The organism is Paraburkholderia sp. 32 (assembly GCF_050435345.1).
GTDB classification, from domain to species: Bacteria; Pseudomonadota; Gammaproteobacteria; order Burkholderiales; family Burkholderiaceae; genus Paraburkholderia; species Paraburkholderia tuberum.
The window spans coordinates 572,167-1,032,364 of sequence record NZ_JBNDKD010000001.1; the positions used below are offsets into that span (position 1 = coordinate 572,167).

At 63.7% G+C, this 460,198-nt stretch carries 409 protein-coding genes, 3 tRNA genes, 2 rRNA genes and 26 pseudogenes (1 of these 440 cut by a window edge); 180 read left to right on the plus strand and 260 right to left on the minus strand.

Annotated elements, in window-relative coordinates; genetic code table 11:
• The 6 genes from OKW26_RS02700 to OKW26_RS02725 all read right to left on the minus strand — a co-directional run.
• Positions 1-2,520: ribosomal RNA gene (locus OKW26_RS02700) — 23S ribosomal RNA — on the minus strand; it reaches 362 nt to the left of the window's first position.
• Positions 2,521-2,866: 346 nt separating this feature from the next.
• Positions 2,867-2,942, minus strand: a tRNA-Ala gene (locus tag OKW26_RS02705).
• 53 nt (positions 2,943-2,995) lie between these two features.
• Positions 2,996-3,072: transfer RNA gene (locus tag OKW26_RS02710), tRNA-Ile, on the minus strand.
• 75 nt (positions 3,073-3,147) lie between these two features.
• Positions 3,148-4,680 (minus strand): 16S ribosomal RNA (locus OKW26_RS02715).
• Together the 16S and 23S rRNA genes with 2 tRNA genes alongside form the textbook arrangement of a ribosomal RNA operon.
• Before the next feature lie 600 nt (positions 4,681-5,280).
• On the minus strand, positions 5,281-6,021 hold the full coding sequence (locus OKW26_RS02720; protein ID WP_429352614.1) for a CbtA family protein: 741 nt from the start codon (positions 6,019-6,021) through the stop codon (positions 5,281-5,283).
• An 11-nt stretch (positions 6,022-6,032) separates the two neighbouring features.
• Entirely contained in the window at positions 6,033-6,254 is a 222-nt protein-coding gene (locus OKW26_RS02725) for a CbtB domain-containing protein (protein WP_184011521.1), read from the minus strand.
• A gap of 280 nt (positions 6,255-6,534) precedes the next feature.
• Between OKW26_RS02725 and OKW26_RS02730 the strand changes: the two genes are divergently transcribed.
• Positions 6,535-7,155 (plus strand): histidine phosphatase family protein, encoded by a 621-nt coding sequence (locus OKW26_RS02730; RefSeq protein WP_429352615.1) that lies wholly within the window; start codon positions 6,535-6,537, stop codon positions 7,153-7,155.
• 13 nt (positions 7,156-7,168) lie between these two features.
• Here the strand turns inward: OKW26_RS02730 and OKW26_RS02735 are convergent, their stop codons facing one another.
• Complete coding sequence (locus OKW26_RS02735) at positions 7,169-7,609, minus strand: hypothetical protein (RefSeq protein WP_429352616.1); 441 nt, start codon at positions 7,607-7,609, stop codon at positions 7,169-7,171.
• Positions 7,610-7,806: 197 nt separating this feature from the next.
• Here OKW26_RS02735 and OKW26_RS02740 point away from each other — a divergent pair.
• From OKW26_RS02740 to OKW26_RS02765, 6 genes and pseudogenes are all read left to right on the plus strand, one after another.
• Positions 7,807-8,226: pseudogene (locus OKW26_RS02740) on the plus strand (ATPase domain-containing protein); the annotation flags it as partial.
• Positions 8,227-8,391: 165 nt separating this feature from the next.
• The gene (locus OKW26_RS02745; RefSeq protein WP_429352617.1) at positions 8,392-9,096 is read left to right on the plus strand and encodes a MarR family winged helix-turn-helix transcriptional regulator; all 705 of its coding nucleotides are present in this window, start codon (positions 8,392-8,394) and stop codon (positions 9,094-9,096) included.
• A gap of 6 nt (positions 9,097-9,102) precedes the next feature.
• On the plus strand, positions 9,103-11,205 hold the full coding sequence (locus OKW26_RS02750; protein ID WP_429352618.1) for an FUSC family protein: 2,103 nt from the start codon (positions 9,103-9,105) through the stop codon (positions 11,203-11,205).
• Positions 11,206-11,274: 69 nt separating this feature from the next.
• The gene (locus OKW26_RS02755) at positions 11,275-11,484 is read left to right on the plus strand and encodes a DUF1656 domain-containing protein (protein WP_090808477.1); all 210 of its coding nucleotides are present in this window, start codon (positions 11,275-11,277) and stop codon (positions 11,482-11,484) included.
• Positions 11,481-12,488, plus strand: a complete 1,008-nt coding sequence (locus OKW26_RS02760) for an efflux RND transporter periplasmic adaptor subunit (RefSeq protein WP_187612142.1) — start codon at positions 11,481-11,483, stop codon at positions 12,486-12,488. The genes OKW26_RS02755 and OKW26_RS02760 overlap by 4 nt, the downstream gene beginning before the upstream one ends.
• Positions 12,485-14,071 carry an efflux transporter outer membrane subunit gene (locus OKW26_RS02765; protein WP_429352619.1) on the plus strand — a complete coding sequence of 529 codons (1,587 nt, stop codon included), beginning with the start codon at positions 12,485-12,487 and terminating at the stop codon, positions 14,069-14,071. The genes OKW26_RS02760 and OKW26_RS02765 overlap by 4 nt, the downstream gene beginning before the upstream one ends.
• Before the next feature lie 214 nt (positions 14,072-14,285).
• Here OKW26_RS02765 and OKW26_RS02770 read toward each other — a convergent pair whose 3' ends face one another.
• The 6 genes from OKW26_RS02770 to xylA all read right to left on the minus strand — a co-directional run bounded on the left by OKW26_RS02770 (position 14,286) and on the right by xylA (position 22,697).
• Positions 14,286-14,747 carry a (2Fe-2S)-binding protein gene (locus tag OKW26_RS02770; RefSeq protein WP_429352620.1) on the minus strand — a complete coding sequence of 154 codons (462 nt, stop codon included), beginning with the start codon at positions 14,745-14,747 and terminating at the stop codon, positions 14,286-14,288.
• A gap of 55 nt (positions 14,748-14,802) precedes the next feature.
• Positions 14,803-17,073: a molybdopterin cofactor-binding domain-containing protein gene (locus OKW26_RS02775; protein WP_429352621.1), complete on the minus strand. Its 2,271-nt coding sequence runs from the start codon at positions 17,071-17,073 to the stop codon at positions 14,803-14,805.
• A gap of 290 nt (positions 17,074-17,363) precedes the next feature.
• On the minus strand, positions 17,364-18,563 hold the full coding sequence (locus OKW26_RS02780) for a sugar ABC transporter permease (RefSeq protein ID WP_429352622.1): 1,200 nt from the start codon (positions 18,561-18,563) through the stop codon (positions 17,364-17,366).
• Positions 18,560-20,119, minus strand: a complete 1,560-nt coding sequence (xylG, locus tag OKW26_RS02785; RefSeq protein WP_429352623.1) for a D-xylose ABC transporter ATP-binding protein — start codon at positions 20,117-20,119, stop codon at positions 18,560-18,562. The genes OKW26_RS02780 and xylG overlap by 4 nt, the downstream gene beginning before the upstream one ends.
• 94 nt (positions 20,120-20,213) lie before the next feature.
• Positions 20,214-21,242 (minus strand): D-xylose ABC transporter substrate-binding protein, encoded by a 1,029-nt coding sequence (gene xylF / locus OKW26_RS02790; RefSeq protein ID WP_184072156.1) that lies wholly within the window; start codon positions 21,240-21,242, stop codon positions 20,214-20,216.
• 132 nt (positions 21,243-21,374) lie between these two features.
• Positions 21,375-22,697 (minus strand): xylose isomerase, encoded by a 1,323-nt coding sequence (gene xylA / locus OKW26_RS02795; RefSeq protein ID WP_429352624.1) that lies wholly within the window; start codon positions 22,695-22,697, stop codon positions 21,375-21,377.
• 270 nt (positions 22,698-22,967) lie between these two features.
• Between xylA and OKW26_RS02800 the strand changes: the two genes are divergently transcribed.
• The 3 genes from OKW26_RS02800 to OKW26_RS02810 all read left to right on the plus strand — a co-directional run bounded on the left by OKW26_RS02800 (position 22,968) and on the right by OKW26_RS02810 (position 25,817).
• Positions 22,968-24,188 (plus strand): XylR family transcriptional regulator, encoded by a 1,221-nt coding sequence (locus tag OKW26_RS02800; protein WP_090808461.1) that lies wholly within the window; start codon positions 22,968-22,970, stop codon positions 24,186-24,188.
• Between the two features lie 33 nt (positions 24,189-24,221).
• A complete protein-coding gene (locus tag OKW26_RS02805; RefSeq protein ID WP_184057428.1) occupies positions 24,222-25,316 on the plus strand; it encodes an aldose epimerase family protein in 1,095 nt (364 codons plus the stop codon).
• A gap of 192 nt (positions 25,317-25,508) precedes the next feature.
• The gene (locus OKW26_RS02810) at positions 25,509-25,817 is read left to right on the plus strand and encodes a DUF4148 domain-containing protein (RefSeq protein WP_018424216.1); all 309 of its coding nucleotides are present in this window, start codon (positions 25,509-25,511) and stop codon (positions 25,815-25,817) included.
• A 188-nt stretch (positions 25,818-26,005) separates the two neighbouring features.
• On the opposite strand, the gene OKW26_RS02815 is transcribed toward OKW26_RS02810, so the two are convergent.
• The gene (locus OKW26_RS02815) at positions 26,006-26,317 is read right to left on the minus strand and encodes a hypothetical protein (protein WP_429352625.1); all 312 of its coding nucleotides are present in this window, start codon (positions 26,315-26,317) and stop codon (positions 26,006-26,008) included.
• A gap of 261 nt (positions 26,318-26,578) precedes the next feature.
• Between OKW26_RS02815 and OKW26_RS02820 the strand changes: the two genes are divergently transcribed.
• Positions 26,579-27,400 carry an isocitrate lyase/PEP mutase family protein gene (locus tag OKW26_RS02820; RefSeq protein WP_429352626.1) on the plus strand — a complete coding sequence of 274 codons (822 nt, stop codon included), beginning with the start codon at positions 26,579-26,581 and terminating at the stop codon, positions 27,398-27,400.
• A 196-nt stretch (positions 27,401-27,596) separates the two neighbouring features.
• A complete protein-coding gene (locus OKW26_RS02825; RefSeq protein WP_090808454.1) occupies positions 27,597-28,232 on the plus strand; it encodes a helix-turn-helix domain-containing protein in 636 nt (211 codons plus the stop codon).
• Positions 28,233-28,249: 17 nt separating this feature from the next.
• Here OKW26_RS02825 and OKW26_RS02830 read toward each other — a convergent pair whose 3' ends face one another.
• Together OKW26_RS02830 and OKW26_RS02835 are read right to left on the minus strand one after the other, a co-directional pair.
• Positions 28,250-31,240 (minus strand): FAD-binding and (Fe-S)-binding domain-containing protein, encoded by a 2,991-nt coding sequence (locus OKW26_RS02830; protein WP_429352627.1) that lies wholly within the window; start codon positions 31,238-31,240, stop codon positions 28,250-28,252.
• A 45-nt stretch (positions 31,241-31,285) separates the two neighbouring features.
• Complete coding sequence (locus OKW26_RS02835) at positions 31,286-32,323, minus strand: DUF1338 domain-containing protein (RefSeq protein ID WP_429352628.1); 1,038 nt, start codon at positions 32,321-32,323, stop codon at positions 31,286-31,288.
• A gap of 125 nt (positions 32,324-32,448) precedes the next feature.
• Here OKW26_RS02835 and OKW26_RS02840 point away from each other — a divergent pair, with 125 nt between their 5' ends.
• On the plus strand, positions 32,449-33,381 hold the full coding sequence (locus OKW26_RS02840; RefSeq protein WP_429352629.1) for a LysR substrate-binding domain-containing protein: 933 nt from the start codon (positions 32,449-32,451) through the stop codon (positions 33,379-33,381).
• Between the two features lie 57 nt (positions 33,382-33,438).
• Here the strand turns inward: OKW26_RS02840 and OKW26_RS02845 are convergent, their stop codons facing one another.
• Together OKW26_RS02845 and pcaQ are read right to left on the minus strand one after the other, a co-directional pair.
• Positions 33,439-34,566, minus strand: a complete 1,128-nt coding sequence (locus OKW26_RS02845; protein ID WP_429352630.1) for a 4-hydroxyphenylpyruvate dioxygenase family protein — start codon at positions 34,564-34,566, stop codon at positions 33,439-33,441.
• A gap of 211 nt (positions 34,567-34,777) precedes the next feature.
• Positions 34,778-35,731 carry a pca operon transcription factor PcaQ gene (pcaQ, locus tag OKW26_RS02850; protein WP_090808443.1) on the minus strand — a complete coding sequence of 318 codons (954 nt, stop codon included), beginning with the start codon at positions 35,729-35,731 and terminating at the stop codon, positions 34,778-34,780.
• A 112-nt stretch (positions 35,732-35,843) separates the two neighbouring features.
• Between pcaQ and pcaH the strand changes: the two are divergent.
• Positions 35,844-36,549: pseudogene (gene pcaH, locus OKW26_RS02855) on the plus strand (protocatechuate 3,4-dioxygenase subunit beta).
• A gap of 3 nt (positions 36,550-36,552) precedes the next feature.
• A complete protein-coding gene (pcaG, locus tag OKW26_RS02860) occupies positions 36,553-37,140 on the plus strand; it encodes a protocatechuate 3,4-dioxygenase subunit alpha (RefSeq protein ID WP_184036265.1) in 588 nt (195 codons plus the stop codon).
• Positions 37,141-37,236: 96 nt separating this feature from the next.
• Here the strand turns inward: pcaG and OKW26_RS02865 are convergent, their stop codons facing one another.
• Positions 37,237-37,494 carry an H-NS family nucleoid-associated regulatory protein gene (locus tag OKW26_RS02865; RefSeq protein ID WP_184036253.1) on the minus strand — a complete coding sequence of 86 codons (258 nt, stop codon included), beginning with the start codon at positions 37,492-37,494 and terminating at the stop codon, positions 37,237-37,239.
• A gap of 489 nt (positions 37,495-37,983) precedes the next feature.
• Here OKW26_RS02865 and OKW26_RS02870 point away from each other — a divergent pair, with 489 nt between their 5' ends.
• Positions 37,984-38,622 carry a LysE family translocator gene (locus tag OKW26_RS02870; RefSeq protein ID WP_184072167.1) on the plus strand — a complete coding sequence of 213 codons (639 nt, stop codon included), beginning with the start codon at positions 37,984-37,986 and terminating at the stop codon, positions 38,620-38,622.
• An 81-nt stretch (positions 38,623-38,703) separates the two neighbouring features.
• On the opposite strand, the gene OKW26_RS02875 is transcribed toward OKW26_RS02870, so the two are convergent.
• Positions 38,704-40,338: an acyl-CoA synthetase gene (locus OKW26_RS02875; RefSeq protein WP_429352631.1), complete on the minus strand. Its 1,635-nt coding sequence runs from the start codon at positions 40,336-40,338 to the stop codon at positions 38,704-38,706.
• Between the two features lie 181 nt (positions 40,339-40,519).
• Here OKW26_RS02875 and OKW26_RS02880 point away from each other — a divergent pair.
• A pseudogene (locus OKW26_RS02880) lies at positions 40,520-41,258 on the plus strand (Crp/Fnr family transcriptional regulator).
• Between the two features lie 18 nt (positions 41,259-41,276).
• Here the strand turns inward: OKW26_RS02880 and OKW26_RS02885 are convergent.
• A complete protein-coding gene (locus OKW26_RS02885; RefSeq protein WP_429352632.1) occupies positions 41,277-41,543 on the minus strand; it encodes a transposase in 267 nt (88 codons plus the stop codon).
• A gap of 55 nt (positions 41,544-41,598) precedes the next feature.
• On the opposite strand from OKW26_RS02885, the gene OKW26_RS02890 reads away from it, so the two are divergent.
• Complete coding sequence (locus tag OKW26_RS02890) at positions 41,599-42,339, plus strand: porin (RefSeq protein ID WP_429354165.1); 741 nt, start codon at positions 41,599-41,601, stop codon at positions 42,337-42,339.
• Between the two features lie 153 nt (positions 42,340-42,492).
• Here OKW26_RS02890 and OKW26_RS02895 read toward each other — a convergent pair whose 3' ends face one another.
• The 7 genes from OKW26_RS02895 to OKW26_RS02925 all read right to left on the minus strand — a co-directional run bounded on the left by OKW26_RS02895 (position 42,493) and on the right by OKW26_RS02925 (position 51,641).
• Complete coding sequence (locus OKW26_RS02895; RefSeq protein ID WP_184057449.1) at positions 42,493-43,635, minus strand: porin; 1,143 nt, start codon at positions 43,633-43,635, stop codon at positions 42,493-42,495.
• Positions 43,636-44,740: 1,105 nt separating this feature from the next.
• Positions 44,741-44,828: transfer RNA gene (locus OKW26_RS02900), tRNA-Ile, on the minus strand.
• A 153-nt stretch (positions 44,829-44,981) separates the two neighbouring features.
• Positions 44,982-47,372: an RNA polymerase sigma factor RpoD gene (gene rpoD / locus OKW26_RS02905; RefSeq protein ID WP_184036235.1), complete on the minus strand. Its 2,391-nt coding sequence runs from the start codon at positions 47,370-47,372 to the stop codon at positions 44,982-44,984.
• Between the two features lie 91 nt (positions 47,373-47,463).
• The gene (gene dnaG, locus OKW26_RS02910; RefSeq protein ID WP_184057453.1) at positions 47,464-49,344 is read right to left on the minus strand and encodes a DNA primase; all 1,881 of its coding nucleotides are present in this window, start codon (positions 49,342-49,344) and stop codon (positions 47,464-47,466) included.
• 117 nt (positions 49,345-49,461) lie between these two features.
• Complete coding sequence (locus tag OKW26_RS02915; protein WP_184057455.1) at positions 49,462-49,908, minus strand: GatB/YqeY domain-containing protein; 447 nt, start codon at positions 49,906-49,908, stop codon at positions 49,462-49,464.
• Positions 49,909-50,143: 235 nt separating this feature from the next.
• Positions 50,144-50,356, minus strand: a complete 213-nt coding sequence (rpsU, locus tag OKW26_RS02920) for a 30S ribosomal protein S21 (protein ID WP_018424196.1) — start codon at positions 50,354-50,356, stop codon at positions 50,144-50,146.
• Between the two features lie 49 nt (positions 50,357-50,405).
• Positions 50,406-51,641 carry an NAD(P)/FAD-dependent oxidoreductase gene (locus tag OKW26_RS02925; protein ID WP_187612165.1) on the minus strand — a complete coding sequence of 412 codons (1,236 nt, stop codon included), beginning with the start codon at positions 51,639-51,641 and terminating at the stop codon, positions 50,406-50,408.
• A gap of 145 nt (positions 51,642-51,786) precedes the next feature.
• Between OKW26_RS02925 and tsaD the strand changes: the two genes are divergently transcribed.
• On the plus strand, positions 51,787-52,815 hold the full coding sequence (gene tsaD / locus OKW26_RS02930) for a tRNA (adenosine(37)-N6)-threonylcarbamoyltransferase complex transferase subunit TsaD (protein WP_184054832.1): 1,029 nt from the start codon (positions 51,787-51,789) through the stop codon (positions 52,813-52,815).
• 94 nt (positions 52,816-52,909) lie between these two features.
• On the opposite strand, the gene folE2 is transcribed toward tsaD, so the two are convergent.
• From folE2 to OKW26_RS02950, 4 genes are all read right to left on the minus strand, one after another.
• Positions 52,910-53,716, minus strand: a complete 807-nt coding sequence (gene folE2 / locus OKW26_RS02935) for a GTP cyclohydrolase FolE2 (protein ID WP_429352633.1) — start codon at positions 53,714-53,716, stop codon at positions 52,910-52,912.
• A gap of 245 nt (positions 53,717-53,961) precedes the next feature.
• Entirely contained in the window at positions 53,962-55,869 is a 1,908-nt protein-coding gene (gene dxs, locus OKW26_RS02940) for a 1-deoxy-D-xylulose-5-phosphate synthase (protein ID WP_429352634.1), read from the minus strand.
• A gap of 87 nt (positions 55,870-55,956) precedes the next feature.
• Complete coding sequence (locus OKW26_RS02945) at positions 55,957-56,838, minus strand: polyprenyl synthetase family protein (protein WP_184057461.1); 882 nt, start codon at positions 56,836-56,838, stop codon at positions 55,957-55,959.
• Positions 56,835-57,143 (minus strand): exodeoxyribonuclease VII small subunit, encoded by a 309-nt coding sequence (locus OKW26_RS02950; RefSeq protein WP_429352635.1) that lies wholly within the window; start codon positions 57,141-57,143, stop codon positions 56,835-56,837. Before OKW26_RS02950 ends, OKW26_RS02945 begins: the two co-directional genes overlap by 4 nt.
• 320 nt (positions 57,144-57,463) lie before the next feature.
• On the opposite strand from OKW26_RS02950, the gene OKW26_RS02955 reads away from it, so the two are divergent.
• Positions 57,464-58,570: an aromatic ring-hydroxylating oxygenase subunit alpha gene (locus tag OKW26_RS02955; protein WP_429352636.1), complete on the plus strand. Its 1,107-nt coding sequence runs from the start codon at positions 57,464-57,466 to the stop codon at positions 58,568-58,570.
• A gap of 149 nt (positions 58,571-58,719) precedes the next feature.
• Entirely contained in the window at positions 58,720-59,589 is an 870-nt protein-coding gene (locus OKW26_RS02960) for a sulfurtransferase (RefSeq protein ID WP_090808405.1), read from the plus strand.
• A 50-nt stretch (positions 59,590-59,639) separates the two neighbouring features.
• Here the strand turns inward: OKW26_RS02960 and OKW26_RS02965 are convergent, their stop codons facing one another.
• The 3 genes from OKW26_RS02965 to polA all read right to left on the minus strand — a co-directional run bounded on the left by OKW26_RS02965 (position 59,640) and on the right by polA (position 64,857).
• A complete protein-coding gene (locus OKW26_RS02965; RefSeq protein ID WP_429352637.1) occupies positions 59,640-60,512 on the minus strand; it encodes a dienelactone hydrolase family protein in 873 nt (290 codons plus the stop codon).
• Between the two features lie 90 nt (positions 60,513-60,602).
• Positions 60,603-61,958, minus strand: a complete 1,356-nt coding sequence (locus tag OKW26_RS02970; protein WP_429352638.1) for an NAD(P)/FAD-dependent oxidoreductase — start codon at positions 61,956-61,958, stop codon at positions 60,603-60,605.
• Between the two features lie 157 nt (positions 61,959-62,115).
• Positions 62,116-64,857, minus strand: coding sequence for a DNA polymerase I (gene polA / locus OKW26_RS02975; protein WP_184057469.1), 2,742 nt, complete (start codon positions 64,855-64,857; stop codon positions 62,116-62,118).
• Position 64,858: 1 nt separating this feature from the next.
• Here polA and OKW26_RS02980 point away from each other — a divergent pair, with 1 nt between their 5' ends.
• From OKW26_RS02980 to OKW26_RS02990, 3 genes and pseudogenes are all read left to right on the plus strand, one after another.
• Positions 64,859-65,602, plus strand: coding sequence for a TIGR00730 family Rossman fold protein (locus OKW26_RS02980; protein ID WP_035471771.1), 744 nt, complete (start codon positions 64,859-64,861; stop codon positions 65,600-65,602).
• A gap of 199 nt (positions 65,603-65,801) precedes the next feature.
• A pseudogene (locus tag OKW26_RS02985) lies at positions 65,802-65,957 on the plus strand (chromate transporter); the annotation flags it as partial.
• A gap of 48 nt (positions 65,958-66,005) precedes the next feature.
• Positions 66,006-66,287: pseudogene (locus OKW26_RS02990) on the plus strand (chromate transporter); the annotation flags it as partial.
• Positions 66,288-66,339: 52 nt separating this feature from the next.
• Here OKW26_RS02990 and OKW26_RS02995 read toward each other — a convergent pair.
• Positions 66,340-67,866, minus strand: a complete 1,527-nt coding sequence (locus tag OKW26_RS02995) for an AMP nucleosidase (RefSeq protein WP_409259241.1) — start codon at positions 67,864-67,866, stop codon at positions 66,340-66,342.
• A gap of 191 nt (positions 67,867-68,057) precedes the next feature.
• On the opposite strand from OKW26_RS02995, the gene OKW26_RS03000 reads away from it, so the two are divergent.
• From OKW26_RS03000 to OKW26_RS03030, 7 genes and pseudogenes are all read left to right on the plus strand, one after another.
• On the plus strand, positions 68,058-68,453 hold the full coding sequence (locus OKW26_RS03000) for a hypothetical protein (protein WP_090808396.1): 396 nt from the start codon (positions 68,058-68,060) through the stop codon (positions 68,451-68,453).
• Positions 68,454-68,667: 214 nt separating this feature from the next.
• A complete protein-coding gene (locus tag OKW26_RS03005; RefSeq protein ID WP_429352639.1) occupies positions 68,668-69,663 on the plus strand; it encodes a homoserine kinase in 996 nt (331 codons plus the stop codon).
• Positions 69,654-70,460 carry a BPSS1780 family membrane protein gene (locus OKW26_RS03010; protein WP_090808390.1) on the plus strand — a complete coding sequence of 269 codons (807 nt, stop codon included), beginning with the start codon at positions 69,654-69,656 and terminating at the stop codon, positions 70,458-70,460. Before OKW26_RS03005 ends, OKW26_RS03010 begins: the two co-directional genes overlap by 10 nt.
• Positions 70,461-70,635: 175 nt before the next feature.
• Complete coding sequence (locus tag OKW26_RS03015) at positions 70,636-71,088, plus strand: MarR family winged helix-turn-helix transcriptional regulator (protein ID WP_090808388.1); 453 nt, start codon at positions 70,636-70,638, stop codon at positions 71,086-71,088.
• Between the two features lie 193 nt (positions 71,089-71,281).
• Positions 71,282-71,701, plus strand: a complete 420-nt coding sequence (locus OKW26_RS03020; RefSeq protein ID WP_184057477.1) for an organic hydroperoxide resistance protein — start codon at positions 71,282-71,284, stop codon at positions 71,699-71,701.
• 209 nt (positions 71,702-71,910) lie between these two features.
• A pseudogene (locus OKW26_RS03025) lies at positions 71,911-72,386 on the plus strand (FAD-binding domain-containing protein); the annotation flags it as partial.
• 57 nt (positions 72,387-72,443) lie between these two features.
• Positions 72,444-72,902: a TspO/MBR family protein gene (locus OKW26_RS03030; protein WP_429352640.1), complete on the plus strand. Its 459-nt coding sequence runs from the start codon at positions 72,444-72,446 to the stop codon at positions 72,900-72,902.
• A gap of 156 nt (positions 72,903-73,058) precedes the next feature.
• Here the strand turns inward: OKW26_RS03030 and OKW26_RS03035 are convergent, their stop codons facing one another.
• On the minus strand, positions 73,059-73,238 hold the full coding sequence (locus OKW26_RS03035; RefSeq protein WP_090808381.1) for a DUF3563 family protein: 180 nt from the start codon (positions 73,236-73,238) through the stop codon (positions 73,059-73,061).
• Between the two features lie 109 nt (positions 73,239-73,347).
• Positions 73,348-74,526 carry an extracellular catalytic domain type 1 short-chain-length polyhydroxyalkanoate depolymerase gene (locus OKW26_RS03040; RefSeq protein ID WP_184057479.1) on the minus strand — a complete coding sequence of 393 codons (1,179 nt, stop codon included), beginning with the start codon at positions 74,524-74,526 and terminating at the stop codon, positions 73,348-73,350.
• Between the two features lie 358 nt (positions 74,527-74,884).
• On the opposite strand from OKW26_RS03040, the gene OKW26_RS03045 reads away from it, so the two are divergent.
• The 4 genes from OKW26_RS03045 (at position 74,885) to OKW26_RS03060 (ending at position 77,961) form a co-directional block, all read left to right on the plus strand.
• The gene (locus OKW26_RS03045) at positions 74,885-75,586 is read left to right on the plus strand and encodes a phosphatase PAP2 family protein (protein ID WP_429352641.1); all 702 of its coding nucleotides are present in this window, start codon (positions 74,885-74,887) and stop codon (positions 75,584-75,586) included.
• A gap of 192 nt (positions 75,587-75,778) precedes the next feature.
• A complete protein-coding gene (gene modA / locus OKW26_RS03050) occupies positions 75,779-76,552 on the plus strand; it encodes a molybdate ABC transporter substrate-binding protein (RefSeq protein WP_429352642.1) in 774 nt (257 codons plus the stop codon).
• A gap of 22 nt (positions 76,553-76,574) precedes the next feature.
• Positions 76,575-77,249, plus strand: a complete 675-nt coding sequence (gene modB / locus OKW26_RS03055) for a molybdate ABC transporter permease subunit (protein ID WP_184036157.1) — start codon at positions 76,575-76,577, stop codon at positions 77,247-77,249.
• Between the two features lies 1 nt (position 77,250).
• A complete protein-coding gene (locus OKW26_RS03060; protein WP_429352643.1) occupies positions 77,251-77,961 on the plus strand; it encodes a sulfate/molybdate ABC transporter ATP-binding protein in 711 nt (236 codons plus the stop codon).
• A gap of 37 nt (positions 77,962-77,998) precedes the next feature.
• Here the strand turns inward: OKW26_RS03060 and OKW26_RS03065 are convergent, their stop codons facing one another.
• Together OKW26_RS03065 and OKW26_RS03070 are read right to left on the minus strand one after the other, a co-directional pair.
• Positions 77,999-78,844 carry a TOBE domain-containing protein gene (locus OKW26_RS03065; protein WP_429352644.1) on the minus strand — a complete coding sequence of 282 codons (846 nt, stop codon included), beginning with the start codon at positions 78,842-78,844 and terminating at the stop codon, positions 77,999-78,001.
• A gap of 84 nt (positions 78,845-78,928) precedes the next feature.
• Entirely contained in the window at positions 78,929-79,633 is a 705-nt protein-coding gene (locus tag OKW26_RS03070) for an SDR family NAD(P)-dependent oxidoreductase (RefSeq protein ID WP_184036122.1), read from the minus strand.
• Between the two features lie 144 nt (positions 79,634-79,777).
• Between OKW26_RS03070 and OKW26_RS03075 the strand changes: the two genes are divergently transcribed.
• A complete protein-coding gene (locus tag OKW26_RS03075; protein WP_184057490.1) occupies positions 79,778-80,038 on the plus strand; it encodes a hypothetical protein in 261 nt (86 codons plus the stop codon).
• Here the strand turns inward: OKW26_RS03075 and OKW26_RS03080 are convergent.
• From OKW26_RS03080 to OKW26_RS03105, 6 genes and pseudogenes are all read right to left on the minus strand, one after another.
• A pseudogene (locus tag OKW26_RS03080) lies at positions 79,921-80,462 on the minus strand (NAD(P)H-dependent oxidoreductase). The gene OKW26_RS03075 and the pseudogene OKW26_RS03080 sit on opposite strands and share 118 nt — an antisense overlap.
• Positions 80,459-81,553: an ACR3 family arsenite efflux transporter gene (arsB, locus tag OKW26_RS03085; protein ID WP_429352645.1), complete on the minus strand. Its 1,095-nt coding sequence runs from the start codon at positions 81,551-81,553 to the stop codon at positions 80,459-80,461. The pseudogene OKW26_RS03080 and the gene arsB overlap by 4 nt, the downstream one beginning before the upstream one ends.
• Positions 81,540-82,061: an arsenate reductase ArsC gene (locus tag OKW26_RS03090; RefSeq protein ID WP_429352646.1), complete on the minus strand. Its 522-nt coding sequence runs from the start codon at positions 82,059-82,061 to the stop codon at positions 81,540-81,542. The genes arsB and OKW26_RS03090 overlap by 14 nt, the downstream gene beginning before the upstream one ends.
• The gene (locus tag OKW26_RS03095) at positions 82,058-82,528 is read right to left on the minus strand and encodes an ArsI/CadI family heavy metal resistance metalloenzyme (RefSeq protein ID WP_429352647.1); all 471 of its coding nucleotides are present in this window, start codon (positions 82,526-82,528) and stop codon (positions 82,058-82,060) included. The genes OKW26_RS03090 and OKW26_RS03095 overlap by 4 nt, the downstream gene beginning before the upstream one ends.
• The gene (locus tag OKW26_RS03100) at positions 82,525-82,857 is read right to left on the minus strand and encodes an ArsR/SmtB family transcription factor (RefSeq protein ID WP_018424160.1); all 333 of its coding nucleotides are present in this window, start codon (positions 82,855-82,857) and stop codon (positions 82,525-82,527) included. Before OKW26_RS03100 ends, OKW26_RS03095 begins: the two co-directional genes overlap by 4 nt.
• A 91-nt stretch (positions 82,858-82,948) precedes the next feature.
• Positions 82,949-83,341, minus strand: coding sequence for a tautomerase family protein (locus tag OKW26_RS03105; protein WP_184057500.1), 393 nt, complete (start codon positions 83,339-83,341; stop codon positions 82,949-82,951).
• 99 nt (positions 83,342-83,440) lie between these two features.
• Between OKW26_RS03105 and OKW26_RS03110 the strand changes: the two genes are divergently transcribed.
• Positions 83,441-84,292 carry a LysR family transcriptional regulator gene (locus OKW26_RS03110; RefSeq protein ID WP_429352648.1) on the plus strand — a complete coding sequence of 284 codons (852 nt, stop codon included), beginning with the start codon at positions 83,441-83,443 and terminating at the stop codon, positions 84,290-84,292.
• Between the two features lie 39 nt (positions 84,293-84,331).
• Here the strand turns inward: OKW26_RS03110 and OKW26_RS03115 are convergent, their stop codons facing one another.
• Positions 84,332-85,006 carry a hypothetical protein gene (locus tag OKW26_RS03115; RefSeq protein ID WP_429352649.1) on the minus strand — a complete coding sequence of 225 codons (675 nt, stop codon included), beginning with the start codon at positions 85,004-85,006 and terminating at the stop codon, positions 84,332-84,334.
• A 187-nt stretch (positions 85,007-85,193) separates the two neighbouring features.
• On the opposite strand from OKW26_RS03115, the gene OKW26_RS03120 reads away from it, so the two are divergent.
• Positions 85,194-85,556, plus strand: coding sequence for an MbcA/ParS/Xre antitoxin family protein (locus OKW26_RS03120; RefSeq protein ID WP_018424156.1), 363 nt, complete (start codon positions 85,194-85,196; stop codon positions 85,554-85,556).
• The gene (locus OKW26_RS03125; protein WP_184057507.1) at positions 85,553-86,254 is read left to right on the plus strand and encodes an RES family NAD+ phosphorylase; all 702 of its coding nucleotides are present in this window, start codon (positions 85,553-85,555) and stop codon (positions 86,252-86,254) included. The genes OKW26_RS03120 and OKW26_RS03125 overlap by 4 nt, the downstream gene beginning before the upstream one ends.
• Positions 86,255-86,291: 37 nt before the next feature.
• Here the strand turns inward: OKW26_RS03125 and OKW26_RS03130 are convergent, their stop codons facing one another.
• From OKW26_RS03130 to OKW26_RS03145, 4 genes are all read right to left on the minus strand, one after another.
• Complete coding sequence (locus OKW26_RS03130) at positions 86,292-87,029, minus strand: metallophosphoesterase (RefSeq protein WP_409259238.1); 738 nt, start codon at positions 87,027-87,029, stop codon at positions 86,292-86,294.
• Between the two features lie 188 nt (positions 87,030-87,217).
• A complete protein-coding gene (locus OKW26_RS03135; protein ID WP_429352650.1) occupies positions 87,218-88,648 on the minus strand; it encodes a cytochrome c in 1,431 nt (476 codons plus the stop codon).
• 20 nt (positions 88,649-88,668) lie between these two features.
• Complete coding sequence (locus tag OKW26_RS03140) at positions 88,669-90,270, minus strand: GMC family oxidoreductase (protein WP_429352651.1); 1,602 nt, start codon at positions 90,268-90,270, stop codon at positions 88,669-88,671.
• A 113-nt stretch (positions 90,271-90,383) separates the two neighbouring features.
• Entirely contained in the window at positions 90,384-91,010 is a 627-nt protein-coding gene (locus OKW26_RS03145; protein WP_429352652.1) for a sugar dehydrogenase complex small subunit, read from the minus strand.
• 336 nt (positions 91,011-91,346) lie between these two features.
• Here OKW26_RS03145 and OKW26_RS03150 point away from each other — a divergent pair, with 336 nt between their 5' ends.
• From OKW26_RS03150 to treY, 8 genes are all read left to right on the plus strand, one after another.
• Entirely contained in the window at positions 91,347-92,009 is a 663-nt protein-coding gene (locus tag OKW26_RS03150; RefSeq protein WP_184057517.1) for a DUF1345 domain-containing protein, read from the plus strand.
• Between the two features lie 530 nt (positions 92,010-92,539).
• The gene (locus tag OKW26_RS03155) at positions 92,540-95,992 is read left to right on the plus strand and encodes a maltotransferase domain-containing protein (RefSeq protein ID WP_429352653.1); all 3,453 of its coding nucleotides are present in this window, start codon (positions 92,540-92,542) and stop codon (positions 95,990-95,992) included.
• Positions 95,989-99,456: a maltose alpha-D-glucosyltransferase gene (treS, locus tag OKW26_RS03160; protein WP_429352654.1), complete on the plus strand. Its 3,468-nt coding sequence runs from the start codon at positions 95,989-95,991 to the stop codon at positions 99,454-99,456. Before OKW26_RS03155 ends, treS begins: the two co-directional genes overlap by 4 nt.
• Entirely contained in the window at positions 99,449-101,659 is a 2,211-nt protein-coding gene (gene glgB / locus OKW26_RS03165) for a 1,4-alpha-glucan branching protein GlgB (protein WP_429352655.1), read from the plus strand. The genes treS and glgB overlap by 8 nt, the downstream gene beginning before the upstream one ends.
• A 115-nt stretch (positions 101,660-101,774) precedes the next feature.
• Positions 101,775-103,988: a glycogen debranching protein GlgX gene (glgX, locus tag OKW26_RS03170; RefSeq protein ID WP_429352656.1), complete on the plus strand. Its 2,214-nt coding sequence runs from the start codon at positions 101,775-101,777 to the stop codon at positions 103,986-103,988.
• 139 nt (positions 103,989-104,127) lie between these two features.
• Positions 104,128-106,032: a malto-oligosyltrehalose trehalohydrolase gene (gene treZ, locus OKW26_RS03175; RefSeq protein WP_429352657.1), complete on the plus strand. Its 1,905-nt coding sequence runs from the start codon at positions 104,128-104,130 to the stop codon at positions 106,030-106,032.
• Positions 106,029-108,233 carry a 4-alpha-glucanotransferase gene (gene malQ, locus OKW26_RS03180; RefSeq protein WP_429352658.1) on the plus strand — a complete coding sequence of 735 codons (2,205 nt, stop codon included), beginning with the start codon at positions 106,029-106,031 and terminating at the stop codon, positions 108,231-108,233. Before treZ ends, malQ begins: the two co-directional genes overlap by 4 nt.
• Positions 108,230-111,097 (plus strand): malto-oligosyltrehalose synthase, encoded by a 2,868-nt coding sequence (gene treY, locus OKW26_RS03185; RefSeq protein WP_429352659.1) that lies wholly within the window; start codon positions 108,230-108,232, stop codon positions 111,095-111,097. Before malQ ends, treY begins: the two co-directional genes overlap by 4 nt.
• Before the next feature lie 40 nt (positions 111,098-111,137).
• Here treY and OKW26_RS03190 read toward each other — a convergent pair whose 3' ends face one another.
• Both OKW26_RS03190 and OKW26_RS03195 read right to left on the minus strand, forming a co-directional pair.
• Positions 111,138-112,481, minus strand: coding sequence for a hemolysin family protein (locus OKW26_RS03190; RefSeq protein WP_184057533.1), 1,344 nt, complete (start codon positions 112,479-112,481; stop codon positions 111,138-111,140).
• 91 nt (positions 112,482-112,572) lie between these two features.
• Entirely contained in the window at positions 112,573-113,394 is an 822-nt protein-coding gene (locus OKW26_RS03195; RefSeq protein WP_184057535.1) for a sensor histidine kinase, read from the minus strand.
• A 195-nt stretch (positions 113,395-113,589) separates the two neighbouring features.
• Between OKW26_RS03195 and OKW26_RS03200 the strand changes: the two genes are divergently transcribed.
• Positions 113,590-113,931, plus strand: a complete 342-nt coding sequence (locus OKW26_RS03200) for an FKBP-type peptidyl-prolyl cis-trans isomerase (RefSeq protein WP_090808322.1) — start codon at positions 113,590-113,592, stop codon at positions 113,929-113,931.
• 19 nt (positions 113,932-113,950) lie between these two features.
• Positions 113,951-114,739 (plus strand): helix-turn-helix domain-containing protein, encoded by a 789-nt coding sequence (locus OKW26_RS03205; RefSeq protein ID WP_429352660.1) that lies wholly within the window; start codon positions 113,951-113,953, stop codon positions 114,737-114,739.
• 84 nt (positions 114,740-114,823) lie between these two features.
• Here the strand turns inward: OKW26_RS03205 and OKW26_RS03210 are convergent.
• From OKW26_RS03210 to OKW26_RS03325, 24 genes and pseudogenes are all read right to left on the minus strand, one after another.
• A pseudogene (locus OKW26_RS03210) lies at positions 114,824-116,021 on the minus strand (O-succinylhomoserine sulfhydrylase).
• 141 nt (positions 116,022-116,162) lie between these two features.
• On the minus strand, positions 116,163-117,713 hold the full coding sequence (gene purF / locus OKW26_RS03215; RefSeq protein WP_090810350.1) for an amidophosphoribosyltransferase: 1,551 nt from the start codon (positions 117,711-117,713) through the stop codon (positions 116,163-116,165).
• Positions 117,714-117,802: 89 nt separating this feature from the next.
• A complete protein-coding gene (locus OKW26_RS03220) occupies positions 117,803-118,354 on the minus strand; it encodes a CvpA family protein (RefSeq protein ID WP_184057541.1) in 552 nt (183 codons plus the stop codon).
• 7 nt (positions 118,355-118,361) lie between these two features.
• Complete coding sequence (locus OKW26_RS03225) at positions 118,362-119,306, minus strand: SPOR domain-containing protein (RefSeq protein ID WP_429352661.1); 945 nt, start codon at positions 119,304-119,306, stop codon at positions 118,362-118,364.
• Between the two features lie 29 nt (positions 119,307-119,335).
• Complete coding sequence (folC, locus tag OKW26_RS03230) at positions 119,336-120,646, minus strand: bifunctional tetrahydrofolate synthase/dihydrofolate synthase (protein WP_429352662.1); 1,311 nt, start codon at positions 120,644-120,646, stop codon at positions 119,336-119,338.
• A 328-nt stretch (positions 120,647-120,974) separates the two neighbouring features.
• Entirely contained in the window at positions 120,975-121,847 is an 873-nt protein-coding gene (accD, locus tag OKW26_RS03235) for an acetyl-CoA carboxylase, carboxyltransferase subunit beta (protein WP_090808311.1), read from the minus strand.
• A gap of 79 nt (positions 121,848-121,926) precedes the next feature.
• Positions 121,927-122,739, minus strand: a complete 813-nt coding sequence (gene trpA, locus OKW26_RS03240) for a tryptophan synthase subunit alpha (protein WP_184036040.1) — start codon at positions 122,737-122,739, stop codon at positions 121,927-121,929.
• Positions 122,740-122,819: 80 nt separating this feature from the next.
• Positions 122,820-123,734 (minus strand): DNA-methyltransferase, encoded by a 915-nt coding sequence (locus tag OKW26_RS03245; RefSeq protein WP_184057547.1) that lies wholly within the window; start codon positions 123,732-123,734, stop codon positions 122,820-122,822.
• Positions 123,735-123,743: 9 nt separating this feature from the next.
• Positions 123,744-124,937 carry a tryptophan synthase subunit beta gene (trpB, locus tag OKW26_RS03250; RefSeq protein ID WP_184036034.1) on the minus strand — a complete coding sequence of 398 codons (1,194 nt, stop codon included), beginning with the start codon at positions 124,935-124,937 and terminating at the stop codon, positions 123,744-123,746.
• 60 nt (positions 124,938-124,997) lie between these two features.
• Positions 124,998-125,708, minus strand: coding sequence for a phosphoribosylanthranilate isomerase (locus OKW26_RS03255; RefSeq protein ID WP_429352663.1), 711 nt, complete (start codon positions 125,706-125,708; stop codon positions 124,998-125,000).
• Entirely contained in the window at positions 125,705-126,517 is an 813-nt protein-coding gene (gene truA / locus OKW26_RS03260) for a tRNA pseudouridine(38-40) synthase TruA (protein WP_429352664.1), read from the minus strand. The genes OKW26_RS03255 and truA overlap by 4 nt, the downstream gene beginning before the upstream one ends.
• On the minus strand, positions 126,514-129,222 hold the full coding sequence (locus OKW26_RS03265; protein WP_429352665.1) for a FimV/HubP family polar landmark protein: 2,709 nt from the start codon (positions 129,220-129,222) through the stop codon (positions 126,514-126,516). The genes truA and OKW26_RS03265 overlap by 4 nt, the downstream gene beginning before the upstream one ends.
• A 138-nt stretch (positions 129,223-129,360) precedes the next feature.
• Complete coding sequence (gene asd, locus OKW26_RS03270; RefSeq protein WP_429352666.1) at positions 129,361-130,482, minus strand: aspartate-semialdehyde dehydrogenase; 1,122 nt, start codon at positions 130,480-130,482, stop codon at positions 129,361-129,363.
• 360 nt (positions 130,483-130,842) lie between these two features.
• Entirely contained in the window at positions 130,843-131,910 is a 1,068-nt protein-coding gene (gene leuB, locus OKW26_RS03275; protein WP_429352667.1) for a 3-isopropylmalate dehydrogenase, read from the minus strand.
• A gap of 90 nt (positions 131,911-132,000) precedes the next feature.
• Positions 132,001-132,654 (minus strand): 3-isopropylmalate dehydratase small subunit, encoded by a 654-nt coding sequence (leuD, locus tag OKW26_RS03280; RefSeq protein WP_429352668.1) that lies wholly within the window; start codon positions 132,652-132,654, stop codon positions 132,001-132,003.
• Between the two features lie 84 nt (positions 132,655-132,738).
• Positions 132,739-132,897 (minus strand): entericidin A/B family lipoprotein, encoded by a 159-nt coding sequence (locus OKW26_RS03285; RefSeq protein ID WP_018424119.1) that lies wholly within the window; start codon positions 132,895-132,897, stop codon positions 132,739-132,741.
• 5 nt (positions 132,898-132,902) lie between these two features.
• Positions 132,903-134,312: a 3-isopropylmalate dehydratase large subunit gene (gene leuC / locus OKW26_RS03290; protein ID WP_090808290.1), complete on the minus strand. Its 1,410-nt coding sequence runs from the start codon at positions 134,310-134,312 to the stop codon at positions 132,903-132,905.
• Positions 134,313-134,630: 318 nt separating this feature from the next.
• Complete coding sequence (gltA, locus tag OKW26_RS03295) at positions 134,631-135,932, minus strand: citrate synthase (RefSeq protein ID WP_184057557.1); 1,302 nt, start codon at positions 135,930-135,932, stop codon at positions 134,631-134,633.
• Between the two features lie 72 nt (positions 135,933-136,004).
• Positions 136,005-136,277 carry a succinate dehydrogenase assembly factor 2 gene (locus OKW26_RS03300; RefSeq protein WP_187628894.1) on the minus strand — a complete coding sequence of 91 codons (273 nt, stop codon included), beginning with the start codon at positions 136,275-136,277 and terminating at the stop codon, positions 136,005-136,007.
• A gap of 84 nt (positions 136,278-136,361) precedes the next feature.
• Positions 136,362-137,066 (minus strand): succinate dehydrogenase iron-sulfur subunit, encoded by a 705-nt coding sequence (locus OKW26_RS03305; RefSeq protein WP_090808286.1) that lies wholly within the window; start codon positions 137,064-137,066, stop codon positions 136,362-136,364.
• 26 nt (positions 137,067-137,092) lie between these two features.
• Positions 137,093-138,868, minus strand: coding sequence for a succinate dehydrogenase flavoprotein subunit (sdhA, locus tag OKW26_RS03310; protein ID WP_184050561.1), 1,776 nt, complete (start codon positions 138,866-138,868; stop codon positions 137,093-137,095).
• Between the two features lie 4 nt (positions 138,869-138,872).
• Complete coding sequence (gene sdhD / locus OKW26_RS03315; RefSeq protein ID WP_184038008.1) at positions 138,873-139,241, minus strand: succinate dehydrogenase, hydrophobic membrane anchor protein; 369 nt, start codon at positions 139,239-139,241, stop codon at positions 138,873-138,875.
• Between the two features lie 3 nt (positions 139,242-139,244).
• Positions 139,245-139,661, minus strand: coding sequence for a succinate dehydrogenase, cytochrome b556 subunit (gene sdhC / locus OKW26_RS03320; RefSeq protein ID WP_090808277.1), 417 nt, complete (start codon positions 139,659-139,661; stop codon positions 139,245-139,247).
• Between the two features lie 157 nt (positions 139,662-139,818).
• The gene (locus tag OKW26_RS03325; protein WP_184038002.1) at positions 139,819-140,619 is read right to left on the minus strand and encodes a GntR family transcriptional regulator; all 801 of its coding nucleotides are present in this window, start codon (positions 140,617-140,619) and stop codon (positions 139,819-139,821) included.
• Between the two features lie 539 nt (positions 140,620-141,158).
• Between OKW26_RS03325 and OKW26_RS03330 the strand changes: the two genes are divergently transcribed.
• From OKW26_RS03330 to acnA, 6 genes and pseudogenes are all read left to right on the plus strand, one after another.
• Positions 141,159-142,142, plus strand: coding sequence for a malate dehydrogenase (locus OKW26_RS03330; protein WP_429352669.1), 984 nt, complete (start codon positions 141,159-141,161; stop codon positions 142,140-142,142).
• Positions 142,143-142,333: 191 nt separating this feature from the next.
• Complete coding sequence (locus OKW26_RS03335; protein ID WP_429352670.1) at positions 142,334-143,350, plus strand: HpcH/HpaI aldolase/citrate lyase family protein; 1,017 nt, start codon at positions 142,334-142,336, stop codon at positions 143,348-143,350.
• A gap of 54 nt (positions 143,351-143,404) precedes the next feature.
• On the plus strand, positions 143,405-144,592 hold the full coding sequence (gene prpC, locus OKW26_RS03340; protein ID WP_429352671.1) for a bifunctional 2-methylcitrate synthase/citrate synthase: 1,188 nt from the start codon (positions 143,405-143,407) through the stop codon (positions 144,590-144,592).
• 101 nt (positions 144,593-144,693) lie between these two features.
• Positions 144,694-145,207: pseudogene (locus OKW26_RS03345) on the plus strand (hypothetical protein).
• A 24-nt stretch (positions 145,208-145,231) separates the two neighbouring features.
• On the plus strand, positions 145,232-146,683 hold the full coding sequence (locus OKW26_RS03350; RefSeq protein ID WP_429352672.1) for a bifunctional 2-methylcitrate dehydratase/aconitate hydratase: 1,452 nt from the start codon (positions 145,232-145,234) through the stop codon (positions 146,681-146,683).
• Between the two features lie 42 nt (positions 146,684-146,725).
• Positions 146,726-149,440, plus strand: coding sequence for an aconitate hydratase AcnA (gene acnA / locus OKW26_RS03355; RefSeq protein WP_429352673.1), 2,715 nt, complete (start codon positions 146,726-146,728; stop codon positions 149,438-149,440).
• Between the two features lie 149 nt (positions 149,441-149,589).
• Here the strand turns inward: acnA and OKW26_RS03360 are convergent, their stop codons facing one another.
• Together OKW26_RS03360 and OKW26_RS03365 are read right to left on the minus strand one after the other, a co-directional pair.
• Complete coding sequence (locus OKW26_RS03360) at positions 149,590-153,342, minus strand: DUF748 domain-containing protein (RefSeq protein WP_429352674.1); 3,753 nt, start codon at positions 153,340-153,342, stop codon at positions 149,590-149,592.
• A gap of 213 nt (positions 153,343-153,555) precedes the next feature.
• A complete protein-coding gene (locus OKW26_RS03365; RefSeq protein ID WP_429352675.1) occupies positions 153,556-154,974 on the minus strand; it encodes a DUF1254 domain-containing protein in 1,419 nt (472 codons plus the stop codon).
• 323 nt (positions 154,975-155,297) lie between these two features.
• Here OKW26_RS03365 and OKW26_RS03370 point away from each other — a divergent pair, with 323 nt between their 5' ends.
• From OKW26_RS03370 to OKW26_RS03380, 3 genes are all read left to right on the plus strand, one after another.
• Entirely contained in the window at positions 155,298-155,945 is a 648-nt protein-coding gene (locus OKW26_RS03370) for an FMN-binding negative transcriptional regulator (protein ID WP_090808258.1), read from the plus strand.
• A gap of 95 nt (positions 155,946-156,040) precedes the next feature.
• The gene (locus OKW26_RS03375; RefSeq protein ID WP_429352676.1) at positions 156,041-158,677 is read left to right on the plus strand and encodes a heavy metal translocating P-type ATPase; all 2,637 of its coding nucleotides are present in this window, start codon (positions 156,041-156,043) and stop codon (positions 158,675-158,677) included.
• A 195-nt stretch (positions 158,678-158,872) separates the two neighbouring features.
• Positions 158,873-160,846: a methyl-accepting chemotaxis protein gene (locus OKW26_RS03380; protein WP_429352677.1), complete on the plus strand. Its 1,974-nt coding sequence runs from the start codon at positions 158,873-158,875 to the stop codon at positions 160,844-160,846.
• 44 nt (positions 160,847-160,890) lie between these two features.
• Here the strand turns inward: OKW26_RS03380 and OKW26_RS03385 are convergent, their stop codons facing one another.
• Positions 160,891-161,544, minus strand: coding sequence for a glutathione S-transferase family protein (locus tag OKW26_RS03385; RefSeq protein ID WP_429352678.1), 654 nt, complete (start codon positions 161,542-161,544; stop codon positions 160,891-160,893).
• A 228-nt stretch (positions 161,545-161,772) separates the two neighbouring features.
• Here OKW26_RS03385 and OKW26_RS03390 point away from each other — a divergent pair, with 228 nt between their 5' ends.
• On the plus strand, positions 161,773-163,212 hold the full coding sequence (locus tag OKW26_RS03390; protein ID WP_429352679.1) for a polyhydroxyalkanoate depolymerase: 1,440 nt from the start codon (positions 161,773-161,775) through the stop codon (positions 163,210-163,212).
• Between the two features lie 37 nt (positions 163,213-163,249).
• Here OKW26_RS03390 and OKW26_RS03395 read toward each other — a convergent pair whose 3' ends face one another.
• The 5 genes from OKW26_RS03395 to OKW26_RS03415 form a co-directional block, all read right to left on the minus strand.
• A complete protein-coding gene (locus tag OKW26_RS03395; RefSeq protein WP_184037964.1) occupies positions 163,250-163,861 on the minus strand; it encodes a flavin reductase family protein in 612 nt (203 codons plus the stop codon).
• Positions 163,862-163,971: 110 nt separating this feature from the next.
• Positions 163,972-164,847: a 3-hydroxyacyl-CoA dehydrogenase family protein gene (locus tag OKW26_RS03400; protein ID WP_260336653.1), complete on the minus strand. Its 876-nt coding sequence runs from the start codon at positions 164,845-164,847 to the stop codon at positions 163,972-163,974.
• A 213-nt stretch (positions 164,848-165,060) separates the two neighbouring features.
• The gene (locus tag OKW26_RS03405) at positions 165,061-165,366 is read right to left on the minus strand and encodes a hypothetical protein (RefSeq protein ID WP_429352680.1); all 306 of its coding nucleotides are present in this window, start codon (positions 165,364-165,366) and stop codon (positions 165,061-165,063) included.
• A gap of 497 nt (positions 165,367-165,863) precedes the next feature.
• Positions 165,864-166,022: a hypothetical protein gene (locus OKW26_RS03410; protein ID WP_018424094.1), complete on the minus strand. Its 159-nt coding sequence runs from the start codon at positions 166,020-166,022 to the stop codon at positions 165,864-165,866.
• A 162-nt stretch (positions 166,023-166,184) separates the two neighbouring features.
• On the minus strand, positions 166,185-167,555 hold the full coding sequence (locus tag OKW26_RS03415) for a hypothetical protein (protein ID WP_429352681.1): 1,371 nt from the start codon (positions 167,553-167,555) through the stop codon (positions 166,185-166,187).
• Between the two features lie 374 nt (positions 167,556-167,929).
• On the opposite strand from OKW26_RS03415, the gene OKW26_RS03420 reads away from it, so the two are divergent.
• Positions 167,930-169,057 (plus strand): AGE family epimerase/isomerase, encoded by a 1,128-nt coding sequence (locus OKW26_RS03420; RefSeq protein WP_429352682.1) that lies wholly within the window; start codon positions 167,930-167,932, stop codon positions 169,055-169,057.
• A 308-nt stretch (positions 169,058-169,365) separates the two neighbouring features.
• On the plus strand, positions 169,366-169,569 hold the full coding sequence (locus tag OKW26_RS03425; protein ID WP_018424088.1) for a cold-shock protein: 204 nt from the start codon (positions 169,366-169,368) through the stop codon (positions 169,567-169,569).
• 133 nt (positions 169,570-169,702) lie between these two features.
• Here the strand turns inward: OKW26_RS03425 and OKW26_RS03430 are convergent, their stop codons facing one another.
• A complete protein-coding gene (locus OKW26_RS03430; protein ID WP_429352683.1) occupies positions 169,703-171,325 on the minus strand; it encodes a methyl-accepting chemotaxis protein in 1,623 nt (540 codons plus the stop codon).
• A gap of 283 nt (positions 171,326-171,608) precedes the next feature.
• Here OKW26_RS03430 and OKW26_RS03435 point away from each other — a divergent pair, with 283 nt between their 5' ends.
• Positions 171,609-172,043: a PaaI family thioesterase gene (locus OKW26_RS03435; RefSeq protein ID WP_184037950.1), complete on the plus strand. Its 435-nt coding sequence runs from the start codon at positions 171,609-171,611 to the stop codon at positions 172,041-172,043.
• Positions 172,044-172,130: 87 nt separating this feature from the next.
• Here OKW26_RS03435 and OKW26_RS03440 read toward each other — a convergent pair whose 3' ends face one another.
• From OKW26_RS03440 to OKW26_RS03455, 4 genes are read right to left on the minus strand one after another with little or no spacing between them, the layout of a single operon-like run.
• Positions 172,131-172,979 carry an ureidoglycolate lyase gene (locus OKW26_RS03440; protein WP_184057599.1) on the minus strand — a complete coding sequence of 283 codons (849 nt, stop codon included), beginning with the start codon at positions 172,977-172,979 and terminating at the stop codon, positions 172,131-172,133.
• Between the two features lie 52 nt (positions 172,980-173,031).
• Complete coding sequence (locus OKW26_RS03445; RefSeq protein ID WP_018424084.1) at positions 173,032-173,775, minus strand: SDR family oxidoreductase; 744 nt, start codon at positions 173,773-173,775, stop codon at positions 173,032-173,034.
• 33 nt (positions 173,776-173,808) lie between these two features.
• A complete protein-coding gene (locus OKW26_RS03450) occupies positions 173,809-174,639 on the minus strand; it encodes an amidohydrolase family protein (RefSeq protein ID WP_429352684.1) in 831 nt (276 codons plus the stop codon).
• A gap of 7 nt (positions 174,640-174,646) precedes the next feature.
• A complete protein-coding gene (locus tag OKW26_RS03455) occupies positions 174,647-175,687 on the minus strand; it encodes an aldo/keto reductase (RefSeq protein WP_429333105.1) in 1,041 nt (346 codons plus the stop codon).
• Positions 175,688-175,947: 260 nt separating this feature from the next.
• Between OKW26_RS03455 and OKW26_RS03460 the strand changes: the two genes are divergently transcribed.
• Together OKW26_RS03460 and OKW26_RS03465 are read left to right on the plus strand one after the other, a co-directional pair.
• Complete coding sequence (locus tag OKW26_RS03460) at positions 175,948-176,733, plus strand: IclR family transcriptional regulator (RefSeq protein ID WP_187612443.1); 786 nt, start codon at positions 175,948-175,950, stop codon at positions 176,731-176,733.
• A gap of 114 nt (positions 176,734-176,847) precedes the next feature.
• Positions 176,848-177,393 (plus strand): hypothetical protein, encoded by a 546-nt coding sequence (locus OKW26_RS03465; protein ID WP_429352685.1) that lies wholly within the window; start codon positions 176,848-176,850, stop codon positions 177,391-177,393.
• A 42-nt stretch (positions 177,394-177,435) separates the two neighbouring features.
• On the opposite strand, the gene OKW26_RS03470 is transcribed toward OKW26_RS03465, so the two are convergent.
• From OKW26_RS03470 to OKW26_RS03495, 6 genes are all read right to left on the minus strand, one after another.
• Positions 177,436-179,871 (minus strand): GNAT family N-acetyltransferase, encoded by a 2,436-nt coding sequence (locus tag OKW26_RS03470; RefSeq protein ID WP_429352686.1) that lies wholly within the window; start codon positions 179,869-179,871, stop codon positions 177,436-177,438.
• A gap of 171 nt (positions 179,872-180,042) precedes the next feature.
• On the minus strand, positions 180,043-181,644 hold the full coding sequence (locus tag OKW26_RS03475; protein WP_090808225.1) for a peptide chain release factor 3: 1,602 nt from the start codon (positions 181,642-181,644) through the stop codon (positions 180,043-180,045).
• 12 nt (positions 181,645-181,656) lie between these two features.
• Positions 181,657-182,025, minus strand: a complete 369-nt coding sequence (locus OKW26_RS03480; RefSeq protein WP_429352687.1) for a hypothetical protein — start codon at positions 182,023-182,025, stop codon at positions 181,657-181,659.
• 371 nt (positions 182,026-182,396) lie between these two features.
• Positions 182,397-182,699, minus strand: a complete 303-nt coding sequence (locus tag OKW26_RS03485) for an H-NS family nucleoid-associated regulatory protein (RefSeq protein WP_090808223.1) — start codon at positions 182,697-182,699, stop codon at positions 182,397-182,399.
• Between the two features lie 125 nt (positions 182,700-182,824).
• Positions 182,825-184,024: a serine hydrolase domain-containing protein gene (locus tag OKW26_RS03490; RefSeq protein WP_429354166.1), complete on the minus strand. Its 1,200-nt coding sequence runs from the start codon at positions 184,022-184,024 to the stop codon at positions 182,825-182,827.
• Between the two features lie 144 nt (positions 184,025-184,168).
• Positions 184,169-184,372: a hypothetical protein gene (locus OKW26_RS03495; protein WP_090808221.1), complete on the minus strand. Its 204-nt coding sequence runs from the start codon at positions 184,370-184,372 to the stop codon at positions 184,169-184,171.
• On the opposite strand from OKW26_RS03495, the gene OKW26_RS03500 reads away from it, so the two are divergent.
• Positions 184,372-184,653, plus strand: coding sequence for a hypothetical protein (locus OKW26_RS03500; RefSeq protein ID WP_429352688.1), 282 nt, complete (start codon positions 184,372-184,374; stop codon positions 184,651-184,653). The genes OKW26_RS03495 and OKW26_RS03500 overlap by 1 nt on opposite strands.
• Positions 184,654-184,912: 259 nt before the next feature.
• On the opposite strand, the gene OKW26_RS03505 is transcribed toward OKW26_RS03500, so the two are convergent.
• Positions 184,913-185,176: a hypothetical protein gene (locus tag OKW26_RS03505; protein WP_429352689.1), complete on the minus strand. Its 264-nt coding sequence runs from the start codon at positions 185,174-185,176 to the stop codon at positions 184,913-184,915.
• A gap of 99 nt (positions 185,177-185,275) precedes the next feature.
• Positions 185,276-186,742: a sigma-54 interaction domain-containing protein gene (locus tag OKW26_RS03510; RefSeq protein ID WP_429352690.1), complete on the minus strand. Its 1,467-nt coding sequence runs from the start codon at positions 186,740-186,742 to the stop codon at positions 185,276-185,278.
• A gap of 327 nt (positions 186,743-187,069) precedes the next feature.
• Here OKW26_RS03510 and OKW26_RS03515 point away from each other — a divergent pair, with 327 nt between their 5' ends.
• The 4 genes from OKW26_RS03515 (at position 187,070) to OKW26_RS03530 (ending at position 192,419) form a co-directional block, all read left to right on the plus strand.
• Positions 187,070-188,470 (plus strand): GntP family permease, encoded by a 1,401-nt coding sequence (locus tag OKW26_RS03515; protein ID WP_429352691.1) that lies wholly within the window; start codon positions 187,070-187,072, stop codon positions 188,468-188,470.
• Positions 188,471-188,927: 457 nt separating this feature from the next.
• The gene (locus tag OKW26_RS03520) at positions 188,928-189,179 is read left to right on the plus strand and encodes a hypothetical protein (protein ID WP_008921056.1); all 252 of its coding nucleotides are present in this window, start codon (positions 188,928-188,930) and stop codon (positions 189,177-189,179) included.
• A 398-nt stretch (positions 189,180-189,577) separates the two neighbouring features.
• The gene (locus OKW26_RS03525) at positions 189,578-190,570 is read left to right on the plus strand and encodes a DedA family protein/thiosulfate sulfurtransferase GlpE (RefSeq protein WP_429352692.1); all 993 of its coding nucleotides are present in this window, start codon (positions 189,578-189,580) and stop codon (positions 190,568-190,570) included.
• A gap of 118 nt (positions 190,571-190,688) precedes the next feature.
• On the plus strand, positions 190,689-192,419 hold the full coding sequence (locus OKW26_RS03530; protein WP_429352693.1) for an FAD-dependent oxidoreductase: 1,731 nt from the start codon (positions 190,689-190,691) through the stop codon (positions 192,417-192,419).
• A gap of 108 nt (positions 192,420-192,527) precedes the next feature.
• Here the strand turns inward: OKW26_RS03530 and OKW26_RS03535 are convergent, their stop codons facing one another.
• The 3 genes from OKW26_RS03535 to OKW26_RS03545 form a co-directional block, all read right to left on the minus strand.
• Positions 192,528-192,785, minus strand: a complete 258-nt coding sequence (locus OKW26_RS03535) for a hypothetical protein (RefSeq protein WP_184057620.1) — start codon at positions 192,783-192,785, stop codon at positions 192,528-192,530.
• Between the two features lie 94 nt (positions 192,786-192,879).
• The gene (locus tag OKW26_RS03540) at positions 192,880-195,063 is read right to left on the minus strand and encodes a hypothetical protein (protein WP_429352694.1); all 2,184 of its coding nucleotides are present in this window, start codon (positions 195,061-195,063) and stop codon (positions 192,880-192,882) included.
• A 263-nt stretch (positions 195,064-195,326) separates the two neighbouring features.
• Complete coding sequence (locus OKW26_RS03545; RefSeq protein WP_184037909.1) at positions 195,327-196,229, minus strand: DMT family transporter; 903 nt, start codon at positions 196,227-196,229, stop codon at positions 195,327-195,329.
• Positions 196,230-196,464: 235 nt separating this feature from the next.
• On the opposite strand from OKW26_RS03545, the gene OKW26_RS03550 reads away from it, so the two are divergent.
• Positions 196,465-197,340, plus strand: a complete 876-nt coding sequence (locus OKW26_RS03550) for a helix-turn-helix domain-containing protein (RefSeq protein ID WP_429354167.1) — start codon at positions 196,465-196,467, stop codon at positions 197,338-197,340.
• 39 nt (positions 197,341-197,379) lie between these two features.
• On the opposite strand, the gene OKW26_RS03555 is transcribed toward OKW26_RS03550, so the two are convergent.
• The 4 genes from OKW26_RS03555 to OKW26_RS03570 form a co-directional block, all read right to left on the minus strand.
• Entirely contained in the window at positions 197,380-200,412 is a 3,033-nt protein-coding gene (locus OKW26_RS03555) for an FAD-binding and (Fe-S)-binding domain-containing protein (protein ID WP_429352695.1), read from the minus strand.
• Between the two features lie 47 nt (positions 200,413-200,459).
• Positions 200,460-201,209: a 2-keto-4-pentenoate hydratase gene (locus OKW26_RS03560; protein WP_429352696.1), complete on the minus strand. Its 750-nt coding sequence runs from the start codon at positions 201,207-201,209 to the stop codon at positions 200,460-200,462.
• A gap of 3 nt (positions 201,210-201,212) precedes the next feature.
• Entirely contained in the window at positions 201,213-202,499 is a 1,287-nt protein-coding gene (locus tag OKW26_RS03565; RefSeq protein ID WP_429352697.1) for an MFS transporter, read from the minus strand.
• 154 nt (positions 202,500-202,653) lie between these two features.
• Positions 202,654-203,874 carry a pyridoxal-phosphate-dependent aminotransferase family protein gene (locus OKW26_RS03570; protein ID WP_429352698.1) on the minus strand — a complete coding sequence of 407 codons (1,221 nt, stop codon included), beginning with the start codon at positions 203,872-203,874 and terminating at the stop codon, positions 202,654-202,656.
• 170 nt (positions 203,875-204,044) lie between these two features.
• On the opposite strand from OKW26_RS03570, the gene OKW26_RS03575 reads away from it, so the two are divergent.
• A complete protein-coding gene (locus tag OKW26_RS03575) occupies positions 204,045-204,776 on the plus strand; it encodes a GntR family transcriptional regulator (protein WP_429352699.1) in 732 nt (243 codons plus the stop codon).
• A 393-nt stretch (positions 204,777-205,169) separates the two neighbouring features.
• On the opposite strand, the pseudogene OKW26_RS03580 reads toward OKW26_RS03575, so the two are convergent.
• The 5 genes and pseudogenes from OKW26_RS03580 to OKW26_RS03600 form a co-directional block, all read right to left on the minus strand.
• Positions 205,170-205,538 (minus strand): annotated as a pseudogene (locus OKW26_RS03580) (MFS transporter); the annotation flags it as partial.
• A pseudogene (locus OKW26_RS03585) lies at positions 205,513-206,433 on the minus strand (LysR family transcriptional regulator); the annotation flags it as partial. The pseudogenes OKW26_RS03580 and OKW26_RS03585, both read right to left, overlap by 26 nt.
• A gap of 21 nt (positions 206,434-206,454) precedes the next feature.
• Positions 206,455-206,763, minus strand: coding sequence for a type II toxin-antitoxin system RelE/ParE family toxin (locus OKW26_RS03590; RefSeq protein WP_184057637.1), 309 nt, complete (start codon positions 206,761-206,763; stop codon positions 206,455-206,457).
• Positions 206,760-207,044, minus strand: coding sequence for a YlcI/YnfO family protein (locus OKW26_RS03595; protein WP_090808191.1), 285 nt, complete (start codon positions 207,042-207,044; stop codon positions 206,760-206,762). The genes OKW26_RS03590 and OKW26_RS03595 overlap by 4 nt, the downstream gene beginning before the upstream one ends.
• Positions 207,045-207,111: 67 nt before the next feature.
• Positions 207,112-207,753, minus strand: coding sequence for an HD domain-containing protein (locus OKW26_RS03600; protein WP_429352700.1), 642 nt, complete (start codon positions 207,751-207,753; stop codon positions 207,112-207,114).
• A gap of 263 nt (positions 207,754-208,016) precedes the next feature.
• Here OKW26_RS03600 and OKW26_RS03605 point away from each other — a divergent pair, with 263 nt between their 5' ends.
• Positions 208,017-208,979, plus strand: a complete 963-nt coding sequence (locus OKW26_RS03605; protein ID WP_429352701.1) for a GlxA family transcriptional regulator — start codon at positions 208,017-208,019, stop codon at positions 208,977-208,979.
• 53 nt (positions 208,980-209,032) lie between these two features.
• Positions 209,033-209,791, plus strand: coding sequence for an SDR family oxidoreductase (locus OKW26_RS03610; protein WP_429352702.1), 759 nt, complete (start codon positions 209,033-209,035; stop codon positions 209,789-209,791).
• A gap of 543 nt (positions 209,792-210,334) precedes the next feature.
• Here OKW26_RS03610 and OKW26_RS03615 read toward each other — a convergent pair.
• Entirely contained in the window at positions 210,335-210,610 is a 276-nt protein-coding gene (locus OKW26_RS03615; RefSeq protein WP_429352703.1) for a hypothetical protein, read from the minus strand.
• Positions 210,611-210,962: 352 nt separating this feature from the next.
• On the opposite strand from OKW26_RS03615, the gene OKW26_RS03620 reads away from it, so the two are divergent.
• The 3 genes from OKW26_RS03620 to OKW26_RS03630 all read left to right on the plus strand — a co-directional run bounded on the left by OKW26_RS03620 (position 210,963) and on the right by OKW26_RS03630 (position 213,904).
• The gene (locus OKW26_RS03620) at positions 210,963-211,343 is read left to right on the plus strand and encodes a BON domain-containing protein (protein ID WP_429352704.1); all 381 of its coding nucleotides are present in this window, start codon (positions 210,963-210,965) and stop codon (positions 211,341-211,343) included.
• A 733-nt stretch (positions 211,344-212,076) separates the two neighbouring features.
• Positions 212,077-212,211: a hypothetical protein gene (locus tag OKW26_RS03625; protein ID WP_018424053.1), complete on the plus strand. Its 135-nt coding sequence runs from the start codon at positions 212,077-212,079 to the stop codon at positions 212,209-212,211.
• 46 nt (positions 212,212-212,257) lie between these two features.
• Entirely contained in the window at positions 212,258-213,904 is a 1,647-nt protein-coding gene (locus tag OKW26_RS03630; protein WP_429352705.1) for an NRAMP family divalent metal transporter, read from the plus strand.
• Positions 213,905-214,023: 119 nt separating this feature from the next.
• On the opposite strand, the pseudogene OKW26_RS03635 reads toward OKW26_RS03630, so the two are convergent.
• Positions 214,024-214,152 (minus strand): annotated as a pseudogene (locus OKW26_RS03635) (4-hydroxyphenylacetate 3-monooxygenase reductase subunit); the annotation flags it as partial.
• On the opposite strand from OKW26_RS03635, the pseudogene OKW26_RS03640 reads away from it, so the two are divergent.
• A pseudogene (locus OKW26_RS03640) lies at positions 214,144-214,473 on the plus strand (response regulator transcription factor); the annotation flags it as partial. The pseudogenes OKW26_RS03635 and OKW26_RS03640 overlap by 9 nt on opposite strands.
• Positions 214,474-214,501: 28 nt before the next feature.
• On the opposite strand, the gene OKW26_RS03645 reads toward OKW26_RS03640, so the two are convergent.
• Genes OKW26_RS03645 through OKW26_RS03670 form a run of 6 tightly spaced genes read right to left on the minus strand, consistent with a single transcriptional unit; the run spans position 214,502 to position 219,141 of the window.
• Positions 214,502-215,245, minus strand: a complete 744-nt coding sequence (locus OKW26_RS03645; protein ID WP_429352706.1) for an SDR family NAD(P)-dependent oxidoreductase — start codon at positions 215,243-215,245, stop codon at positions 214,502-214,504.
• Positions 215,246-215,267: 22 nt separating this feature from the next.
• The gene (locus tag OKW26_RS03650) at positions 215,268-216,410 is read right to left on the minus strand and encodes an amidase (protein WP_429352707.1); all 1,143 of its coding nucleotides are present in this window, start codon (positions 216,408-216,410) and stop codon (positions 215,268-215,270) included.
• Positions 216,407-216,925 (minus strand): nuclear transport factor 2 family protein, encoded by a 519-nt coding sequence (locus OKW26_RS03655; RefSeq protein ID WP_429354168.1) that lies wholly within the window; start codon positions 216,923-216,925, stop codon positions 216,407-216,409. Before OKW26_RS03655 ends, OKW26_RS03650 begins: the two co-directional genes overlap by 4 nt.
• Before the next feature lie 4 nt (positions 216,926-216,929).
• The gene (locus tag OKW26_RS03660) at positions 216,930-217,307 is read right to left on the minus strand and encodes a hypothetical protein (RefSeq protein WP_429352708.1); all 378 of its coding nucleotides are present in this window, start codon (positions 217,305-217,307) and stop codon (positions 216,930-216,932) included.
• Between the two features lie 53 nt (positions 217,308-217,360).
• Complete coding sequence (locus OKW26_RS03665) at positions 217,361-217,861, minus strand: aromatic-ring-hydroxylating dioxygenase subunit beta (RefSeq protein WP_184037869.1); 501 nt, start codon at positions 217,859-217,861, stop codon at positions 217,361-217,363.
• Positions 217,858-219,141: an aromatic ring-hydroxylating oxygenase subunit alpha gene (locus tag OKW26_RS03670; protein WP_429352709.1), complete on the minus strand. Its 1,284-nt coding sequence runs from the start codon at positions 219,139-219,141 to the stop codon at positions 217,858-217,860. Before OKW26_RS03670 ends, OKW26_RS03665 begins: the two co-directional genes overlap by 4 nt.
• A 175-nt stretch (positions 219,142-219,316) precedes the next feature.
• Between OKW26_RS03670 and OKW26_RS03675 the strand changes: the two genes are divergently transcribed.
• The gene (locus OKW26_RS03675; RefSeq protein WP_090808172.1) at positions 219,317-220,237 is read left to right on the plus strand and encodes a LysR family transcriptional regulator; all 921 of its coding nucleotides are present in this window, start codon (positions 219,317-219,319) and stop codon (positions 220,235-220,237) included.
• Between the two features lie 15 nt (positions 220,238-220,252).
• On the opposite strand, the gene OKW26_RS03680 is transcribed toward OKW26_RS03675, so the two are convergent.
• The 23 genes from OKW26_RS03680 to OKW26_RS03790 form a co-directional block, all read right to left on the minus strand.
• Complete coding sequence (locus tag OKW26_RS03680) at positions 220,253-221,221, minus strand: PDR/VanB family oxidoreductase (RefSeq protein WP_429352710.1); 969 nt, start codon at positions 221,219-221,221, stop codon at positions 220,253-220,255.
• 120 nt (positions 221,222-221,341) lie between these two features.
• On the minus strand, positions 221,342-221,812 hold the full coding sequence (locus tag OKW26_RS03685) for a hypothetical protein (RefSeq protein WP_429352711.1): 471 nt from the start codon (positions 221,810-221,812) through the stop codon (positions 221,342-221,344).
• A gap of 70 nt (positions 221,813-221,882) precedes the next feature.
• Positions 221,883-222,659, minus strand: coding sequence for an enoyl-CoA hydratase (locus OKW26_RS03690; protein WP_429352712.1), 777 nt, complete (start codon positions 222,657-222,659; stop codon positions 221,883-221,885).
• The gene (locus OKW26_RS03695; RefSeq protein ID WP_184057660.1) at positions 222,656-223,864 is read right to left on the minus strand and encodes a CaiB/BaiF CoA transferase family protein; all 1,209 of its coding nucleotides are present in this window, start codon (positions 223,862-223,864) and stop codon (positions 222,656-222,658) included. Before OKW26_RS03695 ends, OKW26_RS03690 begins: the two co-directional genes overlap by 4 nt.
• A 206-nt stretch (positions 223,865-224,070) precedes the next feature.
• Positions 224,071-224,973 (minus strand): LysR family transcriptional regulator, encoded by a 903-nt coding sequence (locus tag OKW26_RS03700; RefSeq protein ID WP_429352713.1) that lies wholly within the window; start codon positions 224,971-224,973, stop codon positions 224,071-224,073.
• 136 nt (positions 224,974-225,109) lie between these two features.
• Positions 225,110-226,417, minus strand: a complete 1,308-nt coding sequence (locus tag OKW26_RS03705) for an MFS transporter (protein ID WP_429352714.1) — start codon at positions 226,415-226,417, stop codon at positions 225,110-225,112.
• Between the two features lie 171 nt (positions 226,418-226,588).
• Positions 226,589-227,509, minus strand: a complete 921-nt coding sequence (locus OKW26_RS03710; RefSeq protein WP_184037845.1) for a LysR family transcriptional regulator — start codon at positions 227,507-227,509, stop codon at positions 226,589-226,591.
• Positions 227,510-227,559: 50 nt separating this feature from the next.
• Complete coding sequence (locus tag OKW26_RS03715) at positions 227,560-228,264, minus strand: EthD family reductase (protein ID WP_429354169.1); 705 nt, start codon at positions 228,262-228,264, stop codon at positions 227,560-227,562.
• A gap of 2 nt (positions 228,265-228,266) precedes the next feature.
• Positions 228,267-228,788: a 4-hydroxyphenylacetate 3-monooxygenase, reductase component gene (hpaC, locus tag OKW26_RS03720; RefSeq protein ID WP_429352715.1), complete on the minus strand. Its 522-nt coding sequence runs from the start codon at positions 228,786-228,788 to the stop codon at positions 228,267-228,269.
• A 20-nt stretch (positions 228,789-228,808) separates the two neighbouring features.
• Positions 228,809-230,026, minus strand: coding sequence for an acyl-CoA dehydrogenase family protein (locus OKW26_RS03725; protein WP_429352716.1), 1,218 nt, complete (start codon positions 230,024-230,026; stop codon positions 228,809-228,811).
• 35 nt (positions 230,027-230,061) lie between these two features.
• Positions 230,062-231,417 (minus strand): MFS transporter, encoded by a 1,356-nt coding sequence (locus OKW26_RS03730; protein WP_429352717.1) that lies wholly within the window; start codon positions 231,415-231,417, stop codon positions 230,062-230,064.
• A gap of 672 nt (positions 231,418-232,089) precedes the next feature.
• Positions 232,090-232,824 carry a dienelactone hydrolase family protein gene (locus OKW26_RS03735; RefSeq protein WP_429352718.1) on the minus strand — a complete coding sequence of 245 codons (735 nt, stop codon included), beginning with the start codon at positions 232,822-232,824 and terminating at the stop codon, positions 232,090-232,092.
• Between the two features lie 20 nt (positions 232,825-232,844).
• A complete protein-coding gene (locus OKW26_RS03740) occupies positions 232,845-233,891 on the minus strand; it encodes an XdhC family protein (protein ID WP_429354170.1) in 1,047 nt (348 codons plus the stop codon).
• A gap of 49 nt (positions 233,892-233,940) precedes the next feature.
• Positions 233,941-234,324: a BON domain-containing protein gene (locus tag OKW26_RS03745; RefSeq protein WP_429352719.1), complete on the minus strand. Its 384-nt coding sequence runs from the start codon at positions 234,322-234,324 to the stop codon at positions 233,941-233,943.
• A gap of 28 nt (positions 234,325-234,352) precedes the next feature.
• Positions 234,353-235,498, minus strand: coding sequence for a porin (locus OKW26_RS03750; protein WP_429352720.1), 1,146 nt, complete (start codon positions 235,496-235,498; stop codon positions 234,353-234,355).
• 158 nt (positions 235,499-235,656) lie between these two features.
• Positions 235,657-236,943: an MFS transporter gene (locus OKW26_RS03755; RefSeq protein WP_429352721.1), complete on the minus strand. Its 1,287-nt coding sequence runs from the start codon at positions 236,941-236,943 to the stop codon at positions 235,657-235,659.
• A 149-nt stretch (positions 236,944-237,092) separates the two neighbouring features.
• Positions 237,093-237,746: an SRPBCC family protein gene (locus OKW26_RS03760; RefSeq protein WP_429352722.1), complete on the minus strand. Its 654-nt coding sequence runs from the start codon at positions 237,744-237,746 to the stop codon at positions 237,093-237,095.
• A complete protein-coding gene (locus OKW26_RS03765) occupies positions 237,734-239,317 on the minus strand; it encodes an alpha/beta fold hydrolase (RefSeq protein WP_429352723.1) in 1,584 nt (527 codons plus the stop codon). The genes OKW26_RS03760 and OKW26_RS03765 overlap by 13 nt, the downstream gene beginning before the upstream one ends.
• On the minus strand, positions 239,314-240,561 hold the full coding sequence (locus tag OKW26_RS03770; protein ID WP_429352724.1) for a CaiB/BaiF CoA transferase family protein: 1,248 nt from the start codon (positions 240,559-240,561) through the stop codon (positions 239,314-239,316). The genes OKW26_RS03765 and OKW26_RS03770 overlap by 4 nt, the downstream gene beginning before the upstream one ends.
• 24 nt (positions 240,562-240,585) lie before the next feature.
• A complete protein-coding gene (locus OKW26_RS03775; RefSeq protein WP_429352725.1) occupies positions 240,586-243,510 on the minus strand; it encodes a molybdopterin-dependent oxidoreductase in 2,925 nt (974 codons plus the stop codon).
• A gap of 7 nt (positions 243,511-243,517) precedes the next feature.
• The gene (locus OKW26_RS03780; RefSeq protein ID WP_429352726.1) at positions 243,518-244,384 is read right to left on the minus strand and encodes an FAD binding domain-containing protein; all 867 of its coding nucleotides are present in this window, start codon (positions 244,382-244,384) and stop codon (positions 243,518-243,520) included.
• Between the two features lie 3 nt (positions 244,385-244,387).
• Positions 244,388-245,560, minus strand: coding sequence for a thiolase family protein (locus tag OKW26_RS03785; protein ID WP_429352727.1), 1,173 nt, complete (start codon positions 245,558-245,560; stop codon positions 244,388-244,390).
• Positions 245,557-245,967 (minus strand): Zn-ribbon domain-containing OB-fold protein, encoded by a 411-nt coding sequence (locus OKW26_RS03790; RefSeq protein ID WP_187616551.1) that lies wholly within the window; start codon positions 245,965-245,967, stop codon positions 245,557-245,559. Before OKW26_RS03790 ends, OKW26_RS03785 begins: the two co-directional genes overlap by 4 nt.
• Positions 245,968-246,278: 311 nt before the next feature.
• Between OKW26_RS03790 and OKW26_RS03795 the strand changes: the two genes are divergently transcribed.
• A complete protein-coding gene (locus OKW26_RS03795) occupies positions 246,279-246,956 on the plus strand; it encodes a TetR/AcrR family transcriptional regulator (RefSeq protein WP_429352728.1) in 678 nt (225 codons plus the stop codon).
• Positions 246,957-247,041: 85 nt separating this feature from the next.
• Here the strand turns inward: OKW26_RS03795 and OKW26_RS03800 are convergent.
• From OKW26_RS03800 to OKW26_RS03810, 3 genes and pseudogenes are all read right to left on the minus strand, one after another.
• Positions 247,042-247,369: pseudogene (locus tag OKW26_RS03800) on the minus strand (cupin domain-containing protein).
• A gap of 162 nt (positions 247,370-247,531) precedes the next feature.
• On the minus strand, positions 247,532-248,632 hold the full coding sequence (locus tag OKW26_RS03805; RefSeq protein WP_429352729.1) for an NADH:flavin oxidoreductase/NADH oxidase: 1,101 nt from the start codon (positions 248,630-248,632) through the stop codon (positions 247,532-247,534).
• Positions 248,629-249,150 (minus strand): LysE family translocator, encoded by a 522-nt coding sequence (locus tag OKW26_RS03810; RefSeq protein WP_429352730.1) that lies wholly within the window; start codon positions 249,148-249,150, stop codon positions 248,629-248,631. The genes OKW26_RS03805 and OKW26_RS03810 overlap by 4 nt, the downstream gene beginning before the upstream one ends.
• A gap of 100 nt (positions 249,151-249,250) precedes the next feature.
• On the opposite strand from OKW26_RS03810, the gene OKW26_RS03815 reads away from it, so the two are divergent.
• Positions 249,251-249,772 (plus strand): LysR family transcriptional regulator, encoded by a 522-nt coding sequence (locus tag OKW26_RS03815; protein ID WP_429352731.1) that lies wholly within the window; start codon positions 249,251-249,253, stop codon positions 249,770-249,772.
• Between the two features lie 52 nt (positions 249,773-249,824).
• Here OKW26_RS03815 and OKW26_RS03820 read toward each other — a convergent pair.
• Positions 249,825-250,580, minus strand: a pseudogene (locus OKW26_RS03820) (SDR family NAD(P)-dependent oxidoreductase).
• 168 nt (positions 250,581-250,748) lie between these two features.
• Here OKW26_RS03820 and OKW26_RS03825 point away from each other — a divergent pair.
• The 3 genes and pseudogenes from OKW26_RS03825 to OKW26_RS03835 all read left to right on the plus strand — a co-directional run.
• Positions 250,749-251,258, plus strand: a pseudogene (locus tag OKW26_RS03825) (AraC family transcriptional regulator); the annotation flags it as partial.
• A complete protein-coding gene (locus tag OKW26_RS03830) occupies positions 251,235-251,462 on the plus strand; it encodes an AraC family transcriptional regulator (protein WP_262413846.1) in 228 nt (75 codons plus the stop codon). The pseudogene OKW26_RS03825 and the gene OKW26_RS03830, both read left to right, overlap by 24 nt.
• The gene (locus OKW26_RS03835; RefSeq protein ID WP_429352732.1) at positions 251,463-251,642 is read left to right on the plus strand and encodes a helix-turn-helix domain-containing protein; all 180 of its coding nucleotides are present in this window, start codon (positions 251,463-251,465) and stop codon (positions 251,640-251,642) included.
• Between the two features lie 173 nt (positions 251,643-251,815).
• Here the strand turns inward: OKW26_RS03835 and OKW26_RS03840 are convergent, their stop codons facing one another.
• Positions 251,816-252,589, minus strand: coding sequence for an SDR family oxidoreductase (locus OKW26_RS03840; protein ID WP_187616548.1), 774 nt, complete (start codon positions 252,587-252,589; stop codon positions 251,816-251,818).
• A gap of 129 nt (positions 252,590-252,718) precedes the next feature.
• Between OKW26_RS03840 and OKW26_RS03845 the strand changes: the two genes are divergently transcribed.
• Together OKW26_RS03845 and OKW26_RS03850 are read left to right on the plus strand one after the other, a co-directional pair.
• Positions 252,719-253,318, plus strand: a complete 600-nt coding sequence (locus OKW26_RS03845) for a TetR/AcrR family transcriptional regulator (protein WP_429352733.1) — start codon at positions 252,719-252,721, stop codon at positions 253,316-253,318.
• Positions 253,319-253,548: 230 nt separating this feature from the next.
• The gene (locus OKW26_RS03850; protein WP_106282940.1) at positions 253,549-254,166 is read left to right on the plus strand and encodes a LysE family translocator; all 618 of its coding nucleotides are present in this window, start codon (positions 253,549-253,551) and stop codon (positions 254,164-254,166) included.
• Between the two features lie 272 nt (positions 254,167-254,438).
• Here the strand turns inward: OKW26_RS03850 and OKW26_RS03855 are convergent.
• The 3 genes and pseudogenes from OKW26_RS03855 to OKW26_RS03865 form a co-directional block, all read right to left on the minus strand.
• Positions 254,439-255,155: pseudogene (locus tag OKW26_RS03855) on the minus strand (transposase); the annotation flags it as partial.
• A gap of 92 nt (positions 255,156-255,247) precedes the next feature.
• Positions 255,248-255,826, minus strand: coding sequence for a cupin domain-containing protein (locus OKW26_RS03860; protein ID WP_187616546.1), 579 nt, complete (start codon positions 255,824-255,826; stop codon positions 255,248-255,250).
• Between the two features lie 34 nt (positions 255,827-255,860).
• Positions 255,861-256,502, minus strand: a complete 642-nt coding sequence (locus OKW26_RS03865; protein ID WP_429352734.1) for a dienelactone hydrolase family protein — start codon at positions 256,500-256,502, stop codon at positions 255,861-255,863.
• A gap of 188 nt (positions 256,503-256,690) precedes the next feature.
• On the opposite strand from OKW26_RS03865, the gene OKW26_RS03870 reads away from it, so the two are divergent.
• Complete coding sequence (locus OKW26_RS03870; RefSeq protein WP_429352735.1) at positions 256,691-257,638, plus strand: LysR family transcriptional regulator; 948 nt, start codon at positions 256,691-256,693, stop codon at positions 257,636-257,638.
• Positions 257,639-258,076: 438 nt separating this feature from the next.
• Here OKW26_RS03870 and OKW26_RS03875 read toward each other — a convergent pair whose 3' ends face one another.
• The 13 genes and pseudogenes from OKW26_RS03875 to gtdA all read right to left on the minus strand — a co-directional run bounded on the left by OKW26_RS03875 (position 258,077) and on the right by gtdA (position 270,206).
• A complete protein-coding gene (locus OKW26_RS03875) occupies positions 258,077-258,274 on the minus strand; it encodes a hypothetical protein (RefSeq protein ID WP_429352736.1) in 198 nt (65 codons plus the stop codon).
• 43 nt (positions 258,275-258,317) lie between these two features.
• Complete coding sequence (locus OKW26_RS03880; protein ID WP_429352737.1) at positions 258,318-259,328, minus strand: methyl-accepting chemotaxis protein; 1,011 nt, start codon at positions 259,326-259,328, stop codon at positions 258,318-258,320.
• Positions 259,329-260,067: 739 nt separating this feature from the next.
• Positions 260,068-261,207 carry a porin gene (locus OKW26_RS03885; protein WP_429352738.1) on the minus strand — a complete coding sequence of 380 codons (1,140 nt, stop codon included), beginning with the start codon at positions 261,205-261,207 and terminating at the stop codon, positions 260,068-260,070.
• A 227-nt stretch (positions 261,208-261,434) separates the two neighbouring features.
• Positions 261,435-262,073 carry a maleylacetoacetate isomerase gene (maiA, locus tag OKW26_RS03890; RefSeq protein ID WP_429352739.1) on the minus strand — a complete coding sequence of 213 codons (639 nt, stop codon included), beginning with the start codon at positions 262,071-262,073 and terminating at the stop codon, positions 261,435-261,437.
• Between the two features lie 62 nt (positions 262,074-262,135).
• The gene (locus tag OKW26_RS03895; protein ID WP_187616540.1) at positions 262,136-262,447 is read right to left on the minus strand and encodes a non-heme iron oxygenase ferredoxin subunit; all 312 of its coding nucleotides are present in this window, start codon (positions 262,445-262,447) and stop codon (positions 262,136-262,138) included.
• A gap of 202 nt (positions 262,448-262,649) precedes the next feature.
• Positions 262,650-263,348: a fumarylacetoacetate hydrolase family protein gene (locus OKW26_RS03900; RefSeq protein ID WP_187616539.1), complete on the minus strand. Its 699-nt coding sequence runs from the start codon at positions 263,346-263,348 to the stop codon at positions 262,650-262,652.
• Positions 263,349-263,588: 240 nt separating this feature from the next.
• Positions 263,589-263,717, minus strand: coding sequence for a hypothetical protein (locus OKW26_RS03905; protein WP_262413824.1), 129 nt, complete (start codon positions 263,715-263,717; stop codon positions 263,589-263,591).
• Between the two features lie 23 nt (positions 263,718-263,740).
• A pseudogene (locus OKW26_RS03910) lies at positions 263,741-264,055 on the minus strand (carboxylesterase family protein); the annotation flags it as partial.
• 731 nt (positions 264,056-264,786) lie between these two features.
• On the minus strand, positions 264,787-266,148 hold the full coding sequence (locus tag OKW26_RS03915; RefSeq protein ID WP_429352740.1) for an MFS transporter: 1,362 nt from the start codon (positions 266,146-266,148) through the stop codon (positions 264,787-264,789).
• Positions 266,149-266,285: 137 nt separating this feature from the next.
• Entirely contained in the window at positions 266,286-267,347 is a 1,062-nt protein-coding gene (locus tag OKW26_RS03920) for a maleylacetate reductase (protein ID WP_187616537.1), read from the minus strand.
• A 53-nt stretch (positions 267,348-267,400) separates the two neighbouring features.
• Positions 267,401-267,877 carry an aromatic-ring-hydroxylating dioxygenase subunit beta gene (locus OKW26_RS03925; protein WP_410449997.1) on the minus strand — a complete coding sequence of 159 codons (477 nt, stop codon included), beginning with the start codon at positions 267,875-267,877 and terminating at the stop codon, positions 267,401-267,403.
• A complete protein-coding gene (locus tag OKW26_RS03930) occupies positions 267,874-269,136 on the minus strand; it encodes an aromatic ring-hydroxylating dioxygenase subunit alpha (RefSeq protein WP_429352741.1) in 1,263 nt (420 codons plus the stop codon). Before OKW26_RS03930 ends, OKW26_RS03925 begins: the two co-directional genes overlap by 4 nt.
• A gap of 23 nt (positions 269,137-269,159) precedes the next feature.
• Entirely contained in the window at positions 269,160-270,206 is a 1,047-nt protein-coding gene (gene gtdA / locus OKW26_RS03935) for a gentisate 1,2-dioxygenase (protein ID WP_429352742.1), read from the minus strand.
• A gap of 108 nt (positions 270,207-270,314) precedes the next feature.
• Here gtdA and OKW26_RS03940 point away from each other — a divergent pair, with 108 nt between their 5' ends.
• From OKW26_RS03940 to OKW26_RS03960, 5 genes and pseudogenes are all read left to right on the plus strand, one after another.
• Positions 270,315-271,217 carry a LysR family transcriptional regulator gene (locus tag OKW26_RS03940; protein ID WP_429352743.1) on the plus strand — a complete coding sequence of 301 codons (903 nt, stop codon included), beginning with the start codon at positions 270,315-270,317 and terminating at the stop codon, positions 271,215-271,217.
• Between the two features lie 187 nt (positions 271,218-271,404).
• A complete protein-coding gene (locus OKW26_RS03945) occupies positions 271,405-272,391 on the plus strand; it encodes a 2Fe-2S iron-sulfur cluster-binding protein (protein WP_429352744.1) in 987 nt (328 codons plus the stop codon).
• A 37-nt stretch (positions 272,392-272,428) separates the two neighbouring features.
• Complete coding sequence (locus OKW26_RS03950) at positions 272,429-272,806, plus strand: non-heme iron oxygenase ferredoxin subunit (RefSeq protein WP_429352745.1); 378 nt, start codon at positions 272,429-272,431, stop codon at positions 272,804-272,806.
• Positions 272,776-272,940 (plus strand): annotated as a pseudogene (locus OKW26_RS03955) (IS256 family transposase); the annotation flags it as partial. The gene OKW26_RS03950 and the pseudogene OKW26_RS03955, both read left to right, overlap by 31 nt.
• A 112-nt stretch (positions 272,941-273,052) precedes the next feature.
• Positions 273,053-274,022, plus strand: a protein-coding gene (locus OKW26_RS03960; protein ID WP_429352746.1) for an IS5 family transposase whose coding sequence is annotated in 2 segments (ribosomal slippage) — positions 273,053-273,444 and positions 273,443-274,022 — 972 coding nt in all. Because the reading frame shifts where the segments join, the coding sequence is not laid out codon by codon here.
• 359 nt (positions 274,023-274,381) lie between these two features.
• Here OKW26_RS03960 and OKW26_RS03965 read toward each other — a convergent pair.
• Positions 274,382-275,002 carry an NADPH-dependent F420 reductase gene (locus OKW26_RS03965; RefSeq protein ID WP_429352747.1) on the minus strand — a complete coding sequence of 207 codons (621 nt, stop codon included), beginning with the start codon at positions 275,000-275,002 and terminating at the stop codon, positions 274,382-274,384.
• Positions 275,003-275,198: 196 nt separating this feature from the next.
• Between OKW26_RS03965 and OKW26_RS03970 the strand changes: the two genes are divergently transcribed.
• A complete protein-coding gene (locus OKW26_RS03970) occupies positions 275,199-275,651 on the plus strand; it encodes a winged helix-turn-helix transcriptional regulator (RefSeq protein ID WP_429352748.1) in 453 nt (150 codons plus the stop codon).
• 13 nt (positions 275,652-275,664) lie between these two features.
• Here OKW26_RS03970 and OKW26_RS03975 read toward each other — a convergent pair.
• Positions 275,665-276,263: pseudogene (locus tag OKW26_RS03975) on the minus strand (NADPH-dependent F420 reductase).
• Positions 276,264-276,335: 72 nt separating this feature from the next.
• Positions 276,336-277,070, minus strand: a complete 735-nt coding sequence (locus OKW26_RS03980; RefSeq protein WP_429352749.1) for an SDR family NAD(P)-dependent oxidoreductase — start codon at positions 277,068-277,070, stop codon at positions 276,336-276,338.
• 85 nt (positions 277,071-277,155) lie between these two features.
• Here OKW26_RS03980 and OKW26_RS03985 point away from each other — a divergent pair, with 85 nt between their 5' ends.
• Positions 277,156-277,551 carry a winged helix-turn-helix transcriptional regulator gene (locus tag OKW26_RS03985; protein WP_429354171.1) on the plus strand — a complete coding sequence of 132 codons (396 nt, stop codon included), beginning with the start codon at positions 277,156-277,158 and terminating at the stop codon, positions 277,549-277,551.
• Positions 277,552-277,795: 244 nt separating this feature from the next.
• On the opposite strand, the pseudogene OKW26_RS03990 reads toward OKW26_RS03985, so the two are convergent.
• Positions 277,796-277,972 (minus strand): annotated as a pseudogene (locus OKW26_RS03990) (GFA family protein); the annotation flags it as partial.
• Between the two features lie 379 nt (positions 277,973-278,351).
• On the opposite strand from OKW26_RS03990, the gene OKW26_RS03995 reads away from it, so the two are divergent.
• Positions 278,352-279,095 (plus strand): type IV toxin-antitoxin system AbiEi family antitoxin domain-containing protein, encoded by a 744-nt coding sequence (locus OKW26_RS03995; RefSeq protein WP_429352750.1) that lies wholly within the window; start codon positions 278,352-278,354, stop codon positions 279,093-279,095.
• Positions 279,096-279,266: 171 nt separating this feature from the next.
• A complete protein-coding gene (locus OKW26_RS04000; protein WP_429352751.1) occupies positions 279,267-279,410 on the plus strand; it encodes a hypothetical protein in 144 nt (47 codons plus the stop codon).
• Between the two features lie 517 nt (positions 279,411-279,927).
• Here OKW26_RS04000 and OKW26_RS04005 read toward each other — a convergent pair.
• From OKW26_RS04005 to OKW26_RS04015, 3 genes are all read right to left on the minus strand, one after another.
• Positions 279,928-280,446: a hypothetical protein gene (locus OKW26_RS04005; RefSeq protein ID WP_090808157.1), complete on the minus strand. Its 519-nt coding sequence runs from the start codon at positions 280,444-280,446 to the stop codon at positions 279,928-279,930.
• 249 nt (positions 280,447-280,695) lie between these two features.
• The gene (locus OKW26_RS04010) at positions 280,696-281,175 is read right to left on the minus strand and encodes a DUF1348 family protein (protein ID WP_184057675.1); all 480 of its coding nucleotides are present in this window, start codon (positions 281,173-281,175) and stop codon (positions 280,696-280,698) included.
• Positions 281,176-281,188: 13 nt separating this feature from the next.
• Positions 281,189-281,854: a TetR/AcrR family transcriptional regulator gene (locus tag OKW26_RS04015; protein WP_429352752.1), complete on the minus strand. Its 666-nt coding sequence runs from the start codon at positions 281,852-281,854 to the stop codon at positions 281,189-281,191.
• A 123-nt stretch (positions 281,855-281,977) separates the two neighbouring features.
• Between OKW26_RS04015 and OKW26_RS04020 the strand changes: the two genes are divergently transcribed.
• On the plus strand, positions 281,978-282,628 hold the full coding sequence (locus OKW26_RS04020; RefSeq protein ID WP_429352753.1) for a YceI family protein: 651 nt from the start codon (positions 281,978-281,980) through the stop codon (positions 282,626-282,628).
• Between the two features lie 41 nt (positions 282,629-282,669).
• Here OKW26_RS04020 and tdh read toward each other — a convergent pair whose 3' ends face one another.
• Both tdh and OKW26_RS04030 read right to left on the minus strand, forming a co-directional pair.
• Positions 282,670-283,701 carry an L-threonine 3-dehydrogenase gene (gene tdh, locus OKW26_RS04025; protein WP_429333135.1) on the minus strand — a complete coding sequence of 344 codons (1,032 nt, stop codon included), beginning with the start codon at positions 283,699-283,701 and terminating at the stop codon, positions 282,670-282,672.
• Between the two features lie 28 nt (positions 283,702-283,729).
• On the minus strand, positions 283,730-284,935 hold the full coding sequence (locus tag OKW26_RS04030; protein WP_429352754.1) for a glycine C-acetyltransferase: 1,206 nt from the start codon (positions 284,933-284,935) through the stop codon (positions 283,730-283,732).
• 137 nt (positions 284,936-285,072) lie between these two features.
• Between OKW26_RS04030 and OKW26_RS04035 the strand changes: the two genes are divergently transcribed.
• The 3 genes from OKW26_RS04035 (at position 285,073) to OKW26_RS04045 (ending at position 287,384) form a co-directional block, all read left to right on the plus strand.
• Complete coding sequence (locus OKW26_RS04035) at positions 285,073-285,720, plus strand: helix-turn-helix domain-containing protein (RefSeq protein WP_429352755.1); 648 nt, start codon at positions 285,073-285,075, stop codon at positions 285,718-285,720.
• 67 nt (positions 285,721-285,787) lie between these two features.
• A complete protein-coding gene (locus tag OKW26_RS04040) occupies positions 285,788-286,186 on the plus strand; it encodes a DUF2471 family protein (protein ID WP_184073414.1) in 399 nt (132 codons plus the stop codon).
• Between the two features lie 115 nt (positions 286,187-286,301).
• On the plus strand, positions 286,302-287,384 hold the full coding sequence (locus tag OKW26_RS04045; RefSeq protein WP_429352756.1) for a tyrosine-type recombinase/integrase: 1,083 nt from the start codon (positions 286,302-286,304) through the stop codon (positions 287,382-287,384).
• 70 nt (positions 287,385-287,454) lie between these two features.
• Here the strand turns inward: OKW26_RS04045 and OKW26_RS04050 are convergent, their stop codons facing one another.
• Positions 287,455-288,684 carry a DNA-binding protein gene (locus tag OKW26_RS04050; RefSeq protein ID WP_429352757.1) on the minus strand — a complete coding sequence of 410 codons (1,230 nt, stop codon included), beginning with the start codon at positions 288,682-288,684 and terminating at the stop codon, positions 287,455-287,457.
• Positions 288,685-290,092: 1,408 nt separating this feature from the next.
• On the opposite strand from OKW26_RS04050, the gene OKW26_RS04055 reads away from it, so the two are divergent.
• Positions 290,093-290,464 (plus strand): hypothetical protein, encoded by a 372-nt coding sequence (locus OKW26_RS04055; protein WP_429352758.1) that lies wholly within the window; start codon positions 290,093-290,095, stop codon positions 290,462-290,464.
• 244 nt (positions 290,465-290,708) lie between these two features.
• Positions 290,709-292,058 (plus strand): replication initiation protein, encoded by a 1,350-nt coding sequence (locus OKW26_RS04060; RefSeq protein ID WP_184057688.1) that lies wholly within the window; start codon positions 290,709-290,711, stop codon positions 292,056-292,058.
• A gap of 58 nt (positions 292,059-292,116) precedes the next feature.
• Here OKW26_RS04060 and OKW26_RS04065 read toward each other — a convergent pair whose 3' ends face one another.
• Complete coding sequence (locus OKW26_RS04065; protein WP_429352759.1) at positions 292,117-293,172, minus strand: ParB/RepB/Spo0J family partition protein; 1,056 nt, start codon at positions 293,170-293,172, stop codon at positions 292,117-292,119.
• Positions 293,173-293,196: 24 nt separating this feature from the next.
• Complete coding sequence (gene parA / locus OKW26_RS04070; protein ID WP_013092840.1) at positions 293,197-293,859, minus strand: ParA family partition ATPase; 663 nt, start codon at positions 293,857-293,859, stop codon at positions 293,197-293,199.
• 725 nt (positions 293,860-294,584) lie between these two features.
• On the opposite strand from parA, the gene arsC reads away from it, so the two are divergent.
• Positions 294,585-294,944 carry an arsenate reductase (glutaredoxin) gene (gene arsC, locus OKW26_RS04075; protein WP_429352760.1) on the plus strand — a complete coding sequence of 120 codons (360 nt, stop codon included), beginning with the start codon at positions 294,585-294,587 and terminating at the stop codon, positions 294,942-294,944.
• Positions 294,945-294,998: 54 nt separating this feature from the next.
• Here the strand turns inward: arsC and OKW26_RS04080 are convergent, their stop codons facing one another.
• Positions 294,999-295,982 (minus strand): sulfonate ABC transporter substrate-binding protein, encoded by a 984-nt coding sequence (locus tag OKW26_RS04080; RefSeq protein ID WP_090808135.1) that lies wholly within the window; start codon positions 295,980-295,982, stop codon positions 294,999-295,001.
• A 245-nt stretch (positions 295,983-296,227) separates the two neighbouring features.
• Here OKW26_RS04080 and OKW26_RS04085 point away from each other — a divergent pair, with 245 nt between their 5' ends.
• Both OKW26_RS04085 and OKW26_RS04090 read left to right on the plus strand, forming a co-directional pair.
• The gene (locus OKW26_RS04085) at positions 296,228-297,604 is read left to right on the plus strand and encodes a gluconate:H+ symporter (protein ID WP_429352761.1); all 1,377 of its coding nucleotides are present in this window, start codon (positions 296,228-296,230) and stop codon (positions 297,602-297,604) included.
• A 40-nt stretch (positions 297,605-297,644) separates the two neighbouring features.
• A complete protein-coding gene (locus OKW26_RS04090) occupies positions 297,645-297,959 on the plus strand; it encodes a DUF1272 domain-containing protein (protein WP_429352762.1) in 315 nt (104 codons plus the stop codon).
• Between the two features lie 24 nt (positions 297,960-297,983).
• On the opposite strand, the gene OKW26_RS04095 is transcribed toward OKW26_RS04090, so the two are convergent.
• On the minus strand, positions 297,984-298,196 hold the full coding sequence (locus OKW26_RS04095; RefSeq protein ID WP_429352763.1) for a zf-HC2 domain-containing protein: 213 nt from the start codon (positions 298,194-298,196) through the stop codon (positions 297,984-297,986).
• Positions 298,177-298,785: an RNA polymerase factor sigma-70 gene (locus tag OKW26_RS04100; protein ID WP_429352764.1), complete on the minus strand. Its 609-nt coding sequence runs from the start codon at positions 298,783-298,785 to the stop codon at positions 298,177-298,179. The genes OKW26_RS04095 and OKW26_RS04100 overlap by 20 nt, the downstream gene beginning before the upstream one ends.
• Positions 298,786-299,248: 463 nt before the next feature.
• Between OKW26_RS04100 and OKW26_RS04105 the strand changes: the two genes are divergently transcribed.
• Positions 299,249-299,383: a hypothetical protein gene (locus OKW26_RS04105; RefSeq protein ID WP_018424013.1), complete on the plus strand. Its 135-nt coding sequence runs from the start codon at positions 299,249-299,251 to the stop codon at positions 299,381-299,383.
• 153 nt (positions 299,384-299,536) lie between these two features.
• On the opposite strand, the gene OKW26_RS04110 is transcribed toward OKW26_RS04105, so the two are convergent.
• The gene (locus OKW26_RS04110) at positions 299,537-299,752 is read right to left on the minus strand and encodes a hypothetical protein (protein WP_013092833.1); all 216 of its coding nucleotides are present in this window, start codon (positions 299,750-299,752) and stop codon (positions 299,537-299,539) included.
• 291 nt (positions 299,753-300,043) lie between these two features.
• Between OKW26_RS04110 and OKW26_RS04115 the strand changes: the two genes are divergently transcribed.
• Positions 300,044-300,598 (plus strand): NADPH-dependent FMN reductase, encoded by a 555-nt coding sequence (locus OKW26_RS04115; protein WP_090808128.1) that lies wholly within the window; start codon positions 300,044-300,046, stop codon positions 300,596-300,598.
• A gap of 104 nt (positions 300,599-300,702) precedes the next feature.
• Here the strand turns inward: OKW26_RS04115 and OKW26_RS04120 are convergent, their stop codons facing one another.
• Positions 300,703-301,872, minus strand: a complete 1,170-nt coding sequence (locus OKW26_RS04120; RefSeq protein ID WP_429352765.1) for a hypothetical protein — start codon at positions 301,870-301,872, stop codon at positions 300,703-300,705.
• A gap of 235 nt (positions 301,873-302,107) precedes the next feature.
• A complete protein-coding gene (locus OKW26_RS04125) occupies positions 302,108-304,402 on the minus strand; it encodes a response regulator (RefSeq protein ID WP_429352766.1) in 2,295 nt (764 codons plus the stop codon).
• Positions 304,403-305,008: 606 nt separating this feature from the next.
• Between OKW26_RS04125 and OKW26_RS04130 the strand changes: the two genes are divergently transcribed.
• The 9 genes from OKW26_RS04130 to OKW26_RS04170 all read left to right on the plus strand — a co-directional run bounded on the left by OKW26_RS04130 (position 305,009) and on the right by OKW26_RS04170 (position 313,755).
• Complete coding sequence (locus tag OKW26_RS04130; protein ID WP_090808122.1) at positions 305,009-305,374, plus strand: response regulator; 366 nt, start codon at positions 305,009-305,011, stop codon at positions 305,372-305,374.
• Positions 305,367-305,990 (plus strand): chemotaxis protein CheC, encoded by a 624-nt coding sequence (locus tag OKW26_RS04135; RefSeq protein ID WP_184031036.1) that lies wholly within the window; start codon positions 305,367-305,369, stop codon positions 305,988-305,990. The genes OKW26_RS04130 and OKW26_RS04135 overlap by 8 nt, the downstream gene beginning before the upstream one ends.
• Positions 305,987-306,937: a sensor domain-containing diguanylate cyclase gene (locus OKW26_RS04140; protein WP_184057708.1), complete on the plus strand. Its 951-nt coding sequence runs from the start codon at positions 305,987-305,989 to the stop codon at positions 306,935-306,937. The genes OKW26_RS04135 and OKW26_RS04140 overlap by 4 nt, the downstream gene beginning before the upstream one ends.
• Positions 306,938-307,169: 232 nt before the next feature.
• The gene (gene hpnD / locus OKW26_RS04145) at positions 307,170-308,018 is read left to right on the plus strand and encodes a presqualene diphosphate synthase HpnD (RefSeq protein ID WP_429352767.1); all 849 of its coding nucleotides are present in this window, start codon (positions 307,170-307,172) and stop codon (positions 308,016-308,018) included.
• A gap of 4 nt (positions 308,019-308,022) precedes the next feature.
• Positions 308,023-309,291, plus strand: a complete 1,269-nt coding sequence (gene hpnE / locus OKW26_RS04150) for a hydroxysqualene dehydroxylase HpnE (protein ID WP_429352768.1) — start codon at positions 308,023-308,025, stop codon at positions 309,289-309,291.
• The gene (gene shc, locus OKW26_RS04155) at positions 309,288-311,366 is read left to right on the plus strand and encodes a squalene--hopene cyclase (protein WP_429352769.1); all 2,079 of its coding nucleotides are present in this window, start codon (positions 309,288-309,290) and stop codon (positions 311,364-311,366) included. The genes hpnE and shc overlap by 4 nt, the downstream gene beginning before the upstream one ends.
• 3 nt (positions 311,367-311,369) lie before the next feature.
• Positions 311,370-312,128 carry a phosphorylase gene (locus OKW26_RS04160; protein ID WP_429352770.1) on the plus strand — a complete coding sequence of 253 codons (759 nt, stop codon included), beginning with the start codon at positions 311,370-311,372 and terminating at the stop codon, positions 312,126-312,128.
• A 785-nt stretch (positions 312,129-312,913) separates the two neighbouring features.
• The gene (locus OKW26_RS04165) at positions 312,914-313,276 is read left to right on the plus strand and encodes a CHAP domain-containing protein (RefSeq protein WP_429352771.1); all 363 of its coding nucleotides are present in this window, start codon (positions 312,914-312,916) and stop codon (positions 313,274-313,276) included.
• 2 nt (positions 313,277-313,278) lie between these two features.
• The gene (locus OKW26_RS04170; RefSeq protein ID WP_429352772.1) at positions 313,279-313,755 is read left to right on the plus strand and encodes a DUF3828 domain-containing protein; all 477 of its coding nucleotides are present in this window, start codon (positions 313,279-313,281) and stop codon (positions 313,753-313,755) included.
• A 289-nt stretch (positions 313,756-314,044) separates the two neighbouring features.
• On the opposite strand, the gene OKW26_RS04175 is transcribed toward OKW26_RS04170, so the two are convergent.
• Entirely contained in the window at positions 314,045-315,064 is a 1,020-nt protein-coding gene (locus OKW26_RS04175; protein WP_429352773.1) for an MlaA family lipoprotein, read from the minus strand.
• Between the two features lie 2 nt (positions 315,065-315,066).
• Complete coding sequence (locus OKW26_RS04180) at positions 315,067-317,682, minus strand: MMPL family transporter (protein ID WP_429352774.1); 2,616 nt, start codon at positions 317,680-317,682, stop codon at positions 315,067-315,069.
• Positions 317,683-317,893: 211 nt separating this feature from the next.
• Here OKW26_RS04180 and OKW26_RS04185 point away from each other — a divergent pair, with 211 nt between their 5' ends.
• Complete coding sequence (locus OKW26_RS04185; protein ID WP_184057725.1) at positions 317,894-318,496, plus strand: MlaC/ttg2D family ABC transporter substrate-binding protein; 603 nt, start codon at positions 317,894-317,896, stop codon at positions 318,494-318,496.
• A gap of 146 nt (positions 318,497-318,642) precedes the next feature.
• Here OKW26_RS04185 and hpnH read toward each other — a convergent pair whose 3' ends face one another.
• Complete coding sequence (hpnH, locus tag OKW26_RS04190) at positions 318,643-319,797, minus strand: adenosyl-hopene transferase HpnH (RefSeq protein ID WP_018423996.1); 1,155 nt, start codon at positions 319,795-319,797, stop codon at positions 318,643-318,645.
• A 10-nt stretch (positions 319,798-319,807) separates the two neighbouring features.
• A complete protein-coding gene (ispH, locus tag OKW26_RS04195) occupies positions 319,808-320,752 on the minus strand; it encodes a 4-hydroxy-3-methylbut-2-enyl diphosphate reductase (RefSeq protein WP_090808097.1) in 945 nt (314 codons plus the stop codon).
• A gap of 376 nt (positions 320,753-321,128) precedes the next feature.
• Here ispH and hpnC point away from each other — a divergent pair, with 376 nt between their 5' ends.
• Both hpnC and OKW26_RS04205 read left to right on the plus strand, forming a co-directional pair.
• Positions 321,129-321,995: a squalene synthase HpnC gene (gene hpnC / locus OKW26_RS04200; RefSeq protein ID WP_429352775.1), complete on the plus strand. Its 867-nt coding sequence runs from the start codon at positions 321,129-321,131 to the stop codon at positions 321,993-321,995.
• A complete protein-coding gene (locus OKW26_RS04205; RefSeq protein WP_429352776.1) occupies positions 321,995-323,167 on the plus strand; it encodes a glycosyltransferase in 1,173 nt (390 codons plus the stop codon). Before hpnC ends, OKW26_RS04205 begins: the two co-directional genes overlap by 1 nt.
• A 90-nt stretch (positions 323,168-323,257) precedes the next feature.
• On the opposite strand, the gene OKW26_RS04210 is transcribed toward OKW26_RS04205, so the two are convergent.
• Positions 323,258-323,824, minus strand: coding sequence for a hypothetical protein (locus OKW26_RS04210; RefSeq protein WP_184057731.1), 567 nt, complete (start codon positions 323,822-323,824; stop codon positions 323,258-323,260).
• A gap of 134 nt (positions 323,825-323,958) precedes the next feature.
• Complete coding sequence (gene hpnA / locus OKW26_RS04215) at positions 323,959-324,969, minus strand: hopanoid-associated sugar epimerase (RefSeq protein WP_429352777.1); 1,011 nt, start codon at positions 324,967-324,969, stop codon at positions 323,959-323,961.
• A 138-nt stretch (positions 324,970-325,107) separates the two neighbouring features.
• Here hpnA and OKW26_RS04220 point away from each other — a divergent pair, with 138 nt between their 5' ends.
• Complete coding sequence (locus tag OKW26_RS04220; RefSeq protein ID WP_429352778.1) at positions 325,108-325,401, plus strand: acylphosphatase; 294 nt, start codon at positions 325,108-325,110, stop codon at positions 325,399-325,401.
• Positions 325,402-325,504: 103 nt separating this feature from the next.
• Here the strand turns inward: OKW26_RS04220 and egtD are convergent, their stop codons facing one another.
• Positions 325,505-326,488 carry an L-histidine N(alpha)-methyltransferase gene (gene egtD, locus OKW26_RS04225; RefSeq protein WP_429352779.1) on the minus strand — a complete coding sequence of 328 codons (984 nt, stop codon included), beginning with the start codon at positions 326,486-326,488 and terminating at the stop codon, positions 325,505-325,507.
• A 560-nt stretch (positions 326,489-327,048) separates the two neighbouring features.
• Between egtD and rarD the strand changes: the two genes are divergently transcribed.
• Positions 327,049-327,945: an EamA family transporter RarD gene (gene rarD / locus OKW26_RS04230; RefSeq protein ID WP_429352780.1), complete on the plus strand. Its 897-nt coding sequence runs from the start codon at positions 327,049-327,051 to the stop codon at positions 327,943-327,945.
• A gap of 14 nt (positions 327,946-327,959) precedes the next feature.
• Here the strand turns inward: rarD and OKW26_RS04235 are convergent, their stop codons facing one another.
• Positions 327,960-328,499, minus strand: coding sequence for a DUF962 domain-containing protein (locus OKW26_RS04235; protein WP_184057742.1), 540 nt, complete (start codon positions 328,497-328,499; stop codon positions 327,960-327,962).
• 127 nt (positions 328,500-328,626) lie between these two features.
• Here OKW26_RS04235 and OKW26_RS04240 point away from each other — a divergent pair.
• Positions 328,627-328,983 (plus strand): annotated as a pseudogene (locus OKW26_RS04240) (Crp/Fnr family transcriptional regulator); the annotation flags it as partial.
• On the opposite strand, the gene OKW26_RS04245 reads toward OKW26_RS04240, so the two are convergent.
• From OKW26_RS04245 to OKW26_RS04255, 3 genes are all read right to left on the minus strand, one after another.
• A complete protein-coding gene (locus OKW26_RS04245) occupies positions 328,980-329,297 on the minus strand; it encodes a hypothetical protein (protein WP_184052781.1) in 318 nt (105 codons plus the stop codon). The pseudogene OKW26_RS04240 and the gene OKW26_RS04245 overlap by 4 nt on opposite strands.
• 241 nt (positions 329,298-329,538) lie before the next feature.
• Positions 329,539-329,901 carry a hypothetical protein gene (locus tag OKW26_RS04250; RefSeq protein WP_184057745.1) on the minus strand — a complete coding sequence of 121 codons (363 nt, stop codon included), beginning with the start codon at positions 329,899-329,901 and terminating at the stop codon, positions 329,539-329,541.
• 148 nt (positions 329,902-330,049) lie between these two features.
• A complete protein-coding gene (locus tag OKW26_RS04255; RefSeq protein WP_429352781.1) occupies positions 330,050-331,867 on the minus strand; it encodes a putative bifunctional diguanylate cyclase/phosphodiesterase in 1,818 nt (605 codons plus the stop codon).
• Here OKW26_RS04255 and OKW26_RS04260 point away from each other — a divergent pair.
• Positions 331,853-332,098: a hypothetical protein gene (locus OKW26_RS04260; RefSeq protein WP_429352782.1), complete on the plus strand. Its 246-nt coding sequence runs from the start codon at positions 331,853-331,855 to the stop codon at positions 332,096-332,098. The two genes, OKW26_RS04255 and OKW26_RS04260, sit on opposite strands and share 15 nt — an antisense overlap.
• An 86-nt stretch (positions 332,099-332,184) precedes the next feature.
• Here the strand turns inward: OKW26_RS04260 and OKW26_RS04265 are convergent, their stop codons facing one another.
• The 9 genes from OKW26_RS04265 to OKW26_RS04305 all read right to left on the minus strand — a co-directional run bounded on the left by OKW26_RS04265 (position 332,185) and on the right by OKW26_RS04305 (position 339,339).
• Positions 332,185-332,910, minus strand: a complete 726-nt coding sequence (locus tag OKW26_RS04265; RefSeq protein WP_184073471.1) for a GGDEF domain-containing protein — start codon at positions 332,908-332,910, stop codon at positions 332,185-332,187.
• A gap of 1 nt (position 332,911) precedes the next feature.
• A complete protein-coding gene (locus tag OKW26_RS04270) occupies positions 332,912-333,307 on the minus strand; it encodes a DUF1987 domain-containing protein (RefSeq protein WP_090808074.1) in 396 nt (131 codons plus the stop codon).
• 19 nt (positions 333,308-333,326) lie between these two features.
• A complete protein-coding gene (locus OKW26_RS04275; protein WP_429352783.1) occupies positions 333,327-333,890 on the minus strand; it encodes a SiaB family protein kinase in 564 nt (187 codons plus the stop codon).
• 12 nt (positions 333,891-333,902) lie between these two features.
• On the minus strand, positions 333,903-335,018 hold the full coding sequence (locus tag OKW26_RS04280; RefSeq protein ID WP_429354172.1) for a SpoIIE family protein phosphatase: 1,116 nt from the start codon (positions 335,016-335,018) through the stop codon (positions 333,903-333,905).
• A gap of 309 nt (positions 335,019-335,327) precedes the next feature.
• On the minus strand, positions 335,328-335,588 hold the full coding sequence (locus OKW26_RS04285) for a hypothetical protein (RefSeq protein WP_184057752.1): 261 nt from the start codon (positions 335,586-335,588) through the stop codon (positions 335,328-335,330).
• Positions 335,581-336,330 carry a DNA/RNA non-specific endonuclease gene (locus tag OKW26_RS04290; RefSeq protein WP_429352784.1) on the minus strand — a complete coding sequence of 250 codons (750 nt, stop codon included), beginning with the start codon at positions 336,328-336,330 and terminating at the stop codon, positions 335,581-335,583. Before OKW26_RS04290 ends, OKW26_RS04285 begins: the two co-directional genes overlap by 8 nt.
• Before the next feature lie 321 nt (positions 336,331-336,651).
• Positions 336,652-337,011 carry a DUF3564 domain-containing protein gene (locus OKW26_RS04295; RefSeq protein WP_184004683.1) on the minus strand — a complete coding sequence of 120 codons (360 nt, stop codon included), beginning with the start codon at positions 337,009-337,011 and terminating at the stop codon, positions 336,652-336,654.
• A 217-nt stretch (positions 337,012-337,228) separates the two neighbouring features.
• The gene (locus OKW26_RS04300; RefSeq protein ID WP_429352785.1) at positions 337,229-338,941 is read right to left on the minus strand and encodes an acid phosphatase; all 1,713 of its coding nucleotides are present in this window, start codon (positions 338,939-338,941) and stop codon (positions 337,229-337,231) included.
• A gap of 101 nt (positions 338,942-339,042) precedes the next feature.
• Complete coding sequence (locus OKW26_RS04305) at positions 339,043-339,339, minus strand: hypothetical protein (RefSeq protein WP_184057758.1); 297 nt, start codon at positions 339,337-339,339, stop codon at positions 339,043-339,045.
• Between the two features lie 160 nt (positions 339,340-339,499).
• Between OKW26_RS04305 and OKW26_RS04310 the strand changes: the two genes are divergently transcribed.
• Complete coding sequence (locus OKW26_RS04310) at positions 339,500-340,474, plus strand: IclR family transcriptional regulator (RefSeq protein ID WP_184057760.1); 975 nt, start codon at positions 339,500-339,502, stop codon at positions 340,472-340,474.
• A gap of 107 nt (positions 340,475-340,581) precedes the next feature.
• On the opposite strand, the gene OKW26_RS04315 is transcribed toward OKW26_RS04310, so the two are convergent.
• Positions 340,582-341,655 carry a porin gene (locus tag OKW26_RS04315; protein WP_184057762.1) on the minus strand — a complete coding sequence of 358 codons (1,074 nt, stop codon included), beginning with the start codon at positions 341,653-341,655 and terminating at the stop codon, positions 340,582-340,584.
• A gap of 443 nt (positions 341,656-342,098) precedes the next feature.
• On the opposite strand from OKW26_RS04315, the gene OKW26_RS04320 reads away from it, so the two are divergent.
• Genes OKW26_RS04320 through OKW26_RS04385 form a run of 14 tightly spaced genes read left to right on the plus strand, consistent with a single transcriptional unit; the run spans position 342,099 to position 355,503 of the window.
• The gene (locus OKW26_RS04320) at positions 342,099-342,413 is read left to right on the plus strand and encodes a non-heme iron oxygenase ferredoxin subunit (protein ID WP_090808057.1); all 315 of its coding nucleotides are present in this window, start codon (positions 342,099-342,101) and stop codon (positions 342,411-342,413) included.
• Between the two features lies 1 nt (position 342,414).
• Positions 342,415-342,726 (plus strand): recombinase-like helix-turn-helix domain-containing protein, encoded by a 312-nt coding sequence (locus OKW26_RS04325; RefSeq protein WP_184057764.1) that lies wholly within the window; start codon positions 342,415-342,417, stop codon positions 342,724-342,726.
• Positions 342,727-342,774: 48 nt separating this feature from the next.
• The gene (locus tag OKW26_RS04330) at positions 342,775-343,860 is read left to right on the plus strand and encodes an aromatic ring-hydroxylating oxygenase subunit alpha (protein ID WP_184057766.1); all 1,086 of its coding nucleotides are present in this window, start codon (positions 342,775-342,777) and stop codon (positions 343,858-343,860) included.
• A complete protein-coding gene (locus tag OKW26_RS04335) occupies positions 343,853-344,620 on the plus strand; it encodes an SDR family oxidoreductase (RefSeq protein ID WP_184057768.1) in 768 nt (255 codons plus the stop codon). The genes OKW26_RS04330 and OKW26_RS04335 overlap by 8 nt, the downstream gene beginning before the upstream one ends.
• A gap of 26 nt (positions 344,621-344,646) precedes the next feature.
• Complete coding sequence (locus OKW26_RS04340) at positions 344,647-345,177, plus strand: cupin domain-containing protein (RefSeq protein ID WP_090808049.1); 531 nt, start codon at positions 344,647-344,649, stop codon at positions 345,175-345,177.
• A gap of 49 nt (positions 345,178-345,226) precedes the next feature.
• Complete coding sequence (locus tag OKW26_RS04345) at positions 345,227-346,132, plus strand: alpha/beta fold hydrolase (protein WP_429352786.1); 906 nt, start codon at positions 345,227-345,229, stop codon at positions 346,130-346,132.
• The gene (locus OKW26_RS04350) at positions 346,129-347,013 is read left to right on the plus strand and encodes an IclR family transcriptional regulator (RefSeq protein WP_184057774.1); all 885 of its coding nucleotides are present in this window, start codon (positions 346,129-346,131) and stop codon (positions 347,011-347,013) included. Before OKW26_RS04345 ends, OKW26_RS04350 begins: the two co-directional genes overlap by 4 nt.
• Entirely contained in the window at positions 347,013-347,822 is an 810-nt protein-coding gene (locus OKW26_RS04355; protein WP_184057776.1) for an SDR family oxidoreductase, read from the plus strand. The genes OKW26_RS04350 and OKW26_RS04355 overlap by 1 nt, the downstream gene beginning before the upstream one ends.
• A complete protein-coding gene (locus tag OKW26_RS04360) occupies positions 347,815-349,473 on the plus strand; it encodes a thiamine pyrophosphate-binding protein (RefSeq protein WP_184057778.1) in 1,659 nt (552 codons plus the stop codon). Before OKW26_RS04355 ends, OKW26_RS04360 begins: the two co-directional genes overlap by 8 nt.
• Entirely contained in the window at positions 349,466-350,296 is an 831-nt protein-coding gene (locus OKW26_RS04365; protein WP_184057780.1) for an aspartate dehydrogenase, read from the plus strand. Before OKW26_RS04360 ends, OKW26_RS04365 begins: the two co-directional genes overlap by 8 nt.
• A gap of 42 nt (positions 350,297-350,338) precedes the next feature.
• A complete protein-coding gene (locus tag OKW26_RS04370; RefSeq protein ID WP_184057782.1) occupies positions 350,339-351,829 on the plus strand; it encodes an aldehyde dehydrogenase in 1,491 nt (496 codons plus the stop codon).
• Between the two features lie 21 nt (positions 351,830-351,850).
• Positions 351,851-352,816 (plus strand): VOC family protein, encoded by a 966-nt coding sequence (locus OKW26_RS04375; protein ID WP_184057784.1) that lies wholly within the window; start codon positions 351,851-351,853, stop codon positions 352,814-352,816.
• Entirely contained in the window at positions 352,809-354,074 is a 1,266-nt protein-coding gene (locus OKW26_RS04380; protein WP_429352787.1) for an NAD(P)/FAD-dependent oxidoreductase, read from the plus strand. The genes OKW26_RS04375 and OKW26_RS04380 overlap by 8 nt, the downstream gene beginning before the upstream one ends.
• A gap of 25 nt (positions 354,075-354,099) precedes the next feature.
• Positions 354,100-355,503, plus strand: coding sequence for an MFS transporter (locus tag OKW26_RS04385; RefSeq protein WP_184057788.1), 1,404 nt, complete (start codon positions 354,100-354,102; stop codon positions 355,501-355,503).
• 98 nt (positions 355,504-355,601) lie between these two features.
• On the opposite strand, the gene OKW26_RS04390 is transcribed toward OKW26_RS04385, so the two are convergent.
• The 7 genes and pseudogenes from OKW26_RS04390 to OKW26_RS04420 form a co-directional block, all read right to left on the minus strand.
• Positions 355,602-356,063: an N-acetyltransferase family protein gene (locus OKW26_RS04390; protein WP_429352788.1), complete on the minus strand. Its 462-nt coding sequence runs from the start codon at positions 356,061-356,063 to the stop codon at positions 355,602-355,604.
• A gap of 142 nt (positions 356,064-356,205) precedes the next feature.
• Complete coding sequence (locus OKW26_RS04395) at positions 356,206-356,409, minus strand: DUF3562 domain-containing protein (RefSeq protein WP_184030727.1); 204 nt, start codon at positions 356,407-356,409, stop codon at positions 356,206-356,208.
• Positions 356,410-356,644: 235 nt separating this feature from the next.
• Positions 356,645-357,945: pseudogene (locus OKW26_RS04400) on the minus strand (TAXI family TRAP transporter solute-binding subunit).
• 179 nt (positions 357,946-358,124) lie between these two features.
• The gene (locus tag OKW26_RS04405) at positions 358,125-358,595 is read right to left on the minus strand and encodes an Hcp family type VI secretion system effector (protein WP_429352789.1); all 471 of its coding nucleotides are present in this window, start codon (positions 358,593-358,595) and stop codon (positions 358,125-358,127) included.
• On the minus strand, positions 358,585-358,863 hold the full coding sequence (locus OKW26_RS04410) for a hypothetical protein (protein WP_184057796.1): 279 nt from the start codon (positions 358,861-358,863) through the stop codon (positions 358,585-358,587). Before OKW26_RS04410 ends, OKW26_RS04405 begins: the two co-directional genes overlap by 11 nt.
• Positions 358,860-359,342 carry a DUF2778 domain-containing protein gene (locus tag OKW26_RS04415; RefSeq protein WP_429352790.1) on the minus strand — a complete coding sequence of 161 codons (483 nt, stop codon included), beginning with the start codon at positions 359,340-359,342 and terminating at the stop codon, positions 358,860-358,862. Before OKW26_RS04415 ends, OKW26_RS04410 begins: the two co-directional genes overlap by 4 nt.
• Positions 359,343-359,572: 230 nt before the next feature.
• The gene (locus OKW26_RS04420) at positions 359,573-360,481 is read right to left on the minus strand and encodes a LysR substrate-binding domain-containing protein (RefSeq protein ID WP_187630037.1); all 909 of its coding nucleotides are present in this window, start codon (positions 360,479-360,481) and stop codon (positions 359,573-359,575) included.
• 124 nt (positions 360,482-360,605) lie between these two features.
• Here OKW26_RS04420 and OKW26_RS04425 point away from each other — a divergent pair, with 124 nt between their 5' ends.
• Both OKW26_RS04425 and OKW26_RS04430 read left to right on the plus strand, forming a co-directional pair.
• Positions 360,606-361,700 carry a tartrate dehydrogenase gene (locus tag OKW26_RS04425; RefSeq protein WP_429352791.1) on the plus strand — a complete coding sequence of 365 codons (1,095 nt, stop codon included), beginning with the start codon at positions 360,606-360,608 and terminating at the stop codon, positions 361,698-361,700.
• Between the two features lie 177 nt (positions 361,701-361,877).
• Entirely contained in the window at positions 361,878-363,188 is a 1,311-nt protein-coding gene (locus OKW26_RS04430; RefSeq protein WP_429352792.1) for an MFS transporter, read from the plus strand.
• A gap of 81 nt (positions 363,189-363,269) precedes the next feature.
• Here OKW26_RS04430 and OKW26_RS04435 read toward each other — a convergent pair whose 3' ends face one another.
• From OKW26_RS04435 to OKW26_RS04445, 3 genes are all read right to left on the minus strand, one after another.
• Positions 363,270-363,875, minus strand: coding sequence for a hypothetical protein (locus OKW26_RS04435; RefSeq protein ID WP_187616191.1), 606 nt, complete (start codon positions 363,873-363,875; stop codon positions 363,270-363,272).
• A gap of 405 nt (positions 363,876-364,280) precedes the next feature.
• The gene (locus OKW26_RS04440; protein ID WP_429352793.1) at positions 364,281-364,895 is read right to left on the minus strand and encodes a hypothetical protein; all 615 of its coding nucleotides are present in this window, start codon (positions 364,893-364,895) and stop codon (positions 364,281-364,283) included.
• Positions 364,896-364,902: 7 nt separating this feature from the next.
• Positions 364,903-365,922, minus strand: a complete 1,020-nt coding sequence (locus tag OKW26_RS04445) for a helix-turn-helix domain-containing protein (RefSeq protein WP_429352794.1) — start codon at positions 365,920-365,922, stop codon at positions 364,903-364,905.
• 224 nt (positions 365,923-366,146) lie between these two features.
• Here OKW26_RS04445 and OKW26_RS04450 point away from each other — a divergent pair, with 224 nt between their 5' ends.
• Positions 366,147-368,414 carry a beta-glucosidase gene (locus OKW26_RS04450; RefSeq protein ID WP_429352795.1) on the plus strand — a complete coding sequence of 756 codons (2,268 nt, stop codon included), beginning with the start codon at positions 366,147-366,149 and terminating at the stop codon, positions 368,412-368,414.
• A gap of 80 nt (positions 368,415-368,494) precedes the next feature.
• On the opposite strand, the gene OKW26_RS04455 is transcribed toward OKW26_RS04450, so the two are convergent.
• Positions 368,495-368,899, minus strand: coding sequence for a DUF3224 domain-containing protein (locus OKW26_RS04455; RefSeq protein ID WP_429352796.1), 405 nt, complete (start codon positions 368,897-368,899; stop codon positions 368,495-368,497).
• Between the two features lie 83 nt (positions 368,900-368,982).
• A complete protein-coding gene (locus tag OKW26_RS04460) occupies positions 368,983-369,933 on the minus strand; it encodes a LysR family transcriptional regulator (protein ID WP_429352797.1) in 951 nt (316 codons plus the stop codon).
• Between the two features lie 82 nt (positions 369,934-370,015).
• Here OKW26_RS04460 and OKW26_RS04465 point away from each other — a divergent pair, with 82 nt between their 5' ends.
• The gene (locus OKW26_RS04465; RefSeq protein WP_429352798.1) at positions 370,016-370,735 is read left to right on the plus strand and encodes an SDR family oxidoreductase; all 720 of its coding nucleotides are present in this window, start codon (positions 370,016-370,018) and stop codon (positions 370,733-370,735) included.
• A gap of 23 nt (positions 370,736-370,758) precedes the next feature.
• Here OKW26_RS04465 and OKW26_RS04470 read toward each other — a convergent pair whose 3' ends face one another.
• The 3 genes from OKW26_RS04470 to OKW26_RS04480 all read right to left on the minus strand — a co-directional run bounded on the left by OKW26_RS04470 (position 370,759) and on the right by OKW26_RS04480 (position 374,003).
• On the minus strand, positions 370,759-372,168 hold the full coding sequence (locus tag OKW26_RS04470) for a DHA2 family efflux MFS transporter permease subunit (RefSeq protein ID WP_429352799.1): 1,410 nt from the start codon (positions 372,166-372,168) through the stop codon (positions 370,759-370,761).
• A gap of 55 nt (positions 372,169-372,223) precedes the next feature.
• Complete coding sequence (locus OKW26_RS04475) at positions 372,224-373,486, minus strand: multidrug effflux MFS transporter (protein ID WP_429352800.1); 1,263 nt, start codon at positions 373,484-373,486, stop codon at positions 372,224-372,226.
• Between the two features lie 187 nt (positions 373,487-373,673).
• Positions 373,674-374,003, minus strand: a complete 330-nt coding sequence (locus OKW26_RS04480; protein ID WP_429352801.1) for a hypothetical protein — start codon at positions 374,001-374,003, stop codon at positions 373,674-373,676.
• A gap of 89 nt (positions 374,004-374,092) precedes the next feature.
• Here OKW26_RS04480 and OKW26_RS04485 point away from each other — a divergent pair, with 89 nt between their 5' ends.
• Positions 374,093-374,977 carry a LysR family transcriptional regulator gene (locus OKW26_RS04485; RefSeq protein WP_429352802.1) on the plus strand — a complete coding sequence of 295 codons (885 nt, stop codon included), beginning with the start codon at positions 374,093-374,095 and terminating at the stop codon, positions 374,975-374,977.
• Between the two features lie 131 nt (positions 374,978-375,108).
• Here the strand turns inward: OKW26_RS04485 and OKW26_RS04490 are convergent, their stop codons facing one another.
• The 4 genes from OKW26_RS04490 to metC are packed head-to-tail and all read right to left on the minus strand — an operon-like array spanning position 375,109 to position 378,570.
• Positions 375,109-375,879: an amino acid ABC transporter ATP-binding protein gene (locus OKW26_RS04490; RefSeq protein WP_184030627.1), complete on the minus strand. Its 771-nt coding sequence runs from the start codon at positions 375,877-375,879 to the stop codon at positions 375,109-375,111.
• Positions 375,876-376,526, minus strand: a complete 651-nt coding sequence (locus tag OKW26_RS04495) for an amino acid ABC transporter permease (RefSeq protein WP_090808002.1) — start codon at positions 376,524-376,526, stop codon at positions 375,876-375,878. Before OKW26_RS04495 ends, OKW26_RS04490 begins: the two co-directional genes overlap by 4 nt.
• A 2-nt stretch (positions 376,527-376,528) precedes the next feature.
• Entirely contained in the window at positions 376,529-377,368 is an 840-nt protein-coding gene (locus OKW26_RS04500) for an ABC transporter substrate-binding protein (protein WP_429352803.1), read from the minus strand.
• A 38-nt stretch (positions 377,369-377,406) separates the two neighbouring features.
• A complete protein-coding gene (metC, locus tag OKW26_RS04505) occupies positions 377,407-378,570 on the minus strand; it encodes a cystathionine beta-lyase (RefSeq protein WP_429352804.1) in 1,164 nt (387 codons plus the stop codon).
• A gap of 100 nt (positions 378,571-378,670) precedes the next feature.
• Between metC and OKW26_RS04510 the strand changes: the two genes are divergently transcribed.
• The 6 genes from OKW26_RS04510 to OKW26_RS04535 all read left to right on the plus strand — a co-directional run bounded on the left by OKW26_RS04510 (position 378,671) and on the right by OKW26_RS04535 (position 384,336).
• Positions 378,671-379,585, plus strand: coding sequence for a LysR substrate-binding domain-containing protein (locus OKW26_RS04510; RefSeq protein ID WP_429352805.1), 915 nt, complete (start codon positions 378,671-378,673; stop codon positions 379,583-379,585).
• 357 nt (positions 379,586-379,942) lie between these two features.
• The gene (locus OKW26_RS04515) at positions 379,943-380,542 is read left to right on the plus strand and encodes a cytochrome b (protein WP_429352806.1); all 600 of its coding nucleotides are present in this window, start codon (positions 379,943-379,945) and stop codon (positions 380,540-380,542) included.
• 79 nt (positions 380,543-380,621) lie between these two features.
• The gene (locus tag OKW26_RS04520; protein ID WP_429352807.1) at positions 380,622-382,073 is read left to right on the plus strand and encodes a glycosyltransferase family 2 protein; all 1,452 of its coding nucleotides are present in this window, start codon (positions 380,622-380,624) and stop codon (positions 382,071-382,073) included.
• Positions 382,074-382,287: 214 nt separating this feature from the next.
• Positions 382,288-383,478 carry an aromatic ring-hydroxylating oxygenase subunit alpha gene (locus OKW26_RS04525; protein WP_184057830.1) on the plus strand — a complete coding sequence of 397 codons (1,191 nt, stop codon included), beginning with the start codon at positions 382,288-382,290 and terminating at the stop codon, positions 383,476-383,478.
• Between the two features lie 225 nt (positions 383,479-383,703).
• Positions 383,704-383,829: a hypothetical protein gene (locus tag OKW26_RS04530; protein WP_260335064.1), complete on the plus strand. Its 126-nt coding sequence runs from the start codon at positions 383,704-383,706 to the stop codon at positions 383,827-383,829.
• Between the two features lie 72 nt (positions 383,830-383,901).
• On the plus strand, positions 383,902-384,336 hold the full coding sequence (locus OKW26_RS04535) for a rubredoxin (RefSeq protein WP_184057832.1): 435 nt from the start codon (positions 383,902-383,904) through the stop codon (positions 384,334-384,336).
• 33 nt (positions 384,337-384,369) lie between these two features.
• Here the strand turns inward: OKW26_RS04535 and OKW26_RS04540 are convergent, their stop codons facing one another.
• Together OKW26_RS04540 and OKW26_RS04545 are read right to left on the minus strand one after the other, a co-directional pair.
• Positions 384,370-385,224: an oxidoreductase gene (locus tag OKW26_RS04540; RefSeq protein ID WP_429352808.1), complete on the minus strand. Its 855-nt coding sequence runs from the start codon at positions 385,222-385,224 to the stop codon at positions 384,370-384,372.
• Positions 385,225-385,454: 230 nt separating this feature from the next.
• Entirely contained in the window at positions 385,455-386,393 is a 939-nt protein-coding gene (locus OKW26_RS04545; RefSeq protein ID WP_429352809.1) for a LysR family transcriptional regulator, read from the minus strand.
• A gap of 108 nt (positions 386,394-386,501) precedes the next feature.
• On the opposite strand from OKW26_RS04545, the gene lysA reads away from it, so the two are divergent.
• Positions 386,502-387,770, plus strand: coding sequence for a diaminopimelate decarboxylase (gene lysA / locus OKW26_RS04550; protein WP_429352810.1), 1,269 nt, complete (start codon positions 386,502-386,504; stop codon positions 387,768-387,770).
• Between the two features lie 50 nt (positions 387,771-387,820).
• Here the strand turns inward: lysA and OKW26_RS04555 are convergent, their stop codons facing one another.
• On the minus strand, positions 387,821-388,741 hold the full coding sequence (locus tag OKW26_RS04555) for a LysR substrate-binding domain-containing protein (RefSeq protein ID WP_184057856.1): 921 nt from the start codon (positions 388,739-388,741) through the stop codon (positions 387,821-387,823).
• Between the two features lie 114 nt (positions 388,742-388,855).
• Here OKW26_RS04555 and OKW26_RS04560 point away from each other — a divergent pair, with 114 nt between their 5' ends.
• The 3 genes from OKW26_RS04560 to OKW26_RS04570 all read left to right on the plus strand — a co-directional run bounded on the left by OKW26_RS04560 (position 388,856) and on the right by OKW26_RS04570 (position 391,950).
• Positions 388,856-389,623: a transporter substrate-binding domain-containing protein gene (locus tag OKW26_RS04560; RefSeq protein WP_184057858.1), complete on the plus strand. Its 768-nt coding sequence runs from the start codon at positions 388,856-388,858 to the stop codon at positions 389,621-389,623.
• 37 nt (positions 389,624-389,660) lie between these two features.
• Positions 389,661-390,776 (plus strand): succinylglutamate desuccinylase/aspartoacylase family protein, encoded by a 1,116-nt coding sequence (locus OKW26_RS04565; RefSeq protein WP_429352811.1) that lies wholly within the window; start codon positions 389,661-389,663, stop codon positions 390,774-390,776.
• Between the two features lie 256 nt (positions 390,777-391,032).
• A complete protein-coding gene (locus tag OKW26_RS04570; RefSeq protein WP_090807963.1) occupies positions 391,033-391,950 on the plus strand; it encodes a dihydrodipicolinate synthase family protein in 918 nt (305 codons plus the stop codon).
• 110 nt (positions 391,951-392,060) lie between these two features.
• Here the strand turns inward: OKW26_RS04570 and OKW26_RS04575 are convergent, their stop codons facing one another.
• Both OKW26_RS04575 and OKW26_RS04580 read right to left on the minus strand, forming a co-directional pair.
• The gene (locus OKW26_RS04575) at positions 392,061-394,217 is read right to left on the minus strand and encodes a phosphocholine-specific phospholipase C (protein WP_429352812.1); all 2,157 of its coding nucleotides are present in this window, start codon (positions 394,215-394,217) and stop codon (positions 392,061-392,063) included.
• An 88-nt stretch (positions 394,218-394,305) separates the two neighbouring features.
• On the minus strand, positions 394,306-394,665 hold the full coding sequence (locus OKW26_RS04580; protein WP_429352813.1) for a hypothetical protein: 360 nt from the start codon (positions 394,663-394,665) through the stop codon (positions 394,306-394,308).
• A gap of 200 nt (positions 394,666-394,865) precedes the next feature.
• Here OKW26_RS04580 and OKW26_RS04585 point away from each other — a divergent pair, with 200 nt between their 5' ends.
• From OKW26_RS04585 to OKW26_RS04600, 4 genes are all read left to right on the plus strand, one after another.
• The gene (locus OKW26_RS04585; protein WP_429352814.1) at positions 394,866-396,836 is read left to right on the plus strand and encodes an amylo-alpha-1,6-glucosidase; all 1,971 of its coding nucleotides are present in this window, start codon (positions 394,866-394,868) and stop codon (positions 396,834-396,836) included.
• 51 nt (positions 396,837-396,887) lie between these two features.
• Positions 396,888-399,698 carry an MGH1-like glycoside hydrolase domain-containing protein gene (locus OKW26_RS04590; protein WP_429352815.1) on the plus strand — a complete coding sequence of 937 codons (2,811 nt, stop codon included), beginning with the start codon at positions 396,888-396,890 and terminating at the stop codon, positions 399,696-399,698.
• 110 nt (positions 399,699-399,808) lie between these two features.
• Positions 399,809-401,428, plus strand: coding sequence for a glucose-6-phosphate dehydrogenase (gene zwf, locus OKW26_RS04595; protein WP_429352816.1), 1,620 nt, complete (start codon positions 399,809-399,811; stop codon positions 401,426-401,428).
• A gap of 63 nt (positions 401,429-401,491) precedes the next feature.
• The gene (locus OKW26_RS04600) at positions 401,492-402,316 is read left to right on the plus strand and encodes an ROK family protein (protein WP_429352817.1); all 825 of its coding nucleotides are present in this window, start codon (positions 401,492-401,494) and stop codon (positions 402,314-402,316) included.
• A 137-nt stretch (positions 402,317-402,453) separates the two neighbouring features.
• Here the strand turns inward: OKW26_RS04600 and OKW26_RS04605 are convergent, their stop codons facing one another.
• A complete protein-coding gene (locus tag OKW26_RS04605) occupies positions 402,454-402,864 on the minus strand; it encodes a type VI secretion system amidase immunity protein Tai4 (protein ID WP_429334570.1) in 411 nt (136 codons plus the stop codon).
• Between the two features lie 192 nt (positions 402,865-403,056).
• A complete protein-coding gene (locus OKW26_RS04610) occupies positions 403,057-403,626 on the minus strand; it encodes a hypothetical protein (RefSeq protein WP_429352818.1) in 570 nt (189 codons plus the stop codon).
• Positions 403,627-403,727: 101 nt separating this feature from the next.
• On the opposite strand from OKW26_RS04610, the gene OKW26_RS04615 reads away from it, so the two are divergent.
• A complete protein-coding gene (locus tag OKW26_RS04615; protein WP_429352819.1) occupies positions 403,728-404,294 on the plus strand; it encodes a YbhB/YbcL family Raf kinase inhibitor-like protein in 567 nt (188 codons plus the stop codon).
• 47 nt (positions 404,295-404,341) lie between these two features.
• Here the strand turns inward: OKW26_RS04615 and OKW26_RS04620 are convergent, their stop codons facing one another.
• Positions 404,342-405,337: an aldo/keto reductase gene (locus OKW26_RS04620; protein ID WP_184057878.1), complete on the minus strand. Its 996-nt coding sequence runs from the start codon at positions 405,335-405,337 to the stop codon at positions 404,342-404,344.
• Between the two features lie 277 nt (positions 405,338-405,614).
• Here OKW26_RS04620 and OKW26_RS04625 point away from each other — a divergent pair, with 277 nt between their 5' ends.
• The 5 genes from OKW26_RS04625 to OKW26_RS04645 all read left to right on the plus strand — a co-directional run bounded on the left by OKW26_RS04625 (position 405,615) and on the right by OKW26_RS04645 (position 410,416).
• On the plus strand, positions 405,615-407,795 hold the full coding sequence (locus OKW26_RS04625) for a TonB-dependent receptor (RefSeq protein ID WP_429352820.1): 2,181 nt from the start codon (positions 405,615-405,617) through the stop codon (positions 407,793-407,795).
• A gap of 67 nt (positions 407,796-407,862) precedes the next feature.
• Entirely contained in the window at positions 407,863-408,546 is a 684-nt protein-coding gene (locus OKW26_RS04630) for a Fe2+-dependent dioxygenase (RefSeq protein ID WP_184030542.1), read from the plus strand.
• Complete coding sequence (locus OKW26_RS04635) at positions 408,543-409,265, plus strand: PepSY-associated TM helix domain-containing protein (RefSeq protein WP_429352821.1); 723 nt, start codon at positions 408,543-408,545, stop codon at positions 409,263-409,265. Before OKW26_RS04630 ends, OKW26_RS04635 begins: the two co-directional genes overlap by 4 nt.
• Before the next feature lie 110 nt (positions 409,266-409,375).
• Positions 409,376-410,065 (plus strand): nitroreductase, encoded by a 690-nt coding sequence (locus tag OKW26_RS04640; RefSeq protein ID WP_187611578.1) that lies wholly within the window; start codon positions 409,376-409,378, stop codon positions 410,063-410,065.
• Between the two features lie 36 nt (positions 410,066-410,101).
• Entirely contained in the window at positions 410,102-410,416 is a 315-nt protein-coding gene (locus OKW26_RS04645; protein WP_429352822.1) for a high-potential iron-sulfur protein, read from the plus strand.
• Positions 410,417-410,444: 28 nt separating this feature from the next.
• On the opposite strand, the gene OKW26_RS04650 is transcribed toward OKW26_RS04645, so the two are convergent.
• Positions 410,445-410,795 carry a DOPA 4,5-dioxygenase family protein gene (locus OKW26_RS04650; RefSeq protein ID WP_090810310.1) on the minus strand — a complete coding sequence of 117 codons (351 nt, stop codon included), beginning with the start codon at positions 410,793-410,795 and terminating at the stop codon, positions 410,445-410,447.
• Positions 410,796-410,825: 30 nt separating this feature from the next.
• Positions 410,826-411,329: an N-acetyltransferase family protein gene (locus OKW26_RS04655; protein ID WP_429352823.1), complete on the minus strand. Its 504-nt coding sequence runs from the start codon at positions 411,327-411,329 to the stop codon at positions 410,826-410,828.
• Positions 411,330-411,720: 391 nt separating this feature from the next.
• Between OKW26_RS04655 and OKW26_RS04660 the strand changes: the two genes are divergently transcribed.
• From OKW26_RS04660 to OKW26_RS04680, 5 genes are all read left to right on the plus strand, one after another.
• Positions 411,721-411,993, plus strand: coding sequence for a DUF1488 domain-containing protein (locus OKW26_RS04660; RefSeq protein WP_090807933.1), 273 nt, complete (start codon positions 411,721-411,723; stop codon positions 411,991-411,993).
• 866 nt (positions 411,994-412,859) lie between these two features.
• The gene (locus OKW26_RS04665; RefSeq protein WP_429352824.1) at positions 412,860-413,333 is read left to right on the plus strand and encodes a hypothetical protein; all 474 of its coding nucleotides are present in this window, start codon (positions 412,860-412,862) and stop codon (positions 413,331-413,333) included.
• A gap of 391 nt (positions 413,334-413,724) precedes the next feature.
• Positions 413,725-414,078, plus strand: a complete 354-nt coding sequence (locus tag OKW26_RS04670) for a YciI family protein (protein WP_429352825.1) — start codon at positions 413,725-413,727, stop codon at positions 414,076-414,078.
• Positions 414,079-414,257: 179 nt separating this feature from the next.
• Entirely contained in the window at positions 414,258-414,671 is a 414-nt protein-coding gene (locus tag OKW26_RS04675; RefSeq protein ID WP_429352826.1) for a YciI family protein, read from the plus strand.
• Positions 414,672-414,748: 77 nt separating this feature from the next.
• Positions 414,749-416,023 (plus strand): RNA polymerase sigma factor, encoded by a 1,275-nt coding sequence (locus tag OKW26_RS04680; RefSeq protein ID WP_429352827.1) that lies wholly within the window; start codon positions 414,749-414,751, stop codon positions 416,021-416,023.
• A gap of 53 nt (positions 416,024-416,076) precedes the next feature.
• Here OKW26_RS04680 and OKW26_RS04685 read toward each other — a convergent pair whose 3' ends face one another.
• From OKW26_RS04685 to OKW26_RS04715, 7 genes are all read right to left on the minus strand, one after another.
• A complete protein-coding gene (locus tag OKW26_RS04685) occupies positions 416,077-416,694 on the minus strand; it encodes a LysE family translocator (RefSeq protein ID WP_429352828.1) in 618 nt (205 codons plus the stop codon).
• 52 nt (positions 416,695-416,746) lie between these two features.
• Positions 416,747-417,334 carry a DUF4337 domain-containing protein gene (locus OKW26_RS04690; RefSeq protein WP_184052885.1) on the minus strand — a complete coding sequence of 196 codons (588 nt, stop codon included), beginning with the start codon at positions 417,332-417,334 and terminating at the stop codon, positions 416,747-416,749.
• Positions 417,335-417,458: 124 nt separating this feature from the next.
• Positions 417,459-418,427 carry a quinone oxidoreductase family protein gene (locus tag OKW26_RS04695; RefSeq protein ID WP_429352829.1) on the minus strand — a complete coding sequence of 323 codons (969 nt, stop codon included), beginning with the start codon at positions 418,425-418,427 and terminating at the stop codon, positions 417,459-417,461.
• A 140-nt stretch (positions 418,428-418,567) separates the two neighbouring features.
• On the minus strand, positions 418,568-421,636 hold the full coding sequence (locus tag OKW26_RS04700) for an efflux RND transporter permease subunit (protein ID WP_429352830.1): 3,069 nt from the start codon (positions 421,634-421,636) through the stop codon (positions 418,568-418,570).
• Positions 421,637-421,652: 16 nt separating this feature from the next.
• Positions 421,653-422,804: an efflux RND transporter periplasmic adaptor subunit gene (locus tag OKW26_RS04705; RefSeq protein WP_429352831.1), complete on the minus strand. Its 1,152-nt coding sequence runs from the start codon at positions 422,802-422,804 to the stop codon at positions 421,653-421,655.
• Between the two features lie 53 nt (positions 422,805-422,857).
• Positions 422,858-424,441, minus strand: coding sequence for an efflux transporter outer membrane subunit (locus tag OKW26_RS04710; RefSeq protein WP_429352832.1), 1,584 nt, complete (start codon positions 424,439-424,441; stop codon positions 422,858-422,860).
• A gap of 312 nt (positions 424,442-424,753) precedes the next feature.
• Positions 424,754-425,488 carry a GNAT family N-acetyltransferase gene (locus tag OKW26_RS04715; RefSeq protein WP_429352833.1) on the minus strand — a complete coding sequence of 245 codons (735 nt, stop codon included), beginning with the start codon at positions 425,486-425,488 and terminating at the stop codon, positions 424,754-424,756.
• A gap of 126 nt (positions 425,489-425,614) precedes the next feature.
• On the opposite strand from OKW26_RS04715, the gene OKW26_RS04720 reads away from it, so the two are divergent.
• The 3 genes from OKW26_RS04720 (at position 425,615) to OKW26_RS04730 (ending at position 428,501) form a co-directional block, all read left to right on the plus strand.
• Positions 425,615-427,207, plus strand: a complete 1,593-nt coding sequence (locus OKW26_RS04720) for a PLP-dependent aminotransferase family protein (protein ID WP_429352834.1) — start codon at positions 425,615-425,617, stop codon at positions 427,205-427,207.
• A 195-nt stretch (positions 427,208-427,402) separates the two neighbouring features.
• A complete protein-coding gene (locus OKW26_RS04725) occupies positions 427,403-427,735 on the plus strand; it encodes a hypothetical protein (protein WP_184030473.1) in 333 nt (110 codons plus the stop codon).
• Between the two features lie 184 nt (positions 427,736-427,919).
• Positions 427,920-428,501: a flavin reductase family protein gene (locus OKW26_RS04730; protein WP_429352835.1), complete on the plus strand. Its 582-nt coding sequence runs from the start codon at positions 427,920-427,922 to the stop codon at positions 428,499-428,501.
• A gap of 6 nt (positions 428,502-428,507) precedes the next feature.
• On the opposite strand, the gene OKW26_RS04735 is transcribed toward OKW26_RS04730, so the two are convergent.
• The 3 genes from OKW26_RS04735 to OKW26_RS04745 form a co-directional block, all read right to left on the minus strand.
• The gene (locus OKW26_RS04735; protein ID WP_429352836.1) at positions 428,508-429,005 is read right to left on the minus strand and encodes an N-acetyltransferase family protein; all 498 of its coding nucleotides are present in this window, start codon (positions 429,003-429,005) and stop codon (positions 428,508-428,510) included.
• 138 nt (positions 429,006-429,143) lie between these two features.
• On the minus strand, positions 429,144-429,557 hold the full coding sequence (locus OKW26_RS04740; protein WP_429352837.1) for a PQQ-binding-like beta-propeller repeat protein: 414 nt from the start codon (positions 429,555-429,557) through the stop codon (positions 429,144-429,146).
• A gap of 249 nt (positions 429,558-429,806) precedes the next feature.
• The gene (locus OKW26_RS04745) at positions 429,807-430,190 is read right to left on the minus strand and encodes a hypothetical protein (protein WP_429352838.1); all 384 of its coding nucleotides are present in this window, start codon (positions 430,188-430,190) and stop codon (positions 429,807-429,809) included.
• Positions 430,191-430,339: 149 nt separating this feature from the next.
• On the opposite strand from OKW26_RS04745, the gene OKW26_RS04750 reads away from it, so the two are divergent.
• Positions 430,340-431,212, plus strand: a complete 873-nt coding sequence (locus OKW26_RS04750) for an AraC family transcriptional regulator (RefSeq protein ID WP_429352839.1) — start codon at positions 430,340-430,342, stop codon at positions 431,210-431,212.
• Here the strand turns inward: OKW26_RS04750 and OKW26_RS04755 are convergent.
• Complete coding sequence (locus OKW26_RS04755; protein ID WP_429352840.1) at positions 431,194-431,508, minus strand: hypothetical protein; 315 nt, start codon at positions 431,506-431,508, stop codon at positions 431,194-431,196. The genes OKW26_RS04750 and OKW26_RS04755 overlap by 19 nt on opposite strands.
• Before the next feature lie 78 nt (positions 431,509-431,586).
• Between OKW26_RS04755 and OKW26_RS04760 the strand changes: the two genes are divergently transcribed.
• Positions 431,587-432,954, plus strand: a complete 1,368-nt coding sequence (locus OKW26_RS04760) for an MFS transporter (protein WP_429352841.1) — start codon at positions 431,587-431,589, stop codon at positions 432,952-432,954.
• A gap of 61 nt (positions 432,955-433,015) precedes the next feature.
• Here the strand turns inward: OKW26_RS04760 and OKW26_RS04765 are convergent, their stop codons facing one another.
• Both OKW26_RS04765 and OKW26_RS04770 read right to left on the minus strand, forming a co-directional pair.
• Positions 433,016-433,849: an AraC family transcriptional regulator gene (locus OKW26_RS04765; protein WP_429352842.1), complete on the minus strand. Its 834-nt coding sequence runs from the start codon at positions 433,847-433,849 to the stop codon at positions 433,016-433,018.
• Between the two features lie 45 nt (positions 433,850-433,894).
• The gene (locus tag OKW26_RS04770) at positions 433,895-435,388 is read right to left on the minus strand and encodes a DHA2 family efflux MFS transporter permease subunit (protein ID WP_429352843.1); all 1,494 of its coding nucleotides are present in this window, start codon (positions 435,386-435,388) and stop codon (positions 433,895-433,897) included.
• 400 nt (positions 435,389-435,788) lie between these two features.
• On the opposite strand from OKW26_RS04770, the gene OKW26_RS04775 reads away from it, so the two are divergent.
• Both OKW26_RS04775 and OKW26_RS04780 read left to right on the plus strand, forming a co-directional pair.
• On the plus strand, positions 435,789-437,003 hold the full coding sequence (locus tag OKW26_RS04775; RefSeq protein WP_429352844.1) for a DUF6402 family protein: 1,215 nt from the start codon (positions 435,789-435,791) through the stop codon (positions 437,001-437,003).
• A complete protein-coding gene (locus OKW26_RS04780) occupies positions 437,000-437,377 on the plus strand; it encodes a hypothetical protein (RefSeq protein ID WP_429352845.1) in 378 nt (125 codons plus the stop codon). The genes OKW26_RS04775 and OKW26_RS04780 overlap by 4 nt, the downstream gene beginning before the upstream one ends.
• 88 nt (positions 437,378-437,465) lie before the next feature.
• Here OKW26_RS04780 and OKW26_RS04785 read toward each other — a convergent pair whose 3' ends face one another.
• The 12 genes and pseudogenes from OKW26_RS04785 to OKW26_RS04840 all read right to left on the minus strand — a co-directional run.
• Positions 437,466-438,689: a dienelactone hydrolase family protein gene (locus OKW26_RS04785; RefSeq protein ID WP_429352846.1), complete on the minus strand. Its 1,224-nt coding sequence runs from the start codon at positions 438,687-438,689 to the stop codon at positions 437,466-437,468.
• Positions 438,690-438,722: 33 nt separating this feature from the next.
• Complete coding sequence (locus OKW26_RS04790; protein WP_429352847.1) at positions 438,723-440,363, minus strand: AMP-binding protein; 1,641 nt, start codon at positions 440,361-440,363, stop codon at positions 438,723-438,725.
• 84 nt (positions 440,364-440,447) lie between these two features.
• Positions 440,448-440,843: a RidA family protein gene (locus OKW26_RS04795; RefSeq protein WP_018423881.1), complete on the minus strand. Its 396-nt coding sequence runs from the start codon at positions 440,841-440,843 to the stop codon at positions 440,448-440,450.
• Complete coding sequence (locus OKW26_RS04800; protein ID WP_429352848.1) at positions 440,840-441,283, minus strand: acyl-CoA thioesterase; 444 nt, start codon at positions 441,281-441,283, stop codon at positions 440,840-440,842. Before OKW26_RS04800 ends, OKW26_RS04795 begins: the two co-directional genes overlap by 4 nt.
• A complete protein-coding gene (locus OKW26_RS04805) occupies positions 441,280-442,491 on the minus strand; it encodes an acyl-CoA dehydrogenase family protein (RefSeq protein WP_429352849.1) in 1,212 nt (403 codons plus the stop codon). The genes OKW26_RS04800 and OKW26_RS04805 overlap by 4 nt, the downstream gene beginning before the upstream one ends.
• A 1-nt stretch (position 442,492) precedes the next feature.
• The gene (locus OKW26_RS04810; RefSeq protein WP_429352850.1) at positions 442,493-443,344 is read right to left on the minus strand and encodes an enoyl-CoA hydratase family protein; all 852 of its coding nucleotides are present in this window, start codon (positions 443,342-443,344) and stop codon (positions 442,493-442,495) included.
• 19 nt (positions 443,345-443,363) lie between these two features.
• Positions 443,364-443,924 (minus strand): MarR family winged helix-turn-helix transcriptional regulator, encoded by a 561-nt coding sequence (locus tag OKW26_RS04815; RefSeq protein ID WP_184030378.1) that lies wholly within the window; start codon positions 443,922-443,924, stop codon positions 443,364-443,366.
• Positions 443,921-444,694: an SDR family NAD(P)-dependent oxidoreductase gene (locus OKW26_RS04820; protein WP_090807882.1), complete on the minus strand. Its 774-nt coding sequence runs from the start codon at positions 444,692-444,694 to the stop codon at positions 443,921-443,923. The genes OKW26_RS04815 and OKW26_RS04820 overlap by 4 nt, the downstream gene beginning before the upstream one ends.
• Positions 444,691-447,076: pseudogene (locus OKW26_RS04825) on the minus strand (bifunctional salicylyl-CoA 5-hydroxylase/oxidoreductase). The gene OKW26_RS04820 and the pseudogene OKW26_RS04825 overlap by 4 nt, the downstream one beginning before the upstream one ends.
• A 371-nt stretch (positions 447,077-447,447) precedes the next feature.
• On the minus strand, positions 447,448-447,870 hold the full coding sequence (gene tssE / locus OKW26_RS04830) for a type VI secretion system baseplate subunit TssE (protein WP_184057939.1): 423 nt from the start codon (positions 447,868-447,870) through the stop codon (positions 447,448-447,450).
• An 11-nt stretch (positions 447,871-447,881) separates the two neighbouring features.
• Positions 447,882-448,364 (minus strand): annotated as a pseudogene (locus OKW26_RS04835) (type VI secretion system ATPase TssH); the annotation flags it as partial.
• A 93-nt stretch (positions 448,365-448,457) separates the two neighbouring features.
• Positions 448,458-448,961: pseudogene (locus OKW26_RS04840) on the minus strand (type VI secretion IcmF C-terminal domain-containing protein); the annotation flags it as partial.
• Positions 448,962-449,146: 185 nt separating this feature from the next.
• On the opposite strand from OKW26_RS04840, the gene OKW26_RS04845 reads away from it, so the two are divergent.
• Entirely contained in the window at positions 449,147-449,809 is a 663-nt protein-coding gene (locus OKW26_RS04845; protein ID WP_429352851.1) for a zinc-ribbon domain-containing protein, read from the plus strand.
• A 109-nt stretch (positions 449,810-449,918) separates the two neighbouring features.
• A complete protein-coding gene (locus OKW26_RS04850) occupies positions 449,919-450,059 on the plus strand; it encodes a hypothetical protein (protein ID WP_429352852.1) in 141 nt (46 codons plus the stop codon).
• A gap of 459 nt (positions 450,060-450,518) precedes the next feature.
• Here the strand turns inward: OKW26_RS04850 and OKW26_RS04855 are convergent, their stop codons facing one another.
• Positions 450,519-451,271: an SDR family NAD(P)-dependent oxidoreductase gene (locus OKW26_RS04855; protein WP_429352853.1), complete on the minus strand. Its 753-nt coding sequence runs from the start codon at positions 451,269-451,271 to the stop codon at positions 450,519-450,521.
• A 290-nt stretch (positions 451,272-451,561) separates the two neighbouring features.
• On the opposite strand from OKW26_RS04855, the gene OKW26_RS04860 reads away from it, so the two are divergent.
• Positions 451,562-452,149 carry a DUF4865 family protein gene (locus OKW26_RS04860; protein WP_429352854.1) on the plus strand — a complete coding sequence of 196 codons (588 nt, stop codon included), beginning with the start codon at positions 451,562-451,564 and terminating at the stop codon, positions 452,147-452,149.
• Between the two features lie 149 nt (positions 452,150-452,298).
• Entirely contained in the window at positions 452,299-452,925 is a 627-nt protein-coding gene (locus OKW26_RS04865; RefSeq protein WP_429352855.1) for a class I SAM-dependent methyltransferase, read from the plus strand.
• Positions 452,926-453,075: 150 nt separating this feature from the next.
• On the opposite strand, the gene OKW26_RS04870 is transcribed toward OKW26_RS04865, so the two are convergent.
• Both OKW26_RS04870 and OKW26_RS04875 read right to left on the minus strand, forming a co-directional pair.
• Positions 453,076-454,071 (minus strand): PDR/VanB family oxidoreductase, encoded by a 996-nt coding sequence (locus OKW26_RS04870; RefSeq protein WP_429352856.1) that lies wholly within the window; start codon positions 454,069-454,071, stop codon positions 453,076-453,078.
• Positions 454,072-454,152: 81 nt separating this feature from the next.
• The gene (locus OKW26_RS04875; RefSeq protein ID WP_090807834.1) at positions 454,153-455,694 is read right to left on the minus strand and encodes a Rieske 2Fe-2S domain-containing protein; all 1,542 of its coding nucleotides are present in this window, start codon (positions 455,692-455,694) and stop codon (positions 454,153-454,155) included.
• Positions 455,695-455,921: 227 nt separating this feature from the next.
• Here OKW26_RS04875 and OKW26_RS04880 point away from each other — a divergent pair, with 227 nt between their 5' ends.
• The gene (locus tag OKW26_RS04880) at positions 455,922-456,608 is read left to right on the plus strand and encodes a GntR family transcriptional regulator (RefSeq protein WP_090807832.1); all 687 of its coding nucleotides are present in this window, start codon (positions 455,922-455,924) and stop codon (positions 456,606-456,608) included.
• A gap of 48 nt (positions 456,609-456,656) precedes the next feature.
• On the opposite strand, the gene OKW26_RS04885 is transcribed toward OKW26_RS04880, so the two are convergent.
• The gene (locus OKW26_RS04885) at positions 456,657-457,970 is read right to left on the minus strand and encodes an MFS transporter (RefSeq protein WP_429352857.1); all 1,314 of its coding nucleotides are present in this window, start codon (positions 457,968-457,970) and stop codon (positions 456,657-456,659) included.
• Between the two features lie 93 nt (positions 457,971-458,063).
• A complete protein-coding gene (locus tag OKW26_RS04890; protein WP_090807829.1) occupies positions 458,064-458,906 on the minus strand; it encodes a class II aldolase/adducin family protein in 843 nt (280 codons plus the stop codon).
• A gap of 142 nt (positions 458,907-459,048) precedes the next feature.
• Between OKW26_RS04890 and OKW26_RS04895 the strand changes: the two genes are divergently transcribed.
• The gene (locus OKW26_RS04895; RefSeq protein ID WP_260321020.1) at positions 459,049-459,954 is read left to right on the plus strand and encodes a LysR substrate-binding domain-containing protein; all 906 of its coding nucleotides are present in this window, start codon (positions 459,049-459,051) and stop codon (positions 459,952-459,954) included.
• The last annotated feature ends 244 nt before the right edge of the window (positions 459,955-460,198 follow it).

Consider the following 460,198-nt stretch of genomic DNA (forward strand, 5'->3'; position numbering starts at 1 on the left):
TTGGGACCGGCTACAGCCCCAGGATGAGATGAGCCGACATCGAGGTGCCAAACACCGCCGTCGATATGAACTCTTGGGCGGTATCAGCCTGTTATCCCCAGAGTACCTTTTATCCGTTGAGCGATGGCCCTTCCATACAGAACCACCGGATCACTATGACCTGCTTTCGCACCTGTTCGACTTGTCAGTCTCACAGTCAAGCACGCTTATGCCATTGCACTATCAGCACGATTTCCGACCGTACCTAGCGTACCTTCGTACTCCTCCGTTACACTTTGGGAGGAGACCGCCCCAGTCAAACTGCCTACCATGCACTGTCCCCGACCCGGATCACGGGCCAAGGTTAGAACCTCAAACAGATCAGGGTGGTATTTCAAGGACGGCTCCATTGAGACTGGCGTCCCAACTTCATAGCCTCCCACCTATCCTACACAGACCGGTTCAAAGTCCAATGCAAAGCTGCAGTAAAGGTTCATGGGGTCTTTCCGTCTAGCCGCGGGGAGATTGCATCATCACAAACACTTCAACTTCGCTGAGTCTCGGGAGGAGACAGTGTGGCCATCGTTACGCCATTCGTGCAGGTCGGAACTTACCCGACAAGGAATTTCGCTACCTTAGGACCGTTATAGTTACGGCCGCCGTTTACCGGGACTTCAATCAGGAGCTTGCACCCCATCATTTAATCTTCCGGCACCGGGCAGGCGTCACACCCTATACGTCCACTTTCGTGTTTGCAGAGTGCTGTGTTTTTATTAAACAGTCGCAGCCACCAGTTTATTGCAACCCTTTCACCCTTCTGGCGCAGGCCAGTCAGGCTATGAGGGCGTACCTTATCCCGAAGTTACGGTACCAATTTGCCGAGTTCCTTCTCCCGAGTTCTCTCAAGCGCCTTAGAATACTCATCTCGCCCACCTGTGTCGGTTTGCGGTACGGTCACTGTGAAACTGAAGCTTAGAGGCTTTTCCTGGAACCCCTTCCAGTTGCTTCGCCACCGAAGTGGCTCGCCTCGCACCCTTGAATTCTGCGCCCGGATTTGCCAAAGCGCCTTCTCCAATGCAAGGACCGGGACTTCCAACACCCGGACAACCTTCCGCGATCCGTCCCCCCATCGCATTTCACAATGGTGCAGAAATATTAATCTGCTTCCCATCAGCTACGCATTTCTGCCTCGCCTTAGGGGCCGACTCACCCTACGCCGATGAACGTTGCGTAGGAAACCTTGGGCTTACGGCGAGGGGGCCTTTCACCCCCTTTATCGCTACTCATGTCAGCATTCGCACTTCCGATACCTCCAGCACACTTTCCAGTGCACCTTCGCAGGCTTACGGAACGCTCTCCTACCATGCACATTACTGTGCATCCGCAGCTTCGGTATATGGCTTAGCCCCGTTACATCTTCCGCGCAGGACGACTCGATCAGTGAGCTATTACGCTTTCTTTAAAGGGTGGCTGCTTCTAAGCCAACCTCCTGACTGTTTTAGCCTTCCCACTTCGTTTCCCACTTAGCCATATTTGGGGACCTTAGCTGGCGGTCTGGGTTGTTTCCCTCTTGACACCGGACGTTAGCACCCGATGTCTGTCTCCCGTGATTGCACTCTTCGGTATTCGGAGTTTGCTATGGCGTAGTAATCCGCAATGGACCCCACAACCATGACAGTGCTCTACCCCCGAAGGTGAGACACGAGGCACTACCTAAATAGTTTTCGGAGAGAACCAGCTATTTCCAGGTTTGTTTAGCCTTTCACCCCTATCCACAGCTCATCCCCTAACTTTTCAACGTTAGTGGGTTCGGTCCTCCAGCACGTGTTACCGTGCCTTCAACCTGGCCATGGATAGATCACCTGGTTTCGGGTCTACACCCAGCGACTGGACGCCCTGTTCGGACTCGCTTTCGCTACGCCTGCCCTAATCGGTTAAGCTCGCCACTGAATGTAAGTCGCTGACCCATTATACAAAAGGTACGCCGTCACCCCTTCGCAGAGGCTCCGACTGTTTGTATGCATGCGGTTTCAGGATCTGTTTCACTCCCCTCCCGGGGTTCTTTTCGCCTTTCCCTCACGGTACTGGTTCACTATCGGTCGATCACGAGTATTTAGCCTTGGAGGATGGTCCCCCCATCTTCAGACAGGATTTCACGTGTCCCGCCCTACTTCTCGTACACCCAGTTCTTCCATGCTGTTTTCGTCTACAGGGCTATCACCTGCTATGGCCGCACTTTCCAGAGCGTTCGACTAACAATACAGATAACGTGTACCGGCTGATCCCATTTCGCTCGCCACTACTCTGGGAATCTCGGTTGATTTCTTTTCCTGCGGTTACTTAGATGTTTCAGTTCACCGCGTTCGCCTCACGCAGCCTATGGATTCAGCTACGGATACTCCATTAGGAGTGGGTTTCCCCATTCGGACATCTCCGGATCAATGCTCGTTTGCCAGCTCCCCGGAGCTTTTCGCAGGCTACCGCGTCCTTCATCGCCTGTGATCGCCAAGGCATCCACCACATGCACTTGTTCGCTTGACCCTATAACGGGTGTGTCTCTGTGTCGACCCACGTTAGCGCTTTAGCGCTTACGTGAGTCCCATCCCCGGAGGGGATAGACGCACTCGCTACAGGTTGAGTATTCGTGTTGCGCCGTATTCCAAAGCGATCTCTCGATCACCTTTAAAATACATCGATACAATCACAACCCTGATTCACCTACTCACACACCCATCTCCAGGTATGCTTTCGTGAATCTCTTTACTACTTCTTCCTGATTGTTAAAGAACGGCAGCCGGTATGAAGCCTGTGCCTCATACCGCTCTGACTGGCTCAATCGCCAATGCGCAACGCTCTGCCTTCATGCAGAACCCTGCGCATTGAGGATTGGTGGAGGATGACGGGATCGAACCGACGACCCCCTGCTTGCAAAGCAGGTGCTCTCCCAGCTGAGCTAATCCCCCAGTCCCACAGATACTCCAGCGGCCCCAGCCCTTCAGCTCACCAGACAAGACACTGGTGGGTCTGGATGGATTCGAACCATCGACCCCCGCCTTATCAAGACGGTGCTCTAACCGGCTGAGCTACAGACCCCTGAGCCTGTCTGCGTTTCTTCTAACCACAGCCGATAAGCGTGAGCACTTGAGTGCAATGAATGCACAGCTCTGGAAAGGAGGTGATCCAGCCGCACCTTCCGATACGGCTACCTTGTTACGACTTCACCCCAGTCATGAATCCTACCGTGGTGACCGTCCTCCTTGCGGTTAGACTAGCCACTTCTGGTAAAACCCACTCCCATGGTGTGACGGGCGGTGTGTACAAGACCCGGGAACGTATTCACCGCGGCATGCTGATCCGCGATTACTAGCGATTCCAGCTTCACGCACCCGAGTTGCAGAGTGCGATCCGGACTACGATCGGTTTTCTGGGATTGGCTCCACCTCGCGGCTTGGCAACCCTCTGTTCCGACCATTGTATGACGTGTGAAGCCCTACCCATAAGGGCCATGAGGACTTGACGTCATCCCCACCTTCCTCCGGTTTGTCACCGGCAGTCTCCCTGGAGTGCTCTTGCGTAGCAACTAGGGACAAGGGTTGCGCTCGTTGCGGGACTTAACCCAACATCTCACGACACGAGCTGACGACAGCCATGCAGCACCTGTGTTATGGCTCCCTTTCGGGCACTCCCGCCTCTCGGCAGGATTCCATACATGTCAAGGGTAGGTAAGGTTTTTCGCGTTGCATCGAATTAATCCACATCATCCACCGCTTGTGCGGGTCCCCGTCAATTCCTTTGAGTTTTAATCTTGCGACCGTACTCCCCAGGCGGTCAACTTCACGCGTTAGCTACGTTACCAAGCCAATGAAGGCCCGACAACCAGTTGACATCGTTTAGGGCGTGGACTACCAGGGTATCTAATCCTGTTTGCTCCCCACGCTTTCGTGCATGAGCGTCAGTATTGGCCCAGGGGGCTGCCTTCGCCATCGGTGTTCCTCCACATCTCTACGCATTTCACTGCTACACGTGGAATTCCACCCCCCTCTGCCATACTCCAGCGCTGCAGTCACCAATGCAGTTCCCAGGTTAAGCCCGGGGATTTCACATCGGTCTTACAGCACCGCCTGCGCACGCTTTACGCCCAGTAATTCCGATTAACGCTCGCACCCTACGTATTACCGCGGCTGCTGGCACGTAGTTAGCCGGTGCTTATTCTTCCGGTACCGTCATCCCTCACGGATATTAGCCACGAGGTTTTCTTTCCGGACAAAAGTGCTTTACAACCCGAAGGCCTTCTTCACACACGCGGCATTGCTGGATCAGGCTTGCGCCCATTGTCCAAAATTCCCCACTGCTGCCTCCCGTAGGAGTCTGGGCCGTGTCTCAGTCCCAGTGTGGCTGGTCGTCCTCTCAGACCAGCTACAGATCGTCGGCTTGGTAGGCCTTTACCCCACCAACTACCTAATCTGCCATCGGCCGCCCCTTGAGCGCGAGGTCCCGAAAGATCCCCCGCTTTCCTCTCCCGAGCGTATGCGGTATTAATCCGGCTTTCGCCGGGCTATCCCCCACTCCAGGACACGTTCCGATGTATTACTCACCCGTTCGCCACTCGCCACCAGACCGGAGTCCGTGCTGCCGTTCGACTTGCATGTGTAAGGCATGCCGCCAGCGTTCAATCTGAGCCAGGATCAAACTCTTCAGTTCAAACCTGTTACTGTGTTCGGGTTCTCTCGAACCCGGTCGCTCACTCAACGTACTGACGATGATTGATCCGTCTTTCGACAGACAAACCTTCCTCTAATACTGTGTGAGGCTTCTGATACTTCTGCCTGACAGCAGATTCCGGAGAATCCGCCGCCGCATTCCGCATCAAGCGCCCACACTTATCGACTGTTAGTTTTTAAAGATCGGTCCGCCAAACCCGCCGCGCCTGAACCACCACTACCCGGCACTGCTTCGTTTGCGTCGCTGCGTCTGCAGCAGAGAAGCGAGATTATGGAGAGCGGTCAACAACACGTCAATACCCTTCTCACAATTTATTTTAAAAAGTTGAAGAGCTTAAAAAATGAGCAGCGCCGCGTGCAACCTGAATTAGTTAGGCTTCCAATTGAATTCTCCGGAGCGCCGCGGCGAAAGGGAGAGATGAGTGGAGTTGCGAAAAGCCGTTAAGCAGCTTTTCCACAGAAAATGTTCGCAAGGCTGTGGATAACCACTCCACAACCGCGCCAAGTGCTTGATCCAAAACCATTCTCGCGCGTTGCGCGCGAGAATGGCCGCTTGCGCGGCCGCGTGTCACCGTCACAATCAGGCGGACTTCATCGTCACCCGCGCATTCGTACGCATAAAAGCGCTGCGCTCGACCATCGCGCCAAACAGCAGCCCGATCGTCGTCCACATGACCACCTGCATGCCGATCGCCGCGACGCGGAACTTCCACAGCAGCACAGCCGGGAACGCGGCCGGCACTTCATTGATGACCGGCATCGACAGTTGCACGGCCGCGATGACCACGACGAACAAGAGCCCCGCGACGATCGAACCGTTCCACGCACCCAGCTTCGCCGCCGCGCGACGCCGCACCTTCAGCGAAAACACCATCGTCGCGAGCGAAATCGCGATCATCAGAAAGAACAGGCCCGTGCGCGTGCCGATCGTCTCCGGATCACCGACCGACGGCGGATTGGCCGGATACTTGATATTCGGCACGATCACGAGCGTGATGAACGCGCCAAGCGCGAGCCACGCGGACAGCGCGCGCACGCTCAACGTACCCGCGCGTCCATACGCATACGCAAACACCAGCGAGAACAGACCGCCAAATGCCGCGCCATACGTGACCACGCCAGTCAACAGGCCGAGGCCAGCCTGCGTACGACGGCTCACGATTTCGGGCTCGCGCGCCTCGCCGCGCGCGGCGGCCGCTTTTTCTTCGAATGAAATGGCCTGATCGACCTGTGGTTCGCCGACGATTCGCGCGAACGCGAACGTGAGCAAGCCCGCGACGATGCCCGCGAGCATCCCGCGCACCAACAATTTACCTACCATGTCGAACTCCGTTAGTGGCAGGGAAAGCCGAGCAGATGGCGGCCGTCGTGCACGAACTCATGCACGTACATGCCGGGCACGAGCGACGTCGCGCCCTGTTCCGCACCAACGAAGTAAAGCGCGAGCAACAGCAGCAAGCCGCCGAACACGACCCATGGCAGCAGTTCGCGCAAAGGAATGGGAGTGGGCTGGGCCGCCGGTTGCGCGGCGCGATCGAGAACAGCTTCGGTCATGATGGACATCTCCTGGGGTGACGCGCCCCGAAAGTCGATTGCAGAGGAATGGTGCGAAGCTCGGGTCTGGCTTTCGGCTCTTGTGGATTGCAATGCCGATTACAGTGGCGCGACCGCGCCGGGCTCTCACCGGCTTCCGTGCTTCGCAGTGTCGGTATTCTACCCGCTAAACTGCGGCTTTCGTGACGGCGAGGGCTACCTCGCAACGCGCGCCGCGAGCCGCGCGCCGCGCGCCGATGAAACCACGCAGGCAAGTACGAATGAGGCGCCAAGGCAAAGAATGGATACGCGACTATTACTGGTGAGCCACGCGGCAACGGCCGCGCAGCGCGCGGGCCGCTTCCCTGCCGACGATCCGCTCGACGCGCGCGGTCGCGTCGAAGCCGAAGCGGCGCGACCGCGTCTCGCGCTTCCCGCCGACGGCGCGGTGTTCACCAGCCCCGCCGCCAGCGCGCGCGAAACGGCCGCCGCGCTCGGTCTGAGCGCCACGCCTGCCGACGCATTGGCGGATATCGACTATGGCGAATGGCGCGGCCAGCGCCTCGCGGCCATTGCCGACGCAACGCCCCGCGAACTCGCCGCCTGGACACGCGAGCCCGACGCCGCGCCGCCCGGCGGCGAATCGTTCGGTCAACTCGTGCAGCGGGTTGGAGAGTGGCTCGACGCGCAGCAGGCAGACGTGCGTTCATGCAATGCCGTCAACGAAGCAAGCTTCGCGGCCTCTGCGCAAGGTCGAACCATCGTCGCAGTCACCCACGCGACTCTGCTGCGAGCGGCAATCGTGCACGCCCTCGGCGCATCGCCAACCGTGTTCTGTCGCATCGAGATCGCGCCGCTGTCGGTCGTCGAATTACGCCACTCGCGACGCGGCTGGTCGTGGTGGCCGGCCGCCAGCGCCTGAACGGCACCGCCGCTTACCTGCCCGACACCACGAGCCGCAACCGGTTGGACCCCTCGGGCGTCAGGGTGATTTCGGTGCGTCGATCCTTCGCGCCGAGATAAAAGTGCTGACGTCCCGGCGAATTCTGATCGTGCGTTGCATCGGGCAGGCACGACGCGACGTCGGCCGCGACCGCTTCCAATGCATCCGCGTTCGAGCCCGCCGCCTGATGCGGCGTCCACGTGCACTGGAAACTTCGATGCGCGGCCGAACATTGCGCGTCATCGCCATAAGGTTGCGCTACGCCTTTGCCGTCGTCGGGTGTCAGCGAGGCGAAGCCGTCCGGCGCCGCGGCCACGATCCGTTTGAGCGCACCGCAAGGTCTGGGGCTATCGTCGGCGGATGCACTGACCGGCAGCAGCGCAACGAGCGATGCCGCGGTAAGCGCGATAGCGGAAAGTCGATAGCTTTTCATGGTGTGCGTGAAGCTTCCAAAGTGCTGCTGAAGAAAAACTCGCAGCGAGCCACCTTTAACAGCACGCTTCATGCCCATGCGCGTGAGGCCCGAGCACGCAGGCAATGCACGACGGCACACAAATTGCATAGCGCCATACCGGCCGCGACATCGCGCCCGTTTCGATCAAAGCCACTGCCGACGTCATTTCAACCATCATGTCGACCACTACCGCCGCCCCTACCCCCGCCCGCATATCGTCGGGCATCGAAGGCATCGACGACATTCTCGGCGGTGGTCTTACGCCGAACCGCATGTACCTCGTGGAGGGCGTGCCAGGCACGGGTAAGACCACCCTCGCGTTGCAATTCTTACTCAAGGGCCTGCACGAAGGGCAGACCGGCCTTTATATCGCGCTGTCCGAAACCCGTGCTGAACTGCTCGCGATCGGCGCGAGCCATGGCTGGGATCTGAGCCGTTTCACGATACTGGAGCAACTGCCCGAAGTTGGGCTCGAACCGCAATACGAACAGACCGTGCTGCACCCGGCCGAAGTCGAACTCGGCGAAAGCGTGCGCAACGTGATCGAGCACGTCGACGAACTGAAGCCGGCGCGCGTCGTCCTGGACAGCCTGTCCGCCCATTGAATCGCGGCGCACCGCACACCCAACGATTCTGTAAGCCCAGCTCCTGGCCACCGATTTAATGCCGCTGTCGCATTCGCGCCGCAGACTCCTCCGGTTCGGCCACGATTTCCAATTCAATAGTTTGCTAACGAATATTTTGGAAATACAATACCGGCCATGTCGAATCTCGATGCCCTGCGCCGCACCGTCAGCAGCACGCTGGTCGTCGCCGCCAGAAAGTGGCGGCGCACGAGTCATGGTGTGCTCGCGGCCTTCAACGTATCCGAAGCGTGCGCGACGCCGCTGCTGACCGCGAGCCGGCTCGGCTCGGCGGTGCGTCAGGTCACGCTCGCCGATCACATCGGCATCGAGGGGCCGTCCCTCGTGCGGCTGCTCGACCAGTTGTGCGCGGCCGGCCTGATGCGCCGCGACGAAGATCCCGAAGACCGCCGCGCGAAGACCGTCGTACTGACCGACGAAGGCCGCGCCGTCACCGCGAAGATGGAAGAGGAGCTGGTCACGTTGCGCGCGCAGGCGCTCAAAGGCGTATCGCGCGACGATCTCGAAGCCGCCCTGCGCGTGCTCGGCGCATTCACGGCCGATGCCGCCGGACGCGCCGAACCGGGAAGCGTCGAGCGCGACACGCGTCACGAACGCGCGCAGCCGGTGCGCCCGGAATCGGTCAGGCACGAGGCGACGAAGCGCACCTCGTCGGCGAAGCGCGAGCCCGCCAAAGGCGAGGCGCTTGCCAGCAAGGTCAAACGGACGAGCGGCAAAAGCGCTGCCAAAACGGCCGGCAAATCGCGCGGCACCGCCAAGGCGCGCAAGTCCACCAAGAGCCGCGCGCGAGCCACCGTGCCGCACAACGCCGATTCCGCGTAACGGTTTATGGTCTATCCCACTCTCCGCGACTGGCTGTTTTCCGTCAAAACGTTCGCCGCGGCCATGCTCGCGCTTTACATCGGCCTCGCGTTCGAACTGCCGCGGCCGTACTGGGCGATGGCGACCGTCTACATCGTGTCGAACCCGTTCGTCGGCGCGACCCGCTCGAAGGCGATCTATCGTGCGCTGGGCACTGCGCTCGGCGCGTCGGGCGCGGTGCTGCTGGTGCCGCCGTTCGTCGAATCGCCGTACCTGTTCAGCGTGATCGTCGCGGCGTGGACCGGCACGATGCTCTACCTCGCGGTGTCCGACCGCACCGCGCGCAGCTACGTGTTCATGCTGGCGGCCTACACGATGCCGATCATCGCGCTGCCGTCGGTGACGAATCCGACCGGCGTCTTCGATCTCGCCGTGAGCCGGACCGAGGAGATCATTCTCGGCATCGTGTGCGCGAGCATCGTCGGCAGCGCGGTGTTCCCGAGCCGGCTCGCGCCGACGATCATCGAGCGCACCGACGCATGGTTTCGCGACGCCGCGTTCTACGCGACCGAAACGCTGTCGGGCCGTATCGCAAGCTCGGCGATTTCCGGTGCTCGGCAACGCCTCGCGAGCACGATCAACGGTCTCGAACTGCTGCTGAGCCAGCTCGCCTACGATCACACGCGGCCCGACGTCCTCGCGCGCGCGCATGAACTACGTGGCCGCATGCAACTGCTGCTGCCGATCATGTCGTCGCTCGCCGATCCGCTGCTCGCGCTCTACAACAACGGCCCGCAACACTGGCCCGAAGGACTTCAGACGCTGATCGACGACGTCATCAAGTGGTTCAACCAACCGCTGCCCGCGCCGAGCGAGGGTTATCACGCGGACGAGACCGCCAACGCGCTGCGCGCGCGCATCGCCGCGATGCACCCGCCCGCCGCCGCGCTCACGCATTGGGACGGCGCGCTGCTGTCGAATGCACTATGGCGCCTCGCGCAAGTGATCGACGTGTGGCAAGACTGCCGCTCGCTGCGCATCATCATCACGCGCGAGGAAGGTTCGTGGCGGCCGCATTTCCGTCACTGGCGACTCGGCGGCACCGAGCGCTTCTACGATCGCGGCATGATGCTGTTCGCGACCGTGTCGGCGGCCGCGGCTGTGGTGCTCGCGTGCGCGCTGTGGATCGGCTCGGGCTGGAACGACGGCGCGAGCGCGGTCACGCTCGCGGCGGTCGCCTGCTGCTTCTTCGCCGCGCTCGACGAGCCCGCGCCGTTCGTGTTCCGCTTCTTCCTCGCGACTGGCGTCGCCGTCGTGGCCGCGGGTCTCTATCTGTTCGTCGTGCTGCCGCAGGTGCACGACTTCCCGATGCTGGTGATCCTGTTCGCCGCGCCGTTCATTCTGGTCGGCACGCTGATTCCGCGCCCGCAGTTCAACATGGTGACGGTGCTGGTCGCGGTGAACACGGCCACCTTCATCAGCATTCAGGACGCGTACGACGCGAACTTCCTGACGTTCCTGAACGCCAACCTCGCGGGCCTCTCCGGCCTGCTCTATGCATACCTGTGGACCCGTGCAACGCGCCCATTCGGCGCCGAGCTGGCCGCGGCGCGCCTGTTGCGCTCGAGCTGGGCCGACGTCGCGCTGAGCGCGTCGACGCGGCCGATCGAAGACCCGCGCAATCTCGCCGCGCGCATGCTCGACCGGCTGATGCAATTGATCCCGCGCCTCGCGGCCACCGACGACTACCGCCATCCGTCGATCGAGAGCTTCCGCGATCTGCGCATCGGGTTCAATGCGCTGGACCTGCGCCGCCTCACACGCAAGCTCGGCGGCGAAGCGGCCGGCGCGATCGACCATGTTCTCGATGGAGTGCGTACATACTACGAGAGCTGCATCGATCGACGCCACCGCGAGCCGGTGCCGGAGAGCCTGATGTCGTTGATCGACGTGGCCGTCGCGCGCGTCACCGCGCAGGGGCTCGCCAATGCCGCGGCGCCGACCGAGACCTCGCAGACCTCGGCGCGTCAGTTGCGCGATGCGCTGCACGCGCTGGTCGGCTTGCGTCTTTCGCTGTTTCCGGCGACCCTCACGAAACCAACGCCGACCGAACCGGAGGCCGCCGCGTGATGCACCCATTCTTGCGCCCCTGCTTGCGCCCGCTTGCGCACCCCGCCCTCCCTTTTTCCAGTTCCCGCGATGATCGGTGAAATCGATATCTTCGGCGTGTTCGTACCGTCCGTGCTGGTGCTGATGTTGATCGCGTATCTGATCAACCTCGGCATTCGCACCGCGCTCGATTACACCGGCTTTTACCGCTTCGTCTGGCATCGCTCCATCTTCGATCTCGGCGTCTATGTGCTGGTGCTGGGCCTTGTCGTCGTCGTTTCGCACAGACTAATAACGTGAAAAAAACCTGGTTCTCCGTCGGTCAGATCCTGCTGACCCTGATCGTCGTAGTGGTCGCAGCATTGGTGCTGTGGAAACTCGTCAACTACTACATGTTCGCGCCGTGGACCCGCGACGGGCGCGTACGCGCCGACGTGATCCAGGTCGCGCCCGACGTGTCGGGACTGATTTCGTCGGTCGAGGTCATGGACAACCAGCAGGTCAAGCAGGGCCAGGTGCTGTTCAGGATCGATCAGGCGCGCTACACGCTCGCATTGCGTCAGGCCGAGGCAACGGCGCAGCAGCGCCGCGCGACGCTCGATCAGGCCCGCCGCGAATACGCGCGCAATCGTCAGCTCGGCAACCTCGTCGCCGCCGAAGTACTCGAAGAAAGCCGCTCGCGCGTCGAGGCGGGCGAAGCCGCGCTCGCCGACGCGAACGTCGCGATTGACACCGCGAAGCTGAACCTCGAGCGCTCGACGATCAAAAGCCCGGTAGACGGCTATCTGAACGACCGCGCGCCGCGCGCCGGCGAATTCGTCGCGGCCGGCCGCGCGGTGGTCGCGGTGGTCGACATGCATTCGTTCCGCGTCGACGGCTACTTCGAGGAAACCAAGCTGCGCGGCATCGACATCGGCCAGCCGGTCGACATCATCGTGATGGGCGAGCCGAAGCCGCTGCGCGGGCACGTGCAGAGCATCGTCGCCGGTATCGAAGACCGCGACCGCACGCAAAGCGCCAATCTGCTGCCGAACGTGAACCCGGCGTTCAGCTGGGTGCGGCTCGCGCAGCGCATTCCGGTGCGGGTCGCGCTCGATGAAGTGCCCGCTGATTTCCGCCTGATCGCGGGGCGTACCGCGACGGTGTCGGTGCGTGACCTGTCGCCGCTCAGGAGACGAGCCGTGTCGGGCACGGGTGGCGCATCTGGCACGGTCGCCGCTTCGGCTGCGCCGGTGGCACCGGGTTCGTCGGTGGCGTCCGGGTCCGCTGGGTCGGGCACCGCACCGTCGGGCGCGTCGCAATGAAGTTCGTGCGTACCTTGTCCTCGCTGGCGCCGCGCTTGCCGCTGCTGCCGCTGCTGCCGCTGCTGCCGCTGCTGCCGTTATTGCCGCTCACCGTCGCGCTGAACGGCTGCATCAACGTCGGGCCGAACTACACGCTGCCGAAACAGGCGCTCGTCAATGCCCCGCTCGCGAACGGAGCGATCGAGGGCGCCGATCCCAAGCTGACGTCAACCCTCAATCTGCCGACCGTCTGGTGGAAGCTGTACGACGATCCGGTGCTGAACGGTCTGGTCGACCAGGCGTTGAAATCGAATACCGACCTGCGCGTCGCGACCGCGAATCTCGCGCGCGCTCGCGAGGCGCTGGGCATAGCGCAAGCGCAGGGCGGTTTTTCGGGCAACGCGTCGGTGGCGATCCAGCGCGCGCAGGAATCGGCCGAGCAATACCTGCTCTTCGAGAAACTGCCGGTCGCCAACCTGGGTGACATGGGCATCAACGTCTCGTACGAAATCGACCTGTTCGGCAAGCTGCGCCGCGGCGTCGAAGCGGCGGCCGCGGACACCGAGGCCGTGGAAGCCGCGGGCGACCTCGCGCGCATCACTGTCGTCGCGGACGTGGTGCGCTCGTACGTCGAACAATGCTCGGCGGCCGAGGAGCTGCGCATCGCGCAGCAATCGCTCGCGCTACAGAAGGAGCGCGTGGACGTGTCGCGCCGTCTGCGCGACGCGGGACGCGGAAACCAGACCGCGGTCACGAGCGGCCAGACTCAGGTCGAGACTCTGACGGCCGACATTCCGCGCTACACCGCGCGCCGCAAGATCGCACAATACCGGCTCGCGATGCTGCTCGCCCAGGCGCCGTCGCAATTGCCGCCGGCCGTGCTCGCCTGCGACCGGCTGCCGCAAATCCACCAGCCGATTCCGATCGGCGACGGCGCCGGGCTGCTGCGGCGACGCCCGGACGTGCACGAAGCCGAGCGTCAGCTCGCGGCGTCGACGGCGCGCATCGGCGTCGCGACCGGGGCGCTTTATCCGAGCATCAGCATTGGCGCGTCGGCGGGCTTCACCGGCATTCTGGAAGACATTCCCACCTCGCCGACGGCGCGTTGGGCCTTCGGTCCGCTGATCAGCTGGACCTTCCCGGCCAATGGCGCGCGCCAACGGGTCCACGAAGCCGAAGCGTCGAGCCAGGTCGCGCTCGCGAAGTTCGACGGCGTGGTGCTGACCGCGCTGCGCGAAACCGAGACCAACCTCGCGACCTACGCGTCCGATTACGCGCGCGCCGAATCGCTGCGCGCGGCGCTGAAGTCGGCGGCGCAATCGGCGGATGAAACGCATCGGCTGTATAGCGCCGGGCGCGAGTCGTTCATCTCCGATCTCGACGCGACGCGCACGCTGACGGCCACGAAATCGCAGCTCGCGGCGGCGGAGGGCCAGGTGGCGATCGATCAGGTCAATCTGTTCCTGTCGCTGGGCGGTGGGTGGGAAGTTGGCGGGCAAAGCACGCCGGGTGAAACGCGGCCGCAGCTGAAGGCAACACCTGTCGCGGCCAAGCCGTCCGCGAAGTCGGGAGCGTCGACGGCCGCAACTGAGAAAGCGCCTTGATCGGCCGTCTTACGATTTATTTTTGACAATCTTTCCTTTTGCTTTCACTTTCGGTTAAATACGTGACACCACTTCACGCTACGAGGTCTCGTATGTCGCCATTCATGCAGGGTGTAGTCACGTTGGGCGGATGCATCGGTATCTTCACCGCGGTGGTTGCGGTGGTCGAAATGTTGGCGAATTGAGTTGGGCGGGCGGTGGACCGAAAGAGTGGCTAGCTGTTCCGCACTTTCGCCGCCGCCTGATGTATCGCCGCCCGCACCCGCGGGTACGTGCCGCAACGGCACACCACCGGCGTCATCGCCTCGTCGATGTCGGCATCGGTCGGATCGGACTTGTGCTTCAGCAACGCGCAAGCCGCCATCAATTGCGCGCTCTGACAATAACCGCACTGCACCACGTCGAGTTCGATCCACGCGGCCTTCAGCGCCTGCGCCTCGCGTCCCTGCAAACCCTCGATCGTCGTGATCTTCTGCGTATGCAGGCTCGACATCAACGTCTGGCACGCGAAGCACGCGGCATCGTCGAGATTGATCGTGCACGCGCCGCAGATGCCCACGCCGCAGCCGAACTTGGTGCCGGTCATGCCGAGATCGCAGCGCAGCACCCATAGCAGCGGCATGTCCGGATCGGCATCGACCTTCACCTTGCGTCCGTTGATATTCAGTACCGCCATGCTTGCCTCCTGAGTCGCCGCGCTACACCGCAAGCTTTTGCTCATCCACCGTCCGTCATGCAAGCCGCAACGGCAGCGTCCGCAAACGCTGCCCCGTCAGTGCGAACACCGCATTGCCCACCGCCGGCGCGATCGGCGGCACGCCCGGCTCGCCGACACCTTGCGGGTGCAGCTGGCTCGGCATGATGTCGACTTCGATCGCAGGGCACCCGTTCATCCGCACGACCGGAAAGTCCACGAAATTCTTCTGCTGCACCTGGCCGTTGACGATCGTGATCTCGTTCTGCAACGCGCTCGACAGCCCGAACACGATGCCGCCTTCCATCTGCTGACGGATCAGGTTCGGATTCACCGGCAAGCCGCAATCGATTACGCACACCACCCGATGCACGCGAATCTGCCGGTTCGCGCCGATCGACACCTCCGCGACCTGCGCGACCACGCTGCCGAACGCCTCGTGCAACGCGACGCCATGAGCGCAACGCGCGCCATCGGCGGCGGGTTTTAGCGGACGCCCCCAGTCGGACAACTTCTCGACACGCTTCAGGACCGCCAGATGACGCGGATGCTGCACGAGCAGCATCGCGCGAAACGCGATCGGGTCCTGGCCGGCCGCGGCGGCGGCTTCGTCGGTGAAGCTCTCGGTGAAGAAGGCCTGATGCGAGTGGCCGACCGAGCGCCAGAAGCCGATCGGCACCGGCAATTCGACTATCTTGTGCGACACGCGCGCGGCCGGCCACTCGTAGGGCTGATCGAACGCGCCTTCGCAGGTGGTCTTGTCGATCGGGATGTGCGGCACGCCGTAGTAACGCGCGAGCGCATCCGGCACGATCGCCTGACCCGCCGACTTCGCGTGCCAGGCGACCAGCGTGCCGTGCTCGTCGAAGCCGGCCTGAAGCCATGCCGCGCATGCGGGCCGGTAGAAGTCGTGCGTGAAGTCCTGCGCGCGCGACCAGATGGTTTGCACCGGACGGCCATCGGCCTCGCGCGCGATCGCCGCGGCCTGCGCGACGAAATCGAGTTCGAGGCGCCGGCCGAACGCGCCGCCCAACAACTGCGTCTGTACATCGACGAGATCGACGTCGAGGCCGAGCACTTTCGCCGCATGATGCCGCGCGAGCCGCGGCATCTGCGTCGACACCCAGACGGTCGCCGCGCCGTCCGCGACCTGCACCGTGCAGTTCAGCGGCTCGACCGCGCCATGCGCGAGATACGGTGCGTGATAGACCGCTTCGATCGTGCGCGCCGCGCGACTCATCGCGTTGTCGACGTTGCCGACGTGGTAATACACGTGACCGTCCGTATGGTCGAGCGCCTCGACGAGGCGGCAGTCCACCGCCGCGCTCGACACCTTCGCGGCCGCGCCGTCATGCCAGGTCACGTTGATCGCCTCGACCGCGCTCATCGCGCGAAACGCGTTGTCCGCGATCACTGCCACGCCGCCGGTGCCGCCCGCGTACGGCGGCACGGCGAACGCCTTGATGAAGCCCCGTATCTTTTGCGCGGGCGTCGCGTCGAAATGCGCGACCGTGCCGCCGAGCGTCGGACACATCACGACGCTTGCATAGACCAAACCGTCGGGCAACACGTCGATGCCGAAGCGCGCCGCACCGTCGATTTTCGACGCGGCTTCGATGCGCCGCACGGGCTGGCCGATCAGCCTGAAGTCGGCCGGCTGCTTCAGGACGACGCTGCGCGGCAGCGGCTGGCGCGCGGCCATCGACGACAACTCGCCGAACGTCGCCTTGTGCCCCCACGGGTGCAGCACGTAGCCCTTTTCCGCGCGGCATTCGCGGACCGGCACGTCCCAGCGCTCGGCCGCCGCCGCGATCAGCATCACACGCGCCGACGCGCCGGCTTCGCGCATCGGCGTCCAGAGATCGTTCATGCTCGAGGAGCCGCCCGTCATCATCGTGCCGATCTCACGCGCTGCCTTGCTCGTGATCCACACGGTGCCGCGCCGGATGTAGCTGTCGTCGTCGGGGCGAAACGGCAGATCGTCGACGATGCTCTGCACCGCGTTGTAGATCCGGTCGATCGGCGCCTCTTCGACTTTCACCTGCGGCCAGTCGGCGTCGAGCTCCTCGGCGAGCAGCATCGCAAGCCCCGTATGGATGCCCTGCCCCATTTCGGCCTTCGGCACCATGATCGTCACGCGGTTGTCGGCGTCGATCTTGACCCAGCCGTTTAGCCCCACCTGAGTGCCTTGCGTCGGCAGCGGCGTCGACGTCATCAGGCGCTGGCGCGGCGGCACTACGGCCCAGCCGACCAGCAGCCCGCCCAACGCACTGGCGCCGCCAAGCAGAAAGGTTCTGCGCGTCAACATGGCATGGCTCGCCCGGCTGGCTCGATGGTAGGAAAGCGGCGACAGCGCCGATGCACCCGTCTTTGTCTGCGAATAGTAATAAGACGAATCGGCGAGCGTGAGACTTAAATGCGCGCGTGAACCTCGAGCGGCCGTGCGGCGTGGGAAGGCGGGGACTGAAAGCGGCGGGGGAAAGTCGTGGGGTGTTTCATTAACTGCGACCGCGCAGAGGCGGCGGTGTGCCGGCGTAAGTCACCGCCGGTACACCGCGAACCTTGCGCTTGAGTCAATCAGGCGATCATGCGACCGGATCAACGGCGGTTCGAACCCGACACCACGTCGATCCACACGGCCAGCACGAGGATGCCGCCCTTCACGATCATCTGCCAGAACGCGTCGACGTCGAGCATGGACATGCCGTTGTCGAGGCTCGCCATGACGAGCGCGCCGATCAGCGCGCCATACACGGTGCCGGAGCCGCCGCGCATCGAGGTGCCGCCGATAAAGCACGCGGCGATCGCGTCGAGTTCGCCCATCGAGCCCGCCGACGGCGAACCGGCCGCGAGCCGCGCCGTGTTGACGATGCCGGCAAACGCGCACATCAGCCCCATCAGCGCGAAGATCGCGAGCTTCACGCGGTCGGTGTTGACACCCGACAGCCGCGTCGCTTCGAGGTTCGAGCCGACCGCGTAGATGCGGCGTCCGAACACGGTCTGCGTCGCGATCCATGTGAAGACGCCGAGCAGCGCGAGCAGCAGCAACACCGGCACCGGAATGCCGCCGTAACTGTCGAGCATCGCGATGAAGCCGGCGAGAATCGCCCCTGCGCCGATCACCTTCGCGACGTCCTGCCAGAACGGCACGACGCGCAACTGATAACGCTGCCGATTCGCGCGCTGGCGGATCGTCAGGAATGCCAGCAGCAGGAACAGCACGACGGCGAGCGTGTCGCCGGCGAGCCGCGGCAGGTAGCCCTGGCCGACGAACACGAAGCTGTCCGACACCGGCGCGATCGTCGACCCTCCGGTAATGCCGAGCAGAATGCCGCGATACGCGAGCATGCCGCCGAGCCCGACGATAAACGACGGCACGCGCCGATACGTCGACCACCAGCCGTTGAACACGCCGACCGCGATGCCGAGCAGCAACACGACCGGAATCGTCACGCCGATCGGCCAGTGCCGGTTCACGTCGAGAATCGCCGCAACGCCGCCGAGCAAACCGAGCAGCGAACCGACCGACAGATCGATTTCACCGGCGATGATCACGAACACCATGCCGCACGCGAGCATGCCGGTAATCGACATCTGCCGCAGCAGATTCGACAGATTGCGCGGCGTGACGAACGCGCCGTGCGTGAGCGCCGAAAAGAAAATCCAGATCACGGCGACGGCGATCAGCAGCGCGAGAATCTTGTAGCGCGCGAACAGTTGCTGGATCCGTTGCGTGCCGCCGAATGCGCCTCGCGGCGCGGCGTTGTCGGTGCGTTGGGAAGTTACTTCGGGAGTCATGCGGCACTCGCTGCGGTTGGGTTCGAAGATAGGTGCACGGGGCGGATCGCGGCGCCGAGAATGTCTTCCTGCGTGAGACCGTCGTTGATGAAGTCGCCGCGCAACTCGCCTTCGCCGATCACGAGCACTCGGTCGCTGATGCCGAGCACTTCCGGCAATTCGGACGACACCATCACGATCGACATGCCGCGCTGCGCCAGCTGGAAGATCAGCTTGTAGATCTCGTATTTGGCGCCGACGTCGACGCCGCGTGTCGGTTCGTCGAGAATCAGCACGGTCGGGTTGGTCAGCAGCATGCGCGTGAGCACGGCCTTCTGCTGATTGCCGCCCGACAGACTTGCAATCGATAACATCGGATTCGCGGCGCGCACGGAAAGCCGTTTCATTTCCGTCTGAATCGTGTCGAGTTCGGCCGCGGAATCGATACGTCCGCCCGACGCGAAACGCTGCAACACCGCAAGCGTGATGTTATGGCCGACGCTCATGCCGGGCACGATGCCGTGGCGTTTGCGATCCTCGGGCACCATCGCGATGCCGGCGCGAATCGCGTCGATCGGCGCACGAATTTTCAGCGGCTTGCCGTCGAGCATGACGTGCGCCTCGCTGATGCCTGCATACGCGCCGAAAACCGCCTGCATCAGTTCGGTGCGGCCCGCGCCGACGAGCCCGGCGACACCGAGAATTTCGCCGCGCCGCAACGAGAACGACACGTCGTCCACGCGCTTGCGGCGCGGATTCGTCACGTCGAAACAGGTCACGTTGCGCGCTTCGAAGATCACGTCGCCGATCGGATGCGGCTCGCGCGGAAACAGGTTCTTGATCTCTCGGCCGACCATCAGCGAGATGATCCGCTCGGTCGTCAGGGCGTGCATCGGCTCGGTCGCGACATGGCGGCCGTCGCGAATCACGCTGATCGTGTCGCAGACGGCCGCGACTTCGTCGAGCTTGTGCGAAATGTACACGCAGGCAATGCCGCGCCGTTTCAGATCGCGCACGATATCGAGCAGAATCGCGATTTCGGAGGCGGTCAGCGACGACGACGGTTCGTCGAGGATCAGCAGCTTTGCGCGCTTGTTCAGCGCCTTCGCGATTTCGATCAGCTGCTGATGGCCGCCCCCGTAGTTCATCACGGGCTGCGCGGCGTTGATGCCGCTGATGCCGAGTTCGCGCAACAGTTCGTCGGCGCGCTGATACATCGCCGCGTAGTTCATGCGGCCGCCGGGCAGTGTGATTTCGTTGCCGAGAAAGATGTTTTCCGCGACCGACAACTCCGGCACGAGCATCAGTTCCTGGTGAATGATGATGATGCCCGCGCGTTCGGTGTCGCGTACGCTCGCGGCCTTCAGCGGCTGGCCTTCCCAGGTTATTTCGCCATCCCAGGTACCGTGCGGATACACGCCGGACAGCACCTTCATCAGCGTCGATTTGCCCGCGCCGTTTTCACCGCACAGGCCCACGCATTCGCCCGGCGATACGGTCAGATCGATGCCGTCGAGTGCCTTCACGCCGGAAAAAGCTTTGACGATGCCGCGCATCGTCAGAACAGGTTGCGTCATTCGCTATTGCCTCGCTGCAAGTTGGGCCGATGTTCGATCACGCTCCCGGGCGCGATGACCCGGGAGCGTGGCGTTCACATAGCCCGTCTCTGTGTTATTTGCTCGCGAGTTGCTCTTGCGTGTAGAAGCCGTCCTTCACGACGGTGTCGAGGTTCGCCTTGGTCAGCTTGGTCGGCTGCAGCAGCACCGTATCGACCTTCTTCTTGCCGTTGTCGTATTGCGCGTTGAACGCCGGCTTGTCACCCTTGGCAAGCGCGACCGACAGCTTCGCCGCTTCGCTCGCGATCAGCTTCAGCGGCTTGTAGACCGTCATCGTCTGCGTGCCGGCCGCCACGCGCTTCACGGCTGCGAGGTCGGCATCCTGACCCGAGATCGGTACCTTGCCGGCGAGGCCTTGCGCGGCGAGCGCCTGGATCGCGCCGCCCGCGGTGCCGTCATTCGACGCGACGACTGCGTCGATCTTGTTGTTGTTCGCGGTCAGCGCGTCTTCCATGATGCGCAGCGCGGTCGATGCGCTCCACTCCGGCACCCACTGCTGGCCGACCACCTTGATGTCACCCTTGTCGATCGCCGGTTGCAGCACCTTCAGCTGGCCCTGGCGCAGCATCTTCGCGTTGTTGTCGGTCGGCGCGCCGCCGAGCAGGAAGTAGTTGCCCTTCGGCCGCACGTCATAGACGCCCTGCGCCTGCATCTCGCCGACCTTCTCGTTGTCGAACGAGATATAGGCGTCGATATCGGCGTCGAGAATCAGGCGGTCATACGACACGACCTTGATGCCCGCTTTGCGTGCTTCGGCCACGACGTTGCCAAGCGTCTTCGAGTTGAACGGCACGATCACAATCACGTCGACGCCGCGCGAGATCAGGTTTTCGATCTGCGAGATCTGGCGCTCTTCGCTCGCATCGGCCGATTGCACCGACACCTTCGCGCCGAGCTTTTCCGCCGCGGCGACGAAATAGTCGCGATCGCGCGACCAGCGCTCGACGCGCAGATCGTCGATACAGAAGCCGATTTCCGGATGAGCCTTGCTGGCGTGCGCGAGCGGCGCGGCGAGCGACAGGCTGGCGAGTACCGCGCCGCACAACAGCGAACTCAGGACGTTACGACGCATTGCGAATTTCATTGATGTCTCCTTTTTGTGTAGTGATAGCCGGAATACCGGACATATCGGTCTGCGCTGCGAGCCGCAGACTCGGACAAGCGACAACCCACAGCTTGCTGGTGCGCGCGGTCGACGTGGCCGCGCGATCTTTATTCAACGTCCGCTATAAATCGCCTGATTTACGATGTTTTCCATGTGTTCCTGCTGCCCGCTCACATGCCGCGGATTCAGATCGCGCGCCAGCGTGTCCGCGGCGAGCGTCGACAGCGAATACCCGCCGGACAGGATCTTGCGGCCGAACTCGCCATCCCAGCCCGCGTAGCGTTGCCGCTTGAACTGCTCGAGGCGCTCGTTTTCGACCAGCACCGCGGCGCGTTCGAGGCCTAGCGCGAGGTTGTCGATCGCGCCGATGTGGCCATAAAACAGGTCTTCCGCATCGACACTCTGGCGCCGCACTTTCGCATCGAAGTTCATGCCGCCGCTCGTGAAACCGCCGTGGCGCAGGATTTCGTATAAGGCCAGCGTGAGTTCCTCGACGCTGTTGGGAAATTGGTCGGTGTCCCAGCCATTTTGCGGATCGCCGCGATTCGCATCGACGCTACCGAAGATGCCGAGCGCAAATGCGGTCGCAATCTCGTGATGGAACGAGTGCCCCGCGAGCGTCGCGTGATTCGCCTCGATGTTGACGCGAATCTCCTTGTCTAGGCCGTGCTGCAGCAGGAAGCCGTGCACGGTCGCGACGTCGTAGTCGTATTGATGCTTGGTCGGCTCCTGCGGCTTCGGCTCGATCAGCAGCGCGCCCTTGAAACCGATCCGGTGCTTGTGTTCGACCACCATTTGCAGGAAGCGCGCGAACTGCTCGCGCTCGCGCACGAGGTCGGTGTTCAGCAGCGTGTCGTAGCCTTCGCGGCCACCCCACAACACGTAGTTTTCACCGCCGAGGCGCAGCGTCGCGTCGAGCGCATGACGCACCTGGGTCGCCGCAAAGGCGAAAACCTCCGGATTCGGATTGGTCGCGGCGCCGGCCGCGTAACGCGGATGCGAAAACAGATTCGCGGTGCCCCACAGCAATTTGACACCGGTATCCTGCTGCTTGCGCGCGAGGTAGTCGGACACGCGCAGGAAGTTCTCGCTGTATTCCTTCACGCTCGCGCCTTCGGGCGCGACGTCGGTATCGTGGAACGTGTAGTACGGCGTGCCGAGCTTCGAGAAGAATTCGAACGCGGCGTCGGCCTTCTGCAGCGCCCGCTCCATTGCGTCGCCGGGTTGCTGCCACGGCCGCCGGAACGCGCCCTGACCGAAGATATCGACGCCGGGCCATACGAAGGTATGCCAGTAGCAGACGGCGATACGCAGATGTTCCTCGAGCGTCTTGCCGAGTACCTTCCTCGTTTTGTCGTAGTGACGGTACGCGAGCGGGTTGTCCGATTGCGGGCCTTCGTAACGGATCTCTGGAATGTGTTCGAAGTAGGACATCGGCGTCTCCAATGTATGCTGCGTTGCAACCCACGCGAGAAGCCGCGCAGGCCGACAAAGTGACGCCATGCTGCCGCTTGCACGATGTGCCGGCAATTGCGAAATTGCGCAGCGCGCTTGATGTTTCTTACCGCCCGCGCGTTTGTTTACTGCCGTCGCGCGATTCGGCGCCTAGAATAACCAGACGCTTAAAAACGGGGTTGCTCCCAGGCACCCGACACAATGGAGACAAAGGCGCGTGGTCCATCGAGCCACCCGCCGCTCACCGCCATGACCCGTCCACAAGCACCTCAGACAACCCATCGCATCGCGCTGCTGTTCAACGCGAACAAGGTCTACGATCGCGAGATCATCACCGGCATCGGCAACTACCTGCTGTCGACGCGCGTCGCATGGGATCTCTTCCTCGAAGAAGACTTCCGCTGCCGGCTCGCGGGTATCCAGCGCTTCGACGGCGACGGCATCATCGCGGACTTCGACGATCCCGCCGTCGACGAAGCCCTGCGCGACTGTCCACTGCCGGTGGTCGCGGTCGGTTCGTCGTACGAGGATCCGACGCAGTACCCCCCGGATTTACCCTATATCGCGACCGACAACAGCAAGCTCGTGTCGCTCGCGTACACGCACCTGATCGGCGCGGGCCTCGAAAACTTCGCGCTGTACAGCCTGCCGCAGGCGCAGGAAAACCGTTGGGCGCAACAGCGCGAACTCGCCTTCGCGCATCTGCGCAGCGCCGACGGACGCAGCGCGGCGCAGATCGATAGCGAGATCTATCGCGGTCTGTCGACGAGCGCGCCGTCCTGGAACCAGGCCATCGAACAGCTGACCACCTGGCTGCGGCAACTGCCGAAGCCGGTCGGCATCATCGCGGTGACCGACGCGCGTGCGCGGCATTTGCTGCAGGCATGTCTGATCGCGGGCATTCCGGTGCCCGAGGAAGTCGCGATCATCGGCATCGACAACGATCCGCTCACGCGGACGCTGACGCGCATTCCGCTGTCGTCGGTGATCCAGGGCACCGAGGAAATGGGCCGTACCGCCGCGCATATCCTGCATCAGATGCTGCACGGCGCGCGCTTTCCGGGGCGCCGCATTCTGGTGCCGCCGGTCGGCATCAACGTGCTCGAATCGACGCGGCATCAGCCGCTCGCGAGTCCTTACGTGATGCGCGCCCGCCATTTCATTCGCCAGTACGCGTGCCAGGGCATCCGCACCGAGCAGGTGGCCGACTATGTGGGCGTGTCGCGTTCGTCGCTCGAAGAGTATTTCCGGCGCGAGCGTCAGTGCACCGTGCATCAGGAGATCCTGCGCCACAAGCTCGACGTCGCGAAGTCGCTGCTCGCGAAACGCGATGCGTCGAGCGCGGAAGTCGCGATCCGTTGCGGCTTCACGTCGCTGCAATACATGTACGCGGTATTCCGCCGCGAACTCGGCTGCACGCCGCGCGAATACCAGGAGCGCGTGGGCCCGAAGACCAAAACCGCTGGCTGAGCATGCTTTCTATTTTTTCTTCGCACTGACCACATGATCAGCATCGCACAACTCTCTTCCGAGCCGTGGGGCACGCTGCAGGGCGGCGATCGCGTACGGCTTTACACGTTGCGCAACGCGCACGGCATGAAAGTCGCCATCAGCGACCTCGGCGCGACGCTGGTTTCGTGGCACGCACCGGATCGCGCCGGACGTCTCGGCGATATTCTGCTCGGTCACGACACGCCCGCCGAATACGTGGCGGCCTCGACCTACATGGGCGGACTGATCGGCCGCTGGGCGAATCGCATTGCGGGCGCGCGCTTTTCGCTCGACGGCATCGAGTACACGCTCGATCGCAACGAAGGTCCGAATCTGCTGCACGGCGGCACGGTCGGTTTTCATCGGGCGTTGTGGGAGGTCGCCGAGGACGACGGCGCGTTGCTGATGCGGCTCGAGTCGCCCGAAGGCGATGCCGGTTTTCCGGGCAACGTGACGGTGCAAGTACGCTATTCGCTCGACGACGACGGCACGCTGACGATCGGCTACGAAGCGATCACCGACGCGCCGACGCCGCTCAATCTGACGAGCCATCCCTACTTCAACCTGACCGGGCGCGCGGGCACCGACATTCGCGGCCACGTGCTGTCGATCGACGCCGAGCGCTTTTTCGAAGTCGACGCGACGATGATTCCGTGCAAGCTCGCCGACGTCGCGGGCAACGCATTCGACTTCCGGCAGAGCGCGCCGATCGGCGGCCGGCTCGACTGGCCGCACGCGCAACTCGCGCGCGCCGGCGGCTTCGATCATTGCTACGTGCTGCGCGAGGCGCCGGCAAACGCGATGCAGGGCAACGACGGCCACGCGCCGCCGCTGCGCGAAGTCGCCTGGGCATACGATCCGGGCAGCGGACGCGAACTGACCGTCGCGACCGATCAGCGGGGCTTGCAGTTTTACACGGGCAACGCGTTGAACGGCAACCCGGGACGCGGCGGTGTCCGCTATCAACGGCACGCCGGCTTGTGCCTCGAGGCGGGCGGTTTCCCGAACGAGGTCAATATGACCGGGCACAACGAAGTGATCGTGCGACCCGGAGATACTTATCGGCAAATCACGAGTTATCGCGTCGATGTGCGCAAAGGTGTGTGATCAGATTTACGGCCGCTTTTGCGCTGTTTTACGAGAACCCGCGACGGCGAGATTACAGCTCGCCGACTACCTGTTCTTTGCAATACTGAATTAGTCGGCTAGTGGTTTTCCCCAAGTTCACCCCCCTCTAGACTGCGCTTATGGCACCGGTATCGCTGCGGTGCCGGATAGACAACTACGGAGGGAAACATCATGAAATCGCTTATCCAGGCAGTTGCGCTTACGGCCCTGATCGCTGCGCCGGTCGCGTCGTTCGCGCAATCGGAACAGCCGATCACGCGGGCCGAAGTCAAGGCACAGGTGCAGCAACTCGAACAGATTGGCTATAACCCGGCCATCGTGCTCGATGCCCAGTATCCCGCGGACATCCAGGCGGCCGAGGCACGCGTCTCCGCGATGAACGCGAAGGGCCAAGGCGACACGTCTGGCTATGGGTCGTCGATGGGCGGATCATCGCAAGCGGGCCATCATCCGATGTGGGTCAATCCGGACGGTCAGTGACGAGTCCCGAACGTATAGCGAATGTCCGTAGCGAGGAAAGATTCTCGAGTTAACGGCCCTTTCCCCTCTTTGCGGTTTTCGCCGTTTCGAACCGATATGAAGCGGGCGCATGTTTTCAAGGCATGCGCCCGCTCTTTACGTTTATGCGGCACTAACAACGTACCGCCAATTCTGACGCCGCGGCAGATTCACCCAGCCCGTGCCTGCGGGCATTCCGCCTGATACCAGATGTCCACCTGCCTCTGCGCGCGCTCGAGACTCGCCGGATAGTCAGGATCAAAGCGTCGTTCAGGGTGGTAGCCCGCTTGCTGCAGCGCTGTCAGTTCGCTCATGCTCCGCTGGTGCGTGGCCGGTGCCTTGTTCCTGAGGTCGGTCAGATCGCGGCATTGCGTTGCACTCAGATGCGTTTGCGCGCCGCCATTCCCGCCGCCCGCGGCGCAGCCAACGAGCGTGAGCACCAACACGGCAGGGATCGACCGCATCCGGGTCGTGATGTTCATGTTGTGCCTCCTTTGGGGAAATGACCTCGTCGCGAATGCCGTCTTCCCACGCGGCCCTTCGCATCTCTGAACCGGCTTCTTCGCCTGTCGTCATTTTGAATTATTGGAAACGTCTGTGAAAGTCGCCACCCATTTCATCAACCACGGTTTCGATATGGACATAGACTTTCCCCTGGTGAATGCCGATTCGCCTGCGCAACAGTTGGCGCGGCGTTTTCCCCTCAACGAGGGAGCCGCTCCCTCACACCAAGGAGACATGCGATGCCCCGCACCGCCGCTGAAAAACGCGCCGCTTTCCGCGCGCTGCACTCGTCTGGCTGTTTCGTGCTGCCCAATCCGTGGGACGCGGGCAGCGCCCGTTATCTTCATACACTCGGCTTCAAGGCGCTCGCGACGACGAGTTCCGGTTTTGCGTGGTCGACCGGACATGCGGACAACACATTGCCGCGCGAAACGATCCTCGCGCACCTGCGCGCAATGGTCGACGCGACCGATCTGCCGGTCAACGCCGACTTCGAGAACGGCTTCGGCCGCGACCCGGAAGAAGTCGCCGAGAGCGTGACGCTCGCGGTGGAAACGGGCGTCGCGGGTCTGTCGATCGAGGACTCGACCGGCAACCCCGCCGCGCCGCTGTTTCCGGTCGACGTCGCCGTGCAGCGGCTCAGCGCGGCGCGACGTGCGATCGATCAGAACGGCGGCGACACGCTGCTCGTCGGCCGCGCGGAGAATTTCTTCGCCGGCAAACCCGATCTCGACGATGCCATTGCGCGTCTGAAGGCCTATGCGGCGGCGGGCGCCGACTGCCTGTATGCGCCCGGCATCAAGACGCGCGAGCAGATCGAAGCGGTGGTCGCGGCCGTCGCGCCGAAGCCCGTCAATCTGCTGATCGGCTCGACATCGACCCTGACGTTGCAGGACGTGGCCGCGCTCGGCGTGCGGCGGATCAGCGTCGGCGGCGGGCTCGCGCGCGCGGCGTGGGGTGGCTTCATGCACGCCGCTCAGGCGCTGGCCGATGGCCGCTTCGACTTCACCGGCGCGACGGCGGGCACCCAGCTCAATGAGCTTTTCAATCGCAGCGCGTGAAAACGCCGCGCAAAGGACGCCTCATCAACGTGAGATCGCCACGCTGCGTCGAACTCATTGGAAAAGCCACGACGTTTCCGATGAGAAAAGCGCACGAACGCCTGAATCGGCGCACAAAGGCCCCGGCCACGCCAAATGTTATGATCGGAAACATTATTCGCCCGATCAAGCGCATACCCGACCAGCAGCAAGCCTCATGGACACCCACCTCACCAAATCCGCCGACACGTCCTCCACCGATCTCGGCCGGCGCGTGCGCGCCGCCCGTCAAGCGCAGGATCTGACGCTCGAAACCGCGAGCCGCCTGTGCGGTGTCTCGCGCTCGACGCTGTCGAAAGTCGAAAACGGCCTGATGTCCCCCACGTTCGACGTGCTGCAAAAAATCGTGCTGGGCCTGAAGATCGAAATTGGCGAACTGTTCGGCTCGACGCCGAAAGTCAGCGCAAGCGGCCGGCGCGCGCTGACGCGCAAGAACGAAGGCCAACGCCACGCTTATCGCGGCTATCAGATGGAGTTGCTCGCCACCGACCTGGCGCACAAGGCGATGCTGCCGTTTCGCATCCGCATCTCGGCGCACACGCTCGATGCATTCGACGACTGGGGCCGCCACGAAGGCGAGGAGTTTCTCTACGTGATCAGCGGCAGCGTGTGCCTCTATTCGGAGCTGTACGCGCCGACACATCTGAACACGGGCGACAGCCTCTACTTCGACAGCCGCACGGGTCACGCGGCGGTGTCGACCAGCGAGGAAGACGCCGAAGTGTTGTGGATGGCGACCAATGCGGACCTTCCGCATACACCGCCTGCCGCGAACGAGTCAGCGAAGAAATAAAATAGCGCGCCCTGCACTCAGCGCGCCGCCAGCGCCCGTTGCGCGAGTTGCGCGATATGCAGTGCGTGTCGCCCTGTGCCGTGCTCGATCTGCTCGCGACAACTGAAGCCGTTGGTCAGCACGATCGTTTCCGCATTCGCCGCCATAGCGTCGCGCACGGCCTCAAACATGTCCTCGCCGATCTTTTCCGACAACGCGTGATGCTCGGCGTTGAAGCCGAACGATCCCGCCATCCCGCAGCAGCCGGTATCGAGCAGCTTCCACCTGACGCCGAGCTTGTTCAGCAACGCCGTGTCGCCCTGCATGCCGAATAGCGCCTTCTGATGACAATGGCCATGCACGATCACATCGGCCGCGAGCGTCGGCCACTCGAACGGCTGACGCGCGACGAATTCGGCAAACAGATATGTTTGCGCGGACAGCTTCTTCGCCAACGCATGATCGGGGAGTTGCTTCAGCAACTCGTCCTTGAACACCGATAGACAGCCAGGCTCCAGACCGACCAGCGGCACGCCGGCGGCGATGTCGTCCGCGAGGTCGTCGACGATATGCGTGAGCAGCTCGCGCGCGCGTTCGAGCAGGCCGAAGTCGTACAGCGGACGCCCGCAACACAAACGTTTCTTCGGCAACACGACGTGCCAGCCGAGTTGCGTGAGCACCTCAGCGGCGGCCTGCGCGATCTCGGGCGTGAAGTGCTCGTTGAATGTATCGACCCACAGGATCACCTTCTTTGCGTCGCCGCCGAGCGCATGAATCGCGGATGCTTGCGACGACGCACTCCGTCTATAAGTTGCAGCGGCGAACCGCGGCAACGCACGCGTCTGCGCCACACCCGCGATCCATTTGCCGAGCACGGACAAACCGGGCGCCGTCGTCAGAAAGTTCGTCGCGCGCGGAAAACGCGCGGCCCACGGTGCCCATTCGCCGATTCGTCCCATGAACAGCGCCTGACGCGGCCGACGATTGTTCTCATAGTAGTGGGAAAGGAACTCCGCCTTGTACGACGCCATGTCCGTATGCGTCGGGCAATCGGACTTGCAGCCCTTGCATGCGAGGCAGGTATCGAGCGCTTCTTTCACTTCGCGGCTGTTCCAGCCATCGGCGATCACGTCGCCTTGCAGCATTTCCCAGAACAGATGCGCGCGCCCGCGCGTCGAGTACTGTTCCTCGCGCGTGCCGCGATAGCTCGGACACATCGTGCCGCCTTCGAGCGAGCGGCATTTGCCCATGCCGATGCAGCGTTCGATCGCACGCTGAAAGCCGTCGCCTTCCTGGCTCGCGAACGCGAGCCTCGTATGCAGCGTCACCGGCTTGTACGCAGGGCCCATGCGCAGGTTTTCGTCGGCGCGGTATGCATGCACGACTTTGCTCGGATTCAGACGATTCGCCGGGTCCCAGATCGCCTTGAACTGCTCCATCGCCTGCATCAGCTCGGGGCCGTACATGATCGGCAGAAACTCGGCCTTCGCCTGGCCATCGCCGTGTTCGCCCGACAGCGAGCCGCCGAATTCGACCACCAGTTCCGCCGCTTCGCGCAAGAACCCGCGCCACCTCGCGATACCTTCCGCGCTGCGCAGATCGAAGGTGATGCGCGCGTGCACGCAGCCGTCGCCGAAATGGCCGTACAGGCTCGTCTCGTAGCCATGGCGATCGACGAGCGCCTGAAACGCGCGCAGATAATCGCCGAGCCGCAGCGGATCGACCGCCGCGTCTTCCCAGCCGACCACCGGATCGGGCTTGTCACGATCCACTGACAACGCGACCGCCGACGCCCCCGTCTCGCGAATCGACCACACCTTCGCCTGCAAGGCGCGATCTTCGACGAGCATCGTCGAGATTTGCGGCCCGGCCGCGCCCGATTGGAAATACGCGGCGGCGTCGCGTGCCTGTTGCAGCACCTCGTCCTGCGTATCCGCGCCGAATTCGAGCACGACCCACGCATCGCCTTCGGGCAGCAGTGCGATCTCGTCCTTCTTCAGGCCGCGCGCCTGCAAGCCGCGAATGATCGCGCGGTCGAGTCCCTCGACTGCGATCGGCCCGCAGCGCATGAAATGCGGCACCGCGTCCGCCGCCGTATAGATGTCGGTGAAGCCGACCACGACGATCACGCGCCTGGCCGGACTCTTCACGAGCCTCACTTTCGCCTGCAACGTGACCGCGCACGTGCCTTCGCTGCCGACGAGCGCACGCGCGACGTTGAAGCCGTTTTCCGGCAGCAGTTGATCGAGATTGAAGCCTGACACGCGCCGCTTGATCTGCGGGAATTTCGCGCGAATCCGTTCGGCGTACGTGTCGCGCAGTTGCTTGAGCGCCGCGTAGATTTCGCCTTGACGGCCACCCGCCGCGATGATGCGTTCGAGTTCTTCCGCGGAGGTCGGGCCGACCCAGAAACGCGCGCCGTCGAAGGTCGCGATTTCGAGCGCTTCGATGTTCTCGACGGTCTTACCGGCCATCACCGAATGCGCGCCGCACGAGTTGTTCGCGATCATGCCGCCGAGCGTGCAGCGGCTATGCGTGGCGGGATCGGGTGCGAACGTGAGGCCGTGCTGTTCGGCGGCATCGCGCAAGGAGTCACACACCACGCCCGGCTCGACGACCGCGACCCCCGCGAGCGGATCGATCGAGACGACGCGGTTCAGATACTTGCTCGCGTCGGCCACGACCGCGACGTTCACGCATTGGCCGTTCTGCGACGTGCCGCCACCGCGCGCGAGAAACGGCACGTCGTTGCGACGGCATGCGGCGAGCGTGGCGAGCAGATCGTCGATATCGGCCGGCACCACGACACCGAGCGGGACTTGCCGATAGTTCGACGCATCCGACGCGTACAATGCTTTGGAACCCTGATCGAATCGCACCTCGCCGCGCACGTGCTGGCGCAGGTCGCTTTCGAGCGCCTGCAATAGCTCCGCGCTGGCCGAGAAAGGCGTGGCGACACGCGGTTCATGCAAAGCGCCCCGCTGCGCGCCAAGCCGCTGCTCTTCATCCAATGACAATGACGTCCCCACTGCGCACCTCGTCTGCGATGCCGGCGCTCGCGCCGCCGTATGCGCTCAGGCCGCCTGGCTCGCGGTCATCCGGAAGATGCCCTGTGCGTTGCCCGCGTCGAAACGCAGGTCCGTTTCCCAGCGGCGCGCGTCCTGATCGAAACTGCGCTTGCGCGTAATGAATTCGTAGAACGAGCCCGGCACGTCGCGCGTGACGACGCTGCCGTCGGCCGCGCGAAATTCACGCTGCACGACATCCGCGCGATACGCGGTCTGGAACACGCGCCCGGAACGCGAATGTTCGACTTCGGGCTTCATCGGCCGAACCTTCGCCTTCTGTTCGTCCGACAGCTTGAAGACGTCCGCGACGCGATCGGTCGCGTGATTGAACGCGTTACCTTCGGTCGCGATCCACGCCATCTCCACCGATTCCTTCAACAATACTTCGTAATCGGCTTCGCGTGGCATCTCGTGCTGACGCGCGAACGCACCGACGATCACCGGTAGCAACTCCTGCGCCGCATCGAGCGGCAGCACGCCATCGCGTTCGAGTTCCCACAAGAGGCCATGGGCGCGCGGCGTCAACGGATCGCGCGAGGCACCGATCACGTTCGTCACCGCCTGCTGGAACGTCGCGGAAAAACGCTCCGGGTGCAGTTCGCTGACGAAGAACTGCGCGATCTCGTCGGCGGCGTCCTCATGCGCCCACGCGCGGCCGGTCATGCCGAGACGATCGAGCGGGTAACGGCCGTTGATCCGAAAGCCGAGCGGCCGCAGGATGCGCGCGAACGCGGCCTCGCCGGGCGGCAGCGCGCCGCTGTGCGGCCAGCGCACGGTGCGCAGCGCGCCATGATCGAAGTACACGCTGCCGCCGGCGGCGACGGTTTCCTCCGTATAGCGGCGGCCGTTTTCCGAGCGCGCGAGCAGATCGTCGAACAGCGCCACGTTCATCGCCTGTGCGAGTTCGGCGCGCGTGACGCTGCCGCTTTCCCACTCGTTCAACACACGCGGATGATTCAGCGTCGCAAACAGGCGCGCGGCTTTCTGCGCGCCCAGCAGCTTCACCAGCAGTTGTTCGACGTTCGCATTCTTCCGGTTTCGCATCCGGCTTCTCCACGCTATACGTTGAGCGCTGCACGCGCGCCTCATAACGGGCGAGATTATTCAAAATGCGCTGCGCCCCCGTAAAGCGAGATAAACTCGCCACTTGATGCGTTTTTGGAATTAACGTGCGAAAGTTCAAGATTCCCAACATGGGCGCGCTGCTCGCGTTCGAAGCCGCCGCGCGGCACCAGAGCTTCACGCATGCGGCGCGCGAACTGTTCCTCACCGAAAGCGCGGTGTCGCGACAGATCAATACGCTCGAAAGCAATCTCGGCGTGCGGCTGTTCGTGCGCGTCAAGCAACGCGTGGTGCTGACGCGCGCGGGCAAGGTCTACAGCGCGCAGGTGCGACGCTCGCTCGAACACCTCGATCGCGACACGCTATCGATCATCGCGCACGGCAGCGGCGGCGGCTATCTGGAACTCGCGGTATTGCCGACGTTCGCATCGCAATGGCTGATTCCGCGCGTGGCCACATTCAATGAACAATACCCGGACGTGCGCGTGAACATGGGCGTGCGTACCGCGACGTTCCCGTTCGCCGAGACGCATTTCGAAGCGGCAATTCATTACGGCAAGCCGACGTGGCCGGGTACGTCGGCCGATTTTCTCTTCCGCGAGGAAGTGGTGCCGGTCTGCGCAGCGAGTCTGCTGAAGCGGCCGGTCCGCAACGTCGCCGAACTACTCAACTATCCGCTGCTGCATTCGACGACGCGACCCGACGGCTGGGCGAGCTGGTTCTCGAATCTCGGCGTCGACGACAACCGCACGATGCAGGGCGTGCGCTACGAACTGCACACGATGCTGATCAACGCTGCCGCGGCCGGACTCGGCATCGCGCTGGTGCCGCGCTTTTTCGTCGACACGCAGTTGCAGCAGTTCGGTCTCGTGATTCCGTTCGACACACCCGCGCTCGCCGAGGCCGCGTACTACCTTGTCTATCCGACCGAGTTGAGTCACGGCAAGCCGCTCGCGAGTTTCCGCGAGTGGCTGCTGCGCGAGGCCGCCGCATACGGCGCGATTTATCCGGAGTTGGTGGAGCGGCCCGAGGGGGCGTGACGCGACGAAAGCCGCATGCGTGAGCGATCCAATCACGCATGCGACTACGCGCAGTGTTCAGCTGCCGGTGCGCGCCTGGGCCAATGCGGCGAGATTGCCTTCGCCGAAGCCATGATGTCCCTGGCGTTGCACGATCTCGAAGAAAATCTCGCCGGCGCGGCGGCGCACGAAGGTCTGGAAAAACAGCAGCGGCACGCCGTCCGCGCCGATCTCGCCATCTACGAGCACATGCGTGCGCCGCAGTCGCTCGACATCGAGCCCGTGGCCCGGCAAACGTGCATCGAGCTGCTCGTAGTAGCGCGGCGGCGGCTCGACGAATTCGACGCCGTTCGCGAGCAGACGCTCGACGCACGTGAAGATGTCGTCGCTGGCGAGCGCGATGTGCTGCACGCCTTCGCCCGGATGATCGGGCAAATACTCGTGCATCAGGTTGGTCCGGCCCGTGCCTTCCTCGTACAGCGGCACGCGGATCGCGCCGCACGGCGACACCATCACGCGCGATTCCGCCGACACATGCCAGTTGGCGTGCAGCTCGTGGATCTCGCGGAAATTCAGCAGGTCGCGATAGAAGTCGATCCACTCCTGCATGCGGCCTTCGCCAACGGTTTGCGTCAGATGGTCGACCGCGATCAGGCCGCTGCCCGCGTGATTCAGATCGGCTGCGGCCGTGTCGATCTCGATGGGCCGGAAGTCGATGTCGAAGATCGAGATATCGCCGAGGCCGCCGCGCTGACCGCCTCGCCCGCGCCAACGATCGACGAAATAGATGTGCGAATCGCCGATGCCTTGAATGGCCGGAATCAGCAGTTCGCCGGCACCGAGACGTTCGCCTTCGAACGCCCACGCGCCGAGTTCCACCGCGCGTTCGAACGCGCGCTGTGCGTCGGCGACGCGAATCCCGATCGCGCAGATGCCGACCCCGTATTCTTCCGCGTAGCGCGCTGCGAACGAATCGGGCTCCGCGTTGATCAGGAAATTCATCTCGCCCTGGCGATACAGCGTCACATCCTTGCTGATATGACGCGCGATCGCCTTGAAGCCGAGCCGCGTGAAAGTCTCGCCGAGCGCCTGCGGATCGCGCGCGGCGAACTCGACGAACTCGAGGCCGGCCGTGCCGAGCGGATTGTGCTGCGGCGCCAATACGGCGCGCTGCGCGGCCTCTGGAGTGGGCAAGTCGCTGGGCATGGCAATCTCCTTGTACGGTCTTTCGACGCGGGGCCGGTCTTTCCGGGTTCGGCGCGAAGTGTTCCGGTCTTTCGACGCGGGGCCGGTCTTTCCGGGTTCGGCGCGAAGTGTTCCGGTCGTTCGCGAGGGGCTGCGTGGTGCATGCTCGCTCGTGGCGCGCACGCGGCGTGCCGCAGGAACAACGGTCTGCGGCGGCTTTCGCACCGTGTTTTTACACCGGGTCGCGGGGCGTTCGCAACCGTCTGCCCCGCGCGACCTCGCGCACCGCCTCGATAAACGCGCGTCCCACCGTCGACGGCTGCGTATCCGAGCGACGAATCAGCCCCACCGGCTCGCCGGTGCCCGCAAACGGCAGCGGCAAGCGCACCAGCATGCCGTGCGCGAGTTCGTATTCGACCGCGCTTTGCGGCACGAACCACACCGCGCCGTTTTCGAGCGTCAGCGCGCGCCCCGTGGATACCGACAACACCTCGACGAACGCCGACAACGGCGGCACGCCCCACGCGCCGAGCAGGCTCTCGGCCGATTGGCGGATCAGCGTGCCGAACGGCGGCAGCACGATCGGAAATTCCTCCAGCGACGTGGCGGGCAAGGCCTTCCCTTGCGCCAGCGGATGCCCGGCGCGCACGACCGCGATCAGCGGCTCGGTAAACAGTTGCTCGAAACTCAGGCCGACCATCCGCTCCGGGTCCGCGAGGCGGCCGATCGCGAATTCGATCGACCCCGCTTTCAGGCGTTCGAGCAATTCCGGATTTGCGCCGGTCGCGAGACGCACGATCACGCGCGGCCACTGCGTCGCGAACTGTCTCAGCACGGGCGGTACCAGCACCGCGGCGACAGTGGGCAGCACACCGACTTCGAGCGTCGCGGCGGCCGCGCCCTCGGCCCGCGCAAGCAGATCGACGCCCTGGCGCAGCGCGCTCACGCAGGCGCTCGCGTGCGGCATGAAAAGCTGCCCCTCGCGCGTCGGCACCGCGCCGTGACGGCCGCGCTCGAACAGCTTCACGCCGAGAATGGTCTCCAGCTCGGCGACCGTCTTCGATACCGCCGGCTGCGTGATGGACAAACTGTCCGCCGCCCGCTGGACGCTGCCGAACTGCGCGACGGCCAGAAAGCACTGGAGATGACGGAATTTGACGCGGCTATCCGCGAGACTGCGTTGCATAACGGAAGGTTATACGAAACGGGCAAAAACGTCATTTTTCATAACCGCACGCTTTGTATAAAGTGCGAGTCATAACGTCGCATCCCCCCGATTCTTGCAACGGAGACACCTCATGGAAGATTCAATTCTTTCGCCCCGAGATTTCGCGTCCCATCCCGAGTACATCTATCCGCCGTACGGTTCGTCGGTCAAACGCGGTCCGTCGCGTCCGCTGATTCCGCTGAAGGAACGGCTGCGCGACCAGCGCGTACCGGTCTACGGCACCGACGACCTCGACCCGCTCGACAGCGACCTGACCCGCAACGCGGTGCGCAATGGCGAACCGCTCGGCGAGCGCATCATCGTGACGGGCCGTGTGCTCGACGAAGGCGGCCGCCCGGTGCGCAACACGCTGGTGGAAGTCTGGCAAGCGAACGCCGCCGGCCGCTATGTGCACAAGGCCGACCAGCACGACGCGCCGCTCGACCCGAACTTCCTCGGCGCGGGCCGCTGCATCACCGACAACGAAGGCCGTTACCGCTTCATGACCATCAAGCCGGGCGCGTATCCGTGGGGCAACCATCCGAACGCCTGGCGTCCGCAGCACATCCATTTCTCGCTGTTCGGCGGACCACTTCGGCTCGCGTCTCGTCACGCAGATGTACTTTCCCGGCGATCCGCTGCTCGCATTCGACCCGATCTACCAGGGCACGCCCGGGCACGCCCGTGAGCGCATGGTCTCGAAGTTCTCGCTCGACACCACGCAAGAGGCCTACGCGCTCGGCTACGATTTCGACATCGTGCTGCGCGGCCCGAACGAAACCCCGATGGAGCGCTAAGCCATGACGACTCTCAAGCAAACGCCTTCGCAAACCGTTGGTCCGTACTTCGCCTACGGTCTTTGCCCGCAGCAATACGATTTCGACTTCAAGAGCCTGTTCACGAACGTTCTGGCCGACATGGAAGCGGCCGGCGAGCACATCACGATCGTCGGTCAGGTGTTCGACGGCGACGGCAAGGTGATCGGCGACGCGATGATCGAGATGTCGCAAGTCGACTCGAACGGCCACTATCCGGAATCGCGCGAAGAAATTTTGAAGACCGGCTTTCACGGCTTTGCGCGCGTCGGTACGGGCACGGATCCGCACAAGCGCTTCATCGTCGAGACGGTGAAGCCGGGCCGCGCGAATCCCGACGAAGCGCCGCACATCGACGTAATCCTGACGATGCGCGGCATGCTGCTGCACACGTTCACGCGCATCTATTTCGAGGACGAAGCGCAGGCGAACGAGCAGGACACCGTGCTGGCGTCGGTGCCGGCCGAGCGCCGTAATACGCTGATCGCGCGCCGCGTTGCCGGTACGGCCAACGTGTATCGCTTCGACATCCACATGCAGGGCGATCAGGAAACCGTGTTTTTCGACCTGTGATGCGCGATTCGTCGCGAGACTCCGAGCAGTAAAGATCGAGCCCGCCTTGCGCGGGCTTTTTTTCGCGCGGGCGTTTCGCGGTGCGCCTGCGCGCGCTCAGCAGCGGAAATGATCGATGCTTTGTCCGGCGTGAATCGCGCGCGCGAGCCACGCCGGTTTATCGCCGCGACCGTCCCACGTGTTACCGAACGCGTCGCGATACAGCACCGCGGCCACTGCGTTCGCATCGGCTTCGAGCGATTCGGCCAGCGCTTCGAATGTGATGCCGTGGTCGTCCATGCGTCGGCGGATCCACGCGATCATGCGCTCGCGCAGGTTCTCGTCGCGTTCGAACAGTCGTTGTTGTTGTTTCATAACGTATTGGTGTCGCAGCTCTTGCTGGCATTAGACAAACGGGCAACTCGCATAACAACGCGAGGCTCGTGCGTAATTCAATTTGAATGGAAGCAATTCGACGAATTCACGCGATCCATGCAAATGCGTGAAAACCCGCATTTGCAAGTGATGCCTGTCAGATCCTGAATTAAAGCGCCTGAAGTAAAGCGCCTGAGTTGAAGCGCTGGGATCAAGCGAGTCGGCTACTCGAAAAAACGGCGTGGCTCGAATTGCGCCCGTGTTTCGCGTCGTGCGTCGCCTCGTCGTGACGAGGGAGCTTCCGCGTATGGAAAGTCATTCTAACATTCGATGTATTTTGGCCGCAGCAAAGAACTTTTTCTAATTGCACTGATTGCACGATTTCCGAGTTTTCGGTAATCGTGGCTTCCGCCGCGCGATTGGCGGACAATGCGAGACTCTGTATTCGCCAGAACATCTGGCATCGGCCCGACATCAGGAGACACGACCATGCCCGCCTCGACCGCCATCCTCACGATCCTCGCCGCGCTGCTATTGGGCGCGATGAGTCCGGGGCCCAGCTTCGTCATCGTCGCACGCAATGCGATCGGTCTGTCGCGCGGCGACGGTCTCGCGACAGCGCTCGGCATGGGTATCGGCGGTGTGTTTTTTAGCGGCATCGCGCTGCTCGGGCTCTATACGCTGCTCGCGACGGTCGAATGGCTCTACGTCGGGCTGAAAGTGGCCGGCGGCGTCTACCTGGTCTATCTGGCGTCGAAAATCTGGCGCGGCGCCGCGAAGCCGCTCGCGTTCAGCGAAACGCAAACCGGCAGCGGCGGCAATCCGCGCAAGTCGTTCTGGATCGGCTTGAGCACGCAGCTCAGCAATCCGAAAACGGCTGTCTATTACGGCAGTATCTTCGCTGCGCTGCTGCCGCAACATCCGCCGGTGTGGTGCTATTTCGCGCTGCCGCCGGCGATCTTCGCGATCGAGGCGGGCTGGTACACGATCGTCGCACTGTGCTTTTCGAGCCAACGGCCGCGCGAAATCTATCTGCGCTGGAAGGGGTGGATCGATCGCATCGCCGCGAGCGCGGTGACCGCGCTGGGCCTGCGGCTGATTTTTAACGCGCACAAGGTGGGAATTTGACGGCAACCCGAAGCGGCGCGCACCGTCGTGACTCGATGCGCGCCACTCGCGCCGCCCTGAATCAGCGGTAATCGCGGCGCGTTACCCTTTCCCCTCCGCCTTGATCCGCGCGCGCAACTCGAACTTCTGGATCTTCCCCGTCGACGTCTTGGGCAACTCGCCAAAGCGCACCGCCTTCGGCAACTTGTAGCCGGCCAGAAACAGCCGGCAGTGCGCGATGATTTCCTCCTCGGTCACCTGCGCGCCTTCCTTCAACTCGATGAACGCGCACGGCACCTCGCCCCACTTCGGATCGGCCATCGCGACCACCGCCGCTACCGACACCGCGGGATGCCGGTACAGCGTGTCCTCGACCTCGATGCTCGAAATGTTCTCTCCGCCCGAAATGATAATGTCCTTGCTGCGGTCGCGGATGCGGATATAGCCGTCGGCCGTGCGCACGCCGAGATCGCCGGTATGGAACCAGCCGCCTTTGAAAGCAGCTTCGGTCGCGCGCTCGTTCTTCAGATAGCCCTTCATGCAGATGTTGCCGCGAAACATGATCTCGCCGATCGTTTCGCCGTCGTCCGGCACCGGCGCGAGCGTGTCCGCATCGAGCACCGCGACCGCCGCCTGCAGGTGGTAACGCACGCCCTGGCGCGCGGTCAGGTCGGCGCGGATTTGATCGTCGAGCGCGTCCCATTCGTCCTGCTTCGCGCAGACGGCCGCCGGCCCGTAGGTTTCGGTGAGCCCGTACACGTGCGTCAGATCGAAGCCGATCTGCTTCATCTTCGCGATCACCGCGGGCGGCGGCGCGGCGCCCGCGACCATCGTCGACACGCGATGCGTGATGCCCCCGCGCCATTCGGCCGGCGCATTCACGAGCGAACTCTGTACGATCGGCGCTCCGCAGTAATGCGTGATGTGTTCGCGGCGAATCAACTCGAACACGATCTTCGCGTCGAACTTGCGCAGACAGACGTTGACGCCCGCGCGGGCGGCCACCGTCCACGGAAAGCACCAGCCGTTGCAGTGGAACAGCGGCAGCGTCCACAGATAGACCGCGTGCTTCGGCATGTCCCATTCGAGGATGTTGCTCAGCGCGTTCAGATACGCGCCACGGTGATGGTAGACGACGCCCTTCGGGTCACCGGTCGTGCCCGATGTGTAGTTCAGCGCGATCGCGTCCCATTCGTCGGCGGGCGGAGTCCACTCGAAGGAAGGGTCGCCGGTTTGCAGGAACTGCTCGTAGTCTGTCGCGCGAATGAACTGCGCGGCGTCGGCGGGCTGCGCGTCGGCCACGCTGATCACGCGGAGCTCCGGGAATTCTAGCGCCGCGCGATGCGCGAGCTCGCCGTATTCGGTGTCGACGATCAGCGCCTTCGCCTCACCGTGGCGCAGCATGAACAGCAGCGTCGCGACGTCGAGCCGCGTGTTCAGTGTATTCAGCACGGCGCCGGCCATCGGCACGCCGAAGTGCGCCTCGACCATCGGCGGGATGTTCGGCAGCAGCGCGGCGACCGTCTCGCCGCGGCAGATGCCGGCCTCGTGCAGCGCGCTCGCGAGCCGCCGCGCACGCTCATAGGTCTCGCGCCAGTTGCGGCGGATCTCCCCATGGACGATCGCGAGCCGCTCGCCATACACTTGCGCGGCGCGCACGAGGAAATCGATCGGCGTCAACGGGACATAATTGGCCTCGCGCCGCCCGAGGCCTTCGTCGAACATGTGCTGTGTCATTGATTCGTCTCCTGAGGCGCGAGCCGCGCCGCCGATTGTTGACCGTGTTCTATGAATGAACCAAGGTCTAGCCTAGCAATTGTCGTCATGAACTGTCTGTCATTCAAATGACAGAGTGGCGCGACTGACGCCCCGCCTTGACCTGGCTCAGCCGGCACCGCTCCCAAACCGCTTATCGCCGATGACCGACGCTCCGCTAACTGACCGCGCCGACAACCGGCCGCCCCAACGTGTCGCGCCCGCCGACCTCGCGCGACTGTTCGTCGCGTGCGCGTGGTTTCGCGCGCTCGCCGCCGATCATCAGGCGATGGTGCTCGCCAGCGCACACGCCGAGCACTTTGAAGGCGGTGCGTGGATCGCCCGCCGCCAGCAACCGTCCGACTATTGGATCGGCGTGCACTCGGGGCTCGTCAAGCTCGCTATCTAGAACGCGTCGGGCCGCAGCTGCACGCTGTCGGGCGTGCCGCCGGGCGGCTGGTTCGGAAGGCAGCGTGATCAAGCGCGAATTGCGCAAATACGACGTGGCCGCGATCCAGCCGTCGCTCGTGATGTTCGTGCCGTCCGCGACCTTCCATGCGTTGCTCGAATCGAGTCTGCCGTTCACGGGCTTCGTGATCCGGCAATTGAACAACCGGATGGGGGAATTCATCGCGTCGATCCAGAACACCCGGCTGCTCGACGTGGACGCACGCGTCGTGCAATCGCTCGCGCAGCTGTTCAATCCGGATCTGTATCCGGACACGGGTCGCACACTGGCGATTTCACAGGAAGAAGTCGGTCTGCTCGCGGGAGTGTCGCGGCAGCGCATCAATCAGGCGCTGCAGAACCTCGAGAAGCTGCGGATTTTGCGACTGTCGTATAACCGGATCGAGGTGCTCGATCTCGAGCGGCTGGCCGCGTACGGGCGGGAACAGATCTAGCGGCGCGACTGGCGCTCGCTACCCGGCGCGCACGCCGCCCTTGCGCGTCGCGCGCGTTTCGAGAGCGTCGTCGGTCTTGAACAGCGCGAGCATGATCGCGCTCAACACGCCCGTTTTTTTCCAGCGCAGATAGTAGCGATGCGCGGTCTGGTACGGGACGTAGTGCTCGGGCATTGCGCTCCACGGCGCGCGCGCGTGCAGCACCCACATCACGCTATTGAGCACGTGGCGAATTTCGATCGGCGGACGACCACGGCGCGGGCCGTCATCATAATTGTCAAACATGGCAATAGGTCATCGCGCGAGAGCGGCGACGGCGCGGCACGGACGGTGATCTATCATCGGCGCGCCCGGCGGCGGCGCCGTTGCCGTGACGTCCGAACGAGCTTCGGCACAAAGCGCGATCACCAACAGCCGCTGGGGTCTGCGCGGCTCGGAAGACCTCGGTGGCGGTCTCAAGGCGATCTTCGATCTGGAAAGCGGCATCAACCTGCAGGACGGCTCGGCCTCGGATAGCCAGCGCATTTTCAACCGCAACGCGTACGTCGGCGTCAGCAGCCCGTACGGCACGCTGACGCTCGGTCGCCAGAAGACGCCGCTGTTCGACCTGCTCGGCGACACCTACGACCCGCTCACGGTCGGCAACTACAACGAGAACTCGTCGCTGCCTGGCGCGCTCGGCGCGGGGCTTTACGCCGATAACGCGATCAGGTACACGGGCACGTTCAAAGGCCTGACGGTGGCCGCGATGTACTCATTCGGCACGAACTCGGAATCGACCGGCAGCGGCGGCTTCTCGGGCCAGGTGCCAGGCCATCTCGGCGCGGGCAACATGTACGGCCTCACGCTGTCGTACATGGCGGGTCCGCTGTCGGACATGTCGAACGCGGCGATCGGCGCTGGTCAGCTCGGCAGTGGCTATCGCTACACGTTCGTCGCACTGGCCGAGTACGCGCTGTCGAAGCGCACCGAGGTGTACGGCACCGTCGATTTCGACAAGGTGTCGGGCGCGGCGACGGTCGAACTGCCGGGCCGCGACAACCAGACCGGCGTTGCGCTCGGTTTGCGGACAATTTTCTGAATCGTTTCACGTCGTCATAGCAGAACGGGCGTCCCCAGGGACGCCCGTTTTTTTCGCCTCGCATACGGAAACCGGCTCACCGGTCTGCCGCGCGCATAAAAAAAGGTGCCGCGAACGGCACCTTTCTGTACTACAGGCAGCTTCTGCTGAAGCTTAGAAGCGGTGACGCAGACCGACCGTAGCAGCCGTCTGGTTCTTCGACGACGAGGTCGGAACCGTGTTGTCGCCGCTGTAGATCGAAGCCACGCCGCCGTCACCCATTGCGTGCTGGTACACAGCCTGAGCGTAGACGTCGGTGCGACGCGACAGCGAGTAGTCAGCCTGCAGGCCGATCTGGTGGTAACGGGTCTTCATGTCGTTACCGTCGGCGTTGATGCCGTAGCCGCGCGCGTCGGTGAACGTGTACGCGACGCCGAGAGCCATAGCCGGGGTCACGTTGTACTTGCCGTTGATTTCGTAGTTGTTGGTGTGGCCTTGACGCTGACCAGGAGCTGCACCAACCAGGTTGTCGACGCGCGATTGCGTCCATGCCACGCCAACCAGCGCCGGGCCGAAGCCGTACGAAGCGCCTGCGCCGAACTGACGCTGACGGAAGTCGCCTTGCAGCACGCCCGCGGTGTTCGCCAGAACGCCGTCCGATGCGCCGCTTGCGTTAGCAGCCGGGTTGTTTTGCTGAGCGTAGGCAGCACCGAGGTGCAGGCCTTGCCACTGGTATGCGGCGCCCAAGCTGTACTGACGGTTGTTTGCGAAGCCACCAGCCTGGTTCGAGAAGCCGTACGTGCCGCCGAACGTGAAGCCAGCGTAGTTAGCGCTCGAGTACTTGACCGAGTTGTTGACCGACAGACCACCGTTGGTGTTCAGGTTGTCGTTGTTGAACGGGTGCGCGAAGTACGTGCCGCCCCAGCTGCCCGTTGCGGTCAGCGGTGCGAGGTAGTCCTGCGCTGCGTCGTACTGGCGACCCAGCGTGACCGTACCGAATTGCGAGCTCGACAGACCGACGAAGGCCTGACGGTTGAACATGCCGTTGTTGTTAGCGTACTTGCCGTTGTTGATGTTGAAGCCGCTTTCCAACGTGAAGATTGCCTTCAGACCGCCGCCCAGATCTTCCGAACCACGCAGGCCGAACATGCTCTGGTTGATGCCGCCGCTACCTGCTGCCCACTTGGAGTTGTGGGCAACGTTGCTGGTGTACGTCAGACCTGCGTCGAGCAGACCGTACAGGGTCACGCTGCTTTGTGCGTGAGCGACCGAAGCGAACGATGCGGCAGCCGCAACGACGATGAGACTCTTTTTCATGGGAACTCCAATTCGAAAAATTTATACGGGGAGCAGGACCTGCTTCAGCAGCCGATGCATCGCATTTGCCGCCGCCCGCTTGGCCGAACCGTGGGGATCGACCGGGCACCCTTGAAGCGAAGCGTGAGTGTAGGGGGACACCCTGGTACCGACGCAGGCAATTCACGCAACAGGATTTTTCGAAATTCGCAACAATGTTGTAGCCGATGGGGATAACTTCTTGTTTTTCCACCGTTTATTGCAAGATCCAGGTGCCGGATCGCCAGCTCCACCCAAAACGAATTTGCAACGCGTCAATATTCTAAGTTGCGCGTTTGCAACAGTGCTTTAATACGCGTGACGTAATCGGGTCGGAGCAAATTGACGAAAAGACCGGCCGATATTTTTGTAATCGAATGGTTGAAGTGACGGTTTTCCGCGTCGTTTGAGATTTATTTTTGGAGCGCCGGAACTTAATAGAGTTAAATGCAGTCTTGCTCGCGTACCCGCCAATTAATGGTTTTCGGCGGGGCGATTAACTCGTCGAATCACCAAGACGGCTCATTCACCTAATCTTTATTGACCGAGGCAAGCAATCGCTGCCGCCCCCAGGCGGCGCAACGGTCCGAGCCCACCGCGTCGAATCAGTATTCACTATTGAGACACCGCCATTGCGGCGGTCTTCCGATTTCTCGCTTTAGTGAGCACCCTCTGTCACGTCTCTATAAGATGCGCGCGCGATTCGAAAAAGCCTTCAGCACGGACGTTGCCCGGAGGTGAATTGCGACGCCGGCCACCGCGTGACAAGACCCGCGCTGAAGGCGGACGGCATGCATCAACAAGCCTTCCGCATTCAACTAACGGCGGGGTTGCGCCCGCTTTTACACGGAGTTTCCCTGATTACGCGTGATCACCGCTTATGGCTGGCGCGGAGCGCGCTTAAGCGCCTCCTCGTCCGCGGGCGAGGAGCCCTGGCGCGAGCGGGTCGGTGTCGGGCGGTGTATGGGGGCAACGGACGCCGCTCGCCGGGGTTGAGGCTGGCACTGGGTCGCCCAGCTGAGGCAGCCGAAGGCCGCCCAAAAAACAAAAAAGGGTTCCGGAATTCGGAACCCTTTTTTCGATACTTTGGTGGGCCGGGTGGGATTCGAACCCACGATGTCCTTTCGGAGGTGGATTATGAGTCCACTGCCTGCAACCAACACGGCGTCCAGCCCAAGAAAAAAGACCCGGTCGTGAAGGCCGGGCCCGTTTCGTCGATTGGCCGACATACTACACGAAAAAGGAGCCTCCGCAACCGCTTCGCTTCGGCGAAACGACCGGGAGGCCCCTTTGATCGCATCATTTGCGGCCAACCGCGGCCGTCGCCGTCAATTCCCTTCGAGGAATGACTTCAGCTTGTCCGAACGGCTCGGATGACGCAGCTTGCGCAGCGCCTTCGCCTCGATCTGACGAATTCGCTCACGCGTCACGTCGAACTGCTTACCGACTTCTTCGAGCGTGTGATCCGTGCTCATCTCGATACCGAAACGCATGCGCAACACCTTCGCTTCGCGCGGCGTCAGCGAATCGAGCACGTCCTTCACGACGTCGCGCATACTCGCGTGCAACGCCGCATCCGCCGGGGCGACCGTGTTCGTATCTTCGATGAAGTCGCCCAGATGAGAATCGTCGTCGTCACCGATCGGCGTTTCCATCGAGATCGGCTCCTTCGCGATCTTCATGATCTTGCGGATCTTGTCTTCCGGCATTTCCATCTTCTCGGCCAGCGTCGCCGGATCCGGCTCGAGACCGGTTTCCTGCAGGATCTGACGCGAGATGCGGTTCATCTTGTTGATCGTTTCGATCATGTGAACCGGAATCCGGATCGTGCGCGCCTGGTCGGCGATCGAACGCGTAATGGCCTGGCGGATCCACCACGTCGCATACGTGGAGAACTTGTAGCCACGACGGTATTCGAACTTGTCCACCGCCTTCATCAGGCCGATGTTGCCTTCCTGAATCAGGTCGAGGAACTGCAGACCGCGGTTCGTGTACTTCTTCGCGATCGAGATCACGAGACGCAGGTTGGCCTCGGTCATTTCGCGCTTCGCCTGGCGCGCCTTAAGCTCGCCGGCCGCCATCTGACGGTTGGTTTCCTTCAGGTCCTTCAGCGGCAGCACCACGCGCGCCTGCAGATCGAGCAGACGTTGCTGCTGTTCGCGGATCGCCGGAATGTTGCGCGTGAGGATCGCGCTATACCCGTGACCTTCCGCGACGATCTTGTCGGCCCATTCGAGGTCCGTCTCGCTGCCTGGGAAACGCGCGATGAATTCCGCACGCGGCATGCCGCACTTGTCGACGACCGTATGCAGGATCTGACGCTCGACCTGACGCACTTCATCCACCTGCGCGCGCAGCGTGTCGCACAACCGCTCGACGGTACGCGCGGTGAAGCGGATTGTCATCAGCTCGTTCTGGATGGTTTCCTGCGCCTTCAGATACGACTTGGACTTGTAGCCTTCCTTCTCGAACGCGCGACGCATCTTGTCGAACCATTCGCTGATCGACGCGAATTTTTCGAGCGACGCGCGCCGCAGCGCTTCGAGCTGCGCGGCGTTGGCGGTGGCTTGCGCCGCGCCATCGTCTTCTTCCTCGTCCTCTTCGTCCTCTTCCTCGGCTTCCTCGTCTTCATTCTCGATCGCTTCCGCCTCCTGCGCGGAGAAGCCGTCGGCGTCTGCCGCGTCGGCGTCGATCAGACCGTCGACGAGTTCGTCGATGCGCGCTTCGTCGTTGGCGACGCGCTCGGCCATCGCGAGAATGTCGGCGATCGTGGTCGGGCACGCGGAGATGGCCATCACCATGTGCTTCAGGCCGTCTTCGATGCGCTTCGCGATTTCGATTTCGCCTTCACGCGTAAGCAGCTCGACCGTGCCCATTTCGCGCATGTACATACGCACGGGATCGGTGGTGCGGCCAAATTCGGAGTCGACGGTGGACAGCGCGACTTCAGCTTCCTCTTCGACTTCGTCGTCTGACGAAGCCGCGGGCGCGTTGTCGTTGAGCAGCAGCGTTTCAGCGTCCGGGGCCTGTTCGTAGACCGCGACGCCCATGTCGTTGAACGTGCTGATGATGCCTTCGATCGCCTCGGTCTCGGTGAAGTTGTCCGGCAAGTGATCGTTGATTTCAGCGTACGTGAGGAAGCCGCGCTCCTTGCCGAGCTTGATCAGGGCGCGCAGCTTGGAGCGACGCTCCTCGAGTTCCTCCACCGTGCCAGGCTGCGACGACGCGAACGCATCCTTCAGCAGCGCTTTTTCCTTTGCACGACGGTCGCGAGCCTTGACCTTCTCCGGCTTGCCCGGTGCGGCGGCAGCGGTTTCTTCGGTCTGGGTTGCATCGTCATCGACGGGTACTTCATTCAGCTTTTTCGTCATGGAGTTCGCCGTACCGGCTGTAGTCTCGACCCCCGGCTGTTGGACAACAGCCGGTTGAACCGTGGATACTGAAGTCACGCGCGCTACCGCATCGTCCTGAACGGCAGCCGCTTCCCTTGCGCTTCTGACACCCGCCCGCTTGGCAGCTGGCGGTGCTACAGCTTTCGCCGCCCGAACCGGTGCGGCCTGCGCGGCCGCAGTGGTCGACGACTTCTTCCCGGCAGCCGGTGCAACGCTGACAGCAGACGTTCTTCTGGCGGATGCAGTCAGCTTGGCTTCGGTAACTTTTCCGGTGCGCTCTTTAGCGCGTGAGCCCGTTGCATGATTTCCGCCTGTCGTCTTTGCCATCGCATCGCCTTTCGCCTTTGCTAGGAAAACCCTTGAAAAAACAAACCGCTAGAAACTTTTGATTATACCATCCGAGGTTTCGGCCTCGCCGCTACAGCCCGAGTTGACGCTTCATGTCGGCCCGCTTCCGGTTGAGCTCCGAAAACTCGGCAAACTCTTCCGGCGTATGCCGCGACTGTCGCGAAAGCTGTTCGAGACGATCGCAATAAGCGTCGTATCGCATCTTCAAAATCGCGGCTTTCAGCTCCTCGCCGACAATTCGTTCCTGCTCGCGCCGTTCCTCGATGACGGCCGCGTCCTGCGGATCTTTCAGCAGCAAATCCCGGACGTTTTCATCATAGTCTAGAATTTTGCGAAAGATTTCCTCGAAAGTTGGGGCGTTCGCGCCATTTCGCAAGAGATCGGACAACAACTGGAACGCTGCCGAATCGCCGAGGGCTCGCGCGTGCGTCGTCACTTCCGCGAACAGTTCGCCGTGCCGGGTCACGGTGAGCAGCGCCTCTTCGGCCGCTTCGTCGAGCATCGCGACCGTGCGCGGATACATCACCAGATTGCGCAGCGTCTTTTCCTCGATGCCGGTCACGCTGCGCCGGTCCTTGCGGGCCGGCGCCTTGCGCGACGCGGCCGCGATCCGCGCGTCGACTTCGCAAAGCGCCGCGACTTCGCTGAATGGCACATCGAGCCGGTCTGCGAACATATGCATGATCTGCGCGCGCAGCGCATTGGCCGGCAACGCCTGCAGCAGCGGTTTCGCGTCGAACAGCGCGCGGGCCTTGCCTTCGGGCTGATCGAGCTCCTTGCCGGTCAACACCTCGTTGAGCATGAACTGCGACAACGGCATCGCCCGTTCGACCTGCTCGGCGAAAGCCTCGGTGCCGAACTCGCGCACGTAGCTGTCGGGATCATGCTCGCTGGGCAGGAACAGGAAACGGATCGTCCGGTTGTCGGCGGCGTGCGGCAGGCACGCATCGAGCGCGCGACGCGCGGCGCGCCGGCCGGCCGCGTCGCCGTCGAAACTGAAGATGACCGTATCGGTCTGGCGCATCAGTTTCTGCACATGAATCGGCGTGCAAGCGGTGCCGAGGGTCGCGACGGCGTTCTGGAAGCCCAATTGGGCCAGCGCGACCACGTCCATATAACCTTCGACGACCAGCACGTAATGTTGCTCTCGAATCGCAAGACGCGCCTCGAACAGCCCGTACAGCTCGCTGCCCTTGTTAAATAGCGGCGTTTCCGGTGAATTCAAATACTTTGGCTCGCCGCCGTCGAGCACGCGGCCGCCGAAGCCGATCACCTGTCCTTTGACATTGCGGATCGGGAACATGATCCGCTCGCGAAAGCGGTCGTAGCGGCGGTTCTGACCCTGCGCGTCCGACTTTTCGCTGACGATCACGAGACCCGCTTCGACCAGGGCGTCGTCGCGATAGTTCGGGAACGCCGCCTCGAGGTTTTGCCACCCGTCCGGCGCATAGCCGAGACCGAAGCGCGCGGCGACTTCGCCGGTCAGGCCGCGCTTCTTCAAATATTGGATCGCGCCCGGCGCACCGCGCAGTTGCTTACGGTAGTAGTCGCAGGCGGTCTGCATGAGATCGGACAGCGCGGTTGTCACGGCCTTCGATGCCGCCGGCGCGTAGCCGCCGCCAGCTCCGCCTCCACCGCCGCCGCCATATCCGGGAGAAGCCTCGTGCGGTACGGTGAGACCCACCGATTGCGCGAGCTCGTTGACCGCTTCGGGAAACGACGCGCCCACGTGTTCCATCAGGAAACCGATGGCCGTACCATGCGCACCGCAGCCGAAGCAGTGATAAAACTGTTTAGTCGGACTAACCGTAAACGAGGGGCTCTTCTCGTTGTGAAACGGGCACAGCCCCATGAAGTTCGCGCCGCCCTTTTTCAGCTGCACATACCGGCCGACCACGTCGACGATATCGACGCGGTTGAGCAGGTCCTGCAGGAATGACGGTGGGATCACAGTAAATGACGCTGCCTGGAAAGCTTCAAAATCCAAGCCCGGAGCCCGGGCTCGACACCGCGCCCGGGTCCCGCGCCTCGCCTTCTGGAGGCGCGCGACCCGGACAAATCGACAGAGTTACTTAGCGAGCGCGGCCTTGACCTGTGCGGAGACGGCGGTCATGTCGGCGCGGCCGGCCAGCTTCGGCTTCAGCACGCCCATCACCTTGCCCATGTCCTGCGGGCCGGCAGCGCCGGTTTGCGCGACCGCCGCCTGCACCTCGGCAACGATTTCCGCTTCGGACATCTGCTCAGGCATGTACGCGGAAAGAATGGCCAACTCGGCCTTTTCCTTGTCCGCAAGATCCGTACGTCCTGCGGCCTCGAACTGGCTGATCGAATCCTTGCGCTGCTTGATCATCTTGTCGATGACGGAGGTTATGGCGGCATCGTCGAGCGTGACCCGCTCATCGACTTCACGCTGCTTGATCGCGGCGAGCAGCAGGCGGATCGTCCCGAGACGTTCGGTCTCGCGCGCCCGCATGGCAGCTTTCATATCGTCGTTGATCCGGTCCTTGAGACTCATCACTCACCTGAATTGCGTTGAAAAGTTGAAAAACCGGCCGGTCGACGGCGGCGATACTGCCGCATCAGCACAAAAACCCGCTTGGGACGTCTTCCTCAAGCGGGTTGGCGCAATTTTGCGTAGTGGATGCGACCCTGCCGGATGGCCCGATGGGCCGGGTTTGCCATGATGACACCTGTCGTGCCGCCATCGGCTTGGATGCTGCCGCGCCGTGTACAGCGGGGCAACGCCAGAATCAGTAGAGCTTCCTTGGCAGCATCTGGCCACGCAGACGCTTGAAATGACGCTTCACTGCCGCCGCTTTCTTGCGCTTGCGTTCGGCTGTGGGTTTCTCGTAAAACTCGCGAGCGCGAAGTTCCGTCAGTAAGCCGTTTTTCTCCATGGTGCGCTTGAAACGGCGCATGGCGACTTCGAACGGCTCATTGTCTTTTACGCGGATGGTCGTCATTTTTCAATAACGGAACTTTGTAAAGGTTCAGGAGTATAGCAGAGCTTTCTCACAAAGCCATTGCGCCGTCAAGCCCCCGGGCATATTCGGCCGCCGCCTCGCCCGCCGCGACACCCGACGCCCACGCCCACTGGAAGTTGTAGCCGCCGAGCCAACCGGTCACGTCGACCGCCTCGCCGATGAAGTAGAGGCCCGGCACCCGCGCGCTCATCATCGTGGTCGATGACAAACCGCGCGTATCGACCCCGCCGCGCGTCACTTCGGCCTTGCGATAACCCTCGGTGCCGTTCGGCGTGAGGGTCCAGCGCGACAGCGCCTCACCGATGCCGCGCAGCGCCTTGTCCGGCAGATCGGCGACGCGGGCCTCGGCAACCATCCGGTGAGTGTCGAGCCACACATGCGCGAGCCGCTGCGGCACCCATTCCGATAGCAGATTGGCGATCTGCCGCTTCGTGCCGTTTTTCGCGTCGATGAGCGCAGTCGCGGCGTCGCGCTCCGGCAGCAGATTGATGTGAATCGGCTCGCCGGGCTGCCAGTAGCTCGAGATCTGCAGCACGCCTGGGCCCGACAGGCCGCGGTGCGTGAGCAGCAGATCTTCGGTGAATTCGGCGCCGGTCTTCGTATTGCCAGTCGACAGCTGTACTTCAAGCGACACGCCCGATAGCGCCGCGAACGGCTCCCAGTCGGCCGGAGCGAAGGTCAGCGGAACCAGCGCGGGACGCGTGTCGATCAACTTGTGGCCGAACTGCCTGGCGATCCGGTACGCGAAATCGGTTGCGCCGATCTTCGGGATCGACAGACCGCCCGTCGCGATCACGAGCGCACGGGCGGCGATCGTGCCCGCCGTCGTGCCGAGCAGGAACTGTCCTTCGGCGTCCTGGCGCACCTCTTCGACCGACAGCGGCGTGCGCCATGCAACCCCACCGGCGTCGCACTCGTTCTTCAGCACGTCGATGACCGCGTCGCTCGACTGATCGCAGAACAGCTGGCCCTTGTGCTTCTCGTGCCATGTCACGCGATGCTGCTTCAGCAGCGCCATGAAATCGCGCGGCGTATAGCGCGCGAGCGCCGAGCGGCAAAAATGCGGATTCGCCGACAGATAATTGGCCGGCCCCGCATACAGATTCGTGAAGTTGCACCGGCCACCGCCGGAAATGCGGATTTTTTCCGCGAGACGCTGCGAGTGGTCGATCAGTGCCACACGCCGGCCGAGTTGACCGGCCACGGCCGCGCACATCATGCCGGCCGCGCCCGCGCCGATCACCGCGATATCGAAGGATTCCATGGGGCCGCATTGTACCTGCCGGGCCCTCGCGTCCATGCCCGTGCTCTGCCGGCCGCCTGCGGCCGCCTGTCCGCGCTGGTATACTTTTAAGCTTACCTTTCACTTCCGGACGCGCGTCGCGCGCGTCCGTCTCAAGCGATTCATCATGCTCGTTCTCGGCATCGAAAGCTCCTGCGACGAAACCGGTCTCGCGCTCTACGACACGGAGCGCGGCCTGCTCGCGCACGCGCTGCATTCGCAGATTGCGATGCATCGGGAGTATGGCGGCGTCGTGCCGGAGCTTGCATCGCGCGACCACATCCGCCGCGCGCTGCCGCTGCTCGAAGAGGTGATGGAGCGCGCCGGCGTCGCGCGCGGCGACATCGACGCGATCGCTTACACGCAAGGGCCCGGGCTCGCGGGCGCACTGCTGGTCGGCGCGAGCGTCGCGAATTCGCTGGCGATGGCGTGGAACAAGCCGACCGTGGGCATTCACCATCTCGAAGGGCATCTGCTGTCGCCGCTGCTCGTCGACGAGCCGCCGCCGTTCCCGTTCGTCGCGCTGCTGGTCTCGGGCGGCCACACGCAGTTGATGCGCGTGACGGACGTCGGCTTCTACGAGACGCTCGGCGAGACGCTCGACGACGCCGCCGGCGAAGCCTTCGACAAAACCGCCAAGCTGCTGGGCCTCGGCTATCCGGGCGGCCCCGAAGTCTCGCGCATGGCCGAGTTCGGTACACCCGGCGCAGTCGTGCTGCCGCGCCCGATGCTGCATTCCGGCGACCTCGATTTCAGCTTCAGCGGCCTGAAGACCGCCGTGCTCACGCACGCGAACCGGCTGGGCGGCGCGAACATCTGCGAGCAGGCCAAGGCCGACCTCGCGCGCGGTTTCGTCGATGCCGCCGTCGACGTGCTGGCCGCGAAATCTCTAGCGGCGCTCAAGCGCACGAAGCTGAACCGGCTGGTGGTGGCGGGCGGCGTCGGCGCGAACCGGCAATTGCGCGAAGCGCTGTCGGCCGCCGCGCAGAAGCGCAATTTCTACGTCCACTACCCGGACCTGTCGCTGTGCACGGACAACGGGGCGATGATCGCGCTGGCCGGCGCGCTGCGTTTGCAACGCTGGCCCGAACAGGCCGGCCACGACTACGCGTTCACCGTGAAGCCGCGTTGGGATCTGACGTCGCTCGCGCACTGAACCGCCGCCCCAAGAGGACAAAAAGCCGCTTTACAAGCGGCTTTTTTGCTTCAATGCCTTCGCAACGAAACGGCGTGGAGCGATCAGGAACGTATCAGGCGAGGCGCTTGTCCCGCTCGATCACCGCATACGCGCTGTGATTGTGAATCGACTCGAAGTTCTCCGCTTCGAGCACATACGCGACGATGCGCTCGTCGGCATTCAGACGCTGGGCAACGTCGCGCACGAGGTCTTCGACGAACTTCGGATTTTCATACGCGCGCTCGGTGACGAACTTCTCGTCCGGACGCTTGAGCAGGCCCCACAGTTCACACGACGCTTCTTCCTCGGCGATACGGATCAACTCTTCGACAGCGACGTCGCCGTTCAGCTCGGCATCGATCGTCACGTGCGAACGCTGATTGTGCGCGCCGTACTGCGAGATCTTCTTCGAGCACGGGCACAGGCTCGTGACCGGCACCAGCACCTTCAGGAACACCCGCGTCGCGCCATGGCGGGTCTCACCGGTCAGCGTGACTTCATAATCGAGCAAGCTCTGCACGCCCGACACCGGCGCGGTCTTGTTCACGAAGTACGGGAACGACACTTCGATGCGGCCCGCCTCCGCCTCGAGTTTTTCGAGCATAGCCGCGAGCATCGTGCGGAACGTGGCCGGTTCGAGCGGCTCCTTGTTCTCTTCGAGCAACGCGACGAAGCGCGACATGTGGGTGCCCTTCTGCTCGGCCGGCAGATGCACGTCGAGATTCCACGTGCCGACCGACGGCTGCACTTCGCCACCTTGCGTGCGAATCGTCAACGGATGACGCACGCCCCTCACGCCGACCCGCTGGATCGGAATCTGGCGCGTGTCGGGGGTGCTTTGCACGTCGGGCATCACGAAAGCGGGATTCATCTGATTCATTCTTTTGTCCTTTCTGGAAAGCGCCGGGCTGCGCCAAGGTTTCGCTGCATCGGCGACTATCGCGCAGCGAGTGCGAGGCACCCATCGGCCATGCGGATCAGTGCGCGCAACGGCGAACGCCGGCTCGCGCCGGCGTTGGGTGACGGCCCACAACACCCGTCGGTTCAAACTGGAGATTGCCGAAGCCGCCGTCGCATGACGGCGGCATGAGTCGCACCTACGACGGCACGACAGCCGACAGCGCTTTACGCGACGCGCTTCACGGACGACTGACCACCGACCGCGCCGCTCGCAAGGAAGCGTTCGCGGATCGACCGGGCGATACCCGCGGCGTCGAGACCGCACGCGGCGAGCAGCTTGGCCGGGTCCCCGTGATCGATGAACCGATCGGGGAGGCCCAATTGTAGTACGGGGCGCATAACCCCACTTGCGAGCAGGGCTTCGACGCACGCCGAACCCGCGCCACCCATGATGGAGCCTTCCTCGACGGTGACGATCGCGTCGTGCGTCTCGGCCAGCTTGCGCACGAGTTCGGTGTCGAGCGGCTTCACGAAGCGCATGTTCGCGACGGTGGCGTCGAGTTGCTCGGCGGCCGCGAGCGACGGCGTGACCATCGTGCCGAACGCGAGAATCGCGATGCGCTTGCCGGCCGGCGCTGACGTCTCGCGACGCACTTCGCCCTTGCCGAGCGGCAACGCGGCCATCTGCTTGACCGTTGCGACCCCGGTACCCGCGCCGCGCGGGTAGCGCACAGCGGTCGGATGCGACTGCTGCAACGCGGTGTACAGCATCTGGCGGCACTCGTTTTCGTCAGACGGCGCCATCACGGTCATGTTCGGAATACAACGCATGAACGCGAGGTCGTACGCGCCCGCATGCGTCGCGCCGTCCGCACCAACGAGACCCGCACGATCGATTGCGAACACCACCGGCAGGTTTTGCAGCGCGACGTCGTGAATCAGCTGGTCATACGCGCGTTGCAGAAAGGTCGAATAGATCGCGACGACAGGCTTCATGCCGTCCGCGGCAAGGCCGCCCGCGAACGTCACCGCGTGCTGCTCGGCGATGCCGACGTCGAAGTAACGATCCGGGAAGCGCTTTTCGAACTCGACCATGCCCGAGCCTTCACGCATTGCCGGCGTAATGCCGATCACGCGCGAGTCGAGCTCTGCCGCGTCGCACAGCCACTCGCCGAACACCTGCGTGTAGGTCTTTTTCGACGGCGTCGCGGCCGGTTTGATACCCTCGGCCGGATTGAACTTGCCGGGGCCGTGGTACAGCACCGGATCAGCCTCGGCCAGCTTGTAGCCCTGGCCTTTCTTCGTGACCACGTGCAGGAATTGCGGCCCGCGCAGTTCCTTGATGTTTTGCAGCGTCGGAATCAGCGAATCGAGATCGTGACCGTCAATCGGTCCGATGTAGTTGAAGCCGAACTCTTCGAACAGCGTCGCCGGCACGATCATGCCCTTCGCGTGCTCCTCGAGCTTGCGCGCGAGATCGAGCACCGGCGGCGCGACGCGCAGCACGCGCTCGACGCCCGCGCGCGCGGCCGCATAGAAGCGCCCAGACATCAGACGCGCAAGATGGCGATTCAGCGCGCCGACCGGCGGCGAGATCGACATGTCGTTGTCGTTGAGGATCACGAGCAGCGGCACGTCGTCTTCGACGCCCGCGTTGTTCATTGCCTCGAAGGCCATGCCGGCCGTCATCGCGCCGTCGCCGATCACGGCGATGCCCATGCGGTTGTCGCCTTGCAGCTTGCTCGCGATCGCCATGCCGAGCGCGGCCGAAATCGACGTGCTCGAGTGCGCAGTGCCGAAGGTGTCGTATTCCGATTCGTCGCGCTTCGGGAAGCCCGAGATGCCGCCCAACTGACGCAGCGTGTGCATCTGGTCGCGACGACCGGTCAGGATCTTGTGCGGATAGGTCTGATGGCCGACGTCCCAGACGATCCGGTCGTGCGGCGTATCGAAGACATAGTGCAGCGCGATGGTCAACTCGACCGTGCCGAGGTTGGACGAGAGATGGCCGCCCGTCTGCGATACGCTGTCGAGCACGAAGGCACGCAACTCGTCGGCAAGCGGGTGCAATTGGCGGCGATCGAGGCGGCGCAGGGCTGCCGGGTCGTCGATGGTTTTCAGCAAGTCGTACATCGTCGTTCCATTGTAGGAAAACTTACGCGCCCGCACTTCATACATGCACCCCGGGGATGGAGGGTGCGCGGCGGCGGGCTTTCGCGTTCAGCTGACCCGGTTCACCACCAGGTCGGCCAGTTCGGCAAGACGCTGCGCGCGCGCGCCGAACGGCGCGAGCGCGGCGTGCGCGTCGCTGCGCAGTTGCGCCGCGAGCGCGCGCGACGCGTCGAGCCCAATAATCGACACGTAGGTCGGCTTGCCGTCCTTCGCGTCCTTGCCGGCGGTCTTGCCGAGCGTTGCGGAGTCGGTCGTGACGTCGAGAATGTCGTCGACGACCTGAAACGCAAGACCGACCGCGGCGGCGTAGGCGTCGAGCGACGCCAGACCCTGCGCGTCCGGCGTCTCGCCGGCCAATGCGCCCATGCGCACGGCCGCGCGCAGCAGCGCGCCGGTCTTCATGCGATGCATGGTCTCGAGCTGCGGGCGGGTCAGCGTGTGGCCGACGCTCGCCAGATCGATGGCCTGGCCGCCGCACATGCCGATCGAGCCGCTTGCGAGCGCGAGTTCGCGTACGAGCGAGGCCTGCTGCGGCCGGCCGAGTACGTCGGACGTGAGCACGATGAATGCTTGCGACTGCAGCGCGTCGCCGACCAGCAGCGCGGTCGCTTCGTCATACTTGACGTGGACCGTCGGCTTGCCGCGGCGCAGTTCGTCGTCGTCCATGCAGGGCATGTCGTCGTGCACGAGCGAGTACACGTGAATCATTTCCAGCGCCGCCGCCGCCGCATCGAGGCATTCGGCACGCGCGCCGGTCAGCTCGCCGGCCGCGTGGCACAGGAGCGGCCGCACCCGCTTGCCGCCGCCGAGCACCGCATAGCGCATCGCCTCGTGCAACCTGGCGGGTTCGGTCGTCTCGGCCGGCAGATAGTGTTCCAGAGCCGTTTCGACGCGTTCGAGCACCGAGCGCGTCCATTGTTCGAATGTCATAGGTCGTCCCCGCTCTCAGTCGCGGCTGTTCCTGCGGTATTCATGGGCAGCGGCTTGAGGGTCTCGCCATCGAGGACCCGCACCTGCTGCTCGACCTTTTCGAGCTGCTGTTGACAGAATGCGACAAGTGCCGCCCCGCGACGGTAAGCGGCCAGCGATTCCTCGAGGCTCAGACTGCCGCCTTCCATGCGCGCGACGAGCTCTTCCAGTTCGGTCCGCGCGGCCTCGTAGTTCTCCGGCAGCGGCGCGCTATCGCCGCTTTCGGCTGGTGCGGCGGCGGAATCGTTCGATGCGGTCTTCGCCATGAATAGTCGCAAAATTAAAACAAGTCGGACATTCTACGGCAAAAGCGACATTTTCGATCCGCCCGCCGGCCTGCGCCCCGCCGTGCTGTCTCGCTTCGAGCCTGTCCGATGCCCACCCTTGCCCCGCTTCGACCCTGAAGTCTCGCAGAAAAAAAGCTCGAGGTCTGCGGCGAAAATGCCGAACTTTCTTGACATTTTTAACCCAAATCAGGGACTTAAGTGCCCCTGTCACAGGGAAACGGGTATAATTGCGGGCTCCCTAAATCGAATCTTCGATGGTTGGGTTGTTCACTGCTTTCACGTCTTCATCGGGAGTGGGAATGTCCAATCTGAGCAATGCATTGCAGTTGCGGTCTGTTCATAGCCAGCTGCCAGTCACGGCTTACTTTGACGAAGCGCTTCTTACGCGCGAAATCGACACCCTTTTCAAGAAAGGTCCTCGCTACATCGGCCACGATCTCATGGTGCCCGAAGCGGGGGATTATTTTGCCTTGCCCAGCGAACGCGAGGGGCGGGTACTCGTCCGTAACCAGCAGTCGCAAGTCGAGTTGCTGTCGAACGTGTGCCGCCACCGGCAAGCCATCATGCTCAACGGCCGCGGCCAGACGCAGAACATCGTCTGTCCGCTGCATCGCTGGACGTACGACCTGAAGGGCGAGCTGCTCGGCGCGCCCCATTTCGCCGACAACCCGTGCCTGAATCTCGGCGCCACGCCACTGCGGAACTGGCAGGGTCTCCTGTTCGAGGCCCAAGGTCGGGACGTCGCGAAAGATCTCGCACGCCTCGGCACCAAGCGCCATTTCGATTTCTCGGGCTTCATGTTCGATCACGTCGAAGTCCATGAGTGCAACTACAACTGGAAGACCTTCATCGAGGTCTATCTGGAGGACTATCACGTCGCACCGTTCCATCCGGGCCTCGGCAGCTTCGTCAATTGCGACGATCTGACGTGGGAGTTCGGCGACTGGTACAGCGTGCAGACGGTCGGCGTGCACAAGGCGCTCGAGCAACCGGGCAGCCCGACGTATCGCAAGTGGCACGACGAAGTGCTGCGCTTTCGCGACGGCAATCCGCCCGAGTTCGGCGCGATCTGGATGGTGTACTACCCGGGCATCATGATCGAGTGGTATCCGCACGTGCTGGTCGTGTCGTGGCTGATTCCGCGCGGTCCGCAGAAGACCACCAACGTTGTGGAGTTCTATTACCCCGAGGAAATCGCGCTGTTCGAGCGCGACTTCGTCGAAGCCGAGCGCGCCGCCTATATGGAGACAGCCCGCGAAGACGACGAGATCGCCGAGCGCATGGACGCCGGCCGCCTCGCGTTGATGGAGCGCGGCGAATCACAGGTCGGACCGTATCAGAGCCCGATGGAAGACGGTATGCAGCACTTCCACGAGTTTCTGCGGCGCGAACTCGGCACGATCTGATCCGCGCCGCGTGGCGCATCGATCGACTCAAGGAAAGACGGGCTTCGACCCGTCTTTTTTTGTTTAGACTACCGATATAGACCGGCCATGCGCCAGCCGCGTGAACGACGCGGCCCGCAGCCGCCATCGCCCGTATCGAGGAGACGCTCATGCCCCACACTCATTACACCACCCTGATCTCCGCGACCAATCTTGCCGAGCGGCTCACGGCCGCGCCGGGCAGCGTGTTCGTGATCGACTGCCGGTTCGACCTCGCCGATACCGACGCGGGCGAGAAAGCCTGGCTGGCCGGCCATCTGCCGGGCGCGCACTATCTGCATCTCGATCGCGATCTGTCCGGGCCGAAGAACGGCTCGAACGGCCGGCATCCGCTGCCCGATCGCGCGCGGCTCGTCGAAACGCTGGAGTCGCGGGGACTGAAGCAAGGTCAACAGGTCGTCGCATATGACGCACAAGGCGGCATGTACGCGGCGCGCGTCTGGTGGCTGTTGCGCTGGCTCGGTCACGACGCGGTCGCGCTGCTCGACGGCGGACTGCAGGCATGGGAAGCGGCTGGCCAACCGCTGACGCAGGACGTGCCCGCGCAGAACACCGGCGACTTCAAGGCGGCCGCGCCGCTCGCCGTGACCATCGATACCCAGGCGGTCGAGCGCAACCTCGGTTCGAAGGAGCGAATCGTCGTCGATGCGCGCGCGGCCGATCGCTATCGCGGCGAAAACGAGACACTCGACCGCGTCGGTGGCCATATCCCGGGCGCGCTGAACCGCTTCTTCAAGGACAACCTGACCCCCGACGGCCGCTTCAAGCCGGCGCACACACTGCGTGAGGAATTCCACGCGCTGCTCGGCGACACGCCGCCCGAACACGTGGTGCTGCAATGCGGCTCGGGCGTGACCGCCTGCATCAATTCGCTTGCGATGGAGGTTGCCGGCCTGCATGGTTCAGCGTTGTACGCGGGCTCCTGGAGCGAATGGAGTTCCGATCCGAAACGGCCGGTGGCGACGGGGGCGAAACCTTGAGCGCGAGCCGCCGCAAGTCGTAACCAGACGCGAGGAATTCGAACAGCGCTTCAAGCCACGCCGTGCTGCTTGAACCACACGAGCGTACGACGCCAGCCATCCTCGGCATCGGCCTTCCTGTAGCTCGGACGGTAATCGGCGAAAAACGCGTGACCCGCGTCGTCATAAACGACGAACTGTGAGCCGCGTCCTGCTTGCGGCCCTTGCGCGATCGCCTGCTTCATCTGCTCGAGCGTGTCCTGCGGATTGCTTTGATCCTGGCGCCCGTACAGGCCGAGCACCGGCGCATGAAGGTCAGCGACGAGATCGATCGGATTGGCCGGCGTCATCGCATTCTTCGCGCCGGTCACGCGACCGTACCAGGCGACCCCTGCCTTCACGCGCGGATTGTGTTCGGCATAGAGCCACGAGATGCGCCCACCCCAGCAGAAGCCGTTCACGCCGAGCCGGTTCAGGTCGCCGCCGTTTTCGCCGGCCCACGCGGCGGCTGCGTCGAGGTCGGCCAGCACCTGCTCGTCGGGTACCTTGCTGAGCAGTTGCTCGCTCAGTTGCTGGATGCTCGTGTAGACGGTCGGATCGCCCTCGCGCTCGAACAGGTTCGGCGCGATTGCCAGATAGCCCAGCTTCGCGAAGCGCCGGCAGACGTCCGCGATATGCTCGTGCACGCCGAAAGCCTCATGCACGACGAGGATCACCGGCAGATGCGTCTTGCCCTTCGGCTGCGCGCGGTAGGCCGGTATCAGCGTACCGAGCGAATGAAACGCCACCTCCCCTGCTTCGAGGCCGTCGCTGTCGGTATGAATGGTTTGCGCCGAGACTGGCAGCACCGCCGCCGCGAAACCGGTGCCCAGCGCCGCCTTGATGAAGGTGCGCCGATCGAAGGGAACGTGCGGGACCAGGCAGTCGACCTCAGGCTTCAGCATGTGGCGCTCCTCGAAGAATTGTTAGAGGCAACAGGATACGCCTTGCGCGCATCCCGTTGCACATTCAACTGAGGAGATCGTGCGCGCGCGTCAGTGCAGCTTGACGCGCGGCAGCGTGGTACGGCGCAACCAATGCGCGAAGGTGTCGAGCACCATGCGCGGATAGCCGTGCAGCGCCGCGATATGCAGCCGGTACAGCGACATGTACATGAAGCGCGCGAACAGCCCTTCGATCAGCATATTGCCGCCAATCACCCCGCCCATCAGATTGCCGACCGCGCTGAAGTGGCCGAGCGAGACCAGCGAGCCGAAGTCGCGATAAGTGAATTCCGGTTGTGGCCTGTTGTCGAGGCGCGCCGCCAGTCCTTTCATCAGAAAGCTCGCCTGCTGATGCGCGGCCTGCGCGCGCGGCGGCACGTTGCGCTCGTTGCCCGGCCACTCGCACGCCGCGCAGTCGCCGAGCGCGAAGATGTTGTCGTCGATCCCGGTTTGCAGCGTACGGCGCACGACCAGCTGGCCGAGCCGGTTGACCGGCAAGCCGTCGAGCTGACCGAGCACCGCCGGCGCCTTGATGCCCGCCGCCCACACGGTCAGATCGGCCCGCACGGTGTGACCGCTCGCGGTGCGGATGTAGCCAGGCGCGACCTCGGCCACCGTCTCGCCGATCATCAGCTTCACGCCGAGCTTGGTCAGCAATTCGGCGGTGGCCGTGGAAACGCGCTCCTGCAACGCGGGCAGAATGCGCGGCCCCGCCTCGATCAGCACGATGCCGACGTCATGCCGCGGATCGAGCTTGTGCAAGCCATACGCGGACAACACCTGCGCGGTATTGCGCAACTCCGCCGACAACTCGACCCCCGTCGCGCCGCCGCCGACGATCGCCACCTGAATGCGCGGCTCGCTGGACGTCCACGTGCCGGGTCCCGGTCTCGACTCGACGGGTTCGTGCGCCTGATGCTCGGCGCGCACGCATGCGGCGATCAGGCGCTTGCGGAAACGCTCTGCCTCGCTGACCGTATCCAGTGCTATGGAGAATTCGGCCGCTCCCTTGACGCCGAAGAAGGCCGTGGTACTGCCGATCGCGATGATCAGCGTGTCGTACTCGAGCTCGCGTTCGGGCAGCAGTTCAGCGCCGTCGTCGTCCAGCACGGTGCCGAGCGTAATGCGTCGGTTCGTGCGGTCGAGTGCGCTCAGGTCGCCTTGCTGGAATGCGAAGCCATGCCAGCGCGCCTGCGCCGCGTACGGGAGTTCCTGCGTGAACGGGTCCATGCTGCCCGCCGCCACCTCGTGCAGCAGCGGCTTCCAGATATGCGTCGGATAGCGGTCGACCAGCGTGACCTGGGCCTGCGCGCTGCGCCCCTTCTTGTCGGCCCCATAGCGATCGCCAAGACGCGTCGCCAGTTCCAATCCTCCCGCACCTCCGCCAACGACGATAAATCGATGCATTGCACTTCTCCGTGTAGCCGATGAATTATCTGTCGCGACCCTGCGCATGAATGCGCCGTCCTGAACCGATTGTCCTCGACCCGCCTAAGAAGTCACAAGTCGCCAAAACCCATGTGTCACATGCGCACGACGTTATCGTGCGCATGTCACGGGCATGTCAATGCGCTTCCTCCCAGTTCAGCCCCGCACCGACCTCGGCGACGAGCGGCACCTTCAGCGCGGCGACGCCGCACATCAGTTCTGGCAGGCGCATGCGGACTTCGGACAACTCAGCGTCGGGCACTTCGAGAATCAGTTCGTCATGCACCTGCATGATCATCCGCGTGCCGATCTTCGAGTCTTCGATCCAGTTCTGCACGGCGATCATCGAAAGCTTGATCAGGTCGGCGGCGGTGCCCTGCATCGGCGCGTTGATCGCGGCCCGCTCCGCGGCCTGGCGGCGCGGACCGTTGCCGCCGTTGATCTCGGGCAGCCACAGACGACGGCCGAACACCGTTTCGACGTAGCCCTTCGCCTTCGCGCTCAAACGCGTCTCGTCCATATAGCGCGCGACGCCGGGATAGCGCGCGAAGTAGCGGTCGATATAAATCTTCGCCGCATCGCGCGTGATGCCGAGGTTCGACGCGAGTCCGAACGCGCTCATGCCGTAGATGAGCCCAAAGTTGATGACCTTCGCGACGCGCCGCTGATCGCTCGACACTTCGAGCGGCGTCACGCTGAAGATTTCCGACGCGGTGGCGCGGTGAATGTCCTCGCCCCGCGAAAACGCGCGCAACAACGATTCGTCGCCCGAGATGTGGGCCATGATGCGCAATTCGATCTGCGAATAATCGGCGGAGACGAGCTTGTGCCCGGGCGGCGCGATGAACGCCTCGCGGATGCGCCGACCTTCGCCGGTACGCACCGGAATGTTCTGCAGGTTTGGATCGTTCGATGCGAGCCGCCCCGTCACCGCGACGGCCTGCGCGTAGTTCGTATGCACGCGGCCGGTGTGCGGATTGACCATGCGCGGCAGCTTGTCGGTATAGGTCGACTTCAGTTTCGACAGGCCGCGATGTTCGAGCAGAATCTTCGGCAGCGGATAGTCTTCGGCGAGCTTCTGCAACACCTCTTCGTCGGTGGAAGGCGCACCGCTCGGCGTCTTCTTGATGACCGGCAGTTCGAGCTTCTCGAAGAAAATCTGACCGATCTGCTTTGGCGAGCCGAGGTTGAATTCGCCGCCGGCCAGTTCGTACGCCTTGCCTTCGAGTTCGATCAGACGCGTGGCGATCTCACTGCTCTGCTGACGCAGCTTCTCCGCGTCGATCAGCACGCCGGTCCGCTCCATCTTGCGCAGTACGCGCGAAGTCGGCACTTCGATCTCGCGATACACGTGGTCGAGCGACTTCTCCGCGGCGATCTGCGGATACAAGGCCTGATGCAAACGCAGCGTGATGTCTGCGTCTTCGGCCGCATATTCGGCGGCTTTGTCGAGCGCGACTTCGTCGAAGCCGATCTGCTGCGCGCCCTTGCCCGCGACCTCTTCGTACTTGATCGTCTTCACGCCGAGATGACGCAGCGCGAGGCTGTCCATGTCGTGCGTGCGATGCGATTCGAGCACGTACGACTCGAGCAGCGTGTCATGCTCGACGCCGCGCATTTCGATGCCGTAATTCGCGAGCACCTGTTCGTCGTACTTCAGATGCTGGCCGACCTTCTTGTGGCCTGCGCTTTCGAGCCACGGCTTGAGCTTCGCGAGCACTTCGTCTCGCGGCAGCTGCACCGGCGCGTCGGGGCCGCGATGCGCGAGCGGCACATACGCGGCGCGGCCCGCTTCGACCGACAGCGACAAGCCGACGATCTGCGCGATCATCGGATCGAGCGACGTGGTCTCGGTATCGAACGAGGTCAGCTCGGCCGCATTGATCCTGTCGAGCCACGCGTCGAGCTGCTCCCATGTTTGCACGGTCTCGTAGTGGCGCTCGTGATCGACGGACAACGCGGGGGGCACGTCGGTTTCCGGACCTTCGACCGCATCGGCGATTTCGACTTCGCGCAGCCACGTCTTGAAGCCGTGGCGCGTGAACACCTCGCGCAACTCTTCGCGCGATTCGGGAAGGCTCGGCAGACTCTCCTCGATCGACACGATGTGCCCGGTCAGATCGCAATGACGCTCGACTGTGACGAGCTTGCGCGCCATCGGCAAAAAGTCCAGCGCGCGGCGCAGATTCTCGCCGACCGCGCCCTTGATCTCGCTCGCATGCCCGACGATGCCATCTAGCGACTCATATTGCGTCAGCCATTTGACCGCGGTTTTCGGACCGCACTTCTCGACGCCCGGCACGTTGTCGACGGTATCGCCGATCAGCGACAGATAATCGATGATGCGCTCCGGCGGCACACCGAACTTCGCGACCACGCCGTCGCGGTCGAGGGTTTCGTTGGTCATCGTATTGACGAGCGTCACGCGGTTCGACACGAGCTGCGCGAGGTCCTTGTCGCCGGTCGACACGACCACGTTCATGCCGAGCTTTTCCGCTTCGGTGCACAGCGTGCCGATCACGTCATCCGCTTCGACGCGATCGATCATCAGCAGCGGCCAGCCGAGCGCACGCACCGCGACGTGAATCGGCTCGATCTGACGGGCAAGATCTTCCGGCATCGACGGACGGTTCGCCTTGTATTCCGGATACCAGTCGTCGCGAAACGTTTTGCCCTTGGCGTCGAACACGCACGCGCTATACTCTGCTGTGACTTCCTTGCGCATGCGCCGCAGCATGTTGATCATCCCGTAGAGCGCACCCGTCGGGCCACCCTCGGGACCGCGCAGATCAGGCATCGCATGGTAGGCCCGGTACAGATAACTCGAACCGTCGACCAACAGCAGGGTCTTACCTTCAAGGCTTCGTTCTTCAGGCATTATGACTAAGAGAAAAGTGATTCCGAGTCTGCGATCGCTCGCAGATCAAGAGCGCGCAACGGCCAAGAAAGCCCGCGCATCGTGGCAGATGTTCACGATTATGGCAGAGTTTATCGAGGCGACCGAGTACCTGTCGGAGATTCGCCCGGCGGTCAGCATCTACGGTTCGGCGCGCCTGAAACCGAACTCGCCGTACTACAAACTCGCCACGCAGATCGCGCGCAAATTGTCGGATGCTGGCTTCGCGGTGATCTCCGGCGGCGGCCCCGGCATCATGGAAGCGGCCAACAAGGGCGCGCATGCGGGCAAGGCGCCTTCGGTCGGTCTGAACATCGAGTTGCCGCACGAGCAGTCGGGCAACCAGTGGCAGGACATCTCGCTGCGCTTTCGCCATTTCTTCACGCGCAAGGTCACGTTCGTGAAGAACTCGGACGCGGTGATCGTGATGCCCGGCGGCTTCGGCACGCTCGACGAACTGGCCGAAGTGCTCACGCTGATCCAGACCAAGAAGTCGCGCCATGTGCCGATCATTCTGGTCGGCGCCGAGTTCTGGGAAGGTCTGCTCGCGTGGTTCAAGAGCGCTCTGATTCCGATGGGTTTGATCAATCCGACCGACATCGATCTGATGCAGGTGATCGACAATCCGGACCAGGTGCTCGAAGCGGTGCTCAAGTTCTACGAAGACCGCGAGGAAGGCGAAGTTCATCCGGTCAAGTCGGAAGAAGACCGGATGTTCTACCTGTGATGGCAAGAGGCTGCGCGCCTCGCATTGCGCGTAGCACGATGCCTATCGTCGCGCACATGGCGGGCAGCCTTCGGGCTGCCCGCTTTCGTTTTGCAGGCCAGTTTGCGGCGCGCTGACTGTCAACCGGATTGGCGAACAAATCGTTTGCACGCTTGCCGTCCGGCGCTAACGTGCTCAGCTGGTACTCGAAGCTCGCAATCTGAACGAACTCACCTCACCCGAAGCCGCGCTCGCGCCGACGTTGCGTGAGATCTTCGGCGGCTTTCTCGGCCTCGGTCTCATTTCATTCGGCGGCGCGTTGCCGCTCGCGCGCCGTGCACTCGTCGATGCTGCGACTGCCGCTGCTGCCGACGATGCTCGTGCTCACGCCGCTCAGCATTTATCTTGCTGCAAGGAGCGCGCGATGAACGACATGCTCGATTCCCTTGCGGCGATTTTTAGTCAGCTGTCGCTGCTCGCGTTCGGCGGCGGCAATACGATCCCTCCGGAGATGCAGCGGCAGGTGGTCGACGTGCATCACTGGATGCCGGCCAGCGAGTTCAGCGCGCTGTTCGCGCTCGCTCAAGCCGCGCCCGGCCCGAACCAGATGATCGTCACGCTGATCGGCTGGCATGTGGCCCGCTGGGCCGGCATGCTCGTCACGTCGATTGCGAAGTTCGGGCCGACGTCGCTCGCGAGCCATCTTCAAAGCGGCACATCCAGCGTAAGCGGGCTGTTTATCAGTGCCTCGGCCTGAGTTACTGAAACGCGACTTCCGCGAAACTGCGCAGCTTGCGGCTATGCAATCGATGCAGCCCATTCATCCGCAGCAGTTCCATCGCCTTCACGCCGATCTGCAGATGCTGATCGACCTGCGCGCGATAGAACTGATCGGCCATGCCCGGCAGCTTCAGCTCGCCGTGCAGCGGCTTGTCCGACACGCACAGCAACGTGCCGTAAGGCACGCGGAAGCGGAAGCCGTTCGCGGCGATCGTCGCGCTTTCCATATCGAGCGCGATTGCACGGCTTTGCGACAGCCGCTGCACCGGCTCGCGATGATCGCGCAGCTCCCAGTTGCGATTGTCGACGCTCGCCACCGTGCCCGTGCGCATCACGCGCTTCAGCTCGACGCCGTCGAGCTGCGTGACCTGCGCGACCGCGCGCTCGAGCGCGACCTGCACTTCGGCGAGCGCCGGAATCGGCACCCACAGCGGCAGATCGGCATCGAGCACATGATCTTCGCGCACATAGCCGTGCGCGAGCACGTAGTCGCCGAGACGCTGCGTGTTGCGCAGTCCCGCGCAGTGGCCGAGCATGATCCACGCATGCGGACGCAGCACCGCGATGTGATCGGTGATGGTCTTCGCATTCGACGGCCCGACCCCAATGTTGATCATCGTGATGCCGCTGCCGTCCGCGCGTTTCAGGTGATAGGCCGGCATCTGCGGCAGACGTGGCGGCAGCGTGCCCTCCTGCGCCTGCTCGCCGAGATTCTCGTTGTAGGTGATGACGTCGCCGGGCTCGACGAACGACGTGTATTCGCTGCGATAGGCGCGCAATTCCTCGTCGTCGGTACGTGCCATCATGCCCCGGCCGAGCTTGACGAATTCGTCGATATAGAACTGGTAGTTGGTGTACAGCACGTAGTTCTGCACATGCGTCGGCGAGGTCGCCGTGTAGTGCTTCAGCCGATGCAGTGAAAAATCGACGCGCGCCGCCGTGAACAACGCGAGCGGATGCGGCTCGCCCGGCAGCGGCTCGTACGTGCCGTTGACGATGCGGTCGTCGAGCAGCGCGAGGTCCGGTATATCGAAGATGTCGCGCATCAGGAACAGGCGCTCGCGGTCCAGATCGCCTTCGAGGTGGATGCCCTCGGCGAACGCGAAATGAATCGGAATCGGCTGGTCCGACACACCGACCTCGATCTGCACGTGATGATTCTTCGCCAGCAGCCGCAGTTGCTCGCGATAGTAGTTGCCGAACAGGTCTGGCCGCGTGACGGTCGTCTCGAACACGCCCGGCCCCGCGACGAAACCGTACGAGCGACGTGAATCGACGTGCGTGTTGACCTCGGTACGCACGCGCACGAACGGATAGCAGGCGCGCACGCGATGGTCGAACTGCTCGTTGCGGCGATAGCGCGCGAACGCATCGCGCAGGAACGACGTGTTCGCCTCGTAGATCGCGGCGAGGCGGGTGACGGCCTCGGCCGCGTCGTCGAAGCCTTCGGTTGGGAAGCTGTTGGCGGGAGTCTGCACCGTGCGCTGATTGATATCGTTGTTGATCATCATCGTCCACCCTTTTTGATGAGACGACATTACCACGGAACCCGCTGTTGCCAAATGTCGGCGGCGACGCTTGCAACAGCGCCCGCGAGAACGCGCGCAGGTTGCGCGAAAGCGGCGCAAAATAAGGCTTGGCGCCCGTGCGTCAGGCCGGATTTGCTAGAATCCGGGCACCCAATCGGAGAATCACCATGAAGCTGCTCCTTCCCATCGCTGTTGCGCTGGCTCTGGCCTTCGGCAACGCCGCGATGGCTGCCCAGCCCGTCGACGAACCGCCGGCCGCCGGCGTGCCCCAGTCCGGCAATGAACGGGCCGGTCTGCCGGACCTGGACAAGATCAATCGTCCGGCCGCAGAGGTCAGCTCGAAGGTCGACATCAACGTTCCGCGCACGCCGAGCTTTCACGAAGTCAGCCCGAACGGCACCGAAATCACCGAATTCCGCGACAAGGGCAAGCCGGTCGAAATCGACGTGCATTCGAATTTCGGCACCCGCTACCAGATGAGCGCGTCGCCCGACACGTCGCCCACCGTCCACGACAGCGGCAAGCCCAGTACGCGCTTGCCATCGGTGAATCTCCACTATTGATCGTTACGAAAGCGGCACGCCGGCAACGGCGGCCGCGGCGCGACCGCGCCGCCGCTCAACCCGATCGCGGCCGCTGCGCGATGAACCCGCGCTGAATGCGGCGACGCTTGCACTTCGCCGTTCCGCTTTCGTCGCCCGCTCCGCCACATTCGTTTGTCTCACCTCGCACTGGCCGCACCGCGCCAGCCCGAACAACCTGATCCGACGTTTCCGCATGGCCGTCTTCACCGCTGTCAACGAATCCCAACTCGCAGAATGGATGAGTCACTACGATCTCGGCGATGTCGTCGAGTTTCGCGGCATCTCGTCCGGCATTGAAAACAGCAACTTCTTTCTGACGACGACGCGCGGCGAATACGTGCTGACGATTTTCGAAAAGCTGACAGCTGAACAACTGCCGTTCTATCTGAACCTGATGCGGCATCTTGCCGCGCATCGCGTGCCGGTACCGGATCCGATGCCGCGTCTCGACGGCGCGCTGTTCGGCATGCTGCTCGGCAAACCCGCGACCATCGTGACGAAGCTCGAAGGCGCACCCGAACTCTCGCCGGGCGTCGAGCATTGCGTCGAGGTCGGCCAGATGCTCGCGCGCCTGCACCTCGCGGGCCGCGACTATCCGCGCTATCAGCCGAACCTGCGCAGCCTGCCGTGGTGGCGCGAAACCGTGCCGACGATCCTGCCGTATCTGGAAGGCGAGCAGCGCGATCTGCTGGCGTCCGAGCTTGCGCATCAGGAAGCGTTCTTCGCCTCCGCCGATTACGCGGCAATGCCCGCGGGCCCGTGCCACGCCGACCTGTTCCGCGACAACGCGATGTTCGCTCACGCGGCGCCCGACACCGGTCACGAAGTGCGGCTCGGTGGTTTCTTCGATTTCTATTTCGCCGGCTGCGACAAGTGGCTGTTCGACGTCGCGGTGACGGTCAACGACTGGTGCGTCGACCTCGTGACCGGCAAGCTCGACGCCGAGCGCACCGAGGCGCTGTTGCGCGCGTATCAGACGGTGCGGCCGTTCACCGTCGAGGAAAAGCATCACTGGGGCGACATGCTGCGTGCGGGCGCATACCGTTTCTGGGTCTCGCGCCTGTATGATTTTCATTTGCCGCGCGCGGCCGAACTGCTGAAACCGCACGACCCCGGTCATTTCGAACGCATTCTGCGCGAGCGCCTGCACGGCGTCGCGAATCCAGGCATCCATACCTCATGCAACTGATCGAAGTCCCCGCGAAAACCGGCTATGTGTGGTTCCGCCAGGGTATCTGGCTGTTCCGCAAGAATCCGCTCGCCTTTCTGACGCTGTTCTTCACCTATTTGCTGGTGATGACGCTCGTGTCGCAGATTCCGGTGGTCGGCGGCGTGTTGCCGCTATTGTTCATTCCCGGTGTCGCGGTCGGCTTCATGGCCGCATGCCGCAACACGATCGCGGGCAAACCGGTGTTTCCGACCATCCTTGTCGACGGCTTTCATTCGTACGGCCCGGTGGTCGCGCGGCGGCTGCTCGTGCTCGGCGTGCTGTATGTCATCGCCATGGCGCTCGTGCTGGCCGGCTCGGCGCTCGCCGACGGCGGCATGCTGCTGAAGGTGATGCTCGGCAACGCGTCGATGGACGAGAACACGATCGCCAACAGCAATATCCCGCTCGCGGTGATCACCGCGCTCGCGTTCTACATACCGGTCGCGATGCTGTTCTGGTTCTCGCCCATCCTCGCCGCCTGGCACGACGTGCCGCCCGTCAAGGCCATGTTCTTCAGCGTCGTCAGTTGCTGGCGCAATCGCGGCGCTTTCGTCGTATTCGCGGCGCTGTGGTTCGCAGTCGCAACGGTCGTGTCGATCGGGCTGTCGGTGCTGATGCAGGCGCTCGGCGCGGCCGACTTCGCGTTCGCGATCCTGATGCCCGCGACGATGATCGTCACGACCATGCTGTACTGCTCGTTCTACGCGACCTATCGCGGCTGCTTCGGCGTGCAGACGCCGCAAACGCCGGATCTGCCGACCACGCCGGCGGCCTGATCCGTCGTTCCCGCGCGGGAGCCGTTCTGGCGCCCGCGCGCGCCGCGTGTTCCGCGCGCACCTTCCCGACGTCTCTGTCGACACACCTGATCCCGACGCTCGGCATCCTGAATCGACTTGCGGCACAATGGTTTGCGTGCAATCCATTTGCACGCTCTTTTTGCCGAGATGAATCATGACCCAGCGCCCCGCTCTCCCCTTCACGCTCGACGAGCAACTGTGCTTCGCGCTCTACTCGACCTCGCTCGCGATGACGAAAGCGTACAAGCCGCTGCTCGAAAAGCTCGGACTCACGTATCCACAGTATCTGGCGATGCTCGTGCTGTGGGAAACCGACGACGTCACCGTCAAGGACATGGCCGCGCGCCTGAATCTCGATCCGGCGACGGTCACGCCGCTGCTCAAGCGCCTCGAAGCGCAGGGACTCGTCGAGCGCGCGCGCGGCACCGACGATGAGCGCCTCGTCTACATTCGCCTGACGGGCGCGGGCAAGGCGCTCAAGCGTCAGGCGCGCGACGTGCCCGGCGAAATCTTCTGCGCGACGCAGCAGACGGCGGACTTCCTGCTGCGTCTGCGCGACGACCTCACACGCCTGCGCACGACGCTCAACGACTTCATGGACCAGTAGGGCGATAACTGAAAAGGACTAGTTCCGGTTCCATCGAGAAATTCATTTGCACACAAATTATTTGTGTACTATCTTGGTCATCTGTCGCTTCGCTAGCGCTTCGCTAGCGCTTCGCTAGCGCTTCGCCAGACCGGCGAACCGGCAGCCAGCGGCAAACAAGCCAACCCTGACACCCCAGACTAGGAACCGCACCATGAACATCCTCTACAAGGCAAGCGCAACGAGCACCGGCGGCCGCGACGGCCGCGCCGTATCGTCGGACGATGCATTGGACGTGAAGCTGGCGGCACCGCGTGAACTCGGCGGAAATGGCGCAGCAGGCACGAATCCCGAACAGCTGTTTGCAGCCGGCTACTCGGCCTGTTTCCTGAGCGCCATGAAGTTTGTCGCCGGCCAGCGCAAACAGGCCCTGCCGGCCGACGCGCAGGTTTCCGCCGACGTCGGCATCGGTCCGAACGACAAGGGCGGCTTCGCGCTCGACATCGACCTGCGTATCACTCTGCCGGGTCTGGCTGCGGACGCTGCCAGGGAACTGGTGGATGCAGCGCACCAGGTCTGCCCGTACTCGAACGCTACGCGTAACAACGTCGCGGTTCGTCTGCACGTCGCTTGAGGTCAGGCCGGCCGTTGCGCCGATCAGCAATGCTCAAGAAGAACCGCTCACGGCGCATTACCCTGCGCCGTCGCGAGCAGCGCCCGCACCCTGCACAATAGGGCCGGGCGCTGATTGTTTTCGCGCGCACGGCACGCATCCTGCGTAGCCGGTCCTCGACCACCTTCAGCCCGACTGCCTCTCCCGATGACACGCGCCCGCCGCCTGCAGCGTTCGCCGCCTGGTGCGACGGCCGCACCGGCTATCCGCTCGTCGATGCCGCGATGCTGCAGTTGAACCAGACCGGCTATATGCACAACCGTCTGCGGATGGCCACGGCAAGCTTCCTCGCGAAGGATCTCGGCATCGACTGCCGGCTCGGCGAGCGATACTTCGCCGATTTGCTGAACGACTTCGATTTCTCGGCGAACAACGGCGGCTGGCAGTGGGCCGCCTCGACCGGCTACGGCGCGCAACCTTACTCCCGTATTTTCAATCCGCTCACGCGATCCGAAAAATTCGATCCCGACGGGCGCTTTATCAAACGATATCTACCGCAGCTCGCGAACTTGCCGGCAAAATGGATTCACGCGCGGTGGCTGGCCGGCGCGGAGCGGCTCGCGGAATTCGGTGCATGGTACGGGGCGGGAATTATGCCGAACGGATCGTCGACCAGGCACAGGCCCGCGAGCGCACACTGGCCTGATACGGAAAGTGAGTGCCTGCTCACATTACTGAATAAGAAGGTCTGAAGGGGGCGAAGATGCGCCGTCTACCGTCGCTGCTCGTGTTTTTGATCCTGACGCTGGCGGCCGGCTGGGCCGCGAGTCTGTCTCTGCCGGACGCGTGGTACACGGGCGTGCAAAAGCCTGTGTTCAATCCGCCGAACTGGGTTTTCCCACCGGTCTGGACCGTACTTTACGTGCTGATGGCGTTTTCCGCGTGGCGCGTGTGGAAGCGCGACGGCCTGACCGCGGCGATCGTACTGTGGGTCGTGCAGCTGGTGTTCAACGCCGCGTGGATGTGGCTGTTTTTCGGCCTGCATCGGCCGGAGACGGCGCTGATCGACATCCTGATTCTGCTGCTACTGATCGTGATGCTGACGTATGTGTTCTGGCGGCGCGATCGCCTCGCGGGCATTCTGCTCGTGCCGTATGTCGTGTGGGTCGCGTACGCCGCGCTTTTGAACTACGCGTTGTGGCAGCTGAATCCGGCTGCTTGAGTGAAGTCTACCAAGCGGGCGCGAAGGCCGCGCGATGAGTAAAGGGGAGTTCGCGTTACGGGCACTAGCTTTGATGGCCAACCCCAAACACCAGCGCCTCACCACGCGCCGATGTTCCGATTGCTGACGGCCTGATGCCGATTACAGGCAGTCGGCTTAGCCGTAGTGCTGGCTCATCCACGACGGACGCGCGTTCGTCTCTTGATCGAGCTTGCGCATGCGGAATTCGAGATCGTAGAGATCGGTCGCTTCAGCGAGATAGGCGTCAGCGCGCTCCTTCGCGAGCTGGTCCGGCGATTTGGTCAGAAACAGGAACAGGCGGCTGATCAGATACATGGTTCACCTCGGCAATGATAGCTAGGCGGTTACGCCTAAGGGATAACCCGTATTATAGGGAAAACCCTGATTTCATGCCACTGCTCATTTTCGAGGTGTTGCTCGGACGTCACCGCCCGACCGATGATGCCGCCAATCCTTCCGCGATGCGGCCCGCGTCCGTGCGACGCTGATGCCGGAAAAACTCCCACAGCATGGCGCTCGCGTCCGGGCCCTTGGACGAATGGAAGGGCAGCGCATCGTCGCCGCCGGCCCATGCGTGACCCAGCCCCTGCACACGACAAAGCCGTACCACGCGCCGCCCGCCGCGCAGATAGTCGCGCATCACGACGCCATTTTTGCGGTCCTCGCGCGTCTCGCCGGCTTTGCGCGCGCCGTTTGCGTCAATGAGGCGGTTCAGACGCAGAAACTGTGTCGCCAACTGGTCCGCGTTGACCGGCGCCACCACATGGTCGGCATCGCCGTGGACGATCAATGCCGGCATGCCCGGGTATTGGGCGACGTTCGTGGTTTCGTCGACGAGTTCCGCCGGCTCGCGACGCGCGCCGCGCCGCATCACGTCCATCGCGGTAATGCCGGAGCGCGCCTCGCCGAAAGCGGGGCCGGAATGCAGCGCGACCGCGGCGAAATGCCCGGGGTACTTGACGGCCAATAGCGCGGTCAGCCCCGCGCCCGCCGAAATCCCCGCCACGTAGACACGCGCGCGGTCAAAGCCGTGCTGCTCGACCAGCGAATCCACCAGCGACACGACCGCGCGCGCTTCCGCGCCGCCCGCGTTATCGCCGGCATCGTACCAATGCCAGCAGCGGTGCGAGTGCGCGTGCTTCGACTGCTCCGGATACACGACCGCGAAGCCGTGGCGGTCGGCGAGCAGGTTCATGCGCGTACCCTCGGCGAATTCGTCGATCGACTGCGTGCAGCCATGCAGCATCACGACCAGCGGCATCGCCTCGTGCGCGTGCCCGGACGGGATATAGAGCCCGTACTGCAGGTGATTGACCAGCCGGCCCGGCGCGGCCGGCGCGGAATGGAACGAGCGCGTCCACGCGCCGCTCGCCCACGCTGCCGCGCGTGGACGCACGCGCGACTCGCGCGGCGCTTCGCGTTTCATCGGCGTGCGTAGCGCGGCAGCCGGCTTCAGTGGATGAGCCTTGCTCGACGGTTTGGTGGTGGCGGCGCGAACCGGTCGCGCCTGCGCTCGCTTGGCGGTTTTTTGCGCGTGTTCGGTTTGGATCGCGAGCAGGCGCTTGAAACCACGCAGCCAGATTTTCGACAGGCTTTTTGCCATCGGCGATAACCTCGCAAAAGGGACAAATGCGGACCCCAAAACTGCGGATCAGATGAAGTTGTGCAATGCACAATAACATCATTTTTCCTGCGGTGCTGAACACAGCGCCGCTCTTCGTGCCCCATTTCGATCGTCGCGAACCTTGCCGGGGCCCTGTCGTCAAACCACGTCGATAGCCGTTCGGCAGCCCACATTCGGCGTGCAGAAGCGCTGTGCGCCGCAAGACCGTCGCGCGACACCCGACTATACTGGCGGTTGATCTCCCGACGTGTCGATCCGGGCCGCATCGGCGTTTCGCGCCGGCCGCGCGCCGATTTCCACCAACCCGATTTCACGCGACCCGCGTCGCGCTCCCGCCATGCCCGATTTACCGATCCACCTGTGGTATTCGATCACCAGCCTCGGCGGCGCCGGCTTGACGCTGCCGCTCGCGCTCGCCATCGCGCTGTGGTTGGCGGTCGGCTACTCGTGGCGGCTCGCGGCCTGCTGGCTCGCGCTACTCGGTACGGCGATCGGCGTCGTGACCTTGACCAAGCTCGCCTTCCTCGGCTGGGGCGTCGGCGTGCGCGAGCTCGATTTCACCGGCGTCAGCGGTCACTCCATGCTGTCCACGGCCGTCTATCCGGTCGCGCTGTTTTTGATGCTATTGCCCGCGCGCCGCGCCGTCCGGCTGCTCGGCGTGCTCGGGGGGCTTGCCGCCGGCCTGGCGGTGGGCTTGTCGCGCGTGGTGCTGAGCGCGCATTCGCCGTCCGAAGCCGTGACTGGCTGCCTCGTCGGCGCGCTCACCGCGCTCGTGTTCGTGCGCATCGCGTGGAATGCGGAGCCGGGCCGGCTGTCGGCGCTCCCGGTCACCGTCAGCCTGATGGTGCTGGCAATCCTGATGCACGGCGTGCACGTGCCCACGCAGCGCTGGGTCACGCATATCGCATTGAAGGTGTCCGGCCACGACCGGCCGTTCATTCGAGCGAAATGGCTGTCCCCGCGCGACATTCGACCGTCGGCCGCGCCGCTGTCGCAAACGCGCAATACGCTCGAGCCGATGCGCGCGTCGGACATCTGAGCACGCTGCGCCGGCCCTTCCGCCGCGTTTTCAAGCTTCCTTTTACAGTTTCGTAGCAATTCCCTCGCGCTTCACGCCATACGTGAAGCGCTGCGCCGAATCGACCGTTTCGCGCACCGCTATAACCGCGCATATATTACGATAGCGTTTTTAAGCCACTGCTTCCCGTTCACGTCAGACTCCAGGTCCTTCATGACACTCTCTTGCCATCTGAAGCAGTACGCGCTGTGCGTCGCAGCCGCCGTCGCCGTCGTGGTCAGCGTCAATGCCCACGCCGATGAACTGGTGGTCTCGGCCGCCGCCAGCCTGACCAATGCGTTCAAGGCGGTCGGCGACGCGTTCGAGCAACAGCATCCGGGCACCAAGGTTCTGTTGAACTTCGGCGCGTCCGACGTGCTGATGCAACAGATCGTCAAAGGCGCGCCCGCCGACGTATTCGCGTCCGCGGATCAGAAGGCAATGGACAAGGCCGCCGCCGAAAAGGTGATCGTGCCGTCGACGCGGCGCAACTTCGCCGCCAACTCACTGGTGCTGATCGTGCCAGCCGACAGTCATTTCGCGCCCGCCAACCTCAACGCGCTGACGACCGCGAACGTCAAGCGAGTCGCGTTCGGCGATCCGGCTTCGGTGCCGGTTGGCCGCTACACGCAGGGCGCGCTTCAGGCCGCCGGCGTGTGGGACGCGGTCAGCGCGAAGGCGGTGCTCGCGTCGAACGTGCGTCAGAGCCTTGATTACGTCGCGCGCGGCGAAGTCGACGCCGGCTTCGTGTTCGGCACCGATGCCGCGATCATGCCCGACAAGGTCAAGGTCGCGCTGCACCTGCCGACGCAAACGCCGATCAGCTATCCGATCGCGCAGGTCGAAGGCAGCCATCACGCGGCCGACGCGCAAGCCTTCATCGACTTCGTGCTGTCGCCGGCCGGCCAGGCGGTGCTCGCGAAGTACGGCTTCAGGCCGGCGCATTGATTCACGGGGAGAGCACACGCTCATGCAACAGGCCTGGGTTCCGCTGCTGCTATCGCTGAAGGTCGCAGGCTGGGCCACCGCGCTCACTCTCGTGCTCGGCGTCGCGGCCGCGTTCGGCCTGTCGCGCTGGCGCTCCGGCGCGCGCGACGTGATCGATTCGCTGCTGATGCTGCCGCTCGTGCTGCCGCCCACCGTGCTCGGCTATTACCTGCTCGTGCTGCTCGGCCGACGCGGCGTGATCGGCGCGTGGCTCGACCGCTTCGACATCCAGCTCGTCTTCACGTGGCAGGGCGCGGTGATCGCGTCGACGGTGGTCGCGTTTCCGCTCGTGCTGAAGTCCGCGCGCGCCGCCTTTGAGGGCGTCGATCCGCAGTTGGAGCGCGCGGCGCGCACGCTCGGCGTCAGCGAAGCCGCGGTGTTTTTCCGCGTGACGCTGCCGCTCGCCGCGCGCGGGATCCTCGCGGGCGGCCTGCTCGCGTTCGCGCGCGCGCTCGGCGAATTCGGCGCGACGCTGATGATCGCGGGCAATCTGCCAGGCCGCACGCAGACACTGTCGGTCGCGGTCTATTCGGCGGTGCAGGCCGGCGACGACAGCACCGCCAACTTCCTCGTGCTCGTGACATCGGTCGCGTGCGTGACGATCCTGCTGCTCGCGGGGCGTCTCGTGCCGCAGCACACGCTTCTGAGAGCCCGCTGACATGCCGCTCAACGTCGCCATCCGCAAGACCTTCGAGACCGCCGAGCGGCGCTTCACGCTCGACGTCGCGTTCAGCGCGAGCACGCAGCGGCTCGTGCTGTTCGGGCCGTCGGGCGCGGGCAAGAGCCTGACCTTGCAGGCGATCGCCGGCTTGCTGCGTCCCGATGAAGGGACCATCACGCTGCACGGCACCACCTTGTTCGATAGCGCGGTCGGCATCGATCAGAAGCCGCAGGCGCGCAAGATCGCGTATCTGTTTCAGGACTACGCGCTGTTTCCGCATCTGAACGTGCGGCAGAACATCGGCTTCGGGCTGCACCGGGGCTGGCTCAATCCGCGTGCGCGCGGCGCGCATGCGCAGGTCGATTACTGGCTCGATGCGCTCGAATTGAGGGGCTTGGCGGGCAATCACCCGGCGCAGCTGTCGGGCGGGCAGAAGCAGCGTGTGGCGCTCGCGCGCGCGCTGGTTTCGCAGCCGCGCCTGCTGTTGCTCGACGAGCCGTTTTCCGCACTGGATAGTGAGTTGCGCCAGCGCATGCGACGCGAGCTATCGGACCTGCAAACGCGGCTCGATATTCCGATGGTGCTGATCACGCACGATCCGGACGACGTCGCCGCATTCGGCGATCAGGTCGTGCAGGTCAGCGACGGCCACGTGCGCGAGGATCATCCGTTCGCAGGATATGCGCGCAGCGAGGCGTCGCCTCGTTGAGCGGGTGGCATTGCGCTTCCGTTACGCCCCGGCAACCTCAATCCTTCACGCCAAGTATCACGCTCGACGCCTTGAACACCGCGACCGCGCTCGCGCCTTCCTGCAAACCGAGCATGTCGACGCTGCCATTGGTGACGACCGCCGTGACCACCGCGCCGCCTTCGAGCCCCAGCGACACTTCCGCGTTCACCGCGCCGCGCTTCACGCTGTGCACGGTGCCACGCAACTGATTGCGCGCCGACAGGCTCAACGGCGCATCGCGATCGCCATCACCCGGTACGAGCAAAACGACCCACGACGCCTTGATCAGCGCAAACGCCGCCACGCCGACCGCGAGCCCGAGGGCTTCGGTGCTCTCGTGCGTGAGCACGGCGACGATCGTGTGGCCGCCGGGCAGCGCGAGCGACACTTCGTCGTTGACGGTGCCGCGCTCGATCGCCGACACCGTGCCGTAGAACTGGTTGCGCGCGCTCGTCTTCACGCCGATGCGGCCGATCAGGTCCCAGTCCGTCGCGAAGCCCTCGCCAATCGCCGCGCCGGCGCGTTCGAGAAAGCGCCGATGCTCGCGCTCGACCGCGCGAAACGTCTCGATCAGCTTCATCGCGCGCGGCGTCAGCGTCGTGCCGCCGCCGCCCTTGCCGCCGGTCAGACGCACGACGAGCGGCTCGCCGGCGAGGTTGTTCATCGTGTCGATGGCATCCCACGCGCCTTTGTAGCTGATGCCGACCGCCTTCGCCGCGCTCGTGATCGAGCCGGTCTCGCCAATCGCCGCAAGCAGCGCGATGCGGGCCGCGCCGCCGAGCGTCTGCGTGCCCGCCTGAAACCAGACGGAGCCGCCGAGTTCGAGGGCATCGCGGGGAGGATCGGGGCGGTCGATGGTCATGGCAGAGAGTGGTTGAGGGTACGTGTAGGGCGGCGAATCATTATAGCGACGCGCTCTTCCGCCGCTGGCCCCTACGCTTGCCGTTCACCACGGCACGACTCTGCCGAGGTAATCGAGGTAATGCAAACCGGCACGGCCCTCGTATGCGTCGATCGTGCTGACCAGGTTCGGGATGCTTTCGTCGATGCTCAGACGCGCGTCCGGCCCGCCCATATCGGTTCGCACCCAGCCGGGCGCCATCAGCAGCAGGGTTCTGGTATCGCTTCGGTGACGCGCGGCAAAGCTTCGCATGAACATGTTGAGCGCGGCCTTGCTGCCGCGATAGACCTCGTAGTTGCCATTCTCGTTGTTGGCGACGCTGCCCTGCCCCGACGACATCACGCCGATCGTGCCAGTCGGCCGAACGAGATCCTGCAGCGCCTCGACGACCCGCATCGGACTCAACGCGTTCGTCACCATCACGCGCACGAATTCGTCGGTCGATACATCCGCGATCGTTTCACTATCGTCGTTCTTGACGCCGGCGTTGACGAACAGCAGGTCGATCGGACGTCCTTCGAGGCGGCCCCGCAACGCGGCGACCTGTTCGGGCATCGTGATGTCGACCGTTTCGACTTCGAGTGCGTCATGTGACGCCGTCGCAAGCTGAAGGAGCCTGGTCGTGGAATTTTGCCTGCCGGTCGCGATGACTCGCCAGCCGCGCTTCAGATACTCCTCGACCATCGCGAAGCCGAGGCCGCGCGAGGCGCCGATCAGAAGCACGGTTTTTTGCTGGTTTGCGGGTTGCATGGAACGTTTCCTGTCGATGGACTCGGGTTGAAGCCGGTCCAGGAAATATAGTCCCGCGTGATACGGCGCGGAAGATGCAATGCTTGCACTTACCGACCGTGAATCGTCGACAATGAGCAAGCGCACGAATCAGGAGACCGCGCGATGTCACCCTCTCGTGAATACTGGTTCCCAGCCAAACGCTATGGCTGGGGTTGGGGCCTTCCCGTGCGCTGGCAAGGATGGGTGACGCTGCTCGCGTATTTCGTGTCGCTCGGGGTGGTCGTTTTCCGGTTTCAACCCGCGGGTCATCCGCTCACGTTCGCCTTGCTGGTCGCCCTATTAACCGTGGCTCTCGTGGTCGTGTGCTGGCTGAATTGCAGGGGCGCGGCCTCCTTGCGCTCGCTGTATCGATCGGTCAGATAGTCCGAACGGTCCCGCACGAGCAGCGTGAACTTGAACAACTCTTCCATCACGTCGACCACGCGATCATAGCCAGTCGATCTGATTCTTGAATACGGCCGTGAGATTGCCGTGGCGTTCCGGGCTGCACCAAATCTGCCCCTCCGACCACTCGGACAGCTTGCGCAGTTCGACGACCTTCGGATGATCTGCCGGGACGCTATCGGCGAGCGGCAGGCCGTGCGGGTCGAATACCCGCGTTTGCGCTCCGAAATGACGGAGGATGCGCTCGGCTTCGAGCGTCAGCAGCCGGCTATACGACGTTGCTCGCAGCGACCCGTAAAGCAGCAGGATGCGTGGCGGATGCGTTGAAGTGGTCGGGTGCCAGCTTGTCCACGTCCGGTATATCGAGGTGAATAGGGCTGACGTTCGGCAGATCACTCATCACGATCCGTTTCTCCCCAAGTTGGGCGCGACTTTCGGCTGCCCTGATTCGTACCATGCTTGCGAACGGTTCACGACCCCCACGACGAGCAGCATCACGGGGACCTCGATCAGAACCCCAACCACCGTCGCCAGTGCGGCACCCGAATGAAAACCGAACAGGCTGATTGCCGTGGCCACGGCGAGTTCGAAGAAGTTGCTTGCGCCAATCAGACTCGACGGGCCAGCGACGCAATGTGCGACGCCCAGCTGGCGGTTGAGCAGGTAGGCCAGTCCCGAGTTCAGAAACACCTGAATGAGGATTGGCACGGCGAGCATCGCGATCACCAGCGGCTGCTCAACGATCTGCTGACCCTGAAACGCAAACAGCAGGACCAGCGTCACGAGCAAGGCGCAGATGGACCAGGGACCGAGACGGGCAACGACGCTACGGAAATGCTCTTCGCCCTTTCGAAGAAAGCGTTGGCGCAGCAGTTGCGCGAGGATGACCGGGATCACTATGTAAAGGCCAACCGAAGCGATCAGTGTGTCCCAAGGCACTGTAATCGCGGACAGCCCGAGCAACAACGCGACGAGTGGCGCGAACGCCACGACCATGATCGAGTCGTTCAGCGCGACCTGCGACAGGGTGAAATACGGGTCGCCCTTGCACAGCTGCGACCACACGAAGACCATTGCCGTGCACGGCGCGGCGGCGAGCAGGATGAGACCTGCGAGGTAGCTGTCGAGTTGCTCGACGGGCAGCCACGGCCTGAACACGTGACGAATGAACACCCAGCCCAACACGGCCATCGAGAACGGTTTGACGAGCCAGTTGACCGCGAGCGTCACGCCGATGCCGCGCCATTGGCTGCCGACCTGCTTCATCGCCGAGAAGTCGATCTTGATGAGCATCGGGATGATCATCACCCAGATCAGCACGCCGACGGGCAGATTGACGTGCGCGAGTTCCATGCGCCCGAGCGCCTGAAATGCGCCCGGCAACAACTGGCCGAATATCACGCCTGCCACTATGCACAGCGCGACCCACACCGTCAGATAGCGCTCGAAGAAGCCGATAGCCGGGCGCGCTGCGCGAGCCTCAGCGCGACTCATTGGTTTCCTCTGCCGGACGCTCGCCAATGGCACGCATTTCGCGCCGGATTGCGTCGTGGTTGAGCGCGTGCAGCGGCAGGTTCACGAACTGGCTCACGCGATTCATGATCTGTCGATAGACCTTGTCGAAAACTTCGCGCTTCTCGTCGTCGGTTCCCTGGCAGGCTGCGGGATCTTCAAAGCCCCAGTGCGCGCTGATCGGCTTGCCGGGCCAGATCGGGCAGACCTCGCCCGCGGCCTGATCGCATACGGTAATGACGAAGTCCATCTGCGGCGCGTCGGGCGTTGCGAACTCGTCCCAGCTCTTACTGCGCATCCTGGCGGTGTCGTAGCCCAGTGCCGCGCATTTCTCGATCGCGAACGGATTGACTGCGCCGGATGGATGGCTGCCCGCGCTGTACGCGCGAAACTGTGCTTTGCCGAGCACGTTGAACAGCGCTTCGGCCATGATGCTGCGTGCGCTGTTGCCGGTGCAGAGAATCAGTACGGAATACGGTTTGCCGCTCACGTGCGGCTCCGAAATGAAATGCTTGTCTGGGACGGAGCGCAGCAGGCTGCCGCGGATTCGTTTGCTGCCAATGCCTCCTGGGTATGAGATTGCCCATAGATGGGAGCCGATTCGAGGGTCAGAAAGGTTTCCCAGGCCACGCCTTGCGGATCGACGGTCCACGCCTTGTCCGACTTCGCGTAACAGCATGTCGTGCCGCTCTGATGCTGCACGGGAACTTCAGCGGCGGCGAAGCGCGCGTTCATCTCTGCCAGTTCTTCATCGGTTTCGACCTGGATGCCAATGTGATCGACGCCAGGTTTCGCCCCGCGTTGCGAGATCGTGAAGTTCACGACGGGGTCGCTCAACTCCCACTTGCAGTAATCGCTCTTGGTGACCGTCGGCTCGACGTTGCCAAACATCGCGCTGTAGAAGCGGATGCTGTCGGCAAGATTGTCCACAGCCACGTGAATGTGCATGCGTTTCATGTTTCGTCTCGGCAGCAGTTGGAAAGGTCGCTCGCGGCGCACGATGCACCGGAGCAGCAGTTCTCTGTGAGGAAGCCGATCAGCGACGTCATCGCGTCGAAGTTTGCGGTGTAGATGACGAAGCGCCCTTCCTGTCGCGGACTCACCAGTCCGGCGTGTGTCAGGTCTTTCAGGTGGAATGAAAGGCCGGAAGGCGAAATGCCTAACTGCTGCGCTATTTCGCCAGCCGCCATGCCTTCGGGGCCGGCAACGACGAGCTGGCGAAAGATCGCGAGACGGGATTCGTGAGCGAGCGCGCCGAGCGCGCGTACGGCATTGATCGTGTCCATAAAGACACTATATCCACTTCATCGTTATATTTCAATATTTGTTGAAATGTCGCAACTTAGTCGGTGGTTCGCTCTTTGATGACGCATGGCGCTAGTCGGGACGGCTTGCGTACTGCGCAATGCCATTCCCAAACGACCAGTTCTCCTTCTCGACCTCGACGAGATTGATGAACACATCCTCGGGCCGCACGCCCGGCGACTTCCCGAGTTCATCGACGATGCGCCGATACAGCGCCTTCTTCTGCTCGACCGAACGCGTGTTGCTAACGGTCAGCTGGATCACGACGAGATCGTCGCCGCGCTCGATATTCTGGTACTGCCGGTCATAGATCATGTTGTCGGGCGTGTGCTCGGTGATCAGCATGAACATGTCGTCCTTCGGCACGTTGAACGTGTCCACCAGCGAGCGCTGGATGCCGGCGCTCAGCGCCTGGCGGTAATCGGCCGGCTTGCCGGCGCGCAGTGAGATCCGGGTGAGCGGCATGATGGGCTCCTTGTTTGCGGTGTTGGGTTGAACACAGCTTAGGCGCGCTCAATCATAATAAACAGATATCTTTGTCTATTTCATCCATTTCCATCCGAAATGAAAGTCCTCGATCTCGATGCGGTGCGCGCCTTCGTGCTGGTCGCCGATCTGCGCAGCTTCACGCGCGCCGCGGACGCGCTCGACACCACGCAATCGGCCGTCAGCCTGAAGCTGAAGCGACTGGAGGCGCACCTGGGCAAGCAGTTGCTGGAGCGCACGCCGCGCGTCGTGCGTCTGTCCGCCGACGGCCACGCGTTTCTCGGCGCCGCGCGCGAGTTGCTGAACGCGCACGAGCGCGCGCTCGGCGCGCTGTCGGTGGAGCGGCGGCGGCTCGTGCTCGGGCTCAGCGAGCACGTTGCGGGCTCCGATCTGCCGCACCTGCTCGGCCGGCTCAACGCACACGATCCGGGCCTCGTGGTCGAGTTGCATATGGGCACATCGGCGGCGTTGCTCGCGCAGTTCGACGAACGCCGGCTCGATGCGGCGATCGTCCGCTACGGCGCCGACGAACCACCGCGCGATGACGCGCAGACGCTGTTCAGCGAACCGCTCGGTTGGCTCGCGACGCCGACATGGCTGCCGCGAGTCGGTGAGCCGCTAGCGCTCGCGCTATTGAGCCCGCCGTGCAACGTGCGTGACGTCGCGTTGCGCACGCTGACGGCGGCGGGGATCGCCTGGCAGGAGGTGTTTGTGGGTGGTGGCGTGGCGGCAGTGGGCGCGGCTGTGGCCGCTGGGCTCGCCGTGTCGCCGCTCGCGCGTCGGGTTGCGCCGCGCGGTCTGATCGACGTCGGCGCGCGGCTCAGCCTGCCGGCGCTGCCGGAATCGCGTGTGACGCTGCATTCGCGCGTGCGCGAGGCCCGCTCGGCGGAAACGCTGCGGCTGCTTGCAAACGGCCTCGCCACGGCGTGACGCCACGACCGATGCCACACCCCGCCGCTCGAAGCAGCCTTAGTGGATGATCGGCGGCAGCGAACCGCTGCTGGCGGTCGCCGGATTGGGCACGGAGCCCATCGGCGCGATGTCGCTAACGTTTGCGGACGCGTCCGACGAAGTCCGCACGGGCGGTTTGATCAGATTCGCACGGGAAATCGCGGGCTTCGCCGCGACCTTGTCCACATGCGGACGCGCGGTGTGAGCCGCCGCGAAATCGGCGTGCACGACCTTGCCCCGAGCCGGCTTTGCGTGCGCCAGTTGCACATGTGGCTGCGCGTGCTTCGTGGTCTGCGCGGTCACGGTCGGGTGCGACCGGTTCGGCCCCGACGCCGCGACTTTCGTACCGCCTTTCACGTTCCCGCCCGCCACGAGATGTTTCTCGCCGTTCCCATGCGCCGCGAGTTTGCCGCCGTGGGCCGCGCCAGCCGACGCGACATGGGTTGCCGCGTGCCGGGCGCTCGCCGTCTGCCGCGCATGCGCACCAACTTTGGTCTTGATTCCGCCCTTGGCGCCCGCCTTCACTTTCACCGCCTCGGGTTTTTTCCGCGCATGCGCCTGCCGGGTAACGTGTCCGCTCGCGATATGCCCGCTCGCCTCCGGCGGATTCCACACTTCCCCATAACCGGCAGCCAACGCCACCTCCGACACACACCACACGGCCAGCGCCGCTGCTACTGCTCGAACCCGCATCTGCTGCTTCTCCTGATCGACGACTGCCAAAACGAGCCGGGATTATATTCTCTTGCAAAAATCCACTTTTGGACTAATATCATTAAAAAGTACACATAGGGACTTACCCGCAATGACTCACGCTGCCCGAATTTCCTCGCCCGAGGCATCGCCGCGACGATCGCTTTCGGAACCCACGCTGACGCAGATGTCCGCGGCCGGTCTGCGTGCGTTCTTCAACATCGCGCGCGACTGGGACCTGAGCGCCGACGAGCAGATCGTGCTGCTCGGCAAGCCGGGCCGCTCGACGTTCTTCAAGTGGAGGGCGACGCCCGAGACCGCGCGCCTCAGCCACGACACGCTGGAGCGACTGTCGCTGCTGCTCGGCATCTACAAGGCGCTGCAGATTCTGCTGCCGCAGCCGAGCGCTGCCGACACCTGGGTCAAACGTCCCAACAGCGCGCCGCCGTTCGGCGGCAAACGCGCGCTGGACCGCATGCTGGCGGGCAACATCAGCGATCTCGTGGCCGTGCGCCAGTATCTCGACGCAATGCGAGGCGGCTGGGCGTGACACAACCGCAATGGCAGGACCGCTGGACCAGCGCAGCGCTCGATTGGTCGCCCGCGTATCGCGTGATTCCGACGCGCTTTCCGGCCATCAACCTGTTCGATCGGGTCGCATCACCGGAGGATTTCGACGCGCTGTACGCGCTCGAAGCGATGACCAACGACCGTCTGCGCACCGAAATCGGCGAACTCGATCTGGTGCCGCGCGAGGAGCGCCGTTTCGGGCCCGGCTACGGGCCGATCATGGCCGCGCTCACGCATCTGAATCCGCTCGGCAGCCGCTTTTCCGACGGCACCTACGGCGTGTTCTATTGCGCGCGTTCACGCGCGACTGCGATCGCCGAAACACGCTATCACACGGGTCAGTTTCTCCAGGCGAGCGCCGAGCCGCCGATGCGTCAACAGATGCGTCTCTACACGGTAGTCGCACAAGGCAGCGTGGTCGACTTGCGTCGCGACCCCGAGTTCGATCCCGCCGTGCTGTCGCCCGACGACTACCTTCCCGGACAGGCGCTCGGGCGCGCGGTACGCGCGGCGGGCGCGCCGGGCATCGTGTATCCGTCGGTGCGCGACAGCGCTGGCGAATGCCTCGCGGCGTTCCGCACGATGCTGCTGCGCGACTGCCATCACGCGGCATACCTCGAATACAACTGGAACGGCAGGAGCGTCGATATGGTGTTCGAGTTGAATCAGGTCGGGTGACAGAAGAGCGGCGAAGCAGCGCGGGGACTTCAGCCGTTCAAGGCAAGGCCAATTCCGCCGCCCCTTCCGCGCGCGCGGCCTCGACCGAGATCGACCAACGACGCAACGCCTGCGGCTGCACGATCGTCAACGTGCCGTCCGGCCCGAACGCGCCCGTATCGATGAACACTTGCGAGCCGATCTGCGTGATGTCGCGCACCGGCGTATGGCCGCAATAAGTCAGCGACAGCCCACGCTGCCGCAGCGGATCGCCGTTGCCCAGCGCGAGCTCGCGACCCCACAGCAATTGCTGGCGCGTTTCGGCCGAATAATTGCCCGCGTCGAGCTCGGCGTCGGAGCCGAAAAATTCGGCGTGCAGAACGTTGAAGCGCGCCTTGCCGCTGCCGATCACGCGCACGAGCGGCAGCGTGCGCAGATGCTCGGCGTAATAGCGCAGGCGCTCGTCGGGCACGTCGGCCGCCCACGCGCCGCCGATGCCATACCACCACTGCCGCCGCAAGCGGCCGTCGGCGACCGCGCACAGCGCGTCCTCGTGATTGCCGAGCACCGCATGGAACCACGGCTTCTCGAGCAGCGCGAGCGCCTGCTCCGAGTGCTCGCCCCGATCGACCAGATCGCCGACCGAAAACAGCCGGTCGCACGTCGGATCGAACGCGATCTGACGCAGCAGGTAGCGCAAAGCGTCGACGCAGCCGTGCAGATCGCCGACCACGAAATCGCGGCCGGCCTCGTTGGCGTCGTGATGCTGAACGAAGTTGGCGGGGGTGGAATTCATCCCACCATGATAATGCGGCCGACGCGCACGCGTATGCGGGGTGCCTATCGTATCCGCGCGCTTCATCGAGCAAGAAAGACATCGAACGACGCAAAAATGACGCTGAAACGCCACATTTGCGGTATGCGTTACCGGAAATGCACGTTTGCGCGAGTCACTCCTGGCGCGCGCCCGAGTCGTCCCGCGCGTTATTGCAGCGTGCGCAGCTTCGCCACCTGGTCGGCCGCGATCGTCGCCTGCGGATTGCCGAACTGTTTCGTCACGTAGTTGGTGATCGCCGCGATCTGCTCGTCGTCGAGATGGCCGCCGAACCCGGGCATCAGCACGTCCGCGTGCGCGGTCGTGCGATTCACGCCGTGCAGAATGACCAACGCGAGATTGTTGGCGTCGTTCGCGCCGACCGTCGAGTTGTGGATCAGCGACGGATACGCGCCCGGCGCGCTCGCGCCCACGCCCTGCCCGGTCCAGCCATGACAGGTCGCGCAATTGGCGACGAACAGCTGCGCGCCGTTCACGCCGGTGATCGCGGTGCCGCGCATGGCGGTGACGTCGCTGGCCGGCTTGCCCCATTGATGACGGGGACGCGCGTCGCCGCCGCTCACGGCCGGCACCGAGCGCAAGAACACGACGATCGAGCGCAGATCCACCGGCGTCAGATACTGCGTGCTGTTCGCGACCACTTCGCCCATCGGGCCGGCCGCGTTTGCGCGGCTCGGCGCCGCGCCGGTCGACAGATACGCCGTGAGTTCGTCGTCGCGCCAGTCGCCGACGCCGCTCAGCTTGTCCGGCGTGATATTGAACGCATGCCAGCCGGCCTGCACCGCACCGGAGAAACGCGCGCTCGACTTCAGCCCCTGCATGAAATTGCGCGGTGTATGGCATTCCTCGCAATGCGCGAGCCCTTCGACCAGATACGCGCCTCGGTTCCATTCGGGGCTCTGTTTCGGGTCCGGCACGAAGCGCCCCTCGGTGAAGTTGAACATGTTCCAGAACACCATTAGCCAGCGCTGATTGAACGGGAACTTGAGGCTGTTCGAGGGCGGCGTGTAGTGAATCGGCGCGAGCGTGTTCAGATACGCGCGAATCGCGAGCACGTCCTGTTCGGTCACGCGTGTGTAGGCGGTGTACGGGAACGCCGGATAGAGCCGCTCGCCGCCTTTGCCGATGCCTTCGTGCATCGCGCGCATGAAATCGGCGTCGCTCCATTGGCCGATGCCGGTGTCGGGATCGGGCGTGATGTTCGGCGTCACGATCGTGCCGAACGGTGTGCTGATCGGCAGGCCGCCCGCGAATGGGCGCGACTTGTCCGCCGTATGGCAGGCCGCGCAATCGGCAGCACGGGTCAGGTATTGGCCGCGCTTCACGAGTTCGCCATTGGCGGCCTTGCCGGCGAGCATGGCCGGGCCGCCGACCGCAGCCTGCGCCGCGTCGTCGGCGCGCGCCTGGGTGATCGGCATTTCGTCGGTCGAGTCTGCGTCCGGGCCGTGCGACTCGTGCCACGCTATCGACAGCGCAAGCAGCGAAAACGCGGCCGCGAGCGCCGCGCCGCCGAAGCGGCGGCGCTGGTTGACGTGCATCAGCACAGGGTTCGGCTGCGCGCGACAGGTTTTCTTCGTCATTGTGGCTCTCCGGTCGGCGCTCAGATTTCGCGCTTCAGCTTGTCGCCCAGTTTCAGCGACAGTGCAGCGATCGTCAGCGTGCAGTTCACCGACGCGGCGGTGGGCATCACGCCGCTACTCGCGATGAACAGGTTCGAATGATCGTGCGTGCGGCAGTCCGCGTCGACGACCGAACTCGCCGCATCGCTGCCCATGATCGTCGTGCCCATGATGTGATTGTTGGGCGCGAAGCTGTCGTCGAACGAGACCTCGGTGCCGCCGAATAGCGTCGCGATCTGCGCATACAGTTCGTGCGTATTGGCGGCGCTCTTCTTCACGTAGTCGTTGATCGAGTAGTAGATCTCGGGCTGAGGAATCCCGAGCGCGTCCTTGTGATCTGCCGACGGCACGATGCGGTTCTGCGGCTCCGGCAGATGTTCGTGAAAGCTGTTGATGTTCAGCGTGCGCGCCGCGCGGTCGCGAATCTGCCGGTCGAGCTCGGCGCCGGTCAGGCCTTTTTTCAGCAGGTCGGCGGTGACCCCCATCGTCGGCACGCCATTCGACAAATGCAGCTTCTTCGCCGCGTGATCGGAGCGGAACGCGCCGTCGCGGAAGTTGACGATCGAGGTCATCTCCATCGGGCCACGGCCGGGCCACAGCGGTTCGTTGGCGAGAAACGTGACGCCGGTGCCGGGATGGTCCATCAGGTTGCGGCCCACCTGATCGGAGCTGTTGCCGACGCCGTGCGGGAATTTGTCGGAGGTCGACATCAACATCAGCTTCGGCGTTTCGATGCCGTTCGCCGCGAGCACGAACAGCTTGCCGGTGACGCGTGTGCCATTGCCGTTCGGGTCCTTGTAGTGGACCGCGGTGATGAGCCCTTTGTCGTCCGCTTCGATGCGATACACGACCGCTTCGGGAATCAGTTTCGCGCCGGCCTGCTCGGCCTTCTCCGCGTGAATCACGCCGTTGTACATCGCGGCGATCGGGCAGATCGGCATGCAGTTGTTATTGCCGCAGCAGGTGGGCCGCGCATCGTACGGACGGCTGTTGCGCGCGACCGGTTCGGGCACGACCTTGAAGCCCTGCGCGTTGAGCACGTCGCTGAACCGCTGATCCATGTACGACAGTGGCAGCTGCTGCATCGGATAGGGCTTCGAGCGCGGCGAACCGAGATCGATCGAACTATCGGGACCGGACACGCCGAGCTGCACTTCGGCGGCCACGTACCACGGCTCGAGCGTTTCGTACGGATACGGCCAGTCGCGCCCGACGCCATACAGCTTGCGCAACTGGAAGTCCGACGGCAGCAGCCGCCACGCGGCGGCCGCCCAGTGCCAGGTCGTGCCGCCGACGAGCCGCACGTATTGTGAGTTGTACGGATAATCGCCCTTCTGGATCAGGTAGTTATTCGCGGGCGCGTACTCGGGATGCGGCGCGTAAGGCGTCGACGGATACGGCGTCGCGAAGTCGGACTTGGCCGGCGAGTTGCGGAAGTTCTCGACGATCTGCCAGCGCGGAATGCGCGGCCCCGCTTCGAGCAGGATCACCGACGCGCCCGCCAGCGCCAGCTGATGCGCAACCAGACTGCCGGCGACGCCGGAGCCGATCACGACGATATCGGCGGATTGTGTGTTTGCCATCGTTTCTCTCTTCGATGCCCTGCCTGTTGCGGGCTTTGTTCGTGCGACGCTTGCGGGTCCGGCGTGCTGGTTGCGCTGCTGGCTGGCGTGGCCCGCTCGCGGGCTCGCGCGGCTCACGCGGGCGTCGGCTTCTGCGTCCAGTAGAACGGCACGTCGCGGCAATAGGAGGGAATCGTGAGCACGTCTTGCACGGGCTCGAACATCAGCGCCTTTTCATACGCGATCACCTGGACGTGCGGCATGTCGCCGACGAGGCCCAGGTACCACGCGCGCATGATCGCGCCGACCGTTTTCGCGAGCGCGGGCTGGTCGGTCTGCAGCGCCTGCGTGACCGTATCGGACGGCACGCCGCCGTGGCCTTGCAGCCACGTGTTGAGCGCCGCGACGTTCTGCGCGAACTGGTTATCGGCACGCGACAGCGCATCGTAGACACGTTGGCCAAGCACGGTATCGAAACTGCTGCGACCGGTGAGGTGTTGCGAAAGCGCGAGGAAGGCATCGAGTCCGCCCCCGGCTGGCCGCGTATCGGCGAAGGCGGGCGCGATCCACGACAGCGAACGGCTCGCGCCGGCGAACGCGAGCGCCGCGGCCGTCGCGCACGAGCCGAGCACCCAGGCCCTGCGCGAAGCGGAAAACGACGGCGGCAAGCCGGTGAACCATGTGGCATTGCGATAAGACTTCGCTCCTTGCCGATGCGTCACGTGGGGATGCGCATCGTTATCCTCAGGAACATCTGTCATGGGGGCTCCAGATGATGAGTCGTTCTCGACGAGCAGCGCGGCGAGGGCATGATGCCGTTCGCCTGCCGCTTCGTTTGCTCTTCCCCAAACCTGGTCTTACGCCGCTTCAGCGGTCTCGTATCCGTGCGCGTGATTCACGCGCGCAGCATGTGTGGAGTTGCATGCATGATCGCAACGATTGCTGCCGTTATCTACCAATCGCCTTTCAACTGAAAGCGGCGCGCAAGGCCGCCGCGAAAGACTATAGCCTGTGACCCACCATTCGACAATCGGTCCGCGTTGCACGCGTAGAATCCGCGACACCGACTGCCCTACACTTCGTCGTTCATCGAGTCCATGTCCATCAACTACTATCCCCAGCTTCTTCGCAATCGGCCCCGCACGGTGATCGGCCTCGTGATCGGGATCGTCGTCGCGTTCCTCGTGCCCGGTCATACGAGTCCGATCGCCCGCACACTGATCGGCTGGGACGCGGCGATCTGGAGCTACCTGCTGATGATCTGGGCGCATATGGCTCTTGCCGACGAGCACCGCGTGCGCGAATACGCGATGCGCGACGACGAAAACGCGGGCGTCGTGCTGGTCGTCATCTGCGTCGCGACGATCGCGAGCGTCGCCGCGATCGTGCTCGAACTCGCGTCGGCCAAGGGCGCGGGGGGCGCAACGACCGTCTGGCACTACCTGCTGACCGGTCTGACGCTGATCGGCGCATGGTTTCTGATTCCGACGATCTTCACGCTGCACTACGCGCGCCTCTACTTCGACACCGACGCGCAAGAGACCGCGTTGAAGTTTCCCGATCACCATTTGCTGCCGAACTACTGGGACTTCCTGTACTACTCGTTCACGATCGCGGTCGCGTCGCAGACTTCCGATGTCGTGTTGCGCTCACGCGAAATTCGCCGCGCGACGCTCGCCCAATCGGTCCTGTCGTTCTACTTCAACGTCGCGGTGCTCGGCCTGTGCGTGAACATCGCGGCGGGGCTGCTGGGTTCGTGACACGGCCGCTGCGCGGCGTTCGGATGAATTTCATGCGAATGCCACGCGCGTGCCACATGGCTGCCACGCGAGCGGCACCCAGGCTTCACGCGTCCGCTTGAACCGCATTCCGTGCAACGCGGGCCGCCCGTGTAAAACCGGCCCCACACCACCCCGTTTTACATGCCGGCCACCCGCGGCGTGCGTAACAATGCCCGCATTTTTGCGCGCGCTCCGTGCGCGCGCGCACCTTCGGCACCCGCCATCTCACCGTAACCTCCCCGTTTCCGCGCTAGCGCGGTGCCCGGCTGCCCGCGCGTTGGCACACGGTTTGCTCCTTTCCGCGACGAGTGACGACCAGTCCCGCGAGACCGGCGTCTGGCGTCAAAGCACCCGCGACTGGCCAGCGGCGCGACGATCTTTGCACTACATTGACCAGTAGGTGCCCCCGCTGACGCATCGCGCGGTATCCGGCTCGGGAAGCCCAATGAGCGCTGTGATCGCATGCCAAGTGCATCCACACCGCAGCAGGACAACTCTGGAAACGACCGATGGAATCTCCAAACGGGTACGCGCCGCGGATTTACTTTTTTCATTCTCTTCTCGTCGGGCCCCTCGATGCCTGGCCCGCGCAGTTCGCTCATGCGGCCGGGCTCGGCTTCGATCATGCGTTGATCGGCGGGCTGTTCGAGCCCGGCCAGGCCGGCCATGGCCAGGTGGTCGGCAATCACGCTCGGCTGCATCCGGTGTTCGAGGCGCAGCATTCGGTGCACGACGCCGTGCGCATGCTCGCCGATGCCGCGCGCCGCAACAACCTGACGCTGCTGGTCGATCTCGTGATCGACCGCATGGCCGCCGACGGCGTGCTGTACAGCGAGCATTCGGACTGGTTTCACGCGCGTGAGTCCGAGCTCGCACGGCTCGATCCGCGCCACGTGCATCGCGAAGACAACGTTGCCTACGCGAATTTCGACGACCCCGCGACGAGTGCCTCGCTGAGCGTCTGGTGGACCCAGCAACTGCTCGCGCTCGCCGAGGCGGGTGTCGGCGGCTTCCGTTTCGATTCGCCGCATCGCGTGCCGGCTGCCGTATGGCGGCACCTCGGCGATGAAGTGCGCGCGAAGCATCCGCGCGTGCGCTTTCTCGCGGCAACGCCGGGCCTGTCGCGCGGCGATCTGCCCAGTCTCGAAGCAGCCGGCTTCGACAGCGCGTTTTCGTCGGTGCGCTGGTGGGATTTCCGTTCGAGCTGGATGGCCGAGGAGCATGCGGCGCTCGCGCGCGTTGGTGCGCCCATCGCCTTTCCCGAAGCACCGTACGGTACCCGCCTCGCCGCCGAGCTGAGCGACGTGCATGATGCGGCGATCGTCGAGCGGGCGTATCGACGCGCGCTGTTCACGTCGGTTGCATTGGGCAGCGGCTGGATGATGCCGATGGGCTTCGAATACGGCATCGCCGAACCGATGTCGCAAACGCGCGGCGACGCCGCGCAGTTCGCCCGCGCCGCGCAGTCGCGCCGCTTCGATCTGAGCGCCGCCGTCACCCAGGCCAACGACTTCGCGCGCAACACGCCGACACTGCACGCGAACGGTGAATTGCGCCCATTGAGCGGCCCCGGCGCATCGGCCGCGGTTCTGCTGCGCGGCGACGCAGCCGATCTGCGCGACGCCAGCGAAGCCGTTCTGATCGTCGTGAATCCCGAGCTCGGCGCGCCAGTGCGTGTCGATCCCGCGCGCTTCCTCGCGGGCGTGCCGGGCAGCTTTACGCGCTTCGCGCCGCTCGACGCGCGCGGCCGAACCGAACCCGCGGCACTCGTGCCGTTCGCGCTCGCGCCCGGTGCGGTGCGGCTGCTGCGCGCGTTCGCGGAACAGCCGATCTGCCTCGCGCCGCCCATCGACAAGGCGAACAGCAAGCGCAGCGGCCGCAAGACAGTGCTCGAGGCGATCGAAGCGCCGCGCGTCGCGATCGAGAGCGTGTCGCCGTCGGTGGAGAACGGTCGCTTCGCGGCCAAGCGCAGCGTCGGCGAGCGCGCGGAAATTCGCGCGGCGATCTTCGCCGAAGGTCACGACAAGATCGCGGCTGCCGTGCTGTGGCGCGCGGCCGACGAAACCGCGTGGCACGAAGAACTGATGTCGCCCGCGCCGCCGGCCGGGCTCGACTTGTGGAGCGCGCGCATTCCGCTCGAGCGGATCGGCCGCTACGAGTTCACCGTGATCGCGTGGCGCGACGACTTCGCGTCGCTCGTCGAGCACATCCAGAAGAAGCTGAAGGCGAACCAGACCGTCGAGATAGAACTCGACGAAGCCGCGCATCTGTTCGCGCTCGTGCTCGCCGAAGTCGAGACGACCGAAGGCGCCGACAAGGAGCCGCTCGAACACATCGTGCGCGACTTCCAGAAGGCCGACGCCGAACAGAAGCTCGCAGTGATTCTCGCGCCCGCCACAGCGAAGGCAATGACCGCCGCGCGCCATCGCCCGTTTCTGAGCCGCGACCCCGTGATCTACAAGATCGACGCGGAACGCACGGCCGCCTATTTCGCGAGCTGGTACGAGATCTTCCCGCGCTCGATGAGCGACGACGAGTCGCGCCACGGCACGTTCGCGGACGTGAGCGCGAAGCTGCCGCGCATCCGCGACATGGGCTTCGACGTGCTGTACTTCCCGCCGATCCACCCGATCGGCCTCGCGAACCGCAAGGGCCGCAACAACACGCTGACCACGCAGCCGGGCGATGTGGGCAGTCCCTATGCGATCGGCGCCGCCGAGGGCGGTCACACCGCCGTGCATCCGCAACTCGGCACGCTCGACGATTTCAAGGCGATGCTCGCCGCCGCGCATGCGCATGGCCTCGAGATCGCGCTCGACTTCGCGATCCAGTGCTCGCCCGATCACCCGTGGCTGAAGGAGCATCCGACGTGGTTCGCGTGGCGCCCCGACGGCACGCTGCGCTACGCCGAGAATCCGCCGAAGAAGTATCAGGACATCGTCAACCCGGACTTCTACGCGCACGACGCCAAGCCCGGTCTGTGGCTCGCATTGCGCGACGTGATCCTGTTCTGGGTCGACGCGGGCGTGCGCATCTTCCGCGTCGACAATCCGCACACCAAGCCGCTGCCATTCTGGGAATGGATGATCGCCGACGTGCGCGCGCGCCACCCCGACACGATCTTTCTCGCCGAAGCCTTCACGCGGCCGCGCATGATGAACCGGCTCGGCAAGATCGGCTTTTCGCAGTCGTACACGTACTTCACGTGGCGCGAGTCGAAGCGCGATTTCACCGAGTACATGGGCGAACTCACGCAGACCGGCGCGCGCGATTTCTATCGGCCGAACTTCTTCGTCAATACGCCGGACATCAACCCGCGCCATCTGCAATCGCAGGGACGCACGGGCTTTCTGATCCGCGCGGCGCTGGCCGCGACACTGGCCGGCCTGTGGGGCGTGTATAGCGGCTTCGAACTGTGCGAGGCCACCGCGCTGCCGAACAGCGAAGAGTATCTGGACTCCGAAAAGTATCAGTTGCGGGCGTGGGACTGGCACCGGCCCGGCAATATCGTCGGCGAGATCACCGCACTGAACCGCATCCGTCGCGCGAATCCGGCGCTGCAAACGCATCTCGGTCTCACGTTCCTCGCCGCGCACAACGACTACATCCTGTGCTTCGAGAAAGCGACCGAATCGCGCGACAACGTGATCGTCGTCGCGATCAATCTCGATCCGTTCAACGAACAGGGCGCGGACATCGAGTTGTCGTGGGACACGTTCCAGCGCTGGCATCTACACGATCACGCCACGCTCGAAGTGATCGACCAGATGACCGGCGCACGCTTCGAATGGCACGGACGCTGGCAACACGTGCGGCTCGGCTCGGGCCAACCGTTCTCGATCTGGCGCATCGCGCCGCCAGGCGGCCTGCCCGCCGATCGCCCCGAGGACAGCGACCACGATCCCGACAGCGCTCCTCACGCAGACGCTGTCAACCCAACCTGGATGGAAGGTGGAACATGAAGCGCGACGATCCAGCCCAAACCGCGCACGAGGCGCAAACGGCCGTGGCCGTCGGCACCGCGGCGAAGGTACGCACGCGCCGCCGCGGCAAACCCGCGGCCCTCAGCGACGATCCGCTGTGGTACAAGGACGCGATCATCTATCAGGTGCACATCAAGTCGTTCTTCGATGGGAACAACGACGGCGTCGGCGATTTCCCCGGTCTGATGGCCAAGCTCGACTACATCGCCGAGCTCGGCGTCAACGCGATCTGGCTGCTGCCGTTCTATCCGTCGCCACGCCGCGACGACGGCTACGACATCGCCGACTACCGCAACGTGCATCCCGACTACGGTCAGCTCGCGGACGTGCGGCGCTTCATCCAGGAAGCGCACGCGCGCGGCATCCGCGTGATCACCGAGCTCGTCATCAACCACACGTCGGATCAGCACCCGTGGTTCCAGCGCGCGCGGCGCGCGAAGCCCGGCTCGAACTATCGCAACTACTACGTGTGGTCCGATACCGATCAGAAGTACCCGGAGACTCGCATCATCTTCATCGACTCGGAGCCGTCGAACTGGACGCACGATCCGGTTGCGGGCGCGTACTACTGGCACCGCTTCTACTCGCACCAGCCCGATCTGAACTTCGACAATCCGGCGGTGTTGAAAGAGGTGCTGCAGGTGATGCGTTTCTGGCTCGACATGGGCATCGACGGGCTGCGGCTCGATGCGGTGCCATACCTCGTCGAACGTGAAGGCACCAACAACGAGAACCTGCCTGAGACGCACGAGGTCCTGAAGCGGATTCGCGCGACCATCGACGCCGAGTACCCGAACCGGATGCTGCTCGCCGAGGCGAACCAGTGGCCCGAGGACGTGAAGGAGTATTTCGGCAACGAAGACGAATGCCATATGGCGTTCCACTTCCCGCTGATGCCGCGCATCTACATGTCGATCGCGAGCGAAGACCGCTTCCCGATCACCGACATCATGAAGCAGACACCGGAACTCCCCGAATCGAACCAGTGGGCGATCTTCCTGCGCAATCACGACGAGCTGACGCTCGAAATGGTCACCGATTCCGAGCGTGACTATTTGTGGAACACCTATGCGAGCGATCGCCGCGCACGTTTGAATCTCGGTATTCGCCGCCGTCTCGCGCCGCTGATGGAGCGCGACCGCCGCCGCATCGAGCTGATCAACTCGCTGCTGCTGTCGATGCCCGGCACGCCGGTCATCTACTACGGCGACGAACTCGGCATGGGCGACAACATCCACCTCGGCGACCGCGACGGCGTGCGCACGCCGATGCAGTGGTCGTCGGATCGCAACGGCGGCTTCTCGCGCGCCGACCCTGAGCAACTGGTGCTGCCGCCCGTGATGGGTACGCTGTACGGCTTCGACGCGGTCAACGTCGAAGCGCAGAGCCGCGACCCGCATTCGCTGCTGAACTGGACCCGCCGCATGCTTGCGACGCGGCGCGCGAAGCAGACCTTCGGACGCGGCACGATCCGCTTTTTGAAGCCTGAAAACCGCAAGATTCTCGCGTATCTGCGCGAGATGCCCGGCGCGGCGCCGATCCTGTGCGTCGCGAATCTGTCGCGCGCGCCGCAGGCGGTCGAGCTCGAACTGTCAGAATTCAACGGCTTCGTGCCGATCGAGATGACCGCCGATTCGGTGTTCCCCGCGATCGGTCAGCTGACCTATCTGCTGACGTTCCCGCCCTACGGCTTCCTGTGGTTCATGCTGTGCGAAGGCGGCGGGCGGCCGACATGGGCGCAGGCGCATTCCGTGCCGCTGCCCGAGTTCGTCACGATCGTGATCCGCGAAGGGCAGACCGGGCCGACTCCCGAAAACGTGCGGCTGCTGGAATCCGAGGTGCTGCCGTCGTGGCTGAGCCGGCGCCGCTGGTTCGCGTCGAAAGATCAGAAGATGCACGCGGTGCGGCTCGCCGCGCTGACCACGATCCCGAACGGCGGCTTCGCGTTCACCGAAATCGAAGTGGACGTCGGCAACCACACCGAACGCTACGTGGTACCGATCGCGCTCACATGGGGCGGCGAAACCACCACGCCGCTGTTCCTGCAATTGGCGCTTGCGCGCGTGCGGCGCGGCCGCACCGTCGGCCATCTGACCGACGCGTTCTCGCTGCCGATCTTCGCGCACAACGTGCTGCGCAAGCTGCGCGAGCGCGCGGTCGTGCCGACCGTGCAGAAGAGCGAGATCAAGTTCCTGCCGACCGAGCGCTTCGCCGAACTCGACGCTCTCGGCGAGCGGCCCGAGATTCGCTGGCTCGCGGCCGAACAAAGCAACAGCTCGCTGATCGTCGCCGATGCCGCGGTGCTGAAGCTGGTGCGGCGGCTCGTCAGCGGCATCCATCCGGAAGCGGAAATCAGCCGCTATCTGACGCAGCTCGGCTATGCGAACACCGCGCCGCTGTATGGCGAAGTGGTGCGCGTCGATCCCGAGGGCGTGCCGCATACGCTCGCGATCCTGCAGGGCTTTATCGACAATCAGGGCGATGCGTGGAACTGGTCGCTCGACTATCTGCGCCGCTCGGTCGACGAACTCGCGATCGCGATCGACACCGAAACGCAGACAGTACCCGATCGCACGAACGAGTCGATTCTGCTGGACGGTTACGGCGAACTCGCGGGCATCATCGGCCGCCGGCTCGGCGAGTTGCACGTCGCGCTCGCCACGCCGAGCGACGACCCCGCGTTCGCGCCGGAACCGGCCAACGCCAAACAGGTGAAGGCATGGGTCGAGGCGGCGCAGACGATGCTCGCGGCCGCGCTCGATCTGCTCGCGCCGCGCATCGCGGACATGAGCGACGCGGACACGAAGGGGCTTGCGCAAAGTCTGATCGATCGCCGCGCCGCGCTCGTCGAGGCCGTCGACAAGCTGGTGCCGGGCGACGCGGGCGCGTTGCGCATCCGCATCCATGGCGACTTCCATCTCGGCCAGGTACTGGTCGCGCACGGCGACGCGTACCTGATCGACTTCGAGGGCGAGCCCGCGCGTTCGCTCGACGAGCGTCGCCAGAAATCGAGCCCGTTGCGTGACGTGGCCGGTCTGATGCGCTCGTTCTCGTATGCGAGCGCAGCCGCGCAATCGACCACCGAAGGCGCGCCGCAACAGACCGCCGATCGCAAGCGCGCGCTGTTCGAACGCTTCCGCGCGCACGCGACCAGCGCGTTCCTCGCGGAATATCGCGCGGCCGCCGCGCAGTCGCCGACACCGCTCGTCGCGCCCGAATCCGAGGAAGCGCTGCTCGATCTGTTCCTGATCGAGAAGGCCGCCTACGAAATCCGCTACGAAGCGGCCAACCGACCGGCGTGGCTCGGCTTGCCGGTGCGCGGCCTCGCGGCGCTCGTGAGCCGGCTGCTCGGCGACACCGGTGCGCCGCCGCACAGCGTTCCGTCAACCCAGGCGCCTGGCGCGGCCACGCCGCCTAACCCGGCCGAGGGCGACTATGAGTGAGCATGATCCGGCCGCAGGCCTTCAACCCGTCGATATCGACGCGCTCGTCGAAGCGCGTCACCCCGATCCGTTTTCGCAGCTCGGGCTGCATCAGACGGACGCGGGGCCGATCGTGCGCGCGCTGCTGCCGAACGCCGCGCACGTCACCGTGATTTCGCGCGCTGATGGCGCGACGCTCGGCGAACTCGAACAACTGCGCCCTGGCCTGTTCGCGGGCCGCATCACGTCGGCGATGCCGTATCGCTTGCGCATCGACTGGCATGGTGTGGTGCAGGAAGTGGAGGATACCTATTCGTTTGCTCCGGTGCTCGGCGACGAACCGCTCGAACGTCTCGCGCGCGGTGATCCGTACGCGGTGCTCGAATGTCTGGGCGCGCGGCCGGTCGACGTCGACGGTGTGCCGGGCGTGCGCTTTGCGGTGTGGGCGCCGAATGCGCGGCGCGTGTCGGTGGTCGGCGACTTCAATGCGTGGGACGGCCGCCGCCATCCGATGCGGCTGCGTCACCAGGCGGGCGTGTGGGAGCTGTTCGTGCCGCGCGTCGGCGCCGGCACGCGCTACAAGTACGAGCTGCTGTCGCGCGACGGCCATCCGCTGCCGCTGAAGGCCGACCCGTGCGCGATGCAGACGGAAAAGCCGCCGGGCACCGCATCGATCGTCGCACACGTCGACGAGATCGAGCAGTTTCCATGGAGCGATCACGAGTGGATCCAGTCGCGCGCCGACAAGCAGACCGCGCGCACGCCGATCACGATCTACGAAGTGCACGCGGAGTCGTGGCTGCGCGTCGCCGAGGAAGGCCAACGTGGTCTCGTCTGGGAAGAGCTCGCCGAGCGGCTGATCCCGTATGCGAAGAGCATGGGCTTCACGCACATCGAATTTCTGCCGATCGCCGAGCATCCGTTCGGCGGTTCGTGGGGCTATCAGCCGCTCGGGCAGTTCGCGCCGTCCGCGCGCTTCGGCAAGCCCGAGCAGTTCGCGCGTTTCGTCGATCGCGCGCACGAAGCAGGGCTCGGCGTGATTCTCGACTGGGTGCCCGCGCATTTCCCGAACGACGCGCATGGCCTGATCGATTTCGACGGCACGCCGCTCTACGAGCATGCCGATCCGCGCGAAGGCTATCACCAGGACTGGAACACGATGATCTACAACCTCGGCCGCAACGAGGTCAGCGCGTTCCTGATCGCGTCGGGGCTCGCGTGGTTGAAGCGCTATCACGTCGACGGCCTGCGCGTCGATGCGGTCGCGTCGATGCTGTATCGCGACTACTCCCGTGCGGCCGGCGAGTGGGTGCCGAACATCTATGGCGGCCGCGAGAATCTCGAATCGATCGCGTTCCTGAAGCGCTTGAATCACGAGGTCCGCTATGTGCCGGGCGCGCCCGGCGCGATCACGGTCGCCGAGGAATCGACCGCATGGCCGGGCGTGACCGCGCGCCTCGCGGACGGCGGCCTCGGCTTCGACTTCAAGTGGAACATGGGCTGGATGCACGACACCCTGCACTACATGCACGAAGACCCGATGTATCGCCAGTATCACCACCACAACATGACGTTCGGCATGGTGTACGCATATTCCGAGCACTTCGTGCTGCCGCTTTCGCACGACGAGGTGGTGCACGGCAAGGGCTCGCTGCTCGGCAAGATGCCCGGCGACCGCTGGCAGCGTTTCGCTAATCTGCGCGCGTACTTCGGTTTCATGTGGACGCACCCAGGCAAGAAGCTGCTGTTCATGGGCGGCGAATTCGGCCAGATGGCGGAGTTCGACCATGACGGCTCGCCGCATTGGCATCTTCTCGACGATTCGAACCACCACGGCGTGCAATTACTGGTGCGCGACCTGAACCATCTGTACCGCAACGAGCCCGCGCTGCATCTGCTCGACAGCGAACCGGGCGGCTTCGAATGGTTGATCGGCGACGACAGCGGCAACAGCGTGTTCGCCTATCGGCGCACCGACGGCGCGGGCCAGGAGTTCGTCGTGGTGTGCAACATGACGCCGGTGCCGCGGCTCGGCTATCGGCTCGGCATGCCGCGCGGCGGACGCTGGGTGGAAGTGCTGAATACCGATGCAGGCGTGTATGGCGGCTCGAACATGGGCAACGGCGGGCTGATCCATTCCGACCATGTATCGAGCCACGGCAGGCCACATTCCGCCGCGCTGATCTTGCCCCCGCTCGCGACGATCGTATTGCGCGCGGACTGAGAAAACGTGCCGTAACCCGGGCGCGCGGCGCACAGGCAGCCGCCGCGCGCCCGTTGCATGAAGACCCAGGCAGACCCGAGCTCCAGCTCGACAATCAGAACAGGAAAGGGAAATCATGTCGCATGCGTTGCCCGAGCGGTTGCTGCCCGGCTCGCCGTATCCGCTCGGCGCGAACTGGGATGGGCTGGGCGTCAACTTCGCGGTGTTCTCGGCCAATGCGCAGAAAATCGAGCTATGCCTGTTCGACTCAACCGGCCGCAAGGAGATTCGCCGCTTCACCATGCCCGAATGCACCGACGAGATCTGGCACGGCTATCTGCCGAACGCGCATCCGGGCACCGCGTACGGCTTTCGCGCGCATGGGCCGTATCAGCCGCATTTCGGGCATCGTTTCAATCCGCACAAGCTGCTGCTCGACCCGTATGCGCGCAAGCTCGTCGGGCAGTTTCGCTGGTCCGACGCGCTGTTCGGCTATCGCGTGCATTCGAATCGCGCGGACCTTTCAATCGACCGGCGCGATTCCGCGCCCGCGATGCCCAAGTGCGTCGTGATCGACGAGGCGTTCGACTCGTCGCACGACAGGCGGCCCGACGTGCCGTGGGGCGAGACCGTGATCTACGAAACGCACTTGCGCGGCGCGTCGATGCTGCGCTCCGATCTGCGCCAGCATGAACGCGGCACGTTCGCGGCGCTCGCGTCGCCGGAGTTCATCGACCATTTGCTGAAGCTCGGCGTGACCGCGGTCGAGCTGCTGCCCGTGCACGCGTTTCTGAACGACCGCTTCCTCGTGGAGCGCGGCCTGCGCAATTACTGGGGCTACAACACGGCGGCGTTCTTCGCGCCGGAGCCGACCTATCTGAGCACGCACCGGCTCGACGAAATGCGCATCGCCGTGCGCCAGCTGCACGCGGCCGGCATCGAGGTGATTCTCGACGTGGTCTACAACCACACTTGCGAAAGCAATGAGATGGGCCCGACCATTTCATGGCGCGGCCTCGACAATGCCAGCTATTACCGGCTGATTCCCGGCGACGAGCGTCACCATATCAACGACACGGGCTGCGGCAACACGGTCAATCTGCCGCATCCGCGCGTGCTGCAGATGGTGATGGATTCACTGCGCTACTGGTCGACCGCGTTCAATATCGACGGCTTTCGTTTCGATCTCGGCGTGACGCTCGGGCGCGAAAGCCACGGCTTCGATCCGGGCTCGGGCCTGTTCGACGCGTTGCGCCAGGACCCGGTGCTATCGCAACGCAAGCTGATTTCCGAGCCATGGGATCTCGGCCCTGGCGGCTATCAGCTCGGCAATCATCCGCCGGGATTCAGCGAATGGAACGACCGTTTCCGTGACACGGTGCGACGTTTCTGGCGTGGCGATGCCGGCCTGCGGCCCGACCTCGCCGCGCGCCTGACCGGTTCGGCCGATCTGTTCAACCGGCGGCATCGCAAGCCGTGGGCGTCGATCAACTTCGTCACGTCGCATGACGGCTTCACCTTGGCCGATGTCACCGCGTACGAGCAGAAGCACAACGAAGCCAACCTGGAAGACAACAACGACGGCCACAACGAGAATTGCAGCCGCAATTGGGGTCTCGAAGGCGCGACCGACGACCCCGCGATCCTCGCGACCCGCCGTCGCGTGTCGCGCTCGCTGATCGCGACACTGATGATCACGCTCGGCACGCCGATGCTGCTGGCCGGCGACGAAGCGCTGCGCACGCAGCGCGGCAACAACAATGCGTACTGTCAGGATAACGACCTATCCTGGATCGACTGGGACCTCGCGGATTCGCCGGAAGGTCAGCGCATGACCGAGTTCGTCGCGCGCGTGATCGGATTGCGCAAGCGCCATCCGCTGCTGCGTGAAACGCGCTTTCTGTTCGGCGACCGCGAAGTGCTGCCCGGCCTGTTCGACGTCGGCTGGTTCGACGAACACGGCGATCCGCTGACGATCGAAGCGTGGCAGGACCCGGAGGGACGCGCGTTCACGTTGCGTCGCGCGGGTCCGGGCCTGAATGGCGAAACCGAAGTATTGTTACTGATGCTCAACGCTCACGAGGAACCGCTGCAGTTCGCGCCTCCCGCGCCGCACCTGGAATGGCATGTGCTGTTAGACACGGCCGATCCGGAACGCGCGCCGCAGCGGCTCGCGACGGCCGAACTCGAGGTCGCCGCGCACGGCCTCGTGATACTCGCCGCGCAACCGACCGGTGAAGCGGATTGGCAAGCCGGCTGGGTGGCTGGCGCGCAGCACGGGCCGCGGCTGTTGACCGCGCTGCCGCCCGATCCGGGCGCGCAGACCGCAAACGATGTTGGTTCGCAATGAACGATGCACTGCGGCGACCTGGTTCGAGCATGGACAAATCGCGCCGCAGCCGGGGTGGCAAGAATGTTGCGACGCAATGCCTGCTTGCGTTGCGTCGCATTGCCGTCCAGGCTCGTTAGCAGATTCGAATGGTGAAGACATGTCTGAAAGTCCGATTGATCCTCACACGCATCATTACGCGCACTGCCTGCCGTTCAGCGCGCAGTTGATCGGCGCGAGCGGCACGCGACCGCGCACGCGGTTCCGTTTTTGGGCACCGTCGTGCAGCAGCGTGCAGGTGGTGGTCGAAAACGGCCCCGCGCAAGGCACGCACGACATGGCTCCGACCGGCAACGGCTGGTTCGAGACCACCGTGGAGAGCGGCGGGGGCACGCTGTATCGGTTCCAGCTCGACGACGGGCAGGCGGTGCCCGATCCGGCCTCGCGGTTCCAGCCGCGGGACGTGCACGGCCCGAGCGAGGTCATCGATCCGCGCGCCTACCATTGGGAACACACCGAATGGCACGGCCGGCCCTGGGAAGAAACGGTGCTGTACGAATTGCACGTCGGTGCGATGGGCGGGTATGCGGGCGTGCAAAAGCGCCTGCCCGAGCTCGCCGCGCTCGGCGTCACCGCCATCGAACTGATGCCGTTGAACGACTTTCCCGGTCGTCGCAACTGGGGTTACGACGGCGTGTTGCCGTACGCGCCCGACTCCGCATACGGCCGCCCCGAAGAACTGAAGGCGCTGATCGACGCCGCGCATGGTGTGGGCCTGATGGTGTTTCTCGACGTCGTCTACAACCACTTCGGACCGGACGGCAACTATCTGCATAGTTACGCGGAGCCGTTTTTCCGCGCAGGCGTGAACACGCCGTGGGGCCCCGCGATCGACTTCGAGCGCAGCGAAGTCAGCGACTTCTTCACCGACAACGCCGTCTACTGGATCAACGAGTACCGCTTCGACGGACTGCGCTTCGATGCGGTGCATGCGATCGACAATCCCGGGTGGCTGCGCGAGCTGTCGGACCATATTCGCGCGCGCGTGCAGCAGGGCCGTCACGTGCATCTGGTGGTCGAAAACGAGCACAACCGCGCGAGCCTGCTCGGCGCGCATTTCGACGCGCAATGGAACGACGACGCGCACAACACGCTGCACGTGCTGCTGACCGGCGAAACCGAAGGCTATTACCACGCGTATGCCAACGAACCGATTCGCCGGCTCGCGCGAGTGCTGGCCGAAGGCTTCGCGTATCAGGGCGAGCCGTCGCCGCTGCACGATGGTGCGCCGCGTGGCGAAGCGAGCGCGCATCTGCCGCCGACGTCGTTCGTGATGTTTTTGCAGAACCACGATCAGATCGGCAACCGTGCGTTCGGCGAACGTCTGCGCAAGCTGACCTCGGATGACGCGCTGCGCGCCGCGACCGCGTTGCTGTTGCTGTCGCCGCAAATTCCGCTGCTGTTCATGGACGAGGAGCATGGTTCGACGCAACCGTTCCTGTTTTTCACCGATTACACCGGCGATCTCGCCGACGCCGTGCGCGAAGGGCGACGCCGTGAATTCGCCCGCTTTGCCGCGTTCAGCGATGAGAAACGCCGCGCGCAGATTCCCGATCCGAACGATGCCCAGACCTTCGCCGCCTCGTCGCCACCCGCGCCCGATGTACAGCCGACGCCGGATCGGCTCGACTGGATGCATTACTACAAGTCCGCGCTCGCGGTGCGCGCGAAGCTGATCACGCCGCGCCTGAAACATACGAAGGCGTGCGGCGCGACCGTGCTGCGCGATGCCGGCGGCGGCGACGCGAACGCGCTGATCGCGCGCTGGAAACTCGGCGATGGCGAAACGCTGTCGATCGCGCTGAATCTGTCGCAGCAGAACGTCGCGTTCGACGCCATCCCCGACGGCAAGATCATTTTCGAAACACCGCCGCGCGCGCGCGAACAGGCCGACGCGCGGGTGTTGCCCGCGCATGCGTGCATCGCGTGGCTGACCGGCGACATCAACGAATTCGCGAGCCGCCACGATGCGCGCATCGCATCGCACGAGGAGCAGCGCGCGTGACGACCCGACGCCCCAACGACAGGCTTGCCGCGCTCGCCACCCGCGCAGGCTTCGAGGTGGAGTGGCAGGACGCGCACCATCATACGCAGCACGTGCCGGAGAAGACTCTTGGCACGCTGCTCGAACGCATGGGTCTGCCGTGCGGCAACGCCACGGATATCCGCCACAGCGCCGCTGCTCTGGAGGCCGAACTATCGGGCCGTAGGCTGCCGCCGCTGATGACCGCGGTGATCGGGCGTGGCATCGCGCTGCCCGCGGCCGCGGTCAGGTCGGGCAGCCATTACCGGATCGAGCTGGAGAGCGGCTCGATCATCGACGGCCGCTTTACCGCGCCGAAAGGCGAGGAAGCGCTGCTCGCGCCGATCGACGAAACCGGCTATCACACGCTCGTGATCAACGACCAGCGCATGACGCTCGCGGTCGCGCCGCCGCGCTGCTACACCGTCGCCGACGCATGGCGCACGCTGCACGGCGGCGGCGGAGAAGGCGAACGCGAAGCCGCGCCGCCCGCGCCGCCGCTGTGGGGCATCGCCGCGCAACTGTATGGCTTGCGCCGCACCGGCGACGGCGGCATCGGCGACTACACGGCGCTCGCGCAGCTTGCGCGGCACGGCGCGCAGCGCGGCGCGCACGCGCTCGCCGTCAGTCCGACCCACGCGATGTTCAGCGCGCAGCCCGAGCGCTTCAGCCCGTACGCGCCGTCGTCGCGTTTATGGCTCAACGTCACGCATATCGATCCGGCCGCGGTGTTCGGCGCGGATGCGTCCGCGTCCGCATCGGCGCAGGCCGGCAACGCGTGGTCCAAATACGAAGAGCTGCCTCTGATCGATTGGCCGCACGCGACCCCGCTGAAGCTCACGGTTTTGCGCGCGCTTTACGAGCAGTTCAGCGCCAACGAGCGCCCGCAGCACTCGCCGCGCGCGCTCGAATTTCACGGCTTCTGCGAACGCGCGGGGCGCGCGCTCGAAGATCATGCGCGCTTCGAAGCGCTGCAGGCCGCGCAGCTCGCGCAAGGCGGCGACGGCCATTGGCGCAACTGGCCCGATGCGTTGCGCGACCCACGCAGCCCCGAGGTCGAGGCGTTCGCCGCCGCGCATCGCGACGAGGTCGACTTTCATCTGTTCCTGCAGTGGCTGGCATCGCGCGGCCTGTTGCACGCTCAGCACACCGCGCGCGAAGCCGGCATGGCGGTCGGCCTGATCGCCGATCTCGCGGTGGGTTGCGACAGCGCCGGCAGTCATGCATGGTCCTATCCCGACGACATGCTGCAGGGCGTGTCGGTCGGCGCGCCGCCCGATCTCTTCAACCAGGCCGGCCAGTCGTGGGGACTCACGACCTTTTCGCCGCGCGCGATGCGCACACAAGGCTTCGCCGCGTTCATCGACATGCTGCGCGCGGCGTTCGCGCATGCCGGCGGCATCCGCATCGATCACATCCTCGGCTTGCGGCGTCTGTGGCTCGTGCCCGAAGGCGAAAGCGCGCGCAATGGCGCATATCTGCGCTATCCGTTCGAAGACCTGCTGCGGCTGATCGCGCTCGAATCGTGGCGGCATCGCTCGATCGTGATCGGCGAGGACCTCGGCACCGTGCCGTCCGGGTTTCGGGAGCGGCTCGACGAGCACGGCATCGAGGGGATTCGCGTGCTGTGGTTCGAAGGCGCCGCCGACGGCAACGGCTTCAAGGCGCCGGCCGATTGGGACCGGTACGCGGTCGGCACGACGACCACGCACGATCTGCCGACCGTCGCCGGCTGGTGGCGCGGCAGCGACATCATGTGGCGCAACCGCATCGGCCAGACGATGGCGCGCGCCGACGGGCGCGATCCCGAGGAAGCGGCGCTCGAAGAGCGCGCGCAGCAGCGCGCCGACTTGTGGCGCGCGTTCCAGCAAGCGGGCGTGGCCGCGCCCGAGGTCGCGCCGCCGGACGCCGACAACGCGCCGGTCGACGAAGCGCTCGCATTCGTCGCCGCGACACCCGGGCCGCTCGTCACGTTTCCGCTCGAAGACCTGCTCGCGCTCGACGAGCAGCCGAACCTGCCGGGCTCGATCGACGAACATCCGAACTGGCGCCGCCGCATGACGCTGCCCGTCGACGCGATGTTCGACGACCCCGTGTTCACCGACCGCCTGCTGGCTGTCGACGGCGCGCGCCGCGCCGCCGCGCGTTCATCCAACACTTCCGCGGAGCCTGACACGCCATGACCGTTCCACGCTCCACACTGCGCCTCCAGTTCCATCGAGGCTTCACGTTCGACGACGCCGCGCGGCACATCGACTACTTCGCCGCGCTCGGCATCAGCCACCTGTACGCGTCGCCGATCACGACGGCCGAGCCCGGCTCGATGCACGGCTACGACACCGTCGATTACACCGAGGTCAGTGCCGAATACGGCGGCGAGGCGGGCCTGAAGCACCTCGTCGACAAGCTGCGCGCGCACGACATGGGGCTCATCGTCGACATGGTGCCGAATCATATGGGCGTCGGCGGGTCGAGCAACGCGTGGTGGCTCGACATCCTCGAATGGGGCCGCCACAGCGCGTATGCGCGTCATTTCGACGTCGACTGGCATTCGCCCGATCCCGCGCTGCGCGGCAAGGTGCTGCTGCCGACGCTCGGCGCGTCGTACGGCGAAGAACTGGCGGCGGGCCGCATCGGGCTGCATTTCGAGGCCGACAGCGGACGCTTTCATATCGGCTACGGTCCGCACGTGTTCCCGATCTGCCCGGTCGATTACGCGGCGATCCTGCAAGGCGCCGACCGCGCCGATCTGAGCGCGCTCGCGAATCGCTTTCAGGGGCTCACCACGCAGCCCGCCGATCAGCCGCGCGCCGCCGAGGCGCGCGACGCGCTGCGCGAGTTCGTCGCGCGCGAAGGCGAGTCGGCGATCGAGTTCGTGCTGGAGACTTACGCGCCTGAGGATCCGGTCACGCGCGACCGGCTGCATCGGCTGATCGAGCGGCAGCATTTCCGGCTCGCGTGGTGGCGCACCGCCTCCGACGAAGTGAACTGGCGGCGCTTCTTCGACATCTCGACGCTCGCCGGCGTGCGCGTCGAGCGGCCCGAGGTGTTCGAGGCGGTGCACGCGCTGATCTTTCGCCTCTATCGCGAAGGGCTCGTCGACGGCTTGCGGATCGATCACATCGACGGGCTCGCCGAGCCGCGCGAATACTGCCAGCGTTTGCGCCAACGGCTCAGCGAGTTGCGCGACACCGCGCCGTATGTGGTGGTGGAGAAGATTCTCGGCCGTGGCGAGCCGTTGCGCGACGACTGGCCCGTCGACGGCACGACGGGCTACGACTTCATGAACGACGTCGGCGCGCTGCTGCACGATCCGGCCGGCGCGGACCCGCTCGCCGGTACGTGGGCCGAGCTCACCGGCCGCAGCGCGCGCTTCGCCGATGAAGCGCACGCGGCGCGGCGCAAGATTCTCGCGGAAAACTTCTCGGCGGAACTGGACCGCGCGGCGCGCGCGCTGCATCGGATCGCACGCGACTCGCTGAGCACGCGCGACTTCACGTACCCGGCGCTGCGCCGCGTGCTGACCGAACTGGTCGTGCATTTCCCCGTGTACCGCATGTATCCGCTGGGCGGACTGCGCAGCGCCGCCGACAACGTCTATTTCGAGGAGGCGCTCGCGGGCGCGCGCGCTTCGCTGCCGCGCTCGGACCATGCAGCGCTCGAGCGCGTGAATGCGTGGCTCGGCGGCAGCGCCGAAGAGGCCCCGCCCGCGCGGCCCGGCGCGCAGTCGCAGCAGCAGGCGCAAGGCGGCGGAGCGTCGCCGCATGCGGGCTCGTCCCGGCGCAGCGCGCAAACGCTGTTTTCGCAGCTGACCGCGCCGCTCGCCGCCAAGGCGATCGAGGACACCGCGTGCTATCGCTACGGCCGTCTGCTGTCGCGCAACGAAGTCGGCTCGGACCCGGGCGAGTTCGCGCTGTCGGTGGAGCAGTTTCATGCGGGCAATCTCGAGCGCGCGCAACGTTTTCCTCATGCGATGCTTGCGACCGCCACGCACGATCACAAGCGCGGTGAAGATGTGCGCGCGCGGCTCGCGGTGCTCAGCGAGATCGCCGACGAATGGGGCGCGACGTTGCGTGCATGGTCGACGTTGAACGCGCCGCAGCGTCGAGCGCTCGACGGCACGCCGATCAACAGCGTGAGCCAGGACAAGAGCGACGCATGGGCTCCCGGCCCCGCCGCCGAGGCGATGCTGTATCAAACGCTGGTGGGCTGCTGGCCGCCGCCGCTGCGCGCCGACGACGAAGCCGGCGTCAAGGAGTTGGCCGAGCGGGTCGCGCAATGGCAGTTGAAGGCGCTGCGCGAGGCGAAGCTGCAAACCAGCTGGCTCGCGCCCGACGAAGCCTACGAAGCCGGCTGCCGCGAATTCCTGTTCGGCATCCTTGCGCCGCAGCGGCGCGACGCCTTTCTGAAGGAGCTGTCGGCGTTCGTCGAGCGCATTGGTCGCGCGGGCGCGCTCAACAGCCTGCAGCAGACGGTGTTGCGCGTCGCGTCGCCTGGGATCCCTGATCTTTATCAAGGCACCGAGCTGTGGGACTTCAGCCTCGTCGATCCGGACAATCGGCGCCCCGTCGATTTCGCGAAACGCGAGGCGTGGCTGCCGCAGACGCAAACGCCGCCGTCGGAATTTCTGGCGGACTGGCGCGACGGGCGCGTAAAGCTCGCGGTGATCCAGCGCGTGCTGGCGTTGCGCGCGCATCTGCCGGAGCTACTGAGTCAGGGCGCGTATCTGCCGCTCACGGTGCGCGGCGCGCATGCGTCGAGTGTGATCGCGTTCGCGCGGCGGCATGGCAATGCGTGGGCCGTGGTGATTGCCAGCCGGTTGGCCGCGCGACTGCTTGGCGATGATGCTGGTCTGCCGCTCGTCGAGCCGGCGCAATGGGCGGATACGGCCATCGAAATGCCGCCCGATCTGTCGGCGCGTGCGCTGTTCGATTGGCTGAGCCCCGCCGCGCCGAAAGTCGACGATCACGGGCTGCTGTATCTGCGCGACGCGCTCGCCGCGATGCCGGTCGCGGTGTTGGTTGAGGATGGGGTACCTCGAAGCTGAGGCGGCTAAAAAGGGTTGAGGCTTCGGGTTGGCTCGGCCCTCAACCGCCCTCGTCGTCGAACAGCTTCGGATACACGCGCACGAGCACGATGCGCGGTCCCTTCATCTTCTTGACCACGACGTCGAAGTCTTCGAACTCGACGCGCTGCCCTTCGCTCGGCAGATCGTTGAGCGCCTGGATCACGAGCCCGCCCACCGATTCGGCCTTGCCTTCATCGATGTCGATACCCAGAGCACGTTCGAGCGACACCACCGGCAAGCTGCCCTTGCCCATCAGCGTGCCGTCGTCCATGCGGGTCCAGTCGGCGTCGCCCTGGCGGAATTCATCGTGGATCTGCCCGACCAGCGCGCCGAGCAGGTTGTCGAGCGTCAGGAAGCCGATCGGTTTCGCGTTCTTGTGGCCGACCAGCGCGAAGTGCGGCGCGCCCTTGCGAAAGCGCCGGAACAGATCGAGAGCCGGCATGTCCGGCTTCACGTACTGCACGGGGCGGACGTAGCGCGACAGGTCGTCGAGCGTGCTGCCCGCCTGGCGCGCGAGCAGCAGGTCCTTCAGATGGATCATGCCGGCCACGCGTTCGCCGGATGCATCCTCGAACAGCGGATAGCGGCTGAAGCGGTGCCGCGCGACCACCTGCATGTTGTCGCGCAACGGTAGATCGCGCCGCAGGCACACCATTTCATGCGACGGCCGCATCAGGTCCGATACGGTCATTCGCGAGAAGTCGAGCGAGTGCGCGATCGTGTTCCATTCGTCCTGGCTGTACGCGCCGGTCGACGCACCGAGTTCGCTCGCGACGTTCGCGCGGCGGCCGCGCAGGATCAGCTTGAGTTCCTCGGTCGAGTAATGCGAGTCGTGACCCTGGTCGGTATCGAGCCCCGCGGCCTTCAGCACCGCGTTCGCGCTCGTGTTGAGCAGCCAGATGGCCGGGTACATGGCCCAGTAGAAACCGTACAGCGGCGTCGCGGTCCACAGCGAAATTTTCTCCGCCTCGCGAATCGCGAGCGACTTCGGCGCGAGTTCGCCGACCACGATATGCAGGAACGAAATACACGAAAACGCGAAGAACAGTGAAATGCCATGCATCAGCTTCTCGGACTCGACGCCGATCACGGTGAAAAGCGGCATCAGCAGTTGCGCGAACGCCGGTTCGCCGATCCAGCCGAGGCCGAGCGACGCGAGCGTGATGCCGAGCTGACACGCCGACAGATACGCGTCGAGCTGTCCGTGCACCTTCGCGAGCAGACGTCCGCGCATGCCATGCTGGGTGGCAAGGCTTTGCACGCGGGTCTGCCGCAGTTTGACCAGACCGAATTCGGCGGCGACGAAAAAGCCGTTGAGTGCAACCAGAAACATTGCACCGATAAGAGCGACAACCTGGATCAAAGCGACGGGCTCCGGCAACAAAAGTTGTCAGTATAGGCGCTGAAAGCTCGATGAATTCTTGATTGTGCGCCAACGCATTCGCGCGCGACGCTCATTTCGGCGCCGCCGCGCTGAACGGCACGCGCAGCACGAGCGTGGCGGGGGTCGCGGTGACGCCGTCCGCTTCCGTCGTATCGCTTTGCTCGAAGCTTCCGCCGTGCGCCTCCGCGACGCGTTTGCACAACGCGAACACCCACGCGATGCGCTTCGCCTCGCGCGGTTCGCCCGCCTGCTTGCGCGCGAACGCTTCGAGCACATGCGGCAGCGCGGCGTCGTTCAACGCGGCCTCGTTCGGCTCGTACGTGACGCTCGCATGCCATGTGCCGTTGTCCGCGCGCGCGGCCAGTGCGACCTCGGTGCCCCGCGCGCTCGCTTCGACGGCGAACGTCAGCATCAGCCACGCCGCGGCGGCGAGCCGAGCGCGGTCGCCGTTCAGTTGCTCGGTGGCGATCTGCGAGTCGAGCCGCACTTCGACGCCGCGCGCGCGGGCGAGGCCGGCGCGGACTTCCTCGACGGTTTCGTCGAGCAGCGGATGCAGCGGAAAGGGTTCATACGTGAGCGCGAGCGATTTCGTTTCGGCGCGCGTCGCATCGACGATCGTCTCGAGCAGCTTCACCTGCTGATCGACGCCGCTGCGAATGCCGGTGATCGCGCGCTGCGAATTGGGATCGTTCGCGTCGAGCTTGCGCTCGAGCACGTACGCCCAGCTATGAATCGCATTCAACGGACCGCGCAGGTCGTGCGACACCAGCGACAGCACGTGATCGCGCATGAACAACGCGGTTTCCGCGCGCAGCAGCGCGCTGCGTTCGGTGATGACGAAGCCGGCCGACGCCGGCTGGGCGCCAGCAGTCCCGTTGGGTGACGTAGTCACGATCGAGTCCTCTCAGGCAATGCTGGATGATGGGGGGAAGCCTCATTATAGGCATCCCGTTCGGACCGACCAGTCGAGGCCGAATCGCGACGCGGGACGCAATCCGCATGCCATGCGCGGAACCGGACCAGACTCGGCGATCGACGTCAACGCGCCTACAATGTCGGTTTTACGTTTTGATCTGAGGAGCAACGCATGTCGACTGTGACGACCGAATCCGGCCTGAAGTACGAAGATCTCGTGGAAGGCACCGGCGCCGAAGCCGTGGCCGGCAAGACCGTGACCGTGCATTACACGGGCTGGCTGACCGACGGCCAGAAGTTCGATTCGAGCAAGGACCGCAATGACCCGTTCGCGTTCGTGCTGGACGGCGGCATGGTCATCAAGGGCTGGGACGAAGGCGTGCAAGGCATGAAGGTCGGCGGCAAGCGCAAGCTGACCATTCCGCCGCAACTCGGCTACGGCGTGCGCGGCGCGGGCGGGGTGATTCCGCCGAACGCGACGCTCGTGTTCGAAGTCGAACTGCTCGAAGTCTGAGTCACGTCTGAGTATTGTCGTGAGCCACGCCGCCGTCACCGCCCCCAACGTTTCGCTGCGCTGCTATGGCGCGATCGAAGCGTCGGACGTGCACGACTTCCACCAGGTCGTGCTGGGGCTCGACGGCGCAATGGTGATGGCGGTAGACGGCGTCGCCGAGCAGATCGACGCCGGCTCCGCATGGCTGATCCCGGCCGGCGCGCGGCACGATTATGCGGGTGTCGGCACGAACCGGCAGCTCGTGCTCGATTTGCCTGCGGCGTCGCTGGCGGTGCCCGAGCGGTTGTTCGAGCGCGCGCGCGCCGTGGCCGTCGATCCGTCGCTCGCACAGCTCGTGCACGCGATTGCCGCGCATGCTGCGGGCGGCGTGGGCGAAGCGCAAGATAATGCCTTCGGTCACCGTCGCTTTCATTGGGATGCTGCGGCACGCCTAGGCGCCGCGCTTGTCGCCGATTCCGGGGCACTTGCCGGTGTGCAGAGCGAAGGCGTTCGCCTCGATTTCGCGCGCATCGACCGCTGGCTGCGCGCGCATCTGTCCGAGCCGCTGAAGATCGCGGACCTCGCCGCGCACTGCGGTTTCGGCATGCGGCGTTTTCATCAACTGTTTATCGATGCGTTCGGCGAGACGCCGCATCGCTATTTGCAGCGGCTGCGGCTCGACACGTCGATCACGCTGCTTGCGGAAGCGCGTCTTTCGTTGATCGATATCGCGCTCGAGATCGGCTTCGGCGATCAGAGCGCTTACACGCACGCGTTCACGCGGCGTTTCGGGCTGGCGCCCGGGCAGTGGCGCGCGTTGCGGCACTGAGCGTGACGGAGGTGGCGCGGAGGGCTTTGAGACCCTTGAGGCCATTTGAAGCCTGTATGCCGCGCACAGGTTTTGCCCTGCCTGTCAGCTTTCGAGCCCACATTGCAGATCCGCACGGATATCACCCGCGTTTTCAAGCCCCACCGCAAGCCGGATCAGACCTTCGCTGATGCCCGCCGCCGCGCGCGCTTCGGGCGTAATGCGGCCGTGCGTGGTCGTCGCCGGATGCGTGATCGTCGTACGCGTGTCGCCCAGGTTGCCCGTGATCGAGCAAACTTTCGTGCCGTCGATCACGCGCCATGCGTTCGTACGCATCTGCTCGGGCGTGTCGCCCTTCAATTCGAACGACACGATCGCGCCGCCCAACTTCTGCTGACGCATCGCGAGCGCGTGCTGAGGATGCGATTCGAGCCCCGGATAGAACACGCGATTGACGGCCGGATGCGAGTCGAGCCAGCGCGCGATTTCGAGCGCATTCGCCGACTGCTTCTCGACGCGTAGCGACAACGTTTCCATGCCTTTCAACAGTACCCACGCGTTGAACGCGGACAGCGTCGGCCCGGCGCTGCGTACGAACGGAAACACCTTTTCCATGATGATTTTCTTCGAACCGACCAGCGCGCCGCCGAGCACACGGCCCTGGCCGTCGAGGAACTTGGTCGCCGAATGCATGACGACGTCCGCGCCGAGCTTCAGCGGCTGCTGCAACGCCGGGCTGCAGAAGCAGTTATCGACGACGAACAGCGCATTCGCGGCCTTCGCGATCTTGCCGATCGCTTCGATATCCGACACTTCCGTCAGCGGGTTGGAAGGCGTTTCGAGGAAGAACATCTTCGTTTCGGGACGCACCGCTTCGTTCCACGCGTTCAAATCAGTCGGATCGACGAATGTAGTCGTAATGCCGAACTTGCTGAAGATCTGCGAGAACATGCCGAGCGTCGAGCCGAACAGCGCCCGCGAGCTGACGAGGTGATCGCCCGCCTGCAACGTCGACATCACGGACCGACATGATCGCCGCCATGCCCGAAGCCGTCGCGATGCAGGCCTCGCCGCCTTCGAGCGCGGCCAGACGGTCCTGGAACATCGACACGGTCGGGTTCGAGAAGCGCGAGTACGTGAAATAGTCCTCGGAGTTTCTGAAGCGTTCGGCGGCGTCCGCGGCGCTCGCGAACACGAAGCTCGAGGTCAGGAAGATCGCTTCCGAGCGCTCGTTGAAATCGCTGCGCACGGTGCCCGAGCGAACGGCCAGCGTGTCGAAGTCAAAGTCGTGGAAGTCGTCCATGTTGGTTCTGGTCTCCAGGTTTCCGTGGCTGCTTCCGTGCCTAAATGAGGCAGCAACAAAAAAGCCCGCTTTTGCGTCGGCATAAGCGGGCTTCATGTACGGGGAGGCTGGAGCCAGGGCGGACGACTGTCGCGTGTACGCTCAACCCACCGACAGTTGCAGATGCAGCTGCGAACGCGCCGGGCCGCCACCGTCGATCGCTTCGCTCGCGGCATCGCGATCCGATTGCGACGACGGCGCGAGACGCGCGCTTTCGATGCGGTCGAGGTATTCGGTCGTGATGTCGCCGGTCACGTAGTTGCCGTCGAAGCACGAAGCCTCGAACTCCTTCAGCGCCGGATTGATATCGCGCACCGCCTGCTTCAGCGCATCGACGTCCTGATACACGAGGTGATCCGCGCCGATCATGCGCGCAACTTCCTCGTCCGAGCGGCCGTGCGCGACCAGTTCGCCGCGCGTCGGCATATCGATGCCGTAGACGTTCGGGAATTTCACCGGCGGCGCCGCCGACGCGAAAATCACCTTGTTCGCGCCCGCATCGCGCGCCATCTGCACGATTTCATGCGACGTCGTGCCGCGCACGATCGAGTCGTCGACGATCAGCACGTTCTTGCCCTTGAACTCGATGTTCATCGCGTTCAGCTTCTGGCGCACCGACTTCTTGCGCACCGCCTGCCCCGGCATGATGAAGGTACGGCCTACATAGCGGTTCTTGAAGAAGCCCTCGCGATACTCGACGCCGAGCTTCTTCGCGACCTGCATGGCGGCCGGGCGCGACGAATCGGGAATCGGCATCACCACGTCGATTGCGACGTCGGGCAGCTCGCGCCTGATCTTCTCGGCGAGGTAGTCGCCCATGCGCAAACGCACGTTGTAGACCGGCACGCCGTCGAGCACCGAATCCGGACGCGCCAGATACACGAGTTCGAAGATGCAGGGGTTCAGGCTCGTGGTCGTCGCGCATTGCTGCGAATGCAGCTGGCCTTCGGCGTCGATGAAAATCGCCTCGCCCGGCTGCACGTCGCGCACGAATTCGAAACCGACGCCTTCGATCGCCACCGATTCCGACGCCAGCATCCACTCGACGCCGTCAGCCGTTTCCCGTTTGCCGAGGCACAGCGGACGGATGCCGAACGGGTCGCGGAGACCAAGCAGGCCGTAGCCAGCGATCAACGCGACGATCGCATACGAGCCGCGCACCCGCCGATGCACACCCGACACCGCCTTGAACAGTGCGGCCGGATCGAGCTGCAGACCCGAGCTCGACAGTTGCAACTCGTGCGCGAGCACGTTGAGCAGCACTTCGGTATCGGAATTGGTGTTCACGTGGCGGCGATCGATGCGGAACATCTCATCTTTCAGCTGCTGCCAGTTGGTGAGGTTGCCGTTATGCGCGAGGATGATGCCGAACGGCGCGTTCACGTAGAACGGCTGCGCTTCTTCTTCGCTCGACGCCGAACCGGCGGTCGGGTAACGGACCTGGCCGATGCCCGTCGTGCCCGGCAGGCTGCGCATGTTGCGCGTGCGGAACACGTCGCGCACCATGCCGTTGGCCTTGTGCATGTGGAAATTGCTGCCGTTCGCCGTTGCGATGCCGGCGGCGTCCTGACCGCGATGCTGCAGAAGCAGCAGGCTGTCATAGATCAGCTGGTTGACCGGGGAATGGGAAACTACGCCTACGATGCCGCACATGGCATGTCCTTCAAAGGTACGAAATTCGTGATGGCGACCGGTGCCTGCGACCGCGCCCGCGCTTTCATGCGACGGCACGCGCTACGACGTCAAGGCAGCCGGTATGCGCCGGAGTCCTGTTGCGCATTGCTCGGGGCGCCCGAATCGTCCACATGGACGTAAGCGGCGAGCGCCTCGGGGAGCAGCGGTTTCATTGCGCGTACGCCCGCAACCGCATACGGACGAAGCAGCGCGTTGCGCCAGAATTCCTCTTTGGGCAGTTTAGTCAAGCCTGCGAGGGCGACCAGAATCAGCACCAGAACGACCCCACGCACGAGGCCGAACATCAAACCGAGCGAGCGGTCCGCACCACCCAGTCCCGTGACCTGCACGAGGCGGCTGAGCAGCGCGCTCACCACGCTCGTGACCAGCACTACGCCGATCACCACGAGCGAAAAAGCCAGCAGCCACTGCGTCAACGCGCCGCCTGGCCAGGTAGACGGGATATACGGGACCACGTAGCCCACGAACTCGCAAGCGATGAAAAACGCCGCGACCCAGCCGATCAAACCAAACACTTCCGACAGCAAACCGCGCCAGGCGCCTCGCAGCGCCGACAAACCGATCACCGCCATTACAGCGTAGTCGAAGGCAGTGAACATCGCTCGCTTACTGTGCTCTGCCGCCGTTCGAGCCCGACACGAGGCCCGCCTCGCGGACCTTCGCGACAGCGGCGGTGGCCGCGGCGCGGTCGGCGAACGGGCCTGCACGCAGCAATGTCAGCGTCGAGCCGTCGGCTTGCTTCCTATGTTCCGTATATGTGGGCACGCCTGCCGCTTTCAACTTCGCGGCCCAATTGCGCGCGTTCGCTTCGTTCGAGAAGGCGCCGAGCTGCACCGCGAAACGGTTGCCCGGCGGCGAGGCCGGCGTGCCGGAGTTCGCGTCGGCGCTGGCGGTGGCCGTGTTCGCTTCGTCGTCGGTCGACGCCGACGGTGTGGTGGCGGGTGCCTTCGTCTGTTTGGCGGGGACAGCAGGCGCGGTGTTGGCTGCAAGCGATTGCGTTTGCGGCTTCGCGGCGGGCTTCGGCGTCGCGGCGGTAACAGCGCCAGTTGCGGCGGAGGGGGTCGCGCCTTGTTTCGCTGCGGTCGATTGCGTCGATTTGGCGGCGGAGGCCGAGGCGGCCGCCGTGGTCGCCGCGCTCGTTGCCGGCGCGAGGCCGGACGCAGCCACGCCCGTGTCGGCGGCCGGCGGACTGTCCGGCGCGACGCCGGCCTGCACGTCTTCGTTGGCGGTGGATCTGGAGAGCTTCGGCGCGGGCCGGTTCGGAATGTCGATCGAGATGTCGTCGGTGACGGGCTTGGGGTGCGAGTCCAACACCATCGGCAGGATGATCACCGCCGCGACAACCAGTGCGATTGCGCCGACGAGCCGGCGGCGCGCGCGCTGCTTTTCCGGCAGCGTGGGGTCGAGCAGCATTGCATCTGCATCGACGGTGCGCTCGGTGCGGCGGGTGCGCCGCTCGACGCGTTCACCCCGGGTGGCCCGATTGGAACTGGTGTTTGCGCCGCGCCGGCTGGGCGCGTCGTCTTTCTTGCCGAACGAGAAAATTCCCATGAATCGCTTGGTTCGAGCCTGGTGCCCGCTCAGTGTTGCTGCGATTTCCGGTAGGCCATCACACCCGCTACCGTATAGAAACTGCCGAAAACGACGATTCTATCATTCTCTGACGCACGTTTTAGCGCGTCCTGGAAAGCCTGCGCCGGCGTTGCATAACGCATGACGCTGCTGTCGGCGCCGTCTTCCACGCCCAGCTCGCGCAACACGGTTTCCAGCTCTTGCGCGGACGCGGCGCGCGGGGTCGGCAGATCGGTCACGCACCAGTGATCGATCTCGCCTTTCAGATGACTTAGCACGCCGGCGATGTCCTTGTCGCGCATCGCGCCGAACACCGCATACGTGTACGGGAAAAAGCCCATGTTGCCGAGGTTCTGCCCGAGCACCGCGGCGGCATGCGGATTGTGGCCGACGTCGAGCACGATGGACGGCTTGCCCGGCAGCACCTGGAAACGGCCCGGAAGATCCACGTTGGCGATGCCGAGCCGGATGTCCTGCGCGGACACCGGCAGACGGTCGCGCAAAGCTTCGAGCCCGGCCAGCGCCGCCGACGTGTTGATCAGCTGATTCGCGCCGCGCAGCGATGGATACGCGAGCGCCGAGCGCCGCAGCGTCGGGCCGACATAGCTCCACTGCTGTCGCTCGCTGCCGGCCTGGCCTTCGTAACGGAAATCGCGGCCGAACAACCACAATCGCGCCCCGATCTTTTCCGCGTGATCGATCAACGATTGCGGCGGCACCGGGTCCGCGCAAATCGCGGGCTTGCCGGGACGGAAGATACCGGCTTTTTCGAACGCGATTTTTTCGCGCGTGTCGCCGAGATAGTCGGTGTGGTCAATATCGATGCTCGTGATGATCGCGCAATCGGTATCGAGGATATTGACCGCGTCGAGACGGCCACCGAGGCCAACTTCGAAAATCACCGCGTCGAGGCCGCGCGACGCGAACAGGCTCATGATCGCGAGCGTCGTGAATTCGAAGTAGGTCAGCGTGACCGGTTTGGCGAGGCTCAGGCGCGCGGCCTCGACGGCTTCGAAGTGCGGCAGCAGATCTGCGTCGCTTGCCATTGCCCCATTGATGCGCGCGCGCTCGTTGAACGACAGCAGATGCGGCGACGTGTGGCAGCCGACCGTATAGCCCGCGCGCAGCAGGATCGCTTCGAGAATCGCGCAGGTCGAGCCTTTGCCGTTCGTGCCGCCGACCGTGATGATCGGGCACGCAAACGACAGCTGCATCGCATCACGCACCTGGGAGATTCGGCCCAATCCCATGTCGATGCCGACCGGATGCGCGGATTCAAGGTGCGTGAGCCACGCGTCGAGAGTTGGGATTGTCGTCATCGGGTGAATCTTGAGTGAGTCGCGGTAGTTCGGTTCTGCAGTGCTGCGAAGGGTGCTGGTCAGGCGGTTACGGTCGAGGGTCGAGGGTCGCGGGTCGCCGGTCATGGGCGTAGGCCGTTGCGCGGTTTATGCGCACAAACCCGCGCCTTGAGCCGCGCCAGCTTCGGCTTCGACCGCTGCCGCATCGCAGGCGACGGTAATTATCCTGGAAATGACAGCGCGCCGCTTGATTGCTCACGCGGCGCGCTATTTTTTTGATTGCTTCTCTGGCTCCGCCGCGTCTTCGACAGCGCGGCGAAAGAGCGGCAAATGCGGTGCTGCCCGGCTTTTACGCGACCGCGTCCGCCGGCTGATGGCTCAACAGCGCCAGCAATTGCGCGATCTCTTCGCGCAGCTTGCGACGATCGACGATCATGTCGATCGCGCCCTTTTGCAGCAGAAACTCGGCGCGTTGGAAGCCTTCCGGCAGTTTCTCGCGCACGGTCTGTTCGATCACGCGCGGACCAGCAAAGCCGATCAGCGCCTTCGGTTCGGCGATCACGACGTCGCCGAGGAATGCGAAACTCGCTGACACGCCGCCCATCGTCGGGTCGGTCAGCACCGAGATGAATGGCAGCCTGGCTTCCGCCAGCTTCGTGAGCATCGCGGTGGTCTTTGCCATCTGCATCAACGACAGCAAGCTTTCCTGCATCCGCGCGCCGCCCGAAGCGGTGAAGCAGATGAACGGCACTTTCTGTTCGAGCGCGTTCTGCGCGCCGCGCGCGAAACGCTCGCCGACCACCGAACCCATCGAGCCGCCCATAAACGAGAACTCGAAATTCGCCACGACGACCGGCAGCGTGTGAATCGCGCCGCCCATCACGACCATTGCGTCGGTCTCGTCGGTTTCGTCCATCGCCTCTTTAATGCGCTCAGGGTACTTACGGCTATCTTTGAACTTCAGCGCGTCGACCGGAACGATTTCCTGGCCGATTTCGTAGCGGCCTTCCGGATCGAGCAGGCTGTCGAGCCGCTCACGTGCGCCGATGCGCATGTGATGGTCGCACTTGGGGCAAACATGCAGATTGGCCTCGACGTCGTTGCGATACAGCACGGCTTCGCACGACGGGCACTTGATCCACAGGCCTTCCGGAATTCCCTTGCGGTTTTTCGGGTCGGTTTGTTTGATTTTCGGCGGCAGCAGCTTATCGAGCCAGCTCATAGGGAATCCTTCTGGGTCAGCAGTCGCGCGAACGGCGGGACGAGCCCGCCGCTCACGTTACCGCGACAAAAAATAACTGTTATCGGGCAGTCGCGACGCTATCGAGCGCCTCGCGCACCTCGGCAACGAAACGCGTGAGCGTCTCGGCAGCGGCGTCGGGCGCTGCCTGTTCGAGCAATTGAACGATACGGCTGCCGATCACGACGGCATCGGCCACCTCGCCCACCGCACGCGCCGTTTGCGCGTCGCGAATGCCGAAACCGACGCCCACCGGCAGGGGGACGCGCGACTTGATGGCCGGGATTTTACTCGCGATGCTGGAAACGTCCAGATTTGCGGCGCCGGTGACCCCTTTCAGCGACACATAGTAGACGTAGCCGCTCGCGATGCGGCCGACTTCGGCAATACGTTCGTCGGTTGAAGTCGGCGCGAGCAAAAAGATCGGATCGATCCCGGCAGATTGCATCTGTTCTGCGAAGTTTGCGCACTCTTCAGGCGGATAGTCGACCACCAGCACGCCATCGACACCGGCTTCCTTCGCGGCTTTCGCGAAGGCCTCGGCGCCCATTCGCTCGATCGGATTCGCATAGCCCATCAGCACGACCGGGGTTTTGTCGTCGGCTTCGCGGAAGCGTTTGACGTCGGCCAGCACATGGCGTAGCGACACGCCCTTCGCGAGCGCGCGTTCAGACGACTGCTGAATGACAGGACCGTCTGCCATTGGGTCGGAAAACGGCACGCCTAGTTCGATCACATCCGCGCCGCCGGCGGCGAGGGCGTGCATGAACTCGACCGTGCGAGCCGGGTCCGGGTCGCCAGCGGTCATGAACGGGATCAGGCCTTTCTTACCTTGGGCGGACAGCGCGGCAAACGTGTTCTTGATACGGGACATGGAAGTACTCTCGAATTAGGGCTATTGCGCGCCCATTGCCGCGCGCTTTTCAGCGAACTTAGCGGCGCATCTCGCGCTTTTCACTGCACTTCGGTCGACGGCTGCACTTTTGGCCTGGCTCGGGTCCGACGGGGCGCAGCAGGCGTAGCGGCGGCGCTGACGCGCTCGCGCGCTATCGCACAATAGCTCTCGTTGATCTCATAGCCGACGAATTCGCGCTGATGACGGACGCAAGCGACGGCGGTGGTGCCGCTGCCCATGAATGGGTCGAGCACGCGGCCGCCCTTCGGGCAACTGGACAGTACCATCCGCTCGACGATTTCCAGAGGTTTCTGGGTTGGATGCGCAACGCGCTCGGCATGCTGCCGATGCAGACGCGATACCGACCAGACATCCTTCGGATTATAGCCAAGCTCCAACCACTTGCTTCCTTCGAACAACTTTCGCGAACGCGCCTTCTTCGTGACTGGATCGTACGGGATGCGGACAGGATCGAGATCGAAGAAGTAGTCCTTCGACACCGCGAAAAAACCGATGTTGTCATGCACTGACGTGAAGCGGCGCGTGGTGCCGCCCATACTCGGCACGCGCCGGTCCCAGATGATTTCGTTGACCATCGTGAGTTTCGTCTTCAGGAAACTGAAGATTTCCGGCGCGTATTGCCAGGTGCAGAAGATATAGAGCGACCCTGTTGGCTTGAGCTTCGGTACAGCGAGCTCGAGCCAGCCGCGCGTCCAGACGAGAAATTCCTCGCCCGTGCGCATGTCCGAGTCGTTGCCATAGTCCTTCCCCAACCCATAAGGCGGATCACAGACGATCAGGTCGATCGACTCATCGGGAATGTTCGCTACATCGGTTAGAAAATCGCGGTTCAACAGCTGAACGCCGGCCGGCACCTGCGCCAGCAGCGGTGCGGATGCCGCGGCCGCCGGGACTTCGGCGGCCGGATTCGTGGATTCAATCGCCGGCTGCGGCTCGTCGAACTCGTCGCGCATCGCCGCGGCTCAGAACTGGATACCCGATCGCTCAGCGACCGTGTGCATGTCCTTGTCGCCGCGGCCCGACAGGTTGACCAGCAGAATCTTGTCTTTCGACAAGGTCGGCGCGAGTTTCGTAGCGTAAGCGAGCGCGTGGCTCGACTCCAGCGCAGGAATAATGCCCTCGATGCGGCAGCAATCGTGGAACGCCTTCAGGGCTTCTTCGTCGGTGATGCCTACGTATTGGGCGCGATTGCTCTCTTTTAGCCACGCGTGCTCGGGGCCGACGCCCGGGTAGTCGAGGCCTGCCGACACCGAATGCGTCTCGATGATCTGGCCGTCTTCGTCTTGCAGCAGATACGTGCGGTTACCGTGCAACACGCCGGGACTACCGCCGATCAGCGATGCCGCGTGACGACCCGTTTCGAGGCCGTCGCCGGCCGCTTCGACGCCGATCAACTGCACGGAACTATCGTCGATATACGGGTAAAAGATCCCCATCGCATTCGAACCGCCGCCAACACACGCGATGACGGCGTCCGGCTGGCGGCCAGCGAGTTCTGGCATCTGCACGCGGCACTCGTCGCCGATCACTCGCTGGAAGTCGCGCACCATCATCGGGTACGGATGCGGACCCGCAACCGTGCCGATGATGTAGAACGTGTTTTCGACGTTGGTGACCCAGTCGCGCATCGCTTCGTTCAGCGCGTCCTTCAGCGTGCGCGACCCCGATTCGACCGGCACGACCGTCGCACCGAGCAGTTTCATGCGATAAACGTTCGCGGCCTGGCGGCGCACGTCCTCGGCGCCCATGTACACCACGCACTCCATACCGAAGCGCGCGCAGATTGTCGCCGTGGCCACGCCGTGCTGACCGGCGCCGGTTTCCGCGATCACGCGCGGCTTGCCCATGCGCTTGGCGAGCAGCGCCTGGCCGATCACGTTGTTGATCTTGTGCGCCCCCGTGTGATTCAGGTCTTCACGCTTCAGATAAACCTGCGCGCCGCCGAGCAGTTCGCTCCAGCGCTGGGCGTGATAAATCGGGGACGGGCGACCCACGAAATACTTCAATTCGCGCTCGTACTCGGCGACGAATTCCGGGTCTTTCTGATATTTCTCGTACGCTTCACGCAACTCGTTGAGTGCGGAAAACAGCGTTTCGGCGACGAACACACCACCAAATTGGCCGAAGTGGCCTCTTTCGTCAGGCAAGTTGTACATGGTGATCACTTTTCTCAGGATGGCTCGCGGCTTTCATCGGAAAGCGCCCGCGAGCCTGAATCATTCAGCGTCCGCAGCGCGCACCGCGCGTACGAACGCCGCCATCCGGGCGTGATCCTTCACGCCCCGGGCGCCCGCTACTTCGATGCCGCTCGAGACATCGACCGCGTACGGGCGCACGCGATGGATCGCATCACTGACGTTTTGCGCGTTCAACCCACCACTCAAAACGGCCCGACGCGCGAGCTCTGCTGGAATAAGTGACCAATCGAAAACCTTCCCACCGCCGCCGTAGCCTTCGACATGGGTGTCGAACAGAAGACCACTGGCTGCTGAATAGTTGAATGCCGATTTTACCAAATCGGCCGCTCGAGTATCCGCCGCAACTCGCAACGCGCGCAACCAAGGCAAACCCGCAACGCCGGCGAGCGCCTCGCACTGCTCAGGCGTCTCATCGCCGTGGAACTGCAACAGCGTCAGGTTCACGTTGCTCGCGACTTCGTGAACCCATTCCGGCGTCGCGTTGACGAACAGACCGACGACCGACACGAACGGCGGGACCTCATGCACGAGTTCGACCGCTTGCGCGACGCTCACCGAGCGCGGGCTCGGCGGATAGAACACGAGGCCGATCGCGTCGGCGCCGAGGTCGATCGCGTGGGCAATGTCGACGGGTTTCGACAGTCCGCACAGCTTGACGCGCGTGCGATGTGGCACGGCTTGCAAGGCGGTGGCGTCGGTCTGAATGGCGGGGTTCTCTGCTGCTTTCATGTTTCCGGTTGCTCGGTCCATACGCTGCTCCACGGCACGCTGCCCGTCGCCGGGTCGGGCACGCCGAATTTCTCAGGATAGCCCACTTGCGCGAGGTACAAGCCGTCGGGCATGAAGGTCGGCGCCGCGCAATCGCGGCTACGGCTCGCGAGCACGTCGGCCATCCACGCGGCCGGGCGGCGGCCGCTGCCGATTTCGATAAGACAGCCCATCACGTTGCGCACCATGTGATGCAGGAACGCGTTCGCGCGGAGGCGGAAATGCACGAAGTTACCCTGTCGTTTGACGTCGATCTGGTACAGGTGCTTGAACGGCGTCTTCGACTGGCATTGCGACGAACGAAACGCCGAAAAGTCATGCTCGCCGATCAGGTGCTCGGCGGCCGAGCGCATCGCGTCGACGTCGAGTGGCGTGTGCACCCAGCCGGCGCGCGTCGTGAGCATCGGCGAGCGAACCGGACTTACGTACAGCACGTAGTAATAGGTCCGCTCGAATGCCGAAAACCGCGCGTGAAAATCGTCGGGCATCGGCTTGGCCCATTGCACGCCGATCGTCTTCGGCAGAAACGCGTTCGGGCCGCGCACCCAGGAGATCTCGAGACGATCGAGGTCGGTGTCGAAATGCACGACCTGACCCAAGCCATGCACACCGCGGTCGGTGCGGCCGGCGACCACCGTCTGCACGGGCGTGCGCATGAATTCGCGCAGCGCCCGTTCGAGCTCGTCCTGTACCGTGTTGCCATGCGGCTGCGACTGCCATCCAGTGAACGCGGCGCCGTCGTATTGCACGCCTAATGCGATGCGCTTCACGACAGCGGTGCGAGAGTCGAAAGCAACGCGCGGGCTTCGGTGCGCGTGGCTGGATCGTTTGCTTCGATCACTTCGTTGATGAGCGCGCGGGCGCCCGCCAGATCGCCGAGCTCGATGTACTCGGAGGCCAACTCCAGCTTGTTGCGCGCGATGCGGCCGAGATCGGCCGGTGTGAAGGCCGGCAATGGCTGAGCCGGGCTCGGCGGCAACTCGAGGTCGAAGTCGAGCTTCAGCGCGCCGAAGCCGGCCGCGCCGAGGCCCGCGACGGCGCCGTGGCCGGCTGTGCCGGCGGCAATCTGGTCGGCGATGTGCGGGGCGTCGTCGTCCGCGCCATGGACGCCGAAGGCCTGCTGCGCGGTCGTGTCGGGCGATGCGACCGGTTGCGTCGAAAGCGACGTGGAAGGCTCCGCTTCGCCGACGGTGGGCACGTCGATGCGCGGTGGCAGCGGCATGTTGAGGCTGCCGAACGCGTCGACGGCCTCGCGCGGGAACTCGGTCGGTGCGGACAGCGCGGGTTCCGTCGGCACGGGGATGTCGCTGAACGGCTGACCGAACGACGTAGTGGCGCGCGGTTCGATCTGATGTTGCGTGAAATCGATCACTGGGGGTGGAACGTTCAAGGGGGACTGCGGTTCGGCCGTCGCGGTGTGCGACGCTGCCGAGGGCGGTTCCGCGGCGCTTGGGCTCGGGGTTGTCGTCGTGCCTGTCGTTTTCTCTGCGGTCGGACTTTCTGTGGGTTCCTCGTCCCATTGCAGGCGATGCGCGTTCTCGTCCTGCGTCGCGGCGCCAACCGGTTCGAGCGGTCCCAGCGGCAACGCGTCGGCGCCGAGTTCTGCCGCGGCGGCGAGATTGGCGGCCGTCGCGGCGGAGCGCAGCGTCTCGTCATGGGCGGGTGCGACCGCCGGTGGTTCGCTGGACAGTTCGCTTTGGCTGGGTAGCGGGATGCTGGCGAGTGGCGCCGTTAGTGCAGTAGGTTCGGGCGTGTCTGCTTGCTGTGCCGCCTGTTCTTCTGCGGCGCGCTCGGATGCGCTGCGTTCTGCTGCTATGCGTTCCGCTTCCGCATGTTCGGCGGCGACGCGTGCTGCTGCTTGTTCGGCTGCTGCTTGTTCGGCTGCTGCTTGTTCGGCTGCTGCTTGTTTGGCTGCTGCTTGTTCCGCTGCTGCGCGTTCCGCCGCGGCGTGTTCTCCGGCCGCTGCTCGCTCTGCTGCGGCTCGCTCCGCTGCCGTCTGTTCGGCTGCTGCACTTTCCGCTGCGGCTTGCTCGGCTGCTGCACGTTCGACTGCCGCGCTTTCTGCTGCGGCTTGCTCGGCTGCTGCACGTTCGACTGCCGCGCTTTCTGCTGCGGCTTGCTCGGCTGCTGCACGTTCCGCAGCCGCGCGCTCCGCTGCTACCCGCTCCGCAGCCGCGCTTTCTGCCGCTGCCTGTTCGGCTGCCGCACGTTCCGCAGCCGCATGCTCTGCTGCTGCGGCCTGCCGTGCAACCTCTTGATCTTGCGCGTCCGATCCTTCCGTGACCGCCGCCTGCCCCTCCGCCGCGCTGCCATTGCGCGAATCGGCCTCACGCGCGGATCTCGCCATTTCTGCATCAGTTGCCTGGGCAGCCCGTGCCGCGGCCTCTTTATCGCGCTTGCGGCGACCCATGCGCAGAGCAGCGAGCAGAACGATCAGTGCCGCGCCCACGGCCGCCGCGATGCTCAAATCGCGCTGAGAGATGCCGCCCTCATTCGACGGCGACGTCGTCACATTCGCGTGCTCCGGCGCCACGGCCACGGTCGCCGCGGAACCTGCCGGTGCCGGCTGCGCAGCGCTCGTCGGCGTTGGGCCTGAAGCGACGGGCGCCCCGCCGATACCGTGCTTCTGCAACTCCATCAGCACGCGGTTTTTCAGCGCCAGCAATTGCTGCAGACTCGACACCTGCGGATGCGGCTGCGAAGCCGCCTGCGCGGGCGCGCTCGCCGCCGGTTGAATCGATCCGGCCCATTCCCGCGTGCCACTCGTCGCCACCGGCGCCGAACCGGCCACTGGCGCGGACGAAACCGCACCGCCCGCCGCCGCGCCGGTCGATACCGCCGCGCTGGCCGCGCCGGAAACCGTGGATGCGGCTGGCGTCGTCGCTTGAGCCGCCGCGCTGGCCGCACTCGCGGCGGCGACGTTGACCTGCGCGACTGCACTCGCCGTGCTGGCGGCAGCCGGCGCGGCAGCCGGCGCGGCAGTCGGCGCGGAAGCGGGCGCAGCCGCCGTGGACTCCGACGCCCCTGCCGCGGCCCCAGTCGACGAAACCGCCAAGGCCCCCGACGCATCGAGCGCCGGCACGATCAACACCGCTCCTACACGCATCCGGCTCGGATCGTGATTCATGAAGGCGGCCGGATTCGTGTCGAACAATGCGTGCGTAGCGCGCGCGAGTACCGCCCGGTCATGCGACTGCGTAATAGCGATCGCGACATCGTTCAGCGACTGCCCTGCGTGTACGGTGTACTGAGAGCCCGCAGCGACAGCAACGACAGCGGTAGTGGAACTGACAGCGGAAGCGGCATCCGGCGCGCTCGTGGCACTAGCCGGCGCGGCAAGCGCATTGCCCGCGCCACCGCCGAGCAGCGCAAGAGCGAAAGTGGCACAAGCGGCCATCGCCGCCGGACGGCTGCTGAATCGCACCTTCTCGTGACGAATGGACATAGCCCGAAGAGCGGAGCGTCGAAAGTTCATCGGGACTCCTGGGTGCGTCAGCGCGCAGCCTTTTTTGCGAGTGGAAAGAGACAAGATGATCGGAGCACACAATGAAAAAGCGCCGCGCAAGCGCGACGCTTCTTGAGTTGTCTACGCGTCGTGAGCGCGTAGTTTACTTTACTTGTCGAGCACAATGCGAAGCATACGACGCAGCGGTTCAGCCGCGCCCCACAGCAGCTGATCGCCGACCGTGAAGGCCGACAGATACTCGCCGCCCATCGCGAGCCTGCGCACGCGGCCGACCGGCACCGTCAGCGTACCGGTGACAACCGCCGGGGACAGATCGCGCATCGACGCTTCGCGTTCGTTCGGCACAACCTTGACCCAGTCGTTGCCCGACGCGAGGATGCTGTTCACTTCGTCGAGCGGCACGTCCTTGTTCAGCTTGATCGTGAGCGCTTGCGAATGGCAGCGCATTGCGCCGATCCGCACGCACAGACCATCGACGGAAATCGAACCCGGCGTGCCCATGGCCGGCTTGCCGAGGATCTTGTTGGTTTCCGCGCCGCCCTTCCACTCTTCCTTCGACATGCCGTTGCCGAGATCCTTGTCGATCCACGGAATCAGCGAGCCCGCGAGCGGCACGCCGAAGTGGTCGGTCGGCATGCTGTCGCTGTTCATCGCTTCGAGCACGCGGCGGTCGATGTCGAGAATCGCCGAAACCGGGTCTGCCAGTTCGTTCTTCACCGCGCCGTGCAGCGTGCCCATTTGCGACAGCAATTCGCGCATGTTCTGCGCGCCCGCGCCGGATGCGGCCTGATAAGTCATGGCCGTCATCCAGTCGACGAGATTTTCGCGGAACAGGCCGCCCAATGCCATCAACATCAGGCTGACCGTGCAGTTACCGCCGATGAAATTCTTCTGGCCTTTGACGAGCGCGTTCTTGATCACGTCGAGGTTGACCGGATCGAGAATGATGACCGCGTCGTCCTTCATGCGCAGCGACGATGCCGCGTCGATCCAGTAGCCGTTCCAGCCCGCCGCGCGCAGCTTCGGGAACACTTCGTTCGTGTAGTCACCGCCCTGGCAGGAAATGATCGCGTCGCACTTCTTCAGGTCGTCGATGCTTGTCGCATCTTTGAGCCTGGTCTCGTTTTTGGCGAACGAAGGCGCGTTGCCGCCCGCGTTGCTGGTGCTGAAAAACACCGGTTCGATCAAGTCGAAATCGCCTTCCTGCTGCATACGTTGCATCAGGACGCTGCCGACCATGCCGCGCCAACCTACGAGACCTACGTTCATGACTTCATACCCTTCGAATGGAAACTTCCCCGCGTCTTTGCCCGCAGTGACCGCGCGGGGAAGATGGGCGGGCACGACGGACGATCAGCGCTTCGTGATCGTTTTCGGGGTAATGGTTTTGATGGTAATGGCGAACTCGATCGCACGGGACGTTGTGCCGTGCGTTTTGGAAATCGAGGAGATTTGGGAGATCTGAGCCATCACAAGAATATACACGAAAACGGAAAACTGGCGGCGTTCTTCGCCGTATGACGCGCAAATCGGCCTGTTTCAAGGCCCGATTCGCGTTTTTAAAAGGCCAGTATCGTTGACCTGACCACCGCATGCCTTCGCTCTGCGAGCGCATGCGGTGCACGCGTTTTACAGCGCGGCCACGACGGCATCGCCCATCGCGGCGGTGCCGACCTGCTTGCAACCCGGCGTGAGAATGTCGCCGGTGCGATAGCCCTGTTCGAGCACCTTCTTCACCGCGGTTTCGATGCGATCGGCCTGCTCCGCCTTGTTCAGCGAATAGCGCAGCATCATCGCGGCCGACAGGATCGTGGCGAGCGGATTGGCAACGCCCTTGCCGGCGATATCCGGCGCGGAGCCATGCGACGGCTCGTACAAGCCCTTGTTGTTCTTGTCGAGCGATGCCGACGGCAGCATGCCGATCGAGCCGGTCAGCATGGCCGCCTCGTCGGACAGGATGTCGCCGAACATGTTGCCGGTCACGATCACGTCGAACGACTTCGGCGCCTTCACGAGCTGCATCGCGGCGTTGTCGACGTACATGTGCGACAGTTCGACGTCCGCGTATTCCCTCGACACGTCGATCATCACGTCCTTCCAGAACTGCGACGTTTCGAGCACGTTGGCTTTATCGACCGAGGTGAGCTTCTTGTCGCGCTTTTGCGCCGCCTGGAATGCGACGTGCGCGATGCGGCGCACTTCGGGTTCCGAATAGCGCATCGTGTCGAAGCCTTCCTTTGCGCCGGCGAACAGGCCGTCCGGCGACGTACGCACGCCGCGCGGCGCGCCGAAGTAGATGTCGCCGTTCAGTTCGCGCACGATCAGGATGTCGAGACCCGAAACGATCTCTTCCTTCAGCGACGATGCGCCCGTCAGTTGCGGGTAGCAGATCGCCGGACGGAAGTTCGCGAAAAGTTCCAGGTGCTTGCGCAGACCGAGAATCGCCTGCTCAGGGCGCAGCGCGCGTTCGAGCTTGTCGTACTTCCAGTCGCCGACCGCGCCGAACAGGATCGCGTCGGCTTCCTTCGCGAGCGCGAGCGTCGAGTCCGGCAGCGGGTGGCCCTTCGCTTCGTAGCCCGCGCCGCCGACCGGCGCTTCTTCGAGTTCGAACTTCTCGCCGAGCACGTTCAGGACCTTGACGGCCTCCTTGACGATTTCGGGACCGATGCCGTCGCCCGGCAACACTGCGATCTTCATGCGAATTCCTTGATGATTTTTTCGGATCTTTCTGGCGCAAACCGACATTGGCGCGCGGACTTCACGCCCCTAACGCCCTCACGGTTTCGCTTAACGGACGAGGCGATTGTTCAGCCACGGTTGCTTCGCGAGACGCTCCGCTTCGAATTGGCGGATCTTGTCCGCGTGACGCAGCGTGAGGCCGATGTCGTCGAAACCGTTCAGCAGACAATACTTGCGGAACGCCGCGACTTCGAACGGATATTCGGTGCCGCCGTCGGCCGTGCGCACGACTTGCGCTTCGAGGTCGATCGTCAGCTCGAAGCCGTTGAACGCATACGTGTCGTTGAACAGATGATCGACCTGCTGTTCGGTCAGCACGATCGGCAGCACGCCGTTCTTGAAGCAGTTGTTGTAGAAGATGTCCGCGAAGCTCGGCGCGATCAGCGCGCGAAAGCCGTATTGCTGCAACGCCCAGGGCGCGTGTTCGCGCGAGCTGCCGCAGCCAAAATTCTTGCGCGCGAGCAGCACCGAGGCGCCCTGGTAGCGCGGCTGGTTCAGCACGAAATCCGGGTTCAGCGGACGCTTCGAGTTGTCTTGACCCGGTTCGCCGTGGTCGAGGTAGCGCCATTCGTCGAACGCATTCGGACCGAAACCCGTGCGCTTGATCGACTTCAGGAACTGCTTCGGAATGATCGCGTCCGTGTCGACGTTCTCGCGATCGAGCGGCGCCACGACGCCGGTGTGTACGATGAATTTATCCATGACGCTTGCGCCTGTTCAGGACCGGGCGATGCGACTGGCGGCTGGAACCCCCGCGCCGTATCGCCGGCAAAAATCAAAAACCGCTTATTTCTCAGCGTGATTGCTGATCGAATTGCCGAGGTGCGACATGTCCTGGCCGAATCCGTGCACCGTGTTGCAGCCGGCAAGACCGAGCAGGAGCCCGGCGAACGTGCCGAGTGCGAAGCGGCGCAACAGAGTGATGCGATTCATGTTCTTCATCATGCGATTTATCCGAGCTTGCGAATGTCGACGAAATGCCCTTCGATGGCCGCAGCCGCGGCCATCGCGGGACTCACCAGGTGCGTGCGGCCACCAGCGCCCTGACGACCTTCGAAATTGCGGTTCGACGTGGACGCGCAACGCTCGCCCGGCTCGAGCCGGTCGGCGTTCATTGCCAGACACATCGAGCAGCCCGGCTCGCGCCATTCGAAACCGGCCTCGGTAAAGACCTTGTCGAGGCCTTCACGCTCCGCCTGCGCCTTCACGAGACCCGAACCCGGCACGACCATCGCCAGACGGATGTTCGGCGCGACGCGACGGCCGAGCTTCTTCACGACGTAAGCCGCGGCGCGAATGTCTTCGATGCGCGCGTTGGTGCACGACCCGATGAAGATTTTATCCGGCTTGATCGACTCGATCGGCGCGTTCGGCTCGAGCGCCATGTACTTGAGCGCGCGCTCCATCGCGTCGCGCTTGACCGGGTCCTTTTCGCGCTCCGGATCCGGCACGCGGCCGTCGATCGGCGTGACCATTTCCGGCGACGTGCCCCAGGTCACCTGCGGCACGATTTCGGCAGCGTTCAACTCGACCACGCGATCGAAATGCGCTCCGTCGTCCGACTTGAACTGCTTCCAGTACTCGACCGCGTGATCCCACTCGACGCCCTGCGGCGAGAACGGACGGCCTTTCAGGTATTCGACCGTGGTGTCGTCGACGGCGACCATGCCGGCGCGCGCGCCCGCTTCGATCGCCATGTTGCAGACCGTCATGCGGCCTTCCATTGTCAGCGAACGGATCGTCGAGCCGCCGAATTCGATCGCGTAGCCGGTGCCGCCCGCGGTGCCGATCTTGCCGATGATCGCGAGCACGATGTCCTTCGCGGTACAGCCGCGCGGCAATTGGCCCTCGACCTTCACGAGCATGTTCTTGCTCTTCTTCTGCAGCAGCGTTTGCGTGGCCAGCACGTGCTCGACTTCCGACGTGCCGATGCCGTGCGCGAGCGCGCCGAACGCGCCGTGCGTGGACGTGTGCGAGTCGCCGCAGACGATCGTCATACCCGGCAGCGTGGCGCCCTGTTCCGGCCCGATGATGTGAACGATGCCCTGACGCAGGTCGTTCATCTTGAACTGTGTGATGCCGAAGGCGTCGCAGTTGGCGTCGAGCGTGTCGACCTGCAGCTTCGACACCGGATCGGCGATGCCGTGGCTGCGGTCCGTGGTCGGCACGTTGTGGTCGGACACAGCCAGGTTCGCGCTGATGCGCCACACCGGACGCTGGGCGATTTTCAGGCCTTCGAACGCCTGCGGGCTGGTCACTTCATGCAGCAGGTGACGGTCGATGTAGAGAATCGTGGTGCCGTCGTCTTCCGTGTGGACCACGTGCGTGTTCCACAATTTGTCGTAGAGAGTCTGTGCCATGGTATGCGGAGTAGTAGTGACTGCGGGCTGACTGTGTCGATTGATTATGCCACGCTGCGCACCGCGGTGGGCTGCTCAGCCGACGAAAAACCGATAAAAAACATGGAGTTGGCTGGTAGTGGCAATACCTGTATCGTCGTTACCCGGCAAGTGTTGGCCCCAGCGACGCCAATGCGCCGCATGCGCGACGCCTAGCTGCCGCCGAAACGGAAAACGCCCCAACGGTAAACCCGTCGAGGCGTTTTATTCACTCGGATTTCGCGCTTTTGCACGGCACGAATGCCGCTGCGAAGCGCGCGTATCGAGGTCGATCAGCGATCAGCGCTGTGCGATCGGCTTCGCTTCACGCAGCGTCTCGCCGATGAACAGCTGACGCGGACGGCCGATCTTCTGCTCAGGATCGGCGATCATTTCGTTCCACTGCGCGATCCAGCCGACCGTGCGTGCCATCGCGAAGATACACGTGAACATCGACGTCGGAATGCCCAGCGCGCGCTGCACGATACCCGAGTAGAAGTCGACGTTCGGGTACAGCTTGCGCGACACGAAATATTCGTCTTCCAGCGCGATCTTTTCGAGTTCCATCGCGAGCTTGAACAGCGGATCGTCGTGCAGGCCCAGCTCTTCGAGCACTTCGTAGCAGGTCTCGCGCATCAGCTTCGCGCGCGGGTCGTAGTTCTTGTACACGCGGTGGCCGAAGCCCATCAGCTTCACGCCCGAGTTCTTGTCCTTCACCTGCTTGATGAACTCAGGAATGTTGTCGACCGAGCCGATTTCTTCCAGCATGGTCAGCGCGGCTTCGTTCGCGCCGCCGTGCGCCGGGCCCCACAGACACGCGATACCCGCCGCGATACACGCGAACGGATTCGCGCCCGACGAACCGGCGAGCCGCACGGTCGACGTCGACGCGTTCTGCTCGTGGTCAGCGTGCAGGATCAGGATACGGTCGAGCGCGCGCACCAGCACGTCGTTGACCTCATACTCTTCGCACGGGTTCGAGAACATCATGCGCATGAAGTTCGCGCTGTACGACAGGTCGTTCTTCGGATACACGAACGGCTGGCCGATGCTGTACTTGTACGCCATCGCGACCAGCGTGGGCAGCTTCGCGATCATACGGATCGCCGACACTTCGCGGTGACGCGGGTTATTGATGTCGAGCGAGTCGTGATAGAACGCCGACAGCGCGCCGACCGCGGCGACCAGAATTGCCATCGGGTGCGCGTCGCGACGGAAGCCGCGGAAGAAGAACTGCATCTGCTCGTGCACCATCGTGTGCTTCGTGACGGTGCCGACGAATTCGACCTTCTGCTTCTGGTTCGGCAGCTCGCCGTTCAGCAGCAGGTAGCAGGTTTCGAGGAAGTCGGCGTTTTGCGCGAGGTTGTCGATCGGGTAGCCGCGGTAGAGCAGTTCGCCCTTGTCGCCGTCGATGTAGGTAATCGCCGAATTGCACGCCGCCGTCGACATGAAGCCCGGGTCGTACGTGAATTTGCCGGTCTGGCCGTACAGTTTGCGAATGTCGATCACATCCGGGCCAATCGTGCCCTTGTAAATCGGCATTTCGACGCTCGGCGAATTGTCGCTGAACGATAGCGTGGCTTTAACATCTGACGGGGTCATAGCACATCCTCAATCGAAGTATGGATACAGGGTTTCGATAATTGCACGCCTGGAACAACGGACTGGCGGCGCTCAAACGTTGCGCAGCAACTCCAGAACCCGGACCACGTCCGGGTCGGCCAGATCGCCTTCTGGTTCCTTGCGCGCGAGCAGCAAGTCCATCAGGTCGTTATCGCTCAGCTCGAGCAGGCGCGTGAGTGCGCCCACGTCGGCATCGCTGAGGTCATGCTCATATCGGCTGAAAAAACGCTCGAAAATCAGGTCGTTTTCCAGCAGGCCCCGCCGTGCGCGCCAGCGAAGACGCGCGCGGCGGAGAGGGTCGGACTGATGCGATGTTTCGGTCATGTCGGTACACCCCGCGCCGCGCCCGGGCGCACTGACCGCCCTCTCGGGGGCAGCGCGCGCCAGGGAGCGCGGAGCTCATTGATACTAGACAGCACGACGAACCATCAATTCCTTGATCTTGCCGATTGCCTTGGTCGGGTTCAGGCCCTTCGGACAAACGTCGACGCAGTTCATGATGGTGTGGCAACGGAACAGACGGTACGGATCTTCCAGGTTGTCGAGGCGTTCGCCGGTTGCCTCGTCGCGGCTATCCGCGATGAAGCGGTAGGCTTGCAGCAGACCAGCCGGGCCGACGAACTTGTCCGGATTCCACCAGAAGCTCGGGCACGACGTCGAGCAGCTCGCGCACAGAATACATTCGTACAGGCCGTCGAGCTCGTCGCGTTCTTCCGGCGACTGCAGACGTTCCTTCTCCGGCGGCGGCGTATCGTTGATCAGGTACGGCTTGATCGAGTGATACTGGTTGAAGAACTGCGTGAAGTCGCAGATCAGGTCGCGCACGACGGGCAGGCCCGGCAGCGGACGCAGCACGATCTTCTGCGGCAGGTCGTTCAGGTTCGTCAGGCACGCGAGGCCGTTCTTGCCGTTGATGTTCATTGCGTCCGAACCGCACACGCCTTCGCGGCACGAGCGACGGAACGACAGGGTTTCGTCGAGCGCCTTCAGCTTGATGAGCGCGTCGAGCAGCATGCGTTCGTGCGAGTCGATTTCGATCTCGTACGTCTGCATGCGCGGAGCGGCGTCCTTGTCCGGATCGTAGCGGTAAATTTCAAATGTACGCTTGGCCATTTCTCTGAATTCCTTTGACTTGTGCCTTAGAAGGTACGCGCTTTCGGCGGAACCGATTCGACGGTCAGCGGCTTCATGTGAACCGGCTTGTAGTCGAGGCGATCGCCTTCGCTGAACCACAACGTATGGCGCAGCCAGTTTTCGTCGTCGCGATGTTCGAAGTCGTTCTGCGCGTGCGCGCCGCGGCTTTCCTTGCGCGCTTCGGCGGAGACCATCGTGGCGCGTGCCACTTCGATCAGGTTCGCCACTTCGAGCGCTTCGATGCGAGCCGTGTTGAACACCTTCGACTTGTCCTTCAGATGGATGTTGTCGACGCGTGCGCCCACTTCGCGGATGGCTTCGACGCCTTCGGCCAGCAGAGCCGACGTACGGAACACGCCAGCGTGCTTCTGCATCGTGCCGCGGATGTCGTTGGCGACCGACTGCGCGTACTCGCCCGACGACGAGTTATCGAGCTTCGCCAGACGCGACAGCGCGAAGTCGGCTGCATCGGCCGGTAGCGGCTTGTGTTCTTTCAGTTCCTTCACGTGCTTGACGATGTGGTTGCCGGCAGCGCGGCCGAACACCACGAGGTCGAGCAGCGAGTTCGTGCCGAGACGGTTCGCGCCGTGCACCGACACGCACGAGCATTCGCCCACTGCATAGAAACCGTTGACGACTTCTTCGTGGCCGCGCGGCGTACCGACGACCTGGCCGTTGATGTTCGTCGGAATACCGCCCATCTGGTAGTGGATGGTCGGCACGACCGGGATCGGCTCTTTAATGCAGTCGACGTTCGCGAACTTCAGCGCGATTTCGCGGATCGACGGCAGACGCTTCATGATCGTCTCGGCGCCGATGTGCGACAGGTCGAGCAGCACGTGATCCTTGTTCGGACCCACGCCGCGGCCTTCCTTGATTTCCTGGTCCATCGAACGCGAGACGAAGTCGCGCGGCGCCAGATCCTTCAGCGTCGGCGCGTAGCGTTCCATGAAACGCTCGCCGTTCGAGTTACGCAGAATACCGCCTTCGCCGCGCACGCCTTCGGTGATCAGCACGCCCGCGCCGGCCACGCCGGTCGGGTGGAATTGCCAGAATTCCATGTCCTGCAGCGCGATGCCCGAACGGGCCGCCATGCCGAGGCCGTCACCGGTGTTGATGAACGCGTTGGTCGATGCCGCGAAGATCCGGCCCGCGCCGCCCGTGGCGAACAGCGTGGTCTTGCCTTCGAGGATGTAGACGTCGCCGGTCTCCATTTCCAGTGCGGTCACGCCGAGCACGTCGCCGTCGGCGTCGCGGATCAGGTCCAGCGCCATCCATTCGACGAAGAATTGCGTCTTGGCAGCAACGTTCTGCTGGTACAGCGTATGCAGCAGCGCGTGACCGGTACGGTCAGCCGCCGCGCAGGCGCGTTGCACCGGCTTTTCGCCGTAATTCGCAGTGTGGCCGCCGAACGGGCGCTGATAGATCGTGCCGTCCGCGTTACGGTCGAACGGCATGCCCATGTGTTCGAGTTCGTAGACGGCGTTCGGTGCTTCACGGCACATGAACTCGATCGCGTCCTGGTCGCCGAGCCAGTCGGAGCCCTTGATCGTGTCGTAGAAGTGGTAGTGCCAGTTGTCTTCGCTCATGTTGCCGAGCGAAGCGCCGATGCCGCCCTGGGCCGCGACCGTGTGCGAACGCGTCGGGAACACCTTGGACAGCACGCAGACCGACAGACCGGCACGCGCGAGTTGCAGCGACGCGCGCATCCCCGAGCCGCCCGCGCCGACGATGACGACGTCGAAGCGGCGACGCGGCAGAGAATTCTTGATTGCAACCATGCTTTTATACTCTCCAGAGAATCTGCGCAGCGTAGCCCGCACATGCGAGCAGCCAGAGGATCGTCAGCACCTGGAGGACGAGACGCGTGCCAACGGGCTTCACGTAATCCATCCAGATGTCACGGATACCAACCCACGCGTGGTAGAACAGCGAGAGAAGCGTGACGAACGTGGCGAGCTTCATCCACTGCGTCGCGAAGATCGACGCCCAGCCGTCGTACGAAAAGTCGCGCGCGAGGAAGAACCACGCGAGCAGAATCACCGTGTACACCGCCATCACGCAGGCGGTGACGCGTTGCGCGAGCCAGTCGCGCAGACCGTAATGCGCGCCGACGACGAGACGCTTCGAACCGATTCGGTTATTGGCTGACATTTTTTAGAATGCTCCGAACAGTTTTGCCGCGAATGCGATGGTAAGCAGCGACGACACGACGATCACCACGATGGAGGTCGATTTGCCCTTCTCTTTCGACACGGCATCATGATTCGTATCCATCACGAGGTGACGGATGCCGGCGCAGAAGTGGAACAGGAAGGCCCACGCGAGAACCAGCGTGATCAGCTTGACGATGATGTTGGAGAGGAAGCCTTTGAATACTTCGAAGCTCAGTTCGGAAGTCAGGCTCTGATCGAAGAGGAACAGCAGGAACGGAAGGAAGAGAAACAACAAGGCACCGCTCACGCGATGCAGAATCGACACGCGCCCCGCCAGCGGGAGACGGTATGCCGTCAGTATTTGCCCAATACCGATGTTCCGGAATTCCGGCCTCGGTTTTTTTACGGCTTCTGCCATGCTAGACCCCTACTATGTAGTCACACTAATCCGCAATTTTAGCGCCTTTTTATATCGCGCTGCAGCGAAAACCACGCTGGGTCCTTTGCGGCGCGCGCATTAAAAGCGCCTTCCGATTGGCACGCGTGTGGGACGCCGCGCCTCGTTTCAGCCCGATTCAGCTCAGATCGTTCTGATAGTAATACCCGGTTGTGACATACCAACCTCGCCGGACTTCGACCGGCCGGTCCCCATAGGTATAGGACACGCGCTCGACCGACAGCAACGGAAAACCCGCCGGCACATGCAGCAGGTCCGCCACGGAAGGCTCCGCCGCGACCGCGCGGATTTTCTCCGTCGCGCGAATCATGCGGGTCCCGAATTCCGTCTCGAACATCGCGTAGAGGGGACCCTTGTACTCCGACAGCCGCTCGAGCGTGAGCCCGCGGAACACGACGCCGGGCAGCCAGATTTCGTCGAGCACGGTGACTTCGCCGTCGAACTGCAGCAAACGCTTGATCAGCACGACCGGATCGGCCGGCTTCAGATCGAGCTGCCGCGCGATTTCCGCCGATGCGCGCAGCCGCCGGCATTCGAGCAGACGGCTCACGTGCGGATGCTCGGCGCCGTCGTCGGCGAGCAATCTCAGGAAACGGAACTGCGCGCGCTCTTCGTTGTGCGTTGCAACGAATGTGCCCTTGCCCTGGCGGCGCACCAGCAGGTTGTCGGCGGCGAGTTCGTCGATCGCCTTGCGCACCGTACCCTGACTCACCTTGAAACGCGCGGCCAGTTCGACTTCACTAGGAATGATCTCGCCCGGCTTCCATTCGCCGCTTTCGAGGCTCTGCGTAATCAAGCCCTTGATCTGCTGATATAAGGGGCTGAAGGTAGGCGACGCGGCAGCGGAAACAGCGGATACGCCTTCGCCGGCGGCCCCTTGGCCATTCGGGTTCACAGGATTCGCCGGGTTCGAATTCATGCGCGCATTTCATCATAAAGGGCTGGGACACGTCTAGGGTTTTCCCCGCGATAGATGTGTCTTATATAAGACATAAGATACTGTTGACTTTGTCTGTTTCGACTCCTACACTCCTTGTCGAGCAAGGGTTTGCGGGATTTTTCGGCGGCTGTTTGATGCAGCGCAGCGACGCTCCGGCAGCCACTCTGCACCATGCCGTCCCCTACGCAGTCCAGGTTTCGATTCGCCGCCATCCGTTGCATTCGCGCGCTGTCTCCGTGTTGCACCCGCTGGCCCGACGCTTGCCGAAACGCGCTGTTTGCAGGAGCCCGCACCGTGCAGTTGCGGCCCCGGCCCGGCGTAAGCCCTGGGCCATCCCGTCCCGCACCGCAGTACAGCTTTCCGGCACGGCGGTCTTGCCGTAACGCGCCGCCCGGTCTCGCCAATTCCGAGCCCGCACGCGAACAGTGAATTCCGCCGTGTTTCATCACGCTACGCTGAACGCGCATATAGAATGGCGTTTTCCCTAGCGTCTAACGCATCGTCCTGGAGATTTCTCAATGGCTAAGCCCGCAAAGCGCGTTGCCGTCACCGGCGCCGCAGGTCAAATCGCTTACTCCCTGCTATTCCGCATCGCCAATGGCGACCTGCTCGGCAAGGACCAGCCGGTGATCCTGCAACTGCTCGATCTGCCGCAAGCGCAAGCCGCCGTCAAAGGCGTCGTGATGGAACTGGATGATTGCGCATTCCCGCTGCTGTCTGGCGTCGTGATCACGGACGACCCGAAGGTCGCGTTCAAGGACGCCGACATCGCACTGCTGGTCGGCGCGCGTCCGCGTTCGAAGGGTATGGAGCGCAAGGATCTGCTGTCGGCCAACGCCGAAATCTTCACGGTTCAGGGCAAGGCGCTGAACGACGTCGCCAGCCGCGACGTGAAGGTTCTGGTGGTCGGCAACCCGGCCAACACGAACGCATACATCGCCATGAGGTCGGCGCCGGATCTGCCGAAGAAGAACTTCACCGCGATGCTCCGTCTGGACCACAACCGCGCGCTGTCGCAACTGGCCGCCAAGTCGGGCAAGCCGGTCGCGTCGATCGAAAAGCTCGCGGTGTGGGGCAACCACTCGCCGACCATGTACCCCGACTTCCGCGTTGCAACGGCTGAAGGTCAGGACCTGACCAAGCTGATCAACGACGAAGAATGGAACCGCAACACGTTCATCCCGACCGTCGGCAAGCGCGGCGCGGCGATCATCGAAGCGCGCGGCCTGTCGTCGGCGGCATCGGCGGCTAACGCTGCGATCGACCACGTGCGTGACTGGGTGCTCGGCACGAACGGCAAGTGGGTCACGATGGGCATCCCGTCGGACGGCTCGTACGGCATCCCTGAAGACATCATCTACGGCGTGCCCGTGACCTGCGAAAACGGCGAGTACAAGCGCGTCGAAGGTCTGGCAATCGACGCGTTCTCGCGCGAAAAGATGGACGGCACGCTGCAGGAGCTGCTGGAAGAGCGCGACGGCGTTCAGCACCTGCTCGGCTAAGCATCTGATGCCGATGAACCGGAACTCCGAAGCGTCAGCGCGGCGGGTTCCGGTTTTTTTCGTGTGAATGGCCGTGCGATCATCGCCATTCGCCTCTGATTCGAACGTGCTTTGCCGTTGCCCGACGGCACTCGCGCAGAGCACGCCCGAATCCGACATCCTTAATTTTCACCACGCCCCACACGCCGAAGATGCGCGTTCTCACACCCGCCGAAGTGCTGTTTGAGGGCGAAGCGCCGCCCGCTGTGCTGCCTGCCTGCGATCACTACGCGGGCAGCGAAAAGCTGATGCTGAAGTCGCTCGCGTTACAGCAGCAACTCGGCCCGGTGTTCGATATCACGCTCGATTGCGAAGACGGCGCGCAGGTCGGCCGCGAGGCCGAGCACGCGGAACTGGTCGCATCGCTACTGGGCACCGGGCATGACCGCTTCGGCCGCGTCGGCGTGCGCATCCACGACTTCGCTCACGCGCACTGGCGCGACGACGTACGCCTCATTCTGCGCGCCGCAAAGCGAGCACCCGCTTACATCACGCTGCCGAAAATCCGCAATGTTCACGATGCCGCCGAAATGATCGCGTTCATCGAGGCGACGCGGCGCGAGCTCGGCCTCGCGCAGCCGGTGCCGGTGCAGTTGCTGGTCGAAACCCACGGCGCGCTTACGCGTGTGTTCGAACTCGCCGCGCTGCCGGGCGTCGAGGCGCTGAGCTTCGGCCTGATGGACTTCGTCTCCGCGCACGACGGCGCGATCCCCGATACCGCGATGCGCTCGCCGGGCCAATTCGATCATCCCCTCGTGCGGCGCGCGAAGCTCGAGATTTCGGCGGCCTGCCATGCGTTCGGCAAGGTGCCGTCGCACAACGTCAGCACCGAAGTGCGCGACATGAGCGTGGTCGCGAACGACGCACAGCGCGCCCGCAACGAGTTCGGCTACACGCGCATGTGGAGCATCCACCCCGCGCAGATCGAGGCGATCGTCGCCGCGTTCGCGCCGCGCGACGAAGAAATCGCGACGGCCGCCGAAATCCTGCTGGCCGCGCAGTCCGCGCATTGGGGCCCGACGCGTCATGGCGATACGCTGCACGACCGTGCGAGCTACCGCTATTACTGGTCGGTGCTGCGCCGCGCACAAACCACCGGCCGCGCTGTTCCACAAGAAGCGGCGCCGCTTTTCGCGCAAGTGGGCGCCAACGGACAGTCGGTGACATAAGCGACGCGTTTTTCAAACGGCAGCGATGAGCCGGCACACAGGAGAAGGCGGAACATGAGCGAGACGACGCAAGCCGCTGGCGCAACAGGCGGCAACGAAACGCAAAGCGGCTTCAAACCGAAAAAATCCGTCGCGCTGTCGGGCGTGACCGCGGGTAATACCGCGCTGTGCACGGTCGGCAAGACCGGCAACGATCTGCACTATCGCGGCTATGACATTCTCGACATCGCCGAGGCGTGCGAATTCGAGGAGATCGCTTATCTGCTGGTCCACGGCAAGCTGCCGACCCAGGCCGAACTGACCGCGTACAAGACGAAGCTGAAGTCGATGCGCGGCCTGCCGGCCAACGTAAAAGCCGCGCTCGAATGGATTCCGGCCGCCGCGCATCCGATGGACGTGATGCGCACCGGCGTGTCGGTGCTCGGCACCGTACTGCCCGAGAAAGACGATCACAACCTGCCCGGCGCGCGCGATATCGCCGACAAACTGATGGCCTCGCTCGGCTCGATGCTGCTGTACTGGTATCACTACTCGCACAACGGCAAGCGCATCGAGGTCGAAACCGACGACGATTCGATCGGCGGTCATTTCCTGCATCTGCTGCACGGCGTCGAGCCGTCGAAGGCGTGGGTCGATGCGATGCACGTGTCGCTGAACCTGTACGCGGAGCACGAGTTCAACGCGTCGACGTTCACCGGCCGCGTGATCGCGGGCACGGGCTCGGACATGTACTCGGCGGTCACCGGCGCGATCGGCGCGCTGCGCGGCCCGAAACACGGCGGCGCCAATGAAGCCGCGTTCGAAATCCAGTCGCGCTACCAGACGCCTGACGAAGCCGAAGCCGACATCCGCCGCCGCGTCGAGAACAAGGAAGTCGTGATCGGCTTTGGCCATCCGGTCTACACGATCTCGGACCCGCGCAGCAAGATCATCAAGGAAGTCGCGAAGAAGCTGTCGAAGGAAGCGGGCAACACGAAACTGTTCTCGATCGCCGAACGGCTCGAATCGGTGATGTGGGACGCGAAGAAGATGTTCCCGAACCTCGACTGGTTCAGCGCGGTGTCGTATCACATGATGGGCGTGCCGACCGCGATGTTCACGCCGCTGTTCGTGATCTCGCGTACGGCAGGATGGAGCGCGCACATCATCGAGCAGCGCGTCGACAACAAGATCATCCGTCCGAGCGCGAATTACACCGGACCCGAGAATTTAAAGTACGTGCCGCTAAATAGGAGAAAATAGCGATCGCTGCGCGCTCCACAGCGCGTGCAGTTCAACCCGCGCGGCCGCCGGACCGGTCGTCCGCGCACTGTTTAACTGATTTTGATAGAAAGGTTTTCTCCATGAAAAAGCTGATGATCGCCGCCATGATTGGCGCCCTGTCCACGACGATGCTGACCGTCGCGACTGACGCCACCGCTGCGGACACGGCCACCACCACGAAGAAGCCGGCCACCAAGGCCGTCGCGAAGCGCCCGGAGCCGCGCGCGCCTGATCAAGCGCAAGCCGAGTCCGGCGAAGGAAGCGAAGGTCGATCCGATCCCGGAAGGCGCTGAAAAGTGGGCGTGCAAGGACGGCCTTGCTTTCGAAATGAAAGGCGACATGAAGCGTGACCAGATTGTCACGGTTCACTGGGCGAACAAGAACTACAACCTGCCGCGCGAAGCGACCACGACGGGCGCCGACCGCTTCCACGATGCAGCATCCGGTATGGACCTCGTCGTGATCCCGACGAAGGCCATGCTGTTCCAGGACAAGGACAGCTCGCGTCTCGCCGACGAGTGCAAGACGGTCGCCATGGAACAGGGCGCGCCGGCTGCAACGCAATCGAACGCGATCAACAAGACCGGCAACTGATTTTCGCCGCCAGGGAAGCCCCCGATGTCCGCCCCGATCTCCAACGTACGACCCGCCCCGGACGCCGTCCTGGCCGAGATCGTCGACTACGTGCTGGATTACCGGATCGACAGCGCGCTCGCGCTGGAAACCGCGCGTCATTGCCTGATCGACACGCTCGGTTGCGGACTCGAGGCGCTTACCTACCCAGCCTGCACCAAGCTGATGGGACCGATCGTGGCAGGCACGATCGTCCCCAACGGCGCGAAGGTGCCGGGCACGTCGTTCCAGCTGGACCCGGTTCAGGCCGCCTTCAACATCGGCGCGATGATCCGCTGGCTCGATTTCAACGACACCTGGCTCGCCGCCGAATGGGGCCATCCGTCCGATAACCTCGGTGGCATTCTCGCGACGGCCGACTGGCTCTCGCGCACCGCCATCGCAGCCGGCAAAGCGCCGCTGACGATGAAAGACGTCCTGATCGCCATGATCAAGGCGCACGAAATTCAAGGCTGCATCGCGCTCGAGAACTCGTTCAACAAGGTCGGGCTCGATCATGTGCTGCTCGTCAAGCTCGCGTCGACCGCCGTGGTCGGCCAGCTGATCGGCCTTACGCGCGACGAGCTGATCAACGCGGGATCGCAGGCGCTCGTCGATGGGCAGGCGCTGCGCACCTACCGTCATGCGCCGAACACCGGTTCGCGCAAATCGTGGGCCGCCGGCGACGCGACCTCGCGCGCCGTGCGCCTCGCGCTGATCTCGAAGACTGGCGAGATGGGCTATCCGTCGGTGCTCAGCGCGAAAACGTGGGGCTTCTACGACGTGCTGTTCAACGGCAACGCGTTCCAGTTCCAGCGTCCGTACGGCTCGTACGTGATGGAAAACGTGCTGTTCAAAATCTCGTTTCCGGCCGAGTTCCACGCGCAAACCGCCGTGGAAGCCGCGCTCGCGCTGCATGTGCAGCTCGCCGCGCAGGGCCGGCGCGTCGAAGACATTCGCCGCATCACGATCCGCACCCACGAAGCGGCGATTCGCATCATCGATAAAAAGGGTCCGTTGAACAATCCGGCTGACCGTGATCATTGCATCCAGTACATGATCGCGGTGCCGCTGATTTTCGGCCGTCTGACGGCTGCCGATTACGAAGATTCAGTCGCGCAGGACTCGCGTATCGATGCATTGCGCGCGAAGATGGAATGCGTCGAAGACCCACAGTTCACGAAGGACTATCACGACCCGGAGAAGCGGTCGATCGCTAACGCACTGACGATCGAATTCAACGACGGGTCGAAGTTCGGTGAAGTCGTAGTCGAATACCCGATCGGTCATCAGCGCCGTCGTGAAGACGGTATTCCGTTGCTGGTCGAGAAGTTCAAGACCAACCTCGCGCGGCGCTTTCCGGTCAAGCAACAACTGGCGATTCTCGACGTATCGCTCGACCAGGCCAAGCTCGAAGCGACGCCGGTCAATGAATACGTCGATCTGTACGTCATCTAGGTTGAGTACTGTAGTTCCGCGATCCAAACCAAGGAAAACACCATGGCCCACAACCTCCACAAAACGCTCAAGGAATTCGACAGCGGTTCCGGCAAAGGCAAGTTCTACTCCCTGCCGCAACTCGGCAAGGCTCTGAACCTCAAGATCGACCGCCTGCCGGTCTCGATCCGTATCGTGCTGGAATCGGTGCTGCGCAACTACGACGGCAAGAAAGTCGCCGAAGAACATGTCACGCAACTCGCGAACTGGAAGCCGACCGCGGCGCGCGTCGACGAAATTCCGTTCGTCGTGTCGCGCGTCGTGCTGCAGGACTTCACCGGCGTGCCGCTGCTCGCCGACATCGCCGCGATGCGCGGCGTCGCGAAGGCCATCGGCAAGAACCCGAAGTCGATCGAGCCGCTGGTGCCGGTCGATCTGGTCGTCGACCACTCGGTGCAGATCGACCACTTCCGCGAGAAGAACGCGCTCGACCTGAACATGAAGCTGGAATTCCAGCGCAACAACGAGCGCTATCAGTTCATGAAGTGGGGCATGCAGGCGTTCGACACGTTCAAGGTCGTGCCGCCGGGCGTCGGCATCGTTCACCAGGTGAACCTCGAGTACCTCGCGCGGGGCGTGCACAAGAAGGCCGACGGCGCGGACACCGTGTACTACCCGGATTCACTGGTCGGCACGGACAGCCACACGACGATGATCAACGGCATCGGCGTGGTCGGCTGGGGCGTGGGCGGTATCGAAGCCGAAGCAGGCATGCTCGGCCAGCCGGTGTACTTCCTGACGCCGGACGTCGTCGGTGTGCACCTGAAGGGCAAGCTGATCGAAGGCGTGACTGCGACCGACCTCGTGCTGACGATCACCGAACTGCTGCGTAAGGAGAAGGTCGTCGGCAAGTTCGTCGAGTTCTTCGGCGAAGGCACGCGCTCGCTGTCGGTGCCGGACCGTGCGACGATCGGCAACATGGCGCCGGAATACGGCGCAACGATGGGCTTCTTCCCGGTCGACGAGAAGACCATCGACTTCTTCCACGGCACGGGCCGCACGGACGCGGAGATCTCCGCGTTCGAAAACTACTTCAAGGCGCAGGAGCTGTTCGGCATTCCGGGCGAAGGCGATATCGATTACACGAAGGTCGTCACGCTGGATCTCGCGACGGTCGCGCCGTCGCTGGCAGGCCCGAAGCGTCCGCAGGACCGCATCGAGATCGGCCACGTGAAGTCGACCTTCACCGACCTGTTCTCGAAGCCGGTCGCCGAAAACGGCTTTGCGAAGAAGGCCGCCGATCTCGACGCGCAATACACGACGAGCAACGGCGTCGACGTCAAGAACGGCGACGTGCTGATCGCCGCGATCACGTCGTGCACGAACACGTCGAACCCGAGCGTGCTGCTGGCCGCCGGTCTGCTTGCGAAGAAGGCTGTCGAAGCTGGCCTGACGGTCGCGCCGCACATCAAGACGTCGCTGGCGCCGGGATCGCGTATCGTCACCGAGTACCTGACGAAGACCGACCTGCTGAAGTACCTCGACAAGCTCGGCTTCACGCTGGCCGCTTACGGCTGCACGACCTGTATCGGCAACGCGGGCGACCTGACGCCGGAACTGAACGACGCGATCACGAAGCACGACATCGTCGCGGCAGCGGTGCTGTCGGGCAACCGTAACTTCGAAGCGCGTATCCACCCGAACATCCGCGCGAACTTCCTCGCGTCGCCGCCGCTCGTCGTGGCATACGCGATCGCCGGCAACATCACGCGCGACCTGATGACCGAGCCGGTCGGCAAGGGCAAGGGCGGCAAGGACGTCTACCTCGGCGACATCTGGCCGACCAGCGAAGAAGTCAACGCGCTGCTGAAGTACGCGATGGATGCCGACGCGTTCCGCAAGAACTACTCGCAGCTCACGAAGAAGGGCGATCTGTGGAGCAAGATCGAGGGCGAAGAAGGTCAGGTCTACGACTGGCCGAAGTCGACCTACATCGCCGAGCCGCCGTTCTTCGGCAAGGACTTCTCGATGACGCCGGCTTCCAGCATCGCGCCGGTCAAGGGCGCACGCGCGTTGGGCATCTTCGGTGACTCGGTCACGACCGACCACATCAGCCCGGCAGGCTCGATCAAGGAAGACTCGCCGGCAGGCCGCTGGTTGAAGGAAAACGGCGTGCAAAAGGCCGACTTCAACAGCTACGGCTCGCGGCGCGGTAACCACGACGTGATGATGCGCGGCACGTTCGCGAACGTCCGTATCAAGAACCTGATGATCCCGGCGAAGGCGGACGGCTCGCGCGTCGAAGGCGGCCTGACGATTCACCAGCCGAGCGGCGAACAGCTGTCCATCTATGACGCAGCGATGAAGTATATCGACGCCGATACGCCGACCGTCGTGTTCGCGGGCGAAGAGTACGGCACGGGCTCGTCGCGCGACTGGGCGGCCAAGGGCACGCAACTGCTGGGCGTGAAGGCTGTGGTCGCACGCAGCTTCGAGCGGATCCATCGTTCGAACCTGGTCGGCATGGGCGTTCTGCCGCTGCAGTTCAAGGGCTCGGATAGCGTGCAGTCGCTCGGCATCACCGGCGAAGAAACCTACGACATCGAAGACCTCGGCGACGACTTCAAGCCGCAACAGGAAGTCACGCTCGTGATCCACGGCAAGGACGGCGACAAGCGCGTTCCGGTGCTGCTGCGTATCGACACGCCGATCGAAGTCGACTACTACAAGCACGGCGGGATTCTGCCGTTCGTGCTGCGCTCGCTGCTGGCTGCTTAAGCCGCGCGGCAACGCATACAGCCTCGCTGTTTTGCAGGGGCTGCGTCCTGTGGAGGGCGCAGCCGACTTTGAAGCCCGACCTCAGGTCGGGCTTTTTTTTATCGGCTCGCCGAACGCCACGGCTCGCGCGCCGCGCCGCGACTCCTCCATCACTTCAAGCCGAAATCGACCCGCGTCGTCGCACCCTTGTCCTTGATGTCGTCGGCATTCATCTTCGGCGCGACGATAAACACGCGGCTGCTGTCGATCTTGCCTTGCAGGTACTGCTGCACACTCTGCGCGCGCCGCTGCGCGAGTTGCCGCAAGCTCGCGTCGTCGATCGGCGCGTTGGCCGCGAGCGCGCTCTTCATGTCGTCGTCGGGCAGCGTCTTCGTCATGCCGATGAAGTTGTGCGGCTTCTTGAAGTCGGAGGACTTGTAGGCCTTGGTCAGATATTTGTCGTACTCTTTCTGATCGACCGTGACCGTCGACGGATCGACGCTCTCACCATTACCCACCGTGTCCTTGATCTTCTGCCGCTTGACCATCTGATCGACGTACTGCGTGCGCAGCGCCGGCTCGTCGACCTTCGGATCGACGCGTCCGATCAGGTCCATGCGGATCGACGGCTTGTCGGTGAGTGCCTTCACGATCGTGTCGAGTTTCTGCTTGTCGGCATCGGTGAGCGTCGCCGAGCCGGCCTCGAATTCGACGTAACCGAGGTCCTCACCATTGCCGCCGAACGCGTGCGCGATCAGCGTGAACGGCGCGGTCACCGCCTTTTCGAGCAGATTGAGCACCGCATGCCAGATCAGCCCGCCGATGCTGAACTCGGGGTTCGACAACGAGCCCGACACTGGCAGGTTCACGTCGATCTCGCCGCGCGAGTTCTTCAGCAGCGAGATCGCGAAACGCACCGGCAGTTTGGTCGCGGTGTCGTTGTCGATGTGATCGCCGAATGTCAGTTGATCGATGAACAGGTGGTTGTTCGCGTTCAGCTGGTCGTTCTCGAGGTTGTAATGCAAATCGACGTTGAGCTTGCCCTTCGTGATCGGATAGCCCGCGTATTTCGCCGAATACGGCGTCAGGTTGGTCAGCTCGATGTCGTGCGCGCTCGCGGTCAGATCGAGCGCCGGTTTCGCGATCAGCGGATTGATGGTGCCGCGGATCGTCAGCGGACCGTTGGCCGCGAGCTTCGCTGCCACGTCGACCGGCGCGGGCGTCGTCGATTCCGTACCGAACGCGCCGATCGTGCCCTGAATGGCGACAAGGTTCGCCGTGTAGTTCGGCTTGACGAAGTTGTCGGTATAGGTCACGCGGCCCTGCTGCAACACCAGTTGCCCGACGTGCATCTTGACCGGGTTTGCTGGCGGCGTCGCGGCCGTGGCGCTGGCGACGGCCGTGGCGGCAGGCTTGCCGGGCGTTGCAGCAGATGCCGCGACTGCCTCAGACACCGCCTCGGGCGTCAGCGGAATCGGGTGCGAGCCGCTCTTGTCGCGCGTCAGCGACTGCGTCGTACCGCCCTCGTGCGCGACCACATCCTTCAGATTCAGCTTGCCTTGCGCGTCGAGCAGTACACGCCCATAGAACTTCGAGAACGTCACGCGGCCCGCGTCGACGACGGTGCCGTGCTCGTCGTAATCGGCCTTCAGGTTCGACAGCGCGAGCGATCCCCAGCCCGCGAACGGGTCCGACGTCACCTTGTCGAGCATGCGCACGGCGACGAGCGCCATGTCGCCGCGAAAGTTCGCTTTCAGCGACTTAGCCTGGGTGACCGCGAGATCGCCGTTCGCGTTCAGCAGCGCGCTTGCGAGCGTCGCGTTCAGCTTGCTGCCGAAGTACGGCTCGAACGCGGCCGCGTCGAGCTGGTTCGCGTTGATCTTGACGGCCAGCTTTAGCGGCGTCGCGGTCACGTCGCCCTTCACAGCGAGCGTGCCCTTCTTGTTCAACGTCGCCTGCAGGTCGACCGGCAGCGGACGGCCCAAGTCGTCGCTGATCTGCCGCACCTTCAGCTGCACCGGCGTAAAGCTCAGCTTGACCGGCTGCGGCGTCGTGTTGTCGGTGAAATCGGCGGTCGCGTCTTTGAGCGTCAATTCGGCGATCTTGTAGCGCCATGCCGGGCCTTCGGCCTGCGCTTGTTTCGCCGCGTGGATCGCCGTGCGCTCCGTCGCCTGTTGATGCGCCCTCGCGAGCGCGTCCAGATTGATGGTGCCGTCCTTCAGGCGCTGCGCGTCGACCGCGAGACCGGTTACGTCTACGCTCGTCACGTCGGCCGTGCGCGCCGCGACGTCGACCTGTTTGACTACCACGTTGCCCTGCGCGAGCGAGATCACCGGCGTCTTGCCGCCGCGCGCCGCGAGCTTCACCGCCTGCATGTCCAGCTGCGTGTCCGCGACCGTCAGCGCCATCGGCGACTTCGACCAGTTCGCGTCGATATTCGTCGTCGCGGACAACGCGCCGTCGAGCACCTGCGCGGACGTCGCGGTATCCAGATACGGCTGCAACGGCGGCAGCTTCAGCGACTTCAGAACGAGCTTCGCGCTCGCCGTCTTCGCCGCGAGGCCGACCGTGCCGTCGGCGGCGAGCGAACCGCCGCTGTTCTTCAGGTTCGTGTTCAGCGTGTAGTGCGCTGGCGCCGACGCGAGCGTCGAGAAATCGGTCAGCGTAACCGCGAGGTTTTGCAGCCCGGCTTCTACCGGATGCGACACGGCTTCGTCGTGTACGTTCACGGTGCCGTCGTTGAGGGTGAAACGTTTGATCGCGACGTCGAACGGCGGGGCCGCCTTTTCGGCGGCGGCGGTTTTGGCGTTGGCATTCGCGTCCGCGGTTTCCTTTGCGGTGGTTTTTTCCGGCGCGGGCGCGAACATATGCTCGACGCTCAATACGCCGTCCTTGTCGCGCGCGAGGCTCGCGCTCGGCGCGTCGATGCGGATGTCGTCGAAGTGATAGATGCTCTTCAACGGTTCGAGCGATGCCGCCGCCACATGCACGGCGCGCGCCGCGAAAAACGGCGCCTTGCCCTGATCCTGCACGTTGACGTCGTTCAGATCGACGGTGCCGGCGACGCGCAGCGACGGCGTGTCGTTCGACATCTCGAAGTTCAGCTTCAGGTCGGTGGACAGCTTGCCCGACTGCACGATCACCGGCAGCTTCGACGGCGCGTAAGACACCAGCTTCGGCACGTCGAGCTCGTCGAAACGCAGCGACACTTCCGACTCGCGCGACGCCGCGAACGGCTTGGTCCTGCCGTCGATCGCGAGCTGACTGTCGCCGTCGATGCGCGCGCGCAGCAGCGGCTCGACGAAGATATCGGTCTTCGACGGCAGCGTCGCGATGAACGGAATGCCGAGCTTCCATTGATCGATCACGTGGCTCGTGCCGAGCAGCCGGTCGTCGAACCTGATCTGGCCGTTTTCGACACGAATGTTGGAAACGGAGAACTGCGTCGGCTTGCTATTCGGTTTTGCCGGCTGATTCGCGAATTTCTCGATCAGGTCGCTGAAATTGAAGTGCTGCGCATCGAGGCGAACGATATGAAAGCGCGGCGAATCGACCTGCACTTCGTCGACGATGGGCGCGCCGCGAAACAGCGAACTCCACGACGGCTTCACGATGAGCCGCGAAATATCGACGAAGTCGCCCGCGCCGCCGCGCTCGCCGATATGCACGTTGTCGGCCTCGAAACGCAGTGTGTACGGATTGAGCGCGATGCGGCCGATCGACGCCGGCCGGTCGAGCTGCTTGCTCAGTTGCTGGCTGGCGATGTGGCGAATCAGCGGCGGCGCCGCGAAAAAACCGAGCAGACCGAACAGGACGACGAAGATCAGCAGACCGACGAGAATCCGTCGCGTACGGCGCGACTGCGCGACTGCGCGCACGGTCTGTATGGAGGAGGCTAACGATGCTTTATTGAGGCTTGCCATGCTCGATGTGGAGGAATGCGGCGGCAAGCCCGCCGCGAAAAACAGAGATCCCGCAAGCGGCAGTATAAGGCGTGAATCAATGGTTAGACAGGAATGTCAGGCCCGCCTTGACGATTCGTGCTGCTGACTGACTGGCTTTCCCGCGAACGAGATTTTCGCGAGCGTCAGATAACGAAACCGGACGGCGCGCGGTTTGCCCGCGCGCCGTTCACGTCATTGCCGCACGACCGGCGGCGGCTGCCAGCTGCCGTCGGTGGCTTGCGGCTTCGGCGCATACAGGCGTAGCACCAGTTGCATGTCCGCGCGCGGTGCGGGCAGCCAGTTACCGGTCCGGCTGCGCGTCGACGACACGACCACGTCGAGCGAACCATCGCGATTGCGGCGCGCGCCATTGCGATCGCCAACCGCGAGCCGCGCCGGCGCGTTCTCGCTCAGCGCGCCATCCTTCGTATACGCGGTGATCGTCCAGAAACCGCGCACCGGCGGCAGCTGGTTCGCCGCGAAGTGGATCACATAGCGATTCGCGCCGTTCAGCGTGTTGCCGTCGCTGTCCTGCGTGACGAACGCGCGTACTTCGTCGTCCTTCGTACCGAGGCCCAACTGTGTGCTCGCCGCATACGCGCGCAACCCATAGTCGGGACCGTAGTTGCCGACGGCATCGCCGAACCAGCTCCAGCCGTTCGCGCTCAGCAGATTCGACGGCGGCGTCGCGAGGCGATCGCGACCGTCGGCGAGACCGGCCGCGAGCGCATCGGATGAGTTCGGCAGCTTCACAGGATCGCCCGGCGTCACGCCGAGATCGGCGAGAAATTTGAGCGCGTGCGGATCGGCCGGTGTCGGCGGATTGTCAGGCAACGCGTCGGCGAGACGGCCGAAGAAGCCGCTCGCGTCGAGCGCGGCGACCTGCTGCGCCGGCGTGCCGCTCGGGCCCGCGACGCCGCTTGCGTAACCGCGCGGCGGCACCGCCGGCTCCGCGTCGCCGACGAACACGCTCAGCGGCTCCAGACGGATCGCGTGCTGCAGCTTGCGCACCGCGTTCAGATCGCGCGCGCCGTTCGACTGGATGCGCACGCTGATCCATGCGTTGCGCGTCGGCACGTCGACGCGCTTTGCGCCCTTCGGCAGTTCGCCCTTCCAGCCCGGTGCGACGAACGCGATCGTCTGCGCGCGCAAGCCCTTCGCGGTGCCCGTGCCCGCGGCGAACTGCGGCCCGGTCGACCACGCGACGTTGGTCCACATGTCGAGCACGCGCGCATCGACGTAACGGCCATGCGAATCAGGTAGCGCCAGGATCACCGGCTCGGCGGCAAGGTCGAGCCAGCCGGTCGAGTCGAGCGTGTCGAGGCTCGGCTGCGGCGGATTGGTCGCGCCGATCGGCGGCAGCGCCTGCGCGTGACGCAGCGTGTTGAAAGGCGCCTGACCCGGCTCGGTGCCGACCGCCGCATCGCGCGCGGCGCTCATCAGCACGAGCGGATAGCCGAATACGTAGGAGTCGGCGACTTCGTCCTTGATCCAGCCGGTGGGTTGTTGCGTCGCGGTGGGGGTCGACGCACAGCTGGCCAGCAGTGCCAGACCCGCGAGCGACGCGCAGGTTCGTTGAAGCAAAAACAGTTCTCGGAGATTTTTTATCATTCGTTCAGAGTGCGGAACGTGCAGTCCTATGGGGGATGCCGGTGTGCAGCGCCTGGTGCATGCGCGGTTCTCCCGAAACACTGCGCAGCGAGTCCGCGGATTGCGATTCCGACAACATCGCGTTGTATCGTATCCTTGCTAGCCAGGCAAGCACAAAGCAGGGAATTTTGGCTGACAGCGCGCAGGCGCGTCACCGATGTGAAAATCGGCGTCGCTGTCACATTATGTTCCCGCGCCATGCTTTTTGGATTCGCGCATTCGTCGATCCGACAGCTTGGCCGTTCGCCTCCACTCTTTCGTCGTCCTGCATTCGGAATACTTCAATGTACATGCCCGCCCATTTCGAAGAGAACCGTCCAGGGGTTCTTCATCGCCTGATCGCCGAGCACCCGTTCGGCGCGCTGATTACGCACGGCCCCAACGGGCTCGATGCGAATCATCTGCCGTTCGAGGCGCAGGCGGATGCGGCGGATTCGTCACGTCTGGTGCTGCGCGCGCACGTCGCGCGGGCGAACCCCGTCTGGCAGGAAGCCGCGACCCATCCCGAAGCGCTCGTGATCTTCCAGGGGCCGACCGCGTATATTTCCCCGAGTTGGTATCCGAGCAAACACGAAACGCACAAGCAGGTGCCGACCTACAACTATATGGTCGTGCATGCACATGGCAGGATCGTGGTGCATGACGATGAATCGTTCGTGCGCGGTCTCGTCGCGCGACTCACGCGCGAGATGGAAGCCGGCGAGCCGGTGCCATGGAAGATGGGCGACGCGCCCGCCGACTACATCGCGCAGATGCTCGGCGCGATCGTCGGTATGGAGATCGAGGTAACGCGGCTCGTCGGCAAATGGAAGCTCGGGCAGAACAAGGCGGCCGAAGACCGGCGCGGCGCCGCGCAAACGCTGCTCGCGCGCGACGGCGATCAACAGAAGGCGGTGGGACAGGCGATGCTCGATGCGCCGCCGGCGTTCTGACGGCGGCCGCATAATCCGGCCTTGACCTTCCCGTCATGGGAAGGTCGATACTGGATTCACTATGCGGCCCAATGCCGCCACGAGCCTCGCCTGCCATGACCGCACTTGCCAACCCGCAGCGCCCCGCCGACGCTGCCGCTTCTTCTTCGCCCACGCGCGTCGTCGAACTCGATATCGGCGGGATGACTTGCGCGTCGTGCGCGAGCCGCGTCGAGAAAGCACTGACCAGGCTGCCGGGAGTGGCGCGCGCGTCGGTGAATCTCGCGACCGAGCGCGCCCGCGTGGAAAGCGACGCGACGCTCGGGCCTCAGCAACTGGCCGATGCCGTGCGCAAGGCCGGATACGAAGCGACGCCGGTCGCGAACGCCGAGCTTGCCGCGCCAAGCGCGACGCAAACCGCGACACCCGCCGCGACGCCGGGAACCATTGAACTGGAGATTGGCGGCATGACCTGCGCAGCCTGCGCGTTGCGCGTCGAAAAAGCGCTCGCGAAGGTGCCTGGGGTCGCGCGCGCGTCGGTCAATCTGGCGACCGAAACCGCCACCGCTCATCCGCAAGGCACCGCATCCGCCGATACCGGCGCGCTGATCGCCGCCGTCAGGAAAGCTGGCTACGAAGCGACGTTGAGCGCGCTGCCCGCTGCTGCCGCTCCAGCCGAGACAACGGCCACTATCGCCGCGTCCGGCAACGAAAGCGACATCCTCGACACGACCCGCGCCCCCGGCGTCGACCGCAAGCGGATTCAAACCCGCCGCGACCTCGCGAGCGTCGTTGCGTCCGCGCTGCTGACGCTGCCGCTCGTCGCACCGATGTTCGGCGAATGGTTCGGCCTCCACGCGATGCTGCCAGCCTGGCTGCAATTCGTGCTCGCGTCGATCGTGCAGTTCGTATTCGGCGCGCGCTTCTATCGCGCAGCCTGGCGCGCGGTGCGCGCCGGCGCGGGCAACATGGACCTGCTGGTCGCGCTCGGCACATCGGCGGCGTACGGAATCAGCGTCTACGAACTCGCGATGCATCCGGCCGACACGATGCATCTGTACTTCGAGGCATCGGCGGTCGTGATCACGCTGGTGCGCTTCGGCAAGTGGCTCGAGGCGCGCGCCAAGCGCCAGACCACCGACGCGATCCGCGCGCTCAACGCGCTGCGCCCCGAGCGCGCGCGCCTCCGCGACGGCGCCGGCGAACGCGAGGTGCCGCTCGCGCAGGTGCGGGTCGGCACCGTCGTGATCGTGCGGCCGGGCGAGCGCGTACCGGTCGACGGCGCGGTGCTCGAAGGCCGCACGCATATCGACGAAGCGCTGATCACCGGCGAAAGCCTGCCGGTGCCGAAGCAGACCGGCGACGCCGTCACGGCCGGCTCGATCAACGGCGAAGGCGCGCTCGTGGTGACGACCACCGCGATCGGCGCGGAGACGACACTGGCGCGCATCATCCGGCTCGTCGAAAGCGCGCAGGCCGAGAAGGCGCCGATCCAGCGGCTCGTCGACCGCGTCAGCGAAGTCTTCGTGCCGACGATTCTCGCGCTCGCCGCGCTGACGCTGATCGGCTGGCTGCTCGCCGGCGCGGGCGCGGAAACCGCGATCCTGAACGCGGTCGCGGTGTTGGTGATCGCCTGCCCGTGCGCGCTCGGCCTCGCGACGCCCGCCGCGATCATGGCCGGCACCGGCGTCGCCGCGCGCCACGGCGTGCTGATCAAGGACGCGGAAGCGCTGGAAATCGCGCATCGCGTGTCGATTGTCGCGTTCGACAAAACCGGCACGCTGACGCTCGGCCAACCATCGGTAACGGCGTTCGAGCCGATCGGCGGCTTGAGCCGCGACCAAGCGGTCGCGCTCGCGGCGGCGGTGCAGCGGCATAGCGATCATCCGCTCGCGCGGGCGGTGATGCGCGCGCACGAGGCTCAACTCGGGCAAATGGCCGGCGAACACGAGGGCGGGCCAAGCGCCACCGCCGCTCGCGCCGTCGCCGGCCGGGGCGTCGAAGCCCACGTCGACGGCCGCACGCTCGCCCTCGGCAGCACGCGCTGGCTGCGCGAGCTCGACATCGCGCTGCCGAGCGCGCTTGCCGCGCGCGCGCAGGAACTCGAAGCGGCGGGCAACACGGTGTCGTGGCTGATGACGCGCGCGCCTCACGCCCCCGAAGCGCTCGCACTGATCGCGTTCGGCGACACGGTGAAGCCGACCGCGCGCGCGGCCGTCGCGCGGCTCGCGCAGATGGGCATCCGCAGCGTGCTCGTGACTGGCGACAACCGCGGCAGTGCGGCGAGCGTCGCGCGGGCGCTCGGCATCGACGAATTCCACGCCGAGGTGCTGCCCGACGACAAGGCCCGCGTGATCCGCGACCTGAAGATGCGCCACGCCGGCATCGTCGCGATGGCGGGCGACGGCATCAACGACGCGCCCGCGCTCGCCGCCGCCGACATCGGCATCGCGATGGCGAGCGGCACCGACGTCGCCATGCACGCCGCCGGCATCACGCTGATGCGCGGCGACCCGGCGCTCGTCGCCGACGCGATCGACATCTCCCGCAGAACGTGGCGCAAGATCCAGCAGAACCTGTTCTGGGCATTCGTCTACAACCTGATCGGCATTCCGCTGGCCGCGTTCGGCTTGCTGAATCCGATGCTCGCGGGCGCGGCGATGGCGTTTTCGAGCGTCAGCGTCGTCACCAATGCGTTGTTGTTGCGGACGTGGCGAAGCGCGCCCGGCCGAACCGTCGATCCGGTGCGCTGAGCAACGCAGCAACACCTTCGGCATTCCGCCTCGTCCCTTTTTCGGGGCCGGTTTTTTGTGGCCCCTTTCAGCCTATTACGGGCGGCTTTCAGTCGCCCTAAAGCCGCCGTCTCCCGAGCCGTAAACCAGTAAATCGATGCCGTTCGCGGCCATGCCCGACGCGCGCGTCGCCCGTCCCCCTTTTCGCGCCTGCCCATGAACTCTCTCTTCTTGCGCCGCGCCAGCGTCGGCGCGCGGCTTGCCGTGCTCTCGTGCGTGCTGGTCGCGTTGATTTTCAGCACGTTCGCGTGGGCGCTCGCACGCGCCGTCGGCGACCAGGTACGCGACCAGGTGCTCGCCCGCATCGCCGAAAAAGACCGCTCGATCGCCGCGATGATCGAGCTGTTCGACAAGGCGCTGTCGGCCGAAGTCGATCGGTCGATGGCGCTGTTCGCGAGCTTCCTGCCCACCGACTTCTCGCTCGACGACACGCAGAAAGTCGACATCGGGAACACCGCGACGCCGACTTTCAAGGCCGGCGGCAAGGTGCTGAATCTCGACTTCACGATTCCCGACCAGTTCCTCGAACGCAGCGGCGCGGTCGCGACCGTGTTTGCGCGCAGCGGCGACGACTTCGTGCGCGTGACCACCTCGCTGAAGAAGCAGGACGGCACCCGAGCGGTCGGCACGCTGCTCGACCGCAAGGGGCCAGCGTATGCGCCGCTGCTCGCGAACCGCTCGTACACCGGCCTCGCCATGCTGTTCGGCAAGCGCATGATCACGCAGTACCGGCCGATCGCCGACGCGAGCGGCCGCGTGATCGGCGCGCTGTTCGTCGGCGTCGACGTGGACAAGGAGATCCAGTCGGTCCAGGACGGCATCCACGCGCTGAAGATCGGCGCGAGCGGCTATTACTTCGTGCTCGACGCGTCGAGCGGCGCGGAGCGCGGCAAGCTGCTCGTGCATCCGGCCGCCGCGGGCCAGAAAGCCGACGACGCCAACGCGCCGTATCAGCGCATGCTCGACATGAAGCAGGGCGAGCTCGACTACCGCTCGGCCGACGCGATGCTCGGCGAGAGCGACGCGCGCGACAAGTTCGTGTCGTTCGTCACGGTGCCGGAGTGGCAGTGGCTCGTCGGCGGCGTCGCGCCGCGCGACGAAGTGATGGCCGAGGTCGTGCGCACCCGCAACGCCTTCCTGCTGCTCGGCCTCGCGCTGGTCGGCCTGTTCGCGATCGTGTTCCTTGTCGCGGTGCGGCGGCTCGTCAGCCGTCCGCTCGACGAAGCCGCGCGTGCGTCGGAGCGTCTCGCCGCGGGCGATCTGAGCGTGCGCGTCGCGCAGCACGGCCGCGCGCGCGCCGACGAGATCGGCCGCCTGATGCTGGCGATCGACGGCATCGGCGAAGGCCTCGCGCGCATCGTCGCGCAGGTGCGCAACGCGTCGGCCGACATGTCGGCGGGCACCGAGAAAATCGCCACCGGTAGCGGCAACATCGCGATGCGCATCGCGACCCAGGCGAGCAGCCTCGAAGAGACCGCGGCGAGCATGGAGCAGATCACGTCGACCGTGCAGCAGAATGCCGATCACGCGACCGAAGCGAACACCCTCGTCACCCACGCCGCCGACGCCGCGCTCGAAGGCGGCCGCGCGGTCGAGCGCGTGGTGTCGACGATGGGCGAGATCGGCCGCTCGTCGCAGAAGATCGCCGAGATCACGACGGTGATCGAGGGCATCGCCTTCCAGACCAACATCCTCGCGTTGAACGCGGCCGTCGAGGCGGCGCGCGCGGGCGAGCACGGCAAGGGCTTCGCGGTCGTCGCGTCGGAAGTGCGCGCGCTCGCGCAGCGCAGCGCGGCGGCGGTGAAGGAGATCGAGGGGGTGATCGCGGCGTCGAGCGCGAACGTCGACAGCGGTTTTCGCATCGCCGAAGAAGCGAGCGCGACGATGCAGGGAATCGTCACTCAGGTCGGTCAGGTCCGCGCGATCATGAGCGAGATCAATGTCGCGTCGCGCGAGCAGTCGGGCGGCATCGAGCAGGTCAACCTGGCGGTCACGCAGATCGGCGAGGCGACGCAGCAGAATGCGACGATCGTCGTCGATGCGGAAGCCGCGGCGGCCGAGTTGCGCGAGCAGGCTGCGCGGCTCGCGCAGCTGGTCAGCGTGTTCAAGCTCGAAGGCGAGCGCGGCTGACGGATCTGCTTGATGTGGACGGCGGCGGACGGCGGCCGCCGCGCTCAGAACTCGACGTCCAGTTCATCGATCTCCTCGACCTCCTGACGCGCGAGCGCGATCCACTCGCGCATTTCGGGCAGCGCCATGATGCGCTGCCCGTATTCGACCATATCCGGATCGAGTTGCACGTCATAGGTCACGAAACGCGTAACCACCGGTGCGTACATCGCGTCCGCGGCGGTCCGCTCGCCGAACAGGAACGGGCCGCCGTACTCCTTCAGACATTCACGCCAGATCGTCACGATCCGCTCGATATCCGATTGCGCGCGCGCCCATACCTTGAAGCCCGGGAAATGCGCCTTCAGGTTCATCGGCAGCGCCGAGCGCAACGACGCAAACCCCGAATGCATCTCGCCGCAGATAGCGCGGCAATGCGCGCGGGCGCGGATCTCGTGCGGCAACAGCGCGGCTTGCGGCTTCAGCTCGTGCAGATATTCGGCGATCGCCAGCGTGTCCCAGACCTTGACGCCGTCGTGCACGAGGCATGGCACCAGAATCGACGGCGACAGCAGCAGTAGTTCGGCGCGCGCCGCGGGGTCGTCGATCGGCACCACGATTTCTTCGAACGGCAAGCCGCTGAACTTCGTCAGCAGCCAGCCGCGCAGCGACCACGACGAATAATTCCTGCTGCTTATCGTGAGCGTAGTATTTCCCATACGTGTGTCCTCCAGATCGGGCATCGCGCCGCGCGTGCCTGCGCCCATGCACGCCGCGGTGCGCGCGCGCACCAAAGCGCGGCAAGGCCGGCCCATTTCGCCTATGCACGCAAGTGATATGCCGACCCACGCAGATATGACGCGACACAGGGGCAACGCGCGCCGGCGCCTGGCGCACCACTTGCTTTTATTCGAGTTCCTGTCTTTCTGGCGCATTCGAGTGAAAGTATGAATCTGTTCGCCTATCCTGCCTATCAGGCCTGCGCCGACCTGCTGCTACCGCTGCGGCACGGCGCGGCGCTGGCGAACCGTTCGCTCGATGCATGGTCCGCATTCGCCGCTACGCCGCACGGACGCTCGCTGCGCGCGACGTGCGAACTTCTGATGCTCGGCGGACTCACGCCGAAGCGGCCGCCGTTCGGCATCGATAGCGTCGTCACCGAAGGCGAGCCGGTCGCGGTGGTCGAGGAAGTCGTCGCGCGCACGCCGTTCTGCTCGCTGCTGCATTTTCGCAAGGACGCCGTGCTTTCAACGCCGCAGCCGCGCGTGCTGATGATCGCGCCAATGTCGGGCCACTTCGCGACGCTGCTGCGCGCAACCGTGCGCACGATGCTGACCGAGCACGACGTCTATATCACCGACTGGCACAACCCGCGCGACGTGCCGCTCGGCGAAGGCCGCTTCGGCTTCGATGAATTCGTGCGCCACGTGATCGACTTCACCGCGGCGATCGGGTCCGGCACGCATCTGCTCGCGGTCTGTCAACCGACCGTCGCGGCGCTCGCCGCCGTCGCGCTGATGGCCGCCGAGGACCATCCCGCGCAGCCGGCCAGCATGACGCTGATGGCCGGCCCGATCGACACGCGCATCAATCCGACGCGCGTCAACGAACTGGCCAGGAGCCGGCCGATCGAGTGGTTCGAGCGCAATCTGATCAGCGCGGTGCCGTTCGGGTTTGCCGGCGCGCAGCGTCGCGTGTATCCGGGTTTCGTGCAGCTGGCCGCGTTCATGGCGATGAATCCGGGCCGCCACGCCGACTCGTTCGAAACGATGTACTACGAGCGCGGCAAGGGCGATCCGCAGAAAGCCGACACGATTCGCACTTTCTACGAAGAGTACTTCGCGACGATGGATCTGACCGCCGACTTCTATCTGGAGACCGTCGACACCGTGTTCCAGCAGCATGCGCTGCCGTTACGCGCGCTCGAAGTCGAGGGGCGGCTGGTGGAGCCGTCGAAGATTCGCCGCACCGCATTGCTGACCGTGGAAGGTGAAAAGGACGATATCTGCGCGGTCGGTCAGACGCTCGCCGCGCAGGACATGTGCGATCGTCTGCGGCCGTATCTGAAGACGCATCACGTGCAAACGGGCGTCGGCCACTACGGCGTGTTCAGCGGACGTCGCTGGGAGCGGGAGATTTATCCGCGCGTGCGGGCCGTGATTTACGACAATGAACCGCGCGCGGTGCTCGTCAGCTCGCGTGCGCGCCCGATCCAGCCCGTGCCCGCGGCGATTGCGGCGGAAGTCACGGCGGCCGCGCCGGTCGCGGCTGCGGTCGTCGAGGTTGAAGTGGATGCGCCCGTGGGCGGGAGCGGGAGCGGCAACAGTGACTCCGCGGCAAAAACGTCCGCGCAGTCCCCACGCAAGCCGCCGCCGGTGACACCCTGAGCGATCCGCTAATCAGTGGAAGCTGCTGAGGGCGAGTTCAGGCCGTTGGCCGGATCATCTGGAACATCTCGCCGATCTGCGCATAGTCGGCGCGATAACCCGCGCGCATGATCGGCTGCGCGGCGTGCGTGTCGAACAAGCCGTCCTTCAGATACGCGTCGTCGATATGCACGCCGACCACCTGGCCGAGCGACAGATAGTTGTCCATCGGCTTGCCGTCGACATCATGCAGACGCACGATCTGCAGCAGCTTGCATTCGAGCGCCGCCGGCGATTCGGCTACGTGTGGCACCGCCACGTTGCGGCCCGGCGCCGGCGTGAGCCCGGCCAATGCGAACTCGTCGACGTGCGGCGCGACCGGCGCCGACGAGCGGTTCATCTGCTCCGCGAGCGGCCGGGTGGCGAGATTCCAAACGAATTCGCCGGTCGCCTCGATGTTGGCGAGGCTGTCCTTGCGGCCCTCGCTGCTAAAACCGATGATCGGCGGAAAGGTCGCGAACGCGCCGAAAAAGCTGTATGGCGCGAGATTGAGCGTGCCTTCGGCATCGCGCGACGAAATCCAGCCGATCAGCCGCGGCGCGACGATCGCCTTGAAAGGATCGTGCGGCAGGCCGTGACCGGCGGCGGGGTCGTAGAAGTAGTGAGACATGAAGTGGCTTGGGGTTGGCTTGGAGTTGATTTAGGTTCGCTTGCGACGCGTGTGGCAGTTAGCGCGAAAAGCGGCGGAGTACCAGGCACGGAACGGCTATTTATACCGCACTAGCCGCGCCCGATCACGCGCTTGCGCCCTTCCTTTACCCGCGCGATGCGCGCTTCATCCCAGTCATGAAACCCCGCGCCGCTGCGCACGCCGACACGCCCCGCGTCGACCTGCGCGCGCAGCAGATCGATCACGTCCTCGTCTTTCGCGAGTTGCGGCATCAGATGCGACGCGATGTCGACGAACGTGTCGAGTCCGCCCATGTCCGCGCCCTCGAATGGTCCGACGATGCCCCAGCGACGTCCCAGCGAAGCTTTCATCACGCGATCGACGACCTCGGGCGTCGCTGCCCCCGAACGCACGATGTGCAACGCCTCGCGCAGTACCGCGAACTGCAGCCGATTACCGACGAAGCCCGGAATCGCCTTCGCGAGCACGACCGGCTCCATGCCGATCGCGCTCATCAGTCCGGCGGTTTGCCGCACGACTTCGGGCGCGGTCTCGGTGCCCGGCACGACCTCGACGAGCGGAATCATGTGCGGCGGGTTCCAGAAATGCGCGATCACGAAGCGTTCTTTCGCGCGCAGCGGGGTGGCAAGCTGGTCGGGCGGGAAGCCGCTGGTGTTGCTCGCGAGGATCGCATCATCGGCGAGCAGGCTGGTCAGCGTCGCGTAGAGGCGGTGTTTGAGTTCGAGCACTTCGGGAATCGCCTCGATCACGAAGCGCGCTTGCCCGATCGCATCGAGTTGCGCATTGGTTTCGATGCGCGCGAGCGCCGCCTGTTTGGCAGCATCGTCGATACGGCCCGCGTCGATCAGTTCGTCGAGCACGGCTTGCGCTTTCGGCGCGACGCTCGCGAGTCGCGCCGGATCAACGTCGTGAACGATCGTCCGGTATCCATGCAACGCGGCCTGCGTCGCAATGCCGACGCCCATCAGTCCCGTGCCCACCACCCCTATCGCTACATCCTGTGTCGTCTTGTCCACACGCGCTCCCGCTGCCGTCGATGAAAGCCCCGAAGCATAGCGCAGCACGCGCAATACCACGGTCGGACTCGCACGCCCAAATGCGACGAAGCCGGCCTTTCCCTCGAGGGAAGACCGGCTTCGTGGACTCACGCCGCCTGTTGCGACGCGATCAGGCGCGCTTTAGTAGCGCGGGGGCGGGGTGCGGTGATCGTCGCCGCGGTGGTGCGGATCGTAGTCGTGCGGATGACGGCGCATCCACTCGTCGTGCTCCCAGTAGCGGTGGCCGTCCCAGTAACGATCGCCGTGCCAGCCGATGTTGATCGACACGCCCACCGGCATCATATGCGGTTGGCCGTACACGACTGGTGCCGGACCGTGTTCGACGATCACGCGGTCTTGCGCGAATGCGCTACCAGCCGCGACGAGTGCGCCGCCCGCGAGCAGCGTTGCGATCAGCGAGCGCGATGCCTTGCCAAAGTTTTTCATAATGACCTCCCGTCAAAGTTTTATTCCAGGCCAGCGTCCGTGTTTGCTCGGATCGTGCGATTCGCTTCGTTCGCTTCGCTTGTGAGCCGAACCAGACGCCGTACGCTTGAGACTCACTTTAGCGGCCCGGATCGCGTGAAGACGTTAGCACTTGTAAGCGAGCATTTCATAGATGGGGCCTGTTGATGGAAGCGCGGTGTCGCTTTCGCGCTTCATTCAACAAAGGTTTACGGGCAATGCTTTCATTCGACTCGCTGAATCAGCGTGAAAGCTGGTTACATTCATTTCGGCCCCGAAATAATTCGCAAGGAGTCGGACAGACACGGGAGGCCTGGCGCTGATACGTCTGTCTCGTCGCGCAATGGTGCATCGCGACAAGAGAGCCCCGAAAAACAAAAAGCCACGATCCGCATTTCGCGAATAGTGGCTCAATGAGAAGCGCACTCGAGGTGCGCGCCCCGGCGCGTTGTCGCGCGCTCGGGAGGTGCGGCTGGTTTTTAGTCCGTCAGCTTGATGCCGAACAGCGTGGCCTGCGCGCGGCGCAGACGCTCGGCTTCACGGGCACGCGCTGCGTACGAGTAGTCCGAATCCAGCGGCAGATGGGGCGACGCAAAGAGGTCGCTGACCTTTTGGAACAGTGCAAAGATGTAGCTCATGGCGACTCCCGGTTAGTGACTGCGTTGCTAGGGTTTTCCCTTAGTTGTGATTATGGGGTTTTCCCTAGAGAAAAGCTAGTGCACTGCAGCAAATTTTCGCCGCGGCGGGTTGCCGCGATGTCATTGGGCCGGGAGGCGTTGCATCGCGACAACGTCCCCGATTTAGTGACTCGGCGGGCGCCGGTGCGAAGCGCGAGCGTGCCTCGCGCGCGTCGGCGTCGCGCTGGGCTGTAGGGGCGCTGCGGTGGGGGTCGTGGCGGCGGGCGCCGATGCGGCGTTCGCTGTCGCCGCATGCGCGTCGAGCAGGCTCACCATCGCCGCTTGCTGGTTCTGCATCATCTGTTCGATGCGGTGTTGCTGCGCCGTCGTCTCGCGCGTGAGGCGCATCAGCAGCAGCGTCTGCGCGATGCCGATCGCCACCGTCACCAGCAGCGCACCGACCACGATCGACAGCATCCATTTCACGCGCCGCGAATGATCGGTCGCAGCGCGGCGTTGATCGGCGATCACGCCATAGAGCGCATCGACCGTATCGGCGAACGCGGTGGCGCGCGCGCGGTCGAGTTCCGGCTCCGAGCGTAGCGCGGCGGCGGCCGCGTCGGTGCGGCGCGCGTCACGCGAGGAAGTGGCGAATCCGGCGTGGTTGTCTGCGGACGAGGACCGGGGTGTCGTCAACTGCGCGGTGGCGGAGAGCTTGTCGTCCTGTTTCGTGGTCAAGGCCTCTGGCGAGGCGGATTGGGTACGCGTCGCGGGCTCGTCGGCGGACTGGCTCATGCTACTGCCGTCGGTCGCAGCGGACGTTGCAAGCGAAGCCGGGGCGGTAGCAACTGCGGCATCGCGCGATGCCGTCGCGGCTTTCGCGAACGTCGCGGCGAAACGCTGCTGTGGCTTGCCCGCGCCCGCCGTCGCAGCCGACTCCGCTTCGGCCGCCTGGCGCAACGCGGTCACGCTGCGCGCGACGGTCGCGGCGGCCATCGCCGAGCTGGGCGGCGCGGATGGCTCACGCGACGTTGCCGCGGGCTTGTCGTCGGTGTTTGCTGCGGCGTTCGGCGCTGAGCCGTCGGGGGCGCCGTTCGCGGGCTCGTTCGCGGGCTCGTTTGCGGGCTTGTTTGCAGACGCATCCGCAACCGCCATCACCGGCTCGACGTCAAACCCGCTCAACTGCCCGTTCACCGGCATCGGCGCATCCAGCTTCGCCGCACGCGGTGCGCGGCGCGCAGTTTTGTCGAGCGACCCGTGTTCATCGAATACGCCGACCGCCTGCAGCACCACGTCCGGCAGTTCGAAGCCGTGCAGCGTGCCTTGGCGGACGTCGATATTCATCGCCTCGAGCGTCGCGCGGGTCGGATCGTCGGGGAACAGGTCGAGCGTGCTGTCGTCGCGCGCGACGCCGCTCAGTTGCGCGAGGCGTTGCGCCGAGCGCGCCGCGCGCGCCAGCTTGTTTTCGGTTTCGGTGGAGACGGCGCCCTGGCGCTGCTTCTTCGAAGCGACGCGCGGGGGCATGGACTGCGGGGATGCTACGGAATCTGCCATAGAGGAAAAAGCGGTCGTCGCCAGGAACGGGGCGCCGGATGCCGCTTGTCATTGCCATTGGAATATTTAGAGCCAGCATTGTCGCATGGCGCTCCGCCCGTGCCGAAGCCATTCCCCGTCGATTTGCGCCCTTTCGCGCGCCTCGCGCCTTTCACGACCTCGCGTCGTCGCCCTGGAATTCCCGCACGCCGTGCAATTGCCGAAGGCGAGCGCAGCGTCGAGCATTTCGGATGCTTGACCCAAGCTGTCAGCGCGAGGCGTTTGCTTTATGCTAGGCCGCACACCGCAGCAGTCTCGGCGAGCCGAATCCTGAACCGCCGCCCTGAACGCTGCCTCGACACACTGCGCACGTTGCGCGCCCGAACCAACCGACGATGCCAAGCATGCCCCCTCCCCCTGCTTCGACGACCACCGCCGTGACCGCGCTGCGCGAGCACTTCGCGAACGTGGTGCTGCCGATGTGGCGCGGGCCCGGCTTCAATCACGCGTTGCAGCTGCCCTACGAAGCGCTCGACGCCACCGGAGGCGAGCCGCTGCCCGCGCAACGCTATCGGGCGATGGCATGCGCGCGGCAGCTGTTCACGTTTGCACAAGCGGGCGACATGGAACACGCGCGCGTGCTGTTCGATTCGCTGACCCGCACCTTTCGCGACGCCGATCACGGCGGATGGTTCTACAGCGTCGACGCGCTCGGCCTGCCGCTCGACACCACCAAGGACCTCTACACGCACGCGTTCGTCGTGTTCGCGTGCGCGGAATACGCGCGGCGCTCCGACAACCTCGATGCGCTCAAGCTCGTGCACAACACGACCGCGCTGATCCAGTCGAACTTCGCGGCCGACGGCGATCTGTTCAACGCCGCGCTCAACGTCGACTTTTCGAAGGTCACCGCCACGCCGTTGCAGAATCCGCTGATGCACCTGACCGAAGCGTGGCTCGCCGCCTGCGAGGCGACGCGCGACAACGTCTTCGGCGCCGCGTTGCGCCGCCTCGCTGGCGCGGTCGCGCGACACTTCGTGCATGCGCCGAGCGGCTGTATCGCCGAATTGCCGATCGGCGCGAGCGGCAACCGTCTGGAGCCGGGACATCAGTTCGAGTGGTATTGGCTGGTCAGGCAGGCGGGCGCGCTGTTCGACGGCACGGGGCTAACCGACGCGCTGGCGCGCGCCTTCACCTTCGCGCAGCAGCATGGCGTGGACCCGGACAACGGCGGCGTGTGCGCATCGCTCGACGAGGCTGGCAAGGTCAGCGACGCGACCCAGCGGATCTGGGGGCAGACGGAATATCTGCGCGCGCTCGCCAGTCACGACGATCCGGCCGTGCGCGCGGCGCTGCCGCAACAGATCGCACGTTTTCAGCGATGCTTTTTGCATGAACACGGTTGGTTCGAATGCAAGACATCGAGCGGCGAAATTGCACGTACGGACATGCCGTCAACGACGCCTTATCATCTGGCCACCGCCTACGCGGCGCTGCCTGTGGACGCCGAATTTCGAGCGTGAACTTAGCCGAATTTGGCCAGTGATAGATGAAGTTCCACGCTTGATCGCCTCAATAAAGTGCGGCACGCACGGACGAATGTCCGCCGCCGGGTCGCGAGAGAAATTTGATGTTGGTGGTAAACCCTGGCGCAAAAAAGTTCTCGTCAGACGTTCTCAAAGCGCGAAAAAACATCAAAACCGGGGAATACCCGGACGCAGGTTGATTGGCGTCTGTCATAAAGACGTGATACAACTCTCCCCTCGCGCTCGCTCTCGCATTGGAGCGATTGCGGTCGCGATGCAATACACAACATTTATTTGGATCAAAAATGGCAACAGGTACTGTTAAGTGGTTTAACGATGCAAAGGGCTTTGGCTTCATCACCCCGGACGACGGCGGCGAAGACCTGTTTGCACACTTCTCGGAAATCCAGTCTTCGGGCTTCAAGTCCTTGCAGGAAAACCAGAAAGTGTCGTTCGAAGTCAAGCAAGGCCCGAAGGGCAAGCAGGCTGCAAACATCCAGCCGGTCTAAGTTCCTTCGGGTACTTTGAGACAGACTTGGACGTCACGATAGGCGCCTCTACAGGCGCTTGCGTCTAATGCAAAATGGCTCGCTTTACGCGGGCCATTTTCTATTTCTGCGTCCGTTTTCAAGCGTCGCCGCTTTAAAGCGCATGCATTCCGGTTAATGCGAATTCTGCGTTTGCGACGGACATTGCTCCGCGCTGTTGCGTACGCAACACACTTTCAGAAATTTCGAACACGGAAACGGCCTGTTTCAATTGCTCGGTTTGCTGATGCAGCGAAGCCGCCGCCGCCGCGGCCTGCTCGACGAGCGCCGCGTTCTGCTGCGTCATCTCGTCCATCTGCACGACCGCCTGATTCACCTGCTCGATGCCGGTGCTCTGCTCGAGCGACGACGCGCTGATTTCGGCCATCATCTGCGTGACGCGCGAGATCGACGCCGACACATGACTCATCGCTTCGCCGGCGCGCTCGACGAGCGTCGAGCCGCCCTGAATCTCCGCGACCGATTCGCTGATCAGCGTCTTGATTTCCTTCGCCGACTGCGCGCTGCGTTGCGCGAGGCCGCGCACTTCGCCGGCTACGACCGCGAAGCCGCGGCCCTGCTCGCCCGCGCGCGCCGCCTCGACGGCGGCATTCAGCGCGAGGATGTTGGTTTGGAACGCGATGCCGTCGATCACAGAGATGATCTCGGCGATCTTGTCCGAGCTCTGCGCGATGCCGCGCATCTTGTCGACCACCTGATTGACGACTTCGCTGCCGCGCGACGTCGCGTCAAGCGCGGTCTCGGCGAGCGCATTGGCTTCGCGCGCATGATCGGCGTTCTGGCGCACGGTCGCTGTGAGTTCCTCCATGCTCGATGCCGTTTCCTCGAGCGATGCTGCCTGGTTTTCGGTGCGCGCCGACAGATCGGCGTTGCCGGTCGCGATTTCGTTGGCGCCAAGATGGATCGAGTCGGCCGACTCGCGCACGCTCTTGACGGTGCGTGCAACGCTTGCCTGCATCGTCGCGAGGCCCGAGAACAGACGGCCGATTTCGTTGCTGCCGCGTGCGGCGATCGGTTGATCGAGACGGCCTTGGGCGATGCGCTCGAAGTGGCGGCCCGCTTCCTCGAGCGGTGCCACGACGCCGCGGCGCAGCGCCGTATAGACGGCGAGCGTGCCGGCGACGAGCACGAGCAAAATCACCACGCTGACGATGCGAAACGCCGCCACGCGCGCATCGATCGAATCGAGCGACGCGCGGCTCGCGGCGTCGCCGAATTGCCCAAAGTTGTGCACTTCCGCCAGATAAGCGTCCTGAAACGACTGCGTCGGCTGATCGAGGAAGGCCTGGATGTTGTCCGAGTCGAGATACTGCGCGAGCTCCGCGAGCGCGCCATGCAGCGTCTTGTAGCGTTCGGCGAGCGCGGCGGCGCGCGCGCTGTTTTCGTCGCTGGTCTTCTGCGCGCTCATGAAGGCCGCGAAAGACTGATCGGCGGCGGCGAGCTGTTCGCGAGCGTGCTGCACGATGTCCGTGGGCTCGGTGCCCCCGCGCACCATGCGCGTGCCGGCACGCGACAGGTTGATGCGCGCGTCCATCAGGCGCTGCGTCGTCTGGTTGACCGCGTCGACCTGCTTCAGCGCGATGTTCGACAGATCGCCGACGTCGTCGTGCGTGCGCGTCAGTGACCAGAAGCCCAACCCTACCGTGACGAGCTGGAAGACGCAGAACGCGGCCAGAACACATAGCAGGCCGGATGCGACCTTGATCTTGCTGAACATCGTGGACACCTGGGAACAAAGGATAACGGAGGTAAATCAGGGTTAACGGCAGGCCGATTGGCGGCTTGAGGCCAATTCCCGCAAAAAACGCTCTACGTGCAGGTTTCATCGTCGATCGTCGCGATTGCGGTTGCTTTGCGCAACAATGCGCCGCTGGTCGCGACGAATCACCTTGCGCAGCGCAGCGGCACTTCCTAGAGTGGGTAGGGACCGCATGGCACGCGCCGCGCGGATGTTTTGTTGCACCGATGCACTACCCAGACCCCTGCACGAAGGAACCACGATGACCGACCTACTCGACCGGGCGCGCGGCGCACTGCACGCCCAGCCGTTCAGCATGCTGCTAGGCGCGGAGCTGATGCACGCCGGCAGCGACGAGCTCACCCTATGTCTGCCGATTCGGGATGAACTGCGGCAGCAGCATGGCTTCGTACATGGCGGCGTCATCAGCTATCTCGCCGACAATGCGTTGACGTTCGCTGGCGCGCTGTCGCTGGGTCCGAGAGTCGTGACCGGTGAGTACAAGATCAATTATCTGCGCCCGGCAGTGAAGGGCACGCTGATCGCGCGCGCCAGTGTGGTCTATGCGGGCAGGCATCAGGCGACCTGCCAGTGCAGCGTGTTCGTGATGGAGGGGAATCGCGAGAAGCTAGTGGCGGTTGCGCAGGGGACCGTGAATCGGATTGGAGAGGACGGGGAGCAAGAGGCGGGGGCTTAAAGCCGGGACGCCATGAAAAAAGCCGCTCCTGCGCAAAACAGGAACGGCCTTTCATTTCACAGCGATATGACGGAAAGAGAAAGCGCGTTACTCCGCCGCGTAAGTCTTCTGCGTCTGCTCGCCCAGCCCTTCGATACCCAGACGCACCGTCTGCCCCGCCTTCAGAAACACCGGGTTCGGCTTCACACCCATGCCCACGCCGGGCGGCGTGCCGGTCGAGATAACGTCGCCCGGCTGCAGGCTCATGCACTGCGACACATACGACACCAGCTTCGCGACACTGAAGATCATCGTCTTCGTGCTGCCGTTCTGGTAGCGATGGCCGTCCACTTCGAGCCACAGGCTCAGGTTCTGGGGATCGGCGACTTCGTCGCGCGTGACGACCCACGGGCCGATCGGGCCGAACGTGTCGAAGCCCTTGCCCTTGTCCCACGTGCCGCCGCGCTCGATTTGCCATTCGCGCTCCGACACGTCGTTGACGACGCAGTAGCCGGCCACATGCTCGAGCGCGTTTGCTTCGTCGACATACTTCGCCGCCTTGCCGATCACGACGCCGAGTTCCACTTCCCAGTCGGTCTTCTTCGAACCGCGCGGGATTTCGATGTCGTCGTTCGGGCCGCTGATCGCGCTCGTCCACTTGTTGAAGATGACCGGTTCCGCCGGTACCGGCAGATTCGATTCCGCCGCGTGATCCGCATAGTTCAGGCCGATGCAGATGAACTTGCCGATCTTGCCGACGCACGGTCCAACGCGCGGATTACCTTCGACGACCGGGAGCGTTGCCGGATCGAGCGCGCGCAGTTTCGCGAGACTTTCATCGCCGAGCCCAGCGCCGTCGATATCGCCCACCACCTTCGACAAATCGCGAATCTTGCCTTGCGCGTCGAGCAGGCCCGGCTTTTCCTGGCCTTTCGGCCCATAACGAAGCAGTTTCATCGTTGCACTTCCCTTTACGTTCAGTAGTGTTCGGTTCGTCAGTCAATCAGAATCAGTTCGACCATCCGCCGTCGATTACATGGAGTTGGCCCGTCGTGAACGACGACTCGTCGGACGCGAGATACAGCGCGAGCGCGGCGATCTCCTCCGGCTTGCCGATGCGGCCCATCGGCTGACGCGCGACGAAGGCGGCCTGCACCGCATCGAGCGACGCGCCCTGCGCCTGAGCCTGCGCGGCGATTCGCTGTTCGAGCGACGGCGAGGACACCGTGCCCGGGCAAATCGCGTTACAGCGTACACCACGCGTGACGAAATCCGCAGCGACGGACTTCGTCAGCCCGACCACCGCGGCCTTCGACGCGCCGTACGCGAAGCGATTCGGCACGCCCTTCACGCTCGACGCCGCCGACGACATGTTGATGATCGAGCCGCCGCCCTTCTCCAGCATGGCCGGCAAGAACGCGCGAATCATACGGTACATGGCCTTCGCGTTGAGGTCGAACGCGAAATCCCAGTCCTCCTCGCTGCATTCGAGGATATTGCCCGAGTGTACGAAGCCCGCGCAGTTGAACAGCACGTCGATCGTGCCGACTTCCGCGGCGAGCGCCTTGATCGCCGCGCCATCGAGCACGTCGAGCTTGCGCGCCTCGACCGGCTTGCCGGCGAGTCCGTCGATGCGGATATCGGTGGCGATCACGCGCGCGCCTTCGCGCGCGAACAGTTCGGCGGTGGCGAGACCGATACCTTGTCCCGCTGCGGTGATCAGGGCCGTTTTGCCGGCCAGTCTTTGTGTCATCTACGACTCCAGTTGAATGGGCTGCTAACGAAATCAAAGCCGATAAAACGCGGCGGCGTTCTCGCCGAACACGGCGTCGCGCTCGGCGTCGCTCAACGACGCGACGAGCGTGGTCGCCACCGAATGCCAGAGCAAATAGTCGCCGTTCAGTTCGAGCACCGGCCAGTCGCTGCCCCACATCAGCCGCGCGGGACCGAACGTGTTCAGCAGATGCTCGACGTAGGGTCGCAGCGTGTCCTCGGTCCAGCCGGGCGAGGCCTCGGTCGCGAGACCCGACAGCTTGCAGTGCACCTGCGGCAGCGCGGCGAGCCGCGTGATCGCGTCGCGCCATACCGGGTAGCCCGCCTGGCCGTAGCGGATCGGCGGCTTCGCGCCATGATCGACCACCATGCGCAGCGCCGGAAAACGCTGCACGAAGATCTCGACGTATTGCACGTGACGCGCGTAGATCAGCGCATCGAACGCGAGATCGTGCGCGATCAGCGCCTCGATCGCCGGCGCGAGATCGGGGTTCGCGATCCAGCCGTCGTCGGGCAGATCCTGAAGCATCGGCCGCACGCCCTTGAACTTCGGCTCGCGCGCGAGCACCTCGATCAGATCGGGCGCGTTCGGCAACAACAGCGGCACCCAGCCGACCACGCCCGCGATCGACGGCTCGTGACGCGCGATGTCGAGCAGGTAGCGGGTTTCGTCGAGCGTCGGCGCGGCCTGCACGACCACGGTCCGCTCGATGCCGGCCTGTTCGCGCAACGGCTTCAGATCATCAGGCCCGAACGGCCGGTAGAGGATTTTCAGCTCCGGCGTCAGCCACTCGTAGTCACCCCGCGCGGGGTCCCAGTAGTGCTGGTGAGCGTCGATCGGCATGGTCGGATCAGTCCTCGGGGGCGGGCGCACGGGGGTCGAGCAGGCCCGCGTCGCGCAATGCGGACCACAAGGCCGCGGGGATCGGCAGCTCGAACGACGCGACGTTCTCGCGCAATTCGTCGGCGCTACGCGCGCCGGTCAGCACGGTGGCGACCGCCGGGTGCGCATACGGAAACTGCAACGCGGCGGCGGCGAGCGGCACGTCATGCGCGCGGCATACCGCCTCCAGACGCGCGACGCGCTCGATCACCTCGGGCGGCGCGGCGCCGTAATTGAACTTCAGATCGCCTTCGACGCCCCGCGCCAGAATGCCCGAATTGAACGCGCCGCCGAGCAGGATGCTGACGCCGCGCGCCTCGCAGGCGGGCAGCAGGTCGTCGAGGGTGGTCTGCTCGAGCAGCGTATAACGGCCCGCGAGCAACGCGCAATCGATATCGCACTCGGCCATCGCGTCGAGGATCACCGCGCCCTCGTTGACGCCGAGGCCGAGCGCCTTGATTGCGCCCGTCGAGCGCAGGCGCTCGAGCGCACGGAAGCCGCCCCCTTCGGTCAGTTGCCGCCAGTAGTGCGGATGCTGGTCGCCGTGCGTGACGCGACCGATGTCATGCACGAGCAGGACGTCGATATCGATGATGCCGAGGCGCTGCTGGCTGTCCTCGAACGAACGCAGAATGCCGTCGTGCGTGTAGTCGTAGATCGCTTCGAACGGCAGCGGATTCTGCCAGCCTTCGCGGTCGTCGAACGGTGACGTGCGCGGCACGAAGCGGCGGCCGACCTTGGTCGACAGCACATACTCGCCGCGCGGATAGTGGCGCAGCGCGGCGCCGAGCCGATGCTCGGCCTTGGTGTTGCCGTAATGCGGCGCGGTGTCGAAGTAGCGCACACCCGCGTCCCAGGCGGCGGCGATCGTCGCTTGGGCCTCCTCGTCGGACAGGTCGCGGTACAGGCCGCCGAGCGGCGCCGTGCCGAGCCCCAGTCCGCTCACCTGCAACGAGCCGCGGCCGATACGGCGCCGCTGCCCGATTTTCGATACGATCGATGCCGACATGAGCGTGTCTCCAGATTTGTGGTCTTTTTACCATGCGGCGGCGAGGGCGCGGCGGTCACACTCCGCGCACCGCTTGGGAAGTGCATTCATTCACCAATGAACGTATTATTCATATTCGAATTTTTCCAAGTCAAGAAAACTACGCGGCGCGGATGCCTGGGTTTTCCCTGGACATAGGCCATCCAGTTCGCGAAATGCTACGCACTCGCCCGCGCACACCAGATAATCAGAACTCCACACGGAATTCCCGGACCCTCACGATGGACGCCGAAGACAAGGACGACGACCGCTATCGCGCCCCCGCGCTGGATAAAGGCCTCGACATTCTCGAGCTACTGTCCGAGCAGAAGGAAGGACTCACGCGCGCCGAAATCACGCGGCAGTTGGGCCGCAACGCGAGCGAGATGTACCGGATGCTCGAACGCCTCGTCGCGCGCCAATATGTGGTGCGCTCGGCGGCTGGCGACCGCTACTCGCTGAGCCTGAAGCTGTTCGCGCTCGCGCACCGTCATCCGCCAATGAACCGGCTGATCGCAGAAGCGCTGCCGCTGATGCAGCGTTTCGCCGACGCGGCCGAGCAGTCTTGCCACCTCGTCGTCTACGACCGCGGCAACCTGCTGGTGATTGCGCAAGTCGACGGACCGGGCACATGGGGCATGTCAGTGCGGCTCGGTTCGCGGGTCGGCCTGATCGACACCGGTTCGGGGCGCGTGATGCTCGCGTTCCAGAGCGTCGAGCAGCGCCAGCAGATGCTGGCGGAGCACACGAAGGTGAAGGGCGAAGTGACGCTCGATCTCGCCGCGCTGGAGGAAGCCTGCGAGCGCATCCGCGCGGCGGGCTTCTGGCAGAAGGACAGCCAGCAGACCTTCGGCGTCACCGACGTGACGTTCCCGATACTCGCGCCGTCGGGACAGGCGAGCGCGGTGCTGACCTGCCCGTATCTGCGGCGGATCGACGAATACGTCGCGCCGACGCTCGAAGCGGCCACCACGCTGCTGCGCGACACGGTGCAGGCGCTGTCGATGTTCCGCGAGCAGGCCGCGTGATCGGTAAGTTGCGCGGTAAGTTCCGCGGCGGCGCGCACGCGCACATGGTTTAGAATGGCGGCCCTTCCAAAATAACGCCGCATGACGGGCTCATGCGCGCGCATCGATTGAGCAATGGCCAAACTTCTGACCGATTCCGAATTCCAGCGTTTTTCCGAACTCCAGCAGAAGCAGTCGAGCTTCACGATCACCGCCGAAGAAGCCGACGAACTGCGCGACATCGTCGCCCACGCGCAGAAGCGCCGCGACGACCGCGCCGCCGCGATGCAAAGCATCGAGACCTTCATCCAGCAGTTCCACATCACGCCCGACGAGCTGTTTTCGCCCGAGCAGATCGGCGAAGCGGCGCGCACCTACGGCCTGATTCCGGCCGTGCGCAAGGAGCGCGTGCTGCCGCCGTCGCTGACGTTCAACGGCAAGCCGTACCAATGGACCGCCCGTGCGCTGCCCGACGAAATTCGCGTGCCGCTGTTCGACGCGTTCACGGGCGGTGAGTCGGTGAAAGCGTTCATTTCGACGCTGAAGGACGCGAACCGCTGCGCCGCGACGATCGCGCGGCTCGAACGCGAAACCGGCGCCGTGTATGCGCAGGCATGGCTCGACGAGCTGTCGGTCACGCGCGCGCAGGTCGATGAGGCGGCACAGAAGCTGGCGGCGTGAGGCGGTGAAGCCATGCGTTGAGCGGCTCGCGACGTCAGCCGCTCAACGCGCCGGCTGGTTCTGCGCGGCGGACTTCGGGTCCGCCCCCGCCGTTTCGTCGAGCGCCATCCGCAAGCCGACCACACCGGGGTCATCGGTCCGCGTGATCGTGAAGCCGCTGGCCTTCGCGAGCGCGATCATCGCGGTGTTCTCGCGCAACGCTTCACCGATCAGCCAGTGCGTGTCGCGCGCCCGCGCGTACGCGATGATCCGCTGCATCAGCAACTGGCCGAGGCGCCGCCCTTTCTGATCCGAGCGCACGGTCACCGCGAATTCGGCCGTCTCGTTGTCGGGATCGGCCACCGCACGCACCACGCCGAGCGTCTGCGCGACGCCGTCTTCGTTGTCGACCGTCGCGATCAGCGCCATTTCCCGGTCGTAGTCGATCTGCGTCATGCGCGCGAGTTGCGAGTGGTCGAACGCGCCGACTGAAGCGAAAAAACGCAGCCGCAAATCTTCCGGCGTCATCGCCTGCACGAACTCGCGATGCGCGTTTTCGTCTTCGGGGCGAATCGGCCGCACCGTTACACGCATCCCCTGCCAGTCGATCGTTTCCTCGAAGCGGCGCGGATACGGCACGATCGCGAGACGGCTGCGCTGCGCGCCGAGCCGCAACACGGGATCGACCACCGTCACGCGGTCCCGGTAGACCCTGAGCTTCAACGACAGGCCGACGATCTCGCGCACGTCGCAAACCGCTTGCGACACCGCCGTCAACGCCGCGAGCGTCGGCTCCGGCGCGACCAGCCTCGCGTAGTGCGAACGCGTGACGATGTCGCGCGCGAGCATCGGATTGAGCGGCGGCAGGCCGTACACGTGCAACCCGCTGGAAACGCCGTCGATCGGCGGTGCGGCGAAGCGGAACACGGGGCCGAAGTTGTCGTCGTCGTGCAGTTCGACGGCGACGTCGACGATGGGTTTTGCGGCGCCGTCGGCATCGGCGCCCGACGCGTGGGCGCCCCCTCCTTGCGCACCCTCCACCCGCAACCCGAACCGCGACAGAAACCGCGCCGCCGCCGCCCCGGCCAGCTCGCTCGCGCCCGCCGCCACCGCTTCGCGAGCCTGCGCCTGGGCGGCGTCGATCGACTCGGGAATCTGCGCAGGCAGGCCTTCCGGCGTTTGCATCAGCAGTTCGCGGCCCAGCCGGTAATCGACCAGACGGGCGAAGGCGCGCGCGAGCCGCTGCGGCGTCGTGTGCACCGGGATGCCCTGCGCATGCAGCGCGTCGCGCCTCGTCGCATCGACACCGCCGAAAAAGCACGCGAGCAGCCCGCGATACGCAAAGCGCTGATGCTCGATCAGCGCCTGCGCGACGTCGTCGACGGGCGCGCCATGCGTCGATGCGTGCACCACGACGGCAGTGCCGGTCTCGCGATACTCGCCGAGCAGCTTCAGCGCGGTGCCGAAGTGCTCAGGACGCGCGCCGTCGCCGAGCAGCAGCGGATTGCCGCCGACCGCGAGCGGCAGCGCCTCGCGCAGCGCGTCCGACGCCGCGGCCGGCCACGGCGCGAGCAGGCCGCCGGCGGCGGTGAACGCGTCGCGCGCGAGCGTCGCGAGACCGCGGTCGCTAGTGATCAGCGTGGCGGTGGCGCCCGCCGCCACGCGGCCGACGCCGAGCGTTTCGATTTCGTCGAGCAGATCGTCGAGCGCGTCGACGCGCACGAGGCCCGCGCGCCGGAACGCCGCTGTGTAGAGACCGTCGGCGGGATCGTCGCGGCCGGAGCGCAGCGCGAGCACCGGCTTGTTGCGCGCCGCCGCGCGCGCGGCCGACATGAACTTGCGCGCCGCCCGCACGCTGTCGAGTTCGAGCAGGATCGCGCGGGTGCCGGGGTCGCTCGCGAGGTAATCGAGCACGTCGCCGGCATCGACGTCGGCCTCCGCTCCGAGCGCCACCGCGTGCGAAAAACCGAGCCCGCGCGCTCGTGCCCAGCCGAGCACTGCGTTGGTCAGCGCATTCGACTGCGACACCCACGCGACGCCGCCCGCCTTGACCATGCACGACGGCGCGCCCAGATGCGCGCCGAGCGCCGGCGACACCACGCCGAGACTGCCGGGTCCGACGATGCGCAACAGATGCGGCCGCGCCGCCGACAGCGCGTGCCGCAGTTCGAGCCGGTCTTCATCGCTGCGCACCTCGCCGACGATGATTACGGCGCGCGTGCCCATGCCACCGAGCTTATGGATCAGCGAGGGCCACGTCGCGGGCGGCGTGCAGATCACCGCGACGGTGGGCGCCTGCGGCAGATCGCCGACGTCGGCAATCACCGGATGGACGCCGAGCGTCGCGTGCTTCGGATTGACCGGCCACAGCGGGCCGTCGAAGCCGCCTTCCAGCACACGCGCCCAGACCATCGCGCCGGTGCTGCCCGGCCGCTCGGACGCGCCGATCACGGCGACGGATTTCGGGCGAAACAAGGCGTCGAGGTTGCGAACGGTCACGGGCGCTCCATGCGGTTGGACAGGAATTGGAGCCGGCTTCGCGGCGAGGCGGGTGGTTCCGTCAGCATAGGCGAAGTCGCGCGCTGGCGCGGGACGTTGTTGCGGCGGAAAAGTAAAAAGCCGCGTCGAACGACGCGGCTTTTTTGCTTCGAAACCAGCGGACTCGCGGTTTTACATCGCCTTTCTGAACGGCGCCCCCGAGTGCTCGCGCAACTCGTTGAACACGATCTTCGGCCACGCCTTCTGCGCGACTTCGATCTCCGATACGTGCGAGGCCAGATAGGTCGGCGCATCGGACGCATCGAGCGCGATTCGCGCCGAGTACGAGTCGGTGAAGCGGCGCAGTTCGGCCGCATCGTCGCAGGTCACCCAGCGCGAGAGCCGGTAACGCGCCGGCGCCATGCGCACGACGACCTTGTATTCCGTCGACAGACGGTGCGACACCACTTCGAACTGCAGTTGCCCGACCGCGCCGAGAATCATCAGACCGCCGGCTTCGGGACGGAACACCTGGATCGCGCCTTCCTCGCCGAGCTGCTTCAGCGCTTCGCCGAGCTGCTTCGCGCGCATCGGATCGACCACTTCGACGGTCTGGAAAATTTCCGGCGCGAAGAACGGCAGGCCGACGAACTGCAACTGCTCGCCTTCGGTCAGCGTATCGCCGAGACTCAGCGTGCCGTGGTTCGGAATACCGATGATGTCGCCCGGATACGCCTCGCTCACCGTCTCGCGACGCTGCGACAGGAACGTGACCACGTTGTTTGCGCGGAACGTCTTGTTCGAGCGCGTGACCTTCACCGCCATGCCGCGCTCGAAACGTCCCGAGCACACGCGGATGAACGCGACGCGGTCGCGGTGCGCGAGGTCCATGTTCGCCTGCACCTTGAACACGACGCCGGTGAACTTCGACTCTTCCGGCTGCACCGGACGCTGTACGGTCATGCGCATCGACGGCGGCGGCGCGAGGTCGACCAGCGCGTCGAGAATCTCCTTCACGCCGAAGTTGTTGATCGCCGAACCGAACAGCACCGGCGACTGCTGGCCGGCGAGGAACTGCTCACGGTCGAACTCGGGCGTCGCGCCGCTGATCAGATCGATTTCTTCCTTCGCACGCACCCACGCATGGCCGAAACGGCGCTCGCCTTCCTCGTTGCTCAGTGCCTGCAGCGTTTCGACCGCGCCGCCGGCCGTGTCCTGACCGGCGCGGAACACGCGCACCTGATCGCGCTGGACGTCGTAGACGCCCTGGAAATCCTTGCCCATGCCGATCGGCCATGTGAAAGGCACCGCCGCCACGCCGAGGTGCTGCTCGATCTCATCGAGCAGTTCGAGCGGCTCGCGCACTTCGCGGTCGAGCTTGTTGATGAACGTGACGATCGGCGTCTTACGGCTGCGGCAGACTTCCAGCAGCTTCAGCGTCTGCGCTTCGACGCCGTTCGCGCCGTCGATCACCATCACGGCGGCGTCGACCGCGGTCAGCACACGGTAGGTGTCCTCGGAGAAGTCTTCGTGGCCCGGCGTGTCGAGCAGGTTGATCACGCAATCGCCGTACTCGAACTGCATCACCGAGCTCGCGACCGAAATGCCGCGTTGCTTTTCGATTTCCATCCAGTCGGACGTCGCGTAGCGGTTGCTCTTGCGGCCCTTCACGGTACCGGCGATCTGGATCGCGCCCGAGAACAGCAGCAGTTTTTCGGTGAGCGTGGTTTTACCCGCGTCCGGGTGGGAAATGACCGCGAACGTGCGGCGGCGTTTGAGTTCGGAGACTGACATCGGGTCTGGCGGTCACGGAAAGGGGTTCAGGCGGTTCCCGGCGGCCGTGGGCGGCCGGTATGCCGCGCGTGGCGCGGCGGCGTCGAGCTGCGAGAATCGGGCGCGGGCCCGGATCGACCGGCGCTCGCGCCGCGTCCGAAAACGGGTGGCGAACGGGTCACGACCCAGCGTTCGACAATGCGGGAATCGCTGGCGCAAAAACGGCGCAAGGTGCGAATGATACACGTCTGGCGCGACGGCCGGGGGAAAGGGCCCCGGCGCCGGACGGGCGACGGCGCGAGCGTCGGCGCGCCGCGCATGCTTCTGGCAAAGGTGAGCGTTTTCGGGACTTACGGCGGCGAATATCGATTTGCGGTCAAAGGTGAGGATCGCGAAGCGCATGCACGCACCTGCCAGGTCGCGGGCGCCACCAACGCGATGCGCGGGAAAACGGCGATAAAGCTTCGCGCCGCTATGAACAGGTTCCGGCTCGACGCCTGGAAACGCCCGCCAGCAAAGGCTGTCGCGGGTTTTCGGCGAGCGGCGCGGGGCGGCGCGGCACGATGGCGATTCGCACCCGCGGAGGTGCGTCGCGCGACAAAGCCTGGCTCACCGAAGCATCCCGCGAGGTTCGAATGCATCGGTAAATATCGCCGTGTACGTTCAGGCGTCACGCAAAGGTGAGCGTTTTCGGGACCTTTGCAACGGTGCGGAACGGATCAAACCACGCATCACTTCAGAGAACACGGACGCATCGGCACCCACGATGAAGCTCAACCTTCGATCAGAAACCGCTCGCGATTTTTGCCGACGAGCCAGGCCGGCGAGCGCCCACGGCCGCTCCAGGTTTCGCCGGTCTTCGGATTGCGGTACTTGGCGACGGACGTCGTCGACGACGACTTGCGACGCGGCTTCGGCGAGGCGCTCGTCAAGCCGAGTTCTTCGGCGGTCAGGTCGTATTCGGCAATCTTCTGCTTGATATCGGCGATAGCTTGCGAGACTTCTTTTTCGCGCGCGGCTGCGACTTCCTTGTGGAGTTTTTCGAGTTGCGCAGTCAGCTGTTTGTAAGAGGCCATGCCGGTGTTCCCCCCTCGGTTGGACGCACTGCGATGAATCGCGATGAATGGTTGGCGGACACTATCAGACGAATAAATCACAGGATAGTGAATCGCGCGGCCGAGCGCATGCGCGGCGGCCCCGCTCAATCGTCGATCGCATCGTAGACGCGGCGTTCGAAGTCGATGGCCATCGGGAAGGGGTCGATCGAGCGGCGCTGGATCAGCATCAGGCCGATCATGTTCTCGACCGGATCGGCGAACCAGGTCGTGCCGTACGCGCCGGGCCAACCGAACGAGCCGAGCGAGCGGTAGCCGAGCGGCAATTGCTGCGCCGGATCATCGACGATCGACAGGCCGAGGCCGAAGCCTTGCCCCGCCCAGATCACGTGACCGAAGGCAGGCAGGCGGCGCTGCTCGCGGCTCAGGAAATTGCTGCGCATCAGGTCGACCGAGCGATGCGACAGCAGCCGCGTGTCGCCGACGCGGCCGCGCCCGAGCAGCAGTTGCGCGAATTGCAGATAATCCTCGGCGGTCGAGACCAACCCGCCGCCGCCGCTCTGAAAGCGTCGCGGATTGGCCCAGCGGCTCGCCGCCGCATGATCCTCGACCACACGACGCCGCGTGCCGGGATCGATGTTGTACGCGGTGGCGAGGCGCGCAAGCTGTGCGTCGGGCACCCAGAACGCGGTGTCGCGCATGCCGAGAGGCGCGAAAATGCGCGTGCGGAAAAACTCCCCAAGAGTCATGCCGCTCACGCGTTCTATCAGCGCGCCGAGCACGTCGGTCGCCACGCCGTAGTGCCAGCGCGAGCCGGGCTGGAACATCAGCGGCAACGCGGCGATGCGCGCAAGGCACGCGCTGTTGCCGCCGCTCGCCTCGAAGCCGTTGAACGCGGCTGCGTAGGCTTCGCCGAGCGGCCCCGTTGCCGTGAAGTCGTACGCGAAGCCCGCGCGATGCGTGAGCAGGTCGAGCACCGTAATCGGCGCGCGTAACGGATCGGTCTGGTCGAGCGGGCCGGTCGGGTCACGCAGCACGCGCGGCGCGGCAAGCTCGGGCAGCCACCGCGAGATGGGCGCATCGAGCGCGAGGCGGTCTTCCTCGATCAGCATCATGATCGCGGCGCTCGTCACCGGCTTCGTCATCGACGCGATGCGAAACAGCGTGTCGCGCTCCATCGGCAATTGCGCGGCTTCGTCGCGTAGGCCTGCCGGTTCGAAGTAGCCGATTTCGCCGCGCCGCCATACGAGCGACACCACCCCTGCCACTTCGCCCCGCTCCACGTAGCCCTGCATCGCGTTGGTCAGCGTCGCGAGGCCGGTCGCGGCAAATCCTGCTATCTGCATGTTCATCCTGTGTCGGTAAAAGCAAACGTGCGCGCGCCCAGGTCGCTTTGGGCGATCAAACCGAAAGATAAAACCTGTCCGGCGAAAGCGCACACGACGGCTTTCCTAATTGCCGATCCCGATTGGCGGACACAATGACGACATTCAGGCTTTCTGCCGTTTTTCCAATGCGCAAAGCGCGGCATCGAGGCGTTTGACGCGGGTTGCCTGCGCCGGCACGAGAACCGCGCCGGAAACGTGCTGAAGGCGGTTACGCCAGTAAGACAAAGGAATACGGTCTTCTGCCGAAATATGGGAAATTATCTGCTCGAGATGCTCGATGTCTTTTTCGAGTTGCTGATGATTCATTGCTTTCCCCGGATTCTATTGAATTAGTGTTGAAGCAAAAAAATCGAAAGCATGAAGCCGCGTTGGCCCGCGCGGCCCAAAGTAATGCCCGCCAGCAGCGGAAAAACCTTCCTGAACTTCTTCTGCGTCGGGAAAAACCGGCAATTTCTGCTCGCCGGGTTAAATCCCAACGGTTTAAAAAAGAATACTGCCGTCAAATTTCACGTTCCGTTGCCTGCCGCACTGACTGCGTTCGACGCCCCGAAGGTAAAGATAAATCATGGTCGGGGCGCAAAGGATAATCGGTGCGCGGTGACTCAACGTTGTAAAAATGCCGCATGCGGCCTACTTATCCCAATTCGCATGCAAACCGCTTATCGGACACGCATTAGGCGCATGAATTTATGACGGCCATGTGGTAGCCGGAATGGCACGAGCGTGGTCAGCGAGCGTATCGGGAACTGGCAGGGAATAACTGCGAACAGGTGAAAAAAAACCGAAGGCCGCCAACGGATCGGCCAGCCGCGCGCGCCGGCATTGCACCGGCACGGCATCAGGTGCTTACTTCGCGGTCGCGCGGCAGGCGTAGATCAGGCTCAACGTACCGCCCTCGCTCGACTGGCGCACGACGTCGAACGCGCCGTTGCAACTGGCGGCCGCCTGTTGCGAGCACGAGTCGGAACCGACCGGGCATTGCACGAGCGTGGTCGCACGGCCGTCCGGCAGGAACAGCGGCGCGCTGCTGCTGCAACCGCCAAGCGCGACGATCGCGGCGACGGCCAGAATGCCGCGCGAGCGGCGCGCGAAGAAGGAAAGGCATTTCATGGAGACCCCGGTCACGTCTTGTTTTTCGATCTCGCGATTGTGCCACGCTGCTCTCGTGCTGCGTCAGTTGGCGCGGTGCGGCTGGCCGGGCGCGGCGAGTCAAACGTCGATGCCGTGCGCGGCGATCTTCTTGTACAGCGTCGCGCGGCCCATGCCGATCTGTTTCGCAGTGTCAATGACGCGGCCGCCGTTCGCGCGCAACGCGTCGCAGAGAAAGCGCTTTTCGAACGCGGCCATCGCGTCGCTCCACGAGGTGGGTTCGGCGGTGGCGGCCACGTCCACGCCGGCGGCCGCGACAGTCGGGGTCCGCGCCGGTGCCATCGCACCGCCGTGCCCCGAGCCGATGAACGGCGCGAGCACACGCGCATCGATGCGCTCGCTGTCGGACAGCATCACGGCGCGCTCCAATGTGTTGCGCAGTTCGCGCACGTTGCCGGGCCAGTCGTACGCGCACAGCAGGCGCAACGCGTCGTCGTGCAATTCGAAGTGGCTGCCGCCGCCTGCCTGCGCGGCCAGCTCCTCGAGCATCGCGTAGGCAAGCGCCTCGATGTCGGACGGACGCTCGCGCAGCGCCGGCGCATGGATCGTCAGCACGTTGAGCCGGTAGAACAGGTCCGCGCGAAAACGCCCGGCCGCGACGAGCGCCGGCAGATCGGCCGATGTCGCCGCGATGATCCGCACATCCGCGCGCACGATCCGATTCGAGCCGAGCGGCTCGAATTCCTTGTCCTGCAGCACGCGCAGCAGCTTGCCCTGCAACGGCAGCGGCATATCGCCGATCTCGTCGAGAAACAGCGTGCCGCCGTTGGCGAGCTCGAACTTGCCGACCCGCCCCCTGCGATCCGCGCCGGTGTACGCGCCGGGTGCGGCGCCGAAGAACTCGACTTCGAGCAGCGTGTCGGGAATCGCCGCGACGTTGACGCTGACGAGCGGCTTGTGCGCGCGCGCCGAGCCGCCGTGAATCGCATGCGCGAGCAGCTCCTTGCCGGTGCCGGTTTCACCCAGCAGCAGCACCGGCGCTTCGAGTTGCGCCGCGCGCCGCGCCTGGCGCTTCACTTCGAGCGACGCCGCGCTCGTGCCGACGAAGCTGCCGAACGTATAGCGCGCGCGGCGCGCCTGCGCAAGCGACTGACGCGTCGCGATCAGCTCCTGCTGCAACCGCGAGTACTGCGAAAAGAGGGGCGACAGCGCTTTCAGCTCGTCGAACAGCGCGAAGCCGACCGCGCCGATCGTCACGCCGGCATCGTCCTTGAGCGGCAGGCGCGTGACGACGAGCGGCTCGCGATCGGTCTCCATGATGTCGAGCAGGATCGGCTTGCCGGTGTTGACGACCTCGCGCATCAGACTGTTTGGAATCACCGCTTCGCAATCGCGGCCGATCGCCTGCTGCGGGTCAGCAAAGCCGAAGCGCGCCGCATACCGCTTGTTGATCCAGACGACGCGCGCCTGTCCATCGACGATGAAGGTGCCTTCGCTGAAGTTTTCGAACGTGCGAAACAGCGAATCCATCGCCCGACGAAGCACGTCGTCATAGGTGGCGGGCAGGCCCGTCCAGTCGGTCAACATGCTGTCGCTGTCTCCGCTTATCGTTTTGATTGCATCAATCTCAATCGGTGGATGAATTTATCTCCAAATTGAGACACCAGATAGGCCTTATGCATCATGACTTACCCTGGTTTCAGGTGTTCTTCAGCGGATGGAAGTCCCGTTTCGGAGACGCTTGAGTACAATCCGCCAACGATGCCTCGGCCCGCCGCTGCGCGGCCGCGCCATGCGCCACGACGGGCCAGCAGCAAAACGGCAGCCATGGCATGGAACCTGCGTTCCGAGCGCGCCGCGCCGTCGCTCGATCGGGACGGCAAACATGTAGAACAACCGGGCTATGGAGACTCAATGACCTTTCTCATCGTTATCGCCGCGCTGGCGTTTCTGATGTTCGCTGCGTATCGCGGCTACAGCGTGATCCTGTTCGCACCGATCGCGGCGCTCGCCGCCGTCCTGCTCACCGAGCCCGCCGCCGTCGCGCCGGTCTTCACGAGCATCTTCATGGACAAGATGGTCGGCTTCGTGAAGCTGTACTTCCCGGTGTTTCTGCTCGGCGCCGTATTCGGCAAGGTGATCGAGCTGTCGGGCTTCTCGGAGTCCATCGTCGCGGCCGCGATCCGCTATATCGGCCGCTCGCGCGCTAACGCGGTGATCGTCGCGGTGTGCGCGCTGCTCACCTACGGCGGCGTGTCGCTGTTCGTCGTCGTGTTCGCGGTCTATCCGTTCGCGGCCGAGCTGTATCGCCAGAGCAACATTCCGAAGCGACTGATGCCCGGCGCGATCGCGCTCGGCGCGTTCTCGTTCACGATGGACTCGCTGCCCGGCACGCCGCAGATCCAGAACATCATCCCGACGACGTTCTTCAAGACCACCTCGTGGGCCGCGCCGACGCTCGGCGTGTTCGGCTCGCTGTTCATCATCGTGGTCGGTCTGTCGTATCTGGAATGGCGCCGCCGCGCCGCGATGGCGACCGGCGAGGGTTACGGCACCGACCTCGTCAACGAGCCGGAGCGCGTCGAGTCGAAGCAGTTGCCGCATCCGCTGCTGGCGGTCGCGCCGCTCGTCATGGTCGGCGTCGCGAACTTCCTGCTGACGCGCTGGATTCCGACCTGGTACGGTCCGTCCTTCACGGTCACCCCGGACATCCTGCCGGGGCTGCATGCACCGGTCGAAACGAGCGTCAAGGCTCTCGTGGGGATTTGGGCCGTGCTGGGCGCGCTGCTGCTTGGCATCGTGATGGTTGTCGTGACGGCGTTCAGTCGCGTCAGCCAGCGCTTCGCGGTGGGCACCAAGGCGGCAGTGGCGGGCGCGCTGCTGGCGTCGCTCAACACCGCGTCGGAATATGGCTTCGGCGGTGTGATCGCGGCGCTGCCGGGCTTTCTCGTCGTCAGCAACGCGCTGAAAAGCATTCCGAATCCGCTCGTCAACGCCGCGGTGTCGGTCAGCACGCTGGCGGGCATCACGGGTTCGGCATCGGGCGGTATGAGCATTGCGCTCGCCGCGATGTCGGATACGTTCATCAAGGGTGCGGAAGCCGCGCATATTCCGCTCGAAGTACTGCATCGCGTGGTCGCGATGGCGAGCGGCGGCATGGATACGCTACCGCACAACGGCGCGGTGATTACGCTGCTCGCCGTGACGGGTCTCACGCACCGGCAGTCGTATCGCGACATCTTCGCGGTCACCGTGATCAAGACGCTCGCGGTGTTCTTCGTGATCGCGGTGTATTACGCGACCGGCCTCGTGTGAACGCCGCACCGGAAAACAGTACTTTGATCTGATAGATCCGCATTACTCCCACCTCGACAGCCGGCCAACGAAGCACGAGGATGGAGTCGTCAGCGCCCAATGTTGCAAGGGCAGGCTGACCCGAGTAACAACGGCGTTTAACGGCCCGTCCCTGTCCGGACGGGCTATTTTTTTGCGCGCGCCCAACGCCTCCTAGCCCGCCCCCGCGTCACCCGCATGACAAAACCCGAACGCACGTCGCGCCACCGTGGGGCATGAAAAATGCGTCCGTCGCGACGAGGAGTCGCGTTAAACTGGTTGCTCGCTCCGCAACCGCGAATCCGCTAGCGGCAGCGTCACACCCGACTAAAACCCCGGCGAGACAGAGGCAGACGCGACACGGCACGACGACGCGGCAGACGGCACGCCGTCCGCCCCGTACAATGGTTCCATCACCAACGCAACAAGGACAACTTCGATGCGCATCACCGGGTCCTCCGGGTCAATGGCCCTGCTCACCGAATACGACGACGCAACGGCGCGCGAACTTCGCTCGCTGCGCCTCGAATCGACCGAAGACGGCAAAGGCATCCTGCTGATCGAGGTCGATGAGCGCAAGCCGGGCATACATCGCGAAGTGCGCTACGAAATCACGCCCGCGGAGCTGATCGCCGCGATCCGCGCGCATGGCGCCGAGTTGCCGGGCGAGCAGCACAATCATCGTCAGTGAAACAGGCGCGCGGCGGGTGTGACCGTCGCGCGACTCGTCAGCCTCTCGCGCCGGTTGCGTCGCGCTTCGACGCGTCAGCGCGGGATTATTCGCATTGGGCGCGCGTCGCCGTGCTTCCGTTTGTTCCGTTCACGCCGCCAATCCCCGCTTTCCTACGGGTTTTTGCAAGCGTCTTCGCGTCTCGTCGAGCGCGCTTACCCGGCCTTCAGCAACTTGTCACAAGCGGTTGCCACGCTTGTGTATCGAGGCATGCGGCCACATAGGGCGACCTGATCGCAGCCAGAAGACGGGCCAATTTCCGGGCCGGTTGCACGTCTCGAAAATACGTCCATAATCCTTGCATTCCCCTTTGCATTCCTTACCGCGCTGCGCCCGCAAGGGCCGCGGATGTTAAACCGATGCTACATGACCTCGTCGCGCAATATGGACCGGCGCTCGTCTTCCTCAATGTGCTGGCTGCCGCGCTCGGGCTGCCGGTGCCGGCCATGCCGTCGCTCGTGCTGTTCGGAGCGATGGCCGCGATGCACCCCGGCTCGGTCGGCACGCAACTGCTGCCGGTCCTCGTGCTGTCGATCTTCGCGACGCTGATCGGCGACAGCGCGTGGTACGTCGCGGGCCGCATCTACGGCGGCAATACGCTGAAGACGATCTGCCGGCTGTCGCTGTCGCGTGACACCTGCGTGAAAAAGACCGAGCGCTTCTTCGGCCGCTGGGGCGTGCGCGTGCTCGCGGTCGCGAAGTTCGTGCCGGGGCTGTCGATCGTGTCGATCCCGATGGCCGGCGCGATGGGCACGCGCTACCGCATCTTCCTCACCTATGACGGCGTCGGCGCCGCGCTGTGGTCCGGCACCGGGCTGATCATCGGCGCGCTGTTCGCGCGGCAGATCGACATGCTGTTCGCGATTGCCGGGCGGCTCGGGCGCACGGCGGCGCTCGTCGTCGTCGCGTTGCTGGTGCTGTACGCGGTGTACCGGTGGATCCGGCGCCGTCAGTTGATCGCGAAGCTCGCGTCCGCGCGCATCGAGGTCGACGAACTCGAGAAGCTGTTCGCGGCTGACCGGGCGCCGGTCGTGTTCGACATCCGTTCGGAGGAGAAGCGCAAGCTCGATCCGTTCGTGATCCCCGGCGCGCAATTCGCCGATGAACGGCAACTCGACGACATCGTCGCCACCTACGCGCACGATCAGAAGCTCGTGATCTACTGCTCCTGCCCGAACGAGATTTCCGCGGCATGGATGGCCAAGCAGCTCAACGAAGCCGGCTTCTCCGACGTGCTGCCGCTGCGCGGCGGCATGGAAGCCTGGCGCGATTCGGGCAAGCCGGTCGACTCGTTGCCCGCGATGCCGCCGCCGGAAGTCGCGGTCGACGACATCGCGCCCAAAGCCGTTTAGCCGTAATCAGCGGCGGCATCGTCCGCCTGACGCGCGCGGCACGGCTCGTCCCGGCGTACGAGCGCGCATCGCGTTGCCTCGCGTTCAATCGTGCAATGAATATCGAAGGAGCGGTTCAATGCTTTCGACTCAGGACGTTTCGACTCAAGAGGTGGAAGGACAGCAGGGGGTCGTCGCCGACGCGCCGTTTTCGTCGCTATCGACGCGCATGCACCAGATGTTTCCCGCGCTCAGCTGCGCGGAGATCGACCGGCTGCGCCGCTTCGGCGAGATCGGTCACTGGAAGTCCGGCGAACTGCTGTTCGAGACCGGGCGCACCGGGCCCGGCATGTTCGTGCTGCTCGAAGGACGCGTGAAGGTCTATCAGCGTGACGGCATCGGCCGCGAAGTCTTGATCGGCGAGCATGGCGCCGGACATTTTCTGGCCGAGGTCGGGCAACTGTCGGGCAAGCCCGCGCTCGTGAACGGCCTCGCGATCGGCGCCGTCGAAGCGCTGCTGATTCCGCCCGACCGCCTGCGCGCGCTGCTCGTCGCCGAAGCGGAACTCGGCGAGCGCATCATGCGCGCGCTGATTCTGCGGCGCGTGTCGCTGATCGAAAAGGGCGCGGGCGGGCCGATCCTCGTCGGCGATAGCAGCGACGCGCGGCTCGTGATGCTGCAAGGCTTCCTGTCGCGCAACGGCCATCCTCATTCGGTACTCGACGAACGCGACGAAGACGCGCTGCGTCTGATCGAGCAGTTCGCCGCGCAGCGCGAGGACCTGCCGCTCGTGATCTGCCCGGACGGCTCGGTGCTGCGTCATCCGAGCATGCCCGAGCTTGCCACTCGCTTAGGTATGCTGCCCGATCTCGACGACACGTACGTGTACGACGTCGCGATCGTCGGCGCGGGGCCGGCGGGACTTGCCGCCGCGGTGTACGCGGCCTCCGAAGGGCTTTCGGTGATCGTGCTCGACAGCCGCGCGCCGGGCGGCCAGGCGGGCGCGAGCTCGCGCATCGAAAACTACCTCGGCTTTCCGACCGGCATCTCGGGCCAGGCGCTCGCCGGCCGCGCGTTCGTGCAGGCGCAGAAGTTCGGCGCGCACGTGGCGATCCCAGTCAACGTGAAAGCGCTGCATTGCGGGCAGTCGCCGTATCGGCTCGAGCTGAAATGCGGCGGCCACATCAGCGCGCAGGCGATCGTGATCGCGAGCGGCGCCGTGTACCGGCGCCCGGCGCTCGACGGGCTCGAGCGCTTCGACGGACGCGGCGTCTACTACTGGGCGTCGCCGGTCGAGGCGAAGCTGTGCAAGCGCCAGGAGGTCGTGCTGGTTGGCGGCGGCAATTCGGCCGGCCAGGCGATCGTCTATCTGGCGACGCACGCGGCCAAGGTTCACGTACTGATCCGCCGCAGCGGTTTCGAGGCGACCATGTCGCGCTATCTGATCGACCGCATCCGCTCGCTGCCGAACGTGTTCGTGCATCCGAATTCGGAAGTCGGCCGGCTCGAAGGCGATGAGGACGGGCTCGTGTCGGTCGCGCTGAAGCGGCCGCTGCCCGGCGGCGTCGATCACTTCGACACCCGGCATCTGTTTCTGTTCACCGGCGCGGACCCGAACACCGAATGGCTGCGTACCTGCGGCGTGCAGCTCGACGCGAAAGGCTTCGTGCTGACCGGCATCAGCGCGGATGGCTCGGCCACCGCGTGCGACCTCGGGACCACGGTCGAAGGAGTCTATGCGATCGGCGATGCGCGTGCCGGGTCGACGAAACGCGTGGCCGCGGCGGTCGGCGAAGGCGCGGCCGTGGTCGCGCAGATTCACCAGTTGCTGGCGCAGACGAGCGGTGAAGAGGTGGCGCTCGGGGCGTGAGCCTCAGAGAGCATGAAAAAAAGCGCACGGTGAGTTACACAGTGCGCTTTTGTATAACAGACGGCACGATGGCTGCGCCGGCGCGGACCCGCGCGTTCAGCGGTCCACTCAGCGCTCCAACTTCGCGCGCAACTCGCGCGCGGCCTCCAGCAGTCCCTCATAACCCGAACGTGCGTGCTCCGGCAGATCGGGATCGCCGACCAGCGCGCCGAGCGTTTCGATCAGACTGTACACAATGCCTTTCGCGGCGCCCGATGCAATGCCGCCTGACGACACCTGCTGATCGACGTGACTGAGCGCCGCGTCGAGCTGCTCGATCTCGGGACGATCGTCGGAGGGCGGCTTGGGAGAAACGTCTTGCGTCATGATCGAACATCGCTCCATTGAGTGCATCGGTAAAGTTGTTATATACCGATCGTGCGCCGCCGTCTATTCGTGTTCGGCGCGACAGCGATCCACGTCAAGGCGTCCAGCGATACATCAGCAGCTTCGCGCGCGCGTCGTCTTCGACCAGCACCACGTACTCGCCGTTATCGCGCTGCACCGCGCTGATGCCGAGATACACGTCGACCCAGCCGCTCGTGCCGCCGACGCTCGCGCCCGGCGTCATGTAACCGACCGCCGTGCCGTTGCGCGCGTCGTAGACGTCGATGCGATCGGTGTACAGCTCGGCAACGAAGATATAGTTGCCCGCCACCGCGACGCCGACCGTGGTGGTCTGCGGATCGCTTTGCGTGTTCCACGGCAACGAGACCGTGTATGTCAGCGTCGGGTTGCCGCTGCTCCAGTTGTCGTAGCGGGCCAGCACCGGACCCGCTTCCTTCCAGTGCGTCGGGTCCCACGGAATCGCACTCGTGAAACCGGACAGATACATCGTGTCGGTCGCTGCGACGTAGACGAGCCGCGCGAGCCGCGTGAATGGCGCGGGCATCGCGAACATCTTCGCACTCGCGTACGTGTAGATCGGATTGCCGGCGGAGTCGAGACCTTGCAGCGGCATCTCGCGCAAGCCGCTCAATGGCGTGGCAAGCCACACGTTGCCGGGTTCGTCGACCCACCAGAAGCCGTCGCCGACCGTGCTGCCGGTCGACGGATTGCCGCTGATCTCGCTCGCGTCGACGGCGCCATTGCCATTGCTGTCGCGCCACAGCCATTCGCCGTACGTCGGTTGCGCGGCGGGCCATGCGCCGGGCAGCGGATTCTGCGCGAGCATCCCCGACGGTATCGCGATCTCGCCATGCGCGGCATCGAAGCGATAGACGTTCAGATAGTGCGCGCCCGGATCGAGCGTATAGAGAAAGCGCTGGCCATCGAATCTGCGCACCATCGGTTCGCCACGCACGCCGCGCGGCTCGTGAAAGGCGGGATCGTCGGGGTAATCGAAGCGATCGAGCGTGAACGCCGCATATGACCATTCGTGGCCGACCGGCTGCCTGTAATCGAGCGTGAAGCGCTTCGAGCCCGTGTAGATGGAAGCGGGCGTGGCCGGGTCGAACGCGCCGCTATCGACGAAGCTCAGACCGTAGAGCCGCCAGTTGAGCACGCGCGTGCCGTACACGTAGCTCTCCAGCACTGCGCCCTGCCCTACGGATGCCGAGCCGAGCGCGCGCGGTCCCTCGCCGTTTTGCGCGACGTACAGATTGCCGGCCGCGTCGACGCCGATGCCGGTGATGCCGTTGAAACGCGTATCGCCGGGCACGCCGCGCACCGGGTGGAAAATGCCGTTGCGCGTGCCGATCGACGTGCCCGCCTGCATCTGGCCGCCAGCGCCCTTGTTGAACACGAGGATCTGCTGCGAAACGCCGTTGTCGGCGACCAGCAGTTGGCCGGATGGCGTCACTGTGAGGTCGCTCGGCACGGTGCCGGCGGGCAGCGTCAATAGACCGGCGAGCGCGGTGCCGTCGGCGCGGTAGTGCAGGATGCTCAGATTGCCTGTGCCGAAGCCGCTGATGATCCACAGCGTCGCGTCGGTGTCGATCGCGATGCGGGCCGGCGACGCGACGCTCCACGAACGCAGCGGCTGCATGGACTGCGCGTCGTACACGGCGATCCGGTTGCCGTACGTGTCGGCCACGTAGAGCTCGCTGTCGGTTGCGGCGAGGCCGCGAATGCTCGCGTCGGTGCCAGTCTTCACCGTATCGACCGCGACGAAACTGTTCTTCGTCGCATTCGCGCTATTGCCGATGCCGCCGGAAAACGGCGCGCCGGTGGCGAGATTCGCAAGCGTGCGTCGCGTGATGCCGTACCAGGTCTGATTGGCCGGCGGATAGTCGGCGCCGACCAGCGCATTGTTCTCGTTGCCGATCGACATCGCCGCATAGAGGTACGTCTGGTTGACGGCCACCGCGTCGCCGCCGGCCGCGCCCCAGCCATGCGTCGAACCGGCCACCGCGAGCTTGTCGCCCGCGCGATAGGCGGCGATTTCACTGCCACTTTCGTCCCACGGCGCATTCGTATAAACGGTGCCATTGGCGCCGACGCTAATGGCCTGAATATCCTGCTGCATCCATTTGCCGTCGCCGAATCCGAAACTATTACCGATCCATGAGGTCGTGTAATTCAATTGAGATTGCGCGGAAACATTCGGCGAGATCAGGCTGTGGATTAACACCACGGCCAAGCCAAGGCGGGAGAAAGGCTTCACGGCAGTCGGTCCTTGCGAGGCGCGAGACGCGCACATCAGATTTGGCGTTTTATCCTCTCATATAAAAATAGTAAATTTATTGATGAAAAAATGATTATTGAATGCCGATTCGTCCAATTCATTCCATTTGCATCGAATCATGTTTCCGACACAATCTTTCCTTCGCGAAACCGGTAAAAACCGGTTCCCGTAAAGACTCACCGATCAGCGATTCAGTTGCTTTTTTCTGCTCCTGTAAATCCTCACCTTGAGCGAGACGCTCATCATGTCCGCGCCGCCCGGCGACGCTCGAAAATCCGCCGCGTCAGATCGAACGCCACCAGATTGCCGGCCACCACGAGCATTAGACCGACCACCGCGAGCGCTGACCACCGATAGCCCTCGAACAGCGTCGATGCCGCGAGCGCGACGATCGGAAACAGCACCGTGCAATAGGCGGCCCGCTCCGGGCCCATACGGCCGACGAGCATCAGGTACGCCGTAAAGCCGATCACCGAGCCGAACACCACGAGATACGCGAGCGCACCGAGATAGCGCGCCGACGGTTCCACCGCGAACGAATAGCCGGCGAACAGACTACCGAGCGTCAGGACGGCAGCACCGATCAGCATCGCCCAGCTGTTGGTCGCGAACGGATGCAGGCCCATCGACTGCATGCGGCTCGACAGCAGGTTGCCGGCCGAGAAGCACAGCGTGCCGAGAAACGCGACGCCGAGCCCGAGCCACGCGGTGTGATCGCCGAGATGCCCGGCCATCTGCTGCACGAACAGACAGACGATGCCGACGAGCCCGAGCAACGCACCCGCAATCGCGCTCGGCTGCAGAGGCCGGCCCATGAACAGCCGCCCGTTGATCGAGTTCAGCAGCGGCGCGGTCGAGAACACCACCGCGACGAGCCCGCTCGGCACGAGCTGTTCGGCGTAGTAGAAGCACAGGAAATTCAGGCAGAACAGCGCGAGACCCTGCGCGGCGAGGTAGCGCCAGGCGTCGCGCGGCGGCCAGATCGGGCGGCGCATGATGCGCGCCAGTGCGAACATCAGCAGCGCGGCGATCCAGAAACGCCATGCAATCGATACCGGTGGCGGCACCGCGCCGAGTTGCCATTTGATCGCGATCCACGTGGTGCCCCAGATCAGCACGGTGATGGCATAAAGGAGGAGATTCATGGTCGGGCCTCAGACTGCAATGACGGACTGCGATGACGCGCAGCATGGAAGAAAGCCCGACTATGGAACCGCGCCGCCGCCCGCAATTGTCCAAAATTGCGCACTTTTTCGCGCCGATGCGCGGGCTGACGGGACGCGCCGTATACTGGCCGCTCAACCACCACCGTACACCGGAAAACCTCCGCGCGCCGCCGTGAACCCCACCCCGTCCGTCCCCGTGATATCCACCGCCGGCATGCCTTTTGGCCTGCAGTCGGTCTGTCACACGCTCGCCAGTGCGAACGCGCATCTGGACCGCTTCGCGTGGCTCGGCGACGGACTCGCGATCGCGCTATGGACTCGCGACACGAAGGAGGACGAGACCGTCTACGAACGGCCCGGCCATCACACGCTGTCGTGCTATCTGGACGGCGGCTATCGCACCGAGCGCCAGAAAATGCCGGGCCACTACGGCGCGCCGTCGCGGCTGTGCGCACTGCCCGGCGATCACGAATCGCGCTGGTGGGTGCGCGGCCACATGCACTTCATGCATCTGTACTTCCTGCCCGAGCACTTCACGCGACGCGCGGTGCAGGAGCTCGACCGCGAACCGCGCGAACTGACGCTCGCCGATCGCACCTATTTCGAGGACCCGCGCATTGCGAGTCTGTGTCAGTCGCTCGTCAACGAGGAGTGGAAAAGTCCCGACGGTCTGCTGCGCACCAACGAGACCGCGCACGAAGTGCTGAGCCTGCTATTGCGCGGCCAGGGCGTACGGCGCGCGAACGTGGCGCTGAAAGGCGGGCTGTCGGCCGCGACGCGGCGCCGCCTGCGCGACTATATCGACATTCATCTTGCGCAGCCGTTGACGCTTGGGGAGCTGTCGGGTGTCGCGGCGCTGTCGGAGTTTCATCTTGCGCGGATGTTTCGCGAGTCGTTCGGGTTGCCGCCCGCCGCCTGGATCGCGCGGCAGCGGCTCGATCGCGCGCGCACGCTGCTGCGCACGACGACGTTGCCGCTCACGCAGATCGCCGGGCAGTGTGGCTATGCAAACGCGAGTCACTTTAGTCACCGGTTTCGCGAGGCTGTCGGGGTGACGCCGAGTGGGTTCCGGCAGGCTATCGGTGTTTGAGATTCGCGTTTGAGTTTCGCTTTTGCGGTTAGCTCCGTGTCATCGCAGCGCCATCGCCAGCACGCGCGCGACGTGGATCGCGTCGACGCCCGCGCCGTCGTGAATCTGATGCCGGCAGCTAGTGCCGTCGGCGACCATCACCGTGGCCGCGTCCAGCTTGCGCACCGCGGGTAGCAGCGACAGCTCGGCCATCGCCTGCGAGCTCGCGTAGTGCTCCGCTTCATAGCCGAAGCTGCCGGCCATGCCGCAGCACGACGATTCGACCGTCGATACCTTCAATTCGGGAATCCACTCCAGCACGGTCTGCACCGGCGTGAATGCGTCGAACGCCTTCTGATGGCAGTGGCCGTGCACGAGTGCCTGCTGCATCGGCAGCGGCTTCAATTCGAGCTGCAATCGTCCGGCCTTTTCTTCGCGCACGAGGAATTCCTCGAATAGAAACGCGTGCTGCGCGAGGCGCTGCGCCTCTTCGCCGAAACCGTACTGCAGGAATTCATCGCGCAACGACAGCAGACACGATGGCTCCAACCCCACCACCGGCACGCCACGCTCGACGAACGGCCTGAACAGCTCGAGCATGCGCCGCGCTTCCTCTTTCGCTTCGTCGACGAGACCCGCCGCGAGAAACGTGCGGCCGCAACACACGGGACGCTCTCCCGGGCGTGCATTGAAGTGGACCGTGTAGCCCGCCGCTTCGAGCACCTGTTGCGCGGCGCGCGCGTTGTCGGGCTCGAGGTGGTTGTTGAAGGTATCGACGAACAGCAGGACTTCTTTCAGCGCGCACGCCTGCGCAGCGTTGCGTGCAGGCTTCGCGGACACCGCATCGGCCAGAAACGCCTTCTTGAACCGCGGCAAACTCCGCTCGGTCGCGAAGCCGAGCGAGCGCTTGAACCACGCCGACAGCACCGGCACGTTGTCCGCGAGCGCCAGCAGCCTCAGCATGCGGCTCGCCGCGCCCGCATAGCGCGGCATGAACGCGACGAGCCTGTCGCGCAGCCGCACCCCATGCGTCTTGACACGCGCCGCCCGCGCCTCGATCTTGAACTTCGCCATATCGACGCCGGTCGGGCAATCGCGCTTGCAGCCCTTGCACGATACGCACAGGTCGAGCGTTTCCTTCACGTCATCGCTCGCGAGCCCGCTTTCGCCGAGTTGCCCCGAAATCGCGAGCCGCAACGTGTTGGCCCGCCCGCGCGTCAAATGTTGCTCGTCCTTCGTCACGCGATAGCTCGGGCACATCGTGCCCGCGTCGAACTTGCGACAGTGGCCGTTGTTGTTGCACATCTCTACCGCTTTCGCGAGGCCGCCGCTCAGATCGTCGCCGCTGCCGGGCGCGCTTTCTTCTCCCGTCAGCGGGTCACGCTTCACGTTCCACGTCGACCAGTCGAGCGCCGTTTCGATGCGCTGTTCGCGATAGCCCGGCGCAAAGCGGAAATTGCGCGCGTCGTCCATCTTCGGCGGACGCACGATCCTGTCGGGATTGAAGCGGTTGTCCGGATCGAACAACGCCTTGATCTCGCTGAACGCCTGGTTGAGCCGCGGCCCGTATTGCCACGCAACCCATTCGCCACGGCATAGCCCATCGCCATGCTCGCCGGAATACGCGCCCTTGTACTCACGCACGAGCGCGGCCGCTTCCTCGGCGATCGCGCGCATCTTCGTCGCGCCGTCGCGGCGCATGTCGAGAATCGGCCGCACGTGCAGCGTACCGACGCTCGCATGCGCGTACCACGTGCCTTCGGTGCCGTGGCGATGAAACACGTCGGTCAGCCGGCTCGTGTAGTCGGCCAGATGTTCGAGCGGCACCGCGCAATCTTCGATGAAGGACACCGGCTTGCCGTCGCCCTTCATGCTCATCATGATGTTGAGACCAGCCTTGCGCACTTCCCACAGCGCTTTTTGCGCATTTGCGTCCGACATCTCGACGACCGCATCGGGCAGGCCCAACTCGCCCATCAACTCCGTGAGCTGCTTCAGCGATGCGAGCTGCGCGTCGCGATCCTCGCCCGCGAACTCGACGAGCAGAATCGCCTGCGGCTCGCCGACCAGCGCCTTCCCGATCACCGGACGAAACGCGGGGTTGCTCAACGCGAGATCGATCATCGTGCGATCGACGAGTTCGACAGCGACCGGCTTCAGCTCGACGATGTGCTGCGTGAGCGCCATCGACTGCCGGAAGGTCGGAAAGTTGACCACGCCAAGCGCCTTGTGCGCGGGCAGCGGCGCGAGCTTCAACCTGATCTGCCGGCTGAATGCGAGCGTGCCTTCCGAGCCGACCAGCAGATGCGCGAGGTTCGCGCTGCCGTCATCGGTATAGGCGCGCGGATTCTGGCAATCGAACAGATCGATGTTGTAGCCCGCGACGCGGCGCAGCACCTTCGGCACGCGCGCGATGATTTCGTCACGCTCGCGCTGCGCGATCCGCGCGACGCCCGCAACGATCTGCTCCAAGCGCTCACCTTGCGGCGGCTCGCGCAGCGACGCGAAGCGCGCTTCGCTGCCGTCGGCGAGAATCGCGTCGATCGCGTCGACGTTGTGCACCATGTTGCCGTACTCGATCGAGCGCGAGCCGCACGAGTTGTTGCCGGCCATGCCGCCGATCGTGCACTGGGCAGCCGTCGATACATCGACCGGGAACCACAGTCCATGCGGCTTCAGCCACGCGTTCAGATGATCGAGCACGACGCCGGGCTCGACCGTCACGGTGCGCGCGTCGGCATCGAACGCGACGATGTTGTTGAGCCACTTGCTCGTATCGACCACCAGCGCTTCGCCGACCGTCTGCCCACACTGGCTCGTGCCCGCGCCGCGCGCGAGCAGCGGTACTTTCTCGCTGCGCGCGATCTCGAGCGCGATGCGCAGATCGTCCTGATCGCGCGGCACCACGACGCCGACCGGCGTGATCTGATAGATCGACGCATCGGTCGCGTAGCGGCCGCGGCTGGCAAGATCGAACAGCACGTCGCCGCGCAGCGCTTTGCGCAGATGCTGCGCGAGCGGACTCGTTGCGCGCGCGGCGGAGGGGACCAGATGGATCGGCTTGACGAGCAAGCCCGCAGTGGGATTCGTCATTTCGTCGGCCTGTGAGGAGCGCGCCTGAACCGCGCAGCTCGAATTACCTAGTACAGCGTCAGATGCACCGGCGCGAGTCCTTCGATATGCCCGCTCACGGTGCCCGCCTCGCGCGGAAAGAACATGCCGGTGTACGAACCGGCGGTGATCACCATCTCCGGCGTCACCGCAATGCCGCGCGAACTCGCGTGATTGACGAGCCACGTCAACAGCCGCCGCGGATCGCCGGCCGGATTCGCGGGCGTCGTTTCGACGACATTGCCTCCGTTGAACGCGAAACGCAGCGACGGCGCGACGAACGGAAAATCCTCGCGATACCGTGTGAATTCACCGACGATCAGCGCGCCGTGATTTTGCAGGTCCGCAAGCTGCGCGAGTTTGTCGATGGCGGGCCACGCGGCATAGCGGCTCGCGACGATCTCGATGGTCGCGCCGATCGAGCCGATGCCCGCGAGCACTTCGTCCTCGCGGTACGGTTTCGTGGACGGCTCGAAACGCCGGCCGAAACGGAACGCGACTTCGAGTTCGAGCCCGAGCGGCGCGAAGCCTTCGCGCGACAGACGCGCGGCGTCGGCGTGCAGATCGGTGTCGGGCAATGGCGCGCCTTGAATCGGTCCGCTCGCCGATTTCGCGCCGATCTTCCAACCGCCGATTCGCGCGCCGCACGCGCTCAAGATTTCGTGCTGGATTGCGTAGGCCGCGTCGGCATCGGAAGGAAGCAGCTCCGGCGGCAACGTATCGAGCACCGTGCGATTGCGACGCGCATCGGCAAGCAGCTGACTCAATGATGAAGTCATGTTTTACACGCCCATCCGGGTGGAAACGTGCGCCTTCTCAGACGCGCCAACTTCGAAGCGGCTCTCGGGCTGCATGCGGAACGCGAGCACGACGCCGATGCCCATCAGCAACATGCTGCCCACGAACGGCAGATCCCAGTTGCCAAAGCGGTCGATCAGAAAGCCGCCCATCACCGGCGAGATGATCGCGGCGAGCGCCGAACCCGTGTTCATCATGCCGCTCGCGGTGCCGGAGAAGTCCGGCGCGATATCCATCGGAATCGCCCACATCGGGCCGATCGTCATCTCGGCGAAGAAGAAGCCCGACGCGAGACAGGCAATCGACAGCGTCAGGTCATGCGTGAACATCAGAGGAATCAGCGACAGCAGGCAGAACAGCATGCACACCGACACCATCCAGCTGCGCGCGCGTTTGAGGCTGCCGGTGCGCTTGAAGATCGCATCGGTGACGATGCCGCCGAGCGTGTCGCCGATCACGCCGGCGAAGAACACGACCGACGCGAAGATCGCCGACTTCTTCAATTGCAGATGGTGGTTATGCAGGAAGTACAGCGGAATCCAGCTCAGGAACAGCCACAGCGTCCAGCCGTAGCAGAAGTAGACGATGGTGACCGGCGTCATGCGGCGAAACAGCTTGCCCCACGGCAGGCCGGAGACTTTCGGCTTCGGCGTGGGCAGCACCGCGAGTTCCTCGGGCGTGATGCGCGGATGATCTTTCGGATGCTCGGTGAACGTGACCGCCCACGTGACCACCCACACCAGACTCAGCGCGCCGCAGATAAAGAACGATTCGCGCCAGCCCCAGTTGGTCATCACGATCACGATGAGCGCCGGCGCGACCGCGTTGCCGACTCGCGACGCCGCGTGCGTGATGCCCTGCGCGAAGCCGCGCTTTTCTTTCGCGACCCAGCGCGACATCGCCGACGTTGCGGCCGGGAACGTCGCGCCTTCACCGAAACCGAGCACGAGCCGCGCGGCGAGCAACGAAGCGAGCCCGCCCGCGAAGCCCGTGAGCACCGTCGCGAGACCCCAGATGGCGCCGCAGAACAGCAGCGTGCGTCGCGCGCCGAAGCGATCGCTGACCCAGCCGCCGATCACCTGAAACAGCAGATACGGATACGCGAAGGCCGAGAACACCAGCCCGACCTGCGTATGCGTGAGATTGAATTCCTTGCCGAAACCCGCCGCCGCGGTGCTGACGTTCACGCGATCGAGGTACGTGATGAAGTACATGATGCAGAGCATCACTAGAACGATACTGGTCGCACTGGTCAAACGAAACCGCTTCATCGTCTCTCTCCATGGCATGTGTCGACGGCGCGCCTGAAGTGGCGCGCTGCATCGTCGCCCGTCGGCCGCGAGAGCCGCTATGGACGCATTGCATGTTGTTCTGGCCGCGTTCTGCGCGCGGCTCGATGAGGGAAGCGCTCCCTGCGCCCGACAATCAGGCCGCGGCCTTCAATCCCGACGTCTTCGGTGCCTGGCTCAGCCACTCCATCGCGGCCGGCATGCCGCTTTCCTTGAGCGGCACGCCAGCAAGCCGCAGACCCATTTCGCAGCCAGCCAGTGTCGCGAGCAGCATCAGATCGTTGCAATCGCCAAGATGGCCGATGCGGAACATGCGGCCTTTCATCTTGCCGAGGCCCGTGCCGAGCGACATGTCGAAGCGTTCGTAGATCAGCTTGCGCACCGCGTCGGCATCGACACCGTCGGGCATCATCACGCCCGTCAGCACCGGGCTATAGACGGCGGGATCGGCGCACTGGATTTCGAGCCCCCACGCGCGCACCGCACGGCGCGTCGCTTCGGCAAGCCGCTCGTGGCGCGCGAACACGTTGTCCAGCCCTTCGCCGAGAATCATTTCGATCGCTTCATGCAGCCCGTACAGCAGGTTCGTGTTCGGCGTGTACGGCCAGTAGCCGGATTTGTTCATCTCGACGATTTCCGCCCAGTCCCAGAAGCTGCGCGGCAGCTTCGCGTGCTGGCTGGCGGCCATCGCCTTCGGCGAGATCGCGTTGAAGCTGATGCCCGGCGGGAGCATCAAGCCCTTTTGCGAGCCCGACACGGTCACGTCGACACCCCATTCGTCATGACGATAATCAGCGCACGCGAGACCGGAGATCGTGTCGACGAGCAGCAGCGCCGGATGGCCCGCGGCGTCGATCGCGCGACGCACGGCGGCGATGTCGGACGTGACGCCGGTCGAGGTTTCGTTGTGCACGACGCAGACCGCCTTGATCGCATGCTGCGTGTCGGCGCGCAGACGCTCTTCGATCATCTGCGGCTGCACGCCGCGCCGCCAGCCTTCGATGCCTGGCAGCCCCAGGAATTCGGGCTTCAGGCCGAGGTGCTCGGCCATTTTTTTCCACAACGTCGCGAAGTGGCCGGTCTCGAACATCAGCACGTGATCGCCGGGGCTCAGCGTATTCGACAATGCGGCTTCCCATGCGCCCGTGCCGGACGCCGGATAGATGACGACCGGCTGCTGCGTCTTGAAGATCTTCTTGATGCCGTCGAGCACCTTGAGACCCAGCTCGCCGAATTCGGGTCCGCGATGGTCGATGGTCGGATAGCTCATCGCGCGAAGGATGCGATCCGGCACCGGACTCGGCCCCGGAATCTGCAGGAAGTGACGGCCAGCGGGATGAAAATCTAGCTTCAGCATCAGAGTCCTCCAATTGAATTTTGCATGCAAAAAACTATATCAGATGAACCGTGACGCTCCCAAGACGAAAATTGGCCTCTAAGGCCCGTGTTTACCCGCGTGTGCGCATGGATTAACTAATCGATATGGTTCCGATAAAATCCAATCCATGTGAAGCTGAGGATTTTTGTATGCAAAATTCGGATCTCGACGCGGGTCTGACCGCTGCCCCGCTGATGCCGAAGGTCGAGCGTCAGCGCCTGCACGACACGGTGGTGGAGCACATCCGCCGCTTTATCGTCGAGGGAGCGCTGGAGCCCGGCAAGAAACTGAACGAGCGGGAGTTGTGCGAAACGCTCGGCATTTCGCGCACGCCGCTGCGCGAGGCGCTGAAGGTGCTGGCTGCCGAAGGTCTGATCGAGATTTCGCCGAACCGGGGCGCGTCGGTATCGAAGATGTCGGAAGCGGAGGTGCGTGAGACCTTCGAGCTAATGAGCGGCCTCGAAGCGTTTTCCGGCGAACTCGCGGCCGAGCGCATCACCGCGGCCGAACTCGCAGAGATCAAGGCGCTGCATTACGCGATGCTGGCGTGCCGCGCGCAGAACGATCTGCCGGGCTACTACAGTCGCAACCAGGCGATCCACGACAAGATCAACGAAGCGGCGAGAAATTCGGCGCTGCGGCAGACGTATGTGTCGGTCAACCGGCGGCTGCAGGCGCTGCGCTTTCGCTCGAACTATCAGACGCCGAAGTGGGACCGCGCGATTCACGATCACGATGAAATGCTGAAGGCGCTCGAGGCTCGCGACGGCAAGAAGCTCAGCGCGATTTTGCGGCAGCATCTGCTCGATAAGCGGGATGCGGTTTTGCAGGTGCAGTTGCAGGAGGAGGTGGTCGCTTCGGCCTCCGGGTTGAAGGCGTGATGCGGACAACTGATGCCGAATCCCGCTCCTCGCCACTCCGTCGGCAACAAAACTTGTCCACCTAAATTGTTGGCAAGCCTGTGGACAACCTTCGCACAGCGAGCTTAAGTGCTTGAAGCATGAGAACTATCCGCGCGCGGTGCACGCGTAGGCAGTGAGCGTCGCTATGGAGTCCGTGATACTGCCGAGTGGGCTTCGCAAGGATGCCGTTTCACTCGCGCCGACCTCGAAGTCCAGTTGTCCACATAATTTGGGAACAAGCTTGTGGACAACCTGCGCACAGGCCTGCCAAGTGTTTGATACGGCAGGCCTATCGTACGCGGATGCGGGAGCGGGCAGCGGCGCGGCACCTCACGCGATGCAAGCCAACGGCCGCGCCCTCCACCCTCGATTTCACTGCCTCGTTTCACGACTGCGCAACGACTCCGGCAATCCATACAGCACGATCAGCGCGCACACCACGCTCATCGCGCCGATCACATACAGCGCCGGCGTCGTGCTGCCGGTCAGATCCTTCACACGTCCGACCATCACCGGGCTCACGATCCCGCCGAGTTGCCCGAGCGTGTTGATCGACGCGGTACCGCCCGCGACCACGCCCGCGCTCATCACGGCAAGCGCGACCACCAGCAAGGTGGTCTGCTTGTCGAAGAATCCCGCGGCGAAGAAGCCGAGCGCCGACATCAACAGCAGCCCGAACACGAACTTGCGCCGCTCGCCGCTTGCGTCCGACAGGCGCCCGACCACCACCATGCACCGTGCGCAGATGATCGAACAGCAGCCGGCTCACCGGCGATAACGCATCGACGTCGCGCGCGACGAGCACGAGGCTGCGCTCGGCCCAATCGTCGTCGAGCGGCATGCCGACGAGGCCGAGCGGGCGGCCCATCAGTTGATACACCTTTTGCGGCAGCACGCCGACGCCCATGCCAACCTGCACCATCCGGCACACCGCATCGAAGCCCGGCACGTGGATGCGCAGGCGCAGCGGCTTGCCGGCCTGGCGCGCCGCGAGGTGGGTGCGCGCGTTGATCGAGCTCGCCGAATGCAGGCCGACGTGATCGCCATCGAGCGTTTCGGCGAACGCGATGCTCGTGCGTGCCGCGAGCGGATGATCGTCGCGCATCACGATCACGAGCGAATCGCGTCGGTAGTGCTCGACGTGCAGCTCGCGCGTATCGGCGTCGCCCGAACAGATGCCGAGATCGGCGAGGCTTTCGTCGATGGCTTTGACGACGCTGCCGCTCGGCCGCTCCTCGAGATCGACCTTCACGCGCTCGTGCAGCGACTGGAACGCGCGCAGATCTTCAGGCAGAAATTCGACGATCACCGACAGGTTCGCCATCATCCGCACATAGCCGAGCACGCCGCTAGCATGACCGGCCAGTTCGATGCCGATGCTCTCGATGTCGCGCAGCACCCGGCGCGCGTGATGCAACAGCGTTTCGCCGGCCGGCGTCAGTGTCATGCCGCGCGCGTTGCGCTGGAATAGCGACGCGCCGACCGCCTGTTCGAGTTCGACCAGCCGCTTGCTGGCGGCCGACACGGCGATCGCCTCGCGCTCGGCGGCACGCGTGAGCGTACCTTCTCCGAAGCCGGCGAGAAAGAGCTGCAGCGTGGTGAGGTCGAGCTTGCGGAGAAGGTTTTTGATGACCATGGCGCGGCGACGAAAGTTCGGTCAGTGATAATCATCCTCTAGCTGATGGCGCACCGCCAGCACGGTCACGGTTTGGTTGTCGTCGATCTCGAACAGCGCGACGTAGCCCGCGCGACCGAATGGGATCAGCAGCTCGCGCAAAAACGGCGTATCGCGCTGAACCTTTCGGCAAGTGAACGGCGATGTGCGCAGCGTGGCGATACCATCGCGGATGGCTTGCAACGCGCGTTCGGCGAGCGGGAAATCCCCGTCGTCCCGCTCGAGGATGAAATCGTACAGTCTCTGCAGGTCCGCCGCCGCTGCGCGTGTGAAACGAACCTGATACGTCATCGGTGCTTCTTCGCGCGGGCCTTCGTTTTTGCTTCGCGGAGCCGCGTTTCGAGACCGGCGAGCACGTCGTCGGCCGATACGTAGTCGCCGCTTTGCTTCGCTTCAGCACGCGACTCGAGCCCTCGCACGACGAATTCACGCACATTCAGGCGCCGCGCGATGTTGTCGCGGATCGCCTGCTCGACGAAACTGGACAGGCTTTCGCCGTCCTGCAGCACGTCCTCGGCCGCGGCCCGCAGCTCGGGCTTGACCCGAACCGACGGGAAAGTAGCGCTTTTCATCGTTCTCTCCATGCATCGCATTAGCGATGCATTATCGCGCTACCTCATTTCTGCCGCAAGCAGCCCTTCACGACTTCCACGCCGAACCCAGAATCATCGTGCAGAAATTCTCGCGATGATAATGCGGGTCTTTCAGCGCGAGCACGTCGGCCTTCACGTTGCCGAACGTCGTGTGCGGCTTGTGTATCGTGCCGTGCGCGAACGCATCGATGATACCTTCCTTGAAGTGCGCGCCGCGCGGATGCGCATGCGTGACTTCCTCCCGTTGCTGTTCGCTGAATTCGTCATAGGCGAGGCCGAGCACGTCCATTTCGACACCCGCCGTGACGAGCGCGATCACCGGCTTCATATGCTGCGGAATGCCTGGTGTCGTGTGCAGCGCGATCGCGGTCCACACCTGCTCGATCTCGTCCTCGCCGATTCGACGCCGCCGCAGAAATTCACGCGCGGCATTCGCGCCGTCGACTTCGAAGCGCTCCTGCTCGCTGCTGTATGGCGCGACGAGGCCCATGTCGTGAAACATCGCGCCGATGTACAGCAGTTCGGGGTCGAACTTCAGCTGCTTGCGTTGCCCGGCCAGCGCGCCGAACAGAAACACGCGCCGCGAGTGGTGATACAGCAACTCCGTTTCGGTGTCGCGCACGAGCTCGGTGGCTTCACGCGCCATCATGCTGTCGGGAATCTGGATACCTGCGATCGTCGTAGTCATGCGGCGTACTCCTTCATATGCGAACGTGAATGTGAAAGTAATCCACCGGACGCGCGCCGCGGCTTCAGAGCGCGTTTTGGTATGCTGGTCCGCGCCGTGATGTCAATGCCTGTCGCCTGCCTGTGAGACCGCGCGTCCGACCGATCCAGTATTGGCCAGCGCGGCGCCGCGAACAATTGCCGCGAGCCGTTGAACACTGCCAAACGCACAGCGTTGACTGCCGCGGCGTGCCCTTCACGTTCCCCGTCAGAGGAAGTCATCCGATGCCCACCGTCGCGATCGCGATCTTCCCAGGAGTGCAGGCACTCGACGTCGCCGGTCCCGTCGACGTGTTCTCCGAAGCAAACCGCTTCGTCGCGCCCACGCGGCACTACGAGGTCAAGCTGCTGGCCGCGGACCCGGCGCCGCTGCGCGCATCGAACGGGATGACGCTGGTGGCGGACGCGACCTTCGAGCAGTCGCGCGAACCGTTCGATCTCGCGCTCGTCGCCGGCGGCCCCGCGCTACCGCACAACGAAGTGCCGGACGCGCGCCTGCTCGACTGGCTCGCCAACGTCGCGACACGTTGCGCCCGCTACGGCTCGATCTGCACCGGCGCTTTCGCGCTCGGTCACGCTGGCCTGCTCGATGGGCGCCACGTGACGACGCACTGGCAACACGCCGCGCAACTCGCCGCGCAGTTTCCGCGCGCGCGGGTCGACTTCGATCGCATCTATCTGCGCGACGGGCCGCTGGTCACCTCTGCGGGCGTGACGGCCGGCATCGATCTGTCGCTCGCGCTGGTGGCCGAGGATCACGGTCCGCATACCGCGCTCGCGGTCGCCAAGCGGCTCGTCGTGTTCGCGCAGCGGCAAGGCGGTCAGTCGCAATTCAGCCCCTATCTGACCGCGCCCGCCGACGACACCTCGCCCGCCGCGAAAGTGCAGGCGCACGTGATGGCGCGTATCCATGACAGCTTCACCGTCAAGCAGCTCGCCGACGTCGCGGGCATGAGCGCGCGTAACTTCGCGCGCGTGTTCGTGCACGAAACCGGCGTGACGCCGCATGAATTCGTCGAACGCGCGCGCGTGGATGCCGCACGCAAGCTGCTCGAAAGCAGCGCCGCGGCGCTGAAGACGATCGCCTACGATTGCGGCTTCGGCACCGCCGACCGCATGCGCACCGTGTTTACGAAGCGGCTTGGCGTGACGCCGATGCAGTATCGCGAGCGCTTTCGCCCGGTGTGAATACGGCGTGAGAAAATCGTCGACTTTGCACGTCAACGATCACCAAGAACGACATGACCTCCTCTTCTCCGATTCGCGCGATCGTCACCGGCCATACGCGCGGCCTGGGCGCGGCGCTCGCCGAACAACTGCTCGCGCGCAACGTCACGGTGCTGGGTCTGTCGCGCTCGCGGCATGGCGCGCTGAAGGCGCGCTTTGCCGCGCGGCTCGAAGAGATCGAGCTGCCGCTGGCCGAGCCCGCACGCGTCGCGCAATGGATCGCCACCGACGCACTGAGCAACTTCGTGCGCGGCGCGCAGACGGTGCTGCTGATCAACAACGCGGGCATGATGCAGCCGGTCGGTCCCATCGAAGGACAGGACGCCGCGAGCGTCGCGGACGCGGTGAGCCTGAACGTCGCGACGCCGCTGATGCTCGCGAGCGCGCTCGCCGCCGCGGCCGTCGACGCAACCGACCGCCGCATCGTGCATATTTCGAGCGGCGCGGCGCGCAACGCGTATCCGGGCTGGAGCATCTACTGCGCAACCAAGGCCGCGCTCGATCATCACGCGCGCGCCGTCGCGCTCGACGCGAATCGCGCGCTGCGCATCTGCAGCCTCGCGCCGGGTGTGATCGATACGGACATGCAGGCGCAAATTCGCGGTAGCGGCGAAGAGCAGTTCCCGATGCGCCAGCGCTTCGACGAGCTGAAGCGCAACGGCCAACTGTCGACGCCCGAGCAATGCGCGGCGCAGCTGATCGACTATGCGCTCAGCGATGCGTTCGGGCAGACGCCGGTCGCGGACATTCGCGAGATCGCGAAATCGGCCTGAACGGGCTATTGCTGTCGGGTATTTGCGCTCCCGAAAATCCTCACCTCAAGCACGGAGCAGTGGCGGATCGGCGTCGGCTACCGTCGTCGTTTCTCCCGAAAAGCCTCACCTTTGAGGTGAAAAGAGGACTCGAGGAGGCATTTCAGCGAGCGCATTGCGGCGCTCACACACCGCTCCCGAAATCCCTCACCTTTGATCGAACGCAGCCGGATCGCTTCGCCGATGCCGGCCGCTTACGCGGCAGATCGCCTGGACATTCAACGACTTACGTTACACAGCCGGCGCACGGTCACCGCGACGGATGCCATGATTAGCGACTGCATGAAGCGCGTTTTGTGCGTCGCACGACGGGCCGTCGCCCGATACAGCATCGACGGCTCCCGAATATCCTCACCTATGGCTGACCGGCATAAATGCGCGCATTCCCGCGAGCCTCTTGCCGCGCGGTTTGTGCCGTTCCTGGCCCGGCCGGTTAGTTGCAAAAGAACCGCCCGCGCGCGACTCCCGAAAGTCCTCACCTTTGACGCGATGCACGCGTCACATTCATTCGATCGGCACGTTCTTCAGCCCATGCACCGCGACGACGTTCTTCATCGCGTCGACGACCGCCGTTCTAACCTGCACGGGCAGATGGCCGCAAAATTCGTCGTCGTTCTGATCGTCCAATTGCGCGAGTTCGGGGACGAACGCCTGTGCGGCATCGCTTAACGCGATCAGATGATTGCGACGGTCTTCGTCGACCGTCTCGGGTTCGAGCAGCGCCTTCGTCTCTTGTGCGCGCCGCCTTCGCCGGCTTCCGGCCAGACGGTCTGACCGCATGACGCCTCCGACGGAAACGTTGCATCGACGTGGGCGAACCTGACGAAAAGGAAGCAAGGTTGGGAATGCGATATTAGTTTCTCAGGAAAGCATTCGCAATTTGTAGCGCCGTCCGGGCGACTCCCGAATTCCCTCACCTTCAATTTTGAAGTGCGCGTACAGGTGCGCATATTCTCACCTCGGCGGCTCCCGAATCTTCTCACCTATCAGTATCGACGCGTGCGCCGCAGAATATAATCGGGGCCGACGGTCGATGACTCGTCGCGAGGCGGTAGTGCGTTGCACCGCCTCTTCCCCGCTGGCAGCACGCGGCTCGAACGGCAGTTCCTGACAAACCGGCAAAGGAGGAAGAATGAAAACAAACGGCGCGAGCAGAATCCTCGGTGCAATGTTCGCGGTGGCCATCGCGACTTGCGCGACCTGTGCAAACGCACAGACGCGCGAGATGCCGAACGATGCGTCGATGCAAAGCCAGTCGGTCCCAGCGGCTTCAAACCGGAACAACAACCGGTCCGACAGCGCAATCGTCCGCGACGTCCGCCGCGCTTTCACGCGCACCACGAACCTCAATTCGGCGAACATCCGTGTCGAAGCGCGTCACGGCGTCGTTACGCTGACCGGCACCGTGCCGCGGCAATCGCAAATCGCGCGAGCCGGCAACGCCGCGCGATCGGTTCGCGGCGTCAGAAGCGTGCATAACCGGCTGACCGAGCGACGGCGCGCCAATCAGTGAGCACGGCGTGGTGGCATCGGCCGGACGGATCGGTGCCGCCTGTTCGACCTCCCCCCTAAATCGGCCTCGACCCACATGTCATTCAAAGTGCCCACCGTCGCGCGCCGCACATTTTTTCTGCTCTGCTTAAGAAACAGGTTGACCTCGGCGGAAGGCGAACCCTAGAATTCAAAAATCATCACCGATGGGGCTCGTGCCTTGGACACCTGCAGTAGCCGACTTTCGAACAGATTCGCTGCCTGACCGGCAGGACGTCCGCGCTCTCTTCATTAGCCGCCGTCTTGCCAGTTGGCAGACGGTGCGCGCCGCAGTTTCTTCCCGTGCACCTAAAGTAACGTCGTATCCGCATGACAGGAACGCCGCGTTCACGCGCGTTCCCGCGCCGATACGGCGTCGCATCGCGAGCCTTGCGCTTGCGGTCGCGTTTGCGCGTGCGTTGTCAGTCAACGCAAACAGTTCAACGCAATGCGCGCGAACGCGTGGATAAACACATGCGTAGCGAACGTGTGTAGCGAGCGTGCGTAGCGAACGCTTCAGACGCTCGAACGCAGTCCCCGCTACACACCGACAAGGAGCCGCCATGCCCGACAGTGACAGTTATCCCTTATGCCGCTTCCCCGTTCTATCAACTGAGGAAAGCGAGTAGACCTCCACCGCCGCGCCCGGACGTACGCGGCCTCCGTGTCTGCTGGCTTTCCACCAGCGCGTCGAAACCGGCGCACGGAGATCCCTCATGCAATTCGGCCTCCTTCTTTCGCAGTTCCCGCGTGTGCAGGAATCGCGCGCCCATTACGACGGCATGCTCGTGCTACACGCACCGCATCCGTTCATCGCCTTCTGCCGTCGCGTGATGTCGCGCGTGGCATAGCGTTTCGCGATCCGACCTTCGACAAATACAACCAGGAGAGAACGACATGTCTACTCCGACGAACATTTCCTCCGCGCGCAGCGCCGTGCTCGATTCGGCACACGTCGGCGATATCAAGGGCGCGCTCGGCACGATCGCTCACCATGACATCGCGCCACGCACGAGCTGGTGGGCGCGCCTGCGCACGCTGCTCGCGATCCTCGGCCCCGGTCTGATCGTGATGGTCGGCGACAACGACGCGGGCGCATTCGGCATCTACACGCAGGCCGGCCAGAACTACGGCACTACGTTGCTGTGGACCATGCTGTTGCTGGTGCCGGTGCTGTTCGTCAATCAGGAGATGGTGTTGCGGCTCGGTGCGGTCACAGGCGTGGGCCACGCGCGGCTTATTTTCGAGCGCTTCGGCAAGTTCTGGGGCGCGTTCAGCGTCGTCGATCTGTTCCTGCTGAACGCGCTAACCATCGTGACGGAATTCATCGGCATCACGTTCGTGCTCGACTTCTTCGGCGTCTCGAAGATCGCGGGCGTGTGTATCGCCGCGGCACTGACGATGGCCGCCGTCAGCACCGGCGACTTCCGCCGCTTCGAGCGTTTCGCGGTCGCGCTGTGCGTATTGAGCCTGCTGCTCGTGCCGGTGCTCGTGTCGATTCATCCGCCGGTCGGCCAGATCGCGCGCGACTTCTTCATTCCGAACTGGCCCGCGCACTCGAAGCTGTCCGACGTGATGCTGCTCGTAATCGGCATCGTCGGCACGACGGTTGCTCCGTGGCAGCTGTTCTTCCAGCAGAGCTATGTGGTCGACAAGCGCATCACGCCGCGCTTCATGAACTACGAAAAAGCCGACCTGTGGATCGGCATCGTGTTCGTACTGATCGGCGCGGTCGCGATGATCTCGTTCAGCGCGGCGTTGTTCGACGGACGGCCCGGGTTCGGCAACTTCACGGACGCGGGCGGTGTGATCGCCGGTCTCGAGAGATACGCGGGGCGTACCTCGGCCGTGCTGTTCGCGATCGCGCTGTTCGACGCGTGCGTGATCGGCGCGGCGGCTGTGTCGCTATCGACCGCCTATGCGATCGGCGACGTGTTCAAGATCCGCCATTCGCTGCACCGTAGCGTGTCGGATGCGAAGGGCTTCTACGTCGTGTACTTCGCGATCGTCGCGGCCGCCGCGGCATTGGTGCTGATTCCAGGCAGCCCGCTCGGTCTGCTGACAGAAGCGGTGCAGACGCTCGCCGGGGTACTGCTGCCGAGCGCGACCGTGTTCCTGCTGCTGCTGTGCAACGATCGCGCGGTGCTCGGTCCGTGGGCCAATTCGAAGAAGCTCAATCTGTTTACCGGCGCGGTGATCTGGGTGCTCGTGATGCTGTCGATCGTCCTGACCGCGTCGGTGATCTATCCGGACATCGCGGCGGAAACGATCATCGAAGTCCTGGCGGGCGGCACGTTGCTCGCGGTCGTCGGGTATGTGGCGAGCTTCGGGATGCGCAAGCTGCGCGGCGAGTCCGCGGCCGAGCCGGCTCCGGTCTATGCGAAGGACGCGTGCAACACGTGGCGCATGCCGCCGCTCGACGAACTCCCGCCGCCGCGTCTGACGCTCGCCAAACGCGTATGGATGGGCGTGCTGCGCGGCTATCTGCTGCTCGCGATCGCGCTCGTGATCGTCAAGGTCGTGCAGATGGCGTTGCTGAAGTAGTGCGAATGGTGAGGAGTTCCAGGAGGTCCGGGCAATGGTGAGGTTTTACGGGAGCCATGTCCGGAGCGACAACGTAAGCGCTGCCGGAGCCCGAGCTGGCCGGCAGCGCTTCAAATGACTCATTGCCCCTTCCACGCGCGCGGCACCCGGAGAAAATTCCGGTCGAAGTAAATCAGGCTGTCGCCGTCGGCGCGCACGCGAATCTGCGTGGTCTTCACGAACATGACCGAGTGCGAGCCGACTTCGTCGAGAAGCCGTACAACTCGCAGCAGATGCTCAAGCGCATTCAACGCGCGATGAAACTCGCGTCCCAGCGTCACGCGAAACACATGCGCCAACTCGAACTGCGTGAGCGGATCAACTCGCTCACGTCGCGCGAGAAGGAAGTGCTGCACGGTTTGATCGAGGGGAAGCCGAGCAAGGTCATTGCGGCGGACCTGTCGATCAGTGTGAAAACCGTGGACGTGCATCGCGCGAGCATCAGGGAAAAGCTCGGCGCTTCGTCTACTCCGACCCTCGTGCGCGGCGTGCCCGAAGTATGGAGCCCGCCGGACGAGCGGCCGGAATGACCCGGCCGCCTCGGCCCTTGCAGACGCATCAGCGCATGTACAGGCCTCCATTGACGTCCCAGCACGCGCCATTGGCGAAATAAGCGTCACCGGAAGCGAGCATCACCGCGACATCGGCAACATACGACGCGGCCCCGAGCTTGCCGACCGGTATCGCTTCGATCACTTTTGCCAGCTTGTCCGCCGCCACGCTCTCGTGAACGATCGGCAAATCGAGCGGCCCCGGCGAGATCGCGTTGACTGTGACACCGCACGCGGCGAGATCGCGCGCGAAGACCTTGGTCAGCGTCAGCACGCCGCCCTTCGCGGCCGCATAGTGCGCGCCCGTTGCCGAGCCGCCATTCTGCCCCGCCAGCGACGCGATATTGACGATGCGGCCCACGCCGCGCTGCGCGAAGTACTGCCCGAATACCTGGCAGCCGAACAGCACGCTGCGCAGATTCACGTTGATGACCTGATCGAACTGCTCGGCGGTAATGTCCATCACGGGCACGACCTTCGAGGCGCCCGCATTGTTGACGAGCGCGTCCACGCCGCCCCAACGTTCGAGCAACGCGTCGCGCGCCGCTTCGAAGTCCGCCTTGCGCGTGACGTCGAGCCGGATTGCGCAGGCGCTCGAGCCGTCGCTGCTGAGTTCATGCGCGAGCGCTTGCGCGGGTTCGATCGCGATATCGGCCAGCGCGACCCTGTAGCCTGCCTCGTGAAAACGACGCGCGACAACGGCGCCAAGTCCGCGCGCGGCGCCCGTCACGAGCGCGACTCTGTTCGACATGTTGCTGACTCCTGGATTGCGTTCAGACGGATTGCGCGAGGCGCGCTTCGAGGTGCGCGGCGACCGCGCACACCGTTTCGTCGTCGTTCTTGCGACCGATGATTTGCAGGCCCGCCTTCAGCGTCGAGCGTTCGATCGGAACGGGCAGGCTCAGCGCCGGATGCCCGCTCAGGTTGAACGGCCGGATCAACGACGACATGCCGATCACCGACGTGCCGGCGCGTGCCGCTTCGAGCGTGATCGGCAATGAGGGCAGCGTCGGCAGCACGAGTACGTCGACCCGGTCGAGCGCGCGGTCCACTTCGTCGGTGAAGGTGCGGCGCACGCGTTCCGCCGCGTCGAGATCGGCGGCGCTCGTGGCCGCGGCCGCGCGCAGGCGCGCTTCGATATCGGCGCCGAGCTTGCCGCTTGCCACCAGATGGCCGAATGCGCGCGATGTCTCCGCGTTGATCACCGCGAGGCCGGCCGTGAATGCGTCCTTCAGCGACGCGAGGTCGATCGCTTGCGTGGCGAGTTCGGACTTTCCGACCGCGTCGGCGATTGCTTTGGCGATGTCGTCATCCGCGTCGACTGCGACCATGCCGATGCGCAACTGCGAAACGTCTCGACGCGCATCGTCAGCGCGAAACGAAGGATCGATCGCCGTCATCACGCGAATCAGCGTGTCCGTCTCGCGCGTGAATGGTCCAACGCAGTCGAGTGTCGTGACGCGCGGCGCCACGCCGTGCCGCGACACGCGGCCGAACGTCGGCTTCAGGCCGATAACGCCGCAGCATGCGGCGGGGCCGCGGACCGAGCCACCGGTGTCGGTACCGAGCGCGGCGTCCACGAACTTCTGCCCGACCGCCGACGCGGACCCGCTCGACGATCCGCCCGGAATGCGTGCCGCGTCCTGCGGATTGACCGGCGTGCCGGAAAAGTCGTTGATGCCGGTCATGCCGAACGCGAGTTCGTGCATGTTGGTCTTGCCCGTGACGCGCCAGCCGGCGTCGAGCAAACGCCGCACGACTTCGGCGTGCTCCGATGCAAGCGGTGCGTCGGCAAGCGCGCGGCTTGCCGCTGTCGTCGCGTAGCCGGCGACGTCGATGCTGTCCTTGATCGCGATCGTCGGCGCGTCGGCGCTGTCCGTCGCGCTCAGATCGAATGTCTGCAGAAATGCGCTCATGCCGAAACTCCCTGGGCCGGGTTGACTTGCCACGGTGCATCGAAAAGACGCTCGGTACGGAAATGGCGGATCAGCCATGTCGCGCCCGCATCGTGAGTGGCGGGCACGAAGTCGATTTCGAGGCGCGCCGCGATCAGTTCCGCTTTCGCATCGACATAACCCGAAGCCTGCAACATGATCCAGCGACCCTTCGCCGTGTCGCCGTTCACTTCGATATGCTCCGCAGTCAGAAAGTGGACATTGGTCGCGAAGTGCGGCGTGGGCGGCAGATAACGCTGCAGCATCGCGACGATCTGCGCCGGCCCTTCGAGACGCCCGAACTTGTTCGCGTACTGCGGGCCGATGCCTTCCCAGATCGCGTCTTCGGCGAACAGCGCGGCGAGCGCCTCGCCTTCGAGCGCGCGCATGGGCACATCGCACAGCGCCATGTAGCGTGCGATCGTCTTACGCACCGCGTTCTGTGCTTCTAGCGCTTTGACGCGCGCGAGCAGCGCGTCGATAGCCGGATCGGTCATCGTGTCACGCATGGTTGGCGACCGCTGGCGGCACCGTCAGCGCACGGCCCACGCGCGCCTCGATCTTGCCGTAGCGCCACAGGTTGTAGTCGCCGACCGGCGTCGTCCGATACAGATTGCACACGGCCACCGCGGTATCGAAGTCGGCGACGTCGGCCATGATGTAGAACGTCCACGGCGCGCCATCGGCGTTGCCGACCACGAGCCGATCGTCGTCCATCACGCCCAGCACGCGCACGTTTTCCATCGCTTCGATCGCGTTCAGCAATTTGCCGTACGCTTGCCACACTTCGCCGATCTGTTCGCGCGGCAAGTCGAAGAAGTTCTGCGAGACGCCGCAGCAGAACAGCACACGCAAAGGCAGGTTTCGGTTGTCGCTCATGGGAACGTTCCTTGGTTCGGTTGATAGCCTTCGAGTGTCGGCATGATGACCGGTCAGAGCAGGAAGCCGATCGCGCTCAGCGCATCGGTGGAATCGATCAGGCGGATCACTTTCTCGACGAGACGCGGCTCGCCGCTCGCCATGCTGATCTTGTGCGTCAGATCGGCCGCGAAGATCGTCGACGTGCCCCGCTTGTACGCGATGATGATCTGCGACGACTTCACTTCGACCACGTCCGCGCTATCGCTCGCGAGCGTGAAGCGCGACACCGTGCGCACCGTGCGCGCGGCATCCGACGCGGATGCCGAATAGCCCGACGTCATGCGCTGCACGCGCAGCTCGCGCATGTGCCGATCGTCGTACGCGTAGTTCAGCGTTGCCGCGTAATCGGTCGTGTTCGGATCGATCGGCACCACGTAGTGGCCCGCCGGGTCCCACAACTCGAGCCACTCGCGATAGTCGCGTCGATCGAGCAATTCGGCTTCGCGCCAGATGAACTCGATCGCGCGCGCAAAGGTCTGGTGGGAAAAGAGTGCGTTTCTGTCGTCCATCATGCCTGCTCCATCATTGCGCGCCATTGCCTGTAGGCTTCGCGCATGCCGGTTTCATCGGTTGCGTGGGCGGTTTTCTCGCCGTTCGCGGCGGTCGTTTCGCGATTCAGACCGCGATTGACGAGGATCGGTACGTCCGGTCCCGCATGCGAGCCGCGCTGCACGCGCTCCCACGCTTCGGCGTCGTCGGGACTGCCGAAGCCGAACGGGCCCTGGAAGTGCTCGTGAATGCGCAGGCGCACGCGGTTCGCTTCTTCAGGACCGCCGTCCATCGCGAGCGCGACGTGGCGAATCTCCGTTTCCTCGGCGGAAATCGGCCGCAGCACGCGGAAGAACGCCATCGACAGCGCGAGATTCGGGAACAGGTTCAGGTTGAAGCCGACGCCCATCAGCGAGCGCACGATGCGGCGCACTTCTTCCGGCGGGTGCTTTTGCGCGAGTTGCGCGGCGAGTTCGCTGAAGCGCTCGGGCAGCGGCGCGCCGTCGTCGCGGTCCAGATCGACGATCTCGGGCATCAGCATCGCGAGGCTGTGACCGTTGCCGAGCGAGCGGCAGAACGCCTGGTCGCTCGTCATGAAGCTGGTGATCGCGGCGGCGGTTTCGTCGTCGATCGACTTCATCCACGACTTGTGCACGACCGGGAAGTGGTACAGATCCGTCGTGTTTTCGAGCTGGATCTTCCAGTTGCCCTTGAACTTGAACTTGTGCTCGCCGTTGGCCTTGATCGGATAGCCCGCGCCCTGCTTCATGAACAGGTCGATCCACGGCTTCGCGCCGCCGAGGAAGTCTTCGAGCGGTTCGATCGTTTCGTTGAAGCTCGCGAAAATGAGGCCCTGATAGACGCCCACGCGCAGCTTCTTCAGCGGCAGATCGCCCTTTTCGCATACGCCTTCGTAACCGTCGCCGTACGGCAGAGCGCGCAGCGTGCCGTCGAGCGCATAAGACCAGCTGTGATACGGGCACGTGAAGCCCTTCGCATTGCCCTTGTGCTCTTCGCACACGGTCGCGCCGCGATGCCGGCAGCGGTTTTGCAGTACGTTGACCGCGCCGCTCTTGTCGCGCACGACGATCACCGGCTGCCGGCCGATCGTCGTCGTGATGAAATCGCCGGGCTTCGGCAGCTCGCTGTCATGCGCGACCCAGATCCACGTCTTGTAGAAAATGCGCTCCAGTTCGACTTCGAACAGCTCGGGATCGTAGTACAGGGAAGGCGCGATGCGATCGGCCTCGGCGCGCCTGGCTAAAGCGCTGGTGTCGATGGTTTGATAGGTCGGCGTACTCATCGTATGCGGGGAATAGTTGCGTGGTTGGAATGAAGACGCACATCGACGCGACGAGTCGCGTGCAACACATCAGCGCATCCTCTCGTTGACATCAGTCTCGCTTTGCGACGATCATGCGTCAAATCGATTAAAAACAGGTTGCCGAATAAGTTCGGCTGATATCACAAGAGACGCCATGACCTCCATCGACCACGTCGATCTCAATCTGCTGAGAGTGTTTCAGGCGATCGTCGAGGAGCGCAGCCTGACGAAAGCGGGCGAACGCCTCGCGCTGTCGCAGCCCGCGGTCAGCTACTCGCTCGGCCGTCTGCGCACGATGTTCGACGATCCGCTCTTTATCCGCACGCGCGCGGGTATGCAGCCGACCCCCGTCGCGCTCGAGCTCGCGGAAATCGTCGGCCACGCGCTCGACACCGTGCGTCAGGCGCTGCGTTACGCGGAACGTTTCGATCCGGCGACGAGCACGCGCACGTTTCGTCTGTCGCTATCGGATGCGGGCGAAATGGCCTATCTGCCCGCGCTGTGCGCGGCGCTGCAGAAGTCCGCGCCGCGCGTGAAGCTGGTCGTCGAGCCGTTGCCGGTGGAGGAGATCGAGGAGGCGCTGCGCTCGAGCCGGTTGGACTTCGCGATCGGCAATCTGCCGTCGCTGCTGCCGCGCACGCGGCATAGCCTGCTGTTCGAGGAATCGTATGTGTGCATGACGCGCAAGCGCCGCGACCTGCCGAGCGGTGACACGCTGAAGCTCGAACGGTTTCTGGCCGCGTCGCACATTCAGGTGCGCTCGCTCGAACATAGCCACCATGCGCTCGACGACGCGCTGCGCGCGCAACGCGTCGGCCGCAATATCGCGTTCGCGTTGCCGCACTTCGTCGCGGTGCCTGGCGTGCTGGCCGCGACGGATCTGTTCGCGACGCTGCCCGAACGGCTCGCGCATATCCTCAATCGCGGCGACGCGTTCCGGATCTATGCACTGCCCGTGCCGCTGCCGAAGGCCGCCGTGACGATGCACTGGCACGAGCACTTCCACGAAGACGAAGGCATCGCGTGGATGCGCGGCCTCATCACCGAGATCCTCGCGGGCTTCGAGAAGATGTGATTGCGCGCAGGTGAATCAGAGGTCGAGCACGAGCACGGGAGTGCGCGAGCGCGACACACAGCAGCAGATCACGCTATTGCTCGCGCGCTCGGCCGTGCTCAGGCAGTGATCGCGATGCTCGGGCTCGCCGCTGACCACATCCACCATGCAGGTGCCGCACACGCCTTCGCCGCACGATGTGTCCACCTCGATACCGATCGACGCGAGCGCATCGACAATCGACGTGTTCGCATCGACTCGCACCGTCTGACCGCTACTCGCGAGCTGCACGTCGAAGCTATCGAGCAACGCTTCGGCCACGGGAGCCGGCTCCGCCTTGAAGCGTTCGAGATGAATCGCTTCCGGGGGCAAGCGTTGCTGAGCGCTCGCTACGACAAAATCCATGAACGGCGAGGGACCGCACGTGTAGACATGCGCGTTCGCGCCTGCATCGAGCAGGCACGCATCGAGCGCGGGTTTCAGATCCTCGGGCTGCACGCCGAAATGCAGCTTCACGTGCCGTGCGAACGGCTCGCGCGTGAGCAGCGTCATGAAGGCCGCGTGCGCCTCGCTGCGGGCGAAATAGTGCAGCGTGAAGCGCGCGTGCCGCGCGGCGAGCCGATAAGCCATCGACAGCAACGGCGTAATGCCGATGCCCGCGCCGATCAGGATGTGCTCGTCCGCGCTTTCTTCGAGACGAAAAAGGTTGCGCGGCGCGCCGACCGACAGCTCGGTGCCGACGCTCACCTCTTCATGAAGCGAGCGCGAGCCGCCGCGCGATTGCTCCTCCTTCTTCACCGCGAAAATCTGCGACTCGATACACTCCGGGTCGCCGCACAACGAGTATTGCCGCGTGACGCCCGAAGGACTCGTGACGTCGATATGGGCGCCGGGTTCGTAGCGCTCGAACGGTAGCCCATCGAGCCGCGAAATGCTGAACGAGCGGACCCCGTGTGCTTCTTCGCACAAGGCGTCGACCCGAACCTTCAGGGTTTGCGCTTGCATGATTGCCTTCCGATGTATTCCTGGGGGGACGATATGCCGAGATTAGCGCCCCGCATCGAATAAGCAAAATAGATTAAAAAACCGTGCTTGCATCAATGCGATTTATTTCATGCTGAAGTGTCAAGCGCCCGACAGCGCGTCCTCCTTGCGTTGCGATTCGCTGCGCGGCTGCGTCGCGTCATTCGAAAACGGTATGTTCGGCTTCATGAAGAAGCTCAGCACGATGCCGAAGAGCATCACGCCGATCGACAGTACGAACGTCAGATCCCAGCTGTGCAACCGGTCGGCGACCAACCCGGCGATGACTGGGCTCGCGATCGCCGCAGTGAAGCCGGTGCCGCTCATGATGCCGCTGGCCGTGCCGGAGCGGTCGTAGGCGACGTCCATCGGAATCGCCCACATCGGGCCGACGTTCATTTCGTTGAAGAACATCGCCGCGGCAAGGAAGATCAGCGTATTGCTGAGGCCGAGCTCGCTCTTGAACTGCCCCGCTGCCGTACTGATGTTGACGCGATCCACATAGGTGATGAAATACATCAGGCACAACATCACCAGCACGGTGGTGGTGGCCTTCAGCGACAGGCGTTTCATGTGTCGTCCTCCAGATGCGGTTTATTTTTTGTGGTGAAGCCACGCGACTAGCGCGTGCGATCCGGGACGCTCAGCCTTTCGGCGTTCCCGAGCCGAAGGCCGCGACGGCGTCGCGGAACCGCTGGCTGCCGTACACCTGCTCGACGAGATCCTCGTCTGCGAGGCTTTGATCGATCACGATGCGCCGCAAGCTCTCCTTGACCGCGTGCTGCGTCACGGGCGATAGCGCAACGAGCCGCTCGGCGAGCGCGCACGCCGCGTTGCCGACCTGTTCCTTCGCCGTGACGTCATACACATAGCCGCACGCGTGCGCTTCGGCGGCGCTGAGGAAATCGGAGAGCAGCAGCATCTTCTTCACGCGCGGCACGCCGAATGCCGCCACGAGCCTCGCGAGATTGCGTGACGACAGCGTGTTCGATAACGTCTTTGCGATCGGCGCGCCGAAGCGCGAGCCCTCCGCACAGATGCGGAAGTCACACGCGGTAGCGATGGCGAGTCCGCCACCCACGGCCCAACCGTCGATCGCGGCGACGGTGGGCACCGCAATGCGTTCGACCGCGTCGATCACCTGTTCGACGAGCGCTTCGTATTCGACGCCCTGCGAGCCTGCCGTAAAGTCGCGGAAGTAGTCGATGTCGGTGCCCGAGATAAAGGACTTGCCGCCCGCGCCGCGTAGAACGATGCAACCTACGGTTGCGTCCGCGCGGCATTGGTCGATCAATGCCAGCAAGGTCTCGTACATCGGAATCGACATCGCGTTGTGCCGCTCGGGGCGGTCGATCACGATCTGCGCGACCGACTCCGTCAGACGTTCGAGCCTGACTTTCTCACTCGTCGCTTCGCTCATTTCGCGGCCCCGTTGATCTCTGCGTAAAGCTCGTCGTTGTGCTCGCCCAGCCGCGGCGGATGGCGTCGCACGCGCTGCGGCGTACCGAGCATCTTGACCGGAAAGCCGATGTTCTTGACCTTGCCTTCAACCGGATGGTCGATCTCCATGCACATGCGGCGATACTGCGCATGTTCGCTGCTGAAGGCTTGCGGATACGACAGGATCGGTCCGGCGGGAATGCCCGCGGCCAGCATCGTCTCGATCCATGCCTCGCAGTCGCGCTGGCCGAACGACTTCTCGAGCGATTCGATCAGCGCCTCGCGGTTCTTCAGGCGCAGCGAAACGGTCTCGAACTCGGGATTCGTCAGCAGATCGGTCCGCTCCAGCAGTTCGCAAAGACGCGACCACAGCTTCTGGTTGGTTGCGCCCATCACGAAGTAACCGTCGCGCGCCTTCACGGCCTGATACGGCGCGCTCATCTTGTTGCTGGTGCCAAGCGGCGTCGGCTCGACACCCGTTCCCCAGTAATCCGACATGTCCCAGATCGAGAAGGCCATCGCCGAATCGAACAGAGACGCGTCGATGTGTTGCCCCTGCCCGGTCTTCTGCGCGCCGATATAAGCGGAAAGCACGCCGTACACGGCGAACAGCGCACAGCCGATGTCCGCCACCGGCACGCCGGCCTTCACGGGCTTGCCGCCTTTGTAGCCCGTCACGCTCATGACGCCGGACATCGCCTGCGCCATCAGGTCGAAGCCGGGGCGCTGCGACCACGGGCCGCTCTGACCGAAGCCCGAGATGCTCGCGTAGACGATCTTCGGGTTGATTTCACGGATCGTCTCGTAATCGATCCGCAGCCGCTGAACCACGCCGGGCCGATAATTCTCGACGATCACGTCGGCGGTCCTGGCCAGCTTGTAGAAAAACTCGCGCCCTTCGTCGGTCTTCAGGTCCAGCGCGACCGAGCGCTTGTTGCGGTTCATGTTCAGAAAGCCCATGCTGTCCGGGCCTTTCATCTTGAAGCCCATGGCGCCGCGCGTCTGGTCGCCTTCGAGGGGTTCGACCTTGATGACGTCCGCGCCGAGATCGGCGAGCATCATGCAGGCGAACGGGCCGGCCATCACCTGGCTGACGTCGAGCACACGGATGCCCTGCAGCGGCAACGGCCGGTTGTCCGTATCCGCGTCGTCGCTGGATGGTGTTTGTGCGTGGTTTTGCGTCATGTCGTCCCCTGTTTTTCCTGCCGGGCCGCTGTCGCGCGAAGCGCGTCGCGCGGCCGGCCGTTGCAGCACCGTGTTGGCGTGCGTCAACTGTCGCGCACGCGAGGGTGCCGCCGCAAGAATGCGACGGTCATACCTGGTTTCGCAAAAGACGAAGGGGGTGCTTTGCAGTCGAGGGCGTCGAGCGCAGGAACTGCTGCGCCCGCGCTTCAGCGGCCGGCCACGCGCCGTCCGGCCGTGAGCGCGGCTTCGACGTTGCGCAGCGTCTGCGCCTGCGCATGTCCTTCCACACAAGACAGTACGTAGCTACGTTGATGCCAGTCACCCGCGAGCTCGACGACGCCGAGGCCGTCCTCGGGATGGAAGCTGCGCAGCACGTCGGGCGGCATCAGACCCACGCCGAGCCCGTGGCGCACGACGGCGAGCATCGTGTCGAAACCATTGACCAGATAGTCGCAATCGAAGCGGCGGCCGCGGCTGTGAAACGCGCGCTGCACGGCGGCAAGGATTGCCGAGCCCTTGCCGAGGCTGACGAGCGGAAGCTCGAGCAAGGCGTCGAGCGTGACCGGCTGCGGATCAAGATGGAAATGTGCGCGGCTATAAACGAGCACCAGCCGGTCCTCGCGATAGCGCATTTGCGGCAGATCGAGAAAGCCGCTCTTCTTTTCGTAGATGCCGATGTCGATCATCTTGTCGCGCAACATCTGCTGCACGATGCGGCTGTTCTCTTCGACGATCTTCAGCGAGATGCCCGGATAGGCATTCCGGATCGTGACGATATCCGCGGCGAGAAACTCGATGATCACGGCTTTCGGCGCGCCGATCACGATGCGTCCGTCGAACCCGCTCACGAGTGCCTGCGCCTCGCTCGCGAGCCGGTCCACCAGCGTGTCGACCTGCTGCAGATAGCCGAGCAGCTTGCCACCCGACTCGGTCATTTCCACGCCGTGCGGTACGCGCCTGAAGAGCTTCGTGCCGAGTTGCTCCTCGAGATCCGACACGCGCCGCGACGCCGCCGCCACCGCGAGCCCCAGCCGGTTGGCCGCCCGCGAGATGCTGCCCTCTTCGACCATCGCGACGACGAGACGAACGGTGGTGGTGTCGACTTTCATGCGCTGACATGAGGACCGGGTCTTGGGGGAGTGCCATGTTACCGCACTCCTTTACCTCAGACTGCGCGGCCCAAAGCGAAGCCTTCGCGCGATACACGTCACCGCGCGAAGGCTTGCACGCCAGGCAGGCGAAGCATTACGGCTGACGCGTTTCGTGCGTGAACTTCAGCGTCACGACTGTGATGAGACCGAGCACGATGAGGAACACGGCAACCGGCCAGTAGGCCTGGTAGTGCGCGAGCAGCGCGGTCGCGATCAGCGGCGACAGGCCGCCCGCGAAGATCGACGCGACTTCGTGACCGAGCGCCACGCCGGAATAGCGGACTTCGGTGCTGAACAGTTCGCCGACGAGCGCTGGCAGCGTGCCGATCATCGCGCCGTGGCAGACGGCCGTGCCGAGCAAAAGCGCGAGCCAGATCAGCGGCGTGGACTGCGTGTTGAGCAGCCAGAAGAACGGAAACGCCATCACCACGAGCGACACCGCGCCGATCATATACACCGGCTTGCGCCCGATGCGGTCCGACAGCTTGCCCCACGCGAGCATCGCGCCCATTTCGACCACCATCGCGAGCATCACGCCGGTCAGCATCACCGAATTCGAAATGCCGACGAACTTGCCGTACACGAGCGAGAACGCGAGAAAGATATAGGCGCCGCCGTTTTCCGCGACCCGCAGACCCATCGCCATCAGGATCTCTTTCGGGTGACGCTTGATCGCTTCGAGCACCGGCATATGCGCGGTCTTGCCGGCTTTCTCCGCGTTCTCGAAGTCGCGGCTCTCCGGCAGGTTGTGACGGATGTACACGCCGAGCGCGAAAATCACGATGCTCGCGAGAAACGGCAGACGCCATCCCCATGACATGAACTGATCGTGCGGCAGCGCTTGCACCGCGAGGAACGCGCCCGCCGACAGCACGAAGCCGCCGCCCACGCCGAGCTGACTCCACGCCGCGAAATAGCCGCGTTTTTCGGGCGGAGCGTTCTCGCTGATCATCAGCACGCCGCCGCCCCATTCGCCACCTGATGCGATACCTTGCAGCAAGCGCAAGCCCGCGAGCGCCGCGGGGGCCGCCAGACCGACGTGCTCATAGGTCGGCAACAGCCCGATGCCGAAGGTCGCAAAGCCCATGATCAGCAGCGTCCAGACGAGCGACGCGCGGCGTCCATAGCGGTCGCCGATATGCCCGAACACGATGCCGCCCAGCGGACGCGCGACGAAGCCGATCGCAAACGCGGCAAACGCCCCGATCGTGCCGATCAACGGGTCCGCGTGCGCGGGAAAGAACAGTTGCCCGAGCACGAGCGCAGCCGCGGTGCCGTACACGAAAAAGTCGTACCACTCCATCGCGTTGCCGGCCACCGACGCAATGATGATTTTCCTGAGTGCGCGATCCGACTCTGCTGTGGCGCGCCCGGCCGCGATCGGGGATTGAACGGAGGACATGTCTGCTCGCATCTGAATTGGGGGGATGGCGGCCTTTCAGAAAAGGCTTCGCACGATACGCAGTGTCGAGGCGACAGATAGTGGCGTCAAATTAGCCGAAAAGCAGGGCGGGTATCAGTGCAGCTAATATGCCCGGCGTGCCCGGGCACCCGCGGGCAAGCTCACGGGCGCTCAGCGTGCCGGCTGATGAAACATCGTATGGATAGTCTCGCGCAGCCACGCGATGCCGGGGTCCGCCGCGAACTGCGAGTGGCAGTGCACCTGGATTTCGATCGGCGGCAGCGGAAACGGCAGCGGCAGAATCCGGAACGCCTTGCCGCGGTTGAAGCGCTTCGCGATGCTTTTCGGAAAGATCACGGCAAGATCGGTATTCATCACGATCTCGGGCGCGACGACGAAATGCGGCAGCCGCAGCACGACCTCGCGCTTCAGGTTCAGCTCGTCGAGCCATTGCTCGACCATCCGATGCCCGGTCGCATTGGTGCTCGCGTACACGTAGCGTAGCGCGCTCAGATCTTCGCGGCTCGGCCTCGTCTTGCGCAGCGGATGACCGGCGCGCACCACGCACACGTGCTCGTCGACGAACAGCGTCCGGCTCACGCAGCCCGCGTCGAGACCCGGCACATAGCCGAGCGCGAGATCGACTTCGCCGGCGCGCATCGCCGCGCTGACCGACTCGACCGGCACGTTGGCAACCTCGATGCGGATGCCGCGCGCTTCGCGATCGAGCAGCGCGGCGAGCGGGGGCAAGAAGTAGAACTCCGACATGTCCGACATCGACACGCGAAACACCCGTCGCGCGGTCGACGGCTCGAACTTCGCCAGCTGCTGCACGGCTTCGTTGATGATCGCGAACGCTTGCGCGAGCGGCGGATAGAGGCGGTACGCGGCATCGGTGGGGACCATGCCATTGGGCGTGCGCGAAAACAGCGGGTCTTCGAACAGCGTGCGCAGACGGCGCAGCGCATGACTGACCGCCGGTTGCGTGAGACCGAGCCGATCGCCGGCCGCCGTCAGACTGCGCAGGTCCCAGATCGCGAGGAACACGCGCAGAAGATTCAGATCGGCGATGCCGGGATTCAGCTTGTTCATGCGCAGCTCTCGCAAACTAAGGCACGTCGCTGGGCCGCGCGACGCGCCGGTCAATATGCGGCGAGGTTACCGTAGATGCTGCGCATTGCAAAATGCGGCGTCGCCCCGCTGTACGGCGGCAGCGCGTGGAAGTCGCGGCGCATCGCCTCGCGCACCGGCGACGCGAGCGCATCGGTGAGCGCGCTCGCATCGTCGAACACGACCTTGTTGCGTTGCATCGCGCTCGCGCGCGCAAACGGCAAACCGCTGCGGCTGTCGATGCGCGTGTAAATCTCCATTTCGCGCAGCGCCGGCAATTGCAGCATCAACGGCGGATGATGCGCCAGATAGTGCGTAAGCCACGCGTTGGAGTCTTGCGCGACGCCTTCGTATGCGACCAGATAGGTGCAGCGTTGCGCGTTGTCTTCGACCGACGCAGCCTGCGGTGGCGCGAAGATGCGCACGGCCATCGCCTGCTGCGAGAAGCTTTGCGGGCTGAATTCGGCGCGCGCGGCCGAATGCAACGCGTGGGCGATCGCGCCGTCAGGTTCGAGCGCGGCTTCGAGCGGCTCGAGTTCGTCGAAGTACCACTGCAGCACGCACGACGGCGCATCGGCCGCCGGCGCGATACGCGCATCGACCTGTCCTGCGATCGGCTCGTGCACGATCAGCTTGCGCAGCCCCGCGACTTGCGTGGCGGCCCGCAGCAGCGCGCGCGGGTCCGTGAGCGATTGCCGCGCGTCGCTCGTGCCGATCAGAAAGAGACAGACCTGCATCGTCATGCCGCCTCGCAAGCCGCGACACCGGCACGCGCAAGCCGGTGGAACTGCCTGCCGAAGTAGACGAGGCCATCGCCGTCATCGCGCGTGGCGATCCGCTCGATCCGCACGAACATCACCGAGTGCGAGCCCACCGTCTTGCTGTCGACGATCTGTCCTTCGAGGCTCGCGAGCGCGTCGCCAAGCACCGGAGCGCCGAGCGTTCCCGGCTGCCACGCGCATTGATCGAAACGCGCGTCCATCGGGCAACCCGTCATGCCCGCGAACACGCGCGCCAGGTCCTGGCAGTGCGCGCCAAGGATGTTGATGCACAGGTTCGCGTTTTCGTGCATCACGTCATGCACATAGCTCGATTGATTGATGCATACCAGCATGGTCGGTGGCGTATCGGTCACCGAACAGACCGCGCTCGCGGTGATGCCGCAGCGCCCGCGCGGACCATCGGTCGTGATGATGTTGACGGCCGCGCCGAGGCAAGCCATCGCGTTGCGGAAGTGCGTGCGCGTTTCGTCGTGCGTCATGACAGTCGCTCCTACGTCGCTCAGGGATAGGGCGTGACCGGCGGTATGCCGACGAACAGCGCGCCCGACGCGTCGTAGGTGCCTTCGCCGAGAAACGCGTGCTGCGTAACGACGATCGAATCGCGCACCATCCGCTGCATGCGGCTCTCGCGATAGATCGCGCCGATGCCAGCCATCTTGTACGCCTGCATGACCACCTCGGCGCACGTATGCGCGGCATGCGTCGCGGAGAGCCGCAGCAGATTGGCCTCGCTGGGCGACACGGGGTCGCCCGCCATGACCGTGCGCCACGAAGTTTGCGCCGACTCGAAGAAGAACGCGCGCGCGCTGCGCAGATTCGCTTCCGCCTGCGCGAGACCCGAGCGATAGTACGCGCGGTCGGCAAGACGCGGCGCGCCGGTCGTCGTTCTGGTTACGCCGGACATACCGGCCAGCAGGTCGAGCGCCGCGCGTGCGAGCCCGAGGTTCACCGCCGCATGCACCTGTGCCTGATATGCGACGGCGGGGTAGCGGTAGAGCGGCTCGTCGATCAGCGGCGCACCGCCGCGCACGAAGGTCCATTGCTCGTCGACGAACTTGTTTTTCAGGCGCAGATCGTGGCTCCCGGTGCCTTGCATGCCGACCACGTTCCAGTTGTCGACGATCTCGACTTCGCTCGCCGGAAACACGGCCGTGAACGGCTTGCCCGCGTTCGCGTCGCCGACCTTGCCCGGCGCGCCACCGATGCCGACGCCGAGCCAGTCCGCACCCTTGCAGCCGCTCGCGAAACGCCATTGACCCGACACGACGTAGCCGCCGGGCGCACGCTCGGCCGGTTGCAGGGGATACAGGCCGCCCGCGAAAACCTGGTCCGGACCGGACGCGTAGATGCGGGCCTGAGTCTCGACCGGCAGCGACGCAAGATACGTGTTCGCGGAGCCAAAGGCCGCGACCCATGCGGTCGAACCATCGGCGATCGCGATGCGTTCGAGCATCGCCAGAAACTGTGGCGGCGGCAGCGCGTCGCCGCCGAAGCGTTTCGGCGTGCTCGCGCGGAAGATGCCCGCGCGCTTCATCTTCAGGATCATGTCGCGCGGGACGTGTGAAACCGCATCGAACTCGTCGCGGCGACGCTCGACTTCGGTGATCAGGTCATCGAGCGACAGCGGGCCCGTGTATTCGGGGTAGTCCTCCTGCGTGTCGATGATGGGTGCGTCGGCGGTGCAAGCGCGGGCGCTGGCGGTATGAACGGCGTGCATGCGCGTTACCTCTTGAGTCAGTGATGTGAACGATGTCATTCGGTTTCCTGATGCGCTTCGATGCGCATCGCTTTCGGATAGGTCTCCCGGGCGAGCAGCGTCGCGATCACGGTGATCAGGCCGAGCACGCCGAGATACAGAGCGACCGGCGTCGCGCTCCGATAGTGCGCGAGCAGCGCCGTGGCGATCATCGGCGACAGGCCGCCGCCGAGCACCGAGGAGATTTCGCGCCCGATGCCAAGCCCCGAGAAGCGCAGATGTACCGGCAACAGTTCGCTGATGAACGCGGGCTGCGCGCCTTCGAGGATGCCGAGCGTGAGGCTGTTCGCCAGCACGAGGGCCGTGATCACTTTCCAGTATTCGCCGGAGCCGAGCAGCGCAAAGTACGGCCATGCGACAAGCACCAACGCAATCGCGCCGGCGAGATACACGGGCTTGCGTCCGACCTTGTCGGTCAGGTAGCCGAAGAACAGCGAGAACGGAATCATCAGGAGCATCGAAAGAGTCAGGCCGCCGAGCATCCAGCTCGATTTGATGCCGAGGAACTGGCCATACGCGATCGAGAACGCGAAGAAGATGTACGACGCACCGCCTTCGCCGAAGCGCAAACCGAAGATCGTCAGCACTTCGCGAGGACATTGGCGCAACACTTCGATCACCGGCATGCGGGTGTCGCGACGCGTTGCCTTCGCTCGAGCGAACGCGGCGCTTTCGCCGACCGAGCGGCGCATCCACAAGCCCAGTGCGACGAGCGCGGCGCTGCAGAGGAATGGAATGCGCCAGCCCCAGCTCAGGAAATCGGCAGACGACAGGTTCTGCACCAGCAGGAACGCACCGGTCGACAGCACGAAGCCGAGCGCCGCGCCGCACGGACTCCATGCGGCAAGTGCGCCGCGCTTCGATTGCGGCGCGTTCTCATGGATCAGCAGGATGCTGCCGCTCCATTCGCCGCCCGCGGCGAGCCCCTGCACGATGCGCAGACACACGAGCAGCGCCGGCGCGGCGAGGCCGATCTGCTGGTAGGTGGGCAGCACGCCCATCAACATAGTCGCCGTGCCCATCGCGAACAGCGTCAGCATCGTCACGAGCTTGCGCCCGTAGCGGTCACCGAGATGTCCGCACAGCACACCGCCGATCGGCCGCGCGATGAAGCCGACCGTGAAGCCGCCGAACGCGGCGATGGTGCCGGTGAGCGGATCGCTGCCGACGGGGAAGAACAGCTTGCCGAATACCAGCGCCGCGGCCGTTCCATACAGGAAGAAGTCATACCATTCGAGGATTTGACCCAGCACGGCGGTCGTGACCGCGCGTCGTACGCCGCTCGTCGCGACGGCGGACCGGCGTGATGCGAGCGGGGCGCTCAGATCGGAATTCACGGCGTCAGAGTTCATGGCTCAGGGAGAACGAAGATTGAGGTTCCCGCATGACGATGGCTCTACGCAGCGGGGCGAATCACATCCGGACGACATGGCTGCACGATATGAGCGGCGATAAACGCGGTCAAATTCGGGCCAAAAATGATCGATATGAATGGCGTGCATGGGCGAGGCCCGGGTCGGGCGACGCGCGAATGGTGAGGAGTTCCAGGAGGTGGCGCTACGGTGAGGGTTTACGGGAGCGGTGGGCGGGATGCGCGACGGCTCACGCGGTGTGCGTCGGAACGGCGATTGGGATGAGGTGCGTCGAAGTGCGCAGCGCGTGCTTCGCTGGCTTCAGCGTTGCGGTGCGCTCGGGCATGCGACTGGTGATTGGCTGATTGCCCGCCTGCGCCAAGCGAAACGGCAGGAGTGCCAGTGACGGAGGACTGGAGCCCGGTGGCGGCGTCCCGAGCGGCGGCGTCGGGTGTCCGTCCATATCAAGCAAGATCGGAAGTCGTTCGCCCGAGGTGAGAACAATAGCCTTGACGCGGTAACCGGAAGACATTGTTTACACTTTTTCAGGTACACGATTACACCTACTATAGGTACAAAATCGGAAAATCGTAAACAATGAAAAACCCCGGCAAGCGCAAGGCTTACCGGAGTTTTGTTTACAAAGTTATCTAGGTATACCCTAGAAGGGGTTTATAGCGTCCGCCTGAAAAACGTCAACAATTCGGTCCACCCGCGCTCGGCCGCCTCGTGGCTGTACACCGGGAAGTCAGGCATCATCCAGCCATGTGCTGCACACTTGTATGTCTCAGCACGATATCGCACGCCCACCTCTTGCAAAGACGCTTCAAAGCGCTCCGCCATGTCTGCAGGATAGTGCTCGTCGCTATCGGCTGCGGCAATGTACAACTCGGCTTTGAGCTCCGGTGCGAATCGATGAGGACTGGTCGGCGCATCGGTCGCGAGATTGCCACCATGAAAACTGGCCACCGCCGCAAACCGGTCGGGATAGGCGGCCGCGGAAGTAATTGCCATGCCACCGCCCATGCAAAATCCCACAGCGCCGTAACGATTGCCCTTTACGTCCGGTCTGCCATCGAGATACGCGATGAATGCCTCTGTGTCCCTAGCGGCTTTGTCGTTCCCCGTAGTTGCCATCAAGGGGCCGAGGATGGCCATAACGTCGCCCTTGAACACATTTGCAGGCACAAGAGGACCATACGATCCAAATCGATAGAACAGATCGGGGAACAGGACCACAAAGCCGGAATCCGCCAACCGACCTGCCATATCCAGAACAGCCGGACGGACCCCGCCTGCGTCCATGTAAAAGATCACGCCCGGGCACGGACCCGGGCCGACCGGACTGAAAACATGGATGTTGCAGTCGCCGTCGTCGGTACGGACAATTGTTTTCTCGTAAGGCATTGCGAAAAAACTCCAGATTGCTAAACCGCCAAACGCGCGTCAGCGAGATGCCCCGCATTTATCGGTGTGTCATTCGTGACTTCTTTTTCCGTCTTCCCACGCTCGACCCCGAGGATTGCCGGTAGCAACACGCTGTTCTTCGCCGCCGTCACTTCAGCGAGAATCGATATCGCGATTTCGGGTGGCGTGCGGCTGCCGATATAGATCCCGGCCGGGCCGCGTAATCGTGCAAGCTGTGCGTCGCTCAGATCGAACTCTTTAAGCCGCTCTCGCCGCGCAGCATTGTTGCGCCGCGAGCCAAGCGCGCCGACGTAAAACGCGGGTGTCTTCAGCGCTTCCATCAGCGCGAGATCATCGAGCTTTGGATCGTGCGTAAGTGTAATCATCGCACTGCGTTCGTCGAGTTTCATATCCAGGACCGTATCGTCGGGCATCGTGCGCACGAGCCTCGTACCGGGCACATCCCATGTGTGCACGTACTCCTCGCGCGGGTCGCACACCACCACCTGATAATCGAGTCCTGTCGCGACCTGGCATAAGTAACGCGAGAGCTGTCCCGCACCAATAACGAGCATACGGTAGCGGGGCCCGTGAATCGTCGTCAGACGCGTCTCGCTGAAGTACACGCCATCAGTCGTGCTCGCTGGACCAAGTGTGACAGCACCCGTTGCCATATCTAGCGTGCGCGCCACCAGTTCGCCGCGACTGAGCGCTTCGTGCAGGGTCTGAATGCCGCTTTGCCTCGTAATCGGCTCAAGCACGAACTGCATCGTGCCTCCGCAAGGCAACCCGAAGCGACGCGCCTCTTCGGCGCTCACGCCATATTCAACCACTTCCGGTGTCCTTTGCGTGACGCCGTACCGACGCACCTGGTCGATGAGGTCATCTTCGATGCAGCCGCCCGAAATAGAGCCCACCACTTGACCGTCGTCGCGCAGGACAAGCATCGCCCCCTCTGGGCGAGGCGACGAACCCCAAGTCTTCACCACCGTCACGAGCAGCATGCGGTGGCCTGCATCGAGCCAGCGCATCGTAGCTTCCAGCACCTCAAAATCGACACTGTTCATGCTCACATTTTCCGTCGGTACGTGGTCAAACACCGTCATGCACGCGCGCCTACTGACTGCCGAACGGCTCTTTGACCGTCAGCCTGTTGGTCACGGACGTCACGCCAGGAACGCCTTTCGTGATCTCCGTCGCCTCGCCGACCTGGGAAGCATCCGCCACCGTCCCGTCGAGCGTCACCGCGCCACGCTTCACGACCACGCTGATGTTGCCGGCGTTGATCTCCTTGTGCTGCGCGATCGCTGCATAGACCCTGCGGCGCAGCGCAAAATTGTCTTTCGGGTTGATCGTCGCGGTCATGCCCCCGGAAGCTTCGGTCACGGTGCCTTTCGACACGCCACGCGCTTCGCTCTCGCTGGCCTGCGCCCAGACGTGAATCGATGTTGATCCGACCAGTATCCCAACAGCGATCTTTAGTGCCCTGCTTGTCTTCATCGAATGCTCCAGTTCGGCCGGGGTGAGATCAGAAGGTGTGGCGAATGCCGATCATCGCCGCGGTGCTTGAGGTACCCTCGGGAACCGGCGCGCCATAGGCGATCGTCTGGCTCATCTTGCCCCGGTTATTGACATGGCCAACCTGTACATAGGCGATGGTGGTCCTGGACAAACTGTATTCCGCACCCACCGCGTACGAATCCGATTGATCGGATGAAACGTTGCGATCCTTGAGGTAATAAAAGCCCGAGGTGACCTTGAGAAAAGGCGTGAACTTGTAGCCGAGCCCCCCGGAAATCATCTCGAAGTCGTCCTGACCACTGTTCGCCGGATTCCTGCCGATGCTGTATGACGTCGACACTGACAGATCGTGGAACGTGTACATCGCGCCGAAATAGTAGAAACGATTGTTATCGAGCCCCGTAGATGGCGCCGTGATGATCCCGCCGGTGGCCGTCGTCGTGAACGGATTGGTGTCGTGGCCGTTATAGTAGACAGCCGAGAGGTTCAGACCGTAGTTCGAATACCGGACCACTGCCGACTCGCGCGTGCCGCCCTGGAATTGACCAGCGACACCACCCGGCGCGTACTCGAGACCAAGCGATATACCGTGAAACTTCGGCGACTGGTAAACAATCGCGTTGGAGTCGTACAACGCACCGATCGCTCCGTTTGTACTGGTGCCCTGCCAGCCTGCAGCCTGATTCATGCCAAGCCACGCGGTGAGGATACTGCCAAAGAATTGAGCACCCCGCACGTCAGTGTCGGCCATCGCAAATATCATTGGCACGAACTGACGGCCCGCGTCGATCGAGCCGAAAGGACCGGAGACGCCCAACGTCGATTGCTGGCTGAAGATTGCGGTGGAGCCTGGCGTGTCGGACAGCCCGAACCTCCCATTGGTGCTGGTAAATGCTCCCTGGAGCCTGAAGTTGACCTTGTAGCCGCCTCCGATGTCTTCGGCACCCTTGAGCCCCCAGAAACTGGTGAAAATCCCCGCGTCCTTGAGTTCGTACACGTGCCCGAGATTCACTTTCGACTGGAAATTGGGCGCATTCGCACTTTGATACAGCAATCCGGTGTCGATGGCGCCATACAGCGTCACCGATGATTGCGCGTGTGCCGCGACCGCCCAAGCAACGAGCGTCGACGCGACGATCACTTTCAAATTCATGTTGTCTCCAATGTTGTATTTTTTCGCCGGATGGGCCCAGCGTGGTCACCGCAAGGGCCGCAGTGCGTGCGAATTGCCGATCCACGATCATGCGCATTCACTAATCGGTATCCGCGAAGCTTGTTGAGCGGCGCGCTTCGAATTTCCGCGTCGTCTTTTCAGCCAGTTTCCGGGCCAAAAAATATAGCGGCCAGTCCCATTCCGAATACGGTTGCGAGAGCGATTCCCACCACACGAAATCCCAGATTTGCCGACGCAGACGACACGATCAACGGTCCAAGCGCGGTGAACAGACGTGCCATATTCCAGGCGAAGCCTTGACCCGTGGCGCGAACATGGAGCGGAAAAAGCTCAGTCAGGTACAGCGCGACTATCCCAAATCCCCCCAATCCGAAAAAGCCGAATCCAAGCATCGCGACATAAAACGTCCCCAGTGTTTTCGCACCGCCAAAAAGTGCAACGCCTGCAATCCAGGCGCCTGCGCAAAACACCGCATAGACGGTCCGTCTGGAGATACGCGGTATCAAAGTGACGAGGAGCAGAATCGAAGCGAATCCAAGTACCGCGCCGACGTTGGTCGCCATGAACGCGATGCCCGTCTGCCTCGTGAATTCCGCGTTGCCGGCGGATGGGAAGAACTCTCTCAGCAATGCGGGAAATAGGATAGATGCCCCCCAGCTACCGATCATCATTGCCGAGGCAATGAGCGTGCCCACCAGGGTTCGACGACGCAACTGACGGCCAAATATCTCGGAGATCGAGCCCATTCTCGGACCTGCGTGACGAATTCCGGTCGCACGCGACTGCTCCCAACTAGCCGATTCCGGTGTGATGAACCGCAGGCCAAGGCTCGCGACTGCCGGTACCGCCCCCACGCCAAGCACCCAACGCCATCCAGCACCTGACAGAAGGATCGCAATCGCGGACGCGGCAATCAGCCCTACCACATTGGCAACCTGCATGACCTGGACAGCCTTCGCCCTGTGTTTTTCCGGCCAGGTCTCCACGACAAGCGCGGCGCCAGCGGCCCATTCCCCCCCTATTCCAAAACCCGCAAGCATCTGAAACGCGAGGAGTTGATGCCAGTCCTGCGCTAAGGCACCGGCTGCCGTGAATACCGAGTAGATCAGCATCGTGCCGAGCATGACTCGAGCTCGCCCAAATCGGTCGGCCAGGACGCCAAACAGAATGCCGCCGATGCCCCAGCAAACCAGTTTCGCGCCGACAATGAGCGCTCCGATCTGCAGGGCGCTGCCTTGTGAAGGCCCGAGCAGGTCGTGAAGGGCCGGCACCATGATCATGGTGAAAAGGTAGAGATCCATCGCATCGAACATCCACCCTATAAACGCGGACGCAAGCACAATCCAGGCTGCCTTGCCCACGACAGAAGCACCGACATTGCCCCCGCGGTCTGTCGACTCGAACGGAGTCGAGTTCGTCTCCATCTGCTCATCTCCTTCGTCGTACTACTTATAATTATGGAAGCACTCGCCAACACTTCGATGCCATCGTGTGCCGTGCATCGCAAGGCTCAGTAGAAGCTTCTGCCTTTTGCCAACCCGACCAAATTGAAAAGAAAAATCAACGAAGAGAACTATGATGAATGCGCGCTGGCAAACCACTGCCTGCATTTTGCAACCACCGTTGCCCACACCAAGCCGAGCACCGAAATCTCGTTCGTTGAGCCCGCAGTGTTGTCGCTGCGTCTTGCCGCCACGGGTTTTTTTTCTCCAGTGGACGTTGAGGCGAACGCGTCCGCGCTGGCTAAGGATGCCTCTGTAGCAGCCGGACGATCCGCGAGTTCCTTCAGCAAATTTGCCGCGAATTGACGGACCATCTGTTCCGATACGGCGTTGATGATTCCAACCCCGCGGCCATACTGCGCCACCTGCCCCGCCATCTTCACAGTGGTGTGGACGTCGACCTGAGTGCCGGCGACGTCACTGAGTCGCGATAGAGAAAACGTCGTCACCGTAGTGGCTGATCCCCGGTTTTTGGTCTCCTGCCATGTGGCGGTGACAGTCGCCGTATACGCGTCTCCCAACGGTGCGCTCAATGTGACCGTGCCGGCGAATTCCATCGCGATGGGACCCAGCTTGACGCGAATCAGCCCCTTATACGAATCCTTGCCGAGTGTGTCAGTCAGCGTCGCACCGGGAAAGCAGGACACGACCAGCGGCACGTCGAGTAGTGCCTTCCAGGTATTCTCGATAGTCGAGTCGACCGAAAAGCGATTTACGATTTCCATGCTTCCCCACCTTCATCCGTGTATTTCTCAAACAAGCCTAATAAAACTTCCGCGTACGCATCGGGCGTATCGACACATGCGAGGTGAGCGGCAGCGCCCAGCGTTCGTTCCTTCGCGCCAGGGATCCCTTGTGCCAACTTCGCCGATACTGCTCTGGGTATGCTCATGTCCAGTTCGGCGTTCAGCACGAGCGTCGGCACCTCGATGTCGCGCAAAAGACCAGACACGTCATCCGTGGAAATGGCGCGCAATATTTCCAGGTAATCCGTTGAAGCCATGGCTGCAATCTGCTGGGCAAGTCGTTCGCGCTTCGGATACGCGGTGTTCCTGTGGAGGGTCTGCTCCACGTACATGCGCGCAAAGAGATGCATAGGCAGTTTATTCAACATCCCTTCGGCTGCGGCGAGCCGCTTTTCCACCGCGGGTCCTGAAACGCCTGCGTAAGCGCTCGACAAGACCATGACAGCAACGCGTCGACCCAACTTCGAGGCAACGCGTACCGCAGTCAGTCCGCCCATCGAGATGCCCACCAGGCCAAAACAATCGAGGCCGATGGCCTCCGCCACTGCGACAACGTCGTCGGCGACAGCGTCCGGATTCCACGCGCTTCGCTTCGTCGAGTCGCCATGACCTCGGGCATCTATCGCCACGACTCTATATTTCGCGGTGAGTGCGGGCAGAATGTCGTCCCACAGCGCGCTCGATGTGCCGAGACTGTGCAGCAAAACGACCGCGGGCCCATTGCCGACGTCAATATAGGCAATGCGTTCGCCGTCGACGGTCAGAAACCGCTTCTCGTGGGACGGCACGAACGGCGCTGTCACGTCGAGGCGCGCCGCAATCGATTCCGCCAGAACGTCGGCGGCAAGCGTGGCAAGCTTTGGCGAATGCAGACCGGGCGACTCGCGCAGGAAGGTCTTGACTCCGCGTAATGCCTGTGGAGCCCGGCTGTTCATGAAGGCGATGAAATCGTCCAGCGCTTTGTCCAGTTCCCAAGGAGCGACAATTTCGCCGATCAGCCCATAGTCCAGAGCGGTCGCCGCGTCGATGGGCTGGCCCGTTAGAACCAGACGCGAAATCGCTTTGACATGGACACGCGCGACGAGAACGGACATCAGCAGTGCAGGAGCAAACTGCTTCGCCAGTTCATCAGCCTCGAACTGGCTACGCACGTCGGCGACCGCATAGTCGCTCGCTGCAACGATTGCGCAACCCATACCCGAAGCGAGCCCTTTGACGAAACAGGCAACAGGTACCTCACTCGAACGGATTGCCTCATAGAGTGCGAGAATGGGCGCCGCACCCCGTGCCTTGATTGCGGGGCGTGGATCTTCCGTTGGGGAAAGCGCCGGCGGTGGCGATGCGGCTCGCCCTGCGCAGAAGTTCTCACCCTCCCCGGACAAAACGATGGCCACGGTACTCTCGGGAGGATCGCTGATCACCTGCGTGAGCGCTCGCATCATCGCGTCATCCAACTCGTTCCTGCCGTCAGCACTGTTCAGGGCGATATGCAGAACATCACCCTTCATCTTCAGCAGAAGATTTTCATGCATGCCGATCTCCTCGTTCATCGCGATTTCACGCCGGGTGATGGCATGCCTGGTACAAACTGCCGAACAACCCCCTGATTCTGAAGTGTCCTCAGTGCCTCGGCATCAAGGCCGATGTACTCCCCGAGTACGACGTTCGTGTGCTCCCCCAGATGGGGTGGGTAACTCGCATCAGCATGCCCCGGATCATCAAACTTGATTGGATTGCCGGGCACGCGCACATGAGATCCCGCTCGACTGCGAAGCTCGACGACCATATCTCGATGCGCGACCTGGGAGGCATTCAGTGCTTTATCAACTGTCTTCACCAGAGCAGCCGGAATCGAAGCCGAATTCAGCGATTCGAGCCAACTCTGCGCCGGTTCGTCACGGAAGCGCGCCTCCAGTATTTCCCATAGCGGCACCTTGTTCACGAGCCGTGTGGCCGAATCCTTGAATCGCGGGTCGTGTACGAGGTGTGGCAACCCGACGGCCTTGCACAGATCCGCCCACATGCGTTCCGTGTTGGCGGTCACGACCAGTGAAACGCCGTCGCCACATTCGAACGCGCGGTAGGTCGGTATCGAATCGTGGCCTCGTCCCTGCGGCTCCGGCACGTCTCCAGACAGCAGGTAATAAGCACCTTGATAACACAGCATCGCGATTTGCGCGTCGAGCATCGACACATCGACGAACCGTCCTTCGCCAGAAGTCTGGCGCTCGACCAGCGCAGCGAGAATGCCCATCACGCCATACATGCCGGCCGCCAGGTCGCCGATCGGAATGCCGGCGCGAACGGACGCCCTGCCGGGCTCCCCGGTCAGACTCATGCCCCCCGACATCGCCTGCACGATCATGTCGTAAGCGGGTAGATCACTGTCCGGGCCCGTCTGTCCGAACCCGCTGATACTGCAATAGACGAGCCGCGGATTGCGCGCGCGAAGCTCCGCCTCACCAAGTCCGAGCCGCTCCATTACACCCGGGCGATTGTTTTCTACAAGGACATCGAAATGCGCGGCCAACTCCCGAACGAGTTCGGTACCCTTCTCCGTCTTGAGGTCGATGACAACACTCTTCTTGTTGCGATTGACTGCGAGATAGTAAGCGCTGTCCCCCTCGACGAAATGGGGGGGTACGCCGCGCGCGAGCTCGCCGCCCGGCGGCTCAATTTTGACGATCTCAGCGCCGAGGTCACCGAGGATTTGCGTTCCGAAGGGGCCCGACAGGAACTGCGTGAGGTCTAGAACCCTCACACCGCTCAGTGGACCAGTTTTTCCAGAGTCCATATCGTTATCCAGCAAGTTCTTCGTTCAAGGTGTGTCGAGGGCGACGTCGCTGTACGCGCCAGCGGCATGCAGGCGATCAAAGATCATTTCAGGCAGCACGGGTGTTTCGTCAAAACGAATTGACCATCGGCTCAGCGCATCCTCAATGGCACTGACGATCGCCGCGGATGCAGGAATCGTCCCGCCTTCCCCGGCCCCTTTGACGCCGAGAGGGTTGTTCGGCGAGGGGGAAACAAGATGCGCCATCTCTATGTGGGATGGCATGTCGAGTGCGGTAGGCAGCAGAAACTCGGCAAAATTCGTCGCAAGCGGCTGGGCATTCTCGTCGTAGCCGTGGCGCTCGAGCAGCGTATTTCCGATCCCATGGGAAATAGCGCCAATCACTTGCCCCTCGACGAGCATCGGATTGATCACGGTCCCGCAATCGTGTGCAACGCCATAGCGCAAGACCTTTACGTAGCCAGTCCCGATATCCACCTCGACTTCCGCGAACGCCGTTCCGTTGGCGTAGACGCTGGCTTTCGGGGAGAAATAATGCGTGACGGTCATGCCCGCATCCAGCCCGTCAGGTAGCGTGAACCCAGGTATCCCATAAGACATTCGAGCGATTTGCCCAAGCGGCAACGCCTTTTCCGGCTGACCTCGCACGCGTGCGGTGCCACGTGCGATCTCGATCTGATCCAGCGGAACACGAAGGGCGTGTGCGGCGAGCCCCCTGATTTTTCCAGCGAGCTTGCCGCATGCGATGTGGATGGCATTTCCGGCGTTGACGGTGATCCGGCTCGCGAATGTCCCGATGCCCATTGCGAGCTTGCTCGTATCGCCGACGACTACCGTAATGGCATCCATCTCGACGCCGAGCTGATCGGCAGCGATCTGGGCAAAGATGGTTTTCATTCCTTGTCCTTGCGCACCGGCACCACCGACGTCCAGGTGTATGCGTCCGTCGTTTTGCAACGTGACTTCCGCCCCTTCATAAGGGCCGAGGCCGCAACCCTCGACATAGTTGGCAAAGCCAATCCCGAGATACCGATGCTGCGCGTGCGCGTCCTCCTGACGGGCGCGAAACGCATCCAGATCGGCAAGCTCGACGGCCTTTTCCTGAGTCTCCGGATAGTCGCCGGAGTCATATACCATCGGCGCACCGTCGCGGAATATCAGGCCAGTCTTGTACGGCATCTGGTCTGGCTGCACGAAATTGCGGCGTCGAATTTCCAGACGGGCGAGGCCGAGCTGGTCGGCTGCCGCATCGAGCATCCGCTCCATCGCGAATACCGCTTTGGGCCGTCCCGCGCCACGCACCGGCGTGGTGGGCACCATGTTCGTGCACGCCACTTTCAGCTTCACGTCGAATGCCCGGACGACGTACGGACCCAGCGACGAGGTCACCGCGATAATCGGCACGACAATGCCCCAAGGCACGTACGCACCGTTATCGTGGACCACGGAGCCGCGCACGCCGAGGATCTTTCCGTTCTTGTCGAGCGCCATCTCGAGATTCCACAATTGATCGCGCTCCTGGGTAATGCACAGGAAGTGCTCGCGCCGATCTTCGGTCCACTTGACCGGCACACCCAGCTTGAGTGCCGCCGAGGCCACGACCAACTCTTCCGGATAGGCGATGCCCTTGGGACCGAAAGCCCCCCCGACGTCCGGCATGATGACCCGGATCTTCGCTTCGTCGTAGCCGAGCGCTTGCGCGAGAAGACGTCTCTCGAGGTGTGGCGCCTGGCCTGAATTCCAGACGGTCAAATCACCGGTACCGGCATCTAGCCGCGCGAGGGTCGCGCGGCACTCCATCGGGTGCGCAGTACCGCGATGATGGAATATCTCGCGCTTGACCACGTGCGCGGCGCACGCGAAGGCCGAGTCGACTTCGCCGAAAGCAAACGGCATGTCGAGGAGGAGGTTTGTGGGAACGTCGCTGTGAGCCCGTGGCGCATTCGGGTCGAATATCTTCCTGATGTCGCTGGCGACCGGCAGTACCTCGTAATCGATCTGCACCAGGTTAGCGGCGTCTTCGGCGATGTACCGGCTTTCCGCAATGACAACGGCAATCGCCTCGCCGACGTAGCACACCTCGTCCGCGGCCAACGGCGACCACATGCGCGGCTCATTCAGCATGTGCATTGGTGCCAAGACCGGAATTGGCCGCCGATGTGCTTCATCCAGGTCAGCGAATGTCCACACATGGTGTACGCCCGGTACGGCCTTTGCTGCTTCCGTATCGATGTGCTTGATGCGGGCGTGCGCGTGAGACGATCGCACGAAACAGCAATGCAATGTTCCGGGAAGGTGGATATCGTCGACGAATTGCCCCTCGCCTTTGAGCAGCGCGGGGTCTTCGGTGCGCTTGACGGGTTTGCCGACATATCGCGCACCCACGCTCGAATCCGAGGGGGGATCGCTGTCTTTTGAGTATGCGGTAACCAGTCCGAAAACGGGATCGGGCTCGCCGCGCATTCGGGCGGCCGCGAGTAGCGCCGCTTCGACTATGGCCTGGTAGCCCGTGCAGCGGCAGATGTTCCCGCTGATCGCATCGCGAACTTCGGCCTCGCACGGGTCGGGGTTGGCTAGCAGAAACTCCGTTAGCGTGGTCAACATGCCTGGCGTGCAGTATCCGCACTGCAATGCATGGCGATCCTGAAACGCCTGCTGCAGGATGCCGAGCGAGCCGTCGGTATTCGCCAGCCCCTCTACAGTTGTGACCGTCCGCCCGTCGACCTGACCACAAAGCTGAAGGCAGGAGCGCATGGAACGTCCATCCACCAGTACCGTGCATGCCCCGCAAACACCATGCTCGCAGCCGTAATGCGTGCCCGTCTTGCCAAGCTGGTGACGAAGAAAATCGCCGAGCGTCACTCTGGGGTCGATGTCGCAGGTCATTGCCTGTCCGTTCAGTTCGAAGGCAATCTTTCTCTGTTCGACGATTTCGATTTTCTGATCCATGATGCCCTCAGCTTGCGTTCAATGCGCGAGCGAACGCGCGCCCAAGCGCACGCTCGGTCACGGTCCACGCGAGACGTTTCCGATATGCGGCACTGGCGCTCGTGTCGCTAAGGGCGTCAATCCAGCTTGCTCTGCTGGCTGCTGCCTTTGCCAGACCGGCGCTGGGCTGCTGTCCCTGGAGGACGTCGTCAAGCTGCAGACGACAAGGTTTGCTGCCCATCCCGCACAGGACCGCATCAGCGCGCGTGATTGCGTGATTTACGTCGACCGACACCATGGCCGCGGCGCCGACGATTGCGAAGTCCCCATGTCTGCGCGCGAATTCCTCGAACGCATATCCGTGTGGCTGATTCCAGATACGAAGGCGAATTTGCGTCACCATTTCGTCCGGCTCGATCGAAGTAGTCATGAAGCCGCGCGCGAATTCTTGAAATGGGATGCACCGCTCTCCACCGGGTCCCACGGCGACGATGGTCGCATTGAAGATTTCGGCAAGAGCGGGCTGCTCCGAGGCCGGATCGAGATTGCAAACGCTTCCGACAAAAGTGCCTCGATTGCGCGTCTGAATATGGCCGACCAATCGATAGGCCTCCACCATCAGCGGTGCGTATTGTTGAATCAAAGGAGATTGCTCGATATCCCGCTGGCGAACCAATGCGCCGACGCAGACCTCGTCGCCTTCCAACTTTATCCCGTCGAGGCCAGGTATCGCGTTCACGTCGACCAGGTGGTCCACATACGCGTAGCGCATGGCCAACATCGGCATCAGCGTCTGTCCGCCAGCGACGATGCGTGCGTTGTCCAGCGTGGAGAGTAGCTCAACGGCACGCGCCACGCTTTCCGGACGGTGCCAGGTAAAGGGTGCTGACTTCATTTCTCACCTTCCAAGAATGTGTATCGCGCACGCACCGTGATCGAAGCCGTAGGTGCCTCCACCGGTGATGTGCGCCAGCCCGACTCGTGGACCGCGCGGCTCGTCTTGCCCGACCTGCCGTGCGCCGCAGCGACCCTGCAGCTGGCGTGTTATTTCGACGATCTGCGCGATCCCTGACGCTCCAAGCGGATGGCCCCTGCAGAGCAGACCGCCGGACGGGTTGAACGGGATCCGTCCGTTCAGCGCCGTTTGACCGTCTCTGATCAAACCCGCCCCGTCTCCGTGGGCGGCAAAACCCAGTGCTTCGTAGTACAGCAATTCGGCGATGGTGAAGGCGTCGTGACACTCGACGAGATCGATGTCGGAAGGGCCGATACCGCAGGATTCGTAGGTTTCGCTCGCGCAACGCATCGTGACTTCGGGAGTCGTCATATCCCTCCCTCCCTGCATATAACGGCCCGACGTCAGATGGGACGCAAGAATCTTCACGGCGCCTTGCCGATTCGCAATGGGAAGGTCGGAGGCTTCAAGCACCACTGCGGCTGCGCCGTCGCCGAGCGGGCAGCACTGATGCAAAGTCAGCGGCGAGGCCACCTGCCGGCTGCTGAGCACTTCATCCACTGAGATGGTGCTGCGGATCTGTGCGTAGGGGTTGAGCGCTCCGTTCGCCCTGGCCTTGACAGCGATCTGCGCGAGATCGCGGGCTGATAAATCGAATTCATGCATGTAGCGCTGTGCGCGCATTGCATACAGCGCCGGCATCGTCAATCCGTTCGCCGCCTCGACATCCTCATCGCCCAGGTCAAGTGGCCCGGCTCCGAGACGAGTCAATTGCTCTACTCCAACCACGACTGCACAATCCACCGCACCTGCGGCAATCGCGAGGTAGGCGTGCCGAAATGCGCTCGCTGAGGACGAGCAGGCGTTTTCGAAATTCGCCGCTTCGATGCCGGTCAGCCCCGTCTCCCGTGCGATGCGTTGGGCAGCCAACGGACCACCGGATACCGTACCGCAATAGACTGCGCCGATGCGTCGGCGATCGATTCCGGCTTCATCAAGTGCCTCGATGACCGCTGGCGCGGCGAGTTGGGAAAGACTCACTTCCGGGAAACGTCCAAAACGAATCATGCCTGTGCCAACGACGCTCACACTCCTCAAACCGTTCGTCACGCTCATGAATTTTCCTGCTGAGAAATTTCACCGGGCGCGGTAAAGAAATAGATGAATTGGCTCGCTTGTTTGTTTGCTGGTTGCACTCGCAATTCGAGCTGCTGCCCCGTCTGTACGGCGCCAACGTGCATTTCGATGCGCCCGAAGACCCGCAGACCATCGCTCAGGTCCACATACCCGACGGTGTAGGGCGTGTCGACGCCTCGTGGTCCCATATGCACCACGCTGTGGCAGTAGAGGGTGCCGATCGCCGGCAACGGCGACGCGACGAAGTCACGACCGCCGCATTGTGGGCACACGGTGAGTACCGGATAGATCGGCGTTTCGCAATCGGAGCACTTCACCCCTAGTAATGACCAGCCCTTCCCGCCTCTTACAACTGAGGCTGTCCCTAATCGTCTGAAACCGTTCACGCTGACTCCACTCCTGTTCGTTTGAATGGTGTAGTGTGTAATACACTATACTAGCAAGCGGCAGCCAGGAAGGTAGGGCAAACCCGGTGCTCGCGGTTGCCTTCAGAGAGAATCGACATGCCGCCTGCTGGTCGGGAGCGCCGTCGCTATATGCTGTTGCCGATGCATCGGCAACCGGTCAGTGCAGAGCGTGAACCGCGAAGTCTGCTCATCCATCTGATTCCGAAAAATCGTCGGCGGCCTCGCTTGCTGGCGAGTTTCTCCAACGGCGGGCAGAATGCCTTGCAGACCGATAGTTTTGGAGCTTATAAGTGGCAATAGCGAAGGCAGGAAAGAAGACGGCCCTCTCGCGGGCAGAGAATCACGCGCCGGACGGCGTACAGGGGTATCAGCAGCGTGTTAGCAGGGAAAAGCGCGCGCTGATACTGGACGTCGCAATTGCAACGTTTCTGGAAAACGGATATGACGCGGCCACGATGGATTCCATCGGCGATCGCGCGGCAGTGTCATATGCGACCCTGTACAAGCACTTTCCCGGTAAGGAGATCCTCTTCAGCGATGCGATGGACCATCTCTTCCATCAGTTGTTCGCACGCTGGAAGGATCACGCCGTGCCCCCGGAGGTCGAGTCGGGCTTGCGCGAGATTGCCCGCGCATACAACGAGCTTGTTTCCGAGCCCAGCATGATTGCCGCAATGCGGCTGGTCATTGCTCAAGTGCGAAGCTTTCCCGACATGGCACTTCGCTTCCAGCGCGCGAAAGATCTCTTCAGCGACGTAACGGACGCCTGGTTGACAAAGCGGGTGGAAGAAGGCCGCCTGAAGATTGCCGACGTGCGGCTCGCACGCGCCGAATTCATCGGCATGTTGGGAGAAACGCTTTACTTTCCCCGTCTAATGCGGATCGATCATGCGATCTCCGACGAAGACGTTGAAAGGATCATCGGCAGCGCAGTCTTCACGTTCCTGACGCGCTATCACGCGCATTGAATAACGCGTCGCGACACCTACACCACGGTGAACGAGGCGGCGCCCCGCCTTTACGCGATACCTATAGAGACAGCAATCAGCCTGATCAACACATCTGTTCGTCGATTATCCTCGTCAACGGAGACTCGACATCGCCCGTGTGCTTCATCCGCACGGGCTCGATCAGGACGATCCAGCACCCGCTATCGGCCACCGGATTGCGCAACGTGCCCCTTGGGACTACGTGCATCGAACCCGCTTGCAAATCGACGACGCGTCCGCCTTCGTATTCGATCTTCAGATGTCCGCGCACTTTCGCAATCTTCAGGTATTGATCGTTGACTTCCGTGACGACTTTCGGTGACCAGTATTTCGACCACGTCGCCGAACGCGGCTTCGAGGTCGAACGATTCGGCAAACGGATGGATTGCCATGACTATATCCCGGTCGGAAAGGCGAAAATGGCGAGCAGCACGAGCGCAAGCAGAGCCATGTCCACCAGACTCAACTTAGGGAGTCTTCGCGTTAGATGGCACCTGCAAGAACGGGACGTTGTTGAACTTCGAATTCACTGCCCCCTTCTCGACGAGACGGATTCAAACGAACACCTTTCGCAGCCGACTGGGTTGAGCGCGAAGATACTGGTTCGGCGCCCTGACTTGAGCCCCAAAGTGAGCCGCAGCGTGCCAAGGCCAGCGAGGGTCAAAGAGCACGGCCCGAGCAAGCGCGATCAGATCGGCATCCCCCGTGCTGAGAATGGATTCGGCTTGTTCGAACTCAGTGATCATGCCGACGGCGATGACAGGGAGCGTCGTCTCCTGCTTCACTGCCCGCGCGAAGGGAACCTGATAGCCAGGCCCGATCGGAATTTGCACGGCTGGGTTCGAACCACCACTCGAGACATTGATCGCGGCACAGCCTCTAGCCTCCAGTGCGTGGACAAAGGCGATCGCGTCCTGCACGGACCACCCGCCGTCCACCCAATCAGTAGCCGATATCCGCATCGTAACGGGGCGATCATGCGAAAATGCGTCTCGCACGGCTTCGAAAACCTCGAGTGGAAAACGCATTCGGTTTTCCAATGAGCCGCCGTACTCATCGTCCCTGTGGTTTGAGAGAGGCGAGAGGAATTGATGGAGCAGATAGCCGTGCCCACCAAGGATTTGAATGAAATTCAACTCAAGCCGGGAGGCGCGTTGCGCTGCGGCCGCGAAGGCGTCGCGAATTGCGGCCAGACCATCGCGGTCCAAGGCGGTGGGAGGTGTCTCGCCGGCCGCAAAAGCGACCGGGGATGGGCCGTAGGTGTTCCAACCATTTGCGTGAACATATGGAATCTGTGCGCCGCCGTCCCATAATTTTTGTCGAGACCCTTTTCGGCCAGCATGGTTGAGCTGGATTCCAATCGGCGTATCAGACCACCGCCGAACGCCCTGCAGCACTCGTGCCATGGAGACTTCGCACTCGTCCGAATAGAGCCCCACGTCACCATAGCTGGTGCGTCCCTCGGGGGTGACCGCCGTCCCCTCAATGGTTAGCGCCGCCGCACCTGAAACCGCCAGCTGGCCGAGGTGAATCAGGTGCCAATCGCTCATCTGCCCGTCTTCGGCCGAGTACTGGGCCATCGGGGCGATCACGATCCGGTTGGCTAATTTCAAGTTGCCGACTTGTATCGGCGAGAACAGCGTTGGGTGACTCATAACAACTCCTTCCGGCGCGTTTTAGCGCCGTCGATGTGCTTCGTAAAACCCGCGCGCGACACGCTGATGTCGACGAGGCGCTTTTCGTTCCTGACCGCCACAGCGACACGGTCGAGGTCGTCGAGGTTCGCGGCGTCAGACGATGCCGCCGCGCCAACCGTCATCGCCCAGCCTTTCGGGTTGAGCCAGAGCAGCAGGAAACCGTTGACGAGCGAAACCGGCCGCGCGGGGCCGTTGTTCGCGTTTGGCGGCCCGCTGCGCGCGATGCGCCACGCGAGCCACAGCAGATACGCCGAGCCGAGCGCCCTCACCGCCGTTTGCAGCGACGGCAGCGTGAGAAGCAGGCCGCCAAGCCCGAGCGCAGCGAGCAAGGCGAGGCCCATCGCGATGCCCAGCATCAGCGGTATCGAGCGTACGAAGCCAAAGCGTGCGCCTGAGGTGATGGCGAGCGTGGTCGCGCCGCCGGGCGTCACGGTCGCGACGGCGACGAAGAGCAGAAGCGGCAGAATCGAGGTCATCGGTGCAAAATCGAATGAGCGAATTTGCACTGTACGGATCGTCGAAGCATCGTGAAAGCTAATAATGTTGATGCGGTACATTACGCGCCATAATGCATAGATGAGCCGAAACCTCGATCTCGATCTGGTCCGCACCTTCGTTGCCGTCGCCGATAGCGGCAGCATGACGGTCGCCGCGAATCTGCTGCACATGACGCAAGGCGCCGTGAGCCAGCAGGTGAAGCGCCTCGAAGATGTGCTGGATTGCCTTCTGTTCGTTCGCAAGACACGCCGCCTGGAACTGTCGCACCAGGGCGAGCAGTTTCTCGTGAAGGCGCGCAAGCTGCTGCGGCTGAACGATGAAATCTGGGCCGACATGACCGGCCAGCCGTTGCGCGGCGCCTTGCGTGTGGGCGTGCCTTACGATCTCGTGATGCGGCTCGCGCCCGCGATGAAGGCGTTCGCCGACGCGCATCCGCACGTCGAAATTTCGTTGGTGTGCGCGGCGTCGCCAGAGCTGAGCGAAGCGGTGAATAGCGGTCGCGTGGACGTGTCGTTGGTCGAATATGTTGCGAGCGAAGCCGAAGGTGAAGTGGTCTGTGCGGCGGCGGCATTAGAAGGGGTGCGAGTGCCGCTCACCTGATTCACGAAGCAGGCGTTCGATGAAACTCAGCAAGCGCCTGGCATTCTTGTGCTCAGATGCCCTGTCCGCCAGACACTTCGATGCGCTGCGCGTTGACCCAGCGGTTGTCCCCGGACAGCAGGCTGGCGATCATCGGCCCGATGTCGTCAGCCGCGCCGACGCGGCCCAAGGCGGTCATGTCCGCGAAGAACTGGTTGAACTCCGGGGTGTCACGCACAGGCCACCGAAGAAGTCCGTCTCGATCGCGCCCGGTGCCACGGCGTTGACCGTGATCTTGCGGCGGCCCAATTCCTTCGCCATGTAGACGGTGAGCACTTCGATAGCCCCCTTGACCGAGGCGTAAGCCGACCACCCTTCGGCAGACACGCGGGTCAGACCAGTGGAAAGGTTCACGATGCGGCCGCCATCGGCGAGTAGCGACAGCAGCTTCTGGGTGAGGAAGAACACGCCCTTAAAGTGCACATTGACCAGTTTGTCGAACGCTTCCTCGCTCATCTCAGCGATCGGCGCAACGTCACCATGGCCAGCATTGTTGATCAGGTGGTCATAGGCTGTCGCGCTGCCAGGTCTGGCGCAGCACGGTCTTCAGCCGCTCAGCGAAGGCCGGGAACGTCGATGCGTTGCTGGCATCGAGTTGCAGGGCAACCGCCTTGCGACCCAGCTTCTCGATCTCGGCGACGACAGCCGTGACCTCTGCTTCGCGGCTCTGGTAGGTGATGATGACGTCGCCGCCTTTGCGGGCGATCGACAGGGCGGTATTGCGGCCGAGGCCGCGGCTGGAACCCGTGACGAGGGAAACCGTGCTCATGGCTAACTCCTTTGCAGGTGGTGGAAGTAGGCGTTCATTTTGTTGCTGAGAGCGCCAACCACCTTTGCCTAAATCTCGGAGTCCTTGGCCTTTTTCTCCGAAGGTGGTATCTCCAGTCGCCTGAACCCGCTACGATGGCCATGTGAAAAAAGACCATGATACGCAGGTATGAGTGACATATTACTTGACGCGGTGCGCCGCTACGCCGAGGCGTATGCTGGCCCGACCGGCGTGGCCCAAACCCCCATTCCCGGCCTGACTACTATCCGGGCGACGAAGCCGAGCGGGATCGACTACGCAATCTCCCGACCGCTCGCCTGCCTTGTCTTGCAAGGAAGCAAGAGAGTGACGATGGGGACGCAGACGTTCGACTTCAGCTCAGGCGATTCGCTGCTGATTACGTCCGACGTGCCGACGGTCAGCCAGATCACGCGCGCCAGCTCCGCCGAACCGTACTTCTCGCTGGTGCTGGATCTGGACCTGACGGCCATCGCGGAACTCGCCGTGGAGATGAAGTAAGGGCCAGTGGCCCAAGGGTCATCCGTGCGGGTCGAACCGTCCGACTCCGAGGTTGCCGACGCGGTGCTGCGCCTGATGCGTTTGATCGAGCGTCCCACGGCACTGCCGGTTCTGCAAGTGCAACTCGTGCGTGAAATGCACTACTGGCTGCTGGTCGGAAAGCACGGCTCCGTGATTCGCCAGCTCGGCTGGCCGGAAAGCCACGCCCAGCGCGTGGCGCGCGCCGTCGCCTTGCTGCGCGCCGAGTTCACACAATCGCTTCCGATCGAGCGCCTAGCGTCAGCGGCCGGCATGAGTTCTTCGTCGTTCTACCAGCACTTCCGGGCGGCGACCTCGTTGTCGCCGCTGCAATTCCAGAAGTAGTTGCGCCTGATCCAGGCCCGCAGGCTGATGATGTGGGAAGGCGTGTCAGCCAGCAGCGCGGCGTTTTCAGTAGGCTATGAAAGCGTCCAGCAATTCACGCGGGAATACCGACGAATGTTCGGTTTACCGCCGGGCAAAGACACCGATGCGACCAGGAGCGCTGTCAGCGCGTACGCCTAAATGGCAGAAAAAGGACTCGCATCCCCAAGACACCACCAGGATGCTTCACCCATGGTGGTGTCTTGGGGATGCGAGCGAGTCGCACGATTCCTCCCGTTTAGAAGAATCCCTAACGGATACGTCCACCGTTCTTGGTGTGCTGGTGCGATCTTTCTATCTGGCGGAGGGAACGCCTAGAGCCGGGCACCGCCCGTCGCGTCGATCACCTGTCCCGTAGTCCAGCGTGCCTCATTCGATGCGAGGAAGGCGATGACGTCAGCCACATCGGCAGGTTGCCCCACTCGCGAGAACACCGACATAGCCTCCGCGCCGGCGCGCGCCTCCGGTACCGTTATCCACGCCGCATTCATGTCAGTCTCCGTCACACCCGGCATGACCGCATTCACCGTGATGCCGCGCGGACCGAACTCAGGGGCAAGCGCCAACGTCAGCGTTTCAATGGCACCTTTCGACGCGGCGTAGGCAGGATGCGTCGGAGCCGCGACACGCGTGAAACCCGTCGAAACGTTAATGATTCGTCCATTGTCGCGAATGTGATCGGCAACAGCCTGAATCAGGAAGAATGGTGCCTTGAAGTTGACCGTCATGATCTCGTCGAAGACGGACTCACTGGTCTGAGAAAGGGGAATTGCCGGTGCCACGCCAGCATTGTTGACGAGAATGTCAAGCCAAGGCTCGCCCGTGGCGGCGATCGCGGCAGCCTTGAACTGCTCCCAGATACTATCCGTTGCTTCTTTACCGCGATTCAAGTCCGCCTTGATCGCGATGGCTTTTGATCCGAGAGCCTCGATCTCGCGGATGGTGTCGTAAGCCGCATCGGCATTGCTGCCGTAGTGCACGCCGATGAGCGCGGCCCCTTCTCTCGCAATGGCCAGTGCTACAGCACGGCCGATACCACGCGAGCTTCCGGTTATAAGGGCTGCCTTGTTTGAAAGTCTTGCAGACATTGACAACTCCGTTTCGACTATTTGAATAGGGATCGTTATAATAATAACGCCGGAAGAGCCTTGTCAACGCATTTTATAGGAATCGATACAAAAATGAACGGACCCGCCCGGAAACGTGGCAGACCGAGGTTGCTGGATCGCGAAGTGGGGCTCGATATCGCCGCGCGGCTGTTCTGGGAACATGGATATGAAGGCACCTCGATAGCCGACCTGACCGGGGCCATGGGTGTCCCGCCGCCGTCCCTCTACGCAACGTTCGGCTCGAAGGAGGATCTTTACAGACAGGCGCTCGACCATATCAGCGAGCGTGAGAACAAGCAGTGGCTGGAAGCGCTGCACGGAACCATGCCGGCCTACGATGCGATAGCGTTCTACCTGCACGACGCCGCGGCACGCTTTACCGACCCGGGAAGGCCGCGCGGCTGCATGATTTCGACTGCTGTTCTTCAACATGCTGAAAAGAGCGAGTCCGTCGCCCAGACCGTGGCCGCACGGCGGGAGCTTGGGCTACAGGCCATCAAGGCACGCTTCGACCGTGCCGTAGCCGAAGGTGAGCTTGCCACTGACACCGACACCGAAGCGCTCGCACGCTTTTATGGCGCAGTGGTGCAAGGCATGTCCGCACAAGCCTGTGACGGGGCAAGCAGGGCAACACTGAAGCGGCTGGCTGATGTTGCGTTGTCGGCATGGCCCCGGCCTCAAGCTCATCGCCAGAAGCCGGTTTCGTGAGTGCGGTTCACTTTCGGCAAACACGACATGGGCGGTACCTGAGTCAATCAAGCAACGGGGTCGGCCGCGGGCCTAGCGGTGGCGTCCGCAGCGGAGCGGTCTGCGGTCACCCCGTCCGGGCCGGCCGGGGTCGGAGTCCGGCCAACAGCAGTCAGTCGTGAATTGCTTCAGAATAGTGGCCGATGGAGCAACTCCACGTTTTGTACAACCACAATTCACCGAGGCTACAAATGGTCGATTGGTCTGCTATTGCGACAGTCTTTTCTGTCTATGCGGCAGCTGCCGTTATACCCGGGCCGAACTTCGTCGCAGTCACTCACAAGGCGGTAGCCGGTAGACGCTCCGATGCGCTCGCGCTTGTCGCCGGAATCGTGACGGTGAATCTGTTCTGGGCGACTTGCGCCATCCTTGGTATCGGAATGGTGTTCGCTATTTTCCCGTGGCTCGCTGCCGGCGTAAGGCTTGCTGGCGCGGCCTATCTGATCTGGTTCGGGCTGCGGCTCGTTGTGTCGGCACGGGCAACCCCGTCAGGAGCACATTACCCAACGAAGACGCCTCTGTTTCGTGCCGCGTTCCTGCAAGGTATCGCGACAAATATCGCGAACCCGAAGTCCATCGCCTTTTATGCGGCAGTGTTTTCCTCAGCGGTGCCCGCCCACGTTTCCATGCCGACGTTCTTCGCAATGCTTGCTACTGTCGGTGCATCAGCGACGTGCTGGTACGGAGCAGTCGCGCTCGTTCTATCGCACGTGGCGATTGCGACGGCGTATCGTCGCGCGAAGGCATGGATCGACCTCACATGTGGAGGGCTCATGATTGCGCTGGGAATCCGGCAGGCATTTCGTTAACAAAAGCGCCCGGCGGAGCCTATCTGAACGGCCGCTTTGCGTGTGGGCGACCGTCCCTTGCGGGTCGCGTACAGCCGTCCGCCTTCGCGGCGGAAGCCAGCTCGATATGCAAGTCGCATGAGGCACCGGTCGGCCCAGAGCGTGTCAAAACGCGTGGCCCCTGGGAATTGACGAAACCTGTCTCGGCGCGGATCGCCGCTTGTCGATTGCGGCAAGCCGAACGTCAAATCACAGCCGCACGCATCACGAAGCTCAACAAGCCCGTCCGGGCGTCACGCCCGCATCGCCTTCATAATCGCTTCTGAACCGAGTAGTTTGATCACCCGCTTCATATTGTACGCCAGCACGTGCAGGCTCATCTCCGTGCTCACCCGCTCGATGGTCCGTGTCAGAAAATGAGTAGCGCCCATCCATGCCTTGATCGTGCCGAATGGATGCTCGACAGTCTGTCGCCGGATGCGCATCATCTCGGGCGCATGATCAAGTCGCACCTGCATCTCATCAAGAACAGCTTCGTGCTCCCAGCGCGTCACGCGACGTTGAGGGGCCCGGCGTGCATTGTGCTTTTAGCGAGCATTGCTGGCAGTTTGAACTCCAGTACTTACTGATCTTCAGGCCACGCTCAAAATGGTCGAGAATCGCCAGATGAGCCGCTCGCCTGCCGGGCACCGATATTCGTTCGTCTTTGCGTTGTAGATGAAGTCGTCCTTGCCGAAGCGGCCATCAGCCGTTGCGCTCGATGTTAAGGTCTTCGGGACGAACACGGTTATTCCTGCCTCGTGACACGCAAGTATCTCTTCGCTCTTGTAATAGCCGCGATCCGCAACTGCAGTGAGCCTGGGCACGCCCATCTCAGTACGGGCAAGCTTCGCCATCGACGTCAACTGGTCACGATCAATGCCGTCGTTGGTGACCACATGCGCGGCGATCAGATGGTGCTTCGTATCAACTGCCGTCTGGACGTTATAGCCGACAATTCCTGTTCCTCGCGCCGATGCCCACCTTCAGTTCTGACATGCCGGGTCTCCTCCTCTTGATATGAAAACGGCACCTACTGCGAGGTGCCGTTACGGCCACTACGTCACGGTTGATGCGGGCGATTTCCCTCCACCATGTGGAAGACGTGGCCCATGGGCTCTTCCCAGATCAGGTTGCGTTCCATCGCGCGCGCCGGCATGTCCTGGATCACGTACTGGATGGCGGGCTCGGTGCCCGTATTGATGTGCTCATGGCTGGCCATCGGCGGGCAGGCGAATGTGTCGCCGCGCTTCCAGTCGAAGCGCTTGCCGTCCAGGATCGAATAGCCCTCGCCCTGCACGATGTGGTAGAGCGCGTAGGAGTTATGACGGTGGGCGATGATGTGCTCGCCCGGATTGATACCCTGGATGCCGAGGAAGATCGACGGGAACACGCCACCCGCTTCGCCTGTATCGCCGTGAACCAGCGAGATGAAGCGGCGATCGGCGTTGCGCAGCGGATCTTTCATCACGACGTCTAGCCGCTCCGTCACATCCTGCCAGCGCCAGATTGCCGGGCGCAGGTTCTTCTTGACGAGGAACGGATAGTATTCGTCGTCCGTCATCATCTGCGCCCACTCGGTCCGGTCGACGACTTCCGTCACGGGTGACGTCTCGTGTTTGACTGCGTTGTCCTGGCTCATGTTTGTCTCCGTAAAAGAAAGGGGAAAGGTCGGGCTAGTGCGGATCAACGTGTCCGCACAGATACCAGTTCAGGAAGGTCCGGGTGCGCTCCCAGGCCGCCTTCGAGGCGGCCGGCCGGAACACGGCGGACCGGAACCACTCGTCGAACGCATGCGGCGCGCCCCGATAGATGAAAAGCTCATACGGCTTCTGGGCCGCGCGCAGCTGGCCGATAAATCCGTTGATCTCCTCCCGGCTGACAAGGCGATCCCAGTCGCCGTAATGACACAGCAGGGGCGCCTTCAACGAATCCACCACATCGACCGGTGCAACCGGCTTGCGCTCAGTGCGCGATGCATAGCTAAGCTGACCGTAATAGTCGACCGCACATCCCACCGCGTACTGTGCCGCCGCCAGCGCGGCATAGGTGCCGCCGATACAGAAACCAAGCAGGCCAGTTTTTGACAGCGGGAAGCCCTCGGTGTGCGCCCACGCCAGGATTTCGCCCAGATCCGCGAGCACGCGTGCATCGTCCAGCGACGCGACGGCCTCACCGATCAGCTGCGGCGTGGAAATGTCCGGAGCCGCGCCTTCCCGGCCAAAATAGTCGAGCACGGCGACCGTATAGCCGTCCGCGGCCAGATCCTTCGCGCGGCCAACGATGTAGTCGTTGACGCCCGCGATCGCCGCAAGCATCACGACGAGCGCCGGTCCTGCCTGCGTACCTGGAGCCGGCGGCAGAAGGCGGCATGAGGCGCCACCGGGAAACGAAACCTGCTGGATATCAGTGCTGTTCATGGGGGTACCTGTCCTTGTTGAATAGGAGTGTCATCGCAAAAGCTTCATGGCACAATGTGGATGATTTAGTTTTCACTATTCTCCGAATGAATAATCACCCCTCCCTGGACCTGAACCTGCTCCTCGTCTTCCGTGCGATCTGGGAGCATCGGAACGTCTCCCGCGCCGCGGAGCAGCTCGGTGTCTCGCAGCCATCCGTCAGTCACGCGTTACGGGCGTTGCGCGAGCACTTCAATGACCGGCTGTTCGTCCGGTGTGCCGGCGGGGTCATGCCGACGCCCCTCGCGCAGACCCTGGCCGACCGGATCGCGCAGGCACTGACCGCGCTCGAACAGGGACTCGAGATGCGCGACCGGTTCGATGCGCACACGAGCCGCAAGGAATTCACGATCGTCATGACCGACATCGCCGCGGCCATTATCCTGCCCCGCATCATCGATATCTGCCGGAAGGAGGCGCCCTTCGTCAGCTTCAGGACGATCGAGCTACCGACCGAAACGGTGCTGTCGGCGCTACGTGACGGCACGGCCGATCTTGCGGTCGAATTCAATCCCGCGCTTCACACTAGCCTGCTTCACAAGCCGCTATTCAGGAGCGAGTACGTCTGCATCGTCAGCGCGGACCATCCGCGCATTGGACGCAAGCTTTCGCGGACTGACTTCATGAGGGAGCGACACGCAGTCGCGCAGGCACAGGGGACGGGTCACTACGTGGTCGAGTCGACGCTGCAACGTCTCGGCCTAGTCCATCAGATCGGTGCGCGGATACCGCATTTCCTGGCACTGCCATTCATCATCGCCTCGAGCGAGATGATCGCCACCATTCCACGACCGCTGGCCGAAGTGATGCTCGGGGTCGCGCCGGTGAAGATCTTTGCGTCACCCGTGCGTCTGCCGAAGCCGACCATCGAATTGCTGTGGCACGAGCGGCTGCACGATGACATGGCCACACGCTGGCTGCGCGACCTGCTGCCCCGCGCGATGCAGCCCATCTTTGCCTCCGGGTTCAGCGGATTCGGTCATGCTCTGGAGTGACGTCGGTGTTTCAACACCGGCAGCCCGCACACGGGGATTGGAACGCTTCGGGACAGCGGGGGACCCGGCTATCAGGGTCAGCAAGTATGCGGGCTGGTTCTTTGCACGCCGGCGGCCGCGCACTGCAGTGCGGGCGGGTGCAAAGGCGTGCACCAGCGGCAGGCTCATCCCAGCCACACTCCGCTGTTTCCTCAGCCTGAAGGCGGCCCTGGAAACGAGGTGTCCGATTCGTGCGCGTCGCCATAGGGAGTCGCATGCACAGGGGAACTGGCTCATACGCCGACATGCCCGACAAGCCGCAACATGCCGATACAGCCCCCCGGGGCGCTCAAATTCGCCCGCCCCGCCCTCCCGGAAGGCTGGACTGCGCATTGCCTTGCCCCGGTCCTGAATAATTCTCGGGCCGCGGGAACGCCATGGGCGAACCCGGGCGCGACGTCATCGCATCGCGATGGTGTCGACACCATCTGTGGCACGCAGACCGTTACCGAAAGCGTCGGTGAGCCTGAATGACGAGACGGCGATCCTCAGTTGTGCTGCCTGATCCTCCAGCGACTGGGCCGCTGCGGCCGCCTGCTCGACGAGCGCCGCGTTCTGCTGCGTGAACAGGTCCATCTCGATGACGGCCTGATTCACCTGTTCGATGCCGCGACCCTGCTCCTCCGACGCTCCAGCGATCTCACTGACAATGTCGGAAACCCCGCTTCGTGGCACGTTTGATCTCGCTCATGGCCGTGCTGACTTCAATGGCTTGATGCGAGCCCTCGCGGATCGTGGCGACAGACGAAGCAATCAGGTCCTTGATTTCTCTGGCGGCGCCGGCCGATCGCTGCGCGAGGCTTCGAACCTCGCTCGCCACCACCGCAAAGCCCCGGCCCTGTTCGCCGGCGCGCGCAGCCTCCACCGCGGCATTGAGGGCGAGAATATTGGTCTGGAATGCGATCCCTTCAATCACGCCTGTGATTTCGGAGATCCGGTTCGAGCTGCCACTGATTTTCTCTATGGTACCCACCATGGCCTGGACCACGTCATCGCCTGTAGCGGCGATATCCGTGGCGTCCGAGGCCAGTGCCTGCGCCTGATACGCGTTCTCGGCGTTCTGCCTGACCGTCCCGGCCAGTTGCGTCACGTTGGACGCGGTCTCATCCAGGGACGAAGCCTGTTCCTCGGTACGGACGGACAGGTCAAGATTGCCGGCCGCGATTTCGCGCGTTGCCGTCGCAACTGAATCGGTCGACAGATGCACGGCGGACATGGCTTCTTCTACCCGACGCATCAGCCTGTCGAACGCAACCGCCGCGCGGCCGAACTCGTCCATGCGTGGACTCCTGGCGCGCATGGACAGGTCGAGCGTCGTCGCAATCTCCTCAAATCTGGTGCTCATGCGGTTCAGCCCGCCGCATACCACTCGATGCAGGTGAATGCCACCACTGACTGTGATGACGCACCCTGTCAATGCCACCGCGATGAGCGGTGTGAGCAGCAGGCGGTATGACGCAGGCGCGTGCCCATCCAGATGCCATAACCCGAGAATTCCCACCAGCCCGACGGCGCACATCAGTGTTGCGCAGGTGCCGAACGCGATCATTAACTTGAGCCTGATTGTGAGAGCAGATTTCTGCACTTCGCTTCCTTCGTGACAGATGATGCGAGGACGATGAGAGGGTTGTATCTTTTGCTGACGTGCCATTGCGCGTGCCGATGCGAGCGTCGCAGGCAACCAGTCTGCTAGGTTGGTATCGGGGACACGACAGGTCGGGACCGACTCCAGAGGACTGTCCCCCAACGCGCACCGACGCTTCATTTATGGCCCTGATGCAGATTTCTGCATTCGCGTTTCCCTGCGCGTCGCAAGCCGGTTCGGCCCGCGCGAGAAAATGCGCGCAGGCCGCATCGGACAATCCTCCAACGATCATCCTGTCCCGGCCTATCAGCGGGCCGGGCTTGCGAGATTCGACCGCAAAACATGGCAATCTACGCGGCACGCATCGCTGGCCGTTCCGGGCCAGGTGGGAACATGCGCCAAATGCCGTCCTGGTGACGAAAGAAACATGGCAACCGGACCTGCGGTCCTCAATGTCTCGACGCAGACGTAGCACTCGCGGCGTGACCGTCTGTTTTTGAACGCGCTGACCCGGACCCGCATGGCGGGGTCCTAAGCGAGCCAGTACGCAACCATCAACCGCGGCGACTTTTCCGCACATCCCATCAACTTCTCCTCGTATCGCTTGATGCGACAGTTGCATAGCCATAGCTGTGACGCAACCCTTTCGGTCGTACGGATGGTCACGATCCGCTGCGCATACACGAAACCAGTCAGGCGTGAGCCGAATCGTGCCCCGGTCGACGCGGGTGGGAACGACGCTTTGCCGGCTCCCGGCGGGATGAAAGAACGAACGCGTATACCGGGGGCCTTGCCGCGAGGATCGTCAGAACTGATGGAACATGCCCAGCATGACACCCGTCTGGTTCATCCCGGGTCCGGGTGTGGCGCCGGGACCACCCGAGCTGGCGCTATATCGGGCGTGCGCGCTGTTGGCAAGATAGGTACCCTGCGCATACACCCCGCTTCGCTTTGACAGCAGATAGATCGCTCGCACGGTCGCCATCGTCGCACGGGTGTCGTGCTGGGTGTTGATGATGCGAAACGCCTCGCCGTCCAGCTCGACGAATGGCGTGATGAAATATTGTGCCCCGGCAAAGAACATGTCAGAGCGCACACTGGCGACGGCCGCGGACCCGGACGATACATGGCGGCCCAGCCAGCCCGCGTCGAACTTGACGCCAAACAACTGCACATACACGTTGGCCTGCGCGCGCGCGTCCTTTCCGCCACTGCCCGTGAATGGGGCCGGCGCAACGCCATCGAAGAAGTTGAACGCGGCGTTCGCCCCGCCGCGCTGTTCTTCATACGACGCCGCGACCCCGAACGAACCCCCGTCATACCTCAGGAGTGCAGACCAGTCCGTACACTGCCGGAAGTCGCCCGCCACAGACCCGGCACAGGTCCCCTGCCCGGGGGAATTGCCGGTCCCGGCCGCGTCGCGGCCGAACGACCAGGCTGCCCCCGCCGTGAACTGACCCATCGTGACCTTGTAGACAACGCTGTTGTCGGCTCTCGCGTTCGGGATGTACGAGTCAAGCGACCCCATCCCGTAGATGTCCGGACCTATGATGTCATTGTCGGCCAGCGCCCAGGTGGTCATCGTGTACTGACGTCCGAACGACAGGGTCCCGTAGCGACCGCTGAGCCCGACCCAGGCCTGACGGCCGAACAGACGCCCGCCCTGCAGCGAATTGCCATTGCCTACACCAAAACCACTTTCCAGCACGAAGGTGGCCTTCAGGCCGCCGCCCAGGTCCTCGGCACCCTTGAACCCCCAGCGCGACGGATAGACCCCCGTAATTGCCGGCATGCGTACCAGCCGGTCGCCCTTTACGTTCGCATGCGTCAGGTACTCCACGCCCGTATCGAGCAGACCATACAGCGTCACACCACTCTGGGCCTGTGCCGTACCCGTTACTCCGCACAGCAGCACGGCCGTCGCCCCTATTGCGTACTTCCTCATCGTCTCCACCTTTGTTTCGGGTCGAATATGTTTCTTGTAATGCCCTACAGCCAACATTGTCAGGGCGGCCTCCTGCTGTAGCAGTCACGGGAATGATCGCAATCGTGACTTTATCAACAGGAGTCCTTATAGATATTTCTTTAAAGAATCATGAATTGTTTCCGACCGGAACAACCAGCATCCGGCACGATGTCACGCTTCTCCTCTACATGGATATCTTTACGGCACTATTCGGAATCAGGCTGCCTGTCGGGATGTGCTGCCTGGAATGCTTCGATCCACTGGCAGCGCTCATCGATGGCCTGAATCGCCGGGAATCGGGCCACATCCACGCCAAAACGCCGCGCATTGTAGAGCTGGGGCACCAGACAGCAGTCGGCCATCGTTGGTGTATCGCCGTAACAGAAGCCATCGCCCTCGCCGGCGAGCTCCCGTTCAAGCACGGAGAGCCCGGTCTCCAGCCAGTGCCGGATCCAGCCCAGCTTCTGTTCTTCCGATAGTGCCATCTGTCCCGTGAGGAACTTCAGGATACGAAGGTTGTTGAGCGGATGAATCTCGCAGGCGATGTACTGCGAGAGCGCCCTGACCCGCGCGCGCCCTTCAATGGATTCCGGTAGTAGCGGCCGGTTGGGATAGCGCTCGTCCAGGTACTCGATAATGGCGAGCGATTGTGAAAGCACGAGTGTGCCGTCCTGCACCACCGGCACCGTTTGCTGCGGATTGACCTTGACAAAGCTGTCCGAATACTGCTCACCACCGTTACGGTTCAGATGAATCGCAACACATTCATACGGCTGGCTCTTGAGGTTGCATGCTATGCGCACGCGATACGCAGACGAACTACGGAAATAGCTATACAGTTTCATAACGATTGGTTACTCGAATTGTGGGATAGCCGGAAGTTTGGGAGCCTGTTGCCGAGGCAGTCTCATCCGAGCGCGACGAAGAGGTCGTCACCATCCACCCGAGTCGGCCGGATTCGCAGATCTTCCTTAAGCGGCTCGCACAGCGCCTTCATGTGGCGCGCTTTGACCTCTTCCTGATAAAACGGACGTTCGAGTTCGTGGATATCCAGATAGCCGTCGCAGATCTGTACAAGCCCACGACTACAGATGTTGTCAGTCACGAACAGGCCGTTATCGACGTTGAAGACCGTGAATCCGCGGTTGCCCACTTCCGCCACAATGGCGCCGTGCTTCGGAACGTCTGTTACTGCGACCAGCCTTATCCACTTCTGCACGATAAGCACCTCAGATCGCCAAACTGCCGGAGACAATGACGAATCGCGGCAATAACGGTGCGCCTTGAATCGCCAGGTCGGGATTCCCGTGATCCTGGGACACGCACCAGCACCAGTAATCCCCGGCAGAAGATGGATTCAGGCCAGCCAGGGCAAGGCACCCATCTCCTTCTCATGCCCCTCATGTACGGCGCCGTCGCCCTTACTGCCCAACACGCACCACAATCGCGCCCAGACGGTCGATGAAGCCATGCATCACGTCGCCCTCTTGCACGGCATTCACACCCTCCGGCGTGCCGGTCATGATGATGTCGCCCGGCTCGAGCGCGTCATACTGCGAGAGATACGCGATGCACTCCGCCACTGACCAGATGAGTTTCGAGATGTCTGAGGACTGTCGCGACTGACCGTTGACCGTCAGCGTGATGGCCGCTGACGACAATTCACTCAGATCCGCGGCTGGCTGAATGGGGCCGATGGGTGCCGACCTGGCGAACGACTTGCCGAATTCCCAGGGACGCCCCTTGTCGCGCGCCTCGAGTTGGAGATCGCGGCGAGTCATGTCCAGGCCGACCGCATACCCATAGACGTGTTCAAGCGCCTGACCGACCGGGATATCGGAGCCACCCTTGCCGATGGCGACAACCAGTTCGATTTCATGGTGAAAGTTGCTCGTTTTTGGGGGGTAAGGAATCCGGGTCTCCGCCTCACCAGCCTGGACCACTGCGTTTGCAGGCTTCATGAAAAAGAACGGTGCATCGCGTTCCGGATCCTTTCCCATCTCACGCGCATGCGCGGCGTAGTTGCGGCCGACGCAGAAGACCCGGTTGACCGGGAACGTTTCGGGTCGGCCAGCAACAGCCAGCGTGTAGACGGTGGCGGGGCTCACTGCATATTCCATTTACTTCTCCGGTAGCACTTCAAACCATTGCCTCCTGGCCGACCGTTACCTTGGCAGCACGGGACGGTCAGAGAAAATAAAAAATGAATCATGTTTCGGCAAGAAACCTGAATTCATGCATTCCAGTTAGGGCCTGCCGCTCGCCTATTGCCCGGAGTCCAGACCTTCGGACGCTTCCCTGAGCACGACCCTGTCCAGTCCGCTGAACACGGCTGGTGCGCAGCGGGCGACAGGCAAACGTCAGTACCCGAGGATGTCGTCCCATACCACCAGTTGCGAGGATTTCGGTACGGGCCCGATTGCTTCGACCGGCGCGCCAGCCTCGCCCCAGCGCACGCAGGTCGCCATGCCGTGCTGATACTGGGCCACACGACGCCCGATGCGAGCATGTCCCGCAGCCCCCGGTTGCAGGACGTACCCGTGGCCGCATCGGCAAGGTTTGGATGGGAGAGCCAGCCCAGTGCATTCAGACGGTAACTCACGGTGACGACAACCACGCCCTGCGCCGCCAGGGCCGCGCCGTTGAAAAGCGGCATGCGGGTGGCGCCATTTCGCAGGCCGCCGCCGTGCACCCAGACGAGCACAGGCGCCTTCCCGCCGAGTTGCGGCGTCCATACGTTGAGCGTCAGACTGTCCTCGCTTTTGCTGCGTAATCGTGGGATAGATCCACGAGACCACTGAACTGTTGAACGTCTGGATGCTTGCAGGGCCGAATGAACTGGCCCTCACCGCGTCCGCCGTTGCGGGTACGTAAGGCTGCGGCGATCGGGTGCGCAGCGGACCAACCGGCGGCTCCGCATAGGGAATACTGTGATATCTGAGCGTCGTGCCGTCAGGCTGACCGATGAACTTGCCCGACGTCATACTCACGACAGTGGCGGCCTTGGCACTTCCGCCCCCTCGGCAGCCCCACAAGGGGGCCGTCGCCACGGCAGCGCTGGCGAGCAGCAGACGGCGACGGATGAGACTTGTCGGCTTCATGGCCTCCATTGAACTCATCAGGACTCCTCCATGTGTATTTTGGTAGGTCACGACTTCACGGCAGTTAAATCCCGGTTCCGGTATCCACCATGTCCAAGAGGCAGTGGTGGCCGCCGCGACCGAGTATGTTTCCGGCAGGCCTGGAACTCAAGCGTGATGTTTTAGTATTTACTATTCAAATCACGAATAAACCTTCCATGACTCGACCGCATCTCATCAGACCGTCCGGACCGGACAGGCCATCGGCCCTGCCGAAGACTGGTTCGAGCACTAGCATCGCTGCTGTCATACACAACCGATCTCGCAGGGTTGAGATGACCAGCGGCCTCAGCTTGCTATTGGCCTTCTGGATAAACACTCTTCGGGTGCAGACTGCGACACATCGCCGGCAGCCAGCATCAGCCCTGCCGGTGGCCGACAACCCGCCGTCTTCGCCATGAGGGGTTCATCACTGATATCAACAGTCAAGGGACGCCGTTCCTGCCGGACGTTCGACGGCGTATACCCCTCCCGAAAAGTGGATGCCCACCACACCGGCCACCGAGACCAGTGCCGGCACGGCCGCCGCGAGGAACAGGACCGACGACGACCATTGCAGATGCAGGAGCGCCCCGCCCACTACCGGGCCAATCACCGAACCGACGCGTCCGATTCCGAGGCTCCATCCGATTCCGGTGGCGCGCAGGGACGTGGGGTAATACATCGCAGCCAAGACGTTCAGTGCCGGCTGCCCGCCGATGATGGCGAAGCCGGTCAGGCCGATGCTGACCAGAACAGCGACGGGGGACGCTGTCACCATGGGATTGCCGATGGCGGCCGTCGCCACGCCAGCGACCAGAAAAGCTGTGACCAGCACGCGTGTGAAACCGATCCGGTCGATGACGCGGCCCAACGCCAGCGTGCCGATCAGCCCGCCACCCCACAGGGTGGTGCCGGCCAGCACGTCAAGGGACGTGGAATGCCCCGCATCGCGCATCACCGTCGGCAGCCAGTTCGACAAGAAATACATCGCGAGGAGGTTGGCGAAATTGATCAGCCATAGCAGCAGCGTGACGCGAGCCCGGCCGTCCTTGAACAGCTCGATGAACGGCACACCAACCGGTTCCTGCTCATCCATCACAAACTGCGCGTCCTCCGGGAACGGCGTTGCCGGAGGCACGCGTGCAAGACTGCGGCGAACCTGGCTGTCGCCGCGCTGCCTGAAGATCAGGAACTGGATCGATTCGGGCAGCGCCAGCCACATCAGCATGCCCAGCACCAGGGGAATAGCCCCGCCGGCAAGGAACACCGAGCGCCAGCCGAAGGCCGGAATCATCGCGGCGGTAATCAATCCACCGACGACGGCGCCTAGGACATAGCCACACGACACGAGCATCATCAGCATCACGCGAATCCGGCGAGGACTGTATTCGCCTGTCAAGGCCATCGCGTTGGGCATGATGCACGCCAGTCCAAGACCCGCCGCAAAGCGCCAGCCGATCAGTTCGGAAATGGAATGGGCAAACCCGGTGCCCAGCATGCAGGCCGAGAAGAACAGCGTGGCGCCGATCACGACGGGCCGACGGCCGATCCTGTCCGCGAGCGTGCTCAAGGTCAGCGACCCGACCAGCATACCGAACAGGCCGGCCCCGAAGACGGGCGCCAGCAGTTCCTTCGCGATGCCCCACTCACGAATCACCACCGCCGCCACGTACCCCATCGCCTGCACGTCAAACCCGTCCATGATGAGGCACATGGCGCACAGTGCAATGATCAACCAGTGATATGGGCAAAGCCGGCCGTTGTCGATCACGCCCGTCACATCGATTCTCGTCGTCACGTCTGTCTCCTGAAATGCGTCGCTTAATAGTTATGCGGGTCCGTTCGGTCGGACACGGGGTAAGAAGCCGCATGCGTCGCGTGCAACGACCGCGGATGCCGCACGAGCAACGACTCACTCACCCCATGAGAGATGATTCAACAGCCGGGGCGCCTCCCTTCCCAGGCTGCGTTGAGAATGCCCAAGACGGCCGCTTCGTCGATTGCTCGTGGATTGGAGTCGATGTGATGCATGCACTCGCTCGCGATCGCGCTGAGCCTGTCACGTTCAACGCCCAGTTCCTTCAACGACACCGGCGCGCCCAGCCTGTGTGCCACGTCGTACAATGCCTGCGCCGGGGACGCCTGCATGATCGGGCGCATGGCGTCCATCTGGGCTGTAATCGCCGGCTTGTTGAAAGCGAGGACATGGGGCAGGATGATGCCGTTGGTTTCCCCATGTGCGACACCGAAGCGCCCGCCCAGCACATGGCAGATCCGATGATGGATGCCAATACCCACGGAAGTGACCATCAGACCGCCAATCGCGGCGCCATAGGCAGCGAGAGTCCGCGCCTCAAGGTTGGCCGGTTCGTCCGCCAGCAGTTGCAGGGCGCGATACAGCGAATCAATCCCCGTCAGCGCAAGTTCGCTGGTCAGTGGATTGCTTTTCGGCACATACAGCGCCTCGACGCAATGCGCCATTGCATTCATGCCCGTTGAGGCCGTTTCCCGCATAGGCAGCGACTGCGCCAGTGCGGGATCGACGATGACGGTATTGGCGAGCGCCTTCGGTTCCCGCCGGCTGCGCTTTTCTCCCTCCACGAGAACACCAAAGAGCGGCGTCATCTCAGAGCCCGACAAGGTCGTCGGTATGGTGATATGCGTCGCACCGGTTTCCACCGAGATGAACTTACCCAGTCCAATGGTCGAGCCACCGCCGATGGAGACGACGCAGTCACACCCGGCCTCCCGGTAGCGACGTAACGCGACGTTGGCGACCTCGATCGGACAATGGGGTCGCGCATCGGCAAAGACGGCTTTCACCCGGTCGCCCATCGATTCGATCACCGGTGCGTAGCGGCTCCGTCCGGATACCGTCGTGACAACGAGCACCTGTGACCTGTCCAGTGCGTCTAGTCGCGCACCGGCTTCCTTCGCGCGACCGGGGCCAAACATGACCAGGGGTGACTGGCAGAAAAAATCAAAAGCAGGTTTCATGAAAAGCTCTCATAGGAACTCGCATCACTGCGCAGTCCGTTCACGACAGGTGATCAGATCGGATAGATGATGGAGTTGGGGATCATTTCGCTGTCGTAGATAACCTGGCGCGAGGCGAACCTGAGACCCGCGGCCGTCTCGACGACTTCATCGATATAACGCCCGACGTTAAACACCCACGACAGTTGATTCAGTTTCGTGCGGATCACTACATAATTCGCTTCACTGAAGGTGCGATCGCCTTCGACCTTATGCACCAGCGGGACGCCGACGATATGCCGCTGGTAGTACGGGTCGTGAAAAAGTGTTTCCTGGATGCCGTAGATGCGGTCCTTCAGCATCCCCTTGCTCTCGAACGACAGCGTCGCGAGCGGCAGGCCACGCTCAAAATTCTCCCGCGGCTGCAGGCGGTAGATACACTCGTCGGTGAAAAACTCCGGCCACAGGCTCCAGTCGCCGGAATCCACGGCACGGGCATAGTCCGCATACAGTTTTGTCAGTGCGACCCAGTCCTTGAAGCTATCCATCATTCCGGAGCCTCCATCACTTCGCGCCAGTACTGGTACATGCCCCGGATCAGCGTCTCGCTCACCATGTGATCAGTATCCCCAATATCGCTCCCCCCCAGTTGGGCCAGCGCCCGGTGGAAAGGCTTGCTTTCGAACCCCTGCTGGGAAAACTCAATCACTTCACCGTCGTCTGCGGAGACGAAACCGGCGGGACCAAACAGGTTGGCCTGGCGAAGCCTGCGCTGCACCATCTCGTCGGAATCGTCCTCGAACGCGAAGTGAGTCCAGTAAAAGTCAAAAGAGCCGGCGCCGTTGGGCTGGATCTGCCGGGTCGACACACTGTTGACCGACTGCTGGAGAATGACACTCGGAAAAATAGTCGTCATCACGGCCGTCGGGCCGCCCCACCACGGCTCCGGCACGATGTCCAGGAAACGCGGGTCATGCAGGTGCATGTCCTCCTTGAAACGCGCGACCTGCGACACCTCGGACGCCTTGAGCGCGTTGCCCTTCGTCGAAATCATTGCCGCATGCCGGTGGCGATCGTCCATCTTCAGCTCGGACCGGTTGTCGGCCCGCCAGAGTCCAAACGTCACGAACCACGTATGCAGCAGCCCGGGGTGATACGGATCCTTGATGTTCTCCTGCATCAGTTTCCAGTTGCCAGGAATCCGCTGCCGGTTGTAGCCCAGAATCCGCAGCTTGCGGCCGTTGAAGGTGCGATCGAAACATTGCAGGATCGTCGGGCCCAGATAGTCCTCCAACGACTCCACATCGTGGTCGAAGGAGGCAAACACGACCCCACCGCGCGTCGTGACCTTGAGCTTCGTGAGTCCGTTGTCTTCCAGCCTGAATTCAGGCGGCATGCCCCCGAGCACCTTGCCATCCTGCTTGACCCCCCGGCGGAACGGCACGCCCTGCAGGTCGCCCTTGAGCGAATAATTCCACTGGTGGTAGGGGCACGTGAACCCGTCCTTGCGGTTGCCGTGGCGCTCACGGCAAAACGCCATGCCCCGATGCGCGCACACATTCTCAAGCACATGGATGTTGCCGTCCTGGCTATGGACCATGATGACCGACCGCTCGCCAATCGCGGTGCGGATGAAGTCACCGGGATTCGGGATCTCGGCTTCGAGGCCCACGTAGCACCAGTGCTTGCGGTAGAAAAATCTTTCCAGCTCCTTCCGATGCGTGGCCTCATTGGTGTACACCATGAAGGGGATTCGGCTCGTGCCGCTGTCCTCCCACTGGACGGTGTCGGGAAATACAGAAGATGTCATTGAACTTGCTCCGTTGCTATGCGCTACTCGCGCGCCTCTCGCCAGAGGCCAAGTGCCTGATGGACCGGGCGGTCGCTGAAGCTGAACAGGTTTGTGTCCGCGATTGCATGAAGGCGCAACGCGGCCCATGACGGAACGACGAACACGTCGTTAGGTTCAAACGGATGGACCGAGCCGTTGATCTCGGCGTGACCATGGCCTTCCAGACAGACGTAGACCGTGCCGTCCGTGCATCGATAGGGCCGGGTCTCGAAGCCCTCGGGCAACCGCTGTGCAAAGGCCCCGATCGTAGGCATCGGCGCGCCGCCCGTGGCCGGATTCACGTAGCGGAGCTTGTAGCCGAGATGGCTGTCAGGCTCACCGCTAGCGATCGCTAGCAAGGATTCCGTTGCACGTTCGTAGGGATAGACGAACACGGGACTTGGGTCGGGAGCAGCGGAGTGATAGTCGACCGGCAGCATGTTCGCACCGTAGCGCTTCAGGCTGTCGCCTTCGGGGTAGACCGTCGATTGCGTCGTCACCCCGGACTTCTCCGAAAACCCGGCATCCAGAAAGCGCACCAGCGGTACATCCAGGCCGTCAAGCCATATGACCGGCTGATTGCCGGGATTGCCGTGGTCGTGCCATGTCCAGGCTGGTGTCAGGATGAAGTCCCCACGCCGCATCGTGGCGCGCTCGCCATTGACGGCCGTATACGCTCCATCGCCCTCCAGCAACAGTCTCAAGGCCGACTGCGTATGTCGATGGGCAGGCGCCACCTCGCCTGGCAGGATCAGCTGAAGTCCGGCATAAAGCGACTGCGTGATGCACGACCGTCCTCGCGACGCGGGGTTTTCGAGGACCAGTACGCGACGCTCCGCCTCGGCGGCACTGATCAGTCGCCCGGCTTCCATCACCCGCTCACGAACCTCCGCGTAGCGCCAAAGTGCCGGTTCAACCGGCGATTGGGGAAACGGCGGGACGAGCCGGTCAAGCACCTCCCAGAGCGGCGTCATGTTCTGCCGACTGATGCGATCGTAGTATTCGCGCCGTTCCCGCGCCTGCGGCGGCTCGAAGTTGTGGTCCTGCATGCTGGTTGTCTCCGGTTACGTGTCGTTGTCGGTATGATCACTAACTGGGCTGTATCAGTAAATGCATTGCCGAAAATACGATGCATCACCATCGTGAATGGAGGAGACGTGGAATTACACGAGATGGATATGAATCTGCTGGTGGTGTTCAACCGCCTGCTGGCCGAACGAAGTGTCTCAAGGACTGCAGAAAGTCTTGGCCTGACCCAGCCCTCGATCAGCAATTCACTGGCGAAGCTGCGCAGACTGTTTGACGACGATCTGTTCCTGCGCACCCCGCGTGGCATGGAACCGACCCCGTTCGCGGAAAAACTGGGGGAGTCACTCCCATATGCGATGGGGATGATTCACAGCGCGCTGAACCAGCAGATCTCGTTCGATCCGATGACCAGCACCCGAGCCTTCACGATCGGGATGACCGACATCGGCGAAATGTACTTTCTCCCGCGTTTGATGGACGAACTCGCGAAGGCAGCCCCGGGCGTGACCGTCACTACAGTGATCAACACGGCGGCGAACCTCAAGGACGAAATGGAGATGGGACATGTCGATCTGGCGATCGGTCTGCTGCCCCAGCTGAAGGCAGGCTTTTTCCAGCGCCGGTTGTTCCGTCAACGCTACGCCTGCATGTTCCGCAAGGGCCACCGGCTAGACAAGCGCAGGATCAACCTGGAGGAGTTCACCGGGGCGGAGCACGTGGTTGTGGTGGCCGCCGGAACGGGCCACGGCGAAGTGGACAGGGTACTGGAGCGCAGCGGCATCCAGCGGAAAATCCGACTGACGGTGCAGCACTACATTGCCGTTGGTCCAATCCTCAGTAGTACAGAAATGATCGCTACAGTGCCGGAACGCTTCGCGCAACGGTTCGCAGGCCCCTTCGGGCTGTCGCATGTGGCCCATCCGGCACTGCTGCCCGAAATTGCGATCAACCTGTTCTGGCACGCCAAGTTCCACCGGGAAGCCGCGAACCAGTGGCTACGGTCGCTGCTCTTTGAACTGTTTTCCTGTTAAGGCTACAGGCGGCCTCGTTAGAAGGCTGATATCAATGTGCATCAGCTGATCCACTGTCTTCACCGCCACATCCGTCCGGGCGTTCATCACAGGCTGTGATAACACGTATCAGGATTCGTCCATTTACCAATACCGCCATCTGCTTCACGATGTCTGCATCAGTCAAGGAAAATCCGGAGACACGACAGTGGAAGTATCCATCCTCCCGCTCGGGCGGAAACTCGACGTCCGTGCTGGCGACAACCTGCTGGACGTATTGCGGTCACATCAGATTCCCATCTCGTACAGCTGCATGTCCGGCCGCTGCGGCACCTGTCGATGCAAGGTTGTGGCGGGCCGCGCACGTGTGACGGGGCAGGACGAATCCGTTTCGCAGATCGCCGCCGGTCAGCCCATTCTCGCGTGCCAGACGACCCTTGTCGAAAGCTGTGTGATCGAACTTCCCGAAATGGATGAAGTCGTGGTCCATCCCGCGAAGATCATCAAGGCAACGGTCACAGGCCTGGACGACCTGACACACGATATCAAGCGCCTGCGGCTCGGGTTGTCGAAGCCGCTTGAATACTCGCCCGGTCAATACGCGACGCTGCAATTCACGCCTCACCATATTCGCCCCTACTCGATGGCGGGCACGCAGGACGGTAATGAAGCTGAGTTCCATATTCGCCTGGTTCCCGATGGTCGGGTTACCTCCTATGTCGCGTCGGATCTGAAGGTCGGCGATGCTGTGCGCATCAGCGGACCTTTGGGGACCGCCTACCTCCGGCGCACATTCGATGGTCCGGTGGTGTGCGTCGCGGGCGGAACGGGCCTCGCACCGATTCTCTCGATCCTGCGCGGGATGATGAAAGAAGGGATGTCAAATCTGGTTCACGTTTACTTCGGCGTGCGCTCGTCGCGTGACGTTTACGGCATCGAATGGCTGCGTGATCTGCAGACCCGTCATGCCGCGCTGAAGGTTCACGTGGTCGTGGCGTCGGCGGGGGGTGCGCACGGTCATCGCAGCGGCATGGTGACCGATGCCATTGCCAACGACTGGTCGCACCTGACGGGCTGGCGCGCGTATGTTGCAGGTGCACCTCCGATGGTTGAAGCCGCATCGGCCCTGTTCCTGCAAAAAGGCATCCAGCCTGACCACATCTACGCCGACGCGTTCCACGCCAGCACCGTCTGATTTCGTATCTTCAACCTTTCCCGATCTGGGGCATCTCATGACAGAACGATGGATGAAAGTAGTCCCGCTTGCCGCAATTCCGACGGACGATGTAATGGCCGTGCACGCGGGCGACTGTGAAATTGCCCTGTACCGCGTCGGAAAACAGGTCTATGCGACAGACATCATCTGCACCCACGGTCATGCGCGGCTGTGCGATGGCTTTCTTGACGGCCATGAAATTGAATGCCCGTTGCACCAGGGCAAGTTCGACGTGCGCACGGGAAAGGCGATCTGTGAGCCACTGACGACTGACATCCGGGCGTATCCAGTAAGGGTCGAGAATGGCGACGTATTCGTCGAGCTGTCGAGCGTTGACCCTGTGGTTGGCCGAGGGGCACGGGCGCAACGTTCCTCGGCCTTGCATTCAAGCTGATCGAGTCGACCGAAGAATCGTGGCGGCGCATCCGCGTCCCGGAAAAGCTCACTTCGCTGCTTGATGGAATGACGTTCAAGGATGGAGAACCGGTGACCGACAGCACACCAGCTCAGCAACCGCAGGCCGCCTGATTATGCCGAGACCCCATACACCAGATTTGACTTTAAGGCAATGCTGATCAAGTCCACCACTCATGGCTGTCATGCGTTATAGCGTGGACATGCAACGGTAAAAGCAAAAACGATGAAGCAACTGACACTGGCGATGGCGGTCGATCAATGCGCGGGATTCGGAGCGCAGCGCAAGCCTACGCGACGCGAAGCGTTTCTCGATGAGATGAACAGGCTCGTGCCGTGGGCTGAACTGTGCGCGGTTGTCGAGCCGTATTACCCGAAACGCGGCAGCGGTCGCCCGCCGATCGCGCTGGAACGCATGTTGCGGATTCACTTTGTGCAGCACTGGTTCAACCTTGCCGACCTTGCGTGCGAAGAGGCGCTGTACGACAGCCTCAGCCTGCGCCGTTTTGTGGGCATTGACCTGGGCAGCGAAACCGTTCCAGACGCCACGACGCTGCTCAAATTCCGGCACCTGCTTGAAGAGCACAAGCTGGGTGAGCGAATCTTCGCCGAGGTGGGCCGCGTGTTGCAGGCGCGCGGCGCTCAAGAGTGGCACGATTGTAGACGCTACGCTGATCGGCGCACCCTCGTCGACGAAGAACAGGGAGAAAGCACGGGACCCTGAAATGCATCAGACGCGCAACGGCCAGCAGTGGTATTTCGGCATGAAGCTTCATGTCGGCGTGGATAGCCAGAGTGGGCTTGCGCACAGCGCGGTCGTCACGGCTGCCAACGTGCACGACAAGCATCCATTGCCACAGCTTCTGCATGGGCAGGAACAGCGGGTCTATGGCGACAGCGCGTATGCGAGCCAGAAAGCGCTGATCCGGGGCAAGGCCCCGAAGGCTCGTGACTTCACGAACAAACGCACGCGGCGCAAGGACAGCGTCGATGAAGTGGCGCGCCGCAAGAACCGCAACAAGTCGAAGATTCGCGCCCGCGTCGAACATGTGTTCGCCGTGGTCAAGCGGCTGTGGGGTTTCACGAAGGTTCGTTATCGAGGTTTGGCGAAGAACGCCAATCGGGCCTTCGTTTCGCTCGCGCTGGCAAACCTTTTCCTTTCGCGAGGCCGATTTACGGCACAGGTGCGCCCGTAACGGGCGAAACACGGGCGAAAAGCCCGCGCAAAGCGCCTGCGGCGCGACAAAAGGAACCGGAATGACCATCTTCATTGGTGATTCGGAAAGTTTACGAATATGCCATCACAACCAGTTGCGTTTACACGGCTTGATCAGCATTGCCCTAACGTAGCTTTCGGGTCGGCCTATGCCTTTTGCATGACGGTACGTGCGCGAGACGATCGCCCGCACCCGGCGTGGGACTCTGTGCGGCTAATAAACGACATTCACTGGAGTACAATCATAGACACCCGAATGGATCGTTACCACGCCAGATGCTCAAGCATGCACGCATGGCACTCGCAGTAGTCTCCGCGAAGCGCCACGTTTCCACTCGGTCAGTCAATCGTAGGAAGGACGAACCGTTTATTGAACGTAAGATCGACACCCACGAGCGGTCCGCCGGTTTGCTGGAGCCGACCGCCAACCGCGAGGGAGCCAAGATCGAGACTGTAGAAACCAATCTCCTCGATAAGGTCGCTCACGATCTTTTTAGCGTCCGCGTCATCCCCAGACAGGAAGAACGCGGTCTTCGGCTTTGACGGCGAAAAATCCGAGATCCAGGACATCGGAACGGTATTGAACACCTTGACGACCCTCGCGCCCGGCGCAAGATCGGCGACGATCTCGCTCGATGTCCGACCGGTTATGTCACCGAGCGCCAGAGGCTCGATGCTGGCCACGCGGTTAGTCGTATCCACCAGGATCTTCCCCTTCCAGTTGCCGACCGAAAACAGCGCCGCCTGCACGTTCCACCATTTGGTCGCAAGCACGACTAGGTCCTGCTCTGCAGCCTCTTTCGCCGTTCCCGCAGCAGCGCCGGCACCCAACTCCGCCACAAGGGCGGCGAGCGACTCAGGCCCACGCGAGTTGCTCAGTACAACATGGTGACCCACTGACAGGGTGTGCTTGGCGATCGTCTGGGCGACGGGACCGGCACCGATAAAGCCTATTTTCATTTCGCATTTCCTTGCTGTCATGGAGTTCACTGTTCGTGGGTGGCTGGCGCGATCCCACAACCGCGCTCAACGTACAAACCACGCCGACACATTACTTGCAATAAGCAAGTGAACTCATCCTAGCCACATCGCTTGTAAAAGACAAGTTAACCGTTGAATTTCACTTGTAACATGCAAGTGATGCTAAGATTTGGCCATGAAAACGACGTGCAAAGAAGACATCCGGTCCCATTGCGCAGTGAACTACGGCGTGGAGATCTTCGGCGACAGGTGGTCGCTCTTGATCATTCGCGACATCGTTTTTGCCGGCAAAAAGACGTATGGCGAGTTCCTGAAGTCGGAAGAGGGAATCGCGACCAATGTTCTGGCTTCCCGCCTTGCCTTTCTTGAGGCGCAAGGGATTCTGTCGAGGGCGCCTAGCCCTGCCGACAGGCGCAAGGACTTCTACACGCTGACAGAGAAGGGGCTGGACCTCATCCCCATCCTGCTTAACATCGTCGTCTGGAGCGCGAAGCACGATTCAAAGTCGTACGTACAGCGACGCAAGGAATTTGTTGCCGACTTGAATCGAAGCCCCGTCGAGGTGAGCGGTGCGGTGAAGGCGTTGGTCCGCAACGGCGGGTGTGTCTTTCCTGAGAGCAAGGAATAGGCAAGACCGCCTATCAGTCGAACTTGACCAAGTCCTTGAAGATCAGTCGACCCCAGCTATTTCCACGCGCCTGCACAAGCAGTCCGCCGTCCGAAAGCCCGCCAAGTTTGATCGGCGCGAAACCGAGATTTTCCGCAAGCGCACCAATCTCCACTGCTGCGCCGTCATCGTCGCTCGCCAGGAATACGACTCTCCTGCCACCATGTTCGGCCGGGTCTTGGGCCAGGACCGCAGCGGCCAAATGGTTGAAGCCCTTGACCAGTCGTCCGCCAGCGAAGGCCTGCGCGACAACCCTGGAAGAAGGCTGTCCTCCCAGTTCCTCTGGGGGCACGCCGTAGGCATTGGTCACATCGACGATGATCTTCCCCTGCCAGATGGGGAGCGCCTTCGCGACATCCGGGTGCGACTCGATACGGACAGCCAGAAAGATGATGTCTGCCTTGACGGCTTCCACGAGGGTCGTGGGCATGATCGTGGGCCCGATTGCGGCGGCATCGGCTGCAAAGCTTGCCGGGTCGCGCGTGGTCGCAATTATACTTCGATGCCTTTGCGGGCAAACGCTCTGGCAAGCGCCTGGCCGATCTTGCCGAAGCCGACAATTGCGTAGCTCATATATTTTCCTTCGGTTTATCACGCCCTACGGCGCTCCGAATAATCGAATGGAGTACCGCAGGGCGTAGCGCGTCAGAGTTGCGCAAGACCGCCGTCGACGGCGACCTCGCTGGCGGTCATGAAGCTGCTGTCCGGCGACGCTAGAAAGGCGGCCACCGCTCCGATCTCCGCCGGATCGGCCATGCGCTGGAGCGGGGTCATCGCGGCGAAGGCCTTCTGACCTTCCTCGCCTAGCGCTTCCTTCGCGAGTTCGGTCGCCGTCGCCCCGGGCGACAGCACGTTGACCCGGATGCCAGTGCCTTTCAGATCCTCCGCCCAGGTCCGCGCGAGATTGCGCACGGCCGCCTTGCTCGCGCTGTAGGCGCTAAATGCAGGGGCGCCCGTGGTGCCGGCGCTCGATCCCGTCAGAATGATCGAACCACCCTGGCCCATCAGCGGTAGCGCCTTCTGGACCGTGAAGATCGTCCCCTTCACATTGGTGTCGAAGGTTTCGTCGATGTGCTCGGAGGTAATCTGGCCGAGCGGAAGCGCGCTTCCCCTCCCGGCATTGGCGAAAACGATGTCGAGGGTTCCACGCTCTGCCTTCACCGCCGCGTAAAGCCGGTCGAGGTCGGCCGGATCGGAAACCGAACCCTTCACCACGCGGGCATTCGGCCCGAGGTCGGCCACAGCGGCGTCGAGCGCATCCTGCCGGCGGCCGAAGATGAAGACAAACGCGCCCTCCTCGATGAAGCGCTTTGCGGCGGCACGGCCGATGCCGGTAGCGCCGCCGGTAATCACGGCGGTCTTTCCATTCAGTCTGGTCATGTTGTGCATCCTTTGTGGGAGTTGCACAACTATCCGACCTTGTTTACCTTTAGACAAGTATGCACTTTTTGGTAAGTACCAAAATATGACGACACCCTCTGAAATCTGCGATACCGGCTGCGGGCTCAACGCCACGCTCCGCATCATCTCGGGCAAATGGAAACCGCTGATCCTGTTTTTCCTGCGCAACGGCCCGAAGCGCTACGGCGAGCTTAAGCGCTTGATCCCGGACGTCAGCGACAAGGTGCTGATCCAGCAATTGAAGGATCTGGAAGCCGATCGCGTGCTAACGCGGACCGACTACAAAGAGGTGCCGCCGCGTGTGGACTACGCGCTGACCTCACTCGGTCGCAGCCTGGCCGACGCGATCGTCCCGCTGTGCACCTGGGGAACCGAACACGCGGCGGAAATGGCAAGCATCTTTGCAGAGCGCGACGCTTTGCCCCACGAAGTTCCGAAGCCGGACCAACCATCGCCGTGATTGCAAAACGACTGTCCTCTTCGGGTCGGCGTTGACAAATAAGCATCAACGCCCAGAGCAAGCTTGATGCAGATGATTACTTCCAAGCCAAGGTAAATCAGCGGACATCACCTCGGTCCACTGCGGACGTTGGAGCACAGTATAAATTCCTCCGAAACGGACAGTCGCACGATCGGCGAACGGGAACTAGGGCGAGCGAGGATATTGAGGAATTGCGTGGCTAAGGCAAACCCATGGTTGTGCATTACATATCCAGATATCCAGATATCCAGATATCCAGCATTGGCTGAAACTCCGACGGATTGTCCAGAGTAAGGAAACGGATGGACATAACTTCTGGAGCGGTCTCACCGCGCGTGAACAGAGGACAGCCGCAATTGGAACAAAAGCTGCGAGTCGCGAGCCTGCCACTGCTGGCACGAACCGAGTACGGTCTTCGGCGTGCCGATGACCGTCACGTCCGACACACGCACAATGAAGCCGGAAGCAAAAGGAGCACCACTTGAGCGCTGGCTGTCCGAGTAGTGACAGCTCAGTGTCGCAACTGGCGCGCCGAGCATACATCGCGGATCGATCCGCATGCACACCCGCCAGTAAATGGGGCAATCACGTCGCTATTTCGGCCTGCCGTCTAACTCGTTCTCACTGGCACGGCAGCGTGTTTTCGCTTACCTTACTTGGTCCTTACTCTCTTCAGCCAGCAGGTGCAAGCGAAGCCGCCGATACTTTGCGTACTTTATTTGCAGGAACGGTGATATCCTCGACAGATATGTCTTAAAAAGTACGCTAAGGGCTGATGCTTGGCTAATACAACCATACAACGTTTTCTGGAGAAGGCACCCCGTGGTCAACCTCTGGACCCGGAAATGCTACGGGCGCTCGCGATTGGGGCATCACAAACCAGTTACCTGGTTCGTGCCGGCTGGCTCAAACGCCTCTCGAAGGGGGCCTATCTACTCGTCGGGGACCAATTATCGACGGACGGCGTTATTGCTTATCTGAGCCGACGCGTGCCCGGCCTACATGTCGGGGGAAAAGCCGCGCTTGATTGGCAGGGGATAAGACACAACATAGCGTTCCGCCCCAGAATCGCTCTATGGGCTTTCCGGTCGTATAGGTTTCCGGACTGGGTACGCGAACACATGCCCTTCAGCTTTCAAACCACTCAACTGTTTCGGGACGATGCACCAATAATGGATTGGCTGCGACCATTGCCAAACAAGAATAAGGAAATTCTCGTTTCAATCCCGGAACTCGCGCTTCTGGAACTCGCGAGCGACATAGGCAAGGAAGGATGGAAAGGACAGACGCTGGAAGAGGCAATGCATATCGCTGACCTAATGCGAAATCTTCGCGTTGATGTTTTAACCTCCATTCTCGGGTACTGCGTCCGGGTAAAGGTTCTCAAACTTGTGCGAGATCTGGGACAAAGCAGTGGACACTCATGGTGCAACGATCTTCAGGCATACGTCGAAAAACGTAGTCCTGGAAAGCGTTGGTCAAGGAGCGGAAAGAATGTCCGCCGTCTTACATTGAAGCCGTAGGGTCGGCGGCTTGTTCGATCGGCCACACCGACGCGACGACGTCGCGGCGCACTCATCGTCCTCTTCTCCCAATTTAGAGAGCGTCAAGCAGCATGGCCGGCCATGCTAATTGTCGCCGCCCACAATTGGAGCTTGCTGTTGATTCGACAGCACCTGCACTAGGCGAGGTGAGTGTATTCGGGAGATGTTGACCTGCTCACCGTCTTACTCCTGGAAATCCTCACCATCCCGAATTCCTTCACCTTCGTTGACACCTATTCGCAGGCTTCGGTGAAATGGCGCGTGCCGGAAATTCTCACCAGCGGTGAGATATGAATATGACTGCCACCGCTTCATCCCGCGTCGCTGGCGCCCAAAAGGCCTCACCTATTGCATCGACAAGCAGCCGCAAGGTTTGCTTGCCTCCTGGAAGTCCTCACCATCCTGGAACCGCTCACCTATCCTCAAAAAGTTTTGAATCGGTGAATTAATTCCGATTCGATCGCTCACCGTAGCCAATCTTCGAATTTGAGACCGCATTGGATTGCGGTTCTGCAGAGCCTACGAAGTACAGTTGACCTGTGCAGACTTCTTGCATGGCTCGCCTCGGGAGCTGCGCGCAATAAGGAAAGTCGCAAGTTCTACTTAGAATAACGAATTAAATACACTGCCACAGAAGGAAAATTTCGCGGAGTTAAGTGCGTTTGGAATGCACGCACCCAATTGCTGGCGTCCACGCCCGATAAGGCTGAGCGACTCGTTTTCCATATTGTGAGATGTGAGGTCGCGATTTTATTGTCAGTTTCCGGCGATGTTCTAAAAGTCGCATCTTTTTTGTACGGTGATAGCTCCGTCAGAACTTTACCTTCAGCTGAAAACCAATCGTAAAGGGCAGATTGTCCGATGGGATCGGCGGAATGACGATGAAGTTCGCGCCGACGCGCTTGTATTCGAGCATCACGATCGGCGCGACCACCGGGCCGATCGTGTGATTGCTGCCAAGCCCCCAGTTGCCATAGTTATAGCCGGAGATGATCCCGCCGATCGCCGCGATCCGCACGATTCCCCAATGCGCGAACTCCGGCGCCCACACGCCGCCGCCGTAGTAGGACGGCCGACGCAGCGAGTTGCGAAAGCCGCCGGCCGTCAGCGCCCACTGGTTGTTCAGCCAGCATTCGACGCCAAGCCCGGGATTGAACTGCTCGAAGTGCGTATCGGGATCGGGGTTGATGTGATACGAGCCGAGCATCGCGTCGACCCATACACCGCCGTCACACCAGTTGCCCGCATGCGCCGCGGAGAGCGCCGCGAAGCTGGCGAAAAGCGCCACCGCGGCGCGCCGGATATTCTTGTTCATCTGCCTGAAGTGCATTTCTTCTCCGTCACCGGTCGAGCGCCGGTGTCATGGTGTTCTGGCGATCCGCGTGCCGCCCGTCGCGCACTGTACCTGAAGCCGTGCGGTCGATGTCGAGGACTCGCTCGGCCGGCCGGGCACGCGACGTGCCCCCGCAGGCGGAACCGCCACCATAACGGAGAACCGATGGCGCCGTGATGAACAAGCGGTGAAGAAGTTCGCGGCGCGCATCGGGTGCGCCGCCGGCGATGAATATGGTGGGAACGTCTACAGACCGAGATCGGACAGGCTGGGGTGATCGTCGGGCCGCCGGCCGAGCGGCCAGCGATACAAGCGGTCGGCTTCGCGGATCGGCAGGTCATTGATGCTTGCGTGACGATGCGCCATCAGACCATGCTCGTTGAACTCCCAGTTCTCGTTGCCATACGAGCGGAACCAGTTGTTCGAATCGTCGTGCCATTCGTACGCGAAGCGCACCGCGATGCGATTGTCGGTGAACGCCCACAGCTCCTTGATCAGCCGATAGTCGAGCTCCTTCGCCCACTTGCGGCGCAGAAAGCCGACGATCTCCGCGCGGCCATGCACGAATTCGGCGCGGTTGCGCCACACGCTATCCGTCGTGTACGCGAGCGATACGCGCTCGGGTTCGCGGGTGTTCCACGCATCTTCCGCGGCGCGCACTTTCTGGATCGCGGTATCGCGAGTGAATGGCGGCAGCGGCGGGCGGGCTTCGATCGTATCGGTCATGATGGTTCCTCAGTCAGGTGGTGGTGCGCCGCGATGGCGGCCGTTTGGTTGCGGCGGGTTTCGCTGCCGCATCGAGCAAGGTCTTGCCAACCGCCTGCGCGTCGAGCGCCGCATCGGCTTCGCCGCTCACGAGCGCCACCGCGATCGCGCCGTCGAGCAGCACGAGCCATTGCCGCGCGAGCGGCGCCGCGCGACGCGCATCGATTTCGGCTTCCACGACGAACGCGACGCATTCGGCACGCACGAAACCGAGCAGCCGTGCCTTGTGTTTGCGCGCGACGACGCGGATCGGATCGTCGGCGGATTCGATTTCGCCGGCCGCGTTCAGAAACGCGCAGCCATGAAAATCCGCCGATGCGAACCACTCGCGCAGCACGTCGAACATGCCGAGCAGGCGTCTGCGCGCGCCCTTGCCGCGCCGTTGCGTGCCGGCGATAAACCAGTTCATCCAGCGCTCGTCGCGCCGTTCGAGCGCGGCCGCGATTAGCGCATCTTTCGACTCGAAATGCGTGTAAAAGCTTTTGCGCGCGGTGCCGGACTGCCGCACGATCGCATCGACGCCGGTTGCATGGATGCCGCCGGCGTAGATGAGCGCCTCGGCGGCATCGAGCAGCCGCTCGCGCGCCGTGCCGGACTGGGCCGCGTCGTTTGGATCGGTCGGAATCGTTTCGTGTGTCATGGACGAAAAGGTAGAACGATCATTCTCCATCGTCAAGTTTTTCTTCGAGCTTCGGCGCTGTGGGTGCGCTTGCTGCTATCGTGATGGAGATCGCTTGATCGCCGCTCAACCGGAATCGCTTCGATGAAACCATCCTCCGTTCGCACCGCGTGGGTGCGCGCGCTGCTCGGTGCAACGCTGCTGGGCGCGGTGGCCTGCACGCCGATCCAGGTGCTCACGCATTCGGTCAGTCAGAACGAGGCGCGCGTGCCGCCCGGACGCTACGACATCGATCAGGACCATACGAGCATCACGTTCGATATCGATCACTTCAAATACACGCGCTTTACGATGCGTTTCGATCGCAAGCAGGGGGAGCTCGACTGGAACGACGCCGGCCTCGAGCGCAGCACGGCGTCGGTCGCGATCGACGCCGCGAGCATCGACACGAACGTGCCGCTGCTCGACAAGATGGTGAAAAGCGACAGCATGCTCGACGTCGCGCGCTATCCGCAGATCCGCTTCGCGAGCACGCGTTTCGAGCGCACCGGCGAAGCGCGCGGCACGCTGAGCGGCGATCTGACGATCCGCGGCGTCACGCAGCCGGTCACGCTCGACGTCACGTTCAACGGCTTCGCGCCCGATCCGCTAACGAAGAAGGACACGCTCGGCTTTTCCGCGGACGGTCATTTCAGCCGCGCGAAGTTCGGTCTGTCTACCTGGTATCCGGCCGTCGGCGACGATATTCACGTGCGCATCCAGGCCGAGTTCGTGAAAACGCCCGCAGGCGCGTAAGCGCGCTGCGGGCGTCAGCGTTCAGACGGTGAGGTGCCGACTCAGGCAGAGGTCCAGTCGAGAATCACCTTGCCGCTTTCGCCGGAGAGCATCGTCGCGAAGGCTTCCTGATAGTCGTCGACCTTGAAATGGTGGGTGAGGATCGGCGACAGATCGAGGCCGCTTTGCAGCATCGCGACCATCTTGTACCAGGTCTCGAACATCTCGCGCCCATAAATGCCCTTGATTTCAAGGCCTTTGAAGATCACCTGGGTCCAGTCGATCGCGGTTTGCGCGGGTGGAATGCCGAGCAGCGCGATCTTGCCGCCGTGGTTCATCGCTTCGAGCATGCCCGTAAAAGCACTCGGCACGCCCGACATTTCGAGTCCGACGTCGAAGCCCTCGGTCATGTGCAGATCGTGCATCACGTCGCGCAACGATTCGCGCGACACGTTCACCGCGCGCGTCGCGCCCATCTTGCGCGCGAGTTCGAGGCGATAGTCGTTGACGTCGGTGATCACGACGTTGCGCGCGCCGACGTGCCTGGCGATCGCGACCGCCATGATGCCGATCGGCCCAGCGCCGGTAATCAGCACGTCTTCGCCGACGAGGTTGAACGACAGCGCCGTATGCGTCGCGTTGCCGAACGGATCGAAGATCGCGGCGAGATCGTCGGAGATTTCAGGCGGGATCTTGAACGCGTTGAAGGCCGGAATCACCAGGTATTCGGCGAACGCGCCCTCGCGATTCACGCCGACGCCGATCGTGTTGCGGCACAGATGCCGGCGGCCCGCGCGACAGTTGCGGCAGAAGCCGCAGGTGATGTGTCCTTCGCCCGACACCCGATCGCCGATCGCAAAGCCGCGCACTTCCTGCCCCATCTCGACGATTTCGCCGACGTATTCATGGCCGACGTGCATCGGCACCGGAATCGTCTTCTGCGCCCAGTCGTCCCACTTCCAGATATGAATGTCGGTGCCGCAAATCGCGGTGCGCTTGATGCGGATCATCACGTCGTTATGACCGACTTCGGGCTTCTTCACGTCGGTCAGCGTGAGGCCCGGTCCGCGTTCGAGTTTTGCCAATGCTTTCATCTGCTTCTCCATTCGAATCACGCGGCGATCACGTGGTGATGACGCCGAGCTCGCGGCCGACGCGCGCGAACGCCTCGACGGCACGGTCGATCTGCTCCGGCGTGTGCGCGGCGCTCATCTGCGTGCGGATGCGCGCGCGGCCACGCGGCACCACCGGGAACGAAAAACCGATCACGTAGACGCCTTGCTTCAGCAGCGCATCGGCCATCTTTCCCGCGAGTTGCGCGTCGCCGAGCATGACCGGAATGATCGGATGTTCGCCCGGCACGAGCGTGAAGCCGAGCGCGCTCATCGCGCGGCGGAAATGCGCGCCGTTTTCGCGCACGCGTGCGCGCAGCAGCGCCCCTTCATCGCTGGCGAGCAATTCGAGTACCTTCAGCGACGCCGCCGCGATGCTCGGCGTGAGCGTGTTCGAGAACAGATACGGGCGGGAGCGCTGCCGCAACAGCTCGACGACTTCCTTGCGCGCCGCGACGTAGCCGCCCGATGCGCCGCCGAGCGCCTTGCCGAGCGTGCCAGTAATGATGTCGACGCGCGCCATCACTGCGCAATGCTCGGGCGTGCCGCGACCGTGTTCACCGATGAAGCCGACGGCGTGCGAGTCGTCGACCATCACCAATGCGCCGTACCTGTCGGCCAGATCGCAGATGCCGGCGAGGTTCGCGATGATGCCGTCCATCGAGAACACGCCGTCGGTCGCGATCAGTTTGAAGCGCGCGCCCGCCGCATCGGCTTCCTGCAGGCGCGCTTCGAGATCGCCGAGGTCGTTGTTCCTGTAGCGAAAGCGCTTCGCCTTGGACAGCCGCACGCCGTCGATGATGCTCGCGTGATTTAGCTCGTCGCTGATGATCGCGTCGTTTTCGTCGAGCAGCGTTTCGAACAGGCCGCCGTTCGCGTCGAAGCAGCTCGAGTAGAGAATGCAGTCGTCGGTTTGCAGGAACGCGGCGAGCGCCGCTTCGAGTTGCTTGTGCACGGTTTGCGTGCCGCAGATGAAGCGCACCGACGCCATCCCGAAGCCGTCGCTGTCGAGGCCTTGCTTGGCGGCTTCGATCAGCCGCGTGTCGTCGGCGAGACCGAGATAGTTGTTTGCGCAGAAGTTCAGCACGTCGCTGCCGTCGGCAAGACGCACGTCAGCCGACTGCGGACTCGCGATCACGCGCTCGCTCTTGTAGAAGCCGTCGGCGCGGATCTGGTCGAGGGTGCCGCGCAAATGGGCAAGATATTGGTCACGCATGAACGGGACTCCTGAGAGTGATGGCGCCCGCATTCGCATGCGCGCGGGAAGGGCGGCCTGTTATAGTCGGTTGTCAGCTTTATCGGATATTTTCGTTTTTCCGAACTAAAATCCGGTATATCGAACAACTCTAAACGATGGGTCTGGAAATGGCAAGTTCGGGTACACGCCGCACCGCGTCCAATGCGGCGCCCACCTCCGCCAGCGCGACATTACCGCCGAGTGCGGCGATTGCGGCGCCGCCGCGCGTCGGCGAACAGATTCAACGGCTGCGCGCCGAGCGGCGCATGACGCTCGATGATCTGTCGCGCGCGGCCGGCGTGTCGAAATCGATGCTCTCGGAAATCGAGCGCGACAAGGCCAATCCGACGATCGCGGTTGCATGGCGGCTGACCAATGCGCTCGGCGTAAGTCTCGATTCGCTGTTTGCGCCGCCGAAGTCGCCTGAGGCAATCGCCGTTTCCGGACCGCGCGATATTCCTACGCTAAGCGGTCACGAAGCGAAATACCAGTTGCGTGTGTGGGGACCGATCGAGCTGGCCGGCAAGTTCGAGTGGTACGAGTTGACGCTGCAGCCAGGCGGGGCTCTCGTGTCGAACGCGCACGAGCCAGGCACGCGCGAGCATCTGACCGTGCTGCACGGCTCGATCGAGATCGAGGCGGCCGGCGCGACGAAGCGGCTCAAGGTCGCGGACACCGCGCGCTACGTCGCGGATGTTCCGCACGCGATCCGCAACGTCGGCAAGAGCGAGGCGAAAGCGCTGCTGGTCGTGATTCACGGTTAGGCCGTTCGGCCAGGTTGCGCCCGGTACTGTATGTTTGTACAGTATCGGGTGTCGATTGGAGCCGAGAATGAACAACCTGAAAACCGACCCTACCGATCAAACTCTCGCCGCGCTGCGCTTCCAGACCGCCGCGCGCGATCTCGAACATATCGTGCGCAGCATCGCCGCGCGCTACATCGTCAGGCAGGTGCCGCTCACGTGGCGTCTGCTCCACGCCATCGAAGCCGAGGCGCTGGCCGATCTCGGTTTTGCCAGCCGGCACGACGCGCTGATGCTCGGGCTGTTCCAGCGCCCGTCCGATCTGCCTTATCCAGAAACCGATGACGGCGTGGATTTCGGCACCTCCAACGCATTGCCCGCCGTTTTTGCGTTTGCCGTCAATGCGTACGAGGAAGCGGCGCGCCGGGCGGCGCTGCCACGGCCGGCCGATGCGCCCTTAAAGCGCGCCCGGGCGTGGGGCGGCTAATGGCGGCACCACGTCGGGATGGCTCGGATCCTCATCCATTCCCCGCGGTCGGCCTTGCGGCGGTCAGCGCCTACAATACGCGGACCAAACGGTGCAACTAACGGAAGGATTGCCCATGTCACCTCCTCATCTGTCCGACCCCGTTCCCCGTCCCGCGCCCTCTACCGATCTGTTCGATCAGCAACGCGAAGACTGGCGTCGCGACCCGCAGGTCGCGTTCGATGCGTGGCTCGCGAAGCAGCACTTCCGTCGCTCTTCGGCGTTGGTCTATCAGGCGCAGTGGGGGCAGTTTCTCGATTGGCTCGGCGCGCGGCAACAAAGCCTCGCGACGGTCGACACGCCCGCGATCGCCGAATTCGTCGCCAGCCTCGAGATTCGCAGAACGCAGCGGATCCGCTATTTGCGGCTTATCGAGCGCGTGCTCGATCACGTGCGCGAGATCGAATCGGCGTCGACCAACCCGGCTCGTTTCATCGCGCAGGACGGGGAAGCCGCGTGGCGCAATGCGCGCGACAATGAGCCGACCGGGTTTCTCACGCATGCGGAACGCACTGCGTTGATCGCGCGGCTGTTCGCGCCGTTGCCGGCGTTGTCGACCGCGCAGCGCTGGAGAGAGCGACGCGATCGCGCGTTGATCGCGGTGTTTCTGGGCGCAGGACTGAAGACGGGCGAAGCGGGAGCGCTTACGGTTAGTTGCGTGAGAGAGGGCTCGCCGTGGGTCACGATCGAGTCCGCGAATCCAGTGCTGACGCGGCGCACGCGACTCGCGCCGTTCGCAACGGCGATTCTCGACGCCTGGCTAGCCGAACGCCGGCTGACGCAGCTGGCCGGCAAGCTTGTGTTTCCCGCATCGCCGTCGGGCAGGCCGATGCATAAGGCCACGATGCTGCGCGCGGTGGATGCGCTCGTCGATGCAGCGGGGATTGCCACGTCGCGCCAATCGCGCGCGAGTCCGCAGACCTTGCGCAACACGTTTGCGGCGGACCTGTTCGAAAGCGGGGTCGAGGCCGAACAGGTCGGTCAATGGCTCGGCTTCGTGCAGGCGGTGTCCGCGAACCGGCTATATCGCGCGTGGCAAACGTGGATTGATCAGCAGGATTCGCCCGCGAAAGAGGAGCCGGATCCAGCGGCGGCACCGTTGGCCGAGCCCCGCCGTGATGGGCGTTTGACGAGGAAAACGGGAGCCGGCGAACCCTGAAGAACCTCACCGTTGCGGTCCCGAATTTCCTCACCTTTGACGTTTTTCCCGTTGGATTGGCCGCCTCTGGTTAACGCATCGCGTGGACGGAGCGGGACGACGGCGCGGTGGCGCCATCGTTCGACAGGAACTGCTTCACCGCCGCGAGCCTCGATTCGCCGAGGCCCGAAGAGTGCTCGCATTCCGGGCAGAACAGTTCGAAACGGTGATCGACCTGCGACAGCTCCGGCTCACCTTCCTCGCATTTCGGGCATCTCGCGGGCAGCGTCACGTGGCCGTCAGCCGCGGTGCCGATCATGCTCAACTCTTTGCTCGTGAGCCGCCCCTCAGTAACCAGCGAGCACAACAGTACGGCGATGGCCGGATCGATGCCCTGCTGGCCACGCAGGGTGGCGACTTCTTTCGTCAGCGCGTCGACTTCGTCCGACTGCTCGCGCAGTTGCGTGTCGAGCCGATCGGCGCGCGCCTTGGCGGCGGCAATCTGCTGAATGAACTCGAATTCCTTGCGGCTCGCATCACGCACGCCGGACTGATACGTCGCGGCCATGCTACGCAGCGAGTCGAGTTCGACCAGCATCGGCTTGACGCGCCGCTCGGCTTCGGCCACCGCATCCTTGATCTGCTGTGCATAGTGCTCCGTGCTTTGCCGCAATTCGACGTGCAACGCGTCGATCCGGTCCCGCAACGCAGCATTGGCAGTCTGTTCGTTTTCGAGCCGTTGCCGCAGCGCCTCGTTCTCCTGGTCGAGCCGGCGCGTGGTTGCCTGCATGCCTTCGAGGTGAACGCTGCCGTGCGTAGTCGCGCTCGATAACTGGGTTTCAAGTGCGCGAACCCGCTCCCACGCGGTTTCGGCGCGCGCTTCGCTGCGCCTGATGGCGTCGTCGGCCGCATCCCGACGAATTTCCGCCTCGCGTACGCGTAGATCGGCGGCGCTGATCTGCGCGCGGATCTCTTCACGTTCGCCATCGAGCGACGCTTTGGCCTGCACGACCGCTTCTTCGAATAGCGCGCCGAGCAGTTCGCCGGCGCGATCTTCCAGTGCCTTTGGTATCGCGCCCGCTCCGACCTTGACCCGCGACACGCTGCGGATGCGCTCCCAGAAATGATCGATGTCCTTCGGGATGTCGCTCGCGCTGCCGGTTTGCGTGAGATCGCGCACGGCCGCCATCGATGGCCGGATGCCGAGATCGAAAAAAAGCCGTTTACATGCATGCAGCGACAGATCCTGGCGGCGCACGCCCTGCGCACGCATCGATTCAAGCTCGTCGCGAATGGCTTGCCGCTCCTGATCCAGATTCATGTTTACCTCGATGTGGCTCGAATTGGATGGATCATAACAATTTACGTAGTGTTTGCTACCGATTTATCGGTGGCGAACGGATTGGCGTATACCGACGGGCTTTTGCGTGCAAATTGCGATAGTAAACACGCGCCTGCCGTTTTTCTCCGTGAAACAAAACGAAGAATAGCCAATAAGCCATTGTATTAGAAGAATTTTGTTTGATTTCCGCATGATCGCGCACTGTTTCACGATGGATCGGCAATGGCTGCGGGGTGTTGAGCCTGTGTTTCACGGGGCTCGCGGGTGTAAGGCTTGAGAGTAATAAAAATAAACACCTTTGAACCCTTGTTAAAGACGTTAACGACTCGGCAAACCCTTATCTGGCGCGGCTTTCAGGACAGCAAGGTGAAGCTTTGCGGGAGACTTGGTGAGGGTCTGCGGGAAACTCGAGTGATGGGGTTCGGGAAGCTCGGTGAGCGGCTGCGGGACGGAACGTGAGCGGGTTCAGGAAACGCCGTATACGTGGGGTTTGGGCAAAGGTGAGGTTTTGCGGGACTTCGCAGCCGCGAAGCGCCCGACACCCCTCGACAGTGTCTGTTCGGTTTGGTCTGAGCAAGGTGAGGGCTTTCGGGAGGCTCGCGAGAATGGTTTTTTGCCGGTTTTTTGGGGTGGTTAACGGCTTTGGTGAGCCGTGGCGGGAGAAAACGTAAAACGAAGGTGAGATTTTTCGGGGCGCGGGGTCCAGTTTTGCTTTCTTTTTGAGCATCCATACTGCTGAGGTGAGGTTTTACGGGAGCCAACATGGAATTCGACGCATCGATTGCCCGAAAGACTGGTCGGCGGGAACCGCTGGCGATTGGAAAGGTGAGGGGATTCGGGGAACTGGCTGATCAGCTAGATCCTCAAGCTGATTTGGCCGGCGATTCCGTCAAAGGTGAGGCTTTTCGGGAAGGTCTGGATAGGGTTTTGCGCGTTAAGGTGAGGAGATTCGGGACTGAAACGCGGGCTATCGGCCGGAGATGCCCGGCGGATGGCAATTTGCGCGCGTAGGTATACCTGGTCTCTGATTGCAAAGGTGAGTCTTTTCGGGAGGTCCGCGGGGACGCAATGAAAAGTGCTGCGGTGCGAAAAACTGGCTTAAGGTGAGATTTTACGGGAACACCGATGGTTCGAGCGCTAGATGGGATTATCGCAAGTCACGGAAATCATTGATGTTTTTCCTGTCCTCCAGCAAAGGTGAGAGTTTTCAGGAGTTCTTTGGAAGGGGGCGCGGGGGCCTCCATAAAGGTCAAAGGTGACGCTTTTCAGGAGGTTGCATTGGGGAAATGCGGTACTGGCGCGGCATGAGCGCGTGTCGTGTTGTGCCGTTCTGCGGTGCTACGGTGAGGTTTTTCGGGAGCATCGGAGCGGTGAGGATTTGCCTTGGTTGGATCTCCCCTTTTTCGGCGGCTTCGGACGAGGCTCGAAGTCGAAACAGGTGGTTAACTCCGGCAGGTTCTCGGTAGTGAGGGCTGAATCGTCAGCGGAAGGTACCAAGCAGTCGAATGGCGCGCCCGGCCATAGGAAGCTTGATGCACCGACAACAGGGCTGACGGGGCGCCCGTCGCTGGCCCACGCCGCGTTGCGGGCCCAATACCGTGCGGGCATTCCATCTATCGAACCGGGACTGTGCATCGGCCGGCAGCACGCGACGATCGACGAAACGATCGCGAGGCCGCACGACGAAGTCATCAGCCGCCCCGGACGCCATCCGTTTACACGAGGTTCTCGAAAAAATCCGCGAAAATTTTTGAGGTGAGAAGATTCGGGATCACGTGCTCCCCGTTGCCGCACGCGGCGAAACGGGCCCGATTCGCAAACGCCGCGACCGGCAAGGAGAGCCCGATCCTGGCGGCACGCACACGAGGTGAGGGTTTTCGGGAGTTGGTCGAGGTGAGTTGCGCTTCGTAAACTCGCTTCACCGGCAATGGTGAGATGGGCGCTATAGACGCGTATCACCACAGCCGGTATGCTCTCGCGAAATCCCCTCCTCACCCCGACGCATGGCCACGAAGCGCGCGAAAAAGACCGATGTTGTCAGCCCGAGCTCGGCTGAGCTGCGCAAAGCCGTCGAGGCGATCGCGATCCAGCCCAAGAGCGGCAAGATCACGCTGCTCACGCGCAAGCTATTTAACGTGTTACTCGCGGTGGCCCAGCAAGCGGATGAATCGGGCGACACCTATCGGGCGCTGCTGTCCGACATCGTCGCCAATTCCGCGTTCGATTCCAATGACACCGCGCTCGTCAAGGAGCATCTGCGCCGCATGGTGTCGGTGCAGGTCGAGTGGAGCACCGGCACGTCGAGTCAGAAGCCTGGCCGCAAATGGGGTATTTCGACGCTGATCGCGGACGCGGAAATTCTCGAAGATCCGACCACGCGTCGCGTCTGGGTCGAGTTTTCGTTTGCGCCGAAGATCAAGAAGAAACTGCTCGATCCGGTTCAGTATGCGCGGCTGAGTCTGCAGTTCCAGAGCCAGCTGCGCAGTAGCGCGGGCCTCGCACTCTACGAGATCTGCGTACGCTACCTGACCAACCCCAGCCACCTGACGATGCGCGAGACCTGGGAATGGTGGCGGCCGATTCTGTCGGGCACGCCGGACACTGAAGCCGGCGACGAGGCGAAGCGCGAGTACAAGTATTTCAAGCGCGACTACCTGCGCCCGGCCATCGCCGAGGTCAACGCGGTCACGAACATTTTTGTCGAGCTGATCGAGCATCGCGAGGGTCGGCGCGTCGCTGAAATCCAGTTCCGCGTGACCGAGCGCAAGCAGCCGATGCTCGCGCTCGACGAACATCCGAACGTGTTCGACAGCACGCTGGTCGACCGGATGGTGAAGATCGGCATTCCGCTCAAGGAGGCGCAGACGCTTTATGCGGACAGCGAGGAGAACCGGATCCGCGCGGCGCTGCAGATGACCGAGCAGCGTATGCGCAGCACGTCACTGCCGCCGGTGCGCAGTGCGCCGGCGCTGTTCAAGGATGCGTTGAAGAAAGGCTATGCGCCGCCGGTCGAGGCGCTGCCCGCGGGTGGCGGCACCAGCAAGGCCGCGGCGTCGCCGGCCGACGATCTGAAGGCGCGTCTGCTCGGTGAATACTCGGCTTACCGTCGCAAGCAGGCCTACGAGTTGTACAACGAACAGGGCGAGTCGGAGCGCGATATCGCGCGACAGTCGTTCGAGGAAGATGAATTGCCGGGGCTCGGCACGCACATGCGCGACGACTGGCGGCGTCGCGGGCTCGATTCGAAGATCGTCGAAACGGCGTTCTTCGACTGGCTCGCGCGCAGGACCTGGGGCGAACCGACCGACGGCGACCTGCTCGCCTTTACGCTGAGCCAGTCGCGCGCGGCGTGATGGGTCGATAACTGCCTTTGAAATCCAGGCGGCGGTGCATGCGCACCGCCCTCACGTCTTACTTCAGCATCTTCTCGATCTGCCGCAGGATGTCGTCGCGCTTTTCACGCGTGAGGCCTTTCAGGCGCAACTCGAGCCGGTCGTCCCCATACGACTTCAGATCGCCGACCGACACACCACCAAGCTTGATTTCCAGACGTTGCGCGTAGCGCTGCCGGCCCGCCGGTTTGGCGCTTTCCTGCGAGGTCGCTCGGCCTTTGACGATGTCGGCGACCTGGCGTGTGCTCAGATCGTCGGAAAGGATCCGGTTGATCAGTCGCAGTGTCGCCTCCGCGCCGCGAGCCGTGTGGTAGCGGCCCACCTGATACGCCATGTTCGAGCCGAAGCGGTCAGGGCGCGCGACCATCTCCTGCATCACGGTTTCCGGGAGTTTGGCGATGGACAGCGCGACTGCGACCGTCGATTCGTCGAGGCCGAGATGTTCGGCCAGTTCCTTCTGGCTCTGGAAATGCCGCTCGTCGAGAAAGCGTCGCCACACGACCGCGTTGTCGAACACCGTCTGCGAGTCGCGCTGCACGTTGAGGTCGTAACCGAGCTTGTAGCTCTGGATGCCGATCGGCAGATCGATGACGATCGCTTTCACCGACTCCTTGTTCGCTTCTTTCAGCGCACGCACCCGTCTGCCGCCGTCACTGACGAAGTAGGTGCCAGGGTTGTCATAGTCGGGAATGACGTGAATCGCCTGCTGCTGCCCCTGCTTCGCCAGATTGACGGCAAGCTCCGCAATCGACGACTTCACATAGAAGTACCGTGGATTGAACGGGCTCGGCTTGATCGTCTTGAGCGCCAGTTCGATGATCTGGCCGGGACGATAGCCGTGCTCGAGCCTCCAGGCGCGGTAGGCCGCCGATTCGTTGTCCGGATCAGGAATCTTCGCGTCCTGCAGACGCGACGGCAAGACGGCCGGAATCGGACGCCCGGCGATCGTGGGAGTTTTCGCCTCGTTGCTGACCAGGCCGTCGATCGCATTCAGACGGTCGAGCGCGGTGCGCTTTTCGCTGCTGGTCGTGTCAGGACGTGCTTGAAAGCCTTTGGCGAACTGGGACGGTTTCATTCAGGGTCCTTTATGCGCATAAATTCATGGGAGCAAGGCGGCGATCTCGTTGGCGCACGCCCGTACTTCGAGCGCGGCGAGCTTCGCGCCGCGGTCGTTCATCTGAAGCACCGTTTGCCCTAACGCCATTGCCTGCTTGTAGGCTTCGCGCGTGGGAATCTGGGTCTTGAGGAGAGGGAAGCCGAGTTCTTCGAGCGCGCGCTTCAGTTCGCGCGTCAGCATCCGTTTCTCTTCAGTCTTGTTGAGCAGGAACACGGCTCGCAGGTCTTCGTTCATGACCTGCGCTTGCTGGACCAGCTTGACGAGGCCGATGCTCGACCAGTAATCGGCAGGGGACGAGGAAGTTGGGATTACCGCGACGCTCGCCGCGAGCAGAACGACGCCCGAGACTTTTTCGGTGATGGAGGGCGGGCAGTCGACGACGATGATGTCGTAGTCAGCCACGAACTTCTTGATCTCGCGATGGATCTGGCTGCCTGCTTCGGACAGGTTGACGACGGCGAATGGAATACCGATGTCGCCGTCGGAGGCAGCACTGGCCCAGTGAATCAGAGTGTTTTGGCCATCCGCGTCGACGACGAGAACGCGTTTGCCTTTCTCGTGAAATGCAGCGCCGAGATGCATCGCGATGGTGCTCTTCCCGACCCCGCCTTTCTGCTGTGTTACCGCGATGATTTCTGCCGCCAAATTTCACCTCCTCTTTTTAGACGCAAATGGATTTTACCTGGTTGAAGTGCTATTTCAAATGATTTGCGTAAGCGCAGTTCGGAAATTGGCCATTCGGCAAAGGGTTTATGCGCATAAAGAGGCATCGGACGCGTGTCCGGGGTCTTGCGGGATATCAGGGCAAGCGTGGACTGGGGCTTAAGCGTTGCTGATCGCTGTCCGGCGGCGGCAAAGGGAAAGTAACGAGTGCTCGCGCACTGCGTGCACAGTCGTCGGTGACTGTTCGCGATTCTCGGGCTGATGTGTAGAGAAAAGGAGCGCACGCATCTGAGCGACCAAAGGGGTGAGAGGTGCCAGACTTTATGCGCAAAAGTTCGCGTGCCAATTGGCCCGGAGGGACCATTCGTCATGAATTCGTCCGACGCCGATTCTCCCCAGACATGGCGGCAAGCGGCAAACTGCATCCGGCGCCTCATCAGCGGGGGATATAGGTTGTCGTTTGAATCGCGCCCGCGCGAGCAAATCTCAGGTGCGACTAGAACTCAGGGTGCCAGCATTAAACTATTCCCACTCGCCTCGAAGGCAGCGTCGGTTTATGCGCATAAACCGACCCACCTCGCCGATGGTTCAAACAACGCGGATGCCGCGCAGTCATCCCGCGCCACGTCGTCAAGTCACCCGCTAAAATTCCCGAATCGTTCTAACCGTCGCAGCAACCTTCAACGGCGTAAGCCCCGAATCCAGCCATGATCACCATCTACCACAACCCGCGCTGCTCCAAATCTCGCACCACCTGCGAACTCGTCGCGAACACCTACAACTCCGCAAACGAAGCGACGGAAATCGTCGAATATCTAAAGAAGCCACTCACCGTCGCAGAGCTTGAGAAGCTCAATGCTCAACTCGGCTGTCCCGTCCGCGAAATGATCCGCGACACCGAGGCTGAATATAAAGAGCTCAATCTTGCCGACACGGCGCTGACGGACGCCCAGCTCTATGACGCATTGGCGAAGCATCCGATTCTGTTGCAACGACCGATCGTCGTCAGAAACGGACGGGCTGTCATCGGCCGCCCGCCGGAAAATGTCGCCGCGCTTTTCGGCTGATCGCGCGACCGTCGAAGTAAAACGATGTGGGCAATGCGGACTCGAACTGCTGCGCTACGCTTTGCCGGACAGCGCGGCATCCTTGGTCACGATCTTCGTCGGGATCAGATGCAGTTCGGTGAACGTATCCGCGATGCGCTGTTGTTCCGCAAGCACGTTCGCGTCGACGGGCTTGTAGATATGCGCGTAATGCCGCAAGCCTGATTCGATCACGCTCGCGTCGAGCCCTTGAATCGGCGCGAGTTGGGCGGCGGCCTCGCTGTAATGGCCGCGCACCCACTCCCCTTCCTTGCCGACTTCATCGATCACGATCGCGAGGACGTCGCCGTTCTGTTGCGCGAAGGGCCGCGCGCTCAGAAAGAACTGGTGGTGACTCACGATACCCTCGGCATCGGCGAGCTGCCGCGCGTTCGTTTGCCGCCTGGCGGCTTCGAGGAACGGATCCCAGATCGCCCACGCATCGACCGCACCGCGCTCGAAGGCCGCGCGTGCATCGGCGGGCGGCAGATACACGGGTTGGATCTCGCTGAACTTCACGCCGTTCTTCTGCAACGCGGCGACGAGAAACCAGTGCACATCCGAGCCCTTGTTCAGCGCAATCTTCTTTCCCTTCAAATCGGCCAAGGTTTTGATTGGCGCGTCCGGATGCACGAGGATGCCTTCGGCGTGCGGCGTCGGAATTTCATACGCCGTGTAGACGAAATTGGCCCCCGCGGCCTGCGCGAACACGGGCGGCGCCTCGCCCACATAGCCGAAATCGATCGCGCCGACGTTCAGCCCTTCCAGCAATTGCGGCCCAGCCGGAAACTCGGTCCATTTGACCGTGATGCCAAGTGGCGCGAGCCGCTTTTCGAGCGTGCCGTGCGCCTTCAGCAATACCAGGGTGCTTGCGGCTTTCTGATATCCGATGCGAAGTTCTTTTGCATGTTCATCGGCGGCAAATGCGGCGGTGGAGAAGACCGGCAACGCGGCGGCGGCCAGCGTCGCGCCTACGCCGGCCAGAAACGTACGGCGCGTCAGCAGCGGATCACGGGACATGAGAATACTCGTCGAAAAAGAATTTAACGGACGCCAAAAGATGGTCCGATTGGCTCTGACGATAATTCGTCTGCGAGCCTGGACGAACCGATAAATTCGCATAAGCAAATCATGCGGCAGTCGCGAAGCATTGCCCAAAGCCCAACCTATCCCTCCCGCTACAATCGACCGGCAAAACAAGCGCCCGCACCACCAGCTCGCGGCTGCATCGATCGACTGCAAACGAAGAGAGGAAAAAAGCCGCCGTGCCTGTAACGACAACACTGACACCGTGGGCCGCCCACGACACCCAACTGATCCTGTCGTGCGCGCTTGGACTAGCACTGATCATCATCTTCATCGGCATGCTCAAGCTCGCGCCGTTTCTGTCGATCCTGGTCGGCACCTTCGCGGCGGGCTTCACGGCCGGCCTGCCGCTCCAAGCAGTCGCGAGCGCGTTCAGCAAAGGCGCCGGCGCATTGCTCGGCGACGTCGGCATCATCATTGCGCTGGGCGCGATGCTCGGTGCGTTGATGGCCGAATCGGGCGCCGCCGACCGGCTCGTGTCCACGATCGTCGCGCACTCGACCCCGCGCACGCTGCCGTGGATGATGGCCGTCGTCGCGCTGCTCATCGGCCTGCCGCTGTTCTTCGAAGTCGGCCTCGTGATGATGGTGCCGATCATCTTCGTCATGGCGCGCCGTGCGCAGCAGCCGATTCTGCGCATCGCGATTCCCGCGCTCGCCGGTATGACGACGCTGCATGCGCTGCTGCCGCCGCATCCGGGTCCGCTGATCGCGGTGAGCGCGTTGCACGCCGATCTCGGTTTGACGTTGGGCCTCGGCCTGATCGTGGCGCTTCCCGCGGTGGTCCTCGCCGGGCCGCTGTATGGCATCTGGCTGTCGAAACGCATGCACGTCGTCGAGCCTGAAGAAATGGGCAAGCTGTTCACCGCCGAGCAGAACGGCTTCGAGCCGCCGGGCTTCGCAATCTCTCTGATCACGATCCTGCTGCCCGTCATTCTGATGCTCGGCCGCACGGTCGCGAAGCTCCTGCTCGAGCCCGAAACGTTGCTCTTCGAGACACTGAATTTTCTTGGCGAGCCGCTGATCGCGCTGGGCCTCACCGTGCTGTTCGCGGTGGTCGCGCTCGGCTGGTCGCGCGGCATGGCGCGCGAGCGCGTCGGGGGCATTCTGCGCAAAAGCCTGCCGCCGATCGCCGCGCTGTTGCTGACGATCGGCGCGGGCGGCGGCCTGAAGCAGGCGCTCGTCGCAGCGGGCATCAGCGCGACGATCGGCAAGATCGCGGTCGGGGCGCATATGCCGCTGATCTTGCTCGCCTGGTTGATCGCCGTCGCGCTGCGTCAGGCCACCGGCTCGGCGACGGTCGCCACGACGACGACGGCCGGCATCGTCGCGCCGGTCGTCGCGGGCCTCGGCGCGACGCACAATTCGCTGATGGCGCTCGCGATCGGCGCCGGCTCGGTGTTCTTCTGCCATGTGAACGACGCCGGCTTCTGGATGGTCCGCGAATATTTCGGACTCCAGCTTAAACAGACTGTACTGGTGTGGTCGGTCTTGCAGACGATCGTATCGGTCGTCGGTCTCGCGTTGACGCTCGTGCTGTGGAGCGCGTTGACGTGAGCACGGCGCGCGCGACAGCCTCACCCATTTGGGCAGCGTATTGACGCGCGCACAGCGGAACACGCGCGCAGAACCTCACGCGACGCCAGGCAGCGAGCCGCGCCTCGCGTCATCAACAACAGGGCCACCGTCATGCTCGAATTGCGAATGCACGCTCTGCGAGGTCTGCGCGCTGACGAGGCTGCGCAACGTGCGTCCGAATTGCGGCGGCAATTTCGCGCATCGGCCGATTCGCACCCGCGCGCAACTCGCCAAACATCCGGCGAGTGCCGATGCGCGTCCTGTCGGCATCGATGAAGCATCGCATGCCCGCTTTTTCGAACGCTATCGCGACGTGCCGATCGGCGAGCGCTGAACTGCGGTGTGGCAAAGCGGCAAATCACTCGTCGCCGCTCAGCGCTCCGTCCACGTTCGCCGCTCCGCTCGCCACATGCGCGGCGACCCGCAGCAGGCGGATCTGTTTGCGATAGTTCCGGCACCCGCTGCAGGTCGGCAGATGCAGGCGGATCGCGAGCCATTCGCCAGTCGACAGGGAGCGGTCGAGCGCATCGGATAGCAGCCGCGTGATGTCCTTACATTTCCCCATTCGCATCCTCGCTGGATAGGCCTTTTTCGCTCAGGCACGTGCGCAGCCGCAGCCGCGCGCGATAGATCAGCACGCTGCAATGATTCGCGGTGATCTGCAGTTCCGCGCAGATCGCCGCGATGTCGAGGTCGAGAAACTCCCGCATCATGAACACGCGTCCAATGTGCTCGGGCAAATGCTCGAGGCACATCTCGAACAGCGTCCAGAATTGCTGCTGGCGCAATGCAGTTTCGGGTGTCGGCCACGGACGCGGTTTGGTCTCGCGCGACCAGTGGCCGTTGTCCTTGAAGAGCTCGCGATCAAGCAGCACCTCGCCGTCGAGTTCGGCTTCGAGCGCCGACAGATTGACCGTGCGCTGGCGCGCGCGCAGCGTGTCGACGAGCTTATGGCGCAGGATGCCGAACACCCAGGTCTTGTGCTCCGACTGCGCGGCGAAACGCGTGGCCTGAGTCCACGCGGCGGTCAGCGCTTCCTGCACGGCGTCCTCGGCGGCCGCGGCGTCGCGCAATTGCAGACGGGCGAAGCGCACGAGGTCACGCCGCAATTGGGCGAGATAAATGGGATCGTCCAGCGAGGGAGCGCCTGGCTGCGTCACGGCATGCTCCGTCGCTGCGCTGTCGGCCGCGCGCTGCGCTGCGCGTGTCGTCCTGAAACGTCGTGATTCATGAGCGGATGGTCGTCCTCGCACGGTTTGCGGATGCGTGCGCCATTCTCCCTCACGTTCCTGCCCTAGCGAATCGGTATTGAACATATGCCCCTTGGCAATCGATGCCCGAGGAGCTTCGTCGCGCGGCGCGGCCGCTTATGACACCGGAAATTAATTGTTGCAAGAAATGATATTTCGAGTCTGCGCGCGAAGGCTGTTGGATCGCCATACGGGCCGATCAACGCGTCGCAGTCGACCACCAATTCAAGGCAATCGCACAATAGCGATTATTTCAATTTATAAAATAATGTCTTCTCATCTTCGCTGTTTGTGGACGCGGGCCCGCTCGCTATTCTTCACGCCATCGATCGCATCAGATCGCGCAACCCACACACAAACGAGGACGCACACCATGAAACGCATTTTCTCCGCCCTGATCGCTTCGGCCGCGCTGTTCGCAGCGGCTTCGGGTGTCGCTCACGCCGACGCCCCGGCTTCGACCTGCAACGGCCCGGCGTCGTATTGCAACGTATTTTTTGGCAACTGATCGGCACGTCGAAATACGCAGCAAGGAAGCATGAGAAAAGGGCGCCGGCAACGGCGCCCTTTCATATTCCAGTATTCAGCATTCGGCCTGCATGGGGAGACGGCGGCGTCAAGCGGCCCCTTCTAGCCACGGCCGACGGACAACCCGCGAGTCCTAGCGGCTCGGCGCCTTCCCTCCGCCATCGAGTCCGGCGCCCGTGCGCCACACCTGTTTGCCTTGTTCCGACAACTCGCCGCAGCTATGCGTGGCATCGGCTTCGACGCCGTCGACGGCCATCTCGCCGCCCGCCGGCTCCTGCGCGCGCTGCCGCGCTTTCTTGCGCGCGGCGACCGCTTCGTCGTGGGATTTTCCTGCGTAGTCGAGACTCATGATCCGGTCCTCCAGAATGTCGATGATGTCCCATTTGCCTCAGATCGCCCTGGCCCGAAGGCATGCTTGATTGGCAAGGCAAAAGTTCCACTTATCCACAAGGTTATTCAGCGAATCTGTGGATAACTTTTCGAGCCGCGAGGTTATCCACCGTCAGGTGCCGCAAGAATCCTTCCCGATCCGCTATGAGCTGGCCACATCCGCCAGGGCCTGGGCGTTTCGCGCGGCTTTTGCCTATGATGGACAGTTCGTACTCTCTGCGCGTCGAGCGCCTTACCTGAGGAAGCGAACATGGCCTATCACATTGCAGTGGTCGTCGGCAGCCTGCGGCGGGATTCGTTCAATCGTCAGCTGGCTCAGGCGGTGATTTCCCTCGCTCCAGCCGATTTCACCTTCGAATACATCGATATCGGCTCCTTGCCGCTGTACTCCCAGGACTACGACGCCGACTATCCCGAAGCCGGCAAGAAGCTCAAGGAGCGCGTGCAAGCCGCGGACGGTCTGCTGTTCGTGACGCCCGAATACAACCGCTCGATACCCGGCGTGCTGAAAAACGCGCTCGACTGGGGCTCGCGGCCGTGGGGCACCAACTCGTGGGCCAACAAGCCCGCCGCGGTGATCGGCACCTCGGTCGGTGCGACCGGTAGCGCGCTCGCTCAGCAGCATCTGCGCAACGTGCTCGCCTATCTCGACGTCGCGGCGATGGGGCAGCCCGAGGTGTTCATCAAGCACGATCCAGCGGTGATCAACGAAAAGGGCGAGATCGTCAACGACGGCACGCGCAAGTTCCTGCAGACGTTCATGGACCGCTACGTCACGTGGATCAAGCGGCACGGGGCGGTGTAGCCGAGCCTCAGCGCCGCTGACCGCGTCCTGACCATCCGCCGAAGCAACGCGAACACAGCGCGCGCCGCGTAAGGCGGCCGCGCTCGTGTCGCTCGGCGCATCGCCTACACGTGGTGATGGCCGGTCGCCCGCTCCCAGCCGTGACGCACCGCGAGCTTGAAGCGCTCCCACGTGCTGTCCGGCGACGTGGTTTCCCAATGGCGGCGTGCTTCGGGCTCGATCTCATCCCACGGACGATTGCGGAATCGCGCGTCGCGAGCGATCTCCGCGCCGTAGCGATAGGCCGGCACATAGTCTTCGTAGCGCGCGTTCGCGGCGGCGTACTGCTCGTCGTAGTGCGCGCGGAAATCTTCTTCGTACTCCAGATATTCGTTCGGCATCTGCGCGCCGGGACCGGTGCCCGGCTGCCCGCCTTCGGGGACGATGTCGGACGGCTGCATCACCGCGCCCGAACCCGGTACCGAGCCAGCGGCGATCGCGCGGCGTCCCGCATCGCCGGCGAGCGGATCGACGATGGGTTCGTTGACCGGATCGCTCATCGGCCGTTCGCTGATCGGCGGCGGCGCGAACGGCTTGGCGGCGGCGCCGATGTCCGCCGGCGGCATGGCGGTCAGCGGATCAGGGCGCGGGGTGGCGGGAGGGGGCATGGTGTCGGGTGCGGTCGTACCGGTCGCCGAAGTGGCGCCCGTCGCGCCGGCGATTCCGGTCGATTCGGTCATGGCCGCCGCACCCGCTGCGCCGCTGCTCGAACTCACGCCCGCCGCTCCCGGTGTCGCAGTGGTGTCGCGCATCCCGGGCGTCGCACCCGCCTCGGTCGTTACGCTCGACGTGCGCGGCGTTCCCGGCATCACCGCGCCGATGCCCAGCTCATCGAGTATCGAGTGGTCGCGGTCGGTGGCGGCCGGCGTGTCCGCCTCGGGCGGGCGGTCGCCGATATCCGTCGCGCCGAGCCGCACGAGCGTATTGCGCGCCAGCTCCGCATGCGACTCGCTTGCCGCGTGGACGCACACGAGCACAGCGCCGCGCCGCATCGCCTCGGCATAACGCGCGGTGTCCGATGGGCGCGGCCCGGTCGAGAACAGGCTGGCGAGAAAGCGCTCGATATTCGCGAGCACGCCCGCGTTGGCGACTTCGCTGGTGGCCGAGCCAACCGAAGGTTCGGCGTTCGCCTGCAACTCGATCTTCTCGCGCGCAAAGCCGGTTTGCACGAGCGTGTCGCGGGCGGTTTCGGCCTGCATGTAAGTGTCGAATAAACCAATCACGGTATGTTGCATGGTTGTCTCCCGACATGTTCTGCTGGAACGGGCGGCGCTCGCGGCGTCGTCCCCTTGCCGTGTGCAGGCAAGCAACCTTCATGCCCCGCACCGCCGCGCGGCGCCGCCGCGTCCCATGCCCAGCCGCGCTGCCCGGCGTGCTACGCATGACGCGGGCTCACGATGAAAAAAGCGCGGCGTGTAAACGCCGCGCTTTTTACAAGGCCCGGTAAATGACGCCGGCACGGCGCGGACATCAGGTATCGGCCGGATGCGTGGCGGCATCGTTGCTCGTTTGCACGGCGTCGTGCTGGATCGTTTCGAGCAGTTGCTCCAGCAGTCCGATATCGAACGGCTTGGACAGCACGCGCACGTTCGCGTGCCGCGCGCGGTCGAGCTCTTCCGCGTAGCCGGTGACGAGGATGACCGGCAGCTGTGGGTCGAACCTGAGCACCGCTTCGGCCAGATCGATGCCGTTCATCTTGCCGGGCATGTGGATGTCCGACAGCACCAGATCGAACGGCAGCGGCTCGCCGGTGCTCGCGCGCTTCGCGCGGGCGTCGTCGAGTACATGCAGCGCCGTGTCGGCGTTGAACACGCAGGTGACCTGATGACCCATCGTCTGCAGCAGCGCCTCGGTGCCGGCGGCGACTTCTTCGTTGTCCTCGACGAGCAGCACGCGCAGGCCCTGTGGCACGCCGCTTTCGGTCGCTAGCGCTTCTGCAGGCCCGGCCGTGTGCGGCTCGGTCGACGCGCGCGGCAGATAGAGCCGCACCGAGGTGCCCGCGCCGATCGCGCTGTCGATTGCCGCGAGCCCGCCCGAGCCCTCGCAGAACGCGAAGACCTGCGGCAACCCGAGTCCCGTGCCCATGCCTTTGGGCTTGGTCGTGAAAAGCGGCTCGAACGCGCGCGCGAGCACGTCGGGCGCCATGCCGCCGCCGGTGTCCTCGAGCGACAGTTGCACGAACTCGCCGGTCAGCGGAAAGCCGTCCTCGTGACGGAACACGACATTGCTCGCGCGCACCGTGAAGCGCCCGCCGTTGGCCATCGCATCGCGCGCATTGACGGCGACGTTGATCAGCGCGAGCTCGAGCTCGGCGACGTCGACGCGCACCGGCCAGGTATCGACGCCGCTATTGATCACGAGCGACACCTTCGCGCCGAGCGACGCGCGCAGCAGTTCGCGGCACGACGGCAGCCAGCGTTCGAGCGACAGCGTCTCGGTGCGCAGCGGCTGCTTGCGCGCGACGCCGAGCAGCTGCCGCGTCAGCGACTGGCCGCTCTTCAGCGCGCGCTCCATCGCCGACAGTTCGCGCTCCAGTCCGCCGACGCCGCGCCGTCGCACGATCTGCACGTTGGCCGACAGGATCATCAGCAGGTTGTTGAAGTCGTGCGCGACGCTGCCGACCAGCCTGCCGAGCGCTTCCATCTTGCGCGACTGGCGGTACGCGGATTCGATCGAGCGGCGCATCGATGCCTCGGCCTGCCAACGCTGCCACGCTTCCTCTTCGGCGCCGAGGCGGCGCAGCGACAGCCAGATCACGCACCACAGCGCGATCGACGGCGTGAACATCGACAGGACCAGCACGCTCAGGTGCTTGTACCAGGCGGCCCAGATCGCCGACGTGCGATAGCCGCACAGCACGTAGACCGGATACGAGCCGACGTGCCGGAAGGCGACGATCAGGTTGCCGCCGGCGAAGCTCGAGCGCATCCGCACGACGCCGGAGCGCTGCCCCTGCCTGACCGCTTCGGCGAACGGCGAATCGGACGCGAGCGCGGTCGGCTCGCGTGGGCCGCGCGGGTAATGCGCGAGCACCGCGCCGTCGGTGCGCACGAGGCTCATGATGATCGGCGTAGAGTCGCTGCTGCCGAGCAACTCGCGATAGAACGCGTCGAAATAGCTGGGCCGCAGCGCGATCGACACGACGCCCGCGAACGAGCCATTGGGCGCCTGGCGCTCGACGCCCATGTTGAACACCTGCTCGCCGCTCACATGTCCCGTCATCACTTTCGACACGCGTTCCAGCACGTTGCCGTCGCGGATGCCGACGAAATCGTCGCGCTGGCCGACCGAATTTTCCGGCGACGGATACAGGCGGCTGCTCACGAGCAGCGCGCCCTGCTGGCCGAAGATCGACACCGAGGCTACCTGCGGATAGCCGCCGCCCATCGTGCGCAACTTGTCGTGAATCGTGTGTTCGCGCGCGCGAATGCCGTCGTCGTCGAGGCCGTCGGTCAGTTCGACGATGCGCGAGTTCAGCGTCTCGTTCATGTCGAACACCTTCAACGCGTGTTCTTCGGCGACCCGCACCGTGCGCAGCGCCAGATCGGTGGCGTCGGCCTCGCGCGAGCGCAGATCGGCGAATGCCATCGCCGCGACGTAGACGAACGGCAGCACGATCGCCGCGACCAGCAGCGCGATCAGCGTGATGCGACGCACCTGGAAATTCTGTTCCGGCACGGTGGGAAACGACGCGTCGTCCTGCTCGCGGGCAGGACGACGCGAAAGACGGCCCGCGCGGGCGGAGTCGACCCGGTCTGATGTCATTGTCGTTGACGCGAAAAGTCGTTCGGATGTGGCAGCCCCGTATCGGGCCGTTGCCGGCACCATGCCGCCTTCAGAACAAGCATAGACGCAGCACGGAATAATTTGCCGCAACGCGTTGGAGATGGGCGTCCGCCGTGCCGGCCGTTCTTTAAGAGCGGCTTTAAAACAGCGACGAATCGGGAAGCGCAAACGTACACAAAAGGATAAAGATAAAAAAATGTCCGCCCCGACGATAGATCTATTTCTGAAATTCGCCTAGCAGAGAAACAGATCGTTACCGTCAGCGATTCTGGCGAGTTGCTTTTGCGCGACTTTACTTCGACAATCCTCGTCACGATAAAAAGGGCCGTTGCCACCTCCGTGCGCCGGATCGTCAAGGTTCGCCAAACGCGTCCTGCTGCATTCGCACCCCCTCTCGCCAAAGGCAATTGCAATTCGACAGGCGCCACTGTACCTGGTCGCGCATCGGTCGGCATCACGCGAAGGTGTGCCACCCTCCGCTGTCGCGACGAACGAAATACGCACACAACCAGGCGCGGAAAGCGCGCAGACGAACCAGCCGATTCCTTTATCCGACCCGCCCAAACCGCCCGACCCGCCGTTGCCATGCTCCCCATTGTGATCGCCGACGATTCGCTGCTCGCCCGCAAGTTGCTCACGAAGGCACTGCCGCCCGACTGGGCAGTCGACGTGTCCTACGCGACGAACGGGCACGAGGCGCTCACGCTGTATCGCGAGGGCAAGGCATCGGTGATGTTCCTCGACCTGACGATGCCGGACATGACCGGCTACCAGGTCCTCGAAGCGTTGCAGCACGAGGACCTCAACACCTTCGTGATCGTCGTTTCCGCCGACGTGCAGCCGCTCGCCCAGCAGCGCGTGCGCGAGCTCGGCGCGATCGCGTTCATCGCCAAGCCGGTGACGCCGGAGGCGGTCCTGCCCATCCTCAAGGAGTACGGCTTGTATGTCTGAGCCCGCCTTCACCGAAGACCAGCGCGACGCGCTACAGGAAATCGCCAATCTCGCGATGGGCCGGGCCGCGACGCGGCTAGCGGGCCTGCTCGATTCGTTCATCGAACTGTCGGTGCCGCGCGTGCGGATGGTCGCGGTGAGCGACGCGGCGCGCACGCTGCGCGAGATGACCCATATCGACGACACAGTCAGCGCGGTGCGTCAGGGCTTTCGCTCGGACATCAAGGGCGAGGTGCTGGTGATCTGTCGCAGCGACAGCATCGCGCAGCTGTGTTCGCTCGTCCGCGACCCGTACGCGCGTTCGAGCTACGAGGAGGTCGGCGAGCGCGAACTGATGCTCGACGTCGCGAACCTGCTGTCCGGCGCGTGCGTGTCGTCGATACTCGACCAGCTCGGCCGCACGCCGGTGTTTTCTGCGCCGGGCATGCTCGGCGACACGCTGACGCTCGACGAAGTGTTCCAGCCCGGCGTGCTGCAATGGCAGGTGGCGCTGCTCGTCGAAGTGAATTTCGCGCTCGAACATCAGAGTTTTCGCGCGCATCTGGTGATGCTGATGGCCGAAGAATCAATCCGTCACATGAACGAAGCGCTCGATGCGCTGCTGTCCAGTATATGAACGTCTCCGTGGAATCGTTGAGCGACCTCGTGGTCGAGCGGGTCGGTTTTGGCATCTTCGTGCTCGACCGTGAACTGAAGGTGCTGATGTGGAATCGCTTCATGCAGGACCATAGCGGCCTGTCGGCGGAGCAGGTGGTCGGCCACTCGATCTACCAGAACTTTCCGGAGCTGCCGCGCGTGTGGCTGTCGCGCAAGATCGAGAGCGTGTTTCAGCTCGGCAGCTTTGCGTTCAGCTCGTGGGAGCAGCGCCCGTATCTGTTCAAGTTCGATCACGACCGGCCGATCACCGGTGGGGTCGACTTCATGCAGCAGGACTGCACGTTCATGCCGCTGATGCGCGGTCGTGAGGTGGTGGCCGTGTGCGTGACGATCTCCGACGTGACGCACGTGAGCATCGTGCAGCGCGAACGCGAGGAGGCAGTTGCGAAGCTGCAGGAGTACGCGAATCGCGACGGACTGACCGGCATCGCGAACCGGCGCTTTTTCGAAACGCGGCTGCGCGACGAGTTCACGCGCTGGCAGCGCTACGGCGGCGAGATGTCGATGTTGCTGTTCGACCTCGATCACTTCAAGAAGATCAACGACCAGTTCGGTCATGGCGTCGGCGATACGGTGCTGCGTGTGATGGCGCAGCGCGTCGCCGGCGTGGTGCGCGCACAGGACACGTTCGGGCGCTTCGGCGGCGAAGAGTTCGCGCTGCTGCTGCCGTGCACGCCGCTCGACGACGCGATGCTGGTGGCGGAGAAGATCCGTCGCGTGATCGAGGAAACGCCGGTGGAGCTGATCGGCACCAGCGTGCCGGTCACGGCGAGCCTCGGCGGCGCGACGGCGCGCGCCGGCGTGCCCGCCTACGACGTGCTGATCAACGAGGCCGACGCGGCGCTCTATAGCGCAAAGCGTCAGGGCCGCAACTGCGCGGTCGCGTTCCGGCTCGCGGGAGCCTGATTCGCTAGCGGAGGCGGCGCGGTCGAGGCCGCCGCGCCGGCGGCCTTCCTTCCCGTCCCCCTATTGACCGGCGAAACTGCGGTCACCGGCAAAGATTGCTATACTTTTCGCCGTTTCCGGCCGCCCAGCCGGATGTTTCGCGCGTGTCCGCGCGCGCGGGCCCACTGCCCTGCGGGTCGGCATAAAAACCTCTTTGAACGCCTTTCAGCGGGCGCCTCCAGCGGAGATCGTCTTGGCTGTTTCCAATCTTGTCGTGGACGATACTGAAATCGACGCCGCGGCCGCCACGTCCGGCAGCTCGTTTTATCTTGCGATGCGCATCTTGCCGGCGGCGCAGCGCGATGCGATGTACCAGGTCTACGCCTTCTGCCGCGCCGTCGACGACATCGCCGACAGCGACCGGCCGCGCGCCGAGCGCGCGGCCGGGCTCGAGCAATGGCGCGCCGAGATCGACGCTTGCTACGCCGGCCAGCCGCGCGCGTCGCTGCGCGCGCTGACGCGGCACATTCACACGTTTCATCTGCAACGCGAGGATTTTCACGCAATGATCGACGGCATGGCGATGGATGCCGCCGCCGACATCTGCGCGCCCGACGACGCCACGCTCGACCTCTATTGCGACCGCGTCGCGAGCGCGGCCGGCCGTCTGTCGGTGAGGATATTCGGGATGCGTGACGAGCCGGGCCGGCTGCTCGCGCACCATCTCGGCCGCGCGCTGCAGCTCACCAACATCCTGCGCGATATCGACGAAGACGCCGTCATCAACCGCTGCTATCTACCGCGCGAGCTGCTCGCGCGCGAAGGCATCGCGGCCACGGATCCGCGGCAGATCGCTGACGATCCGACGCTGCCGCGCGTCTGCGCGACGCTCGCCGAGCGCGCGAAGCAGCACTTCGCCGCGTCCGACGCGATCATGGATCGCGAGCCGCGCGCTCAGGTGCGCGCGCCGCGCATCATGTCGGGCGTCTATCGCGTGCTGCTCGAGCGCGCGCTGGAGCGCGGCTTCGACGTTCCGCGCACGAAGGTCCGCAAGCCGAAGCTGCGCCTGCTGTGGATCGTCGCGCGTTACGCGCTTTTCTGAGCTGATGCCGAAGCTCGTCCACGTGGTCGGCGCGGGCGTGGCCGGGCTCGCCGCCGCCGTGCAACTGCAGCGGCGCGGCGCGCGGGTCGTGCTGCACGAAGCGCAGGATCACGCGGGCGGCCGCTGCCGTTCGTACTACGACGCGAAGCTTGGTGCGACGCTCGACAGCGGCAATCACATCGTGCTGTCCGCCAATGCCGCGACGCTCAACTACGTGCGCGCGATCGGCGCCGCCGACGAACTGGTCGGCCCCGCGCAGCCCGAGTATCCGTTCGTCGATCTGGCCACGCGTTCGCGCTGGAGCGTGCGTCTGTCGCCGGGGAGTTTGCCGTGGTGGATTTTCGATGCGCACGCGCGCGTGCCGAACACGGGCCCGACCGATTACCTGTCGCTCGTGCCGCTGCTGTTTGCGAAACCGGGCCGCAGCGTCGCGCAGACGATGCGCTGTCACGGTCCGCTGTGGGAACGGCTGCTGCGGCCGCTGCTGCATGTGCTGCTGAATCTGGAGCCGCGCGACGCGTCGGCCGAACTGACCGGCGCGCTCGTGCGCGAAACGCTGCTCGCGGGCGGGCTCGCGTGCCGGCCGCTGGTCGCGCGTAATGGTCTTGGCAGCGCGTTCGTCGATCCGGCGCTGCGTCTGCTGCAACATGGCGGCGCGACGATCCGGCTCGGTTCGCGTCTGCGCGACATCACGTTCGCGGCCGACCCGGCCCGTGTGCAGGCGCTGCATTTCGACGATGAGAGCATCGCGCTCGGCGCGAACGAGGCGGTGATTCTCGCGCTGCCGCCCGAAGCCGCGGTGGCTCTCGTGCCGGGCCTGCGCGCGCCGACGCGTTTCGCGGCCGTGCTCAACGTGCATTTCGCGGTCGAGCCGCCGTTCGGCCTGCCGCAGATCACCGCGCTGCTGAACGGAACGGCCGAATGGCTGTTTGCGTTCGACGAGCGCCTGTCGGTGACGCTCAACGGCGCCGAGCGGCTCGTCGACACGCCGCGTGACGTGCTGGCGGCGACCGTCTGGGCCGAGGTCGCGCAGGCGGTCAATCTGCCGGTCGCGCCGCTGCCGCGCTGGCAGGTGGTGATGGAATCGCGCGCGACGTTTGCTGCGCTGCCCGCGCAGGAGACATTGCGGGCGGGCACGCGCACTCGCTGGAACAATTTGGTGCTCGCGGGCGACTGGACGGCCACCGGCCTGCCCGCGATGCTCGAAGGCGCGGTCCGCTCCGGCCGGAAGGCCGCGGATACGCTGCTGAATCAACCGATGGAACGCAGATGAACGACTTATCTCACACCCAGCCGCTCGACGCGGCGCTGCCCGAAGCCGCCGATGCGGCGCCGGACCTGGCCGAAGCTGCCGTGGTTGCCAACGCGCCCGCCGTGGCGGACGCATTGGCAACCGCAACGCCGGCGCCCGTGCGGCGCGCGAGCGCGCTCGACGCATCGATCACGCGCGCGACCGATGCGATCCTGGCCGCGCAGCAGCCGGACGGCCATTGGGTCTACGAACTCGAAGCCGACGCGACGATTCCGGCCGAATACGTGTTGCTGGTCCACTATCTCGGCGAAACGCCGAACCTCGAACTCGAACAGAAGATCGCGCGTTATCTGCGCCGCATCCAGTTGCCGAACGGCGGCTGGCCGCTCTTCACCGACGGCGCGCTCGACATCAGCGCGAGCGTGAAGGCGTACTTCGCGCTGAAGATGATCGGCGACCCGGTCGATGCCGAGCACATGGTGCGCGCGCGCGACGCGATCCTCGCGCACGGCGGCGCGGAACACGCGAACGTGTTCACGCGAATCCTGCTAGCCCTCTTTGGCGTGGTGTCGTGGCGCGCGGTGCCGATGATGCCGGTCGAGATCATGCTGCTGCCGGTGTGGTTCCCGTTCCATCTGTCGAAGGTGTCGTACTGGGCGCGCACGGTGATCGTGCCGCTGCTGGTGCTCAACGCGAAGCGGCCGCTCGCGCGTAATCCGCGCAAGGTGCGCATCGACGAGCTGTTCCGCGGCGCGCCGGTGAACACCGGCATGAACGAGCGCGCACCGCATCAGCACGCGGGCTGGTTCGGCCTGTTCCGTTGTGTCGATTCGGTGCTGCGCGCGGTCGATGGCCTGTTGCCGAAGGCGACCCGCGAGCGCGCGATCCGCGCGGCGGTCGCGTTCGTCGACGAACGACTGAACGGCGAGGACGGCCTCGGCGCGATTTTCCCGGCGATGGCCAACTCGGTGATGATGTACGACGTGCTCGGCTATCCGGCCGATCATCCGCATCGCGCGATCGCTCGCAAATCTCTCGACAAGCTGCTCGTCGTCAAGGACGACGAAGCGTATTGCCAGCCGTGTCTGTCGCCGGTGTGGGATACGTCGCTCGCCGCGCACGCTTTGCTCGAAACCGGCGAAGCGCGCGCCGAACAGGCGGCCGAACGCGGGCTCGCGTGGCTGCGTCCGCTGCAGATTCTCGACGTGCGCGGCGACTGGATTTCGCGCCGCCCCAACGTGCGGCCGGGCGGCTGGGCGTTCCAGTACAACAACGCGCATTTCCCGGATGTCGACGATACCGCGGTGGTCGCGATGGCGATGCACCGCTCGGCGGCGCTCACGCAATCCGATGTCGATCGCGAAGCAATTGCCCGCGCGCGCGAATGGGTGGTCGGCATGCAGAGCAGCGACGGCGGCTGGGGCGCGTTCGAGCCGGAAAACACGCAGTACTACCTGAACAACATTCCGTTCTCGGACCACGGCGCGCTGCTCGATCCGCCGACCGCGGACGTGTCGGGCCGCTGTCTGTCGATGTTCGCGCAGATCGGCGAGCTGCCGCAAAGCAGCGAGCCGGCGCGCCGCGCGTTCGACTACATGCTGCAGGAGCAGGAGTCGGACGGCAGCTGGTACGGCCGCTGGGGCCTGAACTACATCTACGGCACATGGACCGCGCTGTGCTCGCTGAACGCGGCCGGCATGCCGCACGACGACCCGCGCATGCGGCGCGCGGTGCAATGGCTCGTGTCGATCCAGAACGACGACGGCGGTTGGGGCGAGGGCGGCGAGAGCTACAAGCTCGACTATCGCGGCTACGAGCGTGCGCCGAGCACCGCGTCGCAGACAGCCTGGGCGCTGCTCGGACTGATGGCGGCGGGGGAGGTCGATCACGAGGCGGTGGCGCGCGGTATCGACTATCTGCAGCGTGAGCAGCGCGAGCATGGGCTGTGGGACGAAACCCGGTTTACCGCGACCGGCTTTCCGCGCGTGTTTTATCTGCGCTACCACGGCTATCGCAAATTCTTCCCGCTGTGGGCGCTCGCGCGCTTCCGTCATCTGAAGCGCAATGGGCTCACGCGCGTCACGGTCGGGATGTGACGGATGTCCGTGTCGATGACGCCGTCCGTGGGGACGGGCGATAGCGGCTTGCCGGTGATCGTCGTGACGGGCATGGCGTTCGAGGCGCGCATCGCGCGCGGCGACGGCAGCGAGCGCGTCGAAGTCGTGTACGCGGCGCGCGCCGATCTGCTCGAGCGCGCACTGAACGCCGCGGTCGCTCGCGGCGCGGCGGGGATCGTCAGTTTCGGCACGGCGGGTGGGCTCGCGCCGGATCTGCAGCCGGGCGCGCTGATCGTCGCGGATGCCGTGCATGGGCCGTTCGGGCGTATCGACACGGATCGGCAATGGGCGGAGCGGATTGCCGCCGCCGTGACCAACGTCAGGACGGCAGAAGGGCTCGCGGGACGTCTGCGCCGTGGCGCGATGGCGGCGGTCGCCGCGCCGCTGATCACCGCCGAAGATAAACGCGCGCTGCACGAATCGACCGGCGCGCTCGCGGTGGATATGGAATCGCACATCGCTGGCGCGACCGCTGCCGCGCACGGTCTGCCGTTCGCCGTGTGTCGCGCGATCGTCGATCCGGCCTGGCGCACGCTGCCACCGGCCGCGACCGCTGGTTTGCGCGACGACGGCAGCACCGCCCTCGGGCCAATTCTGCGCGAATTGCTGCGGCAGCCGTCGCAACTCGGCGCGCTGCTGCGCCTCGCCGGCGATGCGCGCGCCGCGCGGACTACGCTGGTCCAGGCGCGGGAGGCCTTGGGGAAGGGCGGCGCGCTGCGGATCGCGGGCGTCAGCAGTTGAGCGACGGGGATGGCGGTTAGCCATCCCAACTGCGTCTGGGGCCGGCAGCAAGTCGCTAGCGTGGGCGTGACCTACCCCTGGAGCGGCGACTCGAGTCTTCGCCCAGGTCCCTTAGGCGGTTGCGCAGCCGCTGGTTATCTGCGTAAAGCCCCGCAAATGCCAGTATGAACAGTAGCAGCGGAAACCACTGGCCGCTGTAGCGAATCAGCGCCCATGCGATCGCCGCACAGGCGATAGCGGCGAGCAGAAGCGCCACTTTATCGACGATCCAATTCATACCAATTCCGCTCGATGGAGCGCCAGACAGGCGTAGTGCCGGCGCGCTGGCCTGTTTGTCAGCACTTCCGGATGGCGACGGATGAATGCCAGCATGGTCTGTGGAACGACCAATCCGAGGCGATCAATTGCAGTGAGGCGGCGCGTTCGCTGATTCAATGGCTTTGGTGTCCCATGTTCCGAGTCGCACGTCTTCTGCCCGCATGCGTAGGGTCAGCGGCACCGGGTCCGCCTGCACGGCGGTCCCAGATATTGGTGTCAATCACGGCAGCCTGTCCTCGGGTAGCACCAGGCGGCCGAATGAATACCGGTTATTGCTCACAATGTTCACCGGTTAAAAAAGAGAAAATTCTAGCCGATGAATGCCCGTTTTTATTTTCGGATAGCATCCTCCGTAATAAAAATGGTGAATCTAATTGTAAATTCTGGTCAAATTCCATATTAATAATTGACTCGCCCATCGAGTGGCGGCAATTATCAGGCTCCTCTTCTTAAGGAGCCTGATAAAAATGGCATGGGACAAAACCGGTGCGGTACGATACCTGCAAGCTAACGCGAGGCTATCGAGCCAGAGCCGATGCGCGGAGTACACCAGGCGTGCGATTGAAGCGGGAGGACTGCGGATTACGCATACGGCGTACGCGAAAGATTACGGCTCGTCGCTCGTGGGAGCGGGGTTTCACGAGGTGGATGTCACTCCGCAGCGCGGCGACGTGGTAGTTATTCAGGCCATTACGGGTCATCCATACGGCCACATGGCGATGTTTGACGGCCAGATATGGATATCGGATTTTCGACAATTGCATGGGTTTTATCCGGGTCAGGCCTATCGAACCATGAAACCTACATACAAAATATTCCGGCACGACTGACAATGAGTAAATTTCTTTTGCGCGTTTTTGCCTCACTGGCTCTTGCGTTGGTACTCGAGCCGGGTGTAACCACCGCAGCGACTCCGGATACACCAGAGGCCGCAGTGAAGGCGTTTTACACTTGGTATTTGCAGCAGGAGGGCAGCGTTTATCAACTGACGGATAGCCACATTTACAACTATGTGGCAAAACCGACGGTCGATAATCTGCGGGACGACTATCGCCACAAACGCTTGCCGGGCGGAGCGGACTACTTCACGCGGGTGCAAGACCTCGATCCGCAAATATGGCTCACAACGATGACTTTGCATCCGGCAATCGCGCTCGGCGGGACGGCGGTAATTCCAGTCACGTTCGGGTTAACGGAAAAACAGAATCTCGTCGTGTTCGTCGCAAAGGAAAACGGGCATTGGCGGATAACCAAGGTAGAGGACACAACCGGCTATCAGGGATTCCACCAGTATGACCCGATGGATTAGGGAATACGTTCCCAACCTGCCCGCCCGCTGTCGAGCGGGCTTTTTTCCGTCGGCGCTGCATGGCCGCACGAGTATCCGTTCCGCGGACGAGCAGTTCGCTCACTATCGCGCGAACTCCAAGCCGGTACCGCAAACGGCACCCGTCAGGGCCGTCGAGGAAGGGTGACGTCTGGCTGTACTTCAGCGTGGGGCGCCCATCCAGGGCGCCCCGCTGTGCCTTGTAGCGCTGGACTGAAGCGCCAGGGCCCGGCGGCCGGCCCGGCGGCCGGTTCCCAGATCCCCTGGAGCGCTATTGCGGGGCCGACGCCGGCTCAGCAGGCACCGCTGGCGTAGCGCCCGCGCCACTGTCACCCGGATCGGTGTAGTTCGGCAGATCCCCGCTGGGCGCGTTGGTCGCTCCACCGGAAGCCCCATTGGGCGCCGACGAGGACTCACCCGGATCGTTGTAATTCGGCAGCGCGCCGGGCGCGCCCTTGGCCGCGCCGCCCGCTCCCGAAGCGCCATTGGGCGTCTCGCCCACATCGCCCGGATCGGAGTAATTCGGCAGGCCGCCCGCCGGCGCGCCTGCCGCTGGGGCAGCAGCCGGGCTCGTATTGCCGTTATCGTCGTAGTTCGGCAGCGGCGGAGGGTTATTGCTCGTGCCGCGCAGACGCGCGAGGCGCTGCTGCACATAGGCATCACGAACGAACGAGTACTTGTCGAGCGCAGCCTGCTCCAGAAGGCTGGTCGCGCCGAGCAGATCCGCACGTGTGCTCACGAACTGCAGCACGTACAGCGGATTGCGGGTCGCGGGTTCGATATAGTTCAGCGGATTGAACTTCACATCGACGACGAGCCCCATGCTGTCGCGCACCGTGCTCGGCCCGAACAGCGGCAGCACCAGATACGGACCCGACGGAATGCCCCAATGCCCGAGCGTCAGACCGAAGTCCTGATGATGCTTGGGCAGACCGGCCGGCGTCGCCCAGTCGAGCAGGCCGCCAATCCCAAACACCGAGTTGAACGCGAAGCGCATGATGTCTTCGGTCGCATCGGTGATCTTCAGTTGCAGCAGCGCGTTTGCGGCGTTGGTGAGGTCGCCGAGGTTCGAGAAGAAATTGCTGACGGCGGTGCGCAGCGGCTGCGGCGTCACTTTCTGGTAGCCCTTCGCGACCGGCACCGCGATATAGCGATCGACTCCGTCATTGAAATTGAAGATCACCCGGTTCACCGGCTCGAACGGGTCGCCCGGCTTGCGATCCGGAGCGGTCGCGCAGCCGGAAATGAGACCCGCGGCGGTGAGCGCCAGCGCGGTGTTACGCAGCTTCATGCTTATATTCCTTTTTGCTTCCCGCGACGTTGACGCGGCTTGCCCATCAGCACCGGCTGGAAAACCACCGCGCCGATCAGCGTGCAGAACAGCGAAAGCACGAGCAGCCTCCCCATGCTGGACGTGCCCGGATGGTGCGACAGCCACAGGCTACCAAACGCGGTGGCCGTTGTGGCGGCGCTGAACAGCACCGCATGCGTGAGGCTCGACTGCAGCAGGCCGGTCTGGCCGTGGCGCCACGCCATCACGAAGTAGATCTTGAACGCGACGCCCACGCCGAGCATCAGCGGCAGCGCGATGATGTTCGCGAAGTTCAGCGGCATGCCGAATACCACGCACAGTTCGAGCGTGACGATCGCGGACACCAGCAGCGGCACCAGCGTGCGCAGCACGTCGCCGACACGGCGCAGCGCGATCCACAGCAGCACGGCGATCGACAGCAGCGCATAGACGGCCGCCTCCAGGAACGCCTTGATGATCGTGTTGGCCGAATGCAGGATCGAGATCGGTCCGCCGATCGCGCCCGGCTCCGCCTTCTTCACCGCATGCGCGAAGCGCGCGAGCATCTGGTCGTCGTTTGGATCGACGCCGGGCGGCACCTTCGGCGCGATATCGACGAGCGCATGACCGCCCTTGCCGATCCACATCGCGGTGATGCCTGGCGGCAGGGTCTGCTGGGTTATTTCGGTCGGCTGCAGAAGGTTCTCAAGCTGCTTCAAGGCGATGCGCAGCGTGTCGGACATCGCGACTTCGGCGCGGTCGCGCGTGGCGGCGTCGGCGGCGGCGAGCTTTTGCAAGGTCGCGGACAGGTGCTGCGCATCCGCCGCGCCCGGGCCCGGATGGTCCTCGGCCGCGAGCGACAACTGATTCGCCGCGCGCTTCAATGCGGCGACGCGCAACTCGTCGGTGGCTTGCGGCGCGGGCTGCTGTTGCAGCGCCGGCAGCAGCTGTTGCGCGGCGCTCGCGATCAGCATCATCTTCTGCTGCTGGTCGGCCGGCACGAAGGTGCTCAGCGTGTTGACGCGGCCCACTTCCGGCAGCTTGCGCAGTCGCTCGGCCATCGCGTCGGCGTCGGCAAGCGACGGCGCCAGCGCCTGCACGTTGTTCACCGCGGCTTCGGGCGAATCCTTCAGCGACAGCAACGTTGCCATCGACTCGGTATGCGGGTCCTTCAGATGCAGCGGATTGAAGTCGAAACGCAGGTGCGTGAGCAGCGGTGTCGCGCCGATCACGACGAGCAGCGTGCCGATCAACACCGGCTTGCGATGGCGGTCGAGGAAGTCGTCGACGGGCTCGAGCTGCTTGAAACCGGGCGAGGCGACTTCGCCCGGCGGATTGAAGAGCTTCAGCAGCGCTGGCAGCAAGGTCATGTTGGTGAAGTACGCGACGAACATGCCGACGCCCGCGATCTGGCCGAGCTCCGACACGCCGCGATAAGCGGTCGGCAGGAACGAGAAGAAGCTCAGCGCGACTGCCACGGCCGCAAGTGTGAGCGGCACGCCGATGCTGTGCGCGGTGTGCATCAGCGCGGCCGACAGCCGGTCGTCGCGGTTGCGCTCCTCGCGATACTTGACGCCGAACTGCACGCCGAAATCGACGCCGAGCCCGACGAACAGCACCATGAACGCGACCGAAATCATGTTGAGCGCGCCGACCATCAACAGGCCGAGCGCGGCCGTGATCGCGAGGCCGACGAACAGCGTGATGAACACGGCCGCGATCATGCGGCCCGAGCGCAGCGCGAGCCACAGAATGATCAGGACGACGATGAAAGTGCCGATGCCGTTCAGCACCGCACCGTCCTGCACTGACGCGAACTCCTCGTCGGCGAGTGGCTGCTCGCCGGTCAGGCGGATCGTCGCACCGTAGCGCTGCTGGAGATGCAGCGAGACCGCGGTTGCGCGAATCGCCCTCGACGCGCTCGCGCCCGGCTCCAGCGCGTCGTAGTTGACGACCGGATGCACGACGACAAACGAACGCGCCGGATTGGTGGCGGCGCTTTTATCGACGAGAGCGCGCCACGAGAACGCGGCGGGCTGGCCGGCCAGCACGCGATCGAGCGTGTTCGCGCTTTGCGCAAGCAGCCGGCTCATGTCAGGGAGTTTGACCTGGCCGAGTTGCAGCGGCAGCAGCAGGGTCGTAGTCAGCGTGCCGGCGAGACCGGTCAGGCTCGGATCATGCGCAAGTTGATTGACGAGCGGGCGCGACTGCACGAGTTGCGAGGTGGTGGACATCACCTCGTCGGTGGACGGAAACAGCAGGCCGTTGTGTTCGAAGAAGGGGCCGCCGGCGGGCTGCGAGACCGACGTGAACTCCTTCGGATCGGCTCTGAGCGCGGCGGTCAGCGCGTTGGCGGCGGCGTCGGCGAATTCGGGCGCGCGCGCCTCGACCACCACCAGCACGGTGTCGCCACGGTCGGGGAAGGCGGCGTCGAGCGCGTTCTGGACTGCCGCCCATTGCTTGTCGGTCTCGATGAGACGGCTGATGTCCGTGTTGATCTTGAAGTTATGCGCGACGTATATGCCGCTCAGGACAGCGAGCACGATCGACAGCGCGATGATCCTCAGCGGATGACGCACCGAATACGCGACGAGACGGACGATAGATGACTTCAGCATGTAGGCGGACGTGGCCTTATCACGGGTGTTGTTTTTGACGAAGGTGCATAAGTATACAGAGCCCGGGCAAGCAAGCCCGACTTCGGTAGCAAGTACGGCTCCTGACGGCTTCGTCCGGATGGGAACGTAATCCCCGCTATACTGGTGTACCTCTCTTTAGCCGCGGGGCTGCGGCCCGTCGGCGCTACTTCTTTCGAGTCGTGACAAGCGTATGAAACGATATCTGACTGCTTTTGTGGCTGCGGCCGTGGTATCCACGGCGGCGTTTGCGCAGAGCGCACCCGACGCGGTGGTAAAAAGTGCAGTCCAGGGCACGGTGGCTGCAATGAAGGCTGACCCGCAGGCGCGCGGCGGCGACATGGCGCAGATCACCCAGGTCGTCCAGACGCACTTCCTGCCCGCCACCGACTTTCAGCGCACCACACGTATCGCGGTAGGCAAGCCGTGGGCGACGGCGACGCCGGAGCAGCAGAAGCAACTGTACGAGCAGTTTACGCTGCTGCTCACGCGTACCTATGCCGCATCGCTGTCGCAACTGCGCGACCAGGACGTGAAGTTCCAGTTTGCGCCGGTCAGCGTGCAAGGCGGCGCGACCGACATCGTCGTGCAATCGCACGTGATCAGCAACGGCGGCGATGACGCGATCGACTACCGGCTCACCAAGGGGCCGTCGGGCTGGAAGATCTATGACATCAACATGATGGGCGCGTGGCTGATCCAGGTGTATCAGACGCAGTTCGCCGACCAGATCGCCAAAGGCGGCATCGACGGGCTGATCAAATTCCTGACCGCGCATAATGCGCGCGGCGCGTAAGCGGGTCGGTCGACAGAAGTTTCAATCGGTAAAAGCAAAGCGCGGTGGCCTTGATTGGCCACCGCGCTTTTTTTCGAGTTGCTTGCGCTAACTAACGATCAGGCGCAATACAGGGGCGGCGCGCGGCCGCTCTCCTGTCGAACGCCTCAGTGCGCGGCCGTCGCGGTCTCCACCTTCTTGCCCTTGCCGGCGCGCGTGATTTCTTCGAGCTTGATCTCGACGTGACGCGAGAACACGTACTCGGCGGGACGCTGCTTGTCGAGCGGAATGTCCTGCGCGAACGCGCCCGTGGTTTTCGGGCCGCGCATGCTGACCTTCAGCGCCTTCAGCGGATGCGCAACCGTGTCCATCACGGCCGTCGCTTCGAAACCGCAGTGGACCATGCAGTCCGCGCACTTCTCGTAGTTGCCGGTGCCGTACTTGTCCCAGTCCGTGGTTTCCATCAGTTCCTTGAAGGTCTTCACGTAGCCTTCGCCGACCAGATAGCACGGTTTTTGCCAGCCGAACACGGTACGCGCCGGGTTGCCCCACGGCGTGCATTCGTAGGTCTGGTTGCCCGCGAGGAAGTCGAGGAACATCGCCGACTGGCTGAACGACCAGTTCTTGCCGTTGTTGCCGCGCTTGAAGATTTCGCGGAACAGCTGCTTGGTCTTGTCGCGGTTCAGGAAGTGCTGCTGATCCGGCGCGCGCTCATACGCATAACCCGGCGATACCGTGATGCCGTCGACGCCCATCGGGCCCAACGTGTCGAAGAACTTCGCCACGCGTTCCGGCTGCGCGTCGTTGAACAGAGTGCAGTTGATGTTGACGCGGAAGCCGCGGCGCTTCGCTTCGCGGATCGCGGCCACGGCCTTCTCGTACACGCCTTCCTGCGACACCGAGTGATCGTGCGCTTCCTTGTCGCCGTCAAGATGAACCGACCACACGAAGTACGGATTCGGCTCGTAGTCGTCCATCTTCTTTTCCATCAGCAGCGCGTTCGTGCACAGGTACACGAACTTCTTGCGCGCCATGATGCCCTTGACGATCTGCGGCATTTCCTTGTGCAGCAGGGGCTCGCCACCCGCGATCGACACGACCGGCGCACCGCATTCGTCGACGGCCTGCAGGCATTCTTCCAGCGACAGACGCTGGTTCAGAATCGGATCCGGATAGTCGATCTTGCCGCAGCCATTGCAGGCGAGATTGCAGCGAAACAGCGGCTCCAGCATCAGGGCGAGCGGATAGCGTTTGTTGCCGGAGAGATGCTGGCGCATGATGTATGCGCCGACGCGGACTTTCTGTAGCAGCGGAATAGACAAGGCGTCCTCCTTAAACTTCGCGTGCAGCGAGTGGTTGCATCAGTTTCGATGGCAACTTGAATTCGACTTTTTCTTCACGGCCCGCCATCGTCGTGACATCGACGGGCCCCAATGCGCGTAGCGCATCGATTACGTTTTCGACCATTTCTTCGGGCGCCGACGCGCCGGCCGTGATGCCGACCGTGTGCACGTTGGCGAACCATTCCGGCTTCACTTCAGAGCCGTCGGCGACGAGGTAGCTCGCCACGCCGCTCTCGCTGCCGATTTCGCGCAGCCGGTTCGAGTTCGAGCTGTTGGTCGCGCCGACCACCAGCAGTACATCGACCTCTTTGCTCAATTCGCGCACCGCCGCCTGGCGGTTCTGCGTTGCATAGCAGATGTCGCGCGTGTCGGGACCGACCATGTCGGTAAAGCGGCGCAGCAGCGCGTCGATGATGCCGCGCGTGTCGTCGACCGACAACGTGGTTTGCGTCACGTAGGCGAGCGGCGCATCGACCGGCAACTCGAGTTTCGCGACTTCTGCCTCGCTCTGCACGAGCAGCACCGTGCCGGGGATCTGGCCGATCGTGCCTTCCACTTCGGGATGGCCGGCGTGGCCGATCAGGATCAGCGTGCGGCCGGCGGCCACGTACTGACGACCTTGTACGTGCACCTTGGTCACGAGCGGGCAGGTTGCGTCGAGCACGTCGAGGCCGCGCGCTTCGGCATCACGTTCGACGGTTTGCGCAACACCATGCGCGCTGAATATCGCGACGGCACCTTGCGGCACTTCATCGAGTTCCTCGACGAAACGCGCGCCCTTCTGGCGCAGATTGTCGACCACGTGACGGTTATGGACAATCTCGTGGCGGACATACACGGGCGCGCCGTGTTGCTGTAACGCACGATCGACGATTTCGATTGCGCGGACAACGCCCGCACAAAAGCCGCGGGGCTGAGCAAGGATGACTCGCATAAGTTGGCGAACTCCGACTAACGCGGGTTTCGAAGAAGTCGTGAAACTGACTTTATCGCCGCGCCCATCTTGATTAGTTGACGTCTTGAGCCCCGGCGACCGGCCGGTACAGCAAAACCAAACGCGCATTCTAACGCTATCGGGGCCACTTTGCTTTTTGCTGCGGCCCGTGTGTTGGCCGCTTGCCGCACCCGCTGGGCCGTGCGGAGGACCGGGGCGGCGAGCGTTACAAAGATGTAAGGAGTCAGCGCGGGATTGCCTCTTAACGCGCCCGACCATGACCGCACACTGCACCGTCACGGCGGAACCCTTAAACTACCGATCCTTGCCGCGCGGACATCGCGCCGTATTACAGAATGGTTTCGAGGCTCGCTGGATGGACGTCGATCAGCACGAAAACTTTCCGATCGCGAGCGTGTTGCTGCCTAAGGCCCTACGCGCGCCTGTCGGTATTATCTATCAGGTCGTGCGCACCGCGGCCGATATCTCCGCCGAAGGCCAGTGGAGCGCCGCCGAGCGGCATGCCCGGCTGGCCGATTTCCGCGCCGGGCTCGACGCGATCGCGCAACGGCGCGCCGCGCCCGTGCATGCGCTGTTGTTCGGCAAGCTCGCTGGCGTGATCGCGCGACACGAGCTGCCGCTCGAACCGTTCTACGATCTGCTCGAGGGCTGCGCGCAGGACATCGATACGAATCGCTATGCGGATCGCGCCGCGCTCGTTGACTATTGCCGCCGCTCGGCGCATCCGGTCGGGCATCTGCTACTGCATCTGGTTGGCGCGGCGACGCCGCACAATCTTGCCGATGCCGACGCGATCTGCACGGCGTCGCAACTGATCAGCTTCTGGCTCGACGTCGCCGCCGACTTGCAAAGACAGCACGTGTACCTGCCGCAAGCCGATTTGCGCCGCTTCGGCGTGACCGAGGCGCAGATTGCCGATGGTGTCGTCGACGATGCGTGGCGCGCGCTGATGGCGTATGAAATCGCGTTCGTGCGCGCCACGCTGGTCCGCGGCGCACCGCTCGCGCTGCGCATGCCGGGGCGGCTCGGCATCGAGCTGTGCGGCGCGGTGCATGCAGGCTTTCGGTTTCTCGAGCGCATCGAGCGCGCGGATTACGATGTGTTCCGCGCGCGCCCGGTCCTCAATCTGTTCGACTGGTGCGTGGTGGCGGCGCGCACCCTGAAAATGAGACTATCCAGACGCGTCGGCATGGCGGCGCGCTCAATCGAGGGTAATGCTTAATGGCGGCGGTCCTGTTCGTTCTTTCGTGTGTTTCCCTGCTGATCTGGTGCGTGCTGCTGTTCGCGCGTGGCGGCTTCTGGCGCGCGCGCCCCGCCGCGCCGCTGGCCATCGCGGCGCGCGACGCATGGCCGGCCATCGCGGCCGTCGTACCGGCGCGCAATGAAGTCGACGTGATCGCCGAGGCGGTTACGTCGCTGCTCGAGCAGGACTATGCAGGCGCGTTCCACGTGATCGTCGTCGACGATCACAGCACCGACGGCACCGCCGACGCCGCGCGTGCCGCAGCGCTGCGGCTGCAATGTCCGGAGCGCCTCACCGTGCTGAGCGCGAAGCCGTTGCCCCCGGGCTGGTCCGGCAAGGTGTGGGCGCAGTCGCAGGGCATCGAAGCGGTGCGCACGCTCGATCTGCCGGCCGAATTCCTGTTGCTGACCGATGCCGACATCGGCCATCCCGCCGAGGCGTTGACGCAGCTCGTCGCGCGCGCGGATGCCGAAAAGCGCGACCTCGTCTCGCTGATGGTCCGGCTGCGCTGCGATTCGTTCTGGGAAAAGGCGCTGATTCCGGCCTTCGTGTTCTTCTTCGCGAAGCTGTATCCGTTCGCATGGGTCAGCAATCCACGCAACCGCACCGCGGCCGCGGCGGGCGGCTGCATGCTGGTGCGCCGCGCGGCGCTCGAGGAAGCGGGCGGCATCGAGTCGATTCGCGCCGAGCTGATCGACGATTGCAGTCTTGCCGCGCGCATCAAGCATCGTGGCACCGGCCGTCATCCGATCCGGCTCGATGTGGCGGCGAAGAGCGTGTCGCTGCGTCCCTACGATAGCTGGCGCGACATCTGGAACATGATCGCGCGCACCGCCTTCACGCAGTTGCGCTACTCGCCGCTGCTGCTCGCGGGCACGCTCGTCGGCATGGCGATCATCTATCTGTTGCCGCCGGTCGCGGCGTTGATCCTCGGGCCGCTCGGCTGGCCGGCCTGGATCGCGTGGGCGGCAATGTGCTGCGCCTATGCGCCGATGCTCGTCTACTACCGGCGCTCACCGCTGTGGGCGCCGTTTCTGCCGCTCGTGGCGCTGTTCTATGTCGGCGCAACGTTCGCATCGGCGGTGCGCTACTGGCGTGGCAAGGGTGGGCAGTGGAAGGCGCGTGTGCAGGCGCCAGCGCAGGAGCGCTGAAGTCTGTCGATGGCCGATGCGCTCGTCGGATGCAGAAGGCAGACGTAAAAAAAGCGGCTCCAGGCCGCTTTTTCTACGTAGTGCGTTTCATCACGCGTTCGTCAGCATCATGTACATCTGGATCACGATGTCCGGCGAGAACGTGAACGGCACCCAGCCGTGGCCGGTGTGGCGCATCACCAGCAAGCGGTCGCCGTTCGACTGCTTCTGCACGGCCATCATCGGATTCTTCGTCGAGACGAATTGCCAGCCCGGCGGGATGCCTTGCGGCTGCTCCGGCGTCATCGAGGCCCGTGCGTTCGACAGTTCCTCGATCAGCCGGCCGATCTGATCCGGGCGTAGCGCGACGGTCTGGTCGCCGATCGTCATCGTGATTTCGTCGCGCGCGGGGCGGTTGATTTCGAGCGTCGGCTGGAACTGCGGGGCGGCCGGCTTATCGATCGCTTCGGCGTGCGTTTCTGCGTTTGCTTCGGTGCTCGCGGGCTGTTCCGCTGCCGCTTGCGCCGCTGCTTCGTGCGCGGCATGCTCCACCGCCGCGGGCGATGCCGCAGCGTCAGCGCTTGTCTCGGGAGTGTTCTCGGCCTGCGTGGCCACGACAGCCTGAATGAGCTGATCGACGCCCATTTCCAGCGCGCCGAGCTGTTCGTGAAGATTCATGCGAGGTTTCTCAGGTAGGACCCGCGATTTTACCCGCTGCGCGCGGGCTTGGACCCGTCGCCGGCGCGGGACTTGTAACAAAATGCTTACGGCCGCTGTTCAGCCCTTCACTTAACCGTTCACTTACCCCTTGATCACCGCTTCAGATACCCCGCCTGCCGGAACCATTCGAGCGCATCGGCGAGCCCCTCGCGATAAGGCCGCGCCCGATACCCCAGCTCGCGTTCCGCCTTCGCCGACGTGAAATACATCTTGTTCTTCGACATCTTCAGTCCGTCGACGGTGACGAAAGGTTCGCGCTTCGTGAATTTGGCGACCGCTTCCGCGCCCATCGCGAGCGGATACAACGGCCAGCGCGGCAGGCTCAGTGTCGGTGCCTTGCGGCCGGTCAATGCCGCGATATCGGCGAGCATCTGCTGCAACGGCAGATTTTCGCCGCCCAGAATATAGCGCTCGCCGATCTTGCCGCGTTCGAGCGCAAGGAAATGACCGGCGGCGACGTCGTCGACGTGCACGAGGTTCAGCCCCGTATCGACGAATGCGGGAATCTTGCCGAGCGCTGCCTCCAGAATGATGCGCCCGGTGGGCGTCGGTTTCACGTCGCGCGGGCCGATCGGCGTCGATGGATTGACGATCACCGCGGGCAGACTGTCCTCGGCGATCATGCGCTCGACCGCGCGCTCGGCGAGCACCTTGCTGCGCTTGTAGACGCCGATCGCCTGGTCGGCGCGAAGCGGCGAGGTTTCGTCGGCGGACTGGCCGGAGCTCGTCACCTTCAGCGTGGCGACGCTGCTCGTATACACGATGCGTTCCACGCCTTCCTTCAACGCCGCGCGCATCGTCGCCTCGGTGCCTTCGAGATTCGCGCGCTCGATCTCGCCGGGGTCCGGCGCCCACAGCCGATAATCGGCGGCCACATGTAGCAGATAGCGCACGCCGCGCAGCGCGTTGCGCATCGATGCTTCGTCGCGCATGTCGCCGACGACGATTTCCGCGTCGAGCGATTCGACGTTCTTGCGCGGACTCGTCGCGCGCACCAGCACGCGTACGCGAAAGCCCTTGCTCTGCGCGATGCGCGCCACCGACGAGCCGACGAAGCCGGACGCGCCGGTCACGAGCACGAGATCGCGATGCTGTTCGGTCATTCTGTTTCCATTTCCTGCGTGACGGTCGACGGATTGTACGTGGCGCGCGCAAAGGATGGGCGTTGCCGAGCGCGCTCGCCGCGACACGACTAGAATGCCGGCTTGAAAGACTGTCAGGCATTAAAAGGAGGTAGCGGCATGGCCCCGGATCTGGATGAGCGGATCGAAACTTATTACGCGCGGGTGCGCGGCACCGTGCAGGGCGTTGGCTTTCGCCTTGCGACGGTGCGCCAGGCGCACGCGCTCGGCATCAGGGGATGGGTCGCGAATCTCGACGATGGTTCGGTCGAGGCGATGTTGCAGGGACCGGCCAATCAGATCGACCGGATGTTGTCGTGGCTGCGTCACGGACCGCCGGCGGCGCGCGTGACCGAAGTGAGCGGCGAGGAGCGCGTGACGGACAGGCGTTACGAGCGCTTCGAGCAGCATTGAGCTCGAGCTGCGCGAGTTAAAAAAGCGGCGCGCCGTCCAGAGGAGGGCGCGCCGCTTTTTCGTTTATGCCTTTATCGGCCGTTATTTGCCGCGTGGTCAGCGCTTACCGGGCCACCAACAAACTCTCCGCGAATCCCCACTCATCCTCGATCCATTGATGGCTGCACACGAAGCCGGCGTCATCGGCGATCGCGGGCAATTCTTCCGCGCGATACTTGTGGCTGCTTTCGGTCCAGATCGTCTCGCCTTCCTCCAGCGACACCGTCAGCTTTGCGGCGCGCACGTGAGCGGTGATATCGCGCTTCGCGCGCAGATGCATCTCGATGCTGCGCGCGTCCGGATTGAAGCGAGCGACGTGCTCGAACTCATCGAGCGGAAAGTCGCCGTCGAGTTCGCGGTTGACGCGCGCGAGCAGGTTCAGATTGAACGACGCGGTCACGCCGATCGCGTCGTCGTAGGCTGCGACCAGCACCGGCGTCGGTTTGATCAGATCGGTGCCGAGCAGCAGCGCGTCGCCGGGCGCGAGCATGTTGCGGATCTCGCGCAGAAAACGCGTCGCCGCGAGCCTGCCGAAGTTGCCGATCGTGCTGCCGAGAAACAGCACGAGCAAGCGGTCGCCGGGCGCGCGCTGCCGGCTCACTTCGGCGAGACCGGCCAGATAGTCGCGCTCATAACCGACGATCGAAATCCGCTCGATGTCACCGAGTTCGCGCCGGCACAACTGCAAAGCACTGCGCGAAATTTCAATCGGGCAGTAGGAAGTAGGGCGTTTTTTACACAGCGCCTCGAGAATGCGCCGCGTTTTACGGCCGCTGCCGCTGCCGAGTTCGGCGACCGTGACGTCATGCGGCAAATGCTCGACGATGTCGGCCGCGTGCTTCGCGAGCAGACGTTCTTCGGCGCGCGTGACGCCATATTCGGGTAATACGGTAATCACTTCAAAAAGTGCTGAACCGACCTCGTCGTACAGATATTTCGACGGCAGCTCTTTTTGCGGCGTATGGGTGAGGCCGGCGTACACGTCGGCGGCGAAGGCGCGACGCAGTTCGGAAGGCGAGTTGCTGAGCGATAGGGCTGGCTGGGTCATGCTGGCTCCAGTAGTCACATTCGATGAGCGGGATTGCTGCCGGGCGGTGGCATGCGCGATGAAACGCAGTTGAGGCATGCCGTGGGCGAGATGCGCGGGCGGTGATTCGTGGCGGCCTGACAGACTGCGCTCGAGGCTGCATTCGCCGACCCGGCTCGTGGGTGCTGCTCGTTGCGTGCCGCTGTGGACGTCGTTGTCGCGAGTGGTGCGGCCACAGCGTGCAAAACTTGGGTAGCAAGATTCGCGCGAGGCGAGGACGAACCGGAAATGGCTTCGCCGGCCGCGGCGCACGAAGTTATGTTCTAGTGCATCGACGCGCGACGCGCACGACTAATTGCAGCCGACTGACGAAAAAGCGCAAGCCCGTTGGCGAATAACCCGTCTAGAATGCCCGTTTTCCTACGGTTTTGCACCGCCGCTTCAGAACGACAACGCAGCGTCTGCCGCTTTGCCCGCGTGGCCGCCTGCTCACGAGACATCATATTCATGACGACAACGAACGCCGCGAGCCTGCGTCGCGCGCCGCAAGCCCACGCGTCACACCGATCCCCGACCGCGCAATGAATCACAACGACTTCAGGCGCGGGATCGCATTGTCGGTCGGCGCGTCGGCGATGTTCGCATTATTGTCCGCTTACGCGACGCTGCTCAAACCGCTGTCGGGCCTCGACATCTTCGCGTGGCGGATCGTGTGGACCGTGCCTGGCGCGCTGCTGCTCGTCGCGGTGCGCAAGCGCCTGCCGATTCTGCGCGCGCTCGTTGTCCAAATGATGACGCAGCCGAAGCTCGGTGCCGCGATGGCCGTGGCTGCGGGCCTGCTCGGCGTACAGCTGTGGCTGTTTCTGTGGGCGCCGCTGCATGGGCGCATGCTCGAAGTGTCGCTCGGCTATTTCCTGCTGCCGCTCGTGATGGTGCTGGTCGGGCGCTTCCACTATCGCGAGCGGCTCGACGCGTTGCAGTGGCTCGCGGTCGCGTGCGCGGCGGTTGGCGTCGCTCACGAACTGTGGGTGACGGGTGCGTTCTCGTGGCCGACGCTCGTCGTCGCGCTCGGTTATCCGCCTTATTTCGTGGTGCGTCGTCAGATCAATCAGGATTCGCTTGCAATGTTCACCGTCGAGATGGCGTTGCTGCTGCCGGTGGCTGCCGTGTGCATTCTCGGCGGCGGCTCGCTGCAAGCGATCGCCGGCCGCGCCGAAATGTGGTGTCTGCTATTGCCGGGCCTCGGTGCGTTGAGCACGCTCGCGCTCGCTTCGTATCTGAAGGCGAGCCGACTGCTGCCGGTCGCGTTGTTCGGCATCCTCGGCTACGTCGAGCCGGTGCTGCTCGTGTTCGTGTCGATCACGCTGCTGCGCGAAACGCTGAGCGTCACGCAACTCGCGACCTATGTGCCGATCTGGATCGCCGTCGCGCTGACGGCGCTGCACAGCGTACGCTTCGTTCGGTTCGCGTCGAACTGAACTACGGCGCTCGCTCAGCGATGCGCGTCGGTCCGCTGCGGATCGATGCGCGTCGGGCCTACCTCAGCCTCGATCGCATCGCGCAGTTCGGGGCGCCAGCCGACACCGAACAGCGCTTCGGCGAGCACGAATAGCGGGCCGATCAACAGGCCGATCACGTCGTCGACGAATGCCGGCTTGCGATGTTCGTAGGCCACGTGGCCGACGAACTGGAACACCCAGCCGACCACGAACAGCCCAATGCCGGTCGCGAGCCACACGAGCGTCGTTTGCGCGGCGATCCACTCGCCGAACCCGACGCAGAGCGCCGAGACGCAGGCCATCAGCACGCCGAGCGGCACGTCGAGCGCGAGGTAGTAGACGGTCGCCGCCACGAACAGCAGCCACGCCGGCGACAACGTGACCGGGAACATCCCGGCGCCAAACGACGGGCGGCTCAGCAACACCGCGAGCGCGAGCACGATCATCGGAATGCCGACGAAGTGCGTGGCGATATTGCGCCGGTCGCGATGGTAGGCCGCGTATTGCGTCAATTGCTGCGTCAGCGTTCTCATCAGTGCCGCTCCTGTGTCAAAGTCAGCATAATCGCGGGCAGCGGATTTTCAAACCATCGGGTAGCCGACAATCAGCAACGACCGTCCACGGATACCGTCCATGACAGCGCGTTCTTCATCGAAGGAGCTTGCCGGGCTGCTCGAGCGCACGCCGGCTTACTGGCATGCGTTCGGTCTGCTGCTCGCGCACAAGTTGCGTCTGGCGTTCGAGGCGATCGAGGAAGCCGCGCTATTGCCGGCCGCACCGCGTGTCGCGCGGCGCCTGTTGCTGATGGCGGGCGGCTATGGCGAACCCGGCGCATTGCGCAACGTGCTGAAGGTCCCGCAGGAAGACCTGGCGATGATGCTCGCGCTGTCGCGGCAGACGATCAATCAGGTGCTCAAGCACTTCGAGACGCAGGGCGCGCTGAAGCTGCGTTATGCGGAGATCGAAATCGTCGATGCCGACAAGCTGCGTAAACAGGCTTTCGTCGAGCGCATTTAACGCGCGCTCGGATGGCTGACGCGACGTTTCAATGGACCGATCGTCGCGGCGGGCAACGTGGTGAGCAGCATGTGCAACGTGAAGTGGAGATCTTCGCGCGCGATGTCGAGTTGCACGCGGTCTTCTTCGCGCACGGTTTCCGTGTTGATTACATAGACGCCGAGCGGCGAATGAAGCAGTGCGCGCAAGTGAGCGTGCGGCAGCGTCACGAGTAGAGCCGCGCGCGCCGACGGAAACGCAATGACGTTGCTGTGTTGAACCTGCTTGCTGGCAGGTTGCGGCGAGAGCTTGTCGAGCGATTGGGTAAGAGCCATGTGATGCGGCGTTGGTGCGACGCGATGGTGAATTGGAACAATTCGAGAGTAGTCGTCCGCGAGTAAAGACGGTGCAAAAATTCGCGCGTTTGTCGGCAAAAAGATACGACGGGGAATGACACGCGGCATAAAAAAAGGCGAGTCATAAGACTCGCCCTCCCTGAACGGCACAGTCCGGCTTCGATCAACTTCTATTTGAACAGCACCTGCATGGCCGGTCAGCGCCGAAACCGATCACGTGTTATTGCGTTTTGGTCGTGTCGGCTTGTGCGCCGTCGGCTTTCGCCGGGGCAGTGCTGGCCTCTTTCGCACTCTCCGTTTTAGTCTTCGCTGCGCTCGTTTCGACGGCATTTTTGGCCGTGGACTTGTGGGCCTTCTTCGTATGGGCGGAAGTCTTTTTCACGTGCTTTTGCGTAGCGGCTTCGGCAGGCGCTTTCGTTGCGGTCGCGCCGGCTTGTACCGCGGTGCTTGCCTTCAGATTCGCCTGGCCGGTGGCTGGCAACTGCGTGGGTTGCGCGGGTTGTGCGGCAGACGGTGCGGCCGTTTGAGCAAAGGCGGTCGACACGAGCAGTGCGGAAGCAACAGCGGCGAAAAGCGTCTTCATGATGTGACTCCAGGTTGAATCGGTGGATTCGTTTGTCGCGGCTGAATCATTTCAGCGCTGCCGGTTTAACGTAGGGCGGAATACAGAAGTTGACGCCGCGCTGGTGACAAAACGTAAGTAGTGCGTCAGCGCGGATACATGTTGCGACTCACAAAGCGAATCCCCGAAAAGGCGCCACGCTCAATGAAGACGCGACCGCGGTCTTGCCGAGCAATTGCGCTAAAGCCTCCGGCGAGACCGCTGGGCTAAACAGGAAACCCTGGGCCACCGTGCATCCGTGACGGACCAGAAACTCGCGCTGGACATCGAGCTCGACCCCTTCAGCGACGACATCGAAGCTCAGCGTTTCAGCAATCGCGATGATGGCAAGCGACAGAGCTTCGAGTTCCTTGTCTCTGCCGATTTCGCAAACGAAGGCGCGATCGATCTTGATGCGGTCGACGCTAAAGCGTTTCAGATAGCTGAGGCTCGAATAACCGGTGCCGAAGTCGTCGATCGCGATGGACACACCGAGTTCGCGCAGTTCGCGAAAAGCCCGTTGCGCTTCTTCAGCGTTGCGCATCAACGTGCCCTCGGTGACTTCGAGCTCCAGCAGTTCGGCGGGCCAATGGGCATCGTCGAGTGCCGAGTGCACTACGCCTGGAAGGTCCGCCCGTTCGAGTTGAAGTGGCGAAACATTGACCGATATGCGCACGGGCGGAAGCCCCGAGCGTACCCATGCGCTCGCCTGCAGACACGCCTGCCGCAATACCCACGTGCCGATGCTCTGGATCAGACCGGTTTCTTCGGCAAGCGGGATGAAGACGGCCGGCGAGACTTCACCGAGTTCGTCGTCGTGCCACCGCAAAAGTGCCTCGGCGCCGACGATGCATCCGGTTTTCATGTCGATTTGCGGCTGATACGCCAGATACAACTCATTGGCTTTCGCCGCGCGCCGCAGTCGCGTCGTGAGCCGCAACTTACCGGCGGCCGCCCGGCTCAGCTCCGGTTCGTAGAATTGATAGCCGTTTCTCCCGCGCGATTTAGCCACGTACAACGCGGCATCGGCATTTCGCGTGAGCAGTTCCGGCTGGGCGCCGTCTTGTGGAAAAGTACTGACGCCGATGCTTGCTTCGAGATAAAGCTCGTGCTCGCCGATGCGATACGGCTCGCTCATCTCGTGAATCAGCGTGTCCAGCATTTCGGTGAGTTGCTTCGCGTCGGCCCGTTCCGCGACGATGACGAATTCATCGCCCCCGTAACGCGCGACGAAATCCGTCGCGCGCAGCAGACGCTGAAGCCTTCGCGCCACGGCCTGTAGCAGCAAATCGCCAATGCGGTGTCCGAGCGAATCGTTGACGTCCTTGAAACGATCGAGATCGAGGAACAGGACGGAAACGTTCTGACCTGTCGCTGCCGCGCGGACGAGCGACTCTGAAAGATGTTCGCCGAGCAGCACCCGGTTCGGCAGATCGGTCAGTGCGTCGTATCTGGCTTGATGCTCGAGTCTTGTGAGCGAACGACGAAGATGCGCTCCAATGCGCCCGTTCCAGTGAATCAGCGAAAGCAGCAACAAGGCCGAAGCGACGCCGCAGCTCAACAGCATGCGCGTAAACCACTTCCCATCCAACGAGGATTTGCTGACGACTGAAGCGACCTTGGCGTCGGCCGCGAGTCGTACGTCGACGACCCGCTCGAGAACGCTATAGAAATAGGCGTCGATTTGTTCGAGTCTGGGGTCGCCCACTGCCACACTGCCGGGATGTTCCGCGATCTTGCGCGCAAGACCAAAGCTCAGCTCGCTAAGTCTGCCGATCATGTCGTCCAGATCCGACAGCCTCGATATGCATTCCTGATTCTCGCTGCAGCTCTCGCGCGCGTCGCGCGTCAACGCGAGCAGTTCCAGCATCGGAAAGCTATAAGCGGCGCGGTCGTAAAGCGGCACCGTTGCGATCGAGGTGTAGAGCGTCGCATGCTCATCGAGCATGACTTGCTGAACCTGGTCGAGGTCGTGGCGCAGCCGCCCGGAAGCCTGGATCGTCCGAAGCGAACTGTCCTGCTCGCTGCTCTGGCGGATTGCGAGGAAGGTACTCGTCGCAATGACAGCGAGAATGGCAAGTACGGCTATGACAGTACCGGCTTTGCGCGTTGCTTCCTGTCCCAAGGCCCTTCCCTTTCCGTCGACCCGGCGCGGGCGAACACCGACCCGCCCGGATAGTGAATGTTTAGGTGGCTGCATGACTTGCCTTAGGGCGCTCCGGATCTGCCTGTAACGGACGGCGCGCGATGGGTCTGCTTATCCGCCTATCGATCGGCAAATTCCACGCGGTTGCGCCCGCTTCGCTTGGCGCGGTACAGAGCCGCATCGGCGAGGCCATATGCGGTGTCGAAACAGGTTCCGACCTCGTTGATGCTGACGCCAAAGCTGGCCGTGATGCGGCGCTCGACGGGTGGAACGACCAGCGAGTCACCGATGGCTTCTCGCATGCGCTCGGCAAGAATGGCACCGCTGGCCGGTTCATGACCGGGCAGCAGGACGGTGAACTCCTCACCGCCCACTCGCCCGATGAAGCCTTGTTCCCCGACGATTCTGCGCAGACAATCGACGACCCCCGAAATGACCGCGTCTCCGGTGGGGTGGCCGTAGTCGTCGTTGATCCGCTTGAATTCGTCGATGTCGAGGATGATCATCACCGCGCTGCTGATGCGCAAGACCTTGGTGGTCCGTTCGATCACGGCACTGCGGTTCAGTACGCCCGTCAACGCGTCGTGCGATGCGCGATACGCCAACTGCTGGGCCAGCGCCTGCATCTCGCGTTCGGCCCGGTCGCTGCGGCCGATCAGGCGCCGTGTCTCGCGCATCAGGCGCTGGAAGTGCTCGATCAGTTCGCCCAACGACTGGCGATACTCCGCGGGGTCCGCATCGATGATCGAATGCATGGCCCGAGCCTTTGCCAGCGCGGTGCTTTCGTTCTGGAACAGATCGGGTGCGCCACCCGAGGACACGTCAAGGGAAGAGGTCGAACGCACTTTACTTTCCCTGCTGCGCAATGGGACGATCGGTGAACTCGATCGCGCGGAAATCGGCTTTCAGTTCTTCGCCGAATTCGGCAATGGTCTCGTCTTCCTCGTCGCGATACCAGTTCATCGACACGCGGCTTCCCGATTCCGCCGCCTGATCGAGCGCGTCGAAGATGCTGAACAGCATTTTGGTACTCGAGCTATTGAAGTACGTCAGCGCGACGTCGATAGTGATCTCGGCCCCGGCGTTCGCGGCTAGGTATTTGCGCATCTGCTCGATGATCGGCGCGTAAAAGGCGGCTGCGTTTTCGGGGTAAGACTCTCCCCTGATCGACAACGCGTGCTGGTCGAAGCGAAAATCGACTTCGGGCGACGTGGTCGTCGCCGGGATGTGTAGGTTTTCCATTGTTCGTGTGCCTTCCTGCTCAGATGATGGCCATGAGGCAAAACAGCGTGGTGCCCGGTTCGTCGGCACGCGGATGAAAAGCGAATTCAAGCGGCGCGCTCGCATCGCGCGCCATCGTCAGGAAGCCGAGCCCGGCGCCCTTGCTGTCTTTCGGAGCATCGGTGCGCAATGAAACCTTGTACGCTTGCTTGATTTCTTCGAGTGACATATTACGCAGAGGCTCCAACCTGCTTCGCAGGTCCTCGACTTCGGCGGTCGCGATGGGATTGACGCACAACATTACGTGATGTTCGCCGTGCCTGGAGATGCACACCGCGCCCTCGCGTATCTCGCCTGCCCGTGCGCCACCGGGCTCCAGCGCGTTCGACGAGTAATGAACGATGTTCTGTGCCAGCTCGATAAAGGACGAGAAGAGTTTGCGGCGAGTAGGACCGCTGACGCCGGCGACTTCGAGCTGCAGTTTCACGACTTCGCCCATCGACGCGACGATGTTATGGGAGAAGTAGCCCTTGTGATAGAAGAGCACGTTGCGCCGCTGCGCGAGTTCGAAAAAGGCGCTGTCTTGTTCTAGTAGTTGGGACATTCTGGCAATTCGCTAAATACGGGCACAGAAAAGCGTGACGTCGTCACGGCGCGGTTGCTTGCCTTGCCACTCCGCGAGCGCGAGCCGGACGCGCTCGCAAATCGTCGCCGGAGTTTCGGCGCGGTTTTCGAGTATCAGGTCGAGCGCACGGCGCCGGCCGAAAGAAATGTTGCGCGGGCCGCCGATCTGATCGGCGAGGCCGTCGGTATAGATGAACAGCAGGCTGCCCGCCGTGACCGGAATCGAGCGCAAGCTCCACGCATAGTCGGCGCGACTGTCCACATAACCGACACCCATGCGGTCGGCGCCAATCGTTTCGAACTCCGCGGCATCGGGTGACAGGATGTGCAGAGCGATCCTCGCGCCGGCAAAATGCAGCACGCTCTCCGTGGCGTCGAACCAGAAGAGTGCGGTATCCAGACCGTCGTTGGATTGGGTTCCTTCGTCGGCACTGTTCACTTGCCCAAGCAAGCCCTTGACGTTTTGATTGACGGCCGCCAGTAGCGCGGCGGGGTCGCGCGGACCGATCTGTTCGAGCGCCTTCGACAGTGACGCCGAAGCAAGCAAGGTCATGAAGGCGCCCGGTACGCCATGTCCGGTGCAATCGGCAACAGCGCCAAACCAGCCGTTCGGAAAGGCCGCGAAATGATAGAAGTCGCCGCCGACGACGTCGCGAGGTTCCCAGACCATCGCCGCGTCGCGCAGCTTCATCGACAGGGTCTCGCTGGAAGCACGCAACATGGCGCGCTGTATCACGCTGGCGTACTCGATACTCTGCATGATCTGGCGGTTCTTCTCCGCCTGCATTTCCGCGACCGCACTGATAAGCTGCAGACCACTGCCGAGACCCGAGAAGAGTCCGTCACGTGTCACGATGAAACCATCGACCAGCGCTTTTTCTCCCGCCTCGACGGTCCTGAACGTCAGCGCTTCGATGCTCACGTCGGCGTCGACGATGAGCGGTTCCTTGTCCATGAACGCGATGCAACTCTTCTTGTCGTAAAGCTCTCGATGGAACGGCTTGCTCATTTGCGACATGAAGATATCGCGGTTGATCAGGCCGATGGGGCGGTGGTCGTCGATGACAGCGAGACTCTGCATGTCGCGGCGCGCCGAGAAGATCTCCATGACCACGGAGTTGGGATCTTCAACGTCTACGGATGGAACTTCCTGGCACAAGTCGCCGGCAGTGCGCGGATTACCCTGTGCGGAAGAACGGCGAAATCTCGAGAACGCAGCATGCATGGCGACGCCAGTCGATGTGTGAAGAAACCTCGCACGCTAAGGTTTCTCTATGTACATTATGTGACAGAGGGGAGGCGATCCGCTCTATTGGCGCGAGATTAGAAAACTAGCGGTCACGCAAAGGTTTGCGTGACCGAAATCAGTAAAACTTACGATCTGCGAAGTTGCGCAAATGCAACGCCGCCGAATCCGTTATTGAAACGGGTTCTGCACGATACCCGGTTTAGCATCCGGCTCGTCCTGCACCTTTGCCGGTAAATCCTTCTGCGCCTGCAGGCTCGCGACGATCGCATCGAGCGCTTCCTTCAGCGCGAGCGCCGCCTTCAGTCCGCGTTGATCGCGCGTCAATTCGAGCGTGCCGTTCAGCACGACACGCGTCGTGCCATTGCTGAGCGTGAGCGCATCGCCTTGAATGTTGAGCACGTCGTCATCGTTCGAATAGGGCTTAAACACCTTTCAGTCCTCCTGGCCGCTGGTCCTTGAGTTTGTCCGGAATGCCCGGAAAGCGGATGCCCGACATCGCTTCGAGTTCGTGAATCGTGCGGATGTCGTAGCGGTTGGTCGCTACATTATCAACCACGACTGCGAAGGCCAGTTGACGCGACGGCACGTAGACGACCTTGTACAACTGGGTGGGCACGAACACGCGCGTCGGTCCGATCGTCTGCAATTGCTGGCCGGTGAACAACGGTCCGGTGACGACGTACGTGTCGTCGTAGGCGAGCGCGATCTTGCGCACGGCAGTTTCGATGCGTGCCCACAATCGTTGGTTGTTCTGACGATTTTGCGGCACGATGTTCGCGAGCGAGAACGATTGCGCCATCGCCTCGTCGTTCCACCGATTACCCGCCGGACTCATATGACCGCGATCGAAGCCGCTGCGTTTGTAGTCGGCGAGTGTCGCGCCTTCGCCTTCGGGCAGACGCGCGTCTTCGAAGAACTTGTTGGTGCGCACCATGTCCTTCGCTTCTTCGATGTGCTCACGCGTCAGATGCTCGGCAGACCACAGCGGACCGTGCGTGATACCCGAATGCAGCACCGCGAAATCGCTATAACAAAGCAGGCGCGTTTTCGGCGCCATCTTCTGATTGGTGAGGACGGGCCATTGCGCATTCGGCGTGAATCCGGTGCAGGAAGGCGCCGCGCTCGCATGAGCGGCGACGGCGAGTAACAGACAGGCAAGCCACTTCTTCATGGGTCGGTGGTTCGATGAACGGGGACGCAAGTATAGCGTCGTGGCCCGCATCGAGCGACTGCACAATGCGAATCGAAGGAAGGGAATTGGAAACGGCAGAGGCGGCGTGCGCCGGACAAAAAAGTGGGCCGCTTTGCAGCGACCCGAATGCGTGGACTTCCGAATCTACGCACGCAATCTTAAGAATGTCTTAAGGCTTTGCGATATCGCGGCACGTTATGTTCGATTGCGCACGAACAGATTTACGCGTACGAACAGTGCTGGCGTAGTGAGCCGGAAGTTTCGACCGGAAAAGAGAAGCGCGACGAATCGCGCCAGAACTTAATTACCGAACACGCTGTTTTCAGCGCGCACTTTTTGACGATCCACCGCCTGCAAACGCCAGAAGCCGCTAGTCGCCTTGCGTGTTTGCAGCGCGGTCCATGCAGCGGCGCCTTGCGCGGCGCTCACTCGCTCCTTGCGATCGACGTGCAGACCGCGCAACGTACAAAGCGGCGCGTCGGCGCTCGGTGCGCACAACGTGGTCACGCCGTTTTCGTCGCGCAGTTCGCCCCATGGGGGCAGGTCGATCCCTTGATGCGCTTCTCTCGACCACCGATGTTCATCGGTATCGAGCCAGAGCACAGCGTAATCATGGCTTACGGTGGGATCGGAACCGTTAATCAGGATGGTCAGTCGCATATCAGTTCCGTTCATAAATTGCGAAGCGCCTTATCAGTCTAGGCGGCGCGGCGCTTTATGCAAGACAAAGGCATGATGTGCGAATGGAAAATCAAGTCGCCAAAAGGTGTGGCGAGGTACGGTGAATCCTTACTGCGCCGCGGCGTACGCGATATGCATGCAGTAACGACCACATGCAGACCGCGAGCCGCGACAAATCAACGCAGCCGAGAGGCGCTCAAGCGAGATCGAGCGAAGCGGTCAGATCGCCGAGCGGCGCGAGTCCGTTGCTTGCGAATGCCTTGTCGCGCGCGACCACGCCATCGAGTGGCGCGAGTCCATGCACACGGTTAATGAAACGCAGAATCGAGTTCGTGTCGTACACCGTGTGATCGACATAAGCCTTCTTCGCCAGCGGCGAGATCACGAGCGCGGGAACGCGCGAACCCGGACCCCAGCGATCGCCGATCGGCGGCGCGACGTGGTCCCACCAACCGCCGTTCTCGTCGACGGTGACGATCACGACCGTGTTCTGCCATTGCGGGCCGCGCTGGATGTGCTCGATCAGCGTCGCGATGTGGCGGTCGCCCGAGGCGACGTCCGCATAGCCCGCGTGCATGTTCAGGTCGCCCTGCGGTTTATAGAACGTCACGGTCGGCAAACGTCCCGCGTCGATGTCGGCAATCAGGCGATTGGTCGACGCGTCGTTGCCCATGCCGCCGTCGCGCAGATAGCGGCGGCGCGCGGCGGTGCCCGGCGCGTAATTGGCGAAGTAGTTAAACGGCTGATGGTGGTACTGGAAGTCGGGCATCGACCCCGTATCGCGATGATCGAGCGCGAATTGCCACGCGCCGCTGTACCACGCCCAGTCGATGCCCTTGCCGGTCAGCCGGTCGCCGATCGTCGCGTAATTCTGCGGCGGCATTACCCGCGGGTTCGACGGATCCGCGAAAGCCGGGTCGCCGCCTTCGGCCGGACGCACGCTGCTGGGCTGATACGGCGGCGCCATCGTGTTGACTGCGTAGCCGTCGGCGGTGAAAGCGCCGTCATTGACGAACTTCGGCGGACCGTCGAGCGCCGACGCGGGCGAATTGGGCGCGAGCTTCAAACGGGTGCCGGTCGGATCGTCGCCTTCCACGACCGACACCATCTTCTTCGCCGGACTGTTGTGAATGTCCGGATAGTAGGGCGCCTGCGCCGAGATCAGGAAGATATGGTTCAGCCACGAGCCGCCGAAGGCGGCCATGAAGAAGTTGTCGCACAGCGTGTACTGCTGCGCGAGATTCCACAGACGCAGCGTGTCGGCGGAATTGCGGTAGTGCCCCATCACAAGGCCGCCGGAATCGCCCCACGCGGCGAACTGGTTGTTGCGCCCCGCGTTGATCTGCATCTGGTTCTGATAGAAGCGATGGATGAGGTCGCGCGTGATCACGCCGGTCGGCAGCGGCGCGCCGTGCGCATCGACGATGCGGAACGGCCGGTTGCGCAGATGATCGAGATCCTTTTCGCCGATCATGTAGCGCTTGCCGTCCACTTCCTGCGCCTGCGGCACGAGCCCGCCCCAGATCGCCGGCAGCCGCGGCAGCGGCGTCTTGCCATCGCGGTCGAGCTGGACGTATTGCTCGGCGGTGACCGCGTCGAGCGGATGCTGGACGCCCGGGTAGTTGCCGTACAGGTTCGCGAAGCTGCGATTCTCCGCGTAGATCACCACGATGTTCTTCACCTGATCGTGCAGCGCAGCGTCGAGCCGCAAGTCGGCGGCGTTGCGCGGCGGCCCGTTGCCCACGAGTCCCTCGCCTGTTTTGCAGCCGGTCAGCGCAAGGCCGAGGCCGACCACCGCGAGACCGGTCAGTACGCGCCGGCGTTCGGGATCGTCGGGGGCGTCGTTGGTGTGATCGCTTGAATCGGGGTTGTCCAGTTTCGGCGGCAGGTGAGGATCGTGGTCGGTCATCGGTGAGTTCCGAAGGAGACGTGACGGTCGCATCGGCGCCGCTCGAAGCGGCGCGCGCGACACCGGTTACGGGTCCGCCGAGGGCGGCAGGCCTCACGGCTTTACGGCAGCCGACGCTTGACGCGCCAACTGTGATGCGTGGCATCGACGGCCAATAGTAGCCAGTGCCGTGCGTCGATCGGATGACGTTTTTGCGTCGCATAACGGTCGACGGTCAATTCGAGTTCGTCATGTGCGCGCCGATGGCAGGTGGCGTGCGCACCGGAACCGTCCGCGAATTCGACGCGCGCCTCGGCGACGTTTGACGCGCAGGCCGGCTCGGGAAGATTCGCGATGCGCACCGCGCAGCCCGGATAAAGATGCGAGTCGGCAACCTGAATCTGGACCGCGCTGGACATGACGTGGCCTCCTACGCTTGGGCGGCGCGAGCGAGCGGCTGGAATACACCGCGCCGCCGGACCGGATCAAAGCATAGCACCGCGCATGGCCGATTCGCCGCATGCTTCGCGCTATCATCCTGAATTGAACCCGATGAACCGCATAGAGACGGCAGCCAAGATGGCAAAAGAAGAGCAGACAGGAGTGGGACGCAGGCAGGCCAAACCGCGTGCGGCGGCAGCCTCCGCGGCACAACACGAACCGGCGCAGTCGCACGCGCAAAGCGCGGACATGCCCGCTTCCGCCGCCGACGACGACAGCGCCGGCGGCTCCACATATCTGGTGCCGGGCCTCGAACGCGGCCTGCGCATCCTCGCCGAATTCAGCGCGCGCGAGCCGGTGCTCGGCGCGCCGGAGTTATCGAAGCGGATCGGCATCCCGCGCACCACCACGTTTCGTTTACTACAAACGCTCGAAGCGCTCGGCTTCCTCGAACGCGTCAACGGGGACCGCTATTTCCGGCTCAGCGTCGCGGTGCTGCGGCTCGGCTTCGAGTATCTGAGTTCGCTCGAGCTGACCGACGTCGGCACGCCGATTCTCGAACGCCTGCGCGACGCGACCGGGCTCAGCACGCATCTGCTGATCCGCGATCAGCGCGACGTCGTATTTGTCGCGAAGGCGCAGACGCACGAGCCGATGTACAGCTCGGTCAAGGTGCACGTCGGCACGCGCCTGCCCGCGCATGCAACGGTGCATGGCCAGGTGCTGATGGGCGATCTGAGCTTCGAGGAGTTGCGCCAGCTGTATCCGGAGCCGCAGCTCGAACGCTTCACCGAGCGCACGCCGGCGACCGTCGAAGAACTGTATGGACGGGTGCGCGAGAGCGCGGCGCTTGGCTATGCGGTCAGCGAGGCGTCGTTCGAGCGGGGGATTTCGGTGGTGAGCGCGCCGGTGCGTGACCAGAGCGGTAAGATCGCTGCCGCGTTGACGGTGACGATCCCACGTTCGGATATTGGCGAGACCGCCGAGCGCGAGCCGCTGATCATCGCCGTATGCCAGGCGGCGCTGGAGTTGTCCGAGCGCCTGAGCTATCGCCCGAGGCCGGACGATCCGACCGCGATGCAGGCGCGCCGCAGATCGGTTGCCGCGCATTGAGTGCGCGCTGATTTCACGGTGCTACTACTTCCAATACTTATTTCATATCTGTCGGCGAGTCCTGCTGCATTGCACATCCGGACTCGCCGTGTCACGTCGTCAAATCATCAGAACGAGTGATGGATGCCGCTCAGGACGATCGCCTGATTACGGCCGCTCGATACGCCCGCGGTGAAGAACGCCGCGTCGGTGTTCGAACCCGCGCGCTGATACAGCGCGTTGATATACACCTGCGTCGACTTCGACAGCGCATAGATGTTGCCGATCATGAACTGCGTCCAGCGATGGCCGGCCAGCGTCGTCGTCGCGGCGCCGCCTGCGATCGTGTTGAACGGCGTGACCTGCCAGTTTGCGCCAGCGTCGTAGCTCTGATAGGTGTCCGAGTGACCGGCGCTTTCGAGCTTCACGCGGGTGTACAGGCCGTGTACGAGCACACTGCCGAACTGGTACGACAGGCCCAGGCCCATGTTCTGCAGGTTGTCGGCCGTGTAGGTCGCGGCGGGCTGACCCTGGAAGGTCGTGATGCCGGTCGTCACGATAGACGGCGTGCGGTTGTTCTCGTTCGAATAGCTTGCGCCTGCCTTGAAGCCGCCGTTGGCGTACGTCGCCGCAAAGCCATACGAGCGGCCGATCGCGAAGTTGGTCTGATTGCCGAGGCCCATCATCGCGCCGAAGGTGAAGCCGTCGAACGATGCCGAACGGAATTTCGCCGAGTTGTCGTAGGGCACGACCGCGGTGTTGGCGAGCGCGTCGATGTTGCCCGGGTGGAACGCGTACCAGCTCGCCGCCTGGTAGCCGGTGCTGAACGGGCCGAGCACGTCGAAGCTGAACGGCGTCTGATGACCGAAGCTCAGCGTACCGATCCGGTCGGAAGCGAGACCGACGTAAGCCTGACGGTTGAACAGCACGCCCGCTTTCGCCATCGCGCCCGTGTTCGTATAGAAGCCGTTTTCGAGCTGGAACACCGCCTTCAGGCCATTACCCAGATCTTCGACGCCCTTCAGGCCCCAACGGTCAGGCTGCATGTTGCCCTGTTCCTGAATCCACTTCGAACTGCCGCCCACGTTGCTGATGTACGCGACACCGGCATCGAGGCTGCCATATAGCGTCACGCTGCTCTGCGCCCACGCGCCCGTGGTCATGCAAGCTGCCGTCAAACCGGCCGCAATGATTTGCTTCACCGTTGGTCCTCCTGATCAAACGACGTAGACACTCGCCGAATGCGCCGTCCTTGATCTGTTCTCTGGGGTTAATTCCGTTCTGGTTTCTGCGCCAGAACCACATCGGTCCTACGTTATGCGTTCCACCTATGGACATACGTATCGCCTATGGAAAGTATAGTGAAGCTGAGATCATCCAAAATAGATTTTGAGATCGGTACAAACCCGTGGTTGCCGATCGTCCCCCGTCTGGGATTCCGGCTAGGCCATGCTTGACGAAGGCCCGCGTGGATTGGGGCTGTGCGCGCGGCATGGCATGCCGATGTGTGCCAAAAACGACAGTCGGTGTTTTCCCCTAAGAGCTCATTTTTTTATTTTCTCGGCGTAGACCGACTCCTATAATCGACCATACACGAACTGCTGTTCCTTATATGGAACATAAAGGTCCAAGGAGAACGTGAGAAATGACCGAACCATGGCGCTGTGCCGGACATGCCGGTGACCTGTCCGAAGACTCCCCGCTCGAGTTCAAGCTCGACGGCACGGAGATCGGCATCTACAAGGTGGGCGACGAGATCTACGCGATGGAAAACGTCTGCCCCCACGCGTACGCGTTGCTGACGCAGGGCTTCGTCGACGGCGACACCGTCGAATGTCCGCTGCACGAAGCCGTGTTCCATATCCCGACCGGCAAGTGCCTGAAAGAGCCGGGCGGCCGCGACCTGAAGATGTACTCGGTACGTCTCGCAGGCGAAGAAATCCAGATCAAGGTGGAATGACATGCGAGAGATAGCCGTGAATTTCAATCCCTTCCTGAAGCCGTGGCTCGCGCCGCAACCGAACAACGTCGCAGGCAAGGGCGTGATCGAGAAGCCGGGCGAGAGCAGCAACATGGTCTGGCAGAACCGCAAGGCCGAGCCGACCCAGTACGAAAACGACTTTGGCGATGCGCTCGAGCGCGTTTTCGAAGCCGGCGCGACGGAACTGCAGGAGGTCGCCGACGGCTTGAACCGCGACGGTTTCCGCACCCCGGAGGGCACTCAGTGGAACGCCGAGCGCCTGGCCGCCGAATTCCGTCAGCTCGCCGACTAGGCGCGCTTTTCCGAACAGGTTTCATCGCATTCGTACTGGAGTCTCCTCATGACGTCCCCCACTACAACTGAAGGCACGGCTGATCCGGTCAAGTCGTATCTGGACCGCGGCCTGCGCAACTACTGGTATCCCGTCGCGCCGAGCTGGCAGGTCGGCAACGCGCCGATCGGCGTCACGCGTCTCGGCGACCAGATCGTGCTGTGGCGCGATAGCGAGGGCAAAGTCCACGCACTCGAAGACCGCTGCCCGCACCGCGGCGCGCGTCTGTCGCTCGGCTGGAACCTCGGCGATCGCGTCGCGTGCTGGTATCACGGCGTCGAAGTGAACGGCAGCGGCACCGTCATCAACGTGCCGGCCGTGTCGAGCTGTCCGCTCGAAGGCAAGACCTGCGTGAAGTCGTACCCGGCCGAAGAACACGCCGGCGCGATCTTCCTGTGGTTCGGGGACGACGCGCACCAAGAACCGGCGCCGCTAGTGCTGCCTGACGAACTCGTTGGCGAGGAATACGCAAGTTTCCTGTGCATGTCGAACTGGAAGTGCAATTACCAGTACGCGATCGACAACGTGATGGACCCGATGCACGGCGCCTATCTGCACGCGACGTCGCACTCGATGGCCGAAGGCGACAAGCAGGCCGAGATGCGCGTGCGCAAGACCGAAACCGGTCTGATCTTCGAGAAGATCGGCCAGCGCGACGTGAACTTCGACTGGGTCGAACTCGGTGACACCGGCGCGCTGTGGATGCGTCTCGCGATTCCGTACAAGAAGAAGTTCGGACCGGGCGGCAACTTCGGCATCATCGGCTTCGCGGTTCCGGTCGATGGCGACAACTGCCAGGTTTACTTCTGGCGCACCCGCAAGGTGCAGGGCTGGCAGCGCGACGCATGGCGCTTCCTGTATCGCAACCGCCTCGAAGGTCTGCACTGGGACGTGCTCGAGCAGGACCGCTACGTCCTCGAAAGCCTCGCCCCGAACGCGCGCGATCACGAGTTCCTCTATCAGCATGACGTCGGCATGACGCGTGTGCGCCGCATGCTGCGTCAACGCGCGCAGCAGGATCTCGCCGCGCTCGAAGCGCATCGCGCGGCCAACGCGACGCCCGCCGCCAACGAAGCCGGTCACAGCCATGCATAACGACGCACTCGCAGCGCTCAAGGGCCGGCGCGTCCTCGTGACGGGCGGCGCGCGCGGTCTCGGCGCGGCGTTCGTCCGTGCGCTCGTCGAAGCTGGTGCACAGGTCGTGTTCGGAGACGTGCTGCACGACGAAGGCCGCGCGCTCGCGGCATCGCTGCGCGAGCAGGGCCACGCGGCAACTTATCTGCCGCTCGACCTCGCCGATCCGGCCAGCGTCAAGCAGTTCGCGCAAGAGGGCGCGGCCCAGCTCGGCGGTCTCGACGCGCTGATCAACAACGCGGCGATCACGAACTCCGGCGGCAAGTTCGCGGACGAGCTGTCCGTTCAAACGTGGGACGCCGTGATGAACGTCAACGTACGCGGCACCTGGCTGATGAGCACCGCCGCGCTGCCGTATCTGCGCGAATCGGGCCGCGGCGCCGTCGTCAACATCGCGTCGGACACGGCGATGTGGGGCGCGCCGAAGCTGCTCGCGTATGTGGCGAGCAAGGGCGCCGTGATCTCGATGACCCGCTCGCTCGCGCGCGAATTCGGCGCGTACGGCGTGACCGTCAACGCGATCGCGCCGGGCTTGACCGAAGTGGAGGCAACCGCGTACGTGCCCGCCGAGCGTCATCAGTATTACCTGCAAGGCCGCGCGCTCGCGCGCGCACAAGTGCCCGACGATGTGACCGGGCCGGTGCTGTTTCTGTTGTCCGATGCCGCTCGCTTTGTGACCGGCCAGCTGCTGCCGGTCAACGGCGGCTTCGTGATGAATTGATCTTGTCGAATCGAAAGGAGAAAGAGATGGCGGACGCCGACAACGAACGCAAATCCTGGGACCAACCTGCGGACGCAAGCTTCCAGCAATGGCTGGACAGCCGCGTCGCACGCCTGGAGACGCGTCGCTACGACTGGGACGCGCTGAAGTTCCAGGCCGACTACGACCCGAAGTATCGCCGTGCGCAGATGCGCTATGTCGGTACCGGCGGTACCGGCGTCGCGAAGGACATGAACACGGTGCCCGCAGGCAACTTCACGTTCTCGACGATGGTGATCCCGGCCGGCAACATCGGCCCGAGCCATATTCATACGGATGTCGAAGAAATATTTTTCGTGCTGCGCGGCAAGATGAAAGTGATCTGCGAGCGTGACGGCGAGACGTGGGAAGCGGTGCTCGGCGAGCGTGACCTGATCTCGGTGCCACCCGGCGTGTACCGCACGGAAGTCAACATCGGCGAGGAAGACGCGCTGATGTGCGTGATGCTCGGTTCGCCGAAGCCGATCACGCCGACGTATCCGCCGGATTCGCCGCTCGCGAAGATCAAGCGCGGCTAACGCGCTGCCACGCCGTCCACGTCGTTCCACTTCACCCGCGAAGGAAATCATGTCCGCAGTCCCGTCCGTCAACGCCGAACAGCTTGCCGCGCTCGAAGCGCGTCTCACACGCTATCCGGCGCAGCAAGGCAGCCTCGCCGTGCAACGCGTGCTCAGCTATCGCGAAGTCGATCGCGCTGGCCACGACGCGCTGCCGCTCGTGTTGCTGCACGGCATCGGTTCGGGCGCGGCTTCGTGGGTGGAGCAGTTCGACGCGCTCGGCGCGACGCGCCGTGTGCTGGCCTGGGACGCGCCGGGGTATGGCGCTTCCTCGCCGGTCGCGGCAGCTTCGCCAGTTGCGCAGGATTACGCAGTCGTACTGAAGGAATGGCTCGACGCGCTCGGCATCGAACGCTGCGTGCTGGTCGGGCACTCGCTCGGCGCGATCGTCGCCGGCGCGTTTGCCGCCGCGCATCCCCGCTATCTGGCGGGTCTGTTGCTGCTGTCGCCCGCGGGCGGCTACGGTGCGGCCGCGCCCGAGGTGCGCGACGCCAAACGCGATCAACGGCTCGCGATGCTGAACGAACTGGGGCCCCAGGGTCTCGCCAACACGCGCAGCGCAAACATGCTGTCCGTCCACGCGAGCGACGACGCACGCGCATGGGTCCGCTGGAACATGTCACGAGTGATGCCGCATGGCTACGCGCAGGCCACGCATCTGCTCGCCAACGCGGATCTCGCGGCCGACCTCGCGCGCTACGACGGTCGCGTGAACGTCGCGGTCGGCGCCGAAGACACGATCACGACGCCCGAGGCCTGCGAAAAGATCGCTCTGGCCGCGCGGACCCGCCTGCAGACCGTGCCGCGCGCGGGCCACGCCGGCTATATCGAAGCACCCGCCGCGTACACCACGATCATCGATACGTTCAGCCGCGCAAGCGACAGCCCATTGAGCCAAAGCGGAGCCAATCAATGACGCCCGACACTCTTGACGCCGACCGCGACCTCGCCGCCGACGGCAACGAAACGAGCAGCGATTCGGGCTACCGTGTGCCCGGTCTCGAACGCGGCTTGAAGATCCTGATGGAGTTCTCGCCGCGCGAGCCGGTGCTCGGCGCACCGGAGCTGTCGCGGCGCCTGAGCATTCCACGCACGACGGTGTTCCGTCTGCTGCAGACGCTCGAATTCCTCGGCTTTCTCGAACGCGCCGACAAGGACCGCAACTATCGCCTCGGCGTCGCGGTGCTGCGGCTCGGTTTCGAATATCTGAGCTCGCTCGAACTGACCGATCTCGGTCTGCCGATCATCGAAAAGCTGCGCGACGAGACCGGCCTCACGAGCCACATCGTGATTCGCGATGCACGCGACGTCGTGTTCGTCGCGAAGGCGCAAAGCCATGCGCCGATTTTCAGTTCGGTGAAGGTCAACGTCGGCACGCGCCTGCCCGCGCATGCGACGACCCATGGCCAGGTGCTGATGGGCGATCTGACGTTCGAGGAACTGAAGAAGCTCTATCCGGAGCCGGAACTCGAGCGCTTCACGACGCAGACGCCGGCCACGGTCGACGACCTGTACGAACGGATTCGCGACGACGCGCGGCGCGGCTTCGCGATCAGCGAGTCTTCGTTCGAGCGTGGCATTTCGGTGGTCAGCGCGCCGGTGCGTAACGACTCGCGCCGCATCGTCGCGGTGATCACGACGACGATTCCGCGCCGCGAGATCGATGCATCGCTGCTCGACGGCGGTCTCGTCGACAAGGTGCGCCGCGCGGCCGACGAGCTGTCGCAGCGGCTCAATTACCGGCCGAAGTCTGGGCCGAATAGCGGCAACAAGTACATGAAGGCACTGGGGCTCTGATGATCCAAATCGATTTGACCGGACAGGTAGCGGTGGTGACGGGCGGTTCGTCCGGCATCGGCCTCGCAACCGCCGAACTGTTTTTGCGCGCCGGCGCTTCCGTCGCGATCTGCGGCCGTGACAGCGAGCGGCTCGCCCAGGCGCAAGCCGCGCTCACGAAGAAGTATTCCGGCGCGCAACTGCTCGCGCAGCGCTGCGACGTGCTCGACGCCGACGAAGTCAACGCGTTCGCGCAGGCGGTGCAGCAGCGCTTCGGCCGCACCGACATGCTGATGAACAACGCGGGCCAGGGCCGCGTGTCGACCTTCGCCGATACGACCGACGAGGCCTGGCGCGAGGAACTCGACCTCAAGTACTTCGGCGTGATCCGCCCGACCCGCGCGTTCCTGCCGATGCTGCGCGACACGGCCGGCGCCGGCCGCAACGCGGCGATCGTCAACGTGAACTCGCTGCTCGCGCTACAGCCGGAGCCGCATATGGTGGCGACGTCGTCGGCGCGCGCGGGCCTGCTGAGCCTGACGAAGTCGCTCGCGGTCGAACTGGCGCCGCAGCGCGTGCGCGTCAATTCGATCCTGATCGGCATCGTCGAATCGGGTCAATGGCGCCGCCGTTATGCCACCCAGGCCGAGCTCGGACAGAGCTGGGAAGACTGGACCGGCGAACTCGCGCGCAAGAAAAACATCCCGCTCGGCCGCTTCGGCCGTCCCGAAGAAGCCGCACAGGCGCTCTTTTATCTGGCTACCCCGCTGTCGTCGTACACGACTGGCAGTCACATCGATGTTTCTGGAGGCGTTGCACGACATGTCTAACAAAACCACCGTTGGCGAACTGATCGCCGCCTTTCTCGAGCAATGCGGCGTTAAAACCGCCTTCGGCGTGATCTCGATCCACAACATGCCGATCCTCGACGCAATCAACACGCGCGGCAAGATCCGTTATGTCGGCGCGCGTGGCGAAGCCGGCGCGGTGAACATGGCTGACGGCCTCGCCCGCGTCTCCGGCGGCCTCGGCGTCGCTTTTACGAGCACCGGCACCGCCGCGGGCAACGCGGCGGGAGCGATGGTCGAAGCGCTGACGGCGGGCACGGCACTGCTGCACGTGACCGGCCAGATCGAAACCGATTATCTCGATCAGGACCTCGCGTACATCCACGAGGCACCGGATCAGCTGTCGATGCTGCAATCGATCTCGAAGGCCGCGTTCCGCGTGCGCTCGGTCGAAACCGCGTTGCCGACGATCCGCGAAGCCGTGCGCGTCGCGCAAGCCGCGCCGAGCGGCCCGGTCAGCGTCGAGATTCCGATCGACATCCAGGCCGCCGAAGTCGAATGGCCGAGCGATCTCGGCGCCCCGCACGTGAGTACGCTCACGCATTGCAAGGACCGCGTCGCGCAACTCGCGCAGCACCTGACGAAGGCGAAGCGCCCGCTGTTGTGGCTGGGCGGCGGCACGCGCCACGCGCGCGCGGCGGTCGAACGTCTGGTCGCGCTCGGCTTTGGCGTCGTGACCAGCGTGCAGGGTCGCGGCGTGCTGCCCGAAGATCACCCGGCCACGCTCGGCGCGTTCAACGTGCACCCGGCAGTCGAAAGCTTCTACAAGACCTGCGACGCGCTCGTCGTGGTCGGCTCGCGTCTGCGTGGCAATGAAACGCTGAAGTACAAGCTCGCGCTGCCGCAGCCGCTGTATCGCATCGACGCCGACGCGCTCGCCGACAACCGCGGCTATCGCAACGACATGTTCATCCACGGCGACGCCGCCGCGGTGCTCGACGAACTCGCGACGCTGCTCGAAGGCAAGCTGAAGATCGATCCGGCGTTCGCGCAAGACCTGGCCGCCGCGCGCGAAAGCGCGGTCGCCGACGTCAGCAAGGGTCTTGGGCCCTACAAGCGTCTCGTCGACGCGCTGCAGGAAGCCGTGGGCCGCGACTACAACTGGGTGCGCGACGTCACGATCTCGAACAGCACGTGGGGCAACCGCCTGCTGAAGATCTTCACGCCGCGCGCTGGCGTGCACGCGCTCGGCGGCGGCATCGGCCAGGGTATGCAAATGGGTATCGGCGCGGCGCTCGCGGGCAACGCTGCGAAAACTGTGGCCCTGTGCGGCGACGGTGGCCTGATGGTCAACGTCGGCGAACTCGCGACGGCCGTGCAGGAAAACGCCAACGTGATGATCGTGCTGATGAACGACCAGTGCTACGGCGTGATCCGCAACATTCAGGACGCGCAGTACGGCGGCCGCCGCTGCTACGTGCAACTGCATCAGCCGGATTTCGCGCAGTTCTGCGAAAGCCTGAAGCTCACGCACTACCGCATCAAGTCGCTCGACGACGCCGCCGCGATCATCCGCGAAGGCATGGCGAAGACGGGGCCGGTGCTGGTCGAAGTGGACATGCTGTCGGTCGGATCGTTCGCGACCGCGTTCGCGGGCCCGCCGGTCAAGAAAGAGGAGCCGCAACATGCATGAGGCCGGCTACGCGGGACATCACGCGCCCATCGACATCGCGATGATCGGCTTCGGCGCGATCGGCCAGGCGGTGTACCGCTCGGTCGCCGCCGATCCGGCGGTGCGCGTGTCGCATGTGATCGTGCCTGAAAGTCATGTGGCGTCGGTGCGTGAAGTGGTGGGCGCGAGCGTCGACGTGGTGTCGTCGGTGGCGGCGCTGAGCACGAAGCCGCAGTTCGCGCTCGAATGCGCGGGCCACAGCGCGCTCGTCGCTCACGTCGTGCCGTTGCTGAAGGCGGGCACCGATTGTGCGGTCGCGTCGATCGGCGCGCTGTCCGATGTCGGGCTGCTCGATGCGCTCGCGGCCGCGGCCGATCAAGGCGACGCGACGGTCACGCTGCTGTCGGGCGCGATCGGCGGTGTCGACGCGATCTCGGCGGCGCGCTTCGGCGGTCTCGACGAAGTGCTGTACACGGGCCGCAAGCCGCCGGTCGGCTGGCTCGGCACGCCGGCCGAAGCGGTTTGCGATCTGGCCACGCTCGCCGAAGAGAAAGTGATTTTCGAGGGCAGCGCGCGCGAAGCCGCGCGGCTCTATCCGAAGAACGCGAACGTCGCCGCGACGATCGCGCTCGCGGGCCTCGGCCTCGACAACACGGCAGTGCGATTGATCGCCGATCCGAACGTGACGCGCAACGTGCATCGCATCGTCGCGCGGGGCGCGTTCGGCGAGATGGCGCTCGAAATGAGCGGCAAGCCGCTGCCGGACAACCCGAAGACGTCCGCGCTGACCGCCTATAGCGCGATCCGCGCACTGCGCAATCGCGCGGCGCGCTGCGTGATCTAAGACCCGTTAAGCCCCTGGCTTGAAAGAACCGGAACGACCGACATGACTCACTTCGATACCAGCCTCGTGCCCAACGGCGATATTTTCATCGGCGGCGAATGGCGGCAGGGGCGCGGCAACCCGTACAAAAGCCTGTATCCGGCGGATCAGTCGGTCAACATGGAAATCTCGACGGCCAGCGCCGACGACGCGCGCGAAGCCATCGAAGCCGCCGACGCGGCGTGGCGCAAGTCCAACTGGTCGGGTCTGAAGCCGCATCAACGCGCATTGATCCTGTATCGCATCGCCGATCTGATCATGGCGCGCCACGAAGCGCTCGCGAATCTGCAGCGCCGCGACAACGGCAAGCCGATCGGCGAGACGCGCGTGCTGGTCGCGAGCGCGGCGAACACGTTCCGCTATTTCGCGGCCTGCCTCGAAACGCTCGATGAAGACGTCACGCCGTCACGCGGCGACTATCTGACGATGAGCATCTACGAGCCGATCGGTGTGGTCGCGGCGATCACGCCGTGGAATTCGCCGATCGCGTCCGACGCGCAGAAGCTCGCGCCGGCGCTCGCGGGCGGCAATGCGGTGGTGCTGAAGCCCGCCGAAGTCACGCCGCTGGTGTCGCTCGCGCTCGCGCGCATCTGCGAGGAAGCGGGCGTGCCGAAGGGTGTGGTCAGCGTGCTGCCGGGCAAGGGCTCGGTGATCGGCGACGTGCTGGTGCGCCATCCGCTCGTGAAGAAGGTGTCGTTTACGGGCGGCACCGAAGTGGGCCGCGGCATCGCGCGCATCGCGGCGGACAAGCTGATGCCGGTGTCGCTCGAACTCGGCGGCAAGTCGCCGACCATCGTGTTCGACGACGCCGATCTCGATCATGCGGTGAACGGCGTGCTGTACGGCATTTTCAGCTCGTCGGGCGAAGCGTGCATCGCGGGTTCGCGCCTGTTCGTGCAGCGCTCGATCTACGACACGTTCATGCAGCGTCTGGTCGAAGGCGCGCGCAAGCTGCGCGTCGGCGATCCGTCGCGCGAGAACACGCAGATGGGTCCGCTGATCACGCAGGCGCATCGCGAGACGATCGAACGCTATGTCGCGCTCGGTCTAGAAGAGGGTGGGTGTCTGCTGTGCGGCGGCGAACGTCCGGTCGGCGATAACCGTGAAGCCGGCACCTACTTCCAGCCGACCATTCTCGAAGGCCTGACCAACGACGCGCGCATCTGCCAGGAAGAAATCTTCGGCCCGGTGCTCGTCGCGATGCCGTTCGACGACGAAGCGTCGCTGCTGAAGGAAGCGAACGACAGCGTGTTCGGCCTCGCCGCCGGCATCTGGACGCGCGACTACAAGCGTGCCTACCGGATCGCGCGCGGGCTCGAAGCCGGCACCATCTGGATCAACACCTACAAGCTGTTCTCGATCTCGACGCCGTTCAGCGGCTGGAAGGAGAGCGGCATGGGACGCGAAAAAGGCCGTGTCGGCATTCGCGAATACATGCAACAGAAGAGCCTCTACTGGGGCTTGAACGACGCGCCGTTGGCGTGGGCGAACTGAAGCGGGACGAAGAGGCACGTTATGACGATTCTCGGCATTGAACAGATTATTTACGGCGTGACGGATCTCGCCACCTGTCGGCAATTTTTCGCGGACTGGGGCATGAAAGAGACCGCCCACGACGAAACCCACGCGCGCTTCGAAACGCTGAACGGCTGCACGGTGCTCGTCGTCGAGGCGAACGATGCGTCGCTGCCGCCCGCGTTCGAAGAAGGCCCGACCTTGCGCGAAGTGACGTGGGGCGTCGCGACGAAGGCGGAGCTCGACGCGCTGCGTGGCCGCTTCGCCGGCCAGCCGGGCCACTTCGAAAACGACGAGGCGGTTGGCTGCATCGACCCGAACGGCCTGGCGGTGCGCGTCGAAGTCACGCGTAAGTGGGCGGTCGACGTGCACGGTTCGCCGTCGAACGTGTGGGGCCAGACGCTGCGCGTCGATCAGCCGTCGCCGGTCTATGAGCGCGCGGAGCCGGTCGAAGTGGGCCACGTCGTGTTCTTCACGAACAGGCTCGCCGAGCAGGAAAAGTTTTATCACGAGCTGCTCGGCTTCGAGACCTCGGACCGTTATCCGGGCCGCGGCGCGTTCATGCGCTGCGCGCCGCACGGCGGCCATCACGACCTGTTCCTGCTGGCCCTGCCGAACGGCAAACGCGGCCTGAACCACGTCGCGTTCACCGTGCGCGACATCCACGAAGTGTTCGGCGGCGGCATGCACATCAGCCGCTGCGGTTGGGAAACGCAACTCGGCCCGGGACGTCATCCGGTGTCGTCGGCGTACTTCTGGTACTTCAAGAATCCGGCCGGCGGCCTGATCGAGTACTACGCCGACGAAGATCAACTGACGCCCGATTGGCAGCCACGCGATTTCGAGCCGGGCCCGACCGTGTTCGCCGAATGGGCGATCGACGGCGGCATCGACGGCAACACGCGGCGCCAGAAAGACGCGAAGGCGCCGGAAGGCAAGTTCATGACGGAGCGCAAGAATGACTGACGTTGCCACCGAAAAGGCCCAGACCGCGCATGCGGGGCTCGAGGCGCCGCGCACGATCGTCGTGATCGGCGGCGGCCAGGCGGCCGGCTGGGTCGTGAAGACGCTGCGCCGGGAAGGCTTCGACGGCCGCCTCGTGATGATCGCCGACGAAGTGCATCTGCCGTACGAGCGTCCGCCGCTGTCGAAGGCCGTGCTGGCCGGCGACGCGGACATCGACACGGTGCGGCTCGTGAAGCCCGACGATTTCGACGCCTTGAACGTCGAGGCGTGGCAACCGGATCGCGCGACGTCGATCGATCGCGAGCAGCGCATCGTACGCACGAAGTCGGGCCGCGAAGTGCGGTACGACCGCCTCGTGATCTCGACCGGCGGCGCGGCTCGCCGTCTGCCCGACGCGCTCGTGAAGACCTCGCATATCGCCTATCTGCGCACGCTCGACGAAGCGGTCACGCTCGGCGAACGGCTGCGCTCAAGCAAGCGCGTGCTCGTGATCGGCGGCGGCTGGATCGGTCTCGAAGTCGCGGCGACCGCGCGCAAGCTAGGCGTCGAGGCGTGCGTGGTGGAAGGCGCGCCGCGTCTGTGCGTGCGCTCGCTGCCGCCGCTGGTGTCCGATTTCCTGCTGGAGCTGCATCGCGCGAACGGCGTGGACGTGCGTCTGAACGCGGCGTTGGTCAAGCTCGAAGATCATCCGAACGACGCGAACCGGCTGCGCGCGACATTTAAGGACGGCTCGACGCTCGACGCCGATTTCGCGGTGGCCGGCATCGGTCTCGCACCGCATACGGCGATTGCACAAGCGGCGGGCGTGAAGGTCGAGGATGGCATCGTCGTCGATCACTTCGGCGCCACCGACGACCCGCGCATCTTCGCGTGCGGCGACGTCGCGAATCATCCGAGCGCGTGGCTGAAGCGCCGCGTGCGGCTCGAATCGTGGGCCAACGCGCAGAACCAGGCGATCTCCACGGCGAAGGCCTTGCTCGGCACGTTCGAGCCGTACGCGGATATTCCGTGGTTCTGGTCCGATCAGTACGACGTGAACCTGCAGATTCTCGGCGACATTCCGGCCAACGCGGAACTCGCGGTGCGCGGTGATTTGCCCGGCAAACGCGCAACGCTGTTCTATCTGGAAGACAACACGATTCGTGGCGTGATCGCGATCAACACCCCGCGTGAGCTGAAGCTTTCGCGCAAGTGGATGAACCAGGGCCGGACCATCGACCTTGTCACCCTGACTGACGCCTCCACGGCGCTTGCCTAATCATTTCTACGGACGGCACCTCGGCATGAGAACCATCGAAAACACAACAGGAGACCGCAGCAGCGCCGGTGTTTCAGGCGCTGTGACGCAAGGATCGATCATCGCGCGTCTGGAGCGCTTGCCGAGGAACCGGATGCAGGTGCGTGCGCGCATACTGATCGGTCTCGCGACGTTCTTCGACGGCTTCGACGTCATCGCGATCGCGGCGACGCTGCCCTTGCTGATCGCGAAATGGAATCTGACGCCGTGGGACGTCGGCTTCCTGCTTGGCTCGGGCTCCGTGGGACAACTGATCGGCGCGTTCCTGTTTCCGTGGTACGCGGAACGCGGCGGACGCGTGAAGGCGATCGCGCTGAGCTCGGGCATTATCGGCATCACCAGTATCGCGTGCGGCTTTGCGCCGACCTTCGCGGTGTTCGTCGCGCTGCGTATCGTCCAGGGCCTGGGCCTCGGCGGTGAGTTGCCGGTGGCTGCGACCTATATCAACGAGATCAGCCGCGCGCACGGCCGCGGACGCTTCGTTCTGCTGTACGAAATCGTGTTCCCGATCGGGCTGCTCGCGTCGAGCGCGCTCGGTGCCTGGATCGTGCCGCGCTTCGGCTGGCAGGCGATGTACTTCATCGGCGGCATGCCGTTGATCCTGTTCTTCGTGCTGCGCAAGCTCGTGCCGGAATCGCCGCGCTGGCTCGCCGTGCGCGACCGGATGGCCGAAGCCGATTCCGCCGTGCTCGCGTTCGAACGTACCGCCAAGGTGCCGCTGCCGCCGGTCGCGCAGGCGTCGGAGTTCGACGAGATGATCAATCGCCATCCGAAGCGCCGCGTCGCGGACCTGTTCGGCCCGGCCTATCTGAAGCGCACGCTCGCCGTGGCGATGCTGTGGGTCACCTGCGGCTTCATCCAGTATGGTCTGTCGACCTGGCTGCCGACAATCTACCGCACGATCTATCACGCGCCGCTGCAACTCGCGCTGAACCTGGCGGTCGCGGCGTCGGTGCTCGGCGTGCTCGGATCGCTGGCCTGCGCGTTGCTGGTCGACAAGGTGGGACGCAAGCCGATCATCAGCATCTCGTTCGTGCTGTGCGCGTTGTCGCTGGCCATGGCGGGCGTGTTTCACGGCTCGTCGGTGTATGTGGTCGCAACCTGCTGCGCGCTCGCGCTCGGCTTTCTCGCCAGCGGCTTCATCACGGCCTATGTGTACACGCCGGAGCTGTACCCGACCAGTATCCGCGCGATGGGCTGCGGTGTCGGCGGCGCGTGGCTGAAAGTGGCGGCGATCTTCGCGCCGGCGATCGTGTCGAAGACGATGATCGGCGGCAACCTGGAAGTGGCGTTCTATATCCTCGCCGCCGTGCCGTTCATCGCGGCGGTCGCGGTGCACTTCCTCGGTATCGAAACCAAGGGCAAGGTGCTGGAGCAGCTCGAGGCTTGACCGGGACTGCGTGATGACCGCTTGAGCAGTAAAACGAAAGGCGCACCGGGTGGTGCGCCTTTCGCCGTTGATAGGCCTCTCTGATGAAGCGCTGTGCGTTAGAGCGCTTTGCGATAAACCACGAAGCCGCCCTTATCCGCGACCTTGTCATAGAGCTGCATCGCGGTGTGATTCGTCTCATGCGTCTGCCAGTAGACGCGTTGCGCACCGTCGGCTTTTGCGCGCGCATAGACGGCCTCGATCAGCGCTCGGCCGACACCCTTGCCGCGCTCGCTATCGAGCGTGTACAGGTCCTGCAGATAGCAGATCGGCCCCGCCATCGTCGTATGACGGTGATAGAGAAAATGCACGATGCCCTGCAATTGCCCGGCGCGTTCCGCGACTAATGCATGCATCGGCTCGTAGCCATCGAAAAAGCGATTCCACGTGATTTGCGTGATCTCGCGCGGCAACGCGGTCTCGCCCGAGCGGCCATAAAACGCGTTGTAGGCGTCCCATAGCGGGAGCCATGCATCGAAATCGTCACGGGTGACGGCGCGAATCTGCAGCGGGGCGGACATGTGGACGGCTCCTTTGAAAAGCTGTGGAACCGCCAGCATAAAAAATTTGCGACGCGATTGTTAGCTCCACCATGCTCGCAAAATCTGGAGCCACGACGCGTGCGACAGTGCGGTGAGCCGATGCATCACCGCATGCCGTGAGTCAGTGCTCGCGATGTTGCTTGTGACGCAGCTCGTTGCGGACCTTCTTCGCGGCGAACAGCGGCACGTAGTCGAACACGCGCGCCTCGTTCCGGAATTCGGCGAGCGTATCGGCGTACATGCGCGACACCGTTTCTGCCGGCGTGTCGGTTTCCTCGGCGATGCTTCGGACCACTTCGTCTACATTCGGCTCAGGCTGGGACATGGTCTCTCTCCGGGTAGGACGGCAGGCTGGATGGACGGTACGCGGACGGCAGGAGTCCATTACAGGATGCGAATCGCGAGCGCGCCAATTGAATCGACCTATCGTTCGACTGATTTCACAGAGATTTTTTTCTTGCGCTGCGGCAAGCACCCACGCGGTGAGGCCGTGCGGAAAATCAACCGGCTGCGCGGTGGTGAATACCCGGCAAACGCACAGGGCTAAGCGACCGCCGTCTCTACCTCTGCACTTTCTGCGCTACATGCGCGATCCGGTCGCGCACGACGCCGATCGCCTGCTTCAGCGCGTAAACGTCCTGAAAGTAGCGGTACGGAATTCGGATCTGACTAGCGTTCGCGTCGATGCTTTCAATCTCCTCACTCCATTGCGCGATCTGCGCGCGAGACGGCTCGGCGTTCTTCCACACTTCGTCCTCGAGCGCCTTGATCGCGCGGTACCACACGATCAGGCGTTTCTTCATACGCGCTTCGAGCATGCGCGGCAGCGCCTGCGCGAGGCCGATCAGCAGCGCGAGGAACGGCACCAGAATCAGCAGCCGCCGTTCGATCAGACTCGCGAGCCAGAACGGCAGGTAGCGATACAGAAACGGCCGGCCCGATTTGAAGTACCGCACGCTTTCGTCGGAGATCGGGAATTCTTCGGTGTTCAGGTTGGGGAACGTGCCGAGCGGCGTGAAGTAGTCCTCGCCGCCGTGCACCGTGCGCGCCGCGTCGAGCAGCAGATAGACGAGCGCCGGATGCAGCGTGTCCTTCGACACGAGCAGCGCCGTCGCCGCGAGCAGCGTGACGTCGCGGCGCGGCAGATCGTCGGCGACGCTCGTCGAGGCACGCGGCAAGATGATCTTCGACAGCGACGGGAATTTTTGCGCCAGTGCATCGGCCTGCGCGAAGCTCATCAGCTTCAGGTTGCTGTGGTGAGCAGCGTGTGCTGCATGTCGGCGTCGGGCCGGCCAATGAAGAACGCCGCGTCGACCTGACCGCTTTCGAGCCCCTGGTATGCGGCGTTCGCGTCCATCTGCAGCAGCGTCGAGTTCTGACTCGTGACGCCGCTATAGCCGAGCAGCACCTGCGAGACGTTGAGCAACCCGCTGCCTGGCACGCCCATCGAAATGCGCTTGCCGCGCAGTTGCGACAGCCGGTCGATCGTCGCATCGCCGCGATAGAACACCCAGATCGGCTCGTACGACACGGCGGCGATGGTTTCCAGATTGTCGGTGTCATTCGGACTGGTCGTGCCCGACTGGATGAAGCCGACCTGATAGGCGCTGTTCGGGTCCGCGAGCCGCTGGTAGTTTTCGACCGAGCCTGACGAGCTACGGATGTCGAGCTTGACGCCTTCGCGCTTGAGCAGCGGCGCGTAGCGATCGGCGAAGCCGCGATAGATGCCGCCGTCCGCACCGGTGGTGATGACGATCGTGCGCTGGAACGCGGGCTCGAGCACGAGCGCGAGCATCCAGCCGAATGCGGCGATGAGCACGATCGCGCCGACGATCAGAAGACGCCGGCGCCGCCGCGTCATCGGGGTTCTCGGGCTGCGGTACAGCGCGGGGTCTGGTCTCGGCATCGTTACCCGGTTTGGTCAGGTCCGGCCTTGGTGACTAATGGGATGGAGGCGGTCTCTATTTCCTCAACTTTACGATATCAGGGGGTTTTATTGGATAGTCAGTGATGTGCATTGAAAAGGTCTGGCTGACACTGTCATCGGGGCACAGGTCGGTTGGCCCTGATGTCGAAGATTCCGGTAACTACGCCGTTGCTGCCGCCTCTGGCATTTTGAACGATGTATTCCTGCTTGATCCTGGCAAAAGAGAGGCGAACCTGTTCGTGTTGTGCGGTCATCTCTACGCCCGTGATGAATACATCGTTCATTGTGAGCCTGAGGAAATCGAGGGGGCTGCCACCCGCCCTGCGCATGGTAAGAACCGCTTTCGAAACGTGCGTGCCGGTCAGGCAATAGGACATCAGGCTCGGACTCGCCCGGTCCACGTTGTGGAAGAACACGAGGTCGTCGACCGAGGCTTTGCTGACGCCGCTTCCTGGTCCGGACATCATGGAGAGCCGCTGTGCCATCTTCCATGTCCAGTTGATCACCTCGATTTCGTCCGGGTGTGTCGCGTCCTGCGACTCGCCCGTAATCCCGTCGATTTTTATGAAAACGTCATTTGACATCAAGGCGACACCTCTTTCTAACAAAAAGCACGGACCCGCCCCACGAGAGCCCCCAGCATAGTAGGAAACTGACTGCGAGCAGCAGCGTAACCACCACGTCCTCTTCGCCCTCCACACCGACGGCGCCAACGAGCTTGAAGAGGGGGCGAAGCATTTCTAACGTGGATTCGCTGCCCACCCAGCGCGCAAGCGGGTCGATCGTCGACAACGCAATGCAGACTGGGACAGTCAGCACGAAGGCCGTAAAAATCCGCAGGGCAGTTTTCATTGCACAAGTACCGTACCGTAGTACTGAAGTGTGGTGCCGGGTATCTTCCGGGTTGGGTGCGACAGCAAGAACGAGCGTAAGCGATCGAACTGGGACTGGTCCGTGACCGTGATGCATCCCTCACTTTCTCCCCAGCGACCAGTCGGATGCAGGCGGAAGTTGCCTCGCTTCACGCCATTGATAAATGTCCAATCGTCAATCACGCCGTCGTTTCGATAAAGCGCGAACCAGGTCGAATGATCGACATCGGACCATGCGTCCTTGACAAGGTCATACAGCCATCCCAGATGACCGCCACTCTGTCGGTCTACGATGTAGTACAGGCCTTGCGGAAGCGGACCGCTTTCGGCGACCGCTGCATCTGCGGGGTTGTTGACATGGGCTGGTTTGCCCGAAAAAGCAGACACGTTGCCAAAGCCTTTGCAGGTCAATACAGAGATGAGTCGACGGTTAAGCGTGAAATAGCACTCTGCGGGCATGGTTTACATATCGAAAAGGCATTCACTCCGTGGTGGCCACGGAAGCGAGAAGACGGGTGGCTCAAGGTAACGTTCGTGACACCGTCAGCTTCGGCGAAGACGGAACCATGCTCAATCAGACGACTCGGAAAGCGAGGCAAAATTGGGCCGATGTGCTGCTCGCTCTTTTGATGACATCACGAATGCGCACGATCGCTGTGCTGCACTACGCCCCCGCCCCCACCCCCACCTCACCCCCCCAACTCCCGCGCAATAAACTCGACAAACGCGCGAATACGATTCGACATCTGATGCCGCGGCGAATACACCGCGAAGATATCCGCATTCGGTGTGTCGTGATCGGGTAGCAACTGGACGAGCGATCCTTCCGTCAGATACTGCCGGATGTCCCATTCCGCGCGCATCAGGATGCCGTGTCCTTCGAGCGCCCATTTGACGGCGATCTCGCCGTCGTTGGTGGTCAGCGTGCCCTTGATCCGCACCGCCTCGGTCTTGCGCGCGGCGCCGCGTCCCGAGGTCAGCCGCCACACGCCGTACGCTTCGTCGCCCTGACGAATGCCGATGCAGTTGTGGCGCGTCAGATCGTGCGCCGTGAGCGGCATGCCGTGCGCCGCGAGATACGACGGCGCCGCGCACAGCAGACGCCGGTTCGGCGCAAGCCGGCGCGCGACCACGCGCGTATCGGGCGGCTCGCCGAAGCGGATGCAGACGTCGAAGCTGTCGTCGGTAAGCGGCGGGGGCGTGACTGACAACTGCAGTTGAACGGACACCTGCGGATACCGCGCGACGAAGCGCGAGATCGCCGGCCCGACATGGCTGCGCCCGAAGCCGAGCGTCGCGTTCACGCGCAGCAAGCCCTTCGGTGTCTTCTTCGCCGAGCCGAGCAGTTCGGCCAGTTCGTCGATCTCGTCGAGAATCCGCCGCGCGCGCTCGAGGTATAGCTCGCCTTCGGGCGTCAGCATCATGCGGCGCGTCGTGCGGTTCACGAGCGCGACGCCCGCGCGCTGCTCCATCTGCGTGAGGCGCTTGCTGACGGCCGCCGCGGTCAGCCCCAGTTCGCGTGCGGCCGCGCTGAGGCTGCCGCTCGCGGCGAGCGTCGAGAAAAAGCCCAGATCGGCTGGCTGGACGGTGTCGCGCATCGTCTTTTCCGCGCCTTCGCATTTGTGAATGCAAGTTAAAGATGCTTTGAGTTTAGCACCGGTTTTTACCCGTGGGATCGCGCTAGAGTCCACTCACGCCATTCACCAAGCACAGGACGGAGACATGAAGACCTATCGCATCGCAACCATCCCCGGCGACGGCATCGGCAAGGAGGTCGTGCCGGCCGGCGCGCAGGTGCTCGAGGCGCTCGCGAAGACCACGCGCGCCTTCACGTTCGAGTTCGAGAACTTCGACTGGGGCGGCGACTACTACCGCCAGCACGGCGTGATGATGCCGGCCAACGGGCTCGACGCGATCCGCAACAAAGATGCGATCCTGTTCGGCTCGGCGGGCGACAAGGACATTCCCGATCACATCACGCTGTGGGGTCTGCGACTGAAAATCTGCCAGGGCTTCGACCAATACGCGAACGTGCGCCCGACGCGCATTCTGCCCGGCATCGACGCACCGCTGAAGTACTGCAAGCCCGAGGATCTGAACTGGGTGATCGTCCGCGAAAATTCGGAGGGTGAATATTCGGGCGTCGGCGGCCGCGTGCATCAGGGCCATCCGATCGAAGCCGCGACCGACGTGTCGATCATGACGCGCGCCGGCGTCGAGCGCATCATGCGCTTCGCGTTCCGCCTCGCGCAGTCGCGTCCGCGCAAGCTGTTGACCGTGATCACGAAGAGCAACGCGCAGCGTCATGCGATGGTGATGTGGGACGAGATCGCGCTCGAAATCTCGAAGGAGTTTCCGGACGTCACGTGGGACAAGGAACTCGTCGACGCGGCGACCGCGCGCATGGTCAACCGTCCCGCGACGCTCGACACGATCGTCGCCACCAATCTGCACGCCGATATTCTCAGCGACCTCGCGGCCGCGCTCGCCGGCAGCCTCGGCATCGCGCCGACCGGCAACATCGATCCGGAGCGCCGCTATCCGTCGATGTTCGAGCCGATCCATGGCTCCGCGTTCGACATCATGGGCAAGGGGCTCGCGAATCCGGTCGGCACGTTCTGGTCGGTCGTGATGCTGCTCGAACACCTCGGCGAATTCGACGCGGCCAGGCGCGTGATGCAGGCCGTCGAAGCGGTGACCGCGAACAAAGCGCTGCACACGCGCGACCTCGGCGGCACGACCACGACCGCGCAGGTGACGGCGGCCGTGTGCGCGTTCATCGAGCAGGCGGCGACGCCCGCGGCGAACGCGGCTTGAGCGCCGGCTTCGCGCGAACTGAACCGGACTGAGCGGAACCGCGCGCAAATCAGGCGCGCGGTCTGCGCCCCGGCCACGACGTGGCCGGCACACAACCTTGACTCGATTAGCTCGGCCCAACGTCGGCCGGCGCGAGGTTCGCGCGCGGTCAATAGCCGCGCGCCGCAGGAGGAGACAATGACTTCGGAACTCGAAAGCCGGGTGTCCCGCAAGCTGATGCTGCGGATCATCCCGTTCGTCATGCTGTTGTACTTCGTGAGCTTTCTCGATCGCGTGAATGTGGGTTTTGCCGCGTTGTCGATGAACAAGGCGATCGGTCTTTCGCCGACCGCGTTCGGCCTCGGCGGCGGGCTCTTTTTCATCGGCTATTTTCTGTTCGAAGTGCCGTCGAACCTGATCCTGCACAAGGTCGGCGCGCGGCGCTGGATTGCTCGCGTGATGGTGTCGTGGGGGCTCGTGTCGCTCGCGTCGGCGTTCGTCGTCGGGCCGACCAGTTTCTACGCGCTGCGCTTCATTCTCGGCGTCGCGGAAGCGGGCTTCTTTCCCGGCATCATCCTGTATCTGAGCCTGTGGTTTCCGGCGCGGCAGCGTGCGGTCGCGGCGGCATGGTTCATGGCCGCCGCGCCGATCTCGACTGCGATCGGCTCGCCGATTTCCGGCGCGATCATGAAACTGCCGCCGATTGCCGGACTCGTCGACTGGCAAATGCTCTACATATTCGAAGCATTGCCCGCGATCATCCTCGGCTTCTGCGTGCTCAGGTATCTGACCGACAAGCCCGCGCAAGCCGAGTGGCTGCAGCCCGAAGAGCGCGACTGGCTGATCGCGAGGCTGAAGCTCGAAGCCGACGCGCGGCACGCGCATGCGGGCCACACGGCCGGCGCGCTCAGCGCGTTGCGCGATCCGCGCGTGCTCGCGCTCGCGCTGATCTACTTCGGCACCTCGGCGGGACTTTATACGCTCGGCTTGTGGGCCCCGCTGATCATCCGCCAATACGGTTTCGGCACGTTCGAAACCGGGCTGCTCGCCGGCGTGCCGAGCGTGCTCGCAGTGATCGCGATGGTGCTATGGGCGAAGCACTCGGATCGCACCGACGAGCGGACGTGGCACGTCGTGATTCCGTGTGCGCTTGCGTGCGTCGGCTTCGTGTTCGCCGGTAATGCGACCACCGCGTTGATGATCGTGCTTGCGCTCGTCGTCGTGAACGTCGGAATCAGCGCCGCGAAGGCGCCGCTGTGGGCGATGCCGAGCATGTTCCTGTCGGGCGCCGGAGCGGCGGCGGGCATTGCCATGATCAACTCGATCGGCAATCTCGGCGGCTTCGTCGGGCCGTTTGCGATCGGCTGGCTCAAGCACGTGACGGGCGGCTATACGGCAGGGCTTTATGTGGTCGGGGGGACGTTGGCGGTGTCGGCGGTCGTGACGCTGATGTTGAGCCGGCAGACGAAGCATGCGCCGGTCGCAGTGGGCGAACGGCCGGGGCATTGAGCGAAGCACCGATGAAGCGAGCGCGCCGCCGGTTGAAAAGCCGGCGGCAACCGCGAATTCATCCGATCCCGCAGTACCCCACTACCGGAAGCCGTAGACCAGAACCTTCTTCCCTTCGAACGCCTCCTGCACACCTTGCACGCAATCCATCGGGCAGCTGTAGCCGTCGGGGGCCGACGCGGCCGACGGGATGCTCGCCCGATAGACGACGGATTCGATCTGCGTGCCGTCCGAAGTGACCACGATGTTCAGGTCGGTCACGACGCCGGCTGGCGTGGGTCCTCCGGCGGTATAGACAACCGACATGGTGCCGGTGCAATCGGAGTTCACCGAATAAGTGCCTTTCTGCGCCGGATTGAAGGTTATCTGTCCACCTTTCGGCACGCCGTTGATGCTCCCGAAATCGGTGCGGGTAAATTTGCCGTTGCCGTCGAATGTCACGAGGGCGACGTCATCGAGGATCGACTGGGTGGCGAACGGATGCAGCACGTTGCTCGAATCCAGCAACCCAAGGATCACGCCGTGACCGATGAACCCATAGGGTCCTTTTAGCGTTGCGTTCGAGCAAAGACCGCCGCCACCGCCGCGGCCACGGTCGCCGTCATCACCACCGGCCTGCGCGGTGCCACTCAGCGACAGAAGTGCAACGGCTACAGCCGACCAAATGCTCAATTGGCGGGTCTTCATCTTCATCTCCTTGTCAGCGAATCAGGCGCGTGAAATCGCGCCGTGCAAGGGGCCTATCGGCTGCCGGATCAGGCGCCTGATTCAATCAAGCGAAAATAGTCGATGTGAAATGGCCGCAGCGATACCTGGTCGCCGTCGTGTGAGGGACCAGGGGCCGGCCAAAGTGGTGAATGGCGAAACGCTTTCACCAAGCAGTCGTATTTCGCCCGGTGTCGGCGGATACGTGCGGAAGGGATGCACGAAAGTCCGCGCAATGGTGACTTCGTGGGTCAGCCACGCTTTAAAGTCGCATAGCGAAAACCAGTGTAATCCACGCAATTTGCGGCGACCTGATGAATATCGGACAAAAGGGAGGCACATTCAGATCGCGCGCTGCGAGTCGTCGCGCTGTCTTTCGGGAGCGCCTCACCGAACCTTGTCCTCGGAGTACGCTCGCACCCGTCGACGCCGCACCACCATCAACAAACAAACCCCACTTGCCGCCCCGATATTCACCGCCGGATAAAACGCCACGGCCACACTCCATTTCGGCAGCGCAAGAATCGCGAGCGCGTATTTAAAAACACAGAGCGCAAAGTACAAAAGACTCTCACTCCACGGATCACGAATAGTCTTGCGCACCGTCGGCGCGAGGCCGACGAGTTCGATCAGCGTCACAAGACAGATCGACAACGTCGGATCATTGGTGAGTATCCAGAGCGGAATGGCCGACAAGGCAGCAGCAAGGCAAAGCCAATCAAAAGCGGTCCGCTGCCGTTCACCCCGAAAGACGCTCGATACGAGAACAAAGAAGCAGGTGGCCGCGATCGCCGCGGTACACCACGCCGAAGGACCCGCACCGGCGACGAACTGGCCGACAGCCGCAATCGCCGTGACGAGTGACCAGATCAACCAGGTAAAAAGATGAGGGCGTACGGTGCCGCGCCAGATCGCAAGTCCATAAGGCAGAAACGCGACCAAGGATACGATCGATCCCATGACACCGAACAGTCGAGTCATGTTCTGATCGATGCTCATCATAGGACGATCACACCCGGCATCGCCCCCGATACCGCGCCGGCGGCGCCCCACATGCACGCGTAAAAAACCGCGTAAACGCCGTCGTCGAGGCAAAGCCGACCCGTTCGCTAATCTCGCTGATCGACATCGGCGTATGCGCGAGCAGCGTGCGTGCTTCGTCGATACGCATTTGCATCAGCACCTCGCTGAAGGTTTTGCACTCCGCCGCGAGCTTGCGTTGCAAGGTCCAGCGCGTCAGCGACAGCCGCTCGCAGACGATCGTCTGCAGGCTCTTCGGCTCGATCGCATCCGCGTGCTCGCGCAGCACGTCACGCAGACATCGCTCGACCGTCGGAGAAAAGCGGCCCTGCTCGCGAATCCGCTGCAAGATTCCATGCGCGGCATGCATGTGAATCTTCGCGAGCGGCGCGTTGTAGACCTCGAACGCGCGATCCAGCGCGGACGACTGCAACACCATCCGATTGCGAGCCTGATCGAGGTGAACGCGCACGCCCAACGTCCCGCTCAGCGCCGCGATCGCACCGAGCCGCGCATCGGTGACACCCGCGTCGCGCACGCGCAGTCGCACGTCGTAGAGCTTTGCCACACTTGCTATCAGCGCGAAGTTGCCGAGCGCGCTCGATGCGTTGCGCCCTTCGCCTTCCGTCACGTATTCGAATGCGACTTCGTCGCCGTGCTCCTGCATGACGAGCCAGTCGACATTACCGATCAGGTCACGATACGTGACGTAATTGCGCAATGCATCGCGCAGCGTCGGGCTATTGCAGAGCACGCCCGCAAGCTCGGGGAAATACAGCAGACCATCGAACACGTCGCCCTCGGGCGCGCCGCGCATCAGGCAGCTTTCCGCAAGCTGGAGCATTGCGACGTGCTTGTCGCCCGGCACGCGCGCATCGGCCGCGGCGATGTCGGCCTCGTCGATGCCGATATCGTGGGCCACTTTGGTGCGATCGAGGCCCTCGCGCTCCGCCGCGTCGAGCAACCCTCGATAGATGCGCGCTGAAACGGACTTCTGACGCAAATCCACTTTGCCTCCTCCGGTCGAAACCTGTCTGCGGGTTTTCCTGACTCTTCATCGGTCAAGTGCTGCACCTATCGGTCAAGCGCGTTTCGGGCGCATCCCTAGAATTTCTTTCGGCGCATTACCACGAGCGCTTAGCGTAACAGGACGCGTCACGTGCCGGTAGCGCGTCGATACAACGTTACGCAATGCAAATCACATGACCGACAACGACAACACGGAGCGAGATGATGAGAAGGAAGCTGACGATACCCTTTGCCGCAAGCGCCATCGCCTGCGGTGTCGCGCTGGTACTCGCCGCCTGCGGCAATGGCAGCAACATCAGTGCCCCACCGTTGCCGTCCGATCCCGATGCGCGCGCCGATGCGCGTGCCGCCGCGCTCGTCCAGAAGATGACGACCGCCGAAAAGATTCAGCTCGTGCACGGCGTGGGTATCCCCAACGCGGGACTCGGCGGTCCGTATCCGCCCGGCGTCAACGGAGCCGGCTACATTCCCGGCATCGCGCGGCTCGGCATTCCGGGCCTTGCAATGGCCGATTCGGCCGGCGGCGTCAATGTCGTCAACTCGAACGCGACGGCGCTGCCCGCGCCGGTGGCGCTCGCGGCAAGCTGGGACCCCACGCTGGCGAACCAATACGGCGCGCGTATCGCGACCGAGCTGCGCGTGCTCGGTTATGGCGAAGGTCTCGGCGGCGGCGTCAATCTCGCGCGCGAACCACGCAATGGCCGCACCTTCGAGTACATGGGCGAAGATCCGGTACTGACCGGCACGCTGAGCGCCGCGCGCACGATCGGCACGCAGGCGCAGAACGTCATCGCGACGATCAAGCACTACGCGATGAACGATCAGGAAACGAACCGCATGGCCAGCAACTCGGTCGTCGACGAACGCACGATGCGCGAAACCGAACTGCTGGCGTTCGAGCTCGGCGTCACGCAGGGAACGCCCGGCAACGTGATGTGTTCGTACAACCTGGTGAACGGCGTGTATGCGTGCGAAAACCCGTATCTGCTGACCACCGTGCTGAAGAACGAGTGGGGCTTCAAGGGCGTGGTGCAGTCGGACTGGACAGCCACGCACAGTACGGTCGCCTCGGCATTGGCTGGCCTCGATGAAGAAGAGCCCGGCGATCTCGGCGGCGGAGCGTCGATTCCGGGCTTTACGCTGACGTCGTATTTCAACACCGCGCTGACGGGCGCGGTCAACGCCGGCAGCGTGCCGATGTCGCGACTCAACGACATGGTTCAGCGCAAGCTTCGCACGATGATTCGCTATGGCGTCTTCGATTCGCCGCCAACCACCGGAGGAAGCGTCGATCAGACCGCGGGCAATGCGCTCGCGTTGCAGGTCGCGCAGCAATCGTCGGTCTTGCTGAAGAACGCGGTGGCGAGCGGCGATTCGCAACCGGTGCTGCCGCTGAACGCGGCGGGGCTGTCGTCGATCGTGGTGATCGGCGCTCACGCGGATGCGGGCGTGCTGTCGGGCGGCGGCTCGGGCGCGGTGCCGGCGGCCGCGGGCAACGCGGTGTCCGGTTGCGTGTCGCCGTCGCCGCTGTTGAGCACCTGCGCGACGTGGTACAAGTCGGCACCGCTGGCCGCGATCCAGGCGAAGGCGCCGAACGCGAGCGTGACCTTCGTCGACGGCACGAACGCGGCGGCAGCGGCGACCGCCGCCGCGAAGGCGGATGTGGCGATCGTGTTCGCGACGCAATGGGAAAGCGAGGGCGCGGATCTGCCGAGCCTGAGCCTGCCGAGCAATACGACTGACAGCTATAACCAGAGCTACGATCAGAACGCGCTGATCAGCGCGGTCGCGGCGCAAGCGAAGCGCGTGATCGTCGTGCTCGAGAACGGCAGCCCGGTCCTGATGCCGTGGCTATCCAACGTGCACGGCGTGCTCGAAGCGTGGTATCCGGGCGTGCAGGGCGGTCAGGCGATTGCCGATCTGCTGTTCGGCGCCGTGAACCCGTCCGGCAAATTGCCGATCACGTTCCCGATGCAGGACGCGGATCTTCCGCAACCGACGATCTCGGCCACCGATACCACCGTTACCTACAGCGAAGGACTCTTCATGGGTTATCGCTGGTATGACGGCAAGCAGATCGCGCCGCTGTTCCCGTTCGGTTATGGGCTGTCCTACACGAGCTACAGCTACTCGGGCCTCAACGCGCAAGTGGATGCGAGCGGCAACGTGCAGGTGACCTTTACCGTCAAGAATACGGGCTCGCGCGCGGGCGCGGAAATCGCCGAAGTTTATGCCGCGTTGCCGAGCGGTCTGGGCGAACCGCCGAAGCGTCTGGTCGGCTGGCAAAAGGTCGCGCTGCAGGCGGGGGAGTCGCAGCAGGTCAGCGTATCGATTGCGCCGAAGCTGCTGTCGACGTGGGACGCGACCAACCACGTGTGGAAGCTCAACGGCGGCGTCTATCAGATGATCGCGGGGGCTTCGTCGCGCGATCCGAATGCGTTGACGGCGTCGGTGACGATCGCGGGGCATTGAGCGCTGAGGTTTTGAACTGGAAAGCCTGGTAGCGGGGTACGGGGTCGAGCGCCGTATCCCGCCGGCACGCGTTCGGCATGTCAGTGGCCGGGCAGACGATAAGCGAACTCGTACGAATGCGCGCCGTCGACGATGTCGATCCTGAACTCGCCTTCAATGCCGCTCAGCTCGCCCGTGCCTGAATCCGGCACGACCGTCACCGCCAGCGCCGCTGCGCCGCGATTCATCACGCCGATATGCTGCAGCACGAACGTGCCCTGCTTTCCCGCCAGCGTGCCAGTGACCTGTTCGAGCGCGACATAGCCGGCCGAGCCTTTGACGTTCGTCATCGCGCTCAGCATTTGCCCTTGGCTGGTCGCGGCGAGATCGCCGGAGATCTGCTTGTCGATCGACATGCGGCCGAGCTTCGATTCGGCCTCCGCGTTTTCGAACGGCATCGGTTGAAGGGAGACGATGAAGGTGCCTTTTGCGACGTGGTGAGTCATCGGGATTTCCTCCTGGCTTGAACGGGCGACGGCGAAGCGGCGATACGAACCGTGACGCTTCCGAACCGTAGCACACGTCGCTGTCAGGGCGCTGCACGCGCAGTGCCGTCGCTCGTGCCGAACGCGTCCGCGAACTCGCGCTTCAACCACGCGAGCGCCGGGTCCTGGTCGTGCGCCGCGGCCCACATCAGCGAAACCTCGTAGCCCGGCACCTCGAATGGCAGCGGACTCAGCGCGAGACCGAGCGTATCGCGCCAGACGCGGCCGATGAACTCCGGCACCGTCGCGATCGCCGCCGTGCGTTGCACGATGAACGGACTGGTCGCGAAGTTCGAGCTCGAAAACACGACGTCGCGCTTCAGTCCCTGCATCTCGAGTCGTTCATCGATGAAGCCGCGCAGCTCGGCGCTGAACGAAGTCAGCACATGGCGGTGGCGCAGAAACTCGTCCATCGACAATTGCTTGCGGCGCGTTCTGACGAGCCGGGGGTTGTAGACGCTCACGAAGCGCCATGAAAACAGCGGCGTGAGTCGCTGCCACGGCACGCATTCGCGGAATACGCCGACCGCGAGTTCGATCGCGCCATCGTCGAGCATCGCGGCGGCGCGCGTCGAATCTGTGGAGCGCGCGATCAGCTTCACGCCGGGTGCGGTGTCGGCGAGGCGCGCAATGATCTCGGGCATCAGCAGCAGTTCGAGCGAATCGCTGAGGCCGATGCGGAACACCCGCTGCGCGCGGGCCGGATCGAAGACGGACGGCTGCGTGAGCGCCTGATGCAGCGATTGCAGGAACGGCTCGATCTGCCGTGCGAGTTCGAGCGCGCGCGGCGTCGGCGTCATGCCCTGCGGCGTGCGCACGAACAGCTCGTCGCCGAACGTTTCGCGCAAGCGCTTCAGTGCGCCGCTGACGGCCGGCTGACCGAGAAACAGCCGCTGCGCGGCACGCGTGACGCTGCGCTCTTCGAGCAACGCGCGGAAGGTCAGCAGCAGGTTCAGGTCGAAGCGCCGAAAATCATTTTCAATGATGTTGGCCATGACATTAAACGATTTGAGTGATGGGCTCGCACCGCGCATTCTACTGCCACGGGGTCTTCCGTTCACACTCAGGAGCAATGACATGGACTGGCAAAATCAGAAGGTCGTGGTGCTAGGTGGCTCGTCGGGCATTGGGCTCGCGCTGGTGAAGCGGCTCGTGACGGCTGGCGCGAGCGTCGTCGCGGTGGGGCGCGACCGCGCCAAACTGGACGATGCGCTGCTTGGCATCGGTGGACAGGTGACGAGCGAGGCGCTCGATTGCGCCGATCGCGCGGCGCTCGGACACTTTTTCGGCGGCCTCGGCCAGGTCGATCATCTGGTGATGACGCTGTCGGGCGGCGAAGGCGCGGGGCCGTTTGCCGAACTGGATCTGGCCGCGCTGCGGCGTGGCTTCGAGGCCAAGTTCTGGCCGCAGCTCGAAGCCGCGCAGACCGCGCTACCCACGCTGCGTCGCGACGGCAGCCTGACGTTTCTGACCGCGATTTCGGCGCGCATCGCGAATCCGGGCACGGCGGGTCTGGGTGCGATCAACGGCGCGCTCGAAAGCATGATCGGCACGCTGGCGCGCGAGCTTGCGCCGCTGCGCGTGAACGCGGTGTCGCCGGGTGTGATCGATACGCCCTGGTGGGACAGATTTCCCGCGAGCGTGAAGAGTGAGCTGTTTCGGCAGCAGAGCGAAACGCTACCGGTGCGGCGCGTCGGGCAGGCCGACGATGTCGCGCACGCGCTGCAGTTTCTGCTGGAGAACACGTTTATGACGGGGGCGGTGATCGAGTGTGATGGCGGCTTGCGGCTACTGTGAAGTACGGGCGCGGGAATGCGTGGTCAGGCGTTCTTCGCTCGCTGAACGCGAACCGGCAGAAACATCGCCGCCGCGAAGCACGACAAATGCAGCCCGGCCAGCAGCACGAACGTCGGCAGAAAGCGGCCGGGCTGTGCACCCGAAACACCGTGCAACGTCGACGCTATCACCATCGAAAGCAGCGTCGTCGCGAACGGACCGCCCACTCTCTGCGCGATGTTCAACGCAGTATTCGCAACCGCGAGCCTTTCTCTCCCGATCGACGAATACGCGGCCGAGATCGACGGCACGCTGATCGTCCCCTGACCGACGCCCGCAAAGAACAGACCGACCGCGGCCCATCCGGCGGAGAACGAATCAACGCTCAGCCACAGAAACACGAGCGTGCTCAGAAACGCCAGCAGTGCGCCGCCCGCCGCGAGCGCGCGGCAGCCGAGCCGCTCGGTCAACCATCCGAGCAGCGGAAACGAGCACATCATGCCGACGCCGGTTGCCGCGAGCAGGCCGCCCGCGTGCGCGGCCGACAAACCGCAGCCCGCGATCAGAAAAAGCGGCACGGCGAGCTGCCGTCCATACATGATCGCGTTCGCGAAGAACTGGGCGAGTGCGGCGACCGAGAACGTACGTGTCGCAAACATGCGCACGTCGATCAGCGCGGTATGGCCTTTGCGCGCCGCGTACAGCACGAAGCCGGCGAGAAACGCGACGCCCGCGAGCAGACACGCCAGGCCCACCGCTCGCGACGCGTCCTGAAGTCCATAGACAAGCGCGACGAGCCCAGGGGAGATCAACGCAAAGCCGGTGAAATCGAACGGTCGCTTCTGCGACTCGGCGGCATCGCGCGGCAGCAGCAACACCGCCATCGCGACGCCGAAAGCGCCCACCGGAACATTGACGAAGAACAGCCAGGGCCAGCTCGCGTGCGCGAGCACGAGGCCGGCCAGCACCGGGCCGAGGATCGGACCGAGCAGAATGGGTAGCGCGGTGTAGCCCATCACCCGCTCGAGGTTCTTGCCGGCCACGCGTCCGATCATCATTTGTGCCATCGGCCCGAGCACACCGGCAACGAGGCCCTGGAAAATGCGCGCGCCGATCAGCTCGCCGATCGTCTGCGCCGCGCCGCACAGCATCGACGCTATCGTGAACGTCGAAAAGCAGAACAGGTACAGCCGCTTCGCGCCGATGCGGTCGACCAGCCAGCCGTTGAGCGGCAACATCAACGCCATCGCGAGCAGGTAGCCGCTGACGATCCACTGCGCGGTAGCGATCGACGCATCGAGCGTATGGCCGATCGCCGACAGCGACACGTTGACCAGCGTCGAGTCCATCTGCGACATGAACGAGCCGATCGACACGACCGCCGCGACTTTCCACACGGTCGGATCGATCCGCGTGGAAGCGGATGCGCAGGCGCGCTCGCGCATGCCGCTCATCGGTCCGCGCGTGTACAGATGAAGGTCTGGCGTTCGGTCGAACTCATGTGCCGGCTCACGCTGCCTTGCCGCTCGCGCTCGCCGTGGCCGCAGGCTGTACCTGCTCGAGATGGCGCAGCAGCTTCGTCACCATCACGACGACGACGAACGCGAGGACCACGAAGAACAGCGCGAGCGGTGTGAGCACCTGCACCGACACGAAGCCGGCCAACCCCATCATCGCCGACGACACCAGCAGCAGCGCGCAGCCGAGAATCGCGCTCGTCAGACCCGCGATGTGCGGGAACAGCGAGTTGCCCTTCGCCATCAGCGTCGGATACATCGCGCCGGCGCAGAAGCCCATCACGAGCACAGGCGTCGCGAGCGTCCACACGCGCAGACCGACCGTCAGCGCGAGCAGCAGCATCGCAAGCGACGCGGCCGCCATCAGCCGTGCGCCGATGCGCAGCCGCTGCTCGGCGCTCGGCAGGCCCGGACCGTGCAGGCGGTTCGACAAACCGCCAAGAAAGTACATCATGCCGATGCCGAGCGCGAGGTAGCCGAAGAAGGTCGGCGGCTTGTGCAGCGTGGTCTGCACCATGAACGGCCCGACGATGTTGAACACCAGCAGGATGCTGTAGCACAGGCCCTGCGCGAGGAAGCAGCTCTGGAACACGGGGCTCGCGAGCACTTTGCGCGCGTTCGCGGTCAGTGTGCGCGGTTCGAGATGGACGGGCTGCGGCAAGGTCTCGCGATAACGCCACAGCAGCGCCCACATCACCAGCGAATAGATCAGCAGAAACACGAGGCACGCGCGCCAGCCGAACGCGGTCTGCAGATGCGCGCCGATCACCGGCGCGACGATCGGCGCGAGCCCCCACGCGATCGACATGTACGTGAACGCATGCAGCAAGGCCTGACCCGCGAACGAATCGGTGATGATCGCCTTCGCCAGCAGGTTCGTGCTCGCGATGCCGAAGCCCTGCAGTGCGCGGGCGAGGATGAACGTCTCGAGATTGGGCGCCGCGAGCGACAGCAGGCAGCCGACCGTGTAGACCGTCAGACCGAACGCGAGCACGCGCTTGCGGCCATACGCGTCGGCGATCGGACCGAAGATCAGCTGACCGAACGCGTAGGCGACCATGTAGCCGGTGACGCTGATCTGGATCGCTTGCGGCGAGGTGCCGAAGTAGCGCGCCATCGCGGGCAGCGCGGGCACGTAGATGTCGATGGCGAGCTGTCCGGCGGACGCGAACAGGCAGATCAGGAATAGCAGGAAGCGCGGCGAGTTCGGGGCGGAGTCGGCGGAAGCGGGGTGGTCGGCGGTGGCGTGGCTCATGGGTGCATCGAAAGGGAACACTGGCGGCGCGGGCATCGATGCGTTCGGATATCGAACGGAAAAGGCGCGAATGCCCCCGGCATTATCGCCGGGTATTGTGCCCGTGGTATGGCAGGAAGTGGGATAGTCCCTGGCGGGGGTGTGGGTTGGCGCGGCCGACGAGCGTGCTATCCCGCCGCAACGAGGCTCATTTCGCGCAGTCCTCGATCGACCGCAGCAACGCGCCCTGGTCTGCCGGGTCCTGGAAGAACGCGACGAAGCTCGCATGCTCGTCATTTGCGATGTGGCCGGAGCAGTCCTTGCCTTTGAGCGGGGGGCGAGACGCCGTCCAGATCATCGCCATCACGGCGAAAGCCAGCACGACGCCTGTAAAGACGAGCCCGAGCAGTAACGACCTGGCGTCGTCCGATATTGCGTCTAGCCGATGCGAAGCCTCCTGCGGCTCGCAACTTCTGGTTGAAGGTGAGTTCATGCCAATGGTCCCGATGGTGAGCGTTGAAAAAACCAGCGACACCATCTTCCATCTGCACGTAAGATTGGAAAAGTTGAGTTTACTGACCGCGTGATTCAGCTTTTCTGACCAATGCCATTCCGATTCCCATTCCGATGAGAGAAATCAGTCTCGACCGCCTGCGCACCCTTGTCGTCGTCGCCGACCTCGGCTCTTTCGCCGAGGCCGCTCGCGTTCTGCATCTCGCACCGCCCACGGTCAGTCTGCATATCGCGGATCTCGAGAGCCGCGTCGGCGCGCCGCTGTTGTCGCGCAAACGCGGTCAGGTGCGGGCCTCGGCGATCGGCGAGACGCTGGTGGCCTATGCGCGTCAGATGCTGGCCAATGCCGAGCAGGCACTGGAGGACGTGCGGCGACAGGTGGAAGGGCTCGGCGGACGGGTTCGGCTCGGCGCTTCCACCGCGGCCATCGCGAATCTGCTGCCACAGGCGTTGGAGGGACTGGCCGCCGGGCATCCTGGCATCGATGTGCAAATCGCCGTGCTGACTTCGCAGGAAACGCTGACGCGACTCGCCCAGGAGTCGCTCGACGTGGGCATCGTGGCGCTGCCGCAAGCGCCGCTACGAGGGCTATCGATCGAAACATGGCGCCGCGATCCGGTGGTCGCGTTCATGCCGGCGGGGTGGACGTGTCCAGCTCGCATCACGCCGCAATGGATCGCCGCGAAGCCGCTGATTCTGAACGACGCGACCACGCGGCTTTCGCGTTTGACGACGGAATGGTTCAGCGCGGCGGGGCAGCACCCCACGCCGCGCATCCAGCTCAACTACTCGGATGCGATCAAGAGTCTCGTGGCAGCGGGATACGGCGCCGCGCTGCTGCCGCAGGAACCGAGCCGCTCGTCGGCCGACGCGCGCATCGTCACACGTGCGCTGCGCCCTGCGTTATGGCGACAGCTGGGCCTGGCCTTTCGCGCGGGTACCGTGGAGCGTCCGACTCAGTATGTGCTCGACGTATTGCGGAGTTTGCGGTTGAGCTAGCGGGCTGTGTTACGTCGCCGACGCTTTCCGCCTCTCCTGCTCCTCGCGATAAAGCACGAACTCTTCCGCCAACGCTTTTGCAACGGAAGCCCTACGCGTGATTCAAGGCGGTGTCGCGGCGTGCTCAATACTCAGGTCTCGATCAGATGCAGAAACTGCCTTACCCGTGGACTGCTGCCTTCACCAAAGAAGGCTTGCGGTGTCGTGTCTTCGGCAACCACGCCGCCGTCCATAAAAACAACCCGATCCGCTACATCTCGCGCAAACCGCACTTCGTGCGTGACGATCAGCATCGTCATGCCCGCTTTGGCAACGTCGCGCATGACGGTCAGGACATCCTCCCGCAGCGCTGGATCGAGAGCAGACGTGGGCTCGTCGAAGAAGATGACCTCTGGATCCATCGCGAGCGCCCGCGCGATCGCTACGCGCTGCTTCTGACCGCCGGACAGCCGTGCCGGATATTCGTTGGCTTTTGCGGCCAGGCCAACCTGTGTCAGCAGGTGAATTGCGCGCTCCGACGCTTGCGCACGAGGGACACCCTTGACGCTGACCGGACCTTCCATCACATTTTCCAGTGCTGTCCTGTGCGGAAAGAGGTTAAACGACTGGAACACCATCGCGGTGCGCTGGCGGATCGCGCGGATCTTCTTCTGATTCTGGCGTGACGGTTTTGACAAACCGTTGCATTCGACATCAATGCCGCATACTGTCACGCTGCCGGCATCCGGTACCTCGAGGAAGTTCAGCGAGCGCAGCAGCGTGGTCTTGCCCGACCCGGAGGGACCCATTACAACGACAACCTCGCCTTTCGATACGCTGAAATCGACGCCGCGCAAGACCTGGTTGTCGCCAAATGCCTTCGAAAGTCCACGGACTTCAATCGTCCTGATATCAGTATTCATACAAAACGCCTCGAAATGCGATTCTCGAGGACGGTCTGGACTATCGTGAGAATCTGGTTGATGCCCCAGTAGATCAGGCCGACCATCAGGAACATTTCCATGTAGCGGAAGGTGGAGGCGCCGACCTGGTCGGCGACGCGGGTCAGTTCTACCACCGTAATTGTCGAAGCGAGGGATGTATCTTTGATGAGTGCAATCATGCGGCTGCCGACAGGCGGAATGGCGATGCGTAGTCCTTGGGGAAGAATAACCCGCGACATGGCTTTCCAGTAACCCATGCCCAGCGACATCGCAGCTTCCCACTGGCCCTTGTCCACCGCGTTGATGCCGGAACGGAAGTTCTCGCTCAGATACGCGGCCGAAAACAGCGTGAGCGCGAGGAGCGCGGCGGGAACCGGGTCAAGTGTCAGACCGTACCGGGGCAAACCGAAATAGATCAGCAGTATCTGCACGAGCAGCGGCGTGCCACGGAAGATGGATACATATGCGAATGCGAAGGCGCGTAGCGCACCTATGCTGGAGATACGAGCCAAGGCGACCAGCAACCCTAGCGTCGAACCGAGCACAAACGACAACAAACCGAGAAAGAGTGTCATCAGCACCGCACTCTTTAACAGCGGAAGCGAGCGCATGAAAAGCTCGATCATGACTACTCCTTGTGTGCCTTCGCTTTGGTGATCGTGCCGGCCATATCGTAATCTTGCCCGACCCACTTCCTGGCAATGGCCTCGATCGTCCCGTCAGCCATCATGTCTGCAATCGCCTTATCGACCGCTGCGAGCAGGGCCGGTTGGCCTTTCTGCAAAGCCGGCGCTGATAGCTGGTAGATCAAGGGTTCGCCCACTTCCTTGACCGGTAAATGGTTGACGTTGGCGTACTTCATGCCGCCGAAGTGCGAGATGATGACTGCGTCGATACGTCCATTGCCCAGATCGCTGAAGACGAGTCCCCCGTTATCGTACGAACGGATGTCGGAGTCATGCAGGTGTGCTCGTGCCCATGTTTCATTGCTCGAGCCAGTGACCACTCCCACTCGCTTGCCTTTAAGGGTTTCCTTGCCCTTAATGTCCGTGTTGCCGGCGGGTACGAAAATGCGGAAATCCTCCACGCCGTATGGATCGCCGAAATCAACCTGTTGTTGCCGTTCAGGTGTAGGTGTGAGATCGTTCATCACGAGGTCGTACTTGCCCGTCTTCAACCCTTCCACGAAGTTCTTGAACGAATCGGCGACGAATACTACGTTCGGCACGCCAATGCGCTTGCCGACTTCCTTTGCAATTGCAACGTCGTAGCCGACAGGTTGATTGTTTTCGTCAAGCATGCTCCATGGGGGACTACTCTGGGTGTTGGCCACGCGCAATGTGCCATTCGCCTTCACCTGCGCGAGAAGATCCGCTGCCTGCACAGTAGCGGGTGAACTGAATGCCGCGGAAAGCGTCATGAAACTCGCTACCGTGACAAAGCGTCTCCATCTCTTGATTGATTTCATCTCGTACTCACTCATCCAGGTAAGTTGAATTAAAAAATCTACGCAGCGGTTGCCCGGGCGCGTCCGAATGCGTCAAGACCGGCATTCAGATCCGCAAGCAGCATCGCCGGGTCCTCCAACCCGATCGAAAGGCGCACGATAGGCTGGTCGGTAAGCGGGAACGCACGCTCGGCCTGCAACGGGGCCGGGTAGTAGGCAGCGAGGCTATGCACGCCTCCCCAGCTCGCCCCGATGGGGAAATACTGGAGCGTATCGAAGAATGCGTTGAACGCGTCCTCCGCCGCGGGCTGGAGGATCAGGGAGAAGAGACACCCGCTGCTCGCAAAATCCCGCTTCCAGATGGCATGACCGGCATCGGACGGCAGTGCCGGGAACAGCACCTTGCTCACTTCCGGGTGACGTTCGAGTTCCCTCGCAATCTGCAGCGTTGAGGCGCTCTGGGCAGCGAAGCGGACCTTCAGGGTTTGCAGGCCGCGCATGACGAGGAAGCAGTCATCAGGGCTGGTCTGCTGGCCGAGAACGCTCTGCGTCTCGCGCAAGGTCGCGTAGTAATCCGCGTCGTTCATGCTGATGCAGCCCGCCAGTAGATCCGAATGACCACCAAAAAATTTCGTCGCGGCTTCGACGCTGAAATCCACACCATGTTCGAGCGGTTTGAAAGCGAGCGGGCTTGCCCAGGTGTTGTCCATCATCGTCAATACGCCGTGACGTTTCGCGACTTCGACGATCGCCGGAATGTCGGGCATCTCCATCGTCACCGTCCCCGGCGACTCCATGCAGATCATGCGGGTGTTGGGCTTGATGTACTTTTGAATCGCAGCCCCGATTGCCGGCGGATACAGTTCGACCTCGACGTTGAAGTGCGCCAGCCACTTATGCGCGAATGTCTTGAACGCGCCGTAGCAGGCAGCGGACACCAGCAGGTGATCGCCGCCGCGCACGAAGCCCATCGCGGTCGTCATCAGCGCCGATTGACCGGAAGGCGTCACCACGCAATGCGCGCCACCTTCGAGCTCGGCGATGCGGTGCTCCAGTTCACGAGCCGTTGGCGTTCCGGTGATGCCATAGCTGTAACCGTCCGGTTGCCGCTCCTTGCGGCGCGAAAACTCGGCCAGAGAATCGAATACAACTGTCGATGCCCGCATGACGGACGGGGACAGGCTGCGGAACGGCTGCGGCGCTTTCTGGGGATTGCTTGTCATCTTGCTCCCGGCGATGCCTCAAGGTGGATTGATGATCGAAGTTTACTTTTACCCGGGATTGCATCAACATCGGAAATAATTAGCTCAATAAGTGTAGGTTATGCGGATCAGGGATATCGAAGTGTTCAGGGCGGTCATGAACGCAGGAAGCACGAGCAAGGCGGCGGCCCTGCTCGGCATTTCGCAACCGGCTGTCAGTCAGGCCATCAGGCGTCTGGAAACCATGGCGGACTTCAGCCTGTTCGAGCGGATACGCAGCCGGCTCGTTCCCACCCAGGAAGCCGTCGCCCTGATGCGTGAGGTTGACCAGTACTTTCGCGGATTCGAGGTCATCGAGCATCGAATCCGTAGTTTGCGGTCCTACGGATTGGGCCGCATGGCGATCGCCTCTCTGCCGGCACTGGGCACCGGCTTTCTGCCACGTGTCATTGCGGCGTTCGATGCCCCGTCCAGAAACGTGCAAATTTCGCTACAGGTGATGAGTTCGCGCGAAGTGCATGAGAAGGTCTCGGCTGGACAGGTGGATTTCGGCCTGATGTCCGACGAGATGTCGATGGCCGGCCTCGAACACTCGGTGTTCGCGCGTATGCGGGCTGTCGCAGTGATGAACTCACATCATCCTTTGGCCACGCGTCCTGTCATCGCTGTTGCGGACCTGCCTGAATTTCCTTTCATCGCGCTGAATCCCGAAGACAGCACCAGGCTACGCCTGGAAACGCAACTCACGGCACGCGAAATCCGTCTCAAACCGGTCGTCGAGACGCCGTATTCGCACACGATCTGCGAACTGGCGCTCGCAGGAGTCGGTATAGGAATCGCTCATCCGCTCGTGACGTTGGACTTCGCAGAGCGGGGACTCGTCGTGAAGCCGATCGACATCGAGGTAATGTTCACAGGAGTGCTGGTGTTTCGCCCTGGTACCCCACTCACGGAAACCGCGAGGCAGTTCATGCGGCACATGAGAATGCAGCTCGAACGTGACCAGAAGGCGCTCAAAAGGGCGCTGGTGAATTGATCGGATAGAAATCGGACACGCTTGATCGCTACATCGCGCCTGGCCTCGTCACGTTCGGCACCGCGTTCGAGCGACGGCTCGAACGCGCGCAAGCGTAAGGTGAACTCGATGCTGCCGGGCGTCCCGCGTTGATCTGCGGGACGCCAGCCAGAACATGGGCCAAAACACCAGTTAAAAAGCAGCCACGCGAGTGCGATTTGCGCGCGCGTCGTGCATCCAAAGCCCGAAACAAACTGAAACACGCAGGTTAAGCGCTTTGCGGAATAAAACGGCACACTTGGGCGTTTGCCTGATACCGGTAGCGTCGATTTTCAAACAGCTTTCACGGCATTCATCGCCCTCGCGAACGGAACCCCCATGAACACCCAAGCGAATTCCCTGACCGATTCGACCGATGCCTCTCGCCCGCCGCGCTATACGCGCACCGCGATGACGCTGCACTGGCTGATCGCGTTGCTGATGTGCGTCAATGTCGTGCTCGCTCTGTCCGCCGATTCGCTGCCCGACGACTGGGTGCGTCCGGTGATCGACACGCACAAATCGATCGGCATCACGGTGCTCGGGCTCGCGCTGCTGCGCATCCTGTGGCGCGTGTCGCACAAGCCGCCGCCGTTGCCGCGCGAGTTTCCGTCGTGGGAAAAGATTGCCGCGCACCTCGCGCACTTCGCGCTGTATTTGCTGATGATTGCGTTGCCGCTGTCCGGCTGGCTGCACGATTCCGCGTGGAAAGACGCGGCCACGCATCCGATGCATTGGTTCGGCCTGTTCCAATGGCCGCGCATCGGCTATGTGATGCATCTCGACCCGACACTGAAAGAGACGTTGCACGATCGCTTCGGCGCGCTGCATGCGTGGCTCGGTTATGCGCTCTATGCGTTGCTGGCGATGCACATCGGCGGCGCGCTCAAGCATGAGTGGCTCGATCGCAAATCGGTATTGAAGCGCATGACGCGGTGAAGTCGCCGCGTGTTTTTGATGGCGCGCGAACACAGCTTCGCCTACTAACCGTAACCCAACTGAACCTGAAACACTCGCCTTGAAGAAGACTCTCGAACAGGCATTCGCTGTCGCGTCGCCGCGCATTCTGCCGCGTCGCGCGACGCTATCGAGCACGCTGATCCATTCCAGCGTCGTCGTGCTGTGGGCACTGCTGTTCGCGCGAGCATTCTTTCTGCGTGGCGCGCTCGCGTGGTCGACCGGTATTGCGTATGTCGCATACGACACGTTGCTGCTCGCGTTCGTCACGTGGAAGTCGTTGCCGCTCAGGCGCCGCGCGGCGCCGCTCGAAGCCGACCACGAACGGCGCGAGTTGCCGGGCATGGGTGTCATCGTCGCGTCGCGTAACGAGGCGGCCGTGTTGCCGGTCACGCTCGCCGCGCTGCTGCGGCAAACGCACGGCCCCGCGCAGATCGTGATCGCCGACGACGGCTCCACCGACGCCACCGCCGAGCTGCTCACGCAACGCTTCGGCCTCACGCCCGCCGCCGATGGCGTGCTGAGCGCGCCGAGCTCGCTGCATCCGAACCTGTTCTGGCTGCGCGTGCCGCACGGCGGCAAGGCCCGCGCGCTGAACGCCGCGATCACCGTGATGACGACCGACACCGTGATGACCGTCGACGCCGACACGCTGCTCGACGACGACGCCACCTACGCGATGCGCGCCGCGTTCGCGAGCGAGCCGTCGCTCGTCGCGGCAGCGGGCATTCTCGTGCCGGTCTGCGGCAAGTCGCTGTCGGGCCGCGTGTTCCAGTGGTTCCAGACCTACGAGTACATGCGCAACTTCATCGCGCGTTTCGCGTGGATGCGCGCGGACAGCCTGCTGCTGATCTCGGGCGCATTCGCGTCGTTCCGGCGCGATGCGCTCGTCGCGGTCGGCGGCTTCGATCCGCAGTGTCTGGTCGAGGATTACGAACTGATTCACCGGCTGCGCCGCTATTCGGTGGATCACGAGCTCGGCTGGGACGTGCGCGTGGTCGGCGAAGCGCATGCGCGCACCGATGCGCCCGACACCCTCGCAAGCTTTCTGCGCCAGCGCCGCCGCTGGTTCGCGGGTTTCCTGCAGACCCAGTACTGGAACCGCGACATGACCGGCAATCGGCGCTACGGCACGCTCGGCATGCTGATGCTGCCAGTCAAGGCGGTCGACACGATGCAGCCGATCTACGGCCTCACGGCATTCGCATTGCTACTCGGTTTTCTGTTCGGCGGACACGGGGCGATCGTCGTGTCGATCTTCAGCGTGATCGGCCTGAAAACGGCGATCGATCTGGCGTTTTACCTGTGGAGCATCCATCTCTACCGGCGCTGGACCGGCGAGCGCAGTGGCAACAGTCTCGGCATGGCGATGCTCGCGGCCGTTGCGGAGCCGTTCTCGTTCCAGCTCGCGCGTCACCTGGGCGCCGCGCTCGGCTGGCTGCATTTTCTGCGCGGCGGCCGCGCGTGGGGCGTGCAACGGCGCTCCGGGCTCGTTGCGGTCGACGAGGATTGAGCAGCTCGACGAGCAGGTCAATGTTTCCGTAGGGCGGGTGTGGTAAAGGTAGCTCGTTCACCCTGATGCGCGCTGCCGCGCAATGTGTGCTGCGATGCATCGCGCATGCCGGCGAAAGTGCCATGCGGCGGCTGCATCAAGTAGACTGATGAAGATGCCGCACTGCGATGCAGCGCGGCAACCTTCCATCCGCTGGTGCACGGAGGCTTGACCTATGCATGCAGTTCCCCCGCTCGAACAGGACCAGGAATCCGCAGGCGCAACGCTCGCTGCCGCGCCTGCTCAAGCCACTCACGAGGCGCCGGTGCGCGATCTGCGCCGCGTCGCCATTCATCCGGATTACTGGTACCCACTCGCGTGGTCGCATGAAGTGAAGCGCGGCAAGACGCTCGGCGTGACCTTCGCCGGCGATCCGATCGTGCTCGCGCGCACCGGGAGCGGCAAAGTGTTCGCGCTGGAAGATCGCTGCGCGCATCGGCAGGTGCCGCTGCATCAGGGCGTGGTCGACGGCGAATCGATTCGCTGCGGCTATCACGGCTGGACCTACGACTGCTCGGGCAAGTGCATCGACGTGCCGTACCTCGGCCGCGAGCGTCTACCGAACGGTGTGCGCTCGTATCCGTGTCAGGAAGTGGAGGGGCTGATCTTCGTGTTTCCCGGCGACGCCGCGCTCGCGGAGGAGCGGCCGTTGCCGGGCTTTCGCTCGGTGTCCGACCCGAAGTACAAGACGCGTCGTTTCGGCCGTCCGGTCAAGTGTCATTATTCGTTCATGCACGAGAACCTGATGGACATGAATCATCAGTTCCTGCATCGCCGCCAGATGGGGCGCATGCGCGCGCGTTCGCTCGGGCGGCGGCGCGGTGAGGGCTGGGTCGAGGTCGACTACACGTTTGCGCGCATGGAGGGGCAGCAGCCGCTAGGCGAGGCGATGGTGTTCGGCGAGAGGCGCAAGACCGGTGGCTCCGGCGACAAAGACGTCATGACGATCCGCACCGAATACCCGTTCCAGACGCTGCAAATCCGCAACGACGAGCAGACGCTGGTGATGGACCTGTGGATCGTCTATGTGCCGCTCGACCGCGAGCAGCGCACCAACCGAACGTTCGGGCTGCTGTCGATCCGCAAGCCCGGCATTCCGGGTGTGATGAATCTCGCATGGCCGCTGCTGGTGTGGTTCACCGAGCGCATTTTCAAGGAGGATCGCGAGATCGTCGAGGCGGAGCAGCGCGCCCACGATTCGCAGGGAGCGGACTGGAATCACGAGGTGTTCCCGGTCATCAACGACTTGCGCGCGCTGCTGCGCGAGTGCGGCGCGCCGGACCAGGTGGTCGGCGCGGGCACCGGCGATACGGCGGTGATCCGTTTCTGGGATTCGCGTCACGGCGATCCGCTCGCCAAGACCTGAGCGCGGCGCGGCGCGGGTGTGTTCACCGGCGCCGCGCACCCCGTCCCGCCACGGCTTTCCCCCTCGCCTGGAATTAATCCATCTCCCCACGGTAGACAATGCGCGGCGCGCGAGCGGCGATAATATCGCCCGGTACTCTGATTGCGCGCGAGTTTGCGCCAATCGACATTCGTCGCGTCCGCACCCGTGTACCATTGCGCTTTTTCCGAACTTCAAGACTCGCTCGTGACCACGCAACAAACCCCCGCCAACTCGCGTAAATCCCTCACTCTGCTGCAGTTGCTTGGCCTGATCGGCGCCGCTGGCCTGATCGCCTCGATCGCGCTGAATCTGCTGGTCCACGCGCACTGAAGCAGCGCCCGCGTCGCGCGGGCAGCCTTGTGCCGGCGCGCGTCGCCGGCTTTCTCGAGATTTTTGATTGCCATGTACAAGAAGGGCGTAGCCGTAGAAATCCAGTTTTCCCCCGAGCGGCTCAACGACGGCGCCGGCGATCCGTACTGGATCGATCTGACCCGCGACGAAGCGCAGCGCCTGCTCGACAGCCTGAAGGCGCGGCTCGCGGGAACCGGTAGCGGCACGGTCGCGCCGCTCGTCGTGAGCCTCGATGCGACGGCGCGCACGTGCGCGGCGGATGCCGCTGCGACCGGTACGCCCGATGCGCGGTCGGCCGCGAACGTCGCCACAGCCGACGACTTCAAGCAATGGGTCTGCGTGATCTGCGGCTGGGTCTACGACGAAGCCGCCGGCGTGCCGGAAGAGGGCATCGCGCCGGGCACGCGCTGGGCCGATGTGCCGGCCGACTGGCGCTGCCCGCTGTGCGATGTGGGCAAGGAAGATTTTGCGCTGGTGGAGTTTTAAGCGGCGGGCCGAGGCTCGGCTGATAAACCCGCTCTACACCGTCCCTTCTGGATAATCTGCCCCTTCGCTCGTCGCTCGCCAGGTGTCGAAATCGCCGCGCAGAAAGTCGAGCTTCCTGTACGCGAGCTCGAGCGCGGTCTTGCCGAGCAGCAGACGCAGCGGCGGCGCGTCCGACAACGCCGCATCGATGATCGCCTGCGCGGCTCGCACCGGGTCGCCGGCCTGGTTGCCGCTGCGCGCTTCGGTCTGCTTGCGGCGCTCGCCGGCGGTCGACGCATAGTCGTCGATCAACGTTGCCGACTGCTTGATCGACGGACCCGCCCAGTTGGTGCGAAACGGCCCAGGCTCGACGATCAGCACGCCGATGCCGAGTGGTTTCACTTCCAGCGCGAGCGATTCCGACAGCCCTTCCACTGCGTACTTCGTCGCATGGTAGTAGCCGGTCGCCGCGAAACTCGCAATCCCGCCAATCGACGACACGTTGACGATCAAACCGCTGCGCTGCTCACGCATGATCGGCAGCACGGCCTTCGTGATGTCGACGAGGCCGAACACGTTGGTCTCGAACATCGCGCGGACTTCGCTGTCCTCGCCTTCCTCGATCGCGGCCAGATAACCGTAGCCCGCGTTGTTGACGAGCGCGTCGACGCGGCCGAAATGGCGCTTCGCCTGCGCGACCACGGTTTCTATCTGCGCGCGATTGGTCACGTCGAGCGGCAGCACCAGCGCGCGCTCGCCGTGCCCCTCTGCGATGTCCTTCACTTTCGATGCATCGCGCGCGGTGACGACCGCGCGCCAGCCGCGTTCGAGCACGAGCTTCGCGAGTTCGCGGCCGAAGCCGGTGGAACAGCCTGTGATCAGCCAGACGGGATTGTCTCGATTCATCATTTGGAACACTCCTGTTGAGGGTCTATGACGTGAAGACTGGAAAACGGCGCTAACAACGGCGCCCCGATGCGGCGCAGACGCGCGGCGCGTCGGTAATCGGTATGCGGGTGATGTCAGCTCGAAGCGTGCCCGGTTCGCGCGGCGGACGGTTCGGGCGGTGGCCCCGCGCGAACGCGCGTGGCGCTGCGCGGATTCGCCCGGCGATGAAGCGGGGGACGCCGCCGTGACTGCTATGAATGCGATGACCGCTTGGGGCTGGTGTGGCGCTTCAATTGTAGCCGCAGCGCGGCGGCTTCGCTTTGCAGCGCGCCGACGAACGCGTCCGCGAGCGGATGCGCGGGCCGGTGCTCGGGACGGATCACGCTGACGCGAAACGGCAGCGACGACGCGAGCGGCCGGATATGCAGATTGTGGCCCGCGAAATCGAGCGCGGTCAGCGGATTGACGATCGCAATGCCGAGCCCTTGCCGCACGAAGCTGCACACGGACACCGCGGTCGGCGTTTCGATCAGCAGGCGGCGCGCGATGTCGGCTCGCGCGAACGCTTCGTCGATTTGCAGCCGGTATGGATCGTTCGCGGACAGGCTGATGAACGCCTGATCGGCGAAATCTTTCAATGCGATCACGCGTTTCGCGAGCAGCGGGTGAGCGTCGGGCAGCACACACACTTCATCGACGGCGATGAGCGGCGTGAGCCGCGTGCCGGGCGGCGGCGCGTCGTGCTCGGTGAGGCCGAGGTCGTAGCGCTGCGCGCTCAGCCATTCTTCGAGAAACGGCGACTCCCGCGTCGCGATCGATACGCTGACGCCCCGCTGCACATCGTGAAAGCGTTTGACGGCGCCCGGCAGGATCGAATGCGAAAACACCGGCAGCGCGATCACGGACAGCTGGCCACCCTTGAATTCGCGCAGCGCGGCCGCCGTCGACGCGACGCGTTCGAGCCCGACATACGCGCGCTTGATCTCGTCGAACAGCGTCAGCGCGGATTGCGTGGGACGCAGCCGGCCCTGCACTCGCTCGAACAACGCGAAGCCGATGCTCTGTTCCATGCGCGCAAGTTCGCGGCTTACGGTGGGCTGCGACGTGAACAGCATCTCGGCTGCCTTGGTCACGCTGCCGGCCGTCATCAGCGCGCGGAAGATTTCGATGTGCCGGTGCGTGAGCGCCATGGTGGGTCCGTGCTATATCAAAAGTGAATAGGCGAGCAATAGATTGGTATTTTACTGAATGATCGCCGCGGCTCATCATGTCGGCTATCGCTTTCGCAAAGCTTCGACATGCAACCGACCATGACGCCATTCGACTCCCGTCAACTCGCCGACCTCGCGCGCCAGCACGGCACGCCGCTATGGGTCTATGACGCCGACACGATCCGCCGGCGCATCGCGCAGTTGCGCAGTTTCGACACGATCCGCTACGCGCAGAAGGCCTGTTCGAACGTGCACATCCTGAAGCTGATGCGCGACGAAGGCGTGATGCTCGATGCGGTCTCTTTGGGTGAACTCGCGCGCAGTTTTGCCGCGGGCTATGCGGCTCAACCCGCATCGAACGGTGGGCCCGAAGGCGTCGTCTTCACCGCCGACGTGCTCGACCACGCGACGCTGGCCACCGTGCTCGACGAGCGAATCACGGTCAACGCCGGCTCGCCCGACATGCTCGAACGGCTCGGGAGACACGCGAGCGAAGGCCATCGCGTGTGGCTGCGGATCAATCCCGGCTTCGGTCACGGCCACAGCAGCAAGACCAACACAGGCGGCGAGCACAGCAAGCACGGCATCTGGCGCGATGACCTGCCACGCGCGCTCGAACTGGTGCGGCGCTATCGGCTGAAGCTCGTCGGGCTGCATATGCATATCGGCTCGGGTGTCGATTACGCGCATCTCGCGAAAGTGTGCGATGCGATGGTCGATGCGGTGTCGCGACTCGATCAGGATATCGAGGCGATTTCCGCGGGTGGTGGTTTGTCGGTGCCGTATCGCGATGACGAGATAAGTGTCGATACCGCGCATTATTTCCGGCTGTGGGACGACGCGCGGCGCCGCATCGAAGCACGCGTCGGGCATCGCGTGCGACTCGAAATCGAACCGGGGCGCTTTCTGGTCGCGCAGGCAGGTGTACTCGTCGCCGAAGTGCACGCGCTGAACCGGCGGCCGTCGCGGCAATTCGCGTTGCTCGATGCGGGCTTCAACGACCTGGTGCGGCCGTCGTACTACGGCAGTTATCACGAGATCAGCGTGCTTCGGCGCAACGGCACGCCGAGCGATGCGCCGGCCGGCTCGTTCAGCGTGGCGGGGCCACTGTGCGAAGCCGGCGACGTGTTCACGCAGGCGCAAGGCGGTGTCGTCACGAGCCGGTCGATGCCCGCGCCTCGAGTGGGCGACCTGCTCGTGTTCCATGACACAGGCGCGTACGGCGCGTCGATGTCATCGAACTACAACAGCCGGCCGCTCGCGCCCGAGGTGCTGATCGAGCGCGGCAACGCGCGGCTGATCCGGCGCAGGCAGCGCATCGAAGAATTGATAGCGCTCGAAGCAACGGCGGCTTGAGCGGCGCATTGGAGCTCAACACTCAACACTCAACGCTCAATGCTCAACGCTCAATGCGCCCGCACCGCGCGCGTGTACGACGCGATCATCGTCGCGAACTCCTGCGCGGCTGGGGTCAGCGGAATCGCGGCGCGTTGCAGCAGACAGACGTTCTGCTGCAACGCGCGCTCGCGCACGGGGATCGTCGTCAGCACGTCCGCGAACGGCCCGCGCTTCGCGATGACCGATGATTCGAGCGACAGGCAATCAGTCGCGGCTACCAGGTGCAGCGTCTCGTACAAGCCCTCGACGGTCGCGACGATCTTCGGCGGCGGCAAGCCGTAGCTATCGAACAGATGGCTCAACCGGTTCACGTGCGGCTCCTCGGTCAGATTCGGCGAGCGCGTCGTCACCCACGTGCAATCGACGAGTTCGGCGAGCGACTTCGCGCGCGCCTTCGGATGACCGCGCCGGCACACGATCACCGGGTCGGACGGATAGAGCGGCGTGACCGACAGATCGGCGGTGTCGGTCTGCTTCGATACGAGCGCGACAGCGAAATCCAGCGTGCCTTCGCGGATCCACGAAATCATCATGCGCGACGTGCCCGTGCGCAGATGCACGGCGACGCGCTCGAAGCGCGCACGAAATTCCATCAGCACGGGCGCGAACGCGTCGACGAGCGGCTCTGTCGTCATGCCGAACGTGACCTCGCCCACGTAGTCGCCGCGCAGTTGCCGCACGTCCTCCTCGGCACGCTCGCATTCACCGAGGATCGCGCCGGCCCGCTGCAGCAGCCGCTGGCCCAGCGCGGTCAGCGCAATGCCGCGATTCGTGCGCGTGAACAGCGTCGCGCCGAGCATCGATTCGAGGTTCTGCAACTGCTGCGTGATGCCGCTTTGCGCGATGCCGAGCGCGCGCGAGGCCGCGCGGATGCTGCCATGCTCGGCGACCGCCGTGAACGCGCGCAGCTGGGAAATCGTCAATGCCATGGCGTCAGGGTTTGATGATCGGTAAAAGTGATCATGATAGTCCGAACGGGACTTCTTTGAGGCGCCACAGCGGCTTACGATCACGCTGTCCTGATCCGCTCATCGTCGCCTTCCATGAAAACTCCACTGATGACTCTCTGCGCCGCGCTGGCTTTCAGCAGCGGCGCGTTCGCCGCTGACGCCACCACGTTGCGCCTCGGCATCGATCCGACCTATCCGCCGATGGACTCGAAGGCGCCCGATGGCAGCCTGAAGGGCTTCGACGTCGATCTCGGCAACGAGATTTGCCGGCGCATCCACGCGCATTGTCAGTGGGTCGAACTCGAGTTTTCCGGCATGATTCCGGCGCTGCAGGCGCGCAAGATCGACGCGGTGCTGTCGTCGATGGCGATCACCGAGAAGCGCGAGCAGCAGATTCTGTTTTCGTCGAAGCTGTTCCAGTTCAAGTCGCGGCTGATCGCGCGGCAAGGCTCGTCGCTCGCGCCTACGGCGAGCGGACTTGCCGGCAAGCAGATCGGCGTGCAGTCGGGCACGCAGTTCGAGAGCTACGCACTGAAGAACTGGACGCCGCTCGGCGCGAACGTGGTCGCCTACAAGAGCCAGGACGAGGTGTTCGCCGATCTGCAGAACGGCCGGCTCGACGGCGCGTTGCTCGGCACCGTCGAGGCCGATTACGGCTTCCTGCGCACGCCCGCGGGCAAGGGCTTCGCGTTTGTCGGCGAGCCGCTTTCGATGGGAGATCGCGGCGTCGGCATCGGCTTGCGCAAGGACGAAACCGCGGTGCAGGCATCGATCAACGCGGCGATCGCGTCGATGCGCAAAGACGGCACCTATGCGCAGATCGCGAAGAAGTACTTCGACTTCGATCCGTACGGCAATTGATCCAGATTTCCAACATTATCTTCACGGCTTTCCATTCATGAACAGGCAATCGATTCCGCTTGTGTCGCCAGCCATCGGCACGCACCGCGAACTGGTGTCGTTTCATTTCGGCCCGGCCAATAGCGGGCAGAAGATCTACATCCAGGCGTCGCTGCATGCCGACGAAACGCCCGCGATGCTGACCACGGTGCTGCTGAAGCGGCGTCTGCGTGAGCTCGAGGAAGCCGGCGCGCTGAGCGCTCAAATCGTGCTCGTGCCGGTGTCGAATCCGGTCGGGCTCAGTCAATACGTGCTCGGGCAGTTCATCGGCCGCTTCGATCTCGGCAGTGGCAAGAACTTCAACCGGCATTTCGTGCAGTTCGCAAAGCTTGTCGCGAAAGCGAAAGAGGCGCTCGGCGCCGACGCGAACCAGAACCGCCGCATCGTGCGCGAGCTGCTCGCGGCCGAACTCGCGCAACAGAAGCCGCTGACCGAATTCGAGTCGCTGCAACTGGCGCTCTTGAAGTTGTCGTGCGACGCGGACGTCGTGATCGATCTGCATTGCTCGCTCGAAGCGGCGATGCATGTGTACACGAGCGAATCCGCTTGGGCCGAGTTCGAGCCGCTGTCGCGCTATCTCGGTGCAGAGGCGTCGTTGCTCGCGACCGATTCGGGCGGCGGCGCGTTCGACGAAACCCACAGCCTGCTGTGGTGGACGTTGCAGCAGCAGATGCCGGCGAGCAAGCCGGTGCCGACCGGCTCGATCGCGGTGACGGTCGAATGCCGCGGCCAGCGCGACGTGTCGTATGAAGTCGCGCAGCAGGATGCCGACGCGCTCGTCGACTATCTGGTGTGGCGCGGCGCGATTCGGGGCGAGGCCAAACCGTTGCCGCCGCTGCTGTCGGCGGCGACGCCGCTCGCGGGCAGCGAGCAGTTCTATGCGCCGGTGAGCGGGATTCTCGTGCACCGCGCGAAGATCGGCGACAAGATCCGCGTCGGCCAGCCGCTGTTCGATATCGTCGACCCGCTGACCGACGAGACGACCACGATCGAGAGCCAGACCGAAGGGGTGCTGTACATGCGGCGCGCGATCCGTTTCGCGACGGCCGGTGCGCCGCTCGGTCGCGTGACTGGCACGCGGCCGATCCGAACGGGCGTGTTGCTGGGCGCCTGATCGCGAGCGGCTATGCCGGACTCGGCATCCAGGGGCCGCCTCGAAGCCTCACGCGACGGTGCTGACGTGCGCCTCAGCCGCCTTGCTGCGAAGTCGCCGGCGCCGCCCGGCCGGCGATCCGGCGCCTCGCCTCTTGTGCGGATTTAATCTCTTTCAGCCACGAAAAAGCCCAAGCCCGCCTCCGGATAAAGGCCGATACTCGTCGTCATACTCAACGTGTGTCGGCGCGGCCGGCTTTTTGAAGGAGACGGACAAAGTGAGCAAGGCTATCCAATGGAGCGGGGTGTTTCCCGCCGTCAGCACCCAGTTCAAGCCGGATTTTTCGCTCGACATCGACGCGACGCACCGAGTGGTCAGCAATCTCGTCAAGGACGGGGTGTCGGGTCTGGTGGTCTGCGGCACGGTTGGCGAAAACACCTCGCTGAGCACGTCGGAAAAACTGCAGGTGATAGAGGCGGCGCGCGACGCGGCTGGCGGCAAGGTGCCGGTCGTCGCGGGTGTCGCCGAGTTCACGACCGAGTTCGCGCGGCAGACGGTGCGTGAAGCCGCGCGTGTCGGCGTCGACGGCGTGATGGTCATGCCGGCGCTCGTCTATTCCGCGAAGCCGCACGAAACTGCCGCGCATTTCCGCTCGGTCGCGACCAGCACCGATCTGCCGGTGATGATCTACAACAACCCGCCCATCTACAAGAACGACGTCACGCCGGACGTGCTGATCGCACTGCAGGACTGCGAGAACATCGTCTGCTTCAAGGATTCGTCGGGCGATACGCGACGCTTCATCGATCTGCGCAACGCGGTGGGCGACCGCTTCGTGCTGTTCGCCGGCCTCGACGACGTCGTCGTCGAAAGCATCGCGGTCGGTGCGCAAGGGTGGGTGTCGGGCATGTCGAACGCGTTCCCGAAGGAGGGCGAGACGCTGTTCCGCCTCGCCACGCAGAAGCGTTTCGATGAAGCGCTGTCGCTGTACCGCTGGTTCATGCCGCTGTTGCACCTCGACGCGCGCCCCGACCTCGTGCAATGCATCAAGCTGTGCGAGGAACTGCTCGGCCGCGGCAGCGCCGTCACGCGTCCGCCGCGCCTCGCGCTGCAAGGCGACGCGCTCGCCGAAGTCAAAGACATCGTCGCCAAGGCGCTCGCCACGCGTCCGGCGCTGCCGGACGTCGGTCTCTAAGCACCGCGTTTCAATACGAGCCTTAAAAAACATCGGCACCCTGTCCGCCACGTAGGCGGGACAGGATGCCGAATCTTACTGCGAGTAAGCAGGGCGGGGCGGTTGTCGCCTCAACTCGCGCTCAGCACCGGCGCAACCGCAGCCGGATCGCTGATACTCGGCCGGCCGTTCTCGACGTGACCGGCAAAGCGGCGCGAGAAGCTTGCGTCGTCACTGCTCGTCACCGTCAGGTCGTACCAGTGATGGCTCGACGCAAGCACCCAGCCTTCTTCGATACGCGCATTGGCCGGCACGACCACGGTGCGCGGGCGCGCGCCGTACGCGTTGTCGATCACCGTCAGATGCGCGATGCCGCCGCCGCTGTTGGTGAACTTCAGGAACGCGTTGCCATTCGCGACGTCGTATTGCACGGTCACTTCAGGCCGCGCCGGCTGGTTGTCGGCATGACCGTTGCCATGGCCATCCTGCGTGCTTTGCGTGCTCGCCTGGGTGTTGCCCGCGAACTTGCGCACGAAGCCGTTCGGGCCGAACACGTCGAATGCATACACGCCGTTCGTCGTGCTCAGGTCGAACGTGTCGCTGAGCGACTTGCCCGCTTCGACCGTGTAGCGCCACGGACCGTCGGTGCGATTCGTCGCGTACACGTAGAAGTGCGCGCCCTGGTCGCCGGTGTTGCCGATCGTGATTTCGAACGTGTCGTTGCCCGCGTTCGCCGCGCCGTTCACATGCAGTTCGTACGGCAACGCACGCGCGAAACGGATGCCCGCTTCCTGCGCATCGACCGGAGTCGGCGTCGTCGGCACGGTCGGCTTCGGTTGCGTCTTGCACTGGTTGTCGGCCATGCTCATGTAGTTGCTGGTGTCCGGCAGCGACGGCATCTTCGCATCCGGCGTGCGGAAGTCGAATGCGGTGGTCAGGTCGCCGCACACCGCGCGACGCCATGCCGTGATGTTCGGCTCATGCACGCCGAAGCGCGTTTCGATGAAGCGGATCACCGAGGTGTGATCGAACACCTGCGAGCACACGAAGCCGCCCTTGGTCCACGGCGACACGATCGTCATCGGCACGCGCGGGCCGAGGCCGTACGGATAGCCGTCGGCGGTGTAACTGCCGCCGCGCAGCGGATTGACGACATTGTGGATTTCGCCGTCGGTCGTGACCGTCGACTTGCCCTGGGTGGAGGTCGTCGGCGGCTGCGGCGGCACGAGGTGATCGAAGAAGCCGTCGTTCTCGTCGTACATGATGAAGAGCACGGTCTTGCTCCACACCTCGGGGTTCGACGTCAGCGCGTCGAGAATCTGCGACGTGTATTCGGCGCCGTACGCGGGCGTGTAGCTCGGATGCTCCGAGTAGGCGGCCGGCGGGCACAGCCACGACACCTGCGGCAACTGGTTCGCGAGCACGTTGGCTTTCAGGTCGTCGATCGTGCGCACGGTTTGCGCGCGCTCGTAGAGCGGCGAACCCGGCTGCGCGTTGATGAAGTTCGTGAAGTTCTGCAGGATGTTGGTGCCGTAGTTGCCGTTCAGCGGATCGGCGCCCGACGTGCCCTGCTGATAGATCTGCCACGAAATGCCCGCCGCCTGCAGACGCTCCGGATACGTGGTCCACGACAGCAACTGATAGTTCGGCGGACCATCGCCGTCGACCCAGTCGTTGTTGTCGAGCAGCGGGCCGCCCATCGTGCCGGTCGGGTCGACCATGCCGGTCATCAGATACGCGCGGTTCGGGTGCGTCGGTCCCGGCAACGAGCAGAAGTACGCATCGCAGATCGTGAAGGCGTCGGCGAGCGCGTAGTGGAACGGGATGTCGCTACGCAGGTGGTAGCCCATCGTCATGTCGGTCTTGTTGGCGGGCCACTGGTCGTAGCGGCCGCCGTCGATCGCGTACTGGGTCTTGTACCACGAGTGATCGAGATCGCCGACGCATTGCGCGCTCGTCGTCGCGGTGTCCAGATGGAACGGCAGCACCGGCTTGGTCGGGTCTTCCTTCGACGGCTGATTCCACACCGGCAGGCCGCTCGGCAGCGGAATCGGGAAGCGGTCGTTATAGCCGCGCACGCCGCGCAGATGGCCGAAGTAGTGGTCGAACGAGCGGTTCTCCTGCATGAACACGACGATGTGCTCGACATCGCGAATCGTGCCCGTGCGCGAAAACGCGGGCACGGCGAGCGCGTTGCGGATCGACTCGGGCAATGCGGTCATCGCGGCGGCGGCGCCCGCGGATGAAGCCACGGTTTGCAGGAAACGGCGACGGCTAGTTGATGTCATCGAATATCACCTTCTGCGTAGGGGAAGAATAGCGCGCGTGAGCGTGCCTGGGGGTGTTTCGTGGTCGGTTACGCGTTGCTCTTGCTGATCAGTTGCGAACTAGTTGTTCGCGCTGTCGCCGGGGCGCGTAGCGCATGACCGGCGCGACCTGCTGGCTGTCGGCCGCGAGACTGGCCTGCATGTTTTGCGTGATCGCGTCGGTGGCGGCTGCGCCACTTGCCGTGTTGCTCGCCGTGTCGTTCGCCGTGTTGTTCGCGAATGGCGCTGAGGCGTTGGGAGTCGCCACTGCCGCTGCCGCCATTGCGGGTCGTTGCGCCGCGTCGTTCGGCGCAAGGCTCGTGGTCGTCGCGTTGCTCGTGGAAGAGGAGTCGTCCGCGCCGCAACCGTTCAACGCTATCGTGGCAAGCACCAGCGATGCGGCGCTCGCGATGCAACTGATTTTTCTCATGTCTGCATCCGGTTCGATGAAAGCGGGTGCAGTCTCCATTCCTTTCAAGAAATAATTGTGAAACGTTTGCGCCCGGCATAACTTTCGATAAATCGTCGGTTGATCGAAAGAAAATGGAAAGTATCGGGAAGGTCAATGTTCATGGCACTGCCATCTGCGCTATGTTTGCTGCTTTATCGTTCGCGCATGGGCACGATTCAATGACTCGCATCGATTCACCCATCGACATCTCGCAACTCGAAAACGAATGGCTCGAAGCCGACGGCTTCGGCGGCTTTGCTTCGGGCACGCTCGGCATGTTGCGCACGCGCCGCTACCATGCGCTGCTGCTAGCCGCGACGCGCGCGCCGGGCGGGCGCATGGTGCTCGTCAACGGCATCGAGGCGTGGGTCGAGGCGGGCGGCGAGCGCTTCGCGTTGACCATGCAGCGCTATGGTCCTGACGTGATCTATCCGGATCTGCGCGGCCGCCTTGCCAGCTTCGACACCGCGCCGTGGCCGACATGGCGCATTCAAGTCGGTGCGCACGCGGCGATGATCGCCGACGTGTTCGTCAGCAAAGCGACGTGCGAAACGGTATTGCGCTGGCGGCTCGAAGGCGGCGAACTCGATGCGCCCGTGCTGAAGATCAGACCGTTGCTGTCGGGCCGTGACTATCATGCGCTGCATCACGAGAATCCGGCCTTCAACTTCGGCGCGCAAGTCAGCGCCGATCAATCGTGCGCGAGCTGGCAACCGTATGGCGGACTGCCGGTCGTGCGAGCGGCGACGAACGGTGCCTATACGCATGCGCCCGACTGGTATCGCAACTTCTGCTACGTGCGCGAGCAGGAGCGCGGTCTCGATTGCAGCGAAGATCTCGCGACGCCCGGCGTGTTCAGCTTCGATCTCGCGGAGGGCGACGCGGTGATGATTCTGAGCGCGTCGAGCACGTCCGCCACCGAATGCGCGAACGACAAAGCCCAAACCACCGCCCACGCCGCCCAACTCGCCCACACCGAACAACAACGCCGCGCCGCACTCGGCTCGCGCCTGCAACGTTCGGCCGACGCCTACGTCGTCACGCGCAACGAAGGCCGCACGATCCTCGCGGGCTTTCCGTGGTTCACCGACTGGGGCCGCGACACGTTCATCGCGATGCGCGGCCTGCTGATCGAGTCGAACCGTCTCGACGATGCCGAAGCGATCCTGCTCGAATGGTCGGGCACGCTGTCCGAAGGCATGCTGCCGAACCGCTTCCCAGACTATGGCGACGCGCCCGAATACAACTCGGTCGACGCGTCGCTATGGTTCATCGTCGCGGTTCACGACTATCTGGCGACGCCGCATGCGGGCGCGCAAACGCGCGCGCATCTGCAGCAGGCCGCCGAAACGATCCTGACCGGCTACACGAACGGCACGCGCTTCAACATCGGCGTGTGCGCGGACGACGGCCTGCTGCGCGCCGGCATCCCCGGCGTGCAACTGACGTGGATGGATGCGAAAGTCGGCGACTGGGTCGTCACACCGCGCATCGGCAAGCCGGTCGAAGTGCAGGCGCTGTGGATCAACGCGCTGCGAATCGCGTCAGCATGGAACCCGCAGTGGCGGCAAGCTGCCGAGCGTGCAACGCTCGCGTTTCGCCGGCGCTTCGTCGACCCGGCCACCCAGGCGCTGTTCGATAACGTCGACGTCGATCATGTGCCGGGCACGGTCGACCGCTCGATCCGGCCGAATCAGATCTTCGCGGTCGGCGGCCTGCCGTTTCCGCTGCTCGAAGGCGCGGCGGCGCGCGCGGTGGTGGGCCAGGTCGAAGCGCAATTGCTGACGCCGCTCGGCCTGCGCACGCTCGCGCCGTCCGATCCCGCGTATCGCGGCCGCTACGGCGGCGCGCCGCGCGAACGCGACGGCGCCTATCATCAGGGCACCGCGTGGTTGTGGCTGATCGGCCCGTTCGTCGAAGCGTGGCTGCGAGTGAATGGCGCGAGTGCCGATAATCTCGCGCAGGCGAGGGCGCGCTTTCTCGCCCCGCTGTACGCGCATCTCGATCACGCGGGCCTCGATCACCTGTCCGAGATCGCCGCCGGCGACGCGCCGCACGCGCCCGCCGGCACGCCGTTCCAGGCCTGGTCGCTCGGCGAATTGCTGCGCGTCGAAAGTCTGCTTGCCCGACTCGAGCACGACGGCGCGTAAACCGCGCTACGATGTGGGTCCCACCGCCAGGCCTGTTGCAAGGACGTTTTCATGCCACCGCTGCGCGCTGCCAATCTGCTCGCCACGATCGAAGGTTCCCGACTGCATTCGCCCGAATGCGGCCACTGGCAGCGCTGGGGGCCGTATCTGAGCGAGCGCCAGTGGGGCACGGTGCGGGAGGACTACAGCGCGAACGGCACCGCCTGGGACTCATTTCCGCACGACCATGCGCGCAGCCGCGCCTACCGCTGGGGCGAAGACGGCATCGCCGGTTTCGGCGACGACCGGCTCAGCTGGTGCGTGTCGCTCGCGCTGTGGAACCGCAAGGACCCGATCATCAAGGAGCGCCTGTTCGGCCTGACCAACTCGCAGGGCAATCACGGCGAGGACGTCAAGGAGTTGTACTTCTATCTCGACGGCACGCCCACGCATTCCTACATGCGCATGCTGTACAAGTACCCGCACGCGGCCTATCCCTACCAGGACCTGATCGACGAAAACGCGCGCCGCGGCGGCGATATGCCAGAGTACGAAGTACTCGATACCGGCGTGTTCGACGATCAGCGCTATTTCGACGTCCAGATCGAATACGCGAAGCACACGCCCGACGACATCGTGATGCGTGTGACGATCGAAAATCGCGCGGACGAAGCGGCGTCGCTCGATGTGCTGCCGCAGATCTGGGCGCGCAACTCGTGGTCGTGGAAAGAGAACAAGGACAAGCCGAAGCTCGTCGCCGGTACCGGTCATGACGGCGCGGTGCGTCTGCTTGGCCATCACCATGTGCACGAACCGATCGTCGTGACCGCGTGGTCGAAGGATGCGCCGCAACTCGCATGGCTGTTCTGCGAGAACGACACCAACGTGAAGCGGCTGTTCGGCATGGACGGCGCGGGCCCGTTCAAGGACGGCTTCAACGACTACCTCGTGCACGGCGACGCGAACGCGATCCGTCACGACGCGGGCACCCGGGCCGCCGCGCATGCGGCGCTCGAGTTCGGGCCGCACGGACGCGCGGTCGTGTATCTGCGCTGGCACCCGCAATCGGCGACCGATGAAGCGCCATTCGATGCCGACGCGTTGATCGCGCGCCGCCGCGCCGAAGCCGACGAATTCTATGGCGCGTTGCAACACGAGATCACCGACCCCGATGCGCGTCTCGTGCAACGTCAGGCGCTCGCCGGCATGCTGTGGTCGAAGCAGTACTACCAGTACGACGTGCAGCGCTGGCTCGACGGCGATCCGCTGCAACCGAGCCCGCCCGCCGCGCGCAAGCACGGCCGCAACACCGACTGGCGGCATCTGTGCAACGCGGACATCGTGTCGATGCCGGACAAGTGGGAGTACCCGTGGTACGCGTCGTGGGACCTCGCGTTTCATGCGGCCGCGTTCGCGCTGATCGATCCGGCGTTCGCCAAGAAGCAGTTGCTGCTGCTCGTGAAGGACCGCTATCAGCACCCGAACGGCCAGTTGCCCGCTTACGAATGGGCCTTGAGCGACGCGAACCCGCCGGTCCATGCATGGGCCGCGTGGCGCGTGTACGAGATCGACCGCGCGCTGACCGGCAAGGCGGACCGCGATTTTCTGGAGCTCATGTTTCACAAGCTGCTGCTGAATTTCTCGTGGTGGGTGAATCGCAAGGACGCCGACGGCCACAATATTTTTCAGGGCGGTTTTCTCGGGCTCGACAACGTCGGCATCTTCGACCGCTCGTCGCCGCTGCCCACCGGCGGCCACATCGACCAGGCCGACGGCACCGCGTGGATGGCCGCGTATGCGCTCGACCTGATGCGTATCGCGCTCGAACTCGCCTACGCGAACCATGTGTTCGTCGATATTGGTGTGAAGTTCTTCGAGCACTTCCTGTACATCGCGGAAGCGGTCAGTTGCGACGACGGCTGCGACACGGGCCTGTGGGATAGCGAGGACGAATTCTTCTACGACAAGCTGCGCCTGCCCGACGGCAGCAGCATGCCGATGCGCGTTCGCTCGATCGTCGGACTGATACCGCTGTTCGCCGTGCACGTGCTCGAGGAGCGTTTGCATGGCGGCTTGCCGGGCTTGCGCGAGCGCCTCGTGTGGTTTCTCGAGCATCGGCCCGATCTCGCGAAGCTGGTGTCGCGCTGGAACGAGCCCGGCAAGGGCAACGCGCTTTTGCTGTCGCTGCTGCGCGGGCATCGGATGAAGGCGTTGTTACGGCGCGCGCTCGACGAAAGTGAATTTCTTTCCGATCACGGCGTGCGGGCGTTGTCGCGTTGCCATCGCGATCATCCGTTCGTGTACCAGCACAACGGCAACAGCTTCTGCGTCAAGTATCTGCCGGCCGAATCCGATACCCGTGTGTTCGGCGGCAATTCGAACTGGCGCGGGCCGGTGTGGATGCCGGTCAACTATCTGCTGATCGAATCGCTGTACGAGTTTCATCGCTATTACGGCGATGATTTCCGCGTCGAGTATCCGACCGGGTCGGGCCAGAAGTTCTCGTTGAGCGAAATCGCCGACGAACTCGCGCGCCGCGCGACCACGCTGTTCCTGAAGGACAAAAACGGCGAGCGGCCGGTGATGGGTGCGTATCCGCTGCTGCAGGCGGACCCGCGTTCGCAGGATCTGATCCTGTTCCATGAGTATTTTCATGGCGATAACGGTCGTGGCGTCGGGGCTTCGCATCAGACCGGCTGGACCGGGCTCGTCGCGTTGCTGTTGCAGCCGCGCGCCATGGCGGCATCGGGCAACGTGCCGCTGGCGGGGGAACCGGCGCCGGCGCCCGCGCCGATTCCGGTGCCGGCGGCTTCTGCGTCCGCGGTAACGCCGGCGGTGGCGAAAGAACCGGTACCGTCGCTCGCGGCCACGACGACGAAATAAGCATGCCGCGCGCTCACGCGCGAACGCAATTGAACTGTGCGGCAGCGCCCGTGGTCTTTCATGTATCGCCGCGTTCGTTCTATCGGCTTACCGAGGTCCAAGTGAATCCCATGTCGAGCACACCGAACCCTTCCGCTTCTCCCGATCAACCCAACGCAACGCCCGCGCTGAGCTGCAAGCTCAGCGCGAACCGATACGACGCCCTGTCGTCGCCGGCCGGCAAGAAGCCCGCGCCGCCGTGCACGCTCGTGATCTTCGGCGCGGGCGGCGATCTGACCAAACGTCTGTTGATGCCGGCGCTCTACAACCTCGCGGTCGATGGCCTGCTTGACGACAGCATGAAGATCATCGGCGTCAATCACGGCGAGCGCGAAACGCGTGAATGGTGCGACGAACTGCATACCTCGCTGCAGAAGTTCGCCGCCGACAAGGCCAGCACCTTTCACGCCGGCAAGCTCGACGACAACGCATGGAACTGGGTCGCGCAGCGCCTCGAATACATGGCGGGCGAGTTCGAATCCGACGATACGTTCGCGAAGCTGAAGCAGAAGCTCGATCAGTCGAAAGGCGGTAACGCGATCTTCTACCTCGCGGTCGGCGCGCGTTTTTTCAAACCGATCACCGACCGGCTCGGCAAAGCCGGCCTGCTGAAGGAAGGCGACGGCGCGAACGGCGGCTTTCGGCGTCTCGTGATCGAGAAGCCATTCGGCACCGATCTCGCGTCGGCGCGCGATCTGAACGCGCACATCCTGTCGTATGCGCGGGAGTCGCAGGTGTACCGCATCGATCATTTTCTCGGCAAGGACACCGTGCAGAGCATCCTCGCGGTGCGCTTCGCGAATGCGATGTTCGAGCCGATCTGGCGGCGCGAGTACATCGATTGCGTGCAGATCACGGCGGCGGAAACGATCGGCGTCGAGGGGCGCGGCAGGTTCTACGAGCAGACCGGCGCGTTTCGCGACATGGTGCCGAACCACCTGTTCCAGCTGCTCGGCATCGTCGCGATGGAGCCGCCGAATTCGTTCGAGGCCGAAGCCGTGCGAAACAAGAAGGCCGAGCTGTTCGACGCAATCCAGCCGCTGACGTCCGCCGACGTCGTCTTCGGCCAGTACGAAAAAGGGCCAGCCGGCGTCGGCTATTGCGAGGAGCCCGACGTCGCGCCCGGCAGCACGACGGAAACCTACGCGGCGGCGCGCGTGTTCGTCGAGAACTGGCGCTGGGCCGGCGTGCCGTTCTATCTGCGTACCGGCAAGCGGCTCGCGGTGCGCCGCACCGAGGTTTCGGTGCAGCTGAAGCCGGTGCCGTTCCGCCTGTTCCGCGATACGCCGGTCAACGCATTGACGCCGAACGTGCTGACCATTCGCATCGATCCCGAGCACGGCTCGAGCTTCGATTTCAATGTGAAGGTGCCGGGGCCGGTGATGCAGGTCGGTCCGGTACAGTCGTCGTTCAACTATGGCGACTTCTTTGCGGAAAGCGCGAACGTCGGCTACGAGACGCTGCTGTACGACTGCATGTTTGGCGACGCGACGTTGTTTCAGCGCGCCGACAGCATCGAGACGAGCTGGTGCGCGGTCGACGACGTGCTGCATCCGAGGAGTGGCGGCGCGGTTGCCGTGCGCGGCTATGCGGCCGGCAGCGACGGGCCGGCCGAAGCCGACGCGCTGCTCGCGCGCGATGGCCACGCGTGGCGCCCGTTGCAGCAGAAAGCGCCCGGTGGCAAGTCATAGCGGCAACTTTGAACCAACCCGCAGACCCGCATCACAACCGCCTCAACACAATCGGGAGACATCGTGGCAACACGCAAGAAGAACGCAGTGAAACGGAATGCGCCGACAAGCGGCAGCGAGCACATCCTCGCGATCGATGTCGGCGGCACCGGCCTGAAGGCCGCGATCATCGACGCCGACGGGCAGATGAAAACCGAGCGCGTGCGCGTTGCGACGCCGCATCCGTGCACGCCGGATCAACTGGTGGACGCGCTCGCGCAACTCGTGGCTCCGCTCATCGAGCAGGTGCGGCCCGTCCGTATCTCGATCGGGTTTCCGGGTGTCGTGCGCAACAACCGCATTCTGACCGCGCCGCACTTCGGCATCGAAGGATGGCACGACATTGCGCTCGCGGATTCGCTCGCGCAGCGCCTGGGCGGACTGCCGGTGCGGATGATCAACGACGCCGAAATGCAAGGCTTCGCGGCGATCGAAGGCCACGGCCTCGAATTCGTGCTGACGCTCGGCACCGGCGCCGGCACCGCGATGTTTCGCGATGGCGAGCTGATGCCGCATCTGGAGCTCGCGCATCATCCGGTCAGCAAGAAGGGCGTGGCGTACGACGAATACATCGGCGAGGCCGCGCGCGAGCAGATCGGCAACAAGCGTTGGAGCCGGCGTGTCGAGAAGGTGATCGGCATTCTCGAGTCACTGGTCAATTACGACAAGCTGTGGATCGGCGGCGGCAACGCGGCGCGCATCAAGTTTTCGCTGCCGGCGAACGTGGCGACCGTATCGAACGACGCGGGGATCGAGGGCGGCGCGAAATTGTGGCATCCGCTGTCGGTGCGCGAGACGCGACAGTATCCGGAGGCGACGCAGAAGACGGGGCGGTTCAAGCCGAAGTGAGGCGGTGGATTGCCGCCGCCATCACGTATCCAGTGCCGCGGCTCCACGTCCAACGGTTCATATCAACCCCTCAACGATTGCCAAGGCGATCCGTGCCCGAGCACTGGTCAGCGCTTCGACGCTGGACGTGCTCATAACTACTTCGGCTCTGCTGGCAACGGATTATCTTGCCGGTAAGTGCGCTTGGGGTTAATGACCAAACGCTTGACCTGTGCGTCCAATTCCTTACTGTGATACAGGTCCAGACACTTCAGGAAATCGAAACGGACACCTTCAGTTTCCGATTCAACCAGCGGGTTTTGATAATTTCGCGCCAAATAATTGTCCACCAAGGTTTTGATCGCGTCTGGAGCCTTCTCCAAGTCGTAGTAAGTCCAGTCTCGCAATGCACTGACGCTGCTTCCCGCATCCATAGCAGCATCTTTGTCGTTCCTGTAGGCGGTCGCTATGCAAGTAGCCAGAACCATGTCTTTGTAATTCTGTGCATAAGTACGTGCTCCAGCTTGAGGAGTCGCACGTTGATCGCCTTTTGCATAGCAAGCAGACATGCCGAAGATGAGGGCAAAACCAGTTAGGATGCCAGCCCCGACCTTCTTCACGGCAAACTCCAGAAGTTCGCGCGGTCAGTGCGATACTTCGCCTCAGGTTCGTTGAAATAGCAGTGGTCGTAACAGTAGTTTTCGCGCAATCCAGTTGTCCATCACGGGGTGACGGTCTCGTTCACTGCTTCCGCGGTTTGTCTAACGCCCGACGTTTGTCGTACTCGCGCGCAAGGTAAATGTTTTGCCGTCGAACGCGTAGTAGTAGGTTCCGTGCTCGGCGTTTTCATTGCGGCTACCGTGAGCGATCAGCAGGCAACTGTCTGCGCGATAGGCAAGCGGATCCGTGATGTCCAGCGGCCAATCGGAAACCGTGAACGGCAGCGAAGTGACGCGGCCCGAGTTCGTATCGATTGCCGCCGCCATCACGCAGCCAGCACCGCATCCCCACGTAGCGAGAACGTAGTGGCCCGCGAAGTTAATCGGCTCCTTTGCGGCTTCACGAAGAATGCTGCGGTAATGACGTGCCGTCGCGTCCGTGAATATCATGCGTGGCATCGCAGCGTGCCTGGACTCGACAGTGGCGGGACAATCCTCAAACCTGAGAACCGATTCCGCAAGGGCCAAACCGGATACTGCGCCGAACATCAATGTGGCAATAAGCCAGGACGAAAGACGCATCGTTTTAATACCAGTGGTGTTGTTGCCAGAATCCTTTGGCCATATTGTTTGATTCTCGGAGCCCCATGCGCAATATGCCGCCTCTTCCATCTCAAAAATGCCGCCTCTTCCATCTCAAAACAACATTCTCGTTATAGTTGCTCTCTGAACTGCAAAGCTCTCAACGGCACGTCCAACCCCGGAGACTCCCAATGACTCGCATCCACCTGACCCTCGCGCGGCGCCTCCTCTCCGTCGGCGCGTGCGCGCTGCTCGCTTACGCGTGCGCGCATGCGTATGCGGCACAGGCCTTCGCGGTGTCGTCGCCGGGACTGGCCGATGGCGGCACGCTCAACGCAAGCCACGCGGCGAGCGCGAACAATTGCGGCGGCGGCAACGTGTCGCCGGCGCTGCAATGGCATAACGCGCCGGCCGGCACGAAAAGTTTCGCGGTGACGATCTTCGATCCCGACGGCGCGAAAGGCCTCGGCCTCGTGCACTGGATCGTCTATGGCATCGCGCCTACCACGACTGGACTCGCCGAAGGCGAAGCCGCGCCGGCGGGCAGCGTCGCCGGCACGAATCGCACCGGCGGCCCCGGCTATTACGGCCCGTGTCCGCCCGTCGGCGAGGTACCGCATCACTACGTGGCGCAGGTCTATGCGCTCGATCTGCCGCCCGACGCATTGCCGGCCGGCTTGACGCGCGACGCGTTCCACGCCGCGATCAAGGATCACGTGCTCGCCGCGACGAGCACCGTGCTGCGCTACGGACGATGAAGACGCGCGGCCGAACGCCGGGCCGCGCCTGATCTGCCGGCGGGTGGCTAGCGCGCCGCGTCCCCCCAGCGATACTGCACGCTCGCTTCATCGAGCTGGGTCTTGATCGCGGCGTCGAGCGTGAGCCCGGCCGCCGCGAGCGTATCGCTCAACTGCTCCGCGCGGCTCGCACCAATGATCGCCGACGTAATCAGCGGATTCGCGAGCACCCACGCAAGCGAGACCTTCGCCAGCGATTCGCCGGTCGGCGCGACGATCGCCTTCAGCCTTTCGATCGTGTCGAACTCGCGCTCATGCCAGTAGCGCTCCTGATACATCGCGCCAGCCTTGCCGACGCTTTCGGTGAAGCGCCCTTCGGCGGGCGTCGCGTCGAGCCGGTGCTTGCCGCTCAGCAGTCCGCCCGCGAGCGGGTTATACGGCATCACGGCCAGTTGTTCCTCGGCGGCCAGCGGCAGCAGCTCGCGCTCGATCTGGCGAAACAGCAGGTTGTAGCGCGGCTGGACCGACACGAAGCGCGCGACGCGGAGCACGTCCGCGCGCCCCAGTGCGCGCGCGAGCCGGTAGGCGAGAAAGTTCGACACGCCGATATAGCGCGCCTTGCCCGAGCGCACGATCGCATCGAGCGCTTCGAGCGTCTCGTCGAGCGGGGTCTTCGCGTCGTCGGAATGGAGCTGGTACAGGTCGACGTAGTCGGTGCCGAGGCGCTGCAAGGACGCGTCGATCGCATCGAGCAGGTGCTTGCGCGACGCGCCCTGGTCCCACGCGGCGGGCCCCATCTTGCCGACCGCCTTGGTCGCGACGATGAAGCGCTCGCGTTTGCCCTTCAGCCAGCGTCCGACGATTTCCTCGGTGCGTCCGGCCAGATTTTCGTCGCCGCCGAGCGGATAGACGTTCGCGGTATCGATGAAATTGACACCGGCGTCCGCGGCCGTGTCGAGGATGCGGTGCGATGCGGCTTCTTCGGTTTGCAGCCCGAAGGTCATGGTGCCGAGACACAGGCGAGAAACGGTCAGGCCGGTGCGGCCGAATTGGCGATATTGCATAAAGTCGACTCCAGAGGGAAGGAAAGCGCTGCCGAAGCGATGAAACTACATTGTTGTAAAAAGGATAAACCGAGTCGCGATTCAATGTGCCTGACGCACGTCGGGATTGCTGACTTCCAGTAGATATGAAATGATATCGATTCTCATTTAAACCTAGCCAGCCATCCCGTCATCTCCATCTCACACTACGGAGAGCGGCAGCCAGCCATTTGCGGCTTTGTCATGAATTCGACGTCAGTGATGCGAATTTGACAAACGCATTTCTGACGGGATTTCCATGCTCAATCACACGCCGCTCGCGACAGCGCTAGCGCTCGCTTTTGCCATTCCTTTGGCGACCCCGGCGCTCGCGCAAAGCGCGCCGCAGAACGCACAAACCAGCGCACGGAACGACACACCCGCCGCCGCGCAGACGCTGCCGACCATCGGCGTGCAGGCTCAGGCCGTTCAGCAGGACTTCCAGGCCGACCGCGCGACCGTCGGCGCCAAGACGCCGACCGCGCTGCGCGACATTCCGCAGACCGTCACCGTGATCAATCGCGACCTGCTCGCCTCGCAGGGCGCGACGTCGTTTGCGGATGCGCTGCGCAACGCGCCCGGCGTGACGATCGGCGCGGCCGAAGGCGGCCAGATCGGCAACAACATCAACCTGCGCGGTTTCACCGCGCAGAACGACATCTATCTGGACGGCTTTCGGGACCGCAACCAGTACTACCGCGACACGTTCAATCTTGAATCGCTCGAGGTGCTGTACGGTCCGTCGTCGATGCTGTTCGGCCGCGGCTCGACCGGCGGCGTGATCAACCAGGTCAGCAAGAAGGCGAACCTGACGGACTCGGCGGAAGTCTCCGGCATGATCGGCACCGACGACCGCTACCGCTCCACCGTCGACGTGAACCACAAGCTCACCGACACCTCGGCGATCCGCCTAAATGCATTCGGCCAGAGCCTCGGCTCGACGCGCGACGTGATGAAGAACGAGGACTTCGGCGTCGCGCCGGAACTGCGCTTCGGCATCGGCACGCCGACCGAGATCACGCTGTCGGCGCTGATCCAGCACAACCACGACATGCCCGACTACGGCATCCAGGCGCTGAACGGCCGCCCGTCGCCGGTACCGAAGAACACGTTCTACGGTTTGACCAGCGACCGCACGATCCAGGACGTGCAGATCTTCACCGCGGCGATCAAGCACAAGTTCTCCGACGCCCTGACGCTGACGAACCAGACGCAGATCTCGCACTCCATGACCGACGCGCGCGAAACCGCGCCGCAAGCGGTGCTGACCGGACCGCTGTCGTCCAGCACAGCGTTGACCAACGGCAACTTCACGACGCTGTCGCCGTCGCAGCTGTTCATCAAGCTGCAGAGTCATGACCGCGTGATCCAGAATCATGCGATCTACAACGACACGATGCTCGAATACAAATTCGACACCGGACCGATCAGGCACGACCTGATCGCCGGTGTCGAAGTGGGCCACGACAGCTATACGAACCAGGCGTACACGCGCAACAACCTGCCGATCGTGCCGATGCTCAATCCGCCGATCATGGGCACGCCGTCGAACGTGACGACGACGGTGGGCAACTACGCCGATTCGAGAGCGAACGAAATTGCCGCTTACCTGAACGACACGATTACGCTGACGCCGCACTGGAAGCTGATCGGCGGTGTGCGCTGGGATCGTTTCTCCGCGGGAATCCGCAATACGATTAGCGCGCCGGCTTATGCGAGCCAGACCAACTACTTCACGAGCGTGCGCGCCGGCGTCATCTATCAGCCGACCGACTGGCAGTCGTACTACGTGTCGTACGGCACGTCGTTCAACCCGTCGCTCGAAAACCTGACGGTCACGAACCTCACTCAGAACCTCGCGCCGGAATCGACGAAGTCGTATGAAATCGGCGGCAAGTGGGATCTGTTCGGCGGCAACATGTCGGTGACCTCGGCGTTGTTCCGCGAGGAAAAGGACAACGCGCGCACGCAGGTGTCACCGACCGAGTACCAGCTGGCCGGCAACATTCGCGTCGACGGCTTCCAGGCGGGCGTGACGGGACACATCACCGACAAGTGGCAGATTTTCGGCGGCTACACGTACATGGACGCGACGATCCTGAAAGCGGCCGACGGCACTCAGGGCCACACGCCGGCCAACACGCCGCGCAACACGCTGACGTTCTGGACCACGTATGCGATCACGCCGCATTGGGAAATCGGCGGCGGTCCGATCTACATGTCGCCACGTTATGCGTCGAATACGAACTACGTGAAGGTGCCGGGCTACACGCGCTGGGACGCGACCGCGGCCTATCACGCGAAGAAGTACGACGTGCGCCTGAACCTGCTGAACCTCACCAACAAGTACTACTACGACGCGTTGATTCCGTCGGACGGCGGACGTTCGGTGCCGGGCATCGGCCGCACGCTGCTCGCGACGTTCAACTACCGCTTTTGATACGCACTGAGCGCATGCGTACGGCTTGCCGCTTCTGCAAACGGCAAGCCGACGCGAAGGACACACTATGTTGCTGCACATTCCGAAGGTACTGGACGCCGGGCAATTGCGCTTCATGCGCGAGCGGCTCGATCGAGCCGGCGACGCATGGGTCGATGGCCGCGCGACCGCGGGCTATCAGGGCGCGCCGGTCAAGCGCAATCAGCAGATTGCCGAGCACTCGACGCTCGCGCGCGAACTCGGCGATGTGATTCTCGCGGCGATCGAACGCAATCCGCTGTTCATCAGCGCGGTGCTGCCCAACCAGGTCTATCCGCCGCTCTTCAACCGCTACGAGGGCGGCATGCAGTTCGGCAGCCACGTCGACGGCGCGGTGCGCGTGCTGCCGAACGGCGTGAAGCTGCGCACCGACGTGTCGGTGACGCTGTTTCTCAGCGCGCCCGACGAATACGACGGCGGCGAACTCGTGATCGAGGACACCTACGGCGTGCAGCAGGTGAAACTGCCGGCCGGCGACATGATCGTCTATCCGGCGACGAGTCTGCACCAGGTGACGCCAGTCACGCGCGGCGCGCGGGTGGCGAGCTTCTTCTGGGTGCAGAGCCTCGTGCGCAGCGACACGCATCGCGCGCTGCTGTTCGACATGGACACCGCGATTCAACGGCTCAATGCCACCCATGCCGACGAAGCTGCGCGACGCAGCCTCGTCGGTTGTTATCACAATCTGCTGCGTACCTGGAGTGAAACGTGAGCGTCTCGGACACCCTCGACATTCAACCGCCCGCGGCCGGCGAACATGACGCGCAGGAGCCGCGTCGGCTCGATGACCATGAACTGAAATCGCGCCAGCAGCGCTCGCGTCGCGCGACCTTCATCAAGTGGCTGCGCAAGGTGCATGGGTGGGTTGGACTGTGGGGCGCGGCGCTCGGTCTGCTGTTCGGCACGACGGGCTTCTTTCTGAATCATCGCGGCGGCCCGCTGCGCGTCTCGACCGGCGAGCCGCAGGTCTCGGTGATGCAGGTGCCGCTGCCGCAACCGGCGCCGCAAACGCCGCGCGAGCTCGCGAAGTGGCTCAAGCAGGAGTTGAAGATCGCCGGCAATCCGGGGCGCATGCAGAAGGAAGCCGAGCATCCCGTGGCATGGGGCGATCGCAGCGTCGTGCAGCCCGAGCACTGGCAACTGAGTTTCGGGTCGCCGAAGGAAAACACGTCGGCCGAATACTGGGTCGGCAACCACACCGTGACGGTCAAGCGCAGCGCGAACACCTTTCTCGCGATTCTGACGAACATGCACAAGGGTGTGGGCTTGAGCGTCGGTTGGGTGCTGCTGATCGATACGCTCGCGGGCAGCCTGATCCTGCTGTCGTTGACGGGCGTGCTGTTGTGGACCGAGTTGAACAAGCGCAAGACGGTGGGGCTCGCGCTCGTGGTCGGATCGATTGCGGCGGCGGTGGTGTTGGGGACGATGTAAGGGCGCAGCGCAACGCTTCGGGCGATGCCTGCGCGCTGGCGGGCAGGCTTTGAGCGGTACGCGCTAGAATCGTCGCAGACCTACTCCGCAGGCTCTGCCGCCATCCGCCGATGACCTCTTCCGCGAACCCCGTCGACACCGCGCTGACCACGCGGCGCTCGGTGCGCGCCTTTCTGCCGACACCGGTGCAGCGCGCCGACATCGAAGCGATTCTCGAAGCCGCCAGCCACGCACCGTCGGGCACCAACACGCAGCCGTGGAAGGTGTACGTGCTGACGGGCGAATCGCTCGCGCGTCTGTCGCGCGATCTGCTCGCCGCCTACGACGATCCGCAGCGCGACGAGCTGTACCAGGAGGAGTACGCGTACTATCCGCGCCAGTGGCAGTCGCCGTTCATCGACCGGCGTCGCAAGATCGGCTGGGACATGTATAGCCTGCTCGGCATCGAGAAGGGCGACAAGGCGCGTATGCACGAACAGCACTCGCGCAACTTCCGTTTTTTCGACGCACCCGTCGGTCTGCTGTTCACGATCGATCGCAGCCTCGAGCGCGGCAGCTGGCTCGACTACGGCATGTTCCTGCAGGCGATCATGACGGCCGCGCGCGGGCGCGGCCTCGACACCTGTCCACAGGCCGCGTTCATGCAGTTTCATCGACTGATTGCCGGACATCTCGGGCTGCCCGAAAACGAGCAATTTGTGTGCGGCATGTCGCTCGGTTTCGGCGACCCCAACGCGCCGGTCAATACGCTGCGCCCCGAGCGCGAACCGGTCGAGCGCTTCGCGCGCTTTCTCGATTGAACGCATCCCTCAGTCCCCACCCAGAGGCAAACGACAATGAAAACATCGCGGCGCCATTTCCTGTTGGTCAGCGCGGGCGTCGGCTCGTCGCTCGCGCTGTCTCGGCTCGCGTTCGCCGCGACCGTTCCCAATGCGCTCAGCGAGAGCGATCCGCAGGCGCAGGCGGTCAGCTATACCGAAGATGCGTCGAAGGTCGACAAGGCCAGATTTCCGAACTTCGCGGCCGGGCAATCGTGCGCGAACTGCTCGCTGTTCCAGGGCAAGGCATCGGACGCATACGGCGGCTGCACGCTGTTCGCCACTAAACAGGTCGCGTCGCGCGGCTGGTGCAGCGCGTATACGAATATGTGAGCACGCCGCCGTAGCGTTCGCAGCGGTGCTATAGCAGCGCCTTCAGCACGAGTTCGTGCGAGTGCCCGATCCAGACGGCGGCGTCGCGATGATCGCGCAGCGCGTCGCCGGTGTTCGGATGCAGAAAGACATCGAGCGCGCCGTGATTGAGCGTGAGCCAGCCGACCACGTCGGCGAACTGCGTGTGCGCAAAGGCGAGCTGATACGACCACATCGGATGCGGCCCGACCGGCCGTTCGTGGAAGCGCCCGATCTGCAGTTTGTCGCCCCAATGCGCGTCGATCTGCTCGCGAAACGCCCAGGCGGCATCGCGGCTCGCCGGGTCGAAGTAGATGTGCGCGTGCCAGCTTTGTATCGCTGAAGCAGCGCGAAAAGTCATATCAGAGTTCATTGCCAGGCTCGTTCCGTATCAGTCTTTATCCGACATTCGTTCTGCTTCGCTTTCCGCTGGCGCGCGCGCTGCAAGGCGCATGTGAAACTGTGTCTGATCCTCGCCGACGATCTCGAAGCCAAGACGATCGTACAGCCGTTTGGCGGGATTGCCCTTGAGCACCTGCAAGCTGACCGGCAACGCTTCGGCCGCGGCGGCGCGCAGGATCGTGCGCAGCGCTTGCTCGCCGATGCCGCGACCCTGCAGCGCCGGCGCGATCTGCAACTGCACGACGAACCATTCGTCGTCGTTGCGATGCGCCTTCAACAAGCCCGCGGGCGCGCCGTCGATACAGACCACCTGCGCCGCGTCGTAGCGATGCAACAGGCGCGCGCGATGGACGTCGTCGTCGGTCGGCTCGCCGGCGCGCGCCAGGTGTTCGGTCATCGTCGCCTTGCGCAGTTCGAGCAGGAAGGCTTCGTCGTCGGGTTGCGCGGGGCGCAAGGTCAACCCGGATCGTTGGTCGGGCAGTTGGGTGGACATGTCGGCAAGGTGGTGGCGCGCGATGATCGTGCGAAGCGCGAGTAAGAATTGTCGTCGATTGTCGCGCCGGCTGCGCTTTTTTACCACGCGGCTATGTTGCAGTCTTCTCACTTTGCGATGCAGGGAGAACGCTCGATGCGGCGAGGCGCCGCCTGCTGCGTTGTGTGGCATGCGCATTGCTGAAGGTTGAACCGCTTTTCGCGGGCACGGTCGTCGACCCATCGCGGCCGCGCTATCCGCACCACCGTACGAACAGACAAGACGAGGCCTCCGACGATTGGCGCGCGAACGTCCGCTTGCCGCGTCATCCGATGCGGCGAGCGTCCAGATGGTTATCCGGGGAGGTTCCCGTGATGCGGCGAACGTCGTAATCAACGTTGCGAGGTGGGCTATGACGATGATCGAGGTGGTACCCAGCGTCTCGGCAGATGGACGCGCGGTGATTTTCCAGCTTTCGTCGCAGGGACGAGACCTTGAATGCGCGGTCACGCGCGAGGCGCTCGAGCAGCACTTCTGGCTGCAACGCGGCGCGGGTGAGGCGCGCGTTCTGAAGACGTTCGCGGATGGGCGTAAACGTATTACGGCGATCGCCGAACGAAAAATGCTCGCGCGTCCCGGTGAGAAGGTCTTGCTGACGATCGACGATTTCTCCACACGCGGTTGACGTGCTTGGCGTGGCGCGCGTCATCGATCGAAGCTGCACACGCGATGACGCCGGCGCGACGGCACCGGCTCCGCTCGGCGTGAATGCGGCCGGCTTCGCACTTCGCGTTTTTCTCTCAGGCTTTCGCAGCACCGTTTCGGTGCAATCGCTGATTTCACGTCGAGCGCTCCGTGGGGCCGCTGTTACATCGATTCGGCAAATTAACCCACCAAAGCGCTTCGGTTCGCTGAATTGCTTTCGCGCGTGCGCGCATACACTCTTTTCCATGGAGCGAGGAATCACCGACCTCCATCGATGCGATCTTCCCCTCGTGTCGGATTTGAACCGTACCGTTGATGAAGTCTGCAGTTCGCAGTGCGTATCTGGCAGGTTTGCAGTCCGCAGTTGACGCAATACAAGCGCGCAATGCATCGAGCACGAGCGCGAAGCAACAGGGGTAGCGGCCAGAAGTAGCAGATAGCGAGGACCGGCCCACATGCAGTCGCAATTGAAGTGGTAGTTTGAATCGGCAGTTTGAAGCTTGCTGTCGAGCGGTAGTAATTGCCGGTGCAGTACACGTAAGCAATAGCTTTGCAGGTTAGGTGGTTATAGGTTGGCAGGCATCCACGCGCCTGCTCGGCCGTTCCATCCTGTCAGCCCTGTTCCTCGCGGAACAGGGTTTTTTTTCGTCGCAACGAAGCGGGCTTCTTGTTTCTGGCGGCGTCGAACCGATGTGCGGACACTGCGTTCTTCGATGCGTTCGAAGAACGGGCGCGTCGCATGGGGTGAACTGTCGGGCGCGAAATACGTCGGACGCTTGAGCGCGGCGTTTGCCGCCGTCGCGTGCCGAAGTCCGGGCGCGCTGCCGAAAGAAGGAGGTTGAATCGATGTCCAGCAAGTCGCGAGTTCGCAAGCCCGGCCGCACGGCCATGTCCCCGTTGTTGCGTTCTCTGACCCAGAGCCGCACCGCGCACGCGCCGGTCACGCAGACCATGCTGTTGCAGGCCTACGCCGCGCTCGATGCATTCCGCCGCGGCCACGGCGCGCGCATTCTGCACACGACGCTGAGCCGGCATTTGCTGGTGTCGCAGGAACTTGTGCATGCCGGACGGGGCGCCGACGCGCGCGCCGACATCGAAAGCGCGCATGCGGCGATGGTGCGGCTCGATGTGCGCGAGCGCCAGACTGGCCGCTGGTCGCTCAAAGACGACGACTACGCAAGTCTGTGCGCGGCGCTAGCGATTTTCGACGGACAGTTGTCGGCGGCGTCGCTAAGCGAGCTGGCGAGCGCGGAAGCGAAAATGATCGAAGGTTTGATGCGTTCCGCGCGACTGCGGGCGCTGGCGGAAGCGGCGGTTTGAGCGGCACGCATCTAGCGGCGAGCATTTCGAAAGCGTCGCGGGTCACCGGCGCTGCGCTCAATGCGCTATCGGCGAGCCCGGGCGAGTGGCTGCCCGCTGCGCTGCGTTTCGTCGAACGGCTGATACGACCGTTTCAGCGCGGACATAAATGGATTCCGGACACATTGAAAGCGGCATCGACATGTCGCGCGAGGCCGGCTGGTGCGCGTGGCGCGGCTTGTTACGAGTGTCCGTAGAAGTCCCGCCGGGCGCGTTTGCCGCTGCGATTCCCGCTTGCTAGACTGGCTGCGCCTACCTGCTCGCGTACCTCCTGCATACCGCCGAGGCCAGGCGTCGCTGGCGTCGTTGCGATTCCGACCCGCGCATACAACCGAGCCCTATCGGAGACATCATGTCCTACATGCTGCTGATCGTCGAACCCACGGACCAACGCGAGGAGCGCCCCGAAGCCGCGGGCCGCGACCTCTACGACCAGATGGTGCGTTTCTCCGAGAACCTGAAAGCGCGCGGCAAGCTGCTCGCGGTCGAGTCACTGACTTCGCAGAAGGACGCCGTGCGCGTGCAGGTCCGCCATGGCCAATCGAAGCTCGTCGACGGGCCGTTCGCCGAGGCGAAGGAGATGATCGGCGGCTTCTTTCTGTTGAACTGCGACAGCCGTGAAGAGGCCGTGGCGATCGCGCAAACCTGCCCGGCGGCGTCGTGGTGCACGGTCGAGGTGCGCAAGCTCGGACCGTGCTTCATCTAGGCACGCGTGACTCCCACGTCACCAGCTTCGGTGTTTTCCCTGGGATGTCGGGACCGCCGCGCGTGTCGATCGGACCGTGCATCGCGCGTCGTGTGAGTAAGGGGCGAGCCGGCGTGGCTCCGCCAGGCGATTCACAAGAATCCACTCACGACCAACCACTAACAACAAGGAGCAACGACATGCGATTCATGATCATCGTCAAATCCACGGCCGCGAGCGAAGCCGGCGAGATGCCCGAACCGTCCCTGATCGCCGCCATGGGCGCCTACCACGAAGAACTCGCGAAGGCCGGCGTGCTGCTCGACGCGACGGGCCTGCAGCCGAGCTCGAAAGGCTGGCGCGTGCGCTATAGCGGCGGCAAACGGAGCATCGTGGACGGGCCGTTCGTGGAGACCAAGGAGCTGATCGCGGGTTACACGTTGATCCAGGTGCGCTCGCGTGACGAGGCGATGGAATGGGCGCGGCGTTTTCCGGCGCCGTTCGGTGAGCACGCCGATGGCGAAATCGAAGTGCGGCAACTGTTCGAACTCGACGACTTCGAGCCGGGGCCGGAAGTCGAGCGCTTTCACAAGCTCGAAGAAGATCGCCGCTGATTTGATGGACGACGTCTGGGAGTCCGCGTACATGGTCCTGAACGCGCAACCGCCGGCAGCAGGTGAAGGCTGACGCCGTGACGATACAGGCCACCCATCGTGCGATCGACGCTGTCTGGCGGATCGAATCCGCGAAGGTCATCGCTCACGTCGCGCGGATCGTGCGCGACGTGGGACTCGCCGAGGAACTCGCGCAGGACGCGCTGGTGGCCGCGCTCGAACATTGGCCGGACGCGGGCGTGCCCGACAACCCCGGAGCGTGGCTAATGACGGCCGCGAAGAACCGCGCGCTCGATCGCCTGCGCCAGGAGGCGCTGCATGCGCGCAAGCGCGAGGAGCTCGGCCACGATCTCGACGCGATCGAAGCGCACGTGGTGCCCGATTTCGTCGATGCGCTCGACGCCGCGCGCGCCGACGACATCGGCGACGATCTGCTGCGGCTCATCTTCACCGCGTGCCATCCGCTGCTGTCGACCGATGCGCGCGTCGCGCTGACGCTGCGCCTGCTCGGCGGCCTCACCACCGACGAAATCGCGCGCGCGTTTCTCGTGCCGGAGCCGACCATCGCGCAGCGGATCGTGCGCGCGAAACGCACGCTGTCGGCGGCGCGCGTGCCGTTCGAGGTGCCGCAGGCGGACGCGCGCGCGGCGCGGCTCGCGTCGGTGCTGCAGGTGATCTACCTGATTTTCAACGAAGGTTATTCGGCCACGGCCGGCGACGACTGGATGCGCCCGACGCTATGCGAGGAGGCGTTGCGGCTCGGGCGCGTGTTGAGCGGACTCGTCGCCGACGAGAGCGAGGTCCACGGTCTCGTCGCGCTGATGGAGATTCAGGCGTCGCGTACGCACGCGCGCACCGACGCCCAGGGGCGTCCGGTACTGCTGCTCGATCAGGATCGCAGCCGCTGGGACCCGCTGCTGATTCGCCGCGGCCTCGCCGCGCTGGACAACGCGCATGCGCTCGGCGGCGAGAGCGGGCCGTATGCGTTGCAGGCGGCGCTCGCCGCGTGCCATGCGCGAGCGCGCCGCGCCGAGGACACCGACTGGGCGCAGATCGTCGCGCTCTACGATGCGTTGGCGCAGGTCGCGCCGTCGCCGGTAGTGGAGTTGAATCGCGCGGTCGCGGTGGGGATGGCGTTCGGGCCGGCGGCCGGACTCGACATCGTCGATGCGCTCGCCGCCGGTTCGGCGCTCGCGAATTATCACTGGCTGCCGAGCGTGCGCGGCGATCTGCTGGTCAAGCTTGGACGCGTCGACGAAGCCCGCGTGGAGTTCGAGCGCGCCGCGGCGATGACGCGCAATACGCGCGAGCGCGAGTTGTTGCTGGAGCGTGCGCGCGGGCTCGCGGATTGAGGTTGGCACATTGGTGCTGGCACATTGGTGCTCACGCACACGTCAGTGCCGCCTCAACGAATCAGCTGCCGCACCCCCAAAGCAACGATCAAGCCGCCGCACACACGATCCGCCCACATCTTGCCGCGCCGATAAGCCGACGCGATGCGCTGATGCGACAGCGCCAGCGCGACGAACCCATACCAGCTGCTCGCGACGACGAACACCATGCCGAGCATCGCGGCGAACGTGCCGGTGCTCACATGCGCTGGCGCCGCCGACGAAAACACCGCGGCAAAAAACGCCATCGACTTCGGATTCGCGATGTTGGTCGCGAAGCCCTGCGCGAACGCCTGCCTGAAGCCGCCCGCCGGTGCCTTGACGAGCACCGCTTGCCGCGCCGCCGAGGCATTGAAGATCAGCCGCCCGCCGAACCACAGCAGGTAACACGCGCCCACGATCCTGACCACGAGCGCGAGCCACGGGAACGCGGCGAACACGATGCCGACGCCAAGAATCGCGCAGCTGGCCCAGAACAGATTGACGAGCACGATGCCGGCGACCATCGCGAGCGCTTCGATGCGCGTCGCCGAAGCCGCCTTGTGCGCGACCGCGACGAAGTTCGGGCCCGGACTCACCACGCCCGCGACATACACGGAAAACACGCCGACCACGGCGGACCCATCGATCACGACACGCTCCCGATTGCAAAGCTCGGGGTGAAAAGTAACGCGAGCATCCCGCTCATAGCCCGAAAAACGCCGCGCCCGCGGTCAAGACGCCCACTCCCGCGACGAGGTACGACAGATTGCGCAGCCAGTTCTTGCGCGTAAGCAGCGTGATCGCGCACAGCGCAATCGCGACCTGAATCAGCAGCGTCGCCTGAGCCCAGCGATGATGGCCGTGCAACAGCGTTTCGCTGCGCGTATCGGCGGCGACGACCTGTTTTTCGATCGCTTCTGCGTTCGCGCGGATCGGCTCCTTCTGCTGCTTGTATTTCTCGACGTCGGCGACGAACTTCGCGTGCGCGTCGCTATTGGGCGCCGACAGCGCCGCGCCGAGTTCCGCGAGGTTTTCCTTTTCGCCCTTCGCCTGGTAGTAGCTCCACTGGTTCGACGCTTCGGTCTTCTTGATCGCGGCTTCGTTCTTGTAGAACAGCGCGAGGTTTTCGGCGTTGCCGCTCTGGTACGCGCACAGCGCGCCGATCGTCGCGAGGATCGCGGTCATCACGGCCATGCGGCTCGCGAACGGATCGGCGTCGTGATGCGCGGCGTGGCCGGCGTGTTCGACGGCATGGTCGTGCGGACCGTGCACTTCATATTCTTCAGACATCAGATTCTCCGAGGCAATGCTTTTGTCGTTCTCCCCGGACGGCGCGGGCGCCCGGCGGCCTCAATCTTAGCGTGTCGCGGACGCCCGGAGGCCGCAGCTTCAATGCACTGTGCCAGAGGGACGGTTATTGCATGCGAATCACGACGCGCCCGTGCGTGCCGGCGGCGACCGCCTCGTAGGCTTCGCGCGCGCGGGCGAGCGGGAATTCCTGCGCGATCGCCGGGCCGCTCAGCTTGCCGTTGTCGAAGCCCTCGACGAGCGCCGTCATCAGCGGCGCCGATTCCGCGACGCCGAGCTTCGCGCTGTCGACGCCGAGCAATTGCGTCTCGTTGTGATAGAAGTCGATCAGATCGAACTCGACGCGGCGCTTGCCGGTCCCGCTGATTTCGAGCACGCGGCCGCGCCGCTTCGCGAGACTCAGCGCGGTCTCGAACGCGACACCGCCTACCGTGTCGTATACGACTTCCGCGCCCGCGCCGCCGGTCAGCTCGCGCACGCGTGCGGCCGCGTGTTCGTCGAACGCCACGTAGGCGTCGATCAGGCGGCCCGCGGGCGTGGCGGGATCGAGCGGCCGGCGGTCGACGGCGATCACGCGCGCGCCGCGTGCTTTCGCGATCTGCACGACCGCGCCCCCGACACCGCCGCCCGCGCCAAGCACGGCAATGGTCTCGCCGGCCTGCAACTTCGCGTATTCGACGCTGCCGAGCCACGCGACCACGAAGTTCACGCCGATCGCCGCTGCCTCGACGTGGCTCAACGCCACGGGCTTGCGCGACAGCGCCGCGACCGGAATGCCGAGGTACTCGGCGTGCGTGCCGTCGCGCGTGAAGCCGATGTCGCCGCCGGTCCCCCACACCTCGGCGTCGAGCCACGCGGCCGGGCCGTCCACCACCACGCCGCTGAAGTCGCGCCCCGGCGTGCGCGGCAGCACCGTATGTTCGAAATGGCCGGACACGTTCTTCACGTCGCTCGGATTGACCGAGGCCGCCATGACCCGCACGACCGCATGCTCCGCGTCGGCCTGCGGCGTCGGCAGATCGACGTATTCGAGCACTTCGGGGTTGCCAAAAGATTTGAACTGAATCGCTTTCATCGTGCGTGGCTCCGGTTGGTCTTGCGCCGCGTTGCGCAGCGAATGCACCGTAGTCTAAGTGATGCGAGTAAAGGCATCAGGACAGCGGCTTTCAGATTTCGGACAACAACCCGCGCGCCGGGTACGCGATCACCCACGCTCTAACCCGCCTGACCCGCCTCGTCGGCCTTCGGCGCCTGAGCATGCCGCTGGTGTTCGGCGGCCAGAAACATGTACATCGCCGGCACGACGAACAACGTGAACAGCGTGCCGATCGACATCCCGGTGAAGATCACGAGCCCCATTGCGTTGCGGCCCGCCGCGCCCGCGCCCGACGCGATCACGAGCGGCACCACACCGAGCACCATCGCCGCGGTCGTCATCAGGATCGGGCGCAGCCGCACGCCCGCCGCTTCCTCGACCGCTTCGCGCTTCGCGCGGCCCGCGCGCTGCAGTTCGTTGGCGAACTGCACGATCAGAATGCCGTGCTTGCTGACGAGCCCCATCAGCGTGACGAGGCCGACCTGCGTGTAGATGTTCAGCGTCGTCAGGCCGATGTTGATGAAGATCAGCGCGCCGAACAGCGCCATCGGCACCGAGATCAGGATCACGATCGGATCACGGAAACTCTCGAATTGCGCCGCGAGCGCGAGGAACACGATGATCGTCGCGAGCAGCAGTGTGATGACGAAGCCGCCCGACTCCTGCACGAACTGGCGCGACTCTCCCGAGTAATCGGCTGAATAGCCGGCCGGCGCGACCTGCGCGGTCGCCTTGCGCAAAAAATCGAGCACCTGGCCTTGCGACACGCCCGGCACGATCACGCCGGAGATCGTCGCCGAGTTCAACTGCTGGAAGTGGTTGATCGATTCGGGCACGACGCTGTGCCGCAGATGCGCGATCGTCGACGCCGGAATCACGTTGCCGTCCGGCGTGCGCAGATAGTAGTCGAGCACTTGCGACGGATTGAGCCGGTCGATCTGCAACACCTGCGGAATCACCTTGTATGAGCGTCCCGCAATCGAGAAGTAGTTGACGTAGCCGCCGCCCAGCGCCGACCCGAGCGCCTGTCCGACGTCGCTTTGCGACAGCCCGAGCGAGGCCACCTTGTCGCGATCGACGACGAGCGTCACTTCCGGCTTGTCGATTTTCAGGTCGCTATCGACGAAGAAGAACATGCCGCTCGCGCGCGCTTTTTCCAGCACTGCTTGCGACACCTCGTTGAGGTTTTCGAACGGCTCGGTCGTGCTGATCACGAACTGCACCGGCAAGCCCTGCGCGCCCGGCAGCGGCGGAAACTGGAACGCCGCGACGCGCGCGCCCGCGATCTGATTCCACTTCTGCTGCAACTCCTGCTGCAGCACGGTCGCGTTCTTGCCGCGCTGGTCCCAGGTCTTGAACAGCACGCCGCCGATGCCCCGGTTGACAGTCGGCGAGCCCGTGAGCTGGAACATCTGCGAATATTCGGGCAGTGTCTTCGAAGCATCGAACACCTGGTCCGCGTAGGTCTGCATCTGCTGGATCGTCGCGTTGGGCGGCCCGATGATCTGCGAGAGCACGATGCCCTGGTCTTCCTGCGGCGCGAGTTCCGACTTCGAGGTCATGAACAGATACACCGTGCCGCACAGCAGCAGCGCGCCCATGATCACGAACACGGGCCAGGTGTCGAGCGTCGCATGCAACAGGCGGCCGTAGCCGCGATGCACGCGCTCGAACTGGCGGTCGACGAAACGCGCGAAGCGCCCCGACTCCTGCGCGGCGCGGAAGAAGCGCGAGCACATCATCGGCGACAACGTGAGTGCGATTACGCCCGACACCGTCACCGCGCCCGCGAGCGTGAACGCGAACTCGGTGAAGAGCGCGCCCGTCAGCCCGCCCTGGAAGCCGATCGGCGCGTACACGGCGATCAGCACGACGGTCATCGCGACGATCGGGCCGCCCAGTTCGCGAGCGGCGATCAGCGCGGCGTCGAACGGTGTTCTGCCTTCGTGCTTCATGTGCCGATCGACGTTCTCGACGACGATGATCGCGTCGTCCACGACGAGCCCGATCGCGAGCACGAGTGCCAGCAGCGTGAGCAGATTGATCGAATAGCCGAGCACCTGCATCACGAAGAACGTGCCGATCAGCGACAGCGGCATCGCGATCAACGGCACGATCACCGCGCGGAAGCTGCCGAGAAACAGGAAGATCACGACGGTCACGATCACGAGCGCTTCGACGAGCGTTTTGATCACTTCCCTGATCGCGGTGTTGACGAAGTCGGTCGCGTCATAAACGATGTCGCCCGTCATGCCGGTCGGAAACTGCTTCTGCAGATCCGGAAACACGGTTTTCACGCGCTTGGCTACGTCGAGAATGTTCGCGTCCGGCGCGACCTTGATGCCGATGAACACCGACCGCTTGCCGCTGAACGCGACGTTGAAGTCGTAGCTGTCGGCGCCGAGCACGACGTTCGCGACATCCTCGAGACGCACGATCGAGCCGTTCTTCTGCTTGACGACGAGCTGCTTGAAGTCGTCGACGGTATGCAGGTCCGTGCCCGCTTCCAGGTCGACGCTGACCATTTGCCCCTTCGTCGTGCCGAGCGTGGCGAGATAGTTGTTGTTGCCGAGCGCGGTGTACACGTCACTCGCGCTCACGCCGTGCGCGGCGAGCCGCGCCGAGTCGAGCCACGCGCGCATCGCGAACTGCCGTCCGCCGAGCACTTCGCCGGTCTGCACGCCCTGGATCGAATCGAGCTTGGGCTTGACCACGCGCAGCAGGTAATCGGTGACGTTGTTGCTTGGCAGCACGCTGCTGTAGAAGCCCATGTACATCGCGTCGGTGGTCTGCCCGGTCTGCACCGTCAGCACCGGCTGCTGCGCCTGCGGCGGCAACTGGTTGCGCACCGAGCCGATCTGCGTGTTGATCTCGGTCAGCGCGCGGTTCGCATCGTAGTTCAGACGCAGCGTCGCGATGATCGTCGACACGCCCGTGATGCTCGTCGACGACATGTAGTCGATGCCCTGTGCCTGCGCGATCGCCGCTTCGAGCGGCTGCGTGATGAAGCCGGCGATGGTGTCCGAGTTCGCGCCATAGTAGGCCGTCGTGATCGTGACGACCGCGTTCTCGGTCTGCGGATACTGGCTGACCTTCAGCACCGCGAGCGCGCGCAACCCGAGCACGAGGATCAGCAGGCTCACGACCGAAGCGAGTACCGGCCGGCGAATGAAGATGTCCGTGAACATGGTCGGGCGGCCTCGCTTATTGTTCCTGCGGCGTCGGATTCGGACTGTCCGACGGCTGCACGCGGTTGTCGATGATCAGCGGCGTGCCGTTCTTGAGCTTGATCTGGCCGCTGGTCACGACCTGCGTGCCGTCGTCGATGCCCTTCAGAATCGCCACCTGGTCGCCGCGCGTCGGCCCCGGCGTTACGAACACCTGCTGCGCGACGGGCAGCGTCTTGCCCTGCGCGTTGGGCCGCGTGCCGGGCTTCACGATGAACACGGTCGCGCCGTACGGGTTGTAGGTGATCGCCGTTTGCGGCAGGGTCAGGTAGCGCTGTTCGGCGCCCGAGTCGATCTTCACGTTCGCGTACATGCCGGGCAGCAGCTCGCGCTCGCGATTGTCGACGCTCGCTTCGATCTGCACGTTGCGCGTCGCGCTGTCGACTTTCGGGCTCATCGACTGGATCTTGCCGGTGAAGGTTTTCCCGCTGTACGCGTTGGTATCGACGCTGACGGTCGCGCCGATCGCGAGCTGGCCGAGCTGTTGTTGCGGTACCGAGAAGTCGGCGTAGATCGGATCGATGGCTTGCAGCGTGACGATCGCGTCGCCGGGATTCAGGTATTGCCCCGGATTGATCGTCGTGATGCCGAGGCGCCCCGCGAACGGCGCGCGAATCGTCTTCTTGTCGACGAGCGCCTGCTGTTGCGCGACCTGCGCCTTCTTGCCCTTGAGGTCGGCCGCATCGGCGTCGAGCTGCGCCTTCGCGATCGCCTTGATGTCGTACTGCGCGCGGTCGCGCTCGTAGACCGTCTGCGCGAGTTGGGCCGCGGCCTGCAGCGATTGCAGCAGCGCGACGTCGCTGTCGGCGTTGAGTCGCACGAGGATCTGTCCGGCTTTCGCTTCCTGCCCCGACACGAACGCGACCTCGCGCACGAGGCCGGCGACTTCGGTCGTCACGTCTACGCCGCGCACCGCGCGCAGGCTGCCGACCGCCGCGAGCTGCGGCTGCCACGACTGATAGTGGACCACCACCGCCGAGACCGTGGCGGGCGGCGCGGTGTTGGCCGTCATGAACTTCGCGAACATGTGCGCGCGGAACAGGTTGAAGCCGACCAGCGCGGCGAGCAGCAGGCCGACGCTGATCAACATGATCACCATCCGCTTTGTCATCGGTTTTCTTTCGGCCATCGTGATGTCCTTGCTCGGCTTGGGGCGAGGGCTGGGGTTGCGTCAGGGCACGGTCAATGTGGCGTTGCGGCGGTTGCCGTCGTTGCTGATGGCGACGACGTGTTCGACGCGCTCGCCGACGCGGCGGCCGGCGCGGCGGCCGGCGCGGCCGCGGACTCGGGCGCGGCGGCATTCCACCAGCCGCCGCCGAGCGCCTGGAACAGCGCCGCCGTGTCGGCGTAACGCGCGGCCTGCGCCTGCGCGAGACTCACGACCGTTTGCTGATACTGGCGTTGCGCGTCGAGCAGCGCGAGGTAGCTGACACCGCCGACGCGATACTGTCCGCGCGTCAGTTCGAGCGAATCGCTCGCGGCGCGCGACGCGTCGGTCTGCGCCTTGAGGCCGGTTGCGTCGTGTTCGAGCGCGCGCAGCGTGTCCGCAACGTTCTGGAACGCGAGCAGCACCGTCTCGCGGTATTGCGCGCCGGCCTGCTGGTAGGCGGCCTCGGCCGCGCGCTTCTGCGCGCTCAGCTGGCCGCCGTGAAAGACCGGTTGCAGCAAGCCCGCGCCGATGCTCCAGATCGTGCTGCCGGCCCTGAGCACCTGCGCGGGCGTCAACGCTTCGGCGCCGTAGCTCGCGGACAGCGTGATCTGCGGATACATCGCCGCGGTCGCGACGCCGACCTGCGCGCTCGCCTGATGCAGCGCGGCGTCGGCGGCAAGGATGTCGGGGCGCTGGTGCACCAGCGACGACGGCAGGCTCACGGGCAGCGTGTCGGGCAGCGAGAACATGTCGAGCGTGAAGTCGGGCACCGAGGTATCGCTCGGCAGCTTGCCGGCGAGTACCGCAAGCTGATGGCGCGCCTGATCGAGCTGCTGTTGCAGCGGCGGCAGCGTCGCGCGGGTCTGCGCGAGCAGCGTTTCCTGCGCGAGCACGGCCGTGCGGCTCACGCCGCCGAGTGAGAATTGCTGGTCGAGCACGTTCAGCTGCTGCTCTTCCTCGGTAGCGATCCGCTCGGTCGCGTCGATCTGCGCGCGCACCGACGCTTCCTTGACCGCCGCGGTCACGATGTTGGCCGATATCGTGAGATAGGCGGCCTGCAGCTGGAAGCGCTGATAGTCGATCTGCGCATGCAGCGCTTCGAGTTCGCGCCGCGCGCCGCCGAACACGTCCAGCTTGTACGAGACGTTGACCGACGCGTTGTAGAGATTGAATTCCTCGACGAGGCCGGGTTCGCCGAACGCGATGCCGTTGATCTTTTCGCGCGTGGCGCTCAGTTGCGCGTCGACGCTCGGCAGCAAGGTGCCGCCGGCTTGCGCCGTGTAATTCTCGCGAGCCTGTCGCAACGCCGCCTGCGCGGCGGCCATGTTCGGACTGTTGGCGATCGCCTCGCGGATCAGCGCGTCGAGCGGCTCGCAATGAAACAGCGTCCACCACGCGGCGGGAATGTCCTGGGCCGGCGCGAAACGCTGCGGCAGGCCTGCGGGGCCGGGCGCGGAGGCGGTCTGGTCGGGCAGCGGCGCGGTGGTGAAGGTGTCGGTGGCCGGCGCGGGCGGCGCGTGGTAGTCGGGGCCGACCATGCAGCCGGCCAGCGCGACGCAGCTGCACAGCGCAACGTAGAGGCGCCGCCAGACAATACGCTGACTCACGTCGATCATCGATCTACCTTGTATCGCCAATGGCGGGTGGACCGGACGAAGATGTTCAGGGCACCCGAACGTTCTTGGAGTTGTCTTGCCGACGCTGGAATTTACCATGCACGGCGCGAACCGCGCTTGGCCTCGCGTTCGCTGGCGGACGAAGGTGGATACGAGATCACGTAGGAGGGCGGTGATGGCAGGCGGTGCTGCCGCTGTCTGCCACGCCCGGCGCGGCATTCACGACAATTTCACGGATTCGGGCACGCGGTTGGCTCGGCATCGCGCTTGGCGAACTGGTCGAGCTGTTGCCTGGTTATCGATCGTCTGGTTTTACCGGGCCTCGTCCGCCGCTCGGCGCTGCGCGATCAGATTGGCGAGCCGCTCGACCTGCTGCCCTTGCGCATCGAAATTGCCCGCGTCGAGCCACCGCTCATAGCAAGAGCGCAATGCCGGCCACTCGCTGTCGATGATCGAAAACCACGCCGTGTCGCGATTGCGCTCGCGATAGACGATCGCCTGCCGGAAGATCCCCTCGAACGTAAATCCATAGCGCAACGCGGCCTTGCGCGACGGCTCGTTCAGCGAATCGCATTTCCATTCGAAGCGCCGATAACCGAGCTTGTCGAACACTTCGCCTAGCAGCAGGTACATCGCATCGGTCGCGATGCGCGTGCGCTTGAGCCGCGGCGAATACGTGACGTGGCCGACTTCGATCACGCCGTTGGCCGGATCGATCCGCATCAGCGAGAGCGTGCCGACCGGCTTGCCCGTCGCCAGGTCGATGACCGCATAGTGCAGCGGATCTTTCGATGCCGCCATCTGCGTCAGACGCTCACGATAGGCCGCGAGACTGTCGAACGGGCCGACCGCCAGATAGGTCCAGTCGCGGCCGTCGGTGGCCGAGCCGTACGCGTCGAAGAGGTCGGCCGCGTGGCGCTCGACGTCGACCGCTTCGAGCCGGCAATAGCGGCCGCCGAGCGGCTCGCGGCCCGGCGGCTGCGCGCCGTGCCAGCCGGGCAGGGGTGCGCCGATTGGCTGGCCGTAGGCGTTACGTGTGGGTTCCATGTCTGTTCTCCCGTCGATGAATGAGCGATGCCGGAGGATGCCGATGCGTGTCGATGCAGGAACGATACGGCAAACGTGGTATGTTCAAAAGATCCACGACATGCTTATTCGATAGATCCAGCCACCATGATCGAAATCATCGGACCGCTCGTCCATGCGGACGACGCGTTCGCCGCGCGCGGCGCCAGCGGGGCCAAGCGGCCCGCGCCGCTGCAAAAGCAACTGATCGAACGTCTGCAGCAGGCGATTCTCGCCGGTCGTCTGCCGGCCGGGTCGCTGCTACCGTCGTCGCGGCTGCTCGCCGCCGAAATGGGCGTGTCGCGCAACACGGTCGTGATCGCTTACGAGCATCTTGCCGCGGTCGGCTACGTGATCGCCGATCGCCAGGGCACGCGCGTGAGCCCGCTGTCGAGCCCCGCCGCGCGCGGCGAGCGGGCGGCGGCGTCGGCCGCGCCGGAGGTCGTATACGCGGCGCGCGTCGAGCAGTTCGCGGCGTCGCACAAGCACGCCGACAACGCGTACGCGCTGACCCCCGGCACGCCCGCTCTCGACCGTTTCCCGCTTGCCGCGTGGCGGCGCGCGCTCGAACGTGCGATGGAGCGCGCATTACCGCGCGCGCTCGGCTACGGCACGCCGGCCGGCGAGCCCGCGCTGCGCGACGCGATCGCCGCGCATCTGCGGATGGCGCGCGGCGTGCGCTGCGATGGCTCGCAGGTCGTGATCACCGAGGGCGCGCAGGAGGCGCTGAACCTGTGCGTGCGACTGCTGACCAATCCCGGCGATATCGCATGGATCGAGGACCCCGGCTATCGCGGCGCGAAGGCCGCTTTCAACGCGGGCGACTTGCGCACGCTGCCGATTCCCGTCGACGCCGAAGGCATGGCCGTGCCGGCCGACGCGTGGCACACGCATCCGCCGAAACTGATCTACACGTCTCCCGCGCATCAGTATCCGACCGGCGCGGTGCTGTCGGTGGGGCGGCGGCTTGCGCTGATTGCCGAGGCGCGGCGCTGCGGCGCATGGCTGATCGAGGACGACTACGACGGCGAGGTGCGTCACACCGGCGAGCCGATCGCGAGCATGCAGGGGCTCGTCGACGCGGCGCCCGTGCTGTACGTCGGCTCGTTCAGCAAGACGATGTTTCCGGCGCTGCGCATCGGCTTCGTCGTGCTGCCTCGCGCGATGGCCGCGCACGCCGCTGTTGCGCTGCAAGAGATGCTGCGCGGCGGGCATCGGCTGGAGCAACTGGCGCTCGCGCATTTCATCGAAAGCGGCGAATTCGGGCGGCATCTCGGGCGGATGCGGCGGCTGTACCGCGAGCGGCAGCAAGCGCTGCGCGACGCGCTGGCCGAGCATTTTCCGGCGGCGACGATTCTTGGCGGCGATTGCGGCATGCATCTGACGCTGCGGCTGCCGGCGTCGCTCGACGATCGCGCGCTCACGGCGCGGGCGCAGGCGTTGGGGTTGAGTCCGCGCGCGCTGTCGGGGTTTTCGATCGGGGCGTCGGAGCAGACGAACGGGCTCGTGATCGGGTATGGCAATACCGAGGCGGAGCGCTTGGGACCCGCGGTGAAAGCGCTGGCGGAGGTGGTGCGGGAGATGGAGGGCGAGGCGCGACCGGCTGCGAAGCGCGCGTCAAAACGGGGCGGAAAAACCGTCGTCCGGTCCCGCAAAAAACCCACCCCGCCACGCCGTACGCCCGCCACTCCGGGCATGTAAGTTTTACGTCTGTCCGCCTGGCCCATGTCGCGCTATCGTGTCGTATGCGCGGCGACTTCGCAGTTCCGACGTGCTGGTTTGCCCGCATGTGCCGCGGTTGCCCGTCCCGTCGCGCGGCGGATGTGGCGCCAGTGATGGGCACGAACAATGCGTTCAGTGTGGTTATCGATGACGATCTATCCGACCGGAGACGACATGAAGGAAATCGAACCGACCCCGTGGTTTGACCTTGCCATCCATACGCCCGTACGCGAAGGCTGGTACGAAGTGCAGTTGGCGAGCGGGGACACGGCGTTTGCGAAATTTGGCGACGGCGTGTGGACCGAAAAGCCGTTGCTCGTATTCACGCACTGGCGCGGCCTGTCCGCCGATCCCTCGAAAGCCGCGGACGGCGCGGCCGAGTCGGTCGGCGCCGAAGCCACCGCGGCGCAAGGCGTGCGCGCCGCCTGGAACGCGTTCTTCCCGGGACTCGGCGACGAGCAGCACAAGCCGCTCAATGCGGTGCCGAACGGCAAGGCGCCGCATTGAGGGTTCCTTGAAATTCGTTTGAAGTCCGGTCGGGTGGCGGCTTGTGGGCCGCCGCCCGGCAACTCGATTCGGCCGCCATCCGCGCGTGGTTCGAATCGCTCTCGTATCGCTCGGCCTTGCGCCGCACCGCATTTCTCCCGCCCCGCTACAATCAGCGTCATCCTTTCGACGCCATCACGATGCTATGAACGCCAGCCGAGAAACCGTGGAATTGTCGCGCGCGACTCAACTGCTCAATCACGGACCCGTCACGCTGATCACGAGCGCACACGATGGTCGATCGAACGTGATGGCGGCGTCATGGGCGATGCCGCTCGACTTCAATCCGCCGAAGGTGGTGGTGGTCGTGGATAGCCGCACGCTGACGCGTCGCCTGATCGAAGCGAGCGGCGTGTTCGGGCTGCAGTTGCCGAGCCGCGGTTTCGCCGCGCAAACGCTCGCGGTCGGCACGCACGCGGGCGTCGAACTCGACAAGTTCTCCGCGTTCGATCTCGAGACCTTCCGCGCGCAAAAAATCGACGTGCCGATGCTGGCCGGCTGCATCACCTGGATGGAATGCAAGGTGATTCCGGACGACAGCCAACGGCACGATCTGATCATCGGCGAGGTGGTCGCCGCGTATGCGGATAACCGCGTGTATTCGCGCAACCGCTGGCATTTCGGCGACGATCCCGACCTGCGCACATGCCATTACGTGGCCGGCGGTACCTTCTTCGCGACGGGCGATGCATTCGAGGTGGCGCCCGTCGCGGCGTCCGCGCAGTGACCGGGCTTAGGTGCTCCGTTCGGTTTCGCCTTCGGCGAATGCTTTGAGCGCGTCGCCGGCGAGACGATAACGTACCCATTCGCTTTGCGGATTCGCGCCGATCGACTTGTAGAAGCCGATGGCCGGCTCGTTCCAGTCGAGCACGCTCCATTCGAATCGGCCGCAGCCCGTTTCGCAGGCGATTTGCGCGAGATGGCGCAGCATCTGTTTGCCCGCGCCGCTGCCACGCGATGCGGGCGATACGTACAGGTCTTCCAGATAAAGCCCCTGTTTGCCGAGCCACGTCGAATACGAAAAGAAGTACACGCAAAAACCGACTGGCTCGCCGTTCATTTCGCAGATCAGTGCTTTCGCGGGCGCGCCCTCGGAAAACAGGCTCTTCTCGATGTCTTCGACGCCGGCGACGACTTCGTGCTCGGCTTTTTCGTAGATCGCGAGTTCGGTGATTAAGCGCAGGATCAGGGGGGCGTCGGAAGCGGTGGCGGGGCGGATGTGGATCGTCAAGGTCTAGTGCTCGGTGAGTTCGGTGATGACTCCTGGCCGGCGGGCGGTACGCGCCAAATGCGCCGGCTTCGGAACAGACTCACATCGTAGCAAAGAGCCAAAGGCCCCGCCGCGAACGGACGGGGCCTCGGGCGTTTCCTACAGACCGAAGGCGAACAATTTCAGCGGCCCCGGTCCACTCGTCGAGCCAGAGCCCCAGAACACCACGCCGTCCGCAATGGCCGGCCCGGCATTGCATGCACCCCCGCTATTGAATGACCACAGGACTTTTCCGTTGGAAGAATCGAGCGCGTACATCGTGCCATTCGTGTAGTCGAGATTGCATCCGAAGACCACGCCATTGGCGACACTGACGGCTGCCTGCGCGCGGCTTCCGAGCGGGTCCGGCGTGGTCCACGTCACTGCACCGGTCGCGACATCGAGTGCGACGACGCTGCCGCGGAAACTCCACTGCCAGGCAGGCGGAGGGACATAGGCGGCCATCAGTTCTTCGTTCGATGTGGTTCCTACGAAAGCCGTACCGTTCGCGATGACGGCAGACTGCGTGACCATTGAATAGGTGGTTGAATCGACTTGCGTGTGCCAAAGCCGAATCTTATTTCCGGTCTTTAAGCCCGACCGCAATTCGCGTAGTCACCAATGAAAGCGCGGCAACTCCACTTCAATCGAATGCCCTTCTACATCCCTGCCGGGTTCGTCGGCGAGAGTATGACGGGGTGGTGCGATTCGCGGCTGATTGGATGATTGCCCGGCATGAGCGCGTTCGGACAGGAAGAGAGACCGAAACGGCACTGCCGCGCTTCAACCCTCCGGCAACACCGACTTACCGCGCCGCTTTTTCGGCTTAGGCTCGACACCCACTCGCGGGTCCCGCTCCAGCACGAGTGCTGTCAACTGCTCGACAGTGTCTTCAAACGCAGGATCCTCCTGCGGCACGTAAAGCCATTTCCCAAGCACCGGGTGAGGCTGCAACGCAGGCATATCGGCAATCAGAGCAGCATGGCGTTCCCGCGACGTACAGACGAGCAGCCCATTCCACGGCTTATCGCGATCGGCGGCAACCAGGCACAACAGCCCATCGATATACGCAGCGTCGCTACCAAACATCCGCCGACGCATATACGTCGGATCGCGTTCGAACGCGTCGAAGATCCACAGGAGCGAATTGCTGATCGAAGAAGGCATCGGCGGACAATCTCAGGAAGCGCGGGTGAACGATAAGTTTACGTAAATTCTCCAGGCTCGGCAGCGAGCCAATTGAAGATCGAGCAAGTCCGGCTAGGTAAGATGTGTCCAACCTCGGCGACCATATCGAAACTCGCACGATCCAGACCATGTTAGCTCACACAGACGCCACCGCTGCCTACACGAAGCGCTTCGAAGCCGTTCTCGCCTATATCGATGCAAACCTCGAGGGCGATCTGTCGGTCGACGCGCTAAGCCGCATCGCAAACTTCTCGATGTTCCATTTTCATCGACAGTTTGTCGCGTATGTCGGTGTGCCCGTCGCACGCTACGTGCAGTTGATGCGCTTGCGTCGCGCGGGCCGCCGCCTCGCGTCGCAGGCGTCGTGCCCGGTTCTCGATGCCGCGCTCGATGCCGGCTTCGACAGTCCCGAAGCCTTCAGCCGTGCGTTCAAGCGTGCGTTCGGCTTGGCGCCGAGCGCGTTTAGACGACATCCAACATGGCAATTCTGGAGTGCGAGTTTTGTTGTTCCCTATGTTTCGAGGAAACTGACCATGCAAGTGAAAATCGTCGATTTTGCGGAGACCCGCGTTGCCGCGCTCGAACATTGTGGTTCGCCCGGACTCGTCAATGAAAGTGCGCGCAAGTTCATCGATTGGCGTATTCAAAGCGGACAATCACCGGTGGCGTCGAGCCGAACCTTCGGCGTCCCGCACGGCAATCCAGACACGGTGCCAGCGGATGAATTCCGTTTCGATATCTGCGGAGAGATCGACGAGCCGGTCGCGCCGAATCTCTATGGCGTGCGCGAGCTCGTGATGCAGGGTGGACGGTGCGCGGTGGTTCGGCACACGGGATCGACCGACCACATCGGCGAGACGATCTACCCGGTCTATCGCGACTGGTTGCCTTCGAGTGGGGAAGAGTTGCGGGACCATCCGCTGTTTTTCCACTACCTCAGCGTCTATCCTGAGACGCCGCTGGATCAGTGGCAGACGGATATCTACATTCCGTTGGTGTGATTGGGATGGGTGTGATGAGCATGTGAGATGCCTGCTAGTGCGAAGCAAGTCGCTCCCAATTCTTCGCGAATGCTCATGTCCGAAGCCGCGGTTCGCTCGAATTTCAATTCGATTTCGGCATCGGTATCAATTGCATTGAGCGAGTGTTGCCGGATTGCTAATCCGGCAAAAAATGCAATTTCGAAATGTCTCTCTGGAATAAAGCCCCGGTCTCTGCGAATAGTGGTTCGGAGCCGGTTTTTCTCGACCCGGCCGCCCGGCCATAACACTAGGCGCAAAGCCGGTTTTCGCTGCACGTGCCTCGCGTCCTCACGGGAACCACGCAATACCTCAAATGTCAAAGATGTCACCCTTCCATTTTGGGGAGATATCAAATGGCTGCCACGCAATCAGGGGCGGTGCCCCTCTCGGATGAGGAGGCTCGGCGCCAGTTGCGCCGTGCTGTCATCGCCAGCACGATTGGTACCACAATCGAATGGTATGACTTCTTCCTGTACAGCATTGTCACGGGTCTTGTATTCGCGAAACTGTTTTTTCCTCAGTCGGACCCGCTCGTCGGCACACTCCAGGCTTTTCTGATTTACGCTGTCGGCTTTATCGCGCGGCCGGTGGGCGCGGCGATTTTCGGCCACTATGGCGATCGCATCGGACGTAAAGCCACGTTAATCGTGACGCTGTTGCTGATGGGACTCGCGACGTTTGCCGTGGGCTTTGTTCCAACCTATGCGACGATTGGTATCTGGGGGGCAATCCTGCTCACGGCGCTGCGCTTCATTCAAGGTGTGGGCGTTGGAGGCGAGTGGGGCGGTTCGGTGTTGATGTCGATGGAGTGGGCACGTACCAACAAGCATCGCGGTTTCATCGCGTCCTGGCCGCAGTTCGGCGTACCGGCGGGATTGTTCGTCGCGAATCTGGTGGTGCTTGCCGTCAGCCAGATCTCCGGCAGCGCATTTCTCACCTGGGGCTGGCGGGTGCCGTTTTTCCTCAGTATCGTGCTGGTCGCGATCGGCCTTTATATCCGCTTGAGTATCCTCGAGACGCCTATCTTCGCGAAGCTGCTCGCTGAGCGCAGGATCGAAAAGGCGCCGATGCGTGAAGTATTGCGCCGGCAGCCGAAAGACATTCTTCTGTCGGCTCTTGCGCGTATGGCGGAACAGGCGCCGTTCTATATTTTCACGGCCTTTATATTCACCTATGGTGTGATGAGTCTGGGCGTCACACGCGATCTGTTGCTCACGGCGGTGCTGGCCGCTTCGGTGCTGGAATTCTTCACGATTCCGCTGTTTGGTCACGTATCTGATCTGATCGGACGTCGACGCATGTATGTGATCGGTGCCGCTGCTGTCGGGCTATTCGGCTTCCTGTACTTTTTCATGGTTGGAACCCATAACCCGATATGGATCTTCGCGGCCATCGTACTTTCGCTGGTGCCGCATGCGATGATGTATGGTCCCCAAGCCGCGTTGATCGCCGAATCGTTCACGGGGCGCTTGCGCTACAGCGGTGCGTCGATGGGCTATCAGTTGGCTTCCGTCATCGCTGGCGGTCCGGCACCGTTGATTGCGACGGCGCTTTATGCTTACTTCCATTCGGGATTTGCGGTGGCGTGGTATGTCTTCGCGTGCGCGGTGATTAGCGTGGCGGCCGCCATGAGATTGGGCGATTACACGAATAAGGACATTTCGCGGGAATACGACGACGTGCATGCATTGCATGACAGCAGCAGACATGCCACTCCGTGAACGATCAGGCGGATGGCCGGCCACAACGGCCATCCGCAACGGCCATCCGCCGAATCGACCATCAACTTTTCAGCGGCAACCAGACTTCGACTCCACCCATCCCCGTCACCGGGTCGAACTGCTCGCCATACCGTTCGAAATGCGGTGCATCGGCAGGCACGTGCCCTGACGCGGGCAACCACCGATTCCAGATCGTATTCATCGTGCGACGAATGCCTGAGATGTGCTCGCGATGAGCGAACACCGCATACCATTGCGCGGCGATGCGCACACGACTCAACTCTGGCGGCAATGCGGAAAAATCGCTGACTTCGACACCGCACATGTAGTCGAAGTTACCCAGTTCATCGGCGTTATAGCCAACGCCATAAGCCACCTTGCCGACCTGTCCCGGCACCCTGCCGTACCAGGCGCCAAAGCGCTGCCATTGGGATGGGATCGCCTTGCTGCTGTCGCACGTATAGCGCTCGCTCAGTCCAGCGACGAGAAACGCTCGCGCGTCTTCGAAGCGCGGCGGGTCCAGATGGGTGAGCAGGGTTTCGTCCATTTTGATCGGCTCCACGATGGTCAGGTTGTCGAGATGACCCCGCGCGCGCAGCGCGTCGGGCGTGAGCCCGAACTGTTCGCGAAACGCGCGCGTGAATGCTTCGTGAGAGCCGTAGCCGGCGTCGAGAGCGACTGCGAGGATGTCGGGCGCACCATCGGCCAGACGTCGTGCGGCCTCGCTCAAACGCCGGGCGCGAACGTAGCGCATCACCGGCATCCCGGTGGCCGCTTCGAACGCGCGCGCGAGGTGAAAGCGCGATACGCAGCCACAGCGGGCGATGTCGTCGAGCGTCAACTCGCCGGCGAAGTGGCTTTCGATATACCAGAGCGCTTTTCCAACCGGGTTCATCTCGGCTCTCATGTCAGCATGAAGCCAGCATAGTCAGCGGCGAACTCACGCATTTGATCGCGCTTGCGGTTTTGCGGTCGCGGCGGAGGGCCGAGACGATTCCGCCGCGTCACCATGCACGCCCGCGGCGCCACCCGCCTGCCCCGGCCTCAGCAACAGCCCACCCAGCACGCCGGCCGCCGCCGCAAAAACCGCCCCAAACAGAAACGCGACGTGATACCCGCTGTTCAGCGCAGCCGCCGCACTCGACGACGCCTGCATCGCCTCGCTACGCGCCGCGGCAAGACTCGCGAGCACCGCAAGCCCGAGCGCCCCGCCCATCATGAACGATGTATTGACGATGCCCGACGCGAGGCCCGAATCGGCGGGATCGACGTCGCTCATCGCGGCGAGCAGCAGCGGATTGAACGCGATGCCCGCGCCAAAGCCGAGCAGCAACATGCCGGGCAACACGTCCGGTACGAAGCTGCCGTCGACGGGCGCACGCGCGAACAGCGCAAGCCCGCATGCCGCGATCAGCAGGCCGGCCGCGAGCGGACGACGCAGCCCGAAGCGCATCACCACGCGCGCCGACAATCCCAGCGAAAAGAGTCCCATGATCAGGTTCGCGGGCAGAAACGCGAGCCCCACCTGCAATGGCCGATAGCCGAGCACGCGCTGCAGATACAGCGCCGAAATAAAGAACCACGCGAACATCGCCGCCGCCCACAACACGCCGACCAGGTTCGCGGTCGCGACATTGCGCAAACGCAGCAGAGCGAGCGGCATCAACGGGTGTTCGATTCTCGCCTCGATTGCGAGGAACACGGCAAGCAGCGCGAGCCCGACGAACAGCAGGCCGAGTGTTTGCGCCGAAGTCCAGCCCGCTTCGTTGCCGTTGACGATCGCATAGACCGCCAGCATCAGCGATGCGGTCACGCTGAGCGCCCCGGCCACGTCGAGCCGTTCGCCGTGCGCGTGGCCGCGCGCGGTGGGCAGTAGCGCGAGGCACAGCGCGTACACCGCAATGCCGATCGGCAGATTGACCAGGAAGATCCAGTGCCAGCTCAGCAGGTTGGTGAGCAGTCCGCCGAGCAGCACGCCGATGCTGCCGCCGCCCGCGCAGACAAAGCCATACACGCCCATCGCCTTCGCGCGTTCGCCGGCTTCGGTGAACAGATTCATGATCAGCGACAACGATACCGCCGAGACGATCGCACCGCCCAGGCCCTGCACGGCGCGCGCGGCGACCAGCAGCACCTGCGAATTCGCGAGGCCGCAGGCGAGCGAAGCGAGCGTGAAGAGCGTAATGCCGCTGAGAAACAGCTTGCGGTGTCCGTACAGATCGCCAAGCCGGCCGCCGAGCAGCAGGCAGCCGCCGAACGTCAGCATGTAGGCGTTGACGACCCACACGAGCGAAGTTTCGCTAAAGCCGAGATCGGCTGCGATGGACGGCAGCGCGACGTTCACGATGGTCGTGTCGAGCACGATCATCAGTACGCCGAGGCAGAGCACGATTAGCGCGAGCCAGCGTTGCTTGCCGTGGAGGGAATGGGTCATGCGGACGCCCCTTTACGCGGATTCGGTCGATCACCGACGATGGGTTTTCGAGTCTAGCACCCGCACATTTAGCGTCCAACTACGAAATCCTGGGCGGCGGCGTTGCGCGAAGCCGCGCGCGGTTCCGCTTCAATCACCGCCGAGGATTTCGTATTTGCCGCCGTCAACCCGCTGGGATTGTTTTCGTGGTGAAGAAGACGTCGACTTCGACGTCTTGATCGGCAACGGTTATCTGAATGAAATATCTTTGACGGCTCGGTGGTCTGTTCCGAGCCGTTTTCGGCATTTTCTGATTGCGATCAACTGACTTGACCGTCAAAAATCCAAAGGAGCAAGAGATAACTCCGTCCCGGGGTGCCGCGCATCCGGGCCCGAAGAAATTGAATAAGACGATCAGGTTATGAGCGACGGTGACAAAATTCCCTATTTCAAGGTGAACAAGCTTCTATGGAGGTGGACGCGATACGAAGGTGCCGAAGGTTGCACCGTTGTCCGCGAAGCGCGGCTCTCGATGGATAAAGGGCCGCCATGCCTGCCAAAGCCACCGGAACCGAAACTGACACCGCGCAGGTCTACCCCTAAGCCACGCCCACCAGAACCGTTGGTCAAATTTCTCGACGACATCGAGAAGATGTCCAGCGGCTTTTCGCGATTCAAGTCTTGGCTGAACACGCGCGAGCCGCCGAAGGAACTCCAACCGGTACCGCGTCCCAAACAGAAGATAGAGCAGATAGTCCCGCCGTTCGACATTCAGGAGATTCCCGGCGCTATGCGAAAGGAATTTATGCCAGTGTCGGCAAAGCTAATGGAGCGGTGGTTTGCTGGCGAACTCAACTACGGTCCTACCGACAAAGACGTTGCCGCCGAAATCAATCAGAAGGGGGAGCACTATCCTCCCGATATGTACGACACCACAACGATCAAGCTCGACTGGGTATTGAAATATCGACGAGCCAAAGATCAATACGACGAGTTGATAACGACGCAGATCCGCACGTCACGCGCAAGACAAGCTCTTAAGGAGATTCTCCTGCCATATGCCGCAAGACCATGTCTTGATGCGAGGACCGAGTGCGGAGAGAATCTCTCGAAGCTTCACCGGCAATTTCAGTTTCAGTATGTAAAGGTCGGAAGCTCGCTATCTCAGAAGATCGGAGAGCTCCTCTACGCAGATTTCCACAACAACGGCGTCCCGGACGATCTGACCGGCGCGTTGGGATCATTCGGCATATACGCTGCCGTGGAGTACGCCGACTTTTACAGGGAAGGCAATACCAGGGTTGCAGAAATCTCAGGTATCTACGTTTATATTAAGGATAGTTACGACTTCACCGACAAGCCTGGCGAGGCGTCGCAATATCTTGGCCATTGGAGCAAAAACGGGGTGATCGTTCTGGCGTACAACGGTGCGATGTCATATCTGAACGAACCGCGATTGTATTTTTCCTATCCCGTTGCACTGGGGAACCCGAAGGTCAGGGGCAACGTGTACTACCCGGTTCACAATAAGGACTTTAGAGAGTGGGCAATAAAACATCAGCGAGGAGGTGACTTCGTGATCTATTCGGATCGAAAGCTTGTTCGAATCGACCCACCGATCAAGGTGTATTTATGAAACCGGGGCGATCGATCGGATGGGGCGCTGTAGTGCTCACAGTCGCGTTTGCCGTGCTTCTCGTCGCGACGCGCCCCGATCACAGGAATGCGAGCGAATGCATCAAAAGCACGTCAAAAAACGGCCGCTACACTGCAGAGCGATGCCTGCTCCAATGGAGAGGCGGCAACGACCCGGCTTATCTCGGTCAGGTCTACGACGCCGCGTCAGGCAAACTGCTAGTGCGCAGAACCTTCAGCACACCGGTTCCTGAATTGATTTGGGTGGGCGACGAAGGCGTTTCATTTTCCCGCGGCGGCGACGACGCGTCGTTTATAAAGCTGCCGCCGTCATTCTATGACCGCATGATCGCCAGATTTTCGTCGATTGGATGATGAGTTTTTCGGTCGTGCACGCCGCCATTAATACGCGCTGCCGGCGCGAGTCATTCGGATGATGCACAGCGACGGCAGCACCACTTCCTTAAACCTTCGACTTACCCCCCATCAACCCATTCGACGGCAACGTCTCATCGAGCAACTTCCTCGCACTTTCAATCCCCGCCACCGGCAAGCCCTCCGGATCGAGCAGCCCCACCTGCACGAGCACCGAAGCCTGATCCCAATAGATATGCTCGTTATAAAGCTTGTCACCGCGGAAGCACACCACGGCGAGCATCGGCACCTCGAAGTACTTGCCGGTCGGCGCGACGCCCGGCAGCAGCCAGTCGATTTCGCAGCTATGCGTGCAGCTGAAAATGAATTCATCGACGACGCGATCCGAGCCGATCGTGCGCGAAATCGGAATCAGCTTCGTGTCGGGCGGATTCGAGTCGACGAAGTGATGCGTGTAAAAGCGCTTCAGATTGTCATGCCCGACGCCGCCCGTCATCGTCGGCACGTGATTGACGTAGGGCTCGGCGACCATCGTCGGCATCACCGCGTCGACGTCGCGTGTCGCGAACTCGTGATAGCAGTGCGCTTCCCACAGCGCGTTCAGATCGTAGACCGGACCGAGCACCTTGCGCAGCAGCGCGAGCGTGCGCGAGTACGCCATCATCGCGGCGGGCTTGTCGTACTGTTTGCGCTGCGGAGCGGCGAACGCGTGATCGCAGCCGGGGTACACGTGTTGCTCGATTTGCGGTCGCGTGCGCAGCGCGGCGCTGATGCGCTCGCGCGTTTCGGGTGGGCAGTGCGCGTCGTTTTCAGGGAAGTGGAACACCATCGGGCAGTTGATTGCCGATACTTCGTCGAGATGCGCTTCGAGGCCCACGCCGTAATAGCTGACCGCGCAATCGACGTCGGTGCGCGCCGCGCTCAGAAACGCGAGCTTGCCGCCGAGGCAGTAGCCGACCACGCCCACCTTGCCGGCCTGCTCGGGCAGTTCGCGCAACGCGGCGACGGTGGCGGCGATGTCCTTGACCGCGACGTCGGCGTCGAACTGCCCCAGATAGCCGAGCGCCTCTTTCATGTCGGCGTCGCCGTAGCCAAGCGCAATGCTCGGCTTGATGCGCCAGAACAGATCGGGCACGAGCACGACGTAGCCTTCTTCGGCGTAGCGATCGGCGGTCGCTTTCATCGTGTCGTTGACGCCGAAGATTTCCTGCAGCAGCACGAGCCCTGGGCCCGAGCCCTGCGCGGGCCGCGCGACGTATGCGTTGAAACGGCCGCCATCGTGGGCGACGACTTCGATGAAAGAGCCGGCCATGCAGTCTGCCTCCAGTCTCACGAAAGATAGGGGTTACGTCATCATGCGCAACTCGAAACGTTTGAGCTTGCCGGTTTCGGTGCGCGGCAGCGCGCCGACGAACGTGATGACGCGGGGATATTTATACGGCGCGACGTTATTCTTAACGAAATCCTGCAGTTGCGCGACCAGTTTGTCGTCGGCGGTGTAGCCCGGGTTCACCACGACGAAGGCTCGCACGATCTGCCCACGCGTTTCGTCGGGCACGCCGATCACGCCGCATTCGGCCACCGCCTCGTGCTGCATCAGCACGCTTTCCACCTCAGGACCGGAGATGTTGTAGCCGGCCGACACGATCATGTCGTCGGCGCGCGCCTGGTAGAACACGTAGCCGTCCGCGTCGAGATAGACCGAATCGCCCGGCAGGTTCCAGCCGTCGCGCACGAAGCGCGACTGCCGTTCGTCGGCCAGATAGCGGCAGCCGGTGGGGCCGCGCACCGCGAGTTTGCCGATCGTGCCGGGCGGCACGGGTTGCATGTCGTCGTCGACGGCTTGCACGACGTAGCCCGGCACCGCGCGGCCGATTGCGTTCGGCCGGATCTCCGCGCCTTGCGACGAAACGAAGATGTGGATCAGCTCGGTGCCGCCGATACCGTCGATCATGTCGATGCCGGTCGCCTCGCGCCACAGGCGCCGCGTCGAATCGGGCAGCGCCTCGCCGGCCGACACGGTCTTCTGCAGCGACGAAAGGTCATGTTGCGCGACGAGCGGCACCATCTGCCGATAGAACGTCGGCGCTGTGAACATCACGGTCGCATGAAATCGTTCGACCACCTCGAGCAAGGTCTGCGGCGTGAGCTTTTCGACCAACACCGTCGAGGCACCGACGCGCAGCGGAAAGCACAGCAGCCCGCCGAGCCCGAACGTGAACGCGAGCGGCGGTGTGCCGCAGAAGATGTCGTTCGCGCAAGGCTTCAGCACATGACGCGGGAACAGGTCGCACATCGCGATCATGTCGCGATGGAAATGCATGCAGCCTTTCGGCGCACCGGTCGTGCCGCTCGTGAACGCGATCAGGCAGATGTCGTCGGCGGCGGTGTCGCTGGCGGTGAAGTATTCGGGCTTGTTGACGGCGAGCGTGTCGAGCGAATCGGCGGAGTCGTCGTGAAAGCGGCGGGTCTGTTTCAGCACCGCGCAGTAGAACTCGTCCCGCGGATTTGTGCAGCGCTCGAGTTCCGCGCTCAGGCGCGCGTCGCAAAGCGCGGCGCTGACCTGCGCCTTCTCGATGATCTGCTTGAGCTCCTTCGCGCGCAGCAGCGGCATGGTCGGCACGACGACGAGCCCGGCCTTCAGCGCCGCGAGTGTAGCGACGGCCATCTGCAATGTGTTCGGTCCGCGCAGCAGCACGCGGTTGCCGGGGCGCAAGCCCATTTCATCGACGAGCACATGCGCGCTGCGGTTGACCAGCGCGAGCAGTTCGCCGTACGTGGTGGCTTGCGGCTTGCCGTCCACGTCGGACCAGATCGCCGGCCGGTCGCGATGCCCCGCCTCGATGGTCCGCTCCAGCAGTTCGGTCGCGCAGTTCAGCCTCGGCGGATAGGCGACGTCCGGATTGTCGAGCAGCAAGACGGGCCATTGATCCTGCGGCGGAAGATTGTCGCGCGCGAATGTATCGACGTGTGCTGACGGTTCCATCATGGTCTCCCGAGGCGTTGAGCCGGAAAATGCGCTTCGTTCGGTGTGAAGGGCTTGCCTGTGCGTTCGGTACCTGTACGACGTTCAGTGCGGAATCACCGCGGTGGCTTCGATCTCGACCTTCGCGCGGTCTTCCATCAGCGCGACGACCTGCACCGCGCTCATCGCGATGTCGTAGTCGCCGATCAGCTCGCGAAACGCCCGGCCGATGTCCTTCAGCGATGCGAGATACTCGCGCTTGTCGGTCACGTACCACGTGAGGCGCACGAGGTGTTCGGGCTTGCCGCCCGCTTCGCGCAGCACGGCGAGCAGATTCTTCAGCGCCTGCTCGGACTGCTGCGCGAAGTCATCGGACTGGAACTGCGCCTGTTCGTCCCAGCCGATCTGGCCGGCGATGAACACCTGCGTGCCGCTCGCAGCGACGCCGTTCGCATAGCCGCGCGGCTTGACCCAGCCGGCGGGAAGGAGAGCCTGTTTCATGAGCGATGCGCCTCGATGGAGGGGGCCGATGGAGCGTACGCCGCGAGCGCGCTCGCGACGTCGCCGGGAATATCGATGGATTTGCCGCTGTCGAACGATATGAACACGAGCACCTGTTTAGAGAGGAAACGCGTTTCGCCGTTGCAATGACCGTGAATCTCGATGCCGATCGAACTGCGGCCGACGGTTCGGACCTTGAGCGTGAGCAGGATCGTTTCGCCCATCTGGCTCGGCCGCGAGAACTCGCAGTCGAGCTTGACGATCGGCAGGCCGATGCGGCGCCGCGCGATCATGTGCGCGTAGTCGATGCGCAAGCCCTCGTTGAACCAGTCTTCGACGAGCACGTTGGTCATCACGAGGTACTGCGGAAAGAACACGATGCCCGCGGGATCGCAGTGCGAAAAGCGGATGCGTATGGGCCGCTCGAACGAAGTGCTCATCGTGCATTCCCGTTCGCGGCGGCATGCGCCTTCAACAGATCGCGGCCGACGATCAGCTGCTGCACCTCGGTCGCGCCTTCGTAGATGCGCAGCGCGCGGATCTCGCGGTACAGCATCTCGACCGCGCTGCCGCTTTGCACACCCATGCCGCCGTAAAGCTGCACCGCCGCGTCGATCACCTGCTGCGCGCCTTCGCTCGCGTGCCACTTCGCCATCGCGGCTTCGCGCGTGACGCTTTCGCCCTGGTCGCGCAGCCACGCGGCGCGATAGACGAGCAGCGCGCTGCTGTCGATCGTCAACGCCATCTGCGCGAGCTTCGCCTGGGTCAACTGGAAGTCGCCGAGCGTCTGGCCGAACATCTTGCGCGACGCCGCGCGCGCGAGGCCCTCGGCCATCGCATGACGGGCAAAGCCAAGCGATGCGGCCGCCACCGAGGTGCGGAAAATATCGAGCGTGCGCATGGCGATCTTGAAACCTTCGCCGGGCGCACCTAGCATCTGGCTCTTCGGCACGCGCGCGTTCGTGAAGCGCAGGCGCGCGAGCGGATGCGGCGCGATTACGTCGATGCGCTCGGCGATGTCGAGGCCCGGCGTCTGCGCATCCACGATGAACGCGCTGATGCCGCGCGCGCCCGGCGCTTCGCCAGTGCGCGCGAACACCACGTAGAAGTCCGCGATGCCGCCGTTCGAAATCCACGTCTTTTCGCCGTCGAGCACGTAGTGCTCACCCTCTTCGCGAGCCGCGAGCGCCATCGCGGCGACGTCCGAGCCCGCTTGCGGCTCCGACAGCGCGAACGCGGCGATCGCCGTGCCGCTCGCGACGCGCGGCAGATAACGCGATTTCTGCTCATGCGTGCCCGCGAGCGAGATCGCGCCCGAGCCGAGGCCTTGCATCGCCAGGGCGAAATCGGTGAGGCCCGAATAGCGCGCGAGCGTTTCGCGCAGCAGGCATACGGCGCGCGTGTCGATCGTGTCGCCGTGGCCGCCATAGGCGACGCCGCCGACGCCGTATTTCAGCCAGCCGGCGTGGCCGAGTTCGCGCACCAGCAGACGGCAGGTCGCATCGGTGTCGCCATGCTCGTCATGCGTGAGATGCGCGCGGCACCATGCGTCGATGCCTGCCGCGAGTTCGCGATGACGCGGTTCGAAAAACGGCCACGCGAGCGGGCTGTGCAAATCGATCGGGGTGTTCTGATGGTCGGCGCTCAACTCAGTCTCCTTCGAACACCGGACGCGTCTTCGCCGCGAACGCGTTGTATGCGCGCTCGAAATCGCGCGTGCCCATGCAGAGCGCCTGCGCCTGCGCTTCGGATTCGATCGCTTCGTCGATGCTCATACTCCATTCCTGGTGCAGCATCTTCTTCGTCATGCCGTGCGCGAAGCTCGGACCGGCCGCGAGATCGGCGGCGAGCTTCTGTGTTTCTTCGATGAGCGCGGCCGGGTCGCACAGGCGGTTGTAGAAGCCCCAGGCGTGAGCTTCGTCGCCGCTTGCCGAGCGGCCGGTGAACAGCAGTTCGGCGGCGCGTCCCTGGCCGATGATGCGCGGCAGCATCGCGCACGCGCCCATGTCGCAGCCGGCGAGGCCGACGCGCGTAAACAGGAACGCGAGCTTGCTGCGCGCGGTGCCGAGGCGCAGATCGGAAGCCATCGCGAGGATCGCGCCGGCGCCCGCGCAGACGCCGTCGACGGCTGCGACGATCGGCTGCGGGCAATGGCGCATTGCCTTGACGAGGTCGCCGGTCATGCGCGTGAACAGCAACAACTCGGGCATCGGCAGATCGATCAGCGGCGCGATGATGTCGTGCACGTCGCCGCCCGAGCAGAAGTTTTCGCCCGCGCCGTGCAGCACGACGGCTTTCACGTCGGTCGCGTACGCGAGATCGCGGAACAGGTTGCGCAGCTCCGCATACGATTCGAAGGTCAGCGCGTTCTTGCGCTCGGGACGGTTCAGCGTGATCGTCGCGACCTTGTCGGTCACCGACCAGCCGAAATGCTTCGCCTCGTGGCCTGCGAGGGTCAGGCGGTTGCCGGACAACAGTGCATCGGCGTTGGATCGTGTCATGTATTCCTCCAGTGCGAAGTCAGCCTCTCAGGCTGTCGAGCAGATGCTGCTTGAGCTTGCCGAGATCCTGATGCGTCTTCATCTTTTCGTCGAGGCTCAGGCCGCCGAACAGTTCGACGACCCATTGCTCGTGCGCGACGGCCATTTTGTCGAACGCCTTGCGGCCAGCGGGTGTCAGGCACACGCTGATCGAGCGGCGGTCGTTCGGATCGGTGTCGCGCGTGACGAGCCCTTCTTTTTCGAGCTGATCGGTGATGCCAGTGACGTTGCCGCCCGTCACCATCAAACGGCGCGATAGCTCGGTCATCTTCAGGCCATCGGGATGTCGTTCGAGCTGCGCCATCAGATCGAATCGCGGCAGCGTGGTGTCGAATTCGGTGCGCAGACGTTTGCGCAATTCGGCCTGGACGAGGTTGGTGGTGGTCAGCATGCGCAGCCACAAACGCAGGCCCATGTGGCTGTCCGCTCCGGTGCTCATTTCGAGGTCCACGACGTTCTCCGCGGGTTGAGCCACGCCTTTGCGCGACAGCTTCGCATCCGATGCCGCCGCCGACTTTTTTGCTTGGGTTGATTTGCTCACATCACTTCTCCACCCGAAATGGAAATGGATTGCCCCGTGATCGCATCCGAGCCGGGGCGGCACAGCCACAACACCGCGTTCGCGACCTGCTCCGGATTCACGAAGCGGCGCTGCGGATTCGAGCGCAGCAGCGTTTCGCGCGCCTGTGCTTCGGTGCGCGAGGTCTTGCTCGTGATCTGTTCGAGCGAGGCATGCAGCAGTTCGGTTTCGGTGTAGCCGGGGCACACTGCATTGACCGTGATGCCGCGCGTCGCGGTTTCGAGCGCGAGCGAGCGCGTGAGACCGATCACGCCGTGCTTCGCGGCGCAATACGCGGCGACGTACGCATAACCGATCTGCCCCGCGGTGCTCGCGACGTTGACGATGCGGCCATAGCCACGCTCGAGCATGCCGGGCAGGACGGCGCGCGTACCGAGAAACACGCCAGTCAGATTCACGTCGAGCATGCGTTGCCACAGCGCGATATCGGTGTGCGTGAACGGCGCGGCCTGCGCCTGGCCCGCGTTGTTCACGAGGATATCGACGGCGCCGGCCTGCTCGAATGCGCGCGCCACCGAATCTTCTTGCGTGACGTCCACGCTGATACACGCGACGTCGCCGAGCGCCGCGCATTGCTCGCGCTGCGTGTCGAGGCGTTGCGCGTTGCGGCCCATCAGCGTGACGCGCGCGCCGGCGCGCAGCAGCGCCTGCGCGATGGCCGCGCCGATGCCGCTGCCGCCGCCGGTGACGACCGCGTGTTGTCCGGCGAGAGGAGTGTCCGAGGTGTTCACACGGTTCCTTCGGCGCGTTGCGCGCGTTGTTGCGCCGTGAGGCCGGCATTGGCGATGGCCTGCGCACGCTCGCGTTCGAGGTTGCGTTCGAGCTGCATTTTCGCGGCGGTATAGGGTTTCGGCCACGCGACGTCGAGATAGCCGATCTTTGCCGCTTCGTTCAACGTCCACGACGGATTCGCGAGATGCGGACGCGCGATCGCGCACAGATCGGCGCGACCCGCCGCGATGATGCTGTTCACGTGGTCGGCTTCCGAAATCGCGCCGACCGCGATCGTCGCGATGCCGGCTTCGTTGCGCACGCGATCGGCGAACGGCGTCTGGAACATGCGGCCAAACACGGGCTTTTCTTCCTTGCTGACCTGGCCCGACGACACGTCGATCATGTCCGCGCCGGCCGCCTTGAACGCTTGCGCGATCTTCACGGCGTCGTCGGGCGTGTTGCCGCCATCGACCCAGTCGTGCGCCGAAATCCGCACCGAGATCGGCTTGTCTTGCGGCCACACCGCGCGGATCGCGCTGAATACCTGCAGCGGATAACGCAGACGGTTGTCGAGCGGACCGCCGTATGTGTCGGTACGGTGATTCGTGAGCGGCGACAGGAAGCTCGACAGGAAATAGCCATGCGCGCAGTGCAGTTCGAGCCAGTCGAAACCCGCTTCGATCGACATGCGCGTCGCCTCGACGAACTGCTGCTCGATGGCGCGCAGCTCGTCATGTGTGGCTTCGCGCGAATGCTGGCTGATACCGCGCAGATACTGCTGCGGCGACGCCGAAACGAGTGGCCAGTTGCCTACGTCGAGCGGCTGATCGATGCCTTCCCACGCGACGCGCGTCGAACCTTTCGCGCCCGAGTGGCCGAGCTGGATGCCGATCTTCGCATCCGATTGCAGATGGACCAGATCGACGATGCGTTTCCACGCGACCAGATGCTCGGGCGCGTACATGCCCGGGCATCCGGGCGTGATGCGCGCTTCGGGCGACACGCAGGTCATCTCGGTCATCACGAGCGCGGCGCCGCCCATCGCGCGCGCGCCGAGATGCATCAGGTGATAGTCGCCGGCCACGCCGTTTACCGCCGAGTACTGCGCCATCGGCGACACCATCACGCGATTTTTCAGCTTGACGCCGCGCACCTTCAAGGGGGGTGAACATCGGCGGAATCGAATGCCTGTCAGCGGCGCGCTCCACACCCGCGCGCTTCGCGAGCCAGTCCTCGAAACCGGACAGATACTGCGCATCGCGCTCGCGCAGGTTCTCGTGCGAGATGCGCTGCGAGCGCGTGAGCAACGAATACGCGAACTGTTCCGGCTCGAACGACGTATAACGATCGACGTGCTCGAACCATTCGGTCGAATTGCGCGCGGCGTTCTGGATGCGCAGCACGTCGACGCTGCGTACTTCGGTGTAGTGCTTCAATGCGGCGGCCAGATCGTCCAGGTGCGAACCCGGGTGCGCGCTGATGCTGTTCGCGAGTTCGATCGCGTCTTCGAGCGCGAGCTTGGTGCCCGAGCCGATCGAGAAGTGCGCGGTGTGCGCGGCGTCGCCCATCAGCACGATCGGCGTTCGTGTGCCGTTTGCATTGCTGCGCCAATGCACCCATTCCTTGTTGACGACGCGCGGAAAACGGATCCATTGCGACGAGCCGCGCAGATGCGCCGCGTTCGACATCAGCGCGTTGCCGTCGAGGTACTTCGCGAACAGCTTCTCGCAGAACGCGATGCTGTCTTCCTTGCTCATTTCGTCGAGACCGGCGGCGCGCCACACGCGTTCCGGTGTTTCGACGATGAACGTCGAGGTTTGATCGTCGAAGCGGTAGGCGTGCGCCTGGAACCAGCCGAATTCGGTTTGCTCGAACGCGAACGTGAACGCGTCGAACAGCTTCTTCGTACCGAGCCACACGAAGCGGCAGTCGCGCACGTCGATGTCCGGCTGGTAGGTGTCCGCGTATTTCTGGCGCACGAGGCTGTTCAGGCCGTCGCTCGCGATGATCAGGTCCGCGTCGTACGCGCTGTCGTCCACGACCTGGGTTTCGAACACGAGCTTCACGCCGAGTTCTTCGCAGCGCGCTTGCAGGATATTCAGCAGACGTTTGCGACCGATGCCGCAAAAACCGTGGCCCGATGAGCGCACGTTGCGGCCGCGAAAGTGAATCTCGATGTCGTCCCAGTGATTGAACGCGTCGAGAATCGCCTCGGCGCTCGGGGCGTCGGCGGCGCGCAGATTGCCGAGCGTCTGGTCGGAGAACACGACGCCCCAGCCGAAGGTGTCGTAGGGGCGGTTGCGCTCGATTACCATGACTTCATGGCCGGGGTTGCGTTGTTTCATCAACAGACCGAAGTACAAACCGGCCGGACCGCCGCCGATACAGACTATGCGCATGCTGGGTTCCCCAAAATGAACTCTGCGGTGAGATTAATTTAGGTTTTAATAGTTTAGATGTCAAGTAAATTTCGGCGACAGGTCTCGAGTCGTGTTCTTGATCCTGGAAATAAAAAGCGTCAGTGAAAAATAAAGAGTGTCACGCGTCTCTCACAATGCGGAATATCGGACTGACGTTTCAGTATGCGAAAGCAGGGGCGGGAGCCCCTTCGGGGACGCGCAACAAAGCCTGCATCGAAGCAGGCGAGAACTGGGAGGGCTTGGGCTACGCCCGGAGAAAAGCGCATTCGACTTGCAGCAAAAATCCGCGACGAACTTTTTTTGCGCACCGCAAAGCTTTCTGGCTATCGGGTTCTTCACTCATCGAAGGGCTACTTTGCTTCAGTCTTCCGCTCAAGTCGCATCCGGCCCGGTGGCTCGAAGTACGTGCCGAACCGCACCAGGCCGGCCTTCTTCATGTGGCACGTCATCTCGAAGCTCACGAGCACGCCGGGGTCCTGATTGTCGATGATCTCGACGTCGATTGCGCGAATCCGGGGTTCGTACTTCAAAAGCGTTGCCTCCATCTGCTGCCTGAGCAGGTGGGACGAAGCGGGCAGTGCCTTGTAGATGTTCGTGAGGTCCGGCAGGCCATAATCGGGCAGGTGCTTGAGCGCGCCCGCGCGCGTGTTGAGGATGCGCCGCACATTCTGCTGCACGCTCATGATTTCGAGCGTTCTGTCGTCGTAGGCATCGAGCGGCTCCCCGCCGATCTGGCCGAGCAGCATGTCGTAAAGGGACGGGCCTGCTGGCATCGTGCGCTCTCCTAGATGCCGGCGTCGGCCGGCACACGTTCGCCCGTTTGCTCCACTGCTGGTGCGTTCGCCCCGGCTGCCGGCACATCATCGTGCTCAACAAAGTCGATCGTGAGATTCCCTTCAGACGAACCGGACAGCTGGATTTCCGCCGGCGCCTCGCCGTTCGCCATCCGCGTGAGCAGTTCGCGCGACACGGCGGGCAGGATCCGCTGGTTGAGGAACGCATCGACGTTGCGCGCACCCGATTCACGCGCGAGGCAACGCTGCGCGAGTGAATCGGTCAGGGCGTCATCGGCGGTCAATGCGACGTCGTGCTGCCTGCGCAGACGGTCGGCGATTTTCGCGAGCTTGAGCCGCACGATCGAAGCGAGCGCACCTGCGTCCAGAGGGCGATACGCCAGCGTCTGGAAGCGCGCGAGCAGCGCGGGCTGGAAGTGCGCAACGAGCTGCGGATGGATCGCCTCGAGCAGTTCGGCCTGCGAGATGGCCGGGTGCAGCCACGCGTCCCACGCATCGAGACGCACGCGCACCAGTTGCTCCGCATCACGCGACGGAAACAGACTCTTGAACAGACCGGACAGCATTTACTCGACCTCCGGCATCGCGCCATGCGGCAGCGGCATCGAAGCGTGTTTCGCTGCTGCAATCGCTGACGGCGGCAGTGGCGGCGGATTGACGGCCGAGAGCTTCGGTCCGCCTTTCGCCGTGCTGGTCACGAAGATCCGCGGCGGCAGCGTGAAGTGGCGTAGTTCGAGCACGTCGAGCGGCCCCGCTCCAGCCTCGCTGCGAAGCTGTACACGCAGCGGAATGCCCTGGCTCTGGTCCGGCGTCCATGTCAACAGATAGCGCGCGCTGTCCTGCGGCGACACCTTCGCGTGCTCAAGCAGCCGGATCAGCCCGAACCGGCCCTGCGCGTCGAGCCCCGAGCGCAATCCGCCCTGCTCGGTCTGCCACTCGATATGCGAGAGATTCTCCAGCGAGTCGCCGGGCCAGATAAACGGCGTCCACTCTTCCTTCTGGTTGAAGTAGTGCAACTCGCGGCCAGACAGGACAAACCTCATGTCGGTTACCCGCGGGCACGAGACAGCGCGTACAACGTGCACGGGACGGCCTGCCCGGACCGGGCGGAAGCGGCGCGCCCGACTATCGTGAGCGGGCCTTCGCCGCGATCCGCAAACTCGCGCGGGCTTGGGGTGGGCAATGCGTCTCGGCCGCGTATGAGGGCTACAAGGTGCCGCTCGAGTTCGAGTGCGCAGCGGGACACCGGTTCCCGATGCTGATTCACATGCTGCGCATGGGTAGCTGGTGCCAGGCTTGCGCCTATGAGCGCGCAACGATTCACTCGCTGGAGGAGGCGCGTGCACTCGCGGCGGCAAAGGACGGCCAGTGCCTGTCGACCCAATACGAGAACATTAGGAAAAAACTGCGCTGGCGTTGTGCAGCCGGTCATACATGGCTCGCCAGCCTGGAGGGCGTGCTGGCGGGTGACTGGTGCCAGAGCTGCCATCACCAGAGTATCAAACCCCCGCAGGAAGCTCTTGAACGGGCTGCGGCCGAGCGGGGTGGACGGTGCCTGTCAGCATATGTCGACAAGGAAACGCCGCTGGAGTGGCAGTGCGCCGAAGGTCACATCTGGAAAGCACAGTGGTTCAGGGTGAAGAAAGGCCAGTGGTGCCACCGCTGCGCGGTGAAGGCCAGAACGCGCACGATCGAACAGATGCAGGAAGTGGCGAATTCGCGTGGCGGACGCTGCCTGTCGACGGTCTACCCGGGACCACACGGCAAGATCGACTGGGAGTGCGCCAAGGGTCACCTGTGGCGCGCCTCGGTCAACAGTGTCTGGCGAGGCAGCTGGTGCCCGGAATGCGCCTGGGAAAGCCGCCGTCTGGCGCGTAACCGCCGGCGGAGCAAGGGGTCCGTGCCGATCATGGTATGACGCGCCATGTGGATGATACGCTCGCCGCGATCCTGTTCGCGTGGGGATTTCTGCATGTTGCGCTCAAGCTGATTTTCGCGACCAACCCGCTTCACCATTGATTGCAATCATGCAACGACGAAAACTCATCGTCGCCGCGCTGGTTGTCGCCGCGTCGTCGCCGCTCGGCGGCTGTTCCCTGTTCGGCTGCGGCGGCTCGGCAACCAGTGGCGGCGCCTTTGGCGGATGCCACGCCGGCACCCGCTTTTAGACTGACTCAGAGAAGACGAAACAACATACGGATACCCTCAGCTTTCGCGGCCACCAACGGCTGCGTTGAACAGCGAACATGACGCGCACGCATAAACGTAAGCACACGGAGCACAAGGACCACCGCGGCTCGACCGCGTGCAGTCCAACGCAAACGTTGATCCCCGAGTTCGACGCGACGCTACCGGTCACGCATGCTGCGGGCCGCGCGTACAGCGACGACGATCCGTTGTTGACAACGTTCGTAACCGGAATCTGGGACGAGTTGTACTCGCGAGAGACGACGCCCGTGCCACCGTGCCCGGCCTGCAAGAGTGGCAACACGCGGGTGCAGAACCGGCCGAATCGCCATCATGCATTACCGTTTTTCCGGTACCGCGCGTGCAAGCGGACCTACTCGCGCCTAACCGGGACGCCTCTCGCGCATCGGATCTTGCCCGCGCGCGATGCGGCCAAGGATCTATATGAAGCTTGCGCCTCCGTTGACGGGGATCGTTTGGCCCGTGATGAATGCGTTGCCGACGACCATCAGCACGACCTCCGCGACCTCGCTCGCTTCGCCCAAGCGCCCGACGGGCAGCCTTTCTGCGACATTGGACGCCTTGAGCGGTCCAGCCATTTCGGTGTCGATCGGTCCCGGTGCAACGGCGTTGACGGTGATCCCTTCGCGGGCGAGCCGTGCCGCATAGCCGCGCGTCAAGCCTTCGAGGCCGGCTTTCGATGCGTTGTAGTGAACGCCAACCAAGCCGGGGCCGCGGGCGGCGGCCGACGAGACGTTGACGATGCGGCCCCAGCGCCTCGCGCGCATGCCGGGCAGCACTGCCTGCGTGCAGAGAAACGCCGATTTCAGATTGACGGCGAGCGTTCGATCGAACTCCGCTTCCACGAGATCGTCTATGTCGACGATCGTCGCGGTGCCCGCGTTGTTCACGAGCACGTCGATCAGGCCGAGGCGGTTTTCCACCTCGGCGATCATCGCTTCGACGTCGTCTGCGACCGATACATCGGCGCATACCGCGATCGCGCGGCCTCCGGCGCGTTCGATTTCCGCGACGACGTCGGCCGCGTCGTTCTCGCGTTGCCGATAGTTGACCGCGACTGCTGCGCCGGCTGAGGCAAGCGCGATCGAAATGGCGCGTCCGATTCCGCGCGAGCCGCCGGTCACCAAGGCGACACGATCGTTTAAGTTGAGCGAATGAGAATGAGCTGGCATCGTGGAACTCCTCGGTTGCGGGGGGCAGAACCGGTTATGGCCTCGTCTGCGAGGCGTGGTGTCGCCGAGCGAGGCGTTGCCGGAAAGCATCCTGGTTTGCCCCCTCCAAAGCGTCTTCGCCGGAAAGTCGCCCTGCTGCTTTCATCGATCTTTCGGCCGTTCTGGCTTCAAAGAAGCCGTTGCAGCTAGACTGGGCCGAACGGCAGCTCAGGGTCAGCGACAATCGCGGGCGGCGGCACCCTCGCAATGGATGTCGCTCGCCTGGTTGTAGCAAAATCTGGAGCCCGACCATGTATGCGATGCATTATGAAATCACCTTGCCCGCCGACTACGATATGCAGATCATCCGAAATCGCGTCGCGGACCGCGGGCACATGACCGACACGTTCGCTGGCCTTGGTCTCAAGGCTTACCTGATCCGCGAGCGCGACAAGGCAGGTGCGACGCTCAACCAGTATTCGCCCTTCTACTTGTGGAATGACACCGTTGGTATGAACCGTTTCCTGTGGGAAGGAGGCGGTTTCCAAGGCATCGTCGAATCGTTCGGACGGCGCGTCGTGCTGACATGGTCGGGCCTCCTGTGCCAGCGCGGACCAGCGTCCGGCGTATTGCCTTGCGCGGCGACGCGGGAGCGAGTGGTCGTTCCTCGCGAAGCCGATCTCGCGCAGGCCGCGCGAGATGCGGTCGCTGAAGTCGAGCGTATCGCAAGGCATAGTAGTGTGATCGCCAGCGCCTGTGCGATTGATCCGCGCTCCTGGGAGCGTGTCACCTTCACGCTTTGGGCCGACACACCAGAAGCAGTTGTCCCAGGCGAACGCTACGAAGTACTGCACTTGTCGCGCCCAGGCTTCGATGACCTCGCGCCGTCAACAGAATAGATAGCGCCAGCAGCCTAACGTTTCGTCCAGTCGGCGACCGCGTTCAATTGCCGTCAGGCAGTCCTCGGCCACGAACGGACGTTGGACGTCGCGGGCTAGATTGGCGACAATCGGGCAACTTTGCGAGAACGCGACATGTGGAGTCGGTGGTGTCCATCAACGTAAGCGGGACGGAAGGCTACGCTGAGAACGCTCAATCGCTCATCGAGCAATGGCAGGACATCTCATTTGAGAACAGCCACAGGCCCGTCATGCATCTCTTGCCGATGCCCCCGGCCCACATTCTTGACGTTGGCGCCGGTATCGGAACCGATGCAGCTGCGTTAGGAGCTATGGGGCATACAGTGATGGCCGTAGAACCAGTGGACGCGTTGCGCGTCGCAGGAATCGGGCTGCATTCGTCTTCCCGGATTGAATGGGTGGACGACAGTCTGCCGGATCTCATGTCTGTACGTTCGCGACGAAGAGAATTCGACTTGGTGATGCTCTCCGCCGTTTGGATGCATCTGGACGAAGACGAGCGTTGTCAGGCGATGTCGACGGTCAGCTCCTTGCTGCGGGAAGGTGCGATGGTGGTGATGTCTTTACGTCACGGTCCAGTCCCCGAAGGACGCCGAATGTTTGATGTTTCGGCAGCAGAGACCATTCGGTTAGCAAGCGCCCATAGCTTCAGGACTGTGCTAAATGTCCGGACCGAATCCACCCAACGAGGAAATCAGCGGATGGGTGTGACCTGGAGCCGCCTCGCCTTTGTCACAGGTGGTGGGCAAGATTAGCTTCGATCCCTTCCATCGGCGGTGTCCGGCCATCATCAGCCTTTCGTCCGTGCGTGAGAAGAGACATACGAAGGTCGGCTTCATATCCGACAACGGCTCCTTGCGCTCGAGAGGCCACAGCTCCATCGCGAGTCTAATCGAACATCTCGGCTAAAGATCGAGCACCAGTACCTTGCTTCTCGCGCGCGATACGCAGGCCGTCAGGAATTCGGCCTTCTCGTCGTCGTTGAGAATGCAGTCGTTGTGCTCAACTTCCCCGGACAGATACCGCACCTTGCATGTCCCGCACAGCCCCGCATGACACGATGTTTCGATTGTGACGCCCGCTTGTTCGAGTGCGTCCGCGATGCTCTGATCGTTCGCGACTTCGATCATCTGTCCCGTGCTCGCGATCTTCACGCTGAACGTGTCCGCCACATCGTTCGCCGCGCTCGCGGGTTCGCTTCGCCCCGGCGCCTTGAAGTGCTCGAAGTGGACGGTGCCGGCGGGCCAGTGTGCGCTTGCATCCGCGCATGCCTGCATGAAACCAGCTGGACCGCAGTAATACACGTGCACGCCGTGCGACGGCTCGCTCAGCAAGCGGCGGATGTCGAGCCCCGCCTTCGGATCACCGCCGTCGAAGTGAAAGTGCACGCGGCCGTTCACGCGCATCGGCTCGAGTTCCCCGGAAAGCGCGGCACAGTCCGCATCTCTCGCGCAGTAGTGCATTTCGTATTCGATGCCGGCGTCTTCCAGCCAATGCGCCATCGACTTGAGCGGCGTCACACCGATGCCGCCCGCGATGAGGATCACCCTGCGCGCATCGTCGACGAGCTGAAATTGGTTGCGCGGACGGCTCACGCGCACGATGTCCTGCACATGCACGCGCTCGTGCAGCGCTCTCGATCCGCCACGGCCGCGCTCGTCGCGCAGCACGGCGATCACATAGCGATGGCGCTCGTTGGGTGCGTTGCACAGCGAATACGGGCGCACGAGGCCGTCGCCGAGATGGATGTCGATATGAGCGCCGGCAGTGAAGGCCGGCAACTCGGCGCCGGACGGCTCGACCAGTTCGTAAGAGTTGATGCCTTTGCCTTCGAAACGAACCTGTCGCACGAGCAACTGGAGCGTGCTGCCGTCGGAGTTCGATGTCTGTTCGCTTGCCATTTTCCTGATCCCTCATATGTGCTGCCGAATCCCGATTCGCCGCACGAGGCGCGCAACGCGCCCCTTGCTTGTCGTGGCGCTTCAGTTCTTCATCGATTGTTCGAGTTCCTCGAACTTCTCGCGCACGAACACTGCGCGTTCATCCGCCTTTAGCCGCTCGCTCTCGTTGAGGATCGAGACGATCGTCTTCGTGACCTTGCGGCGCCGCGCGACTTCTTCTTCGACCGTGTCGCCTTCGGGAATCTCGAACACGTTGCCCGAGCAATAGCTGTTGGGTGCGCCCGCGTTCGCACGGAACCACTCGGCGAAGCTCTGCGCCGATGCCGCCGGATTCGTGCCGCGCAGCGCATCGCGTAGCAACTTGCGAAAGAGGAAGAGGCCGGCGTCGAACTTCGTCGGGTTCTCGAGCGCGTGCACGGCGATCGGTCGCTGGCTGATGATCGCTTCGTAGTCGCCGGGCGCGTATTGCGCGGCCTTGTAGTTCTCGCGCTCGCGATGATTCGGCGGAATGGGCGGCAGATCCTCGAGCTTGTATTCGCCGAAGCGCTCGGGGCGCCGCATCGCGACCTGTCCTTCGAGAAAGTCGATCGACTCATAGCCGACGAGTTCCTTCTTGCCGACGCCGCGCGTATCGATGCCCGGGCCCATCACGCGCCAGCCGATCATCTTGCTGTTCTCGTCGTCGACGGGAACGGTCCAGCGGATGATGTGAAAGCGGCTGAACAGCTTCTTCTTCGATCCGTCTTCCGACGTGTACGCATGCAGGCTCAGATTCGGCAGCACCTGATGTTGCACGCGCACGAAGAGCCGGTCCTTATCGACTCGACGCGCGCCCGCGCAGGCGAGGCTGCGGCCCTGCTGCACCGGCACGAAGTGCATGTCGGGCGCGACTTCCATTGATGCCGCGCCGACCTCGTCGAATGTCGTGCCCTGGTACTGCCCATTCACGACATTCTTGCCGGCATGCAGCGCGGTGGGGTGATAGTTGTCGGCGGCGTTGTCCTGCACCTGCAGCCAATTGCAATGCTGGAAGTTGCTGTACGGCACAAGCTCGTCGCCCGGCAACACCGTGAAGTCGCCTTCCCATTCGGGAAAGGGCGGCTCGGCATCGGGCGGTCCCATGTACGCGAACACGAGGCCGTTGCGCTCGACCGCCTTGTACGCACCCTGCTGGATCGAGCACGCGAATTTCTCGGCTTCCTTCTCTTCGCCCTTCGGAAACGGCACATGCAGGCATGTGCCGTCCACGTCGAACACCATGCCGTGATAGCAGCACCGGATGCCGCGCTCCTGGATCGCGCCGTATTCGAGCGACGCGCCGCGGTGCACGCAATGCGCATGCAGCACGCCCACGCGCCCGCTGCCATCGCGAAACGCCACCAGTTCCTCGCCGAGGATCTTGAGATAACGCGGTGTGTCCGTCAGTTCGATCGACATGCACACGGGATGCCAGAACGCGCGCATGAACTCGCCCATCGGTGTGCCGGGGCCGGTCTCGGTGAGCTCGGGATCGTGGCCAGGCACCTTGCTTGTGTAGTAACCGCCGTACGGAATCAGCTTCTTCGACACGACATTGCCGCCGCTCGTCTTCTGTCCTTCCAGCTTGTCTTCCTTGATCGTCATCGCAAATCCTATTTTGAGGTGGTGGAGTTGTCAGTCGCCGGCACTTTGAACGCCGAACTCGATATTCAGAACACCGTACTCTGTATCCAAAGATTAGTCGCGTGATACGGCGATGTCTCTATGGGTAAACGCGGAGATTCACCTTTTCGCTTCGGCGCCGGACATTGACGCTCCCGCGGTGCGGTTATACCCTTGCCGTATTCTGTATCCATAAACGAGCTTTGATCATGGCGACGAAACTGCTCAAGCTTCAGGCGCGCACCGACTACGTGGACGAGGTCTACAAGGTGCTGCTCGATGCCATTAGCTCTGGGACGCTCGCGCCCGGGACGCGCATCACGCAGGAAGAAATCGCCGAGCAACTTGCGGTGTCGCGCTCGCCGGTGTTGCAGGCGCTGCGCTTGCTCAAGAAGGACGGACTGGTGCAGGACGCGCCCGGGCGGGGTTTGCTCGTGACTCCGCTCGACGCGGCCTGGATCAGCCATCTCTATGAAATCCGCGGCGCGCTCGACTCGCTCGCCGCGCGTCTTGCCGCCGGTCGCGGCGCGAAGCTGGACAAGGCATTGATCACGAACGGCCGTCGCGCGTCGAAGGCCGACGACGTGAAGGCGATGATCGATGCCGACATGGCGTTCCACGCCGCGATCTATGCCGCGTCGGGCAATCCGCTCATCGTGGAGACCGCGCAGATGCACTGGGTCCATCTGCGACGGGTGATGGGCGCGGTGCTGCAGTCGTCGGGGCAGCGCCAGGCGATCTGGGACGAGCACGCAGCCATCGCCGCGGCCATCGCCGATGGCGACCCGCAGCGCGCGACGGAACTGACCGATCTTCATACGACTCGGGCGCGGCAGAATCTCGTCGAGCGGCTCGGGCAGGTGCTGAGCGATCGGCAGGAAGAAAAAGTGAGCTGATGCGATGATCCCGCGATCGCGGGATCTTTGCGTGGAGCGGGACTTCGCTCAAGCCCGCTTGCGCCGGCCGTTCACGAGTGCGGCCGGCACGGTGAAGACGAGCACGCTGCCGATGATCAGGCTCGCCGCCAGCCCAAGTACGCCGTTGCCGGTCGATCCCGTGCCTGTCTGAATCAGCCCGATCACGTAAGGGCTCACGACACCCGATACGCTGCCGACCGAATTCGCCAGCGCAAGCCCCGCCGCCGCGGCGGCGCCGCCCAGGATAGCGGGTGGCAACACCCAGAACTGCGAAATTGTCGTCATCACGCCCATCGTGCCGATCGTGAGGGCGATCATCGCGATTGGCGTCGAATGGGCGAACGCGACGCTCGTGCACAGTCCGGCCGCTCCGACCACCCCGGGCAACGCAAGATGCCAGCGCCGCTCGCCGCGGGCGTCCGAGCTCTGACCGACGAGCAGCATGGAGACGGCCGCCGCCGCGTAAGGGATCGCGGAAAGCAGGCCGATATTGAGCGGATCGGCCACGCCGCTCGCCTTGACGAGCGTGGGCAGCCAGAAGCTCACGCCGTACAGGCCCATCGTGAAGAAGAAGTAGATCGCACTCAGGAGCAGCACCTTCGGGTGCATCAGGCCGTCCTTCACCGAATGCAGCGCGTGAGCCGGCTCTTCGTCCTTCAGACCGGCTTCGAGCATGGCTTTCTGCGAGTCTGTGAGCCACTTCGCATCGGCGAGCTTGTCGTCGAGATAGAAGAACGCGACCAGCCCGAGGATCGCGGTCGGAATGCCTTCTATCAGGAACAGCCATTGCCAGCCCGCCAGCCCGTGCGATGCATTCATATGATTCATGATCCAGCCTGACAGCGGCCCGCCGACGACTCCCGACATCGGAATGCCCGTCAAGAAGAGCGCGGTGACCTTGCTGCGGCGCGAGGCCGGGAACCAGTACGTGAGGTAGAGCAGGATCGCGGGGATAAAGCCCGCTTCGGCGACGCCCAGCAGGAAGCGCATGATGTAGAAGCTCATCGGCGTTCTGACGAACATCATGCCCGCCGAGACGATGCCCCAGGTGATCATGATGCGGGCGATCCAGCGGCGCGCGCCGACGCGCAGCAGGATCAGGTTACTGGGCACTTCGAAGAGAAGATAGCCCACGAAGAAGACGCCGGCGCCCGCGCCATAGACCGCGTCGCTGAACTTGAGCGCTTGCAGCATCTGCAGCTTCGCGAAGCTCACGTTGATTCGGTCGAGATACGCGCATAGATAGCACAGGAACAGAAACGGCAAGAGCCGCCATGTCACCTTCGCATAGGTGGACGACTCTCTGCCCTGGTAATACGCAACCGGACTGGCGGAACTCATTGTGGTGTCTCCTGGTGTTCAGGTTGCGGCGCAACGCTGCGTTTTTTAGCGCTCGTCTCGCGTTGTCGCCGTGCTCGGACTGCTTCTACGGAATCAGTCGAACATGTCCGGCTGCGTGGCGACGAGGTCGTCCCAGATCGCCTGAAAGTGCAGCCAGCCGATGTAGTCGCTGCCGACGTGCTCGCGGCTGTAGCGCGCGCGCTCGGGGGTGACGAGCTTGGGTGCGATGCCGGTCGACTCGACCAGCAGTTGCTGCTGGCAGCACCGTTCGAGCGCGATGAACCAGAACGCCGCCGATTCGATGCTGTGCCGGCTTGCCGTCAGAAGCCCGTGATTCTGGTGGATCGCGGCCTTCACGTCCCTGAACGCGTTCGCGACCTTGTGACCCGCCTTCACCTCGACGGCTACTTGTCCTGCCTCGTCGCCGATCACGACGTGATCCTCGTAGAACGCCGCGGCGTCCTGCGTGATCGGCTCGAGTTGCCTGCCGAGCGACGCGAACGCGGTGCCGTAGACCGTATGCGCATGGCACATCGCGACGATGTCCTGGTGCATCTCGTGCACGGCCGCATGCAGCACGAAGCCAGCGCGGTTGATTGCATGGCGCCCCTCGACGACGTGCCCTTGATGGTCCGCGCAGATCAGGTTCGAGACCTTCACTTGCGAGAAGTGGATGGCCATCGGATTGGTCCAGTAAAGGCCGGGATTCTCGGGATCGCGCACGGTCAGATGTCCGGCGAAGCCGTAGTCGAACCCTTGCTGGGCGAACGCGCGACAGGCGCCGACCAGCCGTTCCTTCACATGCTGCCGCTGCGCGGCGGGATTCGAAAATGACGGAAGCTCCGGAAAGATGAGTCCTTCCTGTTCCGGCTGATAGATCGAAACCTTGCCGTCCTTGATCAGCGCCTGCGGCCGCGTTTCCATCACTGCTGCCATGGGTCGACTCCTTTTTGAAGTGAGGTTTGAACCGGTCGAAGCGGATTGCTTCGATGGGTCCTATGGTCGCGGTCGCTGCCGTCATTGACAAACGATGGCTGTTCATACAAAGATGAACCACATTCATGTTTCGGTGAAAGACATGAGACGAATTCCCAATTTCGTGCTGCTGCGCGCCTTCGAAGCGGCCGCGCGGCTGGAGAGCTTCACGCTGGCGGCCGAGGAACTGCATCTGACGCAGTCCGCGATCAGTCATCAGGTCAAGGAGCTCGAAGAATATTTCGGCCGGCCGCTGTTTCATCGGCGCAATCGGCGGGTGGAAGCGACATCGGAAGGACGGCGCCTTTATGAGAGCCTCGGACGCGTTTTCGATGTGATCGAGGCTGCATGCAGCGAGGTCGCGCTCGCGCCCGATGCGCAAGTGCTCGCGGTGCACAGCGCGCCGAGCTTCGCCGCCAAGTGGCTCGGTCCGCGCCTGCCTGAATTCACGCAGGCGCATCCGGGCGTGACGATCCGTCTGTCGTCCGGTCCCGAGCCGATCGACCTCACCCGGGTGCATGAAGTCGATGTCGCCATCTCATACGCGGTCGCACACGAGCGCGCGGGCATCGTGACACGCGCGCTCGGCGCAGAACGCATCGTGCCGATGTGTTCGCCTGCGCTCGTGCGAAGCGGCGTTGCCATCGAGAAGCAGATCGGGGAAATGACGCTGATCGATTCCCAGCTCAGCCGCGTGACGTGGTCCGACTGGTTCGCGCTCAACGGACTCCCGTTCCCGTCGCGGGCGCGGCCCTCGTTCGATCGCGGGGCGCTCGCGATCTCCGCCGCTGTCGATGGCATGGGCGTCGCGCTCGAAACCACGCGTCTCGCTGAGCGTGAGTTGTCGCGCGGCGAACTGGTTGAGCTGGGCGCGGATGTCTTCGAGCCGGTCTCCCGCGAGACGCATTTTCTGTCGTATCGCGTGAACGAGCGCAACACGGAGAAGGTGAAGTGCTTCTGCGACTGGTTGTGCGAGGAGGTGGGACTCGATGCTGTGGGCATCGGTTAATGCTGAGATCGAGTCTCCTTCTCCGGCTTCTTTAGAGAGGTCCGCGATCGCATATTCGATGAACATACGCGCGGCGATCCTCGTAGCCCGCCGCAGTGGAAGACTGCGTGGATTCTAAATGGGCTAGCCGCCCGGCCGCCCAAAGCTGATTGCGTGTACGTCTCCTCCGCATTGGCGGATTCAACCGGTCGATGCAACACAATGAACGTCGCATGAGCGGCGGGAGTGTTGCAAATGAAACAGA

Bases quoted from the DNA above. Each gene is read 5' to 3' on its own strand.
- OKW26_RS03615 (WP_429352703.1), bottom strand. From the start codon at position 210,610: ATGCGGTCAGACCGTCTGGCCGGAAGCCGGCGAAGGCGGCGCGCACAA.
- OKW26_RS04405 (WP_429352789.1), bottom strand. From the start codon at position 358,595: ATGTCAAATGACGTTTTCATAAAAATCGACGGGATTACGGGCGAGTCG.
- OKW26_RS04640 (WP_187611578.1), top strand. From the start codon at position 409,376: ATGACCTCTTCCGCGAACCCCGTCGACACCGCGCTGACCACGCGGCGC.
- modB (WP_184036157.1), top strand. From the start codon at position 76,575: ATGCAACAGGCCTGGGTTCCGCTGCTGCTATCGCTGAAGGTCGCAGGC.
- OKW26_RS02950 (WP_429352635.1), bottom strand. From the start codon at position 57,143: ATGGCGAAGACCGCATCGAACGATTCCGCCGCCGCACCAGCCGAAAGC.
- OKW26_RS04860 (WP_429352854.1), top strand. From the start codon at position 451,562: ATGTATGCGATGCATTATGAAATCACCTTGCCCGCCGACTACGATATG.
- OKW26_RS04040 (WP_184073414.1), top strand. From the start codon at position 285,788: ATGAACAACCTGAAAACCGACCCTACCGATCAAACTCTCGCCGCGCTG.
- xylF (WP_184072156.1), bottom strand. From the start codon at position 21,242: ATGAAATTCGCAATGCGTCGTAACGTCCTGAGTTCGCTGTTGTGCGGC.
- OKW26_RS04870 (WP_429352856.1), bottom strand. From the start codon at position 454,071: ATGGCAAGCGAACAGACATCGAACTCCGACGGCAGCACGCTCCAGTTG.
- OKW26_RS04855 (WP_429352853.1), bottom strand. From the start codon at position 451,271: ATGCCAGCTCATTCTCATTCGCTCAACTTAAACGATCGTGTCGCCTTG.
- OKW26_RS04380 (WP_429352787.1), top strand. From the start codon at position 352,809: ATGACTGACGTTGCCACCGAAAAGGCCCAGACCGCGCATGCGGGGCTC.
- OKW26_RS04270 (WP_090808074.1), bottom strand. From the start codon at position 333,307: ATGGAAAACCTACACATCCCGGCGACGACCACGTCGCCCGAAGTCGAT.
- OKW26_RS04845 (WP_429352851.1), top strand. From the start codon at position 449,147: ATGCTGATTCACATGCTGCGCATGGGTAGCTGGTGCCAGGCTTGCGCC.
- OKW26_RS03780 (WP_429352726.1), bottom strand. From the start codon at position 244,384: ATGAAGTCAGCACCCTTTACCTGGCACCGTCCGGAAAGCGTGGCGCGT.
- OKW26_RS03225 (WP_429352661.1), bottom strand. From the start codon at position 119,306: ATGGGAATTTTCTCGTTCGGCAAGAAAGACGACGCGCCCAGCCGGCGC.
- OKW26_RS04300 (WP_429352785.1), bottom strand. From the start codon at position 338,941: ATGACCGACCACGATCCTCACCTGCCGCCGAAACTGGACAACCCCGAT.
- OKW26_RS03785 (WP_429352727.1), bottom strand. From the start codon at position 245,560: ATGAGCGTGACGAACGGTTTGAGGAGTGTGAGCGTCGTTGGCACAGGC.
- OKW26_RS02835 (WP_429352628.1), bottom strand. From the start codon at position 32,323: ATGCGAAACCGGAAGAATGCGAACGTCGAACAACTGCTGGTGAAGCTG.
- OKW26_RS04590 (WP_429352815.1), top strand. From the start codon at position 396,888: ATGCCACCGCTGCGCGCTGCCAATCTGCTCGCCACGATCGAAGGTTCC.
- OKW26_RS04365 (WP_184057780.1), top strand. From the start codon at position 349,466: ATGCATGAGGCCGGCTACGCGGGACATCACGCGCCCATCGACATCGCG.
- purF (WP_090810350.1), bottom strand. From the start codon at position 117,713: ATGTGCGGCATCGTAGGCGTAGTTTCCCATTCCCCGGTCAACCAGCTG.
- OKW26_RS04880 (WP_090807832.1), top strand. From the start codon at position 455,922: ATGGCGACGAAACTGCTCAAGCTTCAGGCGCGCACCGACTACGTGGAC.
- OKW26_RS03405 (WP_429352680.1), bottom strand. From the start codon at position 165,366: ATGAAAAACTTTGGCAAGGCATCGCGCTCGCTGATCGCAACGCTGCTC.
- OKW26_RS03555 (WP_429352695.1), bottom strand. From the start codon at position 200,412: ATGACGAATCCCACTGCGGGCTTGCTCGTCAAGCCGATCCATCTGGTC.
- OKW26_RS03965 (WP_429352747.1), bottom strand. From the start codon at position 275,002: ATGAAAATAGGCTTTATCGGTGCCGGTCCCGTCGCCCAGACGATCGCC.
- OKW26_RS04800 (WP_429352848.1), bottom strand. From the start codon at position 441,283: ATGAGCACTTCGTTCGAGCGGCCCATACGCATCCGCTTTTCGCACTGC.
- OKW26_RS04625 (WP_429352820.1), top strand. From the start codon at position 405,615: ATGCTCAATCACACGCCGCTCGCGACAGCGCTAGCGCTCGCTTTTGCC.
- OKW26_RS02865 (WP_184036253.1), bottom strand. From the start codon at position 37,494: ATGAAACAACAACAACGACTGTTCGAACGCGACGAGAACCTGCGCGAG.
- OKW26_RS04770 (WP_429352843.1), bottom strand. From the start codon at position 435,388: ATGACCCATTCCCTCCACGGCAAGCAACGCTGGCTCGCGCTAATCGTG.
- OKW26_RS04655 (WP_429352823.1), bottom strand. From the start codon at position 411,329: ATGTCCACCCAACTGCCCGACCAACGATCCGGGTTGACCTTGCGCCCC.
- OKW26_RS03670 (WP_429352709.1), bottom strand. From the start codon at position 219,141: ATGAGTACGCCGACCTATCAAACCATCGACACCAGCGCTTTAGCCAGG.
- OKW26_RS03650 (WP_429352707.1), bottom strand. From the start codon at position 216,410: ATGAGCGCATTTCTGCAGACATTCGATCTGAGCGCGACGGACAGCGCC.
- OKW26_RS04720 (WP_429352834.1), top strand. From the start codon at position 425,615: ATGATCGAAATCATCGGACCGCTCGTCCATGCGGACGACGCGTTCGCC.
- hpnE (WP_429352768.1), top strand. From the start codon at position 308,023: ATGCCGAAGCTCGTCCACGTGGTCGGCGCGGGCGTGGCCGGGCTCGCC.
- OKW26_RS03565 (WP_429352697.1), bottom strand. From the start codon at position 202,499: ATGAAGCGGTTTCGTTTGACCAGTGCGACCAGTATCGTTCTAGTGATG.
- OKW26_RS04645 (WP_429352822.1), top strand. From the start codon at position 410,102: ATGAAAACATCGCGGCGCCATTTCCTGTTGGTCAGCGCGGGCGTCGGC.
- OKW26_RS03460 (WP_187612443.1), top strand. From the start codon at position 175,948: ATGGACGCCGAAGACAAGGACGACGACCGCTATCGCGCCCCCGCGCTG.
- OKW26_RS03075 (WP_184057490.1), top strand. From the start codon at position 79,778: ATGTCACCCTCTCGTGAATACTGGTTCCCAGCCAAACGCTATGGCTGG.
- OKW26_RS04140 (WP_184057708.1), top strand. From the start codon at position 305,987: ATGAACGTCTCCGTGGAATCGTTGAGCGACCTCGTGGTCGAGCGGGTC.
- treZ (WP_429352657.1), top strand. From the start codon at position 104,128: ATGTCTGAAAGTCCGATTGATCCTCACACGCATCATTACGCGCACTGC.
- sdhA (WP_184050561.1), bottom strand. From the start codon at position 138,868: ATGGTTGCAATCAAGAATTCTCTGCCGCGTCGCCGCTTCGACGTCGTC.
- OKW26_RS04555 (WP_184057856.1), bottom strand. From the start codon at position 388,741: ATGGCATTGACGATTTCCCAGCTGCGCGCGTTCACGGCGGTCGCCGAG.
- OKW26_RS04175 (WP_429352773.1), bottom strand. From the start codon at position 315,064: ATGAAGCTGCGTAACACCGCGCTGGCGCTCACCGCCGCGGGTCTCATT.
- asd (WP_429352666.1), bottom strand. From the start codon at position 130,482: ATGAACGTAGGTCTCGTAGGTTGGCGCGGCATGGTCGGCAGCGTCCTG.
- metC (WP_429352804.1), bottom strand. From the start codon at position 378,570: ATGACAAGCAATCCCCAGAAAGCGCCGCAGCCGTTCCGCAGCCTGTCC.
- OKW26_RS02735 (WP_429352616.1), bottom strand. From the start codon at position 7,609: ATGAAAAGCTATCGACTTTCCGCTATCGCGCTTACCGCGGCATCGCTC.
- rarD (WP_429352780.1), top strand. From the start codon at position 327,049: ATGAATCACAACGACTTCAGGCGCGGGATCGCATTGTCGGTCGGCGCG.
- OKW26_RS03005 (WP_429352639.1), top strand. From the start codon at position 68,668: ATGGCCGTCTTCACCGCTGTCAACGAATCCCAACTCGCAGAATGGATG.
- OKW26_RS02825 (WP_090808454.1), top strand. From the start codon at position 27,597: ATGGACACCCACCTCACCAAATCCGCCGACACGTCCTCCACCGATCTC.
- OKW26_RS03900 (WP_187616539.1), bottom strand. From the start codon at position 263,348: ATGGAATATGCAGTGAGCCCCGCCACCGTCTACACGCTGGCTGTTGCT.
- glgB (WP_429352655.1), top strand. From the start codon at position 99,449: ATGAGTGAGCATGATCCGGCCGCAGGCCTTCAACCCGTCGATATCGAC.
- OKW26_RS04725 (WP_184030473.1), top strand. From the start codon at position 427,403: ATGAAGGAAATCGAACCGACCCCGTGGTTTGACCTTGCCATCCATACG.
- OKW26_RS03660 (WP_429352708.1), bottom strand. From the start codon at position 217,307: ATGAGCGACAACCGAAACCTGCCTTTGCGTGTGCTGTTCTGCTGCGGC.
- OKW26_RS03285 (WP_018424119.1), bottom strand. From the start codon at position 132,897: ATGATGAAGAACATGAATCGCATCACTCTGTTGCGCCGCTTCGCACTC.
- OKW26_RS03695 (WP_184057660.1), bottom strand. From the start codon at position 223,864: ATGACGCAAAACCACGCACAAACACCATCCAGCGACGACGCGGATACG.
- OKW26_RS03610 (WP_429352702.1), top strand. From the start codon at position 209,033: ATGACCTCCTCTTCTCCGATTCGCGCGATCGTCACCGGCCATACGCGC.
- OKW26_RS03755 (WP_429352721.1), bottom strand. From the start codon at position 236,943: ATGGAGACGAACTCGACTCCGTTCGAGTCGACAGACCGCGGGGGCAAT.
- OKW26_RS04250 (WP_184057745.1), bottom strand. From the start codon at position 329,901: ATGAAGACGCTTTTCGCCGCTGTTGCTTCCGCACTGCTCGTGTCGACC.
- OKW26_RS04205 (WP_429352776.1), top strand. From the start codon at position 321,995: ATGGCGGCGGTCCTGTTCGTTCTTTCGTGTGTTTCCCTGCTGATCTGG.
- OKW26_RS03840 (WP_187616548.1), bottom strand. From the start codon at position 252,589: ATGTCTGCAAGACTTTCAAACAAGGCAGCCCTTATAACCGGAAGCTCG.
- OKW26_RS03420 (WP_429352682.1), top strand. From the start codon at position 167,930: ATGCCAAGCATGCCCCCTCCCCCTGCTTCGACGACCACCGCCGTGACC.
- OKW26_RS04480 (WP_429352801.1), bottom strand. From the start codon at position 374,003: ATGGTGTCGCTGGTTTTTTCAACGCTCACCATCGGGACCATTGGCATG.
- OKW26_RS04510 (WP_429352805.1), top strand. From the start codon at position 378,671: ATGCGGATCAGGGATATCGAAGTGTTCAGGGCGGTCATGAACGCAGGA.
- OKW26_RS04280 (WP_429354172.1), bottom strand. From the start codon at position 335,018: ATGGAGATCTTCTCGGCGCGCCGCGACATGCAGAGTCTCGCTGTCATC.
- OKW26_RS03850 (WP_106282940.1), top strand. From the start codon at position 253,549: ATGGTCGATTGGTCTGCTATTGCGACAGTCTTTTCTGTCTATGCGGCA.
- OKW26_RS04620 (WP_184057878.1), bottom strand. From the start codon at position 405,337: ATGCAATATCGCCAATTCGGCCGCACCGGCCTGACCGTTTCTCGCCTG.
- OKW26_RS04065 (WP_429352759.1), bottom strand. From the start codon at position 293,172: ATGAAACCGTCCCAGTTCGCCAAAGGCTTTCAAGCACGTCCTGACACG.
- OKW26_RS04470 (WP_429352799.1), bottom strand. From the start codon at position 372,168: ATGAGCGGCATGCGCGAGCGCGCCTGCGCATCCGCTTCCACGCGGATC.
- OKW26_RS04105 (WP_018424013.1), top strand. From the start codon at position 299,249: ATGAAACGCATTTTCTCCGCCCTGATCGCTTCGGCCGCGCTGTTCGCA.
- OKW26_RS03575 (WP_429352699.1), top strand. From the start codon at position 204,045: ATGCAAAATTCGGATCTCGACGCGGGTCTGACCGCTGCCCCGCTGATG.
- OKW26_RS03655 (WP_429354168.1), bottom strand. From the start codon at position 216,925: ATGACCGATCCGGCTATCGACGCGCTGCTCGCGCGCGTCAAAGCGCTA.
- prpC (WP_429352671.1), top strand. From the start codon at position 143,405: ATGAGCGAGACGACGCAAGCCGCTGGCGCAACAGGCGGCAACGAAACG.
- egtD (WP_429352779.1), bottom strand. From the start codon at position 326,488: ATGACCCAGCCAGCCCTATCGCTCAGCAACTCGCCTTCCGAACTGCGT.
- OKW26_RS02810 (WP_018424216.1), top strand. From the start codon at position 25,509: ATGAAATCGCTTATCCAGGCAGTTGCGCTTACGGCCCTGATCGCTGCG.
- ispH (WP_090808097.1), bottom strand. From the start codon at position 320,752: ATGCGAGTCATCCTTGCTCAGCCCCGCGGCTTTTGTGCGGGCGTTGTC.
- OKW26_RS03690 (WP_429352712.1), bottom strand. From the start codon at position 222,659: ATGAGCGAAGCGACGAGTGAGAAAGTCAGGCTCGAACGTCTGACGGAG.
- OKW26_RS04020 (WP_429352753.1), top strand. From the start codon at position 281,978: ATGAAACCATCCTCCGTTCGCACCGCGTGGGTGCGCGCGCTGCTCGGT.
- OKW26_RS03725 (WP_429352716.1), bottom strand. From the start codon at position 230,026: ATGCACGCCGTTCATACCGCCAGCGCCCGCGCTTGCACCGCCGACGCA.
- OKW26_RS03505 (WP_429352689.1), bottom strand. From the start codon at position 185,176: ATGAAATGCCTTTCCTTCTTCGCGCGCCGCTCGCGCGGCATTCTGGCC.
- OKW26_RS04515 (WP_429352806.1), top strand. From the start codon at position 379,943: ATGAACACCCAAGCGAATTCCCTGACCGATTCGACCGATGCCTCTCGC.
- OKW26_RS03740 (WP_429354170.1), bottom strand. From the start codon at position 233,891: ATGAACAGTGTCGATTTTGAGGTGCTGGAAGCTACGATGCGCTGGCTC.
- OKW26_RS04375 (WP_184057784.1), top strand. From the start codon at position 351,851: ATGACGATTCTCGGCATTGAACAGATTATTTACGGCGTGACGGATCTC.
- OKW26_RS03570 (WP_429352698.1), bottom strand. From the start codon at position 203,874: ATGCTGAAGCTAGATTTTCATCCCGCTGGCCGTCACTTCCTGCAGATT.
- hpaC (WP_429352715.1), bottom strand. From the start codon at position 228,788: ATGACGCACGACGAAACGCGCACGCACTTCCGCAACGCGATGGCTTGC.
- OKW26_RS03390 (WP_429352679.1), top strand. From the start codon at position 161,773: ATGAATCTGTTCGCCTATCCTGCCTATCAGGCCTGCGCCGACCTGCTG.
- OKW26_RS03065 (WP_429352644.1), bottom strand. From the start codon at position 78,844: ATGACCATCGACCGCCCCGATCCTCCCCGCGATGCCCTCGAACTCGGC.
- OKW26_RS03100 (WP_018424160.1), bottom strand. From the start codon at position 82,857: ATGGACACGATCAATGCCGTACGCGCGCTCGGCGCGCTCGCTCACGAA.
- OKW26_RS02955 (WP_429352636.1), top strand. From the start codon at position 57,464: ATGTCCAATCTGAGCAATGCATTGCAGTTGCGGTCTGTTCATAGCCAG.
- OKW26_RS02750 (WP_429352618.1), top strand. From the start codon at position 9,103: ATGGTCTATCCCACTCTCCGCGACTGGCTGTTTTCCGTCAAAACGTTC.
- OKW26_RS03815 (WP_429352731.1), top strand. From the start codon at position 249,251: ATGAGCCGAAACCTCGATCTCGATCTGGTCCGCACCTTCGTTGCCGTC.
- OKW26_RS04170 (WP_429352772.1), top strand. From the start codon at position 313,279: ATGAGTAAATTTCTTTTGCGCGTTTTTGCCTCACTGGCTCTTGCGTTG.
- OKW26_RS04360 (WP_184057778.1), top strand. From the start codon at position 347,815: ATGTCTAACAAAACCACCGTTGGCGAACTGATCGCCGCCTTTCTCGAG.
- OKW26_RS04245 (WP_184052781.1), bottom strand. From the start codon at position 329,297: ATGGCTCTTACCCAATCGCTCGACAAGCTCTCGCCGCAACCTGCCAGC.
- OKW26_RS03685 (WP_429352711.1), bottom strand. From the start codon at position 221,812: ATGAAACGCCTGTCGCTGAAGGCCACCACCACCGTGCTGGTGATGTTG.
- OKW26_RS03730 (WP_429352717.1), bottom strand. From the start codon at position 231,417: ATGAACTCTGACGCCGTGAATTCCGATCTGAGCGCCCCGCTCGCATCA.
- lysA (WP_429352810.1), top strand. From the start codon at position 386,502: ATGCAACCGACCATGACGCCATTCGACTCCCGTCAACTCGCCGACCTC.
- OKW26_RS04450 (WP_429352795.1), top strand. From the start codon at position 366,147: ATGAGAAGGAAGCTGACGATACCCTTTGCCGCAAGCGCCATCGCCTGC.
- OKW26_RS04060 (WP_184057688.1), top strand. From the start codon at position 290,709: ATGGCCACGAAGCGCGCGAAAAAGACCGATGTTGTCAGCCCGAGCTCG.
- OKW26_RS04765 (WP_429352842.1), bottom strand. From the start codon at position 433,849: ATGAACCCGGTTGGAAAAGCGCTCTGGTATATCGAAAGCCACTTCGCC.
- OKW26_RS04695 (WP_429352829.1), bottom strand. From the start codon at position 418,427: ATGAAAGCGATTCAGTTCAAATCTTTTGGCAACCCCGAAGTGCTCGAA.
- OKW26_RS04675 (WP_429352826.1), top strand. From the start codon at position 414,258: ATGCGATTCATGATCATCGTCAAATCCACGGCCGCGAGCGAAGCCGGC.
- pcaG (WP_184036265.1), top strand. From the start codon at position 36,553: ATGACGACTCTCAAGCAAACGCCTTCGCAAACCGTTGGTCCGTACTTC.
- OKW26_RS04430 (WP_429352792.1), top strand. From the start codon at position 361,878: ATGACTTCGGAACTCGAAAGCCGGGTGTCCCGCAAGCTGATGCTGCGG.
- OKW26_RS03400 (WP_260336653.1), bottom strand. From the start codon at position 164,847: ATGGGCGTCGGCATTGCGACGCAGGCCGCGTTGCATGGATACCGGACG.
- OKW26_RS04690 (WP_184052885.1), bottom strand. From the start codon at position 417,334: ATGTCTGAAGAATATGAAGTGCACGGTCCGCACGACCATGCCGTCGAA.
- OKW26_RS03595 (WP_090808191.1), bottom strand. From the start codon at position 207,044: ATGAAAAGCGCTACTTTCCCGTCGGTTCGGGTCAAGCCCGAGCTGCGG.
- OKW26_RS03305 (WP_090808286.1), bottom strand. From the start codon at position 137,066: ATGGCCAAGCGTACATTTGAAATTTACCGCTACGATCCGGACAAGGAC.
- sdhC (WP_090808277.1), bottom strand. From the start codon at position 139,661: ATGGCAGAAGCCGTAAAAAAACCGAGGCCGGAATTCCGGAACATCGGT.
- OKW26_RS03765 (WP_429352723.1), bottom strand. From the start codon at position 239,317: ATGAACGAGGAGATCGGCATGCATGAAAATCTTCTGCTGAAGATGAAG.
- OKW26_RS04395 (WP_184030727.1), bottom strand. From the start codon at position 356,409: ATGTCCCAGCCTGAGCCGAATGTAGACGAAGTGGTCCGAAGCATCGCC.
- OKW26_RS04210 (WP_184057731.1), bottom strand. From the start codon at position 323,824: ATGAATCTTCACGAACAGCTCGGCGCGCTGGAAATGGGCGTCGATCAG.
- OKW26_RS03750 (WP_429352720.1), bottom strand. From the start codon at position 235,498: ATGAATTTGAAAGTGATCGTCGCGTCGACGCTCGTTGCTTGGGCGGTC.
- OKW26_RS04355 (WP_184057776.1), top strand. From the start codon at position 347,013: ATGATCCAAATCGATTTGACCGGACAGGTAGCGGTGGTGACGGGCGGT.
- OKW26_RS04710 (WP_429352832.1), bottom strand. From the start codon at position 424,441: ATGATCGACGTGAGTCAGCGTATTGTCTGGCGGCGCCTCTACGTTGCG.
- OKW26_RS02720 (WP_429352614.1), bottom strand. From the start codon at position 6,021: ATGGTAGGTAAATTGTTGGTGCGCGGGATGCTCGCGGGCATCGTCGCG.
- OKW26_RS04275 (WP_429352783.1), bottom strand. From the start codon at position 333,890: ATGTCCCAACTACTAGAACAAGACAGCGCCTTTTTCGAACTCGCGCAG.
- acnA (WP_429352673.1), top strand. From the start codon at position 146,726: ATGGCCCACAACCTCCACAAAACGCTCAAGGAATTCGACAGCGGTTCC.
- OKW26_RS04560 (WP_184057858.1), top strand. From the start codon at position 388,856: ATGAAAACTCCACTGATGACTCTCTGCGCCGCGCTGGCTTTCAGCAGC.
- OKW26_RS04665 (WP_429352824.1), top strand. From the start codon at position 412,860: ATGTCCAGCAAGTCGCGAGTTCGCAAGCCCGGCCGCACGGCCATGTCC.
- OKW26_RS04345 (WP_429352786.1), top strand. From the start codon at position 345,227: ATGTCCGCAGTCCCGTCCGTCAACGCCGAACAGCTTGCCGCGCTCGAA.
- glgX (WP_429352656.1), top strand. From the start codon at position 101,775: ATGTCGCATGCGTTGCCCGAGCGGTTGCTGCCCGGCTCGCCGTATCCG.
- OKW26_RS04255 (WP_429352781.1), bottom strand. From the start codon at position 331,867: ATGCTCGATGAGCATGCGACGCTCTACACCTCGATCGCAACGGTGCCG.
- OKW26_RS03925 (WP_410449997.1), bottom strand. From the start codon at position 267,877: ATGATGGATAGCTTCAAGGACTGGGTCGCACTGACAAAACTGTATGCG.
- OKW26_RS03255 (WP_429352663.1), bottom strand. From the start codon at position 125,708: ATGAAAGCAGCAGAGAACCCCGCCATTCAGACCGACGCCACCGCCTTG.
- OKW26_RS04165 (WP_429352771.1), top strand. From the start codon at position 312,914: ATGGCATGGGACAAAACCGGTGCGGTACGATACCTGCAAGCTAACGCG.
- OKW26_RS04340 (WP_090808049.1), top strand. From the start codon at position 344,647: ATGGCGGACGCCGACAACGAACGCAAATCCTGGGACCAACCTGCGGAC.
- OKW26_RS03395 (WP_184037964.1), bottom strand. From the start codon at position 163,861: ATGTCTCACTACTTCTACGACCCCGCCGCCGGTCACGGCCTGCCGCAC.
- trpB (WP_184036034.1), bottom strand. From the start codon at position 124,937: ATGTACAACTTGCCTGACGAAAGAGGCCACTTCGGCCAATTTGGTGGT.
- OKW26_RS03535 (WP_184057620.1), bottom strand. From the start codon at position 192,785: ATGACGCAAGACGTTTCTCCCAAGCCGCCCTCCGACGATCGTCCCGAG.
- OKW26_RS04455 (WP_429352796.1), bottom strand. From the start codon at position 368,899: ATGACTCACCACGTCGCAAAAGGCACCTTCATCGTCTCCCTTCAACCG.
- polA (WP_184057469.1), bottom strand. From the start codon at position 64,857: ATGCCTGAAGAACGAAGCCTTGAAGGTAAGACCCTGCTGTTGGTCGAC.
- OKW26_RS03450 (WP_429352684.1), bottom strand. From the start codon at position 174,639: ATGCCGATCGACGCTCACCAGCACTACTGGGACCCCGCGCGGGGTGAC.
- OKW26_RS03775 (WP_429352725.1), bottom strand. From the start codon at position 243,510: ATGGATCAGAAAATCGAAATCGTCGAACAGAGAAAGATTGCCTTCGAA.
- OKW26_RS02800 (WP_090808461.1), top strand. From the start codon at position 22,968: ATGACCCGTCCACAAGCACCTCAGACAACCCATCGCATCGCGCTGCTG.
- OKW26_RS03015 (WP_090808388.1), top strand. From the start codon at position 70,636: ATGACCCAGCGCCCCGCTCTCCCCTTCACGCTCGACGAGCAACTGTGC.
- OKW26_RS03070 (WP_184036122.1), bottom strand. From the start codon at position 79,633: ATGCAACCCGCAAACCAGCAAAAAACCGTGCTTCTGATCGGCGCCTCG.
- OKW26_RS04650 (WP_090810310.1), bottom strand. From the start codon at position 410,795: ATGACTTTTCGCGCTGCTTCAGCGATACAAAGCTGGCACGCGCACATC.
- OKW26_RS03600 (WP_429352700.1), bottom strand. From the start codon at position 207,753: ATGACTACGACGATCGCAGGTATCCAGATTCCCGACAGCATGATGGCG.
- OKW26_RS03865 (WP_429352734.1), bottom strand. From the start codon at position 256,502: ATGCTTGCGGCGATCGCGGGCGTCAACGACTACATCGTTGGCCGCGCG.
- tdh (WP_429333135.1), bottom strand. From the start codon at position 283,701: ATGAAAGCATTGGCAAAACTCGAACGCGGACCGGGCCTCACGCTGACC.
- OKW26_RS02745 (WP_429352617.1), top strand. From the start codon at position 8,392: ATGTCGAATCTCGATGCCCTGCGCCGCACCGTCAGCAGCACGCTGGTC.
- OKW26_RS03735 (WP_429352718.1), bottom strand. From the start codon at position 232,824: ATGCCTTACGAGAAAACAATTGTCCGTACCGACGACGGCGACTGCAAC.
- OKW26_RS03560 (WP_429352696.1), bottom strand. From the start codon at position 201,209: ATGACTTCATCATTGAGTCAGCTGCTTGCCGATGCGCGTCGCAATCGC.
- OKW26_RS04670 (WP_429352825.1), top strand. From the start codon at position 413,725: ATGTCCTACATGCTGCTGATCGTCGAACCCACGGACCAACGCGAGGAG.
- OKW26_RS03745 (WP_429352719.1), bottom strand. From the start codon at position 234,324: ATGAAGACAAGCAGGGCACTAAAGATCGCTGTTGGGATACTGGTCGGA.
- OKW26_RS03440 (WP_184057599.1), bottom strand. From the start codon at position 172,979: ATGAAACTGCTTCGTTATGGGCCGAAAGGCCAGGAAAAGCCGGGCCTG.
- OKW26_RS04705 (WP_429352831.1), bottom strand. From the start codon at position 422,804: ATGGCCGAAAGAAAACCGATGACAAAGCGGATGGTGATCATGTTGATC.
- OKW26_RS03625 (WP_018424053.1), top strand. From the start codon at position 212,077: ATGCAATTCGGCCTCCTTCTTTCGCAGTTCCCGCGTGTGCAGGAATCG.
- folE2 (WP_429352633.1), bottom strand. From the start codon at position 53,716: ATGAATCAGATGAATCCCGCTTTCGTGATGCCCGACGTGCAAAGCACC.
- OKW26_RS04330 (WP_184057766.1), top strand. From the start codon at position 342,775: ATGACGTCCCCCACTACAACTGAAGGCACGGCTGATCCGGTCAAGTCG.
- shc (WP_429352769.1), top strand. From the start codon at position 309,288: ATGAACGACTTATCTCACACCCAGCCGCTCGACGCGGCGCTGCCCGAA.
- OKW26_RS04790 (WP_429352847.1), bottom strand. From the start codon at position 440,363: ATGGAACCGTCAGCACACGTCGATACATTCGCGCGCGACAATCTTCCG.
- OKW26_RS04545 (WP_429352809.1), bottom strand. From the start codon at position 386,393: ATGGCGCTCACGCACCGGCACATCGAAATCTTCCGCGCGCTGATGACG.
- OKW26_RS04890 (WP_090807829.1), bottom strand. From the start codon at position 458,906: ATGGCAGCAGTGATGGAAACGCGGCCGCAGGCGCTGATCAAGGACGGC.
- zwf (WP_429352816.1), top strand. From the start codon at position 399,809: ATGTCGAGCACACCGAACCCTTCCGCTTCTCCCGATCAACCCAACGCA.
- OKW26_RS02725 (WP_184011521.1), bottom strand. From the start codon at position 6,254: ATGACCGAAGCTGTTCTCGATCGCGCCGCGCAACCGGCGGCCCAGCCC.
- OKW26_RS04180 (WP_429352774.1), bottom strand. From the start codon at position 317,682: ATGCTGAAGTCATCTATCGTCCGTCTCGTCGCGTATTCGGTGCGTCAT.
- modA (WP_429352642.1), top strand. From the start codon at position 75,779: ATGACACTCTCTTGCCATCTGAAGCAGTACGCGCTGTGCGTCGCAGCC.
- OKW26_RS03155 (WP_429352653.1), top strand. From the start codon at position 92,540: ATGGAATCTCCAAACGGGTACGCGCCGCGGATTTACTTTTTTCATTCT.
- OKW26_RS04235 (WP_184057742.1), bottom strand. From the start codon at position 328,499: ATGAGAACGCTGACGCAGCAATTGACGCAATACGCGGCCTACCATCGC.
- OKW26_RS02925 (WP_187612165.1), bottom strand. From the start codon at position 51,641: ATGGAATCCTTCGATATCGCGGTGATCGGCGCGGGCGCGGCCGGCATG.
- OKW26_RS04005 (WP_090808157.1), bottom strand. From the start codon at position 280,446: ATGCACTTCAGGCAGATGAACAAGAATATCCGGCGCGCCGCGGTGGCG.
- OKW26_RS02820 (WP_429352626.1), top strand. From the start codon at position 26,579: ATGCCCCGCACCGCCGCTGAAAAACGCGCCGCTTTCCGCGCGCTGCAC.
- OKW26_RS03805 (WP_429352729.1), bottom strand. From the start codon at position 248,632: ATGAGTCACCCAACGCTGTTCTCGCCGATACAAGTCGGCAACTTGAAA.
- OKW26_RS02965 (WP_429352637.1), bottom strand. From the start codon at position 60,512: ATGCTGAAGCCTGAGGTCGACTGCCTGGTCCCGCACGTTCCCTTCGAT.
- tssE (WP_184057939.1), bottom strand. From the start codon at position 447,870: ATGCCAGCAGGCCCGTCCCTTTACGACATGCTGCTCGGCCAGATCGGC.
- treS (WP_429352654.1), top strand. From the start codon at position 95,989: ATGAAGCGCGACGATCCAGCCCAAACCGCGCACGAGGCGCAAACGGCC.
- OKW26_RS03035 (WP_090808381.1), bottom strand. From the start codon at position 73,238: ATGTATCTGATCAGCCGCCTGTTCCTGTTTCTGACCAAATCGCCGGAC.
- OKW26_RS04610 (WP_429352818.1), bottom strand. From the start codon at position 403,626: ATGGAAGAGGCGGCATATTGCGCATGGGGCTCCGAGAATCAAACAATA.
- OKW26_RS03880 (WP_429352737.1), bottom strand. From the start codon at position 259,328: ATGGCACGTCAGCAAAAGATACAACCCTCTCATCGTCCTCGCATCATC.
- OKW26_RS03200 (WP_090808322.1), top strand. From the start codon at position 113,590: ATGTCGACTGTGACGACCGAATCCGGCCTGAAGTACGAAGATCTCGTG.
- OKW26_RS03550 (WP_429354167.1), top strand. From the start codon at position 196,465: ATGCCTTTTGGCCTGCAGTCGGTCTGTCACACGCTCGCCAGTGCGAAC.
- OKW26_RS02870 (WP_184072167.1), top strand. From the start codon at position 37,984: ATGCCCGCCTCGACCGCCATCCTCACGATCCTCGCCGCGCTGCTATTG.
- OKW26_RS03150 (WP_184057517.1), top strand. From the start codon at position 91,347: ATGTCCATCAACTACTATCCCCAGCTTCTTCGCAATCGGCCCCGCACG.
- OKW26_RS04795 (WP_018423881.1), bottom strand. From the start codon at position 440,843: ATGAAACAGGCTCTCCTTCCCGCCGGCTGGGTCAAGCCGCGCGGCTAT.
- hpnC (WP_429352775.1), top strand. From the start codon at position 321,129: ATGGACGTCGATCAGCACGAAAACTTTCCGATCGCGAGCGTGTTGCTG.
- OKW26_RS03980 (WP_429352749.1), bottom strand. From the start codon at position 277,070: ATGACCAGACTGAATGGAAAGACCGCCGTGATTACCGGCGGCGCTACC.
- OKW26_RS03110 (WP_429352648.1), top strand. From the start codon at position 83,441: ATGAAAGTCCTCGATCTCGATGCGGTGCGCGCCTTCGTGCTGGTCGCC.
- OKW26_RS03810 (WP_429352730.1), bottom strand. From the start codon at position 249,150: ATGACCTCGATTCTGCCGCTTCTGCTCTTCGTCGCCGTCGCGACCGTG.
- OKW26_RS04780 (WP_429352845.1), top strand. From the start codon at position 437,000: ATGAAACCGGGGCGATCGATCGGATGGGGCGCTGTAGTGCTCACAGTC.
- OKW26_RS04775 (WP_429352844.1), top strand. From the start codon at position 435,789: ATGAGCGACGGTGACAAAATTCCCTATTTCAAGGTGAACAAGCTTCTA.
- OKW26_RS04565 (WP_429352811.1), top strand. From the start codon at position 389,661: ATGAACAGGCAATCGATTCCGCTTGTGTCGCCAGCCATCGGCACGCAC.
- OKW26_RS03970 (WP_429352748.1), top strand. From the start codon at position 275,199: ATGAAAACGACGTGCAAAGAAGACATCCGGTCCCATTGCGCAGTGAAC.
- OKW26_RS03475 (WP_090808225.1), bottom strand. From the start codon at position 181,644: ATGTCAGTCTCCGAACTCAAACGCCGCCGCACGTTCGCGGTCATTTCC.
- OKW26_RS04745 (WP_429352838.1), bottom strand. From the start codon at position 430,190: ATGCCTTCTTCGATCAGCAATTCGCTCCTGTGGATCTTCGACGCGTTC.
- OKW26_RS03675 (WP_090808172.1), top strand. From the start codon at position 219,317: ATGACCTCCATCGACCACGTCGATCTCAATCTGCTGAGAGTGTTTCAG.
- OKW26_RS04495 (WP_090808002.1), bottom strand. From the start codon at position 376,526: ATGATCGAGCTTTTCATGCGCTCGCTTCCGCTGTTAAAGAGTGCGGTG.
- OKW26_RS04290 (WP_429352784.1), bottom strand. From the start codon at position 336,330: ATGAAGAAGTGGCTTGCCTGTCTGTTACTCGCCGTCGCCGCTCATGCG.
- OKW26_RS04895 (WP_260321020.1), top strand. From the start codon at position 459,049: ATGAGACGAATTCCCAATTTCGTGCTGCTGCGCGCCTTCGAAGCGGCC.
- leuC (WP_090808290.1), bottom strand. From the start codon at position 134,312: ATGGCACAGACTCTCTACGACAAATTGTGGAACACGCACGTGGTCCAC.
- OKW26_RS02775 (WP_429352621.1), bottom strand. From the start codon at position 17,073: ATGTTGACGCGCAGAACCTTTCTGCTTGGCGGCGCCAGTGCGTTGGGC.
- OKW26_RS03605 (WP_429352701.1), top strand. From the start codon at position 208,017: ATGCCCACCGTCGCGATCGCGATCTTCCCAGGAGTGCAGGCACTCGAC.
- OKW26_RS03140 (WP_429352651.1), bottom strand. From the start codon at position 90,270: ATGGCAAACACACAATCCGCCGATATCGTCGTGATCGGCTCCGGCGTC.
- OKW26_RS04325 (WP_184057764.1), top strand. From the start codon at position 342,415: ATGCGAGAGATAGCCGTGAATTTCAATCCCTTCCTGAAGCCGTGGCTC.
- tsaD (WP_184054832.1), top strand. From the start codon at position 51,787: ATGCTCGTTCTCGGCATCGAAAGCTCCTGCGACGAAACCGGTCTCGCG.
- OKW26_RS03430 (WP_429352683.1), bottom strand. From the start codon at position 171,325: ATGTTCAGCAAGATCAAGGTCGCATCCGGCCTGCTATGTGTTCTGGCC.
- xylA (WP_429352624.1), bottom strand. From the start codon at position 22,697: ATGTCCTACTTCGAACACATTCCAGAGATCCGTTACGAAGGCCCGCAA.
- OKW26_RS03480 (WP_429352687.1), bottom strand. From the start codon at position 182,025: ATGCGCTTCGCGATCCTCACCTTTGACCGCAAATCGATATTCGCCGCC.
- OKW26_RS04425 (WP_429352791.1), top strand. From the start codon at position 360,606: ATGAAGACCTATCGCATCGCAACCATCCCCGGCGACGGCATCGGCAAG.
- pcaQ (WP_090808443.1), bottom strand. From the start codon at position 35,731: ATGCAACGCAGTCTCGCGGATAGCCGCGTCAAATTCCGTCATCTCCAG.
- OKW26_RS03630 (WP_429352705.1), top strand. From the start codon at position 212,258: ATGTCTACTCCGACGAACATTTCCTCCGCGCGCAGCGCCGTGCTCGAT.
- OKW26_RS03000 (WP_090808396.1), top strand. From the start codon at position 68,058: ATGAAGCTGCTCCTTCCCATCGCTGTTGCGCTGGCTCTGGCCTTCGGC.
- OKW26_RS04045 (WP_429352756.1), top strand. From the start codon at position 286,302: ATGTCACCTCCTCATCTGTCCGACCCCGTTCCCCGTCCCGCGCCCTCT.
- OKW26_RS04030 (WP_429352754.1), bottom strand. From the start codon at position 284,935: ATGCGTGACCAATATCTTGCCCATTTGCGCGGCACCCTCGACCAGATC.
- OKW26_RS03135 (WP_429352650.1), bottom strand. From the start codon at position 88,648: ATGACGAAGAAAACCTGTCGCGCGCAGCCGAACCCTGTGCTGATGCAC.
- OKW26_RS03485 (WP_090808223.1), bottom strand. From the start codon at position 182,699: ATGGCCTCTTACAAACAGCTGACTGCGCAACTCGAAAAACTCCACAAG.
- OKW26_RS03330 (WP_429352669.1), top strand. From the start codon at position 141,159: ATGGCTAAGCCCGCAAAGCGCGTTGCCGTCACCGGCGCCGCAGGTCAA.
- OKW26_RS04490 (WP_184030627.1), bottom strand. From the start codon at position 375,879: ATGAATACTGATATCAGGACGATTGAAGTCCGTGGACTTTCGAAGGCA.
- OKW26_RS03495 (WP_090808221.1), bottom strand. From the start codon at position 184,372: ATGAATCATCAGCAACTCGAAAAAGACATCGAGCATCTCGAGCAGATA.
- OKW26_RS03860 (WP_187616546.1), bottom strand. From the start codon at position 255,826: ATGAGCCAGGACAACGCAGTCAAACACGAGACGTCACCCGTGACGGAA.
- OKW26_RS04420 (WP_187630037.1), bottom strand. From the start codon at position 360,481: ATGCGCGACACCGTCCAGCCAGCCGATCTGGGCTTTTTCTCGACGCTC.
- OKW26_RS03020 (WP_184057477.1), top strand. From the start codon at position 71,282: ATGAACATCCTCTACAAGGCAAGCGCAACGAGCACCGGCGGCCGCGAC.
- OKW26_RS02915 (WP_184057455.1), bottom strand. From the start codon at position 49,908: ATGAGTCTCAAGGACCGGATCAACGACGATATGAAAGCTGCCATGCGG.
- OKW26_RS04630 (WP_184030542.1), top strand. From the start codon at position 407,863: ATGTTGCTGCACATTCCGAAGGTACTGGACGCCGGGCAATTGCGCTTC.
- OKW26_RS04850 (WP_429352852.1), top strand. From the start codon at position 449,919: ATGCAACGACGAAAACTCATCGTCGCCGCGCTGGTTGTCGCCGCGTCG.
- OKW26_RS04615 (WP_429352819.1), top strand. From the start codon at position 403,728: ATGACTCGCATCCACCTGACCCTCGCGCGGCGCCTCCTCTCCGTCGGC.
- hpnA (WP_429352777.1), bottom strand. From the start codon at position 324,969: ATGACCGAACAGCATCGCGATCTCGTGCTCGTGACCGGCGCGTCCGGC.
- OKW26_RS03010 (WP_090808390.1), top strand. From the start codon at position 69,654: ATGCAACTGATCGAAGTCCCCGCGAAAACCGGCTATGTGTGGTTCCGC.
- OKW26_RS03590 (WP_184057637.1), bottom strand. From the start codon at position 206,763: ATGACGTATCAGGTTCGTTTCACACGCGCAGCGGCGGCGGACCTGCAG.
- OKW26_RS04035 (WP_429352755.1), top strand. From the start codon at position 285,073: ATGGGTCTGGAAATGGCAAGTTCGGGTACACGCCGCACCGCGTCCAAT.
- folC (WP_429352662.1), bottom strand. From the start codon at position 120,646: ATGACGACAATCCCAACTCTCGACGCGTGGCTCACGCACCTTGAATCC.
- OKW26_RS03030 (WP_429352640.1), top strand. From the start codon at position 72,444: ATGCGCCGTCTACCGTCGCTGCTCGTGTTTTTGATCCTGACGCTGGCG.
- OKW26_RS03520 (WP_008921056.1), top strand. From the start codon at position 188,928: ATGCGCATCACCGGGTCCTCCGGGTCAATGGCCCTGCTCACCGAATAC.
- OKW26_RS03435 (WP_184037950.1), top strand. From the start codon at position 171,609: ATGACCGACCTACTCGACCGGGCGCGCGGCGCACTGCACGCCCAGCCG.
- OKW26_RS02805 (WP_184057428.1), top strand. From the start codon at position 24,222: ATGATCAGCATCGCACAACTCTCTTCCGAGCCGTGGGGCACGCTGCAG.
- OKW26_RS04660 (WP_090807933.1), top strand. From the start codon at position 411,721: ATGACGATGATCGAGGTGGTACCCAGCGTCTCGGCAGATGGACGCGCG.
- OKW26_RS04575 (WP_429352812.1), bottom strand. From the start codon at position 394,217: ATGACATCAACTAGCCGTCGCCGTTTCCTGCAAACCGTGGCTTCATCC.
- OKW26_RS03145 (WP_429352652.1), bottom strand. From the start codon at position 91,010: ATGACAGATGTTCCTGAGGATAACGATGCGCATCCCCACGTGACGCAT.
- OKW26_RS03760 (WP_429352722.1), bottom strand. From the start codon at position 237,746: ATGGAAATCGTAAATCGCTTTTCGGTCGACTCGACTATCGAGAATACC.
- OKW26_RS03680 (WP_429352710.1), bottom strand. From the start codon at position 221,221: ATGCAAGCGCAAACCCTGAAGGTTCGGGTCGACGCCTTGTGCGAAGAA.
- OKW26_RS04080 (WP_090808135.1), bottom strand. From the start codon at position 295,982: ATGTCCCGTGATCCGCTGCTGACGCGCCGTACGTTTCTGGCCGGCGTA.
- OKW26_RS04390 (WP_429352788.1), bottom strand. From the start codon at position 356,063: ATGTCCGCCCCGCTGCAGATTCGCGCCGTCACCCGTGACGATTTCGAT.
- OKW26_RS04160 (WP_429352770.1), top strand. From the start codon at position 311,370: ATGTCCGTGTCGATGACGCCGTCCGTGGGGACGGGCGATAGCGGCTTG.
- OKW26_RS04370 (WP_184057782.1), top strand. From the start codon at position 350,339: ATGACTCACTTCGATACCAGCCTCGTGCCCAACGGCGATATTTTCATC.
- rpsU (WP_018424196.1), bottom strand. From the start codon at position 50,356: ATGACGACCATCCGCGTAAAAGACAATGAGCCGTTCGAAGTCGCCATG.
- OKW26_RS03350 (WP_429352672.1), top strand. From the start codon at position 145,232: ATGTCCGCCCCGATCTCCAACGTACGACCCGCCCCGGACGCCGTCCTG.
- OKW26_RS04050 (WP_429352757.1), bottom strand. From the start codon at position 288,684: ATGAATCTGGATCAGGAGCGGCAAGCCATTCGCGACGAGCTTGAATCG.
- OKW26_RS04580 (WP_429352813.1), bottom strand. From the start codon at position 394,665: ATGAGAAAAATCAGTTGCATCGCGAGCGCCGCATCGCTGGTGCTTGCC.
- OKW26_RS03455 (WP_429333105.1), bottom strand. From the start codon at position 175,687: ATGTCGGCATCGATCGTATCGAAAATCGGGCAGCGGCGCCGTATCGGC.
- OKW26_RS03410 (WP_018424094.1), bottom strand. From the start codon at position 166,022: ATGAGCTACATCTTTGCACTGTTCCAAAAGGTCAGCGACCTCTTTGCG.
- maiA (WP_429352739.1), bottom strand. From the start codon at position 262,073: ATGAAACTGTATAGCTATTTCCGTAGTTCGTCTGCGTATCGCGTGCGC.
- OKW26_RS03375 (WP_429352676.1), top strand. From the start codon at position 156,041: ATGACCGCACTTGCCAACCCGCAGCGCCCCGCCGACGCTGCCGCTTCT.
- OKW26_RS04320 (WP_090808057.1), top strand. From the start codon at position 342,099: ATGACCGAACCATGGCGCTGTGCCGGACATGCCGGTGACCTGTCCGAA.
- OKW26_RS03415 (WP_429352681.1), bottom strand. From the start codon at position 167,555: ATGGCAGATTCCGTAGCATCCCCGCAGTCCATGCCCCCGCGCGTCGCT.
- OKW26_RS03665 (WP_184037869.1), bottom strand. From the start codon at position 217,861: ATGATGGACGACAGAAACGCACTCTTTTCCCACCAGACCTTTGCGCGC.
- OKW26_RS03105 (WP_184057500.1), bottom strand. From the start codon at position 83,341: ATGCCGCTCACCCGGATCTCACTGCGCGCCGGCAAGCCGGCCGATTAC.
- OKW26_RS03510 (WP_429352690.1), bottom strand. From the start codon at position 186,742: ATGTTGACCGACTGGACGGGCCTGCCCGCCACCTATGACGACGTGCTT.
- OKW26_RS03365 (WP_429352675.1), bottom strand. From the start codon at position 154,974: ATGATAAAAAATCTCCGAGAACTGTTTTTGCTTCAACGAACCTGCGCG.
- OKW26_RS03830 (WP_262413846.1), top strand. From the start codon at position 251,235: ATGCACTACTGGCTGCTGGTCGGAAAGCACGGCTCCGTGATTCGCCAG.
- OKW26_RS03715 (WP_429354169.1), bottom strand. From the start codon at position 228,264: ATGCAGGTCTGTCTCTTTCTGATCGGCACGAGCGACGCGCGGCAATCG.
- OKW26_RS04540 (WP_429352808.1), bottom strand. From the start codon at position 385,224: ATGATGAATCGAGACAATCCCGTCTGGCTGATCACAGGCTGTTCCACC.
- OKW26_RS02765 (WP_429352619.1), top strand. From the start codon at position 12,485: ATGAAGTTCGTGCGTACCTTGTCCTCGCTGGCGCCGCGCTTGCCGCTG.
- OKW26_RS04185 (WP_184057725.1), top strand. From the start codon at position 317,894: ATGAAACGATATCTGACTGCTTTTGTGGCTGCGGCCGTGGTATCCACG.
- OKW26_RS02770 (WP_429352620.1), bottom strand. From the start codon at position 14,747: ATGGCGGTACTGAATATCAACGGACGCAAGGTGAAGGTCGATGCCGAT.
- OKW26_RS04585 (WP_429352814.1), top strand. From the start codon at position 394,866: ATGACTCGCATCGATTCACCCATCGACATCTCGCAACTCGAAAACGAA.
- OKW26_RS04700 (WP_429352830.1), bottom strand. From the start codon at position 421,636: ATGTTCACGGACATCTTCATTCGCCGGCCGGTACTCGCTTCGGTCGTG.
- gtdA (WP_429352742.1), bottom strand. From the start codon at position 270,206: ATGCAGGACCACAACTTCGAGCCGCCGCAGGCGCGGGAACGGCGCGAA.
- OKW26_RS03950 (WP_429352745.1), top strand. From the start codon at position 272,429: ATGACAGAACGATGGATGAAAGTAGTCCCGCTTGCCGCAATTCCGACG.
- OKW26_RS04875 (WP_090807834.1), bottom strand. From the start codon at position 455,694: ATGACGATCAAGGAAGACAAGCTGGAAGGACAGAAGACGAGCGGCGGC.
- OKW26_RS04460 (WP_429352797.1), bottom strand. From the start codon at position 369,933: ATGGCCAACATCATTGAAAATGATTTTCGGCGCTTCGACCTGAACCTG.
- OKW26_RS03885 (WP_429352738.1), bottom strand. From the start codon at position 261,207: ATGAGGAAGTACGCAATAGGGGCGACGGCCGTGCTGCTGTGCGGAGTA.
- OKW26_RS04885 (WP_429352857.1), bottom strand. From the start codon at position 457,970: ATGAGTTCCGCCAGTCCGGTTGCGTATTACCAGGGCAGAGAGTCGTCC.
- OKW26_RS04465 (WP_429352798.1), top strand. From the start codon at position 370,016: ATGGACTGGCAAAATCAGAAGGTCGTGGTGCTAGGTGGCTCGTCGGGC.
- OKW26_RS02960 (WP_090808405.1), top strand. From the start codon at position 58,720: ATGCCCCACACTCATTACACCACCCTGATCTCCGCGACCAATCTTGCC.
- OKW26_RS03060 (WP_429352643.1), top strand. From the start codon at position 77,251: ATGCCGCTCAACGTCGCCATCCGCAAGACCTTCGAGACCGCCGAGCGG.
- OKW26_RS04295 (WP_184004683.1), bottom strand. From the start codon at position 337,011: ATGCGACTGACCATCCTGATTAACGGTTCCGATCCCACCGTAAGCCAT.
- OKW26_RS03130 (WP_409259238.1), bottom strand. From the start codon at position 87,029: ATGAATTCCACCCCCGCCAACTTCGTTCAGCATCACGACGCCAACGAG.
- OKW26_RS03335 (WP_429352670.1), top strand. From the start codon at position 142,334: ATGCGCGTTCTCACACCCGCCGAAGTGCTGTTTGAGGGCGAAGCGCCG.
- leuB (WP_429352667.1), bottom strand. From the start codon at position 131,910: ATGAAGATCGCAGTGTTGCCGGGCGACGGCATCGGTCCCGAAATCGTC.
- trpA (WP_184036040.1), bottom strand. From the start codon at position 122,739: ATGTCCCGTATCAAGAACACGTTTGCCGCGCTGTCCGCCCAAGGTAAG.
- OKW26_RS04485 (WP_429352802.1), top strand. From the start codon at position 374,093: ATGAGAGAAATCAGTCTCGACCGCCTGCGCACCCTTGTCGTCGTCGCC.
- OKW26_RS03645 (WP_429352706.1), bottom strand. From the start codon at position 215,245: ATGTCGAACAGAGTCGCGCTCGTGACGGGCGCCGCGCGCGGACTTGGC.
- OKW26_RS04350 (WP_184057774.1), top strand. From the start codon at position 346,129: ATGACGCCCGACACTCTTGACGCCGACCGCGACCTCGCCGCCGACGGC.
- OKW26_RS04750 (WP_429352839.1), top strand. From the start codon at position 430,340: ATGTTAGCTCACACAGACGCCACCGCTGCCTACACGAAGCGCTTCGAA.
- OKW26_RS04410 (WP_184057796.1), bottom strand. From the start codon at position 358,863: ATGAAAACTGCCCTGCGGATTTTTACGGCCTTCGTGCTGACTGTCCCA.
- OKW26_RS03115 (WP_429352649.1), bottom strand. From the start codon at position 85,006: ATGCGGGTTCGAGCAGTAGCAGCGGCGCTGGCCGTGTGGTGTGTGTCG.
- arsB (WP_429352645.1), bottom strand. From the start codon at position 81,553: ATGAGTCGCGCTGAGGCTCGCGCAGCGCGCCCGGCTATCGGCTTCTTC.
- OKW26_RS02895 (WP_184057449.1), bottom strand. From the start codon at position 43,635: ATGAAAAAGAGTCTCATCGTCGTTGCGGCTGCCGCATCGTTCGCTTCG.
- OKW26_RS03700 (WP_429352713.1), bottom strand. From the start codon at position 224,973: ATGAAAGTCGACACCACCACCGTTCGTCTCGTCGTCGCGATGGTCGAA.
- OKW26_RS02970 (WP_429352638.1), bottom strand. From the start codon at position 61,958: ATGCATCGATTTATCGTCGTTGGCGGAGGTGCGGGAGGATTGGAACTG.
- OKW26_RS02875 (WP_429352631.1), bottom strand. From the start codon at position 40,338: ATGACACAGCACATGTTCGACGAAGGCCTCGGGCGGCGCGAGGCCAAT.
- OKW26_RS03360 (WP_429352674.1), bottom strand. From the start codon at position 153,342: ATGGCAAGCCTCAATAAAGCATCGTTAGCCTCCTCCATACAGACCGTG.
- OKW26_RS04260 (WP_429352782.1), top strand. From the start codon at position 331,853: ATGCTCATCGAGCATGACTTGCTGAACCTGGTCGAGGTCGTGGCGCAG.
- OKW26_RS04440 (WP_429352793.1), bottom strand. From the start codon at position 364,895: ATGATGAGCATCGATCAGAACATGACTCGACTGTTCGGTGTCATGGGA.
- OKW26_RS03620 (WP_429352704.1), top strand. From the start codon at position 210,963: ATGAAAACAAACGGCGCGAGCAGAATCCTCGGTGCAATGTTCGCGGTG.
- OKW26_RS04475 (WP_429352800.1), bottom strand. From the start codon at position 373,486: ATGAGCCACGCCACCGCCGACCACCCCGCTTCCGCCGACTCCGCCCCG.
- OKW26_RS03045 (WP_429352641.1), top strand. From the start codon at position 74,885: ATGCCCGATTTACCGATCCACCTGTGGTATTCGATCACCAGCCTCGGC.
- OKW26_RS04500 (WP_429352803.1), bottom strand. From the start codon at position 377,368: ATGAAATCAATCAAGAGATGGAGACGCTTTGTCACGGTAGCGAGTTTC.
- OKW26_RS04730 (WP_429352835.1), top strand. From the start codon at position 427,920: ATGAACGCCAGCCGAGAAACCGTGGAATTGTCGCGCGCGACTCAACTG.
- OKW26_RS02885 (WP_429352632.1), bottom strand. From the start codon at position 41,543: ATGTTTGACAATTATGATGACGGCCCGCGCCGTGGTCGTCCGCCGATC.
- OKW26_RS03425 (WP_018424088.1), top strand. From the start codon at position 169,366: ATGGCAACAGGTACTGTTAAGTGGTTTAACGATGCAAAGGGCTTTGGC.
- rpoD (WP_184036235.1), bottom strand. From the start codon at position 47,372: ATGGCAAAGACGACAGGCGGAAATCATGCAACGGGCTCACGCGCTAAA.
- OKW26_RS03245 (WP_184057547.1), bottom strand. From the start codon at position 123,734: ATGCGCGACGAGTTCGACGAGCCGCAGCCGGCGATTGAATCCACGAAT.
- OKW26_RS02815 (WP_429352625.1), bottom strand. From the start codon at position 26,317: ATGAACATCACGACCCGGATGCGGTCGATCCCTGCCGTGTTGGTGCTC.
- OKW26_RS04120 (WP_429352765.1), bottom strand. From the start codon at position 301,872: ATGCAACATACCGTGATTGGTTTATTCGACACTTACATGCAGGCCGAA.
- OKW26_RS03325 (WP_184038002.1), bottom strand. From the start codon at position 140,619: ATGAATTCGAACCCGGCGAATCCTGTGAACCCGAATGGCCAAGGGGCC.
- OKW26_RS04435 (WP_187616191.1), bottom strand. From the start codon at position 363,875: ATGAAGACCCGCCAATTGAGCATTTGGTCGGCTGTAGCCGTTGCACTT.
- OKW26_RS04415 (WP_429352790.1), bottom strand. From the start codon at position 359,342: ATGCCCGCAGAGTGCTATTTCACGCTTAACCGTCGACTCATCTCTGTA.
- OKW26_RS04740 (WP_429352837.1), bottom strand. From the start codon at position 429,557: ATGGTCACGCAGTCTGCCGTCATCGCGAACGGTACGGCTTTCGTAGGA.
- OKW26_RS02755 (WP_090808477.1), top strand. From the start codon at position 11,275: ATGATCGGTGAAATCGATATCTTCGGCGTGTTCGTACCGTCCGTGCTG.
- OKW26_RS03300 (WP_187628894.1), bottom strand. From the start codon at position 136,277: ATGACCGAAACATCGCATCAGTCCGACCCTCTCCGCCGCGCGCGTCTT.
- OKW26_RS04535 (WP_184057832.1), top strand. From the start codon at position 383,902: ATGTACAAGAAGGGCGTAGCCGTAGAAATCCAGTTTTCCCCCGAGCGG.
- OKW26_RS03380 (WP_429352677.1), top strand. From the start codon at position 158,873: ATGAACTCTCTCTTCTTGCGCCGCGCCAGCGTCGGCGCGCGGCTTGCC.
- OKW26_RS02730 (WP_429352615.1), top strand. From the start codon at position 6,535: ATGGATACGCGACTATTACTGGTGAGCCACGCGGCAACGGCCGCGCAG.
- OKW26_RS04130 (WP_090808122.1), top strand. From the start codon at position 305,009: ATGCTCCCCATTGTGATCGCCGACGATTCGCTGCTCGCCCGCAAGTTG.
- OKW26_RS04220 (WP_429352778.1), top strand. From the start codon at position 325,108: ATGGCCCCGGATCTGGATGAGCGGATCGAAACTTATTACGCGCGGGTG.
- OKW26_RS04305 (WP_184057758.1), bottom strand. From the start codon at position 339,339: ATGTCCAGCGCGGTCCAGATTCAGGTTGCCGACTCGCATCTTTATCCG.
- OKW26_RS03040 (WP_184057479.1), bottom strand. From the start codon at position 74,526: ATGGCAAAAAGCCTGTCGAAAATCTGGCTGCGTGGTTTCAAGCGCCTG.
- OKW26_RS03370 (WP_090808258.1), top strand. From the start codon at position 155,298: ATGTACATGCCCGCCCATTTCGAAGAGAACCGTCCAGGGGTTCTTCAT.
- OKW26_RS03515 (WP_429352691.1), top strand. From the start codon at position 187,070: ATGACCTTTCTCATCGTTATCGCCGCGCTGGCGTTTCTGATGTTCGCT.
- OKW26_RS02980 (WP_035471771.1), top strand. From the start codon at position 64,859: ATGACTAAGAGAAAAGTGATTCCGAGTCTGCGATCGCTCGCAGATCAA.
- OKW26_RS04135 (WP_184031036.1), top strand. From the start codon at position 305,367: ATGTCTGAGCCCGCCTTCACCGAAGACCAGCGCGACGCGCTACAGGAA.
- leuD (WP_429352668.1), bottom strand. From the start codon at position 132,654: ATGGATAAATTCATCGTACACACCGGCGTCGTGGCGCCGCTCGATCGC.
- sdhD (WP_184038008.1), bottom strand. From the start codon at position 139,241: ATGTCAGCCAATAACCGAATCGGTTCGAAGCGTCTCGTCGTCGGCGCG.
- OKW26_RS03445 (WP_018424084.1), bottom strand. From the start codon at position 173,775: ATGACACAAAGACTGGCCGGCAAAACGGCCCTGATCACCGCAGCGGGA.
- OKW26_RS03920 (WP_187616537.1), bottom strand. From the start codon at position 267,347: ATGAAACCTGCTTTTGATTTTTTCTGCCAGTCACCCCTGGTCATGTTT.
- OKW26_RS04125 (WP_429352766.1), bottom strand. From the start codon at position 304,402: ATGACATCAGACCGGGTCGACTCCGCCCGCGCGGGCCGTCTTTCGCGT.
- OKW26_RS04385 (WP_184057788.1), top strand. From the start codon at position 354,100: ATGAGAACCATCGAAAACACAACAGGAGACCGCAGCAGCGCCGGTGTT.
- OKW26_RS04525 (WP_184057830.1), top strand. From the start codon at position 382,288: ATGCATGCAGTTCCCCCGCTCGAACAGGACCAGGAATCCGCAGGCGCA.
- OKW26_RS03220 (WP_184057541.1), bottom strand. From the start codon at position 118,354: ATGTTCACTGCCTTCGACTACGCTGTAATGGCGGTGATCGGTTTGTCG.
- OKW26_RS03710 (WP_184037845.1), bottom strand. From the start codon at position 227,509: ATGAACAAGCTGAATCCCGGCATCGCCGATCTGAATCTTCTGCGCGTG.
- OKW26_RS04115 (WP_090808128.1), top strand. From the start codon at position 300,044: ATGGCCTATCACATTGCAGTGGTCGTCGGCAGCCTGCGGCGGGATTCG.
- OKW26_RS04095 (WP_429352763.1), bottom strand. From the start codon at position 298,196: ATGCGAATGGGGAAATGTAAGGACATCACGCGGCTGCTATCCGATGCG.
- OKW26_RS04785 (WP_429352846.1), bottom strand. From the start codon at position 438,689: ATGGCCGGCTCTTTCATCGAAGTCGTCGCCCACGATGGCGGCCGTTTC.
- OKW26_RS04335 (WP_184057768.1), top strand. From the start codon at position 343,853: ATGCATAACGACGCACTCGCAGCGCTCAAGGGCCGGCGCGTCCTCGTG.
- accD (WP_090808311.1), bottom strand. From the start codon at position 121,847: ATGAGCTGGCTCGATAAGCTGCTGCCGCCGAAAATCAAACAAACCGAC.
- dxs (WP_429352634.1), bottom strand. From the start codon at position 55,869: ATGTACGACTTGCTGAAAACCATCGACGACCCGGCAGCCCTGCGCCGC.
- OKW26_RS03530 (WP_429352693.1), top strand. From the start codon at position 190,689: ATGCTTTCGACTCAGGACGTTTCGACTCAAGAGGTGGAAGGACAGCAG.
- OKW26_RS04760 (WP_429352841.1), top strand. From the start codon at position 431,587: ATGGCTGCCACGCAATCAGGGGCGGTGCCCCTCTCGGATGAGGAGGCT.
- OKW26_RS03770 (WP_429352724.1), bottom strand. From the start codon at position 240,561: ATGGACTCTGGAAAAACTGGTCCACTGAGCGGTGTGAGGGTTCTAGAC.
- OKW26_RS03095 (WP_429352647.1), bottom strand. From the start codon at position 82,528: ATGAAACGCATGCACATTCACGTGGCTGTGGACAATCTTGCCGACAGC.
- OKW26_RS04605 (WP_429334570.1), bottom strand. From the start codon at position 402,864: ATGTCTGCTTGCTATGCAAAAGGCGATCAACGTGCGACTCCTCAAGCT.
- gltA (WP_184057557.1), bottom strand. From the start codon at position 135,932: ATGACCCCGTCAGATGTTAAAGCCACGCTATCGTTCAGCGACAATTCG.
- OKW26_RS04715 (WP_429352833.1), bottom strand. From the start codon at position 425,488: ATGGAACCCACACGTAACGCCTACGGCCAGCCAATCGGCGCACCCCTG.
- OKW26_RS04810 (WP_429352850.1), bottom strand. From the start codon at position 443,344: ATGACACGATCCAACGCCGATGCACTGTTGTCCGGCAACCGCCTGACC.
- OKW26_RS03490 (WP_429354166.1), bottom strand. From the start codon at position 184,024: ATGCAGATAGCAGGATTTGCCGCGACCGGCCTCGCGACGCTGACCAAC.
- OKW26_RS04015 (WP_429352752.1), bottom strand. From the start codon at position 281,854: ATGACACACGAAACGATTCCGACCGATCCAAACGACGCGGCCCAGTCC.
- OKW26_RS04110 (WP_013092833.1), bottom strand. From the start codon at position 299,752: ATGAGTCTCGACTACGCAGGAAAATCCCACGACGAAGCGGTCGCCGCG.
- OKW26_RS03705 (WP_429352714.1), bottom strand. From the start codon at position 226,417: ATGTCCTCCGTTCAATCCCCGATCGCGGCCGGGCGCGCCACAGCAGAG.
- xylG (WP_429352623.1), bottom strand. From the start codon at position 20,119: ATGACGCAACCTGTTCTGACGATGCGCGGCATCGTCAAAGCTTTTTCC.
- OKW26_RS03120 (WP_018424156.1), top strand. From the start codon at position 85,194: ATGTCCGCGGCCGGTCTGCGTGCGTTCTTCAACATCGCGCGCGACTGG.
- OKW26_RS03545 (WP_184037909.1), bottom strand. From the start codon at position 196,229: ATGAATCTCCTCCTTTATGCCATCACCGTGCTGATCTGGGGCACCACG.
- OKW26_RS03930 (WP_429352741.1), bottom strand. From the start codon at position 269,136: ATGACATCTTCTGTATTTCCCGACACCGTCCAGTGGGAGGACAGCGGC.
- OKW26_RS03465 (WP_429352685.1), top strand. From the start codon at position 176,848: ATGGCCAAACTTCTGACCGATTCCGAATTCCAGCGTTTTTCCGAACTC.
- OKW26_RS02780 (WP_429352622.1), bottom strand. From the start codon at position 18,563: ATGACTCCCGAAGTAACTTCCCAACGCACCGACAACGCCGCGCCGCGA.
- treY (WP_429352659.1), top strand. From the start codon at position 108,230: ATGACCGTTCCACGCTCCACACTGCGCCTCCAGTTCCATCGAGGCTTC.
- OKW26_RS03985 (WP_429354171.1), top strand. From the start codon at position 277,156: ATGACGACACCCTCTGAAATCTGCGATACCGGCTGCGGGCTCAACGCC.
- OKW26_RS04010 (WP_184057675.1), bottom strand. From the start codon at position 281,175: ATGACCGATACGATCGAAGCCCGCCCGCCGCTGCCGCCATTCACTCGC.
- OKW26_RS03385 (WP_429352678.1), bottom strand. From the start codon at position 161,544: ATGGGAAATACTACGCTCACGATAAGCAGCAGGAATTATTCGTCGTGG.
- OKW26_RS03870 (WP_429352735.1), top strand. From the start codon at position 256,691: ATGAATAATCACCCCTCCCTGGACCTGAACCTGCTCCTCGTCTTCCGT.
- OKW26_RS02945 (WP_184057461.1), bottom strand. From the start codon at position 56,838: ATGACATTCGAACAATGGACGCGCTCGGTGCTCGAACGCGTCGAAACG.
- OKW26_RS04310 (WP_184057760.1), top strand. From the start codon at position 339,500: ATGGCAAAAGAAGAGCAGACAGGAGTGGGACGCAGGCAGGCCAAACCG.
- OKW26_RS03525 (WP_429352692.1), top strand. From the start codon at position 189,578: ATGCTACATGACCTCGTCGCGCAATATGGACCGGCGCTCGTCTTCCTC.
- arsC (WP_429352760.1), top strand. From the start codon at position 294,585: ATGATCACCATCTACCACAACCCGCGCTGCTCCAAATCTCGCACCACC.
- OKW26_RS03265 (WP_429352665.1), bottom strand. From the start codon at position 129,222: ATGAACTTTCGACGCTCCGCTCTTCGGGCTATGTCCATTCGTCACGAG.
- OKW26_RS02845 (WP_429352630.1), bottom strand. From the start codon at position 34,566: ATGCCCAGCGACTTGCCCACTCCAGAGGCCGCGCAGCGCGCCGTATTG.